The organism is Paenibacillus stellifer, assembly GCF_000758685.1.
In the GTDB taxonomy this organism is placed as follows: Bacteria; Bacillota; Bacilli; order Paenibacillales; family Paenibacillaceae; genus Paenibacillus_AQ; species Paenibacillus_AQ stellifer.
In genome coordinates this window covers 4,228,999-4,690,371 of sequence record NZ_CP009286.1, presented here as the reverse complement: position 1 = coordinate 4,690,371, position 461,373 = coordinate 4,228,999, and the positions used below count along the sequence as shown (strand labels likewise).

At 53.4% G+C, this 461,373-nt stretch carries 414 protein-coding genes, 7 tRNA genes, 3 rRNA genes, 18 pseudogenes, 4 riboswitches and 3 other annotated features (1 of these 449 only partly in view); of the genes and pseudogenes, 331 read left to right on the top strand and 111 right to left on the bottom strand.

From position 1 onward, the window contains the following. Positions 1 to 100 precede the first annotated feature (100 nt). Positions 101 to 1,435 carry a nucleoside recognition domain-containing protein gene (locus PSTEL_RS21625; protein WP_038698566.1) on the bottom strand — a complete coding sequence of 445 codons (1,335 nt, stop codon included), beginning with the start codon at positions 1,433 to 1,435 and terminating at the stop codon, positions 101 to 103. Between the two features lie 518 nt (positions 1,436 to 1,953). On the opposite strand from PSTEL_RS21625, the gene PSTEL_RS21620 reads away from it, so the two are divergent. Beyond that, positions 1,954 to 2,343, top strand: coding sequence for a globin domain-containing protein (locus PSTEL_RS21620; protein WP_038698564.1), 390 nt, complete (start codon positions 1,954 to 1,956; stop codon positions 2,341 to 2,343). 21 nt (positions 2,344 to 2,364) lie between these two features. Continuing rightward, positions 2,365 to 3,063 (top strand): DUF2225 domain-containing protein, encoded by a 699-nt coding sequence (locus tag PSTEL_RS21615; RefSeq protein WP_038701454.1) that lies wholly within the window; start codon positions 2,365 to 2,367, stop codon positions 3,061 to 3,063. Positions 3,064 to 3,228: 165 nt separating this feature from the next. Here the strand turns inward: PSTEL_RS21615 and PSTEL_RS21610 are convergent, their stop codons facing one another. Next, a complete protein-coding gene (locus PSTEL_RS21610; protein ID WP_038698562.1) occupies positions 3,229 to 3,459 on the bottom strand; it encodes a hypothetical protein in 231 nt (76 codons plus the stop codon). Then, positions 3,456 to 3,635 carry a YycC family protein gene (locus tag PSTEL_RS21605; protein ID WP_038698560.1) on the bottom strand — a complete coding sequence of 60 codons (180 nt, stop codon included), beginning with the start codon at positions 3,633 to 3,635 and terminating at the stop codon, positions 3,456 to 3,458. The genes PSTEL_RS21610 and PSTEL_RS21605 overlap by 4 nt, the downstream gene beginning before the upstream one ends. A gap of 134 nt (positions 3,636 to 3,769) precedes the next feature. Between PSTEL_RS21605 and PSTEL_RS21600 the strand changes: the two genes are divergently transcribed. Both PSTEL_RS21600 and PSTEL_RS21595 read left to right on the top strand, forming a co-directional pair. Continuing rightward, a complete protein-coding gene (locus tag PSTEL_RS21600; protein WP_038698558.1) occupies positions 3,770 to 5,572 on the top strand; it encodes a M3 family oligoendopeptidase in 1,803 nt (600 codons plus the stop codon). A gap of 321 nt (positions 5,573 to 5,893) precedes the next feature. Then, positions 5,894 to 6,301, top strand: a complete 408-nt coding sequence (locus PSTEL_RS21595; RefSeq protein WP_038698556.1) for a hypothetical protein — start codon at positions 5,894 to 5,896, stop codon at positions 6,299 to 6,301. A 164-nt stretch (positions 6,302 to 6,465) separates the two neighbouring features. On the opposite strand, the gene PSTEL_RS21590 is transcribed toward PSTEL_RS21595, so the two are convergent. Further along, positions 6,466 to 6,708: an alpha/beta-type small acid-soluble spore protein gene (locus tag PSTEL_RS21590; protein ID WP_038698554.1), complete on the bottom strand. Its 243-nt coding sequence runs from the start codon at positions 6,706 to 6,708 to the stop codon at positions 6,466 to 6,468. 187 nt (positions 6,709 to 6,895) lie between these two features. Continuing rightward, the gene (locus PSTEL_RS21585; RefSeq protein ID WP_038698552.1) at positions 6,896 to 7,897 is read right to left on the bottom strand and encodes an aldose 1-epimerase; all 1,002 of its coding nucleotides are present in this window, start codon (positions 7,895 to 7,897) and stop codon (positions 6,896 to 6,898) included. A gap of 466 nt (positions 7,898 to 8,363) precedes the next feature. On the opposite strand from PSTEL_RS21585, the gene trpS reads away from it, so the two are divergent. After that, positions 8,364 to 9,362: a tryptophan--tRNA ligase gene (trpS, locus tag PSTEL_RS21580; RefSeq protein WP_038698550.1), complete on the top strand. Its 999-nt coding sequence runs from the start codon at positions 8,364 to 8,366 to the stop codon at positions 9,360 to 9,362. A gap of 231 nt (positions 9,363 to 9,593) precedes the next feature. Here the strand turns inward: trpS and PSTEL_RS21575 are convergent, their stop codons facing one another. Together PSTEL_RS21575 and PSTEL_RS21570 are read right to left on the bottom strand one after the other, a co-directional pair. Next, positions 9,594 to 9,776, bottom strand: a complete 183-nt coding sequence (locus tag PSTEL_RS21575; RefSeq protein WP_038698548.1) for a hypothetical protein — start codon at positions 9,774 to 9,776, stop codon at positions 9,594 to 9,596. Between the two features lie 118 nt (positions 9,777 to 9,894). Further along, positions 9,895 to 10,899, bottom strand: coding sequence for a metal-dependent hydrolase (locus PSTEL_RS21570; RefSeq protein ID WP_038698546.1), 1,005 nt, complete (start codon positions 10,897 to 10,899; stop codon positions 9,895 to 9,897). A gap of 262 nt (positions 10,900 to 11,161) precedes the next feature. Here PSTEL_RS21570 and cyoE point away from each other — a divergent pair, with 262 nt between their 5' ends. Further along, on the top strand, positions 11,162 to 12,100 hold the full coding sequence (gene cyoE / locus PSTEL_RS21565; protein WP_038698544.1) for a heme o synthase: 939 nt from the start codon (positions 11,162 to 11,164) through the stop codon (positions 12,098 to 12,100). Positions 12,101 to 12,190: 90 nt separating this feature from the next. On the opposite strand, the gene PSTEL_RS21560 is transcribed toward cyoE, so the two are convergent. From PSTEL_RS21560 to PSTEL_RS21555, 3 genes are all read right to left on the bottom strand, one after another. Next, positions 12,191 to 12,538: a DNA primase gene (locus PSTEL_RS21560; protein WP_038698542.1), complete on the bottom strand. Its 348-nt coding sequence runs from the start codon at positions 12,536 to 12,538 to the stop codon at positions 12,191 to 12,193. 228 nt (positions 12,539 to 12,766) lie between these two features. Further along, positions 12,767 to 12,898 (bottom strand): sporulation protein YjcZ, encoded by a 132-nt coding sequence (locus PSTEL_RS28630; protein WP_235775207.1) that lies wholly within the window; start codon positions 12,896 to 12,898, stop codon positions 12,767 to 12,769. Between the two features lie 138 nt (positions 12,899 to 13,036). Then, positions 13,037 to 14,311 (bottom strand): MFS transporter, encoded by a 1,275-nt coding sequence (locus PSTEL_RS21555; RefSeq protein ID WP_038698540.1) that lies wholly within the window; start codon positions 14,309 to 14,311, stop codon positions 13,037 to 13,039. 281 nt (positions 14,312 to 14,592) lie between these two features. Here PSTEL_RS21555 and PSTEL_RS21550 point away from each other — a divergent pair, with 281 nt between their 5' ends. The 18 genes from PSTEL_RS21550 (at position 14,593) to PSTEL_RS21465 (ending at position 35,335) form a co-directional block, all read left to right on the top strand. Continuing rightward, positions 14,593 to 15,033, top strand: a complete 441-nt coding sequence (locus PSTEL_RS21550) for a hypothetical protein (protein WP_038698538.1) — start codon at positions 14,593 to 14,595, stop codon at positions 15,031 to 15,033. 25 nt (positions 15,034 to 15,058) lie between these two features. Continuing rightward, on the top strand, positions 15,059 to 16,201 hold the full coding sequence (locus tag PSTEL_RS21545; RefSeq protein ID WP_038698536.1) for a transglutaminase domain-containing protein: 1,143 nt from the start codon (positions 15,059 to 15,061) through the stop codon (positions 16,199 to 16,201). Between the two features lie 335 nt (positions 16,202 to 16,536). Next, positions 16,537 to 18,630: a peptidoglycan D,D-transpeptidase FtsI family protein gene (locus PSTEL_RS21540; RefSeq protein ID WP_038701452.1), complete on the top strand. Its 2,094-nt coding sequence runs from the start codon at positions 16,537 to 16,539 to the stop codon at positions 18,628 to 18,630. Positions 18,631 to 18,684: 54 nt separating this feature from the next. Continuing rightward, complete coding sequence (locus PSTEL_RS21535) at positions 18,685 to 20,811, top strand: peptidoglycan D,D-transpeptidase FtsI family protein (RefSeq protein WP_038698534.1); 2,127 nt, start codon at positions 18,685 to 18,687, stop codon at positions 20,809 to 20,811. An 80-nt stretch (positions 20,812 to 20,891) separates the two neighbouring features. Continuing rightward, entirely contained in the window at positions 20,892 to 21,653 is a 762-nt protein-coding gene (locus tag PSTEL_RS21530; protein WP_156995936.1) for a Cof-type HAD-IIB family hydrolase, read from the top strand. A 57-nt stretch (positions 21,654 to 21,710) separates the two neighbouring features. After that, on the top strand, positions 21,711 to 22,196 hold the full coding sequence (locus PSTEL_RS21525) for a DUF456 domain-containing protein (RefSeq protein WP_038698531.1): 486 nt from the start codon (positions 21,711 to 21,713) through the stop codon (positions 22,194 to 22,196). 26 nt (positions 22,197 to 22,222) lie between these two features. Beyond that, positions 22,223 to 23,848: a putative polysaccharide biosynthesis protein gene (locus tag PSTEL_RS21520; protein ID WP_038698529.1), complete on the top strand. Its 1,626-nt coding sequence runs from the start codon at positions 22,223 to 22,225 to the stop codon at positions 23,846 to 23,848. Positions 23,849 to 24,000: 152 nt separating this feature from the next. Continuing rightward, on the top strand, positions 24,001 to 24,345 hold the full coding sequence (locus PSTEL_RS21515) for a thioredoxin family protein (protein WP_038698527.1): 345 nt from the start codon (positions 24,001 to 24,003) through the stop codon (positions 24,343 to 24,345). 201 nt (positions 24,346 to 24,546) lie between these two features. After that, positions 24,547 to 25,566, top strand: a complete 1,020-nt coding sequence (locus tag PSTEL_RS21510; protein ID WP_156995935.1) for a COX15/CtaA family protein — start codon at positions 24,547 to 24,549, stop codon at positions 25,564 to 25,566. 107 nt (positions 25,567 to 25,673) lie between these two features. Next, a complete protein-coding gene (locus PSTEL_RS21505; protein WP_038698522.1) occupies positions 25,674 to 27,455 on the top strand; it encodes a UbiD family decarboxylase in 1,782 nt (593 codons plus the stop codon). Positions 27,456 to 27,495: 40 nt separating this feature from the next. Continuing rightward, positions 27,496 to 28,218, top strand: a complete 723-nt coding sequence (locus tag PSTEL_RS21500) for a Cthe_2314 family HEPN domain-containing protein (RefSeq protein ID WP_038698520.1) — start codon at positions 27,496 to 27,498, stop codon at positions 28,216 to 28,218. A gap of 78 nt (positions 28,219 to 28,296) precedes the next feature. Further along, a riboswitch (SAM riboswitch) is annotated at positions 28,297 to 28,441 on the top strand. A gap of 124 nt (positions 28,442 to 28,565) precedes the next feature. Continuing rightward, positions 28,566 to 29,582: a methionine ABC transporter ATP-binding protein gene (locus PSTEL_RS21495; RefSeq protein WP_038698518.1), complete on the top strand. Its 1,017-nt coding sequence runs from the start codon at positions 28,566 to 28,568 to the stop codon at positions 29,580 to 29,582. Then, positions 29,582 to 30,250, top strand: a complete 669-nt coding sequence (locus PSTEL_RS21490) for a methionine ABC transporter permease (RefSeq protein WP_156996085.1) — start codon at positions 29,582 to 29,584, stop codon at positions 30,248 to 30,250. The genes PSTEL_RS21495 and PSTEL_RS21490 overlap by 1 nt, the downstream gene beginning before the upstream one ends. A 136-nt stretch (positions 30,251 to 30,386) precedes the next feature. Beyond that, positions 30,387 to 31,250: a MetQ/NlpA family ABC transporter substrate-binding protein gene (locus PSTEL_RS21485; RefSeq protein ID WP_038698514.1), complete on the top strand. Its 864-nt coding sequence runs from the start codon at positions 30,387 to 30,389 to the stop codon at positions 31,248 to 31,250. Between the two features lie 157 nt (positions 31,251 to 31,407). Beyond that, positions 31,408 to 32,085 (top strand): response regulator transcription factor, encoded by a 678-nt coding sequence (locus tag PSTEL_RS21480; RefSeq protein ID WP_038698512.1) that lies wholly within the window; start codon positions 31,408 to 31,410, stop codon positions 32,083 to 32,085. Further along, on the top strand, positions 32,082 to 33,464 hold the full coding sequence (locus PSTEL_RS21475; protein WP_038698510.1) for a sensor histidine kinase: 1,383 nt from the start codon (positions 32,082 to 32,084) through the stop codon (positions 33,462 to 33,464). The genes PSTEL_RS21480 and PSTEL_RS21475 overlap by 4 nt, the downstream gene beginning before the upstream one ends. 69 nt (positions 33,465 to 33,533) lie before the next feature. Next, positions 33,534 to 34,643, top strand: coding sequence for an ABC transporter permease (locus PSTEL_RS21470; RefSeq protein WP_038698508.1), 1,110 nt, complete (start codon positions 33,534 to 33,536; stop codon positions 34,641 to 34,643). Continuing rightward, a complete protein-coding gene (locus PSTEL_RS21465; RefSeq protein ID WP_038698506.1) occupies positions 34,640 to 35,335 on the top strand; it encodes an ABC transporter ATP-binding protein in 696 nt (231 codons plus the stop codon). Before PSTEL_RS21470 ends, PSTEL_RS21465 begins: the two co-directional genes overlap by 4 nt. A gap of 172 nt (positions 35,336 to 35,507) precedes the next feature. Here the strand turns inward: PSTEL_RS21465 and PSTEL_RS21460 are convergent, their stop codons facing one another. Continuing rightward, on the bottom strand, positions 35,508 to 35,753 hold the full coding sequence (locus PSTEL_RS21460; RefSeq protein ID WP_038698504.1) for a NifU family protein: 246 nt from the start codon (positions 35,751 to 35,753) through the stop codon (positions 35,508 to 35,510). An 82-nt stretch (positions 35,754 to 35,835) separates the two neighbouring features. Here PSTEL_RS21460 and PSTEL_RS21455 point away from each other — a divergent pair, with 82 nt between their 5' ends. Further along, positions 35,836 to 36,090, top strand: coding sequence for a YuzB family protein (locus PSTEL_RS21455; protein WP_038698501.1), 255 nt, complete (start codon positions 35,836 to 35,838; stop codon positions 36,088 to 36,090). Positions 36,091 to 36,205: 115 nt separating this feature from the next. Here PSTEL_RS21455 and PSTEL_RS21450 read toward each other — a convergent pair whose 3' ends face one another. Together PSTEL_RS21450 and mqnE are read right to left on the bottom strand one after the other, a co-directional pair. Continuing rightward, a complete protein-coding gene (locus PSTEL_RS21450) occupies positions 36,206 to 37,267 on the bottom strand; it encodes an NAD(P)/FAD-dependent oxidoreductase (RefSeq protein ID WP_038698499.1) in 1,062 nt (353 codons plus the stop codon). A 78-nt stretch (positions 37,268 to 37,345) separates the two neighbouring features. Beyond that, on the bottom strand, positions 37,346 to 38,452 hold the full coding sequence (mqnE, locus tag PSTEL_RS21445) for an aminofutalosine synthase MqnE (RefSeq protein ID WP_038698496.1): 1,107 nt from the start codon (positions 38,450 to 38,452) through the stop codon (positions 37,346 to 37,348). 567 nt (positions 38,453 to 39,019) lie between these two features. On the opposite strand from mqnE, the gene PSTEL_RS21440 reads away from it, so the two are divergent. Beyond that, positions 39,020 to 39,379: a HesB/IscA family protein gene (locus PSTEL_RS21440; protein WP_038698494.1), complete on the top strand. Its 360-nt coding sequence runs from the start codon at positions 39,020 to 39,022 to the stop codon at positions 39,377 to 39,379. A 243-nt stretch (positions 39,380 to 39,622) separates the two neighbouring features. Then, complete coding sequence (locus tag PSTEL_RS21435) at positions 39,623 to 40,096, top strand: hypothetical protein (protein ID WP_038698493.1); 474 nt, start codon at positions 39,623 to 39,625, stop codon at positions 40,094 to 40,096. Positions 40,097 to 40,194: 98 nt separating this feature from the next. On the opposite strand, the gene PSTEL_RS21430 is transcribed toward PSTEL_RS21435, so the two are convergent. Next, complete coding sequence (locus PSTEL_RS21430; protein ID WP_038698491.1) at positions 40,195 to 40,569, bottom strand: YhjD family protein; 375 nt, start codon at positions 40,567 to 40,569, stop codon at positions 40,195 to 40,197. Between the two features lie 216 nt (positions 40,570 to 40,785). On the opposite strand from PSTEL_RS21430, the gene PSTEL_RS21425 reads away from it, so the two are divergent. The 4 genes from PSTEL_RS21425 to PSTEL_RS21410 all read left to right on the top strand — a co-directional run bounded on the left by PSTEL_RS21425 (position 40,786) and on the right by PSTEL_RS21410 (position 43,671). Continuing rightward, the gene (locus PSTEL_RS21425) at positions 40,786 to 41,226 is read left to right on the top strand and encodes a nuclear transport factor 2 family protein (protein ID WP_084065250.1); all 441 of its coding nucleotides are present in this window, start codon (positions 40,786 to 40,788) and stop codon (positions 41,224 to 41,226) included. A gap of 54 nt (positions 41,227 to 41,280) precedes the next feature. Continuing rightward, a complete protein-coding gene (locus tag PSTEL_RS21420) occupies positions 41,281 to 42,063 on the top strand; it encodes a CPBP family intramembrane glutamic endopeptidase (RefSeq protein WP_038698489.1) in 783 nt (260 codons plus the stop codon). Between the two features lie 184 nt (positions 42,064 to 42,247). After that, entirely contained in the window at positions 42,248 to 43,042 is a 795-nt protein-coding gene (locus tag PSTEL_RS21415) for a helix-turn-helix domain-containing protein (protein ID WP_084065248.1), read from the top strand. Between the two features lie 35 nt (positions 43,043 to 43,077). Next, on the top strand, positions 43,078 to 43,671 hold the full coding sequence (locus PSTEL_RS21410; protein ID WP_052098810.1) for a PadR family transcriptional regulator: 594 nt from the start codon (positions 43,078 to 43,080) through the stop codon (positions 43,669 to 43,671). A gap of 30 nt (positions 43,672 to 43,701) precedes the next feature. Here the strand turns inward: PSTEL_RS21410 and PSTEL_RS21405 are convergent, their stop codons facing one another. The 5 genes from PSTEL_RS21405 to PSTEL_RS21385 all read right to left on the bottom strand — a co-directional run bounded on the left by PSTEL_RS21405 (position 43,702) and on the right by PSTEL_RS21385 (position 47,812). Then, the gene (locus PSTEL_RS21405; protein WP_038698485.1) at positions 43,702 to 44,604 is read right to left on the bottom strand and encodes a sensor histidine kinase; all 903 of its coding nucleotides are present in this window, start codon (positions 44,602 to 44,604) and stop codon (positions 43,702 to 43,704) included. Positions 44,605 to 44,612: 8 nt separating this feature from the next. After that, on the bottom strand, positions 44,613 to 45,395 hold the full coding sequence (locus tag PSTEL_RS21400; protein WP_038698483.1) for an ABC transporter permease: 783 nt from the start codon (positions 45,393 to 45,395) through the stop codon (positions 44,613 to 44,615). Then, the gene (locus tag PSTEL_RS21395) at positions 45,388 to 46,311 is read right to left on the bottom strand and encodes an ABC transporter ATP-binding protein (RefSeq protein ID WP_038698480.1); all 924 of its coding nucleotides are present in this window, start codon (positions 46,309 to 46,311) and stop codon (positions 45,388 to 45,390) included. Before PSTEL_RS21395 ends, PSTEL_RS21400 begins: the two co-directional genes overlap by 8 nt. 65 nt (positions 46,312 to 46,376) lie before the next feature. After that, the gene (locus tag PSTEL_RS21390; protein WP_156995934.1) at positions 46,377 to 47,066 is read right to left on the bottom strand and encodes a response regulator transcription factor; all 690 of its coding nucleotides are present in this window, start codon (positions 47,064 to 47,066) and stop codon (positions 46,377 to 46,379) included. A 5-nt stretch (positions 47,067 to 47,071) separates the two neighbouring features. Then, positions 47,072 to 47,812, bottom strand: coding sequence for a hypothetical protein (locus PSTEL_RS21385; protein ID WP_038698476.1), 741 nt, complete (start codon positions 47,810 to 47,812; stop codon positions 47,072 to 47,074). 212 nt (positions 47,813 to 48,024) lie between these two features. Here PSTEL_RS21385 and PSTEL_RS21380 point away from each other — a divergent pair, with 212 nt between their 5' ends. From PSTEL_RS21380 to sda, 44 genes and pseudogenes are all read left to right on the top strand, one after another. Then, a complete protein-coding gene (locus PSTEL_RS21380; RefSeq protein ID WP_038698474.1) occupies positions 48,025 to 48,420 on the top strand; it encodes a hypothetical protein in 396 nt (131 codons plus the stop codon). Beyond that, on the top strand, positions 48,399 to 48,716 hold the full coding sequence (locus PSTEL_RS21375; RefSeq protein WP_084065247.1) for an HAD family hydrolase: 318 nt from the start codon (positions 48,399 to 48,401) through the stop codon (positions 48,714 to 48,716). Before PSTEL_RS21380 ends, PSTEL_RS21375 begins: the two co-directional genes overlap by 22 nt. Continuing rightward, a complete protein-coding gene (locus tag PSTEL_RS21370; protein ID WP_038698470.1) occupies positions 48,713 to 49,270 on the top strand; it encodes a DUF4240 domain-containing protein in 558 nt (185 codons plus the stop codon). The genes PSTEL_RS21375 and PSTEL_RS21370 overlap by 4 nt, the downstream gene beginning before the upstream one ends. A 61-nt stretch (positions 49,271 to 49,331) precedes the next feature. After that, positions 49,332 to 49,913 (top strand): hypothetical protein, encoded by a 582-nt coding sequence (locus PSTEL_RS21365; protein WP_038698468.1) that lies wholly within the window; start codon positions 49,332 to 49,334, stop codon positions 49,911 to 49,913. Positions 49,914 to 49,971: 58 nt separating this feature from the next. Further along, positions 49,972 to 50,097, top strand: coding sequence for a hypothetical protein (locus PSTEL_RS28770; protein ID WP_281176732.1), 126 nt, complete (start codon positions 49,972 to 49,974; stop codon positions 50,095 to 50,097). Between the two features lie 15 nt (positions 50,098 to 50,112). Continuing rightward, positions 50,113 to 50,370, top strand: a pseudogene (locus PSTEL_RS29010) (DUF6979 family protein); the annotation flags it as partial. A 103-nt stretch (positions 50,371 to 50,473) separates the two neighbouring features. After that, positions 50,474 to 50,839, top strand: a complete 366-nt coding sequence (locus PSTEL_RS21360) for a hypothetical protein (protein WP_038698466.1) — start codon at positions 50,474 to 50,476, stop codon at positions 50,837 to 50,839. A 42-nt stretch (positions 50,840 to 50,881) separates the two neighbouring features. Continuing rightward, complete coding sequence (locus PSTEL_RS21355) at positions 50,882 to 51,427, top strand: GNAT family N-acetyltransferase (protein ID WP_038698464.1); 546 nt, start codon at positions 50,882 to 50,884, stop codon at positions 51,425 to 51,427. A 92-nt stretch (positions 51,428 to 51,519) separates the two neighbouring features. Then, positions 51,520 to 52,053: a DUF4253 domain-containing protein gene (locus tag PSTEL_RS26470; RefSeq protein WP_169744616.1), complete on the top strand. Its 534-nt coding sequence runs from the start codon at positions 51,520 to 51,522 to the stop codon at positions 52,051 to 52,053. A 68-nt stretch (positions 52,054 to 52,121) separates the two neighbouring features. Further along, the gene (locus tag PSTEL_RS21345; protein ID WP_245625002.1) at positions 52,122 to 52,757 is read left to right on the top strand and encodes a dienelactone hydrolase family protein; all 636 of its coding nucleotides are present in this window, start codon (positions 52,122 to 52,124) and stop codon (positions 52,755 to 52,757) included. Positions 52,758 to 52,859: 102 nt separating this feature from the next. Next, positions 52,860 to 52,988 carry a hypothetical protein gene (locus tag PSTEL_RS28765; RefSeq protein ID WP_281176731.1) on the top strand — a complete coding sequence of 43 codons (129 nt, stop codon included), beginning with the start codon at positions 52,860 to 52,862 and terminating at the stop codon, positions 52,986 to 52,988. Positions 52,989 to 53,143: 155 nt separating this feature from the next. Beyond that, positions 53,144 to 53,509 (top strand): DUF4180 domain-containing protein, encoded by a 366-nt coding sequence (locus tag PSTEL_RS21340; protein WP_038698459.1) that lies wholly within the window; start codon positions 53,144 to 53,146, stop codon positions 53,507 to 53,509. 22 nt (positions 53,510 to 53,531) lie between these two features. Continuing rightward, positions 53,532 to 54,050 (top strand): GNAT family N-acetyltransferase, encoded by a 519-nt coding sequence (locus PSTEL_RS21335; RefSeq protein ID WP_038698457.1) that lies wholly within the window; start codon positions 53,532 to 53,534, stop codon positions 54,048 to 54,050. A gap of 171 nt (positions 54,051 to 54,221) precedes the next feature. Further along, positions 54,222 to 54,557, top strand: a complete 336-nt coding sequence (locus PSTEL_RS21330) for a GNAT family N-acetyltransferase (protein WP_038698455.1) — start codon at positions 54,222 to 54,224, stop codon at positions 54,555 to 54,557. 142 nt (positions 54,558 to 54,699) lie between these two features. Continuing rightward, entirely contained in the window at positions 54,700 to 55,401 is a 702-nt protein-coding gene (locus PSTEL_RS21325) for a hypothetical protein (RefSeq protein ID WP_038698453.1), read from the top strand. A 110-nt stretch (positions 55,402 to 55,511) separates the two neighbouring features. Continuing rightward, the gene (locus PSTEL_RS21320; protein ID WP_038698451.1) at positions 55,512 to 56,234 is read left to right on the top strand and encodes a class I SAM-dependent methyltransferase; all 723 of its coding nucleotides are present in this window, start codon (positions 55,512 to 55,514) and stop codon (positions 56,232 to 56,234) included. A 62-nt stretch (positions 56,235 to 56,296) separates the two neighbouring features. Then, positions 56,297 to 56,602 carry a hypothetical protein gene (locus tag PSTEL_RS21315; protein ID WP_156995933.1) on the top strand — a complete coding sequence of 102 codons (306 nt, stop codon included), beginning with the start codon at positions 56,297 to 56,299 and terminating at the stop codon, positions 56,600 to 56,602. A gap of 84 nt (positions 56,603 to 56,686) precedes the next feature. After that, positions 56,687 to 57,103, top strand: coding sequence for a macro domain-containing protein (locus PSTEL_RS21310; protein WP_038698449.1), 417 nt, complete (start codon positions 56,687 to 56,689; stop codon positions 57,101 to 57,103). 64 nt (positions 57,104 to 57,167) lie between these two features. Beyond that, positions 57,168 to 58,304 carry an IS4 family transposase gene (locus PSTEL_RS21305; RefSeq protein ID WP_052098794.1) on the top strand — a complete coding sequence of 379 codons (1,137 nt, stop codon included), beginning with the start codon at positions 57,168 to 57,170 and terminating at the stop codon, positions 58,302 to 58,304. Positions 58,305 to 58,389: 85 nt separating this feature from the next. Beyond that, positions 58,390 to 58,797, top strand: a complete 408-nt coding sequence (locus PSTEL_RS21300; protein WP_038698447.1) for a hypothetical protein — start codon at positions 58,390 to 58,392, stop codon at positions 58,795 to 58,797. Next, entirely contained in the window at positions 58,797 to 59,165 is a 369-nt protein-coding gene (locus PSTEL_RS21295) for a hypothetical protein (RefSeq protein WP_038698445.1), read from the top strand. Before PSTEL_RS21300 ends, PSTEL_RS21295 begins: the two co-directional genes overlap by 1 nt. A gap of 125 nt (positions 59,166 to 59,290) precedes the next feature. Beyond that, positions 59,291 to 59,710, top strand: coding sequence for a GNAT family N-acetyltransferase (locus PSTEL_RS21290; protein WP_052098792.1), 420 nt, complete (start codon positions 59,291 to 59,293; stop codon positions 59,708 to 59,710). Between the two features lie 176 nt (positions 59,711 to 59,886). Beyond that, positions 59,887 to 60,198 carry a hypothetical protein gene (locus PSTEL_RS27750; RefSeq protein ID WP_169744615.1) on the top strand — a complete coding sequence of 104 codons (312 nt, stop codon included), beginning with the start codon at positions 59,887 to 59,889 and terminating at the stop codon, positions 60,196 to 60,198. A 229-nt stretch (positions 60,199 to 60,427) separates the two neighbouring features. Then, positions 60,428 to 60,625 (top strand): hypothetical protein, encoded by a 198-nt coding sequence (locus PSTEL_RS21280; RefSeq protein ID WP_156995931.1) that lies wholly within the window; start codon positions 60,428 to 60,430, stop codon positions 60,623 to 60,625. 18 nt (positions 60,626 to 60,643) lie between these two features. Continuing rightward, on the top strand, positions 60,644 to 61,102 hold the full coding sequence (locus tag PSTEL_RS21275; protein WP_084065245.1) for a DinB family protein: 459 nt from the start codon (positions 60,644 to 60,646) through the stop codon (positions 61,100 to 61,102). 115 nt (positions 61,103 to 61,217) lie between these two features. Continuing rightward, positions 61,218 to 62,306: an IS200/IS605 family element RNA-guided endonuclease TnpB gene (tnpB, locus tag PSTEL_RS21270; RefSeq protein ID WP_038698441.1), complete on the top strand. Its 1,089-nt coding sequence runs from the start codon at positions 61,218 to 61,220 to the stop codon at positions 62,304 to 62,306. Between the two features lie 209 nt (positions 62,307 to 62,515). Further along, positions 62,516 to 62,596: pseudogene (locus PSTEL_RS27745) on the top strand (DinB family protein); the annotation flags it as partial. Between the two features lie 709 nt (positions 62,597 to 63,305). Continuing rightward, entirely contained in the window at positions 63,306 to 64,325 is a 1,020-nt protein-coding gene (locus PSTEL_RS21260) for a MerR family transcriptional regulator (protein ID WP_038698437.1), read from the top strand. Beyond that, the gene (locus PSTEL_RS21255) at positions 64,322 to 64,612 is read left to right on the top strand and encodes a VOC family protein (protein WP_038698435.1); all 291 of its coding nucleotides are present in this window, start codon (positions 64,322 to 64,324) and stop codon (positions 64,610 to 64,612) included. The genes PSTEL_RS21260 and PSTEL_RS21255 overlap by 4 nt, the downstream gene beginning before the upstream one ends. A gap of 564 nt (positions 64,613 to 65,176) precedes the next feature. After that, a complete protein-coding gene (locus PSTEL_RS27245; protein ID WP_084065241.1) occupies positions 65,177 to 69,700 on the top strand; it encodes a fibronectin type III domain-containing protein in 4,524 nt (1,507 codons plus the stop codon). Between the two features lie 388 nt (positions 69,701 to 70,088). Beyond that, positions 70,089 to 70,544 (top strand): annotated as a pseudogene (locus PSTEL_RS29005) (lamin tail domain-containing protein); the annotation flags it as partial. Positions 70,545 to 71,180: 636 nt separating this feature from the next. Then, positions 71,181 to 76,046, top strand: a complete 4,866-nt coding sequence (locus PSTEL_RS21240) for an S-layer homology domain-containing protein (RefSeq protein ID WP_425415285.1) — start codon at positions 71,181 to 71,183, stop codon at positions 76,044 to 76,046. Positions 76,047 to 76,361: 315 nt separating this feature from the next. After that, the gene (locus PSTEL_RS21235) at positions 76,362 to 76,709 is read left to right on the top strand and encodes a DUF3139 domain-containing protein (protein WP_245625001.1); all 348 of its coding nucleotides are present in this window, start codon (positions 76,362 to 76,364) and stop codon (positions 76,707 to 76,709) included. 37 nt (positions 76,710 to 76,746) lie between these two features. Continuing rightward, positions 76,747 to 77,235 (top strand): cysteine hydrolase family protein, encoded by a 489-nt coding sequence (locus PSTEL_RS21230; RefSeq protein WP_342666526.1) that lies wholly within the window; start codon positions 76,747 to 76,749, stop codon positions 77,233 to 77,235. A 47-nt stretch (positions 77,236 to 77,282) separates the two neighbouring features. Beyond that, complete coding sequence (locus PSTEL_RS21225; protein ID WP_038698433.1) at positions 77,283 to 77,891, top strand: class I SAM-dependent methyltransferase; 609 nt, start codon at positions 77,283 to 77,285, stop codon at positions 77,889 to 77,891. Positions 77,892 to 77,918: 27 nt separating this feature from the next. Further along, positions 77,919 to 78,440, top strand: a complete 522-nt coding sequence (locus PSTEL_RS21220) for a hypothetical protein (RefSeq protein WP_038698431.1) — start codon at positions 77,919 to 77,921, stop codon at positions 78,438 to 78,440. A gap of 26 nt (positions 78,441 to 78,466) precedes the next feature. Next, the gene (gene lepB, locus PSTEL_RS21215) at positions 78,467 to 78,943 is read left to right on the top strand and encodes a signal peptidase I (protein ID WP_038698429.1); all 477 of its coding nucleotides are present in this window, start codon (positions 78,467 to 78,469) and stop codon (positions 78,941 to 78,943) included. Between the two features lie 28 nt (positions 78,944 to 78,971). Continuing rightward, positions 78,972 to 79,322 (top strand): VOC family protein, encoded by a 351-nt coding sequence (locus PSTEL_RS21210; RefSeq protein WP_038698427.1) that lies wholly within the window; start codon positions 78,972 to 78,974, stop codon positions 79,320 to 79,322. A gap of 235 nt (positions 79,323 to 79,557) precedes the next feature. Beyond that, entirely contained in the window at positions 79,558 to 79,980 is a 423-nt protein-coding gene (locus PSTEL_RS21200) for a VOC family protein (protein WP_038698423.1), read from the top strand. Between the two features lie 21 nt (positions 79,981 to 80,001). Further along, the gene (locus PSTEL_RS21195) at positions 80,002 to 80,475 is read left to right on the top strand and encodes a hypothetical protein (RefSeq protein WP_038698421.1); all 474 of its coding nucleotides are present in this window, start codon (positions 80,002 to 80,004) and stop codon (positions 80,473 to 80,475) included. A gap of 22 nt (positions 80,476 to 80,497) precedes the next feature. Then, positions 80,498 to 81,283 carry a Cof-type HAD-IIB family hydrolase gene (locus PSTEL_RS21190; RefSeq protein WP_038698419.1) on the top strand — a complete coding sequence of 262 codons (786 nt, stop codon included), beginning with the start codon at positions 80,498 to 80,500 and terminating at the stop codon, positions 81,281 to 81,283. A 35-nt stretch (positions 81,284 to 81,318) separates the two neighbouring features. Further along, positions 81,319 to 81,561, top strand: a complete 243-nt coding sequence (locus tag PSTEL_RS21185) for a P-loop NTPase family protein (RefSeq protein WP_038698417.1) — start codon at positions 81,319 to 81,321, stop codon at positions 81,559 to 81,561. A gap of 763 nt (positions 81,562 to 82,324) precedes the next feature. Then, entirely contained in the window at positions 82,325 to 82,987 is a 663-nt protein-coding gene (locus tag PSTEL_RS21180; RefSeq protein ID WP_038698415.1) for a YheC/YheD family protein, read from the top strand. 295 nt (positions 82,988 to 83,282) lie between these two features. After that, the gene (sda, locus tag PSTEL_RS21175; protein ID WP_156996083.1) at positions 83,283 to 83,426 is read left to right on the top strand and encodes a sporulation histidine kinase inhibitor Sda; all 144 of its coding nucleotides are present in this window, start codon (positions 83,283 to 83,285) and stop codon (positions 83,424 to 83,426) included. Between the two features lie 147 nt (positions 83,427 to 83,573). Here the strand turns inward: sda and PSTEL_RS21170 are convergent, their stop codons facing one another. Further along, positions 83,574 to 84,548, bottom strand: coding sequence for an NAD(P)/FAD-dependent oxidoreductase (locus PSTEL_RS21170; protein ID WP_156995929.1), 975 nt, complete (start codon positions 84,546 to 84,548; stop codon positions 83,574 to 83,576). Between the two features lie 309 nt (positions 84,549 to 84,857). Here PSTEL_RS21170 and PSTEL_RS21165 point away from each other — a divergent pair, with 309 nt between their 5' ends. Together PSTEL_RS21165 and PSTEL_RS21160 are read left to right on the top strand one after the other, a co-directional pair. Beyond that, positions 84,858 to 86,051: an NAD(P)/FAD-dependent oxidoreductase gene (locus PSTEL_RS21165; protein WP_038698411.1), complete on the top strand. Its 1,194-nt coding sequence runs from the start codon at positions 84,858 to 84,860 to the stop codon at positions 86,049 to 86,051. A 1-nt stretch (position 86,052) separates the two neighbouring features. After that, a complete protein-coding gene (locus PSTEL_RS21160) occupies positions 86,053 to 86,307 on the top strand; it encodes a hypothetical protein (protein WP_038698409.1) in 255 nt (84 codons plus the stop codon). 95 nt (positions 86,308 to 86,402) lie between these two features. Here the strand turns inward: PSTEL_RS21160 and hemQ are convergent, their stop codons facing one another. Next, the gene (hemQ, locus tag PSTEL_RS21155; RefSeq protein ID WP_038698407.1) at positions 86,403 to 87,155 is read right to left on the bottom strand and encodes a hydrogen peroxide-dependent heme synthase; all 753 of its coding nucleotides are present in this window, start codon (positions 87,153 to 87,155) and stop codon (positions 86,403 to 86,405) included. Between the two features lie 274 nt (positions 87,156 to 87,429). Between hemQ and PSTEL_RS21150 the strand changes: the two genes are divergently transcribed. Next, positions 87,430 to 87,726, top strand: a complete 297-nt coding sequence (locus PSTEL_RS21150; RefSeq protein WP_038698405.1) for a YuiB family protein — start codon at positions 87,430 to 87,432, stop codon at positions 87,724 to 87,726. 33 nt (positions 87,727 to 87,759) lie between these two features. Here PSTEL_RS21150 and PSTEL_RS21145 read toward each other — a convergent pair whose 3' ends face one another. Next, positions 87,760 to 88,662 (bottom strand): LysR family transcriptional regulator, encoded by a 903-nt coding sequence (locus PSTEL_RS21145; protein ID WP_052098787.1) that lies wholly within the window; start codon positions 88,660 to 88,662, stop codon positions 87,760 to 87,762. A gap of 124 nt (positions 88,663 to 88,786) precedes the next feature. Here PSTEL_RS21145 and PSTEL_RS21140 point away from each other — a divergent pair, with 124 nt between their 5' ends. The 9 genes and pseudogenes from PSTEL_RS21140 (at position 88,787) to PSTEL_RS21100 (ending at position 99,249) form a co-directional block, all read left to right on the top strand. Continuing rightward, complete coding sequence (locus tag PSTEL_RS21140; RefSeq protein WP_038698403.1) at positions 88,787 to 89,578, top strand: SDR family oxidoreductase; 792 nt, start codon at positions 88,787 to 88,789, stop codon at positions 89,576 to 89,578. Between the two features lie 65 nt (positions 89,579 to 89,643). Beyond that, a complete protein-coding gene (locus PSTEL_RS21135) occupies positions 89,644 to 89,931 on the top strand; it encodes a Dabb family protein (RefSeq protein ID WP_038698401.1) in 288 nt (95 codons plus the stop codon). Positions 89,932 to 90,214: 283 nt separating this feature from the next. Then, positions 90,215 to 91,738 carry a DnaD domain protein gene (locus tag PSTEL_RS21130; protein WP_038698399.1) on the top strand — a complete coding sequence of 508 codons (1,524 nt, stop codon included), beginning with the start codon at positions 90,215 to 90,217 and terminating at the stop codon, positions 91,736 to 91,738. Between the two features lie 21 nt (positions 91,739 to 91,759). Beyond that, positions 91,760 to 92,719: a primosomal protein DnaI gene (dnaI, locus tag PSTEL_RS21125; protein WP_038698397.1), complete on the top strand. Its 960-nt coding sequence runs from the start codon at positions 91,760 to 91,762 to the stop codon at positions 92,717 to 92,719. Positions 92,720 to 93,148: 429 nt separating this feature from the next. Next, the gene (gene trxA, locus PSTEL_RS21120; protein WP_038698395.1) at positions 93,149 to 93,469 is read left to right on the top strand and encodes a thioredoxin; all 321 of its coding nucleotides are present in this window, start codon (positions 93,149 to 93,151) and stop codon (positions 93,467 to 93,469) included. Positions 93,470 to 94,014: 545 nt separating this feature from the next. Further along, on the top strand, positions 94,015 to 95,994 hold the full coding sequence (gene uvrC / locus PSTEL_RS21115) for an excinuclease ABC subunit UvrC (RefSeq protein ID WP_038698393.1): 1,980 nt from the start codon (positions 94,015 to 94,017) through the stop codon (positions 95,992 to 95,994). 264 nt (positions 95,995 to 96,258) lie between these two features. After that, positions 96,259 to 97,260: a FecCD family ABC transporter permease gene (locus tag PSTEL_RS21110; protein WP_038698391.1), complete on the top strand. Its 1,002-nt coding sequence runs from the start codon at positions 96,259 to 96,261 to the stop codon at positions 97,258 to 97,260. Between the two features lies 1 nt (position 97,261). Then, positions 97,262 to 98,281 carry a FecCD family ABC transporter permease gene (locus PSTEL_RS21105; RefSeq protein ID WP_052098782.1) on the top strand — a complete coding sequence of 340 codons (1,020 nt, stop codon included), beginning with the start codon at positions 97,262 to 97,264 and terminating at the stop codon, positions 98,279 to 98,281. Positions 98,282 to 98,311: 30 nt separating this feature from the next. Beyond that, positions 98,312 to 99,249: pseudogene (locus tag PSTEL_RS21100) on the top strand (iron-hydroxamate ABC transporter substrate-binding protein). Positions 99,250 to 99,355: 106 nt separating this feature from the next. Here PSTEL_RS21100 and PSTEL_RS21095 read toward each other — a convergent pair. Further along, positions 99,356 to 100,330, bottom strand: a complete 975-nt coding sequence (locus tag PSTEL_RS21095) for a helix-turn-helix transcriptional regulator (RefSeq protein WP_038698389.1) — start codon at positions 100,328 to 100,330, stop codon at positions 99,356 to 99,358. Between the two features lie 104 nt (positions 100,331 to 100,434). Here PSTEL_RS21095 and PSTEL_RS21090 point away from each other — a divergent pair, with 104 nt between their 5' ends. After that, on the top strand, positions 100,435 to 100,920 hold the full coding sequence (locus PSTEL_RS21090) for a GyrI-like domain-containing protein (protein WP_038701418.1): 486 nt from the start codon (positions 100,435 to 100,437) through the stop codon (positions 100,918 to 100,920). Positions 100,921 to 100,947: 27 nt separating this feature from the next. Continuing rightward, complete coding sequence (locus PSTEL_RS21085; protein WP_038698387.1) at positions 100,948 to 101,412, top strand: DUF8821 family protein; 465 nt, start codon at positions 100,948 to 100,950, stop codon at positions 101,410 to 101,412. A gap of 566 nt (positions 101,413 to 101,978) precedes the next feature. Here PSTEL_RS21085 and PSTEL_RS21080 read toward each other — a convergent pair. The 3 genes from PSTEL_RS21080 to PSTEL_RS21070 all read right to left on the bottom strand — a co-directional run bounded on the left by PSTEL_RS21080 (position 101,979) and on the right by PSTEL_RS21070 (position 103,833). Further along, on the bottom strand, positions 101,979 to 102,698 hold the full coding sequence (locus tag PSTEL_RS21080; RefSeq protein ID WP_052098780.1) for an SAM-dependent methyltransferase: 720 nt from the start codon (positions 102,696 to 102,698) through the stop codon (positions 101,979 to 101,981). Between the two features lie 229 nt (positions 102,699 to 102,927). After that, complete coding sequence (locus PSTEL_RS21075; protein WP_052098777.1) at positions 102,928 to 103,362, bottom strand: YvaD family protein; 435 nt, start codon at positions 103,360 to 103,362, stop codon at positions 102,928 to 102,930. Between the two features lie 39 nt (positions 103,363 to 103,401). Next, positions 103,402 to 103,833: a MarR family winged helix-turn-helix transcriptional regulator gene (locus tag PSTEL_RS21070; RefSeq protein WP_038698385.1), complete on the bottom strand. Its 432-nt coding sequence runs from the start codon at positions 103,831 to 103,833 to the stop codon at positions 103,402 to 103,404. 182 nt (positions 103,834 to 104,015) lie between these two features. On the opposite strand from PSTEL_RS21070, the gene PSTEL_RS21065 reads away from it, so the two are divergent. Beyond that, positions 104,016 to 105,284, top strand: a complete 1,269-nt coding sequence (locus tag PSTEL_RS21065; RefSeq protein WP_425415242.1) for an amidohydrolase family protein — start codon at positions 104,016 to 104,018, stop codon at positions 105,282 to 105,284. A gap of 1,207 nt (positions 105,285 to 106,491) precedes the next feature. On the opposite strand, the gene PSTEL_RS21055 is transcribed toward PSTEL_RS21065, so the two are convergent. After that, on the bottom strand, positions 106,492 to 107,511 hold the full coding sequence (locus PSTEL_RS21055; RefSeq protein WP_084065235.1) for an alpha/beta fold hydrolase: 1,020 nt from the start codon (positions 107,509 to 107,511) through the stop codon (positions 106,492 to 106,494). 406 nt (positions 107,512 to 107,917) lie between these two features. On the opposite strand from PSTEL_RS21055, the pseudogene PSTEL_RS29000 reads away from it, so the two are divergent. Further along, positions 107,918 to 108,894, top strand: a pseudogene (locus PSTEL_RS29000) (IS110 family RNA-guided transposase); the annotation flags it as partial. On the opposite strand, the pseudogene PSTEL_RS28625 reads toward PSTEL_RS29000, so the two are convergent. Then, positions 108,891 to 108,989: pseudogene (locus PSTEL_RS28625) on the bottom strand (3-ketoacyl-ACP reductase); the annotation flags it as partial. The pseudogenes PSTEL_RS29000 and PSTEL_RS28625 sit on opposite strands and share 4 nt — an antisense overlap. Before the next feature lie 95 nt (positions 108,990 to 109,084). On the opposite strand from PSTEL_RS28625, the gene PSTEL_RS21045 reads away from it, so the two are divergent. After that, entirely contained in the window at positions 109,085 to 109,993 is a 909-nt protein-coding gene (locus PSTEL_RS21045; RefSeq protein WP_342666522.1) for a LysR family transcriptional regulator, read from the top strand. 176 nt (positions 109,994 to 110,169) lie between these two features. On the opposite strand, the pseudogene PSTEL_RS21040 reads toward PSTEL_RS21045, so the two are convergent. The 3 genes and pseudogenes from PSTEL_RS21040 to PSTEL_RS21030 all read right to left on the bottom strand — a co-directional run. Next, positions 110,170 to 111,045 (bottom strand): annotated as a pseudogene (locus tag PSTEL_RS21040) (aldo/keto reductase); the annotation flags it as partial. Positions 111,046 to 111,079: 34 nt separating this feature from the next. Next, complete coding sequence (locus PSTEL_RS21035) at positions 111,080 to 112,027, bottom strand: helix-turn-helix domain-containing protein (protein WP_052098764.1); 948 nt, start codon at positions 112,025 to 112,027, stop codon at positions 111,080 to 111,082. Positions 112,028 to 112,331: 304 nt separating this feature from the next. Beyond that, positions 112,332 to 112,802: a pyridoxamine 5'-phosphate oxidase family protein gene (locus PSTEL_RS21030; protein WP_038698377.1), complete on the bottom strand. Its 471-nt coding sequence runs from the start codon at positions 112,800 to 112,802 to the stop codon at positions 112,332 to 112,334. Between the two features lie 600 nt (positions 112,803 to 113,402). On the opposite strand from PSTEL_RS21030, the gene yidC reads away from it, so the two are divergent. Together yidC and PSTEL_RS21020 are read left to right on the top strand one after the other, a co-directional pair. Then, positions 113,403 to 114,254, top strand: coding sequence for a membrane protein insertase YidC (gene yidC / locus PSTEL_RS21025; protein ID WP_052099312.1), 852 nt, complete (start codon positions 113,403 to 113,405; stop codon positions 114,252 to 114,254). A 319-nt stretch (positions 114,255 to 114,573) separates the two neighbouring features. Then, positions 114,574 to 114,951: a hypothetical protein gene (locus PSTEL_RS21020; protein ID WP_038698375.1), complete on the top strand. Its 378-nt coding sequence runs from the start codon at positions 114,574 to 114,576 to the stop codon at positions 114,949 to 114,951. A gap of 185 nt (positions 114,952 to 115,136) precedes the next feature. On the opposite strand, the gene PSTEL_RS21015 is transcribed toward PSTEL_RS21020, so the two are convergent. The 3 genes from PSTEL_RS21015 to PSTEL_RS21005 form a co-directional block, all read right to left on the bottom strand. Further along, positions 115,137 to 115,715, bottom strand: coding sequence for a nitroreductase family protein (locus PSTEL_RS21015; protein WP_052098763.1), 579 nt, complete (start codon positions 115,713 to 115,715; stop codon positions 115,137 to 115,139). Positions 115,716 to 115,830: 115 nt separating this feature from the next. Further along, positions 115,831 to 116,199 (bottom strand): VOC family protein, encoded by a 369-nt coding sequence (locus tag PSTEL_RS21010; RefSeq protein ID WP_218917561.1) that lies wholly within the window; start codon positions 116,197 to 116,199, stop codon positions 115,831 to 115,833. A gap of 24 nt (positions 116,200 to 116,223) precedes the next feature. Further along, on the bottom strand, positions 116,224 to 116,928 hold the full coding sequence (locus tag PSTEL_RS21005) for an AlkZ-related protein (protein ID WP_038698371.1): 705 nt from the start codon (positions 116,926 to 116,928) through the stop codon (positions 116,224 to 116,226). Between the two features lie 116 nt (positions 116,929 to 117,044). Here PSTEL_RS21005 and PSTEL_RS28760 point away from each other — a divergent pair, with 116 nt between their 5' ends. Beyond that, positions 117,045 to 117,248: an HAD family hydrolase gene (locus tag PSTEL_RS28760; RefSeq protein WP_342666583.1), complete on the top strand. Its 204-nt coding sequence runs from the start codon at positions 117,045 to 117,047 to the stop codon at positions 117,246 to 117,248. Between the two features lie 197 nt (positions 117,249 to 117,445). Here PSTEL_RS28760 and PSTEL_RS21000 read toward each other — a convergent pair whose 3' ends face one another. Beyond that, the gene (locus PSTEL_RS21000) at positions 117,446 to 118,183 is read right to left on the bottom strand and encodes an SDR family oxidoreductase (RefSeq protein ID WP_038698369.1); all 738 of its coding nucleotides are present in this window, start codon (positions 118,181 to 118,183) and stop codon (positions 117,446 to 117,448) included. Between the two features lie 176 nt (positions 118,184 to 118,359). Here PSTEL_RS21000 and PSTEL_RS20995 point away from each other — a divergent pair, with 176 nt between their 5' ends. Next, on the top strand, positions 118,360 to 118,926 hold the full coding sequence (locus PSTEL_RS20995; protein ID WP_038698367.1) for a TetR/AcrR family transcriptional regulator: 567 nt from the start codon (positions 118,360 to 118,362) through the stop codon (positions 118,924 to 118,926). Here PSTEL_RS20995 and PSTEL_RS20990 read toward each other — a convergent pair. Then, positions 118,923 to 119,852 (bottom strand): GNAT family N-acetyltransferase, encoded by a 930-nt coding sequence (locus tag PSTEL_RS20990; RefSeq protein WP_038698365.1) that lies wholly within the window; start codon positions 119,850 to 119,852, stop codon positions 118,923 to 118,925. The two genes, PSTEL_RS20995 and PSTEL_RS20990, sit on opposite strands and share 4 nt — an antisense overlap. Before the next feature lie 176 nt (positions 119,853 to 120,028). Further along, positions 120,029 to 120,649, bottom strand: a complete 621-nt coding sequence (locus PSTEL_RS20985) for a flavin reductase family protein (RefSeq protein WP_038698363.1) — start codon at positions 120,647 to 120,649, stop codon at positions 120,029 to 120,031. A gap of 93 nt (positions 120,650 to 120,742) precedes the next feature. On the opposite strand from PSTEL_RS20985, the gene PSTEL_RS20980 reads away from it, so the two are divergent. Beyond that, positions 120,743 to 121,444: an ArsR/SmtB family transcription factor gene (locus PSTEL_RS20980; RefSeq protein ID WP_038698360.1), complete on the top strand. Its 702-nt coding sequence runs from the start codon at positions 120,743 to 120,745 to the stop codon at positions 121,442 to 121,444. Positions 121,445 to 121,526: 82 nt separating this feature from the next. Here the strand turns inward: PSTEL_RS20980 and PSTEL_RS20975 are convergent, their stop codons facing one another. Continuing rightward, positions 121,527 to 121,940 carry a MerR family transcriptional regulator gene (locus PSTEL_RS20975; protein WP_038698358.1) on the bottom strand — a complete coding sequence of 138 codons (414 nt, stop codon included), beginning with the start codon at positions 121,938 to 121,940 and terminating at the stop codon, positions 121,527 to 121,529. Positions 121,941 to 122,034: 94 nt separating this feature from the next. On the opposite strand from PSTEL_RS20975, the gene PSTEL_RS20970 reads away from it, so the two are divergent. From PSTEL_RS20970 to PSTEL_RS20960, 3 genes are all read left to right on the top strand, one after another. After that, the gene (locus PSTEL_RS20970; RefSeq protein WP_038698356.1) at positions 122,035 to 122,880 is read left to right on the top strand and encodes an SDR family oxidoreductase; all 846 of its coding nucleotides are present in this window, start codon (positions 122,035 to 122,037) and stop codon (positions 122,878 to 122,880) included. 122 nt (positions 122,881 to 123,002) lie between these two features. Beyond that, positions 123,003 to 123,389, top strand: a complete 387-nt coding sequence (locus tag PSTEL_RS20965; RefSeq protein ID WP_038698354.1) for a hypothetical protein — start codon at positions 123,003 to 123,005, stop codon at positions 123,387 to 123,389. Between the two features lie 533 nt (positions 123,390 to 123,922). Beyond that, on the top strand, positions 123,923 to 124,804 hold the full coding sequence (locus PSTEL_RS20960; protein ID WP_038698352.1) for an alpha/beta fold hydrolase: 882 nt from the start codon (positions 123,923 to 123,925) through the stop codon (positions 124,802 to 124,804). Between the two features lie 235 nt (positions 124,805 to 125,039). Here PSTEL_RS20960 and PSTEL_RS20955 read toward each other — a convergent pair whose 3' ends face one another. Then, a complete protein-coding gene (locus PSTEL_RS20955) occupies positions 125,040 to 125,951 on the bottom strand; it encodes a phosphotransferase family protein (RefSeq protein WP_038698350.1) in 912 nt (303 codons plus the stop codon). A 595-nt stretch (positions 125,952 to 126,546) separates the two neighbouring features. Here PSTEL_RS20955 and ltrA (PSTEL_RS20950) point away from each other — a divergent pair. Further along, complete coding sequence (gene ltrA, locus PSTEL_RS20950) at positions 126,547 to 127,947, top strand: group II intron reverse transcriptase/maturase (protein ID WP_038694523.1); 1,401 nt, start codon at positions 126,547 to 126,549, stop codon at positions 127,945 to 127,947. Positions 127,948 to 128,106: 159 nt separating this feature from the next. Here ltrA (PSTEL_RS20950) and PSTEL_RS28755 read toward each other — a convergent pair whose 3' ends face one another. Both PSTEL_RS28755 and PSTEL_RS28620 read right to left on the bottom strand, forming a co-directional pair. Next, positions 128,107 to 128,229, bottom strand: coding sequence for a hypothetical protein (locus PSTEL_RS28755; RefSeq protein ID WP_281176730.1), 123 nt, complete (start codon positions 128,227 to 128,229; stop codon positions 128,107 to 128,109). 77 nt (positions 128,230 to 128,306) lie between these two features. Next, positions 128,307 to 128,459, bottom strand: coding sequence for a MerR family DNA-binding transcriptional regulator (locus PSTEL_RS28620; protein ID WP_245624999.1), 153 nt, complete (start codon positions 128,457 to 128,459; stop codon positions 128,307 to 128,309). Between the two features lie 220 nt (positions 128,460 to 128,679). Between PSTEL_RS28620 and PSTEL_RS20940 the strand changes: the two genes are divergently transcribed. From PSTEL_RS20940 to PSTEL_RS20905, 8 genes are all read left to right on the top strand, one after another. After that, a complete protein-coding gene (locus PSTEL_RS20940; RefSeq protein WP_038698348.1) occupies positions 128,680 to 129,486 on the top strand; it encodes a class I SAM-dependent methyltransferase in 807 nt (268 codons plus the stop codon). Between the two features lie 389 nt (positions 129,487 to 129,875). Further along, positions 129,876 to 130,571, top strand: a complete 696-nt coding sequence (locus tag PSTEL_RS20935; RefSeq protein WP_038698346.1) for a response regulator transcription factor — start codon at positions 129,876 to 129,878, stop codon at positions 130,569 to 130,571. Then, entirely contained in the window at positions 130,564 to 131,652 is a 1,089-nt protein-coding gene (locus PSTEL_RS20930; RefSeq protein WP_038698344.1) for a HAMP domain-containing sensor histidine kinase, read from the top strand. Before PSTEL_RS20935 ends, PSTEL_RS20930 begins: the two co-directional genes overlap by 8 nt. 93 nt (positions 131,653 to 131,745) lie before the next feature. After that, positions 131,746 to 132,549, top strand: a complete 804-nt coding sequence (locus tag PSTEL_RS20925; RefSeq protein ID WP_038698342.1) for a D-Ala-D-Ala carboxypeptidase VanY — start codon at positions 131,746 to 131,748, stop codon at positions 132,547 to 132,549. A gap of 36 nt (positions 132,550 to 132,585) precedes the next feature. Beyond that, the gene (locus PSTEL_RS20920) at positions 132,586 to 133,116 is read left to right on the top strand and encodes a VanZ family protein (protein WP_038698340.1); all 531 of its coding nucleotides are present in this window, start codon (positions 132,586 to 132,588) and stop codon (positions 133,114 to 133,116) included. Positions 133,117 to 133,146: 30 nt separating this feature from the next. Then, entirely contained in the window at positions 133,147 to 133,485 is a 339-nt protein-coding gene (locus PSTEL_RS20915) for a hypothetical protein (protein ID WP_169744614.1), read from the top strand. Positions 133,486 to 133,770: 285 nt separating this feature from the next. Continuing rightward, entirely contained in the window at positions 133,771 to 134,688 is a 918-nt protein-coding gene (locus tag PSTEL_RS20910) for a protein kinase domain-containing protein (protein WP_038698336.1), read from the top strand. Between the two features lie 12 nt (positions 134,689 to 134,700). Next, positions 134,701 to 135,909, top strand: a complete 1,209-nt coding sequence (locus tag PSTEL_RS20905; protein WP_038698333.1) for a hypothetical protein — start codon at positions 134,701 to 134,703, stop codon at positions 135,907 to 135,909. Positions 135,910 to 135,942: 33 nt separating this feature from the next. Here PSTEL_RS20905 and PSTEL_RS20900 read toward each other — a convergent pair whose 3' ends face one another. After that, a complete protein-coding gene (locus PSTEL_RS20900) occupies positions 135,943 to 136,626 on the bottom strand; it encodes a hypothetical protein (RefSeq protein ID WP_038698331.1) in 684 nt (227 codons plus the stop codon). A 398-nt stretch (positions 136,627 to 137,024) separates the two neighbouring features. On the opposite strand from PSTEL_RS20900, the gene PSTEL_RS28615 reads away from it, so the two are divergent. The 6 genes from PSTEL_RS28615 (at position 137,025) to PSTEL_RS20870 (ending at position 144,043) form a co-directional block, all read left to right on the top strand. Next, positions 137,025 to 137,279: a hypothetical protein gene (locus tag PSTEL_RS28615; RefSeq protein ID WP_245624998.1), complete on the top strand. Its 255-nt coding sequence runs from the start codon at positions 137,025 to 137,027 to the stop codon at positions 137,277 to 137,279. Positions 137,280 to 137,325: 46 nt separating this feature from the next. After that, the gene (locus PSTEL_RS28605) at positions 137,326 to 137,802 is read left to right on the top strand and encodes a GNAT family N-acetyltransferase (protein WP_245625227.1); all 477 of its coding nucleotides are present in this window, start codon (positions 137,326 to 137,328) and stop codon (positions 137,800 to 137,802) included. Between the two features lie 251 nt (positions 137,803 to 138,053). Further along, positions 138,054 to 139,043 carry a hypothetical protein gene (locus PSTEL_RS20890; protein ID WP_038701406.1) on the top strand — a complete coding sequence of 330 codons (990 nt, stop codon included), beginning with the start codon at positions 138,054 to 138,056 and terminating at the stop codon, positions 139,041 to 139,043. Positions 139,044 to 139,645: 602 nt separating this feature from the next. Then, positions 139,646 to 140,785, top strand: coding sequence for a phosphoribosyltransferase-like protein (locus tag PSTEL_RS20885; RefSeq protein WP_038698329.1), 1,140 nt, complete (start codon positions 139,646 to 139,648; stop codon positions 140,783 to 140,785). A 487-nt stretch (positions 140,786 to 141,272) separates the two neighbouring features. Then, positions 141,273 to 142,295 (top strand): reverse transcriptase family protein, encoded by a 1,023-nt coding sequence (locus PSTEL_RS20875; RefSeq protein ID WP_038698325.1) that lies wholly within the window; start codon positions 141,273 to 141,275, stop codon positions 142,293 to 142,295. Between the two features lie 971 nt (positions 142,296 to 143,266). Next, entirely contained in the window at positions 143,267 to 144,043 is a 777-nt protein-coding gene (locus PSTEL_RS20870; RefSeq protein WP_038698323.1) for a hypothetical protein, read from the top strand. A gap of 82 nt (positions 144,044 to 144,125) precedes the next feature. Here the strand turns inward: PSTEL_RS20870 and PSTEL_RS20865 are convergent, their stop codons facing one another. Then, complete coding sequence (locus tag PSTEL_RS20865; RefSeq protein ID WP_052098760.1) at positions 144,126 to 145,865, bottom strand: CPBP family intramembrane glutamic endopeptidase; 1,740 nt, start codon at positions 145,863 to 145,865, stop codon at positions 144,126 to 144,128. Between the two features lie 195 nt (positions 145,866 to 146,060). Here PSTEL_RS20865 and PSTEL_RS20860 point away from each other — a divergent pair, with 195 nt between their 5' ends. After that, the gene (locus PSTEL_RS20860) at positions 146,061 to 147,419 is read left to right on the top strand and encodes a TrkH family potassium uptake protein (RefSeq protein WP_038701402.1); all 1,359 of its coding nucleotides are present in this window, start codon (positions 146,061 to 146,063) and stop codon (positions 147,417 to 147,419) included. 11 nt (positions 147,420 to 147,430) lie between these two features. Next, the gene (locus PSTEL_RS20855) at positions 147,431 to 148,114 is read left to right on the top strand and encodes a potassium channel family protein (protein ID WP_038698321.1); all 684 of its coding nucleotides are present in this window, start codon (positions 147,431 to 147,433) and stop codon (positions 148,112 to 148,114) included. A gap of 233 nt (positions 148,115 to 148,347) precedes the next feature. On the opposite strand, the gene thrS is transcribed toward PSTEL_RS20855, so the two are convergent. Together thrS and PSTEL_RS20845 are read right to left on the bottom strand one after the other, a co-directional pair. Beyond that, on the bottom strand, positions 148,348 to 150,261 hold the full coding sequence (gene thrS / locus PSTEL_RS20850) for a threonine--tRNA ligase (RefSeq protein ID WP_038698319.1): 1,914 nt from the start codon (positions 150,259 to 150,261) through the stop codon (positions 148,348 to 148,350). A 489-nt stretch (positions 150,262 to 150,750) separates the two neighbouring features. Next, on the bottom strand, positions 150,751 to 151,659 hold the full coding sequence (locus PSTEL_RS20845) for a LysR family transcriptional regulator (RefSeq protein ID WP_038698317.1): 909 nt from the start codon (positions 151,657 to 151,659) through the stop codon (positions 150,751 to 150,753). 324 nt (positions 151,660 to 151,983) lie between these two features. Between PSTEL_RS20845 and PSTEL_RS20840 the strand changes: the two genes are divergently transcribed. The 3 genes from PSTEL_RS20840 to sdhB all read left to right on the top strand — a co-directional run bounded on the left by PSTEL_RS20840 (position 151,984) and on the right by sdhB (position 155,376). Then, positions 151,984 to 152,649 (top strand): succinate dehydrogenase cytochrome b558 subunit, encoded by a 666-nt coding sequence (locus tag PSTEL_RS20840; protein WP_038701400.1) that lies wholly within the window; start codon positions 151,984 to 151,986, stop codon positions 152,647 to 152,649. Positions 152,650 to 152,791: 142 nt separating this feature from the next. Then, positions 152,792 to 154,537, top strand: a complete 1,746-nt coding sequence (gene sdhA / locus PSTEL_RS20835) for a succinate dehydrogenase flavoprotein subunit (RefSeq protein WP_038698315.1) — start codon at positions 152,792 to 152,794, stop codon at positions 154,535 to 154,537. Positions 154,538 to 154,611: 74 nt separating this feature from the next. Then, on the top strand, positions 154,612 to 155,376 hold the full coding sequence (sdhB, locus tag PSTEL_RS20830; RefSeq protein ID WP_038698313.1) for a succinate dehydrogenase iron-sulfur subunit: 765 nt from the start codon (positions 154,612 to 154,614) through the stop codon (positions 155,374 to 155,376). A gap of 68 nt (positions 155,377 to 155,444) precedes the next feature. Here the strand turns inward: sdhB and PSTEL_RS28750 are convergent, their stop codons facing one another. After that, entirely contained in the window at positions 155,445 to 155,573 is a 129-nt protein-coding gene (locus PSTEL_RS28750) for a hypothetical protein (protein WP_281176729.1), read from the bottom strand. Between the two features lie 151 nt (positions 155,574 to 155,724). On the opposite strand from PSTEL_RS28750, the gene PSTEL_RS20825 reads away from it, so the two are divergent. From PSTEL_RS20825 to PSTEL_RS20805, 6 genes and pseudogenes are all read left to right on the top strand, one after another. Continuing rightward, positions 155,725 to 156,591 (top strand): MBL fold metallo-hydrolase, encoded by an 867-nt coding sequence (locus PSTEL_RS20825; protein WP_052098759.1) that lies wholly within the window; start codon positions 155,725 to 155,727, stop codon positions 156,589 to 156,591. 113 nt (positions 156,592 to 156,704) lie between these two features. Continuing rightward, positions 156,705 to 157,151, top strand: a pseudogene (locus PSTEL_RS20820) (DUF3891 family protein); the annotation flags it as partial. 44 nt (positions 157,152 to 157,195) lie between these two features. After that, positions 157,196 to 157,336 (top strand): annotated as a pseudogene (locus PSTEL_RS28995) (hypothetical protein); the annotation flags it as partial. A gap of 229 nt (positions 157,337 to 157,565) precedes the next feature. After that, on the top strand, positions 157,566 to 158,291 hold the full coding sequence (locus PSTEL_RS20815) for an ion channel (protein WP_156995925.1): 726 nt from the start codon (positions 157,566 to 157,568) through the stop codon (positions 158,289 to 158,291). Positions 158,292 to 158,356: 65 nt separating this feature from the next. Beyond that, positions 158,357 to 159,292: a metallophosphoesterase gene (locus PSTEL_RS20810; protein ID WP_038698311.1), complete on the top strand. Its 936-nt coding sequence runs from the start codon at positions 158,357 to 158,359 to the stop codon at positions 159,290 to 159,292. Between the two features lie 558 nt (positions 159,293 to 159,850). Beyond that, positions 159,851 to 160,816, top strand: coding sequence for an MBL fold metallo-hydrolase (locus tag PSTEL_RS20805; RefSeq protein ID WP_038698309.1), 966 nt, complete (start codon positions 159,851 to 159,853; stop codon positions 160,814 to 160,816). Positions 160,817 to 160,932: 116 nt separating this feature from the next. Here PSTEL_RS20805 and PSTEL_RS20800 read toward each other — a convergent pair whose 3' ends face one another. Together PSTEL_RS20800 and PSTEL_RS28745 are read right to left on the bottom strand one after the other, a co-directional pair. Then, complete coding sequence (locus tag PSTEL_RS20800; RefSeq protein ID WP_425415284.1) at positions 160,933 to 161,352, bottom strand: GGDEF domain-containing protein; 420 nt, start codon at positions 161,350 to 161,352, stop codon at positions 160,933 to 160,935. A gap of 5 nt (positions 161,353 to 161,357) precedes the next feature. Next, positions 161,358 to 161,465: pseudogene (locus PSTEL_RS28745) on the bottom strand (MerR family DNA-binding transcriptional regulator); the annotation flags it as partial. Between the two features lie 135 nt (positions 161,466 to 161,600). On the opposite strand from PSTEL_RS28745, the gene PSTEL_RS20795 reads away from it, so the two are divergent. Then, entirely contained in the window at positions 161,601 to 162,209 is a 609-nt protein-coding gene (locus PSTEL_RS20795; RefSeq protein ID WP_038698305.1) for a transglutaminase-like domain-containing protein, read from the top strand. A gap of 8 nt (positions 162,210 to 162,217) precedes the next feature. On the opposite strand, the pseudogene PSTEL_RS27225 reads toward PSTEL_RS20795, so the two are convergent. Further along, a pseudogene (locus tag PSTEL_RS27225) lies at positions 162,218 to 162,673 on the bottom strand (WYL domain-containing protein); the annotation flags it as partial. A gap of 126 nt (positions 162,674 to 162,799) precedes the next feature. On the opposite strand from PSTEL_RS27225, the gene PSTEL_RS20790 reads away from it, so the two are divergent. Beyond that, positions 162,800 to 163,993: a transposase gene (locus PSTEL_RS20790; RefSeq protein WP_038694187.1), complete on the top strand. Its 1,194-nt coding sequence runs from the start codon at positions 162,800 to 162,802 to the stop codon at positions 163,991 to 163,993. Positions 163,994 to 164,135: 142 nt separating this feature from the next. Here PSTEL_RS20790 and PSTEL_RS20785 read toward each other — a convergent pair. Next, positions 164,136 to 164,453, bottom strand: a pseudogene (locus tag PSTEL_RS20785) (helix-turn-helix transcriptional regulator); the annotation flags it as partial. A gap of 29 nt (positions 164,454 to 164,482) precedes the next feature. On the opposite strand from PSTEL_RS20785, the pseudogene PSTEL_RS20780 reads away from it, so the two are divergent. The 4 genes and pseudogenes from PSTEL_RS20780 (at position 164,483) to PSTEL_RS20765 (ending at position 169,254) form a co-directional block, all read left to right on the top strand. Further along, a pseudogene (locus PSTEL_RS20780) lies at positions 164,483 to 164,837 on the top strand (VOC family protein). Positions 164,838 to 164,950: 113 nt separating this feature from the next. Beyond that, positions 164,951 to 165,032, top strand: a riboswitch (ZMP/ZTP riboswitch). Positions 165,033 to 165,174: 142 nt separating this feature from the next. Then, on the top strand, positions 165,175 to 166,470 hold the full coding sequence (locus tag PSTEL_RS20775) for an IS110 family RNA-guided transposase (RefSeq protein WP_038692930.1): 1,296 nt from the start codon (positions 165,175 to 165,177) through the stop codon (positions 166,468 to 166,470). Between the two features lie 399 nt (positions 166,471 to 166,869). After that, a complete protein-coding gene (locus PSTEL_RS20770) occupies positions 166,870 to 168,036 on the top strand; it encodes a phosphoribosylaminoimidazolecarboxamide formyltransferase (protein ID WP_038698302.1) in 1,167 nt (388 codons plus the stop codon). 6 nt (positions 168,037 to 168,042) lie between these two features. Further along, positions 168,043 to 169,254 carry a macrolide family glycosyltransferase gene (locus tag PSTEL_RS20765; RefSeq protein ID WP_038698300.1) on the top strand — a complete coding sequence of 404 codons (1,212 nt, stop codon included), beginning with the start codon at positions 168,043 to 168,045 and terminating at the stop codon, positions 169,252 to 169,254. A 127-nt stretch (positions 169,255 to 169,381) separates the two neighbouring features. Here the strand turns inward: PSTEL_RS20765 and PSTEL_RS20760 are convergent. Beyond that, positions 169,382 to 169,996, bottom strand: a pseudogene (locus PSTEL_RS20760) (nitroreductase); the annotation flags it as partial. Positions 169,997 to 170,117: 121 nt separating this feature from the next. Between PSTEL_RS20760 and PSTEL_RS20755 the strand changes: the two are divergent. Then, on the top strand, positions 170,118 to 170,519 hold the full coding sequence (locus PSTEL_RS20755) for a winged helix-turn-helix transcriptional regulator (protein ID WP_038698295.1): 402 nt from the start codon (positions 170,118 to 170,120) through the stop codon (positions 170,517 to 170,519). A gap of 495 nt (positions 170,520 to 171,014) precedes the next feature. On the opposite strand, the gene PSTEL_RS20750 is transcribed toward PSTEL_RS20755, so the two are convergent. Then, a complete protein-coding gene (locus PSTEL_RS20750; protein WP_052098755.1) occupies positions 171,015 to 172,727 on the bottom strand; it encodes an ABC1 kinase family protein in 1,713 nt (570 codons plus the stop codon). 171 nt (positions 172,728 to 172,898) lie between these two features. Between PSTEL_RS20750 and PSTEL_RS20745 the strand changes: the two genes are divergently transcribed. Further along, complete coding sequence (locus PSTEL_RS20745; protein WP_038698293.1) at positions 172,899 to 173,351, top strand: VOC family protein; 453 nt, start codon at positions 172,899 to 172,901, stop codon at positions 173,349 to 173,351. 603 nt (positions 173,352 to 173,954) lie between these two features. Then, entirely contained in the window at positions 173,955 to 174,455 is a 501-nt protein-coding gene (locus PSTEL_RS28595; protein WP_245624997.1) for a phosphotransferase, read from the top strand. Positions 174,456 to 174,585: 130 nt separating this feature from the next. On the opposite strand, the gene PSTEL_RS20735 is transcribed toward PSTEL_RS28595, so the two are convergent. Both PSTEL_RS20735 and PSTEL_RS20730 read right to left on the bottom strand, forming a co-directional pair. Next, positions 174,586 to 175,395 (bottom strand): histidinol-phosphatase, encoded by an 810-nt coding sequence (locus tag PSTEL_RS20735; protein ID WP_038698291.1) that lies wholly within the window; start codon positions 175,393 to 175,395, stop codon positions 174,586 to 174,588. Positions 175,396 to 175,440: 45 nt separating this feature from the next. After that, positions 175,441 to 176,346 (bottom strand): LysR family transcriptional regulator, encoded by a 906-nt coding sequence (locus tag PSTEL_RS20730; protein WP_038698289.1) that lies wholly within the window; start codon positions 176,344 to 176,346, stop codon positions 175,441 to 175,443. A 253-nt stretch (positions 176,347 to 176,599) separates the two neighbouring features. On the opposite strand from PSTEL_RS20730, the gene PSTEL_RS20725 reads away from it, so the two are divergent. The 13 genes from PSTEL_RS20725 (at position 176,600) to PSTEL_RS20665 (ending at position 192,798) form a co-directional block, all read left to right on the top strand. After that, positions 176,600 to 177,058 carry a chemotaxis protein CheX gene (locus PSTEL_RS20725; protein WP_038698287.1) on the top strand — a complete coding sequence of 153 codons (459 nt, stop codon included), beginning with the start codon at positions 176,600 to 176,602 and terminating at the stop codon, positions 177,056 to 177,058. Between the two features lie 51 nt (positions 177,059 to 177,109). Further along, positions 177,110 to 177,886, top strand: a complete 777-nt coding sequence (locus PSTEL_RS20720) for an SDR family NAD(P)-dependent oxidoreductase (RefSeq protein ID WP_038698285.1) — start codon at positions 177,110 to 177,112, stop codon at positions 177,884 to 177,886. A 100-nt stretch (positions 177,887 to 177,986) separates the two neighbouring features. Beyond that, entirely contained in the window at positions 177,987 to 179,450 is a 1,464-nt protein-coding gene (locus PSTEL_RS20715; protein ID WP_038698284.1) for a DEAD/DEAH box helicase, read from the top strand. Continuing rightward, positions 179,447 to 180,193: an ABC transporter ATP-binding protein gene (locus tag PSTEL_RS20710; RefSeq protein WP_038698281.1), complete on the top strand. Its 747-nt coding sequence runs from the start codon at positions 179,447 to 179,449 to the stop codon at positions 180,191 to 180,193. Before PSTEL_RS20715 ends, PSTEL_RS20710 begins: the two co-directional genes overlap by 4 nt. Before the next feature lies 1 nt (position 180,194). Further along, positions 180,195 to 181,415, top strand: a complete 1,221-nt coding sequence (locus PSTEL_RS20705; RefSeq protein WP_038698280.1) for an ABC transporter permease — start codon at positions 180,195 to 180,197, stop codon at positions 181,413 to 181,415. Between the two features lie 374 nt (positions 181,416 to 181,789). Beyond that, positions 181,790 to 183,538 carry a cache domain-containing sensor histidine kinase gene (locus tag PSTEL_RS20700; protein ID WP_038698278.1) on the top strand — a complete coding sequence of 583 codons (1,749 nt, stop codon included), beginning with the start codon at positions 181,790 to 181,792 and terminating at the stop codon, positions 183,536 to 183,538. A gap of 2 nt (positions 183,539 to 183,540) precedes the next feature. Then, complete coding sequence (locus PSTEL_RS20695; RefSeq protein WP_038698276.1) at positions 183,541 to 185,178, top strand: helix-turn-helix domain-containing protein; 1,638 nt, start codon at positions 183,541 to 183,543, stop codon at positions 185,176 to 185,178. Positions 185,179 to 185,252: 74 nt separating this feature from the next. Then, positions 185,253 to 186,215, top strand: a complete 963-nt coding sequence (locus PSTEL_RS20690) for an ABC transporter permease (RefSeq protein ID WP_084065228.1) — start codon at positions 185,253 to 185,255, stop codon at positions 186,213 to 186,215. A gap of 36 nt (positions 186,216 to 186,251) precedes the next feature. Then, positions 186,252 to 187,130, top strand: a complete 879-nt coding sequence (locus PSTEL_RS20685) for a carbohydrate ABC transporter permease (protein WP_038698274.1) — start codon at positions 186,252 to 186,254, stop codon at positions 187,128 to 187,130. Positions 187,131 to 187,204: 74 nt separating this feature from the next. Then, entirely contained in the window at positions 187,205 to 188,785 is a 1,581-nt protein-coding gene (locus tag PSTEL_RS20680) for an ABC transporter substrate-binding protein (RefSeq protein ID WP_038698272.1), read from the top strand. A gap of 118 nt (positions 188,786 to 188,903) precedes the next feature. After that, positions 188,904 to 190,754, top strand: a complete 1,851-nt coding sequence (locus PSTEL_RS20675; protein ID WP_052098753.1) for a glycoside hydrolase family 66 protein — start codon at positions 188,904 to 188,906, stop codon at positions 190,752 to 190,754. After that, a complete protein-coding gene (locus PSTEL_RS20670; RefSeq protein ID WP_038698270.1) occupies positions 190,738 to 192,387 on the top strand; it encodes a glycoside hydrolase family 13 protein in 1,650 nt (549 codons plus the stop codon). Before PSTEL_RS20675 ends, PSTEL_RS20670 begins: the two co-directional genes overlap by 17 nt. Before the next feature lie 219 nt (positions 192,388 to 192,606). After that, positions 192,607 to 192,798: a hypothetical protein gene (locus PSTEL_RS20665; protein WP_038698268.1), complete on the top strand. Its 192-nt coding sequence runs from the start codon at positions 192,607 to 192,609 to the stop codon at positions 192,796 to 192,798. Between the two features lie 201 nt (positions 192,799 to 192,999). On the opposite strand, the gene PSTEL_RS28210 is transcribed toward PSTEL_RS20665, so the two are convergent. The 4 genes from PSTEL_RS28210 to PSTEL_RS20650 form a co-directional block, all read right to left on the bottom strand. Further along, complete coding sequence (locus PSTEL_RS28210) at positions 193,000 to 193,110, bottom strand: YjcZ family sporulation protein (protein WP_217646142.1); 111 nt, start codon at positions 193,108 to 193,110, stop codon at positions 193,000 to 193,002. Between the two features lie 127 nt (positions 193,111 to 193,237). Beyond that, complete coding sequence (locus tag PSTEL_RS20660) at positions 193,238 to 193,603, bottom strand: DUF1304 domain-containing protein (RefSeq protein ID WP_038698266.1); 366 nt, start codon at positions 193,601 to 193,603, stop codon at positions 193,238 to 193,240. A 128-nt stretch (positions 193,604 to 193,731) separates the two neighbouring features. Further along, positions 193,732 to 195,042 carry an aminotransferase class I/II-fold pyridoxal phosphate-dependent enzyme gene (locus PSTEL_RS20655; protein WP_038698264.1) on the bottom strand — a complete coding sequence of 437 codons (1,311 nt, stop codon included), beginning with the start codon at positions 195,040 to 195,042 and terminating at the stop codon, positions 193,732 to 193,734. A gap of 217 nt (positions 195,043 to 195,259) precedes the next feature. After that, positions 195,260 to 195,895: a pyridoxamine 5'-phosphate oxidase family protein gene (locus PSTEL_RS20650; RefSeq protein ID WP_038698262.1), complete on the bottom strand. Its 636-nt coding sequence runs from the start codon at positions 195,893 to 195,895 to the stop codon at positions 195,260 to 195,262. Between the two features lie 133 nt (positions 195,896 to 196,028). Between PSTEL_RS20650 and pdxR the strand changes: the two genes are divergently transcribed. The 4 genes from pdxR to gpmA all read left to right on the top strand — a co-directional run bounded on the left by pdxR (position 196,029) and on the right by gpmA (position 201,083). Then, on the top strand, positions 196,029 to 197,486 hold the full coding sequence (gene pdxR, locus PSTEL_RS20645; RefSeq protein WP_038698260.1) for a MocR-like pyridoxine biosynthesis transcription factor PdxR: 1,458 nt from the start codon (positions 196,029 to 196,031) through the stop codon (positions 197,484 to 197,486). Positions 197,487 to 197,528: 42 nt separating this feature from the next. Next, positions 197,529 to 198,314, top strand: a complete 786-nt coding sequence (locus PSTEL_RS20640) for a helix-turn-helix domain-containing protein (RefSeq protein WP_038698258.1) — start codon at positions 197,529 to 197,531, stop codon at positions 198,312 to 198,314. A gap of 331 nt (positions 198,315 to 198,645) precedes the next feature. Beyond that, a complete protein-coding gene (locus PSTEL_RS20635; protein WP_038698256.1) occupies positions 198,646 to 200,121 on the top strand; it encodes a protein adenylyltransferase SelO in 1,476 nt (491 codons plus the stop codon). A gap of 212 nt (positions 200,122 to 200,333) precedes the next feature. Continuing rightward, positions 200,334 to 201,083, top strand: coding sequence for a 2,3-diphosphoglycerate-dependent phosphoglycerate mutase (gene gpmA / locus PSTEL_RS20630; protein WP_038698254.1), 750 nt, complete (start codon positions 200,334 to 200,336; stop codon positions 201,081 to 201,083). Between the two features lie 135 nt (positions 201,084 to 201,218). Here gpmA and PSTEL_RS26455 read toward each other — a convergent pair whose 3' ends face one another. After that, a complete protein-coding gene (locus PSTEL_RS26455; protein ID WP_052098751.1) occupies positions 201,219 to 202,328 on the bottom strand; it encodes an ArsR/SmtB family transcription factor in 1,110 nt (369 codons plus the stop codon). Positions 202,329 to 202,529: 201 nt separating this feature from the next. Between PSTEL_RS26455 and PSTEL_RS20620 the strand changes: the two genes are divergently transcribed. Next, positions 202,530 to 203,420, top strand: a complete 891-nt coding sequence (locus PSTEL_RS20620) for a carbohydrate kinase family protein (RefSeq protein WP_038698252.1) — start codon at positions 202,530 to 202,532, stop codon at positions 203,418 to 203,420. 110 nt (positions 203,421 to 203,530) lie between these two features. On the opposite strand, the gene asd is transcribed toward PSTEL_RS20620, so the two are convergent. Next, positions 203,531 to 204,322: an archaetidylserine decarboxylase gene (gene asd / locus PSTEL_RS20615; protein ID WP_038698250.1), complete on the bottom strand. Its 792-nt coding sequence runs from the start codon at positions 204,320 to 204,322 to the stop codon at positions 203,531 to 203,533. 102 nt (positions 204,323 to 204,424) lie between these two features. Next, positions 204,425 to 205,501 carry a YheC/YheD family endospore coat-associated protein gene (locus tag PSTEL_RS20610; protein ID WP_038698248.1) on the bottom strand — a complete coding sequence of 359 codons (1,077 nt, stop codon included), beginning with the start codon at positions 205,499 to 205,501 and terminating at the stop codon, positions 204,425 to 204,427. 283 nt (positions 205,502 to 205,784) lie between these two features. On the opposite strand from PSTEL_RS20610, the gene PSTEL_RS20605 reads away from it, so the two are divergent. The 16 genes from PSTEL_RS20605 to PSTEL_RS20530 all read left to right on the top strand — a co-directional run bounded on the left by PSTEL_RS20605 (position 205,785) and on the right by PSTEL_RS20530 (position 228,152). Beyond that, positions 205,785 to 213,104: a WIAG-tail domain gene (locus tag PSTEL_RS20605; RefSeq protein ID WP_038698246.1), complete on the top strand. Its 7,320-nt coding sequence runs from the start codon at positions 205,785 to 205,787 to the stop codon at positions 213,102 to 213,104. Positions 213,105 to 214,063: 959 nt separating this feature from the next. Continuing rightward, the gene (gene ltrA / locus PSTEL_RS20600) at positions 214,064 to 215,230 is read left to right on the top strand and encodes a group II intron reverse transcriptase/maturase (protein WP_038698244.1); all 1,167 of its coding nucleotides are present in this window, start codon (positions 214,064 to 214,066) and stop codon (positions 215,228 to 215,230) included. A gap of 314 nt (positions 215,231 to 215,544) precedes the next feature. Beyond that, the gene (locus PSTEL_RS20595) at positions 215,545 to 216,465 is read left to right on the top strand and encodes a glycosyltransferase family 2 protein (protein ID WP_084065224.1); all 921 of its coding nucleotides are present in this window, start codon (positions 215,545 to 215,547) and stop codon (positions 216,463 to 216,465) included. Positions 216,466 to 216,480: 15 nt separating this feature from the next. Then, positions 216,481 to 217,458 (top strand): glycosyltransferase family 2 protein, encoded by a 978-nt coding sequence (locus tag PSTEL_RS20590; protein WP_169744612.1) that lies wholly within the window; start codon positions 216,481 to 216,483, stop codon positions 217,456 to 217,458. Then, complete coding sequence (locus PSTEL_RS20585) at positions 217,455 to 218,189, top strand: glycosyltransferase family 2 protein (RefSeq protein WP_038698242.1); 735 nt, start codon at positions 217,455 to 217,457, stop codon at positions 218,187 to 218,189. The genes PSTEL_RS20590 and PSTEL_RS20585 overlap by 4 nt, the downstream gene beginning before the upstream one ends. A gap of 47 nt (positions 218,190 to 218,236) precedes the next feature. After that, positions 218,237 to 218,968: a sugar phosphate nucleotidyltransferase gene (locus PSTEL_RS20580; RefSeq protein WP_038698240.1), complete on the top strand. Its 732-nt coding sequence runs from the start codon at positions 218,237 to 218,239 to the stop codon at positions 218,966 to 218,968. Positions 218,969 to 219,238: 270 nt separating this feature from the next. Beyond that, positions 219,239 to 221,380: an alpha-amylase family glycosyl hydrolase gene (locus PSTEL_RS20575; protein ID WP_038698238.1), complete on the top strand. Its 2,142-nt coding sequence runs from the start codon at positions 219,239 to 219,241 to the stop codon at positions 221,378 to 221,380. Between the two features lie 170 nt (positions 221,381 to 221,550). Next, positions 221,551 to 222,570 (top strand): LacI family DNA-binding transcriptional regulator, encoded by a 1,020-nt coding sequence (locus tag PSTEL_RS20570; RefSeq protein WP_038698236.1) that lies wholly within the window; start codon positions 221,551 to 221,553, stop codon positions 222,568 to 222,570. A 266-nt stretch (positions 222,571 to 222,836) separates the two neighbouring features. After that, on the top strand, positions 222,837 to 224,111 hold the full coding sequence (locus PSTEL_RS20565; protein WP_052098748.1) for an MFS transporter: 1,275 nt from the start codon (positions 222,837 to 222,839) through the stop codon (positions 224,109 to 224,111). 248 nt (positions 224,112 to 224,359) lie between these two features. Next, the gene (locus PSTEL_RS20560; RefSeq protein WP_038698234.1) at positions 224,360 to 224,587 is read left to right on the top strand and encodes a DUF1858 domain-containing protein; all 228 of its coding nucleotides are present in this window, start codon (positions 224,360 to 224,362) and stop codon (positions 224,585 to 224,587) included. A 25-nt stretch (positions 224,588 to 224,612) separates the two neighbouring features. Further along, entirely contained in the window at positions 224,613 to 225,875 is a 1,263-nt protein-coding gene (locus PSTEL_RS20555; RefSeq protein ID WP_038698232.1) for a DUF438 domain-containing protein, read from the top strand. 241 nt (positions 225,876 to 226,116) lie between these two features. Further along, positions 226,117 to 226,404, top strand: a complete 288-nt coding sequence (locus PSTEL_RS20550; RefSeq protein ID WP_038698230.1) for a protein kinase family protein — start codon at positions 226,117 to 226,119, stop codon at positions 226,402 to 226,404. Positions 226,405 to 226,414: 10 nt separating this feature from the next. Next, positions 226,415 to 226,759, top strand: a complete 345-nt coding sequence (locus PSTEL_RS20545; RefSeq protein ID WP_483823596.1) for an alpha-helical endospore appendage domain-containing protein — start codon at positions 226,415 to 226,417, stop codon at positions 226,757 to 226,759. Next, positions 226,756 to 227,058, top strand: coding sequence for a hypothetical protein (locus PSTEL_RS20540; RefSeq protein ID WP_052098746.1), 303 nt, complete (start codon positions 226,756 to 226,758; stop codon positions 227,056 to 227,058). The genes PSTEL_RS20545 and PSTEL_RS20540 overlap by 4 nt, the downstream gene beginning before the upstream one ends. Positions 227,059 to 227,064: 6 nt before the next feature. Beyond that, positions 227,065 to 227,490 carry a hypothetical protein gene (locus PSTEL_RS28590; RefSeq protein WP_038698226.1) on the top strand — a complete coding sequence of 142 codons (426 nt, stop codon included), beginning with the start codon at positions 227,065 to 227,067 and terminating at the stop codon, positions 227,488 to 227,490. A 140-nt stretch (positions 227,491 to 227,630) separates the two neighbouring features. Further along, entirely contained in the window at positions 227,631 to 228,152 is a 522-nt protein-coding gene (locus tag PSTEL_RS20530; protein WP_038698224.1) for a GNAT family N-acetyltransferase, read from the top strand. 852 nt (positions 228,153 to 229,004) lie between these two features. On the opposite strand, the gene PSTEL_RS20525 is transcribed toward PSTEL_RS20530, so the two are convergent. Next, the gene (locus PSTEL_RS20525; RefSeq protein WP_052099308.1) at positions 229,005 to 229,916 is read right to left on the bottom strand and encodes an NAD(P)-dependent oxidoreductase; all 912 of its coding nucleotides are present in this window, start codon (positions 229,914 to 229,916) and stop codon (positions 229,005 to 229,007) included. Positions 229,917 to 230,026: 110 nt separating this feature from the next. Then, positions 230,027 to 230,125: riboswitch (purine riboswitch) on the top strand. A gap of 54 nt (positions 230,126 to 230,179) precedes the next feature. Here PSTEL_RS20525 and PSTEL_RS20520 point away from each other — a divergent pair. Continuing rightward, positions 230,180 to 231,523: a 5'-deoxyadenosine deaminase gene (locus tag PSTEL_RS20520; RefSeq protein WP_038698222.1), complete on the top strand. Its 1,344-nt coding sequence runs from the start codon at positions 230,180 to 230,182 to the stop codon at positions 231,521 to 231,523. Here PSTEL_RS20520 and PSTEL_RS20515 read toward each other — a convergent pair. Then, complete coding sequence (locus PSTEL_RS20515) at positions 231,520 to 232,356, bottom strand: helix-turn-helix transcriptional regulator (protein WP_038698219.1); 837 nt, start codon at positions 232,354 to 232,356, stop codon at positions 231,520 to 231,522. The genes PSTEL_RS20520 and PSTEL_RS20515 overlap by 4 nt on opposite strands. A 174-nt stretch (positions 232,357 to 232,530) precedes the next feature. Between PSTEL_RS20515 and fabF the strand changes: the two genes are divergently transcribed. The 4 genes from fabF (at position 232,531) to PSTEL_RS20495 (ending at position 236,880) form a co-directional block, all read left to right on the top strand. Continuing rightward, a complete protein-coding gene (gene fabF, locus PSTEL_RS20510; RefSeq protein ID WP_038698217.1) occupies positions 232,531 to 233,769 on the top strand; it encodes a beta-ketoacyl-ACP synthase II in 1,239 nt (412 codons plus the stop codon). Positions 233,770 to 233,862: 93 nt separating this feature from the next. Beyond that, entirely contained in the window at positions 233,863 to 234,771 is a 909-nt protein-coding gene (locus PSTEL_RS20505) for a helix-turn-helix domain-containing protein (protein WP_038698215.1), read from the top strand. 379 nt (positions 234,772 to 235,150) lie between these two features. After that, on the top strand, positions 235,151 to 235,717 hold the full coding sequence (locus PSTEL_RS20500; protein WP_245624995.1) for an RNA polymerase sigma factor: 567 nt from the start codon (positions 235,151 to 235,153) through the stop codon (positions 235,715 to 235,717). Then, complete coding sequence (locus tag PSTEL_RS20495; RefSeq protein WP_038698213.1) at positions 235,717 to 236,880, top strand: hypothetical protein; 1,164 nt, start codon at positions 235,717 to 235,719, stop codon at positions 236,878 to 236,880. The genes PSTEL_RS20500 and PSTEL_RS20495 overlap by 1 nt, the downstream gene beginning before the upstream one ends. Before the next feature lie 204 nt (positions 236,881 to 237,084). Here PSTEL_RS20495 and PSTEL_RS20490 read toward each other — a convergent pair whose 3' ends face one another. Further along, on the bottom strand, positions 237,085 to 238,137 hold the full coding sequence (locus PSTEL_RS20490) for a 2,3-butanediol dehydrogenase (RefSeq protein ID WP_038698211.1): 1,053 nt from the start codon (positions 238,135 to 238,137) through the stop codon (positions 237,085 to 237,087). A 217-nt stretch (positions 238,138 to 238,354) separates the two neighbouring features. Here PSTEL_RS20490 and PSTEL_RS20485 point away from each other — a divergent pair, with 217 nt between their 5' ends. The 3 genes from PSTEL_RS20485 to wsfD are packed head-to-tail and all read left to right on the top strand — an operon-like array spanning position 238,355 to position 242,825. Continuing rightward, positions 238,355 to 239,371, top strand: coding sequence for a LacI family DNA-binding transcriptional regulator (locus PSTEL_RS20485; protein ID WP_038698209.1), 1,017 nt, complete (start codon positions 238,355 to 238,357; stop codon positions 239,369 to 239,371). Positions 239,372 to 239,427: 56 nt separating this feature from the next. Next, positions 239,428 to 241,383, top strand: coding sequence for an LTA synthase family protein (locus tag PSTEL_RS20480; RefSeq protein ID WP_052098744.1), 1,956 nt, complete (start codon positions 239,428 to 239,430; stop codon positions 241,381 to 241,383). Between the two features lie 20 nt (positions 241,384 to 241,403). Then, entirely contained in the window at positions 241,404 to 242,825 is a 1,422-nt protein-coding gene (wsfD, locus tag PSTEL_RS20475) for a glycan biosynthesis hexose transferase WsfD (RefSeq protein ID WP_038698207.1), read from the top strand. Between the two features lie 99 nt (positions 242,826 to 242,924). Here the strand turns inward: wsfD and PSTEL_RS20470 are convergent, their stop codons facing one another. Next, positions 242,925 to 243,962, bottom strand: coding sequence for a helix-turn-helix domain-containing protein (locus PSTEL_RS20470; RefSeq protein WP_038698205.1), 1,038 nt, complete (start codon positions 243,960 to 243,962; stop codon positions 242,925 to 242,927). Positions 243,963 to 244,187: 225 nt separating this feature from the next. On the opposite strand from PSTEL_RS20470, the gene PSTEL_RS20465 reads away from it, so the two are divergent. The 6 genes from PSTEL_RS20465 (at position 244,188) to PSTEL_RS20440 (ending at position 251,626) form a co-directional block, all read left to right on the top strand. Further along, positions 244,188 to 245,486, top strand: a complete 1,299-nt coding sequence (locus PSTEL_RS20465; protein WP_038698203.1) for an ABC transporter substrate-binding protein — start codon at positions 244,188 to 244,190, stop codon at positions 245,484 to 245,486. A 44-nt stretch (positions 245,487 to 245,530) separates the two neighbouring features. Beyond that, entirely contained in the window at positions 245,531 to 246,403 is an 873-nt protein-coding gene (locus tag PSTEL_RS20460) for a carbohydrate ABC transporter permease (RefSeq protein WP_038698201.1), read from the top strand. A gap of 14 nt (positions 246,404 to 246,417) precedes the next feature. Then, positions 246,418 to 247,284, top strand: coding sequence for a carbohydrate ABC transporter permease (locus PSTEL_RS20455; RefSeq protein WP_038698198.1), 867 nt, complete (start codon positions 246,418 to 246,420; stop codon positions 247,282 to 247,284). Between the two features lie 7 nt (positions 247,285 to 247,291). After that, positions 247,292 to 248,809: a sulfatase family protein gene (locus PSTEL_RS20450; protein ID WP_038698196.1), complete on the top strand. Its 1,518-nt coding sequence runs from the start codon at positions 247,292 to 247,294 to the stop codon at positions 248,807 to 248,809. 32 nt (positions 248,810 to 248,841) lie between these two features. Then, entirely contained in the window at positions 248,842 to 250,308 is a 1,467-nt protein-coding gene (locus PSTEL_RS20445) for a sulfatase family protein (RefSeq protein WP_038698194.1), read from the top strand. 94 nt (positions 250,309 to 250,402) lie between these two features. Further along, a complete protein-coding gene (locus PSTEL_RS20440) occupies positions 250,403 to 251,626 on the top strand; it encodes an anaerobic sulfatase maturase (RefSeq protein ID WP_179944941.1) in 1,224 nt (407 codons plus the stop codon). A 141-nt stretch (positions 251,627 to 251,767) separates the two neighbouring features. On the opposite strand, the pseudogene PSTEL_RS20435 reads toward PSTEL_RS20440, so the two are convergent. From PSTEL_RS20435 to PSTEL_RS20420, 4 genes and pseudogenes are all read right to left on the bottom strand, one after another. Continuing rightward, a pseudogene (locus PSTEL_RS20435) lies at positions 251,768 to 252,214 on the bottom strand (ATP-binding cassette domain-containing protein); the annotation flags it as partial. A 106-nt stretch (positions 252,215 to 252,320) separates the two neighbouring features. Then, complete coding sequence (locus PSTEL_RS20430; protein WP_052098741.1) at positions 252,321 to 253,076, bottom strand: AAA family ATPase; 756 nt, start codon at positions 253,074 to 253,076, stop codon at positions 252,321 to 252,323. A gap of 124 nt (positions 253,077 to 253,200) precedes the next feature. Then, the gene (locus tag PSTEL_RS20425; protein WP_038698188.1) at positions 253,201 to 255,006 is read right to left on the bottom strand and encodes a glycosyltransferase; all 1,806 of its coding nucleotides are present in this window, start codon (positions 255,004 to 255,006) and stop codon (positions 253,201 to 253,203) included. Next, positions 254,999 to 255,979, bottom strand: coding sequence for a glycosyltransferase (locus PSTEL_RS20420; RefSeq protein ID WP_052098738.1), 981 nt, complete (start codon positions 255,977 to 255,979; stop codon positions 254,999 to 255,001). The genes PSTEL_RS20425 and PSTEL_RS20420 overlap by 8 nt, the downstream gene beginning before the upstream one ends. Positions 255,980 to 256,171: 192 nt before the next feature. Between PSTEL_RS20420 and PSTEL_RS20415 the strand changes: the two genes are divergently transcribed. The 3 genes from PSTEL_RS20415 to rfbG are packed head-to-tail and all read left to right on the top strand — an operon-like array spanning position 256,172 to position 258,917. Beyond that, entirely contained in the window at positions 256,172 to 257,038 is an 867-nt protein-coding gene (locus PSTEL_RS20415; protein WP_052098736.1) for a glycosyltransferase family 2 protein, read from the top strand. Positions 257,039 to 257,070: 32 nt separating this feature from the next. Then, on the top strand, positions 257,071 to 257,841 hold the full coding sequence (gene rfbF, locus PSTEL_RS20410; protein ID WP_038698186.1) for a glucose-1-phosphate cytidylyltransferase: 771 nt from the start codon (positions 257,071 to 257,073) through the stop codon (positions 257,839 to 257,841). Beyond that, positions 257,808 to 258,917 (top strand): CDP-glucose 4,6-dehydratase, encoded by a 1,110-nt coding sequence (gene rfbG, locus PSTEL_RS20405; RefSeq protein WP_038698183.1) that lies wholly within the window; start codon positions 257,808 to 257,810, stop codon positions 258,915 to 258,917. Before rfbF ends, rfbG begins: the two co-directional genes overlap by 34 nt. Before the next feature lie 187 nt (positions 258,918 to 259,104). Here rfbG and PSTEL_RS20400 read toward each other — a convergent pair whose 3' ends face one another. From PSTEL_RS20400 to PSTEL_RS20380, 5 genes are read right to left on the bottom strand one after another with little or no spacing between them, the layout of a single operon-like run. After that, complete coding sequence (locus PSTEL_RS20400; RefSeq protein ID WP_038698181.1) at positions 259,105 to 260,040, bottom strand: NAD-dependent epimerase/dehydratase family protein; 936 nt, start codon at positions 260,038 to 260,040, stop codon at positions 259,105 to 259,107. Further along, a complete protein-coding gene (gene rfbC, locus PSTEL_RS20395; protein ID WP_038698179.1) occupies positions 260,037 to 260,600 on the bottom strand; it encodes a dTDP-4-dehydrorhamnose 3,5-epimerase in 564 nt (187 codons plus the stop codon). Before rfbC ends, PSTEL_RS20400 begins: the two co-directional genes overlap by 4 nt. Beyond that, positions 260,597 to 261,637, bottom strand: coding sequence for a sugar phosphate nucleotidyltransferase (locus tag PSTEL_RS20390; protein WP_052098735.1), 1,041 nt, complete (start codon positions 261,635 to 261,637; stop codon positions 260,597 to 260,599). Before PSTEL_RS20390 ends, rfbC begins: the two co-directional genes overlap by 4 nt. After that, positions 261,634 to 262,623: a hypothetical protein gene (locus PSTEL_RS20385; RefSeq protein ID WP_038698177.1), complete on the bottom strand. Its 990-nt coding sequence runs from the start codon at positions 262,621 to 262,623 to the stop codon at positions 261,634 to 261,636. Before PSTEL_RS20385 ends, PSTEL_RS20390 begins: the two co-directional genes overlap by 4 nt. Before the next feature lie 25 nt (positions 262,624 to 262,648). Next, the gene (locus PSTEL_RS20380) at positions 262,649 to 263,638 is read right to left on the bottom strand and encodes a hypothetical protein (RefSeq protein WP_038698175.1); all 990 of its coding nucleotides are present in this window, start codon (positions 263,636 to 263,638) and stop codon (positions 262,649 to 262,651) included. A 310-nt stretch (positions 263,639 to 263,948) separates the two neighbouring features. Between PSTEL_RS20380 and PSTEL_RS20375 the strand changes: the two genes are divergently transcribed. From PSTEL_RS20375 to PSTEL_RS20335, 9 genes are all read left to right on the top strand, one after another. Beyond that, positions 263,949 to 265,046, top strand: coding sequence for a CgeB family protein (locus tag PSTEL_RS20375; protein ID WP_038698173.1), 1,098 nt, complete (start codon positions 263,949 to 263,951; stop codon positions 265,044 to 265,046). Positions 265,047 to 265,060: 14 nt separating this feature from the next. Beyond that, positions 265,061 to 266,194: a CgeB family protein gene (locus PSTEL_RS20370; RefSeq protein ID WP_052098730.1), complete on the top strand. Its 1,134-nt coding sequence runs from the start codon at positions 265,061 to 265,063 to the stop codon at positions 266,192 to 266,194. Between the two features lie 75 nt (positions 266,195 to 266,269). Then, positions 266,270 to 267,709, top strand: coding sequence for a glycosyltransferase family 4 protein (locus PSTEL_RS20365; RefSeq protein ID WP_052098728.1), 1,440 nt, complete (start codon positions 266,270 to 266,272; stop codon positions 267,707 to 267,709). Positions 267,710 to 267,750: 41 nt separating this feature from the next. Further along, on the top strand, positions 267,751 to 268,845 hold the full coding sequence (gene wecB / locus PSTEL_RS20360; protein WP_038698171.1) for a non-hydrolyzing UDP-N-acetylglucosamine 2-epimerase: 1,095 nt from the start codon (positions 267,751 to 267,753) through the stop codon (positions 268,843 to 268,845). Beyond that, positions 268,835 to 269,821: a polysaccharide biosynthesis protein gene (locus tag PSTEL_RS20355; protein WP_038698169.1), complete on the top strand. Its 987-nt coding sequence runs from the start codon at positions 268,835 to 268,837 to the stop codon at positions 269,819 to 269,821. Before wecB ends, PSTEL_RS20355 begins: the two co-directional genes overlap by 11 nt. Continuing rightward, on the top strand, positions 269,818 to 270,657 hold the full coding sequence (locus PSTEL_RS20350) for an SDR family oxidoreductase (RefSeq protein WP_038698167.1): 840 nt from the start codon (positions 269,818 to 269,820) through the stop codon (positions 270,655 to 270,657). The genes PSTEL_RS20355 and PSTEL_RS20350 overlap by 4 nt, the downstream gene beginning before the upstream one ends. Beyond that, on the top strand, positions 270,654 to 271,592 hold the full coding sequence (locus PSTEL_RS20345; RefSeq protein WP_038698165.1) for an NAD-dependent epimerase/dehydratase family protein: 939 nt from the start codon (positions 270,654 to 270,656) through the stop codon (positions 271,590 to 271,592). Before PSTEL_RS20350 ends, PSTEL_RS20345 begins: the two co-directional genes overlap by 4 nt. Beyond that, positions 271,589 to 272,311: a glycosyltransferase gene (locus tag PSTEL_RS20340; protein ID WP_038698163.1), complete on the top strand. Its 723-nt coding sequence runs from the start codon at positions 271,589 to 271,591 to the stop codon at positions 272,309 to 272,311. The genes PSTEL_RS20345 and PSTEL_RS20340 overlap by 4 nt, the downstream gene beginning before the upstream one ends. A 99-nt stretch (positions 272,312 to 272,410) precedes the next feature. Next, a complete protein-coding gene (locus PSTEL_RS20335; protein WP_038698161.1) occupies positions 272,411 to 273,346 on the top strand; it encodes a YhcN/YlaJ family sporulation lipoprotein in 936 nt (311 codons plus the stop codon). A 97-nt stretch (positions 273,347 to 273,443) separates the two neighbouring features. On the opposite strand, the gene nagA is transcribed toward PSTEL_RS20335, so the two are convergent. From nagA to PSTEL_RS20320, 3 genes are read right to left on the bottom strand one after another with little or no spacing between them, the layout of a single operon-like run. Then, positions 273,444 to 274,628 (bottom strand): N-acetylglucosamine-6-phosphate deacetylase, encoded by a 1,185-nt coding sequence (gene nagA, locus PSTEL_RS20330; protein WP_084065215.1) that lies wholly within the window; start codon positions 274,626 to 274,628, stop codon positions 273,444 to 273,446. Continuing rightward, positions 274,616 to 275,344 carry a glucosamine-6-phosphate deaminase gene (gene nagB / locus PSTEL_RS20325; RefSeq protein WP_038698159.1) on the bottom strand — a complete coding sequence of 243 codons (729 nt, stop codon included), beginning with the start codon at positions 275,342 to 275,344 and terminating at the stop codon, positions 274,616 to 274,618. Before nagB ends, nagA begins: the two co-directional genes overlap by 13 nt. Continuing rightward, complete coding sequence (locus PSTEL_RS20320; RefSeq protein ID WP_038698157.1) at positions 275,341 to 276,222, bottom strand: MurR/RpiR family transcriptional regulator; 882 nt, start codon at positions 276,220 to 276,222, stop codon at positions 275,341 to 275,343. Before PSTEL_RS20320 ends, nagB begins: the two co-directional genes overlap by 4 nt. A 269-nt stretch (positions 276,223 to 276,491) precedes the next feature. Here PSTEL_RS20320 and PSTEL_RS20315 point away from each other — a divergent pair, with 269 nt between their 5' ends. Continuing rightward, positions 276,492 to 278,252 carry a tetratricopeptide repeat protein gene (locus PSTEL_RS20315; protein ID WP_038698155.1) on the top strand — a complete coding sequence of 587 codons (1,761 nt, stop codon included), beginning with the start codon at positions 276,492 to 276,494 and terminating at the stop codon, positions 278,250 to 278,252. Here the strand turns inward: PSTEL_RS20315 and PSTEL_RS20310 are convergent. Then, positions 278,202 to 279,554 (bottom strand): IS4 family transposase, encoded by a 1,353-nt coding sequence (locus tag PSTEL_RS20310; protein WP_038693644.1) that lies wholly within the window; start codon positions 279,552 to 279,554, stop codon positions 278,202 to 278,204. The two genes, PSTEL_RS20315 and PSTEL_RS20310, sit on opposite strands and share 51 nt — an antisense overlap. Positions 279,555 to 279,729: 175 nt before the next feature. On the opposite strand from PSTEL_RS20310, the gene PSTEL_RS20305 reads away from it, so the two are divergent. The 3 genes from PSTEL_RS20305 to PSTEL_RS20295 all read left to right on the top strand — a co-directional run bounded on the left by PSTEL_RS20305 (position 279,730) and on the right by PSTEL_RS20295 (position 282,623). After that, entirely contained in the window at positions 279,730 to 280,890 is a 1,161-nt protein-coding gene (locus PSTEL_RS20305) for a DUF2971 domain-containing protein (RefSeq protein ID WP_038698154.1), read from the top strand. Positions 280,891 to 280,969: 79 nt separating this feature from the next. Continuing rightward, entirely contained in the window at positions 280,970 to 281,830 is an 861-nt protein-coding gene (locus PSTEL_RS20300) for a pentapeptide repeat-containing protein (RefSeq protein ID WP_038698152.1), read from the top strand. Positions 281,831 to 281,912: 82 nt separating this feature from the next. Then, positions 281,913 to 282,623: a gamma-glutamyl-gamma-aminobutyrate hydrolase family protein gene (locus tag PSTEL_RS20295; RefSeq protein WP_038698150.1), complete on the top strand. Its 711-nt coding sequence runs from the start codon at positions 281,913 to 281,915 to the stop codon at positions 282,621 to 282,623. A 317-nt stretch (positions 282,624 to 282,940) separates the two neighbouring features. On the opposite strand, the gene PSTEL_RS20290 is transcribed toward PSTEL_RS20295, so the two are convergent. The 5 genes from PSTEL_RS20290 to PSTEL_RS20270 all read right to left on the bottom strand — a co-directional run bounded on the left by PSTEL_RS20290 (position 282,941) and on the right by PSTEL_RS20270 (position 288,325). Next, positions 282,941 to 284,767, bottom strand: coding sequence for an FTR1 family iron permease (locus PSTEL_RS20290; protein ID WP_052098725.1), 1,827 nt, complete (start codon positions 284,765 to 284,767; stop codon positions 282,941 to 282,943). A gap of 67 nt (positions 284,768 to 284,834) precedes the next feature. Continuing rightward, on the bottom strand, positions 284,835 to 286,157 hold the full coding sequence (gene efeB, locus PSTEL_RS20285; RefSeq protein WP_052098723.1) for an iron uptake transporter deferrochelatase/peroxidase subunit: 1,323 nt from the start codon (positions 286,155 to 286,157) through the stop codon (positions 284,835 to 284,837). Between the two features lie 5 nt (positions 286,158 to 286,162). After that, entirely contained in the window at positions 286,163 to 287,050 is an 888-nt protein-coding gene (efeO, locus tag PSTEL_RS20280; RefSeq protein ID WP_038698148.1) for an iron uptake system protein EfeO, read from the bottom strand. A gap of 283 nt (positions 287,051 to 287,333) precedes the next feature. Further along, positions 287,334 to 287,786, bottom strand: a complete 453-nt coding sequence (locus tag PSTEL_RS20275) for an RNA polymerase sigma factor (RefSeq protein WP_038698146.1) — start codon at positions 287,784 to 287,786, stop codon at positions 287,334 to 287,336. A 29-nt stretch (positions 287,787 to 287,815) separates the two neighbouring features. Continuing rightward, entirely contained in the window at positions 287,816 to 288,325 is a 510-nt protein-coding gene (locus PSTEL_RS20270; protein WP_038698144.1) for a hypothetical protein, read from the bottom strand. A 497-nt stretch (positions 288,326 to 288,822) separates the two neighbouring features. Here PSTEL_RS20270 and PSTEL_RS20265 point away from each other — a divergent pair, with 497 nt between their 5' ends. The 7 genes from PSTEL_RS20265 (at position 288,823) to PSTEL_RS20235 (ending at position 295,703) form a co-directional block, all read left to right on the top strand. After that, positions 288,823 to 289,836, top strand: a complete 1,014-nt coding sequence (locus tag PSTEL_RS20265) for a transposase (protein WP_156995731.1) — start codon at positions 288,823 to 288,825, stop codon at positions 289,834 to 289,836. Then, positions 289,833 to 290,414 (top strand): hypothetical protein, encoded by a 582-nt coding sequence (locus PSTEL_RS20260; protein WP_038692815.1) that lies wholly within the window; start codon positions 289,833 to 289,835, stop codon positions 290,412 to 290,414. The genes PSTEL_RS20265 and PSTEL_RS20260 overlap by 4 nt, the downstream gene beginning before the upstream one ends. Positions 290,415 to 290,538: 124 nt before the next feature. Continuing rightward, positions 290,539 to 291,930 carry a group II intron reverse transcriptase/maturase gene (gene ltrA, locus PSTEL_RS20255; protein WP_084065210.1) on the top strand — a complete coding sequence of 464 codons (1,392 nt, stop codon included), beginning with the start codon at positions 290,539 to 290,541 and terminating at the stop codon, positions 291,928 to 291,930. Positions 291,931 to 292,512: 582 nt separating this feature from the next. Continuing rightward, positions 292,513 to 293,835, top strand: a complete 1,323-nt coding sequence (gene ltrA / locus PSTEL_RS20250) for a group II intron reverse transcriptase/maturase (protein WP_038698142.1) — start codon at positions 292,513 to 292,515, stop codon at positions 293,833 to 293,835. 159 nt (positions 293,836 to 293,994) lie between these two features. Beyond that, positions 293,995 to 294,163: riboswitch (cyclic di-AMP (ydaO/yuaA leader) on the bottom strand. A 494-nt stretch (positions 294,164 to 294,657) separates the two neighbouring features. Beyond that, positions 294,658 to 294,882 carry a helix-turn-helix domain-containing protein gene (locus PSTEL_RS20245; protein WP_038698140.1) on the top strand — a complete coding sequence of 75 codons (225 nt, stop codon included), beginning with the start codon at positions 294,658 to 294,660 and terminating at the stop codon, positions 294,880 to 294,882. 189 nt (positions 294,883 to 295,071) lie between these two features. Continuing rightward, on the top strand, positions 295,072 to 295,320 hold the full coding sequence (locus PSTEL_RS20240; RefSeq protein ID WP_038698138.1) for a hypothetical protein: 249 nt from the start codon (positions 295,072 to 295,074) through the stop codon (positions 295,318 to 295,320). 68 nt (positions 295,321 to 295,388) lie between these two features. Further along, a complete protein-coding gene (locus PSTEL_RS20235) occupies positions 295,389 to 295,703 on the top strand; it encodes an aspartyl protease family protein (protein WP_342666519.1) in 315 nt (104 codons plus the stop codon). Between the two features lie 246 nt (positions 295,704 to 295,949). Here the strand turns inward: PSTEL_RS20235 and PSTEL_RS20230 are convergent, their stop codons facing one another. Next, positions 295,950 to 296,135, bottom strand: a complete 186-nt coding sequence (locus PSTEL_RS20230; RefSeq protein WP_038698135.1) for a hypothetical protein — start codon at positions 296,133 to 296,135, stop codon at positions 295,950 to 295,952. A 367-nt stretch (positions 296,136 to 296,502) separates the two neighbouring features. Between PSTEL_RS20230 and PSTEL_RS20225 the strand changes: the two genes are divergently transcribed. From PSTEL_RS20225 to rlmN, 6 genes are all read left to right on the top strand, one after another. Continuing rightward, entirely contained in the window at positions 296,503 to 297,531 is a 1,029-nt protein-coding gene (locus tag PSTEL_RS20225; protein WP_052098721.1) for an ABC transporter substrate-binding protein, read from the top strand. Next, positions 297,512 to 298,288 (top strand): ABC transporter ATP-binding protein, encoded by a 777-nt coding sequence (locus PSTEL_RS20220; protein ID WP_038698134.1) that lies wholly within the window; start codon positions 297,512 to 297,514, stop codon positions 298,286 to 298,288. The genes PSTEL_RS20225 and PSTEL_RS20220 overlap by 20 nt, the downstream gene beginning before the upstream one ends. After that, on the top strand, positions 298,282 to 299,037 hold the full coding sequence (locus PSTEL_RS20215) for an ABC transporter permease (RefSeq protein ID WP_038698133.1): 756 nt from the start codon (positions 298,282 to 298,284) through the stop codon (positions 299,035 to 299,037). The genes PSTEL_RS20220 and PSTEL_RS20215 overlap by 7 nt, the downstream gene beginning before the upstream one ends. Positions 299,038 to 299,276: 239 nt before the next feature. Continuing rightward, positions 299,277 to 301,661 (top strand): S-layer homology domain-containing protein, encoded by a 2,385-nt coding sequence (locus tag PSTEL_RS20210; RefSeq protein WP_038698132.1) that lies wholly within the window; start codon positions 299,277 to 299,279, stop codon positions 301,659 to 301,661. 328 nt (positions 301,662 to 301,989) lie between these two features. Beyond that, positions 301,990 to 303,171: an IS110 family RNA-guided transposase gene (locus PSTEL_RS20200; RefSeq protein WP_038693101.1), complete on the top strand. Its 1,182-nt coding sequence runs from the start codon at positions 301,990 to 301,992 to the stop codon at positions 303,169 to 303,171. A 264-nt stretch (positions 303,172 to 303,435) separates the two neighbouring features. After that, positions 303,436 to 304,512: a dual-specificity RNA methyltransferase RlmN gene (gene rlmN, locus PSTEL_RS20195; RefSeq protein WP_038698130.1), complete on the top strand. Its 1,077-nt coding sequence runs from the start codon at positions 303,436 to 303,438 to the stop codon at positions 304,510 to 304,512. Between the two features lie 333 nt (positions 304,513 to 304,845). On the opposite strand, the gene PSTEL_RS20190 is transcribed toward rlmN, so the two are convergent. Then, on the bottom strand, positions 304,846 to 305,685 hold the full coding sequence (locus PSTEL_RS20190; RefSeq protein WP_038698128.1) for a TerC family protein: 840 nt from the start codon (positions 305,683 to 305,685) through the stop codon (positions 304,846 to 304,848). A 781-nt stretch (positions 305,686 to 306,466) separates the two neighbouring features. Between PSTEL_RS20190 and nifB the strand changes: the two genes are divergently transcribed. From nifB to PSTEL_RS20140, 10 genes are all read left to right on the top strand, one after another. After that, on the top strand, positions 306,467 to 307,843 hold the full coding sequence (nifB, locus tag PSTEL_RS20185) for a nitrogenase cofactor biosynthesis protein NifB (protein ID WP_038698126.1): 1,377 nt from the start codon (positions 306,467 to 306,469) through the stop codon (positions 307,841 to 307,843). Between the two features lie 6 nt (positions 307,844 to 307,849). Then, positions 307,850 to 308,728 (top strand): nitrogenase iron protein, encoded by an 879-nt coding sequence (nifH, locus tag PSTEL_RS20180; protein ID WP_038698124.1) that lies wholly within the window; start codon positions 307,850 to 307,852, stop codon positions 308,726 to 308,728. Positions 308,729 to 308,897: 169 nt separating this feature from the next. Next, a complete protein-coding gene (gene nifD, locus PSTEL_RS20175; protein ID WP_038698122.1) occupies positions 308,898 to 310,355 on the top strand; it encodes a nitrogenase molybdenum-iron protein alpha chain in 1,458 nt (485 codons plus the stop codon). Continuing rightward, a complete protein-coding gene (gene nifK / locus PSTEL_RS20170) occupies positions 310,352 to 311,911 on the top strand; it encodes a nitrogenase molybdenum-iron protein subunit beta (protein ID WP_038698120.1) in 1,560 nt (519 codons plus the stop codon). Before nifD ends, nifK begins: the two co-directional genes overlap by 4 nt. Positions 311,912 to 312,107: 196 nt before the next feature. Next, a complete protein-coding gene (gene nifE, locus PSTEL_RS20165; protein ID WP_245624994.1) occupies positions 312,108 to 313,508 on the top strand; it encodes a nitrogenase iron-molybdenum cofactor biosynthesis protein NifE in 1,401 nt (466 codons plus the stop codon). Then, on the top strand, positions 313,498 to 314,826 hold the full coding sequence (gene nifN, locus PSTEL_RS20160) for a nitrogenase iron-molybdenum cofactor biosynthesis protein NifN (RefSeq protein WP_038698118.1): 1,329 nt from the start codon (positions 313,498 to 313,500) through the stop codon (positions 314,824 to 314,826). Before nifE ends, nifN begins: the two co-directional genes overlap by 11 nt. After that, positions 314,801 to 315,199: a nitrogen fixation protein NifX gene (gene nifX / locus PSTEL_RS20155; RefSeq protein WP_038698116.1), complete on the top strand. Its 399-nt coding sequence runs from the start codon at positions 314,801 to 314,803 to the stop codon at positions 315,197 to 315,199. The genes nifN and nifX overlap by 26 nt, the downstream gene beginning before the upstream one ends. Further along, positions 315,183 to 315,743, top strand: coding sequence for a DUF269 domain-containing protein (locus PSTEL_RS20150; RefSeq protein ID WP_038698114.1), 561 nt, complete (start codon positions 315,183 to 315,185; stop codon positions 315,741 to 315,743). Before nifX ends, PSTEL_RS20150 begins: the two co-directional genes overlap by 17 nt. An 80-nt stretch (positions 315,744 to 315,823) precedes the next feature. Beyond that, complete coding sequence (locus tag PSTEL_RS20145) at positions 315,824 to 316,579, top strand: HesA/MoeB/ThiF family protein (protein ID WP_038698112.1); 756 nt, start codon at positions 315,824 to 315,826, stop codon at positions 316,577 to 316,579. Then, the gene (locus PSTEL_RS20140; protein WP_038698110.1) at positions 316,576 to 317,721 is read left to right on the top strand and encodes a homocitrate synthase/isopropylmalate synthase family protein; all 1,146 of its coding nucleotides are present in this window, start codon (positions 316,576 to 316,578) and stop codon (positions 317,719 to 317,721) included. The genes PSTEL_RS20145 and PSTEL_RS20140 overlap by 4 nt, the downstream gene beginning before the upstream one ends. 108 nt (positions 317,722 to 317,829) lie before the next feature. Here the strand turns inward: PSTEL_RS20140 and PSTEL_RS20135 are convergent, their stop codons facing one another. Beyond that, complete coding sequence (locus PSTEL_RS20135; protein ID WP_038698108.1) at positions 317,830 to 318,684, bottom strand: SDR family NAD(P)-dependent oxidoreductase; 855 nt, start codon at positions 318,682 to 318,684, stop codon at positions 317,830 to 317,832. A gap of 210 nt (positions 318,685 to 318,894) precedes the next feature. Between PSTEL_RS20135 and PSTEL_RS20130 the strand changes: the two genes are divergently transcribed. From PSTEL_RS20130 to PSTEL_RS26450, 7 genes are all read left to right on the top strand, one after another. Continuing rightward, positions 318,895 to 319,335, top strand: coding sequence for a MerR family transcriptional regulator (locus tag PSTEL_RS20130; RefSeq protein WP_052098717.1), 441 nt, complete (start codon positions 318,895 to 318,897; stop codon positions 319,333 to 319,335). Positions 319,336 to 319,657: 322 nt separating this feature from the next. Further along, complete coding sequence (locus PSTEL_RS20125) at positions 319,658 to 321,355, top strand: glycoside hydrolase family 13 protein (RefSeq protein ID WP_038698106.1); 1,698 nt, start codon at positions 319,658 to 319,660, stop codon at positions 321,353 to 321,355. A gap of 192 nt (positions 321,356 to 321,547) precedes the next feature. Then, the gene (locus PSTEL_RS20120; protein ID WP_038698104.1) at positions 321,548 to 322,282 is read left to right on the top strand and encodes a class I SAM-dependent methyltransferase; all 735 of its coding nucleotides are present in this window, start codon (positions 321,548 to 321,550) and stop codon (positions 322,280 to 322,282) included. After that, entirely contained in the window at positions 322,283 to 323,308 is a 1,026-nt protein-coding gene (locus PSTEL_RS20115; RefSeq protein WP_052098716.1) for an MBL fold metallo-hydrolase, read from the top strand. An 18-nt stretch (positions 323,309 to 323,326) separates the two neighbouring features. Beyond that, entirely contained in the window at positions 323,327 to 323,701 is a 375-nt protein-coding gene (locus PSTEL_RS20110) for an iron chaperone (RefSeq protein ID WP_038698102.1), read from the top strand. Between the two features lie 307 nt (positions 323,702 to 324,008). Beyond that, complete coding sequence (locus PSTEL_RS20100; RefSeq protein WP_084065208.1) at positions 324,009 to 324,680, top strand: carbohydrate binding domain-containing protein; 672 nt, start codon at positions 324,009 to 324,011, stop codon at positions 324,678 to 324,680. Next, a complete protein-coding gene (locus tag PSTEL_RS26450) occupies positions 324,677 to 332,431 on the top strand; it encodes an Ig-like domain-containing protein (RefSeq protein ID WP_052098714.1) in 7,755 nt (2,584 codons plus the stop codon). The genes PSTEL_RS20100 and PSTEL_RS26450 overlap by 4 nt, the downstream gene beginning before the upstream one ends. Positions 332,432 to 332,712: 281 nt before the next feature. Here the strand turns inward: PSTEL_RS26450 and PSTEL_RS20075 are convergent, their stop codons facing one another. Next, positions 332,713 to 333,312 carry a phosphatidylglycerophosphatase A family protein gene (locus tag PSTEL_RS20075; protein WP_038698096.1) on the bottom strand — a complete coding sequence of 200 codons (600 nt, stop codon included), beginning with the start codon at positions 333,310 to 333,312 and terminating at the stop codon, positions 332,713 to 332,715. Positions 333,313 to 333,349: 37 nt separating this feature from the next. After that, a complete protein-coding gene (locus PSTEL_RS28740; protein WP_281176724.1) occupies positions 333,350 to 333,475 on the bottom strand; it encodes a hypothetical protein in 126 nt (41 codons plus the stop codon). A gap of 102 nt (positions 333,476 to 333,577) precedes the next feature. Here PSTEL_RS28740 and PSTEL_RS20070 point away from each other — a divergent pair, with 102 nt between their 5' ends. The 5 genes from PSTEL_RS20070 (at position 333,578) to PSTEL_RS20050 (ending at position 338,344) form a co-directional block, all read left to right on the top strand. Next, complete coding sequence (locus PSTEL_RS20070; RefSeq protein WP_038698094.1) at positions 333,578 to 334,762, top strand: GerMN domain-containing protein; 1,185 nt, start codon at positions 333,578 to 333,580, stop codon at positions 334,760 to 334,762. 407 nt (positions 334,763 to 335,169) lie between these two features. Beyond that, entirely contained in the window at positions 335,170 to 335,928 is a 759-nt protein-coding gene (rph, locus tag PSTEL_RS20065) for a ribonuclease PH (RefSeq protein ID WP_038698092.1), read from the top strand. A gap of 1 nt (position 335,929) precedes the next feature. Then, on the top strand, positions 335,930 to 336,595 hold the full coding sequence (locus PSTEL_RS20060) for an XTP/dITP diphosphatase (protein ID WP_038698090.1): 666 nt from the start codon (positions 335,930 to 335,932) through the stop codon (positions 336,593 to 336,595). A 32-nt stretch (positions 336,596 to 336,627) separates the two neighbouring features. After that, on the top strand, positions 336,628 to 337,089 hold the full coding sequence (locus PSTEL_RS20055; RefSeq protein WP_038698086.1) for a cupin domain-containing protein: 462 nt from the start codon (positions 336,628 to 336,630) through the stop codon (positions 337,087 to 337,089). Between the two features lie 418 nt (positions 337,090 to 337,507). Further along, positions 337,508 to 338,344: an aldo/keto reductase gene (locus PSTEL_RS20050; RefSeq protein WP_038698084.1), complete on the top strand. Its 837-nt coding sequence runs from the start codon at positions 337,508 to 337,510 to the stop codon at positions 338,342 to 338,344. Between the two features lie 172 nt (positions 338,345 to 338,516). On the opposite strand, the gene PSTEL_RS20045 is transcribed toward PSTEL_RS20050, so the two are convergent. Both PSTEL_RS20045 and asnB read right to left on the bottom strand, forming a co-directional pair. After that, positions 338,517 to 339,344, bottom strand: coding sequence for a CPBP family intramembrane glutamic endopeptidase (locus PSTEL_RS20045; RefSeq protein ID WP_052098712.1), 828 nt, complete (start codon positions 339,342 to 339,344; stop codon positions 338,517 to 338,519). Positions 339,345 to 339,473: 129 nt separating this feature from the next. Next, entirely contained in the window at positions 339,474 to 341,318 is a 1,845-nt protein-coding gene (gene asnB, locus PSTEL_RS20040) for an asparagine synthase (glutamine-hydrolyzing) (RefSeq protein ID WP_038698082.1), read from the bottom strand. A gap of 148 nt (positions 341,319 to 341,466) precedes the next feature. Between asnB and PSTEL_RS20035 the strand changes: the two genes are divergently transcribed. After that, positions 341,467 to 341,823, top strand: a complete 357-nt coding sequence (locus tag PSTEL_RS20035) for a hypothetical protein (protein ID WP_038698080.1) — start codon at positions 341,467 to 341,469, stop codon at positions 341,821 to 341,823. Here PSTEL_RS20035 and PSTEL_RS27735 read toward each other — a convergent pair. Next, positions 341,820 to 342,008 (bottom strand): hypothetical protein, encoded by a 189-nt coding sequence (locus PSTEL_RS27735; protein WP_169744611.1) that lies wholly within the window; start codon positions 342,006 to 342,008, stop codon positions 341,820 to 341,822. The genes PSTEL_RS20035 and PSTEL_RS27735 overlap by 4 nt on opposite strands. Here PSTEL_RS27735 and PSTEL_RS20030 point away from each other — a divergent pair. Next, positions 342,002 to 342,075, top strand: a tRNA-Arg gene (locus PSTEL_RS20030). The genes PSTEL_RS27735 and PSTEL_RS20030 overlap by 7 nt on opposite strands. A 133-nt stretch (positions 342,076 to 342,208) precedes the next feature. Here PSTEL_RS20030 and PSTEL_RS20025 read toward each other — a convergent pair. Continuing rightward, on the bottom strand, positions 342,209 to 342,853 hold the full coding sequence (locus PSTEL_RS20025) for a nucleotidyl transferase AbiEii/AbiGii toxin family protein (RefSeq protein WP_038698078.1): 645 nt from the start codon (positions 342,851 to 342,853) through the stop codon (positions 342,209 to 342,211). Further along, positions 342,811 to 343,116, bottom strand: a complete 306-nt coding sequence (locus PSTEL_RS20020) for a DUF6922 domain-containing protein (RefSeq protein ID WP_218917560.1) — start codon at positions 343,114 to 343,116, stop codon at positions 342,811 to 342,813. Before PSTEL_RS20020 ends, PSTEL_RS20025 begins: the two co-directional genes overlap by 43 nt. 398 nt (positions 343,117 to 343,514) lie before the next feature. Between PSTEL_RS20020 and PSTEL_RS20015 the strand changes: the two genes are divergently transcribed. Then, positions 343,515 to 344,699 carry a GGDEF domain-containing protein gene (locus tag PSTEL_RS20015; protein ID WP_038698076.1) on the top strand — a complete coding sequence of 395 codons (1,185 nt, stop codon included), beginning with the start codon at positions 343,515 to 343,517 and terminating at the stop codon, positions 344,697 to 344,699. A 216-nt stretch (positions 344,700 to 344,915) separates the two neighbouring features. Beyond that, a complete protein-coding gene (locus PSTEL_RS20010; RefSeq protein WP_038698074.1) occupies positions 344,916 to 345,698 on the top strand; it encodes a nitroreductase family protein in 783 nt (260 codons plus the stop codon). Between the two features lie 33 nt (positions 345,699 to 345,731). Here PSTEL_RS20010 and PSTEL_RS28585 read toward each other — a convergent pair. Beyond that, positions 345,732 to 345,851, bottom strand: a pseudogene (locus PSTEL_RS28585) (AraC family transcriptional regulator); the annotation flags it as partial. Between PSTEL_RS28585 and PSTEL_RS27210 the strand changes: the two are divergent. The 7 genes from PSTEL_RS27210 to PSTEL_RS28580 all read left to right on the top strand — a co-directional run bounded on the left by PSTEL_RS27210 (position 345,827) and on the right by PSTEL_RS28580 (position 351,247). After that, positions 345,827 to 346,075: an EamA family transporter gene (locus PSTEL_RS27210; RefSeq protein WP_342666582.1), complete on the top strand. Its 249-nt coding sequence runs from the start codon at positions 345,827 to 345,829 to the stop codon at positions 346,073 to 346,075. The pseudogene PSTEL_RS28585 and the gene PSTEL_RS27210 overlap by 25 nt on opposite strands. 30 nt (positions 346,076 to 346,105) lie before the next feature. Further along, complete coding sequence (gene csaA, locus PSTEL_RS20005) at positions 346,106 to 346,438, top strand: chaperone CsaA (protein ID WP_038698071.1); 333 nt, start codon at positions 346,106 to 346,108, stop codon at positions 346,436 to 346,438. Next, positions 346,435 to 346,755: an S-layer homology domain-containing protein gene (locus tag PSTEL_RS20000; protein ID WP_038698069.1), complete on the top strand. Its 321-nt coding sequence runs from the start codon at positions 346,435 to 346,437 to the stop codon at positions 346,753 to 346,755. The genes csaA and PSTEL_RS20000 overlap by 4 nt, the downstream gene beginning before the upstream one ends. A gap of 437 nt (positions 346,756 to 347,192) precedes the next feature. Beyond that, positions 347,193 to 348,308, top strand: coding sequence for a GerAB/ArcD/ProY family transporter (locus PSTEL_RS19990; protein ID WP_038698065.1), 1,116 nt, complete (start codon positions 347,193 to 347,195; stop codon positions 348,306 to 348,308). Beyond that, positions 348,305 to 349,774, top strand: a complete 1,470-nt coding sequence (locus PSTEL_RS19985; protein ID WP_052098710.1) for a spore germination protein — start codon at positions 348,305 to 348,307, stop codon at positions 349,772 to 349,774. The genes PSTEL_RS19990 and PSTEL_RS19985 overlap by 4 nt, the downstream gene beginning before the upstream one ends. Further along, a complete protein-coding gene (locus PSTEL_RS27205) occupies positions 349,771 to 350,991 on the top strand; it encodes a Ger(x)C family spore germination protein (RefSeq protein ID WP_084065205.1) in 1,221 nt (406 codons plus the stop codon). The genes PSTEL_RS19985 and PSTEL_RS27205 overlap by 4 nt, the downstream gene beginning before the upstream one ends. 1 nt (position 350,992) lies before the next feature. After that, positions 350,993 to 351,247, top strand: a complete 255-nt coding sequence (locus PSTEL_RS28580) for a hypothetical protein (RefSeq protein WP_245625226.1) — start codon at positions 350,993 to 350,995, stop codon at positions 351,245 to 351,247. Here PSTEL_RS28580 and PSTEL_RS28575 read toward each other — a convergent pair. Continuing rightward, positions 351,145 to 351,441 (bottom strand): annotated as a pseudogene (locus PSTEL_RS28575) (glycoside hydrolase family 16 protein); the annotation flags it as partial. The gene PSTEL_RS28580 and the pseudogene PSTEL_RS28575 overlap by 103 nt on opposite strands. Beyond that, the gene (locus PSTEL_RS19980) at positions 351,438 to 352,688 is read right to left on the bottom strand and encodes a hypothetical protein (protein WP_245624993.1); all 1,251 of its coding nucleotides are present in this window, start codon (positions 352,686 to 352,688) and stop codon (positions 351,438 to 351,440) included. The gene PSTEL_RS19980 and the pseudogene PSTEL_RS28575, both read right to left, overlap by 4 nt. A gap of 373 nt (positions 352,689 to 353,061) precedes the next feature. On the opposite strand from PSTEL_RS19980, the gene PSTEL_RS19975 reads away from it, so the two are divergent. Both PSTEL_RS19975 and PSTEL_RS19970 read left to right on the top strand, forming a co-directional pair. Then, positions 353,062 to 353,577, top strand: a complete 516-nt coding sequence (locus PSTEL_RS19975; RefSeq protein WP_038698063.1) for a DUF2798 domain-containing protein — start codon at positions 353,062 to 353,064, stop codon at positions 353,575 to 353,577. A gap of 139 nt (positions 353,578 to 353,716) precedes the next feature. Beyond that, positions 353,717 to 354,751, top strand: coding sequence for an IS630 family transposase (locus tag PSTEL_RS19970; RefSeq protein WP_038698061.1), 1,035 nt, complete (start codon positions 353,717 to 353,719; stop codon positions 354,749 to 354,751). Between the two features lie 72 nt (positions 354,752 to 354,823). Here the strand turns inward: PSTEL_RS19970 and PSTEL_RS19965 are convergent, their stop codons facing one another. From PSTEL_RS19965 to PSTEL_RS19945, 5 genes are all read right to left on the bottom strand, one after another. Then, on the bottom strand, positions 354,824 to 355,894 hold the full coding sequence (locus PSTEL_RS19965; protein WP_038698059.1) for a hypothetical protein: 1,071 nt from the start codon (positions 355,892 to 355,894) through the stop codon (positions 354,824 to 354,826). A 103-nt stretch (positions 355,895 to 355,997) separates the two neighbouring features. Then, a complete protein-coding gene (locus tag PSTEL_RS19960; protein ID WP_038698057.1) occupies positions 355,998 to 358,007 on the bottom strand; it encodes an arginine--tRNA ligase in 2,010 nt (669 codons plus the stop codon). Positions 358,008 to 358,055: 48 nt separating this feature from the next. Next, positions 358,056 to 358,288 (bottom strand) — a binding site (T-box leader). 95 nt (positions 358,289 to 358,383) lie between these two features. Beyond that, positions 358,384 to 359,055 carry a TetR/AcrR family transcriptional regulator gene (locus PSTEL_RS19955; protein ID WP_038698055.1) on the bottom strand — a complete coding sequence of 224 codons (672 nt, stop codon included), beginning with the start codon at positions 359,053 to 359,055 and terminating at the stop codon, positions 358,384 to 358,386. A 57-nt stretch (positions 359,056 to 359,112) separates the two neighbouring features. Continuing rightward, positions 359,113 to 360,165, bottom strand: a complete 1,053-nt coding sequence (locus PSTEL_RS19950; RefSeq protein WP_038698053.1) for an ABC transporter permease — start codon at positions 360,163 to 360,165, stop codon at positions 359,113 to 359,115. Continuing rightward, on the bottom strand, positions 360,162 to 360,890 hold the full coding sequence (locus PSTEL_RS19945) for an ABC transporter ATP-binding protein (protein ID WP_038701335.1): 729 nt from the start codon (positions 360,888 to 360,890) through the stop codon (positions 360,162 to 360,164). The genes PSTEL_RS19950 and PSTEL_RS19945 overlap by 4 nt, the downstream gene beginning before the upstream one ends. Before the next feature lie 217 nt (positions 360,891 to 361,107). Between PSTEL_RS19945 and PSTEL_RS19940 the strand changes: the two genes are divergently transcribed. The 5 genes from PSTEL_RS19940 to PSTEL_RS19920 all read left to right on the top strand — a co-directional run bounded on the left by PSTEL_RS19940 (position 361,108) and on the right by PSTEL_RS19920 (position 367,053). Next, positions 361,108 to 362,535 carry a stalk domain-containing protein gene (locus tag PSTEL_RS19940; RefSeq protein ID WP_038698051.1) on the top strand — a complete coding sequence of 476 codons (1,428 nt, stop codon included), beginning with the start codon at positions 361,108 to 361,110 and terminating at the stop codon, positions 362,533 to 362,535. Positions 362,536 to 362,572: 37 nt separating this feature from the next. Beyond that, on the top strand, positions 362,573 to 363,433 hold the full coding sequence (locus PSTEL_RS19935; RefSeq protein WP_038698049.1) for a phosphate ABC transporter substrate-binding protein: 861 nt from the start codon (positions 362,573 to 362,575) through the stop codon (positions 363,431 to 363,433). A gap of 200 nt (positions 363,434 to 363,633) precedes the next feature. Further along, the gene (pstC, locus tag PSTEL_RS19930; protein ID WP_084065203.1) at positions 363,634 to 364,587 is read left to right on the top strand and encodes a phosphate ABC transporter permease subunit PstC; all 954 of its coding nucleotides are present in this window, start codon (positions 363,634 to 363,636) and stop codon (positions 364,585 to 364,587) included. Continuing rightward, complete coding sequence (gene pstA, locus PSTEL_RS19925) at positions 364,588 to 365,481, top strand: phosphate ABC transporter permease PstA (protein ID WP_038698047.1); 894 nt, start codon at positions 364,588 to 364,590, stop codon at positions 365,479 to 365,481. Positions 365,482 to 365,871: 390 nt separating this feature from the next. Then, complete coding sequence (locus PSTEL_RS19920; protein WP_038693101.1) at positions 365,872 to 367,053, top strand: IS110 family RNA-guided transposase; 1,182 nt, start codon at positions 365,872 to 365,874, stop codon at positions 367,051 to 367,053. A gap of 691 nt (positions 367,054 to 367,744) precedes the next feature. Here PSTEL_RS19920 and PSTEL_RS19915 read toward each other — a convergent pair. Further along, positions 367,745 to 367,818, bottom strand: a tRNA-Arg gene (locus tag PSTEL_RS19915). Positions 367,819 to 368,036: 218 nt separating this feature from the next. On the opposite strand from PSTEL_RS19915, the gene PSTEL_RS19910 reads away from it, so the two are divergent. From PSTEL_RS19910 to PSTEL_RS19820, 19 genes are all read left to right on the top strand, one after another. Continuing rightward, the gene (locus PSTEL_RS19910) at positions 368,037 to 368,870 is read left to right on the top strand and encodes a hypothetical protein (RefSeq protein WP_038701331.1); all 834 of its coding nucleotides are present in this window, start codon (positions 368,037 to 368,039) and stop codon (positions 368,868 to 368,870) included. Positions 368,871 to 368,991: 121 nt separating this feature from the next. Next, the gene (gene tig, locus PSTEL_RS19905) at positions 368,992 to 370,311 is read left to right on the top strand and encodes a trigger factor (protein ID WP_038698045.1); all 1,320 of its coding nucleotides are present in this window, start codon (positions 368,992 to 368,994) and stop codon (positions 370,309 to 370,311) included. A gap of 211 nt (positions 370,312 to 370,522) precedes the next feature. Beyond that, positions 370,523 to 371,113 (top strand): ATP-dependent Clp endopeptidase proteolytic subunit ClpP, encoded by a 591-nt coding sequence (clpP, locus tag PSTEL_RS19900; RefSeq protein WP_038698043.1) that lies wholly within the window; start codon positions 370,523 to 370,525, stop codon positions 371,111 to 371,113. A gap of 11 nt (positions 371,114 to 371,124) precedes the next feature. Next, positions 371,125 to 372,381: an ATP-dependent protease ATP-binding subunit ClpX gene (clpX, locus tag PSTEL_RS19895; RefSeq protein ID WP_038698041.1), complete on the top strand. Its 1,257-nt coding sequence runs from the start codon at positions 371,125 to 371,127 to the stop codon at positions 372,379 to 372,381. Positions 372,382 to 372,603: 222 nt separating this feature from the next. Further along, a complete protein-coding gene (ispG, locus tag PSTEL_RS19890) occupies positions 372,604 to 373,740 on the top strand; it encodes a flavodoxin-dependent (E)-4-hydroxy-3-methylbut-2-enyl-diphosphate synthase (protein ID WP_038698039.1) in 1,137 nt (378 codons plus the stop codon). A 153-nt stretch (positions 373,741 to 373,893) separates the two neighbouring features. After that, on the top strand, positions 373,894 to 375,603 hold the full coding sequence (lonB, locus tag PSTEL_RS19885; RefSeq protein ID WP_038698037.1) for an ATP-dependent protease LonB: 1,710 nt from the start codon (positions 373,894 to 373,896) through the stop codon (positions 375,601 to 375,603). A 223-nt stretch (positions 375,604 to 375,826) separates the two neighbouring features. Then, positions 375,827 to 378,196 (top strand): endopeptidase La, encoded by a 2,370-nt coding sequence (gene lon, locus PSTEL_RS19880; protein WP_052098708.1) that lies wholly within the window; start codon positions 375,827 to 375,829, stop codon positions 378,194 to 378,196. A gap of 106 nt (positions 378,197 to 378,302) precedes the next feature. Continuing rightward, on the top strand, positions 378,303 to 378,929 hold the full coding sequence (yihA, locus tag PSTEL_RS19875; protein WP_038698035.1) for a ribosome biogenesis GTP-binding protein YihA/YsxC: 627 nt from the start codon (positions 378,303 to 378,305) through the stop codon (positions 378,927 to 378,929). A 286-nt stretch (positions 378,930 to 379,215) separates the two neighbouring features. Then, positions 379,216 to 380,388 (top strand): nucleotide sugar dehydrogenase, encoded by a 1,173-nt coding sequence (locus tag PSTEL_RS19870; RefSeq protein WP_038698033.1) that lies wholly within the window; start codon positions 379,216 to 379,218, stop codon positions 380,386 to 380,388. Positions 380,389 to 380,618: 230 nt separating this feature from the next. After that, a complete protein-coding gene (gene hemA, locus PSTEL_RS19865) occupies positions 380,619 to 382,001 on the top strand; it encodes a glutamyl-tRNA reductase (RefSeq protein ID WP_038698031.1) in 1,383 nt (460 codons plus the stop codon). 15 nt (positions 382,002 to 382,016) lie between these two features. Next, positions 382,017 to 382,847, top strand: coding sequence for a cytochrome c biogenesis protein CcsA (gene ccsA, locus PSTEL_RS19860; RefSeq protein WP_038698028.1), 831 nt, complete (start codon positions 382,017 to 382,019; stop codon positions 382,845 to 382,847). Between the two features lie 3 nt (positions 382,848 to 382,850). Continuing rightward, positions 382,851 to 383,501, top strand: a complete 651-nt coding sequence (locus PSTEL_RS19855; RefSeq protein ID WP_425415241.1) for a precorrin-2 dehydrogenase/sirohydrochlorin ferrochelatase family protein — start codon at positions 382,851 to 382,853, stop codon at positions 383,499 to 383,501. A 3-nt stretch (positions 383,502 to 383,504) separates the two neighbouring features. Next, on the top strand, positions 383,505 to 384,464 hold the full coding sequence (gene hemC, locus PSTEL_RS19850) for a hydroxymethylbilane synthase (protein ID WP_038698027.1): 960 nt from the start codon (positions 383,505 to 383,507) through the stop codon (positions 384,462 to 384,464). Between the two features lie 4 nt (positions 384,465 to 384,468). Then, positions 384,469 to 386,016: a uroporphyrinogen-III C-methyltransferase gene (cobA, locus tag PSTEL_RS19845; RefSeq protein ID WP_038698025.1), complete on the top strand. Its 1,548-nt coding sequence runs from the start codon at positions 384,469 to 384,471 to the stop codon at positions 386,014 to 386,016. A gap of 249 nt (positions 386,017 to 386,265) precedes the next feature. Continuing rightward, entirely contained in the window at positions 386,266 to 387,285 is a 1,020-nt protein-coding gene (locus PSTEL_RS19840) for an SPL family radical SAM protein (protein WP_084065201.1), read from the top strand. A 216-nt stretch (positions 387,286 to 387,501) separates the two neighbouring features. Beyond that, positions 387,502 to 388,488, top strand: coding sequence for an aldo/keto reductase (locus PSTEL_RS19835; RefSeq protein ID WP_038698023.1), 987 nt, complete (start codon positions 387,502 to 387,504; stop codon positions 388,486 to 388,488). Positions 388,489 to 388,846: 358 nt separating this feature from the next. Continuing rightward, positions 388,847 to 389,845: a porphobilinogen synthase gene (gene hemB / locus PSTEL_RS19830; protein ID WP_038698021.1), complete on the top strand. Its 999-nt coding sequence runs from the start codon at positions 388,847 to 388,849 to the stop codon at positions 389,843 to 389,845. A gap of 78 nt (positions 389,846 to 389,923) precedes the next feature. Further along, positions 389,924 to 391,219 carry a glutamate-1-semialdehyde 2,1-aminomutase gene (gene hemL, locus PSTEL_RS19825; protein ID WP_084065468.1) on the top strand — a complete coding sequence of 432 codons (1,296 nt, stop codon included), beginning with the start codon at positions 389,924 to 389,926 and terminating at the stop codon, positions 391,217 to 391,219. Between the two features lie 59 nt (positions 391,220 to 391,278). Further along, complete coding sequence (locus tag PSTEL_RS19820) at positions 391,279 to 392,160, top strand: RluA family pseudouridine synthase (RefSeq protein ID WP_052099296.1); 882 nt, start codon at positions 391,279 to 391,281, stop codon at positions 392,158 to 392,160. A gap of 237 nt (positions 392,161 to 392,397) precedes the next feature. Here the strand turns inward: PSTEL_RS19820 and greA are convergent, their stop codons facing one another. Further along, positions 392,398 to 392,883 carry a transcription elongation factor GreA gene (gene greA, locus PSTEL_RS19815; RefSeq protein ID WP_038698015.1) on the bottom strand — a complete coding sequence of 162 codons (486 nt, stop codon included), beginning with the start codon at positions 392,881 to 392,883 and terminating at the stop codon, positions 392,398 to 392,400. Positions 392,884 to 393,126: 243 nt separating this feature from the next. Between greA and PSTEL_RS19810 the strand changes: the two genes are divergently transcribed. The 16 genes from PSTEL_RS19810 (at position 393,127) to minD (ending at position 411,578) form a co-directional block, all read left to right on the top strand. Next, the gene (locus PSTEL_RS19810; protein ID WP_038698013.1) at positions 393,127 to 394,434 is read left to right on the top strand and encodes a LysM peptidoglycan-binding domain-containing protein; all 1,308 of its coding nucleotides are present in this window, start codon (positions 393,127 to 393,129) and stop codon (positions 394,432 to 394,434) included. A 160-nt stretch (positions 394,435 to 394,594) separates the two neighbouring features. Then, on the top strand, positions 394,595 to 394,990 hold the full coding sequence (locus PSTEL_RS19805) for a GntR family transcriptional regulator (protein ID WP_038698011.1): 396 nt from the start codon (positions 394,595 to 394,597) through the stop codon (positions 394,988 to 394,990). 16 nt (positions 394,991 to 395,006) lie between these two features. Beyond that, the gene (locus tag PSTEL_RS19800; protein WP_038698008.1) at positions 395,007 to 396,407 is read left to right on the top strand and encodes a DUF5808 domain-containing protein; all 1,401 of its coding nucleotides are present in this window, start codon (positions 395,007 to 395,009) and stop codon (positions 396,405 to 396,407) included. A gap of 63 nt (positions 396,408 to 396,470) precedes the next feature. Further along, positions 396,471 to 396,746: a binding site (T-box leader), on the top strand. A gap of 160 nt (positions 396,747 to 396,906) precedes the next feature. Further along, positions 396,907 to 399,540: a valine--tRNA ligase gene (locus PSTEL_RS19795; protein ID WP_038701324.1), complete on the top strand. Its 2,634-nt coding sequence runs from the start codon at positions 396,907 to 396,909 to the stop codon at positions 399,538 to 399,540. Positions 399,541 to 399,545: 5 nt separating this feature from the next. After that, entirely contained in the window at positions 399,546 to 400,925 is a 1,380-nt protein-coding gene (locus PSTEL_RS19790; protein WP_038698006.1) for a bifunctional folylpolyglutamate synthase/dihydrofolate synthase, read from the top strand. Positions 400,926 to 400,980: 55 nt separating this feature from the next. Beyond that, a complete protein-coding gene (murC, locus tag PSTEL_RS19785; RefSeq protein WP_425415240.1) occupies positions 400,981 to 402,321 on the top strand; it encodes a UDP-N-acetylmuramate--L-alanine ligase in 1,341 nt (446 codons plus the stop codon). Positions 402,322 to 402,513: 192 nt separating this feature from the next. Further along, positions 402,514 to 403,689 (top strand): GGDEF domain-containing protein, encoded by a 1,176-nt coding sequence (locus PSTEL_RS19780; protein ID WP_038698002.1) that lies wholly within the window; start codon positions 402,514 to 402,516, stop codon positions 403,687 to 403,689. Positions 403,690 to 403,822: 133 nt separating this feature from the next. Continuing rightward, positions 403,823 to 405,214, top strand: coding sequence for an SPOR domain-containing protein (locus tag PSTEL_RS26445; protein WP_052098707.1), 1,392 nt, complete (start codon positions 403,823 to 403,825; stop codon positions 405,212 to 405,214). Between the two features lie 197 nt (positions 405,215 to 405,411). Further along, complete coding sequence (locus PSTEL_RS19770; protein ID WP_038698000.1) at positions 405,412 to 405,657, top strand: DUF4321 domain-containing protein; 246 nt, start codon at positions 405,412 to 405,414, stop codon at positions 405,655 to 405,657. 47 nt (positions 405,658 to 405,704) lie between these two features. Next, positions 405,705 to 406,487 (top strand): Maf family protein, encoded by a 783-nt coding sequence (locus PSTEL_RS19765; RefSeq protein ID WP_038701320.1) that lies wholly within the window; start codon positions 405,705 to 405,707, stop codon positions 406,485 to 406,487. A gap of 296 nt (positions 406,488 to 406,783) precedes the next feature. Then, complete coding sequence (gene radC, locus PSTEL_RS19760) at positions 406,784 to 407,473, top strand: RadC family protein (RefSeq protein ID WP_038697998.1); 690 nt, start codon at positions 406,784 to 406,786, stop codon at positions 407,471 to 407,473. 68 nt (positions 407,474 to 407,541) lie between these two features. Beyond that, positions 407,542 to 408,573: a rod shape-determining protein gene (locus tag PSTEL_RS19755; RefSeq protein ID WP_038697989.1), complete on the top strand. Its 1,032-nt coding sequence runs from the start codon at positions 407,542 to 407,544 to the stop codon at positions 408,571 to 408,573. A 60-nt stretch (positions 408,574 to 408,633) separates the two neighbouring features. Then, positions 408,634 to 409,515, top strand: a complete 882-nt coding sequence (mreC, locus tag PSTEL_RS19750; protein ID WP_038697987.1) for a rod shape-determining protein MreC — start codon at positions 408,634 to 408,636, stop codon at positions 409,513 to 409,515. After that, the gene (mreD, locus tag PSTEL_RS19745) at positions 409,512 to 410,042 is read left to right on the top strand and encodes a rod shape-determining protein MreD (RefSeq protein WP_038697985.1); all 531 of its coding nucleotides are present in this window, start codon (positions 409,512 to 409,514) and stop codon (positions 410,040 to 410,042) included. The genes mreC and mreD overlap by 4 nt, the downstream gene beginning before the upstream one ends. Positions 410,043 to 410,119: 77 nt before the next feature. After that, a complete protein-coding gene (minC, locus tag PSTEL_RS19740) occupies positions 410,120 to 410,779 on the top strand; it encodes a septum site-determining protein MinC (protein WP_038697983.1) in 660 nt (219 codons plus the stop codon). Between the two features lie 4 nt (positions 410,780 to 410,783). Then, positions 410,784 to 411,578 (top strand): septum site-determining protein MinD, encoded by a 795-nt coding sequence (gene minD / locus PSTEL_RS19735; protein WP_038697981.1) that lies wholly within the window; start codon positions 410,784 to 410,786, stop codon positions 411,576 to 411,578. Positions 411,579 to 411,680: 102 nt separating this feature from the next. Here minD and PSTEL_RS19730 read toward each other — a convergent pair whose 3' ends face one another. Both PSTEL_RS19730 and PSTEL_RS19725 read right to left on the bottom strand, forming a co-directional pair. Then, complete coding sequence (locus PSTEL_RS19730) at positions 411,681 to 412,571, bottom strand: DMT family transporter (RefSeq protein WP_038697979.1); 891 nt, start codon at positions 412,569 to 412,571, stop codon at positions 411,681 to 411,683. A gap of 227 nt (positions 412,572 to 412,798) precedes the next feature. Beyond that, positions 412,799 to 413,542, bottom strand: coding sequence for a helix-turn-helix transcriptional regulator (locus PSTEL_RS19725; RefSeq protein WP_084065200.1), 744 nt, complete (start codon positions 413,540 to 413,542; stop codon positions 412,799 to 412,801). A 98-nt stretch (positions 413,543 to 413,640) separates the two neighbouring features. Here PSTEL_RS19725 and PSTEL_RS19720 point away from each other — a divergent pair, with 98 nt between their 5' ends. The 8 genes from PSTEL_RS19720 (at position 413,641) to obgE (ending at position 420,090) form a co-directional block, all read left to right on the top strand. Next, the gene (locus PSTEL_RS19720) at positions 413,641 to 414,480 is read left to right on the top strand and encodes a M23 family metallopeptidase (protein ID WP_052098705.1); all 840 of its coding nucleotides are present in this window, start codon (positions 413,641 to 413,643) and stop codon (positions 414,478 to 414,480) included. Continuing rightward, positions 414,473 to 415,315: a M50 family metallopeptidase gene (locus tag PSTEL_RS19715; protein WP_038697975.1), complete on the top strand. Its 843-nt coding sequence runs from the start codon at positions 414,473 to 414,475 to the stop codon at positions 415,313 to 415,315. The genes PSTEL_RS19720 and PSTEL_RS19715 overlap by 8 nt, the downstream gene beginning before the upstream one ends. Positions 415,316 to 415,347: 32 nt before the next feature. Then, complete coding sequence (locus PSTEL_RS19710; RefSeq protein ID WP_038697973.1) at positions 415,348 to 416,598, top strand: Rne/Rng family ribonuclease; 1,251 nt, start codon at positions 415,348 to 415,350, stop codon at positions 416,596 to 416,598. Positions 416,599 to 416,690: 92 nt separating this feature from the next. Beyond that, positions 416,691 to 416,776: a sequence feature (ribosomal protein L21 leader region), on the top strand. Positions 416,777 to 416,790: 14 nt separating this feature from the next. Continuing rightward, entirely contained in the window at positions 416,791 to 417,102 is a 312-nt protein-coding gene (rplU, locus tag PSTEL_RS19705; protein ID WP_038697971.1) for a 50S ribosomal protein L21, read from the top strand. 13 nt (positions 417,103 to 417,115) lie between these two features. Next, the gene (locus PSTEL_RS19700; protein ID WP_038697969.1) at positions 417,116 to 417,451 is read left to right on the top strand and encodes a ribosomal-processing cysteine protease Prp; all 336 of its coding nucleotides are present in this window, start codon (positions 417,116 to 417,118) and stop codon (positions 417,449 to 417,451) included. A gap of 18 nt (positions 417,452 to 417,469) precedes the next feature. Then, positions 417,470 to 417,781, top strand: a complete 312-nt coding sequence (gene rpmA, locus PSTEL_RS19695) for a 50S ribosomal protein L27 (RefSeq protein ID WP_038697967.1) — start codon at positions 417,470 to 417,472, stop codon at positions 417,779 to 417,781. A gap of 227 nt (positions 417,782 to 418,008) precedes the next feature. Beyond that, positions 418,009 to 418,758 carry a Spo0B domain-containing protein gene (locus tag PSTEL_RS27200; RefSeq protein ID WP_245624992.1) on the top strand — a complete coding sequence of 250 codons (750 nt, stop codon included), beginning with the start codon at positions 418,009 to 418,011 and terminating at the stop codon, positions 418,756 to 418,758. A 21-nt stretch (positions 418,759 to 418,779) separates the two neighbouring features. After that, positions 418,780 to 420,090, top strand: a complete 1,311-nt coding sequence (gene obgE / locus PSTEL_RS19685; protein ID WP_038697965.1) for a GTPase ObgE — start codon at positions 418,780 to 418,782, stop codon at positions 420,088 to 420,090. A gap of 80 nt (positions 420,091 to 420,170) precedes the next feature. On the opposite strand, the gene PSTEL_RS28570 is transcribed toward obgE, so the two are convergent. Next, positions 420,171 to 420,674: an ABC transporter permease gene (locus tag PSTEL_RS28570; RefSeq protein WP_245625225.1), complete on the bottom strand. Its 504-nt coding sequence runs from the start codon at positions 420,672 to 420,674 to the stop codon at positions 420,171 to 420,173. Positions 420,675 to 420,695: 21 nt separating this feature from the next. Continuing rightward, a pseudogene (locus PSTEL_RS28990) lies at positions 420,696 to 420,755 on the bottom strand (hypothetical protein); the annotation flags it as partial. Positions 420,756 to 421,085: 330 nt separating this feature from the next. Between PSTEL_RS28990 and PSTEL_RS19675 the strand changes: the two are divergent. From PSTEL_RS19675 to yajC, 22 genes are all read left to right on the top strand, one after another. Continuing rightward, positions 421,086 to 421,523, top strand: a complete 438-nt coding sequence (locus tag PSTEL_RS19675) for an ACT domain-containing protein (RefSeq protein ID WP_038697963.1) — start codon at positions 421,086 to 421,088, stop codon at positions 421,521 to 421,523. 73 nt (positions 421,524 to 421,596) lie between these two features. Then, positions 421,597 to 422,883: a homoserine dehydrogenase gene (locus PSTEL_RS19670; RefSeq protein ID WP_038697961.1), complete on the top strand. Its 1,287-nt coding sequence runs from the start codon at positions 421,597 to 421,599 to the stop codon at positions 422,881 to 422,883. Between the two features lie 141 nt (positions 422,884 to 423,024). After that, positions 423,025 to 424,005: a homoserine kinase gene (gene thrB / locus PSTEL_RS19665; protein WP_038697959.1), complete on the top strand. Its 981-nt coding sequence runs from the start codon at positions 423,025 to 423,027 to the stop codon at positions 424,003 to 424,005. Continuing rightward, positions 424,002 to 424,889 (top strand): prephenate dehydratase, encoded by an 888-nt coding sequence (gene pheA / locus PSTEL_RS19660; protein WP_038697957.1) that lies wholly within the window; start codon positions 424,002 to 424,004, stop codon positions 424,887 to 424,889. Before thrB ends, pheA begins: the two co-directional genes overlap by 4 nt. A 4-nt stretch (positions 424,890 to 424,893) precedes the next feature. Beyond that, complete coding sequence (gene ilvE, locus PSTEL_RS19655) at positions 424,894 to 425,778, top strand: branched-chain-amino-acid transaminase (RefSeq protein ID WP_038697955.1); 885 nt, start codon at positions 424,894 to 424,896, stop codon at positions 425,776 to 425,778. A 232-nt stretch (positions 425,779 to 426,010) separates the two neighbouring features. Further along, positions 426,011 to 427,576, top strand: a complete 1,566-nt coding sequence (locus PSTEL_RS19650; RefSeq protein WP_038697953.1) for a LysM peptidoglycan-binding domain-containing protein — start codon at positions 426,011 to 426,013, stop codon at positions 427,574 to 427,576. A 424-nt stretch (positions 427,577 to 428,000) separates the two neighbouring features. Then, positions 428,001 to 429,555 (top strand): 16S ribosomal RNA (locus PSTEL_RS19645). Positions 429,556 to 429,944: 389 nt separating this feature from the next. Beyond that, positions 429,945 to 432,996 (top strand): 23S ribosomal RNA (locus PSTEL_RS19640). Positions 432,997 to 433,218: 222 nt separating this feature from the next. Then, positions 433,219 to 433,335 (top strand): 5S ribosomal RNA (rrf, locus tag PSTEL_RS19635). The 16S, 23S and 5S rRNA genes sit together here with 5 tRNA genes alongside, the layout of an rRNA operon. 136 nt (positions 433,336 to 433,471) lie before the next feature. Beyond that, positions 433,472 to 433,543: transfer RNA gene (locus tag PSTEL_RS19630), tRNA-Glu, on the top strand. 19 nt (positions 433,544 to 433,562) lie between these two features. Then, positions 433,563 to 433,636: transfer RNA gene (locus PSTEL_RS19625), tRNA-Met, on the top strand. Between the two features lie 28 nt (positions 433,637 to 433,664). Beyond that, positions 433,665 to 433,741 (top strand) — tRNA-Asp (locus PSTEL_RS19620). A gap of 28 nt (positions 433,742 to 433,769) precedes the next feature. Then, a tRNA-Gly gene (locus PSTEL_RS19615) sits at positions 433,770 to 433,844 on the top strand. Between the two features lie 5 nt (positions 433,845 to 433,849). Beyond that, positions 433,850 to 433,926, top strand: a tRNA-Arg gene (locus tag PSTEL_RS19610). A gap of 361 nt (positions 433,927 to 434,287) precedes the next feature. After that, positions 434,288 to 434,944 (top strand): BofC C-terminal domain-containing protein, encoded by a 657-nt coding sequence (locus PSTEL_RS19605; RefSeq protein ID WP_169744610.1) that lies wholly within the window; start codon positions 434,288 to 434,290, stop codon positions 434,942 to 434,944. A gap of 232 nt (positions 434,945 to 435,176) precedes the next feature. Then, positions 435,177 to 435,680 (top strand): crossover junction endodeoxyribonuclease RuvC, encoded by a 504-nt coding sequence (gene ruvC / locus PSTEL_RS19600; RefSeq protein ID WP_038697951.1) that lies wholly within the window; start codon positions 435,177 to 435,179, stop codon positions 435,678 to 435,680. Further along, complete coding sequence (gene ruvA, locus PSTEL_RS19595) at positions 435,677 to 436,294, top strand: Holliday junction branch migration protein RuvA (RefSeq protein ID WP_038697949.1); 618 nt, start codon at positions 435,677 to 435,679, stop codon at positions 436,292 to 436,294. Before ruvC ends, ruvA begins: the two co-directional genes overlap by 4 nt. 79 nt (positions 436,295 to 436,373) lie before the next feature. Continuing rightward, positions 436,374 to 437,381, top strand: coding sequence for a Holliday junction branch migration DNA helicase RuvB (gene ruvB / locus PSTEL_RS19590; RefSeq protein ID WP_038697947.1), 1,008 nt, complete (start codon positions 436,374 to 436,376; stop codon positions 437,379 to 437,381). Between the two features lie 39 nt (positions 437,382 to 437,420). Then, a complete protein-coding gene (locus PSTEL_RS19585) occupies positions 437,421 to 439,499 on the top strand; it encodes a SpoIID/LytB domain-containing protein (protein ID WP_052098704.1) in 2,079 nt (692 codons plus the stop codon). Positions 439,500 to 439,505: 6 nt separating this feature from the next. Beyond that, complete coding sequence (gene queA, locus PSTEL_RS19580) at positions 439,506 to 440,534, top strand: tRNA preQ1(34) S-adenosylmethionine ribosyltransferase-isomerase QueA (RefSeq protein WP_038697945.1); 1,029 nt, start codon at positions 439,506 to 439,508, stop codon at positions 440,532 to 440,534. Between the two features lie 20 nt (positions 440,535 to 440,554). Further along, the gene (tgt, locus tag PSTEL_RS19575) at positions 440,555 to 441,691 is read left to right on the top strand and encodes a tRNA guanosine(34) transglycosylase Tgt (protein WP_038697943.1); all 1,137 of its coding nucleotides are present in this window, start codon (positions 440,555 to 440,557) and stop codon (positions 441,689 to 441,691) included. Positions 441,692 to 441,731: 40 nt separating this feature from the next. Next, the gene (gene yajC, locus PSTEL_RS19570; RefSeq protein ID WP_038697941.1) at positions 441,732 to 442,037 is read left to right on the top strand and encodes a preprotein translocase subunit YajC; all 306 of its coding nucleotides are present in this window, start codon (positions 441,732 to 441,734) and stop codon (positions 442,035 to 442,037) included. Between the two features lie 236 nt (positions 442,038 to 442,273). On the opposite strand, the gene PSTEL_RS19565 is transcribed toward yajC, so the two are convergent. Next, positions 442,274 to 443,095, bottom strand: coding sequence for a phosphatase PAP2 family protein (locus PSTEL_RS19565; protein WP_038701310.1), 822 nt, complete (start codon positions 443,093 to 443,095; stop codon positions 442,274 to 442,276). Positions 443,096 to 443,206: 111 nt separating this feature from the next. Next, the gene (locus PSTEL_RS19560; protein WP_038697939.1) at positions 443,207 to 443,599 is read right to left on the bottom strand and encodes a TIGR04086 family membrane protein; all 393 of its coding nucleotides are present in this window, start codon (positions 443,597 to 443,599) and stop codon (positions 443,207 to 443,209) included. Between the two features lie 291 nt (positions 443,600 to 443,890). Here PSTEL_RS19560 and PSTEL_RS19555 point away from each other — a divergent pair, with 291 nt between their 5' ends. Next, positions 443,891 to 444,679 carry a YetF domain-containing protein gene (locus tag PSTEL_RS19555; protein ID WP_038697937.1) on the top strand — a complete coding sequence of 263 codons (789 nt, stop codon included), beginning with the start codon at positions 443,891 to 443,893 and terminating at the stop codon, positions 444,677 to 444,679. Between the two features lie 18 nt (positions 444,680 to 444,697). Here the strand turns inward: PSTEL_RS19555 and spoVB are convergent, their stop codons facing one another. Continuing rightward, positions 444,698 to 446,374, bottom strand: a complete 1,677-nt coding sequence (spoVB, locus tag PSTEL_RS19550) for a stage V sporulation protein B (protein WP_084065197.1) — start codon at positions 446,372 to 446,374, stop codon at positions 444,698 to 444,700. A 116-nt stretch (positions 446,375 to 446,490) separates the two neighbouring features. Between spoVB and PSTEL_RS19545 the strand changes: the two genes are divergently transcribed. From PSTEL_RS19545 to PSTEL_RS19520, 6 genes are all read left to right on the top strand, one after another. Further along, on the top strand, positions 446,491 to 446,742 hold the full coding sequence (locus PSTEL_RS19545) for a post-transcriptional regulator (RefSeq protein ID WP_038697935.1): 252 nt from the start codon (positions 446,491 to 446,493) through the stop codon (positions 446,740 to 446,742). A 307-nt stretch (positions 446,743 to 447,049) separates the two neighbouring features. Beyond that, positions 447,050 to 448,300, top strand: a complete 1,251-nt coding sequence (gene secD, locus PSTEL_RS27195) for a protein translocase subunit SecD (RefSeq protein WP_038697932.1) — start codon at positions 447,050 to 447,052, stop codon at positions 448,298 to 448,300. Then, positions 448,290 to 449,195 (top strand): protein translocase subunit SecF, encoded by a 906-nt coding sequence (gene secF / locus PSTEL_RS27190; RefSeq protein WP_084065194.1) that lies wholly within the window; start codon positions 448,290 to 448,292, stop codon positions 449,193 to 449,195. Before secD ends, secF begins: the two co-directional genes overlap by 11 nt. Before the next feature lie 105 nt (positions 449,196 to 449,300). After that, positions 449,301 to 450,263 carry a cation diffusion facilitator family transporter gene (locus tag PSTEL_RS19530; RefSeq protein WP_038697930.1) on the top strand — a complete coding sequence of 321 codons (963 nt, stop codon included), beginning with the start codon at positions 449,301 to 449,303 and terminating at the stop codon, positions 450,261 to 450,263. Positions 450,264 to 450,294: 31 nt separating this feature from the next. Continuing rightward, entirely contained in the window at positions 450,295 to 452,694 is a 2,400-nt protein-coding gene (gene recJ / locus PSTEL_RS19525; RefSeq protein ID WP_038697928.1) for a single-stranded-DNA-specific exonuclease RecJ, read from the top strand. Between the two features lie 138 nt (positions 452,695 to 452,832). Then, positions 452,833 to 453,351, top strand: coding sequence for an adenine phosphoribosyltransferase (locus PSTEL_RS19520; protein ID WP_038697927.1), 519 nt, complete (start codon positions 452,833 to 452,835; stop codon positions 453,349 to 453,351). A 166-nt stretch (positions 453,352 to 453,517) separates the two neighbouring features. Here the strand turns inward: PSTEL_RS19520 and uraA are convergent, their stop codons facing one another. Beyond that, positions 453,518 to 454,834, bottom strand: coding sequence for a uracil permease (uraA, locus tag PSTEL_RS19515; RefSeq protein WP_038701306.1), 1,317 nt, complete (start codon positions 454,832 to 454,834; stop codon positions 453,518 to 453,520). Positions 454,835 to 455,121: 287 nt separating this feature from the next. On the opposite strand from uraA, the gene PSTEL_RS19510 reads away from it, so the two are divergent. The 7 genes from PSTEL_RS19510 to hisS form a co-directional block, all read left to right on the top strand. Further along, a complete protein-coding gene (locus tag PSTEL_RS19510; RefSeq protein ID WP_038697926.1) occupies positions 455,122 to 457,299 on the top strand; it encodes a RelA/SpoT family protein in 2,178 nt (725 codons plus the stop codon). Positions 457,300 to 457,341: 42 nt separating this feature from the next. Continuing rightward, a complete protein-coding gene (gene dtd, locus PSTEL_RS19505; RefSeq protein ID WP_038697925.1) occupies positions 457,342 to 457,785 on the top strand; it encodes a D-aminoacyl-tRNA deacylase in 444 nt (147 codons plus the stop codon). Positions 457,786 to 457,979: 194 nt separating this feature from the next. Beyond that, positions 457,980 to 458,690: an HAD family hydrolase gene (locus PSTEL_RS19500; RefSeq protein ID WP_038697923.1), complete on the top strand. Its 711-nt coding sequence runs from the start codon at positions 457,980 to 457,982 to the stop codon at positions 458,688 to 458,690. Between the two features lie 221 nt (positions 458,691 to 458,911). Further along, the gene (locus PSTEL_RS27725) at positions 458,912 to 459,070 is read left to right on the top strand and encodes a hypothetical protein (protein ID WP_156995918.1); all 159 of its coding nucleotides are present in this window, start codon (positions 458,912 to 458,914) and stop codon (positions 459,068 to 459,070) included. Positions 459,071 to 459,271: 201 nt separating this feature from the next. Then, complete coding sequence (locus PSTEL_RS19495) at positions 459,272 to 459,802, top strand: type 1 glutamine amidotransferase domain-containing protein (protein ID WP_038697921.1); 531 nt, start codon at positions 459,272 to 459,274, stop codon at positions 459,800 to 459,802. A 144-nt stretch (positions 459,803 to 459,946) separates the two neighbouring features. Beyond that, positions 459,947 to 460,378 carry a hypothetical protein gene (locus tag PSTEL_RS19490; protein WP_038697919.1) on the top strand — a complete coding sequence of 144 codons (432 nt, stop codon included), beginning with the start codon at positions 459,947 to 459,949 and terminating at the stop codon, positions 460,376 to 460,378. A 719-nt stretch (positions 460,379 to 461,097) separates the two neighbouring features. Further along, positions 461,098 to 461,373: the start of a histidine--tRNA ligase gene (hisS, locus tag PSTEL_RS19485; RefSeq protein ID WP_038697917.1), read on the top strand. It continues 987 nt past the right edge of the window; only the first 276 of its 1,263 coding nucleotides appear in the window; it begins with the start codon at positions 461,098 to 461,100; its stop codon lies beyond the right edge, outside the window.

Sequence of the window (461,373 nt, the reverse complement as noted above, 5' to 3'; positions counted from 1 at the left end):
GATCATAATCAATCTCGGGCCGGAACACAATGTCTAAGGGACTGAACGGCTTAAGGAATTCGCCGTCTTTCGGGACATGGAGCCGGAAACCGCAGGCGGGTTATCTTCCTTTGTACAAGCGGCCAATCCTGCTGGCCGCAGCCGCTGCAAGCGAGAGCAGCAGCATTGCTCCCAGCACCAGTCCGAGAAGCGCCAATCCGGAGGGAATAGATTGGACCGGGCGCCCCGCCGCAAGCGGAGCCAGGGCAGGAGCCGATCCCATCATCGGCCGCCAGAGCAGAAGCGCGAGAACTGCCGACAGCACGGCGTGTATCAGCCTGGCGGCCATGAACGGCAAGTACCGGAGGCCGGTGCCGTTCCAGATGCTGGCGACCTGGGCGTGGACCGACAGCCCTCCCCATGAGAGGATGAAGGCTGCCGCCGCAGCCTTGAAGGGGAGAGCCGCGGCCGCGCTTCCGGCTGCCTTGACGCCGACGGTGACCTCGAAGAAGCCGCTGGTCAGCGCTTCGGTCAGACCGGCCGGAAATCCCAAGGCAGCGAGCACATGTCCGGCTGCCGTCAGAAGAAGACCGAGAATTCCCGCCCGGTCCATCAGCTCCATTAGCATGGTGAAGAATACAACCAGGCCTCCTACGACCATAATAAGGCGCAGGGAGGATTCAATTGCGCCCTTCAGCAGCTCGCCAAGACTCCGTCCATCCTTCCGGCGGGCCTCTGCCATGGAGGCAAGAGCCGTCCGCAGACGCACCTTGCCTGGTACTGGTACCCGCATGTCCGCTGCAGGCGTTGGCGTATCCGGCACGGCCGGTTCCAGCCCGGCACCCCGCTCTCTAGTCTGCTCCGGGCGATCCGGGTCCAAGGGTCCAGGACGCGTCGGCACTTTCGGCCGCTTCTTCCCGGCACCAGCCAGCCGGCGCTCTTCCTTCCTGCCATAGAAGGACAGGAGGAGCCCCAGGATCAATCCGCTTCCATAGTGGGACAGTGCGAGATACGGTCCCAGAGCGGCGTTGTGGAAGAAGCCGACCGATACGGCGCCGAGCAGAAAGATGGGGTCCGACGAAGTCGTGAAAGCCACGAGCCGCTCTCCCTCGATCCGGGTAAGCTGTCCCTGTTCGCGAAGCTTGGCGGTGAGGCGCGCCCCGACCGGATAGCCGGATACATAGCCCATCGCCATAACGAAGCCTCCGCAGCCGGGAATGCGGAACAGCGGACGCATCAGCGGATCAAGCAAGGCGCCGAACAGATGGACAATGCCGAAGCCCAGCATGAGCTCGGACAGCACGAAGAATGGAAAGAGGGAAGGGAACAGCACGTCCCACCAGACGGCAAGTCCACGCAGGGCCGCATCCAGCGAAGCCTCCGGGTATAGCAGGATAAGAAGCATGCAGCCCGCCAGCCCGGCAATCAGCAAGGGGGTGCCGATTTTTTTGATCATGGGTACTTGGCCTCCGTTTGTTTAGTTATGTTGTATGCGGCAAATGGGACAATCAGCACAAAAAACTTAAAGAAAGCGTTTGCAAAATATAGTGCAATTTGCTTTGGTTTGTGATAATATGAAAATTAACAAATGAATCAAACCAAATGTATATTGGGGAGTGATGATGATGAGCGTAGTTGCCGGCGTTCTTGTGTGCGCTTTTGTTTATGTCATCCGAGCCTCCCTCGTCTCTCCTGGTGATGAGGATTGGCGGACCTATTAATATGCTGCAGACGCTAAACATTCGTTTAGCGTCTTTTTTGCGTCTTGAAGCCTTTTTCAGTGGCATAAATAGAAAAAAACCGTCCTCCCTGAATATCGACAGCGTTTGCTGATACATTATAACTTTAGACCTACTCACAAAATTATAGGTACATATTCCGTTATTTTTCTGTTTTTCTGATGTCTTTTGGTCCTTAATTTGGTATAATCAATAGGTCGATACTATTATATTCGGCGAAAGGTTGGCATTTCCCATGAATCCGAAGCAGACTTTATATGAGAATTTAGGCGGAGCCGAAGGCCTGCGCAGGCTAGTGGAGGCATTCTACGCCAAGATTCAGGGTCATCCTCGTCTTGGTCCGTTGTTCCCAGACGATATATTACTGGTTAGGGACAAGCAATTTCTTTTCCTGACACAATTCTTCGGAGGTCCTTCCCTCTACTCCGATCAGCATGGTCACCCGATGATGAGAGCCCGCCATATGCATGTGCCGATTACGCTGGAGTTGGCAGAGGATTGGCTCGAATGCATGGATGAAGCTCTAAAGGAGATTGGGACGGAGGAAGAGCTCCGGACGTTCGTGATTGGGCGGTTAGCGGGCCCGGCCCGCCATTTTGTCAACACACCCCCGGAAAGGCAGTGAAGTGTGATGGACGCCACGACAATGAATCAGACGGTCGCTCTGGAGCCCTTGTATTCGATTAAAGTGAAGTGCTGCAACTGCGAGGAGGAATTCATGACCTCCCGGGTACGTCCGAGCCTTAAGAGAGCGATCCGGCGTGACGCGGATTTCTGCTCCTATTACCAGAATGAGAATCCCGATTATTATGTAGTCCGTATCTGCCCGCACTGCGGCTTCGCTTCCACGGAGAATTCGGCGGAGAGACTCACCGACTGGCAGCGCAAGGCATTCATGACCCAGATCGGCAGCCGCTGGGAGACCCGGAGTTTCGAAGGCAAGAGAAGCTGGAGCGAGGCGCTGGAGACGTACAAGCTTGCTCTGCTCTGCGCCCAGGCTACGCAGGACAAGGAACGGCTGATCGCAAGCCTGCTGCATCATATCGCCTGGATGTACCGGTATAATGGCGATGAGGCGCAGGAGCTCCGCTTCCTGAAGCATAGTCTTGACAGTTACATCAACGTCTTCCAGCAGGAAGGCATATCGGGAAGCGACGCCCGGCTTATGTTCCTGATCGGTGAGCTTAACCGCCGCACTGGCCAGTTTAACGAAGCCGTCAAGTGGTTCTCGCGGATCGTCAACGACCGCAAGATTATGGATGCCGGAATGATCCGGGCGGCACGCGAGCAGTGGGGAGTCATTCGGGAGCAGATGCAGGGCCAGGAGCCCGGTCCTGTGGCCTGAGATATCTGTGGCCTGACCAATCTGTGGAATGATCAATAGAGTGTTCAAGAATAAGGATGCCCTTATTTCATATATGACCACAAAAAAAGAAACAGGCGCCGTTCCTTGAGGACGGTGTCTGTTTCTGTTGGCGGGTACAAGCGGAATTAGCGTTAGCGTACGGAATTAGCGCACCGACCGGTCAAACAGCAGATAATCGTCGTCGCTGTCGATTACGACGGGTCTTTCGCTGCAGCATGGAAAGACCAGCAGCTTCTTCTTGCCTTCCCTGACGCTCTTCAGCTCTTTCGGTTTCATGGGAAGCAGCACGTTCTCGGCGCCGCAGAACGGGCAGGTCTGCACATACATATCTCCAAGAATAATGTCGTAAGGCCAGGCGCGGTCGAAAGGAATCATGCTTCGTTCTTGCCTTCCCCTTCAGGCGAACCGCCCTCGCTGGCGTTCTTCTTGGAGAGCTCGGCTATCTTCTGCATCAGGATGTGCTGCGGCATATGCATTAAATGCTCCAGAGGGACACCCAGCTGCTTCGAGAGCGCCAATGCCGTTTCCGGCGAAATTTGAAGTGGCCGCATTTGTAATTGTCCTCCCAATCGTTTTAAATGATAAGCGTGTAATCCACTTTACCATGTAGCGCGAAGCATTACAAAGCAAACATGGAATGCTATGATAAAAGCATACAACAACTATAAAGGATGGGTGTTGACCGATGAAACAACCGCTTTCCCTAACCTGGGAACTGGATTCCCTCTTTGCCGGAGGCTCCGCCTCTTCCGAATTTGAAGCTTTTCTCGCTGAACTGGATGGAGATATCGGCAAGCTGGCCGAGCAGGTCAAGACGGCCCGCGCTCCACAGAGTGTAGAGGACAGCCAGGCTTTTGACGGGATCATAGAGCTGCTTCAGAGCTGTACCGGCCGCCTGATCCAGGCCTCGGAATTCGCAGGCTGTCTGGGCGCACAGAATCAGCAGGACAAGGGCGCCGTCCGTCTCTCCGGATCTGTAGCCGGCCTGAGCGCCCGGTTCCAAGGGGTATCTTCCGCATTCGAAAATGTGCTGCGCCAGACGGAGGATGAGGTATGGGCGCAGTGGATGGCCCGTCCGGAGATTGCCCCGCTGTCCTTTGTTCTGGGCGAGAGCCGGGACCAGGCGCGCGAGAAGCTGAGTCCGGAGCTGGAGAGCCTGGCGCTGGACCTTGCCGTTGACGGCTATCATGGCTGGAGTGAGCATTATGAGACGATTGTAAGCTCAATTGCCATTCCATATAAGGATGAAGACGGCACGGAGAAGAAGCTGTCGGCCGGCCAGGCTTTTAACAAGCTGCATGATAATGACAACAAGGCGCGGAAGGACATGTTCGCCAAATGGGAAAAGGCATGGGAAAATGTGGCCGACTATTGCGCCGACACGCTTAACCATCTTGCCGGCTTCCGTCTGAAGCTGTATGGCGCCCGGGGATGGGACAGCGTGCTTAAAGAGCCGCTGATGATCAACCGGATGACGGCGGAATCCCTCGAAATGATGTGGAAGACAATCGCCAAGAACAAGCCTGCGCTTCAGGCTTATCTGCAGCGCAAAGCAAAGCTGCTTGGACTGGAAAGCCTCAGCTGGGAAGATGTTGAAGCGCCGATTGCTCGATCATCGGGCAAGATCCCTTATGACAGCGCAGCGAAGGAAATTGTCGCCCAATTCGGCAAATTCAGTCCCAAGATGGCGGCCTTCGCCGAGCGCGCCTTCGACAGTAATTGGATTGAAGCGGAAGACCGTCCGGCCAAGCGTCCGGGAGGGTTCTGCGTGTCGTTCCCGATGAGCAAGGAATCGCGGATCTTCATGACTTACAGCGGCACGCCGTCCAATGTGGCGACACTGGCGCATGAGCTGGGTCATGCGTATCATTCCTATCTGCTCGACGACCAGCCGCTGCTGAACCAGAACTACGCGATGAATGTGGCAGAGACGGCTTCTACCTTCGCGGAGGTTATTGTAGCCGATGCCCAGGTCAAAGCTGCTGGCAGCGACGAGGAGAAGCTGGCGCTGCTGGAGGAGAAGCTTCAGAACAGCGTGGCCTTCTTCATGAATATTCATGCCCGTTTCCTCTTTGAGACAGCCTTCTACGAGAAGCGCAAAGCCGGACTTGTCAGCGCAGAGGAACTGTGCGCTCTGATGGTCGACGCACAGAAAGAAGCGTTCGGCGGCATTCTGTCCGGTTACCATCCGCATTTCTGGGCGGCGAAGCTGCATTTTTATATTACGGATGTGCCGTTCTATAACTTCCCGTACACGGTCGGCTATATGTTCAGCACCGGATTGTATCGTCTGGCTCTTCAGGAGGGACCTTCCTTTGCGGACAAATACGACGCGCTGCTGCGTGACACCGGGGTTATGACGCTGGAGGAATTGGTCCGCAAACACCTCGGAGTGGATCTGTCCCAACCGGATTTCTGGCAGGGGGCTGCCGATCTGATTCTCGAGGATATCGACACCTTCCTCAAGATGACTGAACATTTGGCCTAGGAGTCTTTCGCAATCAATGCGCAAATATGAATCCTGCTGACGACCTAGTCTGCAAACGTACGAAAGAAAGCTAAATCCATAGGTGTAAATACGAATAGACCCTCTCCGATCTTTGGTCGGCACGGGTCTTTTTTTATGGATATATGTCGAAAACACCCGTTCAGCGATGAGAAACTTGTTAGAAAACAAAGAAAAATGCGCATTTATAGGAATAATAACCCAATTATGTTGGAAATTGTTGTAGTGCACAAAGCAATCCCCTATAATGAGTCTTAAGCCTTATGAAGTGAGGCTGTATAACTAGTTTGAGGAGGATAATTCATGTTGAAGACGGAGCAATTGTCTCTTGCGAGGCAGTTGGATTTGGTGTTTAGGGAGCTTCGGGAGGAGCTTTCGGGGGTGACCTCGGGTATTGTGTTTGTGCAAATACGAAATGACTTGGTTGGCAAATTCGGCATCCGGCATAATCCGCTGACTGGACGCAGCGGAACATTTCTGGAGAAAGAGGAGGGGCTGACGCCCGAGCAGCATGCCTCCTTTCGGCTTATGGCTTTGGAGAGCCTGAAATTCAAGCGGCGTTGGACGCATGGCGAGATCAGCTTTGAATTCGCTGTCAAGCAGGGAATTGTAATGGTCGATGCAGTGCTGGAATCCAATTATAATATGGCCAATCTGATGATCCGATATCCGAGAAGCGCAGGTGCCGATGCCGATCATAATTGCGGCTAAAGGACTCATTTTAAAAGAACTCATGTTAGAAGAACATACCTGGAACCTGCTTTGAATCGGCTGAACCTGTACCGTTTCTTCGTATTCAACGATGATTAAGCTTCAAAAAGCCCCCGCGCTTCCTTAGGAAGCGGGAGGGCTCAGGTTAAGCGATAAACGATGGATTACAGTGTCGAACGACCGGAGAGCTGCTGCTCAGCCAGTTGTACAAGACGCTTGGTGATATAACCTCCCAGAGAACCGGTTTCGCGGGAAGTATAGTTACCATAGTAACCGTCCTGAGGGATGGTTACACCAAGCTCCTGAGCGGCTTCATATTTCAGCTGCTGCAGAGCTGCAGTGGCTTGAGGAACGACCAGGTTGTTGGAACGGCTGCTGCGACCTTGGCTTTGACCTGCTTGACCCATGTTTGTCACCTCCTTCGTCCTTGGTAGAGATAGTATGACCCGAAGAGGAGATATCATGCACAGATTCACAGAGGATGTGGATGGGAATTCATGTCAGGATATTGGATTGCGACAGCGGTTACAACCCTGTTAACGCAAACAAGCGGCCGGAATTCCGGACCGCTCGTCAAGTTGAATTATTGTTCTATCAGGCTTCTTGGGTATCGGGAGCTTTGGAATCGGGATAGATCATCTCGATCCAGGTCGCAAGCACCAGCGTCTCGCCTGGATTCAGGGTGATGAGACCTGTAAATTCCGGTCCTCCCGGTACGTTTGGGGCGTCCGGAAGCCAGGTGTAAGGCTCCACGCACAGGAACTGATCGGCAGTGCCTTTCGTGTAGAGCACCCAATGACGGAAGTAATCTTCGTCCGCTCCGTATTTTAATCCATATCCGTCATCTCTCAGCACTAACGCCTCTACCGGCCGCTTCCCTCCGATACGGAGAGGGGTGTCGAAGTTGGTTCCTTCCAGATTCATGCCCTCGTTCAGAGCTTCTAGCGGGCCCAGAGGCAGAACCTTGCCGCTTGGGAGCAGCTGGTCGTTCTGCTCATATACCCCTTCTACCGGAACTTTGATGCTCCAACGCTGCGGCTCTCCGTCAATCATGAACCAGGTATGATAACCGATTCCAAAGGGGATGCTCCGTTCATGGCCGAGATGGGTCACCTTTAGCGTCTGGCGAAGCGAGGAATCCTGCAGTTGAAACGTCATCTCGAACTTGAGTTCTACCGGAAGCTGCTCCATCCAATGAGGATCATTCTGGCTGCAGAACTCGGTCGTTACGGCGCACCCGTCTTCATCCTCCTGAATATCGCTGACAATCCACGACTGAGTACGGTGAAGACCGTGAATGTGATTGTCATTGGCAGTATTCTGGTCGAACTGGTAATTCGCTCCCTGGAACTCAAAACGTCCTTTGGCGATACGTCCCGGCGGAATGAGGAGCGGAATGCCGAAATGATAAGGCTTCTGCATGTAGAATTCCAGATCTCCCTCTTCCGGACTGCGCAGAATATCCCGTTCTTCCCTCAGATCCCGCAGGGAGATAATGTTGTTCCCCAGCTTGGGCAGCAGCGTGACTTCCAAATCGCGGCTGTGCAAAATATAGGTGTCATAACCGCACCATTGCCCTTTGGTCACCTGTTTCATGATCCATGCTCCTTTGTCGTACACTTAATTGCAACCGTAAACACATATCCTTATCATAACAGATTTACGAAAGAAGAGGTTAACGATTTGACAAACTTACCTTCCGGCTCTATGATGAACTCAGTTCAAGATGTTGTCAATGCGATGACGGGGACAAGTAAGCGGAAGATGCGGGGCTGCAGAAAGCCGGTGGATGATGCGAACCGGACGATGGCTTCCGACCGAATGGACCCCTGAGCGCCGAGCTCGAACGGGAGAATTCTCCCCAGTAGACCGGCCGGGCCTTTCCCGTTACAGAAAGTCTTTAAGGATGGCTGCAGCTGTATGAAAATCCGGTTCCGGAAGGAAGCGGGAAGACTGCGCCTTCGAATAAGGGTGGCACCACGGTCTCACGTCCCTTGCGGAGTGGGCCTTTTTTGCGTTCCCGGGTAATCTGTGTGACATTTAGAAAACGGAGGGTCTTGTTATGAAAAAGGTAATGTCCGGCATTCAGCCCAGCGGTAAGCTGACACTCGGCAACTATATCGGCGCGATCAAAAATTACGTCAAGCTTCAAAATGAGCTTCAGCATGACCATGAATTCTTCTTCATGGTTGTCGATCTGCACGCTGTCACCGTTCCTCAGGAACCGGCCAGTCTGCGCGAGCAGTCCGAGGCGGTCGCCGCGCTGTTCATCGCGGCAGGCATCGATCCCGCCCTCTCCAATGTGTACCTGCAGTCGCATGTGCCCCAGCATGCCGAGCTGGGCTGGTTGATGACTACGCTCACCTCCATGGGCGAGCTTGAGCGGATGACGCAGTTCAAGGACAAATCGAGCGGGAAGGATACTGTCGGCGCAGGCCTGTTCGTCTATCCAGCCTTGATGGCGGCCGATATTCTCGTATACAACTCGGATCTCGTGCCTGTCGGGGAGGACCAGAAGCAGCATCTGGAATTGACCCGTGATCTGGCGGGCCGCTTCAACAGCCGCTTCGGCGAATTCTTCACGATCCCCGAGCCATACATCCCCAAAGTGGGGGCGCGGATTATGTCGCTTGACGACGCCAGCAAGAAGATGAGCAAGAGCAACCCGAATGCCGGCAGCTATATCGCTCTCCTGGACCCGCCGGATGTCATCCGCAAGAAGATAAGCCGGGCGACGACCGACTCGGGCCGTGAGGTCGTATACGATCCTGCGAACAAGCCGGAAGTCAGCAATTTGATGACCATTTACTCCGAATTATCCGGTCTGTCGCTGGAGGAAATCGCGAACCGCTACGAGGGTCAAATGTACGGGGGCTTCAAGAAGGATCTGGCTGAGGTGGTGGTTGGCGTTCTGGAGCCGCTGCAGAAGCGTTATCAGGAGATCCGCAGCTCCGGCGCGATTACCGACATCCTCGCTTCGGGCGCGGAGCGCGCCCGGGAGGTTGCGGCTGTTACCCTGGCCGGCGTCAAAGAGCGGATGGGATTTCTCCCTACCCGCTAAGTGCCGACCGCCGGCATACGGCGGGTGACTTGCCGGAAACCCGGATGATGCAGGGCGAGGGTAGTCTGGCATTGGCCTGTCAGGGGCCAATCCGACATTAGCCTCAGAGGCCGGTCCGGCTTCTTACTGGCGATGGATATCAGCATTTGCCCTGCGAGGCTGTCCTGAATTTGCCTAGTGAGGACAGCCGGCATTTACCACCCGCTCACTACGGGCAGGCGGTTTCCCGGGTCATTCCAATGGAGGCTGCTTCTGCCGGGTGCGCGCCTTGACGATGAAGCCAAGGCCGATATTAAGAATGCAGAGCAGCCCAAGGAGCAGGGCGATCCAGACCTGGTAGGTGAGGGCGATGGATGCCGCCGCCAGCAATAATATAGAAGAAAGAGCAAACCATAATGCAAGTCCCTTGCTCATACATCCGCTCCTTGTCCCGGACGAAGGCCGATACGCCAACGCATACGGCCCTCGTCCGAATAAATGAAGCCACGCAGCTTGACGGCTGCGTGGCTTTTTTTGTGAAATCACAGCTTATTTATACTTTAATGGATCCCGGCTCGATTGCAAAGCGTTCGTCCAGCTTCTCGCTGCTAAGCCAGCCGACGTAGGTCTGCAGGGCGCGGTATTTGTGGTCCATCACAATGACGGCGACGAACGGGAACTGCTTCCGGTGCAAATAACGGACGTCTCCCCAGCGTACAATATATCCTGAAGGCAGCTCCTCGACTTCGGCGACGGCGTATGACGTGAAATACAAAAACGCCTGTATATCCGGATGGTTCTTGGAGTGCTCCACAGCGGGATGTGTCGAGCTGGCCGCATTTTTAAACCATTCGAGGCGCCCGCCCGTCAACTGGCCGATGCAATAAGTGCCGTCGAGCTTCTTCTTGACGACGTTCCAGCGGCGGGGTGTTATGGTTGGTATCGCCATATATTGTTCGCCGGGATCATGCCGGATGTCCTTGGCTTTGAGGCTTCGGGTAACGCGGGCATGGGCGACGGTGCGCCAGATGTAATACAGGGCGATCATGCTGTACAGGGAAACGAAGAGAGGCGCGGGAGGGAAGATCCCCGTAATCCAGAGCGCGATGGCGGCGAGGTGAGTTCCGAAAATGAAGGGATCGAAGATGTGGATAATATTCCAGGCGATCCAGCGCTCGGTCAGCGGCCGCGCCGCTTGGGTTCCATAAGTATTGAACAGATCGCTAAAGACATGAACGAACACTGCAATGAAGCTCCACAGCGCCAAATGGCCGACCGACCCCGAATCATGCAGGCCAAACAGGGGGCTAAGTACAAGGGTAATCAGAGCGGGCCACAGCAGCAGAAAAGGAAGGGAGTGGGTAACTCCGCGATGATTTCGGATATAGAGCGCGTTCCCCTTGAGCCGAAGGGCGGTATCGGCGTCGGGCGCCTGTGAGCCGATGACGGTGGCCAGCATGACGGCGCCTGCCAGCATCGGCTGTGAGGCGACGACGGGATCGACGAACGAGAGGCCGGCAAGTCCAAACCCCATTACAAAGTGTGTTGCGGTATCCATAGCGCTGATCTCCTTTGCACAGAAGTACTCTATTAATAACTACCCATTTCCTTAGCATAATATTTACACCTTAAAGAAACATTTAATGTCACGCAATTGTCAAATTGATGAACAAGTTGGTCGTTCACTGTCCAAATATTTTTTCGTTTGATATGATAAAGTTAACAGCGGGTTAATAAATTTGCACTATCTAAGTCGAAGAACCAGCTCGCAACTGCGTTCCGTCTTAAAGAATGGGCATGAAGGAGGAACCTGAAATTATATGGATAATCAATGGAGATACCAAGCCACTTCCGATACCGCGACAGTATCCGCCAAGCTCCCGCCTGAATCAGGGCGTGCCACCTGGCGTGATTTCGTTACTGTAACGAAGCCGGGAATCATTCGTTCCAATTTGATTGCGGCGTTTGCTGGCTACTGGGTGGCATCGGGCTGGAGCGTCCAGTACGGCAGGCTCGTATTGATGCTGCTTGGCACCATGCTGGTCATGGCGTCGGCCTGCGTGTTCAATAACTATTTCGACCGCGATCTCGATATGAAAATGGAACGGACGAAGAAACGCGGTCTGCCGACGGGCCGGCTAAAACCGAATACAGTGCTTGCGTACGGTGTCGCCCTCGGCATTAGCGGGCTGGCTATTCTGTTCCTGTTCTCGGGAGTGCTGGCAGGAGTGTTCGGCATCGTGGGCATGTTCGTCTATGTGGTCGTCTACACGCTTTGGCTGAAGCGCACATCCACCTGGAGCACCTCGGTCGGCGCGATTTCCGGAGCGATGCCGCCGGTTATCGGCTATGTCGCTGTTACGGGCACTGTTGATCTCGGCGCCTGGCTGCTGTTCGCCATGCTGTTTCTGTGGCAGCCGCCTCATTTCTGGGCGCTCGGCATCCGCCGCAAGGAAGAGTACCGGAACGCGGGCTTTCCGCTTCTTCCGGTTGTGAAGGGGACGCGCCGCACCAAGCTGCAGATGATTCCCTACGTCGCACTGCTGGTTCCCGTGTCGATTCTGTTCTACACGTACCACTATGCCGGCATTTATTTTCTGATCGTATCGGCGGGTCTGTCCGCCGCCTGGCTGTTCCTGACGCTGAAAGGGCTGTGGGCCAAAGACGATGACGCCTGGGCGAAGCAGAATTTCTTCTTCTCAATCAATTATTTGACGCTCAGCCTGATCGCTCTTGTGCTTAACACGATTCACGTATAAAAAGGAATATAACGGCTTGCGCCGTGACACAGATTAGCCCGCGAATAGCGGGCTTTTCGGCGTTTAAGCACTCTCTGCTCTCTGTATCGGTTAAAAAGGGAGCGGCTCCGGATAAATGATATATTCCTCAAGCCCCGCTTTTTCAAGCTGGCTGATATTATATTCGTCCGGTGTGCCTTCCACCCCGGCATATCCCCGGCGGGTATAAATATGCTCTGCATCAGGGAAGGCGTCGCGAAGCACGCCGCGAATTTTTTTGCCTGAGCTGTCGTTGTCCATATAGAGATAGATCTCCCGGCCGCCGACCTGCTTGCGCAGCGTCTCCAGCTTCTCCGTATTCAGGGTCCCAAAGGTACAGAAGATATCGACTTCGGGCCTCAACAGGCGTCTCAGGCGGCTGCGGTCGTTCTTGCCTTCGACAATAATGGCGATTGACATGGAAGCCTCACCTCCGTTTTCTTGTTTTAATATTACCTGACGCCTGTCTTTTTTAACAGAATTGCGAAGGTTTATGTAATCATTCCCCGGGAAATGCCGGATATCTTTCTGCCAAACAGACTAGCAAAAATGAGACGAATGCCAGGAAGGCGCGTCAGGCGCTTGGCGTAAAAAAACATCCGGTCGCCTGCACGAGCCGGATGCTTCGGTTTGGGTTAGGCTGTGGAATTACACCCAGAACGTTCTGAGAATGATGACCAGCAGGATATACAGAACGAGGATGGTGGCGGTAGAAGTGCCCAGTCCGCATACCGGAGCGGCAGCTACCGGAGCTACCTGAGGACAGCAGGGATTCGTCATTACAGTTCAACTCCCTTTCTAGGTGGATTGAAGGATTACAGTGTAGTATATGTCAATCCACCTAGCGGGTTTGTGCCCTTGCCTAAACTTGCGGGCGGGGACGGGCATGGTTTTTCGCCGACGCCCGGAGGCTTGCGGCTACGCTGTCCGGCCGTTCAGATCGGGACTGGCCGAGGAGAGCCGTCCGGCATTCGGACGGGGCAGCAGCAGCAGAGCCGTCATCAGCAGCAGGAAGCCGATGAAGTACGGCGACACCGCGTAGCGGAGCTGCCCGGCGGCGACGGGACCGGCAAAGGCGCCGAGCGAGGTGGCGATGGACTGCAGCGAGAAGGTGCGGCCGAGCCGCCCGGGCCCGCTGATGCCGATGAACAGCGAGGCCATCGCCGGGAAGAGCACGCCTTTGGCCGTGCCCAGCAGGAAGAGCACCGCCGCCGGCGGAACGGCGGGCATAGCGGCGAGCGCGAAGAAGCAGAGCGCCATGCCGAGCAGCGCTGCGCCGATTCGCGGAATCGGCGGCAGAAGGTTCAGAAACAGCATGCTCAAGGTAACGAGCGCTCCCAGGCTAAGCAGCGACAGCAGGATGCCGGTCGACAGGATGCCGCCGTTCCCCTTGGTTGCCTGGGAGAGCGGCAGCTCGAAGAAGAGCACGCCCTGGGCACAGGCGACGAAGAAGGGGAGCAGAAAGTACCGCAATGAGAACGGCTGCCGGACGCCAGGTGCTTCGGCATCGTCGGCAATTGCCGGATAGGCGCTCGCGGCGCCGCCAAGCCCTGTCTTCGCATGCGGGACATCTTCGTCAGCAGAGCCATGCTGGCCCGCAAGCGCGCTTGCCTCCCCTGTGCTCAAAGCGCCGGCAGGCTTCGGCTTCGGGACCCGAGGCAGGCTGAAATAGGCCATCACTCCAGTGGCGACTAACAGCCAGCCGAGTGACAGAAAAGTGCCGGAGAAGCCTGCCTTCGCCACGATGAACGCGCCCGCAGCCGGCGACAGGACGGAGGCCAGGGTGTGCACGATGCCTTGGCCGGACATGTATTTGCCCTGCTTCACCGGGTCGCGCGACAGGGAGGCGAGCAGGGACAGGCAGGCCGGGGACAGAAACGCGATCGCGAATCCGCTGGCCGCTCTGAAGAGCAGCAGATGCCAGGGCACCTGCGCATAGGCCTGCAGAAGAAGGACGGCTCCAGCCGCCACAAGGCTGCCGACGATGAACCGGCGGCTTCCCTTGCGGTCGATCAGGACGCCGGCCAGCAGGTTGCCGGGAAGGTGGGTCAGGGAATACATGCCCATCATCCAGCCGATGAAGGCCGGACCCGCGCCGAGCGACACCGCAAAGGGCGTCAGAATGGGATATTGCGCGTGCAGATCAAAATAGGCGAGAAACAGGAACAAATACAGCCAAAGCGCGGTCTTCACTGGCCGTTCACCTCCGTAAAGCCCTCCCTTCCGGAGGGCGGGACATCGACGGCGGGCCGCCGGATTTTGACATTACGGTCGCTTCTCCGGCGGACAACCGATACTTGTACTTTACGTGAAGGGAGCGGGGCGTAGAACTGCCGTTAAACCTTACAATGTTGTCATCCGCAGGATTCATGAATTATGTGTGTTCATCATGTATAATAATGATAACCTCGGGATTCCCGTTTTTTTTGCGGAAGTCTCCGGGCAAACAGGTACGGGAGCGTGTTGCTGGATTGATGGATACGGAAGTGTGGTCACAGTTTTTTAGAGAAAATTGGCTTGTCATTGTCATCGCGCTTGTTCTGCTGTTCGCTGTCATCAATTTGGTCAAAACGGTGCTGAAATGGGCGATTGCCATTATCATTATCGCCGGGTTGTTCGTCTACAGCGGAGTTACGATAGATCAACTCGGCAATGCTGTTGATAAAGTGAAGAATGAAGCCGTCGGAACGCTGCAGACCGAAGCCAAGGATGTCATGCTCAAGGAAGCGCAGGAGGCTGTGTATACCTCCGACGGCAATGGGGGCTATACCATCAAGACGCCGAACCTGGAAGTGAAGGGGAAGGCCGGCGAGGACAAGGCCAGCGTTACGTTCCGGGGCGTCAGCCTGGGACAGTGGAGCGTGAGCGGCACGCTCAAGAGCTTCATTGAAGAAGCTCGCAAAGCCGGACGATAGGCGATAGATCGCGCAGGAGGGAATTATGTGGAATGAATGGCTCCAGAGCCTGCGGGATGCCAATATCATCACGTTGGCATTGCTGCTCGTTCTGCTGATTTCAATGTTGCAAGGTTGGGCAAGAGGCTTCTCCCTGTCCGCCGGACGGCTGTTCGGACTGCTCGGCTCAAGCTTGCTTACGCTGGTGTCGCTTATTCTCGCCGCCGCTGGGGCGGCTTACGCGTCGCCGCGTGTTCAGGCATGGGCCGAGGGCGTATCCGCTCCGGCGGGGGAGCTGAAGCAGTGGCAGCAGATGTACTATACGGCCGTCTCCGCGCTGGCGGGACTGCCCTTGCTGCGCTTTCTGCTTCTGCTGCTGGTCGGGTACAGCGTGATTCGTCTTCTGGCGGGTCTGCTTATTCTGTTCCTGCCGCTGCCTTCTATCTTTGGACGGAGGTCTGACAGACGGAAGGTATCGGCAGGGAGCAGGCTGGGGGGAGCGGGCGTCGGACTGTTCATCGGAGCGGTCCGCTGCCTGCTGCTGATTATTGCACTGTATGTGGGGACGGGATTGAGTCCCGGAAGCGGGTTTTCACGCTATATCGAGGCTTCGCCTGTATATCGGCAGGGCGTGGAGAAGCTGATCGAGCCGGTAGCCGGTTCGGCGGTTCAGGACAAGCTGCCGGTGCTCACCGAGGCTGTCACCGCCGAGATGAACGATATTCTCCGGCGCAAGTACGAGATCATCGACCGCGATATATCGGGTGATATCAGCGAGGCCGCGGCGAATGTCGCCGGCAGCGGCAAGAACGCCAAGGAGAAGGCGCGGTTGTTATACGATTGGGTCGGAACCCGGATTTCGTACGATTACGCCAAAGCGGAGAATTATGAACGGAACCGGATATGGAAGGAGCAGACGCCGCAGGAGACATTTGATACCCGCCTCGGCGTCTGTATCGATTATGCGCGGCTGTACGCTGTCATGGCCCGGTCGCAAGGGCTTCAGGTGAGAGTCGTGACCGGCAGAGGATACGATGGGCAGGGAGGCTACGGGCCTCATGCCTGGAACGAGGTCTATTTGCCTGAGAGCGGGACCTGGATTCCACTGGACTCCACCTGGGCGAAGAGCGGAGACTGGTTCAATCCGCCTGATTTTGCCTCGACTCATGTCAAGGAAAGCGTACTCTAGCATTTTGGCCGATTGAAACCTAAGGATTAATCATTTGAGAGCGAACCATGTACTTCAAAGTACTGTGCGCGTTCAAGGTTGAGAATATGTGAGGAGCATCCCTTGTGTCGGGAGAACGCCTCCTGATCTCTGCGGATTTCATGCTGCATGTGTTCGAGGCATTAGTGGGGCTTACTTGCCATGTGGTACAATGTATAAGTCTTTTTTGGGTCCGGCATTTTGCTTGAGTTCGAATATTAACAATTGATGGTGCAATATATAGACAGATGCCTGGGTCAACAGAACAATGCCGGACTTATTCGTACATTTGAATTAAAGGAGAGAGAGAAGTGAGCATGTTTCGCAAGAAGGGCGCGGATTCAGAGGAGAGCGGCGGCAAAAATACATTGACCCTGCGGATTAACGTGTTCTTCTTCAGCACCTTTATCATTTTCTGCGTCATCATTATCCGTCTGGCTGTGCTGCAGTTCGTAGAGGGGCCAACGCTGACTGAGGTGGAGACGAGCCGGGACACCAAAGAGGTGCCGCTTGCCGCGATGCGCGGCTCCATCCTTGCGGCTGGAGGCGAGAAGATTGCGTACTCCACGCCTGTCCAGTCGCTGTACATTACGCTGACGAAGGAATACACGGCGAAGGTCACGGACAAGACGACGGGCAAGACGGATTTCACGCCGGAAGCGAAGGCGAGGGTAGATCAACTGGCTGCCAGTCTGGTCGAAAAATTCAATGAATTAGGAGACCCCGGCGAAGAGAAGCTGACAGTTGAGCAGGTTAAGGATGCCTTTGATCTGGGCTTCCGGAAGTACAATGGATATACGCCAAGACGTATCAAGGTGGGCCTGTCGACAAAGGAAGTCGCCTACTTCATGGAGCACCGGAGCGAGTATCCGGGTCTGGAAGTGGTGGAAGAGAATGAGCGGCATTATGACAAGGATACGGTAGCTGCCCAGACGGTCGGCTATATGAAGCTCTTCAAGAACTCCAACAGCTTGGACATCTACAAGAATATTTTGAACGCGATGAAGCAGACGAATCCGGAGCCTGGCCTCATGTACAAGGATGACGAATACGTCGGCTTTGATGGTCTGGAGCGCCAGTACCAGCGCGAGCTGCGCGGCCAGAACGGCTATCAGGTCGTCTCGGTCGATCCGCAGAACATGGCGGAGAAGGTGGAGAAGGTGGTCGCGCCGGTTAAGGGCGACGATATCTGGATGACGGTCAACAAGAACATTCAGCTCAAGACGGAGCAGGCGATCACGGATCAGCTGAAATGGCTGCACACCCATCCCGTTCAAGGCAAGACGCATCCTTACGCCCAGACCGGCTATGCGGTGGCAATGGAAGTGGATACGGGGAATATCGTGGCGATGGCCAGTATGCCGGACTATGATACGAACAAATGGATTGACGGCAGCATTATGGATATTTGGGACAAAATTTCGACCAACTATCAAAATGGTACGATTACGCCGTATTCATCAGGCCGTTCCGGACATGATTTCAGTTCGACCGTGCTGATGGGGTCCACAATCAAACCGCTCAGTGTGCTGCTCGGGCTGAATGAAGGGCTGTTCACTACAAATGACTGGTATCAGGACAAAGGGATTACCTACTTCGGCAAAGCCGGACACGAGACCTCGGTCCGAAATGCATCAGGCCATGTATACGGGGGCATGGACCCGGCGCTGGCGATCCAGCATTCCTCCAACGTCTTCATGGTCGATATGGTCGGCAAAAGACTGTACAACAAATACCAGTCCAAAGGCATCGACGTCTGGGACAAGTATATGAAGGAATTCGGGCTCGGTGTCTCGACCGGAGTGGATCTGCCCAACGAGTTCAAAGGGCAGATCAACTACACGAACATCAAGGCGACAGGCAGTGCGCAGGCCTCGCTGGTCTATGCCTCTTTCGGCCAGCAGGGGGCGTATACGACCCTTCAACTGGCGCAGTATGTGACCATGCTGGCTAATAAAGGCGAACGCATTAAGCCGAATCTGGTCAGCAAAATCACGGACTCGGAAGGAAATGTCGTGAAGACGTTCGGCCGTGAGGTGCTGAACACCGTCAAGATGGATGATTCATACTGGAATGAAGTCAAGAAGGGTATGAACAGTGACGTTGACGCCTTCTCTGATTTCCCGTATGATTTTGCGCGGAAGACAGGTACTTCGCAGCAGACGTATTACAATAAGGATACGAAGAGTGCCACCAATCTGGATAACGGTGTGTTCATTGCTTATGCGCCGCGCAACAACCCGAAGCTGGCGGTGGCTGTTATTATCCCTGAAGGCGGATTTGGTTCGAACAGTGCCGCACCGGTGGCGCGCAAGATTTTTGACGCTTATGATTGGGAGTATGGACTGGACGGTGTGCCGAAGAAGAGTCTGCAGCAGAATCCGAACGCATCGGCCACACCCGCGCAGTAAAGGGTACGATTAGGAAGCAGGGCGGTTTGGGTTAACTTCGAAGGGGGGAGCCAAGTGAGCCTGTTGGGCAAGCAAGGCGCGAATTCGGAGGAGAACGTCGGTAAGAACACCATGCCCCTTCGCATCAATATGTTCTTCTTCAGCACTTTTGTCATTTTCTGCATCATTATTATCCGTCTGGCCGTATTGCAATTTGTGGAGGGGCCGACGCTGACCGAGGTGGAGACGAGCCGGGACAGCAAGCAGGTGCCGCTTGCCGCGACACGCGGCTCCATCCTGGCGGCCGGAGGCGAGAAGATCGCATACTCCACGCCTGTCCAGTCGCTGTACATTACGTTGACGAAGGAATACACGGCAACTGTAACGGACAAGACGACTGGCAAGACCGACTTCACGCCGGAGGCTAAGGCGAAGGTCGATTCGCTGGCAGCTAAACTGGTCAAAAAGTTCAATGAATTAGGGAATCCCGGCGAAGAGAAGCTGACTGTTCAGCAGGTTAAAGATTCTTTCGATCTGAACTTCAAGAAGTATAGCGGCTACACGCCGCGGCGGATCAAGGCGGGGCTGTCAACGAAGGAAGTTGCCTTTTTCATGGAGCATCGAAGCGAGTATCCGGGTCTTGAAGTGGTGGAAGAGAACGAGCGCCACTATGATAAGGGTACCGTAGCCGTCCAGACCGTCGGCTATATGAAGCTCTTCAAGAATTCGGGCAGTTTGGACATTTACAAGAACATTTCGTACGCGATGACGAAGAAAAATCCGGAGCCGGGGCTGATTTACAGGGACGACGAGTATGTCGGGTTTGACGGCCTGGAGCGTCAGTACCAACGCGAGCTGCGCGGCCAGAACGGCTATCAGGTTGTATCGGTCAATCCGCAGAACATGGCGGAGCAGGTGGAGAAGGTCGTGCCGCCTGTCAAAGGCAATGACATCTGGATGACGATCAACAAGAACGTTCAGCTCAAGACGGAGCAGGCGATTACAGATCAGTTGAAATGGCTGCACAATCATCCCGTTCAGGGCAAGACACATCCTTACGCCCAGACAGGCTATGCGGTGGCGATGGAAGTGGACACCGGGAATATTGTGGCGATGGCCAGTATGCCGGACTATGATACGAACGCCTGGCTTAACGGCACGATCATGAATATCTGGGACGATATTCAATTGAACAATCAAAATGGTGCGATCAACCCGCTCATATCCGGACAATCCGGCCACGGCTTCAGCTCAGCCGTATGGATGGGTTCGACGGTCAAGCCGCTCAGTGTGCTGATCGGACTTAACGAAGGGTTGTTCACAACCGGATATTATTACCAGGACAAAGGAATCGCCTATTTCGGTAAAGCTGGTCATGAGACCTCAGTCCGCAACTCGTCGGGCCATGTCTACGGCGGCATGTATCCTTACCAGGCCATCGAGCATTCCTCAAATGTCTTTATGGTCGATATGGTCGGGAACAAGCTGTACAAGAAGTACGGTTCCGAAGGTGTGAATATATGGGATAAATATATGAAGGAATTCGGACTCGGCGTGTTCACCGGTGTTGATCTGCCGGGAGAGCACCGAGGGAAGATTAACTACAGAGATGAGGCTAAGACCAGCAGTCCGCAGTCGGCCCTGGTGTATGCCTCTTTCGGCCAGCAGGGCGCCTATACGGCGATTCAACTGGCACAGTACGCTTCGACACTGGCCAACAAGGGCGAACGCATCAAGCCTCATTTGGTCAGCAAAATCACCGATCCGACAGGTAAGACAGTGAAGACGTTCAGCCGCGAAGTACTGAATACAGTCAAGATGGACAGCTCTTACTGGGAAGAGGTTAAACGCGGTATGAACAGTAAAGTCGATGCCTTCTCCGACTTTCCTTACGATTTCGCGCGCAAGACGGGGACCTCGCAGCAGGACTATTACGACAAGGACGGCAAGCATACCGTGGACAACGGCGTATTCATCGCCTATGCTCCGCGCAACAATCCGAAGCTGGCGGTGGCCGTTGTTATCCCCGAAGGGGGATTTGGTTCGAACAGCGCCGCCCCGGTGGCGCGGAAGATTTTTGACGCGTATGATTGGGAATATGGACTGGGCGGTGCGCCGAAGAAGACTCTCCAGCAGAATCAGAACACCGCAGCCGGTGGCAACACAGCCGATCAGGCTGGCAAGTCCACTGCAAATCAGTAACGGAAGAAGTTGGGTAAAAGACAAAGGATAGAGTATAGAGAATTAAGGATAGGAACAATACAGAAAATGGAGGAATGGCAATGACCGCCAAATACCGCCTGCTTGCCCTGGATATGGATGGAACCCTGCTGAATGATGAGGAGAAGATTACCCCGGAGACGGTAAAATGGATTCACCGCGCGGTGGACGCGGGCGTGTACGTCTGCCTGTCAACCGGACGCGCGTTTCGCTCCGCCTACCCTTACGCCGAGCAGCTTGGCCTCAAGACGCCGCTCGTGACCGTCAATGGCAGCGAGGTGTGGCGCGCGCCGCATGAGCTGTACCGCCGCTCCCTGATGGACCCGGAGCTGATCAAGCAAATGCATGCCATCGCAATGGAATACGGCACTTGGTACTGGGCTTACTCGGTGGACGCCGTGTACAACAAGAACAGCTGGGACGGCAATATCGACGGCCGGGAGTGGCTGAAGTTCGGGTATCATACGGAGGACAACGAGATCCGGCATCAGGTGCTGCTGAAGCTGCAAAATATGGGGGGACTGGAAATCACCAATTCCTCGCCTTTCAATCTGGAGATTAATCCGCTGGGCGTCAACAAGGCGTCCGGAATCAAAGAAGTCTGCGGTCTGCTCGGCATCACGATGGAGGATGTTGTCGCGGTGGGCGACAGCCTCAATGACCTGGCCGTTATTCAACAGGTCGGCTTGGGCGTCGCCATGGGCAACGCCCAGGAGACGGTTAAGCAGGAAGCCGATGCGGTTACCGCGAGCAATAACGAAGACGGCATTGCCGAAGTGATCCGCCGCTTCATCCTGCAGGACGAAGCGGAGATTACGGGCTAGCACTAGGCATAACGTATTTAAGCGGTCCGCCAAGCAATCACTACTGGAGGGATATCCTTGACAATCCTCGGATGGATTTTGATCATTGCCCTGTTCGCGGTCGGCCTGGCCGGAGCCGTCTACCCGATTTTACCGGGAGCTCTGGCAATTTATCTGGGCTTCTTCGTCCATGGCTGGTTCTTCGGCTTCGCGCCGTTCGGTCCCTGGTTCTGGATTATCCAGACCTTGATCGTGGCGGTGCTCTTTGTCGCCGATTATGTCGTGGGAGCGTGGGGCGTCAAGAAATTCGGCGGCTCGCGCGCATCGGTAATCGGCAGCACGATCGGCCTGATTGCCGGACCGTTCGTGATTCCGGCGTTCGGGCTCATTATCGGCCCGCTGCTCGGCGCATTTATCGGCGAAATGATCGCAGGCTCTGACCCCGGCAAATCGTTCAAGGTGAGCCTGGGCTCGCTGCTCGGCCTGTTCACCAGCACCGTGGTCAAGGTGATTCTTCAGGTCACTATGGTCGTCCTCTTCTTTATCTGGATCGGCCGGTTTTAATTTCAACGTAAAGTAGGGGAACAAGGTTGTCGAAGAAGGACTCTTTTGTCAAAGGCACAATCATTCTCGCGGCCGCCGCTTTGGTGGCCCGGGTGCTCGGTATTTTTCAGCGGGTGCCGCTGGAGCATCTGTTCAACGATGTAGGGGATGCGGCGTTCTCCCAGGCCAACAATGTCTACCTGATGCTGCTGACGCTCGCTACGGCAGGCATTCCCAGTACCCTCAGCAAAATGGTCTCCGAGCGGTACGCTCTGAACCGTCCCGATGAAGCGCGGCAGATTTACCGGGCCGCGCTTATTTTCGGCGCCGTCGTCGGGGTCATCATCAGCGTGTTGCTGTACATAACCGCACCGCTCTTTGCGAAGCATGCGGGCGTACCGGAGAGCACGCTGGCCATCCGGGCCATTGCGCCGGCGCTGCTGCTGTTCCCGTCCATCGCGATGATGCGCGGATATTCGCAGGGGCGCAATAATATGATGGCGAACGGGATGTCGCAGATCGTGGAGCAGATCGCCCGGGTGCTGACCGCCATTCTGCTGGCATTTGTGCTGTTCCATCAAGGCTACAGCAACTCGGTTATGGCGGCGGGCGCGTCGTTCGGCAGCGTATTCGGCAGCATTGGCGCGTTCGCCATCATGCTGTATGCCGCCATCCGGCTGCACCGGGAAGACAAGGCATCGGGATTGTATGCCGCTCAGGGCGAGCGGCTGCCGCTGCTGCGCATTTATAAGGATATCTTCAGTCTGTCGATTCCGATTATTCTGTCCTCGATGACGATTCAGGCCGTCTATTTCATCGACTCCTCGCTGATTGTTCCCCTGCTTAGCGGACAGGTAGGGAATGCCGAGGCGACCCGTCTGCTGGGGATTCTCGGGCAGAAGGCGCAGAGCATCGCAGGCATTCCGCCCGTGCTGGCGATCGCGCTCAGTACTTCGCTGATCCCGGTCATCTCGGCCGCCTATGCGCGCCGGGACGAGGAGCATCTGAAGCGTCAGATTACGCTGGCGATGCGGATCGCCATCCTGACCGGCACGCCGATCGTGCTGTCGCTTGTGGTCGCGGCCTTCTCGGTCAATGGCCTGCTGTTCTCCACTCCGTCCGGCAGCGGGATGATCGCGCTGCTGACGCTCGGTACGATTTTTCAAATAACGATGACGACCTCGAACTCGATTCTGCTCGGCATGGGCAAATCGCGGATTTCCATGTTCTATGTACTGGCCGGGATTGTGGTGAAGCTGGGAGCGAGCGTGCTGCTGAGCCGGTTCATGGGTATTTACGGCATTATTATCGCTACCGCGCTGTGTTTCATCGTTATTACCGCACTTAATCTGCGGCTGTTGCGGACAATCGTGCCGTTTCAGATTATGGGCAAGCGCTGGGGCGGTTATCTGATCGCCGTGTTGGTGTCCGCCGCCGTGGGCTACGGCCTAAATGAGGCAGGCATCCATCTGGCGGGTCTTCTGCCCGACCGTGTGGCGTATTTGATTGCATGCCTGCTGACCGGTGCCAGCGTTGTCGCTTTGTATCTGGTTGTGCTGATCATCTTCGGCGTCCTGAGCGCGGCCGAGCTGTCCAGCTATCCGCGGCCTGTCCGCAAGCTGCTGAACCCGCTGATGAAGCTGCAGCCTGCACGCATGCGGGAGAAGGAATAGGTCCTTTGCTCCATGATTTGACTTCGCGTGCGCATTTTGCTTCACTTAGAGAGGAAGCAGAATTACTGTGAAATGAGCATTTTGCATACATCCATGATGATTTCAAGCCAACAATAGCAATATGCTGAACTTAAGAAGGGACGGTGCAAGGGATGGATAAAATCAGCTCTCCCGCTGAATTTCAGAAGGCGATCGAGTCGCCGGGATTGACGGTAGCGGTCTTCAAGGCGGACTGGTGCGGAGATTGCAAATTCATAAATCCGTTCATGCCGGACGTTGAAGAGAAGTACAAGGATAAGCTGACGCTTGTCGAAGTGGACGTGGATGCGGTAGGCGAGGTGAGCCAGGAACAGAATATCCTCGGCATTCCGAGCTTTGTCGCTTATTCAGACGGAAAAGAACTGATCCGGTTCGTCAACAAGCTTCGCAAATCGAGACAGGAAATCGAGGATTTCCTCGACCGGGCCGATCAGGTGCACCACACCATTCAGAAATAACCGCCATTCGCCGCTTTCGACGGGTTACCCAGGAAGGCGGCGATTTTGTACAACCAAGGCCTATTACTTCAAAACTTATGTAAATGTCAGATGCCGGACCTGTGCCGATAGGGTATAATGGAAACGCATAATTTCTTAAACAAGCAAGCCGAGAGGCATGACTCCATTCCATAAAAATCCCAACAACGGTGGGTGAGAGAGATGTCCGGCAGACCGTATAGGCGGCTTGGCTACATAACTTGTATTCTGATGTTCATGGCTCTCATGGGCGGCGCTCTTGTGATGGGGCCGGGCTACGGGCTTGGACGCGGCAGCGAATGGCCGCCCAATGGCGGGGTGCTATCTCAGGCGCATACGCTGGGACAGCTGATCGAATGGAGCTATCTCCTGCTCAGCGGATTGGCCGCCCTGGCTTCGGTGCTGGGCTTCCGACTGTACATCAAACTCCGCCATGAGCTTCGGATTTATGCCGGCTTTACGCTGCTGTTCGCCTTGATCCAGGCGGTGCTGGCGGTGTTCGCGGCCGTCTGGTCCTGGTCCGCCGCTGTCATGCCGCTGCAGCTGGGCTTCACGATGATGTCGTTCGCGGGCTCGCTGATGCTGGCGCTGGGAGCGGGCCGGGACCCGGCTCTTGATCAAAATAAGGACAAGCCGGGCATTCCCCCGGCCTTCCGGAATCTGACGTGGGCGACCGCCGTCTTCGCCTGCCTGGTGATGTGGCTGGGCGTTTACGTCAGCCGCATGGATGTGCGCACAGCCGTCTCGGGCAGCTGGCCGTTACATATCAGCGCTATCATAACCAGGCTGGCGGGCGGAACGGGCGTCGTCTTGCTGCACCGGCTCGCGGTGCTTGCGCTGTTTGGCCTTACCGCGCTGCTCGGGCATCTAGCCTTCTGGAAGCATGGCGCAGGCTATCCGGAGCTTAAGAAGCTCGGAATCGCCGCTGTTCTTCTGGGCACGCTGCAAGTGCTGAGCAGCGCTGTATTCGCGCTCGGCGATGAAGCGTGGTATCGGTCCGGTGCGCCAGCTTACGCTGCGTTCAGTTCAGGACTCTTCGGCATCCTGATCTATATGAGCGTCCGCGTCCGGCAGCTTGGCAGTCCGGGAGCCGCGTCAAGGCCCCGTGTCGCCGGCTCTGCGGCGGGCAGTCAGCGGAAATCGCGGCCTGAACAGAGTGCAGGACAGGCACGGGCGGTCATTCCGCCCGAACAAGAGAAATAGAACATAACATATAGGAAACGAAAGGCGGCCGGATGCATGAAAGCGCGGAAGCGGGCCGCCTTTTCGTATACGGATCGAATAGAGTCGATTCAAGGAGGAACACTATTTTGGGATATCGTAATTTGCGTGAATGGATAGAGCAATTGCGGAAAGACAAAGACCTTGCGGTCATCGAGGCGCCGGTCGATCCTTATCTGGAGCTGGCGGAGATTCACCGCCGGGTCATTCAGGAAGAAGGACCGGCCCTGCTGTTCACCAATGTGAAGGGTACGCCGTTCCCGGTCGTGACGAATCTGTTCGGCACGGAGCGGCGTACGGACCAGGCCTTCGGCCCGCGTCCCGAGGCGCTGATGAAAGCGATGATGGGAGCTGTGGAGACACTGCTTCCGCCGACGGTAAGCGGCGTGTGGAAGGAGAAGGGCATGCTGTTTGATCTCCTGAAGGTGGGGGTCAAGAACGTCTCCCAGGGGGAGGCGCCCATCCTGAACGTCTGCCAAAGCACGGACCCACTCAAGGGGCTGCCCCGGGTAACGAGCTGGCAGGAGGATGGCGGCCCGTTCGTGACGCTGCCGCTGGTCTATACCGAGAGCCCTTCGAATCCGAAGGATCATAACCTCGGCATGTACCGGATTCAGATCTATGACGATCAGACGACCGGTGTTCACTGGCAGATTCACAAGGGCGGCGGCTTCCACCATTTCGAGGCTGAGCAGCGTAATGAGGCGCTCCCGGTCTCCGTCTTCATCGGCGGACCGCCCGCACTCATCGCGACAGCTATCGCACCCGTTCCGGAGCGCATGCCGGAGCTGCTGCTGGCTTCCCTAGTCATGGGCGGCCGCTTGCCGATGGTGCAGGACCCGATGGGCGGCCACCGCATGCCGGCCGAAGCCGAATTCGTGATCCGCGGGCTTGTCCCGCCTCATGTCCGGCGGCCGGAGGGCCCGTTCGGCGACCATTACGGCTACTACTCCCTGCAGCATGATTTCCCGATCCTGCAGGTGCAGCGCATGTGGCGGCGGAAGGACGCCATCTATCCGGCGACCATTGTTGGCAAGCCGCGCCAGGAGGATTACTATCTCGGCGATTTCCTGCAGCGTCTGCTGTCGCCGGCCTATCCGCTCGTGATGCCGTCCGTCAAATTCTTGTGGGCGTACTCGGAATCCGGCTCCCACACGCTGGCTTCCGCCGTCGTGCGCGAGAGCTATTCCCGGGAAGCGCTCGTCTCCGCCTTCCGGATTCTGGGCGAAGGCCAGCTGTCTCTGACCAAGTTCCTGATTCTAACGAATGAGCCGGTTGATCTGGCGAATTTCCCGCTGCTGCTGGAGACTGTGCTGGAACGGTTCGATCCGGCGGTCGATCTGTTCATCTTCAACAACACATCGCATGATACGCTCGATTATACCGGGAAGCGGATGAACCACGGCAGCAAGGGCGTGCTTATGGGCGTCGGCGACAAGAAGCGCGAGCTGCCGCGCAGCTATGACGAGGGCCTGATTCCCGGCATCGGGGATGCGGCGCCTTATTGCGGCGGCTGTCTGGTCGTGTCGGGGCCTTCGTTCACCGAAGATCCCGAGCTTGCGAAGCGTCTTCCCGGCATTCTGAGCGAGAAGAACACGAAATGGCCGCTCGTCATTCTGGTCGACAACGCGACCGAAACGGTGCGGACACAGGTGTCGTTCCTGTGGACCGTCTTCACCCGCTTCAATCCGGCGACCGATATTTATGCCGAGGCGAAGCTGCAACAGCACCATATCGGGTACAGCCTGCCGATCGTCATCGACGCCCGGATGAAGCCGGGTTATCCGGATGAGCTGTTCCCCAGAGAAGATATTGTGGAACTCGTCGACCGGAACTGGAAGAATTATTTTCCCGGAGGACTGAGAGGCTGATCCGTCTTTAACGATAACGTTGTGAGAGGAGGGGCGGGAGTTGCTGCGAAACCTGCTGGGTGAACCGCCGCGCGAGAATTCAGGCGCGCTGAAAGAAGCGATGGAGAGCATGGCCAGACTGGCCGCTCTGCTGCGCAAGGATATAAATGCCCATCCGGACCGGGATCAAGGATACCGGAGGGTGGAGCTCTGGACCCGCGGACTCATGACCTCCCTCGACGAGCTGGAGCAGAGTCATTTCGCCGCTGCTTTTTTTCGCCGGTCGGTCCAGGCGGGGTATATGGACGAGATGAACGTCAGCGAACAGGGGGAGTATGCAAGATACGTTTATTTTTACAAGAACGGCTTCATCCGCGTCTTCTCCCTGCTGGACAAGCTGGGCACGGTGCTCAATACCCTGTATGACCTCAACACCGCCAGGATCAAGGCCCACTTCTCCTATTTCACGGTGCTTCGGCAGTTCCGTAACAATCAGGACCATCGTGATCTATGCGCAAGGCTCGAGGAGATCAAGGACAGGTACAGGGAGCCGATGCAGCGGCTGCGGAAGCGGCGGAACGCCGAAATCCACTACATGAACTCCGAGCTTCAGGACGATTTGTGGCAGCTGCACCAGGGGGTGCATGACCGCATCCGGCTTGAGGATCTGGATGAGCATCTGGAGGATTTGCGGCTTGGCATCGAGATGGTGTGCCGGTCGCTGTCGCAGGCATATGGATATAGCGGAAGACTGCTGGAACGGAGATTGGGAAAATCGAGATAAAACCAACTATTTCCTTTAAAAAATCTTTGACAAAGCATGTAAAGGATTTTATACTAAGGAATGAAAATTTCATAAAATATCTTATCGAGAGTGGCGGAGGGACAGGCCCGATGAAGCCCGGCAACCGGTTGACGAATTTCAAATTTCATTTTGAGATCGGCAATGTCATGGTGCTAATTCCTACATGGTCGTGATAGGTTTCACGGCTTTGCGCAGATGAGAGGGCGTTATGCATAAATGATGAAGGCCTCCTGTGTTCAGCGAAGAACGCCGGGGCCTTTTTTGATATGTGCAGGGGAAGTCTGGCAAGGACTTGAGAGAATGGAAGGCTAGGGGAGGCTGTACGTTTGATAGAGTTGAAGGGTTTGACCAAAGTATACGGAAAGGGCCCGCGGGCTGCGGTCGCGCTATCGAAGGTGGATCTGCAGATCGGGAAAGGCGAGATCTTCGGGGTGATCGGTCATTCCGGCGCCGGCAAAAGCACGCTGATCCGCTGCATCAATCTGCTGGAGCGTCCGACTGAGGGGGAAGTGTGGGTTGACGGCACGGAGCTGACCCGGCTGGGCAAAAGCCAGCTGCAGGAGTCGCGGCGCAAGATCGGCATGATCTATCAGCATTTCAATCTGCTGTCCTCCGCCACCGTGTACGACAATATTGCGTTCCCGCTCCGGCTTGTTCACACGCCGAAGGAGAGCATCGACCGGAAGGTGGCGGAGCTGCTCCAGCTCGTAGGCCTGACCGATCACCGGTACAAGTATCCCGCTCAGCTGTCCGGCGGGCAGAAGCAGCGGGTCGGAATCGCGCGGGCACTGGCCAACGATCCGGATGTGCTGCTGTGCGACGAGGCGACCTCGGCGCTGGACCCGCAGACAACGGACTCGATTCTCCGGCTGCTGCTGGATATTAACAAGCGCTTCAATCTGACGATCGTTCTGATTACGCATGAGATGCATGTCATTCAGAGCATCTGCGACCGCGTAGCCGTCATTCACGACGGCGGAATCGTTGAACAGGGACTTGTTACCGATGTGTTCCTGAAGCCGAAGCATGAGGTGACGAAGGAATTCATCCGCAGCGAATCCCAGGGGGATGGCCCGCTGCAGGCGGCGCTGCTGGCGCAGACGGGAAGTTTCTCGCTTCCGGTGAAGATCACTTTCCTCGGGGAGAAGACCTACGAATCGACGCTGTCACGCGTGGCCGGACAGGCCGGTGTGAATTTCGCGATTCTCCAAGGCACGATCTCGACGATCAAGGATGTGCCATATGGCCAGCTAATCGTGCGCTTTGAAGGAGATGGCGAGGCGACCGGCAGAGCGATCGCTGAGCTGACGGCTCAGGGGCTTGATGTGGAGGTGCTGGCATGATATTCGGACTCGATTTTTCGTCCGTGGACTGGAGCGAAATGCTTACAGGAACGGCTGATACCTTGAAAATGCTTGGAAGCTCCACCATTTTCACCATAATTCTCGGTTTGCCGCTCGGAATCATGCTGTATTTGTGGGGCAAATCCGAGAACAAGCTGACCCGAGTTATTTATTCGGTGATTTCCTTTCTCGTCAACATTCTCCGGTCCGTGCCGTTCATTATTCTCGGCATTGCGCTGATTCCGTTCAGCCGGGCGGTGGTCGGGACTTCCATTGGTGTACTCGGCATGATCCCGGCGCTTGTCATTGGAGCTGCTCCGTTCTTCGCGCGTCTTGTCGAGACGTCGCTGCGTGAAGTCGATCGCGGCGTCATTGAGGCGGCTCAGGGAATGGGGGCCTCGACCGGACAGATCATTATGCGTGTTCTGCTGCCTGAAGCCCGTCCTGGCCTTCTGGCGGGAGCGACGATTACCGTCGTAACGCTGGTCTCCTATACCGCTATGTCGGGGATGTTCGGCGGTGGCGGACTGGGAGATTTGGCAATCCGCTACGGCTATCAGCGGTATGAGAAGGAAGTCATGATCGTCTCGATCATCCTGCTTGTCGTTCTGGTGCAACTGCTGCAGATGGCAGGCGACCGGCTTGTCCGGCATTTCACACGTAAATAAGGATTTATACCATATACCTTATTGAGGCGGTGATGTCCGGCCCGCAAGGGAAGGACTCTCGCCAAAGAGGTGGCGCCGTGGTTTGGGGAAACCGCAGGATGCCGCCGTACACACATACTTTAGAGGGGGATTCATCATGAAAAAAGTACTGCTAACCTTGTTCAGCCTGACGCTTGTTGTTATGCTCGCCGCCTGCGGCAGCGACAACAATGCTTCTTCCGGTTCCTCCGCTTCTACGGCACCTTCCGCCGGAGCTTCTTCCGCTCCGAGCGCTGCCGAGCCGGTTACGCTCGTTATCGGCGCTTCTCCGGTTCCGCATGCCGAGATTCTGAAGGCAATTGCGCCGCAGCTTGAAGCTGAGGGCATCAAGCTGGAAATCAAGGAATTTACCGATTATGTTCAGCCGAACGTACAGCTGGCCGAAGGCGAACTGGATGCGAACTTCTTCCAGCACAAGCCTTATCTGGATGACCAGAATCAAAAGAATGGCTGGAGCCTGACGTCTGTCGTAGCGGTTCATGTTGAACCGTTCGGCGCATACTCCAAGAAGATCAAATCGATCGACGAGCTGAAGGACGGCGCCAAGGTTGCCATTCCGAACGATGCCACGAACGGCGGACGCGCCCTGATTCTGCTGGCCAAGAACGGCTTGATCACACTGAAGGACCCGACCAACATCGCTTCGACCAAATCCGATATTGTCGAGAACAAGAAGAACCTGAAGATTATCGAGCTGGAAGCCGCCAATCTGCCGCGCCAGCTGGCTGAAGTCGATCTGGCGCTGATCAATTCCAACTATGCGCTGGAAGCTGGCCTCGTGCCGACGAAGGACGCCCTGTTCATCGAGAGCGGAGATTCCCCTTACGCGAACCTGCTGGTAACCCGTCCGGAAGACAAGGACAAGGATGCCATTAAGAAGCTGGCCGCCGCTCTGACCTCTGCGGAAGCGAAGAAATTCATCGAAGACAAGTACCAAGGCTCCATCGTCCCGGCATTCTAATCTTATCTATACAACTGAACCCCCGCTCAGCTTTCGGCTGTGCGGGGTTTTTTTTGCTAGAAACCCAAAGATGGAAAACATCACATAAACCGCATATGATAAATAATGAGCATTTTGCAAAATGCAGAAATCTTAAGTCTGTCTGGAGAGTGAAGACATGAAGCAGTTGTTGGTGGCCGACGACGATCCCCATATCCGGACGCTGCTGCGCCAGGTTCTTACCCGGGAGGGCTACGCTGTAATGGAGGCGGAAGACGGAGTGAAGGCGCAGGAGATACTGGCGAATACCCCAATTGATCTGGCGGTTGTCGATGTCATGATGCCCAGAATGGACGGGCTGAATTTATGCCAGCACATCCGGGAGACATATGATATCCCGATCATCCTCCTCACCGCCAGACAGCAGCTGAGCGACAAAGAGCAGGGCTTCCTGCGGGGAACGGATGACTATCTGACGAAGCCGTTCGAGCCTGCCGAGCTGCTGTTCCGCATTTCGGCGCTGTTCCGCCGGTATTCCTTCGCCCCGGATGACAAAATCCGTCTGAACACGCTGGTGATCGACCGCAAAAACTATGAGATCACAGACGGCAATGAGACGCTGCTGCTGCCGGTCAAGGAATTTGAGCTGCTTGCGCAGCTGGCGTCGTTTCCCGGCCGCCTGTTCAGCAGAGGAGAACTGATTGAGCGGATTTGGGGAATCGATTACGAAGGAGACGAGCGGACGGTGGATGTTCATATCAAGCGGCTGCGTCAGCGGTTCGCCGATTACGGGGACAAGTTCGCCATTCGCACGATCCGGGGAATCGGGTACAAACTGGAGCTGGTGACGTCATGAAGTCGCTCTATACGCGGACGTCGCTCATTTTTTGTTCGGCTATAGTCGTGAGCAGTCTGCTCGCTTTTCTGCTGTCCAACCTGTATTACCAGATCGTAGTCAAACCCGAGAATGACGACAAGCTGACGGGGATGGCCCTTCAGATTCAGCAATTCGGACAAGCCCATGCGGATGAAATTGATGGTTATTTAGCCAGTACCGCTGCTCTCGGTTACAAAATGCTGCTGACCGACGGCAATGGCGGCGACCGCTTCTTCGGCAAACCCTTCCGGGTTAACGATCTTCCGCAGAGCAGCATCGAAGCCGTCCTGAAGGGAGAGATTTATCACGGTATCGCGGAGTTCCCGGGACAGCTCTTCGTCACCGGCTTCTTCGATAACCAGCTGCGCAATTCCATAGGGGTACCGCTGAATCTCGGGGGAACAACCTACGCGCTGTTCATGAGAGCCGATGCTGAGGTTCAATTTGGTGAACTGCGCATTTTCTTCGCGATGATTATCGTACTTACTGCGTTATTCAGTCTCGCCTTCATGCTTGTTACGGCTCTTCACATCGTATTGCCGATCATCAGAATGACGGACGCGACGCGCAAAATCTCCCGGGGCAGATACGATATTACGCTGAACACGCGCAGAACGGATGAGATCGGCGTATTAGCGGAGCATTTCATGGTCATGAGCCGGGAGCTGGAACGGACCAACCGGGCCAGACAGGAGTTCGTCGCCAACGTGTCCCATGAAATCGAGTCGCCGCTGACCTCCATCCAGGGGTTTGCGCACACGATGAGGACGGAGGAGGTCACAGCCGCTCAGCGCAGCGAGTATTTGACCATCATCGAGGAGGAGAGCCGGAGGATGTCCCGGCTGAGCAAGCAGCTGCTTACACTGTCTTCGCTGGACTACGATCCCGGTGCGCTGGAGATTACCAGGTTCAGCCTGAAGCTGCAAATCCGCCAGATCGCACAGATGCTGGAATGGAGACTTAGTGAAAAACAGCTCGCCTTGAGATTATCTGTACAGGACATTGAGATCCGGGGCGATGCCAATCTGCTCTACCAGGTATGGATGAATCTGCTGTCCAATGCGGTCAAGCATACTCCGGAGGGCGGCGAAATCGCGGTAAGCGCAGCCGCGCATGGCGGGCGGTGCCGCGTCACCGTCTATAATTCCGGCGAAGGTCTTCCGTCTGAGGAGCTGGAGCGCATCTTTGACCGGTTCTATAAAGTCGACAAGAACCGCAGCCGTGAGGATTCAGGCAGCGGCCTCGGTCTTGCCATCGTCCGCAAAATCGTGCAGGCGCATCAAGGCACTGTCGAAGCGGCGAGCGAGATCGGGAAAGGAACTACTTTTACGGTAGAGCTTCCCCTGGCGGATTTGTAATCTGCTGTTCATACTCCGTTCATTTTCCGGCTTTACACTGGTCCCATACCGGTTAAGGAGGAGAATGACATGTTTTTGGCCTTACGGGAGATCAGGCACTCTAAGGCGAGATACACTTTAATTGCTGTTATTATGCTGCTGATTTCGTTCCTGGTTCTGTTCGTGACAGGACTTGCGCAGGGACTGTCCTACGCCAATATTTCAGCGCTCGCCAATATGAAAGCCACAGGATTCATTGTTCAAAAGGATGCGGACCACCGTTTCAGAAGCTCACAGCTAAGCGAAGCTCAGCTGGATGCGGCCCGCGCGGCGGTTGGTTCACAGAACGCGGATTATCTTGGCGTTCAATCCGCAGCCGTGACGGTTCCCGGCGCCGATTCCAAGCTCGACATCACCTTCTTCGCGGTGGACATGCAGGGTTCGCTGGCGCCGCCGATTACCGAAGGGCAAGCCTTGACGAATGACACTGCCGGTTCGGTGGTTGCCGACAGCAAGCTGAAGGAGTCCGGCGTGACGCTCGGTGGTACGCTTACGGACCCCGAGTCCGGTCTAAGCTGGATCGTAGCTGGATTCACCAAGGACCGCTCTTACAGCCACGCTCCGGTCGTGTATATGAACCAAGGCGACTGGCTGAAGCTGAAAGGAGCCTCCGGCAAAGCCTCTTCCGGCCTTACCTTCAATGCCATTGCAGTGAATGCATCCGGTGAACAGTCGGATAAGCTAGCAGGTGCGGTTGACGGCGCCGAGCTGATCACCAAGAAGCAGGCGATTTCGGCTGTGCCGGGATACTCTGCAGAGCAGGGCTCGCTTCTTATGATGATTGTTTTTCTCTATGTCATTTCCGCGTTCGTGCTGTCGGTTTTCTTCTATGTGATCACCATTCAGAAGACAGGGCAGTTCGGCATACTGAAGGCGACAGGCGCAAGGTCGGGGTATTTAGCCTGGAGCGTGATGGCCCAGGTGCTCGCGCTCTCCCTGGTCAGCTTGGCGGTAAGTCTGCTGCTGACCGGAACGGCTTCGCGCATGATGCCGAGCGGTATGCCTTTCCACATGGATGTCCGGACGATGCTGATGACGGGCGGATTGTTCATCGGTGTTTCACTGGTTGGCTCGCTTGTTTCCGTATTTCGGGTAACCAAGATCGATGCGCTTGAAGCGATAGGGAGGACTGGAGCATGAGCGGCAAGCTTGTAATGGACAAAATTACGAAGACGTATGGAGACGGAGACGCCAAACTGACCGTGCTGAATCATCTGGATCTTGAAGTGAATCCCGGTGAATTCGTGGCGGTTCTCGGCCCCTCGGGTTCCGGCAAAAGTACATTTCTGTCGACAGCGGGTGCGCTGCTGACGCCGACAAGCGGCGAGGTGTGGATTGGCGGAGAGCCGTTGTCCGGCAAAAATAAGCGCGAGCTTGCGGAACTGCGCCTGCACAAGATCGGCTTCATGTTCCAGAGCGCGCATCTTCTGCCTTATCTCAGCGTCGAGGAGCAGCTGCTGTTCGCGGCCAAGTTAGGGTCCATGCCGTCCAGGACGGCAAAGGCCCGTGCCGAGAAGCTGCTGAAGCGGCTCGATCTCTGGGGCCGCAGGAAGCATTATCCCGAGCATCTCTCGGGCGGGGAGAAGCAGCGGACGGCCATCGCCCGGGCATGGATGAACGATCCTGCCATTCTGCTGGCCGATGAGCCGACGGCAAGCCTTGACTTCAAGCGAGGGCTTGAGGTTGTGAACATGATCGCGGACGAGGTGAAGGAAGAAGGCAAGGCCGCGGTCATGGTCACCCATGACGTGCGGATGCTGGAGCGCTGTGACCGCGTGCTTGTTCTGGACAGCGGCGTTCTGGTCCCGCGTGTTCATAGTCTTCATGTCTAGATTGCACCTGCCCGGCTCGCGCCACAGGAAACAATTAAATCAATGGTTCGACTGGACAAAGCCGGCATTCAGCCGGCTTTGTTGCTGTATGTGGAGCGTCGACCGTAACAATCAGAAAAATCCCGGCCGCTTGCCAGAAGGCAAACGGCCGGGACGGTGTATTGCTACGGGATTAGAATACCTGGACAACTTCCTCGACGCCTTCAACCTCTTCGATGAGGGCGCGTTCAATCCCGGCTTTCAGCGTGATCGTGGAGCTTGGGCAGCTGCCGCAGGCACCCATCAATTTCAGCTTGACGATGCCGTCTTCAACGTCGATCAGTTCAACGTCGCCGCCGTCGCGCTGCAAGAACGGACGAAGTTTATCCAATACATCTGCAACTTCATCATACATGGTGCTTTGTGCATTCTCACTCATTTCTCAATCACTCCTTTCGTACGTATATTATAGTACAATTATTTAAAAAATAAAACGGTTAGTAAAGGCTGGGAGATAAACAATGAGACCAATTATTGAATTTTGTGTCAGCAACCTGGGGCATGGAACCGAAGAACTGAAAAAGAAGCTGGAGCAGAACCCTGACTATGATGTTGTCGAATACGGCTGCCTCGATAACTGCGAGCAGTGCTTCTTCGAGCCTTTCGCCCTGGTGAATGGAGAGATCATCGCCGCCGTTTCGGCGGAAGAACTGGAAGAGGCCATCTTGGCCAAAATCAAGGAGTTCGAAGCGTGGAACAACCTTGAGATCGACTAAAACGGCCTCTGGTGTTGGCAACAGACAAGGCGAATGACGCAGTCAGATAATAGGCATCGAGACATCGAGATTTGAGGCATTTAGATAATCGTACCCGAAGCAAACGCTTGTCCGCTTAGCCAAAATGGCGTTTGGACATCCAGAGCACGCCGCTCTTCAGGATGCGGGGCACCCGGCCCATAACAGAGCGGCTGCCCAGAAGGCCGAAGCCTTCGGTCTTGCCAAGGGAGCCGAGCGTTCCCTTCAGCTTGATGTTGTGCAGCTTCGGCGTTTCGTTCTTCCACAGGGCGCGCATAATATGCGCAATCTGCTCGCCCTGCGCGCCCGCCGCCTGGGCGCTCGGCGCGAACGGCAGGCTTGCGCAGTCGCCGATCACATACACCTCCGGATAGTCCGAAACCTGATAGTACTGCCCAAGGATCACTCTCCCGCCCCGGTCTTTGGGGAGGTTCAGGTCCTGCACGACCTTGACGGGCTGAATTCCGCCGGTCCAGACGGTAACGTCGGAGTAAATAGCTTCCGTGCCATTATAGACGACGCCCGGCTCGATATGGGATACCGAAATTTTACCCCGGGTATTCACCTGATGCTCGCTGAACCATTCCTCCACATACTTGGAGAGCCTCGCCGGGAAGGAAGACAGCACCCGCTCTCCGCGGTCGAGGATCGTGATGTTCAGGTCGGGCCGGCTCTCGCGCAGCTCCGCTGCCAGCTCGACGCCACTAAGACCGCCACCGACGATATTTACCGTGCCGTACGGCTTCACATCATTCAGACGGCGGTACGTTTCCCGCGTGGAGGAGAGACTTTGAATACTGCATGTATACTCGGAAGCGCCCGGGATGCCGTGGTAATTGTCCGTACAGCCGAGCGCGATGGCCAGTAGATCGTAAGGAATCTCCTCACCCTCTGCCATATGAACCAGCCGACGGTCAAGCTCCACAGAAGAGATCTCGCCATACCGCTTCTTCACCCTGGGATCATCCGGAAAAGCAATTCGGATATCATGATCCGAGACCGTCCCTGCCGCCAGTGAATAATACTCGGTCTTGATGCCCTGGTAGGGCATTTTGTCGATGAGGACAATTTCCGTATCGGCGGGGAGCTGGTGCTCAAGCAGGGTCTGGATCAAAGCGAGGCCGCCGTAGCCGCCTCCGAGAACAAGCAGTTTCTTCATGGAGTCCGGTCTTCCTTTCGATGGTGGAATGGAAACGCGATTGTTCGGGTGATTTCGGTCTTATATTGCGGAACGAGCCTATTCGTATACCTTGATTTCGTTGTAGAACGTATCGCGTTCGACGGGAATGCGTCCAGCCCCTTTAACGAGCCAGATGAGCTCTTCGCGCGTCATGCCTTCCGGTGTCAGTGCGCCGGCCGAATGGCTGATGCGCTCCTTCAGAATCGTGCCGTGCACGTCCGAAGCGCCGAAGTTGAGCGCTACCTGGGTGAGCTGAGGACCGATATTAATGAAGTAAGCTTTCACATGATCGATGTTGTCCAGCATCAGCCGGCTGATCGCAATGGTCTTGAGATCCTCGTAAGCGGAATTCCGGCGCATAATCCCGGCATTCTTGCTCTTTGGCTGCATGGACAGCGGGATAAAGACCATAAATCCGTTCGTCTCGTCCTGCAGATCGCGGATCTGAATCATATGCCGGACACGGTCCTCGTGGGATTCGATCGAGCCGTACAGCATCGTCGTATGCGTCCGCATGCCGAGCTTGTGCGCCTGACGATGAACCTCCAGATACTCTTTGACGTTCGCTTTGTCGACCTTCATTTTTTTGCGATACTGGTCAGACAGAATTTCCGCACCACCTCCGGTAAGGGTCTGAAGACCCACCGCCCGCAGACGCTCCAGCACTTCGCGGATGCTGAGGCCGCTGATCCGGGTGAAGAAGTCGATTTCCGCCGCCGTATAGGCTTTGAGCGTTACGCCCGGGAACCGGTCATGCAGCGCCTGAAGCGAATCGACATAATACTGGAAAGGCATATGCTGATTATGTCCGCCGACAATATGGAACTCGCGCACGCCGGGATGAATATGCTGCTCCACATAAGCGACCATTTCTTCGCCGGACAGCGTATAGGCGCCCTCTTCGCCTTCATCCTTGCGGAAATTGCAGAACGCGCAGCGGGATTCGCATACATTGGTGAAGTACAGGCTCATATTTTCGATAAAATACACCTTGTTCCCGTTCTTGCGCCGGTTGGCGAGATCCGCCAGCTGGCCGATCGTCAGCAGATCGCTGCTATCATATAAATAAACGCCATCCTCCAGGGTCAATCGTTCTCCTGCATGGACCTTCAGGGCGATTTCGTTCATACGGGCGTCGGTGCCCGGCACAGTAATTGTAGACATCATATTCCTCCTAAATGTATGGGCAGCCCAAGTCTCCATGAAAGTCTTTTCACAAGAACTGCCGGACAGGTATACGTACTTCTTATTTCAGCAAGAAAACATCCCGCTGTTTCCCGCAAGCGAAAAACGACGCAGATGTTTTCATAAAGAGCAAGCCGCAGGCGGCCTTCAGTTAGAAACTGGTGATTCCGACATTTCGAATTTTAAATGATTGCTGTACTTATTATAAACCTCTCTCTCTGGGTGAGCAACAGCCCACTTTTCCTTCTGTTCATAGGCGATAACCCCAGGAAACCCGCAAAGTGAGGCTTGTACCAGGCAGCGGGTTCAGGCTAGTTCATTCAAAAAAGCAGAGCCACGGAATGGCGGCTTGTCGGCGTGCGGCGAGTGAAGTATACTTGATTTAAATATAAGAAATTCTAAGCTTAGCGCTTAGTCTCGGCTCTATATTTCTTGGTTGACGTCAGGGTGTCTGAAGTGCCGCCGGGCGATTAACCTTGTTGCAGCGTCTAACTTCGGACCGGTTACCGCCGGTTACTCATAGAACTTTAAAGGAGGCTACAAGCCATGATTACGATCAGCGATGCGGCTGCCGAGCAGCTGAAGACTATGCGGGATACGCAGGAGGTTCCGGACATGTTCCTTCGCCTGGGCGTCAATGCGGGGGGATGCAGCGGCTACTCTTATGCGATGGGTTTTGACGATGTTGAATCCGACAAGGACGTGTACATGGATGTGAAGGGCCTTAAGGTTGTCGTGGAAAAAGACAGCCTCCGTCTTCTCGACGGGCTGGAAATCGACTTCGAGGAATCCGGCATGACCGGCGGCTTCACCATCAACAACCCGAATGCCACCGCCACTTGCGGCTGCGGACACAGCTTCCGTACAGCGACGGATGCGGGCAAGCCGAGTGAGGAGCCTTGCTAAACCGCACCGTTTCAAGGTTGTGGATTACGACCTCTACTACGTCATAGTCGCGTTGACTATTTCGTATTGGAGGTCGTTTTTTGTTGCGCTAAATAAGAAGACGCGTAGAGTCCCGAAGGGGCGTACAAGGTGCAGGGACGCTGGAGCTATGTATTAATATATTGCAACTATGCTTTCGAGTATTTATAATCAAAGGTAAATTTTTACAAATAACCGAAAATATGATTTTTCTTTGGAGGATGTATGAGATTTCATAAGAAGTATTTAATAGTTCTATTTTGTTTACTGTCTATTTTATCAGGATGTAATAATTCGAATTCCATTACTGAGAAAGAATTAAACCAATTTGTTAACAAAGAAAATTTAAAGTTTGTATCAATAAAGAGATTGAATAATTCGGAAGCTTATATTTTTAGCTCATCTTACATTTATATTTATCGTGATTCTTCGAATTTCTCTAAATCTACAGTGTCTATAAGAGATGGTATTTCATTCGGTGGTATAGAAAAAGGTTCAATCGGACTTATAATTAATAACACCGAGGTCTTGAGAAATGCAAAAACATATTGTGTAGTGATTGATGGTAAACGTGAGTATGAATACTTAGGTGAAAAGTATTTAATTATAGAAGATTATAGGATTTGGAACCCGACTGCACAGTTGAAAATTCAATTCCTAAATGATAAAAATGAGAAACTATTTGAAACCGATTATTAATGAATTTTTCAGCAACCCGGGAAGCAGGAGAAACGAGTTGGAATTCTCTTCTTTCCGGGTTGTGAATTACAGCCAGCACTTGGCGGAGCAGTACCCCATCAGGCTGTGGTTGACGGTTTTTGGAGAGACAGATATTTGCGCATGAGCTTGACCGCGAGCTCTGCAATTTCGGCGTTGGTCAGGAACAGGTTGCCATGATGGCCTCTGCATAAATAGTGGACCGACATTCCGCTTGCCGTTCGTTCCTCGTCATAGACGCGGATTCCGCGCCTTACGGCTTCGAAGCGTGTCAGCCGCACCTCGACGGACAAGCGCTCACGGGCTGCATGGATCCAATCGACATACGGGTCGGGCGTACGGAAGTTAAGAAAGATGCGGGTATCGCGCTCGAATGCTCGCAGGACCATTGGCAGAATGATATATGGTTTAATCAGCGCCCGGTCGGCGTCTGTGATCGGTAGTGGTGTGGCCATTGCAAGGGGACCTCCGTTCAATGATGTCTAATTATCCTGACGCGAATATACGTTCGTATTATAACGCTGATAAGAAATTCATGCAAGTAACTTTAGCGCTGATCACCGCTCCCCAAGGGAATGATCACGGCCTTGTCGGTTTTTTACAATACAGGATCAGCATAGTTCTTTAGCATTGGAATCAGCAGGCAGAGAATGTTCTAGGGGGAGTCTGAAGTGACAAAGGCAGAAGATGCGGTGGTGGAATTATTTGTTGCTGTAGATTCGCGTGACTGGGATACGGTAAGAAGAGGCTTGGCAGATCAAGTGCTGCTGGATTATTCATCCATGAACGGGCAGCCTCCGGCCTTGTTAAGCGCGAATGAAATTATTGATTCCTGGAGGAATGTTCTGCCGGGTTTCGACTCTACGCATCATCAATTGGGCAATATGCTTGTGCGTGCCAATCAATCGGATGCCAGCTTGTTTTGCTATGGAACCGCAACTCATTATCTGGAGCATGAGGGCGGGAATGTATGGACTGTCGTCGGAAGCTATGATTTTGATCTGAAGGAGACGAATGGTGGATGGCGGATTATCAAAATGAAATTCAATTATAAGTACCAGGATGGAAATGCCGAACTCCCGGGGCTTGCGATAGAGAACGCGAAGAAGTAACGAGCACTGCTCTCGCGATAATGACAGTTGAACTTTTGAAGGAGGATCATCGGCATGACCAGGCTTCGACTATATATCCTGTTTTCCTTCGGCTTTACTTGGCTGCTGTGGCTTCCGCTGCTGCTTGAACGGCAATGGAGCATCCATCTGCCGCAGCTTCCCGGGCAATTCTACCTGGCCTCCTTCGGCCCGCTGCTGGGCGCTGCCGCTGCATGTCTGATTACGGAAGGACGGAAGGGACTGGGAAGCTGGCTGTCCCGAACCTTCGCTGTCCGCAAGGCGGGCAAGGGGATGATAGCGGCTGTGCTGCTGATCCTGGTATACATCGCCGCGGCGCTGGCCGCCCAGCGGCTGATTGCCGGCCATTGGCCGGATTGGAGCCAATTCGGGCGGACAGAGAAGCTGCCCGGCCGGAATGCGGCAGTAACGGCGCTGATCTGGATGCTTACCTTCGGCCTGGGAGAGGAGTCCGGCTGGAGAGGCTACCTGCTGCCGCTGCTGCACAAGCGCTATTCGCTGCTCGGAAGCTCGCTTGCAGTGGCGGTGATCTGGATGCTGTGGCATCTGCCCGCTTTTTGGTTCAATGAGACCTACCTGCATATGGGCTGGGGCCTGATTGGCTGGGGAATTAGTCTGGCTTATGGCTCCGTGCTCTTGGCCTGGCTCACCCGGCTGGGGAACTGGAGTGTGCTGCCGGTAATAATCTGGCACGGCGGCTTCGACCTGCTGACCGCAAGCGATCAAGCGGCGGAGGTGATGGCCATGGCGTGCAGCATGCTGGTGATTATCCATGGCGTGCTGCTGATGCGCCGATTGGCGGCTGAAAGACAAGTGTGACTATTTAATGTTGCCATAATTTCAAAGATGGACCTCGCGCTGAGTGGAGGTCTGTCTTTTTGTATTTCCAGTCTGCCCGGAATCGCCCTCTCTGTTTTTTTGCGAACAGATGTTATTGACAAAAGGGCTCACTTCTTAATACACTCACTATATCAAGATTATATAGTTCTGTGAGGGATAAGCCATGCGATACTTACCGCAAATCGATTTAGGTATCCGCCAATACATTGAACATCGCCTGGAGACAGGGGAGGTTCCGATGCCTGCCGATACTTCCGTGTATCTGATCTTTATTTTGTACGGAGGCGGGGTCTATAATGGGGTTGGTATGAAAGCAGGAGATGTAATTGCCCTTGGACTGAACAAGGACCCGATGATTGGATTCTCCCACTATACGGAGCTGTTCATGGTGGAGATGGAATTCCGCCTGTTTTTTCAGCTTACAGGGATTGTACCGGCTTTCTGCCAGCAGGTTATCCCGCTAGATGAAGACGTATTTCTGGCCGAATTGTGCAGCAGACTAATGGAGACTCCTTCACCTCAGCGTCCGGGAGTCATCGAACAGGCATTTTTGTCCCGGATACAACAGGATAAGCATTTGGTATGGCGAAAGCTGGAACGGATTGATCTGGCTTCCAAAATGCTAGGGTCTGTCAGCTATGTTCAGTATGATCATTTGGCCAGCCAATTGAACGTCTCCTTACGGCAGCTGGAGCGGGATTTCTCCGCGATGTTAGGGATAACCCTGAAAGATTATGCGCGAATTCAGCGCTTCCACCGCTCCATCCGGTTCATGAAGAAAATGAGTGCGGCCGAGGCGGCGTTTCTGTCCGGGTACTTTGATCAAGCCCATATGACGAAGGAATTCAAGAAATTGTCCACATGGACACCGGCGCAGGCTCTGCAGTGCTATGATTTGAATTTTGAGGGAATTCCTCTGGGCGAACGAAGTTGTAATATGATGCAGTCTGGAACATGAAGCCGCAAGCGGCATGCAGAAGAGTAGGAGAACCTATGCCAAAGACGAACACCACCATCTATATTATTTTAGGTTTGTTGGATCATGAGCAGCTCAGTGGTTACGATATCAAGAAGAAGATTGATATGATGATCAGCCACTTCTGGGAGGTAGGGTACGGGCAGATTTATCCCACGCTCAAGCTTCTGGAAGCTGAGGGACTGGTCGTCAAGCAGTCAGCCGAGAGCTCGAAGGGACCGGAGAAGAACCTGTATGCCATCACGCCATCCGGCAAGGCGGCTCTGCGGGAATGGCTGGATATTGGCGAGACCAAAGAGTACACACGTTATGAAATTCTTCTTAAGCTCTTTTTTGGAAGCGAGCTGGATACGGAGGAGAATATCAAGCGCATCGGCCTGTTTCGGGAACGGCATCAACAGAATGTGAACATCATCGAAATGTTCAAGCACAATTTGAAGCCGATCCTCTCGCAGGATGATGACCATCTATATTACTATTTAACGGTGCTTTTTGGAGAAGAGGTGTACAAAGCTTATCTCAGCTGGGCGGACAAGGCGGAAGCGATGCTCAGAGATGCCGCGCAGCGCAGGCAGGCTGAAGAGCAAGGGGAAGAAGAGGGGCCGGAATGAAGGGAGCAGCTGCCCGGATGACAGCTGTATCTATTTCGAACGATTGTCTGGATTGGTCGCTAATTTAATGATGAACCTCAAATGACCATTCTCCATGACCGCATGAGCAGAACCACCTAGCTTCTCGCTTAACAAGCGCACAATGGATAATCCCAATCCGCTGTTGCGTTTACGCGTTCGATCAATTGTATAGAAGCGGTCGAATAATTGCTCGGGGCTGAAATTTTCTTGCGGTTGAATGCGATTTTTAAATGTAATATACGTGAATTCAATCTCTTGCCAATAACGTATTTCCACATCATCTTCGCTGTGCTGAAGCGCATTTTGAATCAAATTTTGTAAAATACGACGTATCATGCCTTCATCACTCTGCATAGCGATAATCGAAGAGGAACCAATTAGTTTCACTCCGATTCCTTTGGCCTCAAATTGGGTATAAAAAGCGGCCACATATTCCTCTATTATTAAATTCAGCGGCACATGCCCGGTCTGAGGCTCATTGTGATGACTTAACAGATAAGAGTACTCAAAAAAGGTTTCCAACAAGTGCTCCAAATTTTGCACATGCGCGTTGGCAATCGAAAGCTTGTGCCTCTGCTCATCATTTAATGGCCCTTTCGCAATTAATTGCTGATAACCTTTAATCGAAGTTAAAGGCGTTCGAAAATCATGTGAAATATTTGAAATCATTTCTTTATAATACAGTTGTTCTTGCTTGCTAAGCTGCCTCATCTTCATTTCTTGCTGCAATACTTGATTGATCTTCTTAACAAGCTGATTCAATTCTCTGTTCATTAATTGAAGGCGGATGGGCTGATCACTTTTTTGTCTCATACGCTGCCCTAACTGCACATTGATTGCTCGTAATTGTCGATGAACATAATAAATATATCCGAGCTGTACCAGTATAATGAAAATGAACAGCCACATCATTCTGCCACCTACTTTAATTCTGTTTTTCTAAACGCAGCATACGTAATAGCCACAATAACAACCATAAACAAGACACTTACTGTGATCGCTTGTACTACAAGCTCGTTGGAAGCATGGGATGTTAATCCAATAAAATCATTGCCAAAAGGCGTTGCATTTAACAGCCTCCCAAGATTCGGTAGTGACTCCGCGTACAGCGAAGCTTGCCCGGCCATTGCGGAAATAACGTAGAAGACCGGAATAATCAGCATCGCTTTTTTCGCAACAAATGCAAAGAGAATCGTCAAGGTTAACTGGGCAACATAAATGAGCAGCATGCATAGTAATGCTAGAATGATTTTGCCTGCTCTGTCATCCGTCCCTGTATTGATAATATTTAAGAAGCCCGCGCTTGCCACTCCCATATTAACATTAACCTTAAAGACCAATGCCGCTACATTAGCGATAAAATATGGACTCATAATGAGGACGGCAAATATCCAATAGGTAATCGCTTTGCCTACGACAATTTGGAAGCGCGAATATCCCGCAACTATGGAATGATGAAATAACCTTGTATCAAACTCCGAACCAATTAAAGCTGCAGCAAGAACTGCTCCTAAAATAGCTAACATGCTTGTATCAGAGAATAAAAAAATTATACTCCTCAAATCCGTACTAACCGTTCCCTTGGCAATCCCATTGGCAAGCAATACCGTAGCTGCTGCGCAACATGTACTAACCAGAAGGAGTACCCTTAATGTCTTTGACTTTATTCCTTTATATAAATTGGATAGGATCAAATTATACATGTTGCTCACCCCCAATTATAGACAAAAAGTAATTCTCTAATGTATCTCCTTGTATCCCGAAAAAGGTAAGGACGGCTCCGTTCTGCACCAAGGCAGTTGAGATTTCACCGAGTCGATCCAATCCTTCGAAAAGCTTGATGGTTCCGTCCTGCAATACTTTAAACTCGGTCAGCCGCAGAACATCCTCCAATACGGAAACACAAAGAGCCGGATTCTCGGTGCGAATCACGATCGCCTGTTTGCAGACATTATCTAATTCAGCCAACGTTAATTCTTTCACCAGCTTGCCTTGATGAATAAAAATATAGTCCGTAGCGGTCTGATACAGCTCAGGCAAGTTATGACTTGAAACGATGATCGTCATTTCTCTTTCAACACATAATCGCCGCAGCAATTGCCGTATTTCCACTACCCCGATCGGGTCCAGGCCATTGATTGGCTCATCTAGGATGAGCAGCTCCGGACTTGCTACAAGGGCAAGCGCAATGCCAAGCCGCTGCTTCATTCCTAATGAGAAGTCTCTCGCCTTCTTCTTCCCGGTATAGCCTAATCCTACAATTTCCAGCAATTCATCATCGAGTGTTTCGTTGGGAATGCCCAGTAGCAACCGTTGAGCTTTTATGTTTTCTTTGGCCGTTAAATTAACGTCAATTGCGGGAGATTCGATCATGCAGCCGATGCGTGTCAGATAAGTTTTTTTCTTGGCCGAGACAGACTGACCAAACAGCCGTATCGTACCTTCAGTTTGAAAACTCAAACCTGTAATACACTTCATCAACGTGGATTTTCCGGCGCCATTCACTCCGATTAATCCGTACACATGACCTCGTTTGCAGCGAAGCGATACTTGCTCAAGCACGGTATACTTTTTATAGCGTTTAGTTAAATTCTCAATTTCCAAAACATAGTCACCCATATCAATCACGCCCTTTCATACACTTACTATAAAAATGAAAGGTAAAGTTAAGGTAAAGCTCTCGTCTATTTTTCGTCTGATTTCTTCAATCGATAACCAATGCCCCGAATGGTTTCAATATAGTCCGCCTGCAAACCCGCCTGCTTCAGCTTATTTCTTAAATTGCTTAAATGCGTTTTGATGATGGATTCATCCCCGTAAAAAGATTCTTGCCACACCGATTCGAATAAATTCGCTTTCGTGAACACTTTAGCCGGATGCTGCAAGAACAAATGCAGTAATGCAAATTCCTTCGCTGTCAAATTAATTGCTTCGCCGTTCAGCATGACACGCTTTGCTTCGTTATCGAGTACAATCGGTCCATGCCGGATAATGCCCGCTATTGCTCCTGTCGGCTGCGAACGACGCAATAATGCTTCGACGCGTACTAATACCTCACCTAAATCAAAGGGTTTTGTCAGATAATCATCTGCGCCTAAACGCAATAAATCGATTTTGGTAGAGACTAAGTCCTTTGCAGACAGCATCATGATCGGGACATTCGAGGTTTGGCGGAATTCCTTCACCAGCTCATCTCCGCTCTTGTACGGCAGCATAATATCCAGCAGGACCAAATCAATGGCTTCTTCCCGGAAAATCTTCGCTGCTTCTAAGCCGTCATATGCCGAATGGACGTTATACCCTTCTGACAGGAATAGCTCAACCAGTATGGAATGTACATCTTCAACATCCTCTACAATCAATAAATGGATCAACTTGCTCACTCCTTGCCACATTTTTGCATACGGATCACCCACTCATTTTTACAGTGTACAAGCCAATACTCCGCCTTAGCCTTAGTCTTATGTCTCTCCATGTTGTTATACACATCATCGAAGTCCATATTTTGGCCGATTATCGTAAAAGGGATTTCCACGCTGTTTCGAGCTTTGATGATCCGGGATAGTTCGATTAATATTCCATCTCTAGCGAGTAGCATTAGTTGTTCTCCGGTGTCCATACTTAATGGCGGTACATGCCTGCGATAAGCTGTCAATTTGTGTGGGATCAGATGCCGTAGCATATTGATGGATTGATTGATGTCCTTGAAGAAAACTCTATTGAACCAACCGTCATCATGTGCCAAATAGACGAACCTATTATCCAGTTTTTCGAAAAAAGGATTTCCAAGCGGCTGCTTGTAATGACCTAAATACAACAGTTCTGCCTTTTCATGTGGCTCGAGCTGATCCAGACTGCCTATTTCATCAAAATCCACCCAGCAAAAGTCGCCATATGAGTACACATTTTCTTTGTAAAGGTCATTCAGATGTTCATTTCTTACATAATCCAATCGTAGTTCAGGATGATAATCCCCACCAAGGTATCCAGATGCAAGGAGCAGGATATGCTTAGGTTCAACCGGAAGACAATTGATGAATTCCCTGAATTCAATCCCCGATGATGTTACCGACTGTTCAATTTCGTTATAAATCATATAAATGATATCTCTTGATTTCATCTGTAGACCTCACGATATTATTACTTTCTTGATACGCCTAAAACTCAAACATCGCTTACACTATACTATATATTGGAATCGCTGTGTTTTCGTATCGCTTTATTGAATGACTATCAACTGGATTTTGATTATAAAGGAAAAAATGTAAGATGAACAAGAGCGCAAACTGCTAATAACATCGCTTCAACACAGTAGACTGGGGGCGATTACACATGGAAGCAATCGGCTTCGATTTAGGAGATACGTTAATTCATTATCACAACATTCCGCTAAGCTGGACAAATCTATATGGAGATGCGCTTACCGGGATTCTGGATGATATGGAACTGGGAAAGAATGAAGCATTGATTAGCGAAGGAACCAAAATACTAAACAAATATAATACGAGATCGAATCCTAGAGATTATGAAGTTAAGGATGTTGATATTTTCCAAGAAATCCATCAAGTATGGGGAATCGATAAGGATGTTAAGCGAACGATACGAAAATTCTTTAGTTTTTTTCAGCAAGAGACACGGGTCTTCGAGGATACAATACCTATTCACGAGACATCAAAATTGGAATTCTTACCGACGTTCCTTACGGTATGTCCAGAGAATTGGTGTTGAAGGATATTGAGGAGTTTAAGCAGTATATCGACATTGTAATTACTTCAGTAGAGGTTGGGTATAGGAAGCCGCGGAGCGAGGGATTTATTCAGCTGGCTAGTCAATTGGGCTGCAGTCCGGAGCGTATGTGCTATGTGGGGAATGAGAGCAAAGATATTAGGGGAGCAAAGCGATCCGGAATGAAAGGGATATTAATAAATCGAACCCTACAAGATGTACAGTGGGGACAAGATTTAACGATGACTAAACTCGATGAAATAGAAGAATTGTATAAAGAGGGAGGCTCATTTCAATGACATCAAATCTATTCTGGGAGCTAATAAATGATTCCAAACAGTACGGTGCAGAACAGGCTGAATGGCTAACTAAAGAATTAACAATGAGGACTAGTGAAGAGATCATTCACTTCGAAGCGGAGTTCAAGCATAAAATGGAGCAATCCTATACATCTTCATTATGGGGAGCCGCTTATGTGCTCATGGGAGGATGCTCGGATGATGGATTTGATTATTTCAGGGGCTGGTTGATCTCCCGAGGCGAAGAAGTATTCAATGCGGTATTGCGGAATCCCGAATTTCTGGCGGAATATCTCTCTGAGGACTATTTAGAAGAAGATGAATTTGCACCTCAAATGGAAGAAATGTTATACGTAGCTTCAAGTGCGTATACCTATCAAAGAACCGGATCGTTTGAGTACAACGATGAGAGTGACACCGAATTTTCTAAGGAATTAGAGGCACAAGGCCATACATATGAACCAATAGATATGGAACTTGACTGGAAGGAAGAAGACCTTGAAGAGAGGTATCCATTGCTATGGGATCGATTTGGAGAAGACCCGCTGACGTAGTGCACGCAGAAGGAGGGAGCTTCTCACGGTTAATCTTTTTGAAAGAAGGTAGATATCTTTAATGTTTAGTGCCAGAAGATTTACCTTGATATGTTTGATTCTTTCTACTTCCTTAATTTCAAGCTGCACTGAAACTGATAACAGGATTGGTAGGGGCAATTATGAATCAAGCCCAGCTTTTGCGAGTGATGCGGGAGTAGAGTCAGCAGAGAATCCGATTGATCAGGCATTTAAAAAGGATTTTGAAATCGTTTCTTCCACTTATGAGATGAACTATGTAACGGGTGCATATTTAGATGCATGGAAAGCAGAATGGGATAATGTTGTAGCTGAATTAATGAAACATTATGATTTTGAAGGTGACAAGAATACGATAAGAGCATATAAAAGCAGGTATGAGGAGTTTGCTGCACAAGCGTCAGAGCTTGAATGGATCGATTGGTCAGATACCTCGGTGGAGCCAGGAGAGGATCGTTTGTTCGGAACAGGCGCTGTTAGCGCTTCATTACTGGAGGAAGCAATATTATTGAAGAGACAGACTCTTTATTTAATTGATAAATATTTCTCCTCCGAAGATAGTGAATACGGTGAGTACATCTATTTATATAAAGGCAATGGGGCAGAGCTTGATAAAGCTAAATAAAAGTCTTGGGTTCGTGAAGCGGGATGTTATACGAAACCGTACTGAGAAGGAGATTAACATGTCAAAAATAAAGTACAGACAAGCAGCTATTAATGCAGTTCAATTTATAAAAGACAAGAAATATATAAGCCCGGTTGAAGCTTGGTTTTTTGCAACTGGAGAGTTGTTCGGGGAAGGTAGTTGAGGGCAGAAGAAGGGGTGCCCGCGAACAGCATTTTTAGGATTATGTGAGGAAGGATACATAAAAGGTATACCTCAAGGAAGATACAATACGAAAGAGAATTCGCTAAACAAGAAATATGCAATTACCACAGCAGATTTATTTAGGAAAGAGCCTGGTTTGGTGAATGAAGACAGCAAGATATTGTGGTCAATCGTTACAGAAGGCAAGAAGATCAAGTCAAACTATCAAGTTGATATAGTAAAAGTATTATGGGAAAACAATTTAATAGAGTAATCAGATCCAATGTTGAATGCTGAATCGTTATTAGTAATCAATGAGATAGAAGAAAGACATGGATGGCATTGGCTTCAAGAATTAACCCTAGGGAGCACATATCATGAAGCTCAGAGGAACATTAACTGAACAACAATTTAAAGAGCAACTTCTAAAATTTCATAACTCTTTATTTGCTGATCCATCGTATAAGAGATTATTGCAATTGCTACAAGACACCTATGAAGATTTTAAGACAGCCTATATTCTATATTGGATACCAGAGCAGGGAGAGGACATCTACACAATTCTGATAAACAATAAGTGTATAGCGATCATCGAACTAGACCGGCACGATATGCAAATAGAACCGATAATTCAGACAATAAGCATCCAAGAATATCAGCTAAGACTGAGCAAGACCCAGCAGATTTTGTTAGCAGTAGCACAGGCGTTATCAACAGAAGATCTGAAGAAATATAACCAGTAGATGCCGCCAAAACAATAAATAACCTAAAGCGAGGATCAACCAATGGATTTTCCAATTCTAGAAACCGAAAGATTAATTTTTAGACCGCTGCGGCTTGAGGATGCGGCTGATTTATTTGAGTGTTTTTCGAAGGATGAAGTAACCGAATTTTATGATGTAGATAGCTTTACAGATATTAAGCAAGCGGAAAAATTAATAATGAACTGGAAAGACAGGTTCAATAATTCACTTGCGATCAGATGGGGGATAACGCTTAGAACTGAGGATCGGGTCATTGGAACATGTGGACTTCATAGATGGGAGAAAAAGCATTTCAAGGCTGAGATCGGATATGAATTATCACCCGGAAATTGGCGTCAAGGCTATATGAGTGAAGTTTTGAATGCAGTCACAAGATACGGATTTGAAGTGCTTGAATTAAATCGCATAGAAGCATTAATTCATCGGGACAACATTGGCTCAAAAAGAGTTTTAGAAAGAGCGGGTTTTCATGAAGAAGGATTATTAAGGGAATATTTTTATGAAAAACAGAGATTTGTAGATGCTTTGATTTTTTCGAAGCTAAAAACGATCCAGAGGGGAATATGATAAAACATTTTCTGATTACGCTAATAATCTTTGTTACGGCATGTAGCAGTACTAATTCCATACATACAGGATTAACATCGGAAGAGGAATTATTGGCAGCGAAGCTAGGCTATGATCCCGAGATACTCCAGATTCTAAAGCAAGCTACAAGCAATGAGATTGTTCAGCTTACAGGCTACAATGAGGAACAAAAAACTTATAAGGCAAACGGTATTGCATCACCAACTGACAAAGGAGTAGAAATATTAGATCTAATTAGGAACGAGCTAAAAGGAAAAGACTATTTTGTATTTATGGAATCATCACAATCTGTAGGGATCATTAAAGGTAAAGATCAAACCAAAATCATTGAGATTATGGGAACAGAAGGACCTAATTATGATATAGCAAATGAAGATGTTATTGAATTTTTTAAGGATTGGCGTAGCAAGTACGATTTTAATATTGTATATGCTGATGACAGTTCAGTAAGCATAGAATTGAATCAATTACCAAAGAATCTTGATTTATTTGCTAATGAAATATATGACTTCTGCCCGGACACTGTTGACTCGGGAAGTGGAAGCATTGAAGGGCTTATCGAAGAGATCAAATTAACAAATGGAGTATCTTTTTGGTGGGATTAATCAGTGATATTCTATAATATTGCTTCCTTAAATGTTCTCGGGTTCTACTGAAACGTTATCGGAAACCAGTGCAAAGATTATTTAAGAAAGATGGAATTTCAATGAATAATTCAAGTAAAGCGTTAGTGATTATTCTTCATGAAATATATGGAATAAATGATCATATTAACTTTTTCAGTGACGTAATAATCAAAGAAGGTTTTGATGTACTTAGTCCAAATTTATTACAGAAGGAATCATATTCTTACGATCAAGAAGATAAAGCATATCACTATTTTATGAACGAAGTGGGATTTGATAAATCATTAGATAAAGTAATACAAATTATTAACTTTAATAGAGAGAAATATGATCAGATATTCATTATTGGGTTTAGTGTAGGGGCAACAATTGCATGGCTGAGTAGCGAATATGGGGTTGACGGAATAATTGGATATTATGGATCGAGAATTAGAAATTATATAGAGATAGAGCCAAGATGTCCAACTTTGTTATACTTTCCTAGGTATGAGAAGTCTTTTAATGTATTAGATTTAAAAAGGCACTTAAAGAGTAAAAAGAAAACTACTGTAGAAATTGTTGAAGCGGAACATGGTTTTATGAATCCTTTTTACAAAACCTATAATTTAGAAGAATATACGAAATGTATAAAGTATAGCATAGATTTTCTTAGGCAAATCGAAGAAGGCACAGGCATCCGATAACACCGTATTCATACATCGGGTCATTCGGCCCTCGGTCCGATCGTTTTGATGAAGCGGATTCAGGCGACACATCCATTTCCTTAAGAAAGTGGTGGTGCAGAGATGATTAGAAAAGCAGTAAAAACAGATCTTGATTTTATGATTCAAATCGATTTGAAAGACGAAGGTATCACCACTTCCGATTCTATTTTGTGTTGTGTGTATCTTAAGCCAGTGAAGGTTCGTGAATAGATTTAAGTCAATAAGGAGACCAACGATGAAGAGTATTAAACCGGGTAGAGGACCATCGGCAATAGGGGCAATTGGAAGTGTTGGGAATGAACTGAAGAATTAAGCCACTCCCTTCACAATGCAGAAATCCTAAATCTACTCAAATGGAGGCTAACATGAATATAACTACAATTAATAGAAACGGAATAGATATAGCAGCTGTCAGCAGTGACGATTTATTGATTACGGATGTCCAATCCGCTTTGGATCTGATGGCAACGGTAAGATATGAAGCAGGAACTAGTCGAATTGTGGTGAAAAAGTCGGCAATCAGCGAAGATTTCTTTGATCTGAAGACACGACTTGCCGGGGAGATCCTTCAAAAGTTCATTAATTATGAAACCAAGCTGGCGATTTACGGGGATTTCTCGGGCTATTCAAGCAAGAGCCTGAAGGATTTTATATATGAGAGCAACAATGGCAAGGATATCTTCTTCGTAAATGATGAGGAACAGGCTGTTGAGAAGTTGAGCAAGGTTTGAGAGGTTATAAAGGAGAACAATCATGAAAGTACTGGAAACCGATCGGTTACTCATCAGACCGTATACGTTAGAAGATTTCGATGTAATCTACGGCATATTGTCCGATTCCGTGACCATGAGCTTTTGGCCGAAGCCGTTTGATAAAGAGCAGGTAACCCATTGGATTGAGAGAAATATGCGAAGCTATCAGGAAAACGGCTTTGGCCGTTGGTTAGTCGTTCTAAAGGAACGGAATACGGTCATTGGCGACTGCGGGATCACGAAATCCGAAATCAATAGCAAGCTTGAAAATGATTTGGGCTATATTATAGACCAACACTATTGGAAGCAGGGGTATGGAACGGAAGCGGCACAGGCCTGCATGCATTATGCATTTGATGAGCTTCAACTCGAATCGATCTGCATTAATATGCCCGTTGATCATATCTCTTCTAGAAGAGTAGCGGAGCTCATCGGAATGAAATTGGAGACGGAGTTCAACAACTCCCGAAATCGTAATATACGTACCTATCTTTTTCGAAAAGACAGAAAATCAAGTTGAAAGGAAGCTATAAATGAAAGTGGAAATTGCCCCGATCCATGATACGGAATTGGATTATTTTTTGGAAATTTTAAGAAGCATTGCGAACTGGCTTGTTTCCAATGGAAACGACATGTGGAGCCTGGAAGGGTTAGAGCGTGAAGCTTTCTTAAGGCTAACCCGGGAGCTGAATTGTACATTTGCAAAAACGGCAGTGATCCGATCGGTGCGTTCATGCTTAAGGATGAAAATCGTTTTTGGTGGCCGGAGATCGAGGGGGAGGACACTTTTTTTCTGAAGAAATTCGGCATTGCAGAAGGATATCGCGGCACCGGGGTATCATCAATGGTTATGGATCGGATTAAGGCCCTGGCTAAAGAGAGAAACAAGAAGTTTATCAGAATTGAGTTCTATGGCGACCGGGGGTATTTAAGAAGATTTTACGAGGCAAATGGATTTGAGTTCGTGAGACAGCGGGTCATGCCTGATGGGATTGAAATTTTGTTTTATGAATATCGGATTGTTTGAGAATGAGCTGCAGATGGGGTTATGACTCGATAATCTATGAAAGCACACTTTGTTACAAGGATGGGCTTTTTTACTGGGCGGATGACCGGAATTGGAGTCCTGAACGAAAGAGGAATGGGGTTATGTAGTGACAGGGGGATTTATGAAAAGTAGATTAACGATGTTTCTGTTTTCCCTAGTTATAGCGGTGATCATATTTGTTCACTTGATTTTCTATTTGATTGCCCGACTGCAAGCCGGATATTACATAGATCATAAGTATCAAGAAATGAATTTGAAAATCGGTTGGCCCAGCCAGACTATTATCAATAATATAGTTGATGGTTGGTATACTGTTCCTGTTTATACAACAAGCAATGGAATGAAACTTAAATTCACTGTTAGCTTAAATATGTATAGCGGGTCAAGAGATGATGACTTTTTGCTTTCGGCTATGAGTGCGGATGCTGAGAGGCAATTTGCTCAAAATGTACAAGAAATCATTCCTAACGCTACAGTATATGGAATGAACTACTATTTCGATGAAGAGGACTACTTTGAAAAATATGGTGCTCAAAATATTCAATATGTTCATAATGATTCTTCAAACGGTTATATTCATTCGATCATTATAGAATGGGCAGAGAAGAGCGCGTTATCGGATATTGAATTTTTGACAAAATGTGAGAATGCAGGACAGCATTTCGTGGGTGAATTTCCGCTTAAAGAAATCACTTTTATTTATAAATATGGAGAAAATGAAGAAACACGAACCTATATTAGATCCTTGAATGATAAAAATATGAATCCCAAGGATATAGATATCGGAGTTCTTAGAAAGAACCTGTTTGTAGTTGAACATTAATCAAATCGATTTCCATGTGGAGATCATGTAGGCATGAGCATTTAGCGAAATTGAATTTATAGAAGGACCCGAAACAGAAGATGATCATAACTTGAAAGAGAAGAGTGAACATGGACAAATTTGCCCAAGCAAGAGCTGAGGAAATTAAGTATCATGAGGACTTTTATGCCAGCAATACGTTGTTTGAACCAGGCACATGGTTATCCAAACCTGTAAAGATTGTGATGGAAATGCTCGAAGCCCTGGATGTAAGCGGTATTCGGGTTCTCGATCTTGGATGCGGAGTGGGGCGGAACAGCATTCCTATTGCTCAAAGGATCAAGGAATACGAAGGCACTGTGACCTGTATAGACTTAATTCCGAAGGCTATTGAGTTGCTGGAAGAGAATGCGAAGGCATATGAGGTTGAAGACTGTCTGCTTGCAGAAGCATCAGATGCGGAGTTTTACCCTATCGAACCTGACTATTATAACTACATCATTGCCTGCTCTTGCCTGGAACATGTCTCCTCAGTTGGAGCTTTTGAAGGGGTTGTTACCCAGATGATCAAAGGAACAAAGAACGGTGGAATTAACACGATTTTGATGAGTACGGATATTCAAGATTATGACCTGGCAACAGGAGAACTAACAGAGGGATTAATCGAACTCAATTTGGAGACCCACAAGGCCTATTTAATGCTTGAAGAGCTTTATAGCGGGTGGGAAATTTTAATGGAAAGAGACATTCCTCAAAAAATAACCGAACAGAAGCATGGAAAACAAATCGAATTTAGATGCAATTGGGTAACATTTGTGGCTCGGAAGGCAGATGGCATCAGGAGTAATTCATGAATAAAAATTCATCTAAGAACGACCTCTCGGAGGAGATTAGCAATAATATGTGGAGGATCTCTTTGGAACAGGTTCTGGCCCCAGTAATACGGGTAGAGGATTTTTTGCTATTTTTTGATAAACTAATAGAGAATCGACAGCGCCAAATTATGGAATCCAACAACCAACAGGGCATGATCTTCTATTTGTGGTTTGATTGGATGGCTAGTCAATTAAGGTTCAATCTCATTTTCAGAGTCCATGAACGCTTGCCCTTTCAATTCGAGTTGGAGCTAATTGAGAATATGGAACCGATTCTGAAGGAGTTTATTGAATTTCCGTATTTGAACGGATTGCCGATCGGGGATGACCCGAACGTCTTGATGTGACCACCAATAACCCCTCTCAAGCGATCAGATCAAAACTCTTAGAGCGGATGAACAAGAGATGATTAAATACTTGGAGTGAATACAATGGAGATTACAGAAATCAAGAAAGATCTTTTTACAATGCCGCAGGAATACTACTTAGCACATTGCATATCAGCCGATGCCAAAATGGGAGCAGGTATTGCCGTGCAATTTCGAAAAAGATTTAAACTGACTTCGCTTCAGGACAGAGCAGCAAACCATGAACTTGAGGTTGGAAAGTGCTACAGGGTAGATCGGGTGTTCAACTTGATAACGAAGAGCAAGTATTGGCACAAGCCCACATACGAAACATTAACGATGGCACTCAGATCGATGAAAGAACTCTGCGAACAAGAGTCCATTCAGAAGATGGCTATGCCTGAAATCGGCTGTGGGCTGGATAAATTGCAATGGGGACGAGTCAAAGAAATCCTTGCACCACGCCTGTTGATTACCCAAAATAAGGAATACCAAAATTGAAAAAAGGCCGCTCTTTCGGTAAAATCGATTCCACCACAGAACTCGATTCGAAAGAGGCGACCTCATGAAAAAGTCTACCACGTTCACCACCTTAGTTCAAACGTTATTGACGGAAGAAGATGTACATGAAATTCTGCAAGAATTGAAGTATAAGGACACAGCGACCAAGTTTACAGCAAGCCAACTGCTCCTTTTCTTTATGCACTCGGCCTTAGGCCAGTGGGATAGCTACCGCTCGGGCGTAGGAAAAGCGGTGACATGCGGCTTGATGCCCGTTTGTTACTCTACCTTCTCTTCTAAAGCCAGTGAAGTGCCGTATGAGCTGTTCAAGCAATTATTTCATCGACTTCTCTCAAAATGTAATCGGGCCACGAAACGTCATCTGGGTATTCCCAAGAACCTGTTGCTGGTGGACTCTACGACCCTCACGGTAGGAAAAACCAGACTGCCCTGGGCCTTATTTCATGGAGAACGCGCAGGAATTAAACTGCATGTGGCATTTGCGGCAAGCACGGAGCAGCCGGTTCAGGTGATTGAAACCATCGGCTCTGCTCACGACGGACCTATTGGAGAACGGCTTGCCCACAAAGACTACATTCTGGTCAATGATCGCGCGTACGGAAAAATCAAGCGCTTTGATCAGTATGTGCGAGAACAACAATTTTTCGTCACTCGGATCAAAGAGAATGTGACCTTAGTGCAATCTCGTTCCTTAAAACGAGAAAGGAAAGCAACCTCAAATGTCGTCAAGGACGTCACTTGTTATTTGGGGACGCCGCAATGTCAATCGAAGCTTCGACATCGCGTGGTCATTTTCACGGATGATTATGGTCATGAAATAAGAGTCGCTACCAATCTTAAGCATCGGTCTGCGGAACAAATCGCTGACATGTACAAGGCCAGATGGGGCATCGAAGTGTTCTTTCGGTGGATCAAGCAAAACTTAAATGTACCCATTCTCTTTGGAACCACCAAGAATGCCGTATTTAATCAGTTGTTCGCTGCTCTCATGACCTATGTGGTCTTGAAGTGGCTCTATGTTCGTTCCAAATCTCATATTATTGCGTGCAAATCCATTCCCCTGATTCGTTTTAAGGAATGTATGCAGACCAACCAATGGCAAGTGGAGTGGCTCATCGCAATCGCTAAGATTTTGGATAGGTATGTCTATTTGTCGTGTCTTAAAATTCCAGAAACTTGATAATCAACAGGCGTGTCCTTGCACAAGAATTTGAAGATTTGCCCATCGAGATTACGGTATGCAGGCTGTAGTAGAGGAGGTCTGCATGACAAAGCGTGCAAAGCTTAGAGTATGGACTCTAATAGTCTTGGATAGCATAGCGATTGCTATTGCGCTGAGATATCTCTTTTTGGAAAATCTGGCGCTCAGCTATATGGGTACAACCCCAAGAACTGGTATATTTAAACCGGAGTATACTTGGATGGAAATAACATCGGAAGACCAAAGGCAATACTATTTGGAAGAGTTTCAATTGAAGCTGCCTGAGATTGATTTTAGTAATAATAATATGATTATTTCCAAACATAAAATCTACAAAGCGTACTATGCGAAAGACGAGTATTCATGTGATGGTGCGCCGGATGGTTTAGCTGTGTTTAATTATTTGTCCTCGCGGAAAAAATTCTATATTTATAGAATCCCCAAAATATTAATCAGCCAGGGAGTCGGATAATGGATACCAATAGTGAATGGCCAAATGATGAGTCAGAGAGATGGATCAAGTTAGGGCATTTATTCGGTAAGACCGTATTTGATCAAATCAAGCAATATGCTTCAGATCGAATCGATGCGAACGCCTCCAATGAAAGCAAAGAAGCAGCGGAAAAAGCGATTCTGGATACGATATATGGTTTTATGATGTTATTCGATGGTGTAATGGAGACCGCGGAACTTGACCATGATCATAGTGTTGAATTTGCTCTAATGGGTAGAGTGTACAATATACAAACGGGACAGCGTTTAGAAGAGATTGAACTAGCGCCTGAGGGCGATGGTCTGTGCATGGGCTTTCATATGTGGGCTGACGGAGAGTTTGAGTAATTTGTTAATCAAGGAGGCGTAATTGAAGGCTATAAACGGTTGAGGGTGGGTTAGGGGATTTATACATATTCGTCATCCTGGTCAAATTCATTACGGAGTAGAGAAATAGCCGGGAGGTATTTTCAGTGGATGTAAATATTCGTTTTGGAACCGAAGCAGACAAAGCTTGGCTTCAAAGCATAGATCGGCATATTGATCCGGAATACATAGACTTCAAATTGAATCATAGAGAAATATTGATAGCCGAACATAATGATCAAGCAGCAGGATATCTTCGTCTGGAGTACTTATGGACCAAAGTCCCTTATATAGGGCTGATCCTCGTCAAAGAAGAATATAGAGGACAAGGGATCGGGACAGCGCTTATTCAATATTTGCAAACTCACCTCAAGCAGCGGGGACTCACGAAACTATACAGCTCTTCTCAAGTCAATGAGGAGGAACCTCAGCGGTGGCATCGAACGAAAGGGTTTAAAGAAACAGGGATTATTAATGGGATCAATGAGGAAGGGATCGGAGAAGTCTTTTTTGTAAAAGAGCTGTAAAGGCGAGGAAACAGGGGGACGCTGGCTATGAAGTATTGGCTGCAGGGAATCATACTAATTTACATCTTACAGATCAGAAAAGGGCGAATTGGAAAACCGGATTTGCCGGAGCTGAAGAGGGGTATTATTTCGTAGCTCCTCCGGTTAACGGATGGACTCTGGTGATTAACTCATTAATGCCTGATTTGGAAGCTGAATTAACATCTGACCCTCTTTCTTCTCCTTTGAAGGCGATAACGTACTTAAGCGAGACGTTCGGAGAAGCTTGTTATTTTGGAAGTCATCGGATTGTCGATTATTATGCCTGGGCCAAAGCCAAGGACGGGAACATTAGCAGAGGATTTGGGTATTTGGGCGAAACCGGCAGTATTATACTCGATCAGAGGGAAGTGTACGCTGAAGAACAGAAACAGAATTCAGGGTTTGATGAATCCACATCCACTGACGAGATTTCTGTTCCCGATGGAGGATGTCATATCGATGGCTAAGGAATGGACAACCGATCCCGGTATGAACACCGGGCAGCTGGACAAGGGCAGTGGAATTGCGGGAGTCAGATCAAAGAGGTGAAGACACATCAATCTCATCAAGGTGGCAAACCGCAGAAGTGAATACGTGAAAATCGAGCACTACAACATTTTGGTAGATGATGTTCCGTTAGATATGCAGCTGCATCAACTATACCCAGATCTTTTGTTTCTAGGCTTAATTCCTGTAATGACAGAGTGGCTTAACACCGACGAGGAAAAAAGTGTCGCAAGAACCCGGTACTTGTCATCCCGGAATGGAGAAATTCTTCCGATTCTGATGTGTCCGGATGATTGTGACTTCTACTGCACCCTGCTAGTGGCGGAGGTTGTCACAGAGGGAGAAGAGATCGTCTGGAAGCGGATTGGTCAAGACAAGAGTATGTGAGACAGAGGAGGATTACCCATGACTTTTAATCTCGACAGGCTCTACCTGATTACTGAAATACCTGGTTATTCACCGCAAATCGGACACTTAATATCCATGATGAATTTTGCCAGAGCGACCACACTTGAATCCGTTAACGATTTGACGCAGGAACAGCTTGATTTCATTTATGACAGCAACAGTAATTCGATAGGTGCATTGCTTTTACATATGGCAGCTGTAGAATATGCGTATCAAGTTGGTACATTTGAAGAGAGGGAACTCAATGAAGAGGAACTGGCTCGGTGGGGGCCTGCGTTAAGCTTGGGGGAAGAAGGCAGGGCACATATTAAAGGCCATAATATAAATTATTATTTATCCGTAATGAGCGAAGTGCGTGAACGGACCTTTGAATTATTTAGAACCAAAAGTGATGAATGGCTATATGAAGAGAGGGACTTCTGGAACAATCGGCAGGCAAACTTTTACTTTATCTAAAAAGCCGAGAAGACTCTTTCCTCAATAGAGAGGAGATGAATCGGCGGTTTTGCGCCCCAAAAGCGAACATATGTGCTATAATAGGAATATCCTACGCGAAAGGAGGCCTCGTGGCATGTTGGTACATAAAGCATACAAATATCGCATCTATCCTAACCCGGAACAACGTCAACTCATCCATCAAATATTTGGCTGTTGCCGCTTTGTCTTCAATCATTTCTTAGTCAAATGGAGCGAAACCTATGCGGCAACCGGTAAAGGGTTGTCCTATAACGCCTGTGCCACGCAGCTTCCTGCACTCAAACAGCAATTTGAATGGCTAAAATCAGTAGATAGCATTGCCCTGCAATCGGCGGTGCGAAACGTGGCAGACAGCTTTGAACGTTTCTTCAAGAAACAAAATCAGGCTCCACGCTTCAAAAGCCGCAAGCATCCTGTTCAAAGCTACACCACGAAATACACTAATGACAACATTGCGATCAATGGAAACCGACTGAAGCTTCCGAAGCTTAGCTGGCTTCGCTTTGCCAACTCCAGAGCGTGCGAAGGTCGCATTCTTTCGGCTACCCTGCGGCGAAATGCGGCAGGCAAGTATTTTGTATCCATCCTCTGCGAAGTGGAAATGAACCCTCTGCCACAGACCGATAAGGAGATCGGCATTGACCTTGGACTCAAGGAATTAGCGGTCTGCTCGGATGGGGGGCGGGTTGCCAATCCCAAAGTGTTTCGCAAATATGAACAAAAACTTGCATTTTGGCAACGCCGCATGGCTCGCCGTAACCAAGGGGGCTCCAATTGGCAGAAAGCCAAACAGAAGGTTGCCCAAATCCATGAAAAGATTGTCAACAGTCGTCATGATTTTTTGCATCAACTCACCACGAAGCTGATTCGTGAAAATCAAACGATCAGCATCGAAAATCTGAGAGTGGCGAACATGCTCAAAAATCACCGGCTGGCCAAATCCATCGCCGATGCGTCGTGGGGTGAATTTGCCCGTCAGCTTGCGTATAAAGCGAAATGGTATGGACGAACGGTGAAGGTAGCGGATACATTCGCTCCAACGAGCCAAAGGTGTCATGTATGCGGCACGATCCATCCCGAAGTAAAGAAATTGTCTGTGCGACAATGGACATGTCCATCGTGCCATACCCATCATGATCGAGATGAAAATGCCGCACATAACATCAAACGCCTTGGTGTTTAAACGTCAAGACCACCGTTCCTTAGATATTTGGCTAAGGCATCATACAACGGTGGGAATGACCCGTACAGATGTTCCTTTAGAAAACTGCGGGAACCGCAGGGATCGCTTGGTATACGATTTTTCGTGAGAAAATATCGATATGAATTCCTCTCAGTAGAAGGGATTACCCAAGAATCCCCCACTTCAAGTGTTAGCTAAGTGGGGGAGCGTTCAAGTGGTTTCATGTGTTTGAGGATGAAATCAATCATAGAGGTCAAATCAGATGGATCAGCAAGCGGATTCGCGAGTAGATAAGTTATATGCCCTTCCTAAAGTTCTTAACCGATTCATTGCAGTATTCGATGTGACTGAATTGTACCTTGCACTCTTTCCCGCTTGGACTTTGGGCTGTAATTCCGACATATACGGTATCATTTTCACTGATCGATGCTTGAACAGCCTCACCATTACAATCATCACTAACTTCATGTATGACTACACTTACTACTGCAGGATATCCCAAATCTGTGTCTTCATAGGCGAATTTAACCCAGTTCTGATCGTTAATGTACAGCATAATTGCTCCAGTCATACACATTCGATAAAAATGGAGTAACCTCACATGTGAATGTGAACTCAGCGCCTGCTTCGGCAACATATATTGGAGCATTGCTGGCTTTGAAATCCGAGGCTGCACTTATAAAAAATTCGTGCTTTCACCAGCACATATTTCAATGACACCCTGTTTTTCCTTTTACTGCTTTGGATTATTGATCCACTTATTAAGCATAAAATAGGTCCCCCTCCTGATTATTTTAGCAATTTGGAACATTTTCACTTTCCATTGTAAGGGTTTTATTTTTCCTAAAGAACCTTTTAAATTTCGAATGATTTGAAGATTTTTTGAACTAATTTGCCTTAAAGATTGAACGAAGGCGTTCTTTCCGCAGCTCGATCAAGACGGGTTGACTTTGACACCGTGTCGCACTTTATACTTCGTGGGGAGAGGAGGAAGCAGGCGTGGAGTTGCAGACGATAACCGCAGTATCCAAAGATCTGGGGATTTCACCAAGGATGCTGCGATATTACGAACAAATCGGACTGATCAAAAGTCTCAGGAAGGAGGACTATTCATACCGTGTGTATGATGAGACCGCTCTTCAACGATTGCAGCAAATTATTATCCTACGGAAACTGCGTATTCCAGTTAAGCAAATCTGTAATGTTCTGAACAATCAAGACGTTGCTACGGCGATTGAAGTCTTTAAACAGAATATCGATGAATTAAACGATGAAATCACATCTTTATCAACGATCAGATCCATAATAAGTCGGTTCATTGATATTTTGCAGGAAAAAACAAATCTCCGAATAAGACCCGATTTGTTCGCTGACGAATCCGTGCTTCTGCTGGTTAACTCCTTGTCTTTGACCAAAAAAGTGATAAAGGTGGACAAGTCAATGGAAGAACTGAACAAGGCCAGCGAAGGCTTAACCAAGCCGCTGGATGTGAGAATCATTTATCTTCCGCCGATGACGGTCGCGTCAAGCCATTATATCGGTGAAGATTGCGAAGAGCATGCAGGCAGAGTATTGAATCAATTCGTTCAAGAAAGCGGGTTGCTGAGGATCAAGCCTGATATCAGGCATTTTGGCTTCAATAATCCGATTCAACATGCAGACTATGGCGCGTCATCTACCGGATATGAAATGTGGGTGTCTATTCCGGAACATATGGAGGTGCCTGCTCCACTCCAAAAAATCCAATTTCATGGTGGGCTGTACGCCGCACATGCCATTACTTTTGGCAGCTTCGATCATTGGGGCTTGTTACATAATTGGGTTGTGGATCATGAACAATATGCCAATGACTGGGGCTCGATACGCTGTACTCCGCATGTTGAGGGGATGGATTGGGCGCTGGAGGAGCAGTTGAATTACATCAATAACGTTCAGAAAGCGGATTTTGACATCCATACGATGCAGCTTGACCTGCTGTTTCCGATAAAAGTACAGCCAATCAGGAGGAGGTCAGTATGAAGCTTCATGGAGCTTGCATTCTAACGCATAATATCACAGAACTCGTGGAGTTCTACAAGAAGTTATTCGAACAGGAGCCTGAGGTGGACGGGGGCGTGGATTATCGTTTTTATGCGGCGCAGCTCATTATTCATAAGCTGAACGATGTGGAGGCGCCGTCAACGAGTAACGCGGCACTCATTTATGCGGTCGAGAATGTGGATGATGAATATCGCAGACTGGTTAACCTCGGTTTGCAAGCGATTTCTCCACCGAGCGATAAACCGTGGGGGTACGATCCTTTTTGATGAATGATCCCGATGGCAATACGGTCAGTTTTTTTGTTGATTTACTTCCACAATATTGCGATTGATAGAGTGATGCGAGCAACCTGACTGGCAGCAGAACACTCTAAATAAATTGTACTTTTTGGAAAAGGCATAATTACCTCCTACGAAGGATGGGGAGGCAGTTGGCCTTTTTTGTCTGTAATTAGTCCGCTGGGTCCATTTATCAGGATTAATAGGAAAAAATAATTATTTGTTAGCCAAACATATTGATTTTATGAATAACAATATATAATCAATATAGAAGCAAAGGATTTATTTGTCAGAAATTTTCGAAGATTGGCGGTTATTGTTGGATGGTTTCGGTTAATCTGCTTTTTGAAAGCGCTTATCATATTTTTATATAACTATTTTGTTATTAATTTTGTTTGGTTCTTGTTTCGTAACTGAAATTAGGTGTGAGAGGAGGAGGGTGAGTCCGTCTCGGTTATGAAATTTGAATAGATGCTCATTATTCAGCATGAACAGACCGAATATGCGTAAGGGATATACCAAGAACAAACAAATAATCTTGGAGGTTCGTATATGAAGAAGGGTTTTATTAGCTTGCTCATGGTGATGATGGTTATCGGCATGATGCCGACTCTCTATGTAAGCGCTGCAACGAATGCGGCTCTTAATCAATCCGTCACCGCGAGCTCGACTGAAGATTCCGGTAAGACGCCTCAAATGGCGGTGGACGGGGACTCATCGACAAGATGGTCATCAGTCTATTCCGATCCGCAGTGGATCAGCGTCGATCTTGGCGCAGTCACTCCCGTTAACGGAGTAAAGCTGAATTGGGAAGTTGCATACGCGAAGGCGTACCAAATTCAAGTTTCAACTGATAATACGACCTGGACTACCGTTTATGCCACCACGGAAGGTGATGGAGGCATCGACAATATTTCTTTTGCGACGAATAACGCAAGATATGTAAGAATGTATGGAACACAGAGATCGACCAATTATGGATACTCGCTCTGGGAGTTCGAAGTACTTAAAGCTGATTCCAGCGATCTCACAGCTCCGACGGCTCCGACCAACCTGGCAAGCACCAGCAAGTCGGATACGACAGCAACTCTGGCCTGGACCGCTTCGACTGATGACACAGGCGTAATTGGCTATGATATCTACGAGGGAACAACGCTTGTAGGTTCGAGTTCAACGACCACTTATCTTGTTACAGGCCTGACAGCGAGCACGCTGTATAACTTCACGGTCAAAGCGAGAGATGCTGCGGGCAATGTATCGGCGGCAAGCAACTCGGTAAGCGTTACGACGAGTGCCTCCGAATCCAACATTATTTCGGGAACTGTGTACAAGCTTACGGCGCAGCACAGCGGTAAAAATCTGGATGTGGCCGGGGGATCAACCGCTGATGGCGCAAATGTGCAGCAGTGGACCGACAATGGCAATGCACAACAGAAATGGAGAGTTGTCAGCGTCGGAGACGGCTACTATAAATTGATTGTACAGTCCAGCGGCAAGGCTCTGGATGTAGCACAAGGCTCCACAGCAGATGGAGGAAATGTGCAGCAATTGACTGACAATGGTTCAACAAGTCAAATGTGGAAGATTGTTGACATCGGTGGCGGCTATTATAAACTGATCGCCAAATCCAGCGGTAAAGTTCTGGATGTAGCAGGCGGTTCTACCGCTGACGGAGCCAATGTTCAACTATGGACCGACAACGGAAATGCGCAGCAGAAATGGAAATTTACAGTTGTTGAAGATGCGGATAACACCGCTCCTACTGCACCATCGAGCGTAACCGCCGCTTCGAAGACGGATACGACGGTCAGCCTCAGTTGGACCGCTTCGACAGACAATGTCGGCGTAACGGGCTATGAAATCTACAATGGCTCGGTGCTGGCAGGCACCAGCACAACAACGAGCTATACGGTAACAGGTCTGACCGCGAGCATGGCGTACAGCTTTACGGTCAAAGCCAAGGACGCGGCGGGCAATGTATCGGCAGCCAGCAGCGCGGTACAAGTTACGACGAATCCTCCTTCTGTCGATACAACGGCCCCAACGGCTCCGACAAATGTAACCGCTGCCTCGAAGACGGCTACAACGGTTAGCCTGAGCTGGACTGCTTCGACGGACAATGTCGGTGTAACAGGGTATGAAGTTTACAATGGTTCGACTCTGGCAGGCACCAGCACAACGACGAGCTATACGGTAACCGGTCTGACTGCGAGCACGGCATACACCTTCACGGTCAAAGCCAAGGACGCAGCGGGCAATGTGTCGGCGGCCAGCAGCGCGGTACAAGTTACAACGAATCCTCCGTCTACAGATACTACGGCCCCTACGGCTCCGACAAATGTAACCGCTGCCTCAAAGACGGCTACAACGGTTAGCCTTAGCTGGACTGCTTCGACGGACAATGTTGGCGTAACGGGCTATGAAATCTACAATGGCCAGACGCTGGCAGGCACCAGCACAACGACGAGCTATACCGTAACCGGTCTGGCTGCAAGTACGGCATACACCTTCACGGTAAAGGCCAAGGACGCAGCAGGCAATACATCGGCGGCCAGCAGCGCGCTGCAGGTTACGACCAGTGCTAATTCGCCGCATGATGGTTTCTACATCAGCGGCAACACGCTCTATGACGCTAATGGCAATCCATTTGTCATGAGAGGAATCAATCACGCTTACAATTGGTATAAGGGCCAAGAGTCGGTTGCTATTCCGGCAATTGCCGCAACCAAAGCGAATACGATCAGAATTGTGCTCTCGAACGGTCAACAGTGGACCAAGGACAGCTTGGCCGCTATTCAGAACCTGATCACCTTGTCCGAACAGAACAAGCTGATCGTCATTCTGGAAGTTCATGACGCAACAGGATCGGAAAGCGCATCAGATTTAGAAAATGCCGCTAATTACTGGATCGAAATGAAGAGCGCGCTGATCGGGAAAGAGAAGACGGTCATCCTTAATATCGCGAACGAATGGTACGGCCCGTGGGATGGCGCTGGCTGGGCAGACGGATACAAATCCGTTATTCCCAAGCTTCGTAATGCGGGGATCAAGAATACCATCATGGTTGATGCCGCCGGATGGGGACAGTACCCGAAATCGATCTCTGATTACGGAACACAGGTATTTAATGCGGACCCGCTCAAAAATACGATGTTCTCGATTCATATGTATGAATATGCCGGAGGCGATGCAACAACAGTCAAGAGCAACATCGACAATGTGCTGAACAAGAATCTGGCCGTGGTCATTGGCGAGTTCGGAATCAAGCACACGAACGGTGATGTTGATGAAGCTACCATTATGAGTTACTCCCAAGAGAAGAGCGTAGGCTATCTCGGATGGTCCTGGAAGGGCAACAGCACTGATCTTGCATATCTCGACATGGCCAACGACTGGGCTGGAACGAGCTTGACCGAGCAAGGCCAGGCTATCATTAACGGAACATATGGAATCAAGGCAACTTCCAAAATCTGCACAGTGTATGACGATGTCCCGACGGATACCGAGGCGCCTACAGTACCTACGGCCCTTGCAGGCACTTCGCCTTCTTACTCCTCGGTCGCACTGACATGGGGAGCTTCGACAGACAATGTTGCCGTAACCGGCTACAACGTCTATCAAAATGGCAATCTGGTTGCCATTAGTCCGACGAACAGCTATACCGTGACAGGACTGAAGGCCAACACAGCTTACACCTTTACGGTGAAGGCCATTGACGCCGCAGGCAATGCATCCGCAGCTAGCAACGCGGTCATCGTTACGACAGCGGACAGCAATGATCATACGGCGCCTACAGCTCCGGCCGGATTGGCCGTAGTTCCGGCGATCACGACCGCTACTCTGACCTGGACAGCATCTACGGACAATGTTGGTGTAACCGGATACTATGTGTATCAGGACGGGGTCAAAGTCGGCACGACCGATGCCACCCGCCTGATCGTATCGGGCCTTGAGAGCAGCACAGCTTATACGTTCACTGTGAAGGCGTTCGATGATTCGGGCAACCTGTCGGATGCCAGCAACGCGGTAACGGTAACTACAGGCGACCCAACTCAGCTGCCGGAGATTGATCCGGGAATCATCGCTGATTATTCGACCTGGTATGTCGGTATCAATGGCGCCGACAAACCAGCCGCAGGCACGGTTGCTCAGCTTACACCGCTTGATAACGGCGGCTTGAACATGACCTTTAACCTGAAGACGGAGAATTATCCAAGCTTCCAAGTTGACCCGGTTCCGACAGTGGACTGGAGCACATATTCCAACATGAACCTGATCGTAACCAATCCGAACGCTGTCGAGATCCAATTGCAGCCGATTGTTAAAGACGGTGACTGGAAATGGGTAGAGCTTGGACAATACGTCAAAATTCCGGCGAAGACCACAACCATGGTAACGGTACCTTTGACCGGACTTGTCAACAAAGACGTTAACCGGATCATCCTGCGGGTTCAAGGCGGAAGCGGCGGTGTTGAAGGAAGCCTCCAGTTGCATACGATCAGCTTCGATCTGGCCGCGGATGCCTACGCTTCGACCATTGCCGAAATGAACCGTCCGAAGACGGCAAGTTATTATCCTTGGACCTTCGTAGAGTCTTCCTTTACGGCGAACGTATCGAGCGGACTCAATGGCGAGACCATCTTCGTTAATTACGCTTCTACATTGAGCGATACGAAGGCGGCCGGTGTGGGAACCGAGACCAAAACAGGACTTGGCATCGGAGATGACTGGTCGAAGTATGCCAGTCTCTCGAGCACTTTGACCAATAAGGGAACGTCTCCCATCCATGTATCCCTGGTTCTGAGAGTCGGCACTAACTGGACATGGGAAGAGACAGGCGGCCAGACGGCAACTGATCCTTCGTTCGAGAGAATCATTGCTCCCGGAGAGAGTGTGGATGTCACTTACGACTTCAATTCTCCGATCTGGAAATCTGCGCTTACCGAGTGGGTGAACAGCGCGGCCGTGTCCAAGCTGACGGATATCCGGGGTATTGAGTACAAGGTATACACCGGTGCCGGCGAGACAGCAGCGGCTGGAACCCTGGAGATCACCAACTTCAAATTGAATTTCTAGTACAGTCGCTAATCTCCAAAAGAGACGAGCGGTGGAGACTGTCGGGAATTTTCCCGGCAGTCTTTGTTTTTTTGATATCAGAACATAGAAACTTCCAAGCCTCGGCCCCCTCATATTCTGCAATCGTTGCGGCCAATGCTGTAGTTCCAGCGCATCATCACCACACACGCACCCCAGTCGCTCGCTCTGAATATAGCTTTTCTTTTCACAGCATTAACCTTCTGACCGGATAGATTTAACATTCCACCTTTATATTAAAATTTATGCGTTGCAGTCCGTAGGGATATTCAGGCAGCGAGAATCTATCACACTGGGGAGTGAAGGGAAGTTGGAGAGCACGCGAAGTAAGTCTTGGAGACGGATCGGCAAAAGAACCGCCAGCCGGATCATGTCAGGAGTGATGGCGCTTAGCTTGGCAATGGGAACGCTGGTTATGCCAGCAACCGTCCAGGCGGAGCCAGCACAGCAGGCAGGGCCCGAGCTGTACATAACGGAAATTCATCCCGATAATTCGGGAACGGATGATTTTGAGTTCTTTGAATTGTTCAATGCATCCGATTCGCCGCTTGATCTGAGCCAGTATAAGCTGCTGTATCGGTATACGGATAACAGCAAGCCGGATGCGCAATTGAATTTGCCTGCGGCCACGATTGGCCCCGGAAGGCTGCTGGTAGTCTGGAATAATATTAATACGACCGCTCCAAAGACGCTTGCCGACTTTAATGCCAAGTTCGGAACGGCGCTCAGCGATCTCGATGTCATTCAGCTGACCGGGTTCGACGGGTTCTACAACAGTGGCAACCGGGCGATTGCCGTTCGCCGCGCCGACGGAACCGAAATCGCCTCGGCCGCATACTTGAAAGCGGATATCGGGGCCGGTCTGGGCGTTCAGTATATGCCTGGAGCAAGCGGATCGGATGAGGCGAAGTTCGCCGTCCAAAGTCCGCCGACGCCGGGCAGAGCCCAGGCCGGACAGCTGTTTATGCTGTCGGGCGAGGACAATCTGCCGCCCTATATTTCGCATCAGCCGGTGAAGAACGCTGCGCCTTCAGAGAATCTCGCAATCAGCGCATCCATTGTCAATCCGGATGCTTCCGTCATCGGTTCCGTCTATGCATCGGAGACGGTTACGGGAGACGTCTATTACAAAGCCGGTGGAACCGACTTCGAGTGGGTTCCGATGAATGCGAACGGGGAACGCGCGTTCAGCGCTGTCATCCCGGGTTCAGCGCTCCATGGCAATGAGCTGACCTACTACATTGAAGCGCGGGATTCGGAGCATACCGTAGATACGCAACCGTACACTGTTGCCGTCGGAGAGGTAGCGGATCAGCCGCCGGTTATCGTCCATCAGCCAGTGACATCAGCCGATTCGCGCCAGAACCTGACAATTGAAGCCGAGATTACGGATGAGCAGCCTACAGTAACGGCGGCGGTCTATTATCGTCTCGGCGGACAGGGCGAATACCGCAAACTGGTCATGGCACAGAGCGTTGGCAGCCGGTATAGCGCGGTTATTCCATCATTAGAGCTTACATCCGCTGAGCTGGAATACCGGATCGAAGCCAGCGATGGCAAGCAACTGGCGGTTACGCCGAATTATTCCGTAGCGGTCACAGTTCAGGGAGGCGATGATACCAAAGCGCCGCGTCTGCTTATTACCGAACTGGTGCCTGATTCCACCAATATCGGCAGCGCAGACGGCTACGAATTCGTCGAGCTGTATAACAACAGTGATCGCGACATCAACCTGAAAGACTATAAGCTGATGTACCGCTACACCGCTTCGGGACCGGATGCCGATGTTATCTGGCCGACTGATCGTGAGGACATTCTCATCAAATCGGGCCAGACAATCGTCTTCTGGGTGATCAATTCCGCCAATGGCAGCAGTACAGTTGCCGACTTCAACGCGAATTACGGCACACAACTTGTAGAGAATGAGAACATCTTCCGCATATACAGCGCCGGTATGGCCAATGGCGGAGGACGGGCTCTGGTTATCGCGACCAATACACGCAAGGAAATTGCCGTCGCTTCCTACGACAACGATGGGGAGACCGTTGCGAATAAGGGCATTTTCTATAAGGCGCCTACTGACGGCACAACTCAGATGATCAAGACCAGCGCCGGACTGCTGCCAGCTACACCTGGAACGGTCGATCCGCTTCAGGTGCCGGCGACGAAGGTGCATGTCCCGGACGATCTGACTGCACCGACGGTTGCCAATCTGACGGCTTCCGGTGAGACCGATCAGGGCAAGGACTTCGAGCTTGTCGCCGACGCTCAGGATGACGCAGGCATCAAGTCGGTTGCGGTATATTACCGGAGCAACCTGCAGAGCGAGTACACGAAGCGTTACTTGGCCGAGAGCTATAATGACGGCATGTATCATTACAAGCTGTTCTCCCCGGACCTGATCGGCCGGGATTATATCGAGTATTACTTCACGGTGTCGGACGGGACTTTCGAGACGACTTCGGACAAGTACCGTCTGGTGATAACGGGCGGCAGAGATACGGCGCCCCTGCGTCTGAATGTGAAGGACGGGGACATTCTCTCCGGTGAGAAGCTGCTGAAGGCTACGGCTGAGCAGGGTTCTCCGTCGGATCTGAAGCTGTCGCTGGACGGAAAGGCGCTTCAGGGGACTTACGCTTCGCTTGAGAATAACGCCTACTTTGCTTTTGACGCTTCCGCAGTCAATTACTACTTTAAAAATGGCGTCACGATCGGCCAGGAGATTCTCTACACTTTCCAGGACCCGATTGATCAGTACACGACGCTGACGGTGCCGATTGAAGCGGAGCGTCTGAAGACTGGTGCGAATACCATTTCGATTCGGGCAGGATCAAAGACCTCTCCTTTTGATGACCGCGCCGAGGAGAACAAGGATGATTTCACTGTCCGCAATGTAAGATTGGTACTGGCTGACGGAACGGAAATCTACGACTCCAGGTTCGCGAATCCGAATCAGGAAATTCAGATGGGCGATTCCGCGGGAAAGAACGAGTTCGTGGATTTCAGCTTCGTTCTTCCTGATGACAAGCTGTCTTCGGCCACATACAAGCTCGATACCCACCAACTGGCGGACGGCGGACATACGTTGGCAGTTGAGCGGGCAGGCGAACCAGCCGTAACCTCTGCATTCCAGGTGGACAATACGGCGCCTGCCGTTAAGTCAAGCGTGGAAGAAGGCCGCGAATACCGCGGAGCATTCACAATTGATGCGGCAGTAACCGATGCGATAGCCGGAGTGGGCACCGTGAAGGCATGGCTGGATGACAAGCCGATCAAGCTGCCTTACGCCACAGCGTCGTATCTGCTGACCGGGGGACAGCATCATCTGAAGATTGAGGCGAGCGACCTCGCCGGCAACACCGGTACGAGCGAGATCGGCTTCTCGGTTCCGGATGAGCTGCCGAATAAACCGGAGCTGGTATCTCCCGGGGAGGGGGCGACCGGATTGACATCCAGCGCGGAGCTGGCGGTGAAGGTAAGTGATCCGCTGCAGGATAAGCTGAATGTGTCCTTCTACCGGGGCTTCAAGCATGATGCGTCGAACCTGGCCTCCATTACGGCCTTCAAAGGCGCGGCCGATACCGAGCCGCCGAAATCGCTGACCCCTGGCGGCGAGAGCGCGCTGACCGGCAGCGATTATGCGAAGATTGCGAAGGCGGACGGCGACTATCTCACGGAGGACTCTACCGAGGCGTTCCCGTATCACCGGTTCGACATTAATCTGAATCCGCTTGTCAAAGACACCGATCTCGTGGAGATCGCTTGGCAGGGACACTCGCTCGAAGGCCGGAAGGTATCGCTGTATGCCTGGAGCCCTGCCGAAGGCGCCTGGAAATCGCTGGTGTACAAGATTGCCGGAATTGAGGATTTTGAGCTGAAGTCTTCCGTAGCTGCTGGCGACTATCGTGAAGGCAATACGATTCACCTGATGGTTCAGGACAAAATTGCGCCCAAGGAAGCAGCGCCGCAAGAATCCGTGCCGTTCGATTATTCATTCGTCTGGATGTCCGATACGCAGTATTATGCGGAGAGCTATCCACATATATATGAAGACATTGTCAACTGGATCGCTGCGAAGAAGGATGAGTTGAACATCAAGTATGTGTTCCACACCGGCGACATCGTCGATGACGCCGATCAGGCCTACGAGTGGGACGTTGCCAACCAGAACATGAAGGTGCTGGAAGATGCCGGACTGCCTTATGGCGTGCTGGCTGGCAACCATGACGTCGATCATCAGTACGGCGATTACAGCTACTATTGGACGCATTATGGGGAAGACCGGTTCAAGGATCAGCCGTATTACGGAGAATCCTACAAGAACAACATGGGACACTATGATCTGATCTCTGCTGGCGGCAACGATTATATTATGCTGTATATGGGCTGGGGACTGGGAGACGACGAGATCGACTGGATGAACGAGGTTCTGCAAAAGTATCCGAACCGTAAAGCCATCATCTGCATGCATGAATATTTGCTCGTCTCCGGCAACCGCGCTCCGATCGCCGACAAGGTGTTCGAGCGGGTCGTCATGCCGAACAAGAATGTTATTGCAACCCTAAGCGGCCATTACCATGACTCGGAGCTGCTCGTCGACGGGATCGACGATGACGGCGACGGCGTCAATGACCGCAACGTCTATCAAATGCTGGCCGACTATCAGGGTGCGCCCGAAGGCGGTCTGGGGTACATCCGTCTGCTGAAGGTCGATGCCGCCCATAATAAAATTTACGTACAGACGTATTCGCCTTATCTTAAAGAATACAATTTCTACAAACCGGAGCAGGATCCCGGCAAAGATGAATTTGTGATCGACCTTGATCTGCAGCCGCAGACGAAAGAAGTCTCAACCGATTATTTCGGCGTGAATGTGTATACAGACATCAAGGTTGGCGAGAAGCCGAATGTAGCCAGCGGCGAGACAGCCAGCGCCGTCTGGAGCGGATTGTCTCCGCAGACCCGCTATGAATGGTATGCCACGGCTGAGGACGAATATGGCGGCAGAACGCTGTCCGACATCTGGTCGTTCACAACCGGCGAAATCAATCCGGTTACGCCGACGGAAAGTCCGCAGCCTTCGACCGGACCGACTGCTACCCCGACACCTGAGCCGGTGCCAAGCCAGGCTCCGGTGGCATCGCCGTCACCTTCCGCTACCGCCGGATCGGCTGTCGTGGTGCCGGTGCTGGAGAACGGCGTGTACATCGCCGGGGCAGATGCCTTGTCGAAAGCGGCAGGCCAGTTGAACGGTGCATCAGCGGTTGAAGTCCACATCCCGGCGGAACCCGCAGCTGGAAGCGACATGGTGCTGCGTCTCGACGGCGCCGGCGTGCAGGCCGTGCAGCAGCGGCAGGCATCGCTGAAGGTCTTCGCCGGAAACACATCGGTCGAGCTGCCGAGTGCCGTGCTTCGGCAGGCGCAGGATGCGCAGACGGTCACGCTGACGATCCGCGCCTTGACCGCCGCGCAGCTTCAGGCGGAGACAAGCGCCGCAACCGGAGCCGATCCGGCGCTGTCCGCGAACGGCGCGGGCTACACCTTCACCCTGACGCTGCGGAATGGAACGGAAGAGACCCGGCTGACTTCGTTCGCCGCGCCGGTCACCGTAACGGCGGGACTGACGCAGCAGCAGAATGCCGGTCTTGATCAGGACTATGCAGGTGTCTACTATATTAATGGTTCTTCCGCGCAGTATATGGGAGGAACGTTCGCAGATGGCACTGTGACCTTCGGCACGAGCCATTTCTCGACCTTCGCCGTGCTTGATTACCGCAAGCAGTTCAACGATCTGCAGGGTCATTGGGCGAATCGCGATGTGCAGCGTCTGGCTGCCAAGCATGTGGTCACCGGCGTGTCGGACAAGCTGTTCGCGCCAAGCCGCAGCATCACGCGGGCCGACTTTGCCGTGCTGGCCGTGAAGCTGCTCGGATACAGCAGCCCGGCGGCAGGCACATCATTCACCGACGTGCCGGCATCTGCGTACTACGCCGGTTATGTCGCCAAGGCCGCCGAGCTCGGCCTGATCCAGGGCTACGGCGGCAGCTTCCGGCCGGGCGATTCCATCACCCGGGAAGAGGCGGCGGTCATGCTGACGAAGCTGCATGCATTGTCCACCGGCGCTCAAGCAAGCTCGTCCGCTAGCGCCGCAGCCGACTTCACCGACATGGGCTCGGCTTCCCAATGGGCCGCAGCTTCAATCCGCACCGCCCGGTCGCTTGGCCTGATCAACGGCGTGGACGGTTCCCGCTTCCTGCCGAAAGCGAAGGTCTCCCGCGCGGAAGCGGCGGCCATGCTGTCGAGAATGCTGGATCTGAAGCAGCAGTAAACGGCTATCCAATAAGCGCCGGACCTGAGGGCGCTGTCTATACTTGACCGGCGGCGCGTTACATCAGTGCGCCGCTGCTTGCAGCCTCACGCTGCCGCATACCCGAGGAAGAACACGGTATGGGGCGGCGGAGGCTGTTAACTTTTTCCATAGCCAGTTGAGTCTACCGGACCGTTCCATATCATGGTAAAATCCTCAGTATAGACGCTTACATAGGTCAGTGCTCAAGTAAGAGAGCTCAAGAAAACGGAAGCAATCCCGAAGCAATTCCTGGCATGGCAGACGGTGCTTCAGATTCAGGGAATGGGGCGGAGGATGAGGAGAGAGAAGATTGTTCGAATATCGATCGGAATCCTGCTCGCGGTTCTGGTCATGACGCCAATCGTATATGTCCAGGGAAACAAGCTTATTTATGCGCACAAGGTTAAGGCCTATCTGCTGGAACAAGAGCATTACCGGAAAGAAGAAATTCAATCGGTTCGGGGAATATGGGGGATCAAGCTGCCGTCATTTTTCGCTGTTGTTACGTTTAAGGATGAGCCTCATGTGGAATATATCTATTTTGCCCATAATGAGGTGCATCAGTTCGGCTATCGGCTGACTCCGGAAGGCAGGGATCATGATTTTAAGGAAAAGGATTTGAAGCATTACATCCCATTCTAAATTTACTCCAATACTTCAAGAACTGGAAATGAGGGCTATGATGAAAATAGCATTGCTGATTGTGGATATGCAGTCCGTGCACGTACAGGACCAAGTGGATGAGCGAAAAATAAACCGGGCCTGCGAGTACATCAACTATGTCGCCGGGCAGCTTCGTTCGAAGAATCAAGTTGTAATTCATGTGCAGGATGTCGAGGGGATGACGGAGGATAACCGGGAGCTGTATGCGGTGATTCCGGAGGTTCACGTGTACGATTCGGACCTGAGGGTAGCCAAGGAGAGCGGGAATGCGTTCTGGAACACGGAGCTGGAGCAGGTTCTGGCCCGTCACGGGGTAAGGTTGGTCATTATCGCGGGATTCGCGGCTGAGCAGTGCGTGCTGTTTACCTATAATGGAGCGGAAGAAAGAGGGTTCAGACCTGTTATTCTGCAAAATGGCGTTCTCAGCACTCATAGCGATGCTGTTGACGCAACTTACCGGGACCGCAATGTCATTTCCTATCCTGTTGTCGAGTTCTTGATTTAAGCGGCGATTAATCCGAGACAGGATTGGAAAGGAGCCGGGCTGTTGTGATGAATCCCAACGAATTCTGGAACCAGGCGTTCGGCAGGTCAGGTCTGGAGCCTCATTATGATGACTGGCTGGACAAATATAAGGAAGAGCTGGATCGATGCAGCGGAAGAACTATTCTGGATTTGGGCTGCGGCATCGGAAATAATGCGAAATATTTGACCGAGCGTGGACACAAGGTCCTTTGCTGCGATCAGTCTGAGGTTGCTTTGGAGAAGCTGCGCGCTTTTGTGCCCGAGGCGGAGACCAAAAGGCTTAATATGCTGGAGGGTCTTTCTTTTGCTGACGGGAGCTTTCCTCTTGTCATCGCGGATTTGTCCCTGCACTATTTCGATGAGGCGGATACGTTTCGGATTGTGCGGGACATTCATAGAGTGCTGGAGGAGGGGGGACTGCTGCTCTGCAGGCTGAATTCCATCCGATCGCTGCCGGTTTACACCGGATATTACATAGAAGTCGGAGGTTTAATGCGCCGGTATTTTGACAGGGAACAGGTTGATTATTATTTCGGCAATGACCTGTGGGAGAAGATGACCTGCCTGGAGTATCCTATGGACCGGTATTTCAAAGGAAAGATCGTGTGGGAGGTGCCGGCGAAAAAGAGAGGCTGAACGCTTGACTGCACAGGAGGGTTGTACTTGAAAAAAATCTGTATCTTCTTGCTCGCCGCTGGCTTGGCGCTTTCGGGCTGCAGCTCAGACAGCGTCGATACGCCGCGCTATGAAGGAAAAAGGCTGGTCATCGGCGTAATTGGAAATCCCCCGAAGGTAAGAGAAGCTGCATATACAGTTAAATGGAAGGAAGTCACTTTCACTTCACTCCAGAACAGCCGGGATAAGTCCGAGATCGATGCGGTGATTATTACGGAGGATCATTTGGCGGAAGCCGACTCACCTGAGTATGCGAAGCTGTATCAAGAGGGCGGCATCCCCTTTTTCTTCATCGGGTCCAAGAAGTCCTACATTCCATTTGTCCATGAAGACCTGGCTTATCAGGATGTCCCTGATCTGTCTGCAGATATGTATGCCACCGGGTATTATCAAACGGGCGACAAGGGTAAATATTGGGGATACGGGCTCTATAACGATAAGCTTAATGATGCCAACATCAAGGATGTATACTCCCGGATTTTTACAACGATTGCCTCACTGAATCTATAACATTCCAACAATAAAGGAGCAAGGACATGCCGTATATTCTGATCTTGTTCATGCTGCTGGTTTCGGGGATTGGAGACCATTCAGCCTACAAGCACTATATTGCGGACGGGCCGTCGATGGAGCCGACGATTTCAGCGGGAGAGCGTCTCACTGTAGACACCCAATACTACTCGAACCATGACTTTGAGCGGGGCGACCTTATTGTATTTAATGAGCCTTCCGAGGATGTCACATTTATTAAGCGGATTGTAGGCTTGCCTGGAGAAAGAATCAAGCTGGCCGGAAATGTCCTGTACATCAACGGCGCTCCGCTTAAGGAAACGTATCTGCAAGACCCGGCCGACCCGGACAGCCCCAATGGCGATATGGAGGAAATGAAAATTCCGGAGAACAGCGTATTTGTATTGGGCGACAACCGCGGCGACAGCGTGGACAGCCGGATGCTGGGAGCCATCCCTGAGGATCAAATTATCGGGAAGGTTGCTCAAAACTGGCATCCATAGAGAATAGGCACCATAAGGAGGAGTTTCAATGAATCCGATTCTGCATCAAATCGGCGCGGTCTTTATCCCGGTCCGAGACATTGAGAAGGCGCGTGATTGGTACAGCGATCTGCTGGGTCTGCCGGAGCGTGGCGAGATTTTATTCGGCCATCTCTATGTAATTCCTCTACAAGGAATGAATCTGGTGCTGGACAGCCGGATTTATTCGGAAGAGAATCTCTTTCAGGTCCCGGCTTTTCATTTTAATACAGAGGATATTGAGCAAGCTTACGAGTATATGAATAGCAGGGATGTAGAGCTCACGACGGAAATTGAGAACAACCACTGGTTTAACTTTAGAGACCCTGACGGCAATCATCTGATGATGTGCAAATGCTGACCCTTGACCCCTTCTATACCAACCTGTCCCCGGAGGACAGAGCATTGTTCGCGGAAATTGCCGAATATGCGATGCAGCTCGGATATAAGCCGAAAAAGTCGAAGACTGCAGCAATCCATTATGTCTTCACCAGCAGCATAATTCGAAAATATCTCCTAAAATTCTTCATTCAGCAGGGCAAGCCTGTCCTGAACTGGAGCGGCAGCATACTTTTTACGCAGAAAGGAAATGAACCATGATTCAATCCATCGTCCACATCGCGCTTGTCGTCAAAGATTACGATGAGGCCATCGAATTCTATACACAGAAGCTGAATTTCGTATTGGTCGAGGATATTTACCAGCCCGAGCAGGACAAACGCTGGGTTGTTATCTCGCCTCCCGGTTCCGTAGGAACGACGATTCTGCTTGCAAGAGCCTCGAAGCCGGAGCAGGAGCCTTTTATCGGGAATCAGACGGGCGGGAGAGTGTTTTTGTTTCTGAACAGTGATGATTTCTGGCGGGATTATAACGATATGGTTGCCAAAGGCATTGAATTTGTCCGCGAGCCAAAAGAACAGCCTTATGGAATGGTTGCGGTATTCAAGGACTTGTACGGCAATCAGTGGGATTTGCTCCAGCTTAATGAGGATCATCCCATCATGAAGCGGATGAAGTAGCAGGCAGGAGGATACGCTGCCATGATTGAATTTGGAAACCTGCTGATTCCCGCCGCCGTGCTGCTGCCCAACTTGCTATATGCCTTTTGGCCGGCTGCGAACGTTCCAAAACTTACGGATTCTCCAAGGAGCCTCTTGTATAAAATTGTTGAAGGCGCGGGGAGGGCAGGGGTGATGATAACTCCCATTTTCTCCGCTGCTCCGCAGTTCAATCTGTATGAAACCTTCTTCTTATCCGGTATGATCGTCTTCCTGCTGTTATATTATGCCGGTTGGGCCAGATATTTGGCAGGCGGGAGGGAATGGAGTCTGCTCTTTCTCCCGATGGGCGGGCTGCCCGTTCCTATGGCTGTTGCGCCTGTTCTTTTTTTCATAAGCGCCTCGCTCTTTCTGCATTCCCCATTGCTGCTGATCAGCAGCCTGATACTGGGAGCCGGACATATCCCGGCCAGCCTCCATATGTACCGGCAAATAGGAGGTGACAGAAAAAAATGATAGTTTGCAGGAGGGGAGATTCGTGAACTGTTCCGCTGTTGTGCTTGATTTGGACGGCACTCTACTAAACTCGGAAAAAACCGTATCTGCCCGCAGCTTTGAGGCAGTCCGTGACTGCTATATGCGCGGCATGAAAATCATCTTTGCAACTGCGCGTCCTCCGAGAGCGGTAAAGGCACTGCTTCCGGAAGAATTTATCGAGTGGGGCTCCTTCATTTACTATAACGGGGCTTATACCCAATGCAGGCATACCGGCATCGATCATCATGATCCGATTGAAGCTTCGCTTACCGCCGAGGTGCTGCGTTATTGCCTGGACTGTGAGCCGGATCTGGATATCAGTCTGGAAATTATGGATGTCTGGCTGAGCCATAAGATTTACCCGGAGGAGACGCTGCTAAAGGTCATAGACAGGCCGCAAGTCATGCCGGTTGAGGAACTGATGAAACGGGAGGCTACCAAAATTCTCTATTCTGGCAAAGTGAATCCGAAGCCGTTGATTGAGAAATTCGGGACACGGCTGAATATCCTGGTTACGGACAACGGCAGTCTGGTGCAAATATCGTCCACAGCGGCTTCGAAAGAGAATGCGCTGACCAGGCTATGCGAGCGACTGGATATTCCGCTTGAACATGTCGCAGCCTTTGGTGATGATTATAACGATATCGGGCTGTTCCAAATTTGCGGCTGGCCGGTTGCCATGGGCAATGCGGTTCATGAATTGAAGAGTATGAGCAAAGAGATCACGGACAGCAATGACCAGGACGGAGTCGCCCTAGTATTGGAGCGATTACTGTTGGAAGGGTGAACCTGACAGCAAGACGATACACGAGGGGGGATTTTATGAATCACCGTTTTATTCTGATCGAAGGACTTCCCGGCTCGGGAAAATCGACAGTCGCACAGCTTACGGCACAGGTGCTTACGGAACAGGGCATCGGGGCGCAGCTGTATCTGGAAGGGAATCTTGATCATCCGGCGGATTATGACGGAGTTGCCTGTTATATGAATGGGAAGTTCGAGGCGCTGAAGGCGAGGGTTCCCGGGATCGCTGGAATGCTGGAAGGGCTTCGGCCGGGCGCGTGAGTATCAGGGATTGAGGGCACAATTCAGGTGCTTCTGGAGCGCAAGGAACGGGAGCTTGAAATTCTCGGTCTTCTGGACATCGAGACATGTATGCTGGATAACTCAAGCTACAGCCGGGATACCTGTGCAAGCGCGCTGCGAACGATCCTATGTGAACCATCCTATTAGGAAAAATGGGGTGACAGGAAGTTCCTTTATTCTAGGAATCGAGACAATTCGCCAATTTTTGCTTCTGCTGCCGGCAGGCTTGATCTTAACAGCCTTCCGGCAGTATTTTGTTCTGCATGAAGAACCGGACTTTCAGCTGCGGCTGCATCACATCTTCGTTCTCAGCCATGCGTGGCACGGGCCTCATTCGTCAGTTTCGAGAGACCCTTCTCATTTTGTAAAATCCACTTCGCGCCCTCTCCTATTGATCCCCGTGTACAGAGCAACAGCTATCCGCTGACAGAGCTGCGGAAGTTCCCGCCTCGGTCAATCCGCATTTCCTCCGAACAGCCAAGCCATTGCCATTCGACATTTCCTCCATGAAATCTTCTCCATTTCTAAAATACCAAACACGGAGCATTCGGATAAAAGTTTGAAGCACGCCGTGCATGATCGAGGAAGGGCCCAGTAACCGATGCAGCCCCGCTTCAAGGCGGTTCCCTTAGCACAGATGCCTCTTTTCAATAGATGCCTGTCTCAGGCGGACAATCATACAGGAAGACCGGGAGAGGTGAGCGTACAGTATAGCAGGCTTGTGAGAAAGGAGAGGGACGTAATGGCAGGAAGACAGCTGGCAAGCAAATGGCGGAAGACGGAGGCGCTGCTGAGCGACAAACGGATATGCGGCTATGTACCCAGAACGGTTACTTACAGCGGCACCGCCTTGCATTCCATGCTGAACCGGTACGGGGTCGTTGTGATCAAGCCAATTGTGGGCGGAGGCGGATACGGTGTCATCAAAGTGTTCCATGACGCCAGAGGCTACGGTTTCACCTTTATGTCGGTGACCCGGGTGTTCGGGAGCTTCGCGGGAATGGAGAAGGCGCTGTCCCGGGCCAAGGTGAAACGGCGTTATCTGATCCAGCAGGGCATCGCGCTGGCGAGCATTGGGAGCCGTCCGATTGACTATCGGGTGAAGGTGGTGAAGAACGGCGATCATTGGGAGTTTCGTTCCATGGTTGGCCGTCTGGCCAGACCCGGTCTGTTCGTGACCAACCTGTGTAAGGGAGGAGCCATGATGACCTGTTATGAAGGGCTGCGGCGCTCGCTCCCGAAGCTGAAAGCCACTGCCAAGAAGAGAGAAATGCGAAATTTGACTCGGGTCTGCATCGAGGTGATGGAGCGTCATTTTCCGGGAATCGGAGAGCTCGGATTTGACTACGCTGTGGATCGTTCAGGGCGAATTTGGATACTGGAAGTAAATACTAGACCCCAATAGATAAAGAAAACGCTTTAATATTCCGATAATAAAATTATAGACAAAAAAACTCGAATATTCGAAAATTTGTAATGGAAAAAAGGAAATTTTTTTATTATACTACCAAAGGTTGAAAAATCCTGTGTATAACTTTTATCCCCAACTTCCACTGCAGTTTAATCGAGGAAATGAACACTATACACATTCTATGCACAGGATTTCCACATGCTCCTGTGGATATTAGGAACACTTGTTCGAAAATAGATAGTTTGCTATGATTAGAGAGAACCAAATAAAGGAAAGGTAGGTGAACGTTGTGGTGGAATTATCGGATGAGATGTTGCTTGACTCTTATCACAAAGCCATAGAACTTCAGCTGGAGCATGATTTTATCGCACTGTTGCTTGTTGAAATTCTTAAACGGAACTTACACTCTCCAGAAGATGCGGTGCTCCAATAGTGGTTTAGACCCGGTAACGACGAACTACATATCATTAAACCGCTGCTGTTATGAAATAGGGTATCCTGATGAGCTTCGAGAAATCGTTTGCCCCTCGGGATACCCTTTTTGTTGTATTTAGCACCGATTCATAACGACCGCCGGCGATTACAGCTTCAGATTGCTGCTGTGTCCCGGGGACAGCTTGGCTTCGGGATCGATATACACCTTGGCGTTATTGACGGCTGTCGGAGCTTCTCCGAAGCCGACGGCGATGAGCTTCAGCTTGCCAGGGTATGTGGTGATGTCCCCTGCTGCGAAGATGCCGGGAATACTGGTCTCCATCCGTGAATCCACGACGATGGAGTTGTTCTCGATCTCAATTCCCCAGTCGGTGATGGGACCGAGCGAAGAGACAAACCCGAAGTTAACGATAACGCTGTCAACTTCAATGTCCTGCTTCTCCTTAGTCTTCACATCCGTGAGCGTAACCTTCTCGATAAATCCATCCCCATGAAGTTCGGTAATCTCGGTAGGCGTAATGACCTTGACCTTGGAATTCATCAGGTTCTCCACGCTGTGCTCATGTGCACGGAACTTGTTGCGGCGGTGAATCAGCGTAACCTCAGCGGCTACCGGTTCCAGCATAAGCGCCCAGTCAACCGCGGAGTCTCCGCCGCCGCTGATAAGCACTTTCTTGTCCTTGAACGAATTCAGATCGCTTACGAAGTAATGAAGATTCGCTTTCTCGAACCGTTCCGCACCCGGAGTCTCCAGACGCCGTGGTTCAAAAGCGCCGACGCCTGCAGTAATGATAATGGCTTTCGTGTGGTATTCCGCTTTGTCGGTTGTAACGATGAAATGCCGCTCGTCTTGTTTAGCGACGGATACGACCTTTTCCTCCAGGCGGATATTGCTTTGGAATAAATTCATTTGACTGGAAAGATTGTTTACCAGTTCTTGAGCAGTTATTTTTGGAAATCCTGCCACATCATAAATATGCTTCTCCGGGTAGAGAGCGGCAAGCTGTCCGCCCAGTTGGGGCATACTTTCTATTAAGGTAACGGTAGTCTGGCGCATACCGCCGTAGAACGCAGCGAACATGCCGGCCGGACCTCCGCCGATGATTAGCAGGTCACTCATGGGAATGTCGGGTTGCTGGGAAGTCACAGGATTTTTACACCTCCGAGTTGATATAATCAATTTGCCATACTAACTCATTATAACCACAGCCGACCCATCCTGCAAAGAGACAGTCAGGCATGAAAACGGGGGATTTCAGGATTGTCTGATAACAATTGCTATTTGCTAAATAGCACGATATTATTTAAAATACATATGATATTTTTTTGAATCCTTTAAGTTTTATTGGAATTTATTCTAATTCCATGTGTATGATTTCACAAAAATAAAGCAGAGAAAATCTGTATGGTTGTTGGAAGGAGCCGGAACATGAACAGCATTCCCAAAATCGTTATTCTAGGTGCGGGCTACGGAGGCATTTTGACCGCACAGCGTCTGCAGAAGGCATTGAACTACAATGAGGCGGATGTCACGCTCGTCAACCGTCACGAGTATCATTATTTTACAACCCATCTTCATATGCCCGCAGCAGGTACCGACAGCATTGAGCACTCGCGAGTTGCGATCTCCAAGCTGATTGACGAGTTCAAAATCGACCTGGTGAAGTCTTCCGTCCAGGAGATTCGGACCCAGCAGAAGAAAGTAATTCTGGAGGACGGCACCCTGTCTTACGATTACCTGGTTATCGCGCTTGGCGGAGAACCGGAGACCTTCGGTATCCCGGGACTGGACAAGTACGCCCTGACGATCCGCAGCATTAACTCCGTTCGCCTCATTCGCGAGCATATTGAATACCAGTTCGCCAAATACAAGAATGAAGGCAACCCGCAGGAGCATATCAATTTCGTTGTCGGCGGCGCGGGCTTCAGCGGAATCGAATTCGTTGCCGAGCTGGCAGACCGCATTCCGGATCTGTGCAAGGAATACGACATTGATCCGAGCATGGTCAACATATATAACGTGGAAGCCGCTCCAACCGCGCTCCCGGGCTTCGCTCCGGAGCTCGTTGAGCATGCGATGAACGTGCTGGTCAAGAAGGGCGTGACGTTCAAGATCGGTGTTGCGATCAAGGAATGTATGCCGGGTTCTGTTCTGCTGGCAACAGGCGAAGAAATCAAGGCATCGACCATCGTCTGGACAGGCGGCATCCGCGGCAACCGTCTGATCGAAGCCGCAGGCTTCGAGGCGATGCGCGGACGCGTCAAGGTGGACGAGTTCCTGCGTGTGCCAGGACATGACAACATCTTCATCATCGGCGACGGTTCGCTCGTTATGGGTCCTGAAGGACGTCCGTATCCGCCGACAGCACAGATTGCGATGCAGCAGGGCGAGTGCTGCGCACATAATCTGGTAGCTGCGATTCGCGGACAGCAGTCGAAGAAATTCGTGTTCAGCAACAAGGGTACGGTTGCTTCCCTGGGCAAAGGCCAAGGCATTGCCGTTGTCGGGGACAAGAAGTACAAGGGCTGGTTCGCCGCGCAGTTGAAGAAGGTTGTCGATATGCGCTACCTGTTCATTATCGGCGGTATTCCGCTGGTGCTGAAGAAAGGCAGATTCCTGTAAAATGCGCCACTGCAGCGTGCAGGTAAGGGGGCTTCTGACCCGGGAGGAGCTTGACCGGTATAACGGCCTGATGGAGGTCGGCTCTTACCTCGAGGACCAGAGCCGGTATGAACTGGCCTATATCGTCCAGAAAGAAGTGGACATCCTGATCCTTCCCGCAATCGAGCGGCTGAAGGAGAAGAGCCGTGCCCGCGACCGGGCCACTGCCGATTATTTGAAGGCTCTGCAGGATGGGGAAGAGGTATCCGAGTCTTAAATAGCTCGGAATAAAGAAGGGTGCGTCCAAGGCGTGTATCACGCCAGGGAGGCACCCTTTGTTGTGTTTCAATCGAAGATGTAATCCGGTTCTGTCTATACTTTGAGCATTTCGTCGAGTGTCTCCAAATCAAGCAGGTTGCCGACATAGAACGAACCGAATTCGCCGTACCGGGCGCTGACTTCGTCAAAACGCATTTCATAGACGAGCTTCTTGAAATGCAGGGCGTCGTCGGAGAACAGGGTGACTCCCCATTCCCAGTCGTCGAAGCCTACCGAGCCTGTGATGATCTGCTTGACCTTGCCGGCGTAACCGCGTCCGATCAGGCCGTGCGAGTACATCAGCTCCTTGCGCTTCGCCATGTCGAGCATATACCAGTTGTCATCCAGCTCGCGCTTCTTGTTCATTGGATAGAAGCAGATATGCTTCGCCTTCGGCAGCACCGGCTTCAGGCGGGCGGCGACATGCGGATTCTGCATCGGGTCGCCGCCATTGTCTCCGCTTGCGTTATAATTGCTCAGCTCCACAATGCTGACATACGAATAAGCCTTGGATGTGAAGCGGGCGAATGCGGTCTTATTAAAAGCGGTCTCCAGCTTGTTCAGCTCTTCCAAGCTCTCGCGAAGATGCATCATCACGAAGTCGGCCTTCTGCCCGACGATCGAATACCAGGCGGAGCTGCCGAGCTTGGCCTCCTCCACACCGGACCATTCCTGTACAAAAGCGTTCAATTCATCCAGAGCCACAGCGCGTTCCTCGTCATCGGCCGCCGTCCAGGCGGTCCAATTCAGAGAGCGGAAGTCATGGAGCGCATACCATCCTTCCAGCGTCAAAGCGGCTTCATTCATGTGATCACTCCTCAATTGATTGTCCTCTATGCATTGTAGCGCAAGCGGGACGGCTGAATCAAACGGACTGAATCCGTTTCCTTCAAACTTTATTGCTCACGCTGACATTTTCAAGTACACTATCCTGAAATAACCTGGTCTTGACTCCTTCGGTGTGTATCCTCTGAAGGTACTTGACTGTGCCGACAAGCGGAATTAATGATGACTCTGGAGCGAGGTTGTGAACGTTGTTTTGAGAGCGCTTTATAATTAGGAAGAAAGAGGTGGGGAATGGATGGGATTCATCCCCGTAATTGGGCTGGCCGTTCTGTTTGGTGTCATGATGTTCCTTATCGGATTTATCCTCAACATGCTGATGAAGACCACCTGGCTGCCGGTCTATCTCTATGTGCTCTTGATCCTGCCGGTGATCGTATACTCGATATGGGACCGTTCCTCGGCGTCCCCGTGGGAGCATTTATCGTCCTTTCGCCCTGCGGACTATACGACCGGGATTGCCGGGTTGGCCGGAGCGGCGCTCAGCGGCAGGGTGATCCGACGTCTACGTCTTGGCGGGTATAAAATGTTGTAGGGTTAAGGCAAGGCTGCCAAGTCTTTTCACGGGTTAAGCCGGAGGAACGGTCTTCACTTGTTCCGGGTAACAGCTTCGAATAAAGTCCAGAAATCCGCGGGCCGCTGGAGGCAGATAACGGTCTCTTCTCCATTTAAGGCCGATTTCCCACATCCAGCCCTTCTCTTCAATCGGGAGCCAGGAGATGCCTTCCAGCAGAAGCCCCGTCATTCTGGGAAGCACGGACAACCCGAGTCCAGCGGAGATGAAACCAGCGACAGTGATTAAATCTTCGGCGTCGTACAGGGCGTTTAGCTCAAAATCGGTGTTCTCGAACCGGGCCGCCAGTGTTCGTTTAAGCCCGCAGTTCTTGTTCATTCCGATAAAAGGCTCACCGGTAATCTCGCGAAGGCTGATTGATCCGCGAGACGCAAAGGGATGGCTGTCAGGCACGGCGAGGTACAGCGGAACCGTGTCGATCGATGTCCACTCGTACTGGTCGTCAGCCGCCTCTTTGGATGTTATCATCAAATCCGAGTACCCTCTTTCAAGATGGGCGTTGATCACGTCATAGTTACCCTGCGTCAACTCGAATCTAATGCCCGGCCTCTTGAGCTGATAGCGTTTGATGAGCCGCGGAACCTGCTCGGCGCCCAAAATATTGAGATAAGAGAGGTTCACGATTCCGGTATCAGGGTTTGTATAGGCCGCGATTTCATGAATGCCCGATTTCAGTTCCATGAGTCCCTGCTCCACCCGCTTGGCGAACATGAGGCCGTAGGCATTAACCCGGATATTGCGCCCCGTCCGGTCGAATAACGGGATACCCACTTCGCTCTCAAGCTTGGAAATAGCATAACTTAGGGCAGACTGGGTTACCCGCAGTTCCTCAGCCGCCTTGGTCAAATGCTGGTGACGGACAACCGTCAGGAAATATTCGAGTTGAGTCAGTTCCATTAGGGACTGTCCTTTCATGATTATTATTCAATGATTTGATGAAAATAATAAAATAGATTAATCAAAAAGTCCATTGTATGATGTAGCTGTCCGATCGAAGCACATGATACAAGGAGATGAGATTATGGCTTTTTATAATGCGGGAGAGAAGGAATTTGCCGGAAAACGCGTGCTGGTAACTGGCGGTACCAAGGGGATGGGAGCTGCGATTGCGAAAAGACTGGCGGATTCCGGCGCGACCGTTATCATTACGGCCCGTTCGGCGCCTGAACCGGGGAGCTTCCCGGGAATATTCGTTGAAGCGGATATCAGTACAGCGGAAGGAACGGACAAGGTAGTACAGGAGGCTGTGAAATGTCTGGGCGGAGTGGACATTCTGGTAAATAATGTCGGCGGTTCGTCCGCTCCTTCAGGAGGAGCGCTCGCCTTAAGCGATCAAGATTGGCAGGAGACATTGAACGCCAATCTGCTTGCATCGGTCAGGCTGGACCGAGGTCTGCTGCCAGGCATGGTTGAGCGTAAAAGCGGAGTCATCATTCATATTTCCTCCATTCAGCGCCGGCTCCCCTTGTATGAGGCGACACTCGCTTATGCAGCGGCCAAAGCGGCGTTAACCACCTACAGCAAGGGATTGTCCAAGCAATTCGCCCCTTTGGGTGTGCGAATCAATACGGTAGCTCCTGGCTTCATCCAGACCAAGGCTGCCGATGCGTTAATTGAGAGGCTGAGCGCCGACACGGGGAGCCGGGAAACGGCACTGAATGCGCTGATGGATTCGCTTGGCGGCATCCCGCTTGGCCGTCCAGGATATCCGGAGGAAGTAGCGGAGCTGGTTGCATTTCTGGCATCCGACAGGGCGGCCTCCATCACCGGCAGCGAGTATGTGATCGATGGCGGGACGCTTCCCGCCGTGTAACAGGAAAGAGCGGAATTAAGATATCCTGGATTTAGCACATTGGTTAGGAGAAAGGAGCTTCCTAAATGCTTACGAATAATCTGCTAATTAAGCTGAAGAACAACAGCCCTGAATTAAGAAGCCGCGTCCGGGAAAGATTGCTCGGCATGAAAGGACAGATTGAGAATCTTGCGGGGATCGAAGTTAGGGAGGAAGTCCGAACCGGACAATCAGCCTTTGACCTGATGCTGATTACCCGTTTCCGGTCCATAGAGGATTACGAGGCTTATTTGATACATCCCATACATGTCGAGGTGTCGGCATTTATGCAGGGCGTTATAGAATCCGGCGCTTCGCTGCTATATCAAGACTGAGTTATATGAGCATGGAGCCCGGCATAATAATAGAGTAGGCGCTTGAAGACGGCCGCATTCCGGAGGATTATCCGGGATGCGGCCGTTTCACCTTTTTTTTCATAACAGAGCCCCAAAAATCCAGCAAGATACAGGATGCCGGGGGCCGGATGCGAAACGTCCCTAGAAAGCGCCTGATTTGGGCTTTTTTCCACATTTCCAGACTGTCGATTTATGATAGAATAGAACTCTACTTGTCATAGACAAGATTATGAATTCGTGAATTTTTGGGGGGTTCCGAAAGATGCATATCCAGCATCTGCATCATTTCACCGAGCATCATCGGTACTGCGTTTCCCGCGAATTCGGCCTCAGTCCCGTCGACGAGCGTATGCTGAATTCGATTTATCAGCCTATGGTCGGCGCTTTTGCAATAGGCTTGTACCGTCTGCTCTTCAGCCATGTTCCCGCAGAAAGCATCGGGTACTCCGCCGCGGAACCGCAGCGCCGCCTGTTTCTGACGCTGGGCGTTGAGCCGAACGAGAAGGGCCGCAGAATGATGATCGAGCAGGCATCCCGTCTGGAAGCCGTCGGTCTGCTTCAGACCAGCCGGATATTTGTTCCGGAGTCGGAAGATTATATGTACGAATACGAGCTGCTGCAGCCGCTGTCTCCGAACGACTTCTTCTCCACCCAGCATCTGACGCTGCTGCTCCGCGACAAGGTCGGCAAATTCGCCGTTCTGTCCCTCAGAGAGCAGTTCTGGAGCCGGGAGCCGGAGGAATGGAGCCGGGGAGCCGTCGGCAAGGAGAATATCTCGCGGCCGTTCTATGATATTTTTGAGTTGAACACGCATGTTATCGATTATGAGCTGGAGCAGGCGCTGACTGAAGTGGCTTCTGTCCGTCAGCCCCAGAAGAGCACGGAGGGCAAGCCGGCGATCGGATACAGCGATCTCATTCTGCGCTTCCCGCGTGAGTCGGTCAATCGCGCCCATGTCGAGAAGCTGCGTTTCGATTTCGAGCAGATGGGCGTCATCAACTATGTTGCTCACAAGTACAAGCTGGGCGCTCAGGATCTGTGCCGGCTGCTGGATGAGGACGGCGCCTTCTCGGAGGAGGGCGAGCTTATGCTGGATGTGATCCAGCACCGGGCGAGCCAGCAATTCCGGCAGGGCATGAAGCGCAAGGAACAGCGCGAAGTAGCGGCCGCCAAGGTGGTGGCGCTGCGGGCTTCCGGGCAGGAAGACGAGGAGGCTTTTCCGCAGGAGCATCATGTAGAGATGGAGTATTACGTGGAGGTGCCTCCGCAATTCCTCTCAAAGTGCGACATTCACCAATATAATATGATGCTTCGCAACGAGCCCTATACGCGTATGCTCGAGAACTTCTTTCCCGGCGCGGTACCGGGCGGACTGATGGATATCTTCCAGAGCATCGACAGCAATTACAAGCTTCCGGAGGAAGTGATCAACATTCTGATCCACTATCTGATGACGATGGTGGCGTCGGAGGGCGAGCAGCGGATCAACCGCAACTTCGTGGAAGCGATCGCCTCCAACATGCTGGTGAAGCAGGTTAACACATACGAGAAGGCGGTACGCTACATACGCGATCAATCCAAGGTCAAGGGCAAGGGCAGCGCGGGATCTTCGGCGCGGCAGCGGACTTATGCCAAATCGGGAGCCCGTCCGGCCAAGCCTGAAATCCAGATGGCGGTGGACGACGGACAGGCGGGAGCTGTGTCCGAGGAGGAATTCGCGGAGATGATGAAGATGGCCGCCAGCATCAAGGCCAGCAAGAAAAAAGGAGCGGCGGATACGCCGTAAGCGAAAGAGAGGTGTGTGGGGATGGAATCGATGGGCGAAGTGCTTCGTTCGATGAGTAATCCCGCTGTACGCCTGCGATCAAGGGATCTGGAGCGTGAGCTTCTGAACCATGAACTGGTGCTCCGGCTGAGAGCCGAGCATCCTGAACTGGACGAATCCAGGTTGAGGCTGCATCTGCCCCGCCTGTATCAATATGTGGAGGAGGCCCGGAATTGTGCGAGCTGTCCCGGGCTTGATAAGTGTCCTAATGACTTCCAGGGCCATTACAGCAAGCTGACCGTGGAGACAGCCGGAGGATTCCCGGATCTGTATGAACGGAAGACCGCCTGCCAGCTTCAGATTGCCAGAGACAGCCAGGAGCGGATTCGCCGCCGGATCACCAGCTTCTATGTCGACGAGCGGGTGCTGAACGAAGGGTATGATGAGATTGAGATTATGGGCAAGGACCCGAGGCGCGCTCCGGCGGTAACACGATTGTATCAGTATATCGGGAGCGTCAAGGAGAGCGGATTGTCCGCGCGCGGCCTGTACCTGTACGGATCTTTCGGGACGGGGAAGACGTTCCTGATGTGCTATCTGCTTCATGAACTGGCCGTTGCGGGATACAGCGGCGTAATCGTCTACATGCCAGACTTCATCGAAGAGCTGAAGTCGATGATGACGGACGGCGCCAAGCTGAAAGAGACAGTCGATACACTGAAGAACTGCGATCTGCTGATCTTCGACGACATCGGCGCGGAGAACCTTAACCCCTGGGCGCGTGATCATGTCCTGGGACCAATCCTCAATTACCGGATGGAACGCAAACCGACATTTTACACGTCCAATTATCCGCTGGAGGGCCTGGAGAAGCATCTCAGCTTCACGAGCAAGGATGGCGAGGAAATCCATAAAGGCCAGCGGCTGATGAACCGCATCTCACCGTATGTTGAGGTCGTGCAGCTGGTCGGAGAGAATCAGCGGGGACTGTCGCGCTCCTGAGACAGCATATCCGAGTCATACGCAAAGGCAGATCCGGGTGGCGGACTGCTGTTGTTCATTCCGTTATGCTGAACCCTCTAGATACCGTACTGGAAGTGGAAACCATATCTTTTTCAAAAAGATGTGACATTTCACATATTGGTTCAAATTATGTTATACTGATTATGTGTCGGTAAATGGCAATCTGGTTATCATACTTACATGCTGCAGTTCACAATACCGGCTTTTTGAATACCGGATTACCGCAAGTCTTTGCGGCTCCGCAACTGCATAGAACGGGCAGTTCATCCGCTCCGGCGCAGAACACCGACATATACAGAGCAGTTTCGCAGTCTTTTGCGATTCCTGAAGACCGCCATTCTTGCCGGTATATGAAGGAGTTATGAAACCGGCCTTGGACTGTCACTACCATTTAAGGAGGAACTTATCATGGCAATCGTGAACGTGTCTGACCAAACCTTTAATAACGAAGTCCAAACAGGCGAAGGTACTGTAGTCGTGGACTTTTGGGCCCCTTGGTGCGGTCCTTGCAAAATGCTGGCTCCTATCCTGGACGAACTGTCCAGCGAACTGGGCGACAGCCTTAAAATCGCCAAATTGAATGTAGACGAGAACCCGGAAACGGCTTCCAAATTTGGCGTGATGAGCATTCCTACCCTGATCTTCTTTAAAGACGGCCAGCCTGTCGATAAAGTAGTCGGACTGAACTCCAAGGAATCCCTCAAGAACATCGTCGCCAAGCATCAATAATTGATTCATACCGCCGCATGTCCGGGCCCCGCGCCCATCCAGCGCCTTCGGTTCATACCGGAGGCGCTTTGTGCGCTATGAAAGAAGAGGAAATCCCGAAGGGAGAGCGGGGGCAGCACGTATGCTGGACAAAGCACCGCCCAGCGCGCCGAAGTAGAGCGAATCCCGAAGGGAGAGCGGGGGGCAGCACGTATGCTGAACATAGCGCGCTCAGCGCACCAAAGTAGAGCGAATCCCGAAGGGAGAGCGGGGGGAGCACGTATGCTGGACAAAGCACCGCCCAGCGCGCCGAAGTAGAGCGAATCCCGAAGGGAGAGCGGGGGGCAGGCCACGTCGTATACGATTACGCCGAAGCCAAAGCAGGAGCGCCGCATGAAAGAGTCCCGAGCACGCAGCCCGGCAGGGCGGCGTGCGAGAAGGACCGCTTGATTCACAGCCAGTCATTTACCCAGGAGCTCAAACGCCACTCGTTCGCCAGTTTAGGGTGTCCAGAGGGCGGAGCCCTTGGAGTCCTCCCCAGTGGGGAGGATTGAGGAGGGGAAACCGTGGACTACAACGACAACATCCGCAACAAGCTGGCGCTGCTGCCGGATTTACCCGGATGCTACCTGATGAAGAACGAACAAGGGACCATTATTTACGTTGGCAAGGCGAAGGTGCTGAAGAACCGGGTCCGCTCCTATTTTACGGGCAGCCATAACGGCAAAACCCAGCGGCTCGTTGCGGACATCCGCGACTTCGAGTACATTGTGACCGGCAGCAACATGGAAGCGCTCATTCTGGAGTGCAACCTGATCAAAAAGCATATGCCGCGCTATAATGTGCTGCTGAAGGATGACAAGACTTTTCCCTACATCAAAATCACGAACGAACGCCATCCGCGCCTTGAAGTGACACGACGGGTGCTTAAAGATAAAGCGAAATATTTCGGACCGTATCCGAACGGCTATGCGGCCCAGCAAACGAAGAAGCTGCTCGACCGGATGTACCCCCTGCGCAAATGCAAGACGATGCCGAAGGAGGTCTGCCTGTATTATCATATGGGCCAGTGCCTCGCCCCCTGCGAGAAGGAAGTGGAGAAGCCGGAATATGACGAGATCATCCAGAACATTTCAACATTCCTTGGAGGCGGTCATGAGGCGGTGAAGAAGGATCTTCAGCAGAAGATGCAGGAGGCGGCCGAGGAGCTGTATTTCGAGCGGGCGAAGGAACTTCGGGACCAGATCATCCACATCGAGGCTCTGATGGAGAAGCAGAACATCAACACGACAGACACGAAGGACCGCGATGTGTTCGGCTATGCTGTGGACAAGGGCTGGATGTGCGTACAGATTCTCTATATGCGGCAGGGAAAAATGATTCAGCGCCACTCCTCCAGCTTCCCGTTCTACGGGGAAGCGTACAGCGACTTCATGTCCTATGTGACGCAGTATTACAGCGACAATCCGGCGCTGCCGCAGGAAATCCTCCTGCCGGAGGCGCTGGAGGTCAAGGATGCGGCGACGGTGCTGCCGCCGGAGCCTGATGAAGAAGCCGCGGCGGCAACCGCGGCTTCCGGCGGCGGCGCAGCCGAGCTCTCCGCGGAGGATGACGCGGAGGAGGAGACGGCCGCGGACGAAGCGGCCGTAACCGAGGCCAGGGACGCCTCCGCCGAAGGCATAGTCGACGCCGCCGGAGGAGCGGCCGCCCTGCAGGAATGGCTGGGCGTCAAGGTGCTTGTGCCAAGACGCGGCCACAAGAAGAAAATGGTGCGCATGGCCTGCGAGAACGGGCGCGTGGCGCTGGAGGAGAAGTTCCGCCTGATTGAGCGGGACGAAGAGCGCACCTCCGGAGCGGCCCAGAGCCTGGGCCAAAGCCTCGGCCTGGAGAACCTGAGCCGCATCGAGGCGTTCGACAACTCGAACATACAGGGGACGAACCCTGTATCGGCCATGGTCGTCTTCATCGACGGCAAGCCCGCTAAGAAGGAGTACCGCAAATACAAGGTGCGGACCGTTCAGGGCCCCGACGATTACGAGACGATGCGCGAGGTTATCCGCCGCCGCTATGAGCGCGTGCTGAAGGAAGACCTCCCGCAGCCTGACCTGATCGTCGTGGACGGCGGACGCGGCCAGATTTCGGCCGCCGTGGACATTCTGGAGAACGAGCTCGGCCTGTTCATCCCGGTCTGCGGGCTGGTCAAGGACGACAAGCACAAGACCGCCGAACTCCTGGTCGGCGATCCGCCCGAGCCGGTGCGCTTGGCCCGGGACAGCGAGGAGTTCTATCTCCTCCAGCGCATCCAGGACGAGGTGCACCGCTTCGCGATCACCTTCCACCGGGAGCAGCGCGGCAAATCGATGGTGACCTCCCGGCTGGATTCCATCCCGGGCATCGGCGAGAAGCGCCGGAAGCTGCTGCTGAAGCATTTCGGCTCGCTGAAGAAGATCCGGGAGGCCAGCGTGGAGGATTTCCGGCCGCTATCCATCGGCGACAAGCTGGCCCGGCAAATACTCGACGCGCTCCAGGACGAGGAGACGGTCTGATTCTATTGATCATATATGAATGAAAAGCAAGACCGCCCTTTACGTTATTGATGATGACGTAAAGGGCGGTCATTTTTTTGGGGGGAAGAGCCGGGTAGCCCTGCACAATAGAGGCTTTGATTGTCCGGCGTAAGGGAACCGCAGGCAATGATACCCGGGGGCTGGACAAGTCAGGTCCCATATACTATTATACTAACAGCAAATGAAACTGATTCTCATTTTCATATTTCTTGTTTTTCATCAGCTTTCAAAGGAAGTGGCAATGTGCAGCATAAACGGTGGGCCGCCGCCTGTTGGTTCGTCTTAGCGGCAGCGGTTCTGCTCCTCTCAATCGGGTTCGCCGCTTCATACGGAGCGAAAGAGCTCAGTCTCCGGACGGTGTGGACGGCGGTATTTGCCTACGACGACCGTCTGACCTCCCATCAGATTATTCATGATTTGCGGCTGCCGCGGGTGCTTGGAGCCGCCTTGTCCGGTATGGCCTTCGGCGCGGCGGGAGCGATCATGCAGGCCGTCACCCGCAATCCTCTCGCGGACTCCGGTGTGCTCGGAATCAACGCCGGTGCGGCTATGGCGGTGGCTCTCAGCTTCGCTTTCTGGCCAGGGCTGCCATACATACAATTAATGATGCTGTCGTTCCTCGGCGCGGCTCTCAGCACGCTGGCTATTACAGGCCTCGCCTCGCTGACTCCGGGAGGGCTTGCCTCGCTGCGGCTGACCATTGCGGGCGCGGTCATTTCAGCCATGCTCCATTCCGTTACCGCCGGAATCGCCATTTATTATGCGCTGAATCAGGACCTGGCCTTCTGGTACGCAGGAGGCGTGGCGGGGATCGGCTGGAGCCAGCTCAGACTGCTGGCGCCTGTCATTGTGCCCGCGCTCCTGCTGACACTGCTCATGAGCCGCTCCATTACGCTCATGTCGCTTGGGGAGGAGTCAGCAGCCGGACTCGGAATCCGTACAGGCCGGGTCCGGCTGCTCGGCATGGGAGCGGCCGTTATTCTTGCGGGAGCCGCGGTATCGGCGGCCGGCTCCATCGCCTTCGTGGGGCTGGTCGTGCCCCATATCGCCCGCAGGCTTGTCGGCGTCACCTTCGCCAAGATGCTGCCGCTGTCCGCGCTGCTGGGGGCGATCCTGCTCGTTCTCGCCGATCTGGCGGCACGAACCGTCAATCCCCCCAGAGAATTCGCCATCGGGGCAATGGTAGCCATAATCGGCGTTCCTTTCTTTCTGTACCTGGCACGCAAGGAAGGGAGGGAGCTCTAGCATGGAGACGAGAGCTCCTGCGAGGAACCGGAGGATGCTTGTCCTGTCTCTCGCTTTTATACTGCTGGCCTGCGCGGTCATCCTGATCAGCCTGAATACCGGCTCTATCCGGCTGTCGCCCGGCGAGGTGCTGCGGACGCTGACAGGGTCCGGCACTGCCGATCAGCGTCTGATTCTGTTTGAATACCGGCTTCCCCGTATTCTGATTTCCGCCCTGGCGGGAATCGGGCTGGGCGTTGCCGGAGCCGTCCTTCAGGGCGTATCCCGCAACGCGCTGGCTGACCCCGGCATTCTCGGTTTGAACGCCGGCGCGGCCTTTGGCCTGGTCATCTTCGTCTCGTTCTTCCATTCCTTGAAGGGCCCCGTGTCGTTGATGCTTCCGCTGTTCACTTTTGCGGGCGGAACGTTGGTCGCGCTGCTGATCGTGCTTCTGGCGTACGACCGGTACAGAGGCCTGCCGCCGATCCGCCTCATTCTCGTCGGCATCGCCGTGGAGGCGGGAGTCAGCGCGGTGACGCTGTATTTGTCGCTGAAGCTGGATGAAGACACTTATGCGTTCGCAGCCCGCTGGCTTGCGGGAAGCATATGGGGAAGAGACTGGTTCGGCGTCTGGGCGCTCCTGCCCTGGATCGCTGTGCTTGTGCCGCTCGTGTACTACCGCTCGCGGACGCTCGATCTGTTCGCGCTGGGTGATGAGACGGCGGCAGGCCTTGGCAGCAGCGCCTTCCGCAGCCGTCTTGTGCTGCTGGCTGCGGCGGTGGCCTTGTCCTGCGCCAGCACCTCGATGGCGGGCGGCATCGGCTTCATCGGACTGGTGTCTCCCCACATCGCCAGAAGGCTGGCGGGACCGCAGCACCGGCATTCTCTTCCGGTTGCCGCGCTGACAGGGCTTATCGTGCTGGTTGGGGCGGACACGATCGGACGCTCTCTTTTTCAGCCCAATGCGATTCCGGCAGGGGTTGTGGTGGCAGCGATCAGCGGCCCGTACTTTCTATATTTGCTGTTAAGAACGAAATCCTAGAATGAAGGAGTATGAATGATGAGAACCAAATTGAGATATACGCTGCTGCTGACGCTTGCCGTCTCGGCGGCCCTGTGGCTTGCAGCCTGTGGAACCGGGGGGAATTCAAACGGAACCGCGGCAGAGGGAACTGCCTCTCCGGCGGCATCGGCCGCCGCTTCTCCACCTGCCGATGGCGCCAAAATCGCCTCCATGTCAATCCACGTGACGAATAATTTGCTGGCGCTGGGACTGAAGCCTGCCGGCTCCGTTATCGGGGGCGACGTCAAGGGCTTCCTGCCTCATGTGGCCGACCGTCTTGAAGGCACGACAAGCTTGGCGTAATCAGCGATCCGGATCTGGAGGCGGTGCTCGCGCTGAAGCCCGATGTCATCTATACCGACTCCTCGCTCGGAGGTGACACGATCCCTCAGCTGGAGAAGATCGCACCCACGTATTCGATCGACATGGACGAAGGGACCTGGAGAGATCATCTGAACCGCCTGGCGGAGTATGTGGGCAAGCAGGATGAAGCGAAGGCTTTTATCGACGAGTATGAAGTCAAAGCCAAAGAGGTCGGAGAGCTGATCAAGAGCAAGCTCGGGCAGGATGCGAAGGTGATGGCGATCCGTTCGACGCCCAAAGAGCTGCGGGTCATGGGAATGAAGCGTCCGGTAGGTCCGCTGCTGTATCAGGATTTGGGGCTGAAGCCGGCGGATGGAGTCGAGAAGATTGCGGATGAGCCTTACGCCGTCATCTCGCAGGAGATGCTTCCAGACTTCAACGCCGATGCGATCTTCGTAATTATCAGCACCGGGACTGCTGCCAAGGGGAATTTCGAGGAGCTTCAGAAAAGCGCCATCTGGAAAAACCTGAAGGCCGTACAGAACAACCATGTCTATCTGGTCAACGGACCGGCCTGGCTCGATTATTCCGCGATCGGGCAGCGGATGGCGCTGGATGATGCGGCGCAGCTTTTTTCCAAGTAGGGCGGTATACCTTCCAACAATGCTTTGACTCCCCTGAGAGTGGAGGCGGCTTGTGAACAACAGCCCCTTCGAGCTCGCTCTATTAGTGTATGAGTGGTAGCTGTTGTTATCTGCTCAACTGTTCTTTAAGAGAATCTGCTCTCTCTTGTACACCTTCCAAGACTTCTGCTGGCGCTTCCCTGACCTTGATATCTTCACCCAGGAACAACAGCCAATTCGTTATTTCGGTCAATTCTTCGGGCTTGTTCACATGGACAAAAATCTTTAGAATGGCTGTGGTTTGGAAAGGGTTCATATAGGAAATTGAAGCTCGTAAAGGATGGTATTTTTTGTACTGTGCAATTGCGGTGGGACCGAGTTCCATGACAAGGTTGATTTCTTCTTCCCGCTGGCTTAATTTTTCTAAAATCTTTTTCTGAGCTAATCTGTTTTTCGCCGGGTAGGGTTTGACATCGGTGAGCTGGTCCACAGGAAAAACCTTCTTTTTCTCTTCCTTCAAGTCAAAGCCTTCAATGAGCCAAAGGCTCTTCTCGCGATACAGGTTCAAGAGATAGATTGTATAGGGTTTGATGACCTTCTCTTCTTCGATGGCAATCCATAAATAGCGATCCATCAGAAGGTTTTGAATGAGCTTTTCCAACATAGGGTGGGGAAGGTCTGAAAGCTCAAGCAGGTCGGGATTATGCGGGGTGGTTCCTTCAAACAGCAGGATTTGATTCAGAAGAACAAGGTCATCCTGCTGGTTGTTGGAGATGAGGCCGAGTAATTTTTCAGCTAAAGACTGGCGGCTTTTTAAATAGGGGAGCTCCGCATTTCTTGTCGCCATAAAGGCAATAAAAAGAGCTTTGACCTCATTATCGGTAAAACGCACGCCAGGCAGGAGAGAGTTGTGCATGACAAAATATCCACCATCCCTTCCAACTTCGGCGACAAGCGGCATCCCCAGGGCCTCAATCTCCCGGATATCTCTAATAGCTGTCGAACGGGAAATATGGAACTCCCGCATGATTTCGGAAATGGTGAATTGGGACCGATTGTTGATATACCGCATGATCGTATTGATCCGTTCAACTTTTTTCATCGGGACTCCTAACCGTATCATTTTTTGACATGATTTAAGGTTATCATATACCTATCAAGTGAAGTAGACAAATCACTAAATGAATAAGAAGGAAGGTTATGAAGATGGCAGATTATGTACTGGAGGAAAAAGCCGGCTTCACCGTTTTTGGTCTTGGAACTGAGCTTAAGAGCGATTACACAGACTACGCTGGAATTAATAAGGAGAAGTCAGACTTCTGGCAGGCAGTCAGTGAAGATGGCAGACTTGATGCTTTAAAGGCTTTAGCCACAAATGTCTATGTTTTTGCCGTGAACGAAGCGGTGAATAACAAGATGATGCATTATGCTGGGGTCATGACAGAGGCATCGGTACCGGCATCAGAAGGGTCCAGGGTTATCCAATTTCCTAATGGGGAATACCTGGTTGTTAAAGGGGAAGGGAAGACGGCTGATGAATTGAATAACAAGCTTGCCGGTATTGCCTTTGGTCAAGTCTTGCCGGAAGCCCAAAATTTCGCCTATGTTGGCGGGCCCAATGCATCGGTTGTGATGGGACAGAGAAACGGCTTGCTTGTTGGTGAAATGTGGATTCCTGTTGTTAGGAAATAGGGATAGTGAGATCATGGAGGGATGGATATGTCCTATATCGTTGATTTTAAAAATGTGTCTACAGTGGGTCTAGAGTCTTCGCCTGTAGCAGATACGCTTGCCGGTTTGCGCGCCAATGAAGCCCGTTACTTCATGAACAAATACAAGCATGAATTTACGGTTGAACCGGCCGGTGAAAGCCAGGAGACCCTTGATTATGTGTACCGGATTTTGAAAGAAGAACGTAATATTGAGTTTGCAGCCAAGCCTTTGGAAACATCGCGTTTTCAAGTGGAAAATATCAATTGGGCCTTCGTCTTTTTTGAGGACGGACTAGAAGTCAATGTTCTGTATACGGTTGATGATCCTAAGAAGCGGGCTGTTGGCTTTAAGCTTTCCGAGGGGATGGAGATACCAAAGGAACTGGAAGACAAGTTTAAGTTCGCCAGACAGAAGTCCAAGCTGGCCGGAACCATTCGAGGTTCGTTCTTTGTAATTAAGGGAGAATATTAAGGGCAACGATAGTTGAACATCGCGATACCAAGGATTTTTGGAATATTTATTGTATAATTTGGTAAGAGCGTAACGATGAAGAGGTGTCAATCTTGCCAAAGACCAAAATCTTTTTAAGCTCAGCATCACAGTCATCCTATACTCAAACAAGAAATACCAGCTTTGAGAAACTTCGATCTGAATAAAAATGGTGAGCTTTTTTATACAGCAGTTTCGGTTTTAGAAGGGGTGATCTAAATGGCAAGAAAAGTTTACGTTTCAATTAATGGAGATGTAACCGAAGCAGTTAAAACAAAAGGATTTAGCTTATGAGGAAGTCTCTTCTTCGCTTGAGAAGATGATGGAAAAGATCAATAAAAGAACAGCAAATGCATAGAGTAAGAGGGCTGTCCCTGAAATCATCGTAGATGATGTAGGAACAGACTTCTTTTTAACTTAGTCAAACACAAAAGGGACAAAGCCGGAAAGTCTTCCGCTTCGTCCCTTTTGTTTATTTCTGCTTCGTGCGCTGCTCACTGGTTTACTCTAAAGAGGCTTTTGGGACAGCACCATCTGCCAAGAAAAAACTATCTTTTTACCGCAGTCATGAGCATGAGGGTTAAGTAATTCTCGGTGTCGGCATCGTGAAGCTCGAAATCAGCGGTCGCTCTCCACAACGCCTTGCCGTTCGGTATATCCTCCGAGCATGTAACGTCCACAAGGTTTGTTTTTTGCCACATCATTCTCCACCAATCGGCACTGTGCCAGGTATACATATCCGGTTCCCATAGCGGAACCAGCTCCTCCGGCAAGCCTCCCGTAAATTCCCGCGTCAGCGCAGGGCTGACAATCCCAAACTGACCGCCTTGCTTGACTAATCTCGCGTAATGGTTGTTGAAGTAACACTCATCGGTCCCGAAATAATGATACGCATCAATACTGATCGCGGCATCGAAAAATTCACTGGCATAAGGCAAGCTATGAGCCTCGGCTTGGATTGGAACCACAAGATCTTGGACTCCTGCTTTAAGAAAGCGCTTGTAGTTATCGGTTGCACGAAACCAGAGGTCATTAGCGAATACCGTGACTCCATATTCCTTGGCCAGAATAATCGAGGTGAAGCCTGTTCCGCAACCCATATCCAGAACCCGCATACCAGGTGCAAGCTTCATCTTGTCGCACAGTAACTCGAGCAGGCAAAGGGCATCCGGGCCCATAATATATTTACTGTTCGTTTGTTCTTCAAAATCTTGAATAAGTTCGTTGATCAGGCTGCCGTATTTTTCTTTGAAACGATATGTTCTCATTATTTATTCTCCCTTTTTGTCCCTGCAAAGGTCAAAAAAGGGCATAGGGTAGACCCTATCTCGTTCATGCCCTTTACAGGGTTAGTTAAAACTCACCTTTCTTACTCGCACAATGCTCTTCATATGGCACATCCTTTCCGTTAGATGTAATTAATTGTAATACTCGGTATGTGTGGGGTCAAACCTTTTCGAAGAGAACGAATATCCTTACGGTCACCTGCTTCAAGGCTTAAAGACCCCTTCGAAGGGAAGCTTGCTGATCAGGGGTCAGTTGTTCTGGTGCCCGGCTCATCGATACTTTTTTGATAAAAAACAAAGGGTAGATCATTAAATATAAGTTGAAGCTCCACCAGAATATATCGAAATCCATCGCGAATGTCCAAAAGGCAATGGCTTGAAGGCCCGAACAGAAGGTGAGGACAAGCGAGATCAGGGCACAGGGCCGCCAAGAGGGACGGTTTCGTTTGAATAAATACAAACTGCTCAAACCGGTAATCGAAATCATAATATCCAGCGGAAAAAAGGACCAGTTCCAATTGACCATAATCGGGTCGTGATAATCTTTGAAGGCCATCGAATCGGGGATGATGTGAAAAAAGGTTACAATCCAATAGAGGATGAACCCGATATCAGTGACTAGAAAAAAAGGTTTTAGCAGCCTCATCTTACCCTCCCAGCTTCATTTTCGCAGCCGAATTGCTGGCTACATGGTCTCTTTTACTTTGATTAACAATTTCATGAAGGTTTTGCTTTCTGCTTCGGTAAGGCCTTGGGTAATGCTTTTTTCTACTCCCAGGAAGATGTCTTTGAATTCTTCGACGAGATCGGTTCCTTTTTTCAACAAGTATATATTTTTCTGCCGCTCGTTCTCTTTCGGAATTACCCGTTTGATATAGCCCTTCTTCTCCAACCCTTGAAGCATGCTGGTGATGGTGGCCCCCTTGCGGCCGAAATGATCGGCCAAATCCTTCTGGATCACACCCTTGTCCTGATGCTCAAAAATGTAGCCCATCATCTGTCCCTGCTGAGCATTCAGTCCCAGCTCCGACAATCGGTTGTTGGCCATGTTTTGGATCTTCATTCCGATGGCGCGGATCGAATCCGAGTATGGGGTATACGAATTAAATGTTGTCATCGTGCTTCCGATTCCCTTTCTATACTTAGAATTCTAACTATATGGAAATCTTAATGTTCCCACGCCTAATTGTCAAATGCATATTATTAGGGAGCATTCAGTTTGTATGTTGACAATTAGAATTCTAACTGTTATATTTCGATCTATAAAGGCGAATGAAACCTTCAGAGGAGGAAAACACAATGATTACAGCAATTATCAATGCACGGATTTTTGACGGGGAACAAGTAATCGGGGCCTCAACGGTTGTGATCGAAGGCGATCAGATCGTATCGATTGGCGGTGAAATTCCTGAGCATGCAACGATTATCGATGCAAAAGGTGGGACTTTGCTGCCGGGTCTGATCGACGCTCATGTTCACACATACGTAGAAGGCTTGCGCGACGCGCTGAAATTCGGCGTTACGACCGAACTGGAAATGATGGGCGGTTTCACGAAAAGCGGGCGCGAGGCACAGCTGCAAGGAATCGAGGATATTGCCGATGTGCGTTCCGCCGGAATGGGGGTCACGCCTCCCGGAGGGCACCCCGATGAACTCATGCCCGGTGACGGAGAAATTCCAGAGTTCGTGTTGAAGGAACTGGAGAAGATGAGCGAGGAAGATCGCAATGCCTTGATGGCTGCTCATGCGCATGATCATGGAGAAGCGCCTGCGCTTGCGAACCCCGATGAAGCCAAGGCATTCGTTAAAGAGCAAGTCAGCCAGGGCGCCGATTATATCAAGATTATGATCGAGGAAGGGACTGTGTTGGCTGCCCCCGGCCTGCCTGTCTTCGGTCAAGAGATTCTGAGAGCAGCCGTCGAGGAAGCGCATCGGCATCACAAGCTGGCGATAGCCCATGTATTGACTGCCGAATCCTCCAGACAAGCGATCGAAGTCGGGGTCGACGGACTTGCGCATTTATTCATCGACCGACCGGAGGCCACTGCGGACCTGGTGAACAAGATTGCGGACGCCGGCGCTTTTGTCACGCCATGTCTCGTCCTGAATTCCTCGATTATCGGAAATCCTGCTTCGGAGCTGGCACAAGATCCGCGTGTGAGCTCCAAGCTCAGTCCGGAATGGATGGATACCTTGAATGCCAGCTTCAATACCTACCCGCAGGGCAGCTTGGAAGACAACTATCGGAATGTGATGGACCTTCACCGTGCAGGCGTAGACATTCTGGTGGGAACGGATGTGTCCGTGCCGGTTCCATCCCTTGGAGGGCTTGCCCATGGCGCCAGCGTGCATCATGAGATGCAGCTATTGGTGGAAGCCGGGTTCACGCCTGTAGAGGCCCTTCAGTCAGCGACTTCGAAGACGGCCCGCCGCTTTAGCCTGGATGACCGCGGACGTATCGTGGAAGGGGCCAGGGCGGACCTGGTGTTGGTGGACGGCGACCCGACAGCCCATATCTCGGATACGCTATCGATCCGTGCAGTATGGCAGCGTGGTATTAGAAAGTAGGGGAAGAGCTTGATGGCGTAATTCCCGGGTGCACAAGCTGAGGCTTAGGCTTCACTGAAATGGACAAGGCTCTGGGATAACCAGGGCTTTGTGTGTTGTCTGGGGCATCCTGCGGGGATGCCTTTATTATTTCGCGTTAGAGTGATGCGGGGAACCGTGTCACAAGTGAGGCGAAATTTCTGATCTTGTTCACGCACGGGGTGGGGAAACTTGCCGGCGAGACTGCCTTTGGGGAAGATCCATGCGCAGGCTAGGTTGTGCGGGCTGTAAGCGATACTGTGTTAAAATTGATATGAGGATTGCGCTAACTGGCAAAGGCTGCCGAATGGATCGGCGGCCTTCTCTCAACTAGCATGCGAATATTTTAACCCATTTGGACTGTGGCGAGCAGCTTTCGAGTTTCGTCTATGACTCGTTCGCTGAACCGCATATCACGTACCTGTGCCGAGGCAAGCATGGGTTTCCCATTCCCATCGTAGTACACTCCAGTCGCATCAGACGTGTCGGTTAGGACCTTGCTAATAACGCAAGTGTCTCGCTTCGGGGTGCTCCAGTACTTGATTAAAGGGGCTAGTGGAGACATCACATACTTCGCGATAAACTGAAGAATGGCATTTGTGTCGCGACTAAGACCGGTGCCGGGGTTGAAACCCGGCTCGACGGCGTTGAATCGCAGACGCGGTATCTCATGTGAGAACGCGAAAACCGTCGCGAGATTGCACTGCTTCGAGGATATGCGTCATAACCCGGCTTCGAAGAACCGCCGGGTTCCCATTCGTCTCATGCGCTTGCCTCAGCGGAGATATAGCGCCCACCCCTCGCAGATGTAGAATAAGTGCCTCCGTGAACACGAACGGCCCAAAGTGATTTGTCGCGAAAGCGAGGTCCCACCTCTGTTTGCTCTGGCCACCCTTCATCGGCATAATACCCGCATTATTCGCCAGACCGGCAATCGGAAGCTTGAGCGCGTCGATCTCAGTAGGAGCTCGGTGTACACTTTTAATGTCGGCGAAGTCGATTATCCTTCTCGTTATCGCTTTACTCAGTTGGTTGATCTCCGTCCTTAAAATGGCCAAAACAGATATGTTGTAGGCACTTGGGAGGGCATGAATCGATTGACGGCGCTAGATCGCGTATTGCAACACAAACGATATTCTGCTAATACAGATGCTGATCTATGGGTGCTTGGACATCAATGCCCTCACCGTCAAAAGACCCTATATGCCTCTTCGTTGCGGAGATCAAGATCATTGGCTGACCTCAACTCGCTGTTCACAATGGAAGCCACAACTCGGGGCGCATCATTCTGGAGATAATGATTTGCTTGAGGTAACCGCCAGTACGTCGAAACGTGGTTCCTAGATTTCAGATATGTCGTCCAGACATAATCAGGAACACGAATCGGTGAAATTTGATCCTGTTCCCCCCAAATGATTGTGGTCGGCACATCGCTTTTATGCAACGTCTCAAGCCAGCCTACTTCGAATTGTGAACGCTGATTGAGATATTGAATGACATCGTGTTGAACATTGGCTCCGTCCTGATAATCAAAGATGGAAGCGAGTGACGCGATTTCGTCAGAAGACAAGGTTTTCGAATACGTCAACGTTGCAAGAGCTTGCGCCAAAATCGTGCCGTTGAGATTGGAGGACAGGGCCGGGCCGGACACCGGATCGAGTAGCTGTTTTTGAAGCTGCGTGAGTTGCGCCAGTGGCAGATAGACATTGCCATTGGTGATGAAATGATGAGTAATCTGATATGGACATTTACTGTATTTCTGATACAGTGCCAGCAAGGCAAAGCCCACGGTGTCTCCTTTATCATGAGTGAACAGGGCAAACTTATCGAGCTTTAACACTTCTCGAACGACGTGATCCACTAAACGTGCGTCATCGTGGATGGAGTATACATATCCGTCTCGAGGCTTCGAAGAAAACCCGTAACCAGGTGTATCAATCGCACAGACGTAATAATCCTGACTCAATTCCTCGAACAACTCCCGAAAGTCAAAACTGCTTGTGGGATAACCATGAATGAAGAGAATGGCAGGATTGTCTATGTTGCCTGCGCAAATTGTAAACACATCGAGAGACCCAAAACGAGCATTTTCAGGCACTGTAGAAGTCCAAGTAGTGTATTGCCCTCTATCGGCCCACTCCTTTGCTAAATTCGGTACGGTGGACATAGAAGTATAGTATTGTGAAGCATGGTTCAGACTGCTCATCATTGTACCTCCTCGTATAGTATTTTCAAAAGCCTTGTATAAGCTAATTTCCAGTCCCCGAGGGGACTAACGGCCACTCGAAGATTTACCAGTCACTTGCTCCTTGAACATCGAATCAGGGACTGGACTTTCCGGCGTGCTTCTGGACAATGAATCTTAGGGTTCATTCGGGGATATTCTTGCGCCTCCCGTAGCCTCGTCTACTCCTTAAGTCTGTTTCTCCGGTACGTGTCCGAACTTCTTACCCGCTGGCTGTTCCCTTCGGCAGCCCATGCCTGGCTTTAGCAGACCCAGGGCAGCTCATGGACCGAAGCGTGTTCTCATACGCGAGGGTGAGGTTGGGCGCGTGCACCGGAGGCATCCCGGAGCGTCCATTCCCTGAATCCCTAAAGGAAAGGAGGATTTTCCCTTGAAGCTTTTTGTCGGAATTGACGTGAGCTCCCAAGAGCTCGAAGCGTGTTTCATGAACTCGGACGGAGACAACTTCGAATCGTTCACCGTCCCCAATAACCTTCACGGCGCTTCTCACCTTCGCGACCGTATCGTTGTCGCAGCGGACAAGCTTGCCGTATCTGAGATTCACATCGGCCTTGAGGCTACTTCCGTCTACAGTTGGCACCCGGCCATGTATTTCCACCAGGACCCGGCACTTCGTGAGCGCAAGACCAAGGTGTTTACGCTGAACCCCAAGCTCATCTGCAAGTTCCGCGAAGCTTACGCCGACATGGACAAGACCGACCGTCTGGATGCCTGGGTCATTGCGGATCGCCTTCACTTCGGCCGCCTGACGACCACCCTCGTCATGCAGGAGCAGTATATCGCGCTCCAGCGCCTTACGCGCATGCGGTTCCACCTGGTACACAACCTCGCCCGGGAGAAGCAATGCTTCTTGCAGAACCTGTTCTACAAGTGCAATGCCTTCACCACCGAAGTGGACAGTTCAGTATTCGGCCACGCCCACATGGAAATGCTCTCGGAGAAGTTCAGCCTCGATGACATTGCCGAGATGAATGTTACCGACCTGGCTGACTATCTGCGGGACAAGGGGCGGAATCGCTTCCCCGACCCTGAACGTGTGGCTCGCTGCATCCAGCAAGCCGCCCGCGCCTCCTACCGGTTATCGAAGGTCGTGGAAGATTCCATTGACCTTGTGCTCGGCACGTCCATCGAGTCCATTCGCAGCATCCAGAAGCAACTCAAGGATCTGGACAAGGCCATTGAACGCATTCTGGACGGCATCCCGGGCGCGCACCCGGCATCGGCAAGGTCTACGCCGCCGGCCTGCTCGGGGAACTCGGCGACATCGAACGGTTCAAGGATCAGGCCGCCGTGGCCAAGTATGCCGGCCTTACATGGCGAAAGCATCAGTCCGGCGCCTTCGAAGCCACGACAGCACCACGCTTCGCGAGTGCTATTATGGTTGCGCTGCCAATGCCCGTGCCGCATCCTGTAATGAGCGCCACCTTCACCTCGAAGTTCATATCTTCATCCTCTCTCAAAAGATATTGTACACTTCATTCGTGTATCTGTATAATTGAACTTGTTGATAATAGAGTTCAATTAAGTTGAACACAGGATGGTGACCATGGACCTAAAATCACTGAAAACATTCCACAGGATTCTGAGCTCAGGGAGTTTTCACCGGGCGGCTGAGGAGATGAACTACGCCCAATCCACTGTCTCAATGCAGATACAGAGGCTGGAAGCAGAGGTAGGTGTGCAGTTGTTTGACAGGACTCAAAAATCCGTTGGTTTGACTGAGGCAGGCAGAGTGTTTTATGAACAGAGCATTGATATTATGAAACGGATCGACCAACTGAAGTTGACAATGATAGAGGTGGCCCAAGCGGAATCCGGAAGTGTACGCATTGGTGTCACGGAGCCGTCCGCGAGCTTTCGATTTCCAGCAATTCTTGGTAAATTCTTAAACACCCATCCCAAAGTGCATGTGAGCGTACATATCGCCAACACCCCCATACTTAACAACTTGCTACATACAGGGGAGATTGACATTGCACTTTGTTCCACTCCTGAAATGGGTACCAGTTTATTCTTTGAACCGTTATTCCAAGAAGGGTTTGTGGTATTACTGCCGGAGCATAATCCCCTCAGCGAACAATCCACCATTTCACCTGAGGATTTCGTCGGACAACGACTACTTATCACAGCCAAGAATTGCCCGTACCGCAAGAAACTTGAAGTGGTTGCCCAAGAGTGGAACATACCATTAAACACGCTAAACACACTCGAAATCACAAGTATGACAGCCCTAACGAGTTACGTTGAGCACGGAATTGGCATTGCGTTAGTTCCTAGGATAATGACTGAGTCACCGATACCAGGTGCAGTGGTACGCGAAATGGGATCGCACTCAATTAATATGACAACTGGCTTTCTATATCAAACTGATAAGCTTCCGATGCTTCCAGCGAGCCGTGCATTGTACCATTATCTAAAAAACGAATTATTGACAGAATACAGGTGAAAAGAAGCAAGTCCACTCTCCATTCTGTATATATCCACAACTACGCTAATCTTGTTCGTTCCAGATCAGAAATAATTTGTTTATTTGGTTCATCAGTTTTTCTGCGGATACTAAAAAACCGTTTCGCGGTAATTTCCGAGAAACGGTTCAGTAATCCAAAAAGACGATTATAGTGATTAATGCATCGGTTTTTCCCATTCACCTTTGATTACGATTCCTGTCTCTTTCGCCGCTGCTTCAAGATCATGGATTTCCTGTGCTGTCAGCGTGATTTCAGCGGCTTTTACAGCATCAGCAACTTGGGTGATTCTCGTAACACCGATAATCGGAACGGTTCCTTTCGCAATGGCCCAAGCGATTGCAACTTGTGCAGAAGCCGCATTGTGCTTAGTGCCGATTTCATTCATAACATGGATCAAGCCTCCCAGTTTCGCAAGCACGTCTTCATTAAACGCCTCTCCTCTTCTGGTGCCGCTTGGAAGAGGATTTTTCGCATTGTATTTGTCGGTTAATGCGCCTTGTTCCAACACCATATAGGAGAAAAACACAATGTTGTTTTCGTTGCAGTAATCAATAATTCCGGCTTCTTCGGACGAACGGTACAGTAAGCTGTAATGATTTTGTACAGCAGAGATTTTCAGCCCTTCTTCAGCCAGAATACTTTGCGCTAGTTTGATTTCCTCCAGATTGTGGTTGGAGACGCCTGCATATTTTACTTTTCCGCTTTTCATGAGCGGAATCAGCTCTGGGGTCCATGTTTTTACATCAAGAGGATTATGGATCCAATATAGATACGTATGGTCTGCGCCGAGCTGGCTCAGGCTACTGTTCAGGCGGTCTTCAACAGGCCCGCCAAGTTGCGGAGTGAATTTCGTTGAGAGCAACACATCGTCGCGGCCTTTTGCAAGCTCGCCCAGAATGATTTCGGAAGCCCCCATTCCGTACACAGTCGCAGTGTCCCATAAATGGAGTCCGGCTTCCATCGCCGAATCAAAAACCGGCTTTAAATCTTCCGCGGTAAGAGAATTCCCAAAAATAGCATCTCCGCCGCCTTGACCGGTCCCCCATGAAGCAACTTTAGCCCCCTTAGACCTTCTCTTTCAACCTCAGATGCTGTCTAAACTCCGACGGTGGGAGTCCGAATCTTTTCTTGAATACTTTGGAAAAGTGAGCGATATTTTCGAATCCGGTCGAAAAACAGACATCCGTAACAGATAGCGCCGATTCCGTTAACAGTTCCTTGGCTTTATCCAGCCTCCGATTGCGAACCCATTTGAGCGGGGGGGTGTTGTATATTGTTTGAAAATCCCTTTTGAACGTCGCCAGGCTTCGGCCGGACAAATAGGCCAGGTCGTTAAGGGAAACGGGATTCAAGAAGTTCTCCTCCATGATCTTTGCGATGCTGTCTCTGTCCTTGCTTACAGGTTGCCTCATTTGATGCAAAAAACGATCATTCGAATCTGCTATGTGAAACAGCAATTCGATCAGCTTCACACGCACCAGTCCTTCTTTGACTTCGTCAGGGTTTTCGAAATAGGGTTTTAACGACTCAATATAGCTTCCAATGCGGTCACTGATCGGAAAGACTGTTATCGGAACAACATCATTAGTGAGATAAATTGGTTTTAAACCGGCGAATTTGAGGAATTCATGTACTACCTTCTCGTTCAGGAAAAACATCATATAGTCGAGGATGTAATTGGAATCGGGTTCACCCGATTTCTCGTACTGGACTCCAATTGATTTATGAATAAACATCATTTCGTTGCTCCGCATCGTATATTCTTGATCACCGAAGCGAACTGTGTAGACACCCGATTTGACGATTAGCAGAAGATGATCCTGCAAAAAAAAGGTTCCTTTTATGCCTTGCGTGTAAAAACAAAATTCAATAACGGACATCCCATCCAGCTTCAAGCTCCCTTTTTTATTCGGAGACTTTACCAGTTCATGAGGCACCTTGACCATTTTGCTTGATCTCATAGTCATAGGCGTCTCCCCCTTACTTGTACCTGCGATTGCTCTAGCTTCCATTTCATTATCACCCATTCGGCTATGCCAGTCTGCGCTTACCTGTAGAATAATTAGAAACCGGACCTACACTTATATTTTAGTATAACTGGAAACCGGCGAGAATACTTTGCTGAAAAGCTCAAACGACTTGTTCATTTAGCTCCTACAACTCTATTTGAAAATATTCGCCTTTGCGATATACGGAGAACCGTACCATAAGTAACGGCGAAAAAAAGGAGTGTGCGGACACTCCCTTTGAGCTAATATTGTCTGTTATCAAATGTCTACTTCACATTAATCCATTAAGACGAATCACATAGACCACTTAATTTGCCGTCTTATTGACAAAATCAATCTCATTTCTGATCCCTTTATGGGCGTCATTCCACAGGCCCTTTGTCAGGCGAATGCGCAGCAGGCATGTGTTAGGGTCTTCGTCGTTATTGGCTTCGTAATACCACTCGGCGAATATGGTGCGCAGCTTTGTCATCATCTCCGCGTTTTTCTCGTCACATACCCAGCCCAGGTTTTCACCGATACCATCGGCCGTAAAGTTTTCGACGATGATACAAACGGCGACTTCGGGGTTTTGGGCGATCTGCTGCATCTTGCCTGTGGTCGCGTAAGTGACGGTGTAGAACGCGCCGTCCTCATAATAGGCGTCCACAATGCGGGCGGCGGGACGGCTTTTGCCATCGGCCCCTGGTTCCAGCGCGATGGTGGACAGAGAGATCAGGCCGTCCTTGTTACCCACTTGTTCTTGCAGCAGCTTCATGGCTTCGTCGTACTTGCTCATTATATTACCTCCTAAAGAGTCATAAGGCATACATGATTAAGCTTACCATTGTAAAATTTTAGTGCATGTGAAGAATAATACAATATTAAAACGCTATCATAATCCTCTGTTCGACTTAGGTATGGTTCAACTGATAGAGTCTTAAAATAGACAGCTTGGAGAACCCTAACAAAGGAAAGTTGTTTTTTGCGGAATTCCTTGCGGGGCATGGATTTGTATATATGTGTAAGCTAACAGGCAGGTTAGAAACCATAAAGTCTCTCTAACGTATAACCATTATTCAAATCTTCCCAATATGGCTCATTCGGAGGTGAACTTGACTGGAGCATTTTTATGACTTGGTTCAATTGGCATTCACGATCGCTCTCATCTCTTCCATAGTGATACTTCCATACACTTATTTTTCTTTACAAGAGATACACTGGGATCATGAAATTGCTGCAGCCGGTTCAACTTGGTTTGTGGCTGTCAGACTGTCGCAACAGAGCAGCATTCAGCGGTGGATAGTACGTACCGTCAGACGAAGAGAAGCGCCTGATGATGACGACAATGGTCCTTCCCTACATTGATATTCCATACTTTCAATTAGGGAGGACCACGATGAAAAAGATTTTTTTGCTCCAAAAATGGGCGAAGCCCATTCTCGTCATGTTGATTGGGGTTATTCCGATCATTGTGCTTAGCGGGTGTTCGACAGCATCCCAATCAATCTCGATTAATGCCGACTCACCAGGGATATTTAACCACTATTTTATTTATCCATTTTCGATCTTGATCAAATTCTTCGCGAATGCACTTCACGGAGATTACGGATTATCAATCGTGATGATGACTTTCATCATCAGACTCGCGATCATGCCGCTCATGATGATTCAAGCCAAGAAACAAATGGACATGAAAGAAAAGATGGCCGTCCTCCAGCCGGAGTTAACTGCACTTAAGGAGAAGTATAAGAACGACGTCAGTGCGGATGCAAAAAAACAACAGCAAGTCGAGATGATGCAGCTCTACCAGAAGCATCAATTTAATCCCTTAAACATGGGGTGTTTACCGATGCTTATCCAATGGCCGATCACCCTCGCATTTTACTATGCCATTCGTCGTACCCCAGAGATTGCAGCTCACGATTTTCTGTGGTTTAGCTTGGGGAAAACAGATATGATTTTGCCGCTTATTGCCGCTGCGGTGTATTACGTTCAATTCCGCGTGTCTCAATCCGTTTCAGCGCAGTATCAGCAAAATCAAAATAACCAAAATAACCAAATGGCTTTCATCGGATTGTTGTCACCGATCATGATGGGTGTGTTTTCTTTTATGATGCCCGCCGCGTTACCATTGTATTGGGCGGTTGGCGGTATATTCATTATCGTACAAACGATCATACTCAATAAAATGTACACGAAACCAAATATAGCGAGTAAAAACCTACCCACTGGTGTAGAAGATTTATAAGTTGAACCAGTCATAAAACAATACTAATAATGAGTAAAATGAAAGGGCCATTCCTGCAAAGGATGGCCCTTTAACTTGCCGTTACAGACAGCGCGGGGAGCCTTATCATAAGTAGCGGCAAGTTTAACAGTATTCGCCGTTTCGTTAGGCTTGGTCCGCAGCCAGGCGGCTGTTGGAGATGTGCCTTGGACGAAAAACGATTATTTCTGATATTCGGTTAGGATGTTGTCATGGCGGGGACGGCCGGGTAATAACTGTGAATAGAACTTTTGAATAGACTGCATTTGGAGCGGAAGCCAAGAGTGGGGAGGTACAGATTATGGCGGAATATACATTATCAAGAGTCAGCTCGGTACAGGCAATTATGGCTTACGGCGGCACACAGAGCGATGTCAGTTCCCTGGAGAAGCAGCGAGACCGGCTGATCATGGAGCTGGACAAGGTAAATGCGGCGCAGGACGGCGAGACGCAGAGTTCTTACCGCCGAGAGCAGCTGCAGAGACAAATCCGACTGTTAGAGGTCAAACTCGCGCAGAAAGTCGGGAGCAGCGCTTCCGTTGATTTTGTATCAGCTTCCCCGAAAGACCAGCCCCCGCTCTTGCGGAATGAGTGGAAGGGAGGCTTTAAGGGCATCGGTCTGGCTGATCCCCGGACGGCCACGGTGAACTCGGAGGGACATTTCAACGAGTTAATTTAGGCAACAGAGCGAAGGTGCGACAAGCGTCCAGTGATGAACTGGCCTTTTCGCACCTTCTTTTTTGAGCCATCAACCATCACGGTGAACCGTATCTTAAGTAGAGCGAAATCGCCGCTGCCCCCTCGTTCAGATGACGTTTAAGCCCTTTCCGTGTAAGTATTCCGTCATGCTGCCGAGCGGCATTTTCAATTTGAGCAAGTCGATGTGACTCCGTGACCAGCCGGCGTCGCGGTTATTCTCGCTGCGGGTCTGGTAGACGGAAGCCGAGGCTTAATCTCGGGCTGCTGGTCGGGTACGCCGACGGCGATACCAAAGAGCGGAACGACATACTCAGGCAGAGCAAGCATCTGGTCAAGCCGTCGAATGTCCTTGTTGACCGACCCCATAATGACGGCGCCAAGACCGAGTGATTCTGCGGCCAGAACGGCGTTCTGTGCGGCAAGCGATGCGTCGATGACAGCTGTCTGGTATACGGTGGAGCTCTCCAGCATCGTCCGCATGTCCCTCTGTTCTTGTTCATTGCCCATAACCGTGAATCGTTTCAGGTCTGCGCAGAAAATGAACAGATGTCCATTCTCTTCGATATACGGTGTCTTCGTGATCTCGCGCAGTTCACGCTTCAAGGCCGGATTGGTAAGGCCGATGATCGAGTAGGCTTGCATGAAACGGGAGGACGAAGCCATCTGCGCGGCAGGAACGATGGTTTCGATTTGGAACGGCGCCAGCTTCTCGTCCTTGAACTTGCGGATCGAGCGATGATTCATGATCGCTGTAAGAACTTCATTTGACGCGGATGCTATCACGCTCCCGTGTCTCAACCTATGGGAGCATTATATTATTCTTAGCAAGAAAGCGTTGAGGTCTTGATTCAGAGGAGGACTAATCGCCAATTTCAATAATGTTTCCCTCCGGGTCCGCAATGAAGAAGTTCCGCTGCCCCCATGGCTTGGTAGATAACTCTTCAATGATTCTCACATTCAGCGCTTTCAGCCGCTCGTATTCCTGATCCACCTCAGTCGTGGCAAAACGCATGTACATTTCCATGGTCAGGTTGATGCCGCTCGGTGGAACATAGGTCTCGCCTATGGACTCGGCAAAATGCTTGCGATCAAACATAAACAGTTGATCCCTGTCCTTCTTGAAAGTCGCAAACAGGCCGCCGTCCCAATCGGTTTCAAAGTTCAAAATGTCGCAGTAGAAGGCTACCATCTTTTCCATATTCCCCACAAATAGACCAACATCAATCACGCTGTGCATCCTCCCTTAGGTCTGTCAGCCGAAACGCTGATAGGCTTTGAGCGATTTGGCGAACATTTTTTTGATTTGCTTCATGTCTACACTCTGACCGATCCGCTCTGTCCGGGTGTAAAGCTTCTCCAATGCTTCCTGGTGATTCATACGCGGATTCATGGACAGCCATTCCTTGGGCACCCAGTTCTCCACTGTATCGAAAGCCACGGCTTTATTGTATGGATTGCCGTTCTTGTCCAGCATGTCTACATTGCCGGCAATGGTCACATCGAAGGTCATTTGCAGTTGGACTACTGCTGTATCCAAGGCGCTTTTGGCGGATTTGTCCTCATTATCGAGCATTTTGCGGTATTCGTGGGTGCCGATAGGACGATTCTCGCTCGTCAGCAGGTTCCAGAATTTCCGCTCATACGCTCCCAGCTTGCCGGATTGCCATCGTTCCTCCATGCTTGACTGCGGCCGAAAGGCGTCTATGAATATCGAATAAAACGGCTGAGCGATGAATCCCTTTTTCCCATTAAAAAAGGTGCCGTACGCCAGCTTCTTCTCCTCTGCTACCCGGTCTTTCCAGAGCCAGGGGTCGAGTTCAGGATCATTGGTCCACCATTGGCTCTCCGGTACAAAATCGTTAATGGTCGGGAACCCTTTCAGGGTCTTGTCCGGAGGAAACAGGAAACCAAGCTCCGTCACCCTCTCCACAAAATCGTGATACGTAACACGCGTCAATTCGCAGAAACCTCCTTTGAAAACGAATACATTCTATCATCTATGAATCATCATATACTAAATGATCTAAATTCAACATATAAAAAGTGGATCTGATGTAGCAAACTCAGCGGCACATTAGTATCCCAAATGAGATTAGCCAACAGGTATTCAGGGATGACTTTAATGATTTAGGACTATTCCAAATGTGCGGATTTCCGATCGCAATGGAGAACGCGATAATTGAATTGAAAAATTGCGCAACCCACATAACCGATTCAAATGATAACGATGGTGTTGCTGTTGCAATTGAGAGGTTTGTGGGTGCAATCAATTGCTGATAATGATTCAATTTGCAAAGAATAGAATCGTCTTTGCGGGCGAAACTATTTTCAAGTTCTTTGCTGTTAAGGCTGGATTGTACAATCGTTTTGGAAGCTTTGATGAAATTTGACAGCCTGTTCGACAAGCTGAGCGAAAAACGCAGCCCATCGGGCTGCGCTATTTCAATAAGCGGGCATTTTTGTAATGCCAATGTTCAAAGCACGGTCGGCCTAACCATAATTTCACTAACCAGAGTGTCATCAGGTTCATTTATGGCAAAAGTAATGGCTCTAGCAATACTGTAAGGAGAAATGCCCATATCCTTAATTTGACTGGCCATTGCCTGCACTTCCGGGCTCGTAATGCGATCGAGCAATTCGGTTGTAGTCAGCCCTGGAGCTATCACGGTAGACCGTATGTGCGAAGTCGGGGACTCTTCCAGGCGCAGCCCTTCCGAAATAGCTCTTACGGCGAACTTGGTAGCCGAGTAGACGGCTGACGCCGGAGCCACATGATAACCGGCTGTAGAAGATAAGCTGATGATATGGCCGGATTTCTGCTCCCGCATCGTTGGCAATACTGCTGCAATGCCATATAGAACGCCTTTGATATTCACATCGATCATTTGATCCCATTCTTCAACTCTTAGCTCAGACAGCTTGGAATTCGGCATGATGCCTGCATTGTTGATTAATACATCGATTCGGCCATGCGTATTCAAGGTGAATTTAGCCAAATTCTTCATGTCCTCAGCAGAAACAACATCCGCTTTTACTGAAAAAGCGTTACCGCCCCCCTGTCTGATTTCATCAACGATTGCTTGCAGACGTTCTTCTCTTCTGGCAGCCAATACGACCTTCGCGCCATTTTGAGCCAGCAGCTTCGCGGTTGCTTCTCCTATGCCGCTGGAGGCTCCTGTAATAATAACCACTTTGTTCTGAATATGTTCCATGAGTTACTGCTCCTTTGCTAACCATCAAATATATAACACGCGTTGAATATCGGACGTCCGTTGATTAAAATTATAGATAGTAGACCCGAATATTCAATGGTTAAGTGATGCGTATATGTTGGATATCCAACAGTACACCGGGAATTGTTGATGATCTTAAGGAGGTAACGAATGCAATGGAACATGCCGTAAAAACCGACCGCCGCATTCTCCGCACAAAGCAATCCATTACGAAGTCCTTTTTGGAGCTGTTCGAGGAAAAAGATTTCGAAGCCATTACGATTAACGATATTGCGGAACGCGCCAATGTTAACCGTGGTACCATTTATCTACACTACATGGACAAATATGATCTCTTGGACAAATGCATTGAAGAACGTATTAATGAACTAATTTCGCTGTGCAAGAGAGGGGATGCCGATGAAGTTAATCAAGAGCTCATACATGAGCCAAAACCGTTTTTTGATTATTTGCGAGACCACTTTCCGTTCTTTTCTTCCATGTTCTCGAATCAAAGGACTTTTGTATTCCGGGACCGGCTGCAGCAATTTATCTCCGTCAGTCTTATGGATAAATTGAATAAGCAGGGCAATAAGTCTGATGTCGAGAATGAGATCAATGCCCAATTCATGACGTCTGCTTTTATCGGGGTAGTCGAGTGGTGGGTTCGTAATCAAATGCCGCATTCCACGGATTTTATGGCCGATCAGGTTAGGAAATTATTTGAAAAAAATCAAAACTAGTTCTCTCCTAAGACGTAGCTGAACAAGTTTACACTTTGGGCTGGGCCCAGCTTGTTGTAGAGGTTTTGGGCTTCCGGACCAAAGCCGGTTAAATAAGCGTATTCAATTCCTTTTTGATGCAAGCGATGGAAGCACTTCCGGATAACAGCCTCTGCCAGGCCCTTTCTTCTATATTCCGTATGAGTGCAGACTTTTTCGATTTCGGCATAGTTATTCTTGTAATCGACAAAGGCAACACAGGAAGATAGATGCCGTCCCTCCTGATCCACAACCGACAGATCAAACCCGGGAGAAAAACACGGGCTTTCTCTGTTATACTCGTACTGCAGCAAATCCAGTTTGTTTAGCGCTTCTGTTCGAGTTCCGTTGCTCCAGGCATTTATTCCTAGCGTTGCCTTTCCTCGGAGGTCCGGGTTCGCCAGCATATCCTGAACCGAATACTCTTCACGGAGCACGATACCTTCCGCCGCTTTCTCCCTCAAATGATACTGTCCGGTTATGGCTGATACCCCTTTTTTTCGAAAACCTGCCTTCTCCAGCTCCTGCATCAACAGATGATGGTCTTCATGTGCATCCGTGCTTAACGCCCCGTTCCGGTCGTTCCAATTGGTTATCGCCCATTGAAGCATTTCGGAATAGAGGAACTCGTACCCTCTCCTTGCAAAAACATTGAAGTAACTATCGCCTTTCTCGGATATCACAAAGCCAATTAATTCGTCGAAGTTGTTAAGCCAGAGTTGTGCATTTTTCCTCATAAAGCTGGGAAAGTACTTTTCCTCGTTCCAGATCCCAAATTTCCAACCGCCTAATCGCCCTATTGTCCAAATGAACCGTTCTTGCCTTACCGCATAATCATCAACCAAAAACTGCCACAGACGATCGAAATCAAATTTTCTGTCATCAAATGCTCGATTCTGGATTTTCATAGCCTCAAGTTCCTTTCCTGGGCATTCAAACGCCAATGGGGCAGGTATGTTTCATGACCTCACTAGCGGTTATAGTTTAAAAATATAGACTCGGCATATGTGATTCAAGGCACAATATGAGTTTAATTAAACTTGCCCTAACAGACGGCTGGAGCTCTTGGGGATTAAGCAGTTCATTAAATTTCAGATCGAAAGGATTTACCGAGCTGATGACTAAGACCGAAATAATGACGAAAATTATAGATTAGGGGACTCCATGTTTGGGGGTCGATATGATTTCCTTCAATGATAATTTCTTTGTGAGCATGCACATGCACAGCTTGTGTCTCAATGATTGCAAAGTTAGGGGAATGATCAGGAATTCGAATATTTTTTACTATTGCTTCAATTTGTAGCGGGCATTCCATAATTCGTGTGGGTTTTACATCCTTAGACTCAACGGGAGTCAATCCACTTATAGCATATTTGTCTTTTTGATATGTACATCCATATTTTTGCTTGTTTTCAGGAACGGGATTTTTCCCTGTGTAAGGGGCGAGTTGTTCAACATTCTCCCAAAGAGATGGACCGGGAATATTAATTACACACTCAGGACGTTGTTCTAAATTTTCAATCGTTTTTCCCCCAAGACCAATCCCTAATACAATACAATCTCCTAATGCCCATGATGATGAAATAGGGCTTATATTTACTGTTCCATCTTCATTCAATGTATTCAGCAAAATTACAGGGGTCCCATAATATAGAATCTTAGGTTTAATCATTTCTGTGTTAGGGATCTGCTTCGTATTTGTCATTGTATTTCTCCTCCTATTTATTCATCCTCCCTAATTGTATAATTTAAATAGTTCAATTATCGTCGAAGTATGGATTACAAAATGGGGGTCAAAATGAAAGCAAACTCGAATATAGCAATGATTGCTTCTCTCGTGAGCGAAACTTCTCGCGCAGCAATATTAACTGTTTTACTAGACGGGAGGTTTCATGCAGCAAGTGAGCTAGCATATATGGTAAGAATCCAGCCTCAAACGGCAAGCTTCCATTTAGCCAAATTGGTCAATGCTAACGTAGTTGCTGTTGAGAAACAAGGGAGGCATCGATACTATGGGATTCAAAATCAAGAGGTTGCCCAGGTTATGGAATCATTATTATCAATCGCCCCACCAATTGAAATCAAGTCATTAAAACAATCTTCAGAGGATAAAGCGCTGCGTTACGCAAGAACTTGTTATGATCATCTCGCCGGGAGCTTAGGGGTGCAGTTAACAAATGCCATGCTTAGAGCGGGTATTCTGCGTGAAGAAAAGGAAGGGTTTACGGTTACTGAAAATGGGGAGAAGTTCTTTGCAAGCTTTCAAATTAACCTTGAAAAGGTTAGAAGGAAACGCCGCTCTTTTTCACACAAATGTCTGGATTGGAGTGAAAGACGCCACCATCTTGCTGGAGCATTAGGAAATGCCCTTCTGGAGAAGTTGTTAGAGCTAAATTGGGTGCAGCGTCTACCAAAGACACGAGCGATAAAAATTACTTCCGAGGGTGAAATAGGCCTTAAAGAAGTATTTTCATTGGATATTGAGGGCAAATCGCGCTGAACCGTATCACAAGCAGGGTAAAAAAATTGGCTTTTTAGATATTCCCAGGTAAATTTCTTATTAGGTTTAACTTCAAACCAGCTCAATCAGACGTGCCGACATGCCAATTTCTTAGCATCTCCTCGGCTTTTTGCGGGTCGTTCATGAGCAAAATCCGGTACTCCAGCATCTTATTGAGGGTGTCCAGCATCTGGTCATATTCTTGCTTCTTGCGTTCGATCTCCTCTTTCTTGCCTTGAATCCAATCGATAATCTGCAGGTTGGTCCGCGAATTCGTATCGTGGTCCTGCAGAGCTTCCTTAAGTTCAGCCAGCGAACAGCCGATGGACTGGAACTTCTTAATTAGCTTTAGCCGATCGATTGCCTCTTCCGAATAGTTGCGGTAATTGTTGCTTTCCCGCCGGACATGCCGGTTATCCAGCAAGCCTTCCTTTTCATAAAAGCGGATCGTATGGATCGTTAATCCCATCTTGTCCGCCAGTTCCTGAATTCTCATAATCATTTCTCCTTCAGATTGCTTGCCCTAGAGTTCACTTCATAGTTTATGCTTTAGCTATTCAAGCAGTCAATCACTGAAGGAGGAAATGAGTATGCATGTTTTGGTTACAGGAGCAACAGGGTATGTTGGTTCCGCAGTCGTCCGGGAATTGATCGGAGCGGGCCATACAGTGACGGGTCTTTGCCGCTCTGAAGAAAAGGCCGCAGGTATGAAGGAGGCAGGCGCCGAAGCGGTGTACGGTACGCTAAATGATCTCGATACGCTGCGCAGCGCCGCCGCTGCTGCGGACGGCGTGATTCATCTGGCGTTCACCAACGACTTCTCCGACTTTGAAGGTGCGTTGGCTCTGGATTTACAGGCCGTTCAGACCCTAGGAGCGGCGCTAGAAGGTTCCGGGAAGCCGTTCATTACTACGGCGCACGCAAATGGAACCGCTGTGGACCAGGCAGTGCTCGCAATGGCAGAGCGGAACATCCGGGCGTCCATCGTCTCGCTTGCACCGTCCGTGCATGGCGAAGGCGATAAGGGCTTTGTGCCGATGATGATCAACATCGCCCGGGCGAAGGGGTTCGCCGCCTACATCGGCGAAGGAACAAACCGCTGGCCGGCGGTTCACCGCCTGGATGCGGCGGTTCTGTACCGTCTGGCGCTGGAATCTGCACCGGCAGGCTCACGACTGCTTGGCGCCGGCGATGAAGGCATTCCGCTCAGCCAGATCGCCGAAGTCATCGGGCGACAGCTGAACGTGCCGGCGGTTAGCATAACATCTGAAGAAGCTGCCGCCCATTTTGGCTTTCTTGGCGCCATTGCCGCACTCGACATCACAAGCCTGTATGACACTGCGCAGGCGAGTCTGGCAACAAGGGAGCTTCTGGGCTGGACACCGGTGCAGCCCGGACTGATCGCCGATCTCGAAGAAGGACATTATTTTGCATAAAAAGAAGGGAGACCGACAGCACTGAAATGCTGGGCAGAGATTTCTAATGGGCATCCGCCCAAGCGCCCTTTCCGCGAATGCATATGATGATTATGCCTATTCATTGAAAGGAGCGATCACATATGGGATTTTTTCCAACGCCGGGAACAGGCGGAGGATTTCCGGGATTCCCGGGCGGACCTGGAGGACCTGGCGTGCCGGGAGGTCCAGGCGGATTTCCGGGGACTCCGGGAATCCCGGGGGGTGCACCGGGAGGCGTTCAACCGCCGACGGCTCCTCCACCGCAATTCGTACCGCAAATGCCGGTCACCGCATATGCTATCGACCCCGGCGCGATCAGACGCTGCCTGTTCCGCAACACATACGTTTGGCTGAACAACGGCGAGCAATTCTGGTTCTTCCCGGTATTCGTCGGGCGTAATTCTATTGCAGGGTTCAGATGGTTCGGTTTCTTCTGGGCGTACTTCGGTATTGATTTGAATCGGATTAGCTCGTTCACATGCTTCTAAGGCAGACGGCACAGTGAGCCGTATTACAGAGCCGTCTTACATGTAAGGCGAGCAGCTAGTGCCTGCAAAATAATTCAAGAGGATGTCTCAAAGCCTTAATGGCGGAGAGACATCCTCTTTTTTTCCTCCGATAGATTACCCCTCAGCTCCGTGCCATCGTATTCGAAAGTGTATCCGGAAAGTATTTCCCTGCAAAGCGCGAAAATTTGGAGAAGCCCGGAACGACCCTCTTTTTGTTCAGAGTGCGGCATTGAGGACGTTGGGCGGCTGAATGCTATCATGCTGGCGTTTTCTTATTTTTCCGCGCCGGCTTATGCAGACAATTGGCTGCGTATAAATTTCAAGGCAGAATTCGAAGCGGTCTGGAAGCTGATCGAGGCGGGGATTGAGGGCTAGTTGTAACGTATAGGCGGAATATGCAGCTCTTTGGTGAATTTTTCGGCGATTGGCCCGTTAAGCTGAACCGTATCACAAGTAGGGCAAGGTTTTTTTGATAGGATAATAGGTAAATAGTGAGAATAGGAGGGGGTTCAGTGGTATCCATTTTCAAGAACGACGCAGTCGAAAAAGAATATTATCTTTGCTATGAGAGAAGTTTAGCTATGTTTGAAACGGGTTTTACGTCACTTCATATCCCGACAACATTTGGAGAAACGCATGTACTTTGTTTTGGTGACAAGAATATGCAGCCGTTATTGCTTCTTCATGGAATGACAATGAGCAGTACGATGTGGTATCCCAATATGAAGCAATTGATTCAAGAACGCTGCGTATATGCTATTGATGTAATAGGCGATTTTGGTAAAAGCAAGCCTTTAATAGCTATAAAAAATAGAAAGGACGCGGGGCAGTGGGTTCTTGAGGTTGTGAATGCACTTCAATTCAACAAGGTGGATCTAGCAGGTCACTCAATGGGCGGATTCTTATCTTTGAATTTTGCCCTTACCTATCCGGAGCGATTGTCCAAGCTGATGCTTTATGCCCCTGCCGGGACTTTCCATAAAATAAGCTTGAAATTCTTCGCAAAGATTTATCCTGCATTATTGTTTCATACAGAGAAATGGATCGACAAAGCTTTTGGATGGTTCTCAGGCAAAGGAGAGTTATTACATCCTGTATTTCGCTCTCAGGTCATTGCAGGTTATCGGCATGCCAAGCCTCTTTTGCAGCTGATGCCCTCCGTATTTCCAAAAGAGGAATTCAGCAGCTTTCAGGTTCCTACGTTGCTCCTTATCGGAGACAAAGAGGTCATATACCCTGCCAAGAAGACGATAGCCAACGCGCAAAACATGATCCCCAATTTGGAGAGCCATTTAATCGCTGGAGCGAGCCATTCCTTAACAATGGAGCATGCGGACGTCGTGAACGAACTCACACTTCTTTTTCTGAAGAAGGAAGAACCTTATCATAAGTGACGGCGATCAGCAGCCTGTCCTGCGTATTACCCGACCCCATCGCGCCTCCTTTTCTGTCTTTCTTAATAATTTTACGTGAAACCGGATAAATTGGAAAAAGAGCTCCCGCTCCTCATACCCCGAAATTCATTCCAATTTCGAAAGCATAAGGGGGGAACTCCCGCTATGTCGCTCATTCGCATCATTTCTCTTGACGGGACGGGATTTGGGGAGTACTATAACGTGCCGGTTAACTCTACAAGGCAGTATCATTTATTAACTCCTCATATAGATTATTTACATCATTCAGCAGACCGGGTATCCAAGCTTCTGCTCCTGGGATTATATTTGTGCCGCCATATAAAAGCCAATGCAAAGTTTTAATCAGCCAACATAAACCACCAATTCGCACTTGCCAGTTCAAATGATCAATTTGTAAATTAGTTACCTCCATGTAAACTGAAATCATATCTTCTCTTGAGAGATTGCAGAAGATGTGTACTTCCTTAATTAAGCAATACAAGTCACCAAGATGCGGACTTAAATAAGCATTGGACCAATCAATCGGCATAATGCCATTTAGTTGAATCAAAAGGTTTTTTGCATGATAATCATGATGAACCAGTGAAGCAGGGACCATTTGATATAGCTGATCTAAATGACGAGGTAATACTCTCTTGACTTGCAGTAACACTCTGTTTGTGTCTAAATTATCCGAGCTCAATGTATCATCCAACAGTTGAAGAAATTCGTTCTTTGAAACTGAATATGCTTCAATGGACTTTCTTGACACCTTCTTTAAGTTGGCTGTTGCTCTCACTCTAAGTCTTGCTAATTCCCTCGAGGCCTCAAGAAAATACTCGGGTTCCGGTTGTTGTTCCAAATTTCTTATTCCGGCATCTTCCATGATCATCACTCCGCTGTCCTTCAGTTGAATAAACTCAAAGATGTGCGGAGCTTTGATTTGCAGTGGATTCACTAATTTTTGGTACACCTCAACCTCCCTTGCCATCTCACTTCCGCCCCATTTTATAATGCGTGATTCACCTGTTCTCAACTTTACTCTGTAAACTTCTGAAAGAGCCCATTTCCTTAAAAGTGACCATTCAGATACCTCATTCAATAAGGGGATCATCGTGCAATAAGCTGAAAAGCATATTGGAATCATATTTGCATCCTCCCATACATTTGTTATCGAGCATAGTTTTACATATATAGTCAAAAAAATATAGACTTATATTTCCTCGTTTGATATGATGTTGAAACGAGAATCGGTATTCTCCAATCTGTGGTTAAGAAAGTTAAAGACCCCTTGCGAAAGGGGTCTTTGTTGTGGTGCGCCCGGCATGGGCGATAACTCGGCGGTGAAAGTCCGCTACGGGCTTGGCAGTAGGAACTGTTAGCTGAAGGCAAGGGTGTCCGCCGCGAGGCGGAATCTGAAGGAAGCTGGAGGCAAACCCTCGGTCTGACGAACAGAAATCACATATAAGGCATGATGGGACGGACGAGCTTGCCACACAAAGCAAAGTCCAATACTGCCCGAATCCCATGATGTAAATGTGGCAGATAGATGAGGGGAAAGTTATCGCTCTTACCCGGGGAGATCTCACAGACGGGGAGTAGGAGAAAAAAAATCCGAAACACGGAGTAAAGCTTGTTGTGAGAGGTCAGCAGACGCCATAGTACGCCTGTTGCGTCAGCGGCAAGCGGAAGGGCTGAACAATCGTAAGTCTCGAGTACAGACTGGAAGGAGAACCGGTGCGATGAAAGCAGAATACCGAAAGGGCTGCCCTCAAAGGGATAGTGTGGAACACGAAGAGTATGCGGGAGTGCGGAGTGCCGGAGCTCGGGAAGGTAAAGAAAGAGACGGTGCAAACGATCTGATGGAACGCATCCTGGACAGAGATAATCTGAACCGGGCGTACAAACAGGTCAAAAGTAATCACGGAGCGCCCGGGATCGATGGGATGACCGTAGAGGCGGCGCTTCCGTGGCTGCGGGAAAACAGAGATGAACTGCTGCAAAGCATCCGGGAAGGGAAATACAAACCAAGCCCGGTGCGGCGCAAGGAAATCCCCAAACCAGATGGAAGCGGAGTGAGAAAGCTCGGCATCCCGACCGTCGTAGATCGGGTGATCCAGCAAGCGATCTCCCAGCAACTGCAACCGTTATTCGAGCCACTTTTCTCGGATGGAAGCTATGGCTACCGCCGGGGTCGAAGTGCGCAACAGGCCATTCGGAAAGTCAAAACGTACGCCGAGCAGGGCTATGGACAAGCGGTTGAAATCGATCTGTCGAAATACTTTGACACGTTGAACCATGAGCTTCTTTTGAACTTGCTGCGCAAACAGATCGAGGATAAACGCGTCATCGACCTGATCAAAAAGTACCTGAAAAGCGGAGTCATGGAAAACGGGGTACGACGCGCAACGGAGGAAGGATCGCCGCAAGGCGGGCCGCTGTCTCCGCTTTTGTCAAATGTCTATCTGAACGAATTCGATCAGGAGATGGAGAGCCGAGGCGTGAGGGTCATCCGCTATGCGGACGACATTGTCGTGCTGGCGAAGAGCAAACGAGCAGCCATGCGACTGCTGGAATCCAGCCGGACGTACTTGGAGCAGAAGCTAAAACTTCAAATGAACCCGCAGAAGAGTAAGGTCGTCAGCGTCGTGGCGCAGAAACACTTTAAATTCCTCGGCTATGCGCTGGGAAAGAACGGGAACGGTGTGTACATTCGCACCCATCCGCAATCTCTCGCTAAAGCAAAGAGGAAACTGAAAGAGCTCACGAATCGAAGACAAGGCAGGAGTGCAAGAGAGGTAATGGAGAACGTAAAAGTCTACATTCGCGGCTGGCTGGGTCACTTCTACGTAGCCGACATGAAGCGAATCCTGCAAAACTGGAATGAATGGCTGCGAAGGCGGATGCGCATGTACATCTGGAAGCAATGGAAGAAGCCAAGAACGAAGGTACAAAATCTGCGAAAGCTGGGGATACCGGAGTGGCAGGCTTACCAATGGGGAAATACAAGGCGGGGCTACTGGCGAATAGCCAGAAGCGCAGTATTGAATCGCTCTGTAACAAACGAAAGGCTCGTACAGGCAGGGTATTATGACTTCCCTGCCCAGTACGAGCGCTTGCGTCAATTGCACTCAAACGGTTGAACCGCCGTATACCGAACGGTACGTACGGTGGTGTGGAAGGTCGGCTACTCAATTAATGGGTAGCCTCCTATCCGATTTGCGCAATCATGAAATATGATCAAGGTGCAGGCTTTATTCGGCCACTGGTGTATAGATGACAGCTGCCGATTTCGGCGAAGCCTATTTACCTTTTGCAGAGACGGTATACAGATTGTTCTTCGCATCATACGTCAGCTTGAACGTAACTTGGGGATCATGCAGATACGGGATCTTTACATCAATGCCTTGCAAGGATTCAGTCATTACTGAGATCTCGTCCAGCACAGCTTGTTTATGCTTCATCATCATGTCAAGCCGGCGTTCAATCGTGCTGTCTCCCTCTATGAGAGCGCCATTTGATGTTCCGAGAATAACCGTCTGCCTGCTTCATCACGTTCGATTAGCGGCAGCAGCCCCTTTTTCTCATAATAGCGCAGTGTGGATTCCGGAATGCTGAATTTGGCTGAAGCTTCGCTGATGGAACAATACTTCATCTGGAGGTCTCCAAGTCTTGCATGCTATTATCGACTTGAATAGAACTTTACATTGATAACCCAATTTATGTCAGGTACAATCATGGAGAACACAGACCAGCTCTCCATTGAATAATGAAAGGATGATGTCAGATGAATAACACTAAATTTTCCGCCCGCATAATTTCTTGGAGGGGAACAATACTTTAACCCTCCTAATTAAATGGAGGTTTTGTCTATAATGTCATACAACTGGATAGATGCAGACAAGTTTTCTTTTAACAGCTTCTTGTTAATGGACAGATGGATCATTCGAATGATTTGTAATGAGTATGCCGGATGGGGCGATTTTTGTGATAATTTGGGCATAGCTTTAGCATATAACCCATCAGTATCATGGTATTTCGCTCACAAAAGTCCTGAAAGCAAGCCTTCGCTTGAACAAATGATCGCGGCAGCGCCCAGAAATCTTGCACCTCATGATGTTCGAATGGCAGAGGTATTTGTAATTCACGCGATGGAAACATTTGTCGTTTACGCTTATCCCGAAATGATGAACCAGAATTGTGATTACATTTACGACTGGGACAATCGTTTGTTATTAGAACTTGCAGATTTTACGGATAAGATTGTTCTCGACGTAGGAAGCGGTACCGGAAGGCTTGCGTTTGCCGCGGCAGAGAAGGCGAAGCGTGTTTATGCAAGCGAACCTACCGATATGCTGAGGGAGTACATGCGTGACAGAATCAAGCGCGAGAACATCCATAATGTTGTAGTCGTAGATGGCATGATCGAGCAAATCCCATATGAGGCTAATACTTTTGATATTGTGATGTCGGGACATGTAGTAGGCGATAATTATGACCTTGAGCTAGCTGAACTATCAAGGGTTGTTAAAAACGGAGGCTACATTATTGATTGTATCGGAGAGGATAATAGGAAAAGAAAACCCGATGATGAATTAATAAAAAGAGGTTTTGAGTCGTTTTACCATGTTAGTAAATCTGGCGGCGATATATACAGGTATCGTAAACAGGTCCGTAAATAACCGTGTCTCAATAGTAGAAGGGGCCATCCGGCAAATGGATGGTCCTTTAACGTGCCGCCAGACAGCGTGGGGAACCTAAGACTGACTGCCACGTAGCAACTTTACATGCCCCCTTCATTGTCCGATATTAACATAGAAATAACTTTTAGAATTAACTTTGGCAGGGAGCGTCTGACAGCATATGAAGATCAATCGAAAGTATGCAGTATTGGGATTTATCGTTGCCATTATTAGCAGTATGATTCTGGGCGCGCCGCAGTCGGCAAGCCATTGAGCTGGATGCGCATCAGATTCGGCCCGCAGCGTGGAACAACCGCCTTCCGTTAGGGTAGAATAAGAACTATAGATGATGAACGGTTATCGTTACTTTTATTCAGGAGCGGGATGGGATGAGGCAGATTACGATTTTGATAGCTGATGACGAGACGGAAATTGCGGACCTGATTGCACTGCATCTGGAAAAAGAGGGCTACCATCTCATTAAAGCTTCGAACGGGAGAGAAGCCATTCGTGCCGTCCAATCTCATCCGATTGATTTGGCGATTCTGGATATTATGATGCCGGATCTGGATGGCTATGAAGTGACACGCCAAATTCGGGAGCAGCACCGGATGCCGATTATTTTCCTGAGCGCCAAAACGTCTGACCTGGACAAGATAACGGGGCTTGTGATCGGGGCCGATGATTATATGACCAAGCCGTTCAACCCGATGGAATTGGTGGCAAGGGTGAATGCACAGCTGCGGCGTTCCCTGCAGTTAAACCAGCCGGACACGGCGAGCAACCCGGTACTCGAGGCAGGCGGCTTGACCATTGATCCGGATAAGCGTACGGTGTTCCTGTATGGCAGAAGCATTGAGCTGACTCCGAAGGAGTTTGATATTCTGTATTTGCTGGCTGGTCACTCGAAGAAAGTATTCAGCGCGGACAATATTTTCCGGCAAGTGTGGGGCGATGCTTACTACGAAGGCGGCAATACAGTCATGGTGCACATTCGGACCCTTCGGAAAAAACTCGGTGAAGATACAGATAAGAACAAATGGATCAAAACCGTGTGGGGAGTAGGTTATACATTCAATGGCTAAGATGATGTCAAGCTTCCGGTTTAAAATGATCTACTATCTGGGCCTAAGCATGCTGTTCTCGGGCGCGATCACCTATGCGATCTATAAAGCGCTTCAACTGTATTACCATACAAGCGTTATGGCAGAGGATACCGCAGCGCAATTTCGTCACATGATGCGCAGCATCGGGGATTTGAATTTCTTTCTGATCTTCTTCATTCCGCTTGCGATTTTGTTCTTCTACCTGCTGACGAAGCCTTATGCCACCTATTTTCATGAAATATCGACGGGGATACATCATCTTGCCAATGGCGAGTTTAACAACCGTGTGCATATTTCATCGAATGACGAGTTCGGGACCATCGCCGCGGACATGAATCTGGCCAGTGAGAAGCTGCAGCAAGCGGTTGAGCGGGGGGATTTTGCCGAGAGCAGCAAGGAGCAGTTGGTCTTGAACTTGGCTCATGATTTGCGCACGCCGCTGACTTCGGTATTGGGCTATTTGGATTTTATCCTCAAGGACGATCAATTGACTGCGGAGCAGGTGAGACATTATACGACCATTGCTTATACCAAATCCCGGCGCCTGGAGAAGCTGATTGATGAATTATTTGAAATCACCAGGATGAATTATGGCATGCTGACCATTGATAAGAACCAGATAGACTTAAGCGAGCTTCTCCTGCAATTAAACGAAGAATTATATCCTGTGTTTGAGAACAATCATCTGGAGTCCAGATTGGATATCGCACCGAATTTGCATATTTGGGGCGACGGAGAGCTGCTGGCCCGTGTATTCGAGAATCTGTTGACGAATGCCGCCCGTTACGGCAAGGATGGTCAGTTTGTCGATGTGAACGGTAAGCTTGATAATGGAGAAGCGGTCGTTCAAGTGATTAATTATGGGGATTCGATTCCGCCGGAGGAACTTCCGCATCTGTTTGATATGTTCTATACAGGGGACAAGTCCCGGGTCCATCAAGAGGGAAGCACAGGCCTCGGCTTGTTCATTGCCAAAAATATTGTAGAGCAGCATCAAGGAACCATTTCGGCCCAGAGCAGCGTGATTCGTACGGTCTTTGAGGTGCGTCTGCCGCAATAAACCAACTTAAGAAAAACTTTATTTTTACCCTACTTCTTATTTAAAATATTTTCCTTATCCTGAATGGACGAGAGGTTAAGGAGGATATGGAAGATGAAGAAGTGGGTTTTTTGGCTTGTCATCCTAATACTGATTGGGGTTGAAGTCGTTGAGGCTCCATCCCGAAAGAATATTTTGATCAATATAACTAAAGAGCAGATTTACGAAGGAAATTTGGTATTGGTCAATAAGGAGCATGCTGTTCATTCGCAAGGGGTGAAATCCGATGTGGTCAATCTGTTCCAGCATAAGGAGCTGGTACAGGGCTACAGTGTGCTGAACAATACGATCCGGCTGTCAGAGAGCGTTGCGCAGCAGTTTGTATCCATGATAAGCGCCGCCAGAGAAGACGGGGTTCGTCACTTTATGATCAGCAGCGGTTACCGGGACGCTTCAGAACAGCGCAAGTTATATCGGGAAAAAGGTGCTGATTACGCTCTGCCGGCGGGCCATAGCGAGCATAACCTGGGTTTGTCCCTGGATATTGGTTCTACCGAAGAGGAAATGAGCCAGGCGCCTGAAGGAAAGTGGCTGGAACAGCATGCATCGGAGTACGGGTTCGTTCTGCGTTATCCGAAGGACAAGGCGGCGATTACGGGAATCCAGTATGAGCCCTGGCATTTTCGCTATGTCGGATTACCGCACAGCATGATTATGCAGGAGAACGATTTTACATTGGAGCAATATTTGGAGTATCTGAGAGAGAACAAGACCCTGTCGGCTGATGTTAATGGCAAGAACTACGAAATTGCTTATTATCCGGTCGGGAAAAAAACAGCCGTTCAAGTACCCGCGAATCGCCATTATGAAATATCGGGCAACAACGTCGATGGAGTCATTGTAACAGTGCTTCCCTGACCGGCGTCCAGAAAATCAAGAGGATGTGAATGAGAAATGAAGCCTAAAAAATTATGGAGCGAGTATATGGTGCCGGGACTGTTCGCCTTATATATGTATGCCTTGCTCAAAGTGATTCTATTTAAGTTTGGTTCGATCAATGTCCCCTTTCTGTGGGAGCAGCTGTCAAAATTTATGGCCAATCCTGGGCGTATCATGTACCGGCTGCAGCTCGCCAATTTTACGCCGTTCCTGTCCATATCCCGTAATATTCACAATCAGTCGAGCCTCGATCTCATCAATCTGGTTGGCAATATCGTGATCTTCATGCCGTTCGGCATATTTCTGGTATTATCTACGAACCACAAGATGTCATTTATAGGCGTGCTCATCCGATCGTTCGTGCTCAGCTTATGCCTGGAATGCTCACAGATTATTTTTTCTATCGGGAGCTTTGATGTCGATGATCTAATCCTTAACACCACAGGGGCGTTATCGGGCTACGTCGTCTATCGATTTTACGGCAAATACATAAAGTCATCTGCTGCCCATAAGGGGAGAAGGGTCACCGGGGAGCGGCGGGCTTGATCGCGTGAATGTTGCGGCCTATATTTGCAGGTGATTTCTAGAAAAGTATGGAATATTGATACTTACCAAGATAAGTGGGGGAGTATGATTTTGGTAAAGGTCAAAGGGGTTATTATTAAAAGTACGTGGGTCATCATTTTGTTGTTTATTTTATATAGCGTACAGCATTTGGTGAATTTTTTATCCTATGACTATCGGGGGCCTTCGAGTTCTCTTGTTAAGGTTTTTTCCGTTATAGGGATTGAAGGGAATATTGCCCGCTTCATTTTATGGGATCTGTTTCAGGTGGCAATTACCTTAATTGGCTGCAAGCTGTTGTTCAAAAAGACTCTTAAGGAATTAGGATTCCACTTTCGAAATTCAGGTTAACTATATGTTTGCAGCCGTAGACTCTCAAAGAGCAGGACGAAGTGGTCGTCGCCACGTTAAGCTAGGAGCGGACTAACAGCTGAATTATGTTTCGGAGTCCCCTGATAAGGCATAGGGGTAGCAAAATAAGTAAGATACGCTATGCTGACCGATGTCATAAGTAGGGCGAAAGTTTCAAAGTTTTTACCATCAAACTTTTTTTTGAGAAATAAGTCCTACTCTCTAGCTATAAAGTATAGTATAATTTGGTAGCTGTTGGTGGAATATTCTATAGGGAGTAGATTTATGAATAAATATTCTGTTAGTGATTCTGATGTTCTTGAAGTGCTCCAAATAAATAAGCTCTCAACAGAATCAATAAGAAAACTACCAAGAAGTGGTCAAAGGCAAGTGTTTGAGGTTATGTTCAGAAATGGACAATCAAGTATATTAAAATTTATTGATGTCACTCCATATAACGTATATGAAGATGACATTTCAGTAGATGAATTTCATCAGGAACGTGCTTATGAGATAGATGCTAGATCGAAACGTATTGTGAGAGAATTAGAAGCGGCAAAAAAATGTTCTGTCTTACCACAACTCGAGATACTCAATGGTTATAAATTCTATGTTAAGGATCAGTATCATTTTATTTACTACTTTGAAACAAAATTTGAAGGTAATACATTAAATGACAGTGATGTTTATCGTACTGACCAAGGTATTGAAGTCGTGATAGACTTTCTATTACAGATGGTGAAACAGGTAAAGGTAATGTATGATGCTGGATATATTCACAGGGACCTAACCCCCCGAAATATTATTTACCATAACGGTATATTTAAAATTATAGATGCTGGATTGATTAAAACCAATGAGGAAGAGAAGCTGACTGGTACTAAGGCAATCATAGGAACGCCATATTATATGGCTCCAGAACAAGAGAGAAGGACATCAGACTATACTTGGGATTTTAGAACTGATTTGTTCCCACTTGGATTAATCGCAATAGAAATTTTTCTTCCAAGGACACGCCATTTTGGTAGTGACCAAATTAGAGATTTACATCAAGTAGTCTCCCTCTGGAAAAAGAAAGATTCAAGTGCAAAATCAATTACTCTATTTAGTAAAATTATTACTCGACTTGCAGCAGAACAACGCCATAAAAGATGGTCTAACTTATCGGAATTAATTATTGCTTTGGAAGAGATATCTCAATGAGGAGGAGTATCTATGATTTTTGCTCAGCATGGTCCAGCATGGAAACCAAAGATAGACAGATTACTTTCAAAAGCGTTAATAGATGGTGTAATATGGGACCCCAGAGAAGAGAGTATTGATAGAATTAAAGAGGTGCGTAAAAATAACAAAAGCTATAATGATGTGCTAAATATCGTGGACTTAAAGGTCTATTATAGGCAATTTCCATCAGCAACATTAAAACGGTTGGAAGACCTATCTTACTTTCCTAAGGCAGATATCGATAGATCTTATCTTAGAAACAAAGAGAATATTGAGTCGTTAGTAAATGATAGTATTAGTTTTCAAGTTGACTTAGGTGTAGATATCCTTTTATCCCCTTCACTTTATTTATACAGCTTTAATGACAGGATAGTTGACAAATTATTTGATATATGGGAGTTGTTTTGCGAAAAGGCAAATGAGTTCGAAAGCACAGAAAAAAAGAAATATGTATCTATAATCATCAGTGAAAGTGCCCTAGAAAATAAATCGTATATTTCGGAATTTTTAGACGACTTTAGTGATATATCACATGAATTTGACGGAATATATATCACGGTTGATAGGGAGAACAACAATAAACACAGACATGATTTTAATCCCACCAGACTCAAGGGAATGCTCCAACTTATTTATGATTTGAAAAATTTAAACCTTGAGATTGCTATCGGCTATGTTGGTATTGAGAGCATATTGTATTTTGCTGTCGGAGCTGATGTAGTTGGAACTGGGTGGTTTTACTCATTAAGGAGTTTTAACAAAGAGCAAAAGGGACTCGAGCCAATTGACGGGATGGGTAGGCAAAAAAAGAGGTATACTTCAATGAGCCTGCTGTACGAACTAGCTATTGAAGACGAGATATTTAGTATACCTAGTCAACATAAAGCAGAACTGTATGATAAAATATTGACGCATTGTGAACTTGATACGAAGGTTGTAGGTGGAAATATAGAGAGTATAAGCTTTAACGATATGTACCAGCAGTATTATGAAGCATTAAAACAGACCGTTGACGTAATAAAGGAGAAGAAAGATGTTGAAGATAAGTTGAAAATGGTCAATGCACTTCTAGAAACGGCAGAAAGTAATATCAAAAGATACAACGAGTTAGGGACACTCCAAAAGATCAATGGTAGACATATTCAAAACTACAAAATTGCGATAAAAGAATTTCAAGAAGATAATTTCATATTCCTCTAATAAAAAGAGAAGCTACCTTGGTAGTTTCTCTTTTTACGCCAATCCAGGTTTTTGAAAAGTTGATGTCTCAAGCTGGAACTTTGCAATACTAGTTATTAATGATGGATTTATGCTTACGCTCACCGATTTTTTGGGGGGATTATAAAAGTAAAAAAACTCTTCATCAGTAACACCAATTAAGCCAATGTTAAATGTCTCAAAACAATTCAGTTCTTGGCGATGTAGTCTAAAAGCCAAATCATACGGAAGTACAACATATGAGTATGAGGAGAATTTCTTATTAATCGTTGCTTGGAGAACAGCTTTTTTCCACTTTTGTAGTTTTGCTTCATAAGAAATAAATTGTAAGTGAGGAAATTGAAATTCGGTAGCGATAACATACTTTTTTCCAGAAATTTCTTCAATTATTTTTGCTTTAATTAATTTGGAAAGAGTGTCAGATAATGATTTCTCAGTATAATCTGTACTCTTTTTAAGATAACTATAAGTTCTAGCAGCTTTTTTGTGCAGATATGCTAATACCCGTGCGTGTTGATAATTTGATAGAACATTCGCTTGATTAAAATTTAATAAGTTGTCGTCACTAATAACGACTTCAACTATGTCGACATTACCAAACCTTGCATTAAATTCAGAAAGTATAGACTCATTATCTTTTTTGTTTTTTTCTTTTAGTTCGATGAATTTCATCTGAAGAGATAGTTCTGTTTCAAACATAAATAGCACCTCCAATTTATTTTACACCACTGGAAAGCAATTTGTAATCATTAATATTTTTAGTTTTATACTCAAAACTTATACTTTCTTTTCGACGTTGATCCGTTACGCTGAACCATATCATAAGTTACGGCAAGTATTTTCGGAAAATCCAGCAGCAGGCTTGGAAAGGAGATTTGTCGGATATGGGTTTGGGATGGGCTGCGCAGGGTGGAGAAAGTCAGCATTAATGGACTTCACCTTATGCTGCCCTTTGCGGCCGGGGCAAGAAATTGGCGGTTGAGGACGGCATCAGGGTAGTGAAAGCTCCTTGAGACACAATACTCTCAATTGGATAGTGATTCAATTGGTGCTAAATTTGTATGCAGCGGAAACTATATTGTGAAAGGACGATGTAAGTGATTTTTAAAACTTGCCAGGTACAAAAGATCCAGCATCTCATCCAAGAATATACGCAAACCCTCTCCTCGCCATTTGACTCTTTTTTGGAGGAACATATTCTCTCGTCGGATTTTTATTTGATACTTGAAGAATCAAACGAGATTGGCTATTTTGCAATTCATCACGGCCAATTACTGACGCAATTTTACATCCGGCCATCCTATCTAAAGGCTGCTCAAGAGCTATTTTATCAAGTCATTAAAAAAATATAACGTGGAGTCGCTATTTGTTCCAACCTGTGATGAGTTGTTTGTAAGCTTGGCTTTGGATAAAGACTTTCATATCACCAAGCAGGCTTATTTCTTTCAAGATAGCCGTCTGGAATTGATGGAGAAAGATTCACTGAAAGATGATATGTTTGGTCCGGCAGCTATTGATGATCTCTTGCCCATACAAGAGGTGTGCGGGGATTTTCTCGATCAGTATGAAAAACGGATAGCGAATGGAGAACTTTTTACCTATTACAGGGGTTCTGTTCTGCTTGGAGTTGGAATTATCGAGAGGAGTAAGATGCTTGATGGATTGGCTAGTATAGGCATGTTTACAAATGAAAATTTTCGTAAGCAAGGGATCGGGAGGAACATTATTCTTAAGTTAAGAAAATGGTGTTACAGCCAGCAATTAACACCGATTTGCGGATGCTGGTACTATAACGAGGCGTCGAAGAAAACCTTGGAAAGTGCAGGCATGATTACAAGAACTCGACTTCTAAATATTAAAGTAATCGAATCATAAGCAGGGTAAAATTATTGGATAAATAAATGCTGTTGCATACAGTTTCGTCGGGGGAGAAATCTCCCGATTTTTTGTTGTTTCTGCGTCCCCATCAATTTCCACCTCTCCGTGTGTACGATAGGGTATTAGGGAATCACTTTTCGGTCTCGAGAAGGAGGAATAAACCCATCATCAGACTGGTAAAGGGACATGCCGGTATCCTTTATACTACGGATAAGAAGGCGGTACTATTGGAGGTGGAGTTGAGAACCATGAATGCTAATCAAAATCAGCGCATTCTCTATGCGACTTTCGAGGATAAAATTCAATTACCAATCCTGGACATTACTCATCCCCTTTTCAACGCAAGTATTGATGAACAAGCCTATCATTTGAACTGCCTCAAGTCATCACGGAGCATTGAATCATTGAAGAAGATGCCAGGCTTTATTCAGAATATCTTTGTCAAAATGTCGAATGTTGATCATTCCTATTTGAGCGGCATGAGAACTTTGCTGTATAAGCTTGGTCCCGACTTAAGCCAGGGAATAAAATTGGGGTTCAGGGACAAATGGGCGGTGAAGCAAACCTCTTTCATGGGGCTTCGGATCAGGCTGAGGGATACATGCCGACGCCAGTCCAAAATTTTGCTGCCCCAGCTTAAGCAATACCCTGAACGAAACCTATGCTTCTTCAATATCGCCGGGGGAGCCGCTGCCGACAGTATCAACACTCTGATTCTAATTAAGGAATCGGACCCGGAATTACTCAAGGGACGGAAGATTGAGATCAACATTTTAGATATTGATACTTATGGCCCCAATTTCGCAGAACGGTGCATCGACGTTTTGAAGCAGCCGGGAGAACACTTCCATGGCCTGGACATTACCCTCAATACGATTCATTATGACTGGAGCCAGCCGGAAGCGTTAATAAAGTTGAGTTTGGAACACTGCGGCTGGATTCAGCTCTGCTCGTCGGAGGGCGGTCTTTTTGAGTACGGCTCGGATTCAGATATCATCGACAATTTAAACCATTTCTTTATCAACTCCCCGCCGGACGCTCGGGTTACGGGTTCATTAATCTTCGACCGGGCGCATGTTAATCCAGGATACCTGGGGTTTACTGAGTTTATTGGTGTGCAAATCCGGTATCTTGGGCTTGAGGGGCTGCAACGAATTTTAACCCAAACCTCGTGGGTGCTGGAAGAATCGCATGAAATTGATACGATCTATATTTTGTTTACATTGAAGAAGGCGTGACTTTTTGTACATTGAATGGATGTTAGGGTGAAGCGAATCATAAGTAGTGCGAAATTTTTGGTTAAAAACTTATTGAATCTAAAAGCCTCAATGTTTAGGGGATCCAATTAGAAGATAGATTAAGGTGGAGAAAGTATCTGATTAGTAGAGTTTGCTATAAATTGAGTCAAGATATCTTCCAGCATATATATAAATAGATATATCTGGGTTTAAAGGCATATGGTATCATATACCTAAATGGAAGGTTATCTTAAAAACTTTTCTGCAATTAAAGATGCAACGAGGTCATTAAAGCAATTATATATCGATTCTAAAGAGGTAGGGGTACTCTTTGGATGAGCTTACTGAGACAATTGAAGGTTAGGTATATCAACACTGGTACAGTCACTTTGTGACAAATCATCTTTAAGTGAATATAGATTGAAAGCTAAAACTATTATGTTAGACGATTAGTTTTCGATATAGAGAGTTACAGATGTATAAATTTAATTGGAATCGATTGGTCAGCTCTTTTTTTCTAGCGAATATAAAGGAAACTTATTGTATTTTGTTGAATGTAAATACAGCAAGAATCGTTATGGATAGAGAGAAGTGTGTTTACTATGTCAAAGATCACGGTAATGAATCAAATCCCACAAATCAGAGACAGTATTTGCGATAAATGGGAAATCGGTTGTTCACAAGAACGGCAGAACATTGAGAATAAAATTCGTGCTTGGATCGAGCCCGTTCAATCGGATGAAATCGTAGACCTCTTGCTGGAGCTTCTTCAGCATTTTGTCTATTACGATTCTTATCAAGTGACTAAGCAATTTAATAAATTATATAGACACGATCTTTTGAGCCAATTTAGTTCGGAGGAACAACTATTATTAGACTCTCGATTTTTTCCAGTGACCAAGGACAATCGAAAAACGAGCTCTCACGAGATTTATTACAGTAATTTCACGATGAAGTTAAGCAAGAACGTTTGTTTATCCGATGTATTTACCTTCTTTGAGAAGCAACAATGGCAACTACCTGAGTTTGAAAATAAAATCATGGCTTTTGACAGAGCCAAGCGTCAGAAAGATAAGTTACTCTCTCTAAAAACAAATACCTCAGATATTTCTGATCAGAAATCAATTAAGAAAAAGATTGATAAGCTGAAAAAGCAAGAGTATTCGTTAAATGCTCAAATCGACGAAATCTTAGAAAAGTTTCATTTGACGCAAGTATCGAATTATATTTTTATCGATGATATGATTGGGACTGGGGAAACAATGGAAAAGTTTCTGAAGAAATTCGTATCTTCTTTTCCGGATAACCAGTTTATAAAACTAACTGACATCACGATCTATTTAATCGTACTTGAAGCTTGTGAGGAAGGGGTAACACGAATCAATGCATTCTGTCGGAACTATAACATACGGTTCTGCCTGATTAAGAATAACGATCATCAAAAGGCGTTCAAAGCCGATCATGTATACGATGCAACTTGTTGTGATAACAACAAAGAAAAAATTAGGACATTCGAGAGAAGTATTATTCGATCTGCTTATCCTTTGGGCTACAGTGAATCTGAAGCACTAATGGCTTTTTATCATAATACGCCTAACAATACGTTGAGCTCGTTCTGGCATGAGGACAGCCAATGGAAAGGAATATTCCCGCGTAAGAAACATCTGAAGCCTAATAGCAAAGAGAAGAAAAATGCAGCCAAAAACGTAGCTCTCGAAAGGGTGAGGTACTTGAATTCATGAAATTGAAGGACGAGCTCATTCTCATTTATACCAATACTGTACGTGAACAATTTCTTTTGACCGAGCTTGTCCATATGTTAGGCATGACATACGAGCAGGTCTTGGACATAATTCAGGCTCTTGTTAACAATGGTTATCTTGAGTATAGTGAAAGTCAGTTCCCTAGTTTATCGAAACATGGGATGGAGTATTTGAATACAGTCGGTTTGTCGGAAGCGGATATTTATTCGTTATACAACGAAAGTACTGTATTGCTGAATATTACCCATCCTTCCAAGTTCGTATATATCCCTTTGAATTTTAATATGAAGTTCAAGGGTTATAAATAATAGCCGAGATATTTCCAGAACCTACAGGGATGGCGAGTCGCCGTCTGATATCAAAGTCACTATCTTCTAGTTATAATAAAAAGTGCCGTAATGATTTCAATAACAGTTGAACTCTTTGTGGAAATATCTCGGCAACTAATTTTATGAGGACATATTATATGCAGAATACTTTTTTAGATGAGCTCAAACAAAAGCTGTATGATAATGGATTTGATGATGCATATATTGGTCTATGCTTAGATTATTCGAAAAGACTGATTGCCAATCGTCTGCCAGTCATTTTCGATAAAATTCATTTGTCCATGTTGTTCGGTATGGAAGTGAAAGAACTCACAGTGCTTGTGAAAAGTATTGAAAATCAATATACAATCAGGAATATTCCAAAAAAAAACGGTGATACCCGTGAGTTATACATACCTTCGCTGAAATTGAAAGAAATTCAAAGATGGATTTTGGATGAAATCTTGTACAATATCAAGGTATCGCCATATTGTACGGGATTCATGAAAGAGAAGTCCATTCTTGAAAACGCACGGATTCATGAGAATAAAGCATGTGTGATGAATCTCGATATCCGAAATTTTTTCCCCTCCATTCGCTTTGAGTCCATATATCGAGTGTTTTATTATTACGGTTATACGAGCGAAGTTTCTTATTATCTTGCGAGATTATGCACCGTTCACAATTTCCTTCCCCAAGGTGCGCCGACGAGTCCGTACTTGTCCAACATCGTATGTCTCCGGCTTGACAAGAGATTATCCTCGCTCGCTTCAAAGTACGATGCGAACTATTCTAGATACGCGGATGACATTACATTATCCGGTACAGGTTCGAGTATCGTCCCTCGGCTACCGTTGATTAAGATAATTTTGGACAGCGAGGGCTTCAAGATCAACTACAAAAAAGTTAGAGTCCAAAAACAGCAAGAACGTCAAATTGTTACTGGACTAGTCGTTAACAACAAGGCCCGGGTACCTAGAGAAGTCGAGAGAGAGCTAAGACAACAAATTTATTACTGCAAAAAGTTCGGCGTAAACGAGCATTTAAAGAGAAAAAAGAAAAACAAACTCTCAGGTTTTAAAGAGCACTTATATGGATTGGCAATGTTTATAAAAATGATTGATAACCGTAAGGGCGAGAGATATGTATCTGATTTAAATGAAATTTCTTGGGATTATTAATTTTGTTAGCGGTTATTAGGAACTTGGTAGGGATCAACCTCTCTGGTTTTTGTGTACGCTAAAGCAAAATTAATTAGAACCTATGACTACCCGCTAATGATTGGTACTGCATACGCTAGCAAATTGTCTGACATAGCTACCGATCTTGGTTCTGCCTCTTTCCTCCAGCTACAAAATAGTTACTCCGTTGCGAATCTTGATATATGTCGTTGTGCCATTCCAGTCGCTAGGCGAAATGGAGCAGGTCGAGTCCGCATATTCGAAAGTGACTCGTTAAAATATGGTTAAGTCGAGCATACGCTGTAAAATCATCAAATTTTGAGGCTCCTTTACGGTTGATGACGACCTTCAGTATGGAAGCAAGTAGGGAATAGGTCTATAATCCGTCATTTCCGTCTTTATCGAGGTGCTGAAATCGAGTTTGATGCTCATTCTATGCGCATGGAGGTCGTGTCTGAGAAGTTGCTCTATACTAGATTGGAGAATAAGCAACTGGGCTCGTTGCTGCTTGACCAACGAACGAAGTGAATCTCGTTGCGATTGACAACGAAAATATCTCTGACATTTAGTATCGTGTCGTACTTGTCAATTATGATATCTATGGTGCTCATGAGGATGAACCAAATCTTTTATTTTCATACCAATGGTAAGGAAACAATTCGACTGGCTGCGTGAAAATCTTGACCGGAATTTGCCCTCTCTGTTCGATGACTTTGTAATGAAGTGCATGGCTGCAATTCGATTGAATGTATCGCAATCATGTTGTGACCATTATTTAGCTTTCGTCTTTCACTTTATAGATGATGATTCGGTGAGCCACCTCATAAGCGGGAGCAAGCTTTTACATTGACAGCAACATTAGGAACGTGCTAACTTTGCATTAATAATAAAGGCAATGTAACTTTCGGGTTCAACCTCGCTGAGAAGTGGGTTGGACCCTTTTTTGCATTCAAAATCAGAGGAGGATTCGTATGCGGAGAACAGAATTGCTGCTGCAACGGCTGGGTGAGATCGGTAAGTCGCTCGAACGCAAGGGGGGAGCCCTTGCATTATTAGGACTTGGTTCCGCTGGGACCGAAACAGAGCGGTTGGATGAATATTCGGATTTGGATTTCTTTGTTATTGTGAAACCGGGGGAGAAGAACCGATATATCGACCGATTGGATTGGCTCGAAGAAATACAGCCTCTTGCCTATGCATTCAAGAATTCGGAGGTCGGGTACAAGGTGCTGTTCGAGGACGGAATTTACGGGGAATATGCGGTATTCGAGGAATGGGAGCTGGAGAACGCCTCCTATACGGGGGCCCGGATCATATGGAAGGACCCGATGTATGGTAATACGGAAATCGCCACACCTGTAAATCCAATCCCCTCTCTAAAAAATGATTCCCTGGACTTTCCTTTGAACGAAGCCTTAACCAATCTATACGTAGGGCTCGGACGTTATGCAAGGGGGGAACGCCTGTCTGCTACGAGGTTTGTTCAAGGCTACGCTATAGACAGTATTCTATCCGTGCTCCATCTACTGGAGCCAGAGGTGGATTACTATCCTGACCCATTTGGAAATGAGAGGCGGTTAGAGAAGAGATACCCCCGTTTTGCGGAAATCATCGGAAGCATGATGCAGGGATACGATCATGTTCCCGAATCGGCACTTCGCATTTTAGATTATCTAGAAGAAGTATATCCAGTCAATTCAAGGCTAAGCGATGAGATCCGGCGATTGGCCAATCTGACTTGCCGATAGAAACAGCGCAGGGATGCCGATAGATAAAAGCAGCCGAAGACCGGGACTTTGTTTCAAGTCTTGGCCTTCGGCTGTCTTGTTGTTATGAAGGGAAAGGAGGCTGTACCACGGGTTCCGGCGCTTCCGGTCCGGGCTCATCCCGAGGAGGCTCGGGCTTGCGCTCGCGCCCCGGCGGGTTGAAGCGGTAGACGATGTAGCCGACGATAAACGGCATCACGAGCGTCACGATGCCCGCAATGACATTCACCGGCTCGCGCATGAAGATCAGGGTCGCTCCCATCAGGATGCTGTCGAAGACGACATGGCTGAACATGGCGGTAATGAAGCCGTAGCGCAGAAAAATATAGCTGAACAGCAGCCCGATCACCGTCAGCTCGATTGGACGGGAGCTGATCGGATAGATTGGGTACAGCGTATGCCCGAACGCCCAGATGATCGTGGTGATCAGGCTGGCAAGCAGCGTGCTGCGGACGATCTTCTTCAGCATCCGGATGCCGAACAGCCGGTAGACTGCCTCCTCGGACAATCCGGCCAGCCAGGCCATAATAGGAAGCAGCCATGGATAGCGCATGTTATAGGGTGACTGGGACGCATCCGTCGTCGACCAGTTATGGAGCGTGTACTGCAGCAGGATGAACATGAGCGTCTGTACGCCGAGCAGCACGAATGCCCAAATATAGCCGGCGTAGACGCTGTCCAACACGTATTTGCCATAGCCTGGCTCTTTGGCCCGGGGCCACGGATTCAGTCCTTCTTCCTTCCGCCAGAGGCCGTTGCCGCCTACAAGGGAGAAGTAGAGCAGAGAGGCCATCAGCAGGCTGTACAGCGTATAAATGATGAACATTACGACCGAGGCTACCCGCCCCTCCAAGGATTCGGATGAGGTCTCCGGCACCGAATTGTACGTGCTGATCATCATAATGAAGAAAAAGACGATACTAAGGAAGACGCCGCGTTTAAAAGACGTATGGCTCCGCCGGAGTATGCTGTAGATCAGCGCCAGTATGCCGAGCGCCAAGGTCGGAAGGCCATAGCCGATCAGCGTCAGCCGCGTGGCGGTCGATACCTGGTCGTCTACGTAATCCGTATGCCACTGCGGCGCCCAGAAACCGGGATGGAACAGCGACACCTGCCCGTTCGAGAATTTAAAGGCGTAGCGTAGCGACGCTTCTCCCACTTTGACACTGTTGTCAGCGTAGATCAGGCCATATCCGTCGGTTGCCGGCAGCCGTTCCAGCTTCGATATGTCCACTCCCCACAGCTTCAGCCAGGGCTCAGCAAGCACCTCCCTTTTTTGCGCGTTGACGGAACTATCGTTAGCGAACTCCGAGTCGCTTTCCTTACCGGTCAGGGCTTCCTCGGTAACGCTGGTGGGATGAAGATACCCCGCAGGAACCCGGGAGAAACCGACCGGCTCGCCCGTATACATATTCAAATCCACGGTCAGCCTATCCCATGTCTCCTTCTGGGTGTTCAGCGAAACGTGGAATGTATCGTACGGATAACGTTCATCGAGCTTTCGGCTCGTATAGCTATCCAGCAAGTTCTTGCGTGACATGTAGCCGTAGAATGAAGAATCCGATGTATAAGTCACTGTCCAGCGGTCGCTGGCCTGCGGTATGTATCCAAGGTTCTCCTCCGCGAACCGGGAGGCCTTGAGTGACGCGTCTGATTTGGTGATGGCCTGCTCATTTCCGGCTCCGGGCTGGTTCAGAGAGGGGATAATCTGGAACATGGCGAACAGGATCAGGCCGATCAGGCCCGCGATAATGAGTGTTCGGGATAGAGGCCGCAGCTTAAGCGGCTGTCCGACGCGATTCATGAAACGCCTCCTTGGTTTATGATTTCTAAATCGATATAGATGGCTTCTTTAAAAATAGCATAGCTGGCCTATCCAAAGCCAATAATTAGGAGGGATTTGGCGCTCGTCCGAAAAAAGCTGAAAATCCTCGCCAAATCTGATACGATCGCGATAGGGCTTGGAATTGCGAAAGTACAACAAGAATGGGGGGATGAAATGGCTTTACCGATACCCAAAATCTCCGAGTTTCGCTGGCTGAAGCTGTCTCCGCCGCAAATTCTCGTCATCGGGTTTGCTCTAATTATTATGATCGGAGCCCTTCTTCTTATGCTGCCTGTGTCCCATACGCAGGGGCAGGGCATCAGCTTTCTGGACGCGGTCTTCACGGCGACCTCCGCCGTATGTGTGACAGGGCTTGTCGTGCATGACACCGGCACGTTCTTCTCCGTCTTCGGACAGGTTGTCATTATGGTGCTGATTCAGATTGGGGGCCTGGGCTTCATGACAATGGCCACGCTGTTCGCCCTGGTGTTCCGGCGGCGCATTTCGCTGCGGGAACGGCTGGTGCTGCAGGAGGCGATGAATCAGAGCTCCATGGAAGGGATTGTCCGGCTCATCCGCAGCGTGCTGATCTATTCGCTGGTTATCGAAGGCGGAGCGGCCATCCTGCTTACGATCCGTTGGGCGTTCGACATGCCTTTTGGGCGCGCGATGTTCTTCGGGCTGTTTCATGCCGTCTCCATGTTCAATAACGCAGGCTTTGATTTGTTCGGGAACTACCGGAGCCTTACCGGCTATACATCCGATCCGGTCGTCAACGTGGTCGTCATGTTCCTGATCGTGTCGGGCGGGATCGGCTTTATCGTCATGTCGGACCTGATCGGTTACCGGCGGGGACGGCGGCTCTCCCTGCATACTAAGGTGGTGCTGACCTCGACGGCGGCGCTGATCGGAATCGGAGCGCTCGTGCTGTTCGTCTTCGAATTCACGAACACGCGGACGCTCGGGTCGCTGAATTTCGGAGGCAAAGTCTGGGGAGCGCTCTTTCAATCCGTCACGCCCCGTACAGCCGGCGCGAATACGCTGGATTTGACGGGACTCCGCCAGGCCTCCCAGTTCTTCATCATCATCTTAATGTTCATCGGGGCTTCTCCCGGTTCTACGGGAGGCGGCATCAAGACCACGACCTTTACGATCATGCTGGGCGCGGTAATTGCCATGCTGCGCGGACGCGACGATATCGTGCTGTTCCGCTACCGGCTCAGCCAGGAGCGGGTCTTCAAGGCGCTGACGATTACCGTGCTCGCGCTGCTGCTGATCGGAACCGTCACCATGCTGCTGTCCACTACGGAGGAGATGCCGTTCCTGGATCTCCTGTTCGAGACGACCTCTGCCTTTGCCACGGTCGGCCTCAGTCTTGGCGTGACCCCGGAGCTATCCGGGGCGGGCAAGGTTCTCATTGCACTGACGATGTTCGCAGGCCGGCTTGGTGTGCTGACACTGGCGTATGCGCTTGGGCCGAAGCAAGGCAAGCCCCTGTACCGCTACCCGGAAGGAAAAATGATTATCGGATAAGGGGATAGAACATGAAAGCACAGCAGTTTGTCGTAATCGGCCTTGGCCGTTTTGGCTCCAGTCTGGCGCTCGAGCTTATGGAGATGGGTTATGAAGTGCTCGGAATCGACCATAACGAAGAGCGGGTGGAGGAATTGAACGACCGGCTCACGCATGCCGTAATGGCGGACGCCACCGATGAGAGCGTAATGCGCTCACTCGGCGTCCGCAATCTGGACTGCGGCATTGTGGCGATCGGCGACGATATGGAGCGCAGCATCTTGACCGCCATTCTGCTCAAGGAGCTAGGCGTCAAGATGGTGGTGGCCAAGGCGATCAGCATTCTGCACGGCCGCGCGCTGGAGAGACTTGGGGTGGATCGGGTGATCTTCCCCGAGCGGGATATGGGCGTCCGGGTGGCGCATCAGCTTGTCACGCCGCATCTGCTCGATTATATCGAGCTGTCCAAGGATTACCGGATTGTCGAGCTGACCGTTCCTTCCTGCATGGACGGAAAAAGCCTTGCCGCGATCAACACCCGGGGCAAATACGGCTGCAGCATCATCGCCCTCAACCGCAAGGGTGAGGAAGGCGTAATCGTCGCGCCTACCGCGCATGATTATCTGTACGCCGGAGACATCATGGTCGTGATCGGCTCCAACGAGAGCATCGACCGCTTCGAAGAGGAAGCGGTCGATGTTGAAGAGGCGCCCTGAGGCGCCAGTGTCATATTCGGATACAAGTGCCCGGCGGCGTGAGCCGCGGGCGGTGCTGCCGAAGCGCTGAGTCCGTTGAGGCAATGGTTTATTCTGACTGAGATTTGATCTGGTCAGGCTACCGGCTTCGCGTGATATGCCCTTGTTTGGCTGAAGCTGGAAGGCGCAGCATCCGTGCCTTAACCGCTTGCCCCAGCCGATATCTGAAGCGCTTGACCCAATCGCCGCTACCCTTACCGCTTGGCGGCGACTTCCTCCTGCAGCCGCGCGATCAGCTCCGGCACAGGACTTATGCCGGCGTCGCCCCCGCTCCGTGTCCGTACCGACACGGAGCCGGAGGCCTGCTCATTCTCTCCGACAATGAGCATATAGGGCGTTCTCAGCAGCTGGGCTTCCCGGATTTTGTAGCCCAGCTTCTCCGGCCGCAGGTCCGCTTCGGCCCGGATGCCGGCGGCTTCGAGCCGCTGCTTCACTTCGGCGGCGTAGGCAGCCGAGGCGTCCGAGACCGGCAGGACCCGCGCCTGTACCGGCGCCAGCCAGAGCGGGAACGCCCCGGCGTAATGCTCGGTCAGGATGCCCATGAACCGGTCGATGGAGCCGTACACGGCCCGGTGTATGACCACCGGCCGGTGCTTTCGGCCGTCTTCCCCTACATAATGCAGGTCGAATTTCTCCGGCATCTGGAAATCAAGCTGGATCGTTCCGCACTGCCAGCTCCGTTTCAGGGCGTCCAGAATGTGATAGTCAATCTTCGGACCGTAGAATGCACCGTCGCCTTCGTTCAGGCGGTAGGGCAGACCGCTGCGGTCGAGAGTGTTCCGCAGGGCGGACTCCGCTTCGTTCCAGAGCTCATCCGAGCCGAGAGAATCCTCCGGCCGGGTGGACAATTCCACCGTGTATTCGAAGCCGAAGACACGGTACACATGATCGATAAGCTCCATGACGCGGCCGATTTCCGCCTCGATCTGCTCCGGCAGGACGAACAAGTGCGCGTCGTCCTGGCAGAAGGTGCGGACCCGCATCATTCCGCCAAGCGCTCCCGACAGCTCATGCCGGTGCACCTGGCCGAATTCGGCCAGCCGGATCGGCAGTTCCCTGTAGGAGTGCAGCTCGTTTTTGTAAATCAGCATATGGCCCGGACAGTTCATCGGCTTCAGCGCGTACTTGCTGTCGTCCACATTGGTAAAATACATATTGTCCTTGTAATGATCCCAGTGTCCGGATTGCTCCCAGAGCCGGTTGTTCATCATGAGGGGGGTGCGGACTTCGTCATAGCCCCGCTGGAACTGCAGCTCCCGGGCGAAATTCTCCAGCTCGTTCCGGATCGTCATGCCGCCCTTGAGGTAGAACGGCATCCCCGGCGCCTCCTCGGAGAACATGAACAGCCCGAGCTCTTTGCCGAGCTTGCGGTGATCGTGCTTCTTCGCCTCTTCCAGATAGCGGAGATGCTCCTCCAGCAGCTTTTTATCCGGAAAAGCAGTTCCGTAGATGCGCTGCAGCATCGGTCTAGCGGAATCTCCCCGCCAATAGGCTCCCGCCACGCTCAGCAGCTTGAACGCCTTGACACGCCCTGTGCTTGGAAGATGGGGGCCACGGCATAGGTCGGTGAATTCCCCTTGGGAGTAAAGGCTGATGATGGCATCCTGCGGAAGATCGGCGATCAGCTCCAGCTTCAGCGGCTCCTTCAGCTCCCCGAATATCGACAGAGCTTCCTCCCGTGAGACCTCCCGCCGCATGATGGGCAGATTCTCGCGGATAATGCTCTCCATTTCCCGCTCGATTGCGGATAACTCGTCAACACTTAAGGAACGGTCGAGCTCGACATCGTAATAGAATCCGTCCGAGATGACGGGACCGATGCCCAGCTTGACGGCGCTGCCGCCGAACAGCCGTTTGAGCGCTTGTGCCATAATATGGGCGGTGCTGTGCCGGGTGATTTCTACACCTTCGGGGCTGTCCGCCATAACCAGGGTCAGGAGGCAATCAGACTGGAGCGTCTCGCTTAAATCAACCGTCCGCCCGTTCACTGTGCCCGCCACTGTCCGCTTTCGTATTCCCGTGCCGAGTGATTCCGCCACTTGCATAATTGTCGTGCCGACCGGGTACCTCCTTACTGCGCCATCTGGTAATTTTACGTTGATCTCCATCTGCATAGCCTCCATTTCCCGAAAATTTGGTCTTTCGTTGTTCAGTCTCTCGTTGTTCGATTGGACTAACGATAATTTCATGATCAGCCGGCCTGACGATAACCTGCGGACGCAAAAAAAACGCAGCCCGTCCTGTAAGGGACGAGTGCGTTTAAGCCCGTGGTTCCACCCTGATTTGACCTGCAGCACCCAAAGTCAAAGCTCCGGAAGTTCCGGGACGCCTTGTCATGCGCAAGTCCTCATAGCATCCGGTAACGGGAATGAATCGGCTGCGCATACTGCCAAGATGAGCGCTGAAATCAGCGTCATGCCAAGGTTCCGCGAAGCGGCTGCAAAGGGGTAATTCCGCATCCGGTTGCCGAAGAAGCTCTCAGCACTCGCTTCTCTCTCTGGCGGCTCGTAAAAGGAATCATGTCTCTGGTCAAAGCCTGATCGATGAAATTGGTATTAACCTTACATCAGGACGGGCTGCCGAGTCAAGCGGCATTTTTACGGGACAGGGGGCAGCCCGCCCTGGAACACCCCTTCGGTAACCCGGATCAGACTGCGCGCCGCCGGGCTTAAATCGCCCGGTTCGCGGTAAATCATGCAGGTCGTCCGCTTGGTCATTTCGAGCTCCCGGATATGCAGCGAAGCGAGTCCTCCTCCGGCCAGCAGCTCCGGCCGCAGATAGGAATTCGGGAGCAGCGCAGCCGCCTTGATCGTCGGCAGAAGCCGGATGATCGCCTCGAAGGAGTCGATCTCCATGCGGATGTCGGGCTGGACCCCGCTGCGCTGGAACAGGTCGTCGGTCATCCGGCGGTACCAGCTGCCCTTGGAGAAGAGAACCATCGGCTGGCCGGTCAGATGCTCCATCTCAAGCCTCGGCAGTTGGGCGAGCGGATGATGTCCGGCGACGACCAGCCGCAGCCGGTCCTCGAACAGCGGCACGCAGCGCATGCCCGCTTCGTCCGTGGCGGAGGCGATGATGCCGACCTCGGAGCGTCCTTCGCGGACCGAGGTGACGATTTCATGCGTTTTGCCGGTGATGAGCTTCAGCTCCGCCGCCGGGTATTGTTCCATGTATGCGTTTACGAGCGGCGGCAGCGTCGTCTGCAGAGTCGTTAGACTCGCCCCCATCGTCACTGACAGCGGCTCGCCCTGTTTGAATTTGGAGATGGCCTCCAGAAATTTGGCGCGATGCTGGCGCTGCTCCAGAGCATAGGTATAAGCGAGACGTCCGACCTCGGTCAGCTCCAGCCTTTTGCCGAACCGGTTGAACAAAGGGACTCCCAGACGCTCCTCCAGCTTGGAGATTTTACGTGACAGGGCGGGCTGTGACAAATTTAGTTGACGGGACGCCCTGTTCAAACTTGATTGCTCGACCACTGCCGCAAAAATATCGAAATCGTCAAACATCACTGTCACTCCTATCGCCGCCGGAATCTATGTTTTTCGAGATTGAGACAGATTTTGTCAGCTTCTCCTTATGCGTTAATAGTATAACGATTAATAATCAGTTTGCAATTCCCTTATAAGCGAAAAAAGAGTAACATACAAAGTGACACAAGATATTCACAATTTGTGAAAATCGATGCTAAGCCTTGCCAGGAGCGGGAGGAGCGCGAAAACGCGTGATTTTCCGGCGGCGGCAGCCGTTTGAATCCATGTTTCAACCCCTGGTCCTCAGGTGTATGCTGATTAATGAAAACGCTCTTTTATCGGAAAGGGGACCCCGCAATGATGAGAGGCTTTTATTCCAGAAAGATTCACTCCCTGCTCGGCGTCATCCCGCTCGCCTTCTTCTTCATCGAGCATATGCTGACGAATTTTTCGGCGGTGGAGGGGGGAGCATCCGGCTTCAAGGACAGTGTGCTGTGGCTGAACAGCCTGCCGCTTGTCCTCTTCCTGGAGATTTTTTTGATCTGGCTTCCCCTGCTGTACCACGGGGTATATGGTCTGTATATCGCTTACCAGTCGAAGCCGAACGTGAACCGCTTCAACCTGGAACGGAATTGGCGCTATACGCTCCAGCGGATCACCGGCGTGCTCACCTTCATCTTCATCATCTGGCATCTCTTCGAGACGCGGGTGCAGGTGGCACTGGGCAATGTGACGCATGAGGAGCTGGGAGGCGTTATGCACGATATTGTGAACAGTCCGGGCTGGCTAATTTTTTACATTGTCGGGGTTGTCGCCGCCTGCTTCCATTTTGCCAACGGTCTCTGGTCCTTCCTCGTCAGCTGGGGCGTTACGGTCGGTCCCCGTTCCCAGCGGGTGTCTTCCTACATCTGCCTGGGGCTGTTCGTGGTGGTGACCGCGATGTTCCTGATCTCTCTCGTGACGTTCCGGAGCAGCGAATTCAAGACCGCCGAGACTGCCTTCCAAATCGTAAGAACCGTTATCTAGTCTGTGAAAAAGTGTCCACAATAACGGAACAGCTATGGAAGCACCGAAGCCGGCACAGCCTGACCGAGGCCTTCCGAGGCATCCCGTCACCATAGACACAGCGCAAGCGGCATCAAATGTCAACCAAGGGAGTGAACCAATCATGGCAACAGCCGATATCATTATCGTTGGCGGCGGCCTCGCCGGCCTGATGGCAACCATCAAGGCGGCGGAAGCCGGCGTACATGTGCATCTATTCTCGCTGGTTCCGGTCAAGCGCTCGCACTCCGTATGCGCCCAGGGCGGCATCAACGGCGCCGTTAACACGAAGGGGGAGGGGGACTCTCCCTGGGTGCATTTTGACGACACGGTGTACGGCGGCGACTTCCTCGCCAACCAGCCTCCGGTCAAGGCCATGTGCGAAGCCGCACCGGGCATCATCCATCTCATGGACCGGATGGGCGTTATGTTCAACCGCACGCCGGAGGGCCTTCTGGACTTCCGCCGTTTCGGCGGCACGAAGCATCACCGTACGGCGTTCGCAGGCGCGACGACCGGCCAGCAGCTGCTGTATGCGCTCGATGAGCAGGTGCGGCGCTGGGAGGTCGAAGGCTTCGTAACGAAGCGCGAGAACTGGGAATTTCTGTCCGTCGTGCTGGATGACGAGGGCGTGTGCCGCGGCATCTGCGCGCAGGATCTCCGGTCGATGGCGATCGAGACGTTCCCGGCGGATGCGGTGATTCTGGCGACCGGGGGGCCTGGCATTATTTTCGGCAAGACGACCAATTCGGTGATCAATACAGGCACGGCGGCAAGCGCGGTGTACCAGCAGGGCGTTCATTACGCCAACGGCGAGTTCATCCAGATCCATCCGACGGCCATACCCGGCGACGACAAGCTGCGCCTCATGAGTGAATCGGCCCGGGGCGAGGGAGGGCGCATCTGGACCTACAAGGACGGCAAGCCCTGGTACTTCCTTGAGGAAAAATACCCCGCCTACGGCAACCTGGTGCCGCGCGACATTGCGACCCGTGAAATCTTCAATGTCTGCGTCGACCAGGGCCTCGGAATTAACGGCGAGAATATGGTCTATCTCGATCTGTCGCATAAGGACCCGAAGGAGCTGGACGTCAAGCTCGGCGGCATAATCGAAATCTATGAGAAGTTCATGGGCGACGATCCCCGCAAAATTCCGATGAAAATCTTCCCGGCAGTCCATTACTCTATGGGCGGCATGTGGGTCGACTATAACCAGATGACGAACATTCCGGGGCTCTTCGCCGCCGGGGAATGCGAATACCAGTATCACGGCGCGAACCGGTTGGGCGCGAACTCGCTGGTGTCGGCGATTTTTGGCGGGATGGTCTCGGGTCCGAAGGCCGTTGAATATATCAAGGGTCTGAAAAGATCAGCACAGGATGTGTCCTCATCCGTATTTGACAGCGCAAGCCGCGCCCAGCAGGACAAGTACGACAACCTCCTGAAAATGACCGGTACGGAGAACGCCTATGTGATTCACAAGGAGCTTGGCGAGTGGATGACGGCCAACATGACCGTGGTGCGCCACAACCCGAAGCTGGAGGCGACTATCGGCAAAATCAGAGAGCTGAAGGAGCGCTACCGCCAGATCAACATGAACGATACTTCGCGCTGGAATAATCAGGGTGCGGCGTTCACCCGGCAGCTGTGGAACATGCTGGAGCTGGCGGAGGCGATGACGAAGGGTGCGCTGCTGCGGAACGAAAGCCGGGGCGCGCACTACAAGCCCGAGTTTCCGAGCCGCAATGACGAGGAGTTCCTGAAGACGACGAAGGCGGCCTGGACGCCGGACGGTCCGCAGATTACGTACGAGGACGTCGACGTATCGCTGATCCCGCCCCGGGTGCGCGATTATTCGAAGGATAAATAGGCTCGCGTTCGAAGCAAGTTTTGACGAAGTGAATCAACGAAGTAATCCTATCAAAACTTTCAGGAGGGATTAACATGGCGCAATCGGCGGCGGCTCCCAAACAAGTGAGATTCATCATCACCCGCCAGGACGACCAGAACAGTGCTCCGTATGCAGAGGAATTTGAGCTCCCCTATCGTCCGGGCATGAACGTGATCAGCGCCCTGATGGAGATCCAGCGCAATCCGGTCAATTCGAAGGGCGAGCACACCGTACCGGTATGCTGGGAATCGAACTGCCTGGAGGAAGTGTGCGGCGCCTGCTCCATGGTCATCAACGGCAAGCCCCGGCAAGCCTGCGCCGCGCTGATCGACAATCTGGAACAGCCGATCCGCGTCCAGCCCATGGCGACCTTCCCGGTTGTGCGCGACCTGGTCATCGACCGGAGCCGGATGTTTACCGCGCTCAAGAAGGTCAAGGCCTGGATACCGATCGACGGCACCTACGATCTCGGTCCCGGACCGCGGATGGCCGAGAAGAAACGGCAGTGGGCCTATGAGCTGTCGAAGTGCATGACCTGCGGCGTCTGCCTCGAAGCCTGTCCGAACGTCAACGCGAAGACCGACTTCATCGGTCCGGCGGCCATCTCCCAGGTGCGGTTATTCAACGCACATCCGACGGGGGAAATGAACGCCGACGAACGCCTGGAGGCGGTGATGACGGACGGCGGCATCGAGGGCTGCGGCAACTCGCAGAACTGCGTCCGCGCCTGCCCGAAGGGCATCCCGCTGACGACCTCCATCGCGGAGATCAACAAGCAGACGACGAAGCATATGTTCAAGCGCTGGCTGGGCGTGTAGCCTAGCTGCATTGTATGGCTTCACTATAAGCGCCGCCGGGGATCTTGCCGGCGGCGCTGTGCTGTCAATCACGCGGCCGATGTCTTATCCCTGTCATTCCCGGCATGTCTGTCGTCTCTGTTATCTCCAACATCCCTGTCACCCTCGCCATCCCTGCGGCGCCAGTCGTCTCCCAGCATCCCTATCGTCTCCAGCATCCCCGTTGTCTCCAAATCTCCTGCGGGGAGGGGGTTGCCTGAAAGGCTGTTTTCCTCCAACATAGAATGCACAGACGGCGGCCTATAATGAAACGCTAGCCGTCCCAACCACTCCAGAGCGCAAGTCACGCGCGGAAAAGAGGAATCTTCCATGACCCATCGATATGAACGGTTAACCCCGCATGTGTTCATCATGCATGCCGAACATGAGACGGACCGTCCCATTCTTGCGGCCATTTCCGGAGAGCGGCGCACGCTGCTCATGGATGCCGGCAATTCGCCGGCCCATGCGGAGCTGTTCCGCGCAGAGCTTGCGAAGCACGGCATCCCGCTGCCGGACATGATGGTGCTGACCCATTGGCACTGGGACCACACCTTTGGAATGTCGGCCTGGAACGGCATCCCCGCCGCAGCCCATGCGGAGACGGGCCGCGCCATGGCCGTCCTGAAGGGATTGGACGGGTCCGATGCCTGCCTGGACGAGCTGGTGCGCAAGGAGATCATCAGCGATAGCAGCGCGGCAGACATCCGGAAGGAGTACGGCGGGCAGCGGAGCGGCATCCGGATTATCCAGCCCGATCTGCTGTTCCAGGACCGGATCGAGCTGGACCTGGGAGGCGTCGTATGCGAGATGGTTCATATGGGAGGCGATCATTCCGCCGACAGCTGCTACCTGCATGTCCGCGAAGACAAAGTGCTCTTTCTGGGCGATGCCCTTGGTCCGTCCGTCTACGGCGGGCCTAGACGGTACACAAGCGGCTCGTTCCTGCGTCTGCTTGCCGGTGCTTATGCCTATGGCGCCGACTGGTATGTCGAATCCCACGGCCTGCCGATGAGCGGGCCGGAGTTTCGGCGCGATCTGGAAGCTTGGGAGCAGCTTGCCAGGATTGCGCGGGAGACCGGTCCCGACCGGGAGAGAATCATCCGGGAGATGAAGGCCTTTCTGAAGACGGAGGAACTCCCGGGCGATCTGATGCAGGGAGTCGGCTATTTCCTGGAAGGGTTCAAGTCCCGCTGAGCAGGCCGGGTATCCCGAAGAAGCGCAGGGGTGCAATTCCGAATCACAGGGGTAAATATGTTATAATCTGCGTATTACACAGGCAGACCTGCAGGTCGAGAGGGGGTTTTTCGTTGATTTGTCGGGTACAGGACGAGCATTTTGTAATGATCAAGCAGCATGACCACGGCCTGCTGGCCGCCGAGCTTGCGGCGCGCTTTCGGATAGAGCAGGCTTCCCGGAGTCGAAGGGATGAGGTGCTGTATGCCATCGCGAATCATGACAGGGGCTGGATTGATCTGGACGAGACGCCCTTCTGGAACGATCAGGCCAAGATGCCTTATACGTTCATTGATTTTCCCGTGACTCCGAAGCTGACCTTCTATCGGCGGGGACTTGATGAGATCGAAGCGTCAACCCTATACGGTGCGCTGCTGTGCAGCCTGCATTACGAGCGGCTGATCGAGGTGTCGGGCGAGCAGAGCCCGGAGCTGACGGTTTATATGCAGGAAGAGGAGAAACGGCGTTCCGCCATTCACCGGAGGCTGGAAGAGAGTGACAGGCTCCCGGTGAAGACGAACTCTACTATGACGGCAAGCTGCTGCAGTTCTGCGACGATCTGTCGTTGTTCCTCTCCTTGCATGAGCCCGGCACGCCGAAGGAGGATTTCCATCCCTGGTTCAGGGAGGGCTTTCCATCCGCCAAAGATTTTGGTTGTACCGGAGGACGGACGGTTGCCGCCGAGTGGCGGGGGACGGAGCTTCTGCTAGGTCCGTTTCCATTCACCGAAGCCTTCGAGATTATGCTGCCGCTGCGGCGGGTCCCGATCCGTGAAGCTAAATCCCGTGGACTTGCGGCGGCCTATGCCGATACGCCGGTGACACCGGTTACGATTACCATAACGGAGTAACGGGGATAACGAGTAACAGATAGACCGCTAAACCGGACCAACTAGTACGCCTGAATCAGGGCTGGCAAGGACTGGAGCGAACGACATGGACGGATGGATGTGGACTCTGAACACGGTGCTTGTCGTGTCACTGGCTTTGTTTTTTTACCGGGTAAAGGTGCGGTGGGTAAGCAAAGGTGTTCTTCTTGTTCCGCTGCTCATCTACGTGCTGTTCTCCGTGGAGGATTTGCTGAATCTGATCAGCCTGGATACTCTGGTAACGGGAAGCCGGGGCATGCGGGCCCTGATCGTGCTGTTCTGCCTGGCATCAGTCATTTTTTATCTGATATTTATTTTTCATGAAATCAAGGAATCGAACAGCAAGGAAGTGACCATGCAGTCGACGCTGCTCCGGATCAGCGGAGCGACGGTAATCTGCATCCTGTTCTTCACAATCGTCTACACCTCGATTTACAAGCTATTCGGCCAGTCTTCCTTCCACGGCGATGGAATCGGGCAGGACCTGCCGACCCAGTTGATCACATTCCTCTACTTCAGCGTCGCCACGTTCACGACCGTCGGGTACGGGGATATATCCCCGGTGGACAATACCGCAAGGCTCGTGGTCATTATGCAGATCAGCTTCAGCTTCATTACGGTAGCGTATGCCCTGTCGATGCTGGGTCTGTTCCGCAAAATACTCGGCCCCCAGACGGAAGAGGAGATCAAGGCGGAGGTGGAAGTCGACCTGGAAGAGGAAGTAGAAGAAGAAGCGGACGAAGCGGTGGATGATGTGTTAGTTGAAAAAGAAGGCGGCACCAAACGCCGCTGAACAAATCAGAATCCGTACTGTTCCAGATTCAATCCGGATGTTGCTTTGAAAGGAGGCTTGCCCCAATGACTGAACCGAATTCCAACCTTCCCCTATCCCCGGTTCCGGAAGGAGGGGGCAAATCGCCTGTCTCGGCGGATTCAACAGGTGCTGGCAAACGCCGGATAACCCGCCGCCAGTTTCTAGCCCGGGGCGCGGCCACCGTTGTGGGGGTGGGGCTTCTTACCGGCGGGTACAGCTGGCAGGGAGAACCCCGCTGGCTCGAAACAACCCGGCTGACTCTTAGCTGGAAGGAGCTGCCCGCCGCTTTTTCCGGGATGAAGCTCGTTCATCTCAGCGACGTGCATCTCGGATTCAACAAGGATGCGGGAGATGTGAAGAGACTGATTCCGCATATTCAGGCGGCCAACCCGGATATGGTTGTATTGAGCGGCGATATCGTCGACAGCTATTCCGAGGATCTGGAGGAGTCCGTCCCGCTCTTCGCAGAGCTGAAGCCTCCGCTCGGGAAATTCGCCATACTGGGCAACCATGATTACAAGAATGCCGAGAAGCTGATTGGATTTCTGGAGCAGGCGGGGTTCACGGTGCTTCGCAACCGGCATGTGCTTGTGACAAAGGGGGATGCATCCATTGCAATTGCAGGGATGGAGGATGTGCTGATCGGCGTCCCCGGACCTGACCCCAAAGCGGCGCTCGGAGGGATTCCGCCCGGAACGTTCACCCTGCTCTTGATGCATGAACCGGATTATGCGGATCAGGTGCAGGAGTACTCCATCCAGCTTCAGTTGTCGGGACACAGCCACGGGGGGCAGATTCGTCTTCCTATTGCGGGACCGCTGTTTGTTCCGAAGGGAGCGACCAAGTATGTCAGCGGTCTCTACACGGTGGGGACGCAGCAGATGAAGCTGTATGTCAGCCGGGGCTTCGGCGAGACATACATGCCTTTTCGCTTCATGTGCCGGCCGGAAATAACGGTGTTCACACTGTTACACAAATGAAATAAACCCGTCACCTAACTCTAATACTGACAGGTTACAATAGACGCATGACCCCCTTTGAAATATAGATGGCTTGGGACCCGAGAATATCGGGTCCATTTTTTTGTCCTTTGGGGGTAGGGCTCTTTATTTAAGCAGCAGGTTCTGGATAAAACTGCTGACGGTCAGAAGGCGAGAAGCTAATGCGGAGAATCGTTTATTTGTGGTATGGTGAACCGTATCACAAATAGGGGCAAGTTTTTGAAGAAAAGCTCTTGCGGGTTGAATTCCAGTTCAATGCTTCGCATGTCCTTCGGTACGCCGAAGTGAATCTGCCTGATGACGCTCTGGAAAAGAGTCTTTTGCGTCTTCGGGGGAGAGGAGTGCAGCAGCGAGTGGAATTAGCAATTAGCCTGCAATTGCGCAATGCCGTTCTCCTTGCTTCACAAGGGTTTGTAAATTAGCTTTGCATCCTTGATAGGTTCAGCTTATACAGTCTACATTTTTTGGGAAAATATTATTGTCTGCCGCATAGATTTGGAGTATAGTATATTCCCATGTTGGGAGGGAGAGATTACTATGAAAAATAGGATCGAATCATTTAGAGGCTCCGATCATTTTCGGCTTAATTATATCGCTGATCGTGTAATTGCAGCGATTGCGGTTCCAGGTACCGGTTCTTTGGGGAATGCAGCAATCATTGATCTAGGCGATACAACTCTTGTCGTAGATACATTCTCGACAATACAGGCTGCAGAGGATTTGAAAGCTGCCGCAGAGTACCTCACGGGAAACCCTGTATCCTATGTAATCAACACGCATTGGCATAGTGATCATACCTCTGGAAATCAAGTGTTTTTACCAGCGGCTCATATTATTTCAACATCAACTACTCGTGAGATTATGAATACTTTTGCCAGAGACAGGTTAGCCCAATATCGGGAAAACACGGAGCAATTGTATCAGGCTATCGAAGAATTTAAAGAGCAAATACAACAAGAGACGGATGAAAAGTTAAAAAGGGAAATGGCATGGGAAAATGCTAGTGACCGTGAGTTTATGAAGATGCTCCCCAATCTAGTACATTCGCTGCCGACAATAACTTTTGATCAGCAGATGACCATACATGGCAGTAATCGTAGCATTCAACTCATTACATTTGGCGGGGGACACACGCAAAGTGATGCAATTGTGTACATCCCGGAAGACAAAATTGTCGTAATAGGGGATCTGGTGCTCTCCAAACATCACCCGGTTTTGACATATGCAAATCCTCAGGAATGGCTGAATATTTTGGAGCAGATCGAACTGCTGGATGTAGAAACGATCGTACCGGGACATGGCGAAGTATGCTCTTTGCAAGAACTTCACGAAGTGAAGGGATATATAACCGATATTATGGCAATCGTGACAGAAGCCGTTCAAAGTAAGAACAGCATTGATGAGATTGAAGTACCGGAATTGTATCGTAGCTGGTACTTTACTACATACTTTAAGACGAATTTGAGTAAAGTGTATGACATGATCACTAAGTTAGAGGATTAAGGAAGTCGGCATTCCATGCATCGGTATAGATTGTTTCTAGACACGGTATGATTCAATGGTGAACGAGTTGGATCCATTTCGCCTTGCGCGGTCAATAACTTCTATAGAATCCTCGATTATTTTTTTCGAATATTTGTGCTATTTTTGAACTGTCCGACTAGACCTCCGATATAGCATCCCATTTGTTTCGGACAGCCGATCGTGGCAAAATCAAAACTTTTCATAGCGTTGATGATACTTTGAGCGGTTTGGTTGGTCACGTCTTTGCTCGCTTTGGCAAATATAATAAATTCATCACCATGCGCACGGCCAATGGTTGCATGATTTATATACTTTTTAACGTTGGATTCAATCATTTTATAACAAGCGACAATAACGTTATCTCCTGCTTCGAAGCCGTAATCGTCATTAACTTGTTTGAAGTGGCTGATGTCAAACCGAAAAACCGGGATCTGTTCATTAAGTGCTGAGGTAATCTCGATGCGTTCAAAATCATAATCCAATTCAAAAGATGGGATTGCTCTGATGTATAGGATCGATAGCCTGTCCAGGGATCAATTGCCGCGGGCTTAAGCAACCCAATCTCATCGTAGTGTCGGAGCATCTTTGTAGTAACACAATTCAATTCTGCGAACTCTCCAATTTTCAAACGAAGACACCCTTTCGCAAGTTATTCCGGCCGGAATTTCTTTCGTAAAGCATAAACCTTACCACAGCAGGAAAGTCAATACTCCCGAATAGAGAACCGAAAAATTCCCGTTATTGTTTAAAGGTGGATAAAATAATGAATCTTATCTGTGAATCGCAAGTCGTTGACGATTACTTGACCATGACAGCAGAGGTCGATTATGATCACCTCCTGATTGCTGAATTGACTTCCAAATTGGCAGCATCATCACAAGATCAAGTGGATTTTATTAAACAGTCGTATGAATATGTCAGAGATCAGATTGACCATTCTTGGGATATCCAGAGTTCTAGAATTACTTGTTCCGCATCGGAAACATTGATTCATAATGAAGGCATTTGTTATGCAAAAGCGAACCTTTTGTGTGCAATGTTGCGAAGAGCAGGCATACCATCTGGATTCTGTTATCAACGACTTACGATCGGGGACACTCCAGATACGGGATATTGTATTCACGCATTAAACGCTGTTTATATACAGGAATTGAGAACGTGGATCCGTTTGGATGCACGAGGCAATAAACCTGGAATCCACGCAGAGTTTTCATTGAATGAAGAAAGACTTGCCTTTCCGATCCGAAAAGATTATGACGAGGCTGACTATTTGACCATATATAAGTCTCCGAATGTTAAGACCATCGAAGCGTTAAAAACCAACTCTAACTGCATAAATATGTATCTTCATGGTCTACCCGACCAGTTGTGAAGATTAAGCTATCGGGAACGATTCACCATTTGAAGTAAATAACTTCGAAATTCTTCAACATATGATTTAGGCTCTACGATTTCTAGATTTGTACCGAAACTTGCTAAGAATTGAAATCCAATACTGTTTTGAGGAACACAGATTGTTGCCAAGAAAAGTTCAGAGCTATAGGATTCAATACTTTTTCGACCGTACCTTTCAATGAATTGATCTTTGATGCCAGGTGAAATCAACGCCTTGACAGCGACTAGCTCCGGTTGATAACTTGCTTCCTGCTCTTGCTTCAACAGATCATCTCTAGGGCTAAACTTTTGTTCATTCATATTAAGATGATCGATCCGGGATAGTTTAAACGTTCTATATCCCATGCGCTCTAAACAGAATCCCTTCAGATACCAACTCGTTTCGCTAAAATGAAGCTGATAGGGCTCGACCGTTCTTTTCGTCGCAGTGCCATTTTTATCTGAGCATTTTGCATTAATCTAAGCCCTTGTTACACAAAGCAATTTTGAGCATAAAAAAGGACTTCACCCCAACTTGGAGAAGTTTTCAAGTGACCAAACGAGAAAACCCAAGGGAGTGAAGTCACTATGTATATTCTCCAAGAAAGTCTATTTTCCTTTGAAGAGCTTCAAAAAATCGAATCGAAAGAGCGATTGCCCATCTTTTTCAGCGCTTTGGACCTGCGACCTTACGCAAGAGAATTGAGAAATCCCTCACCCCGAGGAGCAGACGGACACTGTCGTCAAGGCATTCTTCGCGCGCTACTCGCAGCTCCTTTAGAGAATATCGATACGTTCACCGGCCTAGCGCGCAGACTAAAGTTTGACCTCCGTTTCCGTTACCAATGTGGGCTTCGACTGGATATCCCCGCTCCTTCGATTTCTACATTAAGTCGAGTCTTTGCCGAGTTGACTGGCAAAGGCCTTGCCAAGCAGTTGTTTGAGGATCTTGTGACTCAGTGCCAAGAAGCTGGAATCATCGACGGAACTCATGTCGCTATCGACAGCGCCGCTATTCACGCTTACGAGAAAAAGGAACCCAAGCGAAAAAGTGAACTCACCGGCAATGCCAACTGGGGTGCCAAGTTTGACACCTTTGGCAACAAAGTCAAGTGGTTTGGCTATAAGTTGCATCTGGCCGTCGATGCCAAAAGTGAACTTCCCATGGCGCTCAAGGTGACCTCTGCCCATGTGAACGACGGAGACGAAGGGCCTGCACTCATGACGACTGTCGCTGCGAAATCTAAAGTGAAATTCTTCATGCTGGATGCGGGCTACGACCAAATAAAAAACTACGAGGCCGCCCGGAACGTCAAGGCGCAAGCCATTATTCCGCTGAATCCACGGAATGAAAAGGAACCGCCAGCGGGGATTACCCGCAAAGGCACGCCCTGTTGTTCGATGGGATTTCCCATGACGTATTGGGGACAGGAAAAGGTGCATTTAAAATTCCGTTGTCCACATGCGACAGGTCAAGTGGATTGTCCTTTGGGCATGGCCGCTTGTTCGTCCTCCAATTATGGAATGGTGGTTAAAATCAACAGTCAAACGGATCTCCGGCGTTATGCGCTACCGCATCGGGAAAGCCGAGGCTGGAAGGAACTTTACAATAAACGAACCAGTGTAGAACGCTGCAATTCTCGAATGAAGACCTATTTAACTGCAGACCAGCTTCACGTCTGGGGGATTCAAAAAGTGACAACTCACCAATATTTAAATGCGATTGTGTTACTTGCCTCTGCGCTTGCCATTGCGAAGCAACGAGTACAGAACGCCGCTTAAAAACTTCCGATTCATTGAAATTCTGTCCGTCTGTCTATTTTTCACTCCACTCTCACAACACTGAGATTTCGTTGTAACCTAACTTTGACTTTAAATCAAAATATGAATTATGCAAAATGCTCATCTAAATAATCAAATGAAATTCAGACCGACCCTCCCAATCATAAAAAGACAGTTGAATTGAACCTTTAGGAGTCAATGGGCTAACCATGGCTTCTATTTTTTTGATCGTTATTTCAACTTCTTCGCTAATCAGGATTTGTTCCAATCCGCCGAGCGCAGTCAATATATTCTCCAAGTCGGAGCTGCTTAACAGACGTTTATCAACCTTGTATTCATCCATAATGCCGTAGCCGCCATGAACTCCATTGACCGAATAGATCGGGATGTTGGATAAACTCAAGGTTTCCATATCGCGAAGAATTGTTCTTTTGGAAACGTTAAATAATTGCGCGAATTCATTTTCTAACAAGAAGGAGGGTATGCCTTATGTCAGCTATTGCCTATTTAAACTTTGATGGAATTGCAGAACAAGTGATTGAATTTTACTCGGAGGCTTTAAACGCAATTGAAGTAAAAAAAGTGAAATTCGGGGATATCCCGCAAAATCCAGACTACCCAATGCCGGAAAATGAGTTGAATATGATCATGGAGTCTTCCATAGAATTCGCAGGCGGGAAAATCATGATGTCGGACATTTTGCCTTCAATGAAGGCGGTAACAGGTGAGCTGGTCAAAGGGAATAACCTGCTTTGGAATGCTGGTTGATAAATTTTCAATTAACTGGAAATTCAATAGCGATGCAGATCAGTTTCTCGATAATGTAATATCCAACAAACAGTAACTCATTCTAAAAATGGTCTTGCAAGTGAAGGCCATCGAATGTATGGTCAATGGAACGATTATGGCCGTTTCCTGCTTGATTTTTCGAGATTTTGGGACTACTATAAGTAAATATTTGGTATGTGTGACTGGCGTAAACGTGGACAAACCACGGGGGAGCACATATTATTATCCGCCGTACGCCTGGGCAAAGTATCTGATTATTATCAGGTACTTTTATTTATTTACGGAGCCATTCCTGTAATGAATTAATCTGAGGTTTGAATGAAAAAAGCGCCTTCTGTATACTGGGAAACGTTCCGACCAAAGAACAATTTCAGCATAGGAGGCACTCTATCATGAAGTATAAACAATCGAAGAAACAGAATCAACGAATCACCCGAATTTCCGAAAATACCCTCGTGGTCGGCGCAGATATCGCCAAAGATACCCATGTGGCTCGCGCCATAGACTTTCGAGGGATCGAACTGGGTAAGGATTGTGTGTTCTCTAATACCCGTGCCGGACTCGAGCAACTGGTTCAGTGGATGAAGGAGCTTCAGCAGGAGCATGCCAAGAGTGACGTCCTCTTCGGTATTGAGCCCACCGGACACTACTGGTTTACGCTGGCGGAATATTTAGGGCGGCAGGGCATTCCTTTGGTCATTGTGAATCCGCATCACGTACACAAAAGCAAAGAACTGGAAGACAATTCACCCACGAAAAATGACTATAAAGATGCCAAGGTCATTGCCGATTTGGTGCGAAACGGGAAGTACAGCGAGCCCAAACTGCCAACGAGCGTTTACGCCGACCTGCGGATTCTCATGAATCTTCGGGAGAAGATCATGGTGAACTTCGGGCAGGTGCAAAGACGGGTGCAGAACTGGCTGGACCGCTTTTTTCCGGAGTACACGCAGGTCTTCAAAGACTGGGAAGGCAAGGCATCACGCATTACGCTTAGCGAGTTTCCAACGCCAGGAGAAATCGTAGAGATGGGCACAGAGGCCATTGTCCAGCGGTGGAAAAAAGACGTAAAACGAGCCGTAGGGGCGAAACGAGCGCTGCACCTCATGGAAACGGCGAGGCGTTCCATCGGGCTTACGGAAGGACTTCCCGGAGCGAAAGTGGAGATCAAGACGCTTCTGGAGCAGTATGAGATGTTCGCCAGACAACTCGAAGAGATTCTGGCCGAGGTGGAACGTCTCCTTGCTCAAATTCCGGGAACGAAAGAGATGCTTACCGTTCCGGGCGTAGCCGTAGTTACGTTGGCAGGGTTTCTCGCCGAAGTCGGGGATCTGAGCGGTTACGAGCATGGACAGCAGATTATTCGGCTCGCCGGACTAAACCTCAAGGAGAACAGTTCGGGAAAGAAAAAGGGCAAATCCAGTATTACTAAACGTGGACGCGCACGCCTAAGGGCGCTGCTGTTCCGGGCGGTGATGCCCATGGTGGCAAAGAACGCCGAGTTTAAGGCACTGCACCAGTATTTCACCAAGCGAAGTCAAAATCCGCTCAAGAAAAAGCAATCCCTTGTAGCCTTGTGTGGGAAGCTCATTCGCGTGCTTCATACGCTCGGAACCAAGCAGGTTCCGTACAACGCAAACGACGTGTTAGGGCCGGTGCGTCAGGCTCAGTTACAGATGGCAGCTTAAGCCAAACCGAATTCATGTTTACCGCCGGACCGGAATGAGCCAAGACAACGGAAGCACGGAGCAGCCGTAGGAATTATTCCATAAGGGCAACGACCCTGTAAAGGAGCAAGAAACGGCGTCCACCTTTTGAGAGGCAGAACGAAGGAATGTAAGGGCTAAGACCCAGCGTGACATGGGAGGGTAAGCCGTCAAAAGAAGGTGTGGATATCCAAGGTGCGATCAGAGGAATTATCTAAGGGTTGGAAATAATCCCCCGACCTCTATTCCCGCCACCGGCTCCTCCAGAAAATAATGTCATCCTTACATGACTTCTCCATCTCTCGATCTGTCAATGAGTGAAAATCCGAGAAAGAGTGAGTAAACAAGAGATTTTATTAATTTATAGTGGGAGGGATATAGATGAGCGTAATTAGTTTAAGGTATGGAATGAACCCCCACCAACAGCACGCACAACTTTACACCAATGGGAGCTTGCCAATCCAAATTTTGAACGGTGAAGCCAGCTACATTAACTTTCTGGATGCCTTAAATGCTTTCCAGCTTGTTCGAGAGCTTAGACGAAGTATCGGCCAACCGTCGGCAGCTTCGTTCAAGCATGTCAGCCCGGCCGGTGCTGCTGTCTATTCCCCGTTGAGCGACTCGCTTGTCAAATCTTATTTTGTGGAGGATATGAAACTGTCCCCTTTGGCTATTGCTTACGCAAGAGCAAGAGGGGGGGATCGAATGTCATCATTTGGCGACTGTGCGGCATTCAGTGATCGGGTTGATGTGACCGTGGCCCATTTACTCAAAAAAGAGGTCTCGGATCTCATTATCGCGCCAGGATATGACGAGGATGCATTGGAGCTTCTCAAAAAGAAAAAGAACGGAAAGTACCTTATACTGGAAATGGATGCGGATTATATACCCGAAAAGATTGAAAGAAGGTCCGTATTCGGCATCACAATGGAGCAAGAGCGAAACGATGCGGAGATTTCGGGGGCGGTCCTGCAGAACATTGTAACAACAGAGCAAGTCATCCCAGACAACGCGAAGAGGGATCTCCTTATTGCTCTTATTACGCTCAAATACACGCAGTCCAACTCCGTTTGTTTTGCGTCAGGCGGTCAGACGATCGGGATTGGCGCAGGGCAGCAGTCACGAATTCATTGTACGCGGCTTGCAGCAGGAAAGGCAGACAATTGGTGGCTCAGACAGCACCCAATCGTAAGTCGAATGGATTTCCGGGCAGGGATATCGCGTACCGAAATGAATAATGCAATAGACGGATGGACGAATGAAGATTTTACATCAGCCGAAGAGATGCAGTGGCGGCATTATTTTAATGCGGTACCTGAACGGTTGACTAAATCCGAGAAACAGAAGTGGCTTGCCGGCTTAAAAGAAGTGTCCTATGCTTCCGATGCTTTTCTCCCTTTCCGCGATAATATCGATCGATCCGCCCAAAGCGGCGTTAAATATGTGGTTCAAACTGGCAGTTCTTTGCGTGATAAACAAGTCATTGAGGCTGCGAACGAATATGGCATGGTAATGGCCTGTTCGGGTATCCGATTGTTCCATCATTAAATTTGCGTGAGGAGTGACAGAAATGGCGCGCGTTCTATATTTATTAATGGCGGATCAGAGGGACATATCAATCCAACGATTGGAGTTGTGCAGGAGCTTGTGTCGCGTGGGGAAGAGGTCGTGTACTTTTGCATAGAAGCGTTCCGGGAGCGTATGGAGAAGACGGGAGCTTCGGTACGGACTTTTGATGGTCAAAAGTTTATCCAGGCTTTTATATCAGGCGGACGGAATTATTTGCTCCAAAGAGTCAGCGGTCTTCTGCTTACGGCAGATATCGTTATCCCCAGTGTTCTTGAACAAATCCAGGGAGAGCATTTTGATTATATCATCCATGATTCCATGTTCGGCTGTGGACGTATGCTTGCCCAAATTCTGAAGCTTCCTGCGATCAGCTCTTGCACTTCTTTTGCCCAGACCGAAGAATCATTCGACACCATAATGGCGCAATCTCTCACAGATGCCCCTGCCGAAATCATGAAACCAATTAACGATAAATTTCAAACCCTGACGGTCATCATCAAGGAAAAATACGGTGCGGAGATTCACTCTCCTTACGAAGTATTTTGTAATCCTGCACCGCTTACCATCGTCTATACAACAAGGGAGTTACAACCTTCCGGCGAAGCTTTTGACACGACTTATAAATTTGTAGGTCCATCCATCACTGCACGGTTAACGCAAGCACACTTCGACTTTACTGCAATCAAGGGAACCCACCCAATTTACATCTCGCTAGGCACAGTCTTTAACCAGGCGAGTGATTTCTACAAGCTCTGTTTCGAAGCATTTGGGAACTCGGAGCATACGATTGTCATGGCTATCGGGGACAGAGTCCGAATTTCTGATTTGGGAAAAATACCTGGGAACTTCATCGTAGACCAATACGTTCCTCAGACGGATGTACTGCAATATGCCAAATTGTTTATAACACATGGCGGAATGAATAGTACCCATGAAGGTCTTTATTACGGGGTTCCGTTAATTGTAATCCCGCAAAGCGCGGATCAGCCGATTATTGCGGAGCAAGTGGCCAAAGCCGGAGCAGGCCTTAAATTGCAAATGCAAGGCTTGACTGTAGAAGAGCTGCGTGATGCTGTGGATCATGTGTTAAGCCGCCCATCTTTCAAGGAAGCTGTAACCAATATAGGGAAATCCCTTCGGGAAGCAGGCGGGTATCATCAAGCTGTTGAGGAGATTTTTGAATTTATGAGTCGTTAGGGACTCCGCACAATCAACTTTAACAGGGCAACTCCATTTTGAACAAACAAAATGGAGTTTTTATATACCTAAAGCCGTATTGGCTGCTGCTCCAGAACATACTTTTTCACTGACTGAACCACGAACCTTATTGTTTAAAATGCACCAGATGTTCGAGCGGCTCGCGTTCCGACACATGCCGGTTATAAGGATGATCTTCCTCCGCGTAACCGAGCAGGATGCCGGTGCGGATTAGGAGATGCTCGGGAATATCCAGCTCTGCACGCAGCAGCTTCGGATAAGCGACAGAGCTGAAGGCAGGCACAGACTGAATGCCGTGCTGCTCCGCCGACAGCATGAGATAGCCCCCGAAGGTGCCCAGATCCATGATTGACCATTCTGTCAGTGTACGGTCCTGGCACAGAATGGCCAACGCCGGAGCATTGAAGAACTGGAAATTATTCCGCCAGTTGGCTGCTCTCGCTTCCTGATCCTCGCGGGCAATGCCGACGTTCTCGAACAGACGGATGCTGTTGCGGCGGCTGCGGTCCTGCAAGTCCTCCGGCCATGTCTGCGGCATAGGGACCTCCGGGGCGTAGGGTTCAGACCGGTCATGTGTTTCCAGATAGGACTTACGAAGCCGCTCCAGAGCAGCACCGGTCACTACGTACACCTCCCATGGCTGGGTATTGGACCAGGATGGAGAACGAAGCGCATCTTCGAGCAGTTCGCGAAGCAACTTGTCGGGAATGGGGCGATTAGGGTCAAAGCGGCGTTGATTTAGGGTATGGGAGGAGTGTAATCTTTACCTAACGTTCTAGCAAGTACGCACATTTATGTTGTATAGGAACCATTTTGTGCCTAATGGAAAGGGGAGCAGTATCATGACATTCGCAGAGGTGGACAATCAGCCATATTCCGGATGCCCCGTCAGCGTCACGCTGGAGGTCATTGGCGGTAAATGGAAGGGGGTAATCCTGTATCATTTGCTGTCCGGGACCAAAAGATATAATGAACTCCGCCGGCTGCAGCCGGAGGTCACTCAGCGCATGCTTACGCTGCAGCTCCGCGAACTGGAGGAGTACGGCATCGTTCACCGTGAGATATATAGACAGATCCCGCCGCGTGTCGATTATTCCTTGACCGAATTCGGCCAATCGCTCGGGCCAATCATTATTGCGATGAAGGAATGGGGAGAGCGCAATAAGCAGGCAATCTACAGCGTCAAGGCGAAATGCAGCGAACCGGAGAAGCCGGGCGGCTCCGCACCTGCGGGTGAAGCGTAATGTTGGACTATAGGAGCAGGGTAGGTCACTCTCTATGGAAAACAAAGTGTAAACAAGCCTATGCGAGCTTTTTTGTTGTGCAACACAATGATTGGGTTTGAATGGTAGATTCAATTATTAGAATAGGGCGTTATCCCATTTGTATATAGGTTGTGCACTAACTTGAAAAATTCTTCTGACGATAAATCCTTTTGTCGCTGGAGCCAAAGACGAAATAAAGAAAGAGAGGTTGACAGGTGAAACTCAATTAAGTATGGCGTTAAGGAATAGTTGTGCGTAAAATTGATGAAAAGGATAAGGTGTAGAAAACCTCGCCAAATTATTTAAAACAGCAAAACTCCCCTACAAAATTAATAAGGATATGAAAGCGTATCTGATCACACATTCAGTATCGGACATTGCCATGCTTGGCGTTTTGCATTCTGACGATAAGATTAAGTCAAAATGACATTGATATGGGAGTATAAGCCTCCGACTCTCGAATCGAATGACACATCAACGGGATTTAAACTTCGACTTTTCTAATCTGCTCTGTTCACGCATAGCCTGCATCTGTCTGGCATGTCTTGCTTCACGGCGGCTTTCTCTCGCTTTGAGTTGGCCGAGCATAATGAGCAGCCCCAGGGTGCCGAGCACATAAGAAACGATATGATTTACTTCATTCCACAGGTTTGCAGCAGTCAGGAACAATACCGCTCCAATGATTGTGGCAACAATCCGTCCTGTATTCTTATTTTGCGTATCTATTAATTTTTTCTCAAAGGAGCTCGATAACTTTACCCGCAAATTTCCGCTATCCATTTTATCGACTACAGAAATAAACTTCTTTGTCGTAGGAATGATTCCTTTTAGAAGATTCTTGCCTTCATTGACAACGGTGGAAACAGCACTTCCTCGCAGATCGCCACGCATAACCTCTTCGACGTAAGGCTTAGCGGTCCCAATCAAATCAAGCTCAGGGTCCAGTCCTAGACAAAGTCCATAAACTGTTATCATTGCTTTTCCCAAAAATGTGGTGTTTGCAGGTAACTGAAAGGGCTGAGAATAGAGGAAATGGCGTAACTCTTCTGAATTGTCACCTGACGTCACAAAACTCAAGTCAAACGTATCACCGTTAAGTTGTTCGAATAATAACGTAAGATTCCTTGAAAACACCTCTAAGTCTACATTCCGTCTTAAAAATCTTAAACGATTAAGGGCATCAATTGCGCCGTGAGCATCCTTTAAATACACAGCCATTACAAGTGCTATCATCTGCGCCTTCATATCATCTGCAATTCGTCCGACCATCCCAAAATCGATTAATGCTATTGTGCCGTCAGGCTGCACGAGGACATTTCCCGGGTGCGGGTCTGCATGAAAGAAACCTTCCACCAGAATCTGCTCTATAAATATTTCCATCAATGACTTCGCTAATTTAGTCCGATCAACACCCCAAGCATCAAGCTTAGCAAAATCGTTGATTTTTGCACCTTCTAAAAACTCCATGGTTAAAACTTTTGAAGTTGTATAGGACCAATGAATGCCTGGAACAACGATATCATCCCGATGGATCAACTGCATCTGAAAGTCTTCGGCATTTCGTCCCTCTTTTTGATAATCGAGCTCTGCCATAACGGTTTCGTAGAACTCATCATACACGGCATCGAGGTCCATGAAGTCTGCAATCTTCGTCTGGCGTTTCAATAATCGAATAGCAACTTGTATGGATTTCCAATCAATGGCGATAATATCCTCGACTCCAGGACGCATCACTTTCACTGCGACTTCTTCACCTGTTCGCAAGGTCGCCCGATGTACCTGTCCTAAGGAAGCCGCAGCGATAGGAGTCGGACTAAACTCAGCAAAAATCTCGTCAATGGTTGCGCTGAGCTCACTCTCCAGCCTATGTTTGATCTCGGTAAAATCCACTGACGCTACAGAATCCTGCAGCTTGGACAATTCATCAATGACTTCCTTCGGCAAAATATCCACTTGCGCACTCACATGCTGACCCAGCTTGATAATTAATCCGCCCATATCCATTGCAGTCTTCGTAAAATAAGCTGCCTGTTTTCGATATAATGCTTTTGTTCTGGCTTCCAAGCGCCGTCTCGGAATAAAGTGCTTTTGCCTGCCCAGCCACCAGAAATCCCAAGCAAACTTAAAAATCATTCGCATAGTTCTTCTGAATCTGACATCCTTCATCAATTGAAAGAATTCACTCATCCTTGCTGCATCCTTAATCTCTCCTTATGATGTACAATCTGCACAATAGTATGTTATTTCATACTAATCATATTTTCAAGGAAGCTCATTTTTCATGCATAGGAATCAGCAGGATATCATATCGGAACTCCGAATTGTTAACGTATAAAGTGCACATAAGGAGAGGAACCTATGGCCGAGAATAAACTACTAAGAATGGACAATGTCGGCATCGTTGTAGAATCCCTGAATGACGCAATTTCTTTCTTTGAGGAGATTGGTTTGAAGCTCGAAGGGCGGGCCATTGTTGAAGGTGAATGGGCTGGTCGCGTAACCGGACTGGGTTCTCAGAACGTAGAGATTGCTATGATGGTTACCCCGGATGGCCACAGCCGGCTTGAACTTTCGCGATTTGTTAACCCGCCTACGATATCAGATCACCGGACTGCTCCTGTGAACGCTCTCGGTTATCTGCGTGTGATGTTCACTGTTGAAGACATTGATGAAATGGTATCCAGACTCACTAAGCACGGTGCTCAGCTCGTCGGCGAAGTGGTTCAGTACGAGGACTCGTACCGGCTCTGCTACATTCGTGGAACCGAAGGACTGTTAATCGGTTTAGCGGAACAACTCGGAAATAAATAAGTAAAGCATGTGTTAGGGTCTTCATCGTTATTCGCTTCGTAATATCGCTACCATAATCCTGCGGCATAGCAATCACCTATCAAATCGTATAGTTAAATACTTCATTAACACCAGTGTACCGGACAAATGCGAGGGATATAATAGCGATATAACAAGGGGGGGAACACAATGCCTATTAAACGCTTTCATATTCAATAAATTTGCTGCCGCAGGCGGGGAAATTGGGTCTGGCGTTACAAGATACCTGGCATCAAACCATCCCGAACTGTTATTTGGAATCCACCTAACCGATGTGTGTCTCAAATATTATCAGCTCCCGAAAGGGGAATCTGCTGGAGGAGATCACCCACAACGACCACATCTTATTTGTCTGCCTGTTTGAAAAGGCTAAGGGGAAAATGCTTGTAGAAAATAATTATCGGTACCGAGAGGGAGTTCCAATTACCGAATATTATTATAATTGCGGCAAAACCCTGGGGAGACTGCACCAAATATCGAAAGGGTATACGCCTGTCCATCGCCGATTTAGCTTTTTTGACAAATACAATGCCGAATATATTGATAAACTGATACCGTGTTCCTTGCCTTTGCTTAAGGAGAAAGATGGTAGAACTCCTTGATACCTTACAAGGATTGGATATGAGCCTGGAGACTTTTGGTATGATCCATTTCGATTACAATGATGGGAATTATTCGATAGATTTTGATACCGGACAAATAACTGTATATGATTTCGATAACTCATGTTTCGGTTGGTATATGTTTGACTTGGCCAGTATCTGGGGAAACGGCGTGGGCTGGATACAATTTGAACCAGACGCTAGTAAACGCAGAAAGTTCATGGATGATTATTTTGAGATAGTCCTCGCGGGATACAGATCCGAGACCAATCTCGAAGACTCGATGCTGGATAAGTTGCCGTTATTTATCCAAGTCAATCTTATGGAAAATATATTAGGCAGATTCGAGGATATGGGCAACAATTGGGAAGAGTCTGAGTGTAACGAGGAGCTGTCGTATCTTATAAAATGTCTGGAAGAAGATATCTTGTACATGGGATTTTTCCATGAGATTTACTCTAGTGAAGAGCCGTTTGGCGGCTAAGATCGCCAATTTTAGAGAACAAATTCATTCGGAGCGGTTTCTGTCTCTAGATTACTGAATGAAAACAGCGGCAGCCCTGGACACCCCGCCCTGGTCTGTCGCTGTTTGATTTTTTCCAGGAACGACATGCCTACAGGGGGACTTCGATCTGTCTCTGTTCTTTAAAATACACCCAGGAGGTGAAGCCGATTTCCTTAAGCCTTGCGGCAACCTGCTCAAGCTCATCCCCGACGCGGGAAGGCTTGTGCGCATCCGAGCCGAAGGTAACCGGCACGCCGTACCGCAGCGCCCGCTCCAAAATATCGTCGGACGGATACCATCCGCCGCTGAGCTTCGTTTTGCCGGATGTGTTGATTTCGATGGCGACACCGGAGTCGCCGATGATCTTCAGGCATTCGTCCAGCGGACCGGGGGCGGGGATGTCGGAGAAGCCGGGATAGTTGCCCTTCATCGCGTCGATATGGCCCAGAATCTGGAACATGCCGCTGCGGGCGGACTCCCCGATCAGGCGGTAGTATTCGGTCTTGACGGCGATTTGTTCCTTGGCCCCGAGATGCTTCCAACGGTTCTTGTTGAAAATGCTGACCCCGCCCGTGCTGTGCACCGACCCGATAATATAATCGAACGGATAGGAGTTCAATACCTGGCGGTAGGCTTCCACATGCTCGGGGAAAAAGTCGGATTCAATGCCAAGCAGAACGTCGATAACCCCGTCATATTCCTTCTTCAGCGACAAGACCTCTTCCACATAATTCGCGAATTCCGATTTCGCCATGGCAATATGGGGAAAAGCACGGTCTTCCGGATGTCCGAAGTACGGCGTGTGATCCGAAATGCCTATGACTTTAAGTCCGTTTTGGATGCCGGCTTCAATATAATCCCGGATGTTTCCATCAGCGTGGCCGCAGCGGAAATGATGGGTGTGCAGGTCAAATTTCATATTTATGCATCTCCTTTTGGCCAGAATGGGTTGACTGTCAGCACGTTATTCCGAACCGATAAAATGTGTCTCCGGCATTCCCTTCAAGTCGCTCAGGAACTGCCGCATCGCCGAGCCTACATATTTGCCCGATTTGGTTATGACTCCAACGGGATGCGTTACTTCAAGCTCCATGATCGGGATGATCTTGAGCGTTCCGGCGCGGACTTCCTCAGCCACCGACTGCTTGGAGATGATACCTGCCCCCAGATCAAGCTCCACCATCCGCTTGACCTCCTCGCTGCTCGTCAGCTCCATGATCACATGGCTCTGGATGCCGTGTTTTGCAAAGACCTCCTCGGCGAACATGCGGCCCACGGTGTCGGGAGAGAGCAGAATAAGCGGCGTCTGGCCGAGCACTTCGACTCTGGCCATGCCGGGCTGCGCCGCCAGCGGATGTCTCGGAGAGACGACAAGCTCGAAGGTGTCGTAATACAGAACCGAGGTTGTCATTCCCGGGCTGTCGCCGATCAGATACCCGATGCCTACGTCGACAAGGCCGTTCTCGACATGCTGATAGATCTGCGTGGAGGACATGGACTGAATCGATGTCTTGATAAGAGGAAATTGGTCCTGGAAATAGGAAAGAATGCGCGGCAGAATCTGTATGGCGATGGATGTTGTCGTACCGAGTATAATATGCCCCTGTGGTGTTTCGTCCAGATCGGCGAGCCTGTGCTTGAGGTCATCGACAATGTTAACGATTTGCTCCGCATGCGCAAGGAACACCTTGCCTTTATCCGTCAGCGTAACCGGCTGGTTTCGATCGACCAGTTGGGTCTTGAACTCTTCCTCAAGGCTTTTGATCTGCGCGGAGACCGCAGGCTGGGTCAGATTCAGCAGCTCTCCCGCCTTGCGGAAGCTCATCGTCTTTGAAATCATGATTAGCGTCTCCAGTTGGCTGATGTTCATGCGGATGCCCCCTTTTGCCAACCTGTGTTGACCTGTATTTATGTATATATCTTACGCCATATGTCGGCATTTGATTAAATTATAGGAGATTACGAAGATCAGGGCAATGACACCGCTCACCCCGCAAATTAATTATGACCAGAGGCCTTAATTTTTGGTGAATTTTGCCGATAAATGAGATATAATATGGTTTATTGGACATGGGACTTTGGTAACATGGAATCAAACCGGAAAAGGGGGACACAGCACTAGTATGAAGGCGGAAGTCATAAATCCATTTTTGGAATCTGCGCGTGTCGTTATTGAACAGGTGATTCAAGTGTCGCCGTCTACCGGGAATCTGGGAATTAAAGAGATTGAGCTGATCGATAATCATATATGGATTAAAGTCGGGATGACAGGGCAGCTTAGCGGTGATATCGTCTTCGGCATTGCGGAACAAGTGGCGCTGCGCATGGTGTCTGCAATGATGGGCGGCTATCCGATTGCCGAAATGGATGAAATGGGGCAGAGCGCCATATCCGAGCTTGGGAACATGATCAGCGGCAACGCAAGCACCATTCTCTCCAGCCAGGGAGTGGCTGTGGATATTACGCCGCCGCAGGTGATGAAGTCGGAGAATCTGGTGGCTTTCCTCCCGCGCAAGGCGCTAAGCATTCCCTTGCTGATGGACGGCATCGGCGAACTGGATATTCAGGTGATGATCTCTTAATATGGTTGATAGGAATATCATCCTATAAGAGACAGGAGCTGAAAGCTCGCAATGGAGCTTAAAGGGAAGATCGCAGTCATTACCGGCGCTTCCAGCGGCATCGGGGCGCTTACAGCGCAGCTGCTCGGCAGCCGGGGAGCCATTCCGGTTCTTCTGGCGCGTTCGGAGGAGAAGCTGCAAGAGGTGGCGGCCGGAATACCGGGGCCTTACGGCCTCCATGTCTGTGATGTCAGCCAATCCCGCGATGTGGAGATCACGTTCGCGAAGATTTACGAGACGTACGGCACAATCGATATCCTGCTTAACAATGCCGGTTACGGCAAGTTTGAGGATTTCACCGATATGCCGGTACAGGAATTTGACGACATGATGAATGTCAATTATATGGGCGTTGTCCGCTGCACGAAGGCGGTCGTACCGCATATGCTGGAGTGCCGCAGCGGTCATATTGTCAACGTTGCTTCGATGGCCGGCAAGATCGGCACTTCGCGTTCCGCGGCCTATAGTGCATCGAAGCACGCGGTGATCGGATTTACCAATGCGCTGAGACAGGAGCTGCGCCATAGCGGAATTGTCATCTCCTCAGTCAACCCGGGACCGATTGAGACGAATTTCTTCAAGGTTGCCGACCCTTCGGGCAGCTATGTGAAGAACGTGGGCAGCTTCATGATGCCCGCCCAGTATGTGTCCGAAAAGATCATCAAGCTGATGGAGAAAGGCAAGGAGGAATTGGACCTCCCCCTCCTGGCGGCTATCGGCATCCGCCTGTACGGCCTGGCTCCGCGCCTGGCCGACAGACTGACCTACAATATGCTGAACCGGAAATAGACATCGGACTTCTCATCAGGCATCAGGCCTTCCATTTGGTGGATAGGCCTTTTTGGCATATAATGAAGGAATAACTACTGTGAAAAGGATGAATATCCCTATGAATAAAGCTTCTTTTGCGGCAATCGGCATCCAGGAGGATCTGGCGGCCAGGCTGTCGGAGTTCGGCATTACCGAGCCATCCGACGTGCAGGCCGAGACCATTCCGCTCCTGCTCGAAGGCCGTGACGTGCTGGCGGTATCCCAGACCGGCACGGGCAAGACGCTGGCCTATCTCCTGCCCCTTCTTCAGGGGATCGATTCGGATCGCCGGGCGGTGCAGAAGCTGGTGCTTGCGCCCACGCAGGAGCTGGCGATGCAGATTGTACGCGAGGCGGAGCGATACGGCGAAGGCCGGGGCATCCGCACGATGGGATTGATCGGCGGCGCGGCGATCGGCCGGCAGATCGAACGGTTGCGGGAGCATCCGCAGCTGGTCGTCGGAACGCCAGGCCGCGTGCTGGAGCTGATCGGGCTGCGTAAGCTGAAGATGCACGAGGTGAGCACCATCGTGATCGACGAGGCCGACCAGCTCTTCAAGGTCGGCGGAGCGGGCGAAGCCGAGAAGATTATCGCGAGCGCCCTGCGCAGCCGGCAGCTGGCGATGCTGTCGGCCACCGTCGGACCGGAGACGCGGGCGCTGTCGGCCAAGGTCATGAGAGACCCGGCCGAGATCGGCATCGACCCGGAAGCGAAGACCGCACGGACGCTGGAGCATCTCTATATTGTCTCCGAGGAGCGGGACAAGGTCGATGTGCTGCGGCGGGTGCTGCGGCACTACAATGCGCCTCGGGCTATTGTATTCGCCAATACGGCGGAGGTGATCGCCGAGGTCGAAGCGAAGCTGAACTACCTCGGGATTACCGCCGGTGCGCTGTATGGCGACGCCGACAAGGTGACGCGCAGCACCGTGCTGGGCCGTTTCCGCGAGGGCAAGTTCCGTGTGCTGGTAGCGAGCGACGTGGCGGCGCGGGGGCTGGACATCGAGAACCTCACCCTCGTCGTGAGCTTCGATCCGGCCTTCGACGCGGAGCATTATGTGCATCGCGCGGGCCGCACAGGCCGCATGGGACGCAGCGGCCTGTCGATGTCGATCGTCACGGCGCAGCAGACGTTCATCATGCGCAAGTTTGCCCGCGAGCTCGGCATTGAGGTCGCCGAGCGGGCGCTGTACGGCGGCAAGATTCTGCCGCCGGAGGAGCTGCGCGGCGGCGCCGGGCCACGCCCCGGCAAGCCGCGCAGCGCGGGGCCGGCGGTCCGCACCGCCGGCATCTCTTCCCGCGCCGCCGCCGGAACCGGCGGCGCATCGGCACGGCCGGCCGGACGCGAAGCCGGCGGCCAGCGGCGGGAGCCGGGCGCCGGAAATGCGGCGCCCGGTGCGAGAACGGCCCCGGGCGGGCGCGGGGCCAAGGCTGCTCCGGCGCCGGGCAAGGCGGCCCGGAGCGCGGAGCGCGAGCGCAACCGCAAGAACAAGGGTGCGCCGAAATGGCTGAAGGACAAACGGTCGGGAGGTGACGGCCAATGAACGAAGCCCCCGTCCTTCAGATATCCGGACTGACCGGCGGCTACAGCCTGAACAAGCCGGTGCTGCACGATATTTCCCTTCGGGTACAGCCGGGGGAGATGGTCGGGCTGATCGGCCTGAACGGGGCAGGCAAGAGCACGACGATGAAGCATATCCTCGGCCTGATGACGCCCCATAAAGGCGAAATCGCCGTTCAGGGGAAGAAGCGGGAGCAGGACCCGGAGGTGTATCATGGCGCCCTGTCCTTTGTCCCGGAATCCCCGCTTCTGTATGAGGAAATGACCGTCCGGGAACATGTGGAGTTCACGGCGAGGTCATACGGCGTGAACCGCGCTGACTATGAAGCGCGCAGCAAGCGGCTCGCCGAGCTGTTCCGGATGGAAGACAAGATGGATACGCTGTCCGGGCATTTGTCCAAAGGGATGAAGCAGAAGGTGATGATCATGTGCGCGTTCGTGGCGAGCCCCGCGCTATATGTCATCGATGAGCCTTTTCTGGGACTTGATCCGCTTGGCATCCGCTCGCTGCTCGATTTCATGCTGGAGATCCGGAATTCCGGGTCATCCATTCTGCTCAGCTCTCATATTCTGTCCACCATCGAGAATTATTGCGACCGGTTCATCGTGCTGCATCAGGGCAAGGTAATCGCCGAGGGAACGCTGGCCGATATCGGAAGAGCCGCCGGCAGACCGGGTCTGCCGCTGGAGCAGCTGTTTTACGATCTGGTGCAGGGAGGGAAATAGCATGGATCTCCGCCAGCTTCAGGGAGACCGCCGGCACCGGGCTGCCGGGGCTATTCTTCCTTATGTCGGCTACATCATCCAGAGCGGCGTGGCGTTCGTGCTTATGTTCATCCTGATCGCCTTCTCCGCCTGGTACACCGCGCTGCTGCGCGATCTTCCGGCGGGTATTCCCATCCGCTGGATTATGCTGGTCATTCTTGTACCCGCCGCAGTGCACAGCAGCTTCCGCACTTACCTTCAGCCGGCGGACTCCATCTTTCTGCTGCCCCAGGAGCACCGGATGGCGGAGTATTTCCGTCCCGCCTGGATCAGGGGGATCGTGTGGAAGACCATTCGGCTCGCGGCCGTGGTGATATTGCTGTGGCCTTTGTACATACGCACCGAAGATGTGCCCAAATCGCTGCATGCTACCCTGCTTGTATTGCTTGGCGTCAAGCTTCTGGCCTCATACGGCTGCTGGCGGGAGTTGAAAATGACGTCCAGAGCGGCGACGGCGGGATACCGGCTGCTGCGCTGGGGCGTCGGCGGGCTGATTGCCGCAGCTTGGCTGTGGCAGCCGCTTCACAAGGGACTCGGCTTCTCCTTCCTGTTGTCCGCTGCGTACTTAGCTTCGCTGGCGATTCCTGCGCGGCATGCCGTCCCTTGGGAGCGGCTGATCGCGCTGGAGAAATCGCAGAGCGGGAGAGCGATTATGGTGCTGGGATGGTTCGTCGAGGTGCCGGGCCGCCAGCAGCGGGTCTATGCGCGGAGCTGGCTGTCCCGGTGGGGAAGCAGCTTGCCTTGGAGCAAAGACAGCGCATATCGCTATCTGCTGACCAAGAGCTTCGCCCGGGGAGATATTTTAAGCATCGTGCTGCGGATCGGCGTCCTCGGTCTGCTGCTGATCGGCTGGACCCGGAGCGGTCTATTGGCGAACGCCCTGTATCTGTTCTTCCTGTTCATCATCGGCATTCAGCTTTCAGCCTTGTCTAAGCTTCACGGGGAGTCGTTCTGGCTGTCGGTATATCCGCTGCCGGGGAACAGCCGGAGCCGCAGCACGGTCGCATTCGTCTTCCGGCTGCAGCTCGTCTTCGCGCTCGTTCTCTGGCTGCCTCTCGCCGCAGCGGGAACGGATCTGCTGCTGCGTTCCCTGCTGACGCTCGCCGCAGGGCTTGTGATGGTTCTGTTCAGCCGCTCGCGGCTGGACCGGAAGCTGCGGAATCCGGAGGATGACGAGCTGTAGGCGTCCGGTCCTGGGCCGGTGGTGTAGAGTGGCTGGTCCCGGGCTGGTGATGTGGAGTGTCAGGCGTGGGGTGGCGTAAACACCGCCGAACCGGCCATCAAGATGGGACGGGTTTGACTTACGGGTCTGGCCTTCCGACACGATCCGCGCAGGCTGTCCCATGCTTTAGCAGAACTTTCATAAAGGCTTCTTTCACCCGAATCCGGGCGGAAAGAGGCCTTTTTTGAGCTAGACCCCGGACGGCCTTTCATCGGCAGAACTTTATCCGTCTGTTCGACCGCGCGGATTTATGTATATAATACGGATTGTCGAATCATATACCATTCTGCCTGCGGCTTGCGGCATTCAGTTCAGGCGGCGGAAAGGACGGCTACATGAGATCCAAGAAAAACACGCTGGGGCTGCGGCTGATCCAGCTCTTTGCCGCCATAACGATTCCCTTGCTGGCGGTGCTGTTCGCGGCGGGGTACTACGCCAAGGATGTCGTGTTGACGCAGGTGTCAAGGTCCTATCAGAATCTGGTCAACTCCAATCTGAAGATGATGGAGAGCAGCTTGCAGGACATCACGATCAATCTGGTTGACATCGTTGACCATGACGAGAATTTTCAGAAATTCGGCAGGCCGGGCCTGACGGACTCCGAGTATTATTTTGCCCGTATGGGCATTATGCAGAGAAACCAGTCCTACCAGGCCTATTATCACACCGTCGACATGTTCTACCTGTACTCCAGTCCCAATGATACCTTGACCCTCTCCAATGTGCTGGGTACGAACGAGGCATACATGGATCAGGTGCGCGCCTGGATTACCGGGGCGGTCGGCAATACCGACCGGCTGAAACGGCTGCAATATAAATGGTCGATTGTGAAGATCGGCGGCGATTACTATCTGAACCGGACAGTCGGCAACGAACTGAGCAATCCCGCCTACATCGGCGCGTTGATCCGGATGGACTCGCTCCGCTCGCCGCTTGGCAACCTCAACCTGCAATCCGGCGGCGACGTGCTGATCGTCGACAACGACGGCAAGGTGCTGACCGGCGCATCGTCCACGCTGGGCGCGGATTTCCGGCTGCCCCGCGAGAAGCTGAACCAGAATTCCTCTTTTTCCTTCTCAGAAGGGGGCAGGAAGCTGGTCGTTGTCTCCAGCCAGTCGGCCGCGCTTGGCATCAATCTGGCTGTGGTCATCCCTTACTCGGAGCTGCTGCGGGGATTGAATGCGTTTCAGGCCGTCATCTATGTGCTGCCCTTTCTCATTCTGCTCATTCTGCTGATCTATCTGTATTATTTCCGGCGGATGGTCATCCGCCCGATCCTGAATTTGCTCGGCGGCATTCACCGCATCCGGGACGGAGCGATGGAGACCAAGCTGCCCGACTCCAATCTGGTGGAGTTCCAGGCGCTGAACCAGGCGTTCAACAGCATGGCGGTCGAGATTCAAGACCTGAAGATCGATGTGTACGAGGAGCGGCTGAACGCGCAGAAAGCGGAGATGAAGCATTTGCAGACGCAGATTAACCCGCATTTTTTCCTCAATACGCTGAACATCATCTTCCAGCTTGCCGATTTGCAGCGTTACGAGCTGGTGAAGAAAACGGTCCGCCATCTGGTGCAGTATTTCCGGTTCATGCTTCAGGCCAAGGACAGCAGCATTACGCTGGAGCAGGAGCTGGAGCATATCCGCAACTATCTGGAGATTCAAAAGATGCGCTACCAGCAGTCTTTTGAATTTCAGATTGATCTGTCCGAAGACATCCGGCATGCCTGCATCCCGTCGCTGACGGTCCAGCCCTTTGTGGAGAACGCGATGATTCACGGCATCAGTCTCAAGGGAGAGGTGTTCCGGCTATCCATTGCCGCCTCTCCTGACGAAGACCGGCCCGGATGGATGGTCATCGAAGTGGCGGACAATGGCAAGGGCGCTGACGACGAGCAATTGCGGGAGCTGAATGCGCCGGACTATCAGCCGGCCTCGGAGGACCGGCATATCGGCATTTGGAATGTGAAGAAGCGGATTGCGATGCGATACCGCGAGAGAGCGTCCATCGGATTCAGCCGGGTAGAGCCCACGGGCTTCCGCGTGAGATTGATGCTGCCGCTGGAATATACGGAAGGAGAATGACCATGAATCAAATGCTGGTTGTGGATGACGAGCAGTTCGCGGTGGAGGGTATCGTGCATGGCCGCGATTGGAGCTTGCTTGGCATCGGGAAGGTGTTTACGGCCAATGGGGCCGACGAGGCCCGGAAGATTCTGACCCGGGAGCGGATCGACATTCTGATCTGCGACATTGAAATGCCGGACGAGGATGGCCTGTCGCTGGTCGGCTGGGTCAGGGAGCATTCGCCGCACACGGAGTCGCTGTTTCTCACCTGCCACACCGAGTTCGCCTATGCCAAGAAGGCCGTCAGCCTCGGGAGCTTCGACTATTTGCTGAAGCCCGTCGACGGGGAGGAGCTGTCGGCGGCCGTGACGGGCATGCTCCAGGCGATCAGGGAGAAGGAGGAGCAGCAATCCTATAACGAGATGTACCGCAAGTACCGCTCTCTATGGCAAAAAGAGCAGCCGCGCCGGATCGAGCGCTTCTGGCAGGACCTGCTGTCGCGCCGTATTCTGGGCTTCGGCGATTTCCTCGAACGGGAGCTGGCGGAGGCGGGAGTCGGCCTTGGGCAAGATAGCCGGGTGCTGCCGGTTCTGATCAGCGCCCAGGAATGGGGCAAGCCGCTGGAATCACGGGACCAGGAAATTATGGACTATGCTGTCAAGAAAGCGGCGGAGGAGGTCTGGCTGGAGGGCCGCCGGGGCGAGGTCGTGACCGACAAGAGCGGCGTCCTGTTCGTCCTGCTCTACGGTGAAAGTCCGGCGGAGGGCGGAGAAGCGGCGCCTCCGGCATCCTGCAGCGTCCGGGAACTGACGGAGGCCGGGAACCGCTTCTATGAAGCGTGTCAGGATTACTTCTACTGCTCTGTCACCTGCTACATCGGCGGCTTCCGGACACTGCAAGCGCTTCCGGGGCTATGCGAGAGTCTGAGGGCCATGGAACGCGACACGATTACCCGCACGCCGCCTGTGCTGCTGCATGTCCCCCGGCCGCAGAAGACGGCCGCGGCCGGGCTCCCGGAGGAGATTCATCTGTCGGGCCTGGTCGCCCCCATGCTGAACGGTGAGCGGGAGACGGTGACCCGCTATATCCACGATCTGGTGGAGCGGATGGAGGAGCGCGCCAGTCTGCACGGTCAGCATCTGGAGTCGCTGCATCAGGATACGCTTCAGATCATTTATCATTTTCTTCAGGTCAAGGGGATCAGCGCCAGCGATGTTCCGGGCTTCTCCGCCTGGGCTTCGGCCCGGGTGCGCGGTCTGCGCCAGTACATGCACTGGGCGGAGGGGTTGGCTGCGGCGGTGATGGAGACGGCGTTCGAGCCGGAGGAGACGGACGGCGTGATCCAGCGCTCCATCCGCTATATCCAACAGAACGTGGAGGAAGAGATTTCGCGGGAGAGCATCGCCGACCATGTCGGCCTCAACCCGGCCTATCTGTCCCGCCTGTTCAAGAAGGAGACCGGCCAGAACCTGATCGACTTCCTCATCACCGCCAAAATGAACCGGGCCCGCGACCTGCTGGACACGACCGTCATGACGGTCAGCGCCGTCGCACAGCAGGTCGGATACAGCAATTTTTCCCATTTTACCAAAATGTTCCGCAAGCAGTTCGAAGTCAATCCCCAGGAATACCGGAAAGTCACAAAACGAATGGACTGAGGTTACAAAAACGGCGGGGCCGGCGTCTCCCGCTCTTTATAATGAAGCCATAACGAAACGAAGAAGGTGGGTATATGGCTTCAGTAGAAGCGCTGAAGACGGCGCCGTCCGCGGTGCGCAGCAAGAGAAAAGGGGGAAGGTTCTGGAAGTACAGGGCGCTGATCGTCCTGGCGCTGCCAGGCATCCTGTTGATGTTCATCAACAACTATTTGCCGATGTTCGGCATTTTCCTGGCCTTCAAGGATCTCAACTACACGGATGGCATCTGGGGCAGCGCTTGGGTGGGGCTGGACAATTTCAAGTTCCTGTTCGCCTCGAACGATGCCTGGATGATCATCAAGCACACGCTGCTGTACAACATCAGCTTTCTGCTGATCAACACGACACTGGCGGTGCTGCTGGCGATTTTGCTCAACGAAGTGAAGAACAAGATCGCGTCCAAGTTTTTTCAGAGCACGGTCATCCTGCCGAACTTTATCTCCATGGTTATCGTTGGCTATATCGTATACGGCTTCCTGAACCCGGAGCTGGGCTTCGTGAACAAGTTCATACTGGAGCCGCTTGGCAAGGACGCGGTCAACTGGTACGCCGAAGCGCAGCAGTGGCCGTTCATCCTGACCATCGTCAACGCCTGGAAAAACGTCGGCTATTCCGCAGTCGTCTACCTCGCGGCCATTGTCGGGATCGACTCCGAATACTATGAAGCGGCTGTCATCGATGGCGCCGGGCGGTGGAAGCAGATGACCAAGATCACGATTCCGCTGATTTCTCCGGTTATTATCATCATGACCCTGCTGGCCATTGGCCGTATTTTCAACGCGGATTTCGGTCTGTTCTATCAGGCGACCATGGCTTCCGGCATGCTGAAAGAGACGACAGATGTCATTGACACTTACGTATACAACGCGCTGATGGTAACCGGCGATACCGGGCTTGCCTCCTCCGCGGGTCTGCTGCAATCGGTGGTCGGCTTCATCCTTGTCATTTCCGTCAATCTGATCGTCCGCAAGTTCAGCAAAGAAAATGCGTTGTTCTAGTATGGAAAGCGCTTTATTCCCGGGAGGAGATTTATCATGATCAAGAAAAGGACCCATCCGCTTATTCTCATTGTCCTCACCTTGTTCAGCCTGGCCTGCCTCATTCCGTTCTGGCTGGTGCTGATGATCTCGCTGTCCGACGAGGATTGGGTGACGGTGCACGGTTACAGCTTCTGGCCCGGCAAAATCAGCCTGGTGGCTTACCAGTATCTCATTCAGGATGCTGAGAAAATCGTCCGTGCCTACGGCGTCTCCATCTTCGTCACGGTCGTCGGCGTCATCGTCAGCCTGTTCGTGACCTCGGCGATGGCCTACTCGCTGTCGCGGCGCGAATTCCCCCTGCGGGGCGCGCTGAGCTTCTACATTCTGGTTACGATGCTGTTCTCCGGCGGGCTGCTGCCCTGGTATCTCGTCTACACGCGGTTTCTGCATGTGCAGGATACGCTGCTCGCGCTGATCATCCCCGGCCTCATCGGCGGCTTTAATGTCATTATCATGCGGACATTCTTCACCAACAGCATCCCGCCGTCCCTGATTGACTCGTCCCAGATCGACGGCGCCGGCGAGTTCCGGACCTACTTCAGCATTATTCTGCCGCTGTCGCTGCCGGTTATGGCCACCATTGGGCTGTTCATCACGGTCTCGTACTGGAACGACTGGTTCACCAGCCTGGTCTTCATCCAGAATGAGAAGCTCTTCTCGCTGCAATATTTGCTTAACAAAACACTGATGAATGCTTCGTTCCTCCAGACAATTGCGAACAAGGCGTACAGCAACACAGCGCAGGTGACGACGCCGCTGGAATCGATCCGGATGGCGATGGCCATGATTGCGATCGGACCGCTCGTGCTGGTCTTCCCTTTCCTGCAAAAGTATTTTGTAAAGGGACTTACGGTGGGGGCCGTGAAAGGCTGATCCCGGCCATGGCCGGATTAGTATAGCATTGCAATGCAACAGACAGGCAAGAGTATACCGGGGAGGTTCATGACATGAAATGGATTGGAAAAAGTTCGGCCGTGCTGGCATCGTTGATGCTGACTGCGGCCCTGACCGCCGGATGCGGCGGCAATAACAACGGCGGCGCCTCGGCCTCGTCGCAGCCGGAGGGCTCGGCGGCGTCCGGCGCATCCGGCCTGAAGCCTTACGAAGTCGTGATGGTGTTCCCCGACGCTCCCCAGAAAGACAACGGGCTGGTGCAGTCGGCCATCAACGATTATTTGAAGAAGACGTACCCGGAAATGAATATGACCGTCAAGCTGGAGCCGATTGACTGGGGCGCCTGGAGCGACAAGACCAATCTGATGATGGCCTCCGGCGACAAATTCGATCTGCTGTTCACGGCGGACTGGCTCGGCTTCCAGCAGCAGGTGACCAAGGGAGCGCTGCTTCCGCTGGATGACCTGCTCGCCAAATACGGCCCCGATATCGAGGCCGTCGAGAAGAATTACCATGATCCGGCCAAGCGCGGCGGCAAGCTGTACGGCATTCACACCCATCAGGAGCTGGGCGGCGCGCAAGGCGTGTATCTGAACAAGGAGCTGGTGGACAAGTACAACTTTGACCTCAGCGGATTCAAGTCCGGCAAGGTAGAGGCGCTGGAGCCGATGCTCCAGACGATCAAGGAGAAGGAGCCGGGCATCACGCCGCTTGTGGCGCCGAGCTTTCCGCTGGAGGCGTATTACTCCTCCAGCAGTCTGGATTCCATCGTCAGCATTGCGGCCATCAACACGGTAGGCACGCCGGCCGACGACTATACAGTCATCAATTCATTCACCACGCCGCGCTACATGGAGCTGGCCAAAATGACGAACAAATGGTACAAGGCCGGATATATCAACAAGGACGCGCTGACCCCGGGTCTGGATGCGTGGAAGAAGCTCCAGACAGGCAAAGCTTTCGCCTTTGTTGGCGATATGGACATCGTAGCCGATATGGAAATCGGCAAGGCGGCGCTGTCACCGAACGGTACCATCAAGGCGAACCGCGAAATGCTGCAAATCCCGCTGAGCATCGACCGGCTTCAGACCGGCAAAATGACGGCGACCATGCAAGCGATCTCCAAAACCTCGGAGGACCCGGAGCGCGCCATGATGCTGTTGAACCTGTTCTTCAAGGACAAGAACCTGCTCACGCTGTTTAACTTCGGCATTGAAGGCACCCATTATGTGCTGAAGGACGGCCAGGTGGCCCTGCCGGAAGGCAAGACGACGGACAATATCGGCTATTACCATGATATTATGTGGCAGATTGGCAACCAGATGCTGAACTATACCCGGGTCGGGGAAGATCCGAAGAAGTATTTGAACTACGAGGCGTTCAACAAAAAGGTAACCTCCAATCCTTCGCGTATCTTCGGTTTTGTCTTTGACCCTGAACCGGTCAAGAACGAGTTGATCTCCATCGACAACGCCAACAAGGCATTCGTGGACGGGTTGAAATCCGGCCAGCTTGATCCGGAAGAGAATTTGCAGAAACTGCTGGATAAGCAAAAAGCGGCCGGCGCCGACAAGGTTATCGCCGAGGCCCAGAAGCAGCTTGACGCCTGGCTGGCAACAAACGGCAAGAAATAATGGATTTAACCGCAGGCCGGGCAGGCTGCGGAATCCTATAAGCAGCACCGGGGTATGATTCTTTCGGTCATACCCCGGTCTGCTGAATGGACATGATGAAGAAAACGGGGTGGAGAAGATGGTGAATACGAAGAACACGAACAATACGAACAATACAGAGAATCCGGCATACCGGGAGAATGGCATACATCCGGAGAACGGAATGAAGCCGGACAATGGCTTACATCAGAAGGAGGGAGCAATCCCGCCGGCTGGTGCGGCGCTGACTCATCTGGAGGTGTACCCGGACCGCGCCCAGTATAGACCTGGGCAGCCGGGAAGCCTGCTGATCGAGCTGGAGACCGCGCAAGACGCGATTCTGGAATTGCGGATCGTGTTCAACAAGCTGGAGCGGACGGTAGCTAGCCATACACTGAGCGTTCTAACTACAGGTGGACAACTGCTGAAGCTGCCGACCCCCCTGTATCTGGAGGAGACGGAGTGGGCGGGGTACGGCGCCCGTGTGACAGTGCTGCATGAAGGGGTAGCCCTGGGCGCCGCTTCCACAGCTTACGACATCGCCGATCATTGGCGGCGGGCGCCGCGCTATGGCTTCCTGAGCGATTTCCGCAGCGGTGAAGCGGGAGATTTGCGCGATGTGGAGAGCATGAACAAGTTCCACCTGAACGTCATTCAGTTCTACGACTGGATGTACAGGCACGACGATCTCATTCCGCCGACAGACGAATTTACGGATCCGATGGGCCGGGAGATGTCCTACCGGGTGGTGAAGGAGAAGCTGGCTGCTGTTCAGGGCAAAGGCATGGCGGCAATGGCATACGGTGCGGTATACGCCGGATTGAAGGATTTTCTGCAGCAGCGTCCAGAATGGGGACTGTACCAGCGCAGCGGTGATCCGTTTCAACTGATCGATCTGTTCTATATTATGGACATTACGCCCGGCTCGCCCTGGACCGACCACATCGTCGAGCAGTTCGCGCGGGTGGTGGCGGCCGGCTTCGACGGCATCCACATGGACCAGTATGGCTTTCCCAAAAAAGCGGTCCGCCGCATAGACGGCCGGGAAGAAACCGTCGATCTGGCCGAGTGTTATCCGGCGCTGATTGACCGGACCAAGGCAGCGGTGACGGAGATCGATCCGTCGGCCGGGTTGATTTTCAACAATGTCGGAAATTATCCAGTGAGCAAGACCGCCTCCTCGGACCAGGAAGCGATCTACATCGAAGTCTGGCCGCCAGTCATTCATCTGCGGGAGCTGAAAGGGCTGATCGACAACGCCCGGCTGCTGAACCCGGAGAAACCGGTTATCCTGTCCGCGTACTTGCCGTCATTCTACCCGGAGGCCGGCAACGATCCCGAATGGGCCGAGAACGGAGCTGTACTGACAATGGCAACGATCTTCGCAAGCGGCGGCTACCATCTGCTGCTGGGCGAGGACAACTCAATGTTAACCAAACCGTACTATCCGGACTACGCCCCGATGCGACAAACGTTTGCATTGGAGGTCAGAAGATATTATGATTTCATTGTTAGGTTCGGCGCGCTGCTGCATCATCCCGCTCTGGAGGATGTTTCGTACACTTATACGGCGGGAGTCAACACGGAGATTGTGTTCGAAGGCAGCCATGCGTTCGCTCCAAACGGCGATACAGGGTCCGTCTGGACGATAGTGAAGCGGAAGCCGGGTTATTTGATCGTCCATCTGCTCAATCTGATTGGCCTGGAGGATGATTACTGGGAACACGGCAAGCGGAGCAGGCCCGAACCGCAAAATGGTATCGTTTGCACTGTGCTTTTGGATCATCCGGCCGAAACGATTTATACGGCTAGCCCGGATGATCTGGCCGGGGAGATTGTGTATCCCGACTATACGCTTACCAAGCACGAACAGGGCATAGCGGCGCGGATTGTCCTGCCGAGACTGGACATCTGGACGATGCTGGTCGTCAAATATGGGGAACAGGAGTGAGAATGTGAATTCAAAATGGTGGCAGACAGCGGTGATTTATCAGGTCTATCCGAGGTCCTTTCAGGACAGTGACGGGGACGGGATCGGCGATCTGCGTGGAATCATCAACCGCCTGGATTATCTGGAGCAGCTTGGGATTACGGCAATTTGGCTAAGTCCCGTCTACAAGTCGCCCAACGACGACAACGGGTATGACATCAGCGATTACCGGGATATTATGGACGAGTTCGGCACGATGGCGGACATGGACGAGCTGATCGAGCAGGCCAAGCGGCGGAGCATCCGCATCATCATGGATCTGGTGGTCAACCATACCTCCGATGAGCATCCGTGGTTCATCGAAGCCCGCAAAGGCAAGGATAATCCGTACCGGGATTACTATGTGTGGCGGGACCCGGTTGACGGCGATGTGCCGAACGGACTGAGATCGACGTTCAGCGGCCCAGCCTGGGAGCTGGACGAGGTGAGCGGCCAGTATTTCCTGCATCTGTTCAGCCGCCGCCAGCCTGATCTGAACTGGGAGAACGAGAAGGTTCGGCAAGAGGTCTGGGATCTGATGAATTTCTGGCTGGACAAAGGCGTCGGCGGCTTCCGCATGGACGTCATCGATCTGGTCGGCAAAATTCCCGACCGGGAAATCACCGGCAACGGTCCGAAGCTGCATGAGTATTTGCAGGAAATGCACCGCGAGACGTTCGGCAAGCATGATGTATTGACCGTCGGTGAGACCTGGGGCGCGACGCCGGAGATCGCCAAGCTGTATTCCGATCCCGCGCGCAAGGAGCTGTCGATGGTGTTCCAGTTCGAGCATGTGGGCCTGGACCAGCAGGAGGGCAAGGACAAGTGGGATCTGAAGCCGCTTTCCGTCGGCGAGCTGAAGTCGGTGCTGACGAAGTGGCAGACCGAGCTGGGCAGGGAGGGCTGGAACAGCCTGTTCTGGAACAACCACGACCTGCCGCGCATTGTCTCCCGCTGGGGCGACGACCAGACCTTCCGCAAGGAAAGCGCCAAAATGTTCGCCATTCTTCTGCACCTGATGAAGGGCACGCCCTACATCTATCAGGGCGAGGAGATCGGCATGACGAATTATCCGGTCACGGACATTTCCGAGGTGCAGGATATCGAGAGCATCAATATGTACCGCGAGCGGCTGGAAGCTGGCTACAGCAAGGAGGACATCCTGGCTTCGATCAACGCCAAGGGCCGCGACAACGCCCGAACGCCGATGCAGTGGGACGATACGCCGGGCGGAGGTTTCACGACCGGCGAGCCGTGGCTGCATGTGAATCCGAACTATGCGGAGATCAACGTCAAGGACAATCTGGCAGACCCGGATTCCGTCTTCCATTGCTACCGCAAGCTGATCGCGCTGCGCCAGAGCCACCCGATTGTCGTCTGGGGCGAATTCGAGCTGGTGAAGGATGTGCCGGAGCAGGTGTTCATGTACCTGCGCCGTTACGAGGGAGAAACCTGGCTCGTCGCCGCCAACTTCGGCGGCGAGGCCGTGACGGTGGCGCTGCCGGAGCTGGGTGCGAGCGATGAGATCATCATCGCGAACTACGACCGCCAATCGGCGAACTTCGCCGAGCTCGCACTGCGGCCATACGAGGCCTTCGCAGTGAAGCTGGGCTGAGCGCGGCGGAGGATTCGCAAAGCTGAAGCCTGGCAGCCCGGGCACCGGCGAGGGCGGACACCTGTGAAGGTGGACACCCATGAAGCACACTTTGACGTTGGAGCGGCTGCGAATTGCGGGCCGGAGCTATTTTCACCGTATGGGAATCGTTATAAAATCCGAGATCATTTGGAATCATCCGGTGTATAATGAGGAAAAGAGGAAAAGGAGCTGATAGCCATGACCGACTTTTTTAGTCCGGGTCCCCCTGCTAATTCGACTGATCCCGGAGGCCACAAAGCGAATCATGATGTCAATGCGAGCAAGCTTCACCGGGAAGGCGCTCCCGGCCTCCTCAGACAAGTATCGGATTTACTGATCGGAATTACAATTATAGGAGCAGTTGCCGCGCTGCTGTTATGGATTTTCTAGGGCGGGCGAGCTGCCGGTTCTGGTTCAACGGTTATTAAAAATGAGGCCCGCTAGCCTGTTGGCTTGCCAGGGCCTCTTTGCATTGGACTCTCGAAAGTTCTTTGACGGCGGTTCCCCCCGGATTCCGAGGGCTGTCAGCCGTGAACATGGTGAGGGAAGGGAGCCTGTAGGCGCCCTCCCGGTGATGGAGTCTGCGGTCGATTAGACGAACAGAGAACGGCTGATGATAACCAGCAGGATGAAGAGAACCAGGATTGCACCAGTGCTGGTGAAAGGTCCGTATCCGTATCCGCCTCTTGCTTCTTCGCTCATGTTCATTCCCCTTTCGGTGAGAGGTTGTTGTACTTGAGTACATCGTATTGTATGTGCCATTGTGCGGAGGGGTATGGGCCAATGCCGGAGCAAGCGGGAAAAAATCAATATATGCCCGGGATATGCCCTAGGACAGCAGCAAAAACACGAGCGCGGCCATGGCCGGCAGTCCCTGCTTCACGATAATGCTGCGCTGGGCGGTGAATCCTCCGAACCAGGCGGCGATAATAACGCAGCAGACGAAGAAGAGCTGGATCGACCTGCCGGAATCGCCTGCGAAGAACAGCCCCCACAGCAATCCCGCCGCGAGGAAGCCATTATACAATCCCTGGTTGGCCATCATTACTTTGACGTTGCGATCGCGCATTAGAGAGTCCGGTGTGCGGAAGGTGCGCTTGAAGACGGGAGTTCCGAACAGAAACATCTCCAGGATCATGATGTAGAGATGCTCGGCGGCAACGATCAGTACGAGAATAAAGGCTACGGTTGACATATGAAAATCGACTCCTTTGTTGAAAAATGGGGTAAGGGGCACCACGTTATTTTATCGGATCGAATCAGCTGGTTAAAGTAAAAAAAGCCGCCGCAAAAGCGGCGGTAAAGCGCGGTGGCGGATGGCATTTAGAGCGCTCGGGCTTTCTCCAAATCGCGTACGCCAGCGTACACGAGATCGAACAGATCCTCCAGGTTCTCTTCGGCAATGCAGGAGAAGGCGATGCGCAGATCGGTCTCGCCAAGCGCGATTGTGCCAAGGCCGTATTGGTGGATGAGATGCTGGCGAAGCTCCTCCGCATTCACGGTCTTCAGCTTCAGACACATGAAATAGCCGGAGTTGAACGGGTAGTACGTCCAGGCCTCATCTCCGTATTTGCCGCTGTCGAGCAGCGCCTTGACCTTGTTCGCGCGTCCCTTCATGATCCGGAATTTCTCTTCCTTCTGGGCTTCGAATTTCGGAGCCTTCAGAGCGTCCAGCACAAAGGTCTGGGACGGATGCGAACCGCTGGAAATGGTCGCGCGGATGATGCCAAGCGTCTTCTGCTCCAGAGCGGCCAGAACTTCCGGGCTGTCCGAAGCGTAGGTAATGAAGCCGACCCGGAAGCCCCAGACGAATTCCTCCTTGGTCGCACCATCAATCTTGACGGCCAGCACGCGCGGATGAATGTTCGCAAGCTTCCCAAAGAGCGATTCCTTAAGCGAATCCTCGAAGAAGAGACCGAAATAGGCGTCGTCGCATACCGCTACGATGTTGACCCCTTCCTCAGCCGCCCGGACGATCGCGTCCACAATCGCGTCGCCTTCCTTGAGACCCGGCGTATAGCCTGTCGGATTGTTCGGGAAATTCAGCAGCACAATGGCTTTGCCTTTATCCTTCTGCGCCAGGAGCGCATCCAGCAGCCCGTTGCTGTTGAAGGTCATATCTTCGGTGAACAGCGGATAATTCACGAGCTCCGCACCCCGGCGGACACCGAAGGTCAGCTCATAGTTCTCCCAGTTCTTGTCGGGATAGACGATGGCGTCATCCGGTCCGGCGAACAGGTCGGCGACGATGCTTAGGCCGTGGGTCAGCGCATTGGTGGCAATCGGATTTCCGTATGCTTTGCCTTCGAGCGACGGATTCTCGCGAAGCATCTTCTCCCGCCATACAGTGCGAAGCTCGGGCTTGCCTGCAGGAGGAGCGTAGCCGTACAGATCCTTCGGCGAATAAGCGGAGAGTTTATCCTGAATAACGCCCAGATGCATCGGGCCTCCGTTCTCGGTGGCGATGCCGATCGTGGCGTTGTATTTTTTGGCATTTGCAGTTGCTTCAGCAGATTGGCTCAGAATGCCAACCTTGGGAAAATAGATTTCTCTGCCGAGAGAGGACAGCATATCGTACACATGCCTGTTCCCGGCCTTGATGCTCTCATTCAATTGTCCAGCCTGTGGATTCATCGGTTTCATCCTTCCGGTTATCTTGAAATCTTAGCAGCCTGATGTGAGTGAACGCTCTAACATTGCCTAACATTATATCATCTGCCTTACGGAAGAGTCACTTGTGAAAAGGAGGATTTCCAAAAAAAATGGAGACAATTTTTGCGCTTTTCGACTGAGGGTTTACAGACAAAAAAGAGACCCCCGTCATTCCGGGTGATCTCTGTTCATTTCATCGTCAGGCTTCTTCGGTATCCAGTCCGGCATGATACGGGCAGTACCGCTTCATCATCTCGATTGTCTCGGCGTCCCGTTCGCCATCTCTCGCTTCAAGACCGCTGATGACGGCGTTCCTGTCATCCTCCTTCATATTCTGGCCGAATTTGAATTTGGCGGTGATTTCATCCGGCACTATCCGCACAACGGCGACGGCTTTTAGCTGGGGCCGGTATTTCGGATGATCCGCTTCAATAGGCTCGTATCCGCCCTCGGGCTGCAGCTTCTTCATGAAACAGCCGAGCGCAAGAGCTTTCTCGCTCAGGTCCTCCACGATTTCGGCGCGGCCGAAGATCGTTACGCTTTTGAAGAAAGCGGACGCCGGACAAGCCATTTCAGGGTCGGTAAAATATGAGGGGATGAGCGCAAATTCGTCCGCAATGGTGAAGCAGACCTGGGGCTGGCGGGCGATCGCCTCCATCTTGCCCCCGGCCCGGCTGCCGTGAAAGTACAGATTGCCTCCCGTATACACAAAATTCAGCGGCGTCACGCGCGGCCGGCCTTCTCCGTCTATCACACCGAGAAAGCCGAAGCTCATGCTGTCCAGGAACGCCTCCAGCTCTTCCTCCGACTCGACTTTAAACTCTTTTCTTCTCATGGCAATGCTCCTTCGATTGTGAATGGAATACTCAAGATCATACCGGATAATTGACATTAAAAAAGAGCCCATTTACAGTATTTTTATTAGTCCAATTTGCGGTTGGATATCACGGTTGCGAGGGGATGAAGAAATGGAAGCGAATCTGGTACTGGATCTGGACCGGTATTTGGCCGAGCACCGGTACAAATATTTGGCGCTGTATCACGCCCTGCGGACCGCCATCCTGAACGGCGGTCTTCCGGGCGGTGCGCGGCTCCCCTCGACCCGCAGGCTTGCGGAGCAGTATGGGCTGTCCCGGGGATCAGCGTCGCAGGTCTACGACATGCTTGCTGCTGACGGCTATGTGCGGGGCGAGACGGGAAGAGGCACCTTTGTGTCGGAAAGACTCTCCCGGGCCGGAGCCGCGGCCGAAGCTCCGGTGCCGGATCTGCCGCTGTCCGCCTGGGCCCGGCGGCTGCCGGCAGGCCTTCCGGCGACGGACGAGCCGGAGCCAGCCCCCTTCATCAGCTTCCGCAGCGCCGGAATGCCGATGGAGGTGTTCCCGTATGCGGAGTGGCGCAGCGCGCTGTCGCATGCGTCAGGGCGGGCCGGCGGCGCCCTCGGCCTCACCGCGCCCCCGCAGGGGGACGAGGGGCTGCGCCGGGCAATCGCCGCCCATCTGCGGCTGACCCGCGGAATCCGGAGCGATGCGGAGGACATCATCATCTTCAGCGGGTCCATGCAGGCGCTCGTCCTGCTGACGCAGCTGCTGCTGGACGAGGGAGGCCGGGCCGTGGTTGAGGACCCCGGCTTTCACGGCATCCGCCGCGCCGTGACGGCGGCCGGCGGCATACCGCTTCCCGGCCGGGTGGACCGCAGCGGCCTTGTGCCGGAGGACTGGGACGCCCGGCTGCTCTTCGTCACGCCAAGCCGGCAGTATCCGACGGGAGCCGTGCTGCCGCTGGACCGCCGCCGCAGGCTGCTGGAATGGGCCGCCGCCCGGCGCGCCGTCATCATCGAGGACGATTATGACAGCGAGTTCCGCTGGTCCGGCCGGCCAGTCGAGCCGCTGAAGGCGCTCGACCGTGGAGAACGGGTCGTGTATGTCGGCTCGTTCTCCAACACGATGTTCGCCGGCCTGCGTATCGGCTACGCGGTGCTCCCGCCTTCCCTGACAGGTCCGGCCATCCGGGCGAAAGCCCTGTACGAGCCGCTCCCCGCCGGGCTTCTGGAACAGCGGGCACTGGCCCGCTTCATGGCGCTGGGACATTACGCCCGGCATATCCGGCGGATGTCCCGCCTCTTCGGCGAGCGCGGCCGCCTGCTGCGCGAGCTGCTGGCCGGTCTGCCGGCCGGCCTGTTCGAGCCGCTGCCCGGCGATGCGGGGTTGCATATATACGCCCGCTGGCTTCGCAGCGAAGAAGCCTTCGGCCGCTTTAAGCGGGCGGCCCTCCTGCGGGGGGCGGATTTCCGGGACGCGGCGCGATACCGGATGGAGGCGGCAGAGCCGGCGGCGTGCTTTGCTTTTTCCCATCTGGACGGGTCCGGACTGAGAGAAGGGGTACGCCGGCTCGCCGAAGCCTGGGCTGATGTGCAAAATGAAACGTGAAGATGTATGATTAAGGAAATGTCTGAAGGGAGAGGAGAAACGATGCTTCATGTGCCGCCGTCCGCTTTTGTGATCCTCCCCGCTTTGGCCAAAATCGTCTGCGAGCCGGGATGGAGATGGCAGAAAAGGGAGAAGCCGCTGCCCAACTACGACTTATTCTATGTGTGGAGCGGTGAAGGCACGGTGACTCGCAACGGGACGGCATATAAGGTGGGGAAAGGAAGCTGCTTCCTGTTTCGTCCGGGTGATCACACCAGCGCGACGCATAATCCGCAAAGGCCGCTTGTCATTACATACATTCATTTTGACGTTAACGAGCCAGTCACCGATATTCCGGAGCCTTACCGGGTGCTGGGCGATTCGGTTGAGTTCGAGCACCTGCTCGCTCGTTACGTGCGCCTGTTCCTGGTGAAGACTTTTGCCGCCGAAGAGGAAGGCCGGTTGATTCTGCAGCAGCTGATGATCAATCTGCTTCGGGCCGACATGGCCATGCCGGTGGAGCGGAATGTCAGCAACCAGCTTGCCGAAGTGATTCATGAGGTCGCGAACTATATCAGCCAGAATCCGGGCACACCGCACAGGGTGGAGGAGCTGGCTGCGCGGGCGGGCCTGTCGCCAAGGTATTTCTCGATCAAATTCAAGGAACTGATCGGCTCCTCGGTCCAGTCCTACATCATCAGAACCCGGATCGAACGTGCCCAGCATCTGCTGCTGTACGCCGGCATGAACGTGACGGAGGTCGCCGACGCGCTGGGATACCGCGATATTTTTTTCTTCAGCCGCCAGTTCAAGCAGCATACGGGAAAAAGCCCGTCCGAAATCCGCTGATTTCCCCTTTAGCTCAGTGACTTTGCGGAGCGGCGGAATTTGCCGCAGACCGGATGCAGTGGCGTGCGGCGGAGGCCTCCGGTTATCGGCGGAGTCTGCCGGTTTGAACGGGGACTCTTCAATGACACTGAACCAGAATAACCTTTCGATTGGCCGGAGAAGCTGCTTGTTTCTCCGGTTTTTGACTTTTCCGGACGCCTTCCCTCCCCCTAGGCGTCTTTCGACTGTCCGGTTCCTTCGGCGGCCGGGTATAGAAACCGGAAGGAAGTATAACTCTACTAACGACAATCTTTAGATGGAATGGAAATCATTAATTCTAAAGGAGACACCGATGACAGCGAATCAACCGGAAACCGATAAAGGATGGAATTTGGACAACAGCTATGCGCGTCTGCCTGAATCTTTGTATGCCGAGACAGATCCTGTTCCTGTCACCGCGCCGAAGCTGATCGTGCTGAACGCCCCCTTGGCGACAGCGCTGGGATTGAACGCAGAAGCCTTGAGCGGCGGCGAAGGAGCAGAGATTTTGGCGGGGAACCGGCTTCCGGGTGGCGCCACTCCGATCGCCCAGGCGTATGCGGGACATCAATTCGGGCACTTCACCATGCTGGGCGACGGCCGGGCCGTGCTGCTCGGCGAACAGATTACCCAAGGCAGAGAGCGGATCGATATCCAGCTTAAAGGCTCCGGACGCACGCCATACTCCCGCGGCGGAGACGGCCGGGCCGCGCTCGGTCCGATGCTGCGCGAGTACATCATCAGCGAAGCCATGCACGGGCTTGGCATTCCGACTACGCGCAGCCTGGCGGTTGCGGCGACCGGCGAGCCGGTCTTCCGCGAGACCGCGCTGCCGGGAGCGGTTCTGACCCGTACGGCAGCCAGCCATCTGCGGGTCGGGACCTTTCAATACGCCGCCTGGAAGGGCGGCGAAGAGACGCTTCGCGCCTTGGCGGACTACGCGCTTGAGCGTCACTACCCGGAGGCGGATACGCAGGGGAACCGCTATCTTACGCTGCTTCGCGAAGTGTGCGGGCGGCAGGCTTCGCTGATCGCCAAATGGCAGCTCGTTGGCTTCATCCACGGCGTGATGAACACCGATAATATGACGATCAGCGGGGAGACGATCGATTACGGTCCCTGTGCTTTTATGGATACCTACGACCCACGGACGGTATTCAGCTCCATTGATCAGCGTGGACGCTATGCCTATGGCAATCAGCCGGAAATCGCCGCCTGGAATCTGGCAAGACTTGCAGAGGCGCTGCTCCCGCTGCTGCATGAGAACGAGGATACCGCCGTCACCATGGCGGAAGAGGCGATCGCGGAGTACATGGAGCGTTACAACCGCAATTGGCTTGCCGGGATGCGGAGCAAGCTCGGATTGTTCGGGGAGGAAGAAGGGGACGAGGCCCTTGCGGAAGATTTGCTGGAGCTGATGCATAGTCATCGGGCGGACTACACCAACACGTTTCGCTCCTTGACCCTAAACCAAACAGAGGGTACCGCTCTGTTCGATTCCGATGAGTACGCCAAGTGGCAGGCCCGCTGGGAGGCCAGGCTGAACGGGCAGCAGGAGAACAGGGAGGCTTCCCGGGATTTGATGCGCCGCAGCAATCCCGCCGTCATCCCCCGCAACCACAATGTGGAGGAAGCGCTGGAAGCCGCAGTGGAACGGGATGATCTCACTGTTATGGAGAGACTGCTTGAGGCGCTGTCAGACCCGTATGCATACATCTCCGGACAGGACCGCTATGCCGAGCCTCCGGCTCCGTCCTCTTGCGCCTACCGCACCTACTGCGGGACCTGAGCGTAGAGTACGGAGAAGATGAATCGCCGGACAGTCGAAGCTCCGTTGGGCATTCTTTTTTGGCAAAAAGTCAGTTATGGGAGCAACAGGAGAATGGGCGAAAGGAACTTGGCCCGAAATCGGTCCCGTCTGTTTATGAACCCTATGGATTGCTTTAAGTAGGAAGAGGAGCCTGTAATGGAGAAGGAAGCACAAGGGAGAGGAGTGGGAGTATGTACGAAATCGTGCTGGTCCGTCATGGAGAGAGCGAATATAACAAGCAGAATTTGTTCACCGGCTGGAGTGATCCGGATTTGACTGAGAAGGGGATCCAGGAGGCGAAGGAAGCGGGAAGAACGCTTAAGCAAGCGGGCTATACCTTCGATCTTGCGTTCGCTTCGGTTCTGAAGCGGTCGATCAAGACGCTGAATTACATTCTGGAGGAACTGGACCTGCTCTGGATTCCGGTGCAGAAATCCTGGAAGCTGAACGAGCGCCATTACGGCGCCCTTCAGGGACTGAGCAAGAGTGAGACTGCCGTGAAGTTCGGCGAGGAGCAGCTCCAGATTTGGCGGCGCAGCCTGTCGGTCCGTCCGCCGCTGCTGGAGCCGGATGATCCGAGATACGCCAGAAACGACATCCGCTACAAGGATGTCCGTCCGGGCGACATCCCCCGCGGCGAAAGCCTGGAGGATACGGTGCACCGGGTCGGGGAGTTCTGGAATCAGCGGATCGTGCCGCTCGTGATGAAGAAGGAGCGGGTGTTGATCTCTGCACACGGCAACACGTTGCGCGCGCTGATCAAATATATGGAGGATATCGATGAGACGGCGCTGCTGTCGCTGAATATTCCGACCGGCGTTCCTCTCGTCTATGAGCTTGATGAGGAAGTGAATCCGATCCGGCGCTTCTATCTCGGCGAACAGGAGAAGATTCAGGTGAAGGCCGCCGAGGTCGCCAACCAGGGCAAGGTCAGCGAGTAAACGGGCGATCCTCCTTCAACAGACACAGTCAAACAGCCTTCCGGCATGTTCCGGAGGGCTGTTTTTGGTGAGGCTTCCGTCACGGGGGGTTAGGAATTAATCCTTCACTATCTTTCACCACTGTTATGCCATTTCCTATTCTTCCTCAAACCCGCCGATGAACTGCCGAAGCGGCTCGATTAGCCGGGAGATGTTCAGCGAGTAGTAGAACCGGTTGTCGGTCCGGACGAAGCTGACCGCGCCGGTCTGCTGGAGAAAGCCCATATGGTAGGAGACGGTCGGCGGCGAAATGTCCAGCTTCTCCGCAAGCTCCTGTCCGAACCAGGGACGCTCCTTCAGCAGCCGGAGAATGGCGATCCGCTTCGGGTCGGCCAGCACCTTGAAGAAGGCAGCCTGTTTCTCCAGCAGCCGGGATTCCTGGAACAGCCGGTCGGAATACAAGCCGAGCACGAACCAGTCGTCCGCCCCGCTGCCATATGAGGAATAGGCGTGACAGCCAACGTATTTGAAGAAGCTGAGGTGCACATAACAGCGTTCTGCCTGTTTCTGTACCTCTCTCGCTGTTTCCACAGTCTCTGTATTCTCCGCATTCTTCGTATTCTCCAGGGAGATATACTTTTGCTTGAAATCGGCAGGGTCTTCGCCCAGAGAGCGCTCATAATTTTCCCGTCCGTGCTCGATCAGCGAGATAATACCTTCTTCCAGAGGAGCGTAAGCCGCCGCATAAAATCGGGAGAGCAGCAGCTCGAACCGCATTTTGATCTCCTCCGGGTTCTCCGCCGCTTCCGTTACCCGCCGCTTCCGTTCCGCATCCTGAAAGGGCGTCCGCTTCAGCAGGGCAAGCTGCCCTTCTCGGTCCTCCGAGAGCTCCCGGTAAGCAGGATCTTCCTTAGGAGGAAGTGTATTTTTGCAGACGCTCTGCAGGATTTCAAAGAGGAATTCCGGGGCGGACTTCGCGCGGAAGGCTTCCAGCAGTCCAGGGATGTCCTCCAGCTCCGGACGCGCCGCGATCGTCTTGTACAGAATATAGCCGACCCCGCTCAAATCGTAGAAATATTCCAGCTCTTGCCTCAGATAGCGGGAGAGCGCCGCATCCATATTCCGGAGCGCGTTCTTGATGTCATCGCTAGGCTCCAGATCATAGGAACGGATCATCTCTGTAAAATGCTTTCCCGTCCCTGCGGCGAACAGAGCGTACAGAAACTCCATCGGCGGGTGAACGGTAAGCTGCAAGGTAGACTCCACTTTTATAACCCTCCCGTAACTCCTATTTTGACCAGTCATAGATATAGATTTGATATTTCTCTAACCTATAGTATGACAAAAGGAGAGTGTCAGTCAAACAATCCTTGGATTAGATATATATAAAATACATATTGAATTAGATACAGAATGAACTATAATGATTTCAATGACTATGCAATCAAAGTGACAGGAGGAATGAACATGCCTAAGGTTTTAATTCTGGGCGGAACCACCTATGATTCCATCGTGCGGCTGGATGCGCTGCCGGAGCCCAAGCCCCAGACGATTCATTATGCCCCGTTTCATGAGACGATCGGCTCGACCGGCGCGGGAAAGGCGCTGCCGCTGACCCGGCTTGAGGTGCCTGTAACGCTCCATTCCATTATCGGCGAGGATGATTACGGCAGACGCATTGCCGAAACGCTGGGCGCGGCGGGCGTTGATTTTGTATGGGACCCCGATCCGGCCGGAACCGAAAGACATATCAATCTAATGGACAAGAACGGCGGCAGAATCTCGATGTTCATCACACAGTCCTCTTCCCGGCTTCCTCTTGATCTGTCCCGCCTCGAGAAGCTGATCCAGGGCAGCGATGTGATTGTGCTGAATATTATCGCCTATACGAAGACTCTCATCGAAATGTGCCTGCAATCGGGCAAGCCGGTCTGGACGGATCTTCACGATTATGATGGCGAGAATCCGTATCACAAGGAATATATCGAGGCGGCGGATTATGTCTTTCTGAGCTCGGATAATCTGAGTGATTACAAGGCAGTGATGTCCTCACTGGTGGCGGGAGGCAAACGGCTTGTTGTCTGCACGCATGGCAAGAGAGGGGCGACCTGTCTGACCGGCGAAGGGGAATGGATCGAGATGCCGATCATCGACGAATATAAGCTGGAGGATGCGAACGGTGCGGGCGACAGCTTCTTCGCAGGCTTTTTGTATGGATTTCTGCAGGGACGCTCTCCGCTGGAGTGCATGAGGCTCGCCGCCGTCTCCGCCGGCCTGTGCGTGACCTCGCAGGAGCTGGCTTACCCGGGGCTCGGCAGAGAGCTGCTGGAGCGGGAGGCTGCGCGGCATTTTTCATGATTTTTCATAAATGAGGAACTCAGGAGTACTTACATCCACCATGCTAAAAAAGCCCCTCGCTCTCCCGCAGGAAAAGCGAAGGGGCTTAGCCGTATGCCCACACAACATGATTATTCGGGACGCCGCAGGAATCCCAGCAGTTCTCCCATCTTGACCTTGGCACCACTTTCGAGCCCGGGACGGGGGGTGAAAATACCGCTCTCCGTCAGCAGCACGACAGTAGATCCGAATTCGAAATAAGCGAGATCATCGCCGATCTCAAAAGAGCGCCGGCTCTCGTCCGAATATTTGATGCCGCTGACATTCATCGCGCCCACCTTGGCTACGGCGATTTCGCCGGCGCTGTGGGCCATATAGGTGATCAGCCGCTCGTTGCGGCACAATACGCTCTTCATATTCCTCATGCCGAATTCATTGACTGGATAGCATCTGCCGCGGATATAATCGCTCTCCGTCAGCTTTCCGGTTACAGGGGAATGAATGCGGTGATAGTCCGTAGGACTAAGGTACAGCACGAAAAAATAGCCTTTCTTGTACAGCTCCTGATGCGGCGAGTGGTTCAGCAGCTCCTCCAGCTTGTAGTCCTGTCCCTTGACGTTAAGCAGGGTACCCGATTCAATCGTTCCCATAGCCGTAATCAGCGCGTCGACGGGACTGGCCACGGCATCCGGCTCTTCGGTTACGGGCCGCATCCCCGGCTTCAGCCTCCGGCTGAAAAATTCATTAAGCGAGGCATATTCCGAGGGATTCTTCTCCGCCTGGGCAGCAGGAATCTGATAAGTGCGAATAAAGACCGGGATCAGAAGGCGGCTGAATCTGCTGTGGGCAAAAGCGCCCATCAAGCGGGACAGCCACCGGTGCGAGGACAGCTCGGTCATCAGGCGCAGCAGTGGTTTAACCATGCCTTGTCTCCCTTCCGTCATGCAGCGCCCGTGCTTCTCTTAAGCGAAGCCACGGGCCGCTCTGCATTATATTGACATAGAATAGGAGACAAATCAATAACGTTATTCCCTGACATCCTGATCCAGCAAATGACGCGCATACGCCATGGGCCGGCGGTAGCTGTCCTTCCAGGCGCTAGCTAATCCGGCCTTGAAGAAGCCGTATCGCTGGTCGCGCCCGTTGCATTCGATGAAGTACAGCTTGCCGTCCCGGGTAACTCCGATATCAAGGCCGACATCGGCGAGTCCCGGCAGGCTCCGCTCCAGGGTGCGCACCACTCTAAGCGCCAGATCGGCTGCTCCCATACGGTAATGGGCGGCTTCGCGGGGTGTGAAGACCTTCTCCAGTACGGACACCGCTTCCGCCGCCTCCCCGCCCCGGGCGATATTGGAGACGAAGCTGCCGGGCGGAGCCAGCTTGGCGAAGAGGCCCGTAACCGCCCATTCTCCCCCGAAGCCGCGCTGGACTGTTACGCGCAGATCGAAAGGCTGGTTCTCCGCTTCGGCCAGAGGCAGACGCTCCTGAACGAGATAGGAGCCCTCATGAATGCGAAGCAGCAAGGCCGACGGCACTTCGGGGGAGGGAAGCCGCACATACTCCACCTGGCCTTTTGAAAGGAATTCCCAGATCCAGCCGACATTATCTCTTCTCAGCCGCATAATTCCTCTGCCAACGCTTCCCCTCCTCGGCTTCAGAATCAAATCCGAGTGCCGCTCCAGCATGTTCCGCAGTCCTTCGATCCCGGATTCTGTATCGGGAAGATGGGGGACTAGACCGGGCTCATTCATTAGCAGTTGGTGGATTTCGTCCTTGGGATAGCGCGTGTGCAGGTTGAAGACCCGGATGCCCCGCGCAGACAGTCTTTCGGTCGCCGTGCTTCCCGGCGGGTAGATGGCCCGATTATGGATGACCCCGGGAATCGGGACGGTGGTCTTGACGAGCCTGCGGGCAGTCCGGATATAAGCAAGGCAGCGCCCGGAAGCGAGGTCCAGTTCGGACAGCTTCAGAAAGCACGCCTTCAGCCCGTAAGCCGCTGCGCCTTTCTCATAGAGATCTAAGGACTCCCAGCCTGTTCGGCCCCGGGGAATTCCATCGTGCGCTGCCGCATTCAGCAGAATACCGACGAGTCTATGCTCCATTCGTCCAACCCTCCCGGAGGTCTGTCACCGTTCTTCCTCCAGCATATGCCGAATCCGCCCGCAGGCATGGACGAATGAGGGGAGAAGCCGCCTATTTTGCACATAAGAGCGTTGCAGATATGAACGGAAATGCCGGAGCTTGGCCGGTTGTTCAGAACCGGGCGGGACGAAAGAACCGGAGTGCCCTGGCATGCCGTGCAACTTCCGGGAATGTCCGGTGTCACCTGAACGGGCGTCCGCATATGATGCATAGGCGATAACACAGCGGAGGGAGGGACTGCTTGTGAGCAGATCCAGGAAAAAACCGCCGGTCAAGGCGAAAAGAATTCATTATTTTGTGGATAACCCGGACATCACGGAAATCAGTATTCTGGAACCGAAGCCGATGCTCAAAAGCGCATTAACTGCCGCAGAACCGGCAGCGGACGCCAAGCCGGAACTGATGAAGGAAGAGGATTTTGAGGAGCTCGTGCTTCATGCAGCGGCAGCTGCAGAAGTGGAGGCCGACCCGGTGGACGGCCGGGCTCCGGACGACGTCTTCCCTGACTTGCCGGCAGACGCCAAGCCGGATGGGGCAATCGCCGATGCGAACATCCAGGATGTACTGGAAAGCCTGCAGCCGGATAGCTCTTTCTTCAGCCAAGCGGAACGGATCAAACGGAGAGTCTATACCGACGATTTGTCGGATGGAGCGGTAACCGGGCCCAAGATCGCTCCAAGGAGCATTGATGGTTCGAAGCTGAAGCATGGCAGCATTGGCTCGCTCTGGCTTCAGGATTACGCGGTACAGGGCATCCATCTCGCGGACAAGGCGATAACTTCGGCCAAACTTGCTGCGGGTTCGGTAACAGGCGAGCATTTGGCCGACGGCAGCGTATCCGGCTCCAAGCTTCTGGATCGCTCGATCGGAGGCGAGAAGCTGAAGGAAGGCAGCATTGGGCCCGAGAAGCTGGCGGACCGAATAATCGGAGCGGCCCATATCGCGGACGGGTCGATCGAAGGCCGCCATCTTGCCGATTGCGTAATTACGTCCGAACTGCTGGAAGACGGAGCAGTCACAAGCGACAAAATCGGCAGCGGCGCCATTTCGGCCCGCCATCTGGAGAACGGCCTGATCGACCGATCCAAGCTGTCCGACGCGGCGGTCGGCGGAGACATTCTGGAGAACGGGTCCGTTACGGGCGAGAAGCTGGCCGAAGGCGCGGTAGACAGCACCCATTTGGGGTCAGGGGTTGTCGAAGCCAAGCATCTGGCAGCCGGAGCTATCGGGCCGGAGCAGCTGGCCGGACGGCTGATCGGGGCAAGTCACCTTCAGTTCGGAAGCGTGGGCAGCCGGCATCTGGAGTCCGGAGCGATCGGCTCGCGCGAGCTTGCCGATGAGGCGGTGCAGGGCCGACATTTGGCGCAGGATGCGGTGAGCGGCGCTCATATCGCCGGCGGTACGGTCACCGGCCGCCATCTGGCCGACCACAGCATCACCTACGCCAAGCTTGCCGAAGGCGCTGTCGGAACAGCTCAACTGGTCGAGCAGTCGGTCACCTCGTCCAAGATCGCCGATCAAAGCGTGCTCGGCCACAAACTGGCAGATGAAGCGGTCGCCACCCGTCATCTCGCCAAATCGGCTGTGCGTGCCGCGCATCTGTCACCGCAATCCGTCGGCGCCATCCATCTTCAGCCGGATGCCGTTGGCGAGGAGCAGCTTCGCCAGGGATCGGTTGGACCGGAGCAGCTGAAGGAAGAATCTGTGCAGGCCCGCCATCTGGTTCCCGGCACGATTACCGGAGCGGAAATCGCTGCCGAGACGCTGGAGACCGGCCATCTGCGGCCAAAGAGCGTTACAGCCGGCAAGCTGGCTGACGGCAGCGTTACGGCCGCCAAGCTGGCCGATCGCGCAGTTGACAGCTCCTCGATTGCTCCGGGAGCGGTGAGCGGTGAGCACATTGCATTTTGCACGGTGGAGGAGAAGCATCTGGCCGACTCCAGCGTAAGCGCGCGGACAATTCGGGAATCGGCGGTCGATGCCGCACGTCTTGCGGATGGAGCAGTGGATGCCCGGCATCTGCGGAAGAACAGCGTCGCCCCGATTGCGCTGCAGCCCGGCTCCGTTACGGAGGAGAAGCTGGCGGCGGGATCGGTCAAGGACGTTCATGTAGCTCCCGGAGCGATTCAGCCCCATCATTTGGCTGACCATGTCGTAACCTCGCTGAAGCTGTCTCCTGAAAGCGTGACGAGCGACAAGCTGGGGGATTTCGCCGTTACCAGCGCCAAGCTGGCCGATGGCAGTGTGGAATCCGGCAAGCTCGCGGCCGGATCGGTGCAGGGCGGACATCTGTCGGCAGGCGCGGTGGGCAGCAGCGCCATCGCCGCAGGAGCGCTGCGGCCCGAGCATTTCGGTCCGGGCGCTATCGGAAGCGAGCATATTCGGCCGCTGGCAGTGGGCAGCGCCCATCTCCAGCCCGGTTCCGTCGCTGGCGTCCACCTGCAATCCGGCAGCGTGGAATCCGGCAAGCTTGCGGCCGGCTCCATCCTGCCCGTGCATCTGAGCGAAGGTGCTGTCGGAGCAGAGGCGCTTGCTCCAGAGGCGGTGCAGGGCGGTCATCTCAGCGCTGGAGCCGTTGGCGGAGAGCATATCCGTCCTTTCTCGGTCGATGCGCCGCATCTGGCGCCTGGCGCCGTTTCGGCCGAACATCTGGCCGACGGCTCGGTTGGCAGCCGCCACCTTGCGGCTGAGGGTATCCGGCTGGAGCATCTGTCAGCGGAAGTCCGCTCCTCCGAGCTGCTGCCGGACGGATCGCTTCCGGGCAGCAAGCTGGCTCCCGGAAGCATCGAAGGTGATCGGCTGGTGGAAGGCACGATCGGGCAGCACCAGCTTCAGCAGGGAGCGGTGGACGGTACGAAGATCGCCGGCAGTGCTGTTCAGTCCCGCCATTTGGCTGCTGGCAGCGTAGGGAACACGCATTTGGCACCGAACTCGGTGGGAGGCGCCCAGCTTCAGGAAGATGCGGTTGGCGGAGCGAAGATCGCCGCCCATGCGATCCAGGCACGCCACCTGGCGGCGGATAGTGTTCGGAACGCACATTTGGCGCCTGACTCGGTTGGGGGTGTCCAGCTTCAGGAGGATGCGGTAGACGGCACGAAAATTGCCGACAATGCGATCGAATCCCGCCATCTCGTTGCGGACAGCGTAGGAAATGCGCATCTGGCGCCGAATTCGGTGGGAGGCGACCAACTGCGGAAGGAATCGGTAGACGGCACAAAGATCACTCCATATGCCATCCAATCCCGCCATCTGGCTGCTGGCAGCGTAGAACACACACATCTGGCGCCGAAATCGGTCAGCAGGGAACAGCTTCAACAGGAGGCGGTGGATGGCACGAAGATCACTGCCCGTGCCATCAAGTCCCGCCATCTGGAAGAAGGCAGCGTGGAGCATGCGCACCTGGCTGCGGGCTCGGTGGGAAGCGAGCAGCTTCAGGAAGAAGCGGTGGACGGTGCGAAGATCGCGTCCTTCGCGATTCAATCCCGCCACCTGGAAGAGGGCAGCGTGGAGCATGCGCATCTGGCGGCGGATTCGGTAGGAAGCGAGCAGCTTCAGGAAGAAGCGGTGGATGGTGCGAAGATCGCATCCTTCGCGATTCAATCCCGCCACCTGGAAGAAGGCATCGTAGAGCATGCGCATCTGGCGGCGGATTCGGTAGGAAGCGAGCAGCTTCAGGTAGAGGCGGTGGACGGCACGAAAATCGTCCCCTTCGCTATCCAGTCCCGTCACTTGGAAGAAAGAAGCGTACAGCATGTGCATCTGGCTGCGGATTCGGTAGGAAGCGAGCAGCTTCAGGAGGAAGCGGTGGACGGCACGAAGATCGCGCCCTTCGCTATCCAGTCCCGTCACTTGGAAGAAAGAAGCGTACAGCATGTGCATCTGGCTCCTGGCTCGGTAGGGGGGGACCAACTACAGGCGGAAGCAGTGGACGGCACGAAGATTGCCGCCCATGCCATTCAGTCCTGCCATCTGGAAGAAAGCAGTGTGCAGCATGTGCATCTGGCTCCCGGCTCGGTAGGGGGGGACCAACTACAGGCGGAAACAGTGGACGGCACGAAGATCGCCGCCCATGCGATCCAATCCCGGCACCTGGAAGAAGGCAGTGTGCAGCATTCCCATCTGGCTGCAGATTCGGTCGGCAGTGAACAGCTTCAGGCGGAAGCGGTGGGCGGCACGAAGATTGCGTCCTTCGCGATCCAATCCCACCATTTGGAAGAAGGCAGTGTGCAGCATTCCCATCTGGCTGCGGATTCGGTTGGTAGCGAGCAGCTACGGGCGGAAGCGGTGGACGGTACGAAGATTGCCTCCTTCGCGATCCAATCCCGCCATCTGGAAGAAGGCAGCGTGCAGCATGAGCATCTGGCTGCGGAATCGGTCGGTAGCGAGCAGCTTCAGGCGGAGGCGGTGGATGGCAGCAAGATCGCGCCCTTGTCGATCCAATCCCGCCACCTGGAAGAAGGCAGCGTGGAGTATGCACATCTGGCTGCGGAATCGGTCGGCAGCGAGCAGCTTCAGGAGGAAGCGGTGGATGGCACGAAGATTACTAATCGTGCCATACAATCCCGGCACCTGGAAGAGGGCAGCGTGCAGCATGCGCATCTGGCTGCGGACTCGGTAGGCAGCGAGCAGCTTCAGGAAGAAGCGGTGGATGGCAGCAAGATCGCGTCCTTGTCGATCCAGTCCCGCCACCTGGAAGAGGGCAGCGTGCAGCATGAGCATCTGGCTGCGGATTCAATCGGCAGCGAGCAGCTTCAGGAGGAAGCGGTGGATGGCAGCAAGATTGCCTCCTTCGCGATCCAATCCCGCCATCTGGAAGAAAGCAGCGTGAAGCATTCCCATCTGGCTGCGGACTCGGTAGGCAGCGAGCAGCTTCAGGAAGAAGCGGTGGACGGCACGAAGATCGCGTCCTTGTCGATCCAATCCCGCCACCTGGAAGAGGGCAGCGTGCAGCATGAGCATCTGGCTGCGGAATCGGTCGGCAGTGAGCAGCTTCAGGCAGAGGCGGTGGATGGCAGCAAGATCGCGTCCTTGTCGATCCAATCCCGCCACCTGGAAGAAGGCAGCGTGGAGTATGCACATCTGGCTGCGGAATCGGTCGGCAGCGAGCAGCTTCAGGAAGAAGCGGTGGATGGCAGCAAGATTGCCTCCTTCGCGATCCAATCCCGCCATCTGGAAGAAGGCAGCGTGCAGCATTCCCATCTGGCTGCGGAATCGGTCGGCAGCGAGCAGCTTCAGGCGGAGGCGGTGGATGGCAGCAAGATTGCGTCCTTCGCGATCCAATCCCGCCACCTGGAAGAGGGCAGCGTGCAGCATGAGCATCTGGCTGCGGACTCGGTAGGCAGCGAGCAGCTTCAGGCGGAGGCGGTGGATGGCAGCAAGATCGCGTCCTTGTCGATCCAATCCCGCCACCTGGAAGAAGGCAGCATAGAGTATGCACATCTGGCTGCGGACTCGGTAGGCAGCGAGCAGCTTCAGGCGGAAGCGGTGGATGGCAGCAAGATCGCGTCCTTCGCGATCCAATCCCGCCATCTGGAAGAAGGCAGCGTGCAGCAAGTGCATCTGGCTGCGGATTCAATCGGCAGCGAGCAGCTTCAGGAAGAAGCGGTGGATGGCAGCAAGATTACGTCCTTCGCGATCCAATCCCGCCATCTGGAAGAAAGCAGCGTGAAGCATTCCCATCTGGCTGCGGACTCGGTAGGCAGCGAGCAGCTTCAGGCGGAAGCGGTGGACGGTACGAAGATTGCCTCCTTCGCGATCCAATCCCGCCATCTGGAAGAAGGCAGTGTGCAGCATTCCCATCTGGCTGCGAATTCGGTTGGCAGCGAGCAGCTGGCCGCAGGCTCTGTCAACGCTGAACACTTGGCTGACAGCTCGGTGGAAAGCCGGCATCTCACCGCTGGAGGCGTGAAGCTTCAGCATCTGTCCGCCGAAGTTCGTTCGTCCGAACTGCTTCCCGATTACTCCATTCCGGGCAGCAAGCTGGCCCCCAAGAGCATTGGCTGGGAACATTTGGCTCCCGGTTCGGTCGGCAGCGAGCAGCTTCAGGAGGAAGCGGTGGGCGGTGCGAATATCACGTCCTTCGCGATCCAGTCACGTCATCTCCAAGAAGGCAGCGTGGATAATACGCATCTGGCTCCCGGTTCGGTCAGCGGCGAACAGCTTCAGGAGGAAGCGGTAGATGGCACGAAGATCACGTCCTTTGCGATCCAGTCCCGTCATCTCCAAGAAGGCAGCGTACAGCAAGTGCATCTGGCTCCCGATTCGGTCGGTGGCGAACAGCTTCAGGCGGAAGCGGTAGACGGCACGAAAATCACGTCCTTCGCGATCCAATCCCGTCACCTGGAAGAAGGCAGCGTACAGCAAGTGCATCTGGCTCCCGATTCGGTCGGTGGCGAACAGCTTCAGGCGGAAGCGGTAGACGGCACAAAAATCGCGTCCTACGCGATCCAGACCCGTCACATAGAAGAGGGCAGCGTACAGCAAGTACATCTGGCTCCCGATTCGGTCGGTGGCGAACAGCTTCAGGCGGAAGCGGTAGACGGCACGAAAATCACGTCCTTCGCGATCCAGTCCCATCATCTGGAAGAGGGCAGCGTACAGCAAGTGCATCTGGCTGCAAATTCGGTCAGCGGCGAACAGCTTCAGGAGGAAGCGGTAGATGGCACGAAAATCACGTCCTTCGCGATCCAGTCCCGTCACCTGGAAGAGGACAGCGTACAGCAAGTGCATCTGGCTGCAAATTCGGTAGGGGGCGAACAGCTTCAGGAGGAAGCGGTGGATGGTACGAAAATCACCGCCCGCGCCATCCAGTCCCATCATCTGGAAGAAGGCAGCGTCCAGGATTATCATTTGGCCGAAGGGGCGGTTGGCAGCCAGCATCTGACTGCGGATTCGGTCTTAGGCAGTCACCTGGCAGATGGCGCTGTCGACAGCCGCCATCTGGCGGCAGGCGGCATCCGGCTGGAGCATCTGTCCGCAGAGGTCCGGTCGCCGGAACTGCTGCCGGACGAATCGATCTCCGGCGGTAAGCTGGTGCCGAAGAGCATCGGCGGCGACCGGCTGGCAGACGGCTCGGTCGGCTCGTCGGAGCTGCAGGAAGGTGCGGTAGACGGCACGAAGATCGCACCTTCCTCGATCCAGTCCCGCCACCTGGAAGAAGAGATCGTACAGAGCTGCCATCTGGCTCCCGCTTCGGTCGGCCAGGAGCATCTTATGCGGGGGGGCGTAACGCCTCAGCATTTGTCCTTTAATCCGGTACGGGGCGCCGGCGACCGCACCACGCTTCAGCAGTTCGGGATGTCAGCCTTTATGTTCGCAGCCGGGTCTGACGACGTTGATGTGACGGTGACCTTCGATGAGCCGTTCGGTCATTCGGGATATGTTCTGGTTGCCATGACCAATCAGCCCTTCTTCCATGCTTCATTAAAAAGCAGAGGGGATGCCGACGCCATCATCCATATCACCCGGCTAAAAGATACTTCGCATTTCTTCGGAGTTCTCTCCTGGATCGCCATCGGTTCTCCCGCAGCGAAGCCGGCCTCGATCGACCGGCTGTACGATTAAACCTGCAGATCGGGAGAAGTTCTGCTGGTTCACGATTCTGCATACCCAACTCAAGCGCAGCCTCGGGGCTGCGCTTTGCTGGTGCGCCTCACAGTCGCACAATCTAAGTGGTTCAAATCCACTCGGTAACTTTACCCTTTAAAGTGCCGTAGCCGAAGCAGACATCCGGCAACCGGAGGTTGCCACGGATGGGCAGGGTGTCTTCCGTGAGGAAGAATCCGAAGGGCCTGCAGGCAAAGTCCAGCCCGGAATGCGGTGAACCAGAGGTGGCGGCGATGCTGGGTGACCCGCCCAGAAAACGGGGAAACTTATGCGAATAAGCATACCTTGCAGGAAAACAAACAAAGGGATACGACCTGCAAGGCTCATCGACGTGATTAGGGTCAGGATGGATGGAATAGAAGGTGCAGATAACTGAGGGAAGTCTCGTAGTCTCCTTGACGCAAACGCGGACAAGGTAGGGGCGGTATAACCTTAAAGGGAAAGCCAAACCGAAGGGCTGCGAGATGGCGGATCGTCCCGTAGTAGTGAGTAAATCCGGGCCGATGAAAGCTGGTAACAGACTGGAGGAGAAAACCTGGATGAGTATGCGCCCAAATTTTTTTTCAGTGGAAGCAGCCAGAAAAAAAAGTGGTGTCGCATACCCTGCCTCCACTCCAAAAGAGGGGAGACAGAGGCAAAGGGGACGTGCTTCGTCAAAGTCTGTGAGTTGACGCGAGTGGAGATCGTAAGCGCCTTAATCGAATAAGGGTAGTACCAAGTGGGGGTATCCCGCCAATGGCGAAAGAACGCCAACGGATAGAGGGCTACTGGCGACCTGAGTACATGGCGGGCAAACAGGAGCGATTGGCAATGAGTCTAAGACGCATTTGTCGCGCCATGGAACAAGCAAGGAATCGATCCTCTGTAGCGAAAACAAGACCAGCTTGGTGAGTAGCGGCAAAGGTGGTGAAACACCAATGAAACCTAAAAGACGTTACTATTCCTTAATCGATAAAGTATACCAAATGAACAATCTGCACGAAGCCTGGCTAGCTGTGAAGAAGAATCAGGGAAGCGGCGGCATCGATGGCGTAAGCATCGCGATGTACGAGAAAAACGTGAGCATGAACCTAAGAGAGCTTCAAAGATTATTGCAGCAAGGGCGGTACAATCCCGATCCGGTAAGGCGGCATTTCATCGAGAAGGAAAACGGGAAGCTAAGACCGTTAGGCATTCCCACAATCCGAGATCGCGTATGTCAGCAAGCCGTGCGTCAAATCATCGAGCCGATTTTCGAGCAAGACTTCTACTACTACAGCTTTGGCTTTCGTGCGGGATACTCGGCGCACCAAGCAATACATACGATTCGACGAGCGAAACGCGGCGGATACGAATATGTGGTTGACCTGGACATCATGTCCTTCTTCGATGAAATTCCACACGAATTACTGATGGAGAAGGTGCATGAGAGAATCACCGACGGAAAAGTGCTGACGCTCATTCGCGGGTGGCTGACGGCGGGGTTCATGGAAGATGATCAGTTCCATGAAACGGAAATCGGGTCTCCACAGGGTGGGAATTTATCGCCATTGCTTGCGAATCTGTACTTGAACCATTTCGACTGGGGGATGAAAGAGAAGGGATTCGCCGTAGTCAGGTACGCGGATGATGCAGTTATCCTTTGCAAGACAAAGGAACAGGCAAAAGAAGCATACCTGGCGGCAAAGACCATTCTAGAAGACGAACTACAGCTGCGAATGCATCCTGAGAAAACAAAAGTAGTGCATTTCGATGACGGATTTCGTTTTCTTGGATTCGACTTTTGGAGGGATTATCTGATACTACCGGACGCGAAAGTGAAGAAGTACAAGGATAAAATCCGGCAAGTTACCCGCAGACAACAAGGAAATAACCTTGACGAAATGCTCAAGAAACTAAACGGAATTGCCCGAGGATTTGGTAACTATTTCGGCATAGGGAATGTAAAGAAAAAGTTTGAACGTCTGGATGAATGGACGCGGATGAGGGCGCGAGCCTTTATGCGCCAAAAGAAATCTACGGTGTCAAATCGGCTGATTCCAAACAAAGTACTGGAATCAGCGGGAATGGTATTTCTAACAAGCTTACTCACCACACGTTCCTAATTCAGGAGTGAAATAGGCAATCCGGCGACGGATGAAGAGAACTCACTCCTGAAGATGGGGAACTGACGAAGGAAAGCCGTGTGCGGGAAATCCGCATGCACGGTTTGACGGGGAGTCCGAGGGAGTAATCCCTCGTCTTACCCTACTGTGTGCGGAGCGATTATCGGCTTCACGAAGCGGAGCGGGCGTACGGCCGAAGCTTTCGGCGGAGATAGGTGTACAGGTAGACATCAGCCGTTGCCCCGTCCGTCCTGTGGCATACACTGTGATGAACCCCGCCCGGGGAATGCTCTGCAGGGGAGGAAGTGATGAGCATGAAATCAGCCAAGCGAACGCGCAGCCCGAGACATAAGGCTGCACCTGTCCGCCGTACGCCAGCCAAATCGACCGCTCTCCGTACCTTGAGCCGCAGACCAAGGCAGTCTGGAGCCAAGCGCGCAGCCAAGAGCAGGTCCCCGCATGCTTCTGTTCCTGCCGATCTCTTGACGGGTGCACCGGATGAGAGGGAACCCTTGGTGTCGGTCATTATTCCGGCTATGAACGAGGAGAGCACAATAGCCAAGGTCATCGCTGAAGCGCGAAGAACTGCCGCGCGATGCGAGGTGATTGTCGTTGTCAACGGTTCCTCTGACCGTACGGCGGATATTGCGGCAGCTTCCGGCGCGCGCGTGCTTGTCTACCCGGAGCCGCTCGGTCACGATGTCGGACGGAGCATAGGAGCGGGGGCGGCGAAAGGCGACATACTGCTCTTCACGGATGGAGATATTGTTATATCCGCCAAACGGCTGTTTCCGTTCGTCAAAGCGGTCGGCAGCGGTGTCGATGTTGCATTGAACCGCTATTCGGGAGCGGTAAAGAAGCGGCGTCCCCATCCTGTTGTACTATCCAAACATACGCTCAATCTTCTGCTCGGACGCCCCGATCTCCACGGCTGCTCCATGACGACTGTGCCGCATGCTCTGAGCCGAAAAGCGCTTGAGACACTTGGCGGGGAGATACTGTCCTGTCCGCCGGCGGCTCAGGCCCGGGCGGTGCTGCACGGGCTTCGGGTCGAGGCGGTTCACCTGGTCCCGGTCGGGCGGATGAATGTCATACGGCGCAAAAGGGGCGGCCGCGATCCGCTGGCGGACATCGTCGTCTCGGATCATTTGCAGGCGGCTGCGGTTATGCTCGAGCGGCTCGGAGAGCGGGCCGGCTATTCGGATGGCAGCCGTCGGCGGGAGATGGTGAGGTGACAGAGGATGAATACGATGAGAAGATCGCATGTGACGGAAGGCCGCCACAGAGGTTACGGAACCGGCGGCGTTGGAACGCGCAGGACCGGAAGAAAGCGTAAAGCTCCGAAAGCGGAGGCTCTACATGCGCCGGTTATCTCTCCCGGTACAGATGAGAGATCCAAGCTGGAATCTGGGACCATGAAAGCAGCGAGCCCCGCCCAAAGCAAAGGCGCCCGCTGGCGTCCCCCCGCGCGCCGGGGAACGCTGTCGGTCATCGTTTCGGCGCAGAACGAGGAAGCGACTCTTCCTGCCGTGCTCCGTGAAGCGGAAAGACTGCTGCCGGAGGAGCTGATCGTCGTGCTGAACGGCTGCTCCGACGAGAGCTACTTGCGGGCCCGCCAGTCGGCTGTGGCCATGGTGGTCCATTATCCTGATGCGGCAGGGCATGATGTGGGACGCGCGATTGGCGCCAGACTCAGTCGGGGCGACATTCTGCTGTTCCTGGACGGAGATATGGCGATTCCAGCTCCGGCGCTGGCCCCTTTCGTTACCGCCGTGGATGAAGGAACCGACGTGGCGCTCAACGATCTGAATCCGCTGCTTCCTTCCTTTGAACATACCGATCCGGTCACGCGCTGCAAGCTGTTCCTCAATCTTGCGGTCGGACGGGAGGATTTGGGGGCCTCCTCCATGACAGCCGTCCCTCATGCGCTGTCCCGGCGGGCGCTGAGCATCATCGGGCCTAAGACATTGACGGTTCCGCCGAAGGCGCAGGCAGCGGCTGTACTGAACGGACTGAGCGTGAAGAATGCCTCGTCTGTCAACGTAATCGGACGCAACCGGGTACGCAGAAGCAACACGGGAGCGGGGAATGCCGTGGAGCAGATGATTCTCGGCGATCACGCCGAGGCGCTGGCCGAAATTCTGGCCCGGGGCGGGGTCCGGAAATTCCGCGAGGCGGGAGGACCCGGCTATCGAAGCCGCCTGGCCGCATGGAGGAACCAGCCATGACTACAAGCATTATTATCCCGAACTATAACGGACTCGGCCTCTTGAAGGCCTGTGTGGAGTCGATCCGATTCTATACAGAGGAGCCTTATGAACTGATTGTTGTAGATAACGCCTCGGTGGACGGAACGGCGGAATACTGCCGGGAGGAGCGGATACCTTTTCTGTCCCTGCCGTTCAATGCCGGATTTCCGGCGGCGTGCAACAGGGGGCTGCTTCTCGCTTCCGGCGAGGAGCTGCTGCTGCTGAACAATGATGTCATGGTCGCGAAGGGCTGGCTGTCCAACTTGAAATCCGCGCTGTACAGCGCGGCTGATGTCGGTATGGTCGGACCTGTAACGAATTTTGCAAGCGGAAGGCAGCGGGTGGAGGTCCGTTATACCGACAGGGCCGGATTCTTTGCCGCTGCAGAGGAGGCGAACCGGCCTGACCCGTCCAAATGGCGGGAGACACGCCGGTTGGTCGGATTATGTCTGCTGTTCAAGAGAGAAGTGCTGGACCGGGTAGGGCTGCTGGACGAAAGGTTCTCCCCGGGACATTTTGAAGATGATGATTTCTGCCTGCGCGTACGGCTTCAGAGTTACCGGATGCTGATCGCCGGAGATTGTCTCGTGCATCATGAGGGAAGCGCAAGCTTCCGTGAGGTCTACAGCGGCGGCTGGCAGGAATTGATCGAGCAGGGCCGCAGACGGTATATCGACAAGTGGGGATTGGACCCTGCGCTGTTCATCTAACGGCGCCGCCGGTCGTTCCCGGCATCATAGATAGGGAGGAATGGCTTATGAAAGGAGTCATCTTGGCAGGCGGAACCGGAACGCGGCTATATCCGCTGACCCGGCTCATGAACAAGCATTTGCTTCCGGTCGGCAGATATCCGATGATATGCTACGGGATTGACCGGCTGCGCAAGGCGGGGATCACCGACATTCTGCTGGTTATCAGCAAACAATCCGCCGGGATGTACACGGATTTTCTGGGAAGCGGAGCCGCCTTCGGCGTGTCCCTGACCTACAAAATCCAGGAAGCGGCCGGCGGAATCGCTGAGGCTCTAGAGCTGGCGAAGGGCTTTATCCCGTCAGGAGAACGGTTCGTTGTCCTGCTCGGCGACAATCTGTTCACCGAGGATCTCGCACCGTATGTGGAAGGCTATCTGCGCCAGCCTGAGGGAACTGCCAAAGTGCTGCTCAAGCCGGTGAGTGACGCCCGCCGTTATGGCGTGCCGGTCTTTGACAGCTCGGATGCCGGCTGGATTGCGCGGATCGAAGAGAAGCCTAAGCAGCCGAAGAGCGAATACTGCGTGACCGGCATTTACATGTATGACGAGGCCGTATTCGACATTATCCAGCGCATCTCGCCCTCTCAACGGGGGGAGCTGGAGATTACGGATGTCAACAACCTGTATGCCGCAGACCGCAAGCTAAGCTATGATGTGCTCAAGGAATGGTGGAGCGATGCGGGGACATTTGATTCCCTTCGCGAAGCCGGGGATAAGCTGAAGGACGCGCTGCCGTAAAGGCGGCGCGTTTTTCAATATTTCCCCAAATTAGGTATTGACTTGTCTGAATAAGGAATGGTATTTTGTAGGAGGAAACCGGTTTCTTTGGAATTAGTAAGAAAAGCTTCAAGTTAGCCCTTTCATGAAGGGCAGGGGCAACACGGCGGCTTGGAAAATTCCGGACGATCGTAATGGACAACCTTGTCCTGGAATTCACAAGACGGCAAAGCTCTCGGATTCATGCAAACGTTTGTCTTCCGGAAATCAAATTTGAGAGGAGAGTCATGTATGAAAACGTATTCAAAGATGTTGACGACTTTATCGCTATCCATTAGTATGGCTCTGGTTGCCGCACTGCCTGCATTTGCGTCTCCGGATACCAGTGTGAGCAACAAGCTGGACTACAGCACGGATGTCATTTATCAAATCGTAACCGACCGCTTCTCAGATGGAGATTCATCTAACAACCCGACAGGATCGGCATTCAGCAGCGATCACTCCAATCTGAAGCTCTACTTCGGAGGAGACTGGAAGGGAATCACCAACAAGATCAATGACGGTTATCTGACCGACATGGGGGTTACGGCCATCTGGATTTCCCAGCCGGTCGAGAATATCACCTCCGTCATCAACTATTCCGGCGTTAACAACACCGCTTACCACGGTTATTGGGCCCGGGATTTCAAGAAGACCAATTCGGCCTTCGGCAGCTTCACCGATTTTCAGACCTTGCTTGACACGGCCCATGCTCATAATTTGAAGGTGATCATCGACTTTGCGCCGAATCACACAAGCCCGGCTTCATCGACGGACGCCAGCTTCGCGGAGAACGGCGCTCTCTACGATAACGGTACACTGCTCGCCAAATATGGCAGCGATCCGAACGGCTTGTTCCATCACAACGGCGGCACCGATTTCTCCACAATTGAAAGTGGTATCTACAAAAATCTGTACGATCTTGCAGACATTAATCAGAACAACAGCACAATCGACGCCTACTTTAAGAATGCTATCCAGCTGTGGCTCGGTATGGGGGTAGACGGCATCCGGTTTGACGCGGTGAAGCATATGCCGTTCGGCTGGCAAAAGAGCTTCGTCTCCTCGATCTACAGCAGCAGCCATCCGGTCTTCACCTTCGGCGAATGGTTCCTGGGCGCTGACGAGACCAGCTCGGACAATGTCAATTTCGCCAACAACAGCGGCATGAATCTGCTTGACTTCGCGTACGCCCAGGAGGTACGGGAAGTATTCAAGGATAAATCGGAAACGATGCCTGAGCTGAACACCGTCCTGAACAGCACTGCATCCAGCTATAACTACATCAATAACATGGTTACCTTTATCGACAATCATGATATGGACCGCTTCCAGGCTGCAGGAGCCAGCACCCGGCCGACCGAGCAGGCGCTTGCGCTCACGTTGACCTCTCGCGGGGTTCCGGCGATCTACTACGGCACGGAGCAGTATATGACCGGTGTCGGCGATCCGAACAACCGGGCGATGATGACGTCGTTTGACAACACAACAACGGCTTACAAGGTAATCAAGGCCCTTGCCCCGCTGCGGAAGTCCAATCCGGCTATCGCTTACGGTACTTCCACCCAACGCTGGGTGAACGATGATGTATACATTTATGAGCGGAAATTCGGCAGCAGCGTCGCTCTGGTCGCCATTAACCGCAACACGACGACGTCTTATCCGATCTCGGGTCTGCTCAGCTCGCTCCCGGCGGGCACCTACTCGGATGTCCTTAAAGGACTGCTGAACGGTAACTCCATTACTGTCAGCGGCGGCGCGGTCAGCAACTTCACACTTGCGGCTGGCGGAACGGCGGTATGGCAGTACAGCACCTCCGAGACTACGCCGACCATCGCTAATGTCGGTCCGACCATGGGCAAACCGGGCAACACGGTCACCATTGACGGACGCGGATTCGGAAGTACGGCAGGTACTGTCTACTTCGGCACGACAGCTGTTACCGGTTCGAACATCGTAAGCTGGGAAGACAGCGAAATCAAAGTGAAGATTCCAAGCGTGGCCGCAGGCAAAACGGCCGTTAAAGTAGCGAATGCTTCCGGCACGCAGAGCAGCGCATTCAACAACTTCAACGTGCTGACCGCAGATCAGGTTACCGTGCGCTTTAAAGTCAACAATGCCACCACTGCCCTTGGAACCAGTGTTTATCTGGTCGGCAGTGCCGCCGAGCTTGGCTCCTGGAGCACAGCCAATGCGATCGGCCCGATGTACAATGTGGTTGAAGCATCTTACCCGACCTGGTATTTCGACGTCAGCGTTCCGGCGGGTACGGCACTGCAGTTCAAGTTCATTAAGTCCAACGGCACCACAGTAACATGGGAAGGCGGCAGCAATCATACGTATACCTCGCCGACCAGCGGTGTTGGAACGATATCGGTTGATTGGCAAAATTAATAACAAATACTTGTAATACCGATTCAGAGCACGGAATCTGGCGCTGTCCTTCCCCGGGGAGAGCCGGGATTCCGTGCTTTTTGGCGTTCTGACCGGAAATCGCGGCTTTCCGCCTTCCCTTCTGATCAAGTATAATTGGATTTAACTGGAATGTTGGAGGACCCAATCCGATGAGAGTAACGATTAACGATATCGCCCGAGCGGCGAATGTAGCCAAATCAACCGTATCCAAGGTCCTGAACGATTCACCGACCATCTCGGAGGCTACTAAGGAAAAAGTCCGGGCCATCATGCTGGAGATGAATTATGAGCCGAGCAGCTTCGCCACACGGCTGGCCAAACAGAAATGCTATAACATCGGACTCATCATCGACCTTTCACGCAAAAGCGATTTCCTGAATTATTCGTTCTACGATATTATCGGCGGTGTTGAGAGCGTTATCGGACCGCTCGATTACGAGCTGACGATCTGCAATATCGAACATATCGGTCGGGACCGGTTCGTAAGCCGCTTCGTGCTCGGCCGCAAAGTGGACGGAATTATTTTGGACAACTCCATCCTGACCCCAATGCTGGCGCAAGAGCTTAACGAACGGAGTTTTCCTTACATCGTTATTGGAGAGCTTCCGGGAGTCCGGCCCTTGAGATGGGTCGATATCGACAATCGCAGCGGAGCCGCGATTCTGACGCAGCATCTGCTCGCCCAAGGGTACCGGAACCCGGCGTTTATCGGCGGTGAAGAGTGCGACCCGCTGTTCGGAGCGAGAGTGGCGGGATTCCGGGATGCGCTGCCGCATACGTCATTGCCGCCTGTGCTTCCCGGCTACTCGAACGAGGCCAACGGGCGCAGGCTTACTTGTGAGCTGCTCTCCCTCAGCCAAGCTCCGGATTCGATTGTGTGCATGAGCAACCTTGTGGCTTTCGGTGCGCTTCAGGAGCTCGGCGAGCGGGGGATCTCAATACCGGAAAATATCGGAATCGCCACCTTTGACAATAGACCGCTTGCTCCATATACGACGCCCCCGTTGACCTGTCTTGATATGGACACGTTCGCGCTGGGAGCGGCGGCAGGGGACATGCTGATGGCACAGATTAACGAGCCGAATGCCATTCAGGCGGAGGAGCACCGCTGGGTGGAGCCGAAGCTGGTTGTCCGCCAGTCCACTGCATTAATGAAAGGAATTGATTAAGCCCAAGACTAATGTTAATCGCTGTCTGTTCATTTCGAAAAAGTCCGTTTACAATAGAAATAATTTACAACGGAGGTGCTTGATTATGTTAAAAGTCCGTCAGCAAAGCGGAGTTAGTAAGTTATCTTATTCACAGCTTGGAAACGCAAAAATAGGTGATGAAGCGGCAGCGCGGTCCGGACAGCTTGGCTGATTAGAGATATTCATTTAATCATTCGACACTATTGTCAAAGGTCCGCCTGCCAAGACAGAGAGGCGGAATATAGATGCAGCATTCGCATGGAGCGGCCCGGGTATATACCCGAATGAAGTTTTTGACTTCCCTGGCGGGAAGCACGATGTTTACAACCTATACGATTTATTATGTCAAAGAGCTCGGGTTTACCCCCCTTCAGCTCATGCTGATCGGGACGGTTCTGGAGCTTACGGTGCTGATTTTTGAAGGAATTACGGGCGTTGTTGCCGATACCTACGGACGCAGACGGTCGGTTATTATCGGCATGTTCATTCTCGGCGGAGGCTTCACCCTTGAAGGAACCGCCGTCTGGCTGTCCTCCGGGTCTGTCATGCTTCCGGCTTTTGGCATTATTCTGGCGGCCCAGCTGCTGTTCGGGATAGGCTGGACGTTCATCAGCGGAGCAGATACGGCCTGGATCGTGGACGAAGTCGGTGAGCAGGGGGCTGGCGGGCTCTTCATGAGCGCTCAGAAAATAACTCTCGCCGCTTCCCTCGCCGGCATAGGCATCAGTGTCGGTCTGTCAACGCTGATGCCCAATCTGCCTTACCTGGCCGGCGGGATGATGTATTGGATTCTTGGCGTCTATCTGCTCGCCAGGATGCAAGAGACGGGCTTCGTTCCGCGAACCGAAGGCCGGAGAGAATCGCCAATCCGCGAGATGCGGAAGGCCTGGCAGGACGGCGCAGCCGTGGTGCGCCGCAGCCCGCTGCTGATTGCCATGGTGCTGATAACCGTCTTCACGGGCGCCGCCTCGGAAGGGTATGACCGGCTGTGGGAAGCCTATATGATGAACGGCATCGGCTTTCCGGCGGGGCCGATTTCGCCGGCGCTCTGGTTCGGCATCTTCAGCGCAGCCGCCACGCTGCTCGGGATGGCGGCCGTTCATGCCGCTGAGCGCAGAATCAACATGAACAGCGGGCGTACGCTCTCGCTCAGCTTATTGCTGCTGACGGCGATCCGCGCGCTTGGCATTTTAGGACTTGCGCTGTCGCCATCGTTCGGCGGCGCGGCTGCAGCGGTGCTGATGGTCAGCATCGCTTCTGCGGTGGCCGAGCCGGTGTACGCCACCTGGCTCAACCGGAATCTGGAGAGCCGCACACGGGCGACCGTCTTGTCGATGGTCAGCCAGGCCGATGCCTTCGGGCAGAGCGCGGGAGGTCCGGCGGTCGGCTGGATCGGAAGCCGGTTCTCCATTCGGGCTTCGCTGCTGGCGGCGGGCGTGCTGCTGTTTCCCGTACTCGGCGTATTCGGCCGGGGGATCAAGGACGCCGGAGACGACGCCTTGAACCGGAAGGCGGGCTGATCCCCGGGCAGCGAGCTGCAAGAGGATAGCAACACGAGACTAAATTCAGATGCCTCCAAGAGAAAATTGCTTTGCCCAGAAGAGAGGGCGGCGATCTTGGAGGCTTTTTTTGCGTGACGAATAATTAAAATTTAAACTTTGTGATTGCAATCACAATCCGGGATGAATGCCCGTGCTACTCTGTTGTTGAGAATAGTTATCAGTTGATTGGGATCAAGGATTAGAGACGGCAAGGGAGCGTGGGAATCATGGACAAAACGATGCGCATGGATGAAACGGTGTATGACCTGGCCACCCGCTGGCCGGAAACGGTGGATATCATGGTTGAGCTGGGCTTCAAGGATATCGCCAAGCCGGGCATGCTGCAGACAGCAGGACGGTTCATGACGCTGGAGAAGGGAATCAAGCTGAAGCGGATGGATGCGGACACCGTCAAGGAGGCATTCCGGAGCCGCGGGTTCAGCATTTTAGCATAGAAAACTAGAGAAGGAGTGTGTAATCATGAGCGAACTCATTAACAACCGCGAGGCGCAAGCGCCGGAGCGCAGCGAACGCCAGCAGATGCTGATGGACATCATCAAGGAGCTGCATGCGGGCAAGGATGTAGAAGAGGTCAAAGCGCGCTTCCAGGAAGCGACCCTCAATGTGTCGGTGTCGGAAATTTCGGAGCTGGAGCATGCACTGATGACCGAGGAAGGCATTCCGGTATCTGAAGTTCAGCGTCTGTGCTCCGTCCATACGGCCGTGTTCAAGGGCTCGATCGAGGAGATTCACCGTTCGTCGAAACCCGAGGAACAGCCCGGTCATCCCGTGCATACGTTCAAACAGGAGAACCGGGAGCTGGAGAAGCTGACGGGCTTCACTCTGGAGCTGCACAAGGACAAGTTCGCCAAGGATGACAGTCCGGCGGCAATCTACAAGCTGCTGGAGGATTTGAATCTTCTGATGGACATCGACAAGCATTACAGCCGCAAGGAGAATCTCCTCTTTCCTTATCTTGAAAAATACGGCGTGTACGGTCCGACAAAGGTCATGTGGGGCGTCGACGACGGTATCCGGAGCATGATCAAGGAAGCCAAGGCGCTGCTGTCCGCTTATGAGGGCGGGCGGGAAGAAGTTCTGAACGCGCTGGAGCTGATCATCAAGGAAGTTAACGAGATGATCTTTAAGGAAGAAAATATTTTGCTGCCGATGGCGCTGGAGAAGCTGACCGAGGACGAATGGGTCAAAATCGCCGGGGAGAGCGAGAGCATCGGCTTCTGCCTGACCGCGCCGGAGAAGGAGTGGATTCCGGAACGCGCGCCGGAGCCGACGGTGGCTGCGGATTCGGAAGCCGGCGGTGGAGCCGAAGCGCCTCAGGGCTTCATCCGCTTTGAGACGGGAATCGTGTCCGTACAGCAGCTTGAGCTGATCATGAACCATCTCCCGGTCGATCTTACCTTCATCGACGAGAACGATGTGGTCCGGTATTTCTCTCACGGCAAGGAGCGGATCTTCGCCCGTACAAAAGCAGTAATCGGCCGCACCGTGCAGAACTGCCATCCGCCGCAAAGCGTGCATGTGGTGGAGAAGCTGCTGGAAGACTTCAAATCCGGACGCAAGGATGCCGAAGACTTCTGGATTCAAATCAAGGATAAATTCGTCTACATCCGCTATTTCGCCATCCGGGACGAAGAGGGGCGTTACATGGGAACTCTGGAGTTTACGCAAAATATCGCGCCGATCCGGGCCCTGGAAGGCCAGAAGCGCATTATGTCGGAGTAACCGTGTCAAAAAGAAGTACCGGCCGGCCGCTATGCGAGCGATGGGAATCGCTTGCGGGCGGCCTTTTGCGTGCTCCGGGAAGGGAACTCTGTGCTGCGGATATTTTTCAGGCAGATTGTCTCTAGCCCAAAAGGTGAACGCCCGTTTCGTTACGCGCTTAGGATTCGGAGCTTATCTGTAACCGGCCGGGCTTTCGGCGCATATGCTGATGCAGGGCGCCTAAAGCAAAGGAGACATGACCATGCAGAACCAAATCACCAAAATACTGGAGCACATGGCCCATTCCCACGAACAGATGGCGCGCATCCTTGACGCCGAGCGCCATGTAGCTGTCCGCATGGCTCAAATCGTTCATGACCTGCCGGATGCGGAGCCCGACTTCGGCGGGACTGAAGGCGTCATCGAAAGCGCGGGCCGTGTGAACAAGACCATCATCTCCTATCTTAATGCTTTCGCGGATTTGCAGGAGGCGATGGCCGAACAGGTAGGGAGAGTAATTAAGGAAATGCAGGGCCAGGAAGAAGAGTAGCGGGAGGCGGATGATGAGCAGAGAAGAATCGTATTTGAAGATGCTGGAGTCTACCGCCGCGATCCAGTGGAACATCGCGATCATCCTGGAAGCCAAAGCGGTGGAGGCAGAGAAGGTCAAGCATTGGGCGCATCATCACATGCATCCCAGGGCCTTCGATACGCATGAGGACCAGCTGAAGGAGTCTCTTGCCATGCATGAAGCTATTGTAGAGCTGGTTGAAGGGCTGACCAAGCTGGAGAACGGCCTTTGCAGCAATCTGAAGGCCATGCTTGACACGGGCGAGGAAGACGGCGGAGACGACGGCTTGGGCGGATTGTCCGACGGCTTCAGCTTGGGAGACAGCGACAAATGAGCGCGCCGCAGCTCTCGGAACAGGCCGTGAAGCTGGAAATGATCCGCTCGATCGCCAGGAGCCAGGCTGCGCTCGCGGCCATTCTGGAATCCGTGGCGGAGGTGACCGGCCATTCGGAGCTTGCGGCCCGCAGGCTGTGCGAGAATGTCAGGGTGCTCAGCGAATACCAGAGCGCCATGTGCCGGATGATGTCCGGTATTTCGCTGCCGAGACCCAGGGAAGGGGAGCCTTCTTCCCCGTGGCTGGCTCAGGCCACCCGGATCGGTCCTACGCGGCAGCTTGACGTACAGAAGGGGTGACAGGAGATGAAGACTAAAAGAACAAGCCGGAAGAAGCCGCTGAAGGGAAAGAGAACCGGCTCGCGCCGGGTATTGCTTGCGCGCAAGACCAAATTGCGCAAAACCCGCAAAGGGGCTGCGCCGAAGGCGCGCAAAGGAGCGGTCAGGAAGCGCTCGGGCATCCGGCTGCGGAAGAAGGGGCTGAAGCTGCGCCGCGGCAGACATCGCCGCCGGATCGCGGCTGTAGTGACGCCGCCGAATCCGCCTGCCCCACCCGCGCCGCCGGCTCCGCCCGAAACGGTGCTGGTGCCGCTTCCCGCCGATCCCGGCGTCCCTCCGGAGACTCCGCCGGCCGACGCCTACCAGCAGGGCTACAATGAAGCCTATGACGTTGGCTTCGATACCGGCTTTGCGAAAGGTTTCGAGGACGGGCATAAACTGGAGTTCGGATAAAGTCGAACGGCGGCAAAGAGCCTGTCTTTGCCGCCGCGTTCCCTTGCCGGAGGCTTCATCTTGCGCCGCCTTATATGATAGACTGTCAGAAGCAGAGTCATTGACTCAGGCACCCGGCAGAAAGGCGGTTGAAGACCTAAATGGAGAACGTCATCAGACAAGGAAGAATGGATGATCTGGAGCGGATCATGGCTTTGATTGCCGAATGCGTGCGCGTGATGCAAGAGGGCGGCAGCGACCAATGGAATGAAAGCTATCCGAACCGTGAGGTCATCGCGAAGGATATCGAACAGGGAACGCTCTATGTGTTCGAGGATGACGGTACGCCTGCCGGCATTATTGTTCTGGACGAGAACGAAGCCGAGGAATACCAGTCGATCGACTGGGTGCAGAAGGAAGGGCGTCATCTGGTCATGCACCGGCTGGCGGTTCACCCGGAAATTCAGGGCAAAGGCATTGCCCGCCGCCTGCTCGCGTTCGCCGAAGATCAGGCGGCCCGCGAAGGTTATTCCAGCATCCGCATGGATACATACGCTAAGAACGACAGAGCGCTCAGCCTGTATCTCCGCCTTGGCTACGAGGTTCGGGGCGAGGTCCGGTTCCCGGGCCGGATCGCCAATTTTCCGGTTATGGAGAAGCTGCTGAAGTCAGCGGAGAGCTGATATTTTGGCAATGTAAGCAGTTGCACTGAAAACGGGAGCAAATTGTTAAATTTGCGTAAAAACGTAAGAATGAATGGGCTGATTCCCGCTATTATTCGTAAACAGGAAAATAGCGCGATTCAGCCCGTTTCTGCGCGTTTTCCATATTCAAGGGCATGAACTATAATAATGACATCACCAGATGAGCTGGCCTAAAAAAAGAAGCCGGATGGATAACGCTCTGAAGCGAAGGTTTCATTTAAATTCAGCGGCTAATCGATTTTTCGGTAAGCGCGGAAGGTGATACTCCAAACTTCTTAACCAAAAAGGAAGGGAGAGAGTTCCGATGGGCTAGACAAGCGGTGCATACCTCATCCGAAGGATTTTAAGCCACGCGGATGGACGGCCTTTAAGAAGACCGGAAGGTATGGATCGGACCCAAAGGTAACCTGAAAAAGGAAGAAGGCTATTTCAAAGCAGGACCAAAGTCCCTGCGAGAAAGGAGCAGGATTCCATTGGAAAAGGTTAGCGAAGCGTACAATGTACGGTAGTCGCATATAAGGAAAACGGACGTGACAACGTTTTTCGCGAATATCGTGTACGCGGGGAGAACAAGCAACCCAATTGGGCATGGAAATTTCGGTGAACGTACTCCGGAATCGGAGTATCAGGCAAGTGAAAATTTAGGAACAATCTGAGCAACATGGAATCATCGGAATGTGTGCCATGTCAAGGGTATGGATTGTTGCAGGAGGAAATGAATAAAATTGAATAGCAATAAGGAGACTTAAAACCCCGTTGCCATAGTGAGGCAGTCGGGGTTTTAAGTGTTTAAGGAGCTGTATGGAGCTGTGCGGGCGGATCACTCTTAAATCAGCTCCGGCGCATATCCTTGAGCTGCTGCACGATTGCGGCCATATCCAGCTCTCCCCTGCCTTCACGGTCAGCTGCTGCATACGTCTTGCCGGCAGCTTCCGCAAGCGGCAGCGTAAGACCGGCCAGCTTCGCTTCATCCTGGACCAGTCCCAGATCCTTCGCCACAAGGCTGATCATGAATGCAGCCGGGAATTCCTCTTTTACATACATCATCTTCTTGGCCTCGAACAGCTTCGTCGAGACGGCTGATTCGTCGATCATCTGCAGCACCTGCTCCCGCTTCAGGCCAGAGCTTTCGCCGAAGAGCAGCGCTTCCCCGATACCCTGGGCGACGACGCCGAGAAGCAGATTGATCGCAAGCTTCGCGGAGCTGCCTGCGCCGACATCGCCGAAGTGAATCGTCGATTTGCCCAGCCGGTCAAAGAACGGGGCGCAATATTCAAGCGCTTCGGGCGAGCAGCCGGCAAGAATGACAAGCTGGCCCTTGGTCGCCGGCCCCACGGAGCCGGATACAGGGGCGTCCACATAAATGCCCCCGGCTTGTTCCGTAAGCCGCGCGAAAGCCTTCGCTTCCTCAGTCAGAATCGTGCTCATATTGACGATGTACGCGCCTTCCCGCAGATGGGAGAGAACGCCGTTCTCGCCTTCCAGCACCTCCCGGACCGCTTCGCCCTTCGTCAGCATCAGGAAGATAACATCGGCTTCATCCGCAGCCTCGGCAGGAGTCTTGCGGAGAACCGCCCCCTCTCTTCCAAGCGGCTGCGCTCTTTCCGCTGTCCGGTTATACACATGCAGGCCATATCCGGCTTGAATCAAATTTCGGGCCATCGGTACGCCCATATGTCCTGTTCCGATCCATGCGATCTTTTTCAATGGAATCCACTCCTTCTTCAAGCTTTCTCTGTCCATTCTAAACCCTAAACCGGACAGGGACAACCTGGCTTGGACCTTCTCCTGCTCTTGATGTCATTTAACATGACTCTTATTGACAAATAACCTGTCCTTGAATTATGATGAGCCTAAACCTATTTTAAATTTTTCGTATATCCTTAATGATTGGATTAAGGGTTTCTACCGGGAACCGTAAATTTCTGGCTACGAGAATGTGCCTAGGCATGTTTTCGTAGCCTTTTTGCTTGGATATGGGCATGAATCGGAGAGGGGAGAACGCCATGAGCGGTATTTTGATCAAAAATGCGCAGATTGTCACAATGAATCAACGGGAGGAAATCTTACACGGGGATATCCGTATCAAGGATGACCGGATCGCCGAAATCGGAGCGGGTCTCACGCCGCTGCAGGGCGAGCAGGTGATGGATGCCGCAGGCCGCACGGTGATTCCAGGCTTCGTTCAGACGCATATCCATCTGTGCCAGACACTCTTCCGGGGGAAGGCGGACGATCTGGAGCTGATGGACTGGCTGCGCAAACGCATCTGGCCGCTGGAAGCGGCGCATGACGGCGAATCGCTCTATTACTCGGCCATGCTCGGACTCGGCGAACTGATATCTAGCGGCACGACGACGATCGTCGATATGGAGACGGTGCACCACACCGATTACGCGTTTCAGGCCATTGCGAAGAGCGGTATTCGCGCCCTCTCCGGCAAGGTGATGATGGATCAGAAAGGAGACGACATCCCAGCCGCGCTTCAGGAGGATACGGCATCTTCGCTGCAGGAGAGCGTGGATCTGCTGGAGAAATGGAACGGCTATGACGGGGGACGTATCCGGTACGCTTTTTCCCCGAGATTCGTCATCTCATGCACCGAGCCGCTGCTGAAGGAGGTCCGTGATCTGTCGGCACGCTATGGGGTCAATGTGCATACTCACGCGTCCGAGAATCTGGGTGAGATCGAGATTGTGCAGGCGATGACCGGCATGCGCAATATCGTGTACCTCGATCATATCGGTCTGGCGAACGAGCGGCTCATTCTGGCTCACTGCGTCTGGCTTGATGAGGAGGAACGGCGGATTCTGCGCGATCGCGGCGTTCATGTCAGCCATTGTCCAGGCTCCAATATGAAGCTCGCGTCCGGCTTCGCCGATACCCCGGGACTGATTCACGAGCATGTGTCGGTGAGCCTTGGCGCGGACGGCGCGCCGTGCAATAATAACCTCGATATGTTCGGAGAAATGCGGATGGCCGCTCTGATCCAGAAGCCGAAGCACGGGCCGACGGCGATGGATGCCCGGACCGTGTTCCGGATGGCGACGATCGGCGGAGCGAAAGCGGTCGGCCTGGAGGATGAAATCGGCAGTCTGGAAGTCGGGAAAAAAGCGGATCTGGCGATCCTCAATCTGAACAACTTTCATACGTTCCCTTCCTTTGACGTTGATCCGGTCTCGCGGATTGTGTATTCCGCAACCCGCTCCGATGTGGAGAGCACGATCATTAACGGCAAGGTCGTCATGGAGCGCGGCGTGATGAAGACAATCGACAAGGATACGGTGCTGCGCGAAGCGGACACTTCGATCAAACGGCTGCTGGTCCGCTCGCCGCTGGGCTCCATTTAGGCTTGCCTGATGATCTTCATCAGCTTAAGCTCCGTCCGCTCGGATGACGGCGTGTAGATGAGGCAGCGCAGATCGGCGCTGCCGTGCACCTGCATGGAGGTCAGCTCGAACAGCATTTTGCCCGCCTTCGCATGCCGGAACTCAATCAGCACGTCAGGGGCGCTGTTCACAGTGCTTCTCTGCCACAGCCGGCCGAAATCCGGATACTGTCCGCTCATATGCCGCAGGAAGTCGCGATACCATTCATCCTCCACATACTGTCCGTAATACGTCCGGAAGATCGCGAGAAAGCCGGTTACGAAATCCTCCCAGTTCACCGCCAGCCGCTGAAGCTCCTTGCGGGCGAACAGAAGCTCGATCAGATTCCGGCCTTCCGCCGGGACCTGCACGAAATCGAGAAAGACATGCCTGGCCGCGTCGTTCCAGCCGACAATCCGGGAGCGGCGGTCGATCACGATGGCCGGGGAGTATTTAAGTTCCCGGATGATCTTGAGCAGCGCCGGCCGGATTTCGGGCTGTTCCTCGGGCGGAGCCGGGGGGCTGACATGAGATTCCAGCGCGAGCGACTGGAGATACCGCCTCTCATCGGCAGTCAGCCGGAGCGCCCTTGCGATATTCTCCAGCACCGAAGATGATACCTTAATATTGCGTCCCTGCTCCAGCCAGGTGTACCAGGTCGTACTGACGCCCGCTAGCTGGGCGACCTCCTCCCTTCGAAGACCCGGCGTTCTGCGCCTGCCTCCCTCGGGAAGTCCGACCGAACCCGGCGTGATTTTGGCTCGCTGGGTCTTCAGGAAGGCGGACAGCGCCTCCAGTCTGGCTTGATCGTTCATGATTCTTCCTCCTTAAGCTCGATTCCATTCTTTTGATTCCCTTAGTGCGATATCGTTAGTGCGATTCCGTTCACGTGTTATCCTAGCACTCATTATACTAGTTTAAACAACAACTTGTAATAGGATAACCTGCATGGCATGATAGCGATATTACATGAGCTGGAGGTCTGAATCGTGGAAAGAGTTGTCATTACAGGCATGGGAATCGTATCGCCGCTCGGAAGCGGCGTGAAGGAATTCTGGAATGGGCTGAAGGATAGGCGGTCGGGTATCCGCGAAATCGACGCCTTCGATACGTCGGCTTACAAGACCAAGTTCGCCGGAACGGTCCGGGGCTTCGATGCCGAAGCCCTGTTCGGAAGAAAGGAAGCGCGGCGCATGGACCGCTTCACACAGTTCGCTGTTGCAGCGGCTGATCAGGCATGGGCTGACGCCGGACTGCGGCAAGAGGCGCTGGACATGGAACAAGTCGGCGTCTATGTCGGCTCGGGCACCGGAGGCATCGGCACGCTGCTCGATCAGCACCGGGTACTGCTGGAGCGCGGGCCGGAACGGGTCAGTCCGACGCTGGTCCCGATGATGATCTCCAACATGGCCGCCGCGACGATCAGCATCCGCCTCGGAACACTGGGCCCGACGCTGTCGCCTGTTACCGCCTGCTCCATCGGGAACACGGCCATCGGCGAGGCCTTCCGGGTTATCCGCTCCGGCGACGCGGATGTCATTCTGGCCGGCGGGGCGGAGGCGGCGGTCAACGAGATTTCCCTGGCCAGCTTCGGCAACGCACATGCCTTGTCCGCACGGAATGATGATATCCAAGGGGCCAGCCGGCCGTTCGACGCGAAGCGGGACGGGTTCGTCCTTGGCGAAGGCGCAGGCATTCTGGTGCTGGAGTCGCTATCGCACGCGAAGCGGCGGGATGCGAGAATCTACGCCGAGGTGATTGGCTACGGGGCGGGCTCCGACGCCTACCATATGGTTGCCACCCACCCGGAAGGGGAAGGCGCTTACCGGGCTATGAAGCAGGCGCTGCATTCCGCCGGGCTCGAGCCCGGCGAGATCGACGTCATCAGCGCTCACGCCACCTCCACGGAGCTTGGCGACCGCTCCGAGACGAAGGCGATCAAGACGCTGTTCGGCGAGGATGCCTACCGCATCCCGGTGACGGCCAACAAGTCGATGACCGGGCATATGCTCGGGGCCGCCGGCGGGGCCGAAGCGATCGCTCTCGTCAAGAGCCTGGAAGCGGGGCTTATTCCGCCGACGATCAATCTTGAGCATCCCGACCCGGAATGCGATCTGGATTATGTGCCGAATGCCGCGCGGGAAGCCGATCTTGAAATCGGCATGTCCAATTCCTTCGGCTTCGGCGGACACAATGCCGTGGTCATTGTTCGCAAATACCGGGAATAGCGGCGTATCTCCTGAGCCACGCGGACCGCAACTCGAATCAGGCGATCGGGTGACACTAACCCTTAGAATGTAGGGGAAAGGAGGGACTTCGGTTTGTACGAATGGAACGAAATGGTCCAAATGATGGTAGACTGGGTGGAGGAACATCTGGATTCGAAGGCAACGCTGCAGGAAATGTCCGAACGGCTGGGGTATTCGCCTTACTACTGCACAAGGCAGTTTCACCTGCTCACGGGGATGACTCTGCGCGATTATGTGCGGCTCCGGCGCATCACGCATGCTGCACTGGAAGTCAGAGACACGGAGCTGCGGCTTCTAGACATCGCCGTGAAGTATGGCTATTCCTCACAGGAAGCGTTTACCAGGTCTTTTGTCAGAGCCTTCGGCATGACGCCCGCTTCGTACCGGGAATCCAGACGGCCGATTCCAATGTCGATTCGGGCCGAAGTCTTCTCTCCTTATCACTATGCGGTGAAGGAGCGTGTCTTCATGTCGGAGCTTAAGCTTCAAGAGGTAGAGGTTAAAATTGAGCGAATACCGGCCCATCAATTTATCGGAATCTGGGATGTCGAATCGGATAATTACGGCGACTTCTGGGCGAACGGCCATGATTGTGACGAGGTGAGCGGGCTGCTGGAGAGCATGTCCCATCACACGCTGCCCGGTCAGCTGGGGCAGACCGCCGGCTGGTTTTACCGGGAGGGGAGAAAAGGTTATCTGTACGGAATTCCGGTATCCGCGGATTACACCGGTGATATTCCGGAAGGGATGGAATGCCGGCTTATCCCGGAGTCCGAGTACTTGGTCTTCTATTATCCTCCGTTTGATTATATGAAGGATAACGCTTCTGTCATGAAGGCCGTTGAGGACAAAGCGTGGAGCTTCGATCCCGGCGAGCTGGACTATGTCTGGGATGAAGCCGGGGAGAAGCAGGACTACCAGCGGCATTTCCCGGAGGGCTATGGTTATGCCGTACTACGGCCGGTGAAGAGAGCGGAATAGGTATGTTCTGATCGAAAAAGGCTGCGCCGCAAGCAGTAAGCGCTTAGCCGCATCGAACAGTAAGCGGCGACGCTGAACTACGAGGCGGTGAACGCCAAACGGCAAATGCTGAACTGCGGACGGCGAATAGCGAACTGCAGGGTGACGAGCGGCAAGCGGCGAACGCTGAAGCAGCGGGCAGCAAGTTGCAAGCCGCGAACACTCAGCAGCGGGCAGCTAGCATCGATCAACAAGCAGCAAGCGTTGGGCCTGGAGTATGAAGCATCCCTAACTCATGGGATGCTTTTTTCATTGCCAAAGTCAATAATAATGTTATGTATATTTCGGAAGCGGGAACCGTTCCGGCCTGAATTTCGTCTAATCCGGTGAGGTGAATGTATTGAATTTCGAAAATTTGAAGGATGCCGTTCAGATGGACGAGGACATGCTTCGGGCCGTGATGGACCGCTATGGCAGCGATGTCTGGAATTACATTTACTATTTGACTTCGAGCCGTGAGCAGGCGGATGAGCTGGCGCAGGAGGTATTTGTGAAATGCTACTACCGCATTGAGACGTACCGGGGAAGGTCCTCCTTTCAAACATGGCTGTTCTCCATCGCACGAAATGCCGTATGCTCCTACCGCAAATCCCGCTTCTTCAGAAAAAGCCTGTGGGGAGACACCGCTGCGCTGCCGGACGGGAAGATCACGGTGAACGCAGGCGGCGGGGCGGTCGTTGCGGCCTCGGCGGAAATGCAGTATTTCAGCAGCATGCATATCAATGAAATCTGGGATATGATCATGGATCTGCCTGCCGGGTTCCGGGAAGTGCTTGTTCTCGATTTGAAATATGGCATGTCTACCCGGGAAATCGCCGAGGTTACGGGCTGGTCGCCCGGGACGGTCAAGTCCAGGCTTCACCGCGCCCGCCGCAAAGTCCAACACAGGCTGAAGGAGATGAGATAGTGGACAGCAGACCGGAATGGTACGAACGGGTAGCCAAAGGTCCTTTTGAGAAGGGCGGATTTACGGCGGAGCATGCGGAGAATGTGTTGCGGATGATCCGCGAAGGCAAGCCCCGGAGAGCGCGGGAGCGCCTTGGAAGTCCTTATGTGAAGACAGCCGTTGCTGCATGTATTGCACTGACGGTCGCCGGACTCGGCTGGGCGGCGGCGGACGGCTCGCTCTTAAGCTACAGGGGAACGGGCAATGTGTTCTCCACAGCCTCTGGAGCGGTGAAGGAAGCGGACATGAAGAAGACGGCGGATAAGGCGCTGCAAGATCTGCTGGGAATTTCACTTCCATTCGAAGGCGCCGAGCGTGTGAAGAATGAGAAGCTGATGCGATATTCATACCGCGAGGGGGACAACACCGCGTATTTCTGGATCAGTACGGATACCGGGAAGCTGATGAAGGCGAAAGTGACAAGCTCGCTTAAACCTGATCAGAGTGTCCGCAAATTGAGCGATGGTGCGAGAGCGGTGATGGCGAGTTTAGGCTATAAAGGAGACTTTGCTTACTCTGCCTCGCGCAATGTCGATTACGATGCAGCCAAGGATGAGAAGATTGAGGTGAGGACTGTATTCAGAGCAGTCGATGCACGGGTTGAAATCATCAATGGAGACATTGAAATGATGAGCTTCGAGCCGGATGTCGGAACCCTGGATTCTGCAATAATGGAAGAGGGGATCAAGGCGCTGAAGTTCATGAACAAGAACCGGACAAATCTGACTGTGACGGGAGCCTATCGCTTCGTTAATGGGACAATAGATTTGCTGACACTTCGCTTCGGAGGCGAGGCTTATGTTACGATGGATGCTTTTACCCGGGTTGTATGCGGGATTACCGATACGGCTTTGTTCGACGGAAAATCCGACTCTGCCAAGGTTCAGGCCGAGCGGGACAAGAAGCTGCTGGCGGTCAGTGAACAGCAGATACGCTCGGCGACGGAAGGGCTTCTGCCTTCTACCTACAGCCTGAAACTAAAGGATTATCAGCTTAAGAAAAATCCGAAGGCTCCCGGAGTCGCCACATTCACACACTCCGGTTGGCCAGATATTGAGGTCTCCTACAATCTCTCGGGAAATGTATGGAGATTTGAGATAAGCCCTGCGGTGGCGGAAAAGTAGGCATTGGGAATAGTGGCATAGGTAAGAGTGATGGATGAAAGTGTAACTATGAGAGAGTGACTATGAGAGAGCAACTACAGAGCGACCGGTATAGCGGCAGACGAACGAAGGGCCGTCCCCCAGTCAAGTCATTGGGGACGGCCCGGATGCCAAATGCAAGTGTATGTTAGGGGATTAGTTCAACAGTTCAATATAGCCAGCCCGTTAAGGTCTTGGCGAGACGAGGATTTTGACCTGATTTCTCTCTTTCAGCAGAGCCTCGAAGCCCTGCTCGATCACTTCGTCCAGCTTGATCTTCTTCGTCACAAGCTTGTCCGCCGGGAAATAGCCCTGTTCCATCAGGCTAAGAACGGCAGGGAATACGTGGCGGTAGCCGATAATGCCTGTCATGTTGCGTTCCTTCAGCACGATATTGTTCGGGGTGATCGGAGCGTCTTTTTCAAAAATACTGACGATCATCACCTGGCCGCCCAGTTTGGTAGAGTTGATCGATTGCGACAGCACGGACGGAACGCCCGTTACCTCGTACGCGACATCGACACCGCCGTAAGTACGGTCATGCAGCTCCTTCACAACATCGCATTCTCTCGGGTCCAAGACGACGGCGCCTAGTTCTATCGCCTTCTGCTTGCGTTCCTCGGACAGCTCGATAACATAGACCTCGGCGGCGCCCGAGGCTCTCAATGCCTCGATGACCAGCAGCCCGATCGGTCCTGCGCCGAACACGGCGGCTTTGTCGCCGACCTTCAGCTGGCTTTGACGGACGGCATGAAGCGCGACAGCGGACGGCTCGACCAGAGCGCCCTGCTCGAAGGACAAGGAATCCGGAATTTTGAAAACCATATTAGCATTTACGGAAACGTATTCGGAAAAACCGCCCCCGCCTCCGGCCAGTCCGAGGAAGCCCATTTTGTCACAGAGATTATATTTGCCCTGTCTGCACGCCTCGCAAGTACCGCATGCAAAGATCGGCTCAACAACAACCCGGTCGCCGACCTTGAACTGGTTCACGTCTTCGCCGACTTCGACAATTTCACCCGAGAATTCATGGCCCATAACGATTGGAGCGGCTTCTCCGGTCAACGGATGGGCTTTATCCTTCGGGATAAAGATCGGACCCGCCACATATTCGTGAAGGTCGCTGCCGCAAATTCCGCACCATTCCACACGGATTTTGACCTTTCCGGGAAGGACCTTCGGCTCATCGATTGTCTCCACTCTCAAGTCTTTCACATTATGCCATCTCAATGCCTGCATCAAGTTCCATCTCCCATAAAGCGAAATTTTCAACACAGAACCGTAAACGTTTCCGGGATTAATGATTACATATCCTCAAGCAGATGTCAAACCCAAAGGCTGTTCGGAAATGGCTTCAGAAATTACTAAAGTTGTTATTCCTGGAGGATAAGGTATGATATCTTAGGATACAGAGAATCGAAATTCGCTAGACTTAAGGTTGGAAGGGAAATATTTGATGACCAACAGAAGCAAGATCACGATAGAGGATGTGGCCAAAAGAGCTTCGGTGAGCATCGCCACCGTATCCCGGGCCATCAACAATTCCGGGGAAATCAGCGCAGGGACGCGGGCCAGAATTCTTAAAATAATCGAGGAGATGGGGTTCTCCCCCAACAGGGCGGCTCAGAGTCTGAAGGTCCGGCAGACCAAACAGATTGCGCTGGTCGTTCCCGACATCCGCAATGCCATCATTCCGGATATTGCCTGGTCAGTCGAGCAGATGGCCAAGCAATATGGCTACCGGGTCATTCAGATCAACACATCCGGAAATCCGAGGACTGAACTCGAAGCGGTCCGTGACATCAAACAGCTGCATGTGGACGGGATGATCATCATGCCGCTGGCATATCCCAAAACATTAGCCGCGCTGATCAATAAATGCGCTGTGCCCATCTCCATTTTGAATTTCGGGAAACGGCTGGTTGGTGAGATTAAAGCGGATATCGTCAGCTTGTCGGTGCTGGAGGGCAAGCTCGTTATGGAGCACTTGCAGGGGATCGGGAGGACGAGAATCGCTTATGCCGGCACATCCACGAAGCTGATCGAAGACCGGTATATCGCTTATGAAGAGTCCGTTGCCCATTATGATGAAAGTCTGGTCTATCTGGGGGATGAATTATCCACTCAGATGGGGGAGCGCGCCGCCGATTATTTCTATCATCTGGAGCGCAGGCCGGACGCCGTATATGCGGTCAATGACATGGTTGCGATCGGCATCGTCAACCGTTTCAAAAAATTGGGAATCCGTGTGCCCGGGGATATCGCCGTAGTCGGGATAGACAATAATCCCCTGACGGTCCTCACGGAGCCGCAGATCACTTCGGTCTCCATCATGGGAAGCGAGGCGGCGGGACTGGCTACTCAAATGCTGCTAAGACGGATATTGGAGAGTCCGGAGCGTGAATACGAGAAGGTGCGGCTTGAGCCACGGCTCATTGTGCGGGAATCCAGTCTTGCAGTCATGCGGACGTAGCTCTTCGCCGCAGCGATTATTTACAATATTACAATTAAGGGGTAAGAGGGATAGGCATGTATGGAAAAAAACCAAGGATCACCGGACCATTTTACGCCGTAACAGGTCTGCTTCTATTGAAGCTGCTGCTGCTGCGGTTTTTGTTCTTCGACCGGATCGCCTGGGAATGGGTGGCGGCGGATGCCGCGCCGGTGCTGTTGATTATGGGAATTCTGGCGGCAGTGGTGCCCTCCAGGGCAAGAACGGCTGCATTCTGGTGCTTCAACCTGATTTTGTCGCTGATTCTGTTTGCCGCAAGCGTCTACTTCAACCATTTCGGATCAGTCCCTACCTATCTGGCTCTGTATGAGCTGGATCAGGTGTTCCAGGTCAGGGACAGCGTGGAATCGACCGTGAAGATGGTTGATTATCTGTTCTTCGCGGACTTCCTTCTGTACGGGTTATGGATGATCGCGCGCAAGCTTCGCCGCCGCCGTCGCGACTATTCGCCTTGGTCCTCCTATGGCCCGCGCGGCGGGTCCGCTATCGGCTCCTATTCTGCCTATTCCCCAGAATCCGGGCGGTTCCGGGTTAGAGCAGGCTTCGTCGTTCCGCTTCTCTGCATTGTGGCAGGCGCTTCCTGGTCGGCTTACACGATTCACACCTCAACCGGAATTACGAATGAGCTGGTACAGGCGGAAAGCGCAGGCTTTCTGAATTATGAGGTGGTTGCCGCGATCCGCCAGCATCAGAACAGCAATCTGGTCGGAACCGGGAATATAGAGGATACGATCGGCAAGCTTGAGACGCTGGAAGCTTCCTATAATTACGGCGGACAGCCTACCGGCACGCCGGCAGCCGATTATTACGGAGCGATGAAGGGCAAGAATGTCATTGTCATACAGATGGAGGCTTTTCAGAACTTCCCGCTGCATCAGTCGCTGAATGGGCAAGAGCTGACGCCGAACCTGAACAAGCTGGCGGACGAGGGGCTGTATTTCCCGCAGGTGTATCAGCAGATCGGGCCGGGCAATACCTCCGACGCCGAATTCATGAGCAATACGTCGATTTATCCGATCGGCACGCTCGCGATGTCCACGGGGTTCGGTGACCGGAAGCTGCCGAGCCTGCCGCGAGTACTGGAGAGCAAGGGATATGAGAGCTATACGTTCCACATCAACAATGTAGGCTTCTGGAACCGCAAGGATCTGTACGCTGCCATCGGCTTCAACGGTTATTACGACAAGCCGTACTTCAAGAACGACCATTTCAATTCATTCGGCGCCTCGGATGAGCAGTTATATAAGACCGGGATCGAGAAGCTCTCCAAGCTTAGTCAAAAGGGTACGCCGTTCTACGCCCAATTCGTCACCGCCTCCAGCCATCACCCGTTTAAAGTGCCGGAGGCCTTCCGAAAAATAACAGTGCCTGACGACCTTAAGGACACGATGCTTGGTGACTATCTGACCGCGGTTAATTACACGGACTATGCCATCGGCACCCTGATTGACGGCCTGAAGAGCAGCGGGCTGTGGGATCATACCGTGCTGGTATTTTACGGGGATCATTTCGGCCTTCAGCCTCAGGATGTTCCGCCGGAGCAGGTGGAGCAGGCCTTGGGCATTCCCTACGATTCCCGCGTCAGCCGGTTCAATATCCCGCTCATTATTCATATGCCCGGCTCCACGCAGGGCAAGGTGATCGAACGGACGGGCGGACAGACGGATATTATGCCGACGCTCGCCAATCTGCTGGGGGTATCGCTGCAAGAAGAAGGGGTTATCGCGTTCGGGCATGATCTGCTGAACATCAAGCATAACGTGGCGGGGATGAGATATTACCTGCCGTCCGGCTCTTTTTTCAACGATGACATTATGTTTGTTCCCGGCAAAAGCTTTCAGGACGGCGAGGCCGTCTCGCTCAAGAGTCTTAAGCCCGTCTCCGATTTCGCCAAATACGAAGGGGATTACGAGTATATGCTGAAGCTTCTGGCTCTGTCCGATGAGTATGTCAAGCTGCTGCCGAAGCGTTAACAGGAAGGATGCAACAGGAAATGAAATCATGGGTTAAACCGCATATTGTGGCTGTGGCGGCGGGCTTCGGCCTGCTGCTCGGCCTTCTCTTTCTCGGACCGTTCGTCGGAGTTGCCGACAACGGAGATTTTTTGCGCATGATGAATACGATTGGCCTGAATTATTACGATGCTGCGGAGACGTACGCTGACCGCTTCTTCAGCTACAGTCATTCCAGGTTCGCCTATGAATCGCTGTTTCGCGGGTTCTATCCATCCTCGCAGATTTTCCTTGTTCTGCCTGCAAGGCTGCTCGGCGGCCTGTTCCACGGCAACTGGTTCGACATCCGCATTCTGGCGGCTGTGTATGCGATCCTGCTGCTGGCCGCTACCTGGCTGCTTGTGAAATATAATGCCGGGCGTTCTTACATAGCGGGGCTGCTGCTTGGTGGCGTTCTGCTGTTCGTGTTCTACGATATCGGGTATACGGCGTACTTCAATTCGCTGTTCGGCGAGCCGGTCTCCCTTGTGTCGATGCTGCTTGCGTTCGCGCTCGGACTTCGGCTGCTGGCGAAGGAGGCGCCCACGGTCAAGGATTTGACGTTCTTCTTCATCGCCGTTCTGTTCCTGACCTGCTCGAAGATTCAGAATGCGCCGATCGGCATCGCCTTCGCCCTGATCTTTCTGCGCCTGTCGTCGCTTGAAGCGGGACCAAGGTTCAGGAAAGCGGCGATCTCGTTCGCGGCGGCCACCTTTGTCGTATCCGTCGTCCTCTATGTCGCCGCGCCCAAGGAACTGAAGCATATTAACCTGTATCAGACGGTCTTTTACGGCATTCTGAACGGCTCGGACGATGTTCGGGGCGATCTCCGCCAGCTGGGCTTGCCGGAGCGGCTTGAGGTGCTGGCGGGAACGAACTATTTTCAGCAGGATACGGCGATCAAGCAGGACGATCCTTCGCTTGTCCCGGATTTCTACGACCGGGTTTCCCATAAGGATGTGCTGGTCTTCTATCTGAAGAATCCCGGCCGGCTGCTGGACAATATGGAGTATGCGGCTTCGAACGGCATGTCGATCCGGCCCTACTATCTCGGAAGCTATGAGAAGAGCGAAGGGAAGCAGGGTGGTGCATTGGCTTATACGTACAGCGCCTGGAGCGAGTTCAAGAACAAGCTGCTCCCGCATAAGCTGTGGTTCATCGCCGTCTTCTATTTCGTGTATTACGCCGTTACGATCTTCGAATACGTGCGCAGCCGTGACCGGAGAGCCCGCCTCGCAGGCGAGCTTCTGATGCTGCTGGGGCTGATCGGGATCTTCTCGTTCCTCGTTCCGATTCTGGGCGACGGACGCGCCGACATCGGCAAGCATCTGTTCCTGTTCAACGTCAGCTTCGATATGATGGCCGTGGCGATGTTCGCCTGGGTCGTGCGGAAGCTGACTGCTTCGCGGCGGGATTCCTATTAGATTCTGGTCTGCTTCAAACCAAACAGCCGTGATGCTCTGGGCATCACGGCTGTTTGTCGTCCGCATAATCGGCGATAGCGGCTTCTTGAGCGGTTGGCTTTATGCTTCTCTTTTATTCTTCTGCTGTCCCCGATACTGCTGGGGGGAGACCCGGTTATACTGCTGGAAGGCGCGGGAAAAATGATGCTGATTCTCGAAGCCGACCATACCGGCAATTTCCTTGATCGGCAGCGGGGTTAGCAGAAGCAGCTCCTGGGCCCGCTGCATCCGGACGCGTTGAACATACTTCATGGGCGGCATCCCGAGCGCCGCCTTGAAGAGCGCCCGCAGCTGTTCTTTGCCGAGGGATACGGACTCCGCCAGCTCTTCAAGCGTCAGCGGCTCCGAAAGGCGGGTGGCGATCAGATCGCATAATTCGAACACCCGGTTGTCATACGCCGCCGGGCGTTCCGGCAGCTGGTGAGCCAGCGCTTTGAACAGCTCCAGCATCCAGGAAAGACCTTCCGTTCTGACCTGCAAATAGTTAAGGGTCTGCCCGGTGTCCAGCGTTACCGGGGGGAGGGGGGACCCTCCGTTCATATATTCATCTTCCGTATTAATGGAGCCGGAGAAGGGCTCAAGGAATTTTTTGTAGGTGTCAGCGAGCCTCCGCCATGACTCAACGAGTGACTGGAACCGGGAAGGCTGAACATTCGATTCTACGACCGGGAAACGGTACAGCCTTATAAAATCGAAGACGCCCACCTTGGCTTCGCAGGCAAAGGAAAGGTAGCAAAAAGGCGAATCCCGGCCGATCTCCTCCCAGGTCTGATACGTTCGGGAAGGAATGCATACGATGTCGCCCGCTTTGACTCTATACGGAATCCGGCCCAGCGTGATGATGGCGGAGCCTTCGGTCACGAGCCAGATGACTGTATGCTCGAACAAATATTGATAGGGATGACCTTCGTGGAGACACCACTCCTTCAGCCAGCGGATGTTAACAGTAAGGTTGTCCAATGAGCTGTGATTTTGAAATTCCAGGAGACTACGTCCCTGACGGTACCAATGCTTCAGCCGGTTCCGCTTCTCGTCCTCATGTGGATCGGCTTCGTGCTCACTTGCCGCCCCGGCTTCCTCCGACCATGCAGTCCGCATCTTGCTTCTTCCCCTTTCATTTCTGAGAGTTCACCCGGGAATCTGTATTTTTGGTACAAAAAGAGGTCTCCCGGATAAATACGGGGGGCTTCCCTCGATGCTATAATGATAACCATTGGACGGCCAAATCACAAGTAAATTAGTAGGAATACTATGTCTGTGTTTTTACCGGTCAACCGGATGAAACGCGGAGCGACCAAACGTTCATTATTAGGGGGATCACCAATGAAACATCGGTTAACTGCGGGATTCATGATGCTGACTATTATTCTTGCCCTTGTGCTCGGCGGCTGCGGGGCGACGTCAAGTTCCGGGGCAGCAGGCAAGACGACGGATGAAGCCGGATCGGAGAAAGTAACGCTGAAGTTCTGGTACCCCAATGCGGGCGAAATTGGGACCAAAGCGATTAAAGAGACGATTGCATCGTTTGAAGCGCAGCACTCCGGCATTTCGGTAGACCTGACTGTTGTGCCCTGGGACCAGTATTTTCAAAAGCTGGCGGTCGCCTACTCCGGCGGCACGCAGCCGGATGTTCACGGGCTTGGCTTCGGGCAACTGATCTCCACGGTGGATCAGGGCAAATATCTCAACCTTCAGCCATACATCGACAAGGATAAGTGGGAAGGCGCATCCGACTTCTTCCCCGATATTTGGAAGTCCGGTCAATGGAAGGGCGGGCAGTACGGGCTGCTGATGCCGGATGTACGTCCGCTTGCGTGGAGAAAAGACTTCTTCAAGGAAGCCGGGCTTGATCCGGAATCACCGCCGAAGACGGTGGATGAACTGTTCGATTACGCCAATAAACTCAAGAAGACAGAGAACGGACAGACGGTCCGTTCAGGGCTTGATATTCAAACCAGCAACGGCGAGCAATCCTATCTCTCGCTGCTGCTCCTGCTGGGACAGAACTTTTACGATGACAAAGGCGACCCGCAGTTTGATTCCGATGTATCGATCAAACTCGTCGAGCGTCTGGTCGATTTGTATAAGTCCGGCGGGTTTATGGCGAGCAATCAGCAGTCGGCCAATGGAACCCCCTTCCAGAATAGCCAGGCAGCGATGGCGTTCATCTCGGCCTCACAGACGGCGTCGCTTACAGCTTCGGTCGGCGGTGACAAGATCGGCTGGTCTCTCCCGCCCGAAGGCACGGATGGAAGCAAGACATCGCTGATGCTGGGAACGTTCCTCACCGCAGCGAGCGCTACGAAGCATCCCGAGGAAGCGTGGGAGTTCATCAAGTTCTGGTTCAGCAAGGATAACATTTTGAAGTACACGACCGAAACGGGGAATCTTCCTCCTCTGCAATCGGTCAAGGCCGATTATTTAAAGGCCCACCCGGAGAATGAAATATCCTATGAGGCCATGAAGAACGCGCAAGGCTATCCGCCTGCAAAAGAATGGTCGATCGATGTCAAATACTTGAGGCTTGCCCTGGAAGAAGCTTATAACGGGATAAAAGCTCCGGCCGATGCGCTGAAGGAGAACGCCAAGCTCGCCAGGGATGAAATCGCGGCCGCCCAGTAAGCGGCCCGCCTTGCGGCGCTTCGTTCAAGTAGGAGGAGAGAAATATGAATAAAGGATGGAACCGGATTGTTCCGTATTTGCTGATTGCTCCGAGCATGCTCCTGTTTCTGGTGTTCGTGCTCATTCCGGTCATCCGAATCATCTATCTGAGCTTTACCGATTATACGATGCTTCAGCCGCCCGTTTGGACGGGAGGCGCCAACTACATGAAGCTCGCACATGATCCCGTCTTTGGAAGAGCTGTGGCGAATACGGCGTGGTACTGGCTGGGTACGGTTCTTCCGTCCATGGTGATCGGACTTGTATTGGCCGCCCTGCTGACGGTGCGGCTCAAAGGACTGGCCGCCTTCCGGGCTCTGATCTATCTGCCCGGAGTGCTGTCCTCCGTTGCTGTCGCCATGACCTGGCTCTGGCTGCTGGACCCGCTTAAGGGACCGGTCAACCGGGTGCTGTCCTTGCTCGGAATCGCGGGGAAGAACTGGCTGCAGAGCCCGGATACCTCGCTCGGATCGGTCATTGTGATTGGCGTCTGGACGGGAATGGGCTTTGCGATGATTGTGTTGCTCGGCGGGATTCAGAGCATACCGGACAGCCTGTACGAGGCCGCGGCCCTCGACGGGGCTTCGGGAATAAGCCAATTCACGCGTATTACGCTTCCCCTGCTTCAGCCGATTCTGCTGTTTCTGTTCATCGTATCGACGATCCGTTCATTCCAGGTATTCGACCTGGTCTATATTTTGACGGGCGGCGGACCGGCCAATTCCAGCACGACGATCGTTACACAAATTGTGGGCGCCAGCTTTCAGGACTACCGGATGGGATATGCGTCGGCAATGGCTGTCGTTCTGCTGGCGGCTACCATGGCGATAACGCTGCTTCAATACAAGCTGGGAAGCCGAAATACCGGAATGGAATAAGGGGAGGGAACGAGATGAATCCGACGAGGACGGAACGCCTGACGGCGTACCTCATTCTACTGCTCGTGACGGTGCTGGCGATTCTGCCGCTGCTTATGACGTTCTTCACCTCCATGAAGGGAGATGAAGAATTTGCGGCAGGCGCCGCCAGGCTGCTGCCGGATGCCTGGCATCCTTCCAACTATTTGCGGGCGCTGCAGATGGCGGAATGGGGATTATTCTTCAAGAACTCCATTCTGGTTACCGCCTCGGCGGTGATCGGCAGTCTGGTGTTTAACGCCATGGCAGGATTCGCCTTTGCCAGAATCCGCTTTAAGGGCGGAAGTGTACTGTTCCTCCTGCTGCTCATCGGATTGATGATTCCGGCGCAGGTCACGGTTATTCCCCAGTTCCTGGTGCTGAAATCCATTCCGCTGTTCGGAGGCAATGACTTGTTCGGACATGGGGGCAACGGCTGGCTGGACAGCTACTATGCGCTCATTGTGCCCGAGCTGTCCGGAGCGTTCGGGGTATTCATGGCGCGGCAGTTCTATTTGCAGATGCCAAGGGGTCTCGACGAAGCGGCCTATATCGACGGAGCGGGTTATGCACGGCTCTTTGTTCTCATCTATCTACCGCTTAGCGGACCGCTCATGGCGACTTTGGGCATTTTCAAATTCGTGGGGGTATGGAACGACTTCTTCCACCCGCTTATTTACACGAACAGCCCTTCGATGCGGACGATTCAGCTTGGCCTGCAGGTGTTTCGCGGCGAGAACCAGGTTCAGTACAATCTTCTGATGGCGGCGACCCTGCTGGTATCGGTCCCGATACTGGTTATGTTTCTGCTGTTCCAGAAGCAGTTTATCCGAAGCGCCATCTCATCAAGTGTGAAAGGATGACCCATTTGTGAAAGCCATCATGGTCATGTTCGATACGCTTAACCGGCATATGCTCTCTCCTTACGGCGGGCCGGACTGGATTCGCACTCCCGAGTTTCAGCGCCTTGCCGAGCGCTCCGTCGTATTCGGCAACAGCTACATCGGGAGCATGCCCTGCATGCCTGCCCGGAGGGAACTGCATACCGGGCGGTATAATTTCCTGCACCGGAGCTGGGGACCGCTGGAGCCGTTCGACGATTCGGCGATCGAGAAGCTCGGCCAGGCCGGCGTCTATACGCATCTCGTTACCGACCATCAGCATTACTGGGAGGATGGGGGAGGGACCTATCATCCGCGCTACCGAAGCTTCGAGCTGGTTCGCGGGCAGGAGGGAGATCCCTGGAAAGGCGAGGTGGAGGATGAGGGGGGCCATGATCCGAACAGCCTGACAAGGCCGGATATTCCGGCGCCCATGCTGGACATCGTGAACCGGATGCGGCGCCAGGACCGCGTTAATCGCAAGTATATCCGGGCGGAGGATGATTTTCCGCAAGCCCGCACCTTCGCCAAAGGGCTCGAGTTTATTCGCCATAATGCCGGAGCCGATCGCTGGTTCCTCCAATTGGAGACCTTTGATCCGCATGAGCCATTCTACAGTCCGGAGGATTACAGGAAGCTGTATCCCGGGATTCATGAATCGATCGGCCGCGACTGGCCGGCCTACGGTCCGGTCACGGAAACGGAGGAGGAAGTGGAGCAGCTGCGGTTGCGGTACGCCGCCCTGCTCAGCATGTGCGACCGCTATTTGGGGAAAGTGCTGGACGTTATGGACGAGCTCGATTTGTGGAAGGACACTCTGCTGATCGTAAATACGGACCATGGGTTTCTTCTCGGCGAGCACGGCCAATGGGCCAAATGCGTACAGCCCTTCTATAATGAGGTCGCCCACACTCCTTTGTTCATCTGGGACCCGCGAAGCGGAAAACAGGGAGAATGGAGAGACAGCCTTGTCCAAACGATCGACCTGCCGGCGACGCTGCTGGACTTCTTCGGCGTGGAGAAACCGGCAGACATGCAGGGTTCTGCGCTGAGAGAGACGATTGCGGACGACAGGCCGGTGCGGCGGGCTGCGCTGTTCGGAATTCACGGCGGACATGTCTGTGTGACCGACGGACGCTATGTCTATATGCGGGCCGCCGCCTCGCCGGCGAACGAGCCGCTGTATGAGTATACGCTCATGCCGACGCATATGAGGAACAGGTTCCATACCGCCGAACTGAAGAGCGCGGAGCTGGCGGGTCCTTTTACTTTTACCAAAGAGGTTCAGGTGCTGAAGATTCCAAGCCGCGGCAATGGCCATCTCCATCATTATGGTCATCTGCTGTATGATCTTGAGCGCGACCCGCTGCAGCGCGAGCATATCTCGGATGAAGCGGTGGAGAAGGAGATGATCGAACTGCTTCTGAGGCTGATGAAAGAGAATGATGCGCCAGCCGAGCAGTTCCGGCGTCTGGGTCTGGAGAGTGAATGGAAGGAACTTCGATGATGAATTGAAATAAAGGGGGAGGGGCCAGTGCCATGTCCGTAAAGCAACCGCATATCATACTGTTTAACCCCGATCAATGGAGGGGAGATGTCCTCGGCCATATGGGCAACCCCGCTACAGAGACACCGAATCTGGACCGGCTTGTTCTGGAGGAAGGCGTCTCGTTCAGCAACGCATTTTGCCAGAATCCCGTATGCACGCCTAGCCGCTGTTCGTTCATGTCCGGCCTGTACCCCCATGTGCGGGGACACCGGACCATGTATCACATGATGAAGCCGGAAGAACCGGTGCTGCTGAAGACGCTCAAGGATGTCGGCTACAACGTATGGTGGGGAGGGAAGAACGATCTGGTGGACCCGGCTTACGGCTATGATGCCTACTGCAGCCACAAGCATGTTCCTTCAAGTACCAAGCCGATGTTCGGACCCGATCTGAAGCGCGGGCAGCCGGATGACGATACATTCTATTCCTTCTATGCCGGCAAAATTGAGACCTGGGAGGATGAACCGTTCTACGGTGACAGCGATTGGGCACATGTTCTCGGGGCTATCGAATTCATTAAGCAGGCGCCTAAGGACCAGCCGCTGTGCATCTATCTTCCTCTGCTGTATCCTCATCCGCCTTACGCTGTTGAAGATCCTTGGCACAGCATTATTGACCGTTCGCTTCTGCCGAAGCGGATCAGCGAAGAGGGACTGCAAGGCAAGCCTTCCATCCTGTCCGGTCTGCGGGAGAAGCTGAATATGGGAAGCTGGACGGAGGAACGGTGGGATGAGCTTCGGGCGACTTATTACGGGATGTGCGCTAGAGTAGACCATCAATTCGGACTGCTGCTGGATGCGCTGAAAGACGCCGGAATCTACGAAGAGACGGCGGTCTTCTTCTTCTCGGATCACGGTGATTATACGGGCGATTACGGCCTTGTGGAGAAGACGCAGAATACATTTGACGATTGCCTTACAAGGGTGCCGTTCATTGTGAAGCCTCCGGCGGGCTTTCCTGTTCGTCCGGGAATCCGCGATGCGCTGGTGGAGCTGGTTGATCTGTGCGCCACCGTCCACGCTTATGCGGGAATTGAACCGGACTATACAATGTTTGGCCGTTCCCTCGCAGCCTGCATAGGGGGAACTTCTAAGGAGCATCGGGATGCCGTATTCTGTGAAGGCGGGCGTATGCATGGGGAGCTGCACTGCAATGAATCGACGCCGTACAACGAGGACCCGCGAAGCCTGTACTGGCCCCGGGGCGAAATGCAGCGAAGCGAAGGGCCGGAGCATACGAAGGCGACCATGATCCGGACGAAGCGTTATAAATATGTCCGCCGTTTCTACGAGCAGGACGAGCTGTACGATTTGCAGAACGACCCGGGAGAGAGGGTCAATCTAATCGGCGATCCCTCGCTCGCGGAGGAGCTTGCCTCTTTGAAAGAGCGCATGCTTGATTTCTATCAGGCGACCTGCGATACAGTACCGATAACCCGGGCGAAGCGGGAAATATAACGAAACTAAGGCAACAGGAGTCCGGGCAAGGAAGGGAGCTGGAGCTGCTATGGGCGGGTTGTGCACCGGAGCAGGCGGGAGAAGCTTGAGCGTTATGTGGAAGACGGTCTCGGAGGACTGCAATCTGGCCTGCGATTATTGCTATTACAGCACATGCGGAGGCAAGCCGGGGAAGATTAACCGCATCGATTCCGCGCTGCTGGATACGTTTATGAAGGACTATATGCGGCATACGGACGGGGTCGCGGCGTTCGCCTGGCAGGGAGGCGAGCCTCTGCTGGCCGGGCTGGATTTTTTCGAGGAAGCGGTAGCCCTGCAGGCGAAGTATGCGCCGCCCCGCACCGTGATCAGCAATGCGCTTCAGACGAACGGCACGCTGCTGACCGACAAATGGGCGGCATTTCTGAAGAAGTACCGGTTCCTGGTCGGAGTCAGTCTGGACGGTCCGAAGGAAATCCACGACGCCAGAAGAGTGGATGCACGGGGACAGGGAAGTCATGACCGGGTCATGAACGGCATCGGCCATTTACGGCGGCATGGAGTGGATTTCAACATCCTGACAGTCATTCATAAAGGAAATGTGAGCCGGGCAGCGGAGCTGATTGCTTTCTATAAACGGGAAAAGTTTGACCATGTGCAGTTTATTCCTTGTATGGATTTCCGGTCCCAGGAGACAAACCGTCCCGGCGTATACGAAATAACGCCGGAGGAATATGGCGTCTTCCTGTGTGAAGCCTTCGACCTTTGGTACAACGGCGGCGCTCCCGAGCTGTCCGTCCGCTTCTTCGACAACATGCTGAGCGTGTATATGAATGGACAAGCAGAACTGTGCATCCATCGCTCCGCTTGTCCCGACATGCTGGTGCTGGAGCAGAACGGGGATGCGTTCCCCTGCGATTTCTTCATTGGCGAGGAATGGAAGCTCGGGAATGTAGGTGTACATTCCCTGGACGACATCCTGGCGAGTCCCGTCTATGACGAATTCAAAGCACTGAAGCCGCGCCTTCCCGAGCCCTGCCGCTCCTGCCAGTGGAAAGCACTGTGTCATGGAGGCTGCCCCCGGAACCGGAATTGGTCCGATAATCGGAAGACCTCAGAGCCTGACTACTTCTGCGCTTCCTATCAAATGATCTACGCTCACGCCGACGAGCGAATGAAGTCTCTCGCCGGCGGTCTCCGCCTGCGGCAGTTCGAGTCCAATGTCCGCCGATATTTGAAAGGCAAGGTCCCGGGCAGAAATGACCCCTGCGCCTGCGGCAGCGGCCGGAAATTCAAGCAATGCTGTCTGGACGATGTCCAGAGCGCTTCACTGGTCTGAGCGCATGACTGGAGGGGGATTTCTCTTTCCCTCTGCTGACGAATCAAGACCCCGCCTCCCTGATGAACTCAGGGAAGGGCGGGGTCTTTGCATTAGTGCACCGGCGGGCCGCGCAGGACGCATCGTGGCTGCCTTGCGCTTCCGCTGCTTCTGTCCTCCCGACAGCTTGACCCCCCGCTCGCCGATCACAGTATCCATTCCTTCCGGCAGGCTCTGGATCAGTTCCTCCAGATGGACTCTGCGGGCCGCCGCCCAGATTTCATCGATTCCGGCATCGAGCTTGCCATAGGCGATGTTCTCCCGGATCGTTCCGGAGAACAGAAAGACATCCTGCTGCACGATCCCGATCTGCCGGCGCAGCGATTCAAGCTTGAAGCGCCGGATATCCGTGCCGTCAATTGCGATCCCGCCCCCGGTTACTTCATAGAAACGGGGGAGCAGGCTGCAGACCGTTGTCTTGCCCGCCCCGGAAGGACCGACGAAAGCGATCGTCTCCCCGGCGCGGATGTTCAGGGATAAATTCTGCAGCACCGGCCGGCGTTCTTCATAGCCGAAGGCTCCCTGGTCAAACACGATGTCGCCGCGCAGGGGATCGCATAAACACAAGGCAGCGGCACAGTAAAATCGCATAACCGGGCATAAGCTGGTCGGCGGGTATCATGTGCTCCACCGAGGCGGTGGCGTGGGCTTATCCTTATTCGTCTCCCAGCAAATCGCGCAGCATGCCTTCACGGTCGTTCATGAACGCCTTGGTTACCGCGTAGTGCTCGGTATCCTCAAGCTGGACTTCCCGTATGCCTTCTTCCTCCAGCAGCCGGATGGACGCTCCCGGGTAGGACATCAGAATCGGCGAATGGGTGGCGATGATAAACTGGGAATCCGCCTGTACCAGCTCATGCATCCGGACCAGCAGCGTCATCTGGCGCAGGGGCGAGAGTGCGGCTTCAGGCTCGTCCAGTATGTACAGTCCGCGTCCGCCGAAGCGGTGAATAAAAGCGGAGAGGAAGGACTCGCCGTGCGACTGCTCATGCAGCGATTTGCCGCCGTAGGAATCCCGGAGCGGGGGGCCGAAGGACGGCTGTTCGTCCAATTCATCAATATAGGAAGCCACATTATAATAGCTCTCTGCGCGCAGGAAGAAGCCGTCCTTCGGCCGTCTCACACCCCTGGCGATCCGCAGATACTCATGCAGCACCGAATGGGAGGATCGGGTGGAGAACGAGAAATTCAGCGTCCCGCCTTCCGGGTTAAAGCCCCATGCCGCCGCGATTCCCTCGAGAAGCGTGGACTTGCCGCTGCCGTTCTCTCCCACCAGGAAGGTCACGGGCTGGCTGAATTCCAGCCGGCTCATCGTCTTCACTGCGGGCAGATGAAACGGATATTCGCCAAAGGCCGGAACCTTGTCCCGCAGCAGCTCCGTATGCCTCAAATACAGCCGGTCATTCTTCAATGCACATCTTCCTCCCTATGCCATTCTTCTTTCACTCTATCATTATCAATCTTTCCTTCCAAGTACGAACGGAAAGCCGGGATCTGCTTACTGGCCTTCCCGGCTCTCAATTCGGCCTGCTGTCTCAATAGAAATATTTGGATATTCGTTCAACCAGCTTCAACAGATTTGGAAAGGATTCCAGCCCTTGGATTCCAGCGATTTCCTCATGAAGGGCTGCTTCTGAGCCTTCCCCCAATACCGACGGTGCGATCGGCAGTTTGATGTCTTCCTGTTGCCCCAGACGGTCCAGAAGAAGATCAAAGGCTTTGTTCAGATATTGGTCGAGAACAGTGAATCTGTTCTTGTAGATGGCCCGGATATTGTTGTATTCCGATAAATAGTCGTTAAGCTCGGGCAAGGTGATCCAGTCGGGCAGCATGGTAAGGGCAAGGAGTCGTACTTCCATACTCCGGGGGTGTTTTTGGCAAAATAATAAATAGTTCGTTCGGGAGTCCAGCATATTCCGGTCCGAGATGGGGTGAGCTTGATGATAATTGGTCAACGAGTCGTCGTGAATGAACAGCGCTCCACTTATGGCTGCACGGTATCCAAGCTCCCAGTCTTCCCAGCCAAAGCCGATAAAATCTTCTTCGAAGCCCCCGAGCTCATCAAAAAAGTTCTTCCTGATCGACACATTGCTCGTAATCAAATTCAGCCATGCATAATGAAACAGCTTGAAGCGATAGCCATAGGTGTCGAGCAAGGGCTGAAAATACCCGTTCCGGCGGCTCCATTGATCCAGATGATCGGGGTCGAACATCCATTCAAAGGGAAGCAGTTGTATCGGGGGCTGGCTGCCCTGCATAAATTCGTGAATAATAGGCGCTGCTGTAGGATGTCCCTCATAAATCTCGGCCATATCGACTATCTGTTCAGGGGAATAGTCCGGATCTGTCATCGTATACAGATGTTTGGAGCGCATGGCTCCCGATACGATTTTTCGTTCCCCTTGTTGATGATGCCGAACATGATTCATGACCCAGTCCGGTCCGCTGATCATCTCGGCGTCTGCGAACAGCAGGGTATAGCCGGAAGCTAGGCTTGCGCCGATGTTCCGAATCCGGGATCTCCCTTTGTTACGTAGCTGCTGAACGTAGATGAAGGAGAACTCCGGAAGCAGTGAATAGTACATGGTAGGCGTGTGGTCTGTGGAGGCGTCGTCCAGAAAAACAACCTCCATCCGTTCCATCGGGAAGTGCTGCCGCTCCAGACTCAGCAATGAAAAATAATTCAACGGGCATTTATTGAAGGAGGGAATGATGACACTCACATCCAGATATCGTCTGACTCCTCCTGTAACCGACAACCCTCGTTCGGGGTCGCGGTAGAAGTAGAGGCCGGCCTCGTCTCCCCCGAGGCTCATGAACATGCTGTTGCGAATCTCCAGTTCGCTTCGGGCTGTGGACCACAGGCGAAACTCCCGGACCTGGCCCTTGAACGTGCCGTAGTGTTCATGTCCGCCCAGACAGAGAGAGGGAATAAGCTGCCCGGCGCTGGTCGGCAGACTTTCCCCCTTAACCCCCACTCCGTTAATATACAGCCGCAGTTTCTTCTCATCACATACAACAGCAACATGCTGCCAATCCGAGAAGTCATAGGCGAAGACCATTCTCGCGGGAAGATGGTTGACAGAGTGCTCGTAGACCGAGATTCCGTTGGTGCCAACCGAAATTCCGCAGCCGGCGGCGCCCTCCGGGTAGAAGCCCGGGCCCACCAGAAAGTTTCTCCCGCCTATACCGTCTGCTCCGGTGTTCCGTTCTTCATCCATAATCTGAGCTTCATCCGCTTTGACCCAGAATTCATAGGTGAAGGTATCGCTGATTCTGCAGCTTCGCTCGAATTTGATCCATTCATTCCCGTCAAAATGCAGGATACTCCGCTCATACATCGACAATCCCTCCTTTGCTTCTATACTCCGAGACGGCCAACTGGTACAGGGAAAGGTAACCGTCAATCATTTTGGATTCGGAAAACTGCTCCTGCACATGATGTCTTAGTTGCTCGGGAGGATAAGGGGGAGAGTAGTACAGAAGCTTTTCCGTCATTTGATCGAGAGAGTCGCAGCTCATTTCGGGAAAAGGATACAAAATTTCGGGTACCGCACCTCTTGATAAAGCGAGAACGGGAGTACCGCAGGCCATGGCCTCTAGCAGAACGAGTCCGAAGGGTTCTTCCCATTGAATAGGGAACAGCAGACAGCGGGCGCGCTTTAATAAATCGTGGCGGATTCTGCCGCCGACCGGGCCGACGTACTGCATAAGCGGGTTGCGCTTCAGCCGGGGGACCATCTCATTCAAATACAGCCCTTCATCATGCAAAGGACCTGCGATTACGAGCCGCCGACCAGTCGTTTCCGCAAGCGACATGGCTTCAACGATGCCTTTCTCCCGGACGATTCTCCCCATGAACAGCAGATAATCATCCTTCTCGGCGCTGAATTCGTAGCTCTCCGCTTCCACTCCGTTGTGTACATAATATCCGTATCCGCCTCCAATTACTTGTTGGGCGGAATGGCTTACATAGATTGGAAATTCCACTGCGTTGTTGACAGGCAGATGAAGGGTATGGACCAGCGGGAAGTGAGCTCCGGTACGGCTCAGAGCTGAATCGAAAGTATGGTCATGAATGATATCGATGTCCTGAGGCAGATGCTCCATGACATAGGAACCGATGGAGTAATCCCCATAGAACGGGTAAGGGATCACGGTTCCCGAGAAATGGCTTCCCTGCGGAGCGAACAAAATGACTTCATGATTTCTGCGTGCCAGTCCTTCGGACAGTTGATAGATGATGCGTTCAGTTCCGCCATCCCTGCAGGGAGGGACCGTTTCATGATTTGGAGCGACTTGCAAAATTCTCATGGAGAACCCTCCTGATCAGCTTTTGCATACGAGATGATGTATCCTATGATTCCGCTGCCGCCAATGCATGTGAAGTACGCCCACCTCCTCCAAATAACTATGATGAACAACCATAAATGTGCGGATCACCCGGTGAAATTGTCCAATCTGCGAACCGCAGGCAGGAATTTACTGTTTAAGGAGGAGATTTGGATGCCGAACCTTTCCGTTCTGATGCCCGTCTATAACGCTTCCCGGTTTCTGGGACTTGCGGTGGAAAGTGTGCTTCAGCAGAGCTATTCCGACTTTGAATTCATTATCATCAATGACGGATCAACGGATGACAGCCTGAAGATTCTGGAGCAGTATTCGGACTCCCGGATCAGGCTGATGGATAACGGGACGAATAGAGGTATTGTGTACAGCCTGAATCATGGCCTGAATCTGGCTTCGGGAACATACATTGCGAGAATGGATGCGGATGACTACAGCCTGCCGGACCGCTTCAAGATTCAGATTGACTATATGGATCTGAATCCTGATATCGGGGTCTGCGGAACGCAGTACCGGATTATGAACACCCTTCCGAACGAGGCCCTTACCGCTCTTCCTTGCGATCCGGATATTCTGGAATGCTCCCTGCTGTTTCACTGCTGTCTGACACATCCTACCGTAATGATGCGCAGACGGGTTCTGGACCAACTTTCGGGACCTCCATACGACCCTGCCTACCAATATGCGGAAGACTACAATCTTTGGGCACGGCTGTCCTCTATTACGCGTATTGCCAACCTGAAGCAGCACGGCTTGTGCTATCGGCTTCATGATCAGCAGTTGAGCCGGACCCAGAGCATGGAACAGCGGAAGCAGGCGGATCGGGTTCGGATGGACTTACTATGCCGTCTGGGACTTCATCTATCTCCTACAGAATGGGAGCTTCATCGCCAGTTATGCTTCGGCCGGACCCGCTCCCAATCCGAGCGGGATTGGATCATGAAGATTCTTGCCCGGAACCTTGAGGTCAGAAGATATGATCAAGCGGCCTTGATGAATGTACTGAACCAGGTGCTGAAGGGATAACCGGGCTTAATCAAGGAAGGGGATGTCTGTTAATGAAAGCCGTCATTTTGGCAGGAGGCTACGGCACTCGTATAAGCGAGGAATCGCATCTGCGTCCGAAGCCGATGATTGAGATTGGGGAGAAGCCGATTCTTTGGCATATCATGAAATTGTATTCGCACTACGGCTTTAACGACTTTGTGATCTGCCTCGGCTATAAAGGCAATGTGATCAAGGAGTATTTTTCCAACTATTATCTCTACAATTCGGATGTGACCTTTGATTATGCCGGCGGCAATGAAGTCATCATTCATCAGCGCAAGGCCGAGCCGTGGAGGGTTACTCTGGTGGATACGGGTCTTGAGACGCTGACGGGCGGTAGACTGAAGAGGATAGCCGATTTCATCGGTAATGAGACTTGTATGATGACTTACGGTGACGGCCTGTCTTCGATTGATCTTGACGCGCTGCTCAAATTCCACCAAAGTCACGGGAAGCTTGCTTCGGTAACCGTTACCCAGCCTCCGGGCAGATTCGGTGCCATGCAGCTGGATTCCCGGCACAAGGTTAAGGTATTTCAGGAGAAGCCCAAAGGCGACAATTCCTGGATCAATGCCGGTTTCTTTGTGCTGGAACCGAAAGTCTTCGACTACATTGAAGGCGATCATACCGTATTTGAGCAGGAACCGCTTGAAACTCTTGCGCGCGAAGGGCAGCTGATGGGTTACCGCTTCGATGGCTTCTGGCATCCCATGGACACTTTAAGAGATAAAAATCATCTTGACCAGCTATGGAAATCGGGGAATGCGCCGTGGAGAAAATAAATTTTTGGCGAGGTAAAAAAGTATTCATGACCGGCCATATGGGGTTTAAAGGCTCCTGGTTGTCGATTTGGCTGGACCAGCTCGGCGCTCAGGTCACCGGATATTCCGACGCTCCCCCAACCGATCCGAACCTGTATCAATGCTGCGGTGTCGATCAGCTTGTGACTCCGGTCACCGGAGATGTCCGGGATGAAGCCCGCTTGCAGTCCGCCGTGAAAGCGGCTGACCCGGATATTGTGCTCCATCTCGCCGCACAGCCGCTTGTCAGGGCGTCCTATCAGCGGCCGGTGGACACCTATGCCATTAATGTGCTGGGAACCGTCCATGTGCTTGAGGCGGTCCGCCTTCATAACCTCCAGGGAGGCAAGGTGAAGGCGTTCGTCAACGTAACCACGGACAAAAGCTACAGCAACAAAGAATGGTTCTGGGGATACCGGGAGGATGATGCGCTTGGCGGCTTTGATCCGTATTCCAACAGCAAAGCCTGTTCCGAGCTCGTTACGGCAGCTTACCGCGACTCCTTCTTTAATCCCGCCCATTATGGGCGGCATGGGGTTGCCATTGCGTCGGCAAGAGCAGGCAATGTGATCGGTGGCGGCGACTGGGCCTCCGAAAGGCTGATCCCGGACTGCGTCAGAGCCTTCGGCCAGCAGGCTCCTTCCGTCCTTCGAAGTCCGTATGCGGTTCGTCCCTGGCAGCATGTACTGGAGCCTCTTGGAGGCTATCTGCTTCTGGCGCAGCGGCTCTACGAGGAAGGAGCCGCGTATGCGGAAGCCTGGAACTTCGGGCCTGAGGAACGGGATTCGCAAAATGTGGAGAAGGTAGTCAGCCGATTTTGCGGGATATGGGGAGAAGGTGCCGCATATGAAGTCGTTCCCGGCGGCGACCTGCATGAAGCTACGGCGTTGAAGCTCGACTGCTCCAAGGCGAAGGCCCGGCTCGGCTGGAAGCCCCGATGGAATCTGGATACGGCTTTGTCACAGACAGCCGCTTGGTATAAAGCTTATTTGGATGGAAAAGACATGCTTCAGATTTGCCGCTCACAGATCGAGTTGTTCGAACAGTCCCGCGGTTAATCGAAGCGCTAATCTACGGCCGGCAAGCCAAGGCCCGTTAAGCAAGAACACCTTCAGGTGTCCGCTTAACGGGCCTTTCCTTGTTTGATACCTATTATGCTTCTTGCTTCGAATTGAAATTGTTATCCCCGGTGTACGCTTGGAGCAGGATTGGACACTGTTCAGGCGTTGGATTGCTGCATCTATATCAGCGAGAATGCTCGAGCTGCTGAAACAGCAGGGAGATCTGACTGCGGAAATCCTCTGCGCCGAGGTGCTCTTTGAAACCGTACTGGTCCTCCAGTCTGCTCAGCGACAGATGGAACCGGTTCTCCTGCCTTGGTTCATCTCCCTGAAGGGTGAGGCGCACCGGTTCGTCGTACCGTTCGTCATACACCTGCTTCACGCAGCGGGCGGCTTCCTCAATAGTCATATACAGGGGGGAGCCCAGATTGACGGTATCATAGGATGCTGGGAAGTTGGTCAAAATGGCGCTTGTTGCTTTGGCCACACTTTGCACGCTGATAAAGTTTCTTCTCTGTCTTCCCGAGGAACGTATCGTAATAGTCCTGTCCAGGAAGGCTTCCCTGCACAGGCATGCGGGAACCAGGCTCCAGCGGTTGATAGTCGGATAGGCAAAGTGTCCGTATACATTGGTTGGTCTGATGCTGACAGCCTGGAGCAGGCCTCTTCTGGCGTACATCTCCGTGTAAATTTCAGCCATTGCGTGATTGGCCGCATAATCGTTCTCGGGCTGCATGGCCGAATCCTCACTATATTCGCCCGCGAGCTCCGATCCGAGAACCTGAATGGTGGAGAAGAAGATCATTCGGGGAATACGATTGTTGACAGCGAAATCGAGTACATTTTTGGTTCCCAGTATCGAGAGACTCAGTCCTGCATGGCCATCCTTCGAAATAATATCATTGGCCGCAGCCAGATGAATCACGGCGTCGCCGGGGAGTACTAGAGCGGGGAAGCTGCCCGACCGTACATCGGCCTCTATCGCTTCCCCGAGCTTCGTTCGTTCCGCTGCGTCCGGCAGACGGCGGAAGATTCGTATGACCTCATGGCCGTCACGGCAGAGCTGCTCGCACAGAAAGCTGCCGATAAATCCTCCAGCACCCGTAACGATCACTCTCATGTCACATCAAGTCCTTTGTGCTGAGCAAGGAACATTTCGAGCGTGGGCAAGTTCTTGTCTTTATCCGAGAGAATGGGGGCCTCGGTTGGCCACCGGACACCAATGGAAGGATCGTTCCAACGGATGCCGCCATCCGCAGCGGGAGAGAATTCCCGGTCCACCTTGTACTGAACGGCACAGTAATCGGTTCTTGTGCAGAACCCGTGTGCGAATCCGCTGGGAATATAGATCATGGTCAGATTATCTTCGGATAACTCGATACTGTCCCACTCTCCGAATGTAGGAGAATCGGTTCTTAGATCAACGAATACATCATACACGGCTCCTTTGACGGCTCTGACGAGCTTGGTCTCCGTAGAGGGAGCATGCTGGAAATGAAGACCCCGGATCGTTCCCTTGCGAAGTGTCACGGACTGATTCTCCTGAAGCCAGCGCCGGTGGAGTCCGCTCTCGGAGAAGATGGTCTCATCGTATACTCTCATGAACTGACCCCGGTGATCATACAGCGGAGACAGCCTGATCTCGAACACGCCCTTCAGTCTTCGTGGAATGATCTTCATCCATGATCCCTCCCATGTGCATTCATACGAAAATTCAATGAAGGCTTCGGAGCCGGGAGGTAGCTGCCCTGGACGGAGGAACGGACGATACTTGCTTCTTCGCCAAATATTCCGGTCATTGGCTCTGTGCCGGTTCCGCTGATTACAACACCGCTTAGCAGAATGCTGTGTTCAATATGACAGTCCTCCAAACGGGCTCCGGGCATGACCGCTACATAGGGGCCAATCGTGCAGTTTCGCAGCTCGCAACCGGCACCGATGACTACCGGAGCGAGGACCGTACAGCCTTCCAAAGAAGCCCCGGGAGAAATGCTATTTGCGTCTCCGCATAATTCATCCATCACCCAGCGGCTGGCCGCAAGCCAGCGCTGGGAGGTTCCGACGTCAGAGCAGGGCTGACGGGTAAGGGCGAAAGCTACTTTTTGTCCGCTTATGATCAAGCTCTGAATGGCGTCCGTTATTTCATATTCTCCCCGCCCGGAAGGCGTGAGGCTGCGGATATGGTCAAAGATGCTGGCTCTGAACGCATAGATGCCGACGACAGCCAGATTGCTTCTTGGGACAAGCGGTTTCTCTTCCAGGGAGACGATGCGGTTATCCTTGATTTCCGCCACGCCGAACTGTTCCGGATTGTCGACACTCGTCAGCAGAATGCAGGCGTCCGATTGCTCAAACCGGTCTATCAGGGTGCGAAGGGGTTCTTTGACGAGATTGTCTCCGAGAAGCAGAATGAAATCATTTGATTCGATAAAATCTTCGGCGGCAGCCACGGCATCGGCAATCCCCCGCGGTTCCTGCTGGTACAGGTAGGTCAGGGATACGCCAAACCGTTCCCCGTCCCCCGCCGCCTTACGGATCATCTCTTCCTGGGAAGGATGAATCACAATTCCGATATCCCGGATTCCTTCGCCTGCAAGCTTCTCAATGGCATAGAACAGGATGGGGGTATTGGCAACAGGCAGCAGCGTTTTCGGCTGGGTCAATGTGAACGGTCTCAGCCGCTGGCCCTTCCCCGCGCAGACAATCAGCCCCTTCATGCCCCTTCGTCTCCGCTCGCCCAGAGCTTGGATGCAAAGGGATCGCGGCCGGAATTCCAAGCGTCGATATCGGCGCCGTAGGCTTTCTTCTCCTCCGCCGTCACCGGGGTGCCATCCAGATAATAATCATAGCTCCACGGAATCTGGGATAGCTCGGCTTTTCCCATAACCTCAAGCTCCTCCAGGTACAGATGAAACAGCTGGTACAGCGGGTTGTTCCGGTCGGGAATCCATTCGTTCATGCAGTACTGCAGCATGCCGTGCGTTCCCGAGTAGTGAAAGCATACGAACGGTTTCTGGTCTGCCAGCCAGTACCGCCCGTTCTCCTCGCCCACAATAATCCGGCAGCTTTCGTGTAAATTCCACGCGGCTACGTTATATCCGGGATGCTTCCATACTGTTACGTTAAACAAAGCCGGCGCCAGATCGGCCCATTTCTGATCCACAAAAAAGGGTGCGTCGTAATAGCAATAACTGTACAGCCGGTCACCCCACCATTTCAGGAACCGAAAGGCTTCCTCCGACCGGCGGAGAGCCAGAAAACCGGTGTTGAAAATGCCATGATGCAGATAACCCATCGGATAGTCGCTTGGCAGAATCCGGTGCGGCACCAGCAGAATATCGCTGTGTTCCAGCTCGAACAGCAGGTCGTCGAAGGGGGCATAGCAGACAATATCGGTATCCATGAACACCACATTCATTTCTTCCGGATGCCGGTCAAACAAGCAGCGGAGAAACGCCGGCTTAATCGACGTGACTCCTTCAAGCAGACTGTACTTAAAAATGCTTGCTTCAAAACGGGGGATTCCGAGATCCTTGGCGAGAATGACTTCGTCAAACCAGGGAACGTCCAGTGCCGCCGGGTGAATTTCCCGTTCCATCAAGCAGATGGCGACCTGGGCATACGGCATGTGATATTTCACGGCCCTTGCCATTAATTTGGCTTCATGCAGATTGTCCGCACAGGTTACTGAACAAATGATCATGTTGGACCTCCTTGTCTGGAGAGGTTTAAAACTCGCTCTGATTGGATAGGGAGAAGGGATTGCCGCCTGGCTTCCGGTTGATAAGAGCTGCCTTGTAGCGGAGCCTGGTCTCATTGGAAATGGTCTCGCCGCTGTAGAAGAAGCTGTACGACCATGGAGGGGAAGGATTCTCTGAGCGGCTAAGCGACAGTTCGTGCTGGTATTCGCTCCACAATTGCCGGAATGCTCCGTCGTCGTGGACATACTGGTTCATACAGCTCTCAAGCAGGCCCAGAAAGTTGCTGAAATTCACACAGCAGAGGGGCACTTGATGGGTCAGGACAAAATCTCCATCCACTCTGAAGACCTTCCTGCCGTTCTCATGCAGATTCCAGAATGCCAGATTGTAACCCGGATGGCGCAACACACCGGCATTGAAATAAGCAGGCGCGAAATTCAGATAAGGCTGATCCTTGAACATACCGGACGGCTCGCCTTCAAAATCGCCGGAGGCGATCTTCATCCACCACTTTGCAAAATGACGTCCTTCCGGGCTGTTCTTGACCGCCACTATACCGCTGTGGAAGGTACCATCCGCCAATGTCCCGATTTCACGGGAGCAGTCTCCCGGGGAGGAGGGTTCGAGATGATGGGGAGTCAGCACAACGTCGCGATTCTCCAGCATGTGCACGATTTCGTGAAATGGCTGCAACGCATACATCTCCGGGTCCAGATAAACGACATGCTCCTCGAACGGGAACGATTCGAGCAGGTACGCGAGCATCCGCCCCTTCATCGCCACGCCGCACTGGAGAGAGTTGAACTTGAACATATGGCTCTCAAAATCCGGAAGCCCCAGGTGTTCGGAAATTTCTCTGGCCGTAAATATCCAGTCAACGTCCGGCAACGTATGAGCCGGGAACTTCTCAACCAGACATAATGCTATTTTGGCCCAAGGCATTTGTCGCTTTACCGAGCGCGCCATGAGCAGGGCCTGAGCCAAGCCGCAGGCGTTGACGGCGGTGCCGATAATCACAGTGAAACAACCTCCTCCTTAAAGTTCGAATACTAAAGTATATAGGATGAAAGCATAGACCGGCACGGCGCATGTCTCCCTGCTTAGTGTTTGGCGGCGGACGCAAGATCCTTCTCCCGCACCGTCCAGTGCTTGTTAATGGAATGTCCCAGGTGTCCAGGCTCATGGCTTCAGCTTGTACTTCTGCCACAGGGCATCTGCCAATTTATTAATGAGACGGACAGGTGTCCATGAGTCAACTATCTCCCCCGCATATAGCTATACTGTTAGGCAGATTGAGACAGGGCAGGGTGAGGCTGTGGAAGCAAATATGAGGAAGACGCGCAAGATGGGCTACCGCGACGGTTACCGCCAGGGCTACCGTCTCGGCCTATGCGAAGCGGTAAGGGCGCAGAATCCGCCGGCTCAGGGAGCCCGGCGGCCTTTGAAGCTGATGTATGTCCCCCAGGGCTTTGACGCCATAGATGCCGGCGTCTCCGAAGCGCTGGCAGGACTTGTCACGGAACTGATTATAGCCCCGGCGAACGACATGCTGGAGACCGCTGTCCGCGAATCTCCGCAGGCAGTGCTAGTAATGAATGGGCTGCATGTCTTCCCGGAGAATCACCTGGAGCAGATTGCGGGCATTCGCAGCCTGGGCATTCCGGTCGCTGTCTGGTTCGTGGACGATCCTTATTTTACGGCGGATACCGCCGAATTGTGCCGCCACTACGACCATGTGTTCACGCATGAACTGGGCTGTGTGGAATTCTACCGCTCAGTGGGTGCGCAGTCGGTGCATTATTTGCCCTTATGCGTTAATCCGGCCATGTTCCATCCCCGGAAGATCGGACCGGAATACCGGTATGACATCGTGTTCATCGGCAATGCATTCTATAACCGGACCGAGCTGTTCGACAAGCTCGCACCTGTGCTGTGCCGTCACCGGACCTTCATCGCGGGCGGGTTCTGGGAGCGGCTGCAGACCTATGACAGGCTGTCCCCGCTCATTCACGGCGGTTACATTCCGCCGGAGGAGACGGCCAACTATTACACCGGAGCCAAGCTTGTCATCAACATTCACCGGCCCTGGGAGCCGGGATCCGATAACCGCAATGCATTCGGAATCCCAGCCAGATCGATCAATCCTCGGACTTATGAAATCAGCGCATGCGGTACGATGCAGCTGACGGATATCCGTGACGATCTGAAGGACCATTATGAGCCCGGCTATGATCTGGAGACTTTCGAATCCGCGAACGAACTGGAGTCAAAAATCGAGTATTACCTGAAGCATCCGATGGAGCGCCAAAAATTCGCATTGAGGAGCCTGCGGACCACACTGACCCGTCATACGTTTATGGCAAGGCTGCCCGAGCTGCTCGACACGATTCATGAAGCCCGGGCGTGCGAGGAAACACTCACATAAAGGAGAGGACGCGTATGATTAAAGATTTCATCCTTCCGGTTCCGCCGATTCCCCTGACACCGGCGCAGGAAGCGAAGCTGCAGGGGAGGCTGAACGGGTTCCGAAGCGGATTTGATCAAGGGTATTTGCGGGGGCGTTTCGCCGTGCTGGATGGACGCCCCGAGGAGCCGCTGCCCGTTCGTGACGTTCACGTGATGTATGTTGCTTCCGGCAAAGGCTATCCCTATTCACCGCTGGATGAAGCGGTGCTGGCTTCGGTTCAGTCCCTGACGGCAACGGTGACCGTAACCGATGTCCGCCAGAATCTCGTCGAATTGGCCCGCAGCAACCGGCCCGACCTTGTGCTTGTGCTTGATGGGATGGATCTGCCGACGGAGCAGATTGACGAGCTTCGGGGCATGGGCATCCGGACTGCGGTCTGGCTGACTGACGACCCTTATTACACCGACTTTACGCTCGTACTCGCACCCCACTACGATTACGTCTTCACACTGGAGCGAAACTGCATCGAATATTACCGCCAGCTCGGCTGCGCACAGGTGCATTATTTGCCGTTCGCGGCATACCGGCCGCATTACCGCCCGCTGATCACCCGTCCGGGATCGCCGAGAGACATCAGCTTCATCGGCTCAGCTTACTGGAACCGGGTTAACTTCTTCCGTGAGATCATGCCGCAGCTGATGGAGTTCAACACGGTGTTCAACGGCATCTGGTGGGACCGCCTTCCGGAGGCTCCGATCTACGGAGAGCGGATCGAGGTGGGCAAGTGGATGTCTCCGCAAGAGACAGCGGCGGCGTACAGCAGCTCGAGAATCGTCATCAACCTTCATCGTTCCCATGTCGACGACGTCGTCAACAATAACACGCTGGCGGTTCCGGCGGCATCGCCGAATCCCCGGACCTTTGAAATTATGGCCAGCGGTACCCTGCAGCTTAGCGATGCCCGTGATGACCTGGCAACCTTCTACACACCGGACGAAGAGATCGTTACGTTCAACACGCAGCAGGAGCTGATGGATAAAATCCGCTACTATCTGGCCAACGAAGAAGAGCGGCAGCGGATCGCGCTGAAGGGGCTGGAGCGGACGCTGCGGGATCATACGTATCCGAAGCGGGTCAACGAGCTGCTTACCATTATCTTCGGATAGACGGCTCCCGAATATCGAACAGGGAGGTGAAGAGCCGCTCCCGCCGCCGAGAGGGCTGGGAGCGGCAATATGCCAATGGCCGACAAACCTGCGGTTGTTCTGTTTTCCCATGTATCCAACGTCAGCAGCATTACGGGCGCCGAGAAGCTGCTGCTTACCTTTGCCAGAGAGCTGGCTCCTTATTTCGATATCCTGCTGGCGGCTCCGAAGGAAGGCAAGGTGACCCGTCAAGCCCGGCAGTCCGGCATATCGGTTGAGTTACTGCCCATACCGCTGCTGTACGGAGTGTATACCCCTTACGCAGGACTGGAGAAGGATCTGGCCGAGCTTCAGGGCGGCCGGGAGTTCCGGGAGCTGGCGGCATGGCTCGGGGAGCGGCGGCCCGCGTTCATCGTTACGAGCACCTGTGTGAACGTGCTGCCCGCTGCGGCGGCCAAAAGCCTGGGAATCCCGGTAGTGTGGAAGATCAGCGAGACGATCGCGAAGAACGAGCACACCGCGATCGGTACCGGAATTATCCGCAGGCTCAGCGATCAGATCCTCTGCATATCCGAAACGGCGGCGGAGCCGTTCGGACCGGAAGCGCGGGAGCATATCGCGCTGCTGCCGCCTACATGGAATGACGGAGAGCTGATGGAGCCGGCCTGGAGCAAGCTTCGTTCTGAACGGCGGCGGGAGCTGAACATCAAGCCCGGGCATCCGCTGGTCGGATATATTTCTTCATATATAAATGAGCCGAAAGGGCTGGAGCACTTCATTCATATGGCGGTTGCGGTGGCGGCGGAGCGGCCGGACTGCCGCTTTCTCGTAATCGGCGAGCCCGGCGATAAGGCGTACTATGCCCGTTGTATCAAGAAAGTGAAGCTTGAGGGCCTGATGTCCCGCTTCCGCTTCACCGGTTATGAATCCTGTCCGCCTCAGGCTTATTGCGCGATGGATGTAGTCGTTGTTCCAAGCCTTGTCCGCGAAGGCTTCGGCATGACCGCGCTCGAAGGTCTCGTCTTCGGCAAGCCGGTCGTCGCCTATGATTCCGGCGGGCTGGGCGAGATTCTCCGCGCCGTCGGCTTCGAGGAAGGCCTGGCGGCGCCGGAGAATCACGGAGGGCTTGCGGAGCGCGTCCTCCGCTTCCTGAACCCTTCGCTTGCGGGTGACATCGGCTATAACGTCCGGCTTCGGGCGACCGCCCTGTACGGACCGGCCGCTTACCGCGAGCGCCTGAGAATTCTGGCGGAGCATTGGCTTCTCCGCTGGCCTGCGCCACCGGCGGTCATCCTTCCGCCGGCACCGGAGCCTCCCCCCGCTGAAGGGGGTGGGGGCTCCGAAGGCAAGCGGGCCAAGGGGCTTCGGGCCCGCCGCTCCGGGAAGGCGCGCGGCGGGGCGCGCCGCCGGCTCTCCCGGCGCCAAGCTCCGCGCCTGCGCCGGAAGCTGCGGAAGCCAAAGCCCGCGAAGACGGTGGTCCGGCGCCGGGCGCGGCGAGGCGGCAGAGCCCGTGTCCGCGTACGGAAGCGGCGCTGAATCGGCATTTGGCCCAACAAGAGCTTACAGGGAGTGAAGACATGAAGATCATGACCATTCTCGGCACACGGCCGGAGATCATTCGACTGAGCGTGATTGTGCCGCTGCTCGACCGGTTCGCGGATCAGCATGTGTTGGTGCACACCGGCCAGAATTTTACCGAAAGCCTCAGCGGCATCTTCTTCAAGGAGCTGGGTCTTCGGGCGCCCGACTATTACCTGCAGGAGAAGCAGGCGGGAATCGGGGGCCAGCTGGCGGCCATGTTCGGCGCGCTGGAGCCGATTCTCATGAAGGAGCGGCCCGACCGGGTTCTGCTGCTCGGGGATACCAACAGCGCCCTCTGCGCTATTCTGGCCGAGCGGATGGGCATTCCGGTCGTGCATATGGAGGCGGGCAACCGCTGCTACGACCTTGAGGTGCCCGAAGAGAAGAACCGGCGGGTTATTGACGCCGTGTCGAGTGTGAATATGCCCTACACTCCGCAGAGCAAGCGGAATCTGATTGCGGAGGGCATGCCTCCCGGCCGGATTATGCTGACCGGCAATCCGATTCATGAAGTCATGGATCATTACCGCCACCAAATCGAGTCAAGCGAGGTTCTGGCAAGGCTTGGCCTTGAAGAGGGGAGCTATTTTCTCGTGACGGCCCACCGGGCCGAGAATGTCGACCGGCCCGTGCCGCTGCTTGAGATCATGACCGGACTGAACCGGATTGCGGAGCATTTCGGCAAGCGGCTCATCTGCAGCATTCATCCCCGCACCAGATCAAGACTCGGCAATGACTTCCCGCTGCAGATGCACAGCCTGGTGGAATTTCATGAGCCGTTCGGTTTTTTTGATTTTGTCTCGCTTGAGAAGAATGCCTTCTGCGCCGTCACCGACAGCGGCACGGTACAGGAGGAATGCTGCCTGATGGGTGTGCCGACAGTCACCGTAAGACGGACGACTGAAAGGCCGGAGACAGTGGACTGCGGCAGCAATATCGTATCGGGCGTCACTGCCGGGGCCATCCTGCGCAGCGCGAAGCTGATGACGGAGATGGATCGCAACTGGGAAATTCCGGAGGGCTATCTGGCGCCGGATGTATCGCGCAAGGTCGTTAAATTTTTGCTTGGAGGGAACCTGTATGTTCAATAATCAACGGATTCTGGTTACAGGCGGCACCGGTTCCTGGGGGCATGAGCTAGTCCGGCAGCTGCTGCAGCAGAGCCCGAAGGAGATCATCGTCTTCTCGCGCGGCGAGTCGGCCCAGGTCGCCATGAGCCGTGAATTTGAGGACGCCCGCCTGACCTTTGTAATCGGGGATATCCGGGACAGGGAGGCGCTTGCCGCAGCCTGCCGGGGAGTGGATTATGTATTTCATCTGGCCGCCCTGAAGCATGTGCCCGTCTGCGAGGATCAGCCGTACGAGGCGCTCAAGACCAATGTGATCGGGACGCAGAACGTCATTGAATCCGCAGCCGCAAGCCATGTGAAGAAGGTGATCTACATTTCCACCGACAAAGCGGCCAACCCGTCCAACTTCTACGGCATGACCAAAGCCATTGGCGAGAAGCTGATGGTCTATGCGAATCTTCTTGGCTCAAGTACGCAGTTCGTAACCGTAAGGGGCGGGAATGTGCTGGGAACGAACGGCAGCGTCGTCCATCTGTTCATGAAGCAAATCCGGGATAAAGGGGAAGTCCGGATCACCGATCTCAAAATGACCCGTTTCTTCCTCACGCTGCGGGATGCCATCACCCTTCTGTTCAAGGCGTCCGAGGCCGCCATAGGCGGTGAAATCTTCGTAATGACCATGCCCACCTGCCGGATCGTCGATCTGGCCGAGGTGTTGATCGAGGCGTCGGGCAAGGCCGGCGTGAAAATTGTGGAGACCGGAACGCGGCCCGGAGAGAAGATCGATGAAATACTGATGAGCGATTTCGAGAGCCTCTCAACCGTAGTATACGACAGCCAGTATCTCGTCATTCTGCCGACGCTCAACATCCCGGAATTGAAGGACCGGTATGCCGGCTGTGAGCCGGTCACCTTCAGCAGCTTCAGCTCCGGGAATAATCTGATGTCCAAAAGCCAGATCCGCGACATTCTGTTCCGGGGAGGCTTCCTGCAATGAAGCTGCTCATCTTCGGGGGGAACGGCATGGCGGGGCATATGCTGGCGGACTATTTCCGCCTTGAGGGCCGGCACCAGGTCTTCTATACCACCCGGGACCGCAGCGACCCTCACGGGCTTATCGTCGATGTTGACAACATCGCGGCGGTGGAGCAGACGGTAAGCATCGTCTCGCCGGACTGCATCATCAACGCAGTCGGGGTGCTTAACCGATTCGCAGAAGCTGACAAAATCGCCGCTTATCATATCAACGGCTTTTTGCCTCACCGGCTCCGGCGGGCGGCCGATCTGGTGTCCGCGCGCCTGATCCATATCAGCACCGACTGTGTATTCGAAGGCACGCGCGGAAGCTACACGGAGGAGGACTCTCCGGACGGAACCTCCATCTATGCCGTGACGAAGGCGCTCGGCGAGGTTCGGGAGTCCGGGCATGTTACGGTCCGGACCTCGATCATCGGGCCGGAAATCCGCCCCGGCGGAATCGGGCTGATGGGCTGGTTCCTGGCGCAATCGGGCCGGGTGCCGGGTTACCGCCGGGTCATGTGGAACGGGGTGACGACGCTGGAGCTGGCCAAGGCGGTCGGCAGCCTGCTGAACTCGCCGGTATCCGGCCTTATTCATTTGGCACATCCCGCGCCGGTCAGCAAGCTGGAACTACTCGGCCAGATGGCTTCGGCATTCGGCAAGTCGGATGTCGTGATCGTACCGACGAATGATCCCGTTCAAGACCGGACGCTTGCCGTGACCCGGACAGACGCGGCCTTCGAACTGCCATCCTACCCGGATATGCTGGCAGAGCTGGCCGGGTGGATGTCGAGAAGCGGGCGATACACATGAGCGCCCGGAGGCTTCTTATCACCGGCGCGGCAGGCTTTACGGGCCGGCACGCCGCAGCCTTCTTTGCGGCCGAGGGCGCGGAGGTGACGGCAGTGCTGCGGGGGCCCGTTCAGCAAGACGGAACGGTTCCCCCGTTCCCTCCGGGGGTGCGCGTCATGTACTGCGACCTGCGGGACCGCGAGGCGGCCCTTAGGCTCATGTCCGACGCGGCTCCCGATGAGGTGCTGCATCTGGCCGGCCGGAATTCGGTGCCGGAATCCTGGGAACGGCCGACGCAGGTTCTGGAGGCTAACGTCATGGCGACAGCGAATGTGCTGGAGGCGCTCTGCCGGCGCCCGTCCGTGCCTGTGCTGGTCGCCGGCTCCCTGCTGAAATTTAGGCCGGAGCTCGGCGAGCAGCCTTCCCATCCCTATAGTCTCAGCAAGACGCTGGAGGAATGGGTGGCTTTGGCCTGGAGCCGTTTGTTCCGGCAGCGGGTTCTCGTAGTGGAACCGTGCAATTTGATAGGACCCGGCCCGTCGACCGGGTTCTGCTCGCTGCTTGCCGGGAAGATCGCCGCCTGCGAGCGGGGAGCTGCGCCTTCGCCGTTCCGACTGTCCTCGGCGCAGGACCGGCGTGATTTTCTGGATGTCCGGGATGCAGTACGCGCTTATGGCTTAATTCTTCGCCAAGGGGAGCCGGGGCGGGTCTACAGGGTGGATACCGGACGCTTCCTGACGCTCGGGGAGGTGGCGTCGCGGCTGCTAGCCATGACTTCGGCCCAGGTTCCCGTAGATTGGGGGGCTTCGTCTGCACCTGGTTCACTCTTAGTGCGGGAGGATGCCTGTGATGCCCATGCCTCCGAACTGGGATGGAGTCCGGAAATCAACCTTGACCGTTCTCTGAGAGATATTCTGGAATATTGCCGCAGCAGCGGGAAAGGAGAAAGTCAATGAAGCCGAAAGTATCGGTCGTGATTCCGTTCTACAACTGTCCCTATGTCGAGCAGGCGATCGGAAGTGCGCTGGCTCAATCCCTGCCTCCTCACGAAATTATCGTGGTCGATGACGGCTCCGTGTATCATGCCGCCCAGATCACGCCGTTTCTTGTGCACCCGAATGTCCATTATTTGGGCAAGGCCAACGGCGGCACCGCTTCCGCCCTGAATCACGGCATCCGCAGTGCATCAGGCGATTATGTAGCCTGGCTGAGCTCAGACGACATTTTTTATCACGACAAAATCAACAATCAGGCGCTGTTCATGGAGCAGAACCGGCTGCTGATTTCATTCACCAACTTTAATTACATCAATGCGGCTTCCCAGGCCACTCAGTTAAACGCCGGTCTCGTCTTTGGCAGTCCGATCGAACTGCTCCGCTGCTTCCTGCAGGGCAACCCCATCAACGGCTGCACGGTAATGTTCAAAAAAGAGCTGTTCGGCGCGATCGGGCTGTTCGACGAATCTCTTCCGTACACACATGATTTTGATTTGTGGTATCGGGCCATACTGAACGGATATTTCCCCGTCATGCTGAACCAGACTCTGACCGGCTATCGGCGGCATGAAGGCATGGGAACCATCCGGCACCGCGAGGCGATTCTGGCGGAAGCGGAGGCTACGAATGCCCGCTATCGCGAGCCGCTTCGCGGGCTCATCACTTCGCTCGGGGGGTAGACGGAACGGCCGCCGATGCCAAATCCTTTCAGCATAGTTCCGGGCTTGCGGAGTCATCCTAACTATGGTTGGACCTATAAATCAGAGGAGGATGACTGCATGTTACGGGCAAAAATAGGCATGACCGTTTCGGCCGCTTTGCTGCTCAGCATGATCGGCTTGACTGGCTGCACTACGAACAACAACAATCAGGGGGCAGTAGGCACTAATACCGTTAACACCCAAAGCGTTCGTGACGGACGTCTCGGAATCCGCTCCGTTCGTGGAGAGGACATGACGAGCCTCAGCATGAACGATGCGTTGTCTCGCCGGATTGCCGCCATGAAGGGCGTAAAGAACGCCAACGTCTTCGTTGTTGGCAGAAGCGCATATGTGGCGGTCTCTCTGGATAATCAGGCCCCTGCAGCCGTCAAAGGCACCACGACCAAAGGCGTTACACCGAGAACTGTTGCACCAGGAGCCGTAACACCAAAAGCTGTTGCACCGGGAACTGTAACACCAAAAGCTGTTGCACCGGGAGTCGTAACACCTAATGCTGTAACACCGAGAACCGTTGCTCCCGATGGCATCACATCCAAAGGAATGAACATGACTCCCGGCAGCACCGGTTACGGTACGGGTAACGGCACCGGCTATGGAACCGGAGGAGGTACTCTGTATCAGAACCGCGGCGCGGGGATAACAGGTACGAACCGGATCGGCACGCTTACGCAAGACGGCAAAACAATGACGGGCACAGGCACGTATCCAACCGCTCGCGGAGGCAATACCTACGGCATGTATTCCACCAGCACTTCCACCACTACTGATGCCGTGACTCCTGCGATGAAGGACAAAATCTCGGTTGAGGTCAAGCGAAGCGCCCCTCATATAGACAACGTCTATGTGTCAGCCAACCCGGATTTCGTAGACCGGATCGGCGGCTTCGCTGATCAGGTCCGTGCCGGCCATCCGATTGCGGGCTTTGCGAACGAGTTCAGTACGCTCGTTGAACGCATTTTCCCGACACGCAGCGGTACGACAACGGCCCGCTAGACTTAAGCTTAGAATGCCAAAACAAGCAGCCATTCATTCCCTGCGAGGGAATAATGACTGCTTGTATCGTTACATAACCGAATTATGAGGCACGGAACTATGAGGATAACGCCCGTCCCTTGATCCAGACACCGGTAAGCTCAAGCTTCGAGTCCAGCTTCAGGATGTCTCCTTGCTTGCCGGCCTCCAGCGAGCCGATCACATGATCCAGACCGAGCGATTGTGCCGGTATCAGGCTGGCTGCTCTGGAGGCGTCCTCCAGAGAAAGCCCAGCTTCCTGTATGAGGAAGCGGAAGCCTCGAATCATCGTCAGTGTGCTTCCGGCCAGAGCGTCCGGGTTGTCACGCAGACGGGCGACGCCGTCCTTCACGGTGACGGGGAGATCGCCGATGGCATAGCTGCCGTCCGGAAGCCCCGCCGCCGCCATGGCGTCGGTGATCAGAATGAGGCCCGACGGCCCCTTGAGGCGGGCCAGAATCGAGATGGCGGCGGGATGAACGTGAATCCCGTCCGCAATTACCTCGGCCCGTATCCGGTCATCCGCAAGCACGGCTCCCGCCGCTCCCGGCTTCCGGTGATGAAGCGGGGTCATCTGGTTGAATGTATGGACCGCCTGATTCAAGCCGAGATCGGCGGCGGCGATGACCTGCTCGTAGGTGGCGCCGGTATGCCCGAGCGCTGCAGTAATGCCTCTCTCTCTGAGCCAGGGAATAAGCTTATCCGCCCCGTCGCGCTCGGGAGCGAAGGTGACCTGCCGGATCATTCCCGGATAAGCCGCCTCCCATTCCTCCAGCCATTCCGTCGACGGGAGTACGATATGCTCCGGGTTCTGGGCTCCGGGCCAGTCCGGGCTGATGAAGGGACCCTCCAGATGCACGCCCGCGATTTGCGCGTACGGCATGTCCCCGCTCCGGTAGGCGTGAATCCGGGACAGCGCCAGATCGAGATCCTTCTTCGAAGCGGTCATCGTTGTGGCTAACATCGTCGTTGTTCCGTTCGCGGCGTGAAAGGCGGCAGTCTCCGAGATCGCCTGAAGATCCGCATACATGAAGTCATGTCCCGCTCCTCCGTGGACATGCACGTCGACGAAGCCGGGAATCAGGAGCGCATCCTCGCCCCGCCCGTTCTCCGGCCAGCCTGAGCAGGGGGCAGGCAGACCCTTCGCATCGCCTGCGTAGAAGATGACTCCATCCTCGACGGCGACAACGCCGTCATTCAGCACTCCCTCCGGTGTCATCACCCGTCCGAACAGCAGCAGCTTGCCGGAATTCAGTCCACCCATTGTCCGGCCTCCTCGTCGAGCAGAACGACAACATTTGGATGAGTTTGAAGCAGGGAGGCAGGGCATTCCGTCGTGATCGGTCCGCGCACCGCCTTGCGGATTGCCTCCGCCTTCTCGGCCCCTCTCGCCAGCAGAAGAATCTGCCGCGCCTTGAGGATCGTGCCGATGCCCATCGTGACCGCCTGGCGCGGAACCTCGTCGATGGAGGGGAAGAACCGGGAGTTGGCCTGGCGCGTCTCCGGCAGCAGGCCGACGACGTGAGTTCCGCCCTCAAGGCCGGCGCCCGGCTCGTTGAAGCCGATATGGCCGTTGCCGCCGATACCGAGAATCTGAAGATCGACAGGGCCTTGCTCCTCCAGCATGGCATCGTAGGCCCGGCACTCGGCGGCAAGATCCGGAGCGTTGCCGTTCGGGATATGCGTGCGGGCAAGGTCGATATCGATATGATCGAACAGATTCCGGTTCATGAAGCTCCGGTAGCTCTCGGGATGATCCGCCGGCAGTCCGACATACTCATCCAGATTGAAGGAAGATGCCTTGGAGAAGCTGACAAGTCCTCTGCGGTGCATGGAGATCAGTTCCTCGTAGACGCTGATGGGCGAGCTGCCGGTGGCAAGGCCGAGCACGGCTCTGGGATTGGTCTGGAGCAGTCCGGCAACCAGATTGGCTCCCGTCTGCGCGAAGTCTTCGTTCTTGCTGATTTTGAACAGATTCATGTATCGCTGCCTCCTCTTTTATGTCTGAACCGGCGGACGTTGCGGTAGGATTGCTCCAGTCTGGGGATGTAATCGCCGAACCGCGCGCTGACCATTCCGGTAAATAAAATATCGATAATATGAAGCTGGGCGATTCTTGACGCCATGTCGCCCCGGCGCATGCCTGTCTCCAGCGAAGAGGCGAAGAGCGCGATTCCGCTCAGCGAAGCCAGCGTGCTGGTGCCGTAGGAAGTGAGCGAGATGGTGGATGCGCCGTTCTCCTTCGCGCAGGACAGCGATTCGATTGTCTCGGGCGTCTCCCCCGAATACGAGATGGCAAAAGCGACATCGCCCTCCGACAGCGTGGACGCCGAGGTGATCTGCATATGCGGGTCGGCAAAGGCGGTGCAGTTCACGCCGATCCGGATCAGCTTCTGGTAGAAATCCTGGGCGACGACCGAAGAGGTCGCTATTCCGTAAAGGTCGATCCGGCGCGCGCCGCAGAGCAGCTTCACCGCCTGTTCCAGATTGTCCAGGTCCAGAAGCGAAGTCGTGTCGCGGATGGAGGCGAGGTGATTGGCCTGCATCGCTTCAACAATCGTCGCCAGCGGATTGCCCGCCACAATATCCTGATAGGATGCCGGACCGCCCTGTTGGCCGACTTCGGTGTGCGCCAGCTCGGCGGCCAGCTTGACCTTGAAGTCGGGAAAGCCCTTGAAATGAAATTCCTTGCAGAAGCGCGTTACCGCCGCTGGACTGATGCCGCATTGCTCCGCAAGCTCGGTGATGCCGAGGTGAACGATATCCCCGGGAGCGTGAAGAATCCGCTCGGCCAGCTTGCGCTCGGTCAGCGAGAGACGCGGGAGCTCGGACTCCAGGGTATGCAGAATGGGGGACATGGACAGCCTCCTCTAGGCTCGGTTTAATCAAAATAGCTTGAAAATTATTTTCTGAATTTAACGATAATACATAAAAATTATTTTCTGAGTATAGAATAAACTGCCTTTCGTCAAAATGCAAGCCCGGTAAATTCAGACAAGAGCAGCACGATGCGCAGGCAATACGAATACCAGACAGGATTTGTCTCGAAGAATGTTGAAATATGGAAGAGGTGGGGATTGACGGGTGAGTGATGATTTTAACTTTGAAATTAGGAGTGAAGATATTGATGGATAAACTAGAAATTCGAGAGGGAGATCTGACGGGTCAGCAGTTTGACGCATTAATCCATTTTTATGTTGAGGGCACCCCTTTTGGCGAAGGGGCCGGAGATGTCATTTTTAGAGAAGCGGGAGAGGGATTGCTGGAAGAATGCAGGAGGCAAGGCAATTGCGTTGCCGGTGAAGCTTTTATAACGGGGGCCTATGAGCTGTCAGACAGAATCAAATGGATCATTCATGCGTCAGCGCCCGGATGGGCAGAGGGGAATGCTGATGAGGAGGACCAAGTGGTGTCATGCTGCCGGCGTTCACTCGAACTTGCAGAATCGCATCAGGCGGAGACGGTCGCTGTTTCTTGCGAGAGCATTAAGGCGATCGGTTATCCGGCTGGCAAGGCCGAAGCCATTCTGCTGAAGGAAATATTGTGTTTTCTCAAAGCGGATGGTGACATACGGAACATAACGATTGTGTGCAAAGAATCGGATACATATGAGTGGTTTACCGAACTGGCTGCTTTAATGACGGATGCGGAGAATAAGCGGACAGGCGGGAACAACGAGTCGATAGCGAAAGCTATCAATAACTTGGGTAACTTTTATTACAAGCATTTCTTGTATGATGAATCGATCAAAGAATATTCGGAAGCCACGGATTTACAACCGGAGGATGCTGTAATTTGGGGGAATTTGGGGTCAGCCTACTTAGAAGTAAGAAATTTTGATGATGCGATAGAAGCGTTACAAAAAGCTAAGAGAATTGATGCGGGAAGAGGAAGATACTGGAATGCCCTGGGGCTGTGTTATCGAGGAAAACGCGAATTACAAGAGGCAATTGCCTGTAGAATAGAAGCGACAGAATTAGATCCTAATAATGCAAGTTATTGGTATAACCTGGGGAGCAGCCAGCAGGCCAAGGGAGATTATGAAGAAGCGGTAGCGGCGAAAAAGAAAGCGGCGGAGCTGGAGCCGCAAAATGCGTTGTATTGGGATAGTCTGAGCACAAGCTATCATAAGAAAGGGGAGTTTGCGGCGGCTGTTTCAGCAACTGAGAAAGCAACGGAACTGGAGCCCCGGAATGCGGTTTTTTGGGATAGTTTAGGAATCAGTCAACATGCAAAAGGGGATTATGAAGCAGCTGTAGAAGCGAAAATCAAAGCGACAGAACTGCAGCCGGACAATGCAGGCTATTGGAGCAGCTTGGGAAACAGTCAGGATGCAAGGGGGGATTATAAAGCGGCGATAGCAGCGAAAAAGACGGCAATTAAGCTGAAAGGGGACAATGACGATTACTGGAATAGTATTGGAAATTCTTATCGGAATATGGGAGCAGTTAACGAGGAAATACAAGCCAGATTAAAGGCGATTGAGTTAAAACCAAAGGAAGCTGGCTACCATAATCGACTGGGCCTTGCATATATCAGACAGAAGAACTTTTCTAAGGCATGCAGCGCATTTGAAGCAGCTATCCGAATATCTCCGGAGAAATCCTATCTCTATTATCATCTTTCAGTCGCACATTATTATGATGGCCATTTGGAACAAGCGTTAAAATATTCGGAACAGGTGGTCAAGATCGATCGGGGCAATCGGAGAGAGAATGGAGATCCAAGTCACTATTATTTTTTGGGCTGGTTGTCTTATTTGAAGATCGGTGATCTTGAACAGGCGAAGTCATTATTCGTAGAAGGAAAAAAATTCGCTAGACGGGAAGATAATAACTCAACTTTCGCAGCTCAAATCTCCAAACAAACCCTTGATATAGCTGGGTAAACCGGAGATCCATTCCTGTAGTTGACAAAAAACAGCTATTTTGTTCTTCTTGGTTTTCGCCTGGGACATTTCGAGAAATAAACTCATGAGCTGCTGGAGCGCGGTCTGGTAGTCCAGATCGCGGACCTCGTCGGCAAAGAGAAAGAAGAGCCCTCCCAAGGTTCGGTCATCACTCGATTGACGCCGTTCGTATTCCATTGCCAAATATCGGCTGAATACAATCGTCGTATGGCTAATCAGCCCGTCAAAGGAACGGCCCTGAAATTCAGTTCCCAGTTTCAAATAGCTTTTGGTGACTTTGAAAAAGGTCTCTATGCTCCAGCGCATGCCATAGATTCGTACGATTTCAGCTGCATCCAGCGTCACATCGGTACTTAAAATGGCCAGCCACTCCCGTTTTTTATTCCGGTTGCGGACAAACACAAGCTTCACAGGCAAACCGCAGGCGGTGTGCACGATGACCGAGCCTTTAATGTCTTTCGCGTTCGATGCGGGAAGGCTTTGAAACACCTCGCCGAGTGTCATTCGCTTACCTTGAACCAGGTAGCGTTGTTTCATTTCCTTCACCATACCAATCACGGGAAGCCCTTTGGCGGCGAGCTCACGGAGCAGTGGAGCTTGAGTAAACCAGCTATCCATAAGCACGTAGTCGGCGGCCAATCCGGCACGTAAAGCTCGTTCCAACAAGGCTACGACAGCATCCGGCTTCCGAAATAAGGCCTCCATCCGGCGCTTGTAGCCGTTACTGCGTTTGGAGAGAGTCGAAGCCATTTCGCACAGACGGTTGGCTAATTTGGCTGAAGACAGCATGACAAAGTCAATCGGAGCAAAGCTAAAACCGTCAGACCAACCTAGAGTCAGCATGGTGTAGCCTTTGGTGAATTTGCCCGTAGAGTGGTCAAAAACTCGTGCCAATAACTCTGCTTTTTTGCTCCGGTTTCGACTCAAAACAGAATCGTCGATAATGAACACACGTATTCGATGTGACGAAATAAGCGATTCAAAATGGCGCACGATGCGAAGACTTAAAGCCTGCAAAAAGCGTCGCCACGCAAAAGAAGCTTGATTTAAGAACCGATAAACAACATCTTTGCCAGGAAGATCTGCTCCTCGGTCACTTTCCAAAAGCCGAAACCAGTTCTTCCCTTCGAAAACCAAAGAGAATATGATTTGAAAAATGGCTAGACTGGAAAGACCGAAAGATTTAGAAATGCCCGCTTGCCGTAAGGTTTTTCCAATGTGAAGAGTGGCAAAAAGTTTGGAAAAGCGAGACTGTTCAGACAGGGAATGTTGTTGTAACATAGGGTTACGCACCTTTCTTGTTGGCATGGTAAGCTCGACACTTCCATGATACCAAACAAGCGAGGTGTTTTTTGTCAATACGAGTAAATCTATTGAATTCTCCTTACGCGCTCAAGGGTTTAAGCCATTTTTCCAGGTGCGAAAGTTGAGTAATAATGTTACCTCTTTTCTAAAAATGATCATCAGGAGAAAACGGGACAATATTCCTGAAGACTACCGGATTATTCAATATTTCGTGTCTGTGCACGCCGAATTATTGGAGGATACCCAGTTTTATTTTCTAAGCAAAATTATAGAGGATTTCAGTGATCAGGAAGATATTCAGTTAAGGCTGATTACGATGCAAATCCGGTTGAGGAATATGATGAATGCCTGTGCTTTCGATGTCACCAAAGGACAGCATCTGGCCCATTATTCCCGTATGAGCGTGCTGTCAAAAGTGATGAAGAAGCCGGAAGAGGATAACTCCAAAGCCGTGAAACTGCGGCTTAACAACGCCGCATATATGAACGATCCCTCCGAAGGGCTGATGCTGATCGATGCGTTGATTCAATGCCATGAACAGGAGAGCCCCCTGCTGAATGAGGTGCGGGATAATTTCTACAACTCGGCCGATACGGATATGCAGTCCAGCAATGTATATTTGCACAGTCTGACGATGCAGATCGACCAACTGCCCATGTGGGCGCAATACGGTGACCAGGGGAAGGGTTATTGTCTTGTGATGCGAAGCGATTTCTTCGACAGCGACTACGATATGCTGGAGCATGATTTCAAGAGCGAATGGGAATTGGCGGATCGTTCATCGAAGAAATATATCCCCTATCGGGTAGCCTATATCCATAATGATTGCAAGGACGAAATCAGACTGAAATTCGGCAAAGATGAAGACAAGCAGCCGAAAGAAGAATTGGAACAATTGGAGAAGAACGAACAGATTGTAGCCAGGGAACTTAAGGAAATCGTCAATGAATTCAGCTTTTTCTCCAGGGAATGCGAGAGCGACTCTACGTACGAAGCGTTAAAAGATAAAATTCTCCTTCATTTGACGGAGGCGATCGACCAGATCAGATTCTTGTTCAAAACCGAAGATTATGCCTATGAGCAAGAGCTTCGGCTTATCCGTTATGCTCCTGCGGATTCTCCCGACATTAAATTGAACATGGAAGCTTCGCCCGTTCCCGAATTGTATCTGGAAAAAGACGACGGCAAGCCGTTCCGCGCTTCGAAAATCATCCTGGGGCCGAAGGTTGAGCAGCCCGGCAAGATCGTCCCCTATCTGAAATACGTGGACCCGGAAATGATAGTGGAGAAGTCAAAGGTGAAGTTCAGATAAACCCCCGTCTCTTGTGCGGCCGTCTATGGTATTCTAATGAAAGATCGACAGAGTTCATACTATAGAAGGAAGTGCACCAATGACTAAACGTAATGCCGCCGGCAAAAGCGAGTGGACCGCCGACTGCGCGAGCTGCTTCGGCCTGTGCTGCGTCGCGCTGCCTTTTGCCCGTTCGGCCGATTTTGCCTTTGACAAGGCGGGGGGCATTCCCTGCTCGAACCTCAAAGACGATTTCCGATGCGATGTTCATGCCGGACTGCGGGCCAAGGGGATGAAGGGATGTACGGTATACGACTGCTTCGGGGCCGGGCAGCGGGTCTCGCAGATTACCTTCGCCGGTAAGGACTGGAGAACCCATCCGGAGCTAGCCGAGAACATGTACCAGGTGTTTCCCGTGATGCAGCAGCTTCACGAAATGCTCTACTACCTGGACGACGCCCTGCATGCGGATGCGGCACGTTCTGTCCATCCGGGTCTGAAGGAGATGCTGGAGAAGACCGTGGAGCTTGCCAGTAAGAGCGCTGAGGATGTGCTGGGTCTGGACATCCAGAGACATCGCGCGGAAGTGAATGAATGGCTGCTGAAAGCGGGCGCTCTCGTGCGGGCCCAGGCACCTGCGAATAGAGGCGGGAAGAATGCCGCACGCCGGACACCCAAAGGGATGGATTGGATCGGGGCGCATTTAAGGGGAGCCGATCTGCCGGGAATCAATTTGCGCGGAACGCTGCTGATTGCGGCGGACCTTCGGGATGCCGATCTCCGGTACGCCGAATGGATCGGCGCCGATTTGCGGGACGCGGATTTAAGCGGCGCCGACCTGACTGGCGGCATTTATTTGACCCAGGCACAGCTTAATGCGGCGCATGGCAGCCGCAGCACGAAGCTGCCGCCCCGGCTGGACAAGCCCGTGCATTGGCTGGAACCTCATACCAGGACCTAAAACCGGGATGACTGGTTCGGCGGAGCTGCGCGGGGCAGCAGTGATTTTTATGTCAGACAAGAAAGACAGAGAGGAGAAGACCATGGCACAACAACCGATGATTGGCGTCCTGCCTTTGATGGACGTAGAAAGAGACAGCTACTGGATGCTTCCGGGTTACATGAAAGGCATTGAAGAGGCGGGCGGGATCCCGGTTATGCTGCCGCTGACATCTGACAAGGATTACATCCGGAGACTGGCCGAGACATTCGACGGGTTTTTGTTTACCGGCGGACAGGATGTAAATCCCGCTCTGTACGGCGAGGAAGCGCTGGAGGTATGCGGTCAAGTATCAAATGAGAGGGATGAGCTGGAGCGGCGGCTGTTCGCGGATGTTCTCGCGCTTGATAAGCCGGCCTTCGGCATTTGCCGGGGACTCCAGCTGTTCAATGTTCTGCTTGGCGGAACGCTGTACCAGGACCTTCCCTCCCAGCGGAGAACGGAGACGGAGATCGTTCACGTTCAGAAGCCTCCCCATGACCGGCCTGTGCACAAGATCTACATCGAAAAGGGAAATCTCCTGCATGACATCGTAGGGAGAGAAACGCTGGACGTCAACAGCTATCACCACCAGGGAATCAAGAAGCTGGCCACAGAGCTGCTTGCCGTCGGACTGGCGGAGGACGGGCTCGTTGAGGCCATTACGCTTCCGGACCGGAAGTTCGTGCTTGCCGTCCAGTGGCATCCCGAATTCACCTACCGCTCCGACGACAGCAGTCTCGCGCTGTTCCGGGCGTTTATTCATGCTTGCTGAAGGCAATAAGAGCGGGCATCCCATTCTCAGTAGAAGTGCAGATGCGCGGCCTAACAAAATACATCATCTATGGTAAAAAAACAGCTGCAGTCAGGTTCCCCAAAAGAACCATGGACTGCAGCTGTTTGCTTGATGCAAGGAGATGGGGATGCCGGCCCGGGTGACGATCCCGGCATCCGCTGCAATTCCTGAACGGTAATGCCGAGCGGTGTAATTCCAAAGTGCTCCAATTCCTTGGCAGTGTAATTCCTGACCGGTGTACGATGTAATGCTCGAGCAGTGCAATTCCCCGCCGCCGGTGCGGTGCCTCTGAGCAGCTACTCTGCCGCACGCGGAGCGGAGAACAGCCGGCTCCGCAGGAAGCCGAAGAGCAGCGCGAGCAGCAGGACCGCCTGCGGCAACTGGCTCTCCCATGTGGGATACAGGCCCAGGCCGCTTATGGACGGCAGCGCCTCCGATGTATGCGCCGGTACACTTCCGGCGACCTGGAGAGCATGAATGCTCTCGCCGAGGAAGCGGAAGATCAGGAAATAGATCAGCAACGATGCGGTCCTGAAGAACAGGCCGATCGGCAGTTTCGCGCTTAGCGTGATGACCGCATAGGCGGCCAATACGAGAACCGCAAGCGCGCCCGAGATACCGGTTAGCAGCTGGGACGTCTTCATGGAAGGCGCCATGCCGGCATAGAAGATCGTCGTCTCCGCACCTTCGCGCAGAATGGCCAGAGCCGAGATCAGGAAGAGCGACCAGAGGTTGCCCTTGGCTAACGCGCCTTCAACTTGACGGCCGACATAGCGGTTCCATGCCTGCGTGTTTGATTTCGCATGCAGCCAGCGGCTGACGAACAGCATCATGACGACGGCGACCAGTCCCGTGATGCCTTCAATGGCTTCCCGCGTTCCGCCTGCCGAGGCCAGCGACACAGCGTAGGTCAGCCCCGCCGCAAGCGCAAGGCTGAGGATCAGGCCGCTGACCGCGCCGCTCCACACCCATTTGCGTGCCTGCGGGCTATCGCTCCGCTTCAGATAAGCGAGCAAGGCGGCCAGTACAAGCACGGCCTCCATGCCCTCGCGCAGCAGCACAAGCGCTGCATCCCAGGCGGTATAAGAGCTTTCGCCCGCCAGCGGCGTCAGCTTCGCCAGCATACCGTCGATAGACTGGGCGGCTTTCTCCAGCTTCGGCGGGGATGATTCCAGATAGCCAGCGGCAGCGGCGCTCTCATTCTCGATATACGTGTAGGCAGACGGAGAGGCGACCTGGACTTTGCCTTCGGCGGAAGGCCAGTCCGTGATAAAGGTCTCCATAACAGCCGCCGCCGCAGCGGCGTCGCTACCCTGAACAGCCGTCTTCGCCTTCTGGAGACTGGCGATCAGGCTGTCGATGGTCGGAGTCTTCGCGCCGCTGCTTTCGGCAGCTGCCGCAGCCGTTCGTCCGGCGCTGTAATCGTCCAGCAGCCGGTACAGCGACTCGGCCTGGGTCTTGGCCGCGTCGGCGCGGACAGGTTCGGCCTGCAGCGCGATCCGCAAGAGACTCATCTTCGTCTCAAGCTGTCCGTACAGAGCGGCATTGCCCTGCCTGATGGCCTGCTCCGCAGCCGTCCAGCCCTTGGCGATGTCGCTGTACGCCTTCCGGGCCGCGTCCCAGTCGGCCCGGCCCGCCGCTTCCCGCGCGCGATCCGCTGCGGGAAGCAGCTTCGCCGCCGCCTCCGGCCCGGCGGCTTCACCCTGACCGCCGTCTGCAGCGGCGGCGGTCACATACGCGTCCACGGCTCCTGCGAGCGTGGACAGCGCGGCCTTGGCGGGCGCTCCGCCGCCCGCCTGCAGCGCCTTCGACGCCTCCGCGAGCGCGGCGTCGACCTTGGCGGCCGGACCCGCAAGCTCCGGGTCCGCCTCCGAGGCCTTCGCCTCGCGCCACAGCGCGGCGAAGGTCTCGGTATCGGCCGCGGCTTCGCTCCAGCGGCCGTCTCCCGCTTCTACGAGCGCGCTGCCGACAGGCGGCAGCAGCGCGTCGGTCTTGTCCGCTGCGGCGGCGGCAGCGGAGGAAGGCTGCTGCGCGCAGAGCGCGAGCAGCAGCGCTCCCGCGGCGAGAAGCGGGAGCGGGCGCTTGCGCTTGGTTCTCATCCCGCTTAGCTGTACGCTTGTCATCCGGTAAGCCCCCTTTAACGAATTACTTCTATAATTAGTCATCCCAAATTAGTCATCCAAGTCAAGGTCAGCCCAGCAGGCTTTGGCCGATGTAGCCTCCCTGCCGGGTTCCGGGGAAGCAGGCGAATACGGCGCTTCCCATATTGGTGATGTATTCGTTCAGGCGGTCGCTTGCGGCCAGCTTCTTCTGGGTCTCGACGAACTGCTTCTGAAGATCCCGCTGGAAGCTGATGAAGAGCAGCCCGGCATCAAGCTGGCCGGTTATGTTGTCAAGGCCGCTCGAGTAGGAATAGGAGCGGCGCAGCATCTTCACGGAGCCGTCGCCGTGGGCGATCGCGGCATGCGAATCGGCCGGAATCAGCGGCCGGCCTCCGCTGTCAGTTGCGGAGAGATCAAGCGTATCGAACTCGTTCTTCGATCCAATCGGAGCGCCGCTGGCCCGGTGACGGCCGAAGGTCGCCTCCTGGTCGCTGAGCGAGGAGCGGTCCCAGACCTCGATCCGCATCCGGGCGCGGCGAACCGCCATATAGGTTCCGCCTTTCAGCCAGGCGGGCGCTTCACTGCCAGCCCAGACCACCTCGTTCATGATAGCAGCGTCCTGTGTATCCGGGTTGCCCGTGCCGTCCTTGAATCCGAGCAGATTGCGCGGAGTTCCGCCTTTCGGGTCGGCCGATCCCGTGCGCTGGAAGCCTTCCTGGGTCCAGCGGAGGACAGCTGTGCCCCGGGCAATCCGGGCCAGGTTGCGGATCGCATGGAAGGCGACCTGCAGATCGTCGGCGCATGCCTGCACGCATAAGTCCCCGCCGCACCACTTCGGGTCGAGCTGATCGCCCCGGAAGACCGGCAGATCCTGAAATCCGGCGGGCTTGCTGCCTGACAGGCCGAAGCGGCCGTCAAACAGGGAAGGGCCGGCGCCGAAGGTCAGCGTCAGCCGTGAGGGCGCCAGTCCGTCGGCTTCCCCGGTATCGGACGGGGGAAGATTCGGATGATCATTGGTGCTGCCGATCAGCGTTCCCGAGATCATGGCGTCCGCCGCTTCCGTCCATGACTTCAGCAGCTTCCTGAGGTCGGCAATATTGTCTGAAGTGACATCAAAGGAAGCGAAGCAGAGAAAGTTCTGGGCCGGAGTTACGATGCCCGCCTGGTGCTCGCCGTAGAACGGAAATTCATTGCCGCCATCAGCGGTACCTGCGGATGACGTTCCTTCCGCCGAATTAACCGCGAGCAGTCCGCCCACGGCGCCGCCGCCCAGCAGCAGGCCAAGTCCGGAAGCGCCGGTCAGCCGCAGCATGTCGCGGCGGCTGATTTTGGTGCCCGAAGAAGGCTGTTCAATATCATGTTCTTGTCTGCCGGAGTCTTGATGTCCCGGCTCGTGACGATTCGATTTCATCGGTCTCACACTCCAAGAATCGTGCCCATATTGGACAGCGGCTCGGCCAGCGCGTCGAGGTTCTGGCTCAGCTTGCGGACTTCGTCCTGCTTAAGAAGCGTGTAAGAAGCGTAGCCGTCGCCTTGCTTGAAAGGAGCAAGCTCGTTGTACAGCGCCTTGAAGCGTTCGCTGATCGTCTGGCTCAGCTCAGGGTCCTGCTGTTCCAGTTGGGGCTTCAGCAGCTCATAGATTTTCTCCGCACCCTCCACGTTCGCTGCGAAATCGTACAGGTCGGTATGGGAATACCGCTCCTCTTCGCCGGTCACCTTGGAAGTGGATACTTCGTTAAGCAGCTCGACCGCGCCCGTCACGAGGAGAGAGGCATCGATGCTCGCTGTTTCGACCTTGGCCCGGAGAAGCTGGGCATCGCTCAGCAGACGGTCGGCGTATTCCTCTGCTCCGGCGGTCTTGCCGTCCTGCCAGAGCAGCTTCTCGATTCGGTGGAAGCCCCGCCATTCGCTGTCATCCACATCGCCTTCCCGGGCGTCGATATTCGGATCAAGATCACCGAGCGCTTCGGCAATCGGCTCGATTCGTTCATAGTGCATTCGCGCGGGCGCGTACAGGTTCTTCGCTTCCTCCAGCTTGCCGGCTTTGACGGCCTGAACGAAGGCTTCCGTCTGCTTGACGAATTCGTCGCATTCGGCGATCACATACTCGCGGTATTGCGAGATCGCGGAAGTGAAATCCGCCTGGGAGGTGGCTGATGAAGCGGATGGAGAAGGAGAAGGAGCTGTCGAAGCCTTCGCTGTCTGTACGGCTTCTCCGGCAGCTTCTTCGCCTCCTTTTGAGCATCCGGATAATAGGATCGTGGCCGCAAGCATACCTGCGGGAACGGTATAACGGAATTTCACGTCAAACACCCCTTATGTATAATGTAAATGATAATCATTATCACCTAAACTGCACTTATCATAGCGGGCTAGTAAATCGATGTCAATATCAAATTTGAATTAATGCCTTTTTAAAATCTAAAATTACTAAGGCGTATCTTCAAACTAGATGCTCTGGGCTGCCAGCTGTATACTGAACGTCAAAATAAAGAGAGCCGCGGCAAGGTGCCGCAGCTCTGTTGTCTGCAAAATCATGATTTTATTGAGGCCGCAGTCACTAAGCTTTCTTGTTAGACTTCGATCTTCACCCGGCGGTTAAACCGGATTTCGGCAGCAAGCTCTCCTGTCCAGCCATTTGTTCGCGCACCTGTCTGAGCTGCGCCTTAAGATCGGGGACACTTCGCTGGAGAATGGCGCTGATTTCGGGCAGGGGGAGCTGCAAGCCGTAGCGGAGCGCCAGAATAAGCCGGCTTTCCCAGGTCAGCGTATTTGCAGAACAGGGCTTGCGGGCTTGTGTTAGCCGGGAGCATTGCTGGATGCACTCACGGTAAGCATCAAGGGAGAAGGCAAGCGGATCTAAGCGTTTTTGCAGGTAAGGCTCATAGAGCGCGGCAAAGGTCTTCACCGCAGCCTCCTCCGCCTCGGTTTCCAGCCCAAGCAGCAGTCTGCTGAGTGCATAGATGCTCCCGCTGTATTTCTGAACATACTGCGCGTACCCGGCCGAGGAAGGCGGCTGTTGCGATAAAGGGTCAGGCATGATCTCACAGTCCTCTCTGAATATGAAATCTATAGTATGGAGCAATAAGCGATGGATCTGTCGATAAGCTCCGCCATGTCCAGCCCCGTCCAGCTCTGCGGGTGCGTCAGGCTTCTTGAGGGTTTATAGTACATCTGTCCCGGACTTAAGCCGTTGCCTGCGGCAACTGCATGAAGTCGCAAGTCTGTCTGGATGTGCGCGGACCGTACTTTTCCCTGCAGCTTCGCTTGTAAATCCAGCAGGGCTATCTGTACCATCTCCCGCTGTGTTTGTTCCCATTCCGGGCTCTGGCGGCGGACGATCTCGATGGCTTCATCCAGTCGGCAATGACGGATGGTGCGCAGGAAGCTGCTCCATTTCATCAAGTCAAAATCCCTATCATTTGCGCACAATAAGCCCTGGGCCCAGCTGTATCCTGCCTTGCAGGTCAGCTTCAGAATGCCAAAGCGGGAGTTACCGGACGATTCCGGGCCGCAAAAGGCGGGCCAAGGAGCTTTGAATACAAACACCTCAATACGTGACAGACTGCGCTGATCCATTTCAGCTTTTCCTCCTCAGAATTCCAATTCCCTAAGTTTCGAATCACTTAATCTCCCAAAATCAGCATATGCAGGTACGACAAAAAACCGCAGCAGAGGAGGACCTCTGCTGCGGCTTCAGTGTACGCCCAGCATGGGCGTTATCTTTAGGGTGAAAGTCCCGAACGGGGGCTGGCGAGCGCCTACCGTTAGCCAAGGGCAAGGGTGTCCATCGTGAGGTGGAATCTGAAGGAAGCCGGAGGCAAAAGCACGGGCCAAGGTACACGAACTGGATTCGAGGCTGTGCCAGTCGGATGAGTCACCACTACATGACGAAATCCAAAGCCGCTAAGGGCTGGTGCGGTAAACTCCAGTGGTCGCGGGCGGAAAGATGACGTTCTTATCTGGGGAGACCTGCTAGGCATGCAAGAAAAAAAACTACGCCTGCCCGTTTTACTAACGTTGGCAGAATACAAGCACAAACCGGGTAATAGAGGGTAAGGAAGGAGGAGGTTATAATGCCTTCAACCAAAAACCGAATTACTCCGGAACAACGGATCTACTTTCACAGTGAATTGCGGCAATGTCCGCATTGTGGCACCAAACTCAAGCGGCATCATACCGCTTGGCATAAATACGTGAATACATTAAGCGGCATCTATGACGTGTGGAATATGGCCTATGCCTGTCCGAATTCGGAATGCCCCTATCCCGGATCGTATTATCGCTCAGCTGAAGCCGATGCGCTAGTCATGAAGCATACCTCATATGGGTTTGACGTCCTCGCGCTTGTAGGCGAACTTCGTTTCAAACATCACTACACCTTGTCTGAATTGCATGAGGAATTGAATCGACGGGGCGTTGTCACCTCCGAGCGTAATTGCGAGCGGCTGTATGAGCGTTATCTCACGCTGCTTCGCGCTTCCGTCACCGACCATCTCCGGGAAAACTTGAAAGAAGTAGTCCGTGAACACGGCGGATTACTGCTATCCATGGATGGCATACAGCCTGAGAAAGGCAATGAAACTCTGTATGTGGTCCGCGAAGGATTCAGTGGAAGCATTCTGGCCGCGCAAAACCTCAAAAGCGGCAGCGCCGAAGAATTGAAACAACTGCTGAGACCCGTGGAAGCTTTAGGTTTTCCCATAATTGGACTGCTCAGCGACGGCCAACATTCTATCCGCCTGGCGATGTCCGGCCTGTGGCCGGAAGTACCCTACCAATACTGCCAGTACCATTACCTGAAAGACATTGCCAAACCGGTCGTGGAGTTGGATCGCAAACTCAAAACCGGGATTAAGAAAAACTTACGTGGTATTCGCGAACTGGAAAAACAAGTTCAGGCTGACCCTTCCGAAGAAGCAACCCTCGCTAAAGATTACCTGGCCGCTGTGCGCTCCGTTCTGCTCGAAGACGGCAACCCACCGCTCGACCTTCCCGGAGTACGAGTGTTTGAAGAAGCAGAAGCGATCCGAAATTCCTTGAAACGAAGCGCTAAAAAAGGGGGTTCACCTACAGCGAGAAACTCTTGAAGCTGTTTGAAAAACTGGATTCCTTCCGTCCTGCATACCGAAAGGTAAAGCGTTGGTGCCAGCCTCTTGAGGATGCCGCCCATATTTTGGGTGCTCCGTCTGGGACAAGCAGTGAGACAACGCAAGTTCGAATGAACTGGCTGAAGTTCGAACTAAGAGCGAAGTTTATCCGAAAAGAAGACCAGCCCATGGTGGAGAATTTCGAACGGTATACAACCGGATTTTGGACGGGACTGTTTGCTTGCTACAACACCGCTTATCTTCCCCGGACGAATAACGACCAGGAACGCTGTTTCCGCCGAACGAAGACCCGACACCGCCGAATGACGGGTCTTCGTAGCTGGAACCGGTATCTTTGGCGTAATGGCGAGTTTGTGATTTGGGTAGAGGATGCCTTGATGCAAGAAAATGTGCAGCACCGACTTCAGCAGGTTCCTTATGAAACCTACTTTCAGGAACGGCGTCAATGGGAATCCCGACTGCTTGAAGGAACGAAACGGCTCCGGTTTCGACGAGAGCCTCAGCAGTATTTAGCTCAGCTTGAACAACGCGTCTGTTCGTTAGTTGGGCAGGCGTAGAAAAAAAAACTTGTAACCGTAGTCGAGAGGCTACGCTGAACTGGCAGGAGTCAGCAGAAGCCATAGTACGTAAGCTGTTGCAACAGCTTACGGAAGGGCTGAACCGAAAGGAGAGAGGAAAGCGATGCGTTCGTATGAAGAGCAAAGACAGCCGAATATCTCGCAAGAGAGCTGCCAGCAAAGAGAAGCGGTGAAGCCGCCCGGGTATGCTGGAGCGCCGAGTTCTTCGTCGGCACAAGTCGTCCCTTCCTCTCGCAAAGCAGAGAACAACTTGCTGGAACGAATGCTCGAAGGAGATAACCTTCGGCTCGCGTACAAGCGAGTGGTGCAAAACGGAGGAGCACCCGGTGTGGACAGTGTAACAGTAGCGAATCTACAAGCTTACCTGAATACGCACTGGGTAGCGGTGAAAACCAAACTCCTGGCGGGAACATACAGACCTGCGCCAGTCAAACGGGTGGAAATCCCCAAACCCGGAGGCGGTGTGCGGCTGCTAGGCATCCCGACCGTGATGGACCGTTTTCTCCAGCAAGCCCTTCTACAAGTGATGAACCCGATCTTTGACGCCCATTTTTCTTGGTATAGCTACGGCTTTCGGCCGGGAAAGAGTGCGCATGACGCCGTCAAACAAGCCCAAAGATACATCCGAAGTGGCCTGAGATGGGTCGTGGATCTCGATCTGGAAAAGTTCTTTGACCAGGTCAATCACGACATGCTGATGGCAAGAGTGGCGCGGAAAGTGGCGGACAAAAGAGTGCTGACCCTGATTCGTGCTTTTCTGAACGCCGGAGTCATGGTGGACGGAAAGCTGGAGCGCAGCCGGGAAGGAACGCCACAAGGCGGTCCGCTCAGTCCGCTTTTGGCAAACATTCTACTGGATGATCTGGATAAGGAATTGACCGGACGTGGCCTACGTTTCGTACGCTACGCGGACGACTGTAATATCTTTGTGGCGAGTAAACGAGCGGGCGAACGAGTCATGGAGTCGGTCAGCCGATTTGTGGAAGGAAAGCTACAACTGAAAGTGAACCGGGAGAAAAGTGCGGTAGCCAGACCTTGGCACCGGAAGTTTCTAGGGTTTAGTTTCCTGAGCCAGAAACAGGCAACCATTCGATTAGCACCGAAAACAATCTCACGGTTCAAGGAAAGAATTCGTGAACTGACGAATCGAACCTGGTCCATTTCCATGGAAGAACGAATTCGCCGGCTAAACCAGTATTTAATGGGTTGGCTCGGCTATTTCCATCTGGCATCGGCGAAGAAACACCTCCAAACACTAGACCAGTGGATTCGGAGAAGACTGCGAATGTGTCTGTGGAAACAATGGAAGCGAGTGCGCACACGAATCCGCGAACTCCGGGCACTTGGGGTTCCAGAGTGGGCTTGTTTTAGGATGGCCAACTCGCGGCGAGGCGCATGGGAAATGTCCCGGAACACGAATAATGCCCTTCCGACTTCCTACTGGGAAGCGAAAGGTCTGAAAAGTTTGCTTTCACGTTATCTGGAACTTTGTTAACCTTTTGGAACCGCCGTATGCGGACCCGCATGTACGGTGGTGTGAGAGTTGCGCCTTGAAAAGCTCAAGAAACACGTATCGCCTGAAATGGTGATCAGGACAAAGCCTAGCCAGCAGTCCTGTACCGAGTCTTGCGTGGTGCATGGTAACATGTACGGCGAAGCGTAGACAGGGAGACAGTAGGCCGGAATCAAGTGAAGAGGATGATTAGCCCCGAAATCAAACGTGGTTGAAGCAGCCGATCCTATTTCTCTGTGGAGAAGGCAGAAGCGGCATCATCGAAAGGGCAAGAGGATGACCGAGGCTTCCGGGGTTCGTACCTACAGCATGCTGTCCAAGGGTTTCTTGGGAACAAGGGAGATCCGGCAGTTCCAAATTTTTTTTTGGTAGAGCCGAACAAGCCTGCAAAGCAAGGGAGGCTCAATGACTTGCCGGAAGTCTTACTGACGGATAGTACTCCGAGGCAGGGAGAGCCTGCTACATGGGGAAGCGGTCAGCAGAAATGGAATCTTTCTAAGGCAACATGGGCTCCATACAACGGGAGGACACAGGCCTTCATACAACGGAAGGAAGAACCTAGCCATGACAACAGGATTGGAAAGAATAGCAGCAAAAGCACAAGAGGATTCGAAGCTACAGTTTACTTCGCTTACTCACCATATCTCTAAAGAACGTCTAGAAGAATGTTTGCAGCATATTCCCAAACGAACAGCACCCGGCGTAGATGGGGTTACCCGAGACGAAGCGATGAAAAGCTTCGAGGTGTGGGCAGAAGAAATGCTCACGTCCATCCACCGGAAAGGCTACCATCCGCCAGCCGTAAGAAGAGTCTGGATACCGAAGCCTGGAAAGAAGGAGAAACGTCCGTTAGGTGTCCCGGCCGTGGCAGACCGAGCTTTACAACGGTGCACAGCAGAGATACTAACCGCTATCTACGAGCAAGATTTTCTGAATTGTTCGTTTGGAGGTAGACCGGGCAGAGGGCAGCACAACGCGTTAGCAACACTGAATGAGATCATAGCCGGAGAAAAGGTGGGTTGGGTATTCGAAGCCGATTTAAAGAATTTCTTTGGCAGCCTTGATCATGAGTGGATGATGAAATTTGTGGAGCATCGAATTGGTGATCCACGAATTCTCCGGCTGATCCAGCGCTGGCTTAAAGTTGGCGTATTGGAAGACGGGAAAATCCACGCCAGTGAAGAAGGCACGCCGCAGGGCGGCTCCATTAGTGTGGTTTTAAGCAATGTGTACCTGCACTATGTGCTGGACTTATGGTTTGAGAAAGCCGTGAAGCCGCGACTTAGAGGCGAAGCCTATCTCATTCGGTATATCGACGACTTTATCGTCTGTTTTCAATACCGAAGCGACGCCATCCGATTTCAGGAAGGGCTGGTGAATCGGCTTCATAAGTTCAAGCTGGAGCTGGAGCCGAGTAAAACCAGATTAATCGAGTTTGGGAGATTTGCAAGCAAACATAGCCAAAGTAAAGGGAAGAGGAAGCCGGATACGCTCTATTTTCTGGGATTCACACATTACTGCACGCGAAACCGGCAAGGGAACTTTATGGTGGGGAGAAAGACGGAGAAAAAGCGACTGAAGCGAAGTATGGGAAACATGCAGGAAACCATGAGAAGAATGCAGCATGAACCGCTGGAGGTACAAGCAAAGAAGATTAACCAAATGTTGCAAGGACATTATGCCTATTATGGAATGGCAGGCAACATGAGGTGTCTGAGCAAAGTCTACGCGACAGCCGTCACCTACTGGCGGAAAGTGCTGAGTAGACGAAGCCGAAAGAGCTACGTTACCTGGGAAGAATACCAGCGATTACGTTCATTGTTTCCACTGATGCGACCGAAAATCTTCATCCCGTATCAACGGTTGAAGACATACGCGATGCTGTAAAACCAGTTCTGAAGAGCCCGGTGCGGGAAATCCGCACGCCGGGTTCTGTGGGGGTTCGGGTCACCAGTTGGGTGGCCCTTCTACCCGGAGACGGGGGCTTGCCGCCCCCTCCTACTCGATACAGGCTTTAACAAACCTGGCGCAAAAGCGTGGCGGATCAGGATCTCTCTCTATACGCTTGCGAGGTTAGCTGTCGGATTCGGACGGTGAGAGTCGCCCTACCCTGTGAGACCGCATTTCTGTAGTCTCCTAAGGATTCACCCCAAGTAGGCTTTCGCCTGGTGGTTCCCCCGTTTCCCGTGCGCCGGGAATTCAGCGTTCTTGTAATTTTTCATGAATAACTTTCAAAACGAATCATACTCTTTCGGGGCTGTTTTTGTAAAAAAGGAAAAGGGAGGCGCAATGGCGAGTTTCGGTTAAATTGGGTGGAGTGAATGAAACAGAGTGGCTAAACGCATATATGTTGACGTTTATCGGCCCATTATCTCGCTCGCACGCTGTTTTTCATTTTTAGGGGAAAAGGGGACTTAAGGCTGCTGATTATCTGCCGATTGCACCCAGGTCAAATAGCAATAAACCTCATCTAATAAAGATGAAGGAAGATGGAATCCCCGGCAGCGGGCAGGGACGGAATGTCTGAATTAGGCATATCGCTCCTTGCAGTTACAGGCAGCCACATTCGGATTTCGGAAACGCTGCATCGCCGCGCCCATTTTGCGGGCGCTACGGCACCATTGAAACCTCCCGCTCATAGTATGGTTTGACTGTATCCCTTTACCTTGTTAGACCAAACAATCCCGGGCAAGGAGGGGTGACACCACCATGAAGGGGAACGAACATCCCAGCAAATTTTTGCTGACTCATCGAGAACGCGAAGTGTTCGAGCTTCTTGTTCAAGACAAAACGACGCGGGACATCGCAGGCATGCTGTTCATCAGCGAAAAAACAGTGCGGAATCACATTTCCAATGTTATGCAGAAGCTCAATGTAAAAGGCCGTTCACAAGCAGTTGTAGAACTGATCAAGCTCGGCGAACTCAAGATTTAGCGAGCCCGCGTTGCGCGTAAAGCCTTCTTTTGGCCGATGGCCGAGAGGAGGTTTTTTGTTGTGTGGAAATTTTTTGAAAAAAGCAAGTGAGGGGCTGAATCAAATTTTCGAGTCCAGTGCAGCAACGGTTGATGAGTGATAAAATAACTTATGATAATAAAACTTCGATTTGAACTGGAGGGATATACGATGCAGTGGCAGCAAGTCAGAGAGTTGTTTCCCGACCAATTTGTTCTGCTTTCCATTATTGACTTCCACGAGGAAGACGATAAGAAAGTCATTACGGATGTAGCGCCGATTCGAGCAGTTGCTGAGAAGGATGCCAATAGGGAGTTTTTCAATGCGGAAGCTGGACGTCTCGTCTATCATACCTCCAATGAGGAATGCATCGTTCATCTACGCAGAGACCCTCTAATGAGAGTGAGACGGAACTCGTGAAGTTAACATATGATGGGCAACTCCTGACTGCTTCAATAACGCTCTGCTATCGCGGGAGAAGCTTGACGATGACAGATATCATTATAGATACGGGTTCGTCTCATACGATTTTCAGTCCTGACGTGCTGGAAGAAATCGGGGTAACGTATGAAAACGGCGACTCTGTATACGAAGCGTATGGCATAGGCGGTACGGTGCCTTTTTACACCAAAGTCATGGATCAAATTGTCATTGATACATTGAAAATTGAACACGTGGAAGTTGATGTCGGCATTCTCCCCAAGACCCATAAAGGCTTGCTCGGTCTGGATATTTTGAAAACATACGGACTCATCGTGGATATGAAGGAACTGGAATTATACTCAACTCGTCCTGTAAAGTAGCCCCAACTTCAAGGCACTAGCGATATTTATTAGTTCCCCCCTTCCTGAATTTGGGTGCCAGGCGGGAAGGATTTGCAACTGCAGAGGCTGATACATAACGAACATAAAGAGGGCAAATAGAAATAGAGACTTTATATAGAACAAACCGCAGGACGCCCAAACAGGTTCGGTGCTCTGCGGTTTGTTGTTGTGCAGTCGGTTTATGGAAAGCGGTTCATGTAACGGCGGTCCAGGGACCGCTTGTTGTTAGTGGTATTTGACTGTCTTGATCCGGGCCTCCTGCTCATAAGTCAGCGGGCTTCGGGGCTGCGGATTGTGCAACAGGCGCTCTGCGCCGTATTCGATCTTCCAGTAATCTTCCCCTTCCGTGGGTATCCACGGCTGCCGTGTTCCGGTGATTCGGTTCTTCAGCTCTTTGAGTCCTGCCAGCATTTCCTTCATCCTCCTTGGACGATGGATCGAGTAGAAATCCAATACTTTGGTTACGGTTACATTATAACATATTACGTGAGATTTAAAAGGGGGTGTCCGCGAGGAAAAGACAAAAACAAGAGAATAAACTGTGAATTTATTAGTTTTTGTGCGTATTGAAGAGAGCTATGTCTTTATATGGTGGACACTGTGGATTGGCGAATTAGAATGTGCCTAAAGCGGAAAAATGAAGGCCGGAAATGTTGGATCGTCTCTATGTCAATCAAATTTAAAAATATACAAAATGAGAGACCGGGTGTAAAATGGCATTATTTGAGCCTGAACGGGCATTTGAACCATACTTGGATGACGGAGGATTGCTGAACATATGAACAACTTCAAGACAAGAAACAACGCATCATCTGCTGGCCGAAAATACATACTGCCCCTGGCTGCGCTTGCGCTGACGGGATCGCTGCTCTCCGCCTGTGGCTCGGGGAACAGTGGCAGCGAGAATGCAGGCACCGCTACGGCTGCTCCTGGGAGCTCTGCGAAGCCTGCCGAAGCCACGGTTTTGTCGATGGGAATGCTGCCGTCCATTGATGAAATTCCTTTTATCATTGCGCATGAGCAGGGCTTTGACACCGAGCACGGCGTCAATCTGGATATCCAGACCTTCAAGAGCGCCAAGGACCGCGACGCGGCCTTTCAAGCAGGGAAGCTCGATGCGCTAAGCGCCGATCTGATTGCGGTGGCCATCTACAATAATGCGGGACTTGATGTCAAAATCGCCAGCAGCACCTTCGGCGAGTTCGATCTGCTGACGGGAAGCGATGATGTCAAGGAGGTCAAGGACCTGAAAGGCAAGAGCCTGATCCTGTCCAAAAATACATCCACCGAATACACGGTGGCTACCATGCTGAAGCAGGCTGGGCTCACCGAAGACGATATCCAGGTGACCGAGGTTCCGCAGATTCCAACCCGGCTGGAGCTGCTGAAGAACAAGAAGTCGGATGCGGCCATTCTGCCGGAGCCTTATGTCACGATGGGCGAGACCGCAGGACTCCGCAACCTTGGCTCCACAGTGACCGCGGGCATCAATCCGTTCGTACTGGCGGTCCCGCAGAAGGCAATCGACGCGAAACCGGAGGCGATCCGGGCGATGTATGCGGCCTATGATGAAGCCGTCGATTATATGAAGTCCCATGATCAGAGCGACTACATTGATACGATCATCAAGACCGTCGGCTACCCTGAAGATTTGAAGGACAAAATCAAGGTTCCGGCGTACACCCCCGCCGCGCAGGTCGATCCGAAGCAGGTCGAGGAAGCCTTCGCCTGGGCCAAGGAGAAAGGCCTGCTGACGAAAGATCTGACCCCGGAGGATGTGATCTCCGATGTCCAGTTCAAGAACTGAGGACGGTCTGCGCCTTACGGGGCTGACCGTCCGTTACCATGACGGCCCGGCTGCGCTCGGGCCCGTCGATCTCCGCATCCCGGAGCACGGCCTGTACACCCTGGTCGGGCCGTCGGGATGCGGGAAGACGACGCTGCTCCGCGCCGTCGCCGGGCTTCTCCCCCGCTATGAGGGGGAGATTACCTACAACGGGCAGCGCGCTGCCGGAAGGGAACCGCTCATCGGGCTGGTTCCCCAGAATTATGGCCTGCTGCCCTGGAAGACCGTCGCCGCGAATCTCCGCGCGGCGCTTGCTGTGACGCTTCCGGGGCGGAGCCGGAAGCAGGAGCGGGAGGAGCGGATTGCCCGCGAGCTTCAGGCGATGGGCATCGCCGAGCTGTCGGGGCGCTATCCGCTCTCACTTAGCGGCGGCCAGCAGCAGCGTGCCGCCGTCGCCAGGGCATTCGCCCTGCAGCCGGAGATCATGCTGCTGGACGAGCCGTTCTCGGCGCTGGACGCCATGACGCGCGAAGCGCTGCAGCGGGTGTTCCTCGAGAACTGGCGGACCCGCCGAATCACCGCGCTCTTCGTCACGCATGACGTGGAGGAGGCGGTTCTGCTGGGACAGAAGATTGTCGTCATGATCCCGGGCGCGAGCGGGGAGCCGGAGATTGTGGACAATCCCGTGTTTATGCTGAAGGATGAAGACAAGCGGGACAGTGAAGCTTTCTTCGAGCAGACAAGGTATATCCGAAAGGTGATGCGGACGAAATGGTGAAGAAGAACCGAACGGTGTCTGCGCTCAGACTTCTGTCTGTGCTGATCGGCCTTCATCTGGTCTGGTACATGCTGTCCGTACTGGTCGATATGCCGATTCTTCCCGGTCCCGCCGCCGTATATGCCGCCATGTTCTCGCTCAGTCCGGGAGCTGTCTGGCTGAACATCGGCTACAGCCTGTACCGGGTATTCGCGGGTCTGGTGCTTGCGCTTGTTCTCGGCCTGCTGATTGGCCTGCTCATGGGCCGCTCCCTCTTCTGGAACCGTGTCCTGGACCCGGTGGTGTACTTGACCTATCCGATCCCGAAGATCGCGCTGCTGCCGGTGGTCATGCTCCTCTTCGGTCTGGGCGAGTGGTCCAAAATCCTGATGATCATGCTGATTCTGATCTTCCAGATCATCATTTCCGTACGCGACGGGGTCAAGGCGATACCGGCCGGAACCTATGAGGTGCTGACCAGCATCGGAGCTTCACCGCTGCATAAATTCCGGAACGTAACGCTTCCGGGTGCCCTCTCTGTAATACTGAGCACGATCCGGGTCTCGCTGGGCACCGCCATTTCGGTGCTGTTCTTCACCGAGATTTACGGGACGGAGCACGGGATGGGCTATTTCATCATGGATGCCTGGCAGCGGCTCGATTATCCGCAGATGTATGCAGGCATTCTGCTCTTCAGCCTGGTTGGGTTCATTCTGTTTCTCATCGTCGATCTGCTGGACCGTGTCTTTATGAAATGGCGGACCGGCTAGGCGTTGTCATTGTTAGGCAGCCTTCTTTTGCCTGTTGGCGAAAGAGGGCTTTTTGTCATGTATCTATATTAAGAAGGGATATGAAATCTCAATCACTTATTTCCACTTAATCTTCCGGTAAATAAACAGCATCTAATTCACACGATAAGGTGTTTAGTATCAGGGGGTTATTTTTCTATGGAAAATAAATACAATAGACTATATAATTATAGAAGAAATACTAAAAGGAGGATGAGGATTTGAGTAAAACAGACAGAGTGGCAAAAAGAATCACCGGCATAGCGGCCAAGTCGGCTGCCAGCGGGCTTATGGTTCTCGCCTTGGCGGTTCCGGGCGGATGGGTGTATGCGGACTCGGCAACGTCGGCTGCCAGCGCGTCAGTTTCAAATACTGTCGTGGTGAATGCAAGCTCTCCATCAGGCTCGGAGCAGAGCAGTACGGCAGATCCAACGAAAGCAAAATTTACGAAGGAGCAGGCGATTGCCAAGGTCAGGGAGCTGTTCCCCGAACTGAAGGACGCGGAAGTCTCCAATGTCCAGCTCGGGATTACGAACGTATCTCCGGCCCCGTCCAATCAGATGGTCTGGGATATTCAATGGAGTTTCCGTACCGGTACCGGCTCCTTCGGCTTCAGCAGCCAGGTGGATGCCATTAACGGCGACCTGATCAGTACATATATAAATTTGGGCGATCAGGACAATGAGAGCTATTATCCGCCTGCGATTACCCGCGATCAGGCGCTGGAGAAGGCGAAAGCTTTTATTGCCAAGGCCGCGTCATCCATTTCGGCTGATGATCTGGAGGTCTCAAGCAGCAATTATTATTATGCATCGAATCCCTCCCTGTTCGGCCCCGCCCAGTATGGCTTCTATTTTACCGTCAAGCATGGAGGCATTCCTTCCGCCTTTGAGAACATAACCATCGGAATCGACGGGAACGGCCGCGTGAAGATGTTCAACAAAACGCCTGCGCACTGGAGCTACCCTTCGACGAAAGCCGCCTGGACAGCGCAGCAGGCGGAGCAGGCTTTCAAGAGCAAGTTTGATGTCGAGCTTGTATATATCCCGGTGTACGGCACAAGCGGACTCAACCGCTGGGTATTGGGCTGGAAGCCCGTTGAGCCGGCATTGTACCCGATCGACGCTGCTTCCGGAAGCAGGCTGAGTATTGACGGAACTGTAAGCACGGTCTCCCGGACGGTGTATGCCGATGTACCGCAGCTGCAGGCCCGCTTCACCCCGAGAAGCTCTAGCGAAGAGATGACGAACGATGAGGCGGTCCAGGCCGTGAAGAAGATTGTCACGATCCCAACGAACCTGCGGCTGAATTCCAGCACGCTCTTCGGCGGTTACCCGGGCACCGACCGCAAGGCCTGGAGCCTGTTCTGGATTCAATCCGGCGGAATCGGGGGCATGGTGTCCCAGTCCTATGCGACGGTGGATGCCCTGACGGGACAGATTCTTAGCTACAACAAAAGCCAGGACATGACGGGCGGCTCAGCCGCGGATTCCGCCAAGCCGAAGACTGGCAAGCTCACCTACAAGCAGTCCAAGGATAAAGCCATCGCCCTGATCAACAAGCTGTATCCGAACGCTTCCAACAACTTGAAGCTGGTGGTTCCAGAGAATAGCGTTGCGAATGCGGACGGCGGTTATGGCTTCCAGTTTATCCGGTTTGCAGGCGGCATCCGGGTCGATGACGGCGGTGTTATCGTTACACTGGATGGAGACGGCAATTTGGTGAATTATTATACGTCTCAGCTGACAGAACTTGATACGTCGAAGCTGAAGCAGTCTGACGTCAAGGTTTCCAAGGATGATGCTCTGGCTCAAATTCTCAGCCTGTATACAACGAAGCTGCAATATCAGTCCTTTGGAGGCTACAATGCTTCAGGATACACGGACCCGGTTGTCAAGCTGGTGTATACTCCTGTTGAAAGTGATGCCGTCACCGGCCCTCAGCGTATACTCGACGCTGTTACCGGCGTGTTGACGCCTCAATACCAGATCCAGAGCCAGTTGCAGAATGATGCCTCCGTCACCGATATTAAGGGCAATCCGTCCGAAGAGGCGCTTTCGACGCTCGTGAAGTACAACATCCTCATTCCTGACGAGAGCGGCAAGGTGAAGCCGGACGCGCAGCTCACAACCGGTGAATGGCTAACGTGGATGGGCAATGCCCTCACGGCAGGCAATCTGGGCGTCTATGTGATGAGTGGACAGGATCGCAAAGCTGTTGCGGGTGTAGCCCCGGACAGCTCCTATTACCCGGCGGTTGCTTATGCCGCTCAGAACAAGTGGATCGCTTCGGGCAGCACGTTCAACCCGGAAACACCGCTGACACGGGAGCAATTTGCCGTTCTGTTGACCTCCCTTACGGGATATGATAAATTCTCGGCCTTTCTGGAGAATGATCCTTCCGTTACCGGATTTTCCGATGCCGCACAGATCTCCCACAAAGGAGCAGTAGCCGTCGCGGTCAGACTGGGCCTGCTTGAAGGCCAAAGCGGCAAATTCAATCCGACCGGAGCCGTAACCCGCGCCGATGCTGCACAAGTTATAATGAAGCTTGTAGAGCTTCAGGGCAAGACGGATCAGACGATCGGGCAGAGCCGCTACTATTAATGCACAGCTGATGAATGGCTGACGAACGTCTTAAGAGCATAACAAGAGGAGTGCCCGGCTGAGGCTTGATTAAGCTTCAGCCGGTTTTTCGTATTATCAGGTTAGCCAGTAATTACTGGTTGGCCTTTTTTTATGGTCGTTTTACGATGAGGAAGCCGGGAGAACGTGGTGGTTTTAGGGGCAATGACCCCGTCACAAAAACTGTTCTCCCACGACCTCCAATGACCATGTTTGAGCTGGTAGAGGCTATTGACCTCGCATCACAAGCGAAGCTATGGGTTTGGAACCATCGTGGGATAGCCGGTAAATCTTTTATTTGGAGGTTGTTATGGAACCAGTTATAGGTGTGGATGTGGCAAAAGGGTTTAGTGTGCTTCAAGCCTTTACGAGACGAAACGAACCTTATGGAAGGGCAGAAAGCCTGTCGCATGAGGAGCACGGGCTTGAACGGTTGGGGGAGCTCCTCGCGGAGTTGCAGGAGACAACAAAATGTACTCCGGTAGTGGTTTTGGAAGCGACAGGGCACTACCACCGGGTACTGGTAGCGTATCTGGAGCGTGGCGGCTGGAGGTACTTTATCGTGAATCCGTTGCAGTCGAAACGGGCCAAAGGAACGCAACTGCGCAAGGTTAAAACAGATGCTGCAGATGCATGGCATTTAGCAGATATGTATTACCGCGGAGACGTTACACCACATCGTATATGGGACGAAGCGTTTACAGAGTTGCAGCATGTGACCCGGCAACATGAGTTTGTGACGGGGATGTTTGTGCAGGCGAAGTTAAACACCAGAGCTTTATTAGATCAGGTTTTCCCGGGGTACGAGAAGGTCTTTCGGGATCTGTTTTCGGTTACGTCTCTAAAGGTGCTGGCGCGTTGTCTGGAGGGAGAACCGGGAGATCTTCATCAGATCATCGAGAACAGTGGCGCAGGGAAGTCGCGGTCGAAACGCTGGGTTCAAGAAAAAGCCGAACGGCTCCAGGAAGTGCTGACGCATTGGAAAAAGCAGAGGAGAAGTTCTTCTCAAAGCGTTGCTTTGCACGGTATGGTTAGCTTATTGCTTCAGTTTTCGGAGCAGCTAAGTACATTGGAGAAGCAAATGGAGAAGATGGCATCCAGTCTCCACGAAGTAGAACTAATGAAGAGTATACCTGGCGTAGGAGATAAGCTTGCAGCAGCCCTTGTCGCTGAAATAGGGGACGTAGGACAGTTTCAAAACCCGAAACAACTCGTTGCTTTTGCAGGCTTAGACCCTGGCATATTCAGCTCAGGGAAGTTTAAGGCGACAAGCTCGAAGATCACGAAACGTGGTTCCAAGAGACTGCGACGTGCTTTATATTTAGCGGTACAGTGTGGGATACGCGGGAGCATCAACCGTAAGCTTCGAGATTATTATGATAGAAAAAGAAAAGAGGGCAAGGCTTACAAGGTGGTCGTGATCGCTTGCGCCAACAAGCTTCTTCATCACATATTCGCCATCCTCAGTAAGAACCAGCCCTATAACCCTTAAATCCATATTTCCCCAAATATCCTTTACTCATGAAGGTTATTTGTCATGCTCATAAAATAGTATACCAACAAACCATTTGCAGACCAAGAGCAAAAAGCTTGACAAGTATTAGCTGGTTTTTGTGCAAAATAGCGAGGCGGCTGTCTTTTCCTCTTGTTTTAATATAAAAAATTTGGGACAATAAGATACGATTGTCTTCCTTACGGGAAGCCGAAGGCTAGAATTGACAGGCTTGCGCTGCAAGCCTTGGAGAGAGGATAGATCATGAGCAAAACATCCATTTACGGTTTGACCTTTGACGGGTTCGCCGCCTGGCTGCTGGAACGCGGACACCGCAAATTCCGGGCGCTTCAGGTATGGGATTATCTCTATGTGAAGCGGGTTACGGATTTCGGGCAAATGGAGGAAGTGAATCCGGAGGCGCTCGGGCTGTTGGCCGAGCATTTTACGATAAACACATTGGCCGAGCATGTGAAGCAGGAATCCGTGGACGGAACCGTTAAATTTCTGTTCAGACTGCAGGACGGCAATCTGATCGAGACGGTGCTGATGCGCCAGAAATACGGCCTTGCCGTCTGCGTAACGACCCAGGTGGGCTGTAACATCGGCTGCAGCTTCTGCGCAAGCGGGCTGTTGAAGAAGGACCGGGATCTGTCCGCAGGCGAGATCGTGGAGCAGATCATGCAGGTTCAGATGTATCTGGACGCGCGGGGCAAGGGAGAATCGGTCAGTCATATCGTGGTCATGGGGATCGGAGAGCCTTTCGACAACTTCGAGAATTTAACAGCATTCATCCAGATTATCAAGAACCAGAAGGGTCTCGATATCGCCGGGCGCCATATTACGGTCTCCACCAGCGGACTTGCGGACAAAATCATCGAATTTACGGACTGCAACCTGCAGGTGAATCTGGCGATCTCCCTGCATGCTCCCAGCAATGAGCTCCGCACCAAAATTATGAAGATCAATCGTGCCGTGCCGATCGAGAAACTGATGTCTGCATTGGAGTATTATCTTCAGAAGACGAAGCGCAGAACGACGCTTGAATATATCCTTCTCCGGGATATCAACGACCAGCAGGAGCATGCGCTTGAGCTGGCTGAACTGATTCGCGGCTACGGTCCGCTTGTGAATGTCAATCTTATCCCTTACAACCCGGTAGATGAGCACAGCCAGTATCAGCGGAGCGACCGTGAGACGGTCCGGGCTTTCTTTGATACCCTGAAGAAGCAGGGCATCAGCGTCAGCACGCGTCTGGAGCAAGGCAGTGACATCGATGCCGCCTGCGGCCAACTGCGGAGCAAACAGATCAAAGAGATTAAACAAACGGCTCTCGGATAAACATTGTGCTAAGATCAACTCTATTGTTTACTGAAAAAACCCGCTTGCGCTGATCCGGCGTAAGCGGGTTTTTGTAATATCCATCCATTTCCTCACACGATTGTAACATTTGATGGTAAATTTCTCTTTTTCACCGCGATGAATATTGACGTGCTTGAAAATAATACATTATAATCCTATCAAGAAAGTTGGAATATTACAGTTGAGCGGATCACCGCAGGCCGAACCTTCTTCCATTCTGGAAGTCGGAACGGCCTTTTTGCTGTGATCCCTATCGAGAGGAGTGATCAGCTAGCGATACGGTTGCCTCTCTCTGGAGGTTATTTGCGGAGACTACTTGCCTAATTGCGAGTCTACTTCTCGTACCGGATTCTCGTCTTTATGCTCTTCCGTGACTTCTTTGCTCATGAACCAGCCGATGGCGGCAATGAGTACCAGCACGATATAGAAAGTCGCCTTCCAAGCGGTACTGTGCGCGAAGTGCTCCGACAGAACGCCGAGAGACGGATGCGCGAGTGTAATGACGGCCAGCTTGACGCCAACCCAGCCTACGATAACGAACGCGGCAACTTCAAGACCCGGGCGCGAGTGAAGCAATTTGACGAAGAAGGAAGCAGCGAACCGCATAATGACAAGCCCGATAAAGCCGCCGGCAAAAATAACGAGGAACACGCCGCCGTCCAGACCGCCGATCTGCGGAAGACCACTCGCCGGAAGCGCCACAGCCAATGCGACTGCAGCCAGGATCGAATCAACGGCAAATGCGATATCTGCGATTTCGACTTTTAGCACGGTCAGCCAGAAACTGGACTTCTTTCCGCCGGATTCCTTGCCATCTGTTGCGGCCGCTTCTTCCGTAATTGATTGCGCCTCCGGCCTGCGGGCCGCGACGACTTTCCGGATGATATGATTTCCCGCGATGAACAGCAGGTAGAGGGCTCCAATCGCCTGAACCTGCCAAATATCCACGAGGTAGGAAATCACGAACAGCGATCCAAAGCGGAAAATAAAGGCGCCGAACAGCCCGTAGAAGAGAGCTTTCTTCCTTGTTTCCTCGGGCAGATGCTTCACCATAATGGCGAGCACCAGCGCGTTGTCGGCCGCAAGCAGTCCTTCCAGCGCAACCAGCACGAGAAGCACCCAGCCGTATTCCAATAACAAACCTACATCCATTTCTTACAACCTCCCTGAATTTAGAATGGCCTAAAATTATATAAAAAAGACCTTTACCAAACAGGCTGAGTCCCTAAAAAGAGAATCAATCTGAATGGTAAAGGTCTCGCTAACAATTGGATAATTGCCAACAAAGCCGGAGAATATGAAGCTCTTCTCGTATTGACGACTTTGCTTAACAGCTACTCCCCTTTACGGGATATTCGGTTGGGCCTTAACTCTATTACGATCATATAGGAGGAGAGACAGAATGTCAACCAAAGAAAGAAATCCCTTTCTATTAATAAACGGATGTTTGGCTGCGGGTTCCGCGAATTTTCCCGGGCTATGTCGAAAGAACGTTATCGGGCGTTAAAGACCGCGTTAAATCTGCATCAAATCTGTGCTGCATTGACATTGATTTTCAATGAAAACAAGATATGAAAACGGAAACATGATATTTGAGTGTCACTTTTCCTAACATATGATTTGACGAAAATGTAAACACACGGTGATGACAGGTTTTTTCGTGGAGAGGCTAATTGACGATATACGGGTTTGAAAATATGATTGTGATACAACAAAGGCAGTCAAGCAAGGTTAGAGTGAGGAAACCTAACAAGAAATTGAAGGTTAACTTACATGTCGCTAATCGGGAATTACCCCCGAGGATACGCTTCTGAAACAACAATGTTTGTGACGGCGTTTCGAAGGAACTTGGGCGCACGCTTCCGACACGGGAACGAAGCGAGGCGTGCGTAGGGAGCTAGAGTCTCCTCATTATATTAAGGAGGTGGGAACAATGAAGCCGGAGCCGACATCGTGTTCATCAAACGCAGCAGTGGATGATATCAGTCGCCACCCTTGCTACAACGAAGAAGCCCATCGGTTCTTTGCCCGGATGCATATTCCGGTCGCTCCCGCCTGCAACATTCAGTGCAATTACTGCAACCGCAAATTCGACTGTGTGAACGAAAGCAGACCGGGGGTTGTCAGTGAGGTGCTCTCTCCAGAGCAAGCGGAGCGGAAGGTTAAGGGTGTGGCAGCGCAGCTTATGCAGCTGTCGGTAGTCGGCATTGCAGGGCCCGGCGATCCGCTGGCCAACGCGGACAAGACGTTTGACACGTTCGCCAGAGTCAAGAAGCATGTGCCCGATGTCATGACCTGCCTCAGTACGAACGGCCTGACGCTGTATCGGCACATTGATCGAATCGTGGAATTGGGGATCGGACACGTAACGATCACGATCAATGCAATCGACCCGGACGTAGGCAAGGAGATTTATCCCTGGGTATTTGATGAAGGGGTTCGTTACGAAGGAAGAGAAGCCGCCGCTCTCCTGATCAGCCGCCAGCTTCAGGGCGTGGAGGAACTGGCCAAGAGAGGCATTCTCGTCAAAGTTAACTCGATCATGATTCCGGGAGTCAACGACGAGCATCTGCTCGAAGTATCGAAGAAAGTCAAGGAGCTTGGCGCAACGATTCATAATGTGACGCCGCTGATTATCGCTCCGGGCAGCCAGTACGAGAAAGACGGACGCAAGGCGCCGCGCCCCAAAGAATTGATTCAGCTGCAAGAGAAGCTGAGCGAGGGCGGAACCAAGCTGATGCGCCACTGCCGGCAGTGCCGCGCGGACGCGGTAGGATTGCTCGGACAGGACCGCAATCAGGATTTCCAGCTCGATAAGATGGATGATGATCTGGTGATCGACCTCGATGCCAGAGAGCAGTTCCAGCAGGAATTGGACGCCAAGATCCGGCAGCGCATGATTGCGAAGTCGAACCAGCGCTCCATACTGGACGAGAACAAGAGAACCCGGGTCGCTGTTGCTTCCCGCGGCGGAGACAAGGTTAATCAGCATTTTGGCCACGCGACGGAATTCATGATCTACGATACAGACGGAACCGAAGTGAAGTTCATCGGTATGCGTAAGATACAGGCTTACTGCCACGGTACGGCGGATTGCAACGGAGAGAAAGGCGAAACGCTTCAGGAGATTACATCGATCCTGAGCGACTGCCGGATCCTCTTAAGCTCTGGAATCGGCGATGCGCCTCGCATGGCGTTGAACAAGGCTGGCATCCTGCCGCTGGTCCGCAAAGGCGGAATTCAAGAAGCAATTCTTGAAAGTGTAAAATACGGTTCTTATTTTGAACACATAAATATTTCGAAGGGATGATGTAACATGACTAAGAAACTGAGACAAATCGCATTCTACGGCAAAGGCGGTATCGGTAAATCCACCACTTCCCAAAATACACTGGCTCAGCTGGCCACCACTTTCGGTCAGAAGATCATGATCGTTGGCTGTGACCCGAAAGCTGACTCCACTCGTCTGATTCTGAATACGAAAGCTCAGCAAACCGTGCTTCACCTGGCTGCTGAAATGGGTTCGGTTGAAGATCTCGAGCTCGAAGACGTAGTAGCTACCGGCTTCGGCGGCATCCTCTGCGTTGAATCCGGCGGTCCGGAACCAGGCGTAGGCTGCGCAGGACGCGGTATCATCACTTCGATCAACTTCCTGGAAGAGCAGGGCGCTTACGACGGCATGGACTTCATCTCCTACGACGTACTGGGTGACGTTGTGTGCGGCGGTTTCGCAATGCCGATCCGCGAGAACAAAGCGCAAGAAATCTACATTGTATGCTCCGGTGAAATGATGGCTATGTACGCAGCCAACAACATCGCTCGCGGTATTCTGAAATACGCGCACAGCGGCGGCGTTCGTCTGGGTGGTCTGATCTGTAACTCCCGTAACACTGACCGTGAAGATGAGCTGATCATGGAACTGGCTCGCCGTCTGAACACGCAGATGATTCACTTCGTGCCTCGCGACAACGTCGTACAGCATGCCGAGCTGAGAAGAATGACGGTTACCCAGTACAACCCGGAACACAATCAAGCCAACGAGTACAAGCAATTGGCTGACAAGATTCTGCACAACGAAATGCTGACCATCCCGACTCCAATCGAAATGGACGAACTCGAGCAGCTGCTGATCGAATTCGGTGTTGTAGAAGATGAAGAAACAGCCATCAAGAAGCTCGAAGCTGCAGGTCACTAATAACAAGAAAAGAACTTGAGATTAGATATATCGCGGGACTACTTCGCATAACAATACAATTTATCCGGCGGATGGAGTGGGGAGACGATCATCCGCCGAGAGTAAGGCGAACGTGGAAAATGCCGCAAGGATGCAGTCATGCTGCTAAATGAAAAAGGAGGTTCAACGAATGGGACTGGATATTGAGGCTAATAAAAAACTAGTTGAAGAAATTCTGGAAGCCTATCCCGATAAAGCAAGGAAGGATCGCAAAAAGCACTTTCAGGTAAACACCGAGGAATCGAAAGAAAGCTGCAGCTGCTCCCTGAAATCGAACATTAAATCCCGTCCGGGCGTAATGACGCCACGCGGCTGCTCCTATGCCGGTTCGAAAGGCGTAGTATGGGGCCCGATCAAGGACATGGTTCACATCTCCCACGGCCCGATCGGCTGCGGACAGTACAGCTGGGGTACGCGTCGCAACTATGCAAACGGCACGCTCGGCATCGACAACTTCACCGCTATGCAGATTACCAGTGATTTCTCCGAGACGGACATCGTCTTCGGCGGCGACAAGAAGCTGGAAATCATCTGCCGCGAAATCAAGGAAATGTTCCCGCTGGCAAAAGGGATCTCCGTACAATCGGAATGTCCGGTCGGTCTGATCGGCGACGACATCGAAGCGGTATCCAAGAAGATGAGCAAGGAGCTTGACATGCCGATCGTTCCGGTCCGCTGCGAAGGCTTCCGCGGCGTCAGCCAATCGCTTGGTCACCATATTGCGAACGATGCTATCCGCGACTTCGTTCTCGGCAAAGCCGATCTGAAGGAAACAGGTCCTTACGATGTTAATATTATCGGTGACTACAACATCGGCGGCGATGCTTGGGCTTCCCGTATCCTGCTGGAAGAAATGGGCCTTCGCGTTATCGCCCAATGGTCCGGCGACGGCACGCTGAACGAGCTGGAAATTGCCCATAAGGCGAAGCTGAACCTCATTCACTGTCACCGCTCCATGAACTACATGGTTGACCATATGGAGAAAGCTTACGGTATTCCGTGGTTTGAATATAACTTCTTCGGACCTTCCAAGACCTATGAAAGCCTGCGCGCCATCGCCGCTATGTTCGACGAGAAGATTCAAGAGAACTGCGAGAAGATGATCGCCAAGCACAAGGTTGAAATGGACAAAATCATCGCCAAGTACAGACCTCGTCTGGAAGGCAAGAAAGTGCTGCTGATGATCGGCGGTCTGCGTTCCCGCCATACAGTGGGCGCATATGAAGATCTGGGCATGGACATCGTGGCTTCCGGTTACGAATTCGCCCACAAGGACGACTATGAAAGAACCTTCCCAATGATGCAGGAAGGATCGATCATCATGGACGACCCGACTGCATACGAATTGGAAGAACTGGCTCAGAAGATGGGCGTTGACCTCGTAGGCTCCGGCGTCAAGGAGAAATACGTATACCACAAGATGGGCATTCCGTTCCGTCAAATGCACTCTTGGGATTACAGCGGTCCGTACCATGGTTTCGACGGCTTCAAGATTTTTGCCAAGGACATGGATATGACCGTGAACAGCCCGATTTGGGGCCTGATGAATAAGAAAGAAAAGGTTCAACCAGAGGGGGCGAGCATATGAGCAAGGAAAGATTGAATATTCCGGATTATAACACACTGTTCACGGAAGAACGCTTTGTTCAGCAACGTGAGAACAAGAAGCAGTTCGAAGCGCCTTGCAGCGCGCAGGAGACTGCCGAAGCCCTCGCTTACTCCAAGTCTGCAGAGTACCTGGAGAAGAACTTTGACCGCAAAGCGGTTGTTATTAACCCGCACAAGGCCTGCCAGCCGCTTGGCGCCATGATGGCCGCTCTCGGATTTGAGAAGACCCTGCCGTTCGTTCACGGCTCCCAGGGTTGTAACTCTTACTTCCGCAGCCATCTGAGCCGTCACTTTAAAGAGCCGACGCCGGCCGTTTCCTCCTCGATGACTGAAGACGCAGCCGTATTCGGCGGTCTGAGCAACATGGTTGACGGTCTGGAGAATGCAGTCGCTCTGTACAAACCGGATATGGTTGCTGTCTGTACGACTTGTATGGCGGAAGTTATTGGTGATGACCTGTCGGCCTTTATCGGAACAGCTCGTCAAAAAGGAGCCATCGCTCAGGACCTGCCGGTTACATTCGCGAACACTCCGAGCTTCATCGGTTCGCATACCACAGGTTACGACGCCATGATCAAGAATATCCTGAGCCAGCTGTATGAGCGTTCCGGTCTTCAAGCTGCTCCGGGAACAGGCGAAGAAAGCGGCGAGAAGCTGAATGTTCTGCTTGGATTCGAAGGATACACCGGCAACTTTGCCGAGATCCGCAAAATCCTGAACGCATTTGATACGAAATACACCCTCCTTGGCGACCATAGCGGCAACTTCGATTCCCCGGCTACCGGCGAATACGAGTACTACTATGGCGGCACCAAGCTGGATGATGTTCCAAAGGCTGCTAATGCTCTGGGTTCGCTCGTACTTCAGAAATATACGCTGAAGAAGACCCAGGACTTTATCAAAGGCACCTGGAAACAGCAGGTTTCCGCAATGTCGACTCCGCTGGGCGTCAAAGCGACCGACAAGCTGCTTGAAGCGATCAGCGAGCTGACAGGACTTCCGGTTCCTGCATCCCTGATTGAAGAACGCGGCCGTGTCATTGACGCTTACACCGACAGCCATCCTTATCTGCATGGCAAGCGTGTATCGCTGGTAGGCGACCCCGACCTTCTGATCGGTCTGATCGGATTCTGTCTGGAAGTCGGCATGGAGCCGGTTCACATCCTCTGCTCCAATGGCGATGTGGAATACAATGATGTGAAGTTCAAAGAAGAAGCCGAAGCTCTGCTGGCCTCAAGCCCGTTCGGTTCCGAAGCTACCGTCTATGTCGGCAAAGACTTGTGGCATCTGCGCTCGCTGCTGATCAACGATCCGGTTGATCTGGTAATCGGCAGCTCGCATGTGAAGTTTGCTGCTAAGGATTCGAACACGCCGCTCATTCGCGTAGGCTTCCCGATCTTTGACCGTCATCATATGCACCGTAATCCGACTATCGGATACCAAGGCGCGCTGAATCTTCTGACTTTGATCGTCAACACTGTTCTGGAGCAGTTGGACAACAACAATTCCGGCTTCAACTACGACCTGGTCCGCTAATCAAAGAATACAGGGAGCAGATTTATCTTGGATAAATCTGCTCCCTCATCCTATTTTACAGCATAATCCGTGTTATAAATAATCCCATATACGGTATGAAAATCGGACATTTTGATGTAAAATTTTCAGTAGAATGCCTCCTTTCATTCCGTTTTCATGGCATTTGTCATATTTTCTGCCGGTTTGGTATGTCACAATGAAAGCACTGATCCTTAGCGAAGGAGTTGATGATCCGATGGAGCCTATTCGAAAAGAGGAATTCGATGATCAGGCCTGCGGGAGCCAGGCTCCCAAATCCAAGCCTTGTCCACGGCCGAAGCCGGGCGAGGCAGCCGGAGGTTGCTCCTTCGACGGAGCGCAAATTACACTGCTTCCTATTATGGATGCTGCGCATCTCGTGCATGGACCGGTCGCTTGCGCCGGCAACAGCTGGGAAAGCCGGGGCAGCCTTTCGAGCGGGCCCACCCTCTCCCAATATGGATTTGCAACGGATCTCAGTAACAACGACATCATTTTTGGCGGGGAAAAAAAGCTGAAAGACAGTATTGATTATATTGCCGGGCGTTTTGCGCCTCCGGCTATATTTGTATATGCGACCTGCGTCACCGCCCTGATCGGTGAAGATATGGACGCCGTCTGCAAGGAAGCGTCCGGTCGCCTTGGAATTCCCGTTGTCCCCGTGAACGGCCCCGGTTTTGTCGGAAGCAAGAACCTCGGCAACCGGCTCGCGGGCGATGCGCTGCTCCAATACGTCATCGGCACGGGTGAACCCGAGCAGGAGACGCCGCTCGGCGTCAACCTGATTGGCGAGTATAACATCGCCGGCGAGATGTGGGAAATCGAGAAGCTGATGAACCAGGCGGGAATTACCCTATTATCGCGTATTACGGGCGATGCCCGGTATAAGGAGATTACCTGGGCTCACCGGGCCAAGGCCAACATGGTGGTGTGCAGCCGTGCGCTGCTGGGCTTGGCGAAGCAGATGGAATCGAAATACGGCATCCCTTATTTCGAAGGATCATTCTACGGAGCGAAGGAGACGACCTATTCGCTGCGCCAGATGGCATATCTGTTGAACGACAGGGAAATGGAGCGCCGGGTCGACCGCCTCACCGAACGCGAAGAGAACCGGCTGTCGCATGACCTTCGGCCATACCGCAAAATTCTGAAAGGCAAGAAGGCAGTGCTCTATACCGGAGGCGTCAAGAGCTGGTCTGTCATCTCCGCTCTGAAAGAGCTTGGCATTCAGGTGGTCGGCGTCGGAACGAACAAGAGCTCCGACGAGGATGTTCAGCGCATTGCCGACCGGGTCAGCGATGATACGGAGTATATCCCGGAAGGCGGCGCCTCTCGGATAATCAAGACGGTTAGAGAGCGCAAAGCGGATATCATGATCGCTGGCGGACGGAATATGTATGTCGCGATGAAAGAACAGATTCCGTTCGTAGACATTAACCAGGAACGTCATAAAGCTTATGCAGGTTACGAAGGATTGCTGCGGCTCGCTAAGGAATTGGTCGATTCACTCGACAATCCGATCTGGAGACTCGCATCCTCTCCTGCGCCGTGGGATAAGGAGGATTCCTATGACCGTTAAGAGACGTAGCAAGCCGGTATCGGTGAATCCTCTCAAAATCGGGCAGTCGCTGGGGGGCATCCTTGCCATGCAGGGCTGTTACCGGGCAATGCCGATTGTTCATGGCTCACAAGGCTGCTCCGCCTTTCCCAAGGCTCTGTTGACCCGCCATTTTCGCGAACCGATCGCGGTTCAGACCTCCGCCCTTCAGGAAATGGACGTGATCTTTGACGCCAACCGCAATCTGGAGGAAGCAATTAACGCCGTCCTGTCCAAGCACCGCCCCGACATTATCGGCATCATCGGTACAGAGCTGACAGACGTAGCGGGCGTGGATTATCAGAGCATGCTGAAGTCGTATAAACGAGAACGGAACATGCGGGGTGGGCTTGCCTTTTCCGTCACATTGCCCGATTTTCGCGGTTCTCTGGAATCGGGGTTCAGCGTAACGGTCGAGGCGATGATCGATGAGCTAATTCAGCAGGCAGGTCTGCGGGGACAGCGCAATGTGAATTCCCGCCAGATTACGCTGCTGCCCGGTTCGTATCTGACGCCTGGTGACGTGATGGAGCTTAAGGAAATCGTGTCCTCTTTCGGTTTTGAAGTCATCGCGCTGCCGGATATTTCGACTTCGTTGTCCGGGCATCTGCTGACCGGATTTTCGCCGCTGACAAGAGGCGGCGTTCCGCTCGATTCCATGCTGCAGAGCCTGCAGTCCGGATTGACAATCGCCTTCGGCTCCAGTATGGAGCGTCCCGCAAGAAGACTGCATAACGCGCTTGGCACGCCGTATAAGGTGTTCCAGAGCACGATGGGACTTAAGGCTTCCGACGAACTCTTTCATTTCCTTCATCAGATCAGCGGTGTTCCGGTTCCGATCCGGTATTGCTGGCAGCGGGAAAATCTGCTCGACTGCATGCTGGATGCGCATTTCCAATTTGCCGGCATGTCCGCTGTGGCAGCGCTGGAGCCCGATCATATCTGTTCGGTCTCTTCCTGGCTGGAAGAGCTTGGAGTGGAGCAGAAGGCGCTGGTTACCTCTTGCGAGACGACTGCGGTTGCCGAGATGGAGCGCGATGTATGGGTCGGCGACCTGGACGACGCCGAGGTGCTGGGCAGCGGAGCCGATCTATTGATCAGCAGCTCGCACGGCATGGCGGGCGCGGAACGCATCGGAGCGGCCCATTTGCCCGCCGGGTTCCCGATCTGGAACGAGCTTGGCTCTTATATGAATGTATCCGTCGGCTACCGTGGAGCGATGGAATGGACCAATAAAGCAGGTAATCAATTAATGAGAAGGGAGGCGGAGCACCGTGAAAGTAGCATTCGCCACAGATGATGGAATCCGGGTTAACGCCCACTTCGGACAAAGTTCTATGTTCGCCGTATACAATGTAACAAGAGGCGGAAGCGAGCTCCTCGAGCTTCGCAGAATCCCCGATATCGCAGCACAGGATGAAATGGGCAAGATCGACTCGCGGATTCAGGCCATCGAGGATTGTACGCTGATATTTATCATGCAGATCGGCGCATCGGCTGCGGCCAAAGTTACACGCCGCAAAATCATGCCGGTCAAGGTTCCTTTCGGCAGCCCGATCGAAGAGCAGGTCAAGCGGCTGGGAGAAATGCTGCAGGGCAAGCCTCCGATGTGGCTGGCCAAGGTGCTTCGGGCCGAAGAGGAAGGAGCGGAAGTCAATGGAACGAATGGCTGATGAATTCGCGGGTGTGAATGGTCAGACTCCGGAACAGGCTCCTGTTTCGCCGAAGCGCCGGACTAAACCTCTGCCCGATCCCGAGAAATCGGAACAGCTGATCCGCCGGCTAAATGATCTGCTCAGCGCCAGCGATTATTTCGGGCGCTACGCTTCCCTGACGCCGGAGGAGAAGATCTCGAAGCTGTTCCTCGCTTCTGCAGATGACAAGGCCAAGTCCGATATCAATTGCACCGTATCCGATGAAGTGCGTTCCCAGGTGCCGGTGTTGTTTCAGGCGATTGCCGGCGTGCTGGAGGAGAAGAGCGGGCTGATGATTCAGAGCTCGGCCGAGATCAATGTCGAAGGCTTTGGCCGCGGGCTGCTGTATAGCGGCCGGATTATCCTGGTGATCAAGAGCCTTCGTGCGGGCTTTCCGTTCCCGTTCACCTCACTTGCGAAGACGGTTGCTTATGGAGTGGCATGTGTAGAGGAAGGGCTTACCTTCCTGGATAAATATAAAGATCTGGCAGAAGTGCAGAGTCTTCTCAATCTGGAGGGATAAACTTCACTGTCATGGAACGCCTCCGATTCTATACTGGACGGAAATAATGAAGCCATGAGCAATAACGAAGGGGTAAAGACATGGAGCAAGGATTTATGCAGACAGTGGAGATGGAACGTTATGCACGGCAGCTTAAGCTGCTGGGTGAAGACGGTCAGAAGGCGCTGAAAGAAGCGACGGTCATGATCGCCGGTATCGGCGGACTCGGGGGTACGGCGGCCATTTATTTGGCTGCCGCGGGCATCGGCAGACTCATACTCACCCATGAAGGCAAAATTCTCCTCCCGGACTTGAACCGGCAGATTCTCATGGACTCCGATCATTTGGGTGAAGAGCGGATGAGCACGGCCATCCGGCATCTGCAGCGTCTTAATCCCGAAGTAGAAATCGAAGGCTACAATGCCAAGATCGAGGGCGGCAACGCGAAGCCCTGGGTTGAGAAAGCGGATATTGTAATTGATGCCCGCTATGATTTCCCCGAACGGTATGAGCTTAACCGGGTATGCGTTGAGGCTGGCAAGCCGATGGTTGAAGCCGCCATGTATGGTTATGAAATTTCATTGACGACTATGGTTCCCGGCGAAACGCCTTGTCTGGAATGCCTGTATCCGGGCAATCAGCCGCAGTGGGAACCTTTTGGATTTCCAGTACTGGGTGCAACTTCCGGTATTGCAGGTTGCCTGGCTGCGCTGGAAGCCGTAAAATGGATTACAAGGGTAGGGACGACCTATACCGGCATAATGCATCGTTTTAACTCACTCGACTTTACCACATACAGTGTCCGACTTACCCGTAATCCGAATTGCGCTTGCTGCGGAGAAGGAGGTAAACCGTGAAAAGTCTCAAGCTATGTGACACAACGCTGAGGGACGGTGAACAGGCGGCTGGAGTTTCATTCACGAGGGCAGAAAAGCTGGAGATCGCAAAGGTGCTGTCGGAGTGCGGTGTAGAGCAGGCGGAGATAGGTATTCCTGCTATGGGAACAAGAGAACAAGAGGATATCGCGGCCATTGCCGCGCTTGGTCTTCCAATGAAGCTCATGACCTGGAACCGGGCGCTGAGAAGCGATATCGACAAGGCGCGGGCGACGGGCGTGAACTGGTGCCATATATCCCTCCCGGTCTCCGATGTACAGCTGCGTGGCAAGCTGGGATTAGCGCCTGATGAAGGGCTGACGAAGTTGCTGCAGGCTGCGGATTATGCCCGGGAGTTTGGAATGACGGTATCGGTCGGGATGGAAGACGCTTCGCGCGCGGATATGGGCTTCCTGGTGGAGCTGGTCAATGCCTTGTACGAATCCTGCGGCATAAGATGGTTCCGGTATGCAGACACAGTATCGGCCCATCATCCGGGCCAAATGTCGCAGCGGATCAGCAGTCTCCTTGGAGCGGTGCCGAACGATGTGGAGCTTGAGGTGCACTGCCATAACGATTTTGGTCTTGCTGTGGCAAATACGCTTAGCGGCATTGCTGCCGGAGCTGTATGGGCAAGCACAACGATCGCCGGAATCGGCGAACGTACCGGCAATGCCCCGATGGAGGAAGTAGCTCTGGCGTGGCGATATTTGTATGGCGGTCATAGCGCAATCAAGGCCGAGATGTTAAAGCTGGCTGCCGATATTGTCATCTCGGCATCCGGACGCAGTGTAGGGGACGCGAAACCGATCGTCGGCAAACTCGCCTTCACGCATGAATCGGGGATTCATGTCGACGGTCTGATGAAGGACCGGGAGACATACCAGACGTTTAATCCGCGAGAAGTCGGGCGTGAGCATCAATTTGTGCTCGGCAAGCATTCGGGAACAGGCGGCATCGCGCATGTACTGAGCAAGCAGGGGCTGGAAGCGGACCCGGATACGGTGTCCCGTCTTCTTACTCGGGTTCGGGAATATGCCGAATCAAGCAAGGACAATGTCCCGGAGCCCTTGTTGCTGGAATGGCTGCGTGAGGACCGGACTCATACGCAGAATGTGGTATAACATGAAGGAATCCTAATTGCTGAAATCGAATATACGGTGCCTAACCATTAAGAAGGCCGATCAGAGGGAGAGACTGACTCCCCGATGATCGGCCTTTTAGTCTTGAACTCACTTCGCTTCCACACCTGCGAACTCCCGTTCATACACCGACTTGACCAGCTTTAGTACAGCAGGGCCACGGTCTTCGAACGGCAGCTTGACGGGTTTGCCTTTATGGAGGTAGGAGCCAGGCGGGTACTGGCTGCCCGAGACGGCGGCTTCGTACAGCAGGGATGCTCCGTGCTCGGGACCGGGGAAGAACAGCTTCATCAGCGGCTTCACGTAGAAGGGCAGCCCGGAGCGATTGCCGGGTCTCATGGTATTGTTGGGACCGGGGTCAACGCTCTGCAGCCGGATCCCTTGCGCGAAGGCGGACGGCGCGGCTTCCTTGATCCAGAGGGAGTGAGCCAGCTTGGAATCCGCATAAGGGCCGAGCAGCTTTTTGAACGTGTCGGGATGCTCCAGCTTCTCCGGGTTCAACCGTTTCACATAGTTTATAGCCGCCGAGGAGGTGCCGATTACGGTCTTCAGATCACCGGCAAGCAGCAGCTCGAGGAGTTCTGTATAAATCACGTAAGGCGCTAGAGTCTGAGTCTCGAAATGAAGCTCGCGTCCCTGCTTGGAGAAGAGCAGCTCCGGGAAGCTGCCTCCGGCATTGTTGAACAGTACGTCGATCCGGACCTCGGAGCTTTTGATCACATCAAGAGCTTGGCGCAGGCTGGTGAAATCCGACAAATCCCCCTGGTAGACGCGGAGCCTCCCCTGCTGCTGAAACTCCCTGACTCTGGAATCGTCTCTTTGAAAAGAGGAACGGATCAGGGCGATCACATCCCATCCCCGTTCGAGCAGCATCCGGGTTAGCACCAGACCGATTCCACTGTTCGCGCCTGTGATCAGCGCGGTATATTTAGCTTGTGTTTTCATCTGAATGAACCTCCTTGTGTTCTGTCTTTCGGATTGAGGCCATTCTATAACTTGGAGTCGACTCCAAGTCAAGCAGCTGAATTTCGTTCCGAATGCAAACATGAATATGGAATCTTCAGATGACCCTCCGGACTTGACTTGAAGCGGGCTCCAGGAGTTATGATAACTTCAACTGGCAGATAGCTCCGAACAAACAAAGGAGGCGGTGAAATGAGCGGAAACGAGACCTACCCGATCCGTACAGCGGCGGAAATGACAGGACTTAGCGAGGATACAATCCGCTATTATGAGAAGATTGGGCTGCTGCCCCATGCACTGCGGAGAGAGAATCGGCATCGCGTATACGACCAAGGTGATATCGAGCGCATGAATCTCATTACATGCCTGAAGAAGACAGGGATGTCGCTGGACGAAATGAGGCCTTTTTTGGACCGGCCCCGTGAGGAACTGGCGGATACCCCCGAATTATTCGATGCGCTGCAAAGACATCGGGAGAACATATTGAACCAAATGGCCTCGCTTCAGCAGATTGTGGATTTTATCGATCAAGCATTGATCCACAAGACTGCGGCTGAGGAAGAATGTACTCTGAAGGGCGACCGGAAGCGTATGCCGGTTAAGAAGGATACGGAACATGCAGTCAGAAAATGAGACGAAGAGCTGAAGCCCGAAGGAACAACGCTATTTTATGCCATATCATGCAGCAGGCGCGGCCAAAAGACTCGTGAGAGAGCTTTGGGCCGCGCCTGCTGCTGTTAATCGTCCATGACGGCCTTGATCGTAGGAACTCGACCTTGTCCACTCCACCATCACCGGTTTCGAATAGGTCGTCAGTTCATGATTCGGCTTCTTCCGCAAGGTATCGATTTTTCAATGAATGGACTACGGTTTGTTATGCCGCTTCGCCCGAACGGTTAAGATATATTGAACGTTACTGCCAGAGGGGTTACAGAACGCAGAAGGAGGCGGAGTAATGAATCCGAAATGGTGGAAGGAATGCGTCGTCTACCAGATCTATCCCATCAGCTTCATGGACTCGAACGGTGACGGCCGGGGAGACTTAAGGGGCATTATCTCCAGGCTGGATTATTTGAAGGATCTTGGTGTAGATGTGATCTGGATCTGCCCGATCTATAAATCGCCCGGCCACGACAACGGCTACGATATAAGCGATTACTGCGATATCAGCAAGGAGTTCGGCACGCTGGACGATTTCGATCACATGCTGCGCGAGATCCACTCCCGGGGGATGAAGCTGATGATGGACCTGGTGCTCAACCATACATCCCATCAGCATCCGTGGTTCATTGAGTCACGGCAGTCGAAGGACAATCCGAAGCGTGATTTTTATATATGGAGAAAAGGCAGGAACGGCGGCCCGCCGAACAACTGGGAATCGTATTTCGGCGGCTCGGTCTGGGAGTACGATGAGCGGACGGACGAGTATTACCTTCATCTGTATTCCCGGTTTCAGCCCGATCTGAACTGGGAGAACCCGGCCGTTATCGACAAGCTGCACGAGATGGTTGCCTGGTGGCTGAAAAAAGGAGTCGACGGCTTCCGGTTCGACGCGATCGCTCACATCGTCAAAGCCGAAGGGCTGCCGGACGCCCAAAATCCGAACGGAACCAAAACGGTGCGGGCCTACGAGATGTTCTCCAACCTGGAGCATGTGCATACTCTGCTGCAGAATCTCAATGATCAGGTCCTGTATTTCTATGACATCATGACGGTCGGCGAGACCTCCGGACTCGGGCCGGAGCAGGCGCTGGAATATGTCGGCGACGGTCGCCGGGAGCTGAACATGACGTTCCAGTTCGAGCATATGTATCTGGATGCGGCGTCGGCGGGCAGTGGGAAGTGGGATATTGTGTCCTGGAACCTGCCGGAGCTGAAGAAAATTATGAGCGGTTGGCAGACGGTCCTGCATGGCCGGGGCTGGAATGCCAATTATTTATGCAATCATGATCAGCCTCGCGCGGTTTCACGTTTTGGCGATGATATCCGGTACCGGGTTGTTTCGGCCAAAATGCTGGCGACCTTCCTGCACATGCTGGAGGGGACGCCGTATATGTATCAGGGCGAGGAGATTGGCATGACGAACGCCGCCTTCCAGTCGATCGAGGATTACCGCGATGTCGAAACGCTCAATTATTATGAAGAGCAGCGCAATAACGGCGTTCCCGAAGAGGAGATTATGAAGGCCATCCATAAAAAAAGCCGCGACAACGCGCGTACCCCGATGCAGTGGGATGGCGGGGAGAACGCGGGCTTCACGACAGGCAGCCCCTGGATCCGGGTGAACTCAAACTATGTGGAAGTGAACGCAAGCAGCGCGGTGAAGGACCCGGATTCCATCTATCATTATTATAAGAACCTGATTGCACTGCGCAAAAAGCATCAGGTTATCGTCTATGGCGAATACAAGCTGCTGCTTCCTCTGCATACCGAAATCTATGCATTCACGCGGACGTTGGAGGATAAGCAGCTGCTGATCATACTGAACTTTTTTGACCGGAACCCGGTCTTTGAGCTGCCGCAGGAGATATCCCCGGACGGTATGGAGCTGCTGATCTCCAACTATCCCCAGGATAAGAGCGAAGATCTGCGCCAGCTCACCCTTCGCCCTTACGAGGCGAGAGTCTATCTGAAGACGGTCGCTTTGGCGTAGCGGGTTCCTTTTTTTTGAAAAAAGATGAGGAATTTAGCATTCCCTTTCTCCCGAATGTTTTTTGTCCAGAGGCTTGAAAAGTGACGGTTTACTTTGAGTTTGCGGCCAAAAGACGATACAATAAGCGGTACATTTGCAGATCTATAGATAAAAATAATAGAACGAGTGCGGATTTGCGGGAGGAGACGGCTTATGAGTGAGTGGTATGAAGAGAGCTTCGGCGAGGACTATTTGATTGTCTACAGACACCGGGATTTCGGCGGCGCCCGGCGGGAGGTCGAGAAGATGATCGCCTGGCTGGGCCTGCCGGAGAAGGCGAAGGTGCTGGATCTGTGCTGCGGAATGGGACGGCATTCGCTGGCGCTTGCTGAAGCGGGTTACGAGGTGACGGGTGTTGATCTGTCGGAGGCGCTTCTGCGGGAGGCCCGTGCCCAGGAGGGAGCCGGTCGGGTCAAGTGGATTCGGTCCGATATGCGGGATCTGCCGCTTGAGGGCGGCTTTGACGCCGTGGTCAATCTCTTCACCTCATTCGGATATTTCGAGAAGGACGAGGAGCATGTGAAGGTGCTGCGCGAAATTTGGCGGATGCTGAAGCCGGGCGGCAGGTTCATCATTGATTTTCTGAATCCTTCTTACGTAACGGCTCATCTCGTTCCCCACTCCACGCGGGAAGACGGAGATAATTTGATCGACGAGAAGCGGCGGGTTGAGGACGGCTATGTGAAAAAGGATATTATACTGACGTCCAAGTCGGACGGAACGCCGCGCCAGTATCACGAACGTGTGAAACTGTATTCCTTGGAGAAGTTCCGCGGATTAATCGCGGAAGCGGGACTGGCTCTCGAAGCGGTGCACGGCAGCTACGAAGAGGATGTGTACGAGGCGGAGACGTCGCCGCGCATGATCTTTGTGGGGAAGCGTCCGTAGATGGGCGCGGACCGGGGAAGGCTGGAGGAAGCAGGCCCTCCGGCTGTTCTTGAGGACGGGCTGATCCGGGTGCCCGTGCCCATGTATCCGCCGCTGCGCGTGGTCAACAGCTACGTGCTGGCCGAACCGGATGGCGGATGGACCGTGATTGATCCCGGACCTGGGAGCCGGGAGGCGGAAGAGACGTGGAACCGGACGCTGGATTGGCTCGGCGCGTCGTGGAGCCGGGTCCGGGCGGTTGTTCTCACCCACCATCACCCGGATCATTACGGGCTGGCGGGGTGGATGCAGGAGCGAAGCGGCTGCAGGGTATGGATGTCGCGGCGCGCTTACGCCGAAGTGCTTCACATGTGGGGACCGGAATCGGATATGGAGAGTGCGCTCCCTGATTTTATGAGAAGGCACGGGCTGCCGGAATCCCTGGCCGCAGAGCTGCGCGAACACCAGGCCGGCATCAGGATGCAGATTACACCGCAGCCTACTGTAAGCTGTCTGGAAGACCGCGCATCCTGGAGCATGGGCGGCCGAATATGGCGGCCTGTGGAGACGGGAGGACATGCTCCCGGTCATCTGTCCTTCTATGACGCGGCTGAACAGGCGATTCTGTGCGGAGACGCCTTGCTTCCGCAAATTTCGCCGAATGTCGCGCTGCTGCCCGGCAGCGACCCGCAGCCGCTGCATACCTTCCTGCAGGGCTTGACCGCCCTGCGGGAGCTGCCGGTCCGGATCGCCTATCCGGGCCACCGCGAGCCGTTCACGCATTTTGCGGCGCGGATCGATAGCCTGCTTCAGCATCATGAAGAGCGGCTGGATGATGCGGAGGCGTTGCTGGCGGAGTCGCCGCTTAGCGGCTACGACGTGTGCGGCGGCCTGTTCCGGGGCCGCATTTCGGGTATTCACCAGCTTCGTTTTGCGCTGGGTGAAGCGCTGGCCCACCTGGTCGAGCTGGAGCGGAGGGGAAGAATCCGGTCGCTGGAGAAGAACGGGCAGGTGCTGTTTTACAAGAAGGCAGGATTGGACTCTTGAAGAAGAGAGGGAGAGGATATGGAACCCGTTCATAGTGTCCCGAAGTCGATTGACGAGTATATCGCCGGTTATCCGACCGACCTTCAGAAGCTGCTTCAATCGGTGAGGCAGGCGATCCGGGATGCGGCTCCCGAGGCTGAAGAGAAAATCAGCTACCGGATGCCCACGTTCTTTTTCCACGGAAATCTGGTGCATTTCGCAGCCTTCAACCGCCATATCGGCTTTTATCCGGCGCCAAGCGGCATCGAAGCCTTTAAACAGGAGCTGTCGGCCTATAAGAGTTCAAAAGGCGCGGTACAGTTTCCTCTTGACCAGACGATCCCGTACGAGCTGATACGCAAAATCACGGCTTATCGGGTTAAGGAGAACCGGGAGAAGGCTGAGCGAGCCTGAACAGGGTTGAACATGATATTAAAGACCGTCCTTGAAGCTTCTCTTGGACGGTCTCTTTGCGTACTCGTGAATTTTATGGGTCGAAAAACACGAAACGTGGAATATGTATGCAATTTTGTTGCACAACTCAGTGTCGGGAACGTACTCGGTTCCTTTAATATTATTGAGAATATAGAAAGCGCTTTCTTTCCTTGGCGCGGGAGTGAACCGGATTTGCGGAAAGGAGTGAACCAACAGCTCAGAAAATTAGAGCAAATCATAGGTTTGTCAGGTATTCCCCGCTTGCCCGATCATGCTATCTTGAGCGATGAAAGCGCTATACACGATCGGATCGATGAAGGAGAGCGGCGCTTATCATACATTATACGAATGGGGGATAGCAACAATGAAATGGACTAGGAACTGGGCTTGTGTGCTTGTCGCTGCGTTATTGTTCACGTTAACACTGGGCAGCACAGGTCCGCTGAGGGCGGCGTCCGTCTTCGCGGCGGATGCGCCGGGCGCGAATCTGGATTTTGAAGCCGGATCGCTGACGGATTGGACGGCTGCTGGCACAGCCGCCGTTCAGACGGCGGACGCCCACGGCGGAAGCTACTCTGCCAAGCTGTCTGCGGCGAGCAGTACACTCACCCGGACCATCACCGGCATCGAGCAGGGCAGCTATACGCTCTCTGCGTGGGTCAAGGGCGGCACGAGCAGCAACAGCGCCTATATCACGGCCACCGAGACCGGGGGACCGGATACACGGACGATGATCGACACGTATATCAGCACCACGGAGTGGAAGCAGATCTCCATGCGCAACGTGCTGATCTACAATGGACAGGTCAAAATTACGATCACCTCCGGTACCGGCAGCAACCTGGCGGTGGACGATATCGAGTTGACGCTCGACAGCAGCGACGCCAACCCGCTGGCCAACTGGAGCTTCGAGACCGGCGATCTCGGCGGCTGGACCGTCGATCAAGGCCGAACATGACCTATATCGCCACCGTGCGGGCCAAGGTTGACCGGCAGGACACCTGGGAGACGATCTACCAGAAGAATTACCTTGGCAATACGGGGCAGCTTGTCAATGTCACATCATACGGCGACCGGGTCAATCTTGGCGTCAAGACGGCGGGCGGCAAAGTGCTGCGGCAGGCGCCTTCCGGCACCGCAGGCTACTCGCTGGTGACCCTTCGCTTCAAGACGGGCCCGAATGACCATCAGATCACCCTCTACGCTAATACGATCAAGGACGCTGAGTACGACAAGAGCGTGGCTACATATACGTCAAGCGGCGCGAACGGCAGCCACGACGAGTGGCAGGGCAACGGTGCAGACAAGGCGTACGTGGACAACTTCGACCTGTTCGCGATCGACAACACGACCGTGAAGGGAGCGGACGTCTCCTTCCTGCCGATCATTGAGGACAAGGGCGGCAAATATTTTGCGAACGGCGTCCAGCAGGACTGCCTGACCATTCTGGCCAACCACGGCGTGAACGCGATTACGGGCATGCTGTTCGTGCACGCGGGCAACCCGGTCTACGATCAGAGCACGGTCAAGCAAATGCAGTATGTCGATTATTATACGGACGAGGACGGCAATCCCTACCCGCTGACCATGCAGGCCGGATACTTCGACAAGACCCACGCTTACGCTCTCGCCAAACGGGCGCAGGCGCTGGATATCGGCTATATGCCCGGCTTTCATTTCAGCGACACCTGGATGAGCGCGGGCAAGGCGTTCACGCCTTACGACTGGATGTACAAGGATTCGGCCGGCAAGCTGGTCGACCAGTCGCTGGACGAAATGACGACGACGATGTACAACTACGTCTACGATTTCATCAAAGGGCTGGCCGATCAGGGCACCGTTCCAATGGGCGTCAAAATCGGCAACGAGCAGGACGGCGGCATCGCCTGGCCGACCGGCAAAGGCTATTCCTCAGCCGGCTACAAGGCGCTGATCAACGCGGCCTACGACGCAGTGCATGATGCGGCTCCGGGAGTAAGCGCCTTCATCCATTCGAACAACGGTTATACGCCGTCCAACTCGAACACGCAGTTCGGCACCTTCAAGACGAATGGCGTCAAATTCGACGGGCAGGCCTACTCGCTCTACAGCGGACATACTTCAGATGGGATCCTGTCGATGCTTACGAACAACATCGCACAGTTCCCGGACAAGGATTATCTGGATGTGGAGACGGGGTATTCCTTCACCAAATACAACCCCGACTGGGCCGACGAGAGCGGCTCGATGGGGCAGACCAGCTATTATGCAGCCTCCAACCCGAACGGGCAGTACAACTGGCTGCTCGATTACATGCAGGCGATGCGGGATGTGGCCAATCCGAACGACCGGATGCGCGGCTTCTTCTATTGGGAGACCGACTGGATCGTCGTTGAAGGCGCCGGTGCCAGCACAGGCGCGCCGAACACCGTCGATCGCCGCACGATGTTCAACAACGGCGATACCTCCATCAAGGAGATGGGCAGCACGGCGGGCGGCAAAATGGGCGATATGATGGACAGCATGTACGCCTATCTGTGGAGAGGCCACGCCAAAAACAAGCCAGCGACGATGCTGTCGCCGCTGCAGGGCTTCGGCACGTACTCGGTTACGAAGACGGAGCCGACATCAATCACGCTGGATCGGACTTCTCTGACACTGACAGCCGGCACGATGGATCGTCTGCTGCCGACCATCGCGCCGAATTCCAACGCATCCTCCGACAAAAAGGTCTTCGACAGCACGCTGGAATGGTCGACCAGCGATCCAGCGGTCGCGGAGGTCAATGCCTCCGGCTATGTCATCGCACATCAAGCGGGCACCGCCGTCATTACGGCCAAGACCGTGGCTGGCGGGCTGACGGCTTCGTCCACTGTGACGGTTACGCCGGCGGCAACCGTCGGCAGCGGCAACCTGACGCTGACGGTGGGAGGCACGGCGGCCGGAAGCACCGTGAACGCCGTCGTATGGGATAAGCTCGTGCTCAAGGGCACGCTGCCGGCGGGGACAACGGATCAGCGGATTATTTTCCGCTCCAGCGATCCGTCCGTCGCTTCGTTCCTGGGCGAATTCTGGCAGTCCTCGAATCCCGGAACGTTCTACCAGCAATCCAATGTCACGCAGAATGTGAAGCTGAACGTCAAGCATGACGGAACGACCACGGTCACCGCGGAATCCGTGGATGGTACGGCGCTTGCCTCGTTCACGCTGAACGCAACGAAGATTCCGGTCACCTCCGTAACGCTGAACAAGACGAGCGCGACGGTCAGCTTAGGCCGGACCGAGCAGCTGACGGCGACCGTGGCTCCCTCGAACGCCAGCTTCGCTGACGTCACCTGGTCGTCCTCGGCTCCGGACGTGGCTTCGGTTGACGCAAGCGGACTTGTCACAACTCTGACAACGGGCACTACGACGATCACGGCGACCTCCGTCGACGATCCGACGATCCATGCTTCCGCCGTCATCAACGTCGTTCCGGTCATGGTAACCGGGCTGATGCTGGACAAATCGGCGCTGAATCTGATGATCGGCACGACACGGCCGATTACGGCAGTTGTCTCGCCGGACGACGCCTATAATAAGACCATTCTCTGGAGCAGCTCCGACGAATCGGTCGCCACGGTCGATTCGGCGGGACGGATCACCGGCCATAAGGAAGGAACCGCCACCGTGACGGCAGTGACCCAGGACGGCGGCTATACCCGGACCGTGACGGTCAACGTGCAATCGACGCCGGTTGCAGTGACCGGCGTCGCTCTGGATGAGGAGGCTTACTACTTTGCATCCGATTTCTTCTCTTCGACGAATCCGGCCTCGACGGCTCCGACCGTCCAATTGAAGGCAACCGTGCTGCCGGAGGATGCGACTAATCTGGACATCGCATGGTCCAGCAACAACCCGTCCATCGCCTCCGTCGACGCCTTCGGCGTCGTGACGGCGCGCAAGGCGGGAACCGCGGTCATTACGGCAACGACCGGCGACGGAGGCTTCACCGCTTCCACGACCGTCTATGTGCCGGCAGTGAGCGAGAGCTTTGACAACCGGAACATCGGCGACAACTGGTCGGTGACGGCGGGATCGGCATCCGCCATCGGAGCGGCCGTGGCTTCTCCGGCCGGCGCGTCCAGCCAGCTTCTGCAGCTGACGGCGGGCGGCAGCGGCGCAAGAGCCGCGTATAAGAGCTTCAATCTGACCAACAACAAGATTGTGCTGGATTTTGACTGGAACGTCGGCTCGCCGTCGTCCGGCACAGGGCAGCTGCGCATTCAGGACAGTGCCCACAACAATTATCTGACCTTCGGCGTTCCGACGGGAGCCTCCAGCTCCCTGCTATACAGCACGAGCGCCACGCTGACGGCCAATACGGCGCTTACGGGCACGGCTGTTGCATCCAGCGGCTTCGCCACGGCGAATACGACGTATCATGTCAACGTCACGCTGGATATGACGGCGAAGAAGTCCTCCTTCACGCTGACGAACAAGGCGACGTCCCAGACCGTTACGGTCAGCGACCTGCCGTTCGCGTCCGGCACGAGCTTCAGCGGATCGCTCGGCTATCTGGAGATCTACGCGACGCGCGTCTCCGGCGGCAGCATGAGCTGGACGTCGCAGTTCGACAACTTCAACGTCTACGCCGCCGCGCCGGTGGCGTCGTCCGTGACTCTGGACCGTTCCTCGGTCAGCCTGCTCGACATCCCGGGGACTCCGGGAAATACGGCGCAGCTGAAGGCAACGGTTAATCCGAACGTGACCGGCGTTGATCAGTCGGTCGTCTGGACGACCAGCGACGCTTCCGTGGCAACGGTGAGCTCGTCGGGTCTCGTGACCGCGGTGAGCGATGGCATCGTAACCGTTACGGCAACATCAGTCTCCGCCCCGTCGCTGTCGGCTTCCGCCAGCGTCAGCGTCCATCCGATCATTCCGGTCGAAGCCATCGGCATTAACGATGACCATAGCCAAGCGATCGACCAGACCGATGTGGAGCTGGATACCGGATCGTCCATGCAGCTGAAGGCGATTCTGAATCCTTCCACGGCAGATGTCCGGAGCCTGACCTGGAGCTCCTCCGATCCGTCCGTCGCCTCGGTCGATTCCGGCACGGGTCTCCTCACGGCGCTGACCGCGGGAGATGCGGTTATCACGCTGACCGTGGATGCTTACCCGGACCACGGCGGTTACACGGGTGCGACCTCGTTCAATCTTCATGTTACCGGTGAGGCCGTTATCGACCTGTCCGAACTGCAGTCCGCCATCGATGACGCGATTGCAGCGAAGACGGCAGCCGACACGGCTTACACGGTGGACAGCCTGAGTGTTTACAAGACGGCGCTGAGCGCGGCGCAGACGGTTCTGGCGCAGGCGCAGGCGGAGCATTGGAGCGCATCCCGGCAGAGCGAAGTCGATGAGCGGGAGCAGGCGCTCCGCGCAGCGGTATCGGCTCTGGCGTATGACAGCAGCCAAGCGGCCGAGAGTGTCCAGGTCAGCCCAAGCACGCTGAAGCTGACGGCGGGCTTATCGGCGAACCTGACGGCCGAAGTGCTTCCGGTTTATGTGAACGACAAAGTGATCACCTGGTCCTCGGACAATGAGGCGGTGGCCATGGTGGATGACAGCGGCCGCGTGACTGCAATTGCAGCGGGTACGGCCAACATCCGGGCGACGGTGGTGAACGGAGGCGCAGTCGGATCGGCTGCAGTCACCGTGAGCACTGATTTGTCCGGCGGCTACGTGGCCAACGGCGGCAGCGTCTCGGCCAGCAAATTAGTCAGCAAGTATCCGCTGTCGAGTCCGATCGACAACGCGGCGACGATGAACGCGACCGGCACCGCCTGGTCGACGGGGGCCAACCTCCAGACGACGGCAACCCCGGAATACTGGCAGATCGATCTCGGCCGGACGGCGCGGATCGACGGCTTCAAGATGAGCTTCTGGCAGACGATGAAGTACAGCCTGCTCGTCTCGGACAACGGGTCCGACTGGCAGACGGTCTATGACAGCAGCGCCAGCTATGCAGGCAGCGCCTCGACGGTATTCGATCTGCAGCTGCCGGAGTCGGCATACGGCAGATACATCCGATTGAACATCTACGGCGTGTCGACCACGAAGGACTGGGTAGGCGTCACCGTATTCCAGGCAAACGGAGCCTTCGTTGCGGACCCCGACAGCATCTCCGTCGATCCTGCCACGGCTGCCCTGGCGATCGGCTCGACCGTGCAGCTGCAGCCGCTCGTGCTGCCTGTGGTCGCGGACCCTCGCGTGTCCTGGACATCGAGCGACGAAGCGGTAGCCAAGGTGGATGAGTCGGGCGTCGTTACGGCGGTCGGCGCAGGACAAGCGGAAATTACCGCATCCACGATAAACGGTAAGAGATTCACCGTTGCGGTAACGGTTAAGGCGGATGCAGTGGCAGTAACGGGCGTGAGCATGGACCGGACGGAGCTGAGCCTGAAGACAGGCAGCAGCGGCCGCCTGACGGCAATCATCACTCCGGCGGATGCCGCGAACCAAAAGGTAACCTGGAGCAGCAGCGACAGTGCAGTCGCCAGCGTGGACGAAGGCGGCGTCGTCACGGCGAAGGCGGCGGGCACGGCCACGATCACTGCAACGACCGAAGACGGCGGCTTCACGGCTCAAGCGGTTGTGACGGTGACCGATCCCGAGCCGGAGATGATTCCGGTGACGGGTGTAAGCGTGAAACGGACCGAGTTGAGCCTGGCGACGGGCGGCAGCATCAGTCTGACAGCGATCATCGAACCGCTGGATGCAGCGAACCCAAATGTCATCTGGAGCAGCAGCGACGATGAGATTGTCACTGTGGGCGAAGACGGCGTCGTCACCGCGAAAGCGGCGGGCACGGCGACGATCACCGTGACGACGGAGGACGGCGGCTTCACAGCCGAGACGATCGTGACGGTGACCGACCCTGCACCGGAGATTGTGCCGGCAACGGGCGTGAGTGTGAACCCGACTGAGCTGAGTCTGACGACGGGCGGCAGCGGCACACTTACGGCAACCGTCGCACCGGCGAATGCGACGAACCGAACTGTCATCTGGACCAGCAGCAACAGCGAGGTTGCGAGTGTGGACGCAGCCGGTGTCGTTACCGCAAAATCGGCGGGCACGGCGACGATCACCGCAACGACCGAAGACGGCAGCTTTACGGCCCAGACGGTCGTGACGGTAACCGACCCTGCACCGGAGATTGTGCCGGCAACGGGCGTGAGTATGAACCCGACTGAGCTGAGTCTGACGACGGGCGGCAGCGGCACACTTACGGCAACCGTCGCACCGGCGAATGCGACGAACCGAACTGTCATCTGGACCAGCAGCAACAGCGAGGTTGCGAGTGTGGACGCAGCCGGTGTCGTTACCGCAAAATCGGCGGGCACGGCGACGATCACCGCAACGACCGAAGACGGCAGCTTTACGGCCCAGACGGTCGTGACGGTAACCGCTGCCGGAAGCGGCAGTAACGGAAATAATGGAAATAACGGCAGCACCGGAAGTACGACGATTTCCGCCGCAAGCTCCGACGGCAGCGGCGTGAGCACCACCGGCGGGGTGACGACCGTCACCGCCAAGCCGGACAGCAACGGCAATGTAACGGTCAGCCTGACGGATAGCGAGCTTCGCGCCGCGCTGCAGGGCGCAGCGAACGGACAGCTCCAGATTGAGATTGTCAGCCAGCAGGCCGCAGGCAAGCTGGAGGTTACGCTGCCGGCGCAGCCGCTGCTTCAGGCAGCCGGTCAAGTTGATTCCATCACCGTCCGCAGCGGCGGAGTCGGCATCACGCTCGCAACGGACGATGCTGCCATCTTCGGCCAAAATGCCAAGACATTGAGCATCGCGGTCACTCCGGTGGCGTCCGAAGGTTTGACCGGAGACACCAAGCTGCTGATCGGCGAGCATCCGGTGTACGATCTTGATCTCATGGTAGACGGCGCTAAGGTTTCGGCCTTCTCGGGCAAGGGCTCAGTGAAGGTGGCGTTCGACTACACGCCGAAGGCTGGCGAACTCTCCAGCCTACTCGTGGTCTACTACATCGGCGAGAACGGACAGATAGAAGTGGTCAAGAACGGTGTCTATGACGCAGCTTCGGGCCACATGCAGTTCAGCCCGCAGCATTTAGGCCGCTACGCCGTGGCGTACGCGGATGTCAAGCTCGGAGACCTGGATACCGCATTGTGGGCCAAAGATATGATTCAGTCGCTGGCGGCCAGACAGATTATCCAGGGCACTTCTGCCGGTTCCTTTGAACCGGGCCGCTCCGTGACCCGCGCGGAATTCCTGCAGATGCTCGTCACCGCGCTCGGGTTGAGCGCGAAGGATGCACAGACGGCGACATTCCGCGACATCCCGACCGACGCCTGGTACGAGAACGCCGTGGCGGCGGGTACGTCGCTCGGCATCGTTAAGGGCAAAGCCGATGGCACGTTCGGTGCCAATGAAACGATTACGCGGGAAGATATGGCGGTCATGCTCTCCCGCGCGGTGCAAACTGCCGGAATCACGCTCGGTGTGAATGCCGGAATCACGCTCGGTGTGAATGCCGAAGCACAGGCGGCAGTCTTCACCGACCAGGCAGGCATCGCAGGCTACGCCTTATCAAGCGTCGCAGGCGTGCAACAAGCCGGTCTGATTACCGGCTTCGAGGATGGCTCTTTCCGGCCTGAATCGGCGACGACCCGCGCGCAGGCTGCGACTGTCATTTATAAACTGCTGAACCTGTAAGCCGCTTCAAGCGGTTGAGCAGGATCTATTCCAGCTAAGTAAAGAAGGCTGGCCGAGGTTTAGTAATATGCTCCCCATATAGTAGACAGGCGAAATAATAAAAACCTGTCACTGTATGGGGAGCATTTTTTTTCAAATTATTGAGAAATACCAGAACGATTACAATCAAAGCGAAACGGCCTCAGTCCCCTCGAATTCAGGACCAAGGCCGCTTAACTCTCTTTTATTATTTGTACTGTCTATTTGACGGGTGCAGTTCATATCGGTAAGGAATGATGTCTTTATTGCTTCTGCCCCTTCTCGGCATCCAGGCGCTTGGCCGCTTCTTCGGTATCCTCGGGAGCATGCGGCAGACCAAGGTCATTCTCCCGCTCCGCCTGCTTCCGATGTGCGATCCGGCTGCTGGCTGCTGCGGCCACGGCTCCAACTATATCGTCGAGGAAGGTGTGTACCTCACCGGTGCTTCTGTCGTTCAGCCTCTCCAGAATACCCGGCTTCAGCTTGTCGATATAGCCGTAGTTGGTGAAGCCAATGCTTCCGTATACATTGACGATGGAAAAGGCTAAAATTTCGTCGACCCCGTACAGGCCTTCGTCATTAACAATCATGTCCTGAAGCGGGGAGAACAGCTTCCCTTCCTCTGCCAGCAGATCGAGCTGGATGCCGGTCAATACGGCATTCTGCACCTCCCGCTTGCTGAGCACCATTTCAACATTGTGAATGCACTCTTCCATGGTCAGGTTTGGATAATATTTCTGTTGAAGCAGCATGACAAGTTCGGCAATCTGCTCGACTTTGACCCCTCGCGTGTGCAGCCAGGCTTGCGTCGCCTGAGCAACGGCTTTGCTGTTGAGGCTGTAGGGAATCTTAGCGTCGGCCATGTTCGGTCACCCCGTTCGGTTATCGTTGGTTGGATTATCAGGTACGGCGCCAGGCTTGCCGGTCTTTCGCCGTAGTCAAATTGTACGTGTACAGGAAGTATTTGTCCAGAAAGGCGGTCTTATGCGAATCTGCCGTTAGAGGGAAGACTTCTGGTTTCTGCATAAAGGGAACGAAGCGGGATAAGCTGTTGTTATTTTTTGCTCCGGGGGCTCGTATACATAGTAGTACAAACCGTATCGATAACCTGGAAAGGGGCATAATCAAATGAACAATAAGCACAAACTAGCTTCTGTCTCGGCCGCCTGCCTGCTGGCGCTGCCGCTGGCTCTGTCCGGCTGCGGCTGGTTCGGAGGGGACAGCTCGGCGGCAATCGATCCGCCTCCCGGAGACGTGGAGGCCCAAATGCTGCAGTCGAGCGAAAATACGCTGGATACCGGCGTCATGGCGCCCGTGTCGGATAGCGACATCACCGCCGCCGATTCCGGCACCTCCGGCGACAATCAGGCGTCCGCCGGCGATGCGGCAGCGAACTCGGCTGCTGCCGGAGCCGGAAGCGCCGGCGCTGGCAGCACCAAGAGCGGAGCGGAGCTTACTACGGTCTATCTGCAGAACGAGAGCGGCCTCCTGGCTCCGATGGCGCTGGACCTGTCTACCGGGAACAAGGATGACGCGCTGAAGCAGTCGCTTGAGGCGCTCGTGCAGGGCGGAGGCTATGCTGCGAACCTGCCGGCAGGCTTCAGCGGGGTGCTTCCGCAGGGCACGGCAGTTAATGGCGTGAAGGTGGACAACGGCGTAGCTACAGCCGATTTCGGCGGCAGCTTCAGTTCCTACGCTCCGGCGAATGAACGCAAGCTGCTGGAGGCTGTAACCTGGACGCTGACCGGACAAAAGGGAATTCAAAGCGTGCAGCTCTCAGTGGACGGGAAGAAGCTCGGCGAAATGCCGTTGAAAGGGACGCCGCTCGACCGTCCGCTGACCCGCAGCATCGGAATCAATCTTCCGGCCCAGGGACCTTCCGTCCTGAACTCCAGCGCCGTGACCGTCTTCTTCTCTGCGGCTTCTCCAAGCGGCGTGCAGTATTACGTTCCGGTGACCCGGTTCGTAACGCCCGGACAGGACCGCCTGAAGGCGGCTATGAACGAGCTGATCGCGGGTCCCGAATCCCAGGACGGACTGGAAACCGTCATGACCTCGGATACGGTGCTCGATTCGGTAACCGAAGATCAAAGTGGAGTTATCACCGTCTCGCTGAAGGACGACATGTTCAACGATGGCGGCCAGGTTCCGGCCGAACTGCTGGAATCTGTCGTGCTTACCGCGTCGCTCAACTCGGATGAAGCGATGGTTCAGGTGCGGATGAACGGCAAACAGACGGTCACCGGCACTGACAACGTCGATTACGGCAAGCCGGTATCGGCGCCGCAGGTTATTAATGAGCTTCCTCTGTAGAGCAACGGCTGCGAACCTGCGGCCGACCGATTTATGCAGCTTGCGGACAGGAATGCGTCCTCCTTGAAGCGTGGAGCGCGCGGCCCCGGCGGGTGTAGCCCGTCCGGGGCTTCTTGTTCAATGGCCGCAATTTAAGCACACAAATTTCTGTTTCACGATAAACGCCCGGCGTCCGGAAGGATGCCGCAAGCGATTATCCTGGGACAGAAGGGTGCAAGAGGGGTTGAATAATGACGCCGCGCCAGGTTTAATCCTGGGGCAGGCGGGTGCATGACAGCTTGGCTAAGGATACTCTCCCGGCGCTTTTGGTGCTTTTGCTCCGGGAGAGTGCTTTTGTGCCTTCACTTTGGTAAAATTAAGGATGCTAATTTGAAGCTAACGCGATACGCATGTAGGAGGCAGACTAAATGAGATCAAACGGGCGAAACGACGACCAGCTCCGGCCGCTCAAAATAACGACCCAGGTTAATAAATATGCGGAAGGCTCCGTCCTGATTGAGATGGGGGATACGAAGGTTATCTGCACCGCCACGGTGGAGGAGAAGGTTCCTCCTTTTCTGAAGGGGCAGGGAAAGGGCTGGGTGACGGCGGAGTATTCCATGCTGCCGCGGGCCACCCAATCGCGCAATCAGCGTGAAGCCGCGCGCGGCAAGCTGACGGGGCGGACGATGGAAATCCAGCGGCTGATCGGACGGGCGCTTCGCTCTGTCGTCAATTTGCATGCGCTGGGCGAACGGAACATCACGCTGGATTGCGATGTGATTCAAGCTGACGGAGGGACGCGGACGGCTTCGATTACCGGCTCTTTCGTGGCGCTCGCTTTTGCCGTGAACAAGATCGCGGTACAGCACAAGCTCAGCGTCTTTCCCATCACCGATTACCTGGCCGCCATCAGCGTCGGCATTGTGGATGACAAGCCGCTGCTCGATCTGAATTATGAGGAAGACTCCAAGGCTAAAGTTGATATGAATGTCGTGATGACAGGCTCCGGCGAATTCGTCGAGCTTCAGGGTACCGGTGAAGAGCGCCCGTTCTCGCGCAAGGAACTCGATTATTTGCTCGGGCTGGGCGAGACGGGCGTTCTGGAGCTGATCGCCGCCCAGAAGGAGGCGCTTGGACCGATCGCGCTCAAAATTCCGCTCGGTCAAGCCGGACAGGAGGTCTAGCATGCGGGCGGAGAACGGAATTCTGATTGTCGCTACCAAGAATGCCGGCAAGGTCAAGGAGTTTCAGCATGCTTTTGCTCCGCTTGGACTTGAGGTCAAGAGCATGTTCGATTATCCCAATCTTCCGGATGTGGTAGAGGATGGCGTGACCTTTGCGGAGAACGCGCGGAAGAAGTCGGTGCAGGTATCAAAAGCGCTCGGTCTGCCTGTCCTTGCCGACGATTCCGGTCTCTGCGTGGATGCGCTGAACAGCCGTCCGGGCGTCTACTCCGCCCGGTACGGCGGTCCCGGCGCCACCGATGAAGACAATAATTTGAAGCTGCTTGCCGAGCTGGAAGAACAGAAGCAGGGGGAGGATACCGGCCAGCCTCTGCTCAGTACGGCCCGGTTCGTCTGCGCCCTGTCCCTGTATGACCCGTTCAGCGATAAGGAATACACCGCAGAGGGCGCAGTTGAGGGCTGGATTACTTCGGAACCGGCGGGAGGCGGGGGGTTTGGCTATGACCCGCTGTTCTATCTTCCCGACTTTGGCAAGACGATGGCGGAGCTGACTGTGTCCGAGAAACAGGCGATCAGCCACCGTGGACAAGCGCTCCGTCTGCTGACAGAACGGCTGGCTGAGGCGACGGAAGGCTCCTTCCGGGCTGGCGGCCATCAAACGAACTAATCGAACTAAACGAACTGAGGAGAGGGATATTCGTGACGAAAGAGCTATCACCCTTTGTAGAACTGCTTGGACTGGAGCGCCATGTCGAAGGCGGCTGGTTCAAGGAAATTTGGCAGTCCTCCGTACAAATTCCGAAGGAACTTCTGAGCGGAGAATATTCGGGCCCGCGCCCTGCGGCGTCCACCATCTACTTCCTTCTCCATCCCGGTGAAGTGTCGGAGTGGCATACTGTCCTGTCGGACGAGCATTGGCTGTGGCATGCCGGCAGCCCCCTGGTTCTAAGCCTGGGCGGAAGCGGCGACCAGCCCGAAGATGTGCAGGAGATCGTACTCGGCCTTGATATCGCGGCAGGACAGCAGCCACAGGCGCTTGTGCCGGCCGGCGTATGGCAGGCAGCGCGTCCGCTCGGCGATGAGCCGGTGCTCGTCTCCTGTGTGGTCGCTCCCGGCTTTCACTACGACGATTTCCGGCTGATCGACAAGGCGGAGAAATAGACGGGGAACAGTGGGAATAGGCGGGAACAAACAGGCATCAAAGAGGTATCGAACAGGCGTGAAAGAGGCATGAAAGAGCATCAAACAGGCATCGAACAGCAAACAAGGGGCACCAAAAGGAACCAAAAAGGCACCAAAAGGCTTGCATGTTGCATCAACTTGACGAACATAACCGGCTGTTGTCGGAAATGAACGCAATATACGGATGTCTGCATGAAGAAACGAAGTCCAAGGCGTGAAGCCGGGGCTTCGTTTCTTTTTGCAGGTGGCAGGGACAACCCGGCATCTGCCTGGCTTTTTGAATGGTCACCCGTGATTTTGTTATACTGTTTGGAGAAACACTGCTTAGGATGGCGGCATAGACGGTAATACATTTGTGTACAATCCAATTCCGATATGAATGTGGAGGGAAACAGCGATGACTCAGTTGAACGGGCCGTTTACCGGGGGACCTACCCTGAGCGACGGCAGAACGATGCCTTGGCTCGGACTCGGCGTCTGGCAGACGAAGGCAGGGGATGAAGTTATTCATGCGGTCAGAACGGCGATTGAAATCGGCTACCGCAGTATCGATACGGCCGCTGCTTACAAGAACGAAGAAGGTGTCGGACAAGGCATTAAGGAGAGCGGGATTCCCCGCGATGAGCTGTTCATCACGACCAAGGTCTGGAATGCCGATCAGGGCTATGAACAGACGCTCAAAGCGTGCGATGCCAGCCTGAAGAAGCTTGGACTTGATGTCCTGGATCTGCTGTTGATTCACTGGCCGGTCAAAGGCAAATTCGTCGACACCTGGAAAGCTCTCATTCATCTGCAGCAAGAGGGCTATGTCAAATCGATCGGGGTCAGCAATTTCCAGCCCCATCATTTGAACAGTATCATCGAAGAAACGGGAATCAAGCCCGCTGTGAATCAGGTGGAATTCCACCCGCTGCTGACACAGCGCGAGCTGGTGAAATACTGCCGGGATCAGAACATTCAGCTGGAAGCCTGGAGCCCGCTCATGCAGGGCAATCTGGATCTCCCGCTGCTGCAGGAGCTTGCGGCGAAATACAATCGGACGCCTGCGCAGATCGTTCTCCGCTGGGATATCCAGCAGGGCGTGATCACGATTCCGAAGTCGGTTCATGAGAAACGCATCCGCGAGAATGCCGGCATCTTCGACTTTACGCTTAGCGACGAGGATGTTAAGGCCATCGAAGACCTGAACAAGAACCAGCGCTACGGTCCCGATCCGGACAACTTCAGCTTCTGAGACCAGGCTGGACCATGTGTATAATTTTCTGAAAAAAGAAGCCCCCAAGCCGCTTTCGGCGACTGCCCCCTGCCTATTAACAGGAGTCAGTGCCGTGACGGTTGGACGGGCTTCTTTTTTTAGCGCTGTATCGCCTTCGACTGGGGGAGGGCACCACATTCATCCGCCGCTGCTATTCACGCGTTCGGGCACTGCGGCCCATGCTTCGCATTAGAAGAACGCCCTGGATGATGACCAGCATGCTGCATACCATGGCCATAACTTCGGCCGCCTGATCGCTGGCCGTCAGCGTGTCGAAGATGCCATGCCACAGGATAACGGGGATGATGCTCCAACGGCTGCCTTCGGTGATCCAGGCGAGCACAACCGAGCCGTAGGTCAGGCTGATCGCCCAGCCGATGATCCCGAAGCCCATCTCCAGGTAGTTGTCGTTGAACCCGAAAGCCGGCAGATGCCAGAGCATCCAGACTGCGGCTACGATGAGGGCTGAGCCGAACAAGGAGCGCCGCTTGCGTAGCTTCGGCAGGAGGAAACCGCGCCAGCCGCTCTCTTCACCGATGCCGAAGGTCAGCATCCAGGTCAGCGATGTCTGCCATAGATTAAAACCGGCAGGGAGGTCGGAGGTCAGCCCGAACCGGCCCAGTTCGGGGAAGCTGCCCGTCACCATCCGGTGGACCAGAACCGAAACGGCGCCGTAAGCCAGGGGCAACAAGACTGCGATCCACAGCCATCTGCGGGGGAAAGCGGGAGAGAACAGACGCTTGAGCCAGTCCTTTGCTCCCCGGATGCCGCCGGTCAGGAGTTCGGCCGACGCTGCTCCGGTCAGAGGTCCGAAGGAGCCGAGATAGAACTGGCCGGGAAGGACGGGAAGACCGGCTGCCCACTGGCGATTGGCCAGCAGCGGCAGCCAGCAGAGCCAGGTGAAGCCAAAGGTAACGCTGAGGTACACAGTAAGCCGAAGCCGGTCGCTCCGGGCTTCGGCTGAAGGGTGGTGGGTCATCCGGGAGCTGCTCCTTCCAAGCGAATACGAAATATACCTTTATATTGGGAGCAGACTCTAAACCCGTAAGCGGCAAATATCACGCCAGGGTATTTTTTATGAGAAATAGAGGCAGGGATATTCCGGTAGCTACCCAATCGAGATGTTGTAAGTACGCAGCCAGAGATTGACCTGGGCGATGTAGGCGAACAGCTGAGGGCCGGACATGAGCTGTCCGAACCAGGGCAGATTGCTTGAGGATTCGGGGGAAGCGGCAATCTCCCGGATTTTGGCGGCGTCGATCAGCGGCAGGACCGGTGAGGTCGGATCGTCCAGAACGTCCAGCGCCTTCTGACGGACAGTCTGGAGGAAATTCGGATTATGCGTTTTGGGATAGGGACTCTTTTTGCGGTACAGCACATCGTCCGGCAGGACGCCTTCGAGCGCTTTGCGCAGAATTCCTTTTTCCCGGCCCCCGACCGTTTTGATTTCCCAGGGAATATTATAGACATACTGAACCAGCCGGTGGTCGCAGTACGGCACGCGAACCTCCAGGCCCACGCCCATGCTCATCCGGTCTTTGCGGTCCAGCAGAGTCGGCATGAAGCGCGTAATGTTCAGATAGGACATGACCCGCATCTGCGCCTGCTTGCCGCTCTCCCCGTCCAGCTTCGGCGTCTCGGCGACGGCGTCGCTGTAGCGGTCACCCAAGTATTCAAGCGGGCGAATCCATTCGCGGATTTCGGGGGACAGCAGTCCGGCCCGCATTTTTGGAGCCACTGCCCACGGGAAGGTGCCGGAGGACAGCATTTCTTCCCGGTGAAACCAAGGGTATCCGCCGAAAATTTCATCCGCCGCTTCGCCGGAGATGGCGACGGTGGCGCCTTTTTTGATCTCCTGGCAGAACAGGTACAGCGAGGAATCAACATCCGTCATCCCGGGCAGATCCCGGGTGAAAAGGGCGTTATCCAGCGCCTCCACCAATTCGTCGGTATCGAACTGTACATTGTGATGCCGGGTCTGCAGCTCCTCAGCCATCCGTTTCACCCAGGGAGCGTCCGCACCAGGCTGGAAAGAATGGCTTTTAAAATATTTGTCGTTGTCCACGTAATCGACGGAGTAGGTGTCCATCTGTCCCTGTCCAGTGCGTTTGTAATAGTCGACGGCCAGCGCCGACAATGCGCTCGAATCCAGTCCTCCGGAGAGCAGCGAACAGACCGGCACGTCGGACACGAGCTGCCGTTCCAGCGTATCCTGCAGCAGCTCGCGCACTTTGGCAGCCGTCTCGTCAGGGGTGTCCTGATGGGGAAGGCTTTCCAGCGTCCAGTAGGCGTAGCTTCTCAGTCCTGCGCGGCTGTAGATCATCGCGTGGCCCGGACGGAGCTCGGCCATATCCTTGTAGACGCCATGACCCGGAGTCCGGGCCGGTCCGATGATGAACACTTCGGCGAGGCCCTCCGGTCCGACGGCGGGGCGCACTTTGGGATGCTGCAGCAGCGCTTTGGGCTCCGAGCCAAAAACCAGCGTGTCATCCACCTTGCTGTAGAACAGCGGCTTCACGCCTAGGCGGTCGCGGGCGAGAAACACCTGCTCCCGCAGGCCGTCCCAGACGGCAAACGCGAAGATGCCGTTCAGCTTCTCCGCGCAATCCGGTCCCCATTCGATGTAGGCGTGCAGCAGCACCTCTGTATCGCAGTGGGTGAGGAAATGATGCCCCCGCTGCTTGAGTTCATTTTTCAACTCGTCAGCGTTATATAATTCTCCGTTATACACAATCGCATAGGTCTGGTCCTCATGGCGGGCGATCATCGGCTGGGCGCCGTTCTCGGGGTCGATGACGCTGAGCCTGCGGTGTCCGAACGCGACCGGGCCCGAAATCCAGGTTCCCGATGCGTCTGGGCCCCGGTTCGCCAGGGTTTCGGTCATCTGGATCAGCAGCCGGGAATGCTGTGTCAAATCGCCGCGCCATTCTATAAATCCGGTTATTCCGCACATGACGGTTCATCCTCTCTTGCGGGGCGCCTGATGGGTGTCCCTGTCTTTTTGCCAATTGGTTCAGATATATGCCGAAGGAAGGCATAAAATGTATGTCCTTATCCGAACAATAGATAGGGGACAACGGCCAATGAAGGAGGGAAGACCGATGTATTACATCAAGGATGCGAAAATACGCCGGATGCTGGAGTACGACGGAGCGCCGTGCGCTGAAGTGGGAGTGCTGCCGGGAGCCGCGGGCGACCCCGCTCTATTGGTCTATATTGTGGAAGACAAGCGGGAAGAGGGCTTCGAGATTATCCGTATTCTAACCAACGACGCCGATACGGCAACGGATTGGTATGACAATAGTCTACATGACGCGTTCGTCGATGTGACCGCCACCGCTTTTACGGGCAGCCCGATCATGAGCCCTGAGGAAGAGAAGAACAAGTTCCAGCGGGAGCTGCTCATCTTCGGTGATTTGAAAAAGCAGCTCGCGATCCGGTTTCGCGATCACGATTAACCGGTGCAATGATCAGAGGAGCGCTCATCCAAGGGCTTGCCGGCCAAGCGGCGCTCCTTTGATTTTGGCTGTTCATCTGTGCCGCCGGCATCTTTTTCAAGAAATGTAACCGTCAACCTTGATCTGCCAAGCCCACCCGTTATATAATAGTTAACGTTGTTGAATACATAACTGATATGTCCCAATAGCTCAGCTGGATAGAGCATGCGCCTTCTAAGCGCACGGTCGGGGGTTCGAATCCCTCTTGGGACGTCCTCAAGCCTTACCGATGGGTAAGGCTTTTTTGCGTTCGAGGGATGAGAGGAATCCCCAGGGGGTTCGTCGGAGCATAAGCTTCGATAGGATTACATCGCAGTCGGCCCGAATGTTTAAATTGTGGTTTGATTCAAAGGTCTGCTATAAAATCCAACAGCGGCTTTTGCAAACGGATAAAATAGTCTTTGATTACGTTCCATTCCATGGAGTGCAGCATACGGGGCATGGGTTCCACTTCGGCGTCTTCGAAAAAGACCAAGCTCTTGACGATGTGATAGTAATTGATAGAGCTGCCCGAGAATTTATCCGCAAGCCGGGAGATGAGTGAGGTAACAGAAACGCCATGCTGCTCGAGAGCATATAAGTCAATAAAGTCTTTTTTGGCTCCTCTTTGGCTGGCTGCAATTAGTTTCATGACTCCGATGTCCTGCAGAGAGGCCGTTTTAAGCTGGGGCATTTCGGTCGATACGATCAAATCATCCAAAAGTGGACGGGGGTAATAAAGCCACGTAACCTGAACACCATTGAATATGCCATGGAAGGTGTTCGGCTTGGCCTCAGAAATCATCAATTGCCCTCTGGAGGAAAGGCTGCTATCAATTTGTTCCGGCGAGAAGGGAATAGGTGTGAACCAATCAAAGTCGATGGATTCCCGATGTCCGAGCAGTAAAGCCAATGCGGTTCCTCCTGCAAGATAGCTCTCAGGCACCGGGTGGGCTTCGAGGATCTGCTTTAGAACAGATTGTCTGGTCTGGTCAATGACGTTCCAAAACAACGCATTTCCTCCTCTTCGAGGTTAAAATAAAGCTGCCAGTAACGAGCAGTCTTGCGCGACAAGTTACGGCTATTCCGGACAGCCAGGAGTATGTCCTCCATGCTATAAGTAGAAAACAGCCACTGTAAGGTACGGTGGTCCCCTTCATTAAGAAGCCGCTCGATGATAAAGCGGCTGTGAACGGCTGGTTCTAACTCCTCCATATGTACATCCCAGAAAAATGGAGTGAAGTCTTGAGGAATTGGTTGATTGACCTCTAGCACGTACACTCGCCTCCGCTCATTAAACCTTCATTACATATTATTGTACAATTTATGGAAGGCCAAACCAAGCCTTTTCTTCGATGGACTATAGAACGAATTGAATGTTGTATGCGCCGCGGCACCCAAATTTCGCCCTACAGATGATATGCTGAACCGTATCATAAGTAACGGCAAGTTTTTCATGCTATAACATGAAAGTCGATGGAGTGCAAGCGCTCGTTCTCGGCGGATTGAGAGCCAGGGGCATGGCGTTCAATCCATACAAGAAATGAAGATCCCCCTTTGAGTCCCTCGCCGTTTTTTACATAATTTTAACTTCCACTTCTTTCCTTGATAGTTCTCTTATCAATCTACAGGTATAATAGGAGAATGTTTCAAGAGAGTATGGAGGGACAAGTGTGGAAAGAGGACGTGGGCTAGATGTTAGTAGAGAGAGCTACGATGACTTACACATCCACGAAATACAGAAGGAATATACGAGAATCGATAACGACTGGCTTACGCTGCACTATAAAACAACCATAGGGCTGGTGCTGTTTGCCTTCATCATCGAATGTGCCATGGGCGTATTTCTGATGAACTCCGATATGCTGACCACGACCGTCCCCCGGTTTATTTTGAAGTTTATCGTGATTCCCAGCGGAATCAACTTCATATTTCTTGGGCTGAACAGGGCGGCGATGAAATCCAGGTGGCTGTCTCAGACTCAGAAAATCTATATTATTTCACTGGTCTTGGTCGTTATTTGCTTCATTCTGTTCACTACGCACAGCGCTTTTACCGCGACCTACTATATGTTTACGGTGGCCATTATGATGACGACGATCTATGCCAGCTATCGCGTGACCGGCATCACAGCGGTTCTTAGCATTGCTGCGATTGTTGTTTCGGAATTATTCATTAAATGGGATGTAGACAAAGCCAGTATTTTTTCCAGCACGCTGCGGATGGGCGATTTCTTGATATCCCTCTTCATAATGCTTTCCGTTTCCGTTGTTTGCATGGTGGTTATCCGTTTTGAGCAGAAAAAGAATACGGCAAGCATCCAGATGGAACTGGAACGGCAGCAACTGCAGCGCAGCCTGCAGATTGATGAAGCGACCGGCATTTATAACCGCAAAGCGCTGCATGACTCGCTGAAGAATATGGAGGATGAGAGGCGGGAGCATACATACATCCTTGCGATTGCTGATATCGATAATTTTAAAGGAATCAACGATACCTGGGGACATCCTCTGGGTGATCGCTGTCTGATTGAATTCGCGAGGTTGCTTAAGGAAAACAGTCGTAATGCTGTCCCTTTCCGTTATGGGGGCGATGAGTTTTGTCTGCTGTTTCGTAATGTTACCATGGATGCAGCGTTACAGATTTGTGAGCACATCCGGGTCAAAGTAAGCGAGCTGAAATTTGAGAATATGCCTCTCTTAAGTATGACGGTCAGCTTTGGATTGTCCGAATATTCCGAGCAGGTGGATACCGTACGTCTTTTTACCCACTCGGACCATGCTCTGTATAAAGCCAAGGAAGTGCGGAACGCGATACGCGTGTTTGAAAGGGAAGCTTCACTAAATGGTGATCGTTGAAAATGAAAGGGCCATCCGTTTAGGATGGCCCTTAAGACTTGACGGTACTGACATTGCGGAGAACCTTATCATAAGAACCGACCTGAAATCGAGTTTCAGCTTAGCGAAGCAAGCTGTAACAGAAGAAATGAAGTCGAGTATTGGACACCGGTTAAAAAGATTCGATAAAATGAGAACAGAACAAATTGCTAACGATATTTTGAAGGAGTGGGAGTTTTGGAATTACATGATGTCATACACGGACATAGATCTATACGGGAATATGAAGACAGGGAAGTAAGCCAGGAGCTTTTGGAGCAAATATTGGATGCCGGTATTCGTGCGTCTTCAAGCGGTAATATGCAGCCATACTCCATCATTGTAACGAGAGACAAAGAGCTGAAGAATAAGCTATATACCGCACATATGGAGCAATCGATGGTGGTCGATGCTCCTGTTCTTTTAACCTTTTGTGCTGACTTCAATAGAATGAGAAAATGGCTGATGCTCCAGGATGCACCTGTGCATTTTGACAATTTCATGAGCTTCATGATCGGAGCCGTAGATGCATGTCTGGCCGCACAGAACTGTGCGCTGGCAGCAGAGAATGCGGGACTAGGCATTTGTTACATGGGTTCAACGCTTGCCAACTGCGACCAGATTGGTGAACTGCTGAACCTGCCGCCCAATGTCGTCCCGATTGTCGGTTATTCATTGGGATACCCTGCAGAAGCTCCTGCGCTGCGTGACCGCTTGCCGAAGCATGGGCTTGTTCATTATGAGCAGTATCAGGATTATTCGGATGAAGAGATTCAAGACATCTATGCAGAAAGAAACGAAAAGGGATGGCAGCGCTATATGGATATCCCTCGGCTCAAAGAAATGACCGAACGATTGGGATTAAAGAACCTTGCCCAAATCTATACGGTTGCTAAATATACGAAAGAATCTCACCTCGAGTTCTCGCAGACCGTGCTGAATTACATAGAGAAGCAGAATTTTATGAACAATAACGATTAGCATCGAAACTGAATATATACCATTTGGTGAGTCTGTTGAGAGCAATAACTCGCTGCTCTTCTTGATGCGGTACTTAATTAAGTAGTCGTAAGGTGTCATATGAATGGTTCTCTTAAAGCTCCGGGTGCATTCCGAAACACTCAAATGCGCGACTAACCTCATACTCCCACCCCCAGTTATTTTTCATATCAATTTTTTCTAGGCGGGAGCGTCTTGCTGATTTACATTTTTCAGATTGGACCTATTTCTTTTTGCTGGCGCTAATCCCAACTATTTTTGGACAGTATATTTTTAATCTGTTGTTAAAATCCATTGGAGCGACTACTGTTTCTGTAGGTGTTATTGGAGAGCCTGTTCTGGCAATAATTCTTGCCTAAGAAAAGACAATAGATGAGGTGAATGCTTGTATGGCAACGATCGATGATTTTTTGAAACTGGATATTCGAGTTGGGACAATTATTAAAGCTGAGTTTTTCGCAAAAGCAAAAGTGCCTGCGATCAAGCTTGAGATTAATTTTGGACCAGAAATCGGAATCAAAACATCAAGTGCACAAATTACAAAGAGATATACAGCCGAAGATATTATTGGGCGGCAGGTGATCGGGGTAGTCAATTTTCCTCCGCGTCGTATAGCCGGGTTTAATTCAGAAGTATTGGTTCTTGGGGGAATACCCGACAAGGGAGATGTTGTTCTATTAAAAGCGGATACTGACCTGCCAGATGGAACACCGATTGGGTGAGTTCATACTTAGAAACCGACGACAACACGTTCCGGCCGCAGCAGGAGATCACCCGTGCCGAAGCCATGCTCATGCTGTTGCGGGCTATGGAGTTGACCCAACTGAATTCCGGGACTGCATCAAATGCGGCTGTTCTGCAGCAGTTTGCCGATCAGGAGGATATTCCAGTCTGGGCGCGCGAAGCGGCGGAAGCTAACATACAGGCCGGTCTGATTAACGGTCTGCCGGGGAACCGGCTTGCTCCGCAGCAGTCTGTTACCCGGGCGGAAGTTACGACACTAGTCCAGCGCCTGCTCAGCAAAGCGGGTTTGATTTAAGGCTCTAACTGGGGTAGATAGTGAAAGTAGAATAGGCACTGGATAGACATATAAGTTTAGTAAAAGTAAAACCGACGTTGGCAAGCAACCAACGTCGGTTTTTTTGCGCGGAGATTAGTTTTTTGAACCGACTAGGAAGTCTTTACTTTGCATAAATAATGAGCCGTTGAGGGACAATGGGATGGACATCATTTCTATGAAAGTGAGATGCATCCATATTGCTTACTGCCGTTTTTTTAATGATCACTTCTATTATGTTCGCGTTCATTTATCTGATTGATGTTATCGGATTGGAGAAGAAAGAGATCACAGTGCTCTCGATAAATGGAGCTTACTACCAAATTGCAATATTTGCCATTGGCTTGTCTTACTGCATATGGAAGGATTGGCGCCTAAATGCTGCGCGGAAGCAGAATTAATCGAATGGAGGCGGCGGTATGAAAGAGGCAAGATTCGTTGTCTCGCCCTGGCAGTTATTTGCCGTCACGGTGTTGTTCGAATTAGGAAGCGCCATTGTAATGAATGCGGGATCTTCCGCAAGGCAGGATGCCTGGATTTCGATTGCCGCAACCACTGTATTTGGAGTGGGTCTATTTGCCTTTTATCGATTGCTGCAAGCGAAGCAGCCTTCATACGACCTGTTCGAGCTTGTTCGAATATCGTTCGGGCGTTGGCTGGGAAGCTTCATCATTGCTATCTATGTTGTTTATTTTTTATATGATGCAGCGAGAGTAATGCGCGATCTTCTTGAATTGTTATCGAATGCAGTGCTTGAAGATACGCCAATTGAGGTGCTTGCGTTTACCTTCTCGATGGTCATTGCTTACATGATCTGGCTTGGGTTCGGCGTTATTATCAGAACGGCAGAATTCTTTTTCCCACTTATTATGGGTATTATCCTCGTTCTGTTCCTGTTGATTCTGATCGACCGCGATTATCAATTCCATTATTTGAAACCGGTGCTAGGGGATGGGCTTATGCCGGTTGCGTCTTCCATCTTCCCAACTCTAATCACATTTCCTTTCGGCGAATTGGTTGTATTTCTCGTATTTATGCAGTACATAGCCCCAGCCCCTCGTGTTGGTGCAGTATCCAGTACCGCTATCGGCATTTCCGGATTGATTCTGTCAGGCGCGGCAGTTCTGGAGACGGTATCTCTCGGTGTGAAAATGAAGGGACGCACGAACTTCCCTTTTCTGGTTACGGTGAGGGACGTTTCATTTGGTTACTTTTTCGAACGGATGGATATGGTCGTTGTCTTCGTTATGTTCATAACGATTCTTGTGAAGGTCTCTCTGTTTATGTTTGGCGCGCTTAAGGGCATTGAGCACTTATGCAGGATCCCTTATCGCACATCGGCATTTCCGATCGCATGTCTTGTAGCCATACTCTCGATTAATATTGCGAACACGTTTGCGGAGCATATCAGTGAAGGGCTCTCGTTCGCGTCTATCTATGTGCATATTCCGATGCAGCTGGTCATCCCCCTCATCATGTTCATTATGCTTCGTGTGAAACGCGCTGGACGCGTCAAGAAAGGTGGATCACTGTGAAGGCAGGATGGAACGAACGAAAGCAGGAGAGCCGATATACTTCCGCGCTCAGTACAGATCCTAAGGAGACGCTGCTTCAATTGCGCGAATTGTTCGGCAATCCGGTTGATTTTCAGTCTACGGCGATCCGAATCGGCACAGCGGATGGCTACATGTGCGTGCTCAAGACGATGGGTGATTCCAAGACGATGACAGATAAGCTGCTTATCCCTCTTATGGAGGAGGCAACGGCAGAAGGAAGTCCACTTCAATTCCGGCAGTTGGAGAAAATACGGCAAGATAAGTTAGGCGTTCTTCCGTTTGTCTATGCGGCAACTATTCGTGAAGCAGCCGAGCGAATGTTAGCTGGCGATGCAATCCTCATGGCTGAGGGCGTCAACCAAGTCTTATGCATCGAGGTTGGCGGCATAGCGGCCCGATCGATCGAAGAACCGAAGACCCAGCGTGTAGACCGCGGCTCTGATGATGCCTTCACGGAAGCGATGGATACAAACCTCTCATTGATACGGCGGCGACTGCGAAATCCACTCCTTCGGATCGAGTCGTTCACAGCAGGGGAAGAGACCGGAACTTCGATTAGCTTAGTCTACTTGGAGAACGCAGCTGAAGCCTCACTTGTGTCTGATTTCCGTTCACGATTAAATGCGATTAAGGCGAAGGCTATATATGATTCCGGCAATGTAGAGCAGTTGATTAAAGATAAGGGCTCCTTGTTCTTCCCGACATTGCTGGATGTGGAGAGACCGGACACGGTGGCGTCCATGTTGGTGGAAGGCAACTGCGCTGTCATTGTGGACGGTAGTCCTTTTGTTCTTGTCGGACCGGCCGTATACGGCCATTTTTTCATATCAGCCAGCGACTATTACTTCCAGCCTCTTTTTGCCCAAATGATTCGGCCGCTGCGGCATGCTGCCTTTCTGATATCTCTGTTCTTGCCCGCCTATTATCTCTGCGTGATCAACTATCATTCGCAGATGATTCCGACAACCTTGCTCTACTCCGTCAGCGGGCAAGAACAAGGCTCGCCCTTTCCAACAGGCTTTATACTTATCGCGATGACGCTCATATTTGAGGTGATTAGAGAGGCCGGCACCCGGGTGCCGAAAAACATCGGCCAAGCTGTTCCTCTCGCCGGAGCGATTATACTCGGACAAGCGGCTGTTCAAGCCGGGATCGTATCGAGTATTATACTGATCGTTGTAGCTGCAGCAGAGTTGTGCGGATTGGTCACGCCTCATTATGAATTCAGCAATACAGCTCGAATCATCCGTTTCGGATTGCTGCTGCTCAGTTCAATATTAGGTATTTACGGCGTCTTCTTAGGCACGGCTGTCATAGTCATCCATCTGGCCAGCCTGCACTCTTTCGGTGTTCCTTACCTTAAGCCTTTCGCTCCGCTTCGATTGAAGCAGCAGAAAGATTTGTTGGTTCGAATATCGGATATGAACAAGGATACATCGAAATGATCGGGAGCAATGCACGAGTAGTGATTAGGCTGCTTTTTACACTTTGTGTGTTCGGTCTGGTCTTGACGGGCTGCTGGGACATGCGTTCGGCGAACGAGTACATCATCGTAAGCAGTATGTCCGTGACGGTCGGCGATCAAGCGAATTACCATGTTTATCTGCAGATGATTAATCCACTGGAGTTCGTATCCGACCGTGCTAAAGGCAATAGTCCAACGTTCTCCGTCGACGCGGAAGGGAATACGATGGACCAAGCATTCAGCCGTATCGAGCGGAAGACGTCCCGCAAGCTGGAGCTAAGCCATATGATGCTGCTCATTATGGATGCCAAGCTGCTCGAAACCGACAAAGGCATTCTTTTCTTTGAGTTTCTCGAATCGATGAAGGACATCCGGAACGATATTCAACTCGTTGCAGCCCACCAAGTAGCTGCACCGGAGTTCACCAAGCTCTATGTCCCGGAGAGCAGGGTATCGGCTGTGAAAATCCGTATGGGACTCGATTCGGTTGAGGCGAACTGGGGAGGTTCGCCGAATACGAACTTGAAGCAATTCATTGCGGCAATTACGTCAGAGGGCCGGCAGCCAGTGATGTCGTCCATGACGATTGAGCATCCAAGTGAACGACAGCATGCTGTTGACGCCGGAAAGAATACCGATTCGCCAACCGAAATGATTAGCGACGGGACAGCCGTTATGCGCAGAGCGAAGCTGGTTGGCCATTTGAGCACAGAAGAGACACGAGATTTATTGTGGACCCAGGATCGGATCAAGAACACTTCGCTAACGGTACAATGTGGCAAAGGTCAATATGTCCAGGTGCGAGTTGGGAGGTCCAAGACGCACCTGGAAGTTGATTATGACGGCAATCGTCCCAAGATTAGAATCCGTATCAATGTCGAGGGGACCGTAAGCGAGAACCAATGTGAATGGATAATGCTAAGGAAGATATCCGGATTTGATCAAGTGCGCAAGTTGACGGAGAAGGAAATCCAAGACCATGTCGAAGCAACGATTGCCAAGGTGCAGAAGAAATACGGCGTCGATATATTCGGGTTCGGCGAGGAATTGATGCGCAGCCATTATCAAGCATTCAAGAAAGTGAGGTCGAAATGGGACGATGAGTTCGTCAGGGCGGAAGTGACCGTTAAGGTGAAGGCAGAAATACGGCGCGACGGCATGACATCCGAAAACTTCTTGCAAGATATACCTGGCTAAAGTGGTAGTCAAATATCTCTTTCTGACTAAAAACAACCAAGCGATGGCCCTGGGGCATCGCTCGCCGGATGCGGCCCAGGTCCCGTACACGGAATCCTCCGGCAGCATCCAGAGCGCCGGCCAGATGCCGTCGCCGGTGGGCAGCTTGGCGCGAATGTCTACCCGGCCGTATTTCAGGGACATAACGTTCTTGGTGTTGATTTTGCCGGAGGAATATTGGGCGTACCGGTTCGGGTCCTGCGGGAACGAACGGTGATCGTTCAACGCCCGGATGTTCAGCTGTCCATCGGTCACGAATATGTTCTGCGTGCTGTTCGTGTAATGCTGCAGCTCCGCATTGCCCCAGCCCCAGGTGTTGGGATCTTCGCTGAGGTAATAGCCCGTTTCATAATTCCATTTGCTTGTATCGAGCGCGGTGCCGTTGAATTCATCCTGCCAGATGAGATTCATGCCGGCGATGGCCGGATCGGATGGCGTTCCAATGGCGATGGCGTTCCAACGGCGATGTCGTTCTGATCGGATTCATCGGGACGCGGTGCATTAGGGTTGCCGATGAAGTTGTAGTATACATAGTTGCTGCCGACATCTCCGCCGGACTGCCCGTTTAACGGGTAGCCGATACGGATTTCCATGTTCTCCTGGATAGGCTTGAACCACAGGCCGTAGATGTAGTCGTCCCAGTATCCCCACTGGTTGGCGGCGGACATATTATTGTAGCCGTTGCCGGCATAGAGAAATCCGCTCTGGCTGGAGCTGCTGAGATCGACCCATTGCCCGTCTTTTTTGATCTGATACATGAAGTTGCCCAGTTCGCTGCCGATCGGCGCGCCCCCATCGATTTTGGGCAACGGCAAGCCGATGGCTCCGCTGTTGTCCGCCGTGTAGGTGGTGCCGTCGTAGGCAGAGATGACGAACGAATTGCGCACAGGCTCATTGAAATTGATCGTGTAAATGAGGCTGGCGGAAGTGGTCTTCGACTCCAGTTTGCCCCCTTCGGTAAATTGACCGAAATTGCTGTCATAAATCCAGCCGCTGGCCGCATTGTTGTCGACGTCGATCCACTCGCTGCTGCCCACCGGCTTGACGTACAGCTTCAAATCGTCGGCTACCGCATCATAGATAAGGCCTGAATCATTGTTGATTACCGGATACGTAAACCCGGCTCCGCCGGTGAAGCTCGCCGTAAGCTCCGGACCCTGTGTCGGCGTCATCGACGTGATGGCGGTCTTGTTAACATTCTGAAACACCAGCGTATAATCGAGCGTAACTCCGCTATTGGCTTTGGAGTACGGCTGAATTTCTGTGGTGGCCGTGAGCGTGAACCAGTAGCCATTCATGCCGCCGTCGCTCCAGTGCCCCCAGTTCTGGTTATAGACATACCCGCCTGCGCTGTCGATATCTACCCAATTGCCACCAACCTTCACATTAACACCCAAATCGCCGGAAACGTCGCTCCAACTGGCGGCGCCTCCGTTGAAGACCGGCATAACAAAACCGTAACTGGCTTGTCCCACTCCGGATTTGGTGATGACAGGCCCGTCCGCTGCCGAGAAATAAGCCATTGAGGCTATGGTCGTGCCTGCTGCTTGAACCTTGAAAGCCGGTAACAAGCCGATGCCGGACAGCATCACCAGCGCGAGGAACAAACCCCATACTTTGCGTGTGAACCCAATCTCAGCTTTGTGCACTTCTTTCATACTTGCCCTCCTTTAAAATGGTTTGACAGTCAAGATATCGCTTACATGTTGTTTCACCTTAAGTCTAACTAATGGAATTATTGGGATAAAAGACCAAGGTTTTTATGTTGATGCCAATTATTTTGGCTTTAGTGCCCTGAGGTGGAAGTATGCATTCGTACGCTCCGAAGAAAATATTCGGCTTCATAGTTTAACAGAACGATTGTGGGAGAGGTCCGGAAATGGAAGCGGAGGGAGTGGCGGCTGTTTCGCAATGCGGAGAATAGAGTGAGCACCTTTAAATTGAATGATTTGTTCACAAAATATTCACTTATGAAGAGCTTTTCGATATCGCTATAATAACAAAGTCTAAAAAAAGAAGGGGGAGACAGGGATGACAAACCATCTGCATGCGGAAACAAGACTGCCTAGAAATCGAAATGAGGGCATTCTGTTTATGCTGATCATTTCAATCATTTCGGTAAACACGATCGCGCCTGTTATAACGGGGTTGGAGCTTGGATTCAGTAAAGAGGTGTACCTCAATACCTTGAAAATAATACCGGTAATGTGGGTCATCATCGTTCTATCTGTGAACTTGATTGCAGGACCGATCGTTGCCAAGCTGACACCAAAAATCGAGGGACAGAATGACGGATTTAACGCCAGAGTATTATTGCATATTGTCCTAAACGTAACGGTGTTATCGATCATGATGTCCATTATAGGAACGTGGGTCGGAACGAGACAAATCAGCTTGAAGCCGTTTGAGAACTTCCTCCATATTTGGCCCAGAAACTTTGGTGTAGCCTTTTGGATTGAACTGCTGATTGCCCAGCCTATTGCCAGATATGTTATGAAAAAGATGCACGCCAGACAGGCAGCTCAAACTGCAAGTGTAAACTCGTAGCATGGCATGTATCGGGAGGGAGCTTGGTTCAGCGGGCGGAAGAGACAACCAATGCCTTTATATAAATTGAACTCGTAACATTAAGGACCGCCAGAATCGGGTAAAAGATAAGAAAGAACCTGAAAAGGTGGAGATTTAAATGACTACAGAACAAGAGATCGGAAAACTGACAGAAGCCATGAAGGAAACAGAAAGTACCCGGATGTATGAAAGATATTTGGCGATAAGGCTGCATCTAGAGGGCCGGACCCTCACCGAAATTGCCGATATTTTGGGCAGATCCTTTCCGGCCATCAGCGGATACTGGAAGAACTACCGTAAGAATGGACTGCAAGGTCTCGAATTGGGTGAATATCCGGGTGGTTCCAAGCGACTTTCGAATGAGCAAGAGGAACGGCTGAAGCAAGTCATCGCTGAGAAACGCCCTGTCGATGTTGGCTTTGAAGCGAAGTATACCTGGACGTTAAAACTCATTCGTGCCTGGATTCTTCGGGAGTATTGCGAAGACTACACGCTCAAAGGCGTCTCCAAAATGCTGAACCGCCTTGGCTTCAGCTACACGAAGGCCACCTATACTTTGGCAAAGGCCAATCCAGAGGAGCAAGAGCAGTTTCGCCAAGTCACGCTACCTGAGCTCAAAGACCAGTTAGATCAAGGAAAAGTGGATCACCTGCTGTTTGAAGACGAATCGGCTATTCGGGCCTATCTAGCCTTACAGTACAATTGGTTTCCGAGAGGACAACAGCGAAAAATCAAGACGTATGGCCAGCATCAGGGTGCCAAGCTGTTTGCAGCGATCGATTACGAAACCGGCCATGCCCTTCACCGGGAAGAAGAAAAACTGGATGCGAAAGCGTTCCAACGCTTCTTGACCGACATTTTACAGACGTATTCCGGCAAGGTCGTGGTTGTCCTGGATAATGCCCACATTCATCATGCCGATGAAATTCAGCCTTTTCTCAAGGAGCACGCCCGATTGCAGTTGGTCTATTTACCCAAGTACAGCCCGGAACTCAATCCCACGGAAGGTTTGTGGAAATGGCTAAAGCACGATGTCGTGAACAATGTGTTTTTCCAAAAGTTCTACGTCATTCGTTCCCATGTGGCCGCTTTTATGAAAAGCATCAACCGAACTCCTCAAGCCGTAATTGACCGTTTACTTCTTCAGGTATAAAGATTTTCAGTTCAACTTATATAAAATAAAAAGGAGCCGTGCCTGAACACGACTCCCGGTGCAATCGCCATTCTACAAGATATACGCCAGCTTGCTGTTGCGGAAATACAAATACGTATTCCCATACACCGCCAGCCCCAGCGAATCATCGGTCTCGTCGGGCTCGCCCCAGGCGAGGTATACTTCCTCAAACGTCATCCCCACAACGACCTTTTCCTCCTGAATCGCCTTCCACATCTTGTCGCTGATCTTGAATACGGTCTTCGGGTTCTTGAAATAAAAATATTGGTTGATTTCATCCTGCACATCATCGGCAGCTTCTGTCGTCATATCAAATTCCTGCCCGTTGGCCCGGCGTACCCGGATCAGCAAGGTGCTGTCCTCGGGATCGGGAACGATGTTAAGAATGGTGACCTTCTCCATGTTCTTGAACGGGCTGTCCTGAATTACCGAATTGTTCATCCAGGCCGGATATCCGTTGTAGACGGTCTTCAAGTACTGAAGATACTCAGCGGTGTAGAGAGATTCCGCGCCGTCTGCCGGATCAAGCAGCGTCCAGACAGTGCCGTCTTCTTTCTGCATGGTGAATTCGATCGTCGAGCCGCCGTCATAGCTTACACCCGTAACCCAGTTGGAGCCGGGATGACCGAAGGCGTATACCTTCTTGCCGACAACACCGCCGATCGTTCCGGGCAGCTTGCTGATGCTGTAAAGCATCTCGCTGCTCTTGGTTTTGCCTTCATCTGTCGTCCAGACGAACAGGCAGTTCGCGCTTGACGCATATTTGCCGTCCAGATTTCCGATCTTCAGCAGCGTCTTGAACGCTACATAATTGGAGTTCTGGTACAGCATCGAGTTGGTCGCGTCGAGCTTGGCGGTTCCCTTGCCGCCTGTCAGCACAATGCCGGAAGACGCATCGATCGAGATGCCCGGAATCTGCGCTGCGAGCTTGACCGGAACATAGGTTGAGCCTTTGGCTACCAGTGATTTGGCAGGCGAAATGAGCAGCTTGCCGTCCACAAAGGTTGCGAGCTCCGTGTAGACGGGCGCTTGGGCGGCGGAGGCCTTCTCCGCGCCGATTGATGTGAACGATCCGATCAGGAGCAGCAGTGCGGCGAGCAGCAGCACCATGTGTTTCTTCATGTTTGGTTCCCCCAGTGTATGTATTGCTGCCCTGCACTCCGGCACGACAGCAGTCTATATATTTCGACACCGTTTGCGGATAATCCTTCCAAATTGGCAAAAATTATAGCCGCTCCGGCGCCGGAAGTCCCAGTACCGCAAGCGAATCTCCGAGCGTCTCCTTGAATTTGGCTGTTAGCCACAGCCGGAAAGCGACGATTTCATTCGGCCCCGTGAGAATGGGACAGGAAGCATAGAACTGATGAAACAGCGAGGACAGAGTATGGCTGTATTGGCAGATGGTATTCGGCGTCAATTCCTTGCTTGCCGTATGCAGGGTGTCCGGCCATGCGCCAAGCTGTCTCAGCAGCGCCAGTTCTGGCGGTTCCAGCTTCGCCGGGAAAGAAGGAGGCGGGAGAGGGACGGCTCTGCCGTTCGCGCACTCGTCATGCCCAGCCCGGCTGCCGGTTTGGCCGTTACTGTCCTCGATCTGGCTTGAGCTTTCGGTGGAATCCGCGCTCCGGCTGACAACGTCTGGTGCGAGCAACCCGAGGCTCTCAGCTTTGCGGATCACTCTAGCTGCCCGCGCGTGGGCGTACATCAGATACACGCCCGTATTCCCGGCGAGCTCCATCGCCTGGCGCAAATCAAAAATGACCTCGGTTCCCAGATTGAACCGGAGCAGATAATAACGGATGGCGGCTGTAGCAATCATCCGCGCCGGCAGACCGTCGCGGCCGTTTCGGGTATCTTCGAGATGCCGCTCCATCCGGGAGATCAGATCGCTGACCTTGATGCCGATCCCCTGACGGCCCGACATGGCGTACGAAGCTCTGCCGTCCGACGTATCGATGCCAAGCTCTGCCGCAGAAGCGGGGCTCAGCGAGACGACACCGTAACCGGCATGATGCAGCCGGTCCGCCTGCTCGCCGTAACCCAGTGCCCGGAGCGCTTCCTTGACCATCGTCTGCGGATATTCCTGCCGGGAATCGATCACATTGATGACGGTATGGGCTTGACCGAGGGGTTTGGCCGCTCCATGCGCAGCTGTCGTGTACAGCTCACCGTCAAACGCTTCATAGGTGAAATCCTTGTCCAGCAGTCCGAATTTCCATAAATGATAGGCGATATCCTTGGCGGTGTAAGTCAAAATGCCGCTGGAACGTACCAGCACTTTATCCTGCGTGTATTCACCGTCCTGCCGGGCATCCCCAGTGTCCTGGTCTTCGGCTCCGCCAACATCTTCCGCCTGTTTCAGCACCCAGCAGCCAGCGAGCTTGCCGATCGTCTCCAGAACGAACAGGGGAGTCTGCCGCAGACGCTCAAACGCCGCATCCCAGAAGCCCTCCTTGACAATGCTGCTCTCCCACACCAGGAGATCGTACAGGATACCGAAGTCTGCCATCTCCTTCACATGGTCGCGGACGATCCTTTCTGCGGCAATCTTGCCGATCCAGGCGGTATTGCCGGTGCCTTGCTCCAGTTCATGCAGTGTCTCCGTCCGCTTGGCATTCAGCAGAGAGTCCGAGCCGTATGTCCGGTTGACCGCGGAATACAGATCCCAGCAGTAATCGCCGAAACGTCCGTAGTCGCCCTCCAAAGGCAAGTTCAGCAGCCCCACTACCGTATCCGCCAGCTGATTGCCGAGATCGTCGATGTAGTTATGAACCTCCACCGTATGACCGGTTCTTCTGAGCAGACGCGCGAGGGTGTCTCCAATGCAGGCGTTCCGCAGATGGCCAATATGAGCAGCTTTGTTCGGGTTGATAGAAGTGTGCTCGATCACAACCTTGCCTTGGCTGCCCGCAGGGGTCGCTTCATTCATCCCGGCCCAGACGCTCCAGTCGATCCGAACGTTAAGGAAGCCGGGAGCGGCGGTCTCTACCTGCCGGATCAGCCCACCTTCTGAAGCCGAAGCCATCATCACATCCCGAAGCTTGCTCGCGATGTGAAGCGGCGGCATACGCAGCGTCTTGCCGAGCTTCATGGCGATATTGCTGGAATAATCCCCGTGATCAAGGCTGGCGGGCTGCTCAATATTCACCTCCGGCAGTGCGGAAACCTCCAGTCCCATCTCCCGTACGGCGATCAATACGCTTTGTTCAATCTCTTGACCAATGATCCGGCTCAGCATGTTCGAAAGTCCCCCTTTGTCTGAATAAAAAAAGCCCCCGTCTCCAAATAAAGAGACGAGGACTTGTGTTCTCGCGGTACCACTCTGCTTGCCGGACATGCTGATTGAACGCAATCCGGCCACCTTAAGGCATAACGGGCCTGTTCCCGGGGCTTCCTACTGGACCTTTCGGAAGTCCGTCTCCCGGGTGCGCTTTGTAAAGGGAAGGCCGCCGGCTTTCACCCTTCCGGCTCGCTGCAGGCTCAGTGCCCCTTTACTACTCTCCCGATCATCGACTGTACGAAATTTGGTCTAATTATACCTGTTTCCTGCCGAAAATCAATACTGTCCCAGGGGATTGCATTTCATGATGCATTCCCTTCATGACGAGTTGATGTTATTTAGGGGAGAGGCCGTGCATGATCAGGCGGATCAGTATCTCGACTTCTTCCTCGTCATTCCAGTCTTTATCGGGTTGAAACAGCAGCCGGGTCATGATGAAGCCAAGGGCGGCTGAGGCCGAGAAGCGGATGGCGGCTGACGTCGGCACATCGGCAATCTGCCCCTTCTCCTTGAAGCGCTCAAGCTGAAGAGACACTTTTTCCACAATTGTATTCATGACATTCTCGACGAACTGCTCACGAAGACTCGGATGAAAGGGTATTTCCTGAACGAGAATTTTCAGCAGCTTGAAATTGTTCCGGGCGAAGTCGAGGCGGTTCACGATAAAAGCCCGGAGGAAGTCTTCGTACGTCTCGTAAGGCGAATTCAGCACGCTCCCGAAGTTCCGGATGATGAACGGTGCGAGCAGCTTGCCCATCGTCGGCCCGATGATGGAGATCAGGAGATCCTTCTTCGTTTTGTAATAGCGAAAAACGGTGCCCTCCGCAACGCCCGCCTTCTGGGCAATCTCGCTGGTTGCGGCCCCGGCGTACCCTTTTTCCGCGAACACTTCGACCGCCGCTTTCAGAATGGCGATCTGCTTGGGCGTCATATGCTCCTCGCCGCCGATGGCCAGCAGCTCCTGGGCCCATTGATCGTCGCTTCGGTCCGTTTTTTCTTCCGCCATGATGACAACCCTCCACTAGCACTGTTATCCGACCATTTTAACATAAAGAACACGCTGTTACATTCGGCGGTGCTTGCGAAGAGCCAGCACATTCAGCGCCATGAACAATACCGAGAAACCGGCCAGCACCAAGACGTCCACCGAGATGGCGTCCCAGCCCTTGCCGCGGATCATAATATTGATCATTGCCTCGGACCCGTAATAGAGCGGGGTCAGATATCCGATCTTCTGCAGCCAATCCGGCAGAGTATCCATCGGGAACAGGCCGGAGAGAAAGATCTGCGGTACGATGACTAGCGGGATGAATTGGATCATTTGCAGCTCGCTGCTGGCGAAAGCCGACAACAGTGTTCCGAGCGTCAGCGCCGTCATGGACAGGAGCAGTGTAATCAGCAGCACGTAGCCGAAGCTGCCCGCCATCAGGATGCCGAGCACCTGGATGGAGAACCAGGAGATGAGCAATGCTTGAACAATGGTGAATAAGCCAAAGCCGCACACGTAGCCGATGACGACCTCCCATCGCTTGAGCGGAGTGGCGAGCAGCCGTTCCAGCGTGCCGGTCGTCCGCTCCCGCAAGAGGGAGACCCCGGCGATCAGGAAGACGAAGAAAAATATGAACACGCCGATCATGATCGGCCCGAACCGGTCGATCGTCTTCATGTCCGCGGAGCCATACAGGTAGCTGATCTCTGGCTTCAGCGAGGCGGCTGTCTGCTGCTTCGAAGGGGCGCCGGAGGCCTGAAGATCGCCCGAGGTCTGCTCCAGCGCCAGCATAACGGCGCGGTTCGCCGTCGGATTGCTGCCCTCCAGCACGACTTGCGCTTTGCCCTGCTCCATGCTGATCAAGGCGTCGATCTTGCCGTCTTTCAATGCCTGCATGCCAATGTCGGCCGTATCGTAAGCCGTCGTCTTGGCGTCATGCTTCTCCAGGCTGCCGGACAGCGCGGCTGCCTGGCCCGTAAGCCCGATGGCTGGCTTATAGGCGTCTCCGCCGAAGACGAGGCTCATGAGGTTTAAGACAATGAGCGGAGCGATGAACATGAGAGCCATCGTCCGCTTGTCGTGAATGAACTGCCGGAGAATGCGAAGCGTCAGCGCGCGGACTCTCATGGACGGACACCTCCATAATACAGAAACGTTTCCTCAATAGTAGAAGAGCCGGTGCTGGCCAGGAGATTGGCCGGCGTGTCCTCAGCGAGCAGGCGGCCTTCCCGGATCATACCGAGCCGGTCGCATTTTTCAGCCTCGTCCATGACATGGGTCGTGAGCACGATCGTTGTTCCGCGGGCATTCAAGTTTTTGAGTTCCTTCCATATAGACATGCGCAGCACCGGATCGATGCCGACCGTCGGCTCATCGAGAATGAGAAGCGGCGGCTCGTGCAGCAGGGCGATGGCGAGTGACAAGCGGCGTTTCATGCCGCCGGAGTATTGATCCACTCTTTTTCGAAGATGATCCTGCAAATTGACGATCTCCATGACTTCTTGTATGCGCCGGTTGCGTTCTGCCTTCTTCAATCCGTACAGAGACGCGAAGAACTCCAGATTCTCCTTGGCGCTCAGCTCGCTGTACAGGGCATCGGACTGGGCCATGTAGCCGATTTGCGACAGCAGCGACAGCTTCGGAACCTTCACGCCCAGCACCGTGATATCGCCCTGATCCGCTTCGTCTATTCCGGTCAGCAGCTTGACAAGTGTCGTCTTGCCGGAGCCGGATGGCCCCAGCAGCCCATAGGTCTCCGCCTGGCGGACTTCAAGGCTGATGTCGTCCAGGACGATTTTGCCGCCGAACGCTTTGCGGATATGTGAGACTTGAATGACTGTGTTTGTCTCCATCATTAAAGGAAAACCTCCATAAATTACGTAATGAGTGAGTACTCACTCATTACCTTAATCGCTTGATCGCCATTTGTAAAATCTTTTTTTGGTTTTTAATATTTCCAAAACATTCCTCTGCAACAGATTTGACAGACAAGCCTGAAAATAGCATTAGCAAGTGCATCGGGGCACAAGCCCGGCGTACAAGTTACCTCATCGAAAAGGGTGGATCCATTTGAAGAAAAGTCAATGGTTAAGCGTGCTCATGACCTCCGTGCTTCTAACAACGGCAGTGAGCGCCAGTGTTCAGGCAGCATCAGGGGGGAGCAAGGCTCCGGTTCAGAATACAGCCGCTAAAACTGCCAAAGTGAAGGAAGGGCAGGCCTCTTGGACGATCAACGGAGCGCAAGCGACGCTGAAGACGATCGAAATCGGCGGGTACAAGCTCTACGCGCTTGGGCAGCTCACAACGGCACTCGGTGCAAGCCTGACCTCCGGTACGGGAAGCGTCGTGATTACGGACGCGGCAGGATTACATACGATTACTCTGAAAGCCGGCTCCAAGAGCTATACAGTTGACGGTACAGCCCGCAGCTTCACAACCGCTCCGACCGTGAGCGGCGGCAAGCTGTACGTTGAGCTTAGCGCAATCGTATACGGCCTTGGCGGCGAACTGTACGGAAGCCCGCTGGAAATTCTGAGCGCAGCTCGTCCGCAGGGCGAGTTCAGCACGCCGCAATGGGCGGCTGACGGCACGATTCTCGCGACTCTGGAAGGCGATGCGGAGCAGATGTACAAGCTGTCCGCTACGCCGGGAACCTATCGCGTTCTGGAAAGCGACGGACAAGCTTCCGGATTTGCCGTTTCGGCAGACCGCAGCCAGGGCGCTTTTACGGATGAGACGGGCCAGCTGTATGTGATTAATCTGTCGAACGGACAGATCAAGGCGCTTGGTACGGATACGAGCGTGAAGACGGACCTCGCTTGGGCAGCCGACGGCAAAACGCTCTATTTTGTCCAGGGAGACAAGCAGGAGAAGCTCGCCAAGGTATCGGTTGATACCGGTGAAATCACGACAGTTCTTGCTGACAAGGTAGAGAATAAATCCGAGCTTGGCATTTCTCCGGACGGAACGAAGGCGGTCTACATCGTCAACATTACCGGAACGGCGAAGAACGATGCGGACAGCACGGAAGATTCGCTGACGGTCGATTACAGCAAGGCGGGCGAGCAGCTGTACACGCTTGATCTGACTGCCAAGGACGCTGCGCCGGCTGCAATCACTACTTCCGATGACAACAAGCTGTATCCGGAGATCGCGAACGACGGAACGGTCACTTACCTCAGCGCCGATCCGAACGGTAACGCACTCAATACGCTCAAGTCGGTAAAAACCGACAAGACAGCAGCCAACCTCCAGCTTGATATTGAACCGAACTGGATTGAACAAGCCGGCAGCAGCCTGGTTGTATCCGGAACGGCAGCGGATGGAAGCAGCCGCATCTATTCGATAGCTGCGACGGGAGCCAAGACGGAGTTGTTCCGCACGACGGAATCGGTATCCGAGGTTGCGGTATCCGCAGACGGCAGCAAGCTGGCTGTAACAATTAATGGCAAACTGTGGGAAATCGTGAACGGTAAAGCTGTTCAGTTAACGAAATAATAATAGATTCGGCTTATAAGCCAGGAGGAGAAACATCATGAAATTTTTCAAAAAAGTTACGTTTACCGCGCTGGCGGCTGTCTTCGCCGTTACAGCATCCCTGACAGGAGCGGCTTCCGCAGCCGATTCTCTCTCGGGCAAAATCACGATTAACGGCTCGACAGCCCTGCTGCCGCTGACGCTTCAGGCAGCCAAAGAGTTCCAGAAGCTGCATCCGAAGGTTAAAATCGCCGCTTCCGGCAAAGGCTCCGTAACCGGACCGCAGGCGGTCAAGAAAGGCATCGCCGACATCGGCGCCTGCGACTGGGACGCCAGCATTGACGTTCCGGGCTTCAAAGCCTTCGACGGCCAGGTAGCGAACAAGGTGGCAGTCATTCCTTTCGCGACGATCGTGAACAAGAATGTCGGTGTTGACAATCTGACCACTGATCAGCTGAAAGGCATTTACTCCGGCAAGATCACGAACTGGAAGCAGGTCGGTGGCGCTGATGCGGACATCGTCGTCATCACCCGCGCATTCGGTTCCGGCACCCGCGTTAATTATCAGTCCAAGGCGCTGGCTGGCGGCGACATCGTGAAGAAAGACAAGAACTACAAGGAAGTCGGCTCGAGCGGCGACATGAAGACGGCTGTAGGTTCTACGCCGAACTCGATCGGTTATATCGACCTTGTATATGTAACCGGCGGTGACATCAAAGCCGTGAAGTTCAACGGCGTAGCCGCAACGAGCGACAATGTTATCAACGGTTCCTATAAGATCTGGGCTTACGGCTACTACATGACCAAGGGACAACCGACCGGCGCCACTAAAGCGTTCATCGACTATGTGCAGAGCAAGAAGTTCCAGCAGGGATCGCTGAAGAAGCTGAAATTCATTCCGATCTCCGCGATGAAGTAAGTTCAGGACGCATTCGATACAGCGTACCAAATGGCCAGCCTCCGGGTAATCGGGGCTGGCTTTTCCTAGAAATATAAGAAAGTATAAGCTGCGTACTTATCCAGGTCTTCTATTTCTCGGTAAACGCATGGCGTCTGGAGGACGCCGTTAGGCGTTTATCCTTGAATAGAGAAGAATGAATTTCGGCAAGGAGGCAAGGCATGGTTCAACAGACCATTGACCCCAATATCGAACCCAAACCGGCGGCGGGCGGTCCCCGCCCCGTGAATATATCCGCTAGACGGCATTTGCGCCACCGTCTCTCGGATTACGCCGCACGTTATTATTTTTTACTCAGCATCCTGGCGCTCTGCTTCGTACTCGTCCTAGTGACGGTGTTTATCGGCAAGACGGCCCTGCTCCTGTTCGGGCATATCTCACCGGCTCAGTTCTTCTTCTCTTTCGACTGGACGCCGGAGGACGAGAAATTCGGTGCGGCTTCCTTCATTATCAACACGCTGTCACTGACCGTGCTGACGATGCTGATCTCCGTCCCCATATCGGTCGGCATGGCGGTTCTGACAGCTGAGATCGCACCGCTCTGGCTCAAGCGCTTCATCCGTCCGGTTCTCGATCTTCTGGTCGGCATTCCTTCGATTGTATACGGCTATCTGGGACTGACCGTCCTGCTTCCGTTTCTTCGGAATCTAAGCGGCGAGGGGCTGGGAGACGGTCTGCTGGCGGCGGCGCTAGTGCTGGCGCTGATGGTTCTGCCGACCATTTCCCGGATCAGCGATGACGCCATTACCGTAGTTCCGGCCAAATACCGCGATGCCGCGTATGCGCTCGGCTCCACCCGGTTTCAGGTAATTATGCGCGTTGTGCTGCCTGCAGCCGGAAGAGGCATTCTGTCGGCGGTTATCCTGGGCATGACCCGGGCGATCGGCGAGACCATGGCGGTCGTTATGGTGATTGGCAACACGCCGCAGCTGGCCAAGACATTGTTCACTCCGTCTTCGGTTCTGACGAGCAATATCGTCATGCAGATCTCCAATGTAGAGTTTGATTCCACCTGGAACTACGCCCTGCACATGATGGCTTTCCTGCTGCTGCTTATTTCGTTCGTCCTGATTCTCGTTATCCGGTTCCTGGGACGAAAAAGGAGGGAGAGTTAGATGGGCGGTTTTGCAAGATCGAAAAAGACGGCCCGGGCGCTTCGGCGGGACAAGGCGGCCACAATCGGCTTCTATACGCTGGGCGCTCTTGTCATGCTGCTGATATTCTGGCTCCTGTTCACGATTTTGGGCAAGGGCCTGCCGGGGCTTAACATTCCGTTCCTTCTGAAACAGCCCGAGGAGATTGATCCAGGCGGCGGTATCGGGCCGGTACTGTTCAATTCTTTCTATATTCTTCTCATCTCGCTGATCATTTCCATTCCGATCGGTGTAGGGGCAGGGATTTATATGGCGGAGTATGCACCGGATAATGCTTTCACCGCCGGTCTGCGGATTTGCGTTGAAGCGCTGTCCTCGGTTCCTTCCATCGTATTCGGCCTGCTTGGTCTGGCGATCTTTGCCGAGTATTTCGGCGTTGGTCTGACCATTCTGGGCGGCGGCGTCAGCCTGGCGCTGCTCAACCTTCCGATGCTGGCCCGAGTGACGGAGGAAGCGGTCCGTGCTGTTCCGGACGAGCTTCGCGAGGCGGGCTACGCGCTCGGTCTGACGAAATTTTATGTGATCCGTAAAATCGTTCTGCCAGTAGCGCTCCCGTCGATCATCACAGGCATTTGCCTGGTTGCCGGGCGCGCGTTCGGGGAATCGGCCGTTATTATTTTGACAGCCGGTCTCAGCACCTCCGGCGAAATGTGGGACTTTAACCTTCTCTCGCCCGGCGAGACGCTGGCTGTGCATCTGTGGTATGTGCAGTCCGAAGCAATCGTGGAGGATGCGCGTCAGATCGCCGACAAATCCGCCGCGGTGCTGGTCATCGTCGTGCTGCTGATCAATCTGGCGTTCCGCGCTCCGATCTGGTGGAGCAACCGCGGAGCAGGCCGCAAATCGAGATCCTAGCAGCCGGATTATTCTCAATTAAAGGGGCAATCCCAACAGTCAAGTATATGACGTTGAGGATCGCCCCTTCTTCTATTTCACGAGCAAAAGGAAACCACTCTTTGGTAAAATGGAGGTATCATTCCAACCATATACCAGATGAGATGGTTTTCGTATTATCAGGTTAGCCAGTAATTACTGGTTGGCCTTTTTTTATGGTCGTTTTACGATGAGGAAGCCGGGAGAACGTGGTGGTTTTAGGGGCAATGACCCCGTCACAAAAACTGTTCTCCCACGACCTCCAATGACCATGTTTGAGCTGGTAGAGGCTATTGACCTCGCATCACAAGCGAAGCTATGGGTTTGGAACCATCGTGGGATAGCCGGTAAATCTTTTATTTGGAGGTTGTTATGGAACCAGTTATAGGTGTGGATGTGGCAAAAGGGTTTAGTGTGCTTCAAGCCTTTACGAGACGAAACGAACCTTATGGAAGGGCAGAAAGCCTGTCGCATGAGGAGCACGGGCTTGAACGGTTGGGGGAGCTCCTCGCGGAGTTGCAGGAGACAACAAAATGTACTCCGGTAGTGGTTTTGGAAGCGACAGGGCACTACCACCGGGTACTGGTAGCGTATCTGGAGCGTGGCGGCTGGAGGTACTTTATCGTGAATCCGTTGCAGTCGAAACGGGCCAAAGGAACGCAACTGCGCAAGGTTAAAACAGATGCTGCAGATGCATGGCATTTAGCAGATATGTATTACCGCGGAGACGTTACACCACATCGTATATGGGACGAAGCGTTTACAGAGTTGCAGCATGTGACCCGGCAACATGAGTTTGTGACGGGGATGTTTGTGCAGGCGAAGTTAAACACCAGAGCTTTATTAGATCAGGTTTTCCCGGGGTACGAGAAGGTCTTTCGGGATCTGTTTTCGGTTACGTCTCTAAAGGTGCTGGCGCGTTGTCTGGAGGGAGAACCGGGAGATCTTCATCAGATCATCGAGAACAGTGGCGCAGGGAAGTCGCGGTCGAAACGCTGGGTTCAAGAAAAAGCCGAACGGCTCCAGGAAGTGCTGACGCATTGGAAAAAGCAGAGGAGAAGTTCTTCTCAAAGCGTTGCTTTGCACGGTATGGTTAGCTTATTGCTTCAGTTTTCGGAGCAGCTAAGTACATTGGAGAAGCAAATGGAGAAGATGGCATCCAGTCTCCACGAAGTAGAACTAATGAAGAGTATACCTGGCGTAGGAGATAAGCTTGCAGCAGCCCTTGTCGCTGAAATAGGGGACGTAGGACAGTTTCAAAACCCGAAACAACTCGTTGCTTTTGCAGGCTTAGACCCTGGCATATTCAGCTCAGGGAAGTTTAAGGCGACAAGCTCGAAGATCACGAAACGTGGTTCCAAGAGACTGCGACGTGCTTTATATTTAGCGGTACAGTGTGGGATACGCGGGAGCATCAACCGTAAGCTTCGAGATTATTACGATAGAAAAAGAAAAGAGGGCAAGGCTTACAAGGTGGTCGTGATCGCTTGCGCCAACAAGCTTCTTCATCACATATTCGCCATCCTTAGTAAGAACCAGCCCTATAACCCTTAAATCCATATTTCCCCAAATATCCTTTACTCATGAAGGTTATTTGTCATGCTCATAAAATAGTATACCAACAAACCATTTGCAGACCAAGAGCAAAAAGCTTGACAAGTATTAGCTGGTTTTTGTACATTAACGCAGAGATTTGGTCTCGCATTGATCAATGTACTTTATTAATTCGAGGTGATATTGTTGCTGGTACATAACAGCAGCATCTTGGCGGCGGATTAATGATTATTGATGAGTCTGCAGCCGAACGCTTGGTTATGTTATACTTATCATAGCGGTGATACAAGTGAAAAGTAAAAAGTATCCTCGTCCGAGTCTTGATACTGTGGTCAGCCGCTATGCAGATGGCCATTATGTAGAACAGTCGCTTCCGGGTGCAAGCCCTAAGCGCGATAAGATGGTACCCGAAGCAGTTGCAAAGTTGAAGGCAAATCGTCCTGTTAAGGCCCGCACTTAATGCGGGCTTTATTTTTTTGAAGATGTTGTGCTGACTGCGAAGTGAGCGTAACGAAGTGGATGCTTGAGCGAACCCCTGGGGGTTCTCATCCCTCCGGACGTCCCAAAGCGGGGTACAGCCCTGCGGGCTGACTGCGAAGTAACGCTACCGAAGCGGATGCTCCGACGAACCCCTTGAGGGGTTCTTATCCCTCCGGACGCAAAAAAAGCCTTCCCGAAGGAAGGCTTTGGACGTCCCAAGAGGGATTCGAACCCCCGACCGTGCGCTTAGAAGGCGCATGCTCTATCCAGCTGAGCTATTGGGACACAACCACTTAAAAGCAAGCAGAAATTATATTAGCATATAAGGAGAGATAATTCAACTTGTTTTTTCACTCTTGAGGCAGGGTATGCTATAATCATCAACTGAGACATTTGGAGAAGCGGAAGGAGGTGCCCTTATTCGAAATTCCAGTTCCCCCGCCAAAGAGAATATTGTGCTGTTCCCTAAGACTCTGGAATATTATCAGATTCAGCTGACGGTCATGCTGGAGGGTGAACGGTACGGCGAAGCCGCCGAACTGCTTCGGTTTCTGCTGCAATGCCAGGGTCAAGAGCAGCGGCATTATGAGGAATGGCAATCCCTGCTCGATTGGCTGGAGGCCGCTTTTCCCCAAGCTATGCAGACTTCCTATACAGACTCGCCGTCCGAACAGGATGATGAAGTGGGTGAAGCAGATATGGCCCGGCAATTAGCCGAATCCAAGCTCAGGGAAGATGCGGACTATGCGGGCAAGCTGCTGCGCAAAGTGATGAATGAGCCGCTGTCCGAAGGGACGCTGCTTGCCCTGGAGCAGCTTTCTTATTTTGAGGGAGAAGAGGTGGACTATGCCCTGACCGACTGGGTGCAGAACCCGGGGATTCACCCCATCCTTCAGTTTCGTACGCTGCAGACGCTTCGCCGGCGGGGCGTTCAGGGGGCCGTTGATTTGAAGCGGGGTCAGGAGAGCGTGGTTGTGGAGATCGACACGGTTCCTCTTAACAATGACGAATTTCCTGTGCAGACCGCGCAAGTGCTGGAGCGGGTTGCAGAGCATACGGAGACGCATGAGCCGACGCTGTATTATTTTGCCCGGGAACTATGGGCCGAGTTTATTATGGTGATTTACGGAACGGAATCCTATTATTCCATACTAACCGGAGATGAAGGGACGCTTGATCTTTGGGCAGGAGCACTGCACCAGACGGTGTCCGAGACACTGAACGGGACCCGCAACGAGGAAGAAACGCGGGCGATGTACGGCATTACGGAGGGCATGCGCTTCTCTTTTGAACAGGCCTACCGGATGCTCAACCGATTTGCGGGCAGGCCGGTTTGAGCGGGAAAGGCATCATGTAAACGCCTTAATCCCCCCTTGAAAAGTATGATAAAGTTTTATATAATATAATGGTTATTCTGTGCGTGAGATGTGAACCAATTTTGGAGGGGAAATTTAAACAATGAAAGCAACTTGGGAAAAAATAGAGAAGAACCTTGGCGTTCTTGATGTTGAAGTAGACGCGGATCGGGTAGCGAAAGCCCTCGACAAAGCCTTTAATAAAGTCGTTAAGAATGCCAACGTGCCGGGCTTCCGCAAAGGCAAAGTGCCGCGCCCGATTTTTGAATCGCGTTTCGGTGTTGAGAGCCTCTATCAGGACGCTATCGACATTCTGCTGCCTGAAGCCTACGGCGAAGCGGTTGAACAGACCGACATCTTCCCTGTAGACCGTCCGGAAGTGGACATCGAGCAATTCGCGAAAGGACAATCCTTCAAGTTCAAAGCCAAAGTTACGGTTAAGCCGGAAGTTACGCTTGGCCAATACAAAGGCGTTGAAGTTCCTGCCCAGAAGGCCGAAGTTAGCGATGAAGAGCTGGACGCTGAACTGAAGCGTCTGCAAGAGCGTCATGCCGAGCTGGTTGTGGTTGAAGAAGAACCGGCTGTTAACGGCGACATCGCCGTAATCGACTTCGAAGGATTTGTAGACGGTGAAGCCTTTGAAGGCGGCAAAGCTGAGCGCCACTCTCTGGAGCTGGGAAGCAACTCCTTCATCCCGGGCTTCGAAGAGCAAGTGGTTGGAATGGCAACAGGCGACTTCAAGGACGTTGAAGTAACGTTCCCTGAAACGTACCATGCCGAGAACCTCGCTGGCAAACCGGCCGTGTTCAAGGTTAAACTGCATGAAATCAAGCGCAAGCAGCTTCCGGAGCTGGACGACGAGTTCGCCAAGGACGTAAGCGAGTTTGAAACGCTGGCTGAATATAAGGAAGATCTGAAGAAGCAGCTGGAATCCCGCAAGGCTGAAGAGCTGAAAGGCGTGAAAGAGAACGCCGTTGTGGAAGCAGCCGCAGCGAACGCGGAGGTTGAAATCCCGCAGGCTATGATCGACAGCGAAGTGCAGAACATGGTCCGCGACTTCGACATGCGTCTTCGTCAGCAGGGCATGAACATGGACATGTTCCTCAGCTTCTCCGGCCAGACGCAGGACGATCTGCGCGAGCAGATGAAGAGCGACGCCGAGAAGCGCGTGCTCAACAACCTGGTTCTGGAAGTTATCGCGAAGAGCGAGAACATCGAAGTTTCCGATGAAGAATTCGAAGCGGAACTTGTGAAGATGGCTGAGAGCTACAGACGTTCCGCCGAAGAAATCCGGAACATCCTCGCGTCTAACGGATCGCTGGACAGCCTGAAGGAAGAAATCATGCTCCGCAAGACGATCGAGTTCCTGGTGGAGAACAGCAAGGAAGTTGAAGCGCCGGCTGAAGAAGCAAGCGCTGAGTAATGTCCCGTCTGGGACGCAGGCGACTGATTGAAATGCCCGAACGGGCTTCATAATTCTGCGAGATCAAGGCACGTACCTTCGGTTACGTGTCTTGTTTTTATTAAAGAAGCCGCCGCACTCCGGTGAAAAAATGACATTGCGCCATGAACGTGTTAAAATACTTTTGAAACGGCAAGACTAATTATATATAGAGAGAAATGAGGTTGGTGGCATGAATCTGGTACCAATGGTTGTGGAATCGACGAATCGAGGAGAACGCTCATACGACATCTACTCCCGGTTGCTCAAGGACCGCATCATATTCCTGAGCAATGCGATTGATGATGATGTTGCCAATCTGGTCATTGCCCAATTGCTCTTTCTGGCAGCCGAGGACCCTGAAAAGGACATCAACCTGTACATCAATTCACCCGGTGGTTCTGTAACAGCCGGCATGGGTATATATGATACGATGCAGTATATCAAGCCAGATGTTTCCACAATTTGCGTCGGCATGGCCGCAAGTATGGGGTCGTTGCTGCTCACGGCGGGAGCGCCGGGCAAGAGATATGCGCTGGCTAACAGCGAAGTGATGATTCACCAGCCGCTGGGCGGCGTTCAAGGTCAGGCATCGGATATTTGGATTCATGCAGACTGGATTTTGAAGACCAAGCAGAAGCTGAATCAAATCTATGTAGACCGCACAGGTCAGCCCCTTGAAAAAATCGAGCGCGACACGGACCGCGACAATTTCATGAGCGCGGAAGAAGCCAAAGCGTACGGCTTGATTGACGAGGTTCTGTATTCACCGATCAAATCCTAAGGGGTGGTTAAATGTTTAAATTTAATGATGAAAAAGGGCAGTTGAAATGCTCGTTCTGCGGGAAATCCCAGGAGCAGGTTCGCAAGCTCGTTGCGGGGCCTGGCGTTTATATATGCGATGAATGTATCGAGCTGTGCACGGAAATCGTGGAAGAGGAACTCGGTCATGAGGAAGAACTGGACCTGAAGGATATTCCGAAGCCAAAAGAGATCCGCGATATTCTCGACCAGTATGTAATCGGCCAGGAGCAGGCGAAGAAATCTCTGTCCGTAGCCGTATACAACCATTACAAGCGCATCAACAGCCAGAGCAAAATCGAGGACGTCGAGCTGACGAAGAGCAACATTTTGCTGCTCGGCCCGACCGGTTCCGGCAAGACGCTGCTGGCCCAGACGATGGCGAAGATCATCAATGTTCCGTTCGCAATTGCGGATGCGACTTCCCTTACCGAGGCCGGTTACGTAGGCGAAGACGTAGAGAACATTCTCTTGAAGCTTATTCAAGCTGCTGATTACGATGTGGAAAAAGCCGAGCGCGGCATCATCTATATCGATGAAATCGATAAAGTGGCCCGCAAATCCGAGAACCCGTCCATCACGCGCGACGTTTCGGGCGAAGGTGTTCAGCAGGCGCTGCTGAAAATTCTCGAAGGAACGGTCGCATCGGTTCCGCCGCAAGGCGGACGCAAGCATCCGCATCAGGAATTTATTCAAATCGATACTACCAACATCCTGTTCATCGTAGGCGGTGCCTTTGACGGACTGGAACAGTTGATCAAACGCCGCGTCGGCAAGAAGGTCATTGGCTTCAATGCTTCCGAGGGCGGACAGAAGGAACTGAAGGCGGGCGAATACCTGTCTATGGTGCTGCCGGAGGACCTGCTGAAATTCGGCCTGATTCCCGAATTCGTAGGCCGTCTCCCGGTCATCTCCACGCTGGAGCCGCTTGACGAGAAGACACTTGTCCGCATTCTGTCCGAGCCGAAGAACGCGCTCACGAAGCAGTACGCCAAGCTGCTGGAGATGGATAATGTGTCGCTGAAATTCGAACCGCAGGCACTCGAAGCGATTGCCAAGGAAGCGATCAAACGCAACACAGGCGCTCGCGGTCTGCGGGCTATCATCGAAAGCATTATGCTTGACGTGATGTACGAAGTGCCTTCCCGCGACGATATCAAGGATTGCGTCATCACGGAGAAGGTCGTTCAGGAGAAGGCTCTGCCCGAGCTGAACCTGAAGAAGGATAAGAAGCAGGAAGAAAGCGCGTAAGCCGCTTTTGCACAACAATAAGGCATATAAGCTGTACGTTTATAGGCCTGTATGTGACCTGACATTTCTCGGTAATCGTCTGGCGTTCTGGAGAACACCGGCAGACTTTTATCCTTGAGCAGTCTACTATCACTTGCCATTTCAGCCTCCACCTTCCTTCCGCCCCCCGTCACACGCGGGAGCGCAAGGAGGGTGGAGCTTTGGCGTTATGGGGGAGAAATCATGTTTCTTAGACATCAGACGCGCCCCGTCAATGTGGGCGGGATCACAATCGGGGGAAACAATGAGGTTGTCATCCAAAGCATGTGTACGACGAAGACGGCGGATGTGGAGGCGACAGTAGCCGAAATTCTGCGTCTGGAGGAAGCAGGCTGCCAGATTGTCCGTGTTACGGTCAACAACGAGGAAGCCGCCGCTGCTATTAAAGAAATCAAGAAGCGGATTCATATCCCGCTTGTGGCGGACATCCACTTCAATTACAAGCTGGCGCTGCTGGCGATCGAGAATGGCATCGATAAGGTCCGGATCAATCCGGGCAATATTGGCCGCCGTGAGAAGGTTGAGGCAGTCGTTAAAGCCTGTAAGGACAAGGGTATCCCGATCCGGATCGGCGTTAACGCCGGTTCTTTGGAATCCCATCTGCTGGAGAAATACGGATATCCTACACCTGACGCAATGGTCGAAAGCGCGCTGTACCATATTGGAATCCTTGAGGAGCTGGATTTCCACGATATTATCGTATCGCTGAAAGCCTCCGATGTGCCGATGGCGATTGAAGCGTACCGCAAAGCGGCCGAGGTCATTCCGTACCCGCTCCACTTGGGCATTACGGAATCCGGCACGCTGTTCGCCGGAACGGTCAAGAGCTCGGCCGGGATCGGCGCGCTGCTGTCCATGGGCATCGGCAATACGGTGCGGATCTCGCTGAGCGCCGACCCGGTGGAAGAAGTGAAGGTCGCCCGCGAATTGCTCAAGACCTTCGGTCTGATTTCGAATGCGGCGACTCTGATTTCCTGTCCGACCTGCGGACGGCTGGACATCGATCTGTTCTCCATCGCCAATGAAGTCGAGGAGTACATCTCCAAGATCAAGGTGCCGATCAAGGTATCGGTGCTGGGCTGCGCGGTTAACGGTCCTGGTGAAGCACGCGAAGCGGACATCGGCATCGCTGGAGCCAGAGGGGAAGGGCTTCTGTTCCGCTATGGCGAAATGATCCGCAAAGTACCGGAGTCCGAACTGCTCGCGGAGCTGAAGAAGGAGATCGATATCATCGTCACCCATTATGAAGCCACCGGCGAAATTCCGGGCCGGCAGGCGCATCATGACAAGGTAATGGGTGTGACGTCCGAAGCCAAATAATCAGGGCCATGATTGGCGCCGCTTTCCGTACAAGGGAAGCGGCGTTTGCCGTCTTAGGGCCGCTGCTGTCATAAATCCTCCCTTGGGGCGTTTAGGCCTTAGGGAAAAGGCTATACTACCAAGTAGCGGAACTAAGAATGGGAGGCTATAACTATGGAACTTAGTGTACTGCTGATGGTCGTGCAGCTGTTCTTCGCACTGGTTATTGGCGTTTACTTTTGGAATTTGCTGCGCGGACAGAAGACGAACAAGACGGCGGTGGAACGCGAGTCGCGCAAGGAGCTTGAGAAGCTGCGGAAAATGCGGGCGGTCTCGCTGACGAAACCGCTGGCCGAGAAGACACGTCCTGCCAGCATTAAGGATATCGTCGGCCAGAAGGATGGGCTCAAGGCGCTGAAGGCGGCGCTGTGCAGCGCCAACCCCCAGCATGTTATCGTATACGGTCCGCCGGGTGTCGGCAAGACGGCGGCCGCCCGCGTTGTGATGGAGGAAGCCAAGCGGAATCCCCTCTCGCCGTTCAAGGCGGATTCGAAGTTTACGGAAATCGACGCGACGACCGCCCGTTTTGACGAGCGGGGCATCGCCGATCCGCTGATCGGTTCGGTTCATGATCCGATCTACCAGGGAGCCGGTGCGATGGGAATCGCAGGAGTACCGCAGCCGAAGCCGGGAGCGGTGACCAAGGCGCATGGCGGCATTCTCTTCCTTGATGAAATCGGCGAATTGCATCCGATTCAGATGAACAAGCTGCTGAAAGTGCTGGAAGACCGGAAAGTTCATCTGGAGAGCGCATATTATAATTCGGAGGACGGGAATACGCCTGCCTATATTCACGATATTTTTCAAAACGGGCTGCCGGCGGATTTCCGCCTGGTCGGCGCAACGACCCGGTCGCCGCATGAAATTCCGCCGGCGCTGCGCTCCCGCTGCATGGAAATCTTCTTCCGGCCGCTGCTGCCGGATGAGATTTCGATAATTGCGCGGGACGCCGTGCAAAAAATCGGGCTGAAGGACAGCCCTGATGCCATTACCGTCGTGCAGCAATACGCGACGAACGGCCGCGAGGCGGTCAACATGATCCAGCTCGCCGCCGGTCTCGCGCTGACCGAAGGGCGCGAGAGTCTGTCCGCTGCCGATGTGGAGTGGGTCGCAAGCAGCAGCCAGCTGCAGCTGCGGACCGAGCGCCGTATTCCGACCGAGCCGCAGGTGGGGCTGGTGAACGGGCTCGCGGTATGCGGGCCGGGCATGGGCACGCTGCTGGAAATCGAGGTGACGGCAACTCCGGCACCCGGCGGAAACGGACGGCTGAACATAACGGGAGTCGTCGATGAGGAAGAGATCGGCGGCGGCTCGCGGACGATCCGTCGCAAGAGCATGGCGAAAGGCTCAGTGGAGAATGTGCTGACCGTTCTGCGCTCGATGAACCTCTCGCCGGACCGTTATGATTTGCACGTTAATTTTCCCGGAGGCACGCCAGTTGACGGCCCTTCCGCCGGAGTGGCCATGGCGGTAGCAATCGCCTCCGCGATCCGCGGTCTTCCGGTTGATAATACGATCGCAATGACCGGAGAAATCGGCATTCACGGCCGGGTGAAGCCGGTCGGCGGCGTTGTCGCCAAGGTGGAGGCCGCCCTGCAGGCGGGTGCGACGACTGTGCTTGTGCCGAAGGACAACTGGCAGTCACTGTTCGCCGATCTGGAGCCGATGCGTGTTATTCCGATCGAGACGGTGGAGGAAGCCTTCCGTCAAGTATTCGGCGCGCTGCTGGAGGATGTGCGGATGCCTGCTGTCTCCGGCGAGACCTTCACGCCCGCGCCTTCCCTTCTGAAGGCCGATGCTTCAAGCGAGAGCGCCAATCTGTAGAATATGATGTCCGCCGGCTGACAGAAAGCCGCCGGAAAACGGTCCGACCGGAGGCATAGAGCGAGCGTTCCGGTCGGCCGTTTCATGTTATATCCGCAGCGCAGTGAAGGCAATAGCGGTTCGCGGATGCACAGTGTGCGGTTCGTTGGTGTTTTGAAGCCGCTTTTGCTAAAATATATAAACAACAGATAGGTTACAGAGAGCGATTGGAGGTCAACAAGCGATGGTATCCAAACAGACAAAAGGTCGCCGCTTCCCCTTGCTGCCGCTCCGAGGTCTTCTTGTCTACCCCAGTATGGTCCTCCATCTGGATGTCGGACGCGAGAAGTCGGTAAAAGCGCTGGAAAAGGCGATGGTAGAAGATAATATGATCCTCCTCTGTTCTCAATCGGAAGTCAATATTGAAGAGCCTGGACAGGATGATATTTTTCGGGTCGGAACAGTCGCCAATGTCCGCCAGATGCTGAAGCTGCCGAACGGCACGATTCGCGTATTGGTGGAAGGCGTGGAACGGGCCGAGATTATTCACTACACGGACAATGAGGAGTACTTTGAAGTGATGGCAAGAGAGCTGCCAGAGCAGCCGGATGCCGATCACGAGAGCGACGCGCTTATGCGCACGGTGCTGAGCCAGTTCGAACATTATATTTCCTTATCCAAAAAAGTAACGCCGGAGACACTCGCCGCAGTCTCCGATATTGAAGAGCCCGGCCGGCTGGCCGACGTCATCACAAGCCATCTGTCCCTGAAGATCAAGGATAAGCAGGAGATTCTGGAGACGATTGATGTGCGCGAGCGTCTGGAGAGACTGCTGGATATTCTCGGCAACGAGCGCGAGGTTCTGGAGCTTGAGCGAAAGATCAACCAGCGGGTCAAGAAGCAGATGGAGAAGACGCAGAAGGAATACTATCTGCGCGAGCAGATGAAGGCGATTCAGAAGGAGCTGGGCGACAAGGAAGGCCGGGCCGGAGAGGCCGAGGAGCTGCGCGCCCAGGCGGAGGAGAAGGAGCTACCGGAGCGGGTTCGCGAGAAGATCGAGAAGGAAATCGACCGTCTCGAGAAGATGCCGGCCAGCTCGGCGGAAGGCGGCGTTATCCGCAATTATGTGGAATGGCTGCTCAGTCTTCCCTGGAGCGAGTGGACCGAAGATGATCTGGATATCTCCAAGGCGGAGCAAGTGCTTAACGAGGACCATTATGGTCTGGATAAGCCGAAAGAGCGCGTGCTGGAGTATCTTGCCGTCCAGAAGCTGGTCAAGAAGCTGAAAGGACCGATCCTGTGTCTGGTCGGACCGCCGGGGGTTGGCAAAACCTCGCTGGCGCGTTCCATCGCCCGTTCCCTGGGTCGCAAGTTCGTCCGCATCTCACTCGGCGGCGTGCGTGACGAAGCGGAAATCCGCGGTCATCGCCGCACCTACGTGGGCGCCATGCCGGGACGGATCATCCAGGGGATGAAGACCGCCGGCTCGGTTAACCCGGTGTTCCTGCTCGACGAGATCGACAAGATGGCATCGGACTTCCGGGGAGATCCTTCAGCTGCACTGCTGGAGGTACTGGACCCGGAGCAGAACAATACGTTCAGCGATCATTTCATCGAGGTTCCGTTCGACCTGTCGAATGTGATGTTCGTGACGACGGCCAATGCGGTTCATAATATTCCCCGCCCGCTGCTGGACCGGATGGAAATGCTCTATATTCCTGGCTATACGGAGCTGGAGAAGCTGCAGATCGCAAGCCGCTATCTGCTTCCGAAGCAGAAGAAGAATCACGGTCTTGAGGAAGGCCAGCTGGCTATTGGGGACGAAACGCTGCTGCGCGTGATCCGCGAATACACACGGGAATCGGGCGTCCGGAATCTGGAGCAGCAGGTGGCGGCGCTGTGCCGGAAGGCAGCCCGGCAGATCGTGTCCAGCGAGAAGGAGAGCGTCGAAATTCTCCCGGACGACATCAAGGATTATCTGGGAGCGTCGAAATTCCGGTACGGCATGGCCGAGCTGGAGGATCAGATCGGCACCGTGACAGGCCTTGCCTGGACCGAGGTCGGCGGCGACACGCTGATGATCGAAGTGACCGTCGTTCCCGGAAGCGGGAAGCTGACGCTGACCGGCCAGCTCGGCGATGTCATGAAGGAATCCGCGCAGGCTGCGTTCAGCTACACCCGCTCCAAGGCCGGGGAACTAGGCATTTCGCCGGATTTCTATGAGAAGAACGACATCCATATTCATATCCCGGAGGGCGCCATTCCGAAGGACGGACCTTCGGCCGGAATTACGATTGCTACCGCGCTGATCTCCGCGCTCACGAAGCGCGAGGTATCCAAGGATGTCGCAATGACGGGCGAAATTACGCTCCGTGGCCGTGTGCTGCCGATCGGCGGACTGAAGGAGAAGTCGCTGGCAGCCCATCGCGCCGGATACAAGAAGATTCTACTGCCGAAGGACAACGAGCGGGATCTGAGAGAGATTCCCCAAAGCGTCCGGAACGATGTGGAATTCATTCCAGTCTCCCACATGGATCAAGTCCTGCAGCATGCGCTTGTCGGCACAGCTCTGCAAGAGCTGCCCGAAGCGCATGTGGAGACCATGCATCACTAGACTTAATGAGACGAGGCTCCGTCCATTCTGCGGGCGGGGCCCGTTTTGCTGGAAGCTGAACCATTGATGAGGATTTATTATTCGTTCGTACAAGAAAGGAAGTCCTATGAAAGTTACCTCTGCCGAATTTGTGATCAGTGCCGTCGGGCCTGCTCAGTATCCGGAGGATGCTCTGCCGGAAATCGCCCTTGCCGGGCGCTCCAATGTGGGGAAGTCCTCCCTGATCAACCGGATGATCAACCGGAAGAATCTGGCCCGCACCAGCTCCACGCCGGGCAAAACGCAGCATATGAACTATTACCGCATTAATGAGCGCCTGTATTTCGTGGATTTTCCGGGCTACGGCTATGCGAAGGTGTCCAAAGTGCAGCGGGCGGCATGGGGCAAGATGGTCGAGAAGTACCTTGCCGAACGGGAGACACTGAAGCTGGTGCTGCTCGTTGTCGACCTGCGCCATCCGCCTACAAGCGACGATAAGATGATGTACGACTGGCTTAAGCATTACGGCATCCCGATGTGCGTCGTGGCCACCAAGGCGGACAAGATCCCCAAAACCCGCTGGCCGAAGCATATCAAAATCATGAAGGAGGCGCTCGGCGTGCAGCCTGGCGAGAACTTCATCCCCTATTCCTCCGAGATCGGACTTGGCCGTGAGGATTTGTGGAACCTCGTTGAGAGTATGACGGCAGTCGAGGAACCGGAGATCGGACCAGAGTCGGAGAATGGCGAGTAATCCAAAAATGCACAAGTCCAAATATGAACAAGTCCAAATATGAACAAGCCCAAATATGCACAAGTACAGGCGGCTGACCCCGAGGGGCGGCTGCTTTTTTTATAAAAAAAATAAAATACATAGAAGACGATCGCAAGACGCGCGAGGCGTTGATTCCTAAATACAGGGAAAGACTGGCTGAAATGACAGCTCTTTGTCGGCTTTCGTCTGGACAGATAATTCCGGATTGCGTTATATTAAGCGTAATATTTAAACTCCTACATGAACTAAGAAACGGGGGATGGAGATGCGAAAAATAGCCGTTGCCGGAATCGGATATGTCGGTCTGTCTAATGCCGTGCTGTTGGCCCAGCATCATGAGGTGACCGCGTATGACATCATGGAAGAGAAAGTGAAGCTCGTCAATGCCCGAAAATCGCCGATTATCGATCATGAGATTGAACACTATCTGGCGACCAAAAAATTGAACCTGACCGCCACAACCGATGCACAGGAAGCGTTCGGACAGGCGGAATATGTAATTATATCGACGCCGACCAACTATGATCCTGAACAGAATTATTTCAATACGAAACATGTTGAAGAAGTAATCGAGAGCGTGCTGTCCATCAACCAGGAAGCGGTCATGATTATCAAGTCGACTGTGCCTGTAGGATATACAAGGTCGGTCAAAGAAAAATATAAAATCGAAAATATACTATTCTCTCCCGAGTTCTTAAGGGAAGGTAAAGCTTTGTACGATAACCTGTATCCGTCCCGTATCGTACTTGGCGAGCGTTCGGAGCGGGCGGAGACATTTGCGGCACTGCTGGCCCAAGGGGCGCTGAAGGAGAATATCGATGTGCTGTACACCGATTCGACGGAAGCCGAGGCGATCAAGCTGTTCGCCAATACGTATTTGGCCATGCGGGTTGCATTCTTCAACGAGCTGGATTCCTATGCGGAAATCAGGGGGCTTGATGCGCAGCAAATTATCGAAGGTGTAGGGCTCGATCCCCGGATCGGCAATCATTATAACAATCCTTCTTTCGGCTACGGAGGCTACTGCCTGCCCAAGGACTCGAAGCAGCTATTGGCCAACTACCAGGATGTACCCAACAAGATTATGGCCGCCATTGTCGACGCGAACCAGACGCGCAAGGATCATATCGCCGATATGATTCTGAAGCGCAGCCCCCGGACGGTGGGGATTTACCGGCTGACCATGAAGATGGACTCCGATAATTTCCGCGAATCCGCCATTCAGGGCGTACTGAAGCGCATTACGGACGCCGGGGTTCAGGTCGTTATTTTTGAGCCGGCGATCGAGGAGGCGGAGTTTCTGGGGGCGAAAGTGGTCAATGACTTTGAACAATTTGTGAGCAAGAGCGATGTGATCGTGGCTAATCGGCTGTCCCCTGAAATGGAGAAGATCGATCCGGGCAAAATATATACCCGAGACCTGTACAGCAAGGATTAGGCTTTTTCAAGTGTAAAATGCGTACTGAACTACATTATAATTATTCTATTTCATATATAGTTCAAAAAGATGGCCGGGAAGACGGTTTATGTTGTGATATACTTAACAATGAAATTTTGATAAATGTGATTGTAATTAGCGGGTCCAATAAGGATTGTATATAATTTTGGGCTGCGTGAATGTTATAATACAGCTCAGATTAAGACAAGATTAGGATGGTGAACTTTCAGATGCACATCGTCGCAGTTGGCTTGAATTATCGAACAGCGCCTGTCGAAGTGAGGGAACAGTTCGCTTTTGCGGAGCAGGATCTGCCGACGGCGCTTCACCAGCTGATGCGAACGAAGAGCGTGCTGGAGGGAGTCATCGTCGCCACCTGCAACCGGACGGAGATTTATGTGGTCGTGGACCGGTTGAACATGTGCGGCTATTTTCTCCGTAACTATATGGAACAGTGGTTCGGTGTGAAGAGCGAGCAATTTACCCAGCATATGTATCAATATGAGGATGACCAGGCGATCCAGCATCTGTTCCGGGTGGCATGCGGGCTTGATTCCATGGTAATCGGCGAGACGCAGATTTTGGGACAGGTTCGCAGCGCGTTTCTGACCGCCCAGGGCGAAGGAGCGACGGGAGCCTGGTTCAACCGGCTGTTCAAGCAGGCGGTTACGGTCGGCAAGCGGGCGCACAGCGAGACGTCGATCGGCGAGAGCGCGGTATCCGTCAGCTATGCGGCCGTCGAGCTCGGCAAGCGGATTTTTGGAAGCTTCACGGGTAAAAAAGTGCTTATTCTCGGCGCGGGCAAAATGAGCGAGCTGACCGTCAAGCATCTGTACAGCAACGGTGCGGAGGAGGTAGTCGTCGCCAATCGGACGCTGGCACGGGCCAAGGAGCTGGCCGAGAAGTTCTCGGGCCGTCCGCTGTCCCTGGAGGAAGCTGCTGCGCGGCTTCGGGACTATGACATTGTCATCAGCTCGACGGGCGCAGAAGGCTACGTGCTGAGCTCGGAAGACATTGCGGAGAGCATGAAGAGCCGTCCGTCCCGTCCTTTGTTCATGATCGATATCGCGGTGCCCCGTGACATTGACCCTTCAGCTTCGGCACTCCCGAACGTATTTCTGTACGATATCGATGATCTGGAGGGAATCGTGGAGAGCAATATGGATATGCGGCGCAGTGAGGCTGTGAAGATCGAGGCTATGATCGCTGAAGAAGGCCAGCAGTTTCAGCAGTGGCTCAAGACACTGGGCGTTCAGCCTGTGATCCGGGCGCTGCAGGAGAAATCGAACTCGATTCACGAGGAGACCCTGGAGAGCCTGTTCAACAAGCTCCCTGAGCTGGACGAGCATCAGCGCAAGATTATCCGCCGCCTGACCAAGAGCATTGTGAACCAGATGATGCATGATCCGATCAACGTGATTAAGGAAATGTCCGGCGGCAAAGAAGGGACGGAAGCTCTTGGACTGTTCACCAAGATCTTTGCGCTGGAGGATCGCCTGGAGGCCGCTGGAGAAGGCGGCTCCGGACAAGCGAAAGAACGGAAATTCCCGGAGATCCAGCCGGAAGCCGGCGGTGCTATGAAGCCGGCTCCCTTTGCCCCGGCCGGCCTCTAGGAAGGATGTCGGCATGTGACAAGTGATCTTAACGGAATATACAACGCAGCTCTGCTGCTGTACGCCCTGAGCCTGCTGTTTTATTTCTCGGACTGCGTTAAGCGGAATCCGGAACGGAAGCGGCTGGGCACAGGGCTTCTTGTTATGACAGGCCTTCTGCAGAGTGCAGGACTCGGCATCCGCTTTTACGAGGTGAGAGGGCTGCCGGTCTTTACCCCCTATGACTTTCTGTTCGGTTTCTCCTACACGATTGTGCTCGTATCACTCGTCTTAAGCCTGATGAAGCGCTTTGAATTTACTGTACTGCTTCTTGGGACGGCTGGCTTTAGCGTCTTCCTGCTGAACCGGTTCTGGCTGACGGCGGAAGACCATAAGCTGCAGAGCTGGGAAGCGGTGCACGGCTGGCTGTCGCTTCATGTGATTTTGGCGAATCTGAGCTTTGCCGCGTTGACACTGGGGGCAGTGTTTGCTGTGATGTATTTGTTTTTACACGCCAGATTAAAGCACAAGAAGTGGAGCGACCCTGTCAGAAGATTGCCGAGCCTGGAAATTCTGGACCAGTATTCCTATACTTCGGTGCTGGCCGGCATGCCTCTTCTGGCCGGATCGCTGATTGTCGCAGGCATCTCCATTATTTCGGAAGGCCGTCTCAAGCTGTTTCTGGATTTGAAGGTGCTGTCCACGCTTATCGGGCTTGGGATTTACATAACCTATTATGTGATCAGGCGTTCCGGACGGTACTCCGGAATTGTGATTGCGCGCTGGGCGGTATCGGGCTACGGATTCATCATCCTGAATTTTTTGCTGAATTCATGGTCCCGGTTTCACCGCTGGGGAGGGGAGTAGCTGTTGGAGACGATATATTTGCCGGTCATGCTGGATGTTCGGGGTCGAAAATGCGTGGTGATCGGCGGCGGCAAGGTGGCGGAGCGTAAAACGCTGGGTCTTCTGGAAGCTGGAGCCGATGTTGCGGTAATCAGTCCGGCGCTGACTCCAGTGCTGAGCGAACTGGCCGGGCGCTCTTCACTCTTGTGGTTGAACCGCCATTATGCTCCTGGGGATACCCGAGGGGCTTTTCTTGTATATGCGGCGACCGGCGACCGTGAAGTCAACGAAGCCGTCGCCCGGGAGGCGGATGCTCTCGGCATACCCGTCAACGTAGGAAGCCACGGCGAGGCGGGCAGCTTCATTACGCCCGGCGTATTCCGCAGAGGACGGCTGACCGTGGCGGTGTCGACCTCTGGCTCGGGGCCCGGCGTTGCGGCCCGGATCACAAAGCTGCTGGACGATACGATCGGCGGGGAGTACGAGCAGTATCTGGATTTTTTGTACGAGATGCGCAGGGAAATCAAACGCCGGGAGACATCGCCGGAGATTCGAAAAGCCCTGCTTAAGAAGCTGGGCACGCTTGAGGTGCTGGACGAAATCCGGGCCGGAACGTTTATGGAATGGGGTCCGGAGCGGATAGCATCCTGGATCGCCCAAAATCGGGAGGAATAAGGCATGCGAACGATAATGGTAGGCAGCAGACAGAGCGCGCTTGCGCTGACACAGACGGGACAGGTGATCGCGGATTTGGAGCGGCTCTGCGCCGAGCACGGCTTTGCTTTTAAATTTGAGGTGAAAAAAATCGTCACGAAAGGCGACCGCATTCTCGACGTTACGCTCTCCAAAGTCGGCGGCAAGGGACTGTTCGTCAAGGAGATTGAACAGGCGATGCTGGATGGGGAGATCGACATGGCTGTGCACAGCATGAAGGATATGCCGTCCGAACTGCCCGATGGGTTAATCAATGGGGCGGTGCCTCGGCGGATTGATCCCCGCGACTGCCTGATTACACGCGGCGGCCAGAGACTGGCCGGGCTGCCCCAGGGAGCCAAGGTCGGAACGAGCAGTCTGCGGCGGTCCAGCCAGCTGGCGGCGCTGCGCCCCGATCTGGACATCCAGCCGGTCCGGGGCAACATCGATTCCCGGCTGAAGAAGCTGGAGAGCGGCGAGTATGACGCCATTCTGCTTGCAGCCGCCGGACTGACGCGAATGGGCTGGCAGGACCGCGTGACAGAGTACCTGCCTCCGCAGGACTGTCTGCCTGCCGTGGGCCAAGGTGCTCTCGGCATCGAATGCAGAGAAGAAGATTCCGAATTGCGGAAGCTCCTGTTATTATATAATGATGAAGATACCGCCCTTACCGTCGCTGCGGAGCGCCGTTTCCTTAGTGTGCTGAACGGTGGCTGCCAGGTGCCGATCGGCGCTTTTGCCACCCTTGCAGCTGAGGGAATTGCCAGCGGCGCTGGTGAGGGAGAACGGAGCCTGACGCTTACCGGAATGGTGGGTACGCCGGATGGAGCTCGAATTTTGAAAGAGACTCGCACCGGGACCGATCCGGTCACGCTCGGGGAACAGGTGGCGGAGGCGCTGATCGCCAAAGGAGCGGAGAGCATTCTGTCACAGCTAAGGGGATGAGGAGATGAAGGGGAAGGTCTATCTGGTGGGAGCAGGTCCCGGAGACGCCAGGCTGATTACGATTAAAGGAATGGATTGCATCAAGAAAGCGGATGTGCTGGTCTATGACCGGCTTGCGAGTCCGCGGCTCCTGAAATGGATGCCTGCCGGCGGGGAGAAAATATATGTCGGCAAGCTGCCCGACCGGCACACGATGAAGCAGGAGGAAATCAACCAGCTGCTCGTCGATCTGGCCTTGCAGGGCAAGACGGTTGTCCGGCTGAAGGGCGGCGACCCGACGATATTTGGCCGGGTGGGCGAGGAGGCCGAGCTTCTTCGGCGCAATGGCATTCCGTATGAGATCGTGCCGGGCATCACCTCGGCGATCAGCGTACCGGCATATGCCGGCATCCCTGTCACTCATCGTGACTATGCTTCCTCACTCTCTATCATTACCGGGCATGAGAGCCCGGACAAGCTCGACCGCTCGATTCACTGGGATAAGGTGACGAACGCGACGGGTACGCTCGTCTTCCTGATGGGCGTCGCGAAGATCGGCTATATTCGCGATAATCTGATCCGGCACGGCCGTCCGCCGGAAACGCCGGTAGCGCTGATCCGCTGGGGAACCCGGGCGGAGCAGGAGACGCTCACCGGCACGCTCGCCGACATCGAGGAGAGGGTGCTGGCGGCGGACCTTCAGCCGCCGGCGGTCATCGTTGTCGGCGAGGTCGTCCGGCAGCGGGAGGAATTGAAATGGGCCGAGCAGCTTCCGCTGTTCGGCCGGCGGATCGTCGTCACCCGCGCCCGCAGCCAGGCGAGCGAGCTGGTGGAGAGAATCGAGGATCTTGGGGGCGAACCCTATGAGTTCCCCGTTATCGAGACGGTAATGCCGCAGGATGCCGGGAAACGGGAAGCCATTGCTTCGGCGCTGTCCCGTCTGCCGGAATATGACTGGGTGTTCTTCACCAGTCCCAACGGCGTCGATTTCTTCTTCCGCCATCTGACGGAGCGGAGAGTAGACATCCGCGGCCTTCACGGCGCCCGCCTTGCGGCCGTAGGCCCGGCAACGGCGGAGGCGCTGGCGCAGCGCGGCCTGATCGCCGAAGAGCTGCCGGCGCGCTTCCGGGCGGAAGGCCTGATCGAGGCCTTCCAAGGCGAGCTGAAGCCGGGCCAGAAGGTTCTGCTTCCGCGCGGTGATCTCGCGCGGGACTGGCTGCCCGTGAAGCTGACTGAAATCGGGCTCGAGGTGACGGTGATCGACACTTACGAGACCGTTGTGACTGGCGAGGACGATGACGAGCTGCTGAAGCTGCTGGAGGAAGGGCGGATTCATGCCGTTACCTTCACTAGCTCTTCGACCGTGCGGAACTTCCTGGATATACTGAAGCGGATGGGGACCCCAGACCCGCTGCCGCTGCTTGAGCCGGTCAAGATCGCCTGCATCGGTCCGCAGACGGAGAAGACCGCCGCAGAGGCTGGACTTAAGCCGGGACTGTTGGCTGAAGAAGCGACGATCGATTCGCTTGTGGACGCGCTGTGCCGGTGGAATGAAGACTTGCGGAAGCTGTAACCTCTCAAGGGCCTTGGTGAACAGAATGAGCAAAATGATTGAACAGAATGGTTAGAGCAGATAAACGAATATGGAACGGATATGCTGCGGAACCGGGGCCGGATGGCGCCGGTTTTTTGCGATGCCTGAAAATGGTCGCATTAATTGCATCGGAAGAAACAGGTTGGATCTATGTTCCCCTGGCCAGTGTATTTTTGCGGAGTCGCATGATATAATAAGAACAAATGTTCTGATTTGGAGGGGCGGAAGATGCCGAAAACCTACGAGCAAGTGACGACTAAGACGGGTATGACGCGTGTGAAAGAGGAACGGATGCCTTTCGGCTGGTCAATCAATTCGTACCGGGGATGTGCGCATGCCTGCAGCTACTGTTTTGCCCGGGGTTTTCAGGGCTTCCTTGACCGAAAGGGTGACGACGATTTCCAGAATCACATCCTGCTCAAGACGAATGCGGCGGAGGCGCTTGAGGAACAACTGGCGCGTCTTGCCAAGCGGTTCAAGCATGATCTTGCGGCCATGCGGGAGGAGGTTGGCGAGGTTATGATCGGAACGGTGACGGACCCTTACCAGCCGGTGGAGAGCAAGGCTCTGCTCACCCGGCAATGCCTGAAGGTGCTGGCAAGGTACGAAATCCGGACTTCGGTGACGACACGCTCCCCGCTGATTCTAAGGGATCTGGAGCTGCTGAAGCGAATGCCGTCGCTGTCGGTTAATATCAGTCTGAACACCTTGAATGATGGAATTGCGCGGCGATTGGAGCCTGCTGCCCCTCTTCCGTCCAAGAGGGTGAAGCTGCTGCATCGTCTTGCGGAGGATGGCATTGCGACGAATGTGTTCATTGCGCCAATTCTTCCTCTGCTCACGGATAGCGAGGATGAATTGGAGGAGCTCTTCCATACCGCAGTAGAGGCAGGGGCCGGTTCCGTCATGACGTCGCTGCTGCGTCTGTCGCCGGAGGTCAAAAACTGGTATTTCCGCACGCTAAAGGAGGAATATCCCGATCTGCTTATGCCGTACCTCCGGCTGTACGCAGGAGGCGGTTATGCGGATGACGAATACCGCGGGAGAATGTCGCGGCTGCTGGACAGTCTGCATCGCAGGTATGGCCCGGAGCTTCGGAAGAACCGCGAACGCCCGGCCTGCCGGAGTCTGCCTGCGGAAAGCTCTATGGAACGGGAGCAAGCCATGCGTCAGGAAGCACATACGGACAGAGGTGTGGCAGAACCGGCAGATGAGCCGCCGCTGGAGCAGCTGTCGTTCTCCTTCTAGAAGCGGAAGTCGGTATGTTGGATCGGCGGCACGGCGGCGGAAGCAGGGAAGTCGGTATTGGATCGGCGGCATGGCTGGCGGAAGCAGGGAAGCGGATGTCGGATCAGCGGTATGGCTGGCGGGCACGAAGATGCGTTTACCTTCGGATCGGAGTAAAATGAAGGACATAACGTTGCCACTTATTTCACATCCTAATCGGGAAAAGAGGGAATGAATTTGGAGAAACGCGTATTGGGCAAAACGGGGCTTGAAGTATCGGCGCTGGGTCTGGGATGTATGGGAATGTCCGAGTTCTACGGCGGGCGGGATGACGAGGAATCCATCAGGACCATTCACCACGCGCTTGATTTAGGTGTGGCTCTTCTCGATACGGCGGATATGTACGGTGTGGGCCGTAACGAGGAGTTGGTCGGACGGGCGATCAAGGGACGGCGGGACAGCGTCGTTCTGGCGACCAAGTTCGGCAATGTCCGTTCCGCCGACGGCGCGATGCTTGGCGTCAACGGCCGCCCCGAGTATGTGAAGCAGGCCTGCGACGCCAGCCTGAAACGGCTGGGGGTCGATTATATTGACCTCTATTACCAGCACCGGGTCGATCCGGGTACGCCGATCGAGGAGACGGTTGGAGCTATGGCCGATCTGGTACAGGCCGGCAAGGTCCGGTATCTCGGTCTGTCCGAGGCTTCCGTGAAGACCATCGCCCGGGCGCAGTCCGTTCATCCGATCACCGCGCTCCAGACGGAATACTCGCTGTGGAGCCGGGATGTGGAGGATGGAATTTTGCCGTTCTGCCGCGAATCGGGCATCGGGTTCGTGGCGTACAGCCCGCTCGGCCGGGGCTTCCTGAGCGGCCAGATCCAATCGTTCGACGATTTGGAGGAGAGCGATTACCGCCGGTTCTCACCGAGATTCCAGGGCGAGAATTTCAAGAAGAATCTGGACCTTGTGGACCGGATTCGCGAAATCGCGCGGGACAAAGGCTGCAGTTCCTCACAGCTGGCGCTTGCCTGGCTGCTCAGCGCCGGCGACGATATTGTGCCCATCCCCGGCACCAAGCGCAGATCGTATCTGGAGGAGAACATTGAAGCGGCCGGAATCAGCCTGACCTCCGAAGAGCTGAGACTGATCGATGAAGCTGCGCCGAAGGGAGCGGCAGCGGGTTTCCGCTATCCCGAAGCCTCTATGAAATGGCTGAATAGCTGAAGACCCGTTCATAAAATAGTCTGAAATTCACCGGAATCACTGTGATATACTTAACAATGACCTTGCCAATAATATGCATGTTAACGGTGAATGGACAACCTGCATGATTACTTGGGTGTCCGGGCGCGTAAGTCATGCATGCCTAATGTCGTCCGGACGCGTGATTCATAGTCATATGGGCGCCTAATGGTGTCCTGGCGCCAAAGCTGTACGCGCCTAACCCTGAGCCGTCTGCCGCCAGAAGGAAGCGTCTTACGCTGCCTTGGCAGGGCAGATGGCCGGGGTTTCTTGCTGTTTATGGGAACATGGGAACGAATGAACGAAGCTGAAGCTGAAGCGACTATAGGAGGAACCTTTCATGAGCTTTCCAATCGTGCGTCACCGCCGTCTGCGCTCTTCCGCCGCGATTCGCGGCATGGTGCGTGAGACGGTACTGAACCCGCTGGACTTGATCCAGCCGATCTTTGTAACCTTTGGAGCCGGCGTGAAGCGGGAAATCGCTTCGATGCCTGGCGTTTACCATTTCTCGCTTGATACGCTGAAGGAGGAAGTGGACGAGATCGTCTCGCTCGGCATTCCCGCCGTGCTGCTGTTCGGCATCCCCGAGACGAAGGATGCCATTGGCTCCTCCGGCTTTGACGAGAACGGAATTGTACAGGAGGCGACCCGCCTTATCAAGCAGTGGCATCCCGAACTGCTCGTTGTCGCCGACACCTGCCTGTGCGAATTCACGGACCACGGCCACTGCGGTATGGTGCACACCCATACGGTGGACGGGGTCTTGCATGGCGATGTGATCAACGACGCCAGTCTGGAGCTGCTGACGCAGACCGCGGTCTCGCAGGCCAAGGCCGGAGCGGACATTATCGCACCGTCGAATATGATGGACGGCTTCGTCCAGGCCATTCGCGCCGGGCTGGACGAAGCGGGCTTTGAGCATGTGCCGATTATGTCCTATTCGGTCAAATACGCTTCCGCCTTCTACGGACCTTTCCGGGAAGCAGCGGATTCCGCGCCTCAGTTCGGAGACCGGAAGACGTATCAGATGGACCCCGCCAACGTCCGTGAAGCGATCCGCGAGGCGGAGAGCGATGTGCTGGAGGGCGCCGACATGCTGATGGTGAAGCCGGCTCTGGCTTACATGGACGTCATCCGGGTCATTCGCGACCAGTTCGACCTTCCGCTTGTCGCTTATAATGTCAGCGGCGAATACTCCATGGTGAAGGCAGCCGCACAGCAGGGCTGGATCAATGAGAAAGCCATCGTTCTCGAGCTCCTGACGGGGCTGAAACGGGCCGGCGCCGATACGATCATCACCTATCACGCCAAGGATGCGGTCCGCTGGCTGCGTGAATAGAAGCCCGGCGCTGAAGAGGATACGGAATATTGCGGACATAACGGTCCGGTTAAGACAAGGAGGAGGGAAGGGATGGATATGGAAACAACTTCACGCAGAGAAGAAGCTTCCCGGGCAGCGTTCGAAGAGGCGAAACGCTATATCCCCGGTGGAGTGAACAGCCCGGTCCGGGCGTTCAAATCGGTTGGACTCACTCCGGTATATGTGGAGCGGGGTGAAGGCTCCCGGATCTATGATATCGACGGCAACAGCTTTATCGATTACGTCCTGTCCTGGGGACCGCTGATTATGGGCCATGCCCATCCGGAGGTCGTGCAGGCGCTGCAGGAGACGGCAGCCAAGGGCACAAGCTTCGGCGCGCCGACGCTGCTGGAGACGGAAATGGCCAAAACGGTGGTCGAACGGGTCCATTCCGTCGATATCGTCCGGATGGTCAACTCCGGCACGGAAGCGACGATGAGCGCCATACGTCTGGCCCGGGGATACACGAGCAGAAGCAAAATCCTGAAGTTCGAGGGCTCCTATCACGGACACGGCGACAGCTTGCTTATCAAGGCCGGCTCCGGTGTCGCCACACTCGGCCTGCCGGACAGTCCTGGCGTGCCAGAGGGCATTGCGTCCAATACGATCGCCGTTCCGTATAACGACCTGGAATCGGTCAAGCTGGCCTTTGAACGGTTCGGAGAAGATATTGCAGCCGTTATCGTTGAACCGATCGCCGGCAACATGGGCGTCGTTCCGCCTCTTCCCGGATTCCTGGAAGGGCTGCGGAATCTGACGCTGAATTACGGGGCGCTGCTGATCTTCGACGAGGTCATGACGGGATTCCGCGTGAACCGCGGCTGCGCTCAAGGGTTGTTCGGCATCACGCCGGATTTGACCTGCTTCGGCAAGGTGATCGGCGGCGGTCTTCCGGTCGGCGCTTACGGCGGCCGCCGGGAGATCGTGGAGAGAATCGCACCTTCCGGTCCGATCTACCAGGCCGGTACGCTGAGCGGCAACCCGCTCGCAATGGCTGCCGGTCTCACGACCTTGAAGCTGCTGACGCCGGCGGTCTATGACCGGCTGGAAGCTCTCGGCGCCCGCCTTGAAGCCGGATTGAATGCCAATGCCCAAGAAGCCGGTATTCCGCTGACCGTGAACCGCGTCGGTTCGATGGTGTGCCCGTTCTTCTCGGAGGGGCCGGTCACGAATTACGATACGGCGAAGAGCAGCGATGTTGCCCGGTTCCGCACCTACTTCGGCAAAATGCTGGAGCGTGGCATCAGCCTCCCGCCTTCGCAGTTTGAGGGCATGTTCCTTTCGGCGGCGCACAGCGAACAGGATATCGACGATACCCTGGAAGCCCATCGCGCCGTCTTGAAGTCGCTGTGAAGCCGGAGAATCAGGCGAAGCGGCCGGGTTGGGTCCGCCGGGGCGAGTGGCTGGAGACAATGCCCGGCAGGAGCATTCTTACGGCGGAGGACCGGATGGCTGCTGCTTGTCGGTGGCTAGGCGAAACGGTCGGGATGCCAGACAAGCTGCTTGCACGGCTCTTACGGGAGAACGGAATCCAGCTCAAGGGCGACCGGATGCGCCTGGCACTCTTTCCGTCCAGGGAGCCTGGAATCGAGCCGCTCTGGCATGAGCTTGAGGTCTTGTTCGAGGACGACTTCTGTCTTGTTGTCCATAAGCCCAGCGGCATGGCTGTGCATCCGGACGGCAGCGGCGGCAGCGCAGTGACGCTGGATCATGCGGTGGCTGCGCATTACTCCTACACCGGACAGAGCTGCGCCGTCCGGCATATTCACCGGCTCGACAAGGAGACGACCGGACCGGTGCTGTATGCGAAGAATGAACTGGCCCAGCTCGTGCTGGATGAGGCCATGCGCAGGAAAGACATTTCCCGAAGATACGCCGCCATTGTGAAAGGGGTAGTGCCCAAGACTCTTCGGGTAATCGACCTGCCGATCGGACGCGACCGCCATCACGCTTCGCGCCGCCGGATTTCGCCCGGCGGACAGTCTGCGGTGACCCGTATCGTCTGGCAGGAGGCCTGGCGGGAAGCGACGCTTCTTCGGCTGGAGCTTGAGACGGGACGCACGCATCAAATTCGGGTGCATCTCAGCCACATGGGGCATCCCCTGTACGGCGACGAATTGTATGGAGGTCCGCAGGGGCCGGAGCTTTCGGGCGGACACAGGCTGAACCGGCAGGCGCTGCACGGAGAATCCCTGGCGTTCTCCCATCCCTGGACCGGCGAGGCCATAGAAGCGGCCGACCCCTGGCCGGAGGATATGCTGCAGCTGCGTGCTAGGCTGGAGGCCAGTCGGTAAGTGCATACTTCAGCTTAATAACGAAAAGGATCAAAAGCGTACCGGACTTGCTCGCCGGGGCTTTTGATCCTTTTTTAAATACAAGAATTTATAAGCTGCACGCTTATCATTAATGTTCTATTTCTTGGTAAACGCTCGGCGCCTTAAGGACGCCATAAGGAATGTTTCCTCATCTGATATGAAATGTTAAGCTATGCGCTTAAGCCGTTCTTCCGTTGCCTCGCTGAGCGGCGCTTGTTAAGCCAGACGAATCTCCAGCAGCTCGTACTCGATCAGGCCGGCCGGGGCGTCTACCTTGATGGTGCTTCCCGCCGATTTGCCAAGCAGTTCTTTGCCTAGCGGGCTTTCGTACGAGATTTTGTTGCCAGCGACATCGGCCTCGGCTGGACTGACAATGCGGTACTCCACCCGTTCGGAGAACTCGATATCGTTCAGCACGACGATGGAGCCGACGTTCACCGTAGTTGCATCCAGACTGTCCGCATTGACGACGCGGGCGTACTTCAGCATGTTCTCAAGCTGCTTGATCCGGGTCTCCATGAATGCCTGATCATCTTTGGCCGAGTGATATTCGCTGTTCTCCTTCAGGTCTCCATAGCTGATTGCTACCTTGAGACGTTCGGCCAGCTCTTTGCGTTTAACGGTTTTGAGATCCTTCAGTTCCTCTTCCAGCTGGGCGTAGCCCTCCGGCGTCAGAATGATTTCATCTTCCTTATTGGCCATTTTGATCACAACTCCAATTTTTCTGGGCTATTTTAATTCTATTGTACCCCAAATGGAGCTGCCATTGATAGTCACTGTGAAAATCGGGATGACCGGATGATCGGGAGAAGATCCGAAAGAGCTTTTCGCGAACGTCTGTCATGCGTCCATTCCCTGAGCATATACATAGGGAGAGTAACATTTTGGGCTTGCGCTCCGGGCCTGTCCCGGAGTCAGATTATGCCAAGGAGGAGGACGTTTCCCGTGTTTGACCAGTCCCACGGCCTGCGGTTTGACATTTATGAACGAATTCATCTGCCTCAAGACCTTCCGGGAATTGCCGAACTGGAAGAAATTGAGCTGCTGCCCGATATTCAGGTCACCCAGCGCGAGGACCGCGCGGAGCTGCACGGACAACTGGTGCTGACAGGCCTTTACCGGAGCGAAGACGACATTACCCAGCAATTGGAGCATTCCATTCCCGTTGAAATTACGGTGCCGCTGACCCGTGTCAGTTCGCTCGATGAAATCGGGGTTGAGATTGAGAATTTTGATATCGATCTGCTGACGATGCGGAGCCTTAATGTTACAGGCGTATTGTCGCTGCGCGGAATCGACGGAGGTGGGAACGTTCCCGCCTGGCAGCGAGAGGAATACACCGTTGTCTATTCTCCTGAAGAAGACGAGGCCCGCGAAGAGGAAGAGAGGGTCCAGGACAATCCGGGAGACGATAGCGGCAAGCTGTACGAGAATTCCGTGTGGACCTTCGGCGAAGGCGCAACAGAAGAGGAAGATCAGGAGGATCATTCGTTCCCTGGAATAAGCGCGATTCCGGATAATGATCAGGGTGAAACAGTTTTGACGTTGAGCGGTGATTGGAACGAGGGGACAGGCGAAGCAGAGAGCTTCTCTGTAAATGAAGTTGCGCAGGAAGTGGCGAAGCTATCCGGAACACCCGGATATCCAGCTGCGGAGAGTGTGAAACGCCTGGGCCAAACGGCTGCAGACAGCGAATGGGAACGCTTAAAGGATGCGGATAAGACGGAGAGCGCGGCTGACGAGTCTGCTGAAGAAGCGGATAACAAGGAAACCTTGGCCTTTATTGAGGATGAGACTTCTGTCCCGACAGTCGATCCGGAAGAAGAATCGGCTGTACATACAGCCATAATCCCGCCGGAGCAGCCTGTGCTGTCGGAGGAGAAACCGAACCTGAAGATTGCTCTGGGCAGCAAAAAAGAGGGCTTGGACAAGGAAAGCGAGCCGTTGACCTTCTCCTCTCTGCTCTCATCCGGACGCAATCAGGGTGAGGCGGAGGAGACGCCGGAAGAGAAGACGGCGGCCCGCGTTCCGGCTGCCGATGATGAGAAATCGGATGAACGCGAATGGAAGAGCCGCTTTGTGCGGGGCCAGGAGTCGGAGGCCTTCCGGAAGGTGCGGCTATGCATCGTCCAGCGGGAGGAGACGCTCGATTCCATCGCCGAGAAGTATCAGCTGAGCGCCAGAGAACTTGTGCTGTACAACCGGCTGCCCGGCCAGACAGTGGAAGAGGGCCAGGTCCTGTATATTCCATAACCATGAGCGCAGTGGAGCTCCTATTCATGTCCCGGTCCAACAAGGCCGGGATTTTGCTGTCTGAAGCCAAAAAAAAGGCTTGCGACGAGTTGCGGGAATTAAGAATTATTTGTATTATATATTGTAATACAAATAATACTGAACCTCCGGAGGGAACCCCATGATCCTTACCCTGGATTTCAAGAGCGATACCCCGATCTATGTCCAGCTGAGAAATGCCATAGTCGTTGCGATTGGTAAAGGAGAGCTGCAGGATGGAGAGAGACTTCCGACCATCAGGCAGCTGGCACAGGAGCTCGGCGTGAATGTGATGACCGTCAATAAGGCCTATGCCATCCTGAAGAATGAAGGCTTTCTGTCCATCGACCGCAGGCATGGCGCGGCTGTCACAAGGCCGGATGGAGGCGACGCGGTGTACAAGGAGAAGCTGGAACGCGAGCTGACCCTGGTTATCAGTGAAGCTGCGCTGAAGGGGATCGGCCGTCAGGAGTTCCAAAGCCTGTGCAGCGGAATATTCGCGGCTCTTGCTGCTGGCCCTCAGACGCTGACGGAATAGAAAGGGGATTGTCAAAGTGAGCCTGGTCGTTCTGTTCATATTGATTGCCCTGTTTATCCTTGTGGTCACTCAGCTAATCTATGGCGTCAGAACGCAAGTATCTGGCGGCGTAATCGTCCTAGGCATCGGCTTTCCGAAGGATGCAGCGGATTCGGAGGAAGTACAGATGCTGAGAACCCGTCTTCGCCGCCGCAGCCTGGCGCTGATTGCGGCAGGCGTGCTGCTTCTGCTGCCGATGTTTGCGCTCAGGGACCTGTTCTCACTGGTCTTCGTGTATTGGTGGGTTTGGCTTGTTGTCTTCCTTACCGCCGGCTACAAACTATTCGCCGCCAGTCACCGCTCGGCTTCGCAGATCAAGCAGGCCAAAGGCTGGAGCCTTGGCGAGCGGCGCGTCGTACGGGTCGATACTACGCTGATTCTGCTGAAGCACCGGATGACCGTATCGCCGGGCTGGTTCGCCGTTCCCCTGCTGGTATCCCTGGCGGCCATCTGTTACGCTGTGCGCGATTCGCAGGATATGGGGGCATATCTGGCCATCCAGGCCGCGGGTATGACGCTGCTGTTGTTTCTGGTGTCCCTGGCGATTCGCCGGGTGCGCACCCGGGCTTACAGTGCGGACAGCGTCATCAACGCTGCACTGAACCGGGCCCAGCGCCGGACCTGGTCCTTCCTCTTTCTCGGGCTTGCACTGCTGGACGCCATCTTCGCTGCCTTTGCTGTATGGACCGGACTGCAGGAAGCTGCATATCTGGACACCGTCTGGTATATCGTATTGGGTATCCAGATTGCCGTACCCTTCGCTGCCGCCGCGTATACGGATCGTCAGGCGAAGAAGCGGCAGCTCGAGCTGGAGAAGTCGGCGGAGCAGCCGTTCATGACCGATGATGACGAGTACTGGATTAATGGGCTATGGTATTACAATCCGAACGACCGCAGCATGATGGTTCCGAAGCGGGGCGGGTTCGGTCTGACGCTCAACATGGCGTCCCGGGGAGGGAGGCTGTTCATGGGAATCACCGCTGCGTTCGTGGTCTTGCTGATAGCGGGGATATCGATTTTCGCCGTCCGGGAAGACTGGATGAAACCTGCCATGAGTATAAATGCCAATGGAGAGGTGAGAGTAGAGAGTCCGAGTTACGGCTACTCTTTTTCGCTGGACCAGGTTCAGGATCTTGCTCTAACGGACACCCTCCCTTCGGGCAGCCGGGTCAATGGGGTAGCCACCGATACGTACGCCCGCGGTCATTTCAAGCTGAAGGAGTGGGGCGCGGCACGATTGTATGTGTATACGAATTCTCCGCCCTATATCGTCATCCATCTGCCGGATCAGACGGTCGTATTCAATTACCGGGACAAGGAAGCCACACTCCGCTTGTTTGGGGAACTGAAGGAAATGACAGAGCCAACGGGAAAATAGGCTCTTCTTGGTTGACTCGGACGTAAGCAAACGGTATGATGTAAGGTAATAAACCGAAAGTACGCAAAGACTGGGAACGGGAAGAGTAGGCGGTCAGCCCTTTCAGAGAGCGGGGAGCAGCAGCTGTGAGCCTCCGCAGGATAATGACAGCCGAAGTCGCCCTGGAGTCGCGCGTTTGAGCCGGAGAATTCCGTGAGGAAGCCGGTTAGAACCCGCCGGCCGCAGACCGTTACTTCTGCATGAAGTGTCGCATGTTCAAGAGGACTGCTTGCATTCCTTGATTTGTATTGCATGCGAAACAAAGGTGGTACCGCGAAAGAATGGCCTTTCGTCCTTTGAGGACGAAGGGTCTTTTTGTTTTTCCAGGGGCTGCCAGCCTTGCAGGAATCAAGTTTCAAACTTACGGAGGGAATCAATCATGACAGAACAATCTTTGACTTCGGCGCAGCCGGAGATTAAGCAGTCGGGCGAGACGACAGGCGGCACTGCGGGCGGCGGTATGCCGACAACCTACGATCCGAAAGCCGCCGAACAGAAATGGTACCCGTATTGGATGGAAGAGGGCTTCTTCCGCGCCGGACAGCGTCCGGATGCGAAGCCGTATACCATTGTGATTCCGCCACCTAACGTAACGGGGATGCTGCATATCGGGCATGCGCTCGATTTCACGCTGCAGGATATTCTGATCCGCACGAAGCGGATGCAGGGCTACGACACGCTCTGGCTGCCGGGAACGGACCATGCGGGCATCGCGACCCAGACGAAGGTGGAGCAGAAGCTCCGCCAGCAGGGCATTTCACGCTATGACCTTGGACGCGAGAAATTCCTCGACCAGGTTTGGGCATGGAAGGATCAATACGCCGACACCATCCATGAGCAGTGGGCCAAAATGGGTCTGTCGCTCGACTACAGCCGCGAACGGTTCACACTGGACGAGGGCTTGTCGAAGGCGGTTCGGGAGGTGTTTGTTAAGCTGTATGAGAAAGGCCTTATCTACCGCGGCAAACGCATCATCAACTGGGACCCGGCGGCCCGCACGGCGCTCTCCGACATCGAGGTTGAGTACAAAGAGGTTAACGGGCATCTGTACCATCTGCGTTATCCGCTGAAAGACGGCAGCGGGTACATCACCGTGGCGACAACGCGTCCGGAGACGATGCTCGGCGATACAGCTGTGGCGGTTCATCCGGAGGATGAGAGGTACAAGGACATGATCGGCAAGACGCTTGTTCTGCCAATCGTTGGCCGCGAGATCCCGGTTATTGCAGACGAATATGTGGAAAAAGAGTTCGGAAGCGGCGCGGTAAAAATTACCCCGGCTCACGATCCGAATGACTTCGAGGTTGGCCAGCGCCACAATCTGCCGCAGATCGTCGTTATGGACGAAACCGGCACGATGAACGCCGAAGCCGGTCCTTATCAGGGACTGGACCGCAGTGATTGCCGCAAGAAGATCGTCGCGGACCTCAAAGAGCAGGGTGTGCTGATCTCGATCGAGGATCATGTGCATCAGGTTGGACACAGTGAGCGCTCCGGCGCTGTAATTGAGCCGTATCTGTCGACCCAGTGGTTCGTAGCGATGCAGCCGCTGGCCGAAGCTGCGATCAAGGCGCAGAAGGACGGCACAGGCGTTAACTTCGTTCCGGACCGTTTCGAGAAGATCTATCTCCACTGGATCGAGAATGTTCGCGACTGGTGTATTTCCCGCCAGCTGTGGTGGGGCCACCGCATTCCGGCCTGGTATTCCGAATCAACCGGGGAAATGGTTGTTGCCCGCGACGAGGAAGAAGCGAAGCGGATCAGCGGCCTGACGGACCTCAAGCAGGACGACGATGTACTCGACACCTGGTTCAGCTCCGGTCTGTGGCCGTTCTCGACTCTGGGCTGGCCGGAGGACAGCGACGACTTGAAGCGTTACTACCCGACCGATGTACTGGTGACCGGCTACGACATCATCTACTTCTGGGTAGCGCGGATGATCTTCACTGCGCTGGAATTCACCGGCGAGAAGCCGTTCGCCGACGTGCTCATTCACGGTCTCGTCCGCGACGCGGAAGGCCGCAAAATGTCCAAATCGCTCGGCAACGGCGTTGATCCGCTCGAAGTCATCGAGAAGTACGGCGCAGACGCCATGCGCTACATGATTTCGACTGGCAGCACGCCGGGGCAGGACTTGCGCTTCCGCTGGGAGAAGGTCGAGCAGGCGCGCAATTTTGCCAACAAGATCTGGAACGCTTCCCGCTTCGCACTGATGAATCTGGAGGGCGTAGCCTACGAAGATATCGACATCACAGGACAGCTCGGAACCGCCGACCGGTGGATTCTGCACCGCCTGAACGAAACTTCCCGAGATGTTTCGCGTCTCATTAATGCGTACGATTTCGGCGAGACAGGCCGGCTGCTCTACAATTTCATCTGGGACGATCTCTGCGACTGGTATATCGAATTCGCGAAGCTGTCGCTCTACGGCGAGAACGCCGAGGCCAAGCGAAGCACCCAATCCGTTCTGGCCTATGTGCTGGATCGCACGCTGCGCCTGATTCATCCGTTCATGCCGTACATTTCGGAGGAGATCTGGCAGCATCTGCCGCATGAAGGCAAAACCATTACACTGGCTGCTTGGCCGGAGTACGATCCGGGCCTTGAAAATGGTGATGCTGTGGCGGAAATGAACCTGCTGATGGATATCATCCGCGCGGTTCGCAACATTCGTGCCGAGGTCAATGTGCCGATGAGCAAGAAGGTCGAGCTGATCGTCAAAGCCGGCAGTCCGGAGACGCTGGCGATCATCGAGCGCAACGGTGCTTACATCAGCCGGTTCGCGAATACATCGTCCTATGTGGCGGGCCTGAATCCGGAAGCTCCGGAGAAGGTGATGTCCGCCGTAGTTACAGGGGCCGAGCTGCTGCTTCCGCTGTCGGGACTGATCGATATCGAGCAGGAAATCAAGCGGCTTGAAAAAGAAGTGCAGACGCTGACCAGCGAAGTGGAGCGCGTCGAGAAAAAACTCGGCAACCCCGGCTTCGTCTCCAAAGCGCCGGCCAAAGTCATCGAAGAGGAACGGGCGAAGATGGCCGATTATTCGGCCAAGCGCGAGAAGGTGCTGGCCCGCATTGCCGAGCTGAGGGGATAAGGATTATGGAAGAGATTAGCGGGGCCTCTGCTGCGGCCCCCTTGCACACATACACGGAAGCAGTGAACTGGATCAACGGCTTGATCCCGTTTGGTGTCCGGCCCGGCCTGGACCGGATTGAGAAGCTGATGGAATACCTCGGCCATCCTCACCGCAGGCTGAAATTCATTCATGTCGCGGGAACGAACGGCAAAGGCTCGACCTGTGCGTTTTTGACATCTGTGCTGAGACAATGCGGTTACTCCGTCGGAACCTTCACCTCGCCGTACATTACGAAATTCACGAACCGGTTTCAGTATAACGGCGAGGACATTCCCGAAGAGACGCTGACCAGGCTCGCGAACCGTCTTTATCCACTGGTGGAGGAAATCGCCGCAACGGAGCTGGGTTCGCCCACCATGTTCGAGGTGTCCACGGCGCTGGCAATCCTCTATTATGCGGAGGTCTGCTATCCCGATGTCGTCGTATGGGAGACAGGGCTCGGGGGAAGGATGGATGTAACGAACATCGTTACCCCGATTGTCTCAATCATAACCAACGTGGGCTATGATCATACCGATGTTCTGGGGGATACCCTGGAACAGATCGCTTTTGAAAAAGCGGGCATCATCAAGCCCGGCGTTCCTGCCGTCAGCTGCGTATCGCAGCCGGAGGCGGTCGCCGTTCTGAAGGAGAAGGCCGCTTCCTGCAAGTCCACGCTGTATCTGGCGGGCGAGCAGTTTGCCTGCCGCAGCGAAGGCGTTCAGGAGGACGGGCTGCAGTCCTTCATTTTTGATGGCCCTTTTCGTTCTATCGACCTGTCCATCGCGATGAAGGGCGAGCATCAGATCGCTAATGCAGCGGGAGCCATGATGGCCCTTGAAGTGCTGCGCCAGTATATGGCGTTCATCCTGGAGGATGAGGACCTCAAGGCGGGCTTCCGCAAGACGTTCTGGGCGGGAAGACTGGAAGAGATTCCGGGCTCTCCCCGGATCGTGCTGGACGGTGCGCACAACCCCGAAGGGGCGCAGGTGCTGGCGGCGAGCCTGCCGAAATTTTACAAGTATCGAAAATTAAATTTACTGATGGGTATGCTGTCAAACAAGCATCACGAGTCGTACTTCAAGCATATACTTCCTATAGTGGATACGCTCATCCTGACCGAGCCGGATTTCCGGAAGAAAATGGACGCTGAACACCTTCAGTCAATCGCGGAGAGTCTGCGGGAGAACTACGCCAAGGAGCATTTGGAGATATTGGTGGAGCATGATTGGGATCAAGCGCTGCAGCGTCTGAAGTCGATTACAGACGATGAGGATTTGGCGGTCGTCTCCGGTACGCTTTACCTGATCGCCGATGTGCGAAGCGCGCTTTTGCAGCAACCCGATTCTGAAAAAGGCTGGTGACTAACGGTTGGATACGACGGAACGAGTTCATTTTATAGGAATTGGCGGTTATGGGATGAGCGCGATTGCCCGCGTTATGCTGGAGATGGGGTATAACGTAACAGGCTCTGATGTGGCCGCTCAGGAATTGACGGAGAAGCTTATCGCCAAAGGCGCGAAAGTATATATCGGACATACAGCGGAGCAGGTGAAGGGAGCCGATCTGGTTGTCTATTCCACGGCTCTACCCAAGGATAATGTGGAGCGCGTTGAGGCGGAGCGGCTTAATATTCCGGTCCTGCACCGTTCCCAAATGCTGGCCCGCCTGCTGAATCAGCGCAAGGGCGTTGCGGTCGCCGGCGCGCACGGCAAGACGACCACGTCCTCGATGATTGCGCTGGTCATGGAGGATTGCGGAGCCGACCCTACTTATATTATTGGCGGGGAAATCATGAACGTAGGCACGAATGCCAAGGCCGGACAAGGCGAATTTGTCGTGGCCGAGGCTGACGAGAGCGACGGTTCCTTCCTGCAGTACCACCCGTGGCTCGCGATCGTGACGAATATCGAAGCCGATCATCTGGAGAATTACGGCGGTGATTTCGAGCGGCTGAAGAGCGCTTATGCGCAGTTCATGAGCCAGCTTCGGGAAGACGGCACCAACATTGTATGCGCGGATGATGAGACGGTGATTTCTCTGCTTCCGAAGGTGGCCACATCGGTGACGACCTTCGGAATCCGTTCCAAGACGGCGGACTACACCGCCTCCGATATCGTGCTGGGCGACCGCCAGGTGTCTTTTACGATGAATCATAAGGACGAGGAGCTTGGCCGGATCGAGCTGTCCGTGCCCGGTCAGCATAATGTCTATAACGCAATGGCTACGGTAATCGCCTGTCTGAAAGCCGGGCTGGCATTTGAGGATATCGCTGCGGCGATCGTTAAGTTTAATGGTGCCAAAAGACGGTTCCAGGTGCTGGGCGAGACGGACGGCATTCTGGTCATCGACGATTATGCGCATCATCCGACTGAAATTCAGGCCACGATCAGCGCGGCCAAAGCGACGGGCAAGCGGATCATCGCGGTCTTCCAGCCTCAGCGCTATACCCGCACCTTCTTTCTCCTCGACGCGTTCAGCCGGGCTTTCGGCGAAGCGGACGAAGTGATCATCACCGATATTTACTCGCCTGCCGGCGAGAAGCAGATCGAGGGTGTGACTTCCGCCAAGCTGGTGGATCTGATCGTCCAGAACAGCAATCCTTCTGCCCGTTACCTGGCTGCCAAGGATGAAGTGCTCGCCGATCTGAAGGGCCGCGTGGCCCCGGGTGATCTCGTCATCACCATGGGAGCGGGCGACATTTACAAGGTCGGTTATGCGCTCGCCGATTACTTGAAAGGGCGGGAAGGCTCGAACTGATTGGCTGCGAGCCCAAGCTTACGCATTCTCCGGAGGCATTCCATGCTGAAGGAGAATGCGTTTTTTTATAAACGATTCGTCAGGAAAAACAAGACTTTAAACCCTGTGTTCCGATAGTATTGTATATAGATAGGTACCAGAACGTCTCGCGACGTACATCTTGGACAGACAGAATGATTGGTGGTGTATACGATGGATTTTCATCTGGACATCGGAACGATCCTGCTCACGCTTGTGATCGGGAATGTCGCAACAGCACTGCTTGTCGCGACCTATCGCTTCCGTGTCCCGGTTCACAAAGCCTTGTCACGCTTCGCTCTATCCAAGTGGCTGCAGTCTGCCTGCTGGCTGCTGGTGCTTATGCGCGAGGTCTGGTCTTCGCCCGTGCTTGTCCTGCTCGCCAATGCGCTGTTTCTGGCCGGCGGCAGTCTGGAGATCATCGCGCTGCTGATCCTTGCGGAAGTGTTCGACGTCAGGTCACGCCGATATCTGATTATAATCGCCTCTGCGGGGGCTCTGGCCTATGGGCTTGTCTATTTCGGACATGGTTCCGAAGATTTGCGGATCGTTGCGGCATCGCTCACTACTTCATTCGCTCTCTTCTGGGCGGCGCTTCGCCTGCTGTTCTCCCGAAAGAACTCATCAATGCTGTCTTTGATGGGACTGGCGTACGGCGTCATCGCATCCGCTATTCTGGTTAGAGGGCTGGCTCCGCTGTTCAGTGATAAGGCCATGAATGTCTTCTCGGGCGGAATCGTTCAGCATTTGTATTACTTGGGGATGTTTCTGTTCATGATCATTGGCACGGCAGGATTTGTTCTCCTGCTTCGCGAGAAGGCCTATGAACGGCTGCAGAGAATGGCCGCCTATGACGAGCTGACCGGTGTGCTCAACCGCCGGGCCTTCAGCCAACAGGCCGAGGAAGTGGTGCGAATCGCCGCCGTCCGCAAGGAGCCGGTATCCTTTCTTCTGCTCGACATCGACCACTTCAAGCGTCTGAACGACAGCTACGGCCATTTGGTCGGCGACGGGGTCCTGCGCGGCTTCGCCGTCTCCGTCGGGAACTGTCTCGGTCCGCGCGATCTGCTCGGGCGCTTTGGCGGCGAGGAGTTCGCGGTGCTGCTGCAGGGGGCGGATGAAGCCGCAAGTGAAGAGGCCGCCGAGAGAATCCGCCAGGCGATTATGGATTCGCGGATGGAAGGGATGGAAGGCCATTCGATTCAGTATACGGTCAGCATCGGGGTCATTACGATCGTCCCTCAGCGGCAGACCAGGCTTGATCTGCTGTACAAGCTCGGCGATGCGGCGCTGTACCGGGCCAAGCATGGAGGACGCAACCGGGTGGAGCGGGGCAGCGCCGCCACATAGGGGCCCCTTCCCAAAAAAGCATAATCCAAGGATAAGCCTCAGCTTTTGAACTCTTATATTTCTTAAAAAGAGCATACCCGTCCAGACTCCGTCATATCTTGTCTTATAGACTGGACAAGGTGAGGTGGACGGATTGAACAGCGGAAGAATGACGTTCCGGTTCGATAATGGAAAGATCCGGAGTGACGATCATCAGCCTGAATCCGGGACGAAGGAGACGGATGCGGAAGTCCCGGAGGAGAACAAGCGGGAACCCCGGGGCGAGCTCTACAGCCTGGAGCAGGCGCGGCTGGCGGCCGGAGGGAGAACGCGGCAGGATGGACGCGCCCCGCAGAATCCGGGAAGAACAGCCAGGGAGTACCGGCTGGAGGAACTCGAGCACGCTTATAACCAGCGGAAGAAAGAGCGGAAGCCTACCGGCTCTTATCCGGAGTTTCCTGAGCCGATTCATGACGAAGCCGATTGGCGGGAGAGCGAAGAGAGCCGATTCCCGTCTGCCGGGAACCGCCCCCCTTCATTCGGTGATGCTTATCTGCAGCCCCGCCGGAGTGAAGACGCGGCGGAGTCCGCCCCGAATTCCGGCGCGGGCGGAAGCTATGCCGATTTCGATTATGGCTCCCAGCTGTATCGGGGAGATGAACCCGGCACTCCGGCGCATTCGCCGGGAGAGGATGATTATCCGCTGTGGAGCGCCGGCGAGGATGACGGCGGGGGCTACTATACCTCCCAAAGACCGTCGTCCTGGTGGCGGTTTCCGGTGTCGGTGGCGGGCGCGCTTGCCATCGGACTAATGCTGGGCTACGCAGCGCTGCATTATTTGGGCGGCGGCCATACGGGGAACACCGCCGATCCGGCTTCGCCGCAAGCCGGCATCGAGCAGAGCGCAGCCGGAGGGGCGGCGGCCTCCGCCGTCTCCGTCCAGGTGCCGGCCCAAACCTACTACCTGCTCCAGTACGGCGTGTTCAGCACGCCGCAGGGCGCGGAGCAGGCGAAGAAGGAGCTGGCGGATGCCGGGCTTGCCGCCGGCATCTTTGCCGCCGGCGACAACCGTGTCTACGCCGGCTTGTCCGCCGACCGCGGGCAGGCGGAGCAGCTCGCGGCCTTGCTGAAGGCTCAGGGAATCGAGCCTTATCTGAAGGAGCTCACGCTGCCCGCCGAGAGCCGCCTCTCGTTTGGGGGAGACGCGGACGCGGTCTCCCGGTATTTCGACGACAGCGGCCGGTTGCTGGGCGGGCTGAGCTCGCTCTCCGCCTCGCTGCTTGGCGGAGGGGCCGCCGCTGATGCCGCGGGCATCAGCGATCTCCATATGCAGTGGAGCCAGGATATCAAGGCGCTGGAAGCGGGGCTTCCTGCGGAAGGGCAGGCGGCGGCGAAGGAGATGGAGGCGGCTGTAAGCCGCGGCATCTCCGCCATGAACGAATATCAGAAGAGCATGGCGGACGGCCTGCTCTGGGAGATTCAGTCTTCCATGCTGGACATGCTGAGCGGACAACAGAAGCTGCTGGCGGTGATGGAGATCCGCTAATCACATTGCAGGGCCTGTGGACTTAATTGAATCACACAGCCGGTTGGCCAGCTGATCAGGCAGCTTGGCTGAATGGCTTACATCAACTGAAACATCCGGCGGGGCGCATCCGAGCCTCGCCGGATTTTGCGTTGTGCTCCTCTCCGTTTTGACTTTATAATAGGGTGGATGTCACAATGGGTGAGGGAAGACGGTCGATGAAGAGGAAAAATGCAGGAATTCTTGTGCTCTATATCATTTTGGGCTGGCTGGCAGGAGCGTGGGTCGCCAAGCTGCTGGAGCCGGTCAAGAGCTTGTCTTTTTTGACGAAGTCCACCTTGATCAAATGGTCGCCGCAGGCCGATCTGGATATCCTGATGTATGACGTAACCATTCAATTGAAACTCTGCATACTAAGTCTCGCCGGCATTATCGTGGCCGTGTGGCTGTACCGCAGAAAATAGACCGGCCGCCGGATACCGGGAAAGGATGTTGGAAGGCTGTGACCGAAATGAACGGCGGGATAACCCCGATTATTCTAGCTTCCGGTTCGCCGAGACGCCGGGAGCTGCTGTCCCTGCTCGGGCTTCCGCTGAAGGTGATTCCAAGCGACGCGGACGAGAGCTTTCAGCCCGGCTGGACGCCCGATTATATCGTGAGCACGCTTGCGCTGCGCAAGGCGGAAGCTGTGCTTCCGCAGGCCGGGAGCAAGCCTGCTGTCGTGGTCGGCAGCGATACGATCGTCGTGCTGGATGGGCGTGTGCTCGGCAAGCCCCGGGACGACTCGGAGGCGAGAGATATGCTGGCCTCCCTTCAGGGAAGGTCGCATTCCGTCTTTACCGGATTGGCCTGTGTGCGTGCAGGGCAGGCGGGAGAACGGATCGGAGCGCTTCCCGAGGATGTATGGAAGACGGCTCCTCAAGCTCCGGTAGATCTGGCGGATACGGAGGAAGCTGTTCCCCCAGGATTGGGAAATGGGAATGGCGGCACTATCACACCGCTTCCATTCGGGAGATTGGGCCAGTATGCGGTGATTCCGGGGGCCGGGGGTAATGGGCCGCTAGCAATTGCGGGCTATACGGAGAGCAGGGTCACATTCCGCCCGATGACGAGCGCCGAGATCACTAGCTATATCGCTACGGGGGAGCCGATGGACAAGGCTGGCTCCTACGGCATTCAAGGCATCGGATCGGTGTTTATCGAAGAGATGGAAGGCGATTTTTACAGCGTAATGGGCTTGCCGTTGAACCTGCTGTACGAGATGCTGTCCCGGTTCGGCATAAGCCCTTTTTGACAAGCCGCAACTAATAGAGTATGCCAAGAAGACTTCTGAAGGCCGCAAGGCTGGAGGAGGTCTTCTTTTGTAATCAGATATCGCCAGCGGCTCCTGGTTCACCGATTGGTAATCCATTCCGGGCTTCATTTCTATTTGTATTGCACTGGCTTTCCCCGTATAATAATTGAGGGTGTGTAGGAAAATGGCGACACCTGAGGAATTTCGGCCTAATCACGGCCGGGCAAGAGTTTTTTTCACAATTTGATTCTCATGCAGCCGTCTGGATACATAAAGGCTGAAAGGAAGAGTACGGGATGGAATCGTCAACGTTTATGCTGCGAGACCTTCCCCATGAAGAACGACCGAGAGAACGCATGATGCATTATGGGGCGGAATCACTGAGCCAGGCCGAGCTGCTGGCTATTCTGCTGCGAACGGGAACCCGCCGGGAATCGGCGATTCATATGGCGCAGCGCATATTGGGAGAGGCGGGCGGCATCCGCGGCCTGTACGACCTTAGCATTGAAGAACTGACGCAAATGAAAGGCATCGGTCCCGCCAAGGCCGTGCAGCTGAAAGCCGGCATTGAGCTTGGAAGGAGAATGGCGATCAGCCGGATGGACCGGGCGGTCATCATCCGCAGTCCGCATGACGCGGCCGCCATCCTCACCGAGCAGCTTCGCTATTTGCAGAAAGAGCATTTCGTCTGTCTCTTTCTGAACACCAAAAATCATGTGATCGCGCAGGAGACGCTGTCGATGGGAAGCCTGAACGCTTCGATTGTCCATCCCAGAGAGGTGTTTCGGGCGGCCATTAAATGCAGCAGCGCTTCCATTATATGTGCGCATAATCATCCAAGCGGTGATCCGACGCCGAGTCCGGAGGATATTTCCCTGACCCGGAGACTGCTCGAAGCAGGCGAAATCGTCGGCATCGACGTGCTGGATCATCTCATTATCGGAGACAGTGAATTTGTAAGTATGAAGGAAAAAGGCTTGATGTAGCATTCTTTAAAATGAACGATGCACTTAAAAATGAATGAAGCACTTTGACAGGAAAGGGAGTTTACAGCATGTTGGGTGGTTTTACAAAAGATTTGGGAATTGACCTGGGAACAGCGAATACACTGGTATATGTCCGCGGAAAAGGAATTGTGGTTCGGGAACCTTCCGTAGTGGCAATCCGTACCGATACGAAGTCTATAGAAGCCGTAGGCGAATCCGCCAAAAAAATGATCGGCCGCACGCCGGGCAACATCCGCGCGATCCGTCCGATGAAGGATGGCGTTATCGCCGATTTTGACACAACTGCAACGATGATCAAATACTTCATCCGCCAGGCGCAGAAGCAGCGCTCCATGTTCCAGCGCCATCCGAATGTGATGGTATGCGTGCCATCCGGCATCACGGCGGTAGAGCAGCGCGCCGTTGAGGATGCAACGAAGCAGGCGGGCGCGCGCGAAGCTTACATCATCGAGGAACCGTTCGCCGCAGCGATCGGCGCCGATCTGCCGGTATGGGAACCGACGGGCAGCATGGTCGTCGACATCGGCGGGGGCACGACGGAGGTCGCTGTCATTTCGCTCGGGGGCATTGTAACAAGCCGTTCGGTGCGCGTGGCCGGCGATGAAATGGACGAGTCGATCATCCAGTACGTCAAGCGCCAGTACAACCTGATGGTTGGGGAACGTACGGCTGAGCAGCTCAAGATGGACATCGGCTCCGCGCTGCCGCTGGAGAAGGCGGAGACGATGGAAATTCGCGGCCGCGACCTCGTAACCGGTCTTCCCAAGACGCTGACCATTACCTCGGACGAGATTTCCGAAGCGCTGAACGACACGGTGAACGCCATTATCGAAGCGGTCAAGGTAACGCTTGAGAAATGCCCGCCGGAGCTTGCGGCTGACATTATGGACCGCGGCATCGTGCTGACGGGCGGCGGCGCGCTGCTGCGCAACCTGGATAAGCTTCTGGCCCGCGAGACCGGCATGCCTGTCATCGTGGCGGAGAACCCGCTGGACTGCGTGGCGGTTGGCACAGGCAAAGCCTTGGAGAATATCCATCTGTTCAAGACCCGGGGCAGCGGATCTCGCTCCAAGCGGTAATTGAATTGACGGAGGACGAACGGAGACTTCTTTAGCGGGAGAGAAAACGGTTGTTAGAGGGTGTTGAAACTGTTTAAGCTGTTAAGCAACAAACGGCTGTTCATACTGTTAATTACGCTGGTGCTGTTCATTGTGGTCATGGGCTTCTCCCTCGGAACCCGAAAATCGCTCTCCTGGCCGGAGAATTTCGTCAGGGATACGACCGGTTTTGTGCAGAATGTGTTCTACAAGCCCGCTGGATTCATAGCGGGCTTGTTTGAAGATATCGGCAACCTGAAGAAATTGGCCGAGGAGAACGAGCAGCTGAAGATAATCGCTGCTCAGTATACGCGGGAGAAGGCAGAGTATAACCAGATTAAGGCAGACAACGAGCGTTATGAGAGACTGTTGCATTTCACACAGGCACAGACCAATAAATACAACTACGAATATCATTATGCACAGGTCGTAAGCCTGACAACGGAGCCCGGCAACAGCACGCTTGTCATTGATCTGGGCTCCAGGGACGGAGTTAAGGCGAACATGTCGGTCATTTCGGAAAAAGGGATGGTCGGCATCATTAGCCAGGTTAGTAAATTCACTTCTACAGTGAAGCTGCTGACGATGATGGACAGCAGTGATCCGAACTCACAGCCGCCGATCGCGGCCACGGCAATGAACAAGATTAACCAGACCTTCGGCATGGTCGAGAGCTATAATCAGCAGACCGGAAAGCTGATTATGACCCGGATCGCGACGAACGATCCGATTGCCAAGGGCGATACGATCATTTCATCCGGTATTGGTGGATTGTATCCCCGGGGCCTTACCATTGGCACCGTGGATAGCGTAAGTGTAGGGGAATACGGGTTGACCCGGACGGCGATTATTAGTCCGGCGGCCGAATTTGAAGACTGGAAGCAGCTGCTCGTCGTTTACACGCCTGAGGAGGAAGGGCAGTGAGCGGGCGCAAATCAGTTCTGCTAGTGCTGTTGTTTCTAGTATTCGTAATCGAAGGAACGGTGCTGCCCTGGCTGATTCCGGACAGCTGGGCAACGCGGATCGTTCCGAATGTGGTCCTTATCATTCTGTTATTCGTAACCGTCTATCATCACCGGCATACGGCCCTGGTGCTGGGCATCTGCTTCGGCATGTTGCATGATGTGGTCTTCTACGGAAGAATTCTCGGAGCCCATTCGCTTGCCATGGGCGTCTCGGCCTATTTGATCGGGCTGATCTTCCAGCTGCCCCGGGCCCCGCTTCCGCTGATGATGACGATTATTATGCTCGGCAGCTGGCTGAACGACAGCATATTGTACGGCATTTACCATACATTCAAACTGATCCAAGATCCCTACAATTGGGCTCTGATGCATTATATGCTTCCTACCATGCTTATTCATTTCGCCCTCGGGCTGGCTCTCTACATCCCTGTTCGCCGGCAGCTGGAGAAGCTGTCCAGACCGGTGCGCAAGGAAGAGAAGGACTGAAGCCGCCGCATTTTCTCCGCCGTAAGCAGGAACTAGAGGGCATCGGCGCGAATGAATGAGGATGGGGGGAGGGTCATATGACAGTTAAATCCAAGCATGTGCGGATCAAAGGCATCAAGGACGGCCTGGTCTTCCTATTAGACGACAAATGTCCCTTTGAAGAACTGCTCGGCGAGCTCCGCTACAAGGTGGAGCATAGCCATCAAAATATTCTCACAGGTCCGATTGTGCATGTGGACATCAAGTTGGGCAGCAGGCAGGTAACCGAGGAAGAGAAGGAAGCCGTCCTCGACATTTTGCGGGGCCAAGGCAATCTGCTGATCCGGTCGGTTGAAGCGATGGAAGCACCTCAGGAAGAACCTGCCGGATCGCTTACGACGCTTAGCGGGATAATCCGCTCCGGCCAGGTGCTGCATCACAAGGGAGACCTGCTGTTTCTAGGCGATGTGAATCCCGGAGGAACGATAACCTGCACCGGCGATATTTTTATTCTCGGCGCGCTCCGGGGCATGGCCCATGCAGGCATGGAGGGCAATGAAGCGGCAGTAATCGCGGCTTCTCTGATGGCTCCGACGCAGCTGCGTATTGCCGAAGTTATCAGCCGGCCTCCGGATGAGTGGGAGACCCGGGAGAGCAGCATGGATTTCGCTTTTTTATCGGACGGCGTGATGCAGATCGACAAGATTCATAATCTTATCAAGCTGCGTCAGGATTTAAATGTGTTTAAAGGGGTGTAGCCTCATGGGAGAAGCGATCGTAGTAACCTCCGGCAAAGGCGGTGTGGGCAAGACGACCACAACAGCTAATATTGGAACCGCGCTGGCGCTGCAGGGAAAGAAAGTATGTCTCGTCGATACCGATATCGGGCTGCGGAACCTGGATGTGGTGATGGGGCTGGAGAACCGCATTATTTATGATCTCGTGGACGTCGCCGAGGGCCGCTGCCGTTTGAACCAGGCGCTGGTCAAGGACAAGCGGTTTGACGAGCTCTATATGCTGCCGGCTGCCCAGACCAAGGACAAGACAGCGGTCTCGCCCGAGCAGGTCCGGGACATTGTGCTGGAGCTGAAGAAGGAGTACGAATATATTCTGATCGACTGCCCGGCCGGGATCGAGCACGGCTTCCGCAACGCCATTGCCGGAGCGGACAAGGCAATCGTGGTGACAACGCCGGAGAACGCGGCGGTCCGTGACGCCGACCGTGTCATCGGGCTTCTGGAACAGTCGGAGGTGGAGTCGCCGAGACTGGTCGTCAACCGGATCCGGTCTGGCCTGGTGAAGGCCGGGGATATGCTGGATGTGGAGGATATTCTACAGGTGCTGAATATCGATCTGCTCGGCATCGTTCCGGATGACGAACTCGTCATCAAGGCTGCCAATATGGGAGAGCCGACCGTAATGAACCCGGACTCGGGGGCCGCTATCGCTTATCGCAATATCGCCCGCCGCATATTGGGCGATTCGGTGCCGCTCATGCAGCTTGACCGCAAGCCCGGAACCTTCACGAAGCTGAAGAAATTTTTTGGGCTCGGCTGAGACGAGCCCTTCAATGCACTGATCATAAGCTCCAACATGTATACGGCCCTCGGCCTTTGCGCAAGTCTACCTGCGCGAAGGCCGAGGGCCGTATTTATTTATTTATTTATCGGGCACCGCCGTCATGCGGCTGCGGCGCCCGGCTGCCGGAAAGGCAAGGATAGCAAGCCCCCCGAGCAGCAGGGCGGCACCCCCGATACCGGCGATTCCCAGCTGCTCACCGAAGAGAAGAACGCCTAACAGAGAGGCGGTCAGCGGTTCGCCGAGCGAGAGCGTAACGGCGGAGGCTGCCGGAAGACGAGCCAGGCCGTATGTATAGAGCAGGTAGGCGATTCCGGTCGCCGCAATGCCGATATGCAGGCTGGCTGCGGCGCCATTCCAGGTGCCCAGCCAGCTTAAGTCGAAGAAGAACAGCAGCGGCGACAGCCACAGCGCGCTTAAGCCGAACACCGCTGCCGAGACTGTATCGGAGGAGTGCGATTCCAGCAGCCGCTTGCTGGCGAGCGTGTAGACGGCAAAGGACCCTCCGGCTCCTACGGCCATCAGGAGTCCGGCCGCGTTCGCCCCGCCCTTCTCCGAGCTCAGCAGCAGAACAGAGCCGGTCACGGCGCATAGGGTAGCCAGCCACCAAGCTGCCTTGGGCTTCTTGCCGGTGATGGCCCATTCGAGGCATCCGGTGATCACTGGTGCACTCCCCAGCGTGACGGAGGTTCCGACTGCAATGCCTGTCATCCGTATGCCGCTGAAGAACAGCGGCTGATAAAGGGCCATGCCGAGCGAGGCGGCTAGTAGTCCGGCTGCCGGAAGGCCCTTGAACTTCAGTTGTCCGCGTAGCATCCCTACTATAAGCAGGAAGAGCGCCGCAACAGCCAGCCGCATGGCCCCGAAGGCAAGCGGCGAAGCGCCGGATGGGGCAAGTCTCTGTGCCGTACCCGTAGTTCCCCACAGAACCGCGGCAAGCAGCACGGCAATACCCGGTAATTTAGTGTTCACAATACATAATCCTCCCGTTATTCCTTGATGCTTAGGGCTCTAAGCAGAACCCCATAGCTGAAGGATAAAGGAACGGAAGAGGCACCGGTTGTTCCGGAGTAAGAACGAAGCTGGGCTGGAGTAAGAACATGGCCAGTCCTGAGTCAGAAGAATAGCCGATCTATTGTTACGAAGAAGGCTGCTCAACGAAAGAAGCAGTCAGATGAAGCGGCAAATCTCCCGCCTGCTTACCGGAAGCCCCTGCGGTATTGCTGGGGAGTCATGCCCTCTGAGCGGGAGAACAGTTTGATAAAGGAACCGGCGTATGCATATCCGACCTCCTGGCCGATCATCGATACCGGGAGTGCGGTTTCGCGAAGCAGTTGCTTGGCGGCGTTCATCCGCAATTGCAGGATGTAGGAGGTGGGCGTGTGGCCCGTCATTTTTTTGAACCAGGCGATGTAATACTTGGGATGGTAGTGCTCGATCGCTGCCAGTTGGGTGGTAGTCAAAGGTTCTGCGAAATGGAGTTGAAGATACTCCAGCGACGGCGAAGCCGATTTTGGCAAAATGCCGCAGGCGTACCGGACAAGGTGTTCGACCGGGTGAGAGGCTTCGCCATTCGGTGCTTCCTCGGCCTCCCGGAGAAACAGCTGGCTCAACGACTTCCAACGGTCGTCCATCTTGAGGGTTACAGCCGCTCCCCCTTTCCCCGTAACGTCCGATAAAAACCTGGAAGGGATATCCAGGACGAGAAACCGGTTGCGTCCCGGCGAACTGAAGCTGTGGCTGCATGCGGGCGGCAGATACAGACAGGAACCCTTCTGCAACAGCACGCTCTCGGAAGGCGTATCCAGGCACATGGAGCCTTCAAGCGGAAACGTAAGCTGGCCGTAGGCATGCTCATGCGTCTTGACCTCCTCTGTATATACCCGAGTTTCGCATACGGTGTTTCTTAAGCCCTCCACACGCCATTCCCCTTCCGCTTCCATAATAAACCGACATGATTATAGCAGATTTTCGTCCGGTTCTAAACAGGCTTCCTGAACTCATAGAATGAGAGCAAACAAGCCCGCCGGAGGGGATCAGTATGGGTTATAAAGCAAGGGATGGGAAAGATCGCAAGGATACCCGGGATTGGCGCAGCCAAAACCCCAAGGTCTCCAGAGAACCATTCTTCCGCGCCCCGGGAAGTCCGGGGATGGAGGATTGGCGGAAACGTGTTGCCGGAGAAGACGGAGAGCCCGATCCCGAGAAAGCCTGGAAAACGCAGAAAAGGGAATGGGAAGACGAAGGAGACTTCAACAAGCCGAGGTTCTGGAAGGGACTGCTGCGGCGAATCATCGCAAGCGCTGTTCTGTTTGGCATGGTCTGGGGGGTGTTCCTGGTCAAGGAGCCCTGGGCTTACCGCGCACAGGATCTGGTGGCCGACGCACTGAGCAAGGATATGGATTTCGCTTCTGTCCGGACCTTGTACGATCGTTATTTCGACGGCGCCCCCGCTTTTATCCCGATGTTCGAAAATGGGGAGCAGCCTGCCCGCAAAGTGACCGCTGCCAGCAGACTGACCGCTCCCCTGACCGGAAGCGTCGTCAGACCGTTCGCCGTTTCGCTAAAAGGGATCGAGGTCGTTCCTTCCTCGGAGGCAGGACCCGGCGTGACGGTGAAGAGCGTCGATATCGGAAGAGTGCTGTCCGTAACGAAGGAGACCGGAGGAGGCATCAGAGTGACGGTGCAGCATACAGGGGGGCTGACCGCCGAGTACGGCCACCTGAGCGGGACGAAGCTGAAGGCGAATGACTGGCTGGAGAGCGGGGATACCGTCGGATGGCTGCAGGAGCCGGCAGGCTCGTCGGCCAGTCTGCTGTATTTTTCGCTGATGAAGGACAAGAAGTACGTCGACCCCACAGAAGAGATTACCTTTGATTAGGATAAAAGGCATCGCCTTCTCCCTGCATCCGCTGTTCGTCATCATTTTGCTGCTCTCGATTGTCACCGGACAATTTCTCGAATTGATCACACTGTTCACCATTGTGCTCATTCATGAGCTTGGACATGTCTGGGCTGCCGAGCTTGCCGGCGCCTCTGTCAAATCCGTGCAGCTTCTTCCGTTCGGTGGCGTGGCGGTTATCGAGGATAACGGCCGGCTGACCGCCTTCCGGGAAATCGGCATCGCCATTGCCGGGCCGCTTCAGAATGTCTTCCTGATCCTGGGTGTTATGCTGCTGAAAGCCATGAGCTGGGGAGATCCGGCCTTTATGGACTATTTGATTCACGCTAATCTGATGATCGCTCTGTTCAATCTGCTGCCTATTCTTCCTCTTGACGGGGGTAAAATCGTACAGGCTGCCGTCAGCTTCCAGGCTCCATATTATTCGGCGCTGCTCTGGTGCGGCAGAGTCAGCGTGGTCTTTAGCGCCGCAGTGGGCGTCTATGCGCTGCTCCCTCTGGAATACGGCGGAGGTCTCCGGCTGAATCTGCTCCTGATCGCCGGGTTTCTGCTCTATTCCAACATAACGGATCATCGGAATCTGCCGTACCGGTTCCTTTCTTTTTTGATGAAAAGGGAGATTCTGTACGAGCAATACCGGGACAAGGGGAGTCCGGCTAGTCCGATAGTTGCTTCTTATGCGAAACCTTTGGATGAGATCTTGCGTCTATTTAAGCGGAACCGGTATCATTTAATCTATGTGCTGGATGCCGAGGGGAGCGTGACGGCCGTTGTGCCCGAACAGCGTTTGCTCTCGTCTTATTTTGGAATGTGAGATTTTGCAATGTGAGAACCAGAGGTGAAGCCATGAAACAAATGATCGTCCACTGTTCGGAGCATGTGACCCGTATGGCCCTTCTGGATGAAGGGAAGCTTGTGGAATATGCCGCCGAACGCGGAGAACAGGAAGAACTCGTCGGGAGCTACTACAAAGGCAGAGTAATCAATGTGCTGCCCGGCATGCAGGCCGCTTTTGTCGATATCGGACAGAAAAAGAACGCTTTTCTATATATAGATGACGTGCTGCACCCGCATCTGGAGAAGCAGCCTCCCGTGAAGCCTTCCATTGATACGCTGCTGCATCCGGGACAGGAAATCATCGTGCAGGTCAGAAAGGAGCCCCGCGGCGGAAAGGGGGCCCGTGTCACGACGCATTTTACGCTGCCCGGGCGATGGATGGTATATATGCCCTCTGCGGAATATGTAGGCGTCTCCAAAAAAATAGTCCGCGATTCCGAACGAAACCGGCTAAAGGCGCTGGGAGAACGCCTGCGGGAGAACGAGGAAGGGCTTATTATGCGCACAGTGGCGGAAGACGAGCCTCCGGAAGCGGTAGAAGGCGATCTTGAAACGCTTCGCGCGCAGTGGAAGGGAATTTTGCGCAGGGCTGATCAGGCCGAGGCTCCTGCGCTTCTGCATCGCGATCTAAGCATTGTCCAGCGTTTTCTCCGGGACGCCTTCGACCCGAAGCAGGACGAGCTTATCATAGACTCGGCTCGGGCCGCCAAAGAGGCCGAGGTGTTTCTCGAGGATATGGCGCCAGGCCGTCCCGGCGCGGTCAAGCTGGACGAGGCCGGCGATTCGGTGTTTGTCCGCTACCGGATATGGGACGAGCTGAACCGCAGCTTTGCCCGCAAAATCATGCTGGACGGCGGAGGAACGCTCATTTGGGACGAGACTGAGGCGTTTACCGTTATCGACGTCAACACAGCCCAGTATACGGGCGGCTCAACGCTGGAGGAGACGGTGACGCGAACGAACCTGCTGGCGGCCGAGGAGATCGGCAGACTGATTCGCCTGCGGGATACAGGCGGCATTATTATCGTCGATTTTATCGACATGGAGCAGGAGGAGCATCGCAAGCTGGTCACGGACCGGCTGGAGAGCGTGCTGGCGAAGGACAGAACCAAAACGCATATATTGGGCTGGACCCGGCTGGGCCTCCTGGAAATGACGCGCAAAAAAGCCCGGCAGACATCCGGTGTCGTACAGGCTCCCTGTTCCTGCTGCGGAGGAACGGGCCGGAGCGGAACGCCGGATTTTGCGGCGGCGGACTAGAGGACGTTTCGAATGCTAGACATTTGAGATTTGATTTGACTGAGGGAAGGTTATGTGTTACTATCATCAAGTATGTGTTGGTAATGTGCCATCACATGCTGTAACCGCTCCGATCAGGTATCCCAAGCGCGGTTCCATCGGGAACGGCCACCTGGATTAGGCGAGTCTGAGACATGAGGAGGTGCAACTAGCATGTATGCAATTATTGAAACTGGCGGCAAGCAATACAAAGTTCAAGAGGGCGACGTATTGTACATCGAGAAGCTGAACGCGGAAGACGGAGCAAGCGTAACGTTTGACCGTGTCCTGGCTGTATCGAACGAAGGCGGTCTGACAGCGGGAACTCCGCTCGTAAGCGGCGCTTCCGTAACGGCTAAGGTGGAAAGACATGGTAAGGGTCAGAAGGTTGTCGTATACAAATACAAACCGAAGAAGAACTACCACAAGAAGCAGGGCCATCGTCAGCCTTACACGAAAGTAACGATCGAGAAGATCCAAGCGTAAGAAGGTGCGTTGAATGATTAACGTACGTATCACACGCTCTTCTCCCCAAGGATCGATTATCGCTTTCGCTGTAAAAGGCCACGCCGATTATGACAGACGGGGAAGAGATATCGTATGCGCCGGCGTTTCAACGGCTACGGCCGGAACGGTGAACGCAATCGAAACTCTCACCGGAGTTGTACTGGATTCTACTATGAAAGACGGGTTCTTAAGCGCTACGCTGGTTCCTGTCGAAGATGAAGAAACCGCAGCGAAAGTTCAGCTTCTGCTGGAGTCCATGGTCGTTATGCTGGGTATTATTGCACAATCGTACGGTAAGTATATCAAAATACAGGAAGTTACTCTTTAAAAGAAGGAGGTAGACAGCATGTTGAAATTTGATCTTCAGCTCTTCGCATCGAAGAAAGGTGTAGGTTCCACAAAGAACGGTCGTGACAGCCACGCAAAACGTCTTGGCGTTAAGCGTGCCGACGGTCAAGCCGTTACTGGCGGAAGCATCCTGGTTCGTCAGCGCGGAACGAAAATCCACCCCGGCACGAACGTGGGCATCGGCAAGGACGATACCCTGTTCGCCAAAGTGGACGGCGTTGTGAAGTTCGAGCGTCTGGGTCGCGATCGCAAGAAAGTGAGCGTCTACCCGGTAGACGTCGCTCCGGTAGCGGCGGCTCTGGAAGTCTAAGCTTACCGACCATAACTGGTTAGAAGCCCCCGGCATGAAAGCCGGGGGCTTTTTTAAATGCCGATAAGACCCGGCGACTCCCGCCCCATTCGCAAAGCTGGTCCGCCCTGAATTTCTTCCTCTTTCTGGTGAATTCGCGGGATTCCGTATGGTATACTGGGTAAACATGAAGTAGTTCGGCCTGCGGCAGGCGTGGATCATTCACGAACGTAAGAGGGACGGGGAAGATGATGAAATCCTGGAAAATGGCATTGGGTCTTTCGGTGGCATCGCTTGCGGTGCCGGCCGCAATCGCCTGGGTCTGGCCCGCGCGCTGGGCTGCTCTGCTGGCTGCGGCATGGGGCGCAGGGGCGGTGCTCGCCGCCGCCGGTGCGATTCGCGCAAATGGCGAAAGAGAACGCCAAAGGCAGGAGCGCGCGCTTCAGCAGGCGGCGATTCGGACACTGAATCACCATCGCCATGATTGGATGAACGATCTCCAAGTCTTATACGGATACATTCAGCTCAACAAGCCTGATAAATCCGTGCAGACTGTGGAAAGAATAAAAGAACGCATCGCGCTGGACAGCCGCATAGCCAAGCTGGGTATCCCTTCACTGGTCTTCTTTCTCCAATCCTACCGTACGGTGGGCGGGAGCCTGGAGCTGAACGTTGAGGTGGAGGAAGGGCTCCAGCTCGGTGACAAGCTGTCTCCCGAAGCCGGAGACGAGCTGACCTCGGCGGTGATCGGAGCGGTCAGAGCGTGCCAGTTTGGAGGGACGGGGTCTTCTGGAGAGCCGCGTCAGTTAAGTATCTCGTTCCGGCAGGAAGACGGGGATGCCGTAGTCGCTTTCTGTGCTGAAGGCGAGGGCCTTAATAGCGGAACGGGTTTTTGGGAACTTATTGTCAAAAATACGGCGCAGAGCAAGCTGATCCGGATGGAGCGGTCCGGGCATAACCGGACGGATTTGAAGCTTCGCCTGCCAATAGGAATGTAAGTAAGGGAAGGTGAGATATCCATGTTTGTAGATAAAGCCAAGATCTACGTCAAAGCCGGCGACGGCGGCGACGGTCTGGTGGCGTTCCGGCGCGAGAAATACGTGCCGGAAGGAGGACCTGCCGGCGGTGACGGCGGCAGGGGCGGCGACGTGATCTTCCGGGTGGATGAAGGTCTGCGTACGCTGATGGACTTCCGCTACCAGCGGCATTTCAAAGCCCAGCGGGGCGAGAAAGGCCGCAACAAGAGCCAGCACGGTGCGGGAGCTGACGATATGATCGTCCGCATTCCGCCGGGAACTGTGCTGATAGACGATGATTCCGGCGAAGTAATCGCCGATATGACCCGCCACGGCCAGGAGGTTGTCGTGGCCAAGGGCGGCCGCGGAGGCCGCGGCAACATCCGCTTCGCCACTCCGAACAATCCCGCTCCGGAGCTTGCGGAGAATGGGGAAGAAGGACAGGAGCGCTATGTGGTGCTGGAGCTGAAGGTCATGGCTGACGTTGGCCTGGTCGGCTTTCCCAGCGTAGGCAAATCCACGCTGCTGTCCGTCGTTTCCGCAGCGAAGCCCAAAATCGGAGCTTATCATTTCACGACGATCACCCCCAATCTCGGTGTGGTGGACGTTGGCGACGGCCGCAGCTTCGTGATGGCCGATCTGCCTGGACTGATCGAAGGCGCCCATGAGGGCGTGGGGCTCGGCCATGAATTTCTCCGCCATATCGAACGCACGCGAATTATCATTCATGTTGTGGATATGGCCGGTTCGGAGGGACGCGATCCCTTTGACGACTGGGTGAAGATCAATGACGAGCTGAAGCTGTACAACGTCGGTCTTGCCGAACGGCCGCAGATTGTTGCAGCCAACAAGATGGATATGGAAGAGGCCGCGGCCAATCTGGCTTCCTTCCGTGAACGGGCCGGTAACGTCATCCCGAATCTTGAGATTCTGCCGATCTCCTCGCTGACACGCCAGGGCATTCAGGAACTGCTCTACCGCGCCGCCGATCTGCTGGATTCCATCCCGCAGGCGCCAGCCGTGGAAGAGGTTACGGAGAGCAACGAACGCAAGGTGTACAAGCTGAATCCGGCAGATGACAATTCGTTCACCATTACCCGGGATAACGAGACGTACGTCGTTCACAGCGCGAAGATCGAGCGAATGCTGAAGCGCATGCAGCTGAATTCGCATGACGCCATTTTGAAGCTGGCCCGGACGCTCCGCCATATGGGTGTCGATGAGGAGCTGCGCAAGCGCGGTGCCGTTGAGGGCACGATTGTCCGGATTGCGGACTTTGAATTCGAATTTGTAGAGAGCAGCAGCTACTATTAAGCGGCGAGATCAACATTAGCATATATTACAGGACCGGCGCGCCTTTCCTCGGGGATGGCGCGCCGGTTTTTACTCATTTTTTACTCCCATTTGAACAAGCGAAGAGATATGCCCACACAAATCACGATAAGTACAAACATTATAACCACGGGAAGGATAACGCTCTCCATTGGCATGCCAAGCGACGCGGCCTTCAACATCTTGATGCCCTGTGTCAGTGGCAATAGACTGGCCGCTTTTTGAAGCGCCGCAGGCATAACCTCATAAGGCAAGGTACCGTTCATTTCCCAATTCCTTAAAGCGTCCATTGAGATTTGCAGCAGGTCGGCCGTTTCTTTTCTGGTTAAAATAGCGCTGCTCAGTTCTTGATTCTCACCTGACAACAGCTTTTCTGTAATCGCAATGGCTTCTTCGGCGTTTCTTTGTTCTCTGGTTAATTGCTCGATATAATGCTCCGTCAAATGAATAGCTCTGGTAAAATTCAGGGCACATGAGGCCTTAATAATCTCAATTGCTTGTTTGCGAAGACCATTTTGCAAAACCTCGACTTTTAGAGCGGTCCTTGCAAGCTTTAGCTGCTCCACATGGAAATCCCTAAACACGCGATAACCGTTCGCTCTCCGTTCCGGCTTGGGAATAAGTCCAAGTTCCTCATATAGCCGCACAGTGTTTAGGATGAATCCCGAAGATGCGCGCTATTTCTGCTGTTTTATAACTATTCATGAAACCGATCACCCCCAACTTCTCTGCACACGATATGTAACCAATTGGAACAATGACCACAAGAATAACTTTGTATCGCGGAAAAAGCATAACGGCAAGCTATGCAGCTCTTATATGCCTTGTCCTTTGCGGGGAGGCTCTATTTGCGTAAAGTGAGTGCTGTCGCTTTAAAGCAAGAGTGCATCGGTTCTGTGAAAAGTATTGCAATTGCAGAGGAATCATTTTATAATGTCCACTATATGAAAACAAAAGTCTCCGAGGAGAGGACGTTTGTGAAAGAACGTTATTATTTGGTTCGTGAAGATATTTTACCCGAAGCGGTGCTGAAGACGATGCAGGTCAAGCAGCTGCTGGAAGCCGGGGATGCCAAGACGGTGCATGAGGGTGTAGAGCAGGTCGGTCTAAGCCGGAGCGCGTTCTACAAATACAAAGACGGCATTCATCTGATCCACCAGTTGGAGCGGGAACGGATTGTCACGATATCGATGGATCTGGAGCACGAGTCCGGCATGCTGTCCAAGGTGTTGGGAGCTGTTGCCGGGCATGGCGCGAACGTCCTGACCATTCATCAGAGCATTCCGCTTCAAGGCTGGGCCAATGTTGTTCTTTCCATCGAGATCACCCATTTGAACGACGAGCTTGGCGATATGCTGGACAGCCTGAAAGGGATGCCGGGCGTCAAGCGGGCCGCAATAGTGGGACAGGGATAATCGTGAAAGGCGGCGCATGGCTATGACGATGTTGGTGAGAGGGATAAATACGTTAAGGGGGATTCAGATTCAAATGAAACCGGTGAAAGTAGGATTGCTCGGTCTGGGAACGGTCGGCACGGGAGTGGTGCGAATCGTACAGGGGAACCAGGAGGATCTGAGCAGTCAGGTCGGCTCGCCGATTATCATCGAACGCATCGCTGTCAAATCGGCGGATAAGCCGAGGTCGATCGAGATCGATCCGGCGAAGTTGACCACAGACCCGTGGGAGGTTATACGCGATCCCGAGATCGATGTTATCGTGGAAGTAATGGGTGGCGTCGAGACAACAAAAGGGTACATACTGGAGGCGCTCGAACGCGGCAAGCATATCGTAACTGCGAACAAGGATCTGATGGCGCTGCACGGTGCGGAGATTCTGGCGAAGGCCCAGGAGAAGCAGTGCGATGTCTTTTACGAAGCCAGTGTGGCTGGAGGCATTCCGATTATCCGCACCCTGATCGAAGGGTTCTCGTCTGACCGGATTGTGAAGATCATGGGCATTGTTAATGGCACGACCAATTACATACTGACGAAGATGAGCCAGGAGGGGGCGTCCTACGCCGACGTGCTGAAGGAAGCCCAGGAGCTTGGGTACGCCGAAGCGGACCCGACCTCTGATGTGGAAGGACTGGATGCTGCGCGCAAAATGTCCATTCTCGGAACGCTCGGGTTCCGTACCAATGTTGAGCTTCAGGATGTGAGCGTAAGCGGCATTTCCCAGGTCAGCAAGGAGGACATCCAGTTTGCGAAGCGCCTCGGCTATGAGATCAAGCTGCTGGGCATCGCGGAGAGCAAGAACGATGAATTCAGCATCAGCGTCCAGCCGACCATGATCCGGGCCAGTCATCCGATTGCTTCCGTGAACGGGGTCTACAATGCTGTTTATGTCTACGGAGAAGCGGTTGGCGAGACGATGTTCTACGGCGCGGGAGCAGGTGAGATGCCGACGGCTACTTCGGTTGTCGCCGATCTTGTGGCGGTAATCAAGAACCTGAGACTCGGTGTGAACGGTCTGAAGCAGATTGTTCCGTACAAGCAGAAGAAGCTGACGGGCGACGATCATATTTTCTATAAAAATTTCCTTCTGCTTCACGTGGACGACAAAGCGGGCGTGCTGGCCAAAATCACCCAGGTGTTCGCCGAATGCGACGTCAGCCTGGATTCCGTTGTGCAGCAGGCGAATCCGAACAATCCGGATGCCGAGATTATTATCGTGACGCATAACGCCAGCAAGGCGAGCATGAACAAAGTGCTCCAGCGCTTCGAAGAACTGGAGGTCATCCGCCGGGTGAAGAGCCACTACCGCGTTGAGGGCTGATTCGGAAGCTGTGGCCGGGAAGGAAATTATCTTTAAAAGGAGACTTATGGGTTGTGAGAAATTCCGGAAGAGAAGATAATAAAGAACGTAAGTGTCAAATGGAAGGCTTCATGCGGCTGACACTCCAGAGGGGGTGCCGTCATGACCGGCATTCGTAAATCCCGGGTAAAGGTTCCGGGAAGCACAGCCAATATGGGTCCGGGCTTTGATACGCTTGGAATGGCGCTGTCGCTGTATGCCTGGATTGAAATGGCCGAAGCAGAGGAGACGCTGTTTCATCTGCATGGCGAAGAGATGAAGAGCGTTGCGCAGGACAAGAGCAACCTGATCTATAAGGTGGCCCAGATGGTATTCGACGAAGCCGGCGTATCCGTGCCTGAGCTTGAGATCTCCATGTATTCGGAGATTCCTCTTACCCGGGGGCTTGGCAGCAGCGCTTCCGCCATTATCGGCGGCATGGTCGCGGCCAATGCCCTGATCGGCTCTCCGCTGGATGAGGCGAAGATCTTCGATATGGCGACCGCGCTTGAGAAGCATCCCGACAATGTCGGCGCCTCCCTGTTCGGCGGAATCATCGCCGCCGCCTGGGACGGCAGCCATGCGGATGTTATCCGCATCGAGCCGCCGGAAGACCTGGACACACTGGTCGTCATCCCGGAGTTCGAGCTGGCGACCTCAAAGGCGCGCCAGGCGCTGCCGGCCGAGCTTACGATGGCCGACGCCGTATACAATGTCAGCCGCTCGTCGCTGCTGACCGGAGCCTTGGCCTGCGGCCGGCTCGATCTCATCGGTGCGGCGATGCGCGACCGCCTGCACCAGCCATACCGGGCGCCGCTTGTGCCCGGCATGGAAGCCGTGCTGGCCGGAGCGACGCAGCACGGTGCGCTCGGCGTCGCGCTCAGCGGCGCCGGCCCGACGCTCATTGCGCTGGTGGACCGCAAGGAGCCTCGCAGAAATGAACTGGAAGCGTTCATGAAGGACACGATGGCAGCCCATGGCATCCAGGCGGCTTCCCGCTGGCTGTCGCCCTGCCGCTCCGGCGCCGTCCTGCTGCCGGCATCCCCGGAAGGGATGCAAAATCAATCATTTTTGGATATGATAAAAGGAGAAGTACATTCATGAAATCGATAGCCGTACTGCCGGAAGGGACGACATCCCATGAAGCTCTGCTGTATCTCATGAAAGGAGAGTCCTGCCGGCCGGCGTTTCACAAGCTGATATCGGATGTATTTCTGGCCACAGCCAGAGGGGAATCGGATTACAGCGTTATCCCGATTGAGAATACGATTGAGGGCTCGGTCAGCATGCATATGGACTGGCTTATTCATGAAGTGGACCTGCCGATGCAGGCGGAATGGATTTACCCGTCCATTCAGAATCTGATCGTAAATCCCGGCGAATTCCGGAATGCGGAAGGCAAGGCTGATTACTCCGGCATAACGAAGATTCTCTCTCATCCCGTCGCGATGGCACAGTGCGGTCTGTTTATCCGCGCGAATGCGCCTCAAGCCGAGCTTGAAACGGTCGGCAGCACCTCGGAAGCCGTGGAGATTGTGAAGAACAATCCCGGCCGGGGCTGGGCAGCCATCGGGATCGAGCTGGGAGCCAGAACGCACGGCCTTGAAATCATCGCTCCAAAAATCACTGATCACGGCAACAATTTTACCCGTTTTGTACTGGTCGGCCCCGAGAAGCTTCAAATTCCCCGTATAAGCACGGGAAGCAAGACAAGCGTGCTGGTAACGCTGCCGGAGGACTTTCCGGGCGCGCTTCATCAAGTGCTGTCGGCGTTCGCCTGGCGGAGATTGAACTTGTCGCGGATTGAATCGCTGCCGACCAAGAAGAAGCTGGGCGCTTATTATTTTTATATTGATGTGCTCGAACCGCTCGACTCGGTCCTTCTCCCTGCCGCTATTGAGGAAATCAAAGCATTGGGCTGCATGGTCCGAATCCTGGGCTCGTACCCCACATACACCTATGAGGAAGAGAAAGCGGAGGTGCAGTAAGTTCATGTCAGAACAGTGGATTTATCTTGATGGTGAATATGTAACAAAGAAAGATGCTGTGGTATCCGTATTCGATCACGGTTTTTTGTACGGAGACGGTATCTTTGAGGGCATCCGGATTTATAACGGAAATATTTTCAAATGCAAGGAACACTTGAACCGTCTGTACGATTCGGCGAAATCCATAATGCTCGATATCCCCCTGACCTATGATGAAATGCTGGAAGCGATGGCCGAGACGATCAGCCGCAACGACATGCGCGATGGATATATCCGTCTGATCGTCTCCCGCGGTGCAGGCAATCTGGGCCTGGACCCGCGCCGCTGCCCGAAGGCGAGCGTTATCATCATTGTGGAGCAGCTGGCTATCTATCCGGAGCAGGCGTACCTGAACGGCCTTCGCGCGGTTTCCGTGTCGCAGCGCCGCAACATTCCGGATGCGCTCAACCCGAAGATCAAGTCGCTGAACTATCTGAACAATATCCTGGTCAAAATCCAGTCCAACCTGGCGGAAGCGGACGAAGCTATCATGCTGAACGCTCAGGGGTATGTGACGGAGGGATCGGGCGACAATATTTTTATCATCAAAAATGGAGTTGTCTATACCCCGCCTTGCTATCTGGGCGCTCTGGAAGGAATTACGCGTCTGGCTATTATCGAACTGTGCGAGAAGCTGGGCATCAAGCTTAAGGAAGAGCCTTTCTCTCTGCATGATCTCTATATCGCTGACGAAGTGTTCTTCACCGGAACCGCGGCTGAGGTTATCGCCTGCCGGGAAATCGATGGACGGAAGATCGGCGAAGGCCATGCCGGACCGATTACCCTCAAGCTGCTGGAGGAATTCCGCAAAGTGGTGGACAAGGACGGTCACAAGGTTTGGGAATCCTAAAACTATAAGTCTGACGCAAAATCCTTCCATGCAGGCATATCAAATGCCGTGTGGAAGGATTTTTTTTGCTTCTGGGAGGTCAATCGCCCATGGGCTGCATAAGATGTAGTAACCCAAGGAGTCGGAGATTGCCGCAAAACACTGCCTCGGAAGAACTCAGCCTTCGCTGTGCTTCCATCCAATGCTGCCCATTCCAACAACGCTCCATCACATGTTAGGAGGTTAAAGCTGCGTGAAAATCCATATTGTCAAACAAGGCGACACTCTTTATGAGTTGGCTCAAAAATACGGGGTGCCGCTGGAAAAACTGATCGAAGCCAATCCGCAACTAACGAATCCCGATGTTCTGAATATCGGAGACAAGGTGAAAATTCCTGTCCCGGCAAGTCCTGTTCCGGAGAGCGGCGAGCTGTACCATAAACATACGGTCAAACAGGGAGATACCCTGTGGAAGCTGTCCAAGGCTTGGGGCATTCAACTGAAGGATCTGATCGAAGCAAATCCCCAGATCAAAAATCCGGATGTTCTCAAGATCGGCGAAGTTATCAATATTCCGAAAAAGCCTGCGGCTGCACCGGCTCATTCCGGAACGACCGCCGGTTCGGTGGCTGGAGGCACGACGCCTGCCGGCAAAACTTATACGGGACCGATCGAACAGCCACCAGTCGAACAGCCGCCTCACAAGGCTCCGACCGCTCCTGTCGAGAAGGCCCCGACCGCTCCAATCACGAAGGCTCCAACCGCTCCTATTGAGAAGGCTCCGACCGCTCCGATTCCAGTTGAAAAAGCTCCCACTGCACCCATTCCAGTCCCTCAGCCGGTCACTGAAACCGTCCATACCGAGACGCAAAGCCTGTTCGTTCAAATTTCCGTTCCTGCCCAGGAGGCAATTGCTGAAATTCCTAAGCCGGTCGAGCCGCCGAAGGAATACTGCCTGCCGGAGCCGCCGAAGCCTTACTGCGGCTGCACCCCGGTTCCGGTCTGCGACAAGTCATACGGTTATCCGGGTATCACGGAGAATCCGAATTATTATGACTGCCCGCCTGCCTATCCGATGTACGAGAATATCCAGCCGGCTCCTTATATGCCGGGCGCTGTTCAACCTTTCGGATTTATGCCTGAGCCCTTACCGTCTTATTGCTATCCGGAGCCTACGCTTTACGCGCAGCCTACACCGTATATGGAGCCTGCGGTATCGCCCCAATATTTTCCCGGCGTTGCACCGGGCTACAGCGCGGATCAGTCGGCTGGAGGGTACATGGGCTTCCCGGCACCAGCGGCACCGGCTCAAGTATCACCTGCCTACATCAGTCAGCCGCCCGCAATGCCTTGGCCTTCCTGCGGCTGCGACAATTATTCCGGCGTTCAAGCTGTTCCTTATGCACAGGCAGGTTATGAAGCCCCCGGCTTTGGAGGCATGCCTGCGTATTCGCCGCAGCCCGCTTTCTATCCCTCGTATTCGGGCATACCGCAATCCTATATGATGCCGCAGATGGCTGCGGAGACATATCAGAGCCCGATGGTTTCCGGTCTTCCGCCTATTCCGCAGTACCCGGGCGTTCAAGACGGAATAATGCTGGATCGTCAGCCTGTGGAGTCTGTTCAAACTTCTGCAGCCGATAATCAAGAACTGGCTCCTGTTGCCGAAGAAGCCAAGGCCGAGCGTTCCAAACCGAAGGTCAAGACATCCGCACGCAGTACGGAGACGAAATCCGGCAGCTCCACCAAGAAGCCGACCGGAGCAAAGGCCAAAAATAGCAGCGCCCAAAAGCGCAGAAATCCCTGGATCTCGGATTGAGTTCTTATTAGGTATATAGGCTCAGACGTGCAGACTTTCACTTGAGAAGGTCTGCACGCTGTGCTGCCCGGGAATATAAGCGGGACTATAGCCGTTTATTTGAAAGGGCTTTAGTAGAGGATTCAGATATGATGAATTTGGGAAAATTTACTCGTTGTCTCGAGGTCACTGAGCATGTTATATTATAAATCCAGTCGCTGATGACTCTATTTGCAAGAGAGGCTGATTACTAAAAGTTTCAGACCTTATAAAAAAGATCTTGCAATGTCCTGGATGATATGATACATTAGAGATCCGGTTGACAAAAGGTCATCCGCACTGAAGAGTTAAAGCATTGAAGCTTGATCTTTGAAAACTGAACAACGAGTGAGTATTAAGAGAATTTAATTCTCGTCAGATTCAAAATGAGCAAATCAGCTTTTCATTAATGGAGAGTTTGATCCTGGCTCAGGACGAACGCTGGCGGCGTGCCTAATACATGCAAGTCGAGCGGAGTGGTGAGGGAGCTTGCTCCCGATCCACTTAGCGGCGGACGGGTGAGTAACACGTAGGCAACCTGCCCTTCAGACTGGGATAACTACCGGAAACGGTAGCTAATACCGGATAATTCCTTTCTTCGCCTGAAGGAAGGATGAAAGACGGAGCAATCTGTTACTGAGGGATGGGCCTGCGGCGCATTAGCTAGTTGGTGGGGTAACGGCTCACCAAGGCGACGATGCGTAGCCGACCTGAGAGGGTGAACGGCCACACTGGGACTGAGACACGGCCCAGACTCCTACGGGAGGCAGCAGTAGGGAATCTTCCGCAATGGGCGAAAGCCTGACGGAGCAACGCCGCGTGAGTGATGAAGGTTTTCGGATCGTAAAGCTCTGTTGCCAGGGAAGAACGTTCTCTAGAGTAACTGCTAGAGAAGTGACGGTACCTGAGAAGAAAGCCCCGGCTAACTACGTGCCAGCAGCCGCGGTAATACGTAGGGGGCAAGCGTTGTCCGGAATTATTGGGCGTAAAGCGCGCGCAGGCGGCGATTTAAGTCTGGTGTTTAAACCATGGGCTCAACCTGTGGTCGCATCGGAAACTGGATGGCTTGAGTGCAGAAGAGGAAAGTGGAATTCCACGTGTAGCGGTGAAATGCGTAGAGATGTGGAGGAACACCAGTGGCGAAGGCGACTTTCTGGGCTGTAACTGACGCTGAGGCGCGAAAGCGTGGGGAGCAAACAGGATTAGATACCCTGGTAGTCCACGCCGTAAACGATGAGTGCTAGGTGTTAGGGGTTTCGATACCCTTGGTGCCGAAGTTAACACAGTAAGCACTCCGCCTGGGGAGTACGGTCGCAAGACTGAAACTCAAAGGAATTGACGGGGACCCGCACAAGCAGTGGAGTATGTGGTTTAATTCGAAGCAACGCGAAGAACCTTACCAGGTCTTGACATCCCCCTGAATACGTTAGAGATAGCGTAGGCCTTCGGGACAGGGGAGACAGGTGGTGCATGGTTGTCGTCAGCTCGTGTCGTGAGATGTTGGGTTAAGTCCCGCAACGAGCGCAACCCTTGACTTTAGTTGCCAGCAGGTCAGGCTGGGCACTCTAGAGTGACTGCCGGTGACAAACCGGAGGAAGGTGGGGATGACGTCAAATCATCATGCCCCTTATGACCTGGGCTACACACGTACTACAATGGCCGGTACAACGGGAAGCGAAACCGCGAGGTGGAGCCAATCTTATAAAGCCGGTCTCAGTTCGGATTGCAGGCTGCAACTCGCCTGCATGAAGTCGGAATTGCTAGTAATCGCGGATCAGCATGCCGCGGTGAATACGTTCCCGGGTCTTGTACACACCGCCCGTCACACCACGAGAGTTTACAACACCCGAAGTCGGTGGGGTAACCCGCAAGGGAGCCAGCCGCCGAAGGTGGGGTAGATGATTGGGGTGAAGTCGTAACAAGGTAGCCGTATCGGAAGGTGCGGCTGGATCACCTCCTTTCTATGGAGAATCGTCATCCGCAGAGATGACATTCAAGAAATCTAACCGGTCGGTTAGTTGCTCACTCGTTGGTCAGTTTTGAGAGTTCAAGCTCTCAAAGTCGGAAAGACCTTGGTCTGGACGACTCTCCGAATTCTTCATCGGCACAATCTGTGATCGACCGAAGAATTCAGAGATTGATCCTTGAAAACTGGATACCGAAACGAAAATTGCGTTTTAGAACATCTTTTAGCTGAAACTTGTGTCTAGCAAGTTGAAGTAAGTGATGCTTAGAGCGAAGGGGTTTGGATGTTGGAGCGAATTTGGATGGAAGCGGTGTTCGAAGCAGCGTGAGCGGCAGAGAAGAGGTTCCACCAAGCGGAGCAGAAACAGCCAAACGCCGGAGCGTTGGTTAAGCTAGTAAGAGCACACGGAGGATGCCTAGGCGCCAGGAGCCGAAGAAGGACGTGGCGAACAACGAAAAGGCCTCGGGGAGCTGTAAGCAAGCGTTGATCCGGGGGTGTCCGAATGGGGAAACCCGGCTGTGGTAATGCACAGTCACTCATTGCTGAATACATAGGCAATGAAGAGGCAGACCAGGGGAACTGAAACATCTAAGTACCCTGAGGAAGAGAAAACAAGAGTGATTCCGTCAGTAGCGGCGAGCGAACGCGGAACAGCCTAAACCAGGGAGCTTGCTCCCTGGGGTTGTGGGACGTCTCACATGGAGTTACAAAGGAACAGGGTAGACGAAGAGGTCTGGAAAGGCCCGCCGGATAAGGTAAAAGCCCTGTAGTTGAAAGTCTGTTCCCTCCGAGACGGATCCCGAGTAGTGCGGGGCACGTGAAACCCCGTATGAATCCGGCAGGACCATCTGCCAAGGCTAAATACTCCCTGGCGACCGATAGTGAAACAGTACCGTGAGGGAAAGGTGAAAAGCACCCCGGAAGGGGAGTGAAACAGTACCTGAAACCGTGTGCTTACAAGAAGTCAGAGCCCATTTTAGGGGTGATGGCGTGCCTTTTGTAGAATGAACCGGCGAGTTACGTTTAACGTGCAAGGTTAAGGCGAGGAGCCGGAGCCGCAGCGAAAGCGAGTCTGAATAGGGCGACGAAGTACGTGGACGTAGACCCGAAACCGTGTGATCTACCCCTGTCCAGGGTGAAGGTGCGGTAACACGCACTGGAGGCCCGAACCCACGAACGTTGAAAAGTTCGGGGATGAGGTGGGGGTAGCGGAGAAATTCCAATCGAACTCGGAGATAGCTGGTTCTCCCCGAAATAGCTTTAGGGCTAGCCTCGGAAATGACAGTCGTGGAGGTAGAGCACTGATTGGGTGCGGGGCCCGCAAGGGTTACCAAGCTCAGTCAAACTCCGAATGCCATAGACTGATTAACCGGGAGTCAGACAGTGAGTGCTAAGATCCATTGTCAAAAGGGAAACAGCCCAGACCATCAGCTAAGGTCCCCAAGTGTGTGTTAAGTGGGAAAGGATGTGGAGTTGCACAGACAACCAGGATGTTGGCTTAGAAGCAGCCACCATTTAAAGAGTGCGTAATAGCTCACTGGTCGAGTGACTCTGCGCCGAAAATGTAACGGGGCTAAACACACCACCGAAGCTATGGCTTGGATCGACTTCACTGCTTCTTTGAGGCGGTGTTTATCGCGAGAACAGGTTTGCCGAAGAGCCGGTATCCAGGCTTGAGGCCAAATGGTTCCCAGGGGATAAACACAAGGCTTCGAGGCAGGAGTGAAGTCGATCCAGGGGTAGGGGAGCGTTGTGTATAGGTTGAAGCTGGACCGAGAGGACTGGTGGACAGTACACAAGTGAGAATGCCGGTATGAGTAACGAAAAGATCAGTGAGAATCTGATCCGCCGAAAGCCCAAGGTTTCCTGAGGAAGGCTCGTCCGCTCAGGGTCAGTCGGGACCTAAGGCGAGGCCGAAAGGCGTAGTCGAAGGACAACAGGTTGATATTCCTGTACCACCATAATCCGTTATGAGCAATGGGGGGACGCAGGAGGGTAGTGACGCGGACTGATGGATGTCCGTCCAAGCAGCGAGGCTGGTGTATAGGCAAATCCGTACACCATAAGGCTGGGCTGTGATGGGGAGCGAAACTTACAGTAGCGAAGGTCATGATCTCACACTGCCAAGAAAAGCCTCTAGCCAGGAGAAGGTGCCCGTACCGCAAACCGACACAGGTAGGCGAGAAGAGAATTCTAAGGCGCGCGGAAGAACTCTCGTTAAGGAACTCGGCAAAATGACCCCGTAACTTCGGGAGAAGGGGTGCCTCGGTAGGGTGAATAGCCCGAGGGGGCCGCAGTGAAAAGGCCCAAGCGACTGTTTAGCAAAAACACAGGTCTGTGCGAAGCCGCAAGGCGAAGTATACGGGCTGACGCCTGCCCGGTGCTGGAAGGTTAAGGGGAGCGGTTAGGGGTTAAACCCGAAGCTGTGAACCGAAGCCCCAGTAAACGGCGGCCGTAACTATAACGGTCCTAAGGTAGCGAAATTCCTTGTCAGGTAAATTCTGACCCGCACGAATGGCGTAACGACTTGGGCGCTGTCTCAACGAGAGATCCGGTGAAATTTTAATACCTGTGAAGATGCAGGTTACCCGCGACAAGACGGAAAGACCCCATGGAGCTTTACTGCAGCTTGATATTGAACTTGGGTACGATCTGTACAGGATAGGTGGGAGCCTAGGAAGCCGGAGCGCCAGCTTCGGTGGAGGCGACGTTGGGATACCACCCTGATCGTATCTAGGTTCTAACCTGGTACCGTAATCCGGTACGGGGACCGTGTCAGGCGGGCAGTTTGACTGGGGCGGTCGCCTCCTAAAGCGTAACGGAGGCGTCCCAAGGTTCCCTCAGAATGGTTGGAAATCATTCGAAGAGTGCAAAGGCAGAAGGGAGCTTGACTGCGAGACCCACAAGTCGAGCAGGGACGAAAGTCGGGCTTAGTGATCCGGTGGTACCGCATGGAAGGGCCATCGCTCAACGGATAAAAGCTACCCTGGGGATAACAGGCTTATCTCCCCCAAGAGTCCACATCGACGGGGAGGTTTGGCACCTCGATGTCGGCTCATCGCATCCTGGGGCTGAAGTAGGTCCCAAGGGTTGGGCTGTTCGCCCATTAAAGCGGTACGCGAGCTGGGTTCAGAACGTCGTGAGACAGTTCGGTCCCTATCTGTCGTGGGCGCAGGAAATTTGAGAGGAGCTGTCCTTAGTACGAGAGGACCGGGATGGACGTACCGCTGGTGCACCAGTTGTTCCGCCAGGAGCACGGCTGGGTAGCTATGTACGGACGGGATAAGCGCTGAAAGCATCTAAGCGTGAAGCCCCCCTCAAGATGAGATTTCCCAATACGTAAGACCCCTTGAAGACGACGAGGTTGATAGGCTGGGGGTGGAAGTGCAGCAATGCATGGAGCTGACCAGTACTAATCGGTCGAGGGCTTATCCAAGACTACCCCACAAAGTGAGGAAGACGCTGACGAAGCCGATTCCGAGTACTTTGCGGGGGCCCCATAAGCATACCCCAAAAAGTGAAGTGGAGGCTTCGAAGAGTACACCGAGTACTTTTCGGGGACCCCGAGACACCCAGTAAGGGCTAAGACGCAAGGTTTCGTTTCGATCCAGTTTTCAGGCGATCAAGCCTGAATATGCATTTGTACCGCAAATGCCCGTTTGGTGGCGATGGCGGAGGGGTTCCACGCGTACCCATCCCGAACACGACCGTTAAGCCCTCCAGCGCCGATGGTACTTGGACCGAAGGGTCCTGGGAGAGTAGGACGCTGCCAAGCACATGAACCACTGTTGATGTTTCAACAGTGGTTTTTTGATGGAAGATGAAATTAATTTCGCTTAATTTTAATTTCACTATTGAAATCTATACTGCATTTTGATATAATATATTTTGTTGTCACGAATTAATAATGTGGCCCGTTGGTCAAGGGGTTAAGACACCTCCCTTTCACGGAGGTAACAGGGGTTCGAATCCCCTACGGGTCATTTCATCACTTTATACTATCGCGGGGTGGAGCAGCTCGGTAGCTCGTCGGGCTCATAACCCGAAGGTCGCAGGTTCAAATCCTGCCCCCGCAATTTAATCTTCCTTCTGGAAGTGGCCTGTGGAACCGTGGTGTAGAGGCCTAACATGCCTGCCTGTCACGCAGGAGATCGCGGGTTCGAATCCCGTCGGTTCCGCCATTGTTTTTCATTCTTACCAATTTATTATGCGGACGTGGCTCAGCGGTAGAGCATCGCCTTGCCAAGGCGAGGGTCGCGGGTTCGATTCCCGTCGTCCGCTCCATATTTGCGCCCTTAGCTCAGCTGGATAGAGCGTTTGACTACGAATCAAAAGGTCGGGAGTTCGAATCTCTCAGGGCGCGCCATTTATGCTTTCTATTAACACGGGAAGTATTGAAGCAATACTTTTTCTATAATAGAACCGACAAGACCGCTATGCGGTCTTTTTTTATATTGGGCTTCAGCCCGTTGAGTACGCGAAATCATGAGATACGAAAAACAATCTGCCACGCGCCGGATTCCCGGGACCGAGCCTACGCATTGACCGGAACAGCGCCTACAGTTGCCATCATACAGCTTCCCCGCATAAACCTTTCATTCATGGGACACAATTAGGTAAAACAGAAGAATGAAGGGATGTACATGAGTGCTTTTCGGTTGAAAAGACAGCTATGGCGTCGCTGGAGACGGTGGAAGAAGGCTCTTTGGGCCGGAACAGCATGTTCCATGCTGATTCTGATCGCCTGGTCGGGATTTCAGGTTCCGGAGCGGATGACTAAACTGCTGACCGGCTCCATGACTACGGCTGAGCGGATATACGCTGACTGGAGCCGTCAGGAGGTCTGGAATCAGCAGGCAGCGGCCGTTTTTCGGGGATCGGAAGCCTGGAATATGCCCAACTCAAATGTGCGGGAGAATGATTCGCTACGCCGGGCCATTTCGGAGAGCGGCCTTAGTCGGCGTGTCCACTATACAACCACATATGTATGTGGAGACGAAGTGACGGAGGGCGGAGGTTTGATGAAATCGGCTGAGGTTCTGTCTCTGCTGGATCAACATCCGGAGTGGAACGGTACGATCGATTCATCGGGTAATCTGTGGCTGAAGCGGACGGTCAATGATTTATCTCCCGACTGCAAAAGAGAGGCTTACATCGGAATTGATCAAGTCGGAAATTTGACCTTGTTTAAAGGGCCGCCTAAACGTGAGGAAGTGCTGAAGACTTTTTTTCAAATCGATATCGGCACGATGAAATCCTCCCTCCCGGAGAAAGTCTGGAAGCAGCTTCAAGGCGGAATTCGCATTCAGGATATGGAAGAGTACAACAGCGTGCTCTCGACTTTCAGCGATTTTGCGCGTGACAGTGATGAACGGGCGATGTAGAGATCATGGATACAACAAAATATAAGGGGAATTGAGCCTCGGCGCAGCCGTGGCTTTTTTGTCTGCTTTTTGGGATATAGAATATGCTGGAGAGATCACACGAAAGAAACTTTATGCCCCCGGCTTAGCCTATTTTTGCTATAATGGGTAGAAGGAATACATATGTTCGCTTTCAGGGCGAAGCTATGATTCAGAGGAATAGGCATGCTGCTAGGGCAGAGGAGAGATGGTCTTGCGGATTTTGGGGATCGACCCGGGGATTGCGATAGTCGGCTTCGGTTTCATCGATAAGAATGGCAGCAGACTGACACCGGTGCAGTACGGCAGCATCCAGACGGAAGCTCATACGCCCGACGAGGAACGGCTGCTTCACGTATATGAAGGCATGCTTCAGCTGATTGACCGGTACAAGCCGGACGCGGTGGCGTTTGAGAAGCTTTTTTTCAACCGGAACGTCACAACGGCGATGTCGGTAAGCCAGGCGCGGGGTGTGCTGATTTTGGCTTCGGTACAGCGGGGACTGCCGATAGCGGAATATACGCCGATGCAGGTGAAGCAGGCGATAGTCGGCTACGGAAAGGCGGAGAAGAAGCAGGTGCAGGAAATGGTCCGGATGTTCCTGAAGCTGAGCGCCGTGCCGAAGCCCGACGACGTGGCGGATGCGCTTGCGGTCGCTGTCTGTCATGCCCACTCGTACACACTCAATTCGAAAATAAATGAGGTATTGCGAAAATGATCGATTTTCTAAGAGGCCCGGTCGTGCATCTGGAGCAGGAATATGTGGTGCTGGATGTGCAGGGAGTAGGATATCGGGTGTTCTGCCCGAATCCTTACGCTTTTGCCAAACAGGAAGGACCGGTTACGATATATATTCATCACCATGTGCGCGAAGACGCCATTCAGTTGTTCGGGTTCCCGACGAGGGAGGAGCAGAAGCTGTTCCGCAAGCTGATCGAGGTGTCGGGGATCGGACCCCGCGTCGCGCTTGGCATTCTGTCGGGAGGCACGCCGGACCATGTCATTTCGGCCATTTATCAAGAGAACCTTACATTTCTCACCAAGCTTCCGGGAATCGGGAAGAAGACGGCACAGCGCATGATCCTGGATCTGAAGGACAAGCTGGACGGACTGGGAACGATTACGTTCCAGACGGGTCTGTTCGCGATCGAGGAGGAGACTGTAATCGGCGAGACCTCCTGGCAGGAGGCACGGGACGGCCTGAAGGCGCTCGGTTATACGGAAGCGGAATTGGACCGTGTCTGGCTGACGCTGAAAAAAGAAGGCGCAGAGGCGTCTTCGGTCGATGTGCTGATGAAGAAGGCGCTGAAGCTGCTGTATATCGCCAAATAAAAGGGTAAGGCGGTTATATTAGGGCTCGACGCCGGTTGGCCCGAAGTTCCTTACCATTGACGAAGTGGAGCGATGAAAGATGGAGGACCGGATCATATCCGCGAATTTAATGATGGAAGATCAGGCGGTGGAGCTTAGTCTGCGTCCCCGCTATTTAGCTGAATATATTGGACAAAACCAGGTCAAGGAGAACCTCAAGATTTATATCGAAGCGGCCAAAATGCGCAGCGAGGCGCTGGATCATGTGCTGCTGTACGGTCCCCCCGGTCTTGGCAAAACGACGCTGGCGAACATTATCGCCAATGAGCTCGGCGTTAACCTGCGCACGACTTCGGGGCCAGCGATCGAACGTCCGGGTGATTTGGCGGCGCTGCTGACGAATCTGCAGGAGGGCGATGTGCTCTTCATTGACGAGATTCACAGACTGCACCGGACGGTGGAGGAAGTGCTGTATCCGGCGATGGAGGATTCTGCGCTTGATATTATGATTGGCAAAGGACCGAGCGCACGCTCGGTCCGGCTGGATTTGCCGCCATTCACGCTGGTCGGGGCGACGACGCGTGCAGGGTTATTGTCCGCACCGCTTCGCGACCGCTTCGGCGTCGTCAGCAGACTTGAATTCTACACAGTGGACGAACTGAGCTATATCGTGTCCCGGGGGGCTGATATTCTCGGCATCGAGATTATCGGTGACGCAGCCGATGAGATTGCGCTTCGCTCACGGGGAACGCCCCGGATCGCGAATCGCCTGCTGAAACGGGTCCGCGATTATGCGCAGGTGAAGGGCGACGGCATTATCACGCCTGACATCGCAGAAGAAGCGTTGAAAATGCTGCAGGTCGATCCCAGAGGGCTGGACAGCATCGACCATCGTATGCTGCATTCCATGATCACCGGCTTCCGTGGAGGCCCGGTCGGACTCGATACGATTGCCGCCACGGTAGGCGAGGAAAGCCAGACCATTGAAGACGTATATGAGCCTTATCTGCTGCAGATCGGCTTCCTTCAGCGGACGCCTCGGGGCAGAGTGGCAACGCCCGCAGCTTATCACCATTTAGGAATCCCGCTCCCTCCGGAGCAGAACTAAAAAAGAGTCAGCATCTGGCTATGGGAGGAGAACGTGAGAATGAAGGGTTTGTGGACTATTGGAAGACCGGCACTAGCCAAAGGCATGCTGGCCGCTGTACTGGCGGCCGGAAGCCTGATTCTGCCTGCAGAAACCGGTCATGCGCAATCCGGCGATACGATCCGAGTAGCGCTGTTCGCTGACATCGGCAGCAAATATAAACTGACTGTGCCTGTCGTGACGCTGCAATCGGGACAAGCCTGGAGCCTGTCCGCCAAGGACAGCGGGGCCTCCCTGATTACCGTGCCTGCAGGCAGCAGAGCCCGGGCAAGCCTTGACGGCTATCGGGTTAAGGTACTCGAGACGTCATCGTGGCAGACGGCTGCCACGGCGGCGAAGAAGCTAAGCGCAACCGACGACAAGCCGCTGCTGTTCCTGAATTCGAAGGGCGGAGCGAACGTCTATCAGCTCTATACAGGTACATATGCCAGCGAAAGCGCCGCGAAGAATGCGGCCACGAGAGTCGCGAAGGCAGGACTTGGACTGCCAGCGGATCAGACACCGGCAGTCAAAGGCGGGAAGCATTTGACCGCAGGCAGCTATGCGACGCAGGCAGAGGCCGACACGGCAAGGCTGTCCTTAGCCGCCGCCGGGGTCGATGCCTGGACCGCAGTCGTTCCCGATGCCGGCGGGGGAACGCGGTATGAGGTGTGGGTAGCCGAGGCGGCGAATGACGCCGACCTGGCTGCCGCCAAGACGGTGCTGAGCCAGGTACTGCCTCAGGTCACCCTCGGAACCGCAGGAGCCGGATTGATGCTTCGGACCGACGCGGGTCTTGATTTCAGCGCCGAGACCCAGGTGGCGCATTATGCCGTATCCGGCGGAACGCCGGTCATGGCGGCGGGAACGGCTGGCATTCAATTGGCGGAACGGTCGAAGCGGACGTACCGGGGAAGCCTTGAACTTGGAGCATCGAACGGCTCGCTGTCGGTAATCAATGTCGTGCCGCTGGAGCAGTACCTGTACTCCGTGGTAGGCGGCGAAGTCTCTTCAAGCTGGCCCGCCGAAGCACTGAAGGCGCAGGCGGTGGCGGCGCGCAGCTATGCGCTGGCGCAGGGCAACCGGTTCGACATTGCGAATGTCGTGGATACGACGCTTAGTCAAGTGTATAACGGAACCGGAACAGAGGCGGCCTCGATAACGGCCGCTGTTGATGCGACCTCCGGTGAACTGCTCATGAACGGCGGAAGTGTGGTGGAAGCCGTCTTCTCATCGAACAGCGGCGGGAAGACGGCCGATCCTTCCGAGGTATGGAACAGCGGCGGCAGTGTGTTCGCCAGTGTGGACAGTCCAGGGGATACCTCAGCGGTATCATCCAAGATGTGGTATTATGTGCAGCTGTCAAGCGGAAGCGCCGGCTACGTGCGCGAAGACAATGTCAAGCTGACGGGTGACAAGAACGCGGCGAGTCTGCCGCTGCTGACAGCGACGACCAAAGATGTCAATGTACGGGTGATGCCTGTGGTGGAATCAGGCAAAGATCCGGTCGGCAAGCTGAATCCGGGCGATACAGCCGTTGTGCTGGACAAGGTGTCGGAGTCGGGCAGCTATAGCTGGATCAAGGGGCCTTTTACATCGGCCGATATTTTGAAGAGCTTGCAGGGCAAGACAACGGCTTCTTCTCTGCCTTCATCGATCGTAACGCTCGAGGTCACGCAGCGCGGTCCTTCGGGACGGGCTATGATGGTCAAGGCCAACGGAACGCCGCTGACCGTGAAGTATCCCGATTTGTACCGTTCGGCCTTCGGCGGACTTCCGAGCACTTTGTTTGATATTGTACCTGCCGGCAGTTATACTGTATTAGGCGCGGACGGCCGCACCTCAACGGTTTCCGGCCAGACAAGCGTTCTCTCCGCCTCCGGCGTCGTGACGGGAGGAGGAAGCGGAACGGTCGTAATGAACAGCCGCTCCGAGGGCCGCGTTATCGGAACCGGATCCGGCTTCATGTTCATCGGCAAAGGCAATGGACACGGCCTCGGCATGTCCCAATGGGGCGTGAAAGGAATGGCCGACGAAGGGTATGATTACAAGGCAATTCTGCAACACTATTTTCAGAACGTGACTATAACTAAGGAATGACCTGCAATGAATGTGGATTTATATGATTTTGATCTGCCGGAGGAGCTGATAGCCCAGACTCCGCTTCCAGACCGCAGCGCCTCCAGGCTGCTGACGCTTGATAAATCAAGCGGAGTGACGGAACACCGGCATTTTACCGATATTCTGACTGAACTGAAGCCCGGCGACACGCTGGTGCTGAACGATACCCGGGTGATTCCGGCCCGCCTGTTCGGGGTCAAGGAAGACACCGGGGCGAAAGCGGAAGTGCTGCTTCTAAAGAATCTGGGCGAGGACCGGTGGGAAGCACTCGTTAAGCCCGGCAAGAAGCTCAAGACTGGCGCGGTCATCTCCTTTGGAGAGGAACTGCAGGCGGTGGTCGAGGAAGAGAGCGATATGGGCGGACGTACGCTCCGCTTCATGTATCAAGGCATTTTTCAGGAGATTCTGGACAGACTGGGCACGATGCCGCTTCCACCCTACATTAAGGAGAAGCTTGATGACCGGGAGCGTTATCAGACCGTATATGCCAAGAACGAAGGCTCTGCGGCTGCGCCGACGGCCGGACTGCATTTCACAAAAGAACTGCTGAAGCAGATTCAGGACAAAGGGGTTCGCATCGCGTATATCACCCTGCATGTCGGTCTTGGTACCTTCCGCCCAATGTCAGTGGAGACGGTTGAGGAGCATGTTATGCATGCCGAATTCTTCATGCTGTCGCAGGAAACGGCGGATATGCTGAACAAGGCGCGGACTGAGGGCGGACGAATTGTGGCGGTGGGAACTACCTCGTGCCGGACGCTGGAAACAGTAGGCGGAATGTTCGGGGACGGTCCGCTTGAAGCATGCAGCGGGTGGACGGATATTTTCATATATCCGGGATATTCGTTCAAACTTGTGGATGCGCTGATCACGAACTTTCATCTGCCCAAATCCACGCTCGTCATGCTGGTCAGTGCGCTGGCCGGCCGGGAGCATATACTAAACGCCTATAAGGAAGCGATCCGGGAAAGTTACCGGTTCTTCAGTTTCGGCGACGCGATGTTCATATACTAAGTAAGGATGGGTTATCAAAAATGGCAGCTATAACATATGAGCATATCAAAACGTGCAAGCAGTCGGGAGCGCGGCTCGGACGGGTGCACACACCGCATGGCATAATTGAGACGCCGACCTTCATGCCGGTTGGCACGCAGGCCACGGTGAAGACGATGAGTCCGGAGGAATTGAAGGAGATGGATGCCCAGATTATCCTGAGCAACACCTATCATCTGTTCCTTCGCCCGGGCCATGATATCGTCCGCGAAGCGGGCGGCCTGCATAAATTCATGAACTGGGACCGCCCTATTCTGACGGACAGCGGCGGCTTTCAGGTGTTCTCGCTGGCAGAGATGCGCAAAATTACGGAGGAAGGCGTACATTTCCGTTCCCACCTTAATGGAGACAAGAAGTTCCTCTCTCCTGAAGTAGCGATGGAAGTGGAGAACGCGCTCGGCTCCGATATTATGATGGCCTTTGACGAATGTCCGCCTTATCCGGCGGAATACGATTATGTCAAACGCTCGATGGAGCGGACGACACGCTGGGCTGAGCGCTGCCTGAAAGCACACGCCCGTCCTAATGATCAAGGACTGTTCGCGATCGTGCAGGGAGGCATGTACGAAGACCTGCGCCGCCAGAGCGCGGCGGATTTGACTTCCATGGATTTCCCGGGGTATGCTATTGGAGGACTTAGTGTCGGAGAGTCCAAGCAGCTTATGTATGAAGTTCTGGATTACACGGTTCCGCTGCTGCCGCAGAACAAACCGCGCTATTTGATGGGCGTAGGTTCGCCTGACGCGCTGCTGGAAGGTGCAATCCGGGGAGTGGACATGTTCGATTGCGTTCTGCCGACCCGAATTGCCCGTAATGGAACAACGATGACCAGTCAGGGAAGACTTGTCGTCCGCAACGCCCAATATGCCCGTGATTTTGGGCCGCTTGATCCCGAATGCGACTGCTATACATGCCGCAATTATTCGCGTGCGTATTTGCGCCATTTGATTAAGAGCGATGAGACGTTCGGACTTCGTCTGACGACCTACCATAATCTGTACTTCCTGTTGGACCTGATGCGTAAGGTGCGTAAAGCCATCATGGAAGACCGGCTGCTGGATTTTCGCGATGAGTTTTTCGCGCAATACGGTTTACATGAGAATACAAAGGGCTTCTAATTGCTGAATTGTGCATGATTTGTTGAGAGGGGGGAGAAAGATGTTTCAATACGCTGCTACCAGCGGCTCGCAGGCCTCAAGTATTTATGGGCTTATCCTGCCGTTCGTTCTGATGTTCGTCGTGTTCTACTTCCTGCTGATCCGTCCCCAGCAGAAGAAGACCAAGTCGCGCAACCAGATGCTGAAAGCGCTGAAAAAAGGCGACAAGGTGGTAACCATCGGGGGCCTGCACGGCACCATTGTGGAAATTACGGATGATATTGCCGTGCTCCGCGTTAACGATGTAACCAAGCTGACCTTTGACCGTGGCTCAATCAGTCACGCGATTGGGGAGACGAAGGAATAATACCGGCTATTTGTCCGGAAGGCAACAACTCAGGCATCCAATAAGTACAAACAAACGGCGTTCTTTCCGTAACGGAAGGAGTGCCGTTTTTTGCTGTGCCAGTAGTAAAAATTGCAGTAAAACGGAATATTAGGTCCACGCAATAAGAAAGAGCCCCGAAAAAGGGCTCTTTCTTTAATCCTTTTGCAGTACAACCCGGTACAATGCCGTGCGCCATCCTGCCAGAAAGCTGAACGTTAGGCGTGCGGCGCTTCGCTTCCGACCCTTACGGCGGTTTCACTGCCGCGAAGCGTCAACTTGGCAAGCTGGATGCTGAGCGAGGAGGACACGATGGCCAGAACCGTGCCGCCCATCATATCGGTCAGCCAGTGAATGCCTAAATAAAAGATGCCGAAGATGATGACCGCAGCAGAAATGCCGGTAATAACCATCCATCGGCGGTTGCCTGAGCGGAATGCCAGCAGCGCCGTTGTGAGCGAGATCGCTGTATGCAAGCTGGGAAAACAATTGTTCAGCCCGGACAATGCGCGGTATTCACTCTCGAAATTGGGGAAGGCATCCAGCATAACAAAGCGGACGCCGGCCGGCGCATAGGACCATACCTCGTTAACCGGGAAATACAGATAGAACGGAATTGCAATCGCATAGTTCAGGATGACGGCGTAGCATGTGGCGTACAGCAGCAGCCGGTTTTTGTCCAGCAGATATACGCCGAGCGATGCGGCTAATGCAGACTGAAGCATGAAGATATAGAAGAATACGATAATCGGCGTCAGCCAGTGCGCAAAGAACAACTGTTGAAAATGTTGGACAAAATGCCCTTCGATTCCGAACACAAAGCTTGTGAAGTCGGACGTCAGATGCAATTTTTTCTCGATCTGCAGCTCATACTTATTCAAGGCCAGAATGGCGAACATGCCGGCGACAAGAAGAACCAGCTTGTAGGAATGCAGCATTTCCTTGCCGAGATTGGCCAGCGCGACGAATGGGTTACGCCGGGCTCCCAGGCCGATCAGCACAATTACGAGCACCACGGTAAACAAGCTGATGGTATTCATGGAATGGTAAAGCAAAGGATTCGAAGCCTCCTTGAATGTGGAAAGTGACATGGGATGAAGACAGTGTATCACATTTTGAGAGGCGCGTTTCAATTTTTTTAATCGAAAAATTTACGCTTTCTGGAAATTAACTCCCAGTATGCCTCCAACCGCTCCGATCAAAGCAGCAGCCGCAATCCACAGCAGATCGGCTGCTCTGAGCGAAGCGTCCAATGCCAGAAATCCAATGAGCAGCACAATTGCGCCGTAGAAGGCGCCGGTCAGGCAGCCCTGATACCATCCTTTGGAGGAAGCGCGTCTGCCAGAGGCCCACCCCCCAAAAATAATGGCGATCGCATGCACGACGTAGGTGTACAGCGATAAATCGTGCTCGGTAAGGCCGCTTCCCCACAGGAGCAGTGACAGAGCAAAGGCTCCCAGCAGCATCCACATGAAGGCACGGACAAGCCCTGACAGCACGGGATTCCCGATATTCGGCAATAATAGTTTGCGAAGCAAATGCATAATTCATCCTCCTAAAAGTTTTGATAGCATATACTTCCTTGATCATATCTTCGCAAAACTCGCTTCGGAAGCATACGCTATGTATGATAGCCGCCTGATCCAGTTGCATCGTTCATTGCTTCATTTTATGAGACAGCTTGCCACACTAGTACAAGAATGCGCAGCCAGGTCTTTTACCAAGAATTGACCGGGGGAAGTTCGAATGCCTCCAAGAACGTGAGGTCAGACTAGCAGTACATGGCTCCTGCCCGGAGCTTGTCGGCCGCTAACCTGAAAGGAGAGCTTAAGCCAATGGTTGGGCATATCGCCACACATGCTTTTTTGACTCTGCTGATGTACGTGACTATTTTCTTGTGCATGCGCATTATGGGAAAACGGGAGATCGGTAAGCTTTCGGTATTTGACCTGACCATTTCCATCATGATCGCCGAGATTGCAACCTTCGTCATCGAAGACATCAAGCGTCCGCTGTACGACGGATTTGTGCCCATGGCGACGCTCGTCCTGACCCAAGTCTTGCTGGCGCATCTCAGCCTCAAAAGCCGCAAGCTTCGTCTGCTGATCGACGGCAGGCCGAGCGTTCTGATCTCAGATGGCACTATACGGCCCAAAGAAATGCGCAAACAGCGTTATAATATCGATGATTTGCTGCTTCAGCTGAGAGGACAGAATATTACGAATCTGGCGGATGTCGAATTCGCGATCCTGGAGCCGACAGGTCAGCTGACGGTTATCGAGAAGAACAAGGATGCTTCAGAATTGGGAGGCACCGGCACGAACCAGGAATCCACCTCGGGTGGCGGGCAAAATGGGACCGGCAAAGCCTCAGGCGGCAGCGGACAATCGAGTGGTAAACAGGGACAGGGAATCAAAATCGAGAATATCCGCTATGAAGGACTTCCTGTTCCGCTCATTATGGATGGCAAAGTGCAGGACGAGAATCTGGAGATGCTTGGTAAAAACCGTTTTTGGCTGAAAAATCAAATCCGGCAGAAAGGCGCGTCTGATTTCCGGGATATTTTTCTATGCACGATCGATCATAAAGGCAAAATCTATATCGACCGGCGGCCGGTGAAATAGCGAGAGGTCCCCAAAACACTACAGCCAGCGGCGAATCAGCGGAAGCTTCTTGAGATCCTGCCGCGAGAACAAGCCCGTGAGCAGCGAGACGCCGATGTACAGGGAGAAGCCCAGAGCGGAAGCGAGAATAAAATGAATCCACTGCGCTCCGCCTGGATAGGGAGAATGCAGATAGACGTATTTGGCGCCGGCTCCCATAATCGTCATCGCCGCGCCGATTTTGAACAGATCTCTCGTCTGCAGGCGCAGGGACACCAGCTTGATCACGCTGTACCCGTGCAGCAGCGTTACCAGGATGCTGTTCACGATAATGGCGATCAGCGCGCCGGTAATCCCGTATTCGGGCCGTGAGGCTAGACCGAGAATCAGCATGATCTTGACGACCGCGCCCGCCAGTGTATTGAACAGCGCTGTTCCCGGGCGTTCCATGGCCTGAAGAGTAGCCTGCAGCGGGGGCTGCACATACATGAACAAGGAAAATGGAACCATCATCCGCAGCATCGGTGCCGTATCGGGATTGCCGTACAGCAGGGTACACAGCGGATCGGCAAGAACATACATGAGCACGGCGAATGGAGCGCCTGTTACGAGAGCCAGACGAAGGGCCTGGTGAATCCGCTTGTGAATGGACCTGCTGTCCTTGCGTGCGGCCGCTTCCGCCAGGGAAGGAACAAGCGAGACCGCAAGTGCGGTAGTCAGCGCGCCCGGCAACAGCAGCAGCGGAATAACCATTCCCTGCAATGAGCCGTACTGGGCTGTTGCCACCGCTGTGGCGACGCCGGCCATTGCCAGACTTCGCGCCGTAATGATTGATTCCAGCAGATAGGATAGGGAGCCGACAAGCCTTCCGCCAGTAACCGGGATGGAAATCCGGAGCAGCCGCCGAATAACTCCCTGATCGGTGTGATCTGGATTCCCCTCGTTACTTGGATTCAGGTCTTGTTCGCTTGAATTGTCGGCCGGCTTGGACACCGTTAGACGGTACTGCACCAGCAGTACGAGCATACCCGCCAACTCGCCGACCGTAACGCCAAGCATGGCTCCGGCAGCCGCATAGGCCATTCCTTTCGGCAGGAGCAGCCAGGAGAAGTAGAGCATGAAGAAGATACGGATCACGGTCTCCAGCACCGATGACAGCGCCGAAGGGATCATGTTCTGCATGCCCTGGAAGTAGCCCCGGTAGACGGCTGAGACGGCGACGATGCTCAGCATCGGCGTCATGGCAATCAGCGTCAGGTATACCCGGCTGTCCGTCAGGACTTCATGGGCGATCCAGGGGGCGATTGCAAGCGAGATAGCCGTAAACAGCAGTCCCAGCCCAACACTCAATCCGAGCGAGCTATGCAGAATTTGCCTGGAACGCTCTTTCTTACCCTTCCCTTCGGCTTCAGCTATCATTTTGGCTACCGCCAGCGGAATCCCTCCGGCGATAACCGTGACAAGCACCAGAAAAAAAGGATAGCCGAGCTGGTACAAGCCAACGCCTTCAGCTCCGATGAGCCTGGGAAGCACGATTCGCGGTATGAAGCCCAGCATGCGGTTAACGATTCCCGCGGCAAGCAGAATGAGCGTTCCGTAGATAAAGCTCTGTTTGTTGGAGTTTCTCAATTTCAAAGGGCATTCCTTCTTCCCATGATGAAATAGGCGACAGCGGACCTGTCCTTTAACATGGATATGCCGAGCTCCGCTGGACATGACTGGATGCTTGGCACAACATTTTGGACAGTAAAGAAGGAAAGCGGGTGTAGAGGTCGAATATAAAATATTGAACGTTTGTTATGGACGTAACAGGGGCACCGGAGGTGGAGCACGTGGAATCGGAACAGGAAGAACAGGAGCTGCCCGCTAAGGATATCGAAGCCATGTGTCTCAGCAAAGCGGAGGAATTCCGGCTCCTCGGCTATGAATATGTGACGGCCGCTGACATTTGGGACTGTGTCAGCCGGAATTATGCCAAGGAAGGGACCCCGCCGCTGCACCGGGTGGTGAACGATATTTACTCGCTGAAGGTGACGACATACATGAATTACCTGACGATATCCGCCTACAAGGGTTTGAAATAATCCCGGTGACTGTCTCGCCTGTGCGAGCGGCTTCATTTGCTATTATGTTTTGGAAGAAAGGCTGCCCAGGCAGCCATCATCTGTACGGAAGGCTTGCGCGCTCCCGTCTTGCGCATAGAGTCGGCCGTTTTTTTATGGAAAATGATGGAACGTTCCGCCTCTATGTCCGTATGTCCATAGATGTGGATAATTTGGACGAGTTTAGCTTCAGGCGCGCGGGGAATGCCAATACCTGCTTAATTGACGCTTATTTGGCACCTAGCTATAATAGGAATATTGAGTTGAAGAAAGGGGAACTAGCAAGAGCATGAAAAGACTTCTGAGCTTCATCATCACCGTGCTGGTCCTGACGGCTGTTATGGCGGTATCTACGCCCGGTCTTCTGGACAAAGTGCGGCTTGGTCTTGATTTGAAAGGCGGCTTTGAAATTTTGTATCAAGCTACGCCTTCCGAGCAGGGCCAGCAGTTGACCCGTGCTTCTCTGCTGCAGACCGCTGCAGCCCTTGAGAAACGTGCCAACGTGCTTGGAACGAGCGAACCCGAGGTTACGACCGAAGGTACGGATCGGATCCGTCTGAAAATCGCCGGTGTCACCAACGAGGCTGAGGTAAGAGAGAAGATGAAGGACCCCGCGGTGCTCACGTTCCGCAGTGCCGCAGAAGGCGATCCTGAAGGCACTTATAGCAAGATCGAACTGGTCGGCAGCGATTTCGTCGAGAATGCCGCTACCGTCGGCCGCGACAACCTGAATCAGATCGAAATCAGCATCAAGGTTAAAGATAAAGATAAATTCGCGGAAATTACGAAGCGTCTATTAGGCAAAAAACTGGCTATTTATCTTGATGATACGAAGCTGTCCGATCCAGAGGTTAGAGCAGTGCTGACGGAGGGGACGGCTTCCATCTCCGGCAACTATACTATTTCTGCTGCCCGTGAACTGGCTGACACGATCAATCTCGGAGCGCTGCCGCTGAAGCTTACGGAGAAATACTCCCAAAGCGTTGGCGCCACTCTTGGCAAGCAGTCGCTGGACGATACCATTCGTGCCGGTCTGATTGCTTCCGTGCTCATTCTGATCTTCATGATCGGCATGTACCGGATTCCGGGGCTCGTCGCAAGCTTTGCGCTGATCCTTCACACCTGGCTGCTCATTCTGGTGTTTGTGCTGGCGGATTTCACGCTGACGCTACCCGGCATCGCCGCCTTCATTCTAGGGATCGGGATGGCGGTTGACGCCAACATCATTACGAACGAACGCATCCATGAAGAAATGCGCAGCGGCAAGAGCATTATGTCTTCCGTCAAAGCAGGCAGCAAGTCCTCTTTCCGGACGGTTATCGACTCCAATGTGACGACAATTATCGTAGCGGCGGTCATGTTCGCATTCGGCACCGGTTCGGTCAAAGGCTTCGCGCTCGTGCTGATTGTGGAAATTCTGCTCAGTATCGCTACAAACCTTTATTTCGCACGCTGGATGCTGAACCAGCTTGTCAAAGCCGGCAAGCTGAGCAAGCCGAAGCAGTTCGGTGTAAAGGAGAGTGAAATCAATGCACTTTAAGAAAGAGCTCGATTATGTGCATTTAAGCAAGTACTTCTATATCTTCTCAATTTCGCTGACCGTAATCGGCATTGTGTTCCTTGCCATCTTCAACCTGAATTACAGCGTTGACTTCAAGGCCGGCTCCAACGTGGATGTTTCCTTGACGAAGACGCTGACCCAGGAACAAATCGATGGCGCCATTAAGGGTATAAAAAGTGGTCACGAGCCTAGCTTGACGATAGGCAGCCAGCGGGTCAATATCCGCTATGACGAAGTGCTCACCAGCGCGGAGGACGAAGCCCTCAAGGCAGCGATTACTAAGCTGGATGACAAGGCGTCGTTCGAGATCAATACCGTCGACACTGAAATGGCCAAAGAGCTGGCCCGCAATGCCATTTATGCGGTGCTGATGTCCTGTATCGGGATCATTATTTATGTCAGCATCCGGTTCGAATGGCGTTTTGCGATCGCGGCTATCGTGGCCCTGGTCCATGATGCATTTATGGTCGTTGCCGTCTTCTCCATCTTCCGCCTGGAGGTGGACCTGACGTTCATCATCGCGGTTCTGACCATCATCGGTTATTCCATTAACGACACCATAGTTATCTTTGACCGGATTCGCGAGAATCTGCGGTTCGGCAAGCAGAAGACTTACGACGATTTGAAGACCCTGGTCAACAAGAGTGTGTCGCAGACGATCATGCGCTCCCTGTATACGGCGCTCACCGTCTTCATCGCGGCATTCTTCCTGATGATACTTGGTGGAGAATCCATCAGAATGTTCTCACTCGCCATGGTAGTCGGCCTGCTGTTCGGGGCTTACTCCTCCATCTTTATCGCCAGCCCGCTGTGGCTCCTGCTGAAGAAGAACCAGAAATCCAAGGTGAAGAGCAAGCCAGCTAAAGCCCAATGATGTTACTTGAAGGCCGCGTCCGAGACGACGCGGCTTTTGAAACCCTGAAGGAAGACGGAATTCCCTCATTATGCGAGTCAAAGGTTCGGCAAGGAGGTAACCCGGATGAATGACAACTATTCGTCAAGAAACGAACGAGTGTCGTGGACTGGAATCGCCGGCGATTTCACGCTGGCTCTGGCCAAAGGCGGCGTAGGCTATTTCTCGGGAAGCAAGGCATTAATTGCCGATGCCCTATACTCCGGAGCGGATGCAGCGGCGAAGCTGTCGGAGATTCTTCCCTGGCAGGGAGGCTCCGAGGGTAACCGAAAGCGGAGACTGAATACGCGGGACGCCAATAAGAACGGCGAGCCTGTGCTGCCTGTCGTATTTGCAGTGCTGATTCTGATGGGAGGACTGCAGATTGCTTTTTCCGCCATTCGGGATCTGACCAGCGGAGATTTGAGGCCTTCGGGAGAACTTTCCATTCTGATCATCTGTCTGTCCCTGCTTGTGAAGGAAGTCATTTTTCAATATCAATACCGGTATTTTCAGAAGCTGGGCAACGGCAGCCACGCCGCCTATGCAGATAACCACCGCTTTAGCCTGTATACGTCACTGACCGTTCTGATCGGTGCTGTCTCTTCCATGCTCGGCGGCTATCTGAACTGGCATCCGCTCGTATATCTGGACCCCATTGCCGCGCTGCTGGCGGCCTGCCTCATTCTTCGGAGAGGCTACCTGCTGATTATGAGCACCATCTACGGGAAGAAGAGTCTTGAAGTGCCGCATGAAGATTCGGTCAGCTTTATTGATACCGTGCAGAAGGTGCACGGCGTCATTCGGGTGGAGCAGCTCAAGGCGTTGGAAGAAGGGCGGCATGTCAATCTCCAGGTGACGATCAGCGTCAACCCCAGAATCAGCGTAATGGAGGCCTATGAAATCGCCGATTGCGCCAAAAAGCTGCTGCTGCACCGTTTTGTCCATGTCGGCGAGGTGCATATGGATGTCGTGCCGTATGAAGCCGGTTACCCGTATAAGACCAACTTCGAGCTGACGGACAGCGAAATGCCGACACTGCTGCAATAGGTGTCTTTAGGCGAGAGAAAGGTGAATAATTGTGCTTCATTCCAAAACCAAATGGCAATCTCCGGCAGCCGACCCCGCTCTTAGCGGGGAACTGGCCCGGAGACTTTCTATTTCTCCCCTTGTTGCTTCTTTGTTGGCCGCAAGGGGAATGACGGAGCCCGGGGAAGCGCTGCAGTTTATCCGCGGAGGGGCTGATGAGGAGCATGATCCTTTTCTGCTCAAGGGCATGAAGGAGGCTGTTCCCCGAATCCGCAGAGCCCTTGAGGACGGGGAGCATATTCTCGTATACGGCGATTACGACGCCGATGGGGTATCCAGCACATCGCTGATGATTCACCTGCTGCGCCGGCTGGGAGCATCCTTTGACATTTATATTCCCCACCGCTCCAATGAAGGCTACGGGCTGCATAATCATGCGCTGGATTGGGCACTGCAGCAGGGAGTTACGCTGATCCTTACCGTAGACACAGGAATCAGCGCCTGCAGTCAGATTGCTTATGCCAATGAGCTCGGTATGGACGTCATCGTTACGGACCACCATGAGCCTCCCGAGGTTCTGCCGCCTGCATACTCGCTCATTAACCCCAAGCTGCCGGATTGCCCGTATCCGTTCAAAGGACTGTGCGGAGTCGGGGTAGCCTACAAGCTGGCTCAGGCCCTTCTTGGCACAGACGTCCCCGAGGAATGGACAGAAATCGTTGCGATTGGAACGATCGCCGACCTGATGCCGCTGCTCGGCGAGAACCGGGCATTGGTCCGGCGGGGGCTTGCCAGTATGCGCCAAACCCGGTATCCCGGGATTCGGGCGCTGCTGGAAGTGAGCGCGGTTCCGGTCGAGCGGGTCGGGGCGATCAATGTCGCTTTTGCACTGGCTCCCCGGATCAATGCCAGCGGAAGGCTGGATCACGCGGGAAGAGCGGTCTCCCTGCTGACGACAGAAGACGCAGATGACGCGGAACTGCTTGCCTCGGAATTGGACATGCTGAATAAAGAGCGGCAAATGGTCGTGGAGCGCATCGTTACGGAAGCGGCGGCCGCTCTTGAGGAGAAGATGAACGGCGGCCCTGTTCCGCATGTCATTGTGTTGGCGGGGGAAGGCTGGAATGTCGGCGTAGTCGGCATTGTGGCCTCCAAGCTTCTGGAGCGGTATTACCGGCCGGTCATCATTCTGGATATTCATCCGGAGACAGGCAACTGCAAAGGTTCAGCCCGTTCGATACCCGGTCTGGACATCTACTCGGCGCTGTCTTCCTGCAGTGAGCTGATGGATCATTACGGCGGCCATCCGGCAGCCGCAGGGATGAGCCTGCACCGCGACCGGCTGGAGGAGTTCGCGGCCGCGCTTGAATCCTATGCGTCCGGCGTCCTGCGGGAGGAGCATCTGGTGCCGGTAACGCAGACGGACGGCGAGTACAAGCTGGCCGATCTGTCGCTTCAAGCGGCTGAGGAGCTTGAACTGCTGGCCCCGTTCGGCATGAGCAATCCGCTGCCGAAATTTATTGTACGCGGTGCGGTCGTTCAAGAGACGCGCACGATGGGGCAGGGCAGCCGTCATCTGAAGCTGACGCTGCGCCAGGGCGGCGTCACAACGGACGCCGTCGCCTTCGGCAAAGGGGAGCTTGCGGAGCTGCTTCCCCGGGGAACGGTGATCGACGTTCTGGCGGAGCTGTCGATCAATGAATGGAACGGCTCCCGCAAGGTGCAGCTCATGCTGCAGGACCTGGCCGTACCGGAGCCGCAGCTGTTCGATTACCGCGGAGCCCGGGATTCCGCGGTGAAAATGCAGCGCCTGCGCAGCGTGCTGCTGCCGCCGGCAGGCGGACAGGCGCGCATAGCCGCACTGGTCCGCAAGAACCGGCTGCATGAACGTGCGCAGCCGGAATGGCAGGGAGTACCGTTTTGGGTATATGATGAGTATAACGGGATTGCTCCGGCGGACAGTCCGGACTCCGATGCGGATTCGGTCACGCTGGTCTGCCTGCTGGACATGCCGGAATCGGCCCGGCAGCTGGATGCAGTGCTGGAGGCTTTTCCGAATGTCGAAAATATCGCGCTCCTTCATTCGCTGCCAGGCGAACGGGATCGTCTTCTCGTACCGACACGCGAACATTTTAAAGCCATCTATAAATGGCTGGCGGCGATTGCCGCGAGTCCGGTGTCCGAGCAGGAAGCGCTGCTGACGCTTGGGCGCAAGCTGCCGCTTAGCCAGCGGATGCTGAGAATGATGCTGGATGTGTTCGAGGAGCTTGAATTTATCCGGAAGGAATCGGGAAGGATCGCTTTTGTGACCCGCCCGGCCGCTCGGGAGCTAACCTCTTCGAGCCGATTCGTCCAGCTTAGCGAGCTGGCGGAGATGGAGCGCTATTTCATGGAGAGCAGTCCGGCGGAGCTTTGGCAGTGGATGGAGTCGCGCCGGCTGGGCGTTTCGTAATCCGCTTCCGTTGCAAGTTTTGCGAAGATAAACCAGGTAAGCTTATGCTATCAAAACTAAGTGTATGCTTCCGTTGTCAGTTTTGCGAAGTAATATTCAAGGGAGCGTATGCTATCAAAACTTTTAGGAGGAGTTAGTTTGGACTTCAAAGAAATCATCCGCGTGGTACCGGATTTTCCGACAGCGGGCATCAGCTTCAAGGATATTACAACACTGCTTAAGGACGGCCCCATGTACCGTCAGGCCATCGACGCGCTGAAAGAGCGTGTGGCCCATCTGAAAATCGATGTGATCGCCGGACCCGAAGCGCGGGGCTTTGTAGTCGGAGCTCCCCTCGCTTATGCGCTGGGCGTTGGCTTCGTGCCGATCCGCAAGAGCGGCAAGCTGCCATACCAGACGATTGAAGCTGCGTATGATCTGGAATACGGCAAAGACCGGCTCGCGGTACATACCGACTCCATCCTGCCGGGACAAAATGTGCTGATCGCCGACGATCTGCTCGCTACCGGCGGCACGATCTCCACAGCGGTCAACCTGGTTCGCCAACTGGGGGGCAATGTGGTGGGAGCGGCGTTTCTGATCGAGCTTGATCTCCTCGAAGGCCGCAAGAAGCTGCCTGACATTGAAGTCATTTCTCTTCTCAGCTACGAAGACTAAGCCGTCTTGAGAAACGTAATTTCCCGGCGAACGGGAAGATTCGACTTTTTACTATTTTCCGGGAAATAAAATACCGGCAGACTGTCCGTCTTACGCACGGAGGTCTGCCGGTTTTTCTTTTTACAAGCTCATAATTATGGTAGATGTTTATTCCTCATAGGCCGTTCTATACGTCGGAGGCGTCTGCCTGCTTGATTTCTTCCTTGTCATTGGAAAGGCCCAGCACCTCGAACAGCTTGAACAGCAGGGAGAGGACCATACCCGTAATTGTCGCAAGCGCCATCCCCTTCAGTTGGACGCCCCAAAACGTCAGCGTGGTGCCGCTGATACCGACAACGAGCACGATCGACGCGAGAATCATATTGGTCGGCTTGGCGAAATCGACCTTCTGCTCCACGAAAATGCGGAGGCCCGAAGCGGCGATAACCCCGAACAGCAGCAGTGAGACGCCGCCCATGACTGGCTGCGGAATATTGGAGATAATGGAAGAGAAGGTGCCTGAGAACGACAGCAGGATGGCAATAATCGCAGCTCCGCCGATGACGTATACGGAATACACTTTTGTTAGCGCCATGACCCCGATGTTCTCACCGTAAGTCGTATTGGGAGTGGAACCGACAAATCCGGATAGAATGGTGGATATGCCGTTGCCCATCAGCGAGCGGTCCAGCCCAGGGTCCTTGGTAAGATCCTTGCCCACAATGTTGCTCGTTACGAGCAGATGCCCGATATGCTCCACGATGACGACAAGCGACACCGGAATAATGGTCAGGATGACCGACCAGTCGAATGAGGGCGTTGTCACGGTCGGATGGGCAAGAAAATGAGCTTTCGAAATAGCCGCCGTATCTACCCGGCCCATCAGATAAGCTAGAACGTATCCAGTAGTAATCCCGATCAGGATATGAATGATCTTGGGGAAGCCGCGGAACAGCACCGCGCCGATAACCGTCACGCCCAGCGTGACCATCGACAGGGTAATGGCTCCGTGGTCAGGCGTCCAGTCAGCTGCTCCGGAGGGAGCGATCAGTCCGGCCATCTGCGCCGCTACCGGCACAAGCTCCAGACCGATGGTGGCAACGATCGCGCCCATGACGGCGGGAGGAAAGACAACATCGATCCAGCGCGTTCCGGCGTACCTGATGATTAAGGCGACAAGTACAAAAATAATGCCCGTCACGATAAAAGCGCCCAGCGCCAGCGAGTAGCCGTGGCTGTGATCGTTCTTATGATCGAGCAGCACAGCCGAGACAGGCGAGATAAAGGCGAAGCTGGAGCCGAGATAGGCCGGTATTTTTCCTTTGCAGATCAAAATGTACAGCAGTGTTCCGATACCGTTCATGAGAAGAATCATGCCGGGGTCAACCCCGAACAGATTGGGAACCAGCACCGTGCTGCCGAACATGGCGAATAAATGCTGAAGGCTTAAGAGAAAGCCCGGTCCCAGAGGGAGCCTTTCGTTAACTTGAATTTCGCGTTGCAATCCGTTCACTCCTTGTTGGTATGAAATCTTGACGTCGGCTGTAAGGAAAACCGCCTTTACCAGATTATATAGATTGTCTCTTTTTTTCAACAACATTTTCACGGGAATATGCAATTTCCTGGCTTCTGGAATCGAATCGTCTGAGAAATGCCACAAGGTGGGAAGTGTTGACGTAATCCGCCACAAGCGTCATAATTATAGGAAAACTTACGAACCGAACCCTGCCTGCGTGCAAGCGCTACGGCTCGGGTTCATTTTATTACAGAAAGGACACGGATACGACGAGTATGGGCATTGAGCGATTACTGGAAAAGGCCGGAGCCTATATAAAAGAAAAAGACCTTCCGCGCATACAAGAAGCTTATGAATTTGCCGACCAGGCCCACTACGGGCAGGTGCGCAAATCGGGAGAGCCATACATCCTCCATCCGTTAGCGGTTGCCGATATTGTTGTAGGCATGCAGATGGATGTCATTTCAATTATTGCGGCTCTGCTGCATGATGTTGTGGAAGATACGACGGTATCGCTCGAACAGATCCGGGAGAAATTCGGCGACACCTGCGCCATGCTCGTAGACGGCCTGACCAAGCTGGAGCGCATCCGTTTCCGGTCCAAGGAAGAGCAGCAGAACGAGAATTACCGCAAGATGTTCATCGCCATGGCGCAGGACATCCGTGTGATTGTAATCAAACTGGCGGACCGCCTTCATAATATGCGTACTCTGAAATATCAATCGGAAGAAAGCCAGCGGCGCATCTCGTATGAGACGCTGGAGATTTTCTGTCCCATCGCCGACCGTCTCGGTATTTCCGCGATCAAGTGGGAGATGGAGGATATTGCGCTCCGTTATTTGAACCCCCAGCAGTATTACCGGATAGCCAATCTGATGCACAAAAAACGCGCCGAGCGCGAGCAGTTCATCGATAGCGTCATCAGCCGCATCCGTGTCAAGCTGGACGAAATGGGCATTGAGGGCGATCTTTCAGGCCGCCCCAAGCATATTTACAGCGTCTACAACAAAATGACGACGAAGAACAAGCAGTTCAATGAAATCTACGATCTGCTGGCGATACGGATTATCGTTGACAACATCAAGGATTGTTATGCCACGCTGGGCATTATCCACACGCTGTGGAAGCCGATGCCCGGACGTTTCAAGGATTACATCGCCATGCCAAAGGCGAATATGTATCAGTCTTTGCATACGACGGTTGTGGGTCCCGGCGGAGAACCGACGGAAGTTCAAATCCGGACCTGGGAAATGCACCGCACGGCCGAATTTGGAATAGCAGCACACTGGGCATACAAGGAGGGAAGCGGCACAACCGCCAATCCTGAGAACCGGATGCCTTTTTTTCGCGAGATTTTGGAGCTTCAGCATGAAGCCAAGGATGCCTCGGAGTTTGTCGAATCGCTAAAAATGGACTTTTTCTCCGACCTCGTCTTCGTGTTCACCCCGAAAGGGGAAGTCATCGAGCTGCCTGCGGGCTCCGTGCCGCTTGATTTTGCGTTCCGCATTCATACGGAGGTCGGCAACCGCACCATCGGCGCGAAGGTGAACGGACGGATTGTCCCGCTCGATCATAAACTCAAGACCGGTGATATTGTCGAAATCCTGACCTCGAAGCATTCCTACGGGCCGAGCCGGGATTGGCTCAAGATCGCTCAGTCTTCGCATGCCAGAAGCAAGATCAAGCAGTGGTTCAAGAAGGAGAAGCGCGAGGAGAACGTCGAGAAGGGACGCGAGGCAATCGAACGGGAGCTGAAGCGGCTCGGCATTGAACCATCCGAATGGATGACTGATGACAAGCTGCTGGAAGCGGCCAAAAAATTCGCGTTCAACGATATCGAGGATATGCTCTCCGCAGTCGGTTTTGGCGGCATTACGGCTGCGCAGATCGCCACGCGCTTGACCGAGAAGCTCCGCAAGGAGCAGGAGGAAGCCGCGGTGGCTCACTTAGAGCTTACGACGGAGAAGAAGGAAATCAAGGTTGCCGAGAAGCGCAACCAGCCTACGAACGGCGTCCGTGTCAAAGGCATCGACAATCTGCTGGTCCGTTTCGCCAGATGCTGCAACCCGGTGCCGGGGGACGATATTGTAGGTTACGTGACGCGCGGCCGCGGCGTCTCGGTGCACCGCTCGGACTGTCCGAACATCAAGGCCGAGGAGAGCGAGGAAGCCGCACGCGTCATTGAGGTGGAATGGGAAGGCAGCATGGAGGCGAATTACAGCGTCGACATCGAAATTACAGGCCATGACCGGAGCGGTCTGCTGAACGAAGTGCTGCAGGCGGTCTCCGAGAGCAAGACCAACATTTCGGCGGTTACCGGACGTTCCGACAAGAACAAGATGGCGCTGATTCATATGACGATTCTGATTCGAAACACGGATCATTTATATTCCGTTGTGGAGAAGGTGAAGCGGGTCAAGGATGTGTACACCGTTCACCGGATCATGCAGTAAGCGGAAGCTTGGGGACATTGGCGGTCGGGGGATGTGACAGAAGTGAGAGTTGTGGTGCAGCGCTGCAAGGAGGCGCGGGTAACCGTTGCAGGTGAGACGGCAGGAGCTATCGGCGAAGGGCTCATGCTTCTAGTAGGCGTGACCCATGAAGATACCGAGAAGGACGCCAAATACCTCGCCGATAAAGTCGCCGGTCTTCGGATTTTTGAGGATGAAGCGGGCAAAATGAACCACAGCGTTACCGAGACCGGAGGAGCGATACTCTCCGTATCCCAGTTCACGCTGTACGGCGACTGCCGCAAAGGGCGGCGTCCGAACTTCATGGCGGCAGCGGCTCCTGAAGAGGCGAAACGGCTGTATGATTATTTTAACCGGGAGCTGGCCGGGCATGGTCTTGGCGTGGAGACCGGTATATTCGGGGCGATGATGGATGTCTCGCTTACGAACTGGGGGCCGGTTACCCTGATCGTGGACAGCCGGGCATAAAGGAAAGGGATAGAGAAGGAGTGAGTGCGCTCCGGCTCATCCCTTTTTTTATGAAAATCCACAGATGCGAAAAAGCAGGCATGGTCAAGGGCTAGCAAGTGTTCTCCATTCACTAAATCGTTTCACCCAAGTCCGATAACTTGCTTTATAATGTTACAATGTAGAGCTAATCAGCGGATATATGGAGGGGAACTATGTACAAGACAGTCATTTTCGATTTATACGGAACGTTGATCAATATTCATACTGATGAGAGTGATGAGCAGCTCTGGCAGACCTTAAGCTTTCATTTCCGGTATAGCGGAGTGCCCATCGAAGCTCAGGAACTGTTCCGCGAATTTCATGAAGAGATCGGCCGGCAGATGAGCTGCCCGAAGACGCCTTGCGAATTCCCCGATTTCGTAATGGAGGAGACGTTCGAGGCGATTGCAGCCCGCAAAGGCGTCAAGCTCGGCAGAGCCTGGGCGGAGGAAACCGTCCGTTGGCTGCGCCTCTTGTCCATGCGGCGGCTTGAGCTATACGACGGAGTTGAGGAAACACTTCTCGCGCTCCGCGAAAAGGGCTGCAAGCTGTATCTGCTCTCGAACGGGCAGAAGACGTTTGTCGAAGCGGAACTGCGGGTGCTTGGACTGGACAAGCTGCTTGACGGCATCGCCATTTCGTCCGAAGCGGGCATCAGCAAGCCAGACCCGCTGTTCTTCGGATATCTGGCGGATACTTACGGAGCCGACCTGTCTTCAGCAGTTATGATCGGCAACGATCATACAACCGATGTGGAAGGCGCGCGCCGGGCAGGCATCGATGCGATCTATATTCATTCGAACAGTTCGCCGGACGCAACGGAGGTCGATTGCAAATACCAGATATGGGACGGAGATTTCCGGCGGATTCTGGATTTTGTATAGCCATTCCTGGACAATGTCAATATGAGAGGTTAAAAAAGTTGTTTCGCGGCGACGGCTGCGAAGCAGCTTTTTTTATGAAAATTAACAGATATGCAGTTCGAGTTACAGAACAATACTGTCCTTGATCCACCCCGCGGGCAAGTAGTCTTCGCGGATAGAGAATCCGCAGATGGGGCACACTGCTGTTGCAACTATCCTGTCAGCCATCGGAGAGAATGAACATGAGACTTTCGCCTCAGGCCAACGCCTGGACACGGCTCGGTGCTCTTTCGGCAGGCAGCCGGAGCGAGGCCAGCGCCTCTGCCAAGGAATCGGGCGAAACCGCGGTGCCCCGCGAGCTGTGCAAGGGACAGAGCCGGCTTCTGCTGCCGCGAACATAAGCGGGAGAGAGCCGAAGCATGGCGCTTTGCCGATCAAAGAAACTGCCCGGACTGTGAATTCATTGCGCTACTTCTATGCCGGTTCAGATACAGCATTTGAAAGGCCGACAGGCTTTAGTCTTCGCAACTGTGTTAGATGAAGAGCCAGGGCGGGTAATACATCAAAGAAGACGACCATATCAGAAAGGAGAAACTTTTACCATGAGTAAAGTAGCTTTTCTGCTGGCAAGTCAGTTTGAAGATTCCGAAATGAAGGTTCCGTACGAAGCCGTTAAAGAGGCTGGCCATGAGGCCGTTGTTATTGGATTGAAAAAAGACGAAACCCTAAAAGGCAAAAGAGGCGAAGCCTCTTATACAGCTGACAAGGCCATCTCCGAAGTGAAAGCGGCCGATTATGATGCGGTGGTGATCCCGGGAGGTTCTTCCCCTGAAGGACTGCGGTCAGACCCCGGCATTCTGAATTTTGTCAAGGAATTCAACTCGGCGGGCAAACCGATTGCAGCCATCTGCCACGGCCCGCAAATTCTGATCAGCGCGGGCTTGCTGAAAGGCCGGACGATCACTTCCTACCCTCCGCTTAAGGACGATATGGTGAACGCGGGAGCAACCTTCAAGGATGAAGAGGTGGTAGTGGATCAAAATTTCATTACTTCGCGCACACCGAAAGACGAACCTGCTTTCGTTCGCGAGCTGCTCCAGTCGCTTAAGGTTTCGGTATCATCACAAAACTAAGCGTATGCTTCCGAAGCAAGTTTTGTTGAAGATATCTCGGAGTAGTAATTCATCACAAAACTAAGCGTATGCTTCCGAAGCCAGTTTTGTTGAAGATATCTCGGAGTAGTTAATTCATCACAAAACTTTTAGGAGGGCGACATCATGACCAAGCGCATACAGGCTTATTTCAGAACAGAAGATGAGGCGGAAGGCGCCAAGACGGCGCTGATCGGCTACAAAGCGGACGGGCTGGATGTGTGGGAGCTTACGGACCCGCTCGGCAACGATCGGAATCTCCTGGTTCCGCTCTTGCCTGTCAACAATCTCGGGGGACTCAGTACCGGGACCGCACCGGTCAGCTACGGAGCAGCGCCTGCCGCGTATCCCGCAGTAGTTGCTGCGGGCGGAGAAGTTGACGATGAGACGGGGCGCGGCGGCAATTTTGGCGCTGACGATGTAAGAAATCAAGCCTATGACGATGCGGATCTGGGCGGTCTTCATTACGTCATGGAGATCAAGGCCAGCGATGATGATTTCGATGCCATTGTCCATTCGCTCCGCAGTAAAAACGGTTATGTCGAGGTTTTTGGTTAAAGCTTGATTAACAATTATCGGAGCCGGAAGCCTCAAGTAAAAACCCCGCTGTTCAGCAGGACAGCGGGGTTTGTTTTGGCGCCCAAAAATGCTAATATCCGACATTTATGAAGCGCTTTCATTTCTGTAATATATTCGTAATATGATGTACATGATCGCTTAATATAGCCTGTTTATAATAACAGCATGACCCCCTTTTTTATAATATATGTGATGGGCCCGGAGAGATGCTCTTCGGGTCATTTTTTGTCCGGCGCCGCAAAAAGAGGACATCACGTGTTAATCCTTGACTTTAGTGCTTTGATTCAGTAGAATCTATGGATATACGGTTATTAATAATTGTTTTGATGACGGGACCAAGTAATTCGATATCCACAACCCCAGAGAGGAATCCCCGTTGAATTTCAGATTGATGATTCCATCGTCAACCTATCATTCAACCCGGCTGCAAGGATTCTGTTGATGAGCGAATGAATGACTTCCCCGAGAACGTACGGCGAACAGCGGATTGATCCGCCTCAGTAGCCGCTGCGCGTAGGCGGGCGTTAACCGCTTGAAGCGGACGGAAGAACGTAAGAGTTCCGGCCGGAATGTGGGTGGTACCACGGGTGAATATCGTTAGGATAATCCCTCGTCCCTGTTGATGAAACAGGGCGGGGGATTTTTTTTTAATGCAAATTTGCAAATCTTCCAAGGGCATGTTCAGGAGGGATCATAAGTTGGCTAAAGAGAGAATCGAGAAGCCGACCGGAACGCAGGATTTCCTGCCCGGTGCGGTGGAGAGATGGCAGTTCGTCGAAGAAAAGGCCAGAGATCTGTGCCGGCGCTTCAATTACCGCGAAATTCGCACTCCGATGTTTGAGCATACAGAGCTGTTCGAGCGCGGCGTTGGCGAAACGACCGATATCGTGGAAGGCGAAATGTACAACTTCAAGGACAAGGGCGGCCGGGATCTGGCGCTGCGTCCGGAAGGAACGGCCGGCGTTGTCCGGGCC

Coding starts and splice junctions, on each gene's coding strand:
- PSTEL_RS21625 (WP_038698566.1), bottom strand. CDS start 1,435: ATGATCAAAAAAATCGGCACCCCCTTGCTGATTGCCGGGCTGGCGGGC.
- PSTEL_RS21620 (WP_038698564.1), top strand. CDS start 1,954: ATGAATCCGAAGCAGACTTTATATGAGAATTTAGGCGGAGCCGAAGGC.
- PSTEL_RS21615 (WP_038701454.1), top strand. CDS start 2,365: ATGAATCAGACGGTCGCTCTGGAGCCCTTGTATTCGATTAAAGTGAAG.
- PSTEL_RS21610 (WP_038698562.1), bottom strand. CDS start 3,459: ATGATTCCTTTCGACCGCGCCTGGCCTTACGACATTATTCTTGGAGAT.
- PSTEL_RS21605 (WP_038698560.1), bottom strand. CDS start 3,635: ATGCGGCCACTTCAAATTTCGCCGGAAACGGCATTGGCGCTCTCGAAG.
- PSTEL_RS21600 (WP_038698558.1), top strand. CDS start 3,770: ATGAAACAACCGCTTTCCCTAACCTGGGAACTGGATTCCCTCTTTGCC.
- PSTEL_RS21595 (WP_038698556.1), top strand. CDS start 5,894: ATGTTGAAGACGGAGCAATTGTCTCTTGCGAGGCAGTTGGATTTGGTG.
- PSTEL_RS21590 (WP_038698554.1), bottom strand. CDS start 6,708: ATGGGTCAAGCAGGTCAAAGCCAAGGTCGCAGCAGCCGTTCCAACAAC.
- PSTEL_RS21585 (WP_038698552.1), bottom strand. CDS start 7,897: ATGAAACAGGTGACCAAAGGGCAATGGTGCGGTTATGACACCTATATT.
- trpS (WP_038698550.1), top strand. CDS start 8,364: ATGAAAAAGGTAATGTCCGGCATTCAGCCCAGCGGTAAGCTGACACTC.
- PSTEL_RS21575 (WP_038698548.1), bottom strand. CDS start 9,776: ATGAGCAAGGGACTTGCATTATGGTTTGCTCTTTCTTCTATATTATTG.
- PSTEL_RS21570 (WP_038698546.1), bottom strand. CDS start 10,899: ATGGATACCGCAACACACTTTGTAATGGGGTTTGGACTTGCCGGCCTC.
- cyoE (WP_038698544.1), top strand. CDS start 11,162: ATGGATAATCAATGGAGATACCAAGCCACTTCCGATACCGCGACAGTA.
- PSTEL_RS21560 (WP_038698542.1), bottom strand. CDS start 12,538: ATGTCAATCGCCATTATTGTCGAAGGCAAGAACGACCGCAGCCGCCTG.
- PSTEL_RS28630 (WP_235775207.1), bottom strand. CDS start 12,898: ATGACGAATCCCTGCTGTCCTCAGGTAGCTCCGGTAGCTGCCGCTCCG.
- PSTEL_RS21550 (WP_038698538.1), top strand. CDS start 14,593: ATGGATACGGAAGTGTGGTCACAGTTTTTTAGAGAAAATTGGCTTGTC.
- PSTEL_RS21545 (WP_038698536.1), top strand. CDS start 15,059: ATGTGGAATGAATGGCTCCAGAGCCTGCGGGATGCCAATATCATCACG.
- PSTEL_RS21540 (WP_038701452.1), top strand. CDS start 16,537: ATGTTTCGCAAGAAGGGCGCGGATTCAGAGGAGAGCGGCGGCAAAAAT.
- PSTEL_RS21530 (WP_156995936.1), top strand. CDS start 20,892: ATGACCGCCAAATACCGCCTGCTTGCCCTGGATATGGATGGAACCCTG.
- PSTEL_RS21515 (WP_038698527.1), top strand. CDS start 24,001: ATGGATAAAATCAGCTCTCCCGCTGAATTTCAGAAGGCGATCGAGTCG.
- PSTEL_RS21510 (WP_156995935.1), top strand. CDS start 24,547: ATGTCCGGCAGACCGTATAGGCGGCTTGGCTACATAACTTGTATTCTG.
- PSTEL_RS21485 (WP_038698514.1), top strand. CDS start 30,387: ATGAAAAAAGTACTGCTAACCTTGTTCAGCCTGACGCTTGTTGTTATG.
- PSTEL_RS21480 (WP_038698512.1), top strand. CDS start 31,408: ATGAAGCAGTTGTTGGTGGCCGACGACGATCCCCATATCCGGACGCTG.
- PSTEL_RS21475 (WP_038698510.1), top strand. CDS start 32,082: ATGAAGTCGCTCTATACGCGGACGTCGCTCATTTTTTGTTCGGCTATA.
- PSTEL_RS21470 (WP_038698508.1), top strand. CDS start 33,534: ATGTTTTTGGCCTTACGGGAGATCAGGCACTCTAAGGCGAGATACACT.
- PSTEL_RS21465 (WP_038698506.1), top strand. CDS start 34,640: ATGAGCGGCAAGCTTGTAATGGACAAAATTACGAAGACGTATGGAGAC.
- PSTEL_RS21460 (WP_038698504.1), bottom strand. CDS start 35,753: ATGAGTGAGAATGCACAAAGCACCATGTATGATGAAGTTGCAGATGTA.
- PSTEL_RS21455 (WP_038698501.1), top strand. CDS start 35,836: ATGAGACCAATTATTGAATTTTGTGTCAGCAACCTGGGGCATGGAACC.
- PSTEL_RS21450 (WP_038698499.1), bottom strand. CDS start 37,267: ATGAAGAAACTGCTTGTTCTCGGAGGCGGCTACGGCGGCCTCGCTTTG.
- mqnE (WP_038698496.1), bottom strand. CDS start 38,452: ATGTCTACAATTACTGTGCCGGGCACCGACGCCCGTATGAACGAAATC.
- PSTEL_RS21440 (WP_038698494.1), top strand. CDS start 39,020: ATGATTACGATCAGCGATGCGGCTGCCGAGCAGCTGAAGACTATGCGG.
- PSTEL_RS21435 (WP_038698493.1), top strand. CDS start 39,623: ATGAGATTTCATAAGAAGTATTTAATAGTTCTATTTTGTTTACTGTCT.
- PSTEL_RS21430 (WP_038698491.1), bottom strand. CDS start 40,569: ATGGCCACACCACTACCGATCACAGACGCCGACCGGGCGCTGATTAAA.
- PSTEL_RS21420 (WP_038698489.1), top strand. CDS start 41,281: ATGACCAGGCTTCGACTATATATCCTGTTTTCCTTCGGCTTTACTTGG.
- PSTEL_RS21415 (WP_084065248.1), top strand. CDS start 42,248: ATGCGATACTTACCGCAAATCGATTTAGGTATCCGCCAATACATTGAA.
- PSTEL_RS21410 (WP_052098810.1), top strand. CDS start 43,078: ATGCCAAAGACGAACACCACCATCTATATTATTTTAGGTTTGTTGGAT.
- PSTEL_RS21405 (WP_038698485.1), bottom strand. CDS start 44,604: ATGATGTGGCTGTTCATTTTCATTATACTGGTACAGCTCGGATATATT.
- PSTEL_RS21400 (WP_038698483.1), bottom strand. CDS start 45,395: ATGTATAATTTGATCCTATCCAATTTATATAAAGGAATAAAGTCAAAG.
- PSTEL_RS21395 (WP_038698480.1), bottom strand. CDS start 46,311: ATGGGTGACTATGTTTTGGAAATTGAGAATTTAACTAAACGCTATAAA.
- PSTEL_RS21385 (WP_038698476.1), bottom strand. CDS start 47,812: ATGAAATCAAGAGATATCATTTATATGATTTATAACGAAATTGAACAG.
- PSTEL_RS21380 (WP_038698474.1), top strand. CDS start 48,025: ATGGAAGCAATCGGCTTCGATTTAGGAGATACGTTAATTCATTATCAC.
- PSTEL_RS21375 (WP_084065247.1), top strand. CDS start 48,399: ATGTCCAGAGAATTGGTGTTGAAGGATATTGAGGAGTTTAAGCAGTAT.
- PSTEL_RS21370 (WP_038698470.1), top strand. CDS start 48,713: ATGACATCAAATCTATTCTGGGAGCTAATAAATGATTCCAAACAGTAC.
- PSTEL_RS21365 (WP_038698468.1), top strand. CDS start 49,332: ATGTTTAGTGCCAGAAGATTTACCTTGATATGTTTGATTCTTTCTACT.
- PSTEL_RS28770 (WP_281176732.1), top strand. CDS start 49,972: ATGTCAAAAATAAAGTACAGACAAGCAGCTATTAATGCAGTTCAATTT.
- PSTEL_RS21360 (WP_038698466.1), top strand. CDS start 50,474: ATGAAGCTCAGAGGAACATTAACTGAACAACAATTTAAAGAGCAACTT.
- PSTEL_RS21355 (WP_038698464.1), top strand. CDS start 50,882: ATGGATTTTCCAATTCTAGAAACCGAAAGATTAATTTTTAGACCGCTG.
- PSTEL_RS28765 (WP_281176731.1), top strand. CDS start 52,860: ATGATTAGAAAAGCAGTAAAAACAGATCTTGATTTTATGATTCAAATC.
- PSTEL_RS21340 (WP_038698459.1), top strand. CDS start 53,144: ATGAATATAACTACAATTAATAGAAACGGAATAGATATAGCAGCTGTC.
- PSTEL_RS21335 (WP_038698457.1), top strand. CDS start 53,532: ATGAAAGTACTGGAAACCGATCGGTTACTCATCAGACCGTATACGTTA.
- PSTEL_RS21325 (WP_038698453.1), top strand. CDS start 54,700: ATGAAAAGTAGATTAACGATGTTTCTGTTTTCCCTAGTTATAGCGGTG.
- PSTEL_RS21320 (WP_038698451.1), top strand. CDS start 55,512: ATGGACAAATTTGCCCAAGCAAGAGCTGAGGAAATTAAGTATCATGAG.
- PSTEL_RS21310 (WP_038698449.1), top strand. CDS start 56,687: ATGGAGATTACAGAAATCAAGAAAGATCTTTTTACAATGCCGCAGGAA.
- PSTEL_RS21305 (WP_052098794.1), top strand. CDS start 57,168: ATGAAAAAGTCTACCACGTTCACCACCTTAGTTCAAACGTTATTGACG.
- PSTEL_RS21300 (WP_038698447.1), top strand. CDS start 58,390: ATGACAAAGCGTGCAAAGCTTAGAGTATGGACTCTAATAGTCTTGGAT.
- PSTEL_RS21295 (WP_038698445.1), top strand. CDS start 58,797: ATGGATACCAATAGTGAATGGCCAAATGATGAGTCAGAGAGATGGATC.
- PSTEL_RS27750 (WP_169744615.1), top strand. CDS start 59,887: ATGCCTGATTTGGAAGCTGAATTAACATCTGACCCTCTTTCTTCTCCT.
- PSTEL_RS21280 (WP_156995931.1), top strand. CDS start 60,428: ATGACAGAGTGGCTTAACACCGACGAGGAAAAAAGTGTCGCAAGAACC.
- PSTEL_RS21275 (WP_084065245.1), top strand. CDS start 60,644: ATGACTTTTAATCTCGACAGGCTCTACCTGATTACTGAAATACCTGGT.
- tnpB (WP_038698441.1), top strand. CDS start 61,218: ATGTTGGTACATAAAGCATACAAATATCGCATCTATCCTAACCCGGAA.
- PSTEL_RS21255 (WP_038698435.1), top strand. CDS start 64,322: ATGAAGCTTCATGGAGCTTGCATTCTAACGCATAATATCACAGAACTC.
- PSTEL_RS27245 (WP_084065241.1), top strand. CDS start 65,177: ATGAAGAAGGGTTTTATTAGCTTGCTCATGGTGATGATGGTTATCGGC.
- PSTEL_RS21240 (WP_425415285.1), top strand. CDS start 71,181: ATGGCACAGAGCGTTGGCAGCCGGTATAGCGCGGTTATTCCATCATTA.
- PSTEL_RS21235 (WP_245625001.1), top strand. CDS start 76,362: ATGAGGAGAGAGAAGATTGTTCGAATATCGATCGGAATCCTGCTCGCG.
- PSTEL_RS21230 (WP_342666526.1), top strand. CDS start 76,747: ATGATGAAAATAGCATTGCTGATTGTGGATATGCAGTCCGTGCACGTA.
- PSTEL_RS21225 (WP_038698433.1), top strand. CDS start 77,283: ATGAATCCCAACGAATTCTGGAACCAGGCGTTCGGCAGGTCAGGTCTG.
- lepB (WP_038698429.1), top strand. CDS start 78,467: ATGCCGTATATTCTGATCTTGTTCATGCTGCTGGTTTCGGGGATTGGA.
- PSTEL_RS21210 (WP_038698427.1), top strand. CDS start 78,972: ATGAATCCGATTCTGCATCAAATCGGCGCGGTCTTTATCCCGGTCCGA.
- PSTEL_RS21200 (WP_038698423.1), top strand. CDS start 79,558: ATGATTCAATCCATCGTCCACATCGCGCTTGTCGTCAAAGATTACGAT.
- PSTEL_RS21195 (WP_038698421.1), top strand. CDS start 80,002: ATGATTGAATTTGGAAACCTGCTGATTCCCGCCGCCGTGCTGCTGCCC.
- PSTEL_RS21185 (WP_038698417.1), top strand. CDS start 81,319: ATGAATCACCGTTTTATTCTGATCGAAGGACTTCCCGGCTCGGGAAAA.
- PSTEL_RS21180 (WP_038698415.1), top strand. CDS start 82,325: ATGGCAGGAAGACAGCTGGCAAGCAAATGGCGGAAGACGGAGGCGCTG.
- PSTEL_RS21170 (WP_156995929.1), bottom strand. CDS start 84,548: ATGAGTGACCTGCTAATCATCGGCGGAGGTCCGGCCGGCATGTTCGCT.
- PSTEL_RS21165 (WP_038698411.1), top strand. CDS start 84,858: ATGAACAGCATTCCCAAAATCGTTATTCTAGGTGCGGGCTACGGAGGC.
- PSTEL_RS21160 (WP_038698409.1), top strand. CDS start 86,053: ATGCGCCACTGCAGCGTGCAGGTAAGGGGGCTTCTGACCCGGGAGGAG.
- hemQ (WP_038698407.1), bottom strand. CDS start 87,155: ATGAATGAAGCCGCTTTGACGCTGGAAGGATGGTATGCGCTCCATGAC.
- PSTEL_RS21150 (WP_038698405.1), top strand. CDS start 87,430: ATGGGATTCATCCCCGTAATTGGGCTGGCCGTTCTGTTTGGTGTCATG.
- PSTEL_RS21145 (WP_052098787.1), bottom strand. CDS start 88,662: ATGGAACTGACTCAACTCGAATATTTCCTGACGGTTGTCCGTCACCAG.
- PSTEL_RS21140 (WP_038698403.1), top strand. CDS start 88,787: ATGGCTTTTTATAATGCGGGAGAGAAGGAATTTGCCGGAAAACGCGTG.
- PSTEL_RS21135 (WP_038698401.1), top strand. CDS start 89,644: ATGCTTACGAATAATCTGCTAATTAAGCTGAAGAACAACAGCCCTGAA.
- PSTEL_RS21130 (WP_038698399.1), top strand. CDS start 90,215: ATGCATATCCAGCATCTGCATCATTTCACCGAGCATCATCGGTACTGC.
- dnaI (WP_038698397.1), top strand. CDS start 91,760: ATGGAATCGATGGGCGAAGTGCTTCGTTCGATGAGTAATCCCGCTGTA.
- trxA (WP_038698395.1), top strand. CDS start 93,149: ATGGCAATCGTGAACGTGTCTGACCAAACCTTTAATAACGAAGTCCAA.
- PSTEL_RS21105 (WP_052098782.1), top strand. CDS start 97,262: ATGGAGACGAGAGCTCCTGCGAGGAACCGGAGGATGCTTGTCCTGTCT.
- PSTEL_RS21095 (WP_038698389.1), bottom strand. CDS start 100,330: ATGAAAAAAGTTGAACGGATCAATACGATCATGCGGTATATCAACAAT.
- PSTEL_RS21090 (WP_038701418.1), top strand. CDS start 100,435: ATGGCAGATTATGTACTGGAGGAAAAAGCCGGCTTCACCGTTTTTGGT.
- PSTEL_RS21085 (WP_038698387.1), top strand. CDS start 100,948: ATGTCCTATATCGTTGATTTTAAAAATGTGTCTACAGTGGGTCTAGAG.
- PSTEL_RS21080 (WP_052098780.1), bottom strand. CDS start 102,698: ATGAGAACATATCGTTTCAAAGAAAAATACGGCAGCCTGATCAACGAA.
- PSTEL_RS21075 (WP_052098777.1), bottom strand. CDS start 103,362: ATGAGGCTGCTAAAACCTTTTTTTCTAGTCACTGATATCGGGTTCATC.
- PSTEL_RS21070 (WP_038698385.1), bottom strand. CDS start 103,833: ATGACAACATTTAATTCGTATACCCCATACTCGGATTCGATCCGCGCC.
- PSTEL_RS21065 (WP_425415242.1), top strand. CDS start 104,016: ATGATTACAGCAATTATCAATGCACGGATTTTTGACGGGGAACAAGTA.
- PSTEL_RS21055 (WP_084065235.1), bottom strand. CDS start 107,511: ATGATGAGCAGTCTGAACCATGCTTCACAATACTATACTTCTATGTCC.
- PSTEL_RS21045 (WP_342666522.1), top strand. CDS start 109,085: ATGGTGACCATGGACCTAAAATCACTGAAAACATTCCACAGGATTCTG.
- PSTEL_RS21035 (WP_052098764.1), bottom strand. CDS start 112,027: ATGGAAGCTAGAGCAATCGCAGGTACAAGTAAGGGGGAGACGCCTATG.
- PSTEL_RS21030 (WP_038698377.1), bottom strand. CDS start 112,802: ATGAGCAAGTACGACGAAGCCATGAAGCTGCTGCAAGAACAAGTGGGT.
- yidC (WP_052099312.1), top strand. CDS start 113,403: ATGAAAAAGATTTTTTTGCTCCAAAAATGGGCGAAGCCCATTCTCGTC.
- PSTEL_RS21020 (WP_038698375.1), top strand. CDS start 114,574: ATGGCGGAATATACATTATCAAGAGTCAGCTCGGTACAGGCAATTATG.
- PSTEL_RS21015 (WP_052098763.1), bottom strand. CDS start 115,715: ATGAATCATCGCTCGATCCGCAAGTTCAAGGACGAGAAGCTGGCGCCG.
- PSTEL_RS21000 (WP_038698369.1), bottom strand. CDS start 118,183: ATGGAACATATTCAGAACAAAGTGGTTATTATTACAGGAGCCTCCAGC.
- PSTEL_RS20995 (WP_038698367.1), top strand. CDS start 118,360: ATGGAACATGCCGTAAAAACCGACCGCCGCATTCTCCGCACAAAGCAA.
- PSTEL_RS20990 (WP_038698365.1), bottom strand. CDS start 119,852: ATGAAAATCCAGAATCGAGCATTTGATGACAGAAAATTTGATTTCGAT.
- PSTEL_RS20985 (WP_038698363.1), bottom strand. CDS start 120,649: ATGACAAATACGAAGCAGATCCCTAACACAGAAATGATTAAACCTAAG.
- PSTEL_RS20980 (WP_038698360.1), top strand. CDS start 120,743: ATGAAAGCAAACTCGAATATAGCAATGATTGCTTCTCTCGTGAGCGAA.
- PSTEL_RS20975 (WP_038698358.1), bottom strand. CDS start 121,940: ATGAGAATTCAGGAACTGGCGGACAAGATGGGATTAACGATCCATACG.
- PSTEL_RS20970 (WP_038698356.1), top strand. CDS start 122,035: ATGCATGTTTTGGTTACAGGAGCAACAGGGTATGTTGGTTCCGCAGTC.
- PSTEL_RS20965 (WP_038698354.1), top strand. CDS start 123,003: ATGGGATTTTTTCCAACGCCGGGAACAGGCGGAGGATTTCCGGGATTC.
- PSTEL_RS20955 (WP_038698350.1), bottom strand. CDS start 125,951: ATGATTCCAATATGCTTTTCAGCTTATTGCACGATGATCCCCTTATTG.
- ltrA (WP_038694523.1), top strand. CDS start 126,547: ATGAAAGCAGAATACCGAAAGGGCTGCCCTCAAAGGGATAGTGTGGAA.
- PSTEL_RS28755 (WP_281176730.1), bottom strand. CDS start 128,229: ATGACTGAATCCTTGCAAGGCATTGATGTAAAGATCCCGTATCTGCAT.
- PSTEL_RS28620 (WP_245624999.1), bottom strand. CDS start 128,459: ATGAAGTATTGTTCCATCAGCGAAGCTTCAGCCAAATTCAGCATTCCG.
- PSTEL_RS20940 (WP_038698348.1), top strand. CDS start 128,680: ATGTCATACAACTGGATAGATGCAGACAAGTTTTCTTTTAACAGCTTC.
- PSTEL_RS20935 (WP_038698346.1), top strand. CDS start 129,876: ATGAGGCAGATTACGATTTTGATAGCTGATGACGAGACGGAAATTGCG.
- PSTEL_RS20930 (WP_038698344.1), top strand. CDS start 130,564: ATGGCTAAGATGATGTCAAGCTTCCGGTTTAAAATGATCTACTATCTG.
- PSTEL_RS20925 (WP_038698342.1), top strand. CDS start 131,746: ATGAAGAAGTGGGTTTTTTGGCTTGTCATCCTAATACTGATTGGGGTT.
- PSTEL_RS20920 (WP_038698340.1), top strand. CDS start 132,586: ATGAAGCCTAAAAAATTATGGAGCGAGTATATGGTGCCGGGACTGTTC.
- PSTEL_RS20910 (WP_038698336.1), top strand. CDS start 133,771: ATGAATAAATATTCTGTTAGTGATTCTGATGTTCTTGAAGTGCTCCAA.
- PSTEL_RS20905 (WP_038698333.1), top strand. CDS start 134,701: ATGATTTTTGCTCAGCATGGTCCAGCATGGAAACCAAAGATAGACAGA.
- PSTEL_RS20900 (WP_038698331.1), bottom strand. CDS start 136,626: ATGTTTGAAACAGAACTATCTCTTCAGATGAAATTCATCGAACTAAAA.
- PSTEL_RS20890 (WP_038701406.1), top strand. CDS start 138,054: ATGAATGCTAATCAAAATCAGCGCATTCTCTATGCGACTTTCGAGGAT.
- PSTEL_RS20885 (WP_038698329.1), top strand. CDS start 139,646: ATGTCAAAGATCACGGTAATGAATCAAATCCCACAAATCAGAGACAGT.
- PSTEL_RS20875 (WP_038698325.1), top strand. CDS start 141,273: ATGCAGAATACTTTTTTAGATGAGCTCAAACAAAAGCTGTATGATAAT.
- PSTEL_RS20870 (WP_038698323.1), top strand. CDS start 143,267: ATGCGGAGAACAGAATTGCTGCTGCAACGGCTGGGTGAGATCGGTAAG.
- PSTEL_RS20865 (WP_052098760.1), bottom strand. CDS start 145,865: ATGAATCGCGTCGGACAGCCGCTTAAGCTGCGGCCTCTATCCCGAACA.
- PSTEL_RS20860 (WP_038701402.1), top strand. CDS start 146,061: ATGGCTTTACCGATACCCAAAATCTCCGAGTTTCGCTGGCTGAAGCTG.
- PSTEL_RS20855 (WP_038698321.1), top strand. CDS start 147,431: ATGAAAGCACAGCAGTTTGTCGTAATCGGCCTTGGCCGTTTTGGCTCC.
- thrS (WP_038698319.1), bottom strand. CDS start 150,261: ATGGAGATCAACGTAAAATTACCAGATGGCGCAGTAAGGAGGTACCCG.
- PSTEL_RS20845 (WP_038698317.1), bottom strand. CDS start 151,659: ATGTTTGACGATTTCGATATTTTTGCGGCAGTGGTCGAGCAATCAAGT.
- PSTEL_RS20840 (WP_038701400.1), top strand. CDS start 151,984: ATGAGAGGCTTTTATTCCAGAAAGATTCACTCCCTGCTCGGCGTCATC.
- sdhA (WP_038698315.1), top strand. CDS start 152,792: ATGGCAACAGCCGATATCATTATCGTTGGCGGCGGCCTCGCCGGCCTG.
- sdhB (WP_038698313.1), top strand. CDS start 154,612: ATGGCGCAATCGGCGGCGGCTCCCAAACAAGTGAGATTCATCATCACC.
- PSTEL_RS28750 (WP_281176729.1), bottom strand. CDS start 155,573: ATGCTGGAGACGATAGGGATGCTGGGAGACGACTGGCGCCGCAGGGAT.
- PSTEL_RS20825 (WP_052098759.1), top strand. CDS start 155,725: ATGACCCATCGATATGAACGGTTAACCCCGCATGTGTTCATCATGCAT.
- PSTEL_RS20815 (WP_156995925.1), top strand. CDS start 157,566: ATGGACGGATGGATGTGGACTCTGAACACGGTGCTTGTCGTGTCACTG.
- PSTEL_RS20810 (WP_038698311.1), top strand. CDS start 158,357: ATGACTGAACCGAATTCCAACCTTCCCCTATCCCCGGTTCCGGAAGGA.
- PSTEL_RS20805 (WP_038698309.1), top strand. CDS start 159,851: ATGAAAAATAGGATCGAATCATTTAGAGGCTCCGATCATTTTCGGCTT.
- PSTEL_RS20795 (WP_038698305.1), top strand. CDS start 161,601: ATGAATCTTATCTGTGAATCGCAAGTCGTTGACGATTACTTGACCATG.
- PSTEL_RS20790 (WP_038694187.1), top strand. CDS start 162,800: ATGTATATTCTCCAAGAAAGTCTATTTTCCTTTGAAGAGCTTCAAAAA.
- PSTEL_RS20775 (WP_038692930.1), top strand. CDS start 165,175: ATGAAGTATAAACAATCGAAGAAACAGAATCAACGAATCACCCGAATT.
- PSTEL_RS20770 (WP_038698302.1), top strand. CDS start 166,870: ATGAGCGTAATTAGTTTAAGGTATGGAATGAACCCCCACCAACAGCAC.
- PSTEL_RS20755 (WP_038698295.1), top strand. CDS start 170,118: ATGACATTCGCAGAGGTGGACAATCAGCCATATTCCGGATGCCCCGTC.
- PSTEL_RS20750 (WP_052098755.1), bottom strand. CDS start 172,727: ATGAGTGAATTCTTTCAATTGATGAAGGATGTCAGATTCAGAAGAACT.
- PSTEL_RS20745 (WP_038698293.1), top strand. CDS start 172,899: ATGGCCGAGAATAAACTACTAAGAATGGACAATGTCGGCATCGTTGTA.
- PSTEL_RS28595 (WP_245624997.1), top strand. CDS start 173,955: ATGGTAGAACTCCTTGATACCTTACAAGGATTGGATATGAGCCTGGAG.
- PSTEL_RS20735 (WP_038698291.1), bottom strand. CDS start 175,395: ATGAAATTTGACCTGCACACCCATCATTTCCGCTGCGGCCACGCTGAT.
- PSTEL_RS20730 (WP_038698289.1), bottom strand. CDS start 176,346: ATGAACATCAGCCAACTGGAGACGCTAATCATGATTTCAAAGACGATG.
- PSTEL_RS20725 (WP_038698287.1), top strand. CDS start 176,600: ATGAAGGCGGAAGTCATAAATCCATTTTTGGAATCTGCGCGTGTCGTT.
- PSTEL_RS20720 (WP_038698285.1), top strand. CDS start 177,110: ATGGAGCTTAAAGGGAAGATCGCAGTCATTACCGGCGCTTCCAGCGGC.
- PSTEL_RS20715 (WP_038698284.1), top strand. CDS start 177,987: ATGAATAAAGCTTCTTTTGCGGCAATCGGCATCCAGGAGGATCTGGCG.
- PSTEL_RS20710 (WP_038698281.1), top strand. CDS start 179,447: ATGAACGAAGCCCCCGTCCTTCAGATATCCGGACTGACCGGCGGCTAC.
- PSTEL_RS20705 (WP_038698280.1), top strand. CDS start 180,195: ATGGATCTCCGCCAGCTTCAGGGAGACCGCCGGCACCGGGCTGCCGGG.
- PSTEL_RS20700 (WP_038698278.1), top strand. CDS start 181,790: ATGAGATCCAAGAAAAACACGCTGGGGCTGCGGCTGATCCAGCTCTTT.
- PSTEL_RS20695 (WP_038698276.1), top strand. CDS start 183,541: ATGAATCAAATGCTGGTTGTGGATGACGAGCAGTTCGCGGTGGAGGGT.
- PSTEL_RS20690 (WP_084065228.1), top strand. CDS start 185,253: ATGGCTTCAGTAGAAGCGCTGAAGACGGCGCCGTCCGCGGTGCGCAGC.
- PSTEL_RS20685 (WP_038698274.1), top strand. CDS start 186,252: ATGATCAAGAAAAGGACCCATCCGCTTATTCTCATTGTCCTCACCTTG.
- PSTEL_RS20680 (WP_038698272.1), top strand. CDS start 187,205: ATGAAATGGATTGGAAAAAGTTCGGCCGTGCTGGCATCGTTGATGCTG.
- PSTEL_RS20675 (WP_052098753.1), top strand. CDS start 188,904: ATGGTGAATACGAAGAACACGAACAATACGAACAATACAGAGAATCCG.
- PSTEL_RS20670 (WP_038698270.1), top strand. CDS start 190,738: ATGGGGAACAGGAGTGAGAATGTGAATTCAAAATGGTGGCAGACAGCG.
- PSTEL_RS20665 (WP_038698268.1), top strand. CDS start 192,607: ATGACCGACTTTTTTAGTCCGGGTCCCCCTGCTAATTCGACTGATCCC.
- PSTEL_RS28210 (WP_217646142.1), bottom strand. CDS start 193,110: ATGAGCGAAGAAGCAAGAGGCGGATACGGATACGGACCTTTCACCAGC.
- PSTEL_RS20660 (WP_038698266.1), bottom strand. CDS start 193,603: ATGTCAACCGTAGCCTTTATTCTCGTACTGATCGTTGCCGCCGAGCAT.
- PSTEL_RS20655 (WP_038698264.1), bottom strand. CDS start 195,042: ATGAATCCACAGGCTGGACAATTGAATGAGAGCATCAAGGCCGGGAAC.
- PSTEL_RS20650 (WP_038698262.1), bottom strand. CDS start 195,895: ATGAGAAGAAAAGAGTTTAAAGTCGAGTCGGAGGAAGAGCTGGAGGCG.
- pdxR (WP_038698260.1), top strand. CDS start 196,029: ATGGAAGCGAATCTGGTACTGGATCTGGACCGGTATTTGGCCGAGCAC.
- PSTEL_RS20640 (WP_038698258.1), top strand. CDS start 197,529: ATGCTTCATGTGCCGCCGTCCGCTTTTGTGATCCTCCCCGCTTTGGCC.
- PSTEL_RS20635 (WP_038698256.1), top strand. CDS start 198,646: ATGACAGCGAATCAACCGGAAACCGATAAAGGATGGAATTTGGACAAC.
- gpmA (WP_038698254.1), top strand. CDS start 200,334: ATGTACGAAATCGTGCTGGTCCGTCATGGAGAGAGCGAATATAACAAG.
- PSTEL_RS20620 (WP_038698252.1), top strand. CDS start 202,530: ATGCCTAAGGTTTTAATTCTGGGCGGAACCACCTATGATTCCATCGTG.
- asd (WP_038698250.1), bottom strand. CDS start 204,322: ATGGTTAAACCACTGCTGCGCCTGATGACCGAGCTGTCCTCGCACCGG.
- PSTEL_RS20610 (WP_038698248.1), bottom strand. CDS start 205,501: ATGGAGCATAGACTCGTCGGTATTCTGCTGAATGCGGCAGCGCACGAT.
- ltrA (WP_038698244.1), top strand. CDS start 214,064: ATGAAACCTAAAAGACGTTACTATTCCTTAATCGATAAAGTATACCAA.
- PSTEL_RS20595 (WP_084065224.1), top strand. CDS start 215,545: ATGAAATCAGCCAAGCGAACGCGCAGCCCGAGACATAAGGCTGCACCT.
- PSTEL_RS20590 (WP_169744612.1), top strand. CDS start 216,481: ATGAGAAGATCGCATGTGACGGAAGGCCGCCACAGAGGTTACGGAACC.
- PSTEL_RS20585 (WP_038698242.1), top strand. CDS start 217,455: ATGACTACAAGCATTATTATCCCGAACTATAACGGACTCGGCCTCTTG.
- PSTEL_RS20580 (WP_038698240.1), top strand. CDS start 218,237: ATGAAAGGAGTCATCTTGGCAGGCGGAACCGGAACGCGGCTATATCCG.
- PSTEL_RS20575 (WP_038698238.1), top strand. CDS start 219,239: ATGAAAACGTATTCAAAGATGTTGACGACTTTATCGCTATCCATTAGT.
- PSTEL_RS20570 (WP_038698236.1), top strand. CDS start 221,551: ATGAGAGTAACGATTAACGATATCGCCCGAGCGGCGAATGTAGCCAAA.
- PSTEL_RS20565 (WP_052098748.1), top strand. CDS start 222,837: ATGCAGCATTCGCATGGAGCGGCCCGGGTATATACCCGAATGAAGTTT.
- PSTEL_RS20560 (WP_038698234.1), top strand. CDS start 224,360: ATGGACAAAACGATGCGCATGGATGAAACGGTGTATGACCTGGCCACC.
- PSTEL_RS20555 (WP_038698232.1), top strand. CDS start 224,613: ATGAGCGAACTCATTAACAACCGCGAGGCGCAAGCGCCGGAGCGCAGC.
- PSTEL_RS20550 (WP_038698230.1), top strand. CDS start 226,117: ATGCAGAACCAAATCACCAAAATACTGGAGCACATGGCCCATTCCCAC.
- PSTEL_RS20545 (WP_483823596.1), top strand. CDS start 226,415: ATGATGAGCAGAGAAGAATCGTATTTGAAGATGCTGGAGTCTACCGCC.
- PSTEL_RS20540 (WP_052098746.1), top strand. CDS start 226,756: ATGAGCGCGCCGCAGCTCTCGGAACAGGCCGTGAAGCTGGAAATGATC.
- PSTEL_RS28590 (WP_038698226.1), top strand. CDS start 227,065: ATGAAGACTAAAAGAACAAGCCGGAAGAAGCCGCTGAAGGGAAAGAGA.
- PSTEL_RS20530 (WP_038698224.1), top strand. CDS start 227,631: ATGGAGAACGTCATCAGACAAGGAAGAATGGATGATCTGGAGCGGATC.
- PSTEL_RS20525 (WP_052099308.1), bottom strand. CDS start 229,916: ATGGACAGAGAAAGCTTGAAGAAGGAGTGGATTCCATTGAAAAAGATC.
- PSTEL_RS20520 (WP_038698222.1), top strand. CDS start 230,180: ATGAGCGGTATTTTGATCAAAAATGCGCAGATTGTCACAATGAATCAA.
- PSTEL_RS20515 (WP_038698219.1), bottom strand. CDS start 232,356: ATGAACGATCAAGCCAGACTGGAGGCGCTGTCCGCCTTCCTGAAGACC.
- PSTEL_RS20490 (WP_038698211.1), bottom strand. CDS start 238,137: ATGCAGGCATTGAGATGGCATAATGTGAAAGACTTGAGAGTGGAGACA.
- PSTEL_RS20485 (WP_038698209.1), top strand. CDS start 238,355: ATGACCAACAGAAGCAAGATCACGATAGAGGATGTGGCCAAAAGAGCT.
- PSTEL_RS20480 (WP_052098744.1), top strand. CDS start 239,428: ATGTATGGAAAAAAACCAAGGATCACCGGACCATTTTACGCCGTAACA.
- wsfD (WP_038698207.1), top strand. CDS start 241,404: ATGAAATCATGGGTTAAACCGCATATTGTGGCTGTGGCGGCGGGCTTC.
- PSTEL_RS20470 (WP_038698205.1), bottom strand. CDS start 243,962: ATGCGGACTGCATGGTCGGAGGAAGCCGGGGCGGCAAGTGAGCACGAA.
- PSTEL_RS20465 (WP_038698203.1), top strand. CDS start 244,188: ATGAAACATCGGTTAACTGCGGGATTCATGATGCTGACTATTATTCTT.
- PSTEL_RS20460 (WP_038698201.1), top strand. CDS start 245,531: ATGAATAAAGGATGGAACCGGATTGTTCCGTATTTGCTGATTGCTCCG.
- PSTEL_RS20455 (WP_038698198.1), top strand. CDS start 246,418: ATGAATCCGACGAGGACGGAACGCCTGACGGCGTACCTCATTCTACTG.
- PSTEL_RS20445 (WP_038698194.1), top strand. CDS start 248,842: ATGTCCGTAAAGCAACCGCATATCATACTGTTTAACCCCGATCAATGG.
- PSTEL_RS20440 (WP_179944941.1), top strand. CDS start 250,403: ATGTGGAAGACGGTCTCGGAGGACTGCAATCTGGCCTGCGATTATTGC.
- PSTEL_RS20425 (WP_038698188.1), bottom strand. CDS start 255,006: ATGTATGAGCGGAGTATCCTGCATTTTGACGGGAATGAATGGATCAAA.
- PSTEL_RS20420 (WP_052098738.1), bottom strand. CDS start 255,979: ATGAGAATTTTGCAAGTCGCTCCAAATCATGAAACGGTCCCTCCCTGC.
- PSTEL_RS20415 (WP_052098736.1), top strand. CDS start 256,172: ATGCCGAACCTTTCCGTTCTGATGCCCGTCTATAACGCTTCCCGGTTT.
- rfbF (WP_038698186.1), top strand. CDS start 257,071: ATGAAAGCCGTCATTTTGGCAGGAGGCTACGGCACTCGTATAAGCGAG.
- rfbG (WP_038698183.1), top strand. CDS start 257,808: ATGGAAATCGGGGAATGCGCCGTGGAGAAAATAAATTTTTGGCGAGGT.
- PSTEL_RS20400 (WP_038698181.1), bottom strand. CDS start 260,040: ATGAGAGTGATCGTTACGGGTGCTGGAGGATTTATCGGCAGCTTTCTG.
- rfbC (WP_038698179.1), bottom strand. CDS start 260,600: ATGAAGATCATTCCACGAAGACTGAAGGGCGTGTTCGAGATCAGGCTG.
- PSTEL_RS20390 (WP_052098735.1), bottom strand. CDS start 261,637: ATGAAGGGGCTGATTGTCTGCGCGGGGAAGGGCCAGCGGCTGAGACCG.
- PSTEL_RS20385 (WP_038698177.1), bottom strand. CDS start 262,623: ATGATCATTTGTTCAGTAACCTGTGCGGACAATCTGCATGAAGCCAAA.
- PSTEL_RS20375 (WP_038698173.1), top strand. CDS start 263,949: ATGAGGAAGACGCGCAAGATGGGCTACCGCGACGGTTACCGCCAGGGC.
- PSTEL_RS20370 (WP_052098730.1), top strand. CDS start 265,061: ATGATTAAAGATTTCATCCTTCCGGTTCCGCCGATTCCCCTGACACCG.
- PSTEL_RS20365 (WP_052098728.1), top strand. CDS start 266,270: ATGGCCGACAAACCTGCGGTTGTTCTGTTTTCCCATGTATCCAACGTC.
- wecB (WP_038698171.1), top strand. CDS start 267,751: ATGAAGATCATGACCATTCTCGGCACACGGCCGGAGATCATTCGACTG.
- PSTEL_RS20355 (WP_038698169.1), top strand. CDS start 268,835: ATGTTCAATAATCAACGGATTCTGGTTACAGGCGGCACCGGTTCCTGG.
- PSTEL_RS20350 (WP_038698167.1), top strand. CDS start 269,818: ATGAAGCTGCTCATCTTCGGGGGGAACGGCATGGCGGGGCATATGCTG.
- PSTEL_RS20345 (WP_038698165.1), top strand. CDS start 270,654: ATGAGCGCCCGGAGGCTTCTTATCACCGGCGCGGCAGGCTTTACGGGC.
- PSTEL_RS20340 (WP_038698163.1), top strand. CDS start 271,589: ATGAAGCCGAAAGTATCGGTCGTGATTCCGTTCTACAACTGTCCCTAT.
- PSTEL_RS20335 (WP_038698161.1), top strand. CDS start 272,411: ATGTTACGGGCAAAAATAGGCATGACCGTTTCGGCCGCTTTGCTGCTC.
- nagA (WP_084065215.1), bottom strand. CDS start 274,628: ATGGGTGGACTGAATTCCGGCAAGCTGCTGCTGTTCGGACGGGTGATG.
- nagB (WP_038698159.1), bottom strand. CDS start 275,344: ATGAATCTGTTCAAAATCAGCAAGAACGAAGACTTCGCGCAGACGGGA.
- PSTEL_RS20320 (WP_038698157.1), bottom strand. CDS start 276,222: ATGTCCCCCATTCTGCATACCCTGGAGTCCGAGCTCCCGCGTCTCTCG.
- PSTEL_RS20315 (WP_038698155.1), top strand. CDS start 276,492: ATGGATAAACTAGAAATTCGAGAGGGAGATCTGACGGGTCAGCAGTTT.
- PSTEL_RS20310 (WP_038693644.1), bottom strand. CDS start 279,554: ATGTTACAACAACATTCCCTGTCTGAACAGTCTCGCTTTTCCAAACTT.
- PSTEL_RS20305 (WP_038698154.1), top strand. CDS start 279,730: ATGATCATCAGGAGAAAACGGGACAATATTCCTGAAGACTACCGGATT.
- PSTEL_RS20300 (WP_038698152.1), top strand. CDS start 280,970: ATGACTAAACGTAATGCCGCCGGCAAAAGCGAGTGGACCGCCGACTGC.
- PSTEL_RS20295 (WP_038698150.1), top strand. CDS start 281,913: ATGGCACAACAACCGATGATTGGCGTCCTGCCTTTGATGGACGTAGAA.
- PSTEL_RS20290 (WP_052098725.1), bottom strand. CDS start 284,767: ATGACAAGCGTACAGCTAAGCGGGATGAGAACCAAGCGCAAGCGCCCG.
- efeB (WP_052098723.1), bottom strand. CDS start 286,157: ATGAAATCGAATCGTCACGAGCCGGGACATCAAGACTCCGGCAGACAA.
- PSTEL_RS20275 (WP_038698146.1), bottom strand. CDS start 287,786: ATGCCTGACCCTTTATCGCAACAGCCGCCTTCCTCGGCCGGGTACGCG.
- PSTEL_RS20270 (WP_038698144.1), bottom strand. CDS start 288,325: ATGGATCAGCGCAGTCTGTCACGTATTGAGGTGTTTGTATTCAAAGCT.
- PSTEL_RS20265 (WP_156995731.1), top strand. CDS start 288,823: ATGCCTTCAACCAAAAACCGAATTACTCCGGAACAACGGATCTACTTT.
- ltrA (WP_084065210.1), top strand. CDS start 290,539: ATGCGTTCGTATGAAGAGCAAAGACAGCCGAATATCTCGCAAGAGAGC.
- ltrA (WP_038698142.1), top strand. CDS start 292,513: ATGACAACAGGATTGGAAAGAATAGCAGCAAAAGCACAAGAGGATTCG.
- PSTEL_RS20245 (WP_038698140.1), top strand. CDS start 294,658: ATGAAGGGGAACGAACATCCCAGCAAATTTTTGCTGACTCATCGAGAA.
- PSTEL_RS20240 (WP_038698138.1), top strand. CDS start 295,072: ATGCAGTGGCAGCAAGTCAGAGAGTTGTTTCCCGACCAATTTGTTCTG.
- PSTEL_RS20235 (WP_342666519.1), top strand. CDS start 295,389: ATGACAGATATCATTATAGATACGGGTTCGTCTCATACGATTTTCAGT.
- PSTEL_RS20230 (WP_038698135.1), bottom strand. CDS start 296,135: ATGCTGGCAGGACTCAAAGAGCTGAAGAACCGAATCACCGGAACACGG.
- PSTEL_RS20225 (WP_052098721.1), top strand. CDS start 296,503: ATGAACAACTTCAAGACAAGAAACAACGCATCATCTGCTGGCCGAAAA.
- PSTEL_RS20220 (WP_038698134.1), top strand. CDS start 297,512: ATGTCCAGTTCAAGAACTGAGGACGGTCTGCGCCTTACGGGGCTGACC.
- PSTEL_RS20215 (WP_038698133.1), top strand. CDS start 298,282: ATGGTGAAGAAGAACCGAACGGTGTCTGCGCTCAGACTTCTGTCTGTG.
- PSTEL_RS20200 (WP_038693101.1), top strand. CDS start 301,990: ATGGAACCAGTTATAGGTGTGGATGTGGCAAAAGGGTTTAGTGTGCTT.
- rlmN (WP_038698130.1), top strand. CDS start 303,436: ATGAGCAAAACATCCATTTACGGTTTGACCTTTGACGGGTTCGCCGCC.
- PSTEL_RS20190 (WP_038698128.1), bottom strand. CDS start 305,685: ATGGATGTAGGTTTGTTATTGGAATACGGCTGGGTGCTTCTCGTGCTG.
- nifB (WP_038698126.1), top strand. CDS start 306,467: ATGAAGCCGGAGCCGACATCGTGTTCATCAAACGCAGCAGTGGATGAT.
- nifH (WP_038698124.1), top strand. CDS start 307,850: ATGACTAAGAAACTGAGACAAATCGCATTCTACGGCAAAGGCGGTATC.
- nifD (WP_038698122.1), top strand. CDS start 308,898: ATGGGACTGGATATTGAGGCTAATAAAAAACTAGTTGAAGAAATTCTG.
- nifK (WP_038698120.1), top strand. CDS start 310,352: ATGAGCAAGGAAAGATTGAATATTCCGGATTATAACACACTGTTCACG.
- nifE (WP_245624994.1), top strand. CDS start 312,108: ATGAAAGCACTGATCCTTAGCGAAGGAGTTGATGATCCGATGGAGCCT.
- nifN (WP_038698118.1), top strand. CDS start 313,498: ATGACCGTTAAGAGACGTAGCAAGCCGGTATCGGTGAATCCTCTCAAA.
- PSTEL_RS20150 (WP_038698114.1), top strand. CDS start 315,183: ATGGAACGAATGGCTGATGAATTCGCGGGTGTGAATGGTCAGACTCCG.
- PSTEL_RS20145 (WP_038698112.1), top strand. CDS start 315,824: ATGGAGCAAGGATTTATGCAGACAGTGGAGATGGAACGTTATGCACGG.
- PSTEL_RS20135 (WP_038698108.1), bottom strand. CDS start 318,684: ATGAAAACACAAGCTAAATATACCGCGCTGATCACAGGCGCGAACAGT.
- PSTEL_RS20130 (WP_052098717.1), top strand. CDS start 318,895: ATGAGCGGAAACGAGACCTACCCGATCCGTACAGCGGCGGAAATGACA.
- PSTEL_RS20125 (WP_038698106.1), top strand. CDS start 319,658: ATGAATCCGAAATGGTGGAAGGAATGCGTCGTCTACCAGATCTATCCC.
- PSTEL_RS20120 (WP_038698104.1), top strand. CDS start 321,548: ATGAGTGAGTGGTATGAAGAGAGCTTCGGCGAGGACTATTTGATTGTC.
- PSTEL_RS20115 (WP_052098716.1), top strand. CDS start 322,283: ATGGGCGCGGACCGGGGAAGGCTGGAGGAAGCAGGCCCTCCGGCTGTT.
- PSTEL_RS20110 (WP_038698102.1), top strand. CDS start 323,327: ATGGAACCCGTTCATAGTGTCCCGAAGTCGATTGACGAGTATATCGCC.
- PSTEL_RS20100 (WP_084065208.1), top strand. CDS start 324,009: ATGAAAGCGCTATACACGATCGGATCGATGAAGGAGAGCGGCGCTTAT.
- PSTEL_RS26450 (WP_052098714.1), top strand. CDS start 324,677: ATGACCTATATCGCCACCGTGCGGGCCAAGGTTGACCGGCAGGACACC.
- PSTEL_RS20075 (WP_038698096.1), bottom strand. CDS start 333,312: ATGGCCGACGCTAAGATTCCCTACAGCCTCAACAGCAAAGCCGTTGCT.
- PSTEL_RS28740 (WP_281176724.1), bottom strand. CDS start 333,475: ATGCAGAAACCAGAAGTCTTCCCTCTAACGGCAGATTCGCATAAGACC.
- PSTEL_RS20070 (WP_038698094.1), top strand. CDS start 333,578: ATGAACAATAAGCACAAACTAGCTTCTGTCTCGGCCGCCTGCCTGCTG.
- rph (WP_038698092.1), top strand. CDS start 335,170: ATGAGATCAAACGGGCGAAACGACGACCAGCTCCGGCCGCTCAAAATA.
- PSTEL_RS20060 (WP_038698090.1), top strand. CDS start 335,930: ATGCGGGCGGAGAACGGAATTCTGATTGTCGCTACCAAGAATGCCGGC.
- PSTEL_RS20050 (WP_038698084.1), top strand. CDS start 337,508: ATGACTCAGTTGAACGGGCCGTTTACCGGGGGACCTACCCTGAGCGAC.
- PSTEL_RS20045 (WP_052098712.1), bottom strand. CDS start 339,344: ATGACCCACCACCCTTCAGCCGAAGCCCGGAGCGACCGGCTTCGGCTT.
- asnB (WP_038698082.1), bottom strand. CDS start 341,318: ATGTGCGGAATAACCGGATTTATAGAATGGCGCGGCGATTTGACACAG.
- PSTEL_RS20035 (WP_038698080.1), top strand. CDS start 341,467: ATGTATTACATCAAGGATGCGAAAATACGCCGGATGCTGGAGTACGAC.
- csaA (WP_038698071.1), top strand. CDS start 346,106: ATGGCAACGATCGATGATTTTTTGAAACTGGATATTCGAGTTGGGACA.
- PSTEL_RS19990 (WP_038698065.1), top strand. CDS start 347,193: ATGAAAGAGGCAAGATTCGTTGTCTCGCCCTGGCAGTTATTTGCCGTC.
- PSTEL_RS27205 (WP_084065205.1), top strand. CDS start 349,771: ATGATCGGGAGCAATGCACGAGTAGTGATTAGGCTGCTTTTTACACTT.
- PSTEL_RS19980 (WP_245624993.1), bottom strand. CDS start 352,688: ATGAAAGAAGTGCACAAAGCTGAGATTGGGTTCACACGCAAAGTATGG.
- PSTEL_RS19975 (WP_038698063.1), top strand. CDS start 353,062: ATGACAAACCATCTGCATGCGGAAACAAGACTGCCTAGAAATCGAAAT.
- PSTEL_RS19970 (WP_038698061.1), top strand. CDS start 353,717: ATGACTACAGAACAAGAGATCGGAAAACTGACAGAAGCCATGAAGGAA.
- PSTEL_RS19965 (WP_038698059.1), bottom strand. CDS start 355,894: ATGAAGAAACACATGGTGCTGCTGCTCGCCGCACTGCTGCTCCTGATC.
- PSTEL_RS19960 (WP_038698057.1), bottom strand. CDS start 358,007: ATGCTGAGCCGGATCATTGGTCAAGAGATTGAACAAAGCGTATTGATC.
- PSTEL_RS19955 (WP_038698055.1), bottom strand. CDS start 359,055: ATGGCGGAAGAAAAAACGGACCGAAGCGACGATCAATGGGCCCAGGAG.
- PSTEL_RS19950 (WP_038698053.1), bottom strand. CDS start 360,165: ATGAGAGTCCGCGCGCTGACGCTTCGCATTCTCCGGCAGTTCATTCAC.
- PSTEL_RS19945 (WP_038701335.1), bottom strand. CDS start 360,890: ATGGAGACAAACACAGTCATTCAAGTCTCACATATCCGCAAAGCGTTC.
- PSTEL_RS19935 (WP_038698049.1), top strand. CDS start 362,573: ATGAAATTTTTCAAAAAAGTTACGTTTACCGCGCTGGCGGCTGTCTTC.
- pstC (WP_084065203.1), top strand. CDS start 363,634: ATGGTTCAACAGACCATTGACCCCAATATCGAACCCAAACCGGCGGCG.
- pstA (WP_038698047.1), top strand. CDS start 364,588: ATGGGCGGTTTTGCAAGATCGAAAAAGACGGCCCGGGCGCTTCGGCGG.
- PSTEL_RS19920 (WP_038693101.1), top strand. CDS start 365,872: ATGGAACCAGTTATAGGTGTGGATGTGGCAAAAGGGTTTAGTGTGCTT.
- PSTEL_RS19910 (WP_038701331.1), top strand. CDS start 368,037: ATGCTGGAGGGTGAACGGTACGGCGAAGCCGCCGAACTGCTTCGGTTT.
- tig (WP_038698045.1), top strand. CDS start 368,992: ATGAAAGCAACTTGGGAAAAAATAGAGAAGAACCTTGGCGTTCTTGAT.
- clpP (WP_038698043.1), top strand. CDS start 370,523: ATGAATCTGGTACCAATGGTTGTGGAATCGACGAATCGAGGAGAACGC.
- clpX (WP_038698041.1), top strand. CDS start 371,125: ATGTTTAAATTTAATGATGAAAAAGGGCAGTTGAAATGCTCGTTCTGC.
- ispG (WP_038698039.1), top strand. CDS start 372,604: ATGTTTCTTAGACATCAGACGCGCCCCGTCAATGTGGGCGGGATCACA.
- lonB (WP_038698037.1), top strand. CDS start 373,894: ATGGAACTTAGTGTACTGCTGATGGTCGTGCAGCTGTTCTTCGCACTG.
- lon (WP_052098708.1), top strand. CDS start 375,827: ATGGTATCCAAACAGACAAAAGGTCGCCGCTTCCCCTTGCTGCCGCTC.
- yihA (WP_038698035.1), top strand. CDS start 378,303: ATGAAAGTTACCTCTGCCGAATTTGTGATCAGTGCCGTCGGGCCTGCT.
- PSTEL_RS19870 (WP_038698033.1), top strand. CDS start 379,216: ATGCGAAAAATAGCCGTTGCCGGAATCGGATATGTCGGTCTGTCTAAT.
- hemA (WP_038698031.1), top strand. CDS start 380,619: ATGCACATCGTCGCAGTTGGCTTGAATTATCGAACAGCGCCTGTCGAA.
- hemC (WP_038698027.1), top strand. CDS start 383,505: ATGCGAACGATAATGGTAGGCAGCAGACAGAGCGCGCTTGCGCTGACA.
- cobA (WP_038698025.1), top strand. CDS start 384,469: ATGAAGGGGAAGGTCTATCTGGTGGGAGCAGGTCCCGGAGACGCCAGG.
- PSTEL_RS19840 (WP_084065201.1), top strand. CDS start 386,266: ATGCCGAAAACCTACGAGCAAGTGACGACTAAGACGGGTATGACGCGT.
- hemB (WP_038698021.1), top strand. CDS start 388,847: ATGAGCTTTCCAATCGTGCGTCACCGCCGTCTGCGCTCTTCCGCCGCG.
- hemL (WP_084065468.1), top strand. CDS start 389,924: ATGGAAACAACTTCACGCAGAGAAGAAGCTTCCCGGGCAGCGTTCGAA.
- PSTEL_RS19820 (WP_052099296.1), top strand. CDS start 391,279: ATGCCCGGCAGGAGCATTCTTACGGCGGAGGACCGGATGGCTGCTGCT.
- greA (WP_038698015.1), bottom strand. CDS start 392,883: ATGGCCAATAAGGAAGATGAAATCATTCTGACGCCGGAGGGCTACGCC.
- PSTEL_RS19805 (WP_038698011.1), top strand. CDS start 394,595: ATGATCCTTACCCTGGATTTCAAGAGCGATACCCCGATCTATGTCCAG.
- PSTEL_RS19795 (WP_038701324.1), top strand. CDS start 396,907: ATGCCGACAACCTACGATCCGAAAGCCGCCGAACAGAAATGGTACCCG.
- PSTEL_RS19790 (WP_038698006.1), top strand. CDS start 399,546: ATGGAAGAGATTAGCGGGGCCTCTGCTGCGGCCCCCTTGCACACATAC.
- murC (WP_425415240.1), top strand. CDS start 400,981: ATGAGCGCGATTGCCCGCGTTATGCTGGAGATGGGGTATAACGTAACA.
- PSTEL_RS19780 (WP_038698002.1), top strand. CDS start 402,514: ATGGATTTTCATCTGGACATCGGAACGATCCTGCTCACGCTTGTGATC.
- PSTEL_RS19770 (WP_038698000.1), top strand. CDS start 405,412: ATGAAGAGGAAAAATGCAGGAATTCTTGTGCTCTATATCATTTTGGGC.
- PSTEL_RS19765 (WP_038701320.1), top strand. CDS start 405,705: ATGAACGGCGGGATAACCCCGATTATTCTAGCTTCCGGTTCGCCGAGA.
- radC (WP_038697998.1), top strand. CDS start 406,784: ATGGAATCGTCAACGTTTATGCTGCGAGACCTTCCCCATGAAGAACGA.
- PSTEL_RS19755 (WP_038697989.1), top strand. CDS start 407,542: ATGTTGGGTGGTTTTACAAAAGATTTGGGAATTGACCTGGGAACAGCG.
- minC (WP_038697983.1), top strand. CDS start 410,120: ATGACAGTTAAATCCAAGCATGTGCGGATCAAAGGCATCAAGGACGGC.
- minD (WP_038697981.1), top strand. CDS start 410,784: ATGGGAGAAGCGATCGTAGTAACCTCCGGCAAAGGCGGTGTGGGCAAG.
- PSTEL_RS19725 (WP_084065200.1), bottom strand. CDS start 413,542: ATGGAAGCGGAAGGGGAATGGCGTGTGGAGGGCTTAAGAAACACCGTA.
- PSTEL_RS19720 (WP_052098705.1), top strand. CDS start 413,641: ATGGGTTATAAAGCAAGGGATGGGAAAGATCGCAAGGATACCCGGGAT.
- PSTEL_RS19710 (WP_038697973.1), top strand. CDS start 415,348: ATGAAACAAATGATCGTCCACTGTTCGGAGCATGTGACCCGTATGGCC.
- rplU (WP_038697971.1), top strand. CDS start 416,791: ATGTATGCAATTATTGAAACTGGCGGCAAGCAATACAAAGTTCAAGAG.
- PSTEL_RS19700 (WP_038697969.1), top strand. CDS start 417,116: ATGATTAACGTACGTATCACACGCTCTTCTCCCCAAGGATCGATTATC.
- rpmA (WP_038697967.1), top strand. CDS start 417,470: ATGTTGAAATTTGATCTTCAGCTCTTCGCATCGAAGAAAGGTGTAGGT.
- PSTEL_RS27200 (WP_245624992.1), top strand. CDS start 418,009: ATGATGAAATCCTGGAAAATGGCATTGGGTCTTTCGGTGGCATCGCTT.
- obgE (WP_038697965.1), top strand. CDS start 418,780: ATGTTTGTAGATAAAGCCAAGATCTACGTCAAAGCCGGCGACGGCGGC.
- PSTEL_RS19670 (WP_038697961.1), top strand. CDS start 421,597: ATGAAACCGGTGAAAGTAGGATTGCTCGGTCTGGGAACGGTCGGCACG.
- thrB (WP_038697959.1), top strand. CDS start 423,025: ATGACCGGCATTCGTAAATCCCGGGTAAAGGTTCCGGGAAGCACAGCC.
- pheA (WP_038697957.1), top strand. CDS start 424,002: ATGAAATCGATAGCCGTACTGCCGGAAGGGACGACATCCCATGAAGCT.
- ilvE (WP_038697955.1), top strand. CDS start 424,894: ATGTCAGAACAGTGGATTTATCTTGATGGTGAATATGTAACAAAGAAA.
- PSTEL_RS19605 (WP_169744610.1), top strand. CDS start 434,288: ATGCTGATTCTGATCGCCTGGTCGGGATTTCAGGTTCCGGAGCGGATG.
- ruvA (WP_038697949.1), top strand. CDS start 435,677: ATGATCGATTTTCTAAGAGGCCCGGTCGTGCATCTGGAGCAGGAATAT.
- ruvB (WP_038697947.1), top strand. CDS start 436,374: ATGGAGGACCGGATCATATCCGCGAATTTAATGATGGAAGATCAGGCG.
- PSTEL_RS19585 (WP_052098704.1), top strand. CDS start 437,421: ATGAAGGGTTTGTGGACTATTGGAAGACCGGCACTAGCCAAAGGCATG.
- queA (WP_038697945.1), top strand. CDS start 439,506: ATGAATGTGGATTTATATGATTTTGATCTGCCGGAGGAGCTGATAGCC.
- tgt (WP_038697943.1), top strand. CDS start 440,555: ATGGCAGCTATAACATATGAGCATATCAAAACGTGCAAGCAGTCGGGA.
- yajC (WP_038697941.1), top strand. CDS start 441,732: ATGTTTCAATACGCTGCTACCAGCGGCTCGCAGGCCTCAAGTATTTAT.
- PSTEL_RS19565 (WP_038701310.1), bottom strand. CDS start 443,095: ATGAATACCATCAGCTTGTTTACCGTGGTGCTCGTAATTGTGCTGATC.
- PSTEL_RS19560 (WP_038697939.1), bottom strand. CDS start 443,599: ATGCATTTGCTTCGCAAACTATTATTGCCGAATATCGGGAATCCCGTG.
- PSTEL_RS19555 (WP_038697937.1), top strand. CDS start 443,891: ATGGTTGGGCATATCGCCACACATGCTTTTTTGACTCTGCTGATGTAC.
- spoVB (WP_084065197.1), bottom strand. CDS start 446,374: ATGTCCAGCGGAGCTCGGCATATCCATGTTAAAGGACAGGTCCGCTGT.
- secD (WP_038697932.1), top strand. CDS start 447,050: ATGAAAAGACTTCTGAGCTTCATCATCACCGTGCTGGTCCTGACGGCT.
- secF (WP_084065194.1), top strand. CDS start 448,290: ATGCACTTTAAGAAAGAGCTCGATTATGTGCATTTAAGCAAGTACTTC.
- PSTEL_RS19530 (WP_038697930.1), top strand. CDS start 449,301: ATGAATGACAACTATTCGTCAAGAAACGAACGAGTGTCGTGGACTGGA.
- PSTEL_RS19510 (WP_038697926.1), top strand. CDS start 455,122: ATGGGCATTGAGCGATTACTGGAAAAGGCCGGAGCCTATATAAAAGAA.
- PSTEL_RS19500 (WP_038697923.1), top strand. CDS start 457,980: ATGTACAAGACAGTCATTTTCGATTTATACGGAACGTTGATCAATATT.
- PSTEL_RS27725 (WP_156995918.1), top strand. CDS start 458,912: ATGAGACTTTCGCCTCAGGCCAACGCCTGGACACGGCTCGGTGCTCTT.
- PSTEL_RS19495 (WP_038697921.1), top strand. CDS start 459,272: ATGAGTAAAGTAGCTTTTCTGCTGGCAAGTCAGTTTGAAGATTCCGAA.
- PSTEL_RS19490 (WP_038697919.1), top strand. CDS start 459,947: ATGACCAAGCGCATACAGGCTTATTTCAGAACAGAAGATGAGGCGGAA.